At 72.2% G+C, this 454,254-nt stretch carries 429 protein-coding genes, 8 tRNA genes, 4 pseudogenes and 1 riboswitch (1 of these 442 running past the window's edge); of the genes and pseudogenes, 227 read left to right on the top strand and 214 right to left on the bottom strand.

Features of this window, described 5'->3' with window-relative positions:
- On the top strand, positions 1–631 hold the 3' portion of the coding sequence (gene murJ / locus FHX44_RS16975) for a murein biosynthesis integral membrane protein MurJ (RefSeq protein ID WP_246170435.1). Its footprint begins 1,037 nt before the window's first position; the window shows 631 of its 1,668 coding nt (coding positions 1,038–1,668); its start codon lies beyond the left edge, outside the window; the stop codon is at positions 629–631.
- A 55-nt stretch (positions 632–686) separates the two neighbouring features.
- Complete coding sequence (locus FHX44_RS16970) at positions 687–2,426, top strand: protein kinase family protein (protein WP_147256683.1); 1,740 nt, start codon at positions 687–689, stop codon at positions 2,424–2,426.
- 25 nt (positions 2,427–2,451) lie between these two features.
- Here FHX44_RS16970 and FHX44_RS16965 read toward each other — a convergent pair whose 3' ends face one another.
- Positions 2,452–3,153 (bottom strand): MerR family transcriptional regulator, encoded by a 702-nt coding sequence (locus FHX44_RS16965; RefSeq protein WP_246170434.1) that lies wholly within the window; start codon positions 3,151–3,153, stop codon positions 2,452–2,454.
- Positions 3,154–3,242: 89 nt separating this feature from the next.
- On the opposite strand from FHX44_RS16965, the gene sigM reads away from it, so the two are divergent.
- The 5 genes from sigM to FHX44_RS16940 all read left to right on the top strand — a co-directional run bounded on the left by sigM (position 3,243) and on the right by FHX44_RS16940 (position 7,286).
- A complete protein-coding gene (gene sigM, locus FHX44_RS16960; RefSeq protein WP_147256681.1) occupies positions 3,243–3,788 on the top strand; it encodes an RNA polymerase sigma factor SigM in 546 nt (181 codons plus the stop codon).
- On the top strand, positions 3,785–4,444 hold the full coding sequence (locus FHX44_RS16955) for a hypothetical protein (protein ID WP_147256680.1): 660 nt from the start codon (positions 3,785–3,787) through the stop codon (positions 4,442–4,444). The genes sigM and FHX44_RS16955 overlap by 4 nt, the downstream gene beginning before the upstream one ends.
- 97 nt (positions 4,445–4,541) lie before the next feature.
- The gene (gene trxB, locus FHX44_RS16950) at positions 4,542–5,555 is read left to right on the top strand and encodes a thioredoxin-disulfide reductase (RefSeq protein WP_147256679.1); all 1,014 of its coding nucleotides are present in this window, start codon (positions 4,542–4,544) and stop codon (positions 5,553–5,555) included.
- Positions 5,556–5,613: 58 nt separating this feature from the next.
- Positions 5,614–5,940, top strand: a complete 327-nt coding sequence (gene trxA, locus FHX44_RS16945; RefSeq protein WP_147256678.1) for a thioredoxin — start codon at positions 5,614–5,616, stop codon at positions 5,938–5,940.
- A 185-nt stretch (positions 5,941–6,125) separates the two neighbouring features.
- On the top strand, positions 6,126–7,286 hold the full coding sequence (locus FHX44_RS16940; protein ID WP_147256677.1) for an N-acetylmuramoyl-L-alanine amidase: 1,161 nt from the start codon (positions 6,126–6,128) through the stop codon (positions 7,284–7,286).
- A 56-nt stretch (positions 7,287–7,342) separates the two neighbouring features.
- Here FHX44_RS16940 and FHX44_RS16935 read toward each other — a convergent pair whose 3' ends face one another.
- The gene (locus FHX44_RS16935) at positions 7,343–8,047 is read right to left on the bottom strand and encodes a GNAT family N-acetyltransferase (RefSeq protein WP_246170433.1); all 705 of its coding nucleotides are present in this window, start codon (positions 8,045–8,047) and stop codon (positions 7,343–7,345) included.
- 262 nt (positions 8,048–8,309) lie between these two features.
- Here FHX44_RS16935 and FHX44_RS16930 point away from each other — a divergent pair, with 262 nt between their 5' ends.
- Together FHX44_RS16930 and FHX44_RS16925 are read left to right on the top strand one after the other, a co-directional pair.
- Positions 8,310–9,665 carry an aminotransferase-like domain-containing protein gene (locus FHX44_RS16930; protein ID WP_246170432.1) on the top strand — a complete coding sequence of 452 codons (1,356 nt, stop codon included), beginning with the start codon at positions 8,310–8,312 and terminating at the stop codon, positions 9,663–9,665.
- A gap of 26 nt (positions 9,666–9,691) precedes the next feature.
- Positions 9,692–10,645 carry a D-alanine--D-alanine ligase family protein gene (locus FHX44_RS16925; protein WP_147256675.1) on the top strand — a complete coding sequence of 318 codons (954 nt, stop codon included), beginning with the start codon at positions 9,692–9,694 and terminating at the stop codon, positions 10,643–10,645.
- 2,358 nt (positions 10,646–13,003) lie between these two features.
- On the opposite strand, the gene FHX44_RS16920 is transcribed toward FHX44_RS16925, so the two are convergent.
- From FHX44_RS16920 to rpmH, 8 genes are all read right to left on the bottom strand, one after another.
- Positions 13,004–14,044 carry a ParB/RepB/Spo0J family partition protein gene (locus FHX44_RS16920; protein ID WP_147256674.1) on the bottom strand — a complete coding sequence of 347 codons (1,041 nt, stop codon included), beginning with the start codon at positions 14,042–14,044 and terminating at the stop codon, positions 13,004–13,006.
- Positions 14,037–14,999, bottom strand: coding sequence for a ParA family protein (locus tag FHX44_RS16915; RefSeq protein WP_425469133.1), 963 nt, complete (start codon positions 14,997–14,999; stop codon positions 14,037–14,039). Before FHX44_RS16915 ends, FHX44_RS16920 begins: the two co-directional genes overlap by 8 nt.
- A complete protein-coding gene (gene rsmG, locus FHX44_RS16910; RefSeq protein ID WP_212612519.1) occupies positions 14,996–15,652 on the bottom strand; it encodes a 16S rRNA (guanine(527)-N(7))-methyltransferase RsmG in 657 nt (218 codons plus the stop codon). The genes FHX44_RS16915 and rsmG overlap by 4 nt, the downstream gene beginning before the upstream one ends.
- Before the next feature lie 31 nt (positions 15,653–15,683).
- A complete protein-coding gene (locus tag FHX44_RS16905; protein ID WP_425469192.1) occupies positions 15,684–16,187 on the bottom strand; it encodes a Jag family protein in 504 nt (167 codons plus the stop codon).
- Between the two features lie 89 nt (positions 16,188–16,276).
- Positions 16,277–17,392, bottom strand: coding sequence for a membrane protein insertase YidC (yidC, locus tag FHX44_RS16900; RefSeq protein WP_147256672.1), 1,116 nt, complete (start codon positions 17,390–17,392; stop codon positions 16,277–16,279).
- A complete protein-coding gene (yidD, locus tag FHX44_RS16895) occupies positions 17,386–17,670 on the bottom strand; it encodes a membrane protein insertion efficiency factor YidD (protein WP_147256671.1) in 285 nt (94 codons plus the stop codon). Before yidD ends, yidC begins: the two co-directional genes overlap by 7 nt.
- Positions 17,663–18,031 carry a ribonuclease P protein component gene (rnpA, locus tag FHX44_RS16890; protein WP_147261244.1) on the bottom strand — a complete coding sequence of 123 codons (369 nt, stop codon included), beginning with the start codon at positions 18,029–18,031 and terminating at the stop codon, positions 17,663–17,665. Before rnpA ends, yidD begins: the two co-directional genes overlap by 8 nt.
- Before the next feature lie 13 nt (positions 18,032–18,044).
- The gene (gene rpmH, locus FHX44_RS16885) at positions 18,045–18,188 is read right to left on the bottom strand and encodes a 50S ribosomal protein L34 (protein ID WP_075952533.1); all 144 of its coding nucleotides are present in this window, start codon (positions 18,186–18,188) and stop codon (positions 18,045–18,047) included.
- A gap of 536 nt (positions 18,189–18,724) precedes the next feature.
- Between rpmH and dnaA the strand changes: the two genes are divergently transcribed.
- The 11 genes from dnaA (at position 18,725) to FHX44_RS16835 (ending at position 31,312) form a co-directional block, all read left to right on the top strand.
- The gene (gene dnaA, locus FHX44_RS16880; protein ID WP_147256670.1) at positions 18,725–20,344 is read left to right on the top strand and encodes a chromosomal replication initiator protein DnaA; all 1,620 of its coding nucleotides are present in this window, start codon (positions 18,725–18,727) and stop codon (positions 20,342–20,344) included.
- Positions 20,345–21,151: 807 nt separating this feature from the next.
- Entirely contained in the window at positions 21,152–22,312 is a 1,161-nt protein-coding gene (gene dnaN / locus FHX44_RS16875; protein ID WP_147256669.1) for a DNA polymerase III subunit beta, read from the top strand.
- Positions 22,313–22,347: 35 nt separating this feature from the next.
- Positions 22,348–23,295 (top strand): phosphogluconate dehydrogenase (NAD(+)-dependent, decarboxylating), encoded by a 948-nt coding sequence (gene gnd, locus FHX44_RS16870; RefSeq protein WP_147256668.1) that lies wholly within the window; start codon positions 22,348–22,350, stop codon positions 23,293–23,295.
- A 3-nt stretch (positions 23,296–23,298) separates the two neighbouring features.
- The gene (gene recF, locus FHX44_RS16865; protein WP_147256667.1) at positions 23,299–24,429 is read left to right on the top strand and encodes a DNA replication/repair protein RecF; all 1,131 of its coding nucleotides are present in this window, start codon (positions 23,299–23,301) and stop codon (positions 24,427–24,429) included.
- A gap of 252 nt (positions 24,430–24,681) precedes the next feature.
- Positions 24,682–25,104 (top strand): DciA family protein, encoded by a 423-nt coding sequence (locus FHX44_RS16860; RefSeq protein ID WP_342792663.1) that lies wholly within the window; start codon positions 24,682–24,684, stop codon positions 25,102–25,104.
- A gap of 267 nt (positions 25,105–25,371) precedes the next feature.
- Complete coding sequence (gene gyrB, locus FHX44_RS16855) at positions 25,372–27,351, top strand: DNA topoisomerase (ATP-hydrolyzing) subunit B (RefSeq protein ID WP_246170431.1); 1,980 nt, start codon at positions 25,372–25,374, stop codon at positions 27,349–27,351.
- A gap of 42 nt (positions 27,352–27,393) precedes the next feature.
- Complete coding sequence (gyrA, locus tag FHX44_RS16850) at positions 27,394–29,892, top strand: DNA gyrase subunit A (protein WP_147256664.1); 2,499 nt, start codon at positions 27,394–27,396, stop codon at positions 29,890–29,892.
- Positions 29,893–29,939: 47 nt separating this feature from the next.
- A complete protein-coding gene (locus tag FHX44_RS43290; RefSeq protein WP_246170430.1) occupies positions 29,940–30,890 on the top strand; it encodes a DUF3566 domain-containing protein in 951 nt (316 codons plus the stop codon).
- Positions 30,891–30,951: 61 nt separating this feature from the next.
- Positions 30,952–31,025 (top strand) — tRNA-Ile (locus FHX44_RS16840).
- Between the two features lie 53 nt (positions 31,026–31,078).
- Positions 31,079–31,189 (top strand): DLW-39 family protein, encoded by a 111-nt coding sequence (locus FHX44_RS42810; RefSeq protein ID WP_212612518.1) that lies wholly within the window; start codon positions 31,079–31,081, stop codon positions 31,187–31,189.
- A 50-nt stretch (positions 31,190–31,239) separates the two neighbouring features.
- Positions 31,240–31,312 (top strand) — tRNA-Ala (locus tag FHX44_RS16835).
- Between the two features lie 196 nt (positions 31,313–31,508).
- Here FHX44_RS16835 and FHX44_RS42180 read toward each other — a convergent pair.
- From FHX44_RS42180 to FHX44_RS16820, 3 genes are all read right to left on the bottom strand, one after another.
- A complete protein-coding gene (locus tag FHX44_RS42180; protein ID WP_170308938.1) occupies positions 31,509–31,844 on the bottom strand; it encodes a hypothetical protein in 336 nt (111 codons plus the stop codon).
- A gap of 533 nt (positions 31,845–32,377) precedes the next feature.
- On the bottom strand, positions 32,378–34,216 hold the full coding sequence (locus tag FHX44_RS16825) for a serine protease (protein WP_170308937.1): 1,839 nt from the start codon (positions 34,214–34,216) through the stop codon (positions 32,378–32,380).
- A gap of 74 nt (positions 34,217–34,290) precedes the next feature.
- Positions 34,291–34,626 carry a CU044_2847 family protein gene (locus tag FHX44_RS16820; RefSeq protein ID WP_147256661.1) on the bottom strand — a complete coding sequence of 112 codons (336 nt, stop codon included), beginning with the start codon at positions 34,624–34,626 and terminating at the stop codon, positions 34,291–34,293.
- Positions 34,627–35,664: 1,038 nt separating this feature from the next.
- Here FHX44_RS16820 and FHX44_RS16815 point away from each other — a divergent pair.
- Positions 35,665–36,141: an SbtR family transcriptional regulator gene (locus tag FHX44_RS16815; RefSeq protein ID WP_246170429.1), complete on the top strand. Its 477-nt coding sequence runs from the start codon at positions 35,665–35,667 to the stop codon at positions 36,139–36,141.
- Between the two features lie 53 nt (positions 36,142–36,194).
- Here the strand turns inward: FHX44_RS16815 and FHX44_RS16810 are convergent, their stop codons facing one another.
- Entirely contained in the window at positions 36,195–36,698 is a 504-nt protein-coding gene (locus FHX44_RS16810; RefSeq protein ID WP_147256660.1) for a VOC family protein, read from the bottom strand.
- Positions 36,699–36,738: 40 nt separating this feature from the next.
- On the opposite strand from FHX44_RS16810, the pseudogene FHX44_RS43285 reads away from it, so the two are divergent.
- The 3 genes and pseudogenes from FHX44_RS43285 to FHX44_RS42800 all read left to right on the top strand — a co-directional run.
- Positions 36,739–37,133 (top strand): annotated as a pseudogene (locus FHX44_RS43285) (transposase family protein); the annotation flags it as partial.
- Positions 37,134–37,589: 456 nt separating this feature from the next.
- Positions 37,590–37,766, top strand: a complete 177-nt coding sequence (locus FHX44_RS42805) for a dihydrofolate reductase family protein (protein WP_212612517.1) — start codon at positions 37,590–37,592, stop codon at positions 37,764–37,766.
- Positions 37,767–37,808: 42 nt separating this feature from the next.
- On the top strand, positions 37,809–38,141 hold the full coding sequence (locus FHX44_RS42800; protein ID WP_342793511.1) for a dihydrofolate reductase family protein: 333 nt from the start codon (positions 37,809–37,811) through the stop codon (positions 38,139–38,141).
- Between the two features lie 115 nt (positions 38,142–38,256).
- Here FHX44_RS42800 and FHX44_RS16795 read toward each other — a convergent pair whose 3' ends face one another.
- Genes FHX44_RS16795 through FHX44_RS16780 form a run of 4 tightly spaced genes read right to left on the bottom strand, consistent with a single transcriptional unit; the run spans position 38,257 to position 43,731 of the window.
- Positions 38,257–39,054 (bottom strand): APH(3'') family aminoglycoside O-phosphotransferase, encoded by a 798-nt coding sequence (locus tag FHX44_RS16795; RefSeq protein ID WP_147256659.1) that lies wholly within the window; start codon positions 39,052–39,054, stop codon positions 38,257–38,259.
- A 5-nt stretch (positions 39,055–39,059) separates the two neighbouring features.
- A complete protein-coding gene (araD, locus tag FHX44_RS16790; protein ID WP_147256658.1) occupies positions 39,060–40,778 on the bottom strand; it encodes an L-arabinonate dehydratase in 1,719 nt (572 codons plus the stop codon).
- Complete coding sequence (locus FHX44_RS16785) at positions 40,775–42,388, bottom strand: thiamine pyrophosphate-dependent enzyme (protein ID WP_147256657.1); 1,614 nt, start codon at positions 42,386–42,388, stop codon at positions 40,775–40,777. The genes araD and FHX44_RS16785 overlap by 4 nt, the downstream gene beginning before the upstream one ends.
- A 17-nt stretch (positions 42,389–42,405) precedes the next feature.
- Positions 42,406–43,731, bottom strand: a complete 1,326-nt coding sequence (locus tag FHX44_RS16780; RefSeq protein ID WP_212612515.1) for an Nramp family divalent metal transporter — start codon at positions 43,729–43,731, stop codon at positions 42,406–42,408.
- A gap of 45 nt (positions 43,732–43,776) precedes the next feature.
- Here FHX44_RS16780 and FHX44_RS16775 point away from each other — a divergent pair, with 45 nt between their 5' ends.
- Positions 43,777–44,484 carry a ribonuclease activity regulator RraA gene (locus FHX44_RS16775; RefSeq protein ID WP_147256655.1) on the top strand — a complete coding sequence of 236 codons (708 nt, stop codon included), beginning with the start codon at positions 43,777–43,779 and terminating at the stop codon, positions 44,482–44,484.
- 15 nt (positions 44,485–44,499) lie between these two features.
- Here FHX44_RS16775 and FHX44_RS16770 read toward each other — a convergent pair whose 3' ends face one another.
- The gene (locus tag FHX44_RS16770; RefSeq protein ID WP_147256654.1) at positions 44,500–45,189 is read right to left on the bottom strand and encodes a GntR family transcriptional regulator; all 690 of its coding nucleotides are present in this window, start codon (positions 45,187–45,189) and stop codon (positions 44,500–44,502) included.
- Positions 45,190–45,243: 54 nt separating this feature from the next.
- On the opposite strand from FHX44_RS16770, the gene FHX44_RS16765 reads away from it, so the two are divergent.
- From FHX44_RS16765 to FHX44_RS16755, 3 genes are read left to right on the top strand one after another with little or no spacing between them, the layout of a single operon-like run.
- Positions 45,244–46,143, top strand: coding sequence for a TIGR03619 family F420-dependent LLM class oxidoreductase (locus tag FHX44_RS16765; protein ID WP_170308935.1), 900 nt, complete (start codon positions 45,244–45,246; stop codon positions 46,141–46,143).
- Positions 46,144–46,151: 8 nt separating this feature from the next.
- Positions 46,152–48,269 carry a glycogen debranching protein GlgX gene (gene glgX / locus FHX44_RS16760; RefSeq protein WP_147256653.1) on the top strand — a complete coding sequence of 706 codons (2,118 nt, stop codon included), beginning with the start codon at positions 46,152–46,154 and terminating at the stop codon, positions 48,267–48,269.
- A 13-nt stretch (positions 48,270–48,282) separates the two neighbouring features.
- Complete coding sequence (locus FHX44_RS16755; protein WP_147256652.1) at positions 48,283–48,609, top strand: putative quinol monooxygenase; 327 nt, start codon at positions 48,283–48,285, stop codon at positions 48,607–48,609.
- Between the two features lie 3 nt (positions 48,610–48,612).
- Here the strand turns inward: FHX44_RS16755 and FHX44_RS16750 are convergent, their stop codons facing one another.
- The gene (locus FHX44_RS16750; protein ID WP_147256651.1) at positions 48,613–49,029 is read right to left on the bottom strand and encodes a hypothetical protein; all 417 of its coding nucleotides are present in this window, start codon (positions 49,027–49,029) and stop codon (positions 48,613–48,615) included.
- Positions 49,030–49,113: 84 nt separating this feature from the next.
- Entirely contained in the window at positions 49,114–49,599 is a 486-nt protein-coding gene (locus FHX44_RS16745; protein ID WP_147256650.1) for a hypothetical protein, read from the bottom strand.
- 216 nt (positions 49,600–49,815) lie between these two features.
- On the opposite strand from FHX44_RS16745, the gene FHX44_RS16740 reads away from it, so the two are divergent.
- From FHX44_RS16740 to FHX44_RS16730, 3 genes are all read left to right on the top strand, one after another.
- Entirely contained in the window at positions 49,816–50,946 is a 1,131-nt protein-coding gene (locus FHX44_RS16740) for an alpha/beta hydrolase family protein (protein ID WP_170309304.1), read from the top strand.
- Positions 50,947–50,993: 47 nt separating this feature from the next.
- Positions 50,994–51,527, top strand: a complete 534-nt coding sequence (locus tag FHX44_RS16735; RefSeq protein ID WP_147256649.1) for a peptidylprolyl isomerase — start codon at positions 50,994–50,996, stop codon at positions 51,525–51,527.
- A 192-nt stretch (positions 51,528–51,719) separates the two neighbouring features.
- Entirely contained in the window at positions 51,720–52,415 is a 696-nt protein-coding gene (locus FHX44_RS16730; protein WP_246170428.1) for a rhomboid family intramembrane serine protease, read from the top strand.
- 269 nt (positions 52,416–52,684) lie between these two features.
- Here FHX44_RS16730 and FHX44_RS16725 read toward each other — a convergent pair whose 3' ends face one another.
- The 10 genes from FHX44_RS16725 to FHX44_RS16680 form a co-directional block, all read right to left on the bottom strand.
- Positions 52,685–53,131: a PH domain-containing protein gene (locus tag FHX44_RS16725; RefSeq protein ID WP_147256647.1), complete on the bottom strand. Its 447-nt coding sequence runs from the start codon at positions 53,129–53,131 to the stop codon at positions 52,685–52,687.
- 79 nt (positions 53,132–53,210) lie between these two features.
- On the bottom strand, positions 53,211–53,477 hold the full coding sequence (crgA, locus tag FHX44_RS16720) for a cell division protein CrgA (RefSeq protein WP_147256646.1): 267 nt from the start codon (positions 53,475–53,477) through the stop codon (positions 53,211–53,213).
- 69 nt (positions 53,478–53,546) lie between these two features.
- Positions 53,547–54,182, bottom strand: coding sequence for an aminodeoxychorismate/anthranilate synthase component II (locus FHX44_RS16715; RefSeq protein WP_147256645.1), 636 nt, complete (start codon positions 54,180–54,182; stop codon positions 53,547–53,549).
- Positions 54,183–54,222: 40 nt separating this feature from the next.
- A complete protein-coding gene (gene pknB / locus FHX44_RS16710; RefSeq protein ID WP_147256644.1) occupies positions 54,223–56,136 on the bottom strand; it encodes a Stk1 family PASTA domain-containing Ser/Thr kinase in 1,914 nt (637 codons plus the stop codon).
- A 109-nt stretch (positions 56,137–56,245) separates the two neighbouring features.
- A complete protein-coding gene (locus FHX44_RS16705; RefSeq protein WP_246170427.1) occupies positions 56,246–57,676 on the bottom strand; it encodes a serine/threonine-protein kinase in 1,431 nt (476 codons plus the stop codon).
- Complete coding sequence (locus FHX44_RS16700) at positions 57,673–59,148, bottom strand: peptidoglycan D,D-transpeptidase FtsI family protein (RefSeq protein ID WP_147256643.1); 1,476 nt, start codon at positions 59,146–59,148, stop codon at positions 57,673–57,675. The genes FHX44_RS16705 and FHX44_RS16700 overlap by 4 nt, the downstream gene beginning before the upstream one ends.
- Positions 59,145–60,584, bottom strand: coding sequence for an FtsW/RodA/SpoVE family cell cycle protein (locus tag FHX44_RS16695; RefSeq protein WP_147256642.1), 1,440 nt, complete (start codon positions 60,582–60,584; stop codon positions 59,145–59,147). Before FHX44_RS16695 ends, FHX44_RS16700 begins: the two co-directional genes overlap by 4 nt.
- A 92-nt stretch (positions 60,585–60,676) precedes the next feature.
- Positions 60,677–62,056, bottom strand: a complete 1,380-nt coding sequence (locus tag FHX44_RS16690) for a PP2C family protein-serine/threonine phosphatase (RefSeq protein WP_147256641.1) — start codon at positions 62,054–62,056, stop codon at positions 60,677–60,679.
- Between the two features lie 94 nt (positions 62,057–62,150).
- Positions 62,151–62,609 carry an FHA domain-containing protein FhaB/FipA gene (locus FHX44_RS16685; protein WP_147256640.1) on the bottom strand — a complete coding sequence of 153 codons (459 nt, stop codon included), beginning with the start codon at positions 62,607–62,609 and terminating at the stop codon, positions 62,151–62,153.
- A 57-nt stretch (positions 62,610–62,666) separates the two neighbouring features.
- Positions 62,667–63,962 carry an FHA domain-containing protein gene (locus FHX44_RS16680; RefSeq protein WP_147256639.1) on the bottom strand — a complete coding sequence of 432 codons (1,296 nt, stop codon included), beginning with the start codon at positions 63,960–63,962 and terminating at the stop codon, positions 62,667–62,669.
- A 133-nt stretch (positions 63,963–64,095) separates the two neighbouring features.
- Here FHX44_RS16680 and FHX44_RS16675 point away from each other — a divergent pair.
- Positions 64,096–64,178: transfer RNA gene (locus FHX44_RS16675), tRNA-Leu, on the top strand.
- A gap of 663 nt (positions 64,179–64,841) precedes the next feature.
- On the opposite strand, the gene FHX44_RS16670 is transcribed toward FHX44_RS16675, so the two are convergent.
- Together FHX44_RS16670 and FHX44_RS16665 are read right to left on the bottom strand one after the other, a co-directional pair.
- Positions 64,842–65,459, bottom strand: a complete 618-nt coding sequence (locus FHX44_RS16670) for a nucleoside/nucleotide kinase family protein (protein ID WP_147256638.1) — start codon at positions 65,457–65,459, stop codon at positions 64,842–64,844.
- A 3-nt stretch (positions 65,460–65,462) separates the two neighbouring features.
- Positions 65,463–65,705 carry a DUF2630 family protein gene (locus FHX44_RS16665; RefSeq protein WP_147256637.1) on the bottom strand — a complete coding sequence of 81 codons (243 nt, stop codon included), beginning with the start codon at positions 65,703–65,705 and terminating at the stop codon, positions 65,463–65,465.
- A gap of 60 nt (positions 65,706–65,765) precedes the next feature.
- Here FHX44_RS16665 and FHX44_RS16660 point away from each other — a divergent pair, with 60 nt between their 5' ends.
- The gene (locus FHX44_RS16660; protein WP_147256636.1) at positions 65,766–66,497 is read left to right on the top strand and encodes an IclR family transcriptional regulator; all 732 of its coding nucleotides are present in this window, start codon (positions 65,766–65,768) and stop codon (positions 66,495–66,497) included.
- A gap of 1 nt (position 66,498) precedes the next feature.
- Here the strand turns inward: FHX44_RS16660 and FHX44_RS16655 are convergent, their stop codons facing one another.
- Positions 66,499–67,335, bottom strand: a complete 837-nt coding sequence (locus tag FHX44_RS16655) for an LLM class F420-dependent oxidoreductase (protein ID WP_147256635.1) — start codon at positions 67,333–67,335, stop codon at positions 66,499–66,501.
- A 54-nt stretch (positions 67,336–67,389) separates the two neighbouring features.
- Between FHX44_RS16655 and FHX44_RS16650 the strand changes: the two genes are divergently transcribed.
- On the top strand, positions 67,390–68,508 hold the full coding sequence (locus FHX44_RS16650; protein ID WP_147256634.1) for a 5-methyltetrahydropteroyltriglutamate--homocysteine S-methyltransferase: 1,119 nt from the start codon (positions 67,390–67,392) through the stop codon (positions 68,506–68,508).
- A gap of 1 nt (position 68,509) precedes the next feature.
- Complete coding sequence (locus FHX44_RS16645) at positions 68,510–69,226, top strand: class I SAM-dependent methyltransferase (RefSeq protein ID WP_147256633.1); 717 nt, start codon at positions 68,510–68,512, stop codon at positions 69,224–69,226.
- A 73-nt stretch (positions 69,227–69,299) separates the two neighbouring features.
- Here FHX44_RS16645 and FHX44_RS16640 read toward each other — a convergent pair whose 3' ends face one another.
- From FHX44_RS16640 to FHX44_RS16625, 4 genes are read right to left on the bottom strand one after another with little or no spacing between them, the layout of a single operon-like run.
- On the bottom strand, positions 69,300–69,995 hold the full coding sequence (locus FHX44_RS16640) for a haloacid dehalogenase type II (protein ID WP_147256632.1): 696 nt from the start codon (positions 69,993–69,995) through the stop codon (positions 69,300–69,302).
- A 10-nt stretch (positions 69,996–70,005) separates the two neighbouring features.
- Entirely contained in the window at positions 70,006–70,692 is a 687-nt protein-coding gene (locus tag FHX44_RS16635) for an iron-sulfur cluster assembly protein (RefSeq protein WP_147256631.1), read from the bottom strand.
- Positions 70,689–71,756 (bottom strand): amidohydrolase family protein, encoded by a 1,068-nt coding sequence (locus FHX44_RS16630; protein ID WP_147256630.1) that lies wholly within the window; start codon positions 71,754–71,756, stop codon positions 70,689–70,691. Before FHX44_RS16630 ends, FHX44_RS16635 begins: the two co-directional genes overlap by 4 nt.
- 53 nt (positions 71,757–71,809) lie before the next feature.
- Entirely contained in the window at positions 71,810–72,838 is a 1,029-nt protein-coding gene (locus tag FHX44_RS16625) for an NAD(P)-dependent alcohol dehydrogenase (RefSeq protein WP_147256629.1), read from the bottom strand.
- 149 nt (positions 72,839–72,987) lie between these two features.
- Between FHX44_RS16625 and FHX44_RS16620 the strand changes: the two genes are divergently transcribed.
- From FHX44_RS16620 to FHX44_RS16605, 4 genes are all read left to right on the top strand, one after another.
- Positions 72,988–73,440 carry a DUF4442 domain-containing protein gene (locus FHX44_RS16620; protein ID WP_212612513.1) on the top strand — a complete coding sequence of 151 codons (453 nt, stop codon included), beginning with the start codon at positions 72,988–72,990 and terminating at the stop codon, positions 73,438–73,440.
- A gap of 73 nt (positions 73,441–73,513) precedes the next feature.
- Entirely contained in the window at positions 73,514–74,092 is a 579-nt protein-coding gene (locus FHX44_RS16615; protein ID WP_147256628.1) for a TIGR03086 family metal-binding protein, read from the top strand.
- 52 nt (positions 74,093–74,144) lie between these two features.
- Positions 74,145–74,804, top strand: a complete 660-nt coding sequence (locus FHX44_RS16610) for an NAD(P)H-binding protein (protein ID WP_147256627.1) — start codon at positions 74,145–74,147, stop codon at positions 74,802–74,804.
- Positions 74,804–76,210: a dihydrolipoyl dehydrogenase family protein gene (locus FHX44_RS16605; RefSeq protein ID WP_147256626.1), complete on the top strand. Its 1,407-nt coding sequence runs from the start codon at positions 74,804–74,806 to the stop codon at positions 76,208–76,210. Before FHX44_RS16610 ends, FHX44_RS16605 begins: the two co-directional genes overlap by 1 nt.
- Here FHX44_RS16605 and FHX44_RS16600 read toward each other — a convergent pair.
- The 4 genes from FHX44_RS16600 to FHX44_RS16585 all read right to left on the bottom strand — a co-directional run bounded on the left by FHX44_RS16600 (position 76,202) and on the right by FHX44_RS16585 (position 78,895).
- Complete coding sequence (locus FHX44_RS16600) at positions 76,202–77,194, bottom strand: copper resistance D family protein (protein WP_147256625.1); 993 nt, start codon at positions 77,192–77,194, stop codon at positions 76,202–76,204. The genes FHX44_RS16605 and FHX44_RS16600 overlap by 9 nt on opposite strands.
- Entirely contained in the window at positions 77,191–77,763 is a 573-nt protein-coding gene (locus FHX44_RS16595; protein ID WP_147256624.1) for a copper resistance CopC family protein, read from the bottom strand. The genes FHX44_RS16600 and FHX44_RS16595 overlap by 4 nt, the downstream gene beginning before the upstream one ends.
- 42 nt (positions 77,764–77,805) lie before the next feature.
- Positions 77,806–78,312 carry a hypothetical protein gene (locus FHX44_RS16590; protein ID WP_147256623.1) on the bottom strand — a complete coding sequence of 169 codons (507 nt, stop codon included), beginning with the start codon at positions 78,310–78,312 and terminating at the stop codon, positions 77,806–77,808.
- A gap of 79 nt (positions 78,313–78,391) precedes the next feature.
- On the bottom strand, positions 78,392–78,895 hold the full coding sequence (locus FHX44_RS16585; RefSeq protein WP_246170426.1) for a DUF6474 family protein: 504 nt from the start codon (positions 78,893–78,895) through the stop codon (positions 78,392–78,394).
- A 158-nt stretch (positions 78,896–79,053) separates the two neighbouring features.
- On the opposite strand from FHX44_RS16585, the gene FHX44_RS16580 reads away from it, so the two are divergent.
- Both FHX44_RS16580 and FHX44_RS16575 read left to right on the top strand, forming a co-directional pair.
- The gene (locus FHX44_RS16580) at positions 79,054–80,754 is read left to right on the top strand and encodes a TM0106 family RecB-like putative nuclease (protein ID WP_246170425.1); all 1,701 of its coding nucleotides are present in this window, start codon (positions 79,054–79,056) and stop codon (positions 80,752–80,754) included.
- 245 nt (positions 80,755–80,999) lie between these two features.
- Positions 81,000–82,304 (top strand): UDP-glucose dehydrogenase family protein, encoded by a 1,305-nt coding sequence (locus tag FHX44_RS16575; RefSeq protein WP_147256622.1) that lies wholly within the window; start codon positions 81,000–81,002, stop codon positions 82,302–82,304.
- Between the two features lie 3 nt (positions 82,305–82,307).
- On the opposite strand, the gene FHX44_RS16570 is transcribed toward FHX44_RS16575, so the two are convergent.
- A complete protein-coding gene (locus FHX44_RS16570; protein WP_246170424.1) occupies positions 82,308–82,586 on the bottom strand; it encodes a cupin domain-containing protein in 279 nt (92 codons plus the stop codon).
- A 73-nt stretch (positions 82,587–82,659) separates the two neighbouring features.
- Between FHX44_RS16570 and FHX44_RS16565 the strand changes: the two genes are divergently transcribed.
- From FHX44_RS16565 to FHX44_RS16525, 9 genes are all read left to right on the top strand, one after another.
- Complete coding sequence (locus tag FHX44_RS16565; protein ID WP_147256620.1) at positions 82,660–83,295, top strand: TetR/AcrR family transcriptional regulator; 636 nt, start codon at positions 82,660–82,662, stop codon at positions 83,293–83,295.
- Positions 83,296–83,555: 260 nt separating this feature from the next.
- Positions 83,556–84,335, top strand: coding sequence for an ABC transporter ATP-binding protein (locus FHX44_RS16560; RefSeq protein ID WP_170308934.1), 780 nt, complete (start codon positions 83,556–83,558; stop codon positions 84,333–84,335).
- On the top strand, positions 84,332–85,171 hold the full coding sequence (locus FHX44_RS16555; protein ID WP_147256618.1) for an ABC transporter permease: 840 nt from the start codon (positions 84,332–84,334) through the stop codon (positions 85,169–85,171). The genes FHX44_RS16560 and FHX44_RS16555 overlap by 4 nt, the downstream gene beginning before the upstream one ends.
- 9 nt (positions 85,172–85,180) lie before the next feature.
- Positions 85,181–86,224, top strand: coding sequence for an ABC transporter substrate-binding protein (locus FHX44_RS16550; RefSeq protein ID WP_147256617.1), 1,044 nt, complete (start codon positions 85,181–85,183; stop codon positions 86,222–86,224).
- Between the two features lie 95 nt (positions 86,225–86,319).
- Positions 86,320–86,847, top strand: coding sequence for a phosphotransferase (locus FHX44_RS16545; RefSeq protein ID WP_212612512.1), 528 nt, complete (start codon positions 86,320–86,322; stop codon positions 86,845–86,847).
- A 14-nt stretch (positions 86,848–86,861) separates the two neighbouring features.
- The gene (locus FHX44_RS16540) at positions 86,862–87,260 is read left to right on the top strand and encodes a helix-turn-helix domain-containing protein (RefSeq protein WP_246170423.1); all 399 of its coding nucleotides are present in this window, start codon (positions 86,862–86,864) and stop codon (positions 87,258–87,260) included.
- A gap of 49 nt (positions 87,261–87,309) precedes the next feature.
- Positions 87,310–88,098 carry an alpha/beta fold hydrolase gene (locus tag FHX44_RS16535; RefSeq protein ID WP_147256615.1) on the top strand — a complete coding sequence of 263 codons (789 nt, stop codon included), beginning with the start codon at positions 87,310–87,312 and terminating at the stop codon, positions 88,096–88,098.
- Positions 88,095–88,529, top strand: a complete 435-nt coding sequence (locus FHX44_RS16530) for a VOC family protein (protein ID WP_147256614.1) — start codon at positions 88,095–88,097, stop codon at positions 88,527–88,529. Before FHX44_RS16535 ends, FHX44_RS16530 begins: the two co-directional genes overlap by 4 nt.
- Positions 88,530–88,546: 17 nt before the next feature.
- Positions 88,547–89,137: a carboxymuconolactone decarboxylase family protein gene (locus FHX44_RS16525; RefSeq protein ID WP_147256613.1), complete on the top strand. Its 591-nt coding sequence runs from the start codon at positions 88,547–88,549 to the stop codon at positions 89,135–89,137.
- On the opposite strand, the gene FHX44_RS16520 is transcribed toward FHX44_RS16525, so the two are convergent.
- Entirely contained in the window at positions 89,102–90,259 is a 1,158-nt protein-coding gene (locus tag FHX44_RS16520; RefSeq protein WP_147256612.1) for an enolase C-terminal domain-like protein, read from the bottom strand. The genes FHX44_RS16525 and FHX44_RS16520 overlap by 36 nt on opposite strands.
- Positions 90,260–90,320: 61 nt before the next feature.
- Here FHX44_RS16520 and FHX44_RS16515 point away from each other — a divergent pair, with 61 nt between their 5' ends.
- The 16 genes from FHX44_RS16515 (at position 90,321) to FHX44_RS16440 (ending at position 106,523) form a co-directional block, all read left to right on the top strand.
- On the top strand, positions 90,321–90,668 hold the full coding sequence (locus FHX44_RS16515; protein ID WP_246170422.1) for a winged helix-turn-helix transcriptional regulator: 348 nt from the start codon (positions 90,321–90,323) through the stop codon (positions 90,666–90,668).
- Positions 90,669–90,766: 98 nt separating this feature from the next.
- Positions 90,767–91,372, top strand: coding sequence for a TetR/AcrR family transcriptional regulator (locus FHX44_RS16510; RefSeq protein WP_147256610.1), 606 nt, complete (start codon positions 90,767–90,769; stop codon positions 91,370–91,372).
- 39 nt (positions 91,373–91,411) lie between these two features.
- Positions 91,412–91,936: a methylated-DNA--[protein]-cysteine S-methyltransferase gene (locus FHX44_RS16505; protein WP_147256609.1), complete on the top strand. Its 525-nt coding sequence runs from the start codon at positions 91,412–91,414 to the stop codon at positions 91,934–91,936.
- A gap of 10 nt (positions 91,937–91,946) precedes the next feature.
- Complete coding sequence (locus tag FHX44_RS16500; protein WP_147256608.1) at positions 91,947–93,179, top strand: cytochrome P450; 1,233 nt, start codon at positions 91,947–91,949, stop codon at positions 93,177–93,179.
- A 77-nt stretch (positions 93,180–93,256) separates the two neighbouring features.
- Positions 93,257–93,697 (top strand): hypothetical protein, encoded by a 441-nt coding sequence (locus FHX44_RS16495; protein WP_147256607.1) that lies wholly within the window; start codon positions 93,257–93,259, stop codon positions 93,695–93,697.
- Positions 93,697–94,572 carry an Fpg/Nei family DNA glycosylase gene (locus FHX44_RS16490; RefSeq protein WP_147256606.1) on the top strand — a complete coding sequence of 292 codons (876 nt, stop codon included), beginning with the start codon at positions 93,697–93,699 and terminating at the stop codon, positions 94,570–94,572. The genes FHX44_RS16495 and FHX44_RS16490 overlap by 1 nt, the downstream gene beginning before the upstream one ends.
- A gap of 11 nt (positions 94,573–94,583) precedes the next feature.
- Entirely contained in the window at positions 94,584–95,789 is a 1,206-nt protein-coding gene (locus FHX44_RS16485; protein ID WP_246170421.1) for a sensor histidine kinase, read from the top strand.
- Positions 95,790–95,888: 99 nt separating this feature from the next.
- Entirely contained in the window at positions 95,889–96,761 is an 873-nt protein-coding gene (locus FHX44_RS16480; RefSeq protein WP_170309303.1) for a S49 family peptidase, read from the top strand.
- 129 nt (positions 96,762–96,890) lie between these two features.
- A complete protein-coding gene (locus FHX44_RS16475; protein ID WP_147256604.1) occupies positions 96,891–97,763 on the top strand; it encodes a LytR/AlgR family response regulator transcription factor in 873 nt (290 codons plus the stop codon).
- Positions 97,760–99,313 carry a hypothetical protein gene (locus FHX44_RS16470; protein ID WP_147256603.1) on the top strand — a complete coding sequence of 518 codons (1,554 nt, stop codon included), beginning with the start codon at positions 97,760–97,762 and terminating at the stop codon, positions 99,311–99,313. Before FHX44_RS16475 ends, FHX44_RS16470 begins: the two co-directional genes overlap by 4 nt.
- 3 nt (positions 99,314–99,316) lie before the next feature.
- Complete coding sequence (locus tag FHX44_RS16465) at positions 99,317–101,053, top strand: sodium/solute symporter (RefSeq protein WP_212612511.1); 1,737 nt, start codon at positions 99,317–99,319, stop codon at positions 101,051–101,053.
- Positions 101,054–101,106: 53 nt separating this feature from the next.
- Complete coding sequence (locus FHX44_RS16460) at positions 101,107–102,855, top strand: sodium/solute symporter (protein ID WP_147256602.1); 1,749 nt, start codon at positions 101,107–101,109, stop codon at positions 102,853–102,855.
- Positions 102,856–103,176: 321 nt separating this feature from the next.
- On the top strand, positions 103,177–103,464 hold the full coding sequence (locus FHX44_RS16455) for a DUF485 domain-containing protein (protein WP_147256601.1): 288 nt from the start codon (positions 103,177–103,179) through the stop codon (positions 103,462–103,464).
- Positions 103,465–103,472: 8 nt separating this feature from the next.
- Positions 103,473–105,137, top strand: a complete 1,665-nt coding sequence (locus FHX44_RS16450) for a solute symporter family protein (protein WP_246170420.1) — start codon at positions 103,473–103,475, stop codon at positions 105,135–105,137.
- A gap of 93 nt (positions 105,138–105,230) precedes the next feature.
- Positions 105,231–105,563, top strand: a complete 333-nt coding sequence (locus FHX44_RS16445; protein ID WP_147256599.1) for a rhodanese-like domain-containing protein — start codon at positions 105,231–105,233, stop codon at positions 105,561–105,563.
- 48 nt (positions 105,564–105,611) lie between these two features.
- On the top strand, positions 105,612–106,523 hold the full coding sequence (locus tag FHX44_RS16440; RefSeq protein ID WP_147256598.1) for a DUF4328 domain-containing protein: 912 nt from the start codon (positions 105,612–105,614) through the stop codon (positions 106,521–106,523).
- 25 nt (positions 106,524–106,548) lie between these two features.
- Here FHX44_RS16440 and FHX44_RS16435 read toward each other — a convergent pair whose 3' ends face one another.
- Positions 106,549–107,718 (bottom strand): cytochrome P450, encoded by a 1,170-nt coding sequence (locus tag FHX44_RS16435; RefSeq protein ID WP_147256597.1) that lies wholly within the window; start codon positions 107,716–107,718, stop codon positions 106,549–106,551.
- Positions 107,719–107,858: 140 nt separating this feature from the next.
- On the opposite strand from FHX44_RS16435, the gene FHX44_RS16430 reads away from it, so the two are divergent.
- On the top strand, positions 107,859–108,797 hold the full coding sequence (locus FHX44_RS16430; protein WP_147256596.1) for a DUF5926 family protein: 939 nt from the start codon (positions 107,859–107,861) through the stop codon (positions 108,795–108,797).
- 6 nt (positions 108,798–108,803) lie between these two features.
- On the opposite strand, the gene FHX44_RS16425 is transcribed toward FHX44_RS16430, so the two are convergent.
- Positions 108,804–109,619 carry a CPBP family intramembrane glutamic endopeptidase gene (locus FHX44_RS16425; protein ID WP_246170419.1) on the bottom strand — a complete coding sequence of 272 codons (816 nt, stop codon included), beginning with the start codon at positions 109,617–109,619 and terminating at the stop codon, positions 108,804–108,806.
- Between the two features lie 116 nt (positions 109,620–109,735).
- Between FHX44_RS16425 and FHX44_RS16420 the strand changes: the two genes are divergently transcribed.
- Positions 109,736–110,155 carry a hypothetical protein gene (locus tag FHX44_RS16420; protein ID WP_246170418.1) on the top strand — a complete coding sequence of 140 codons (420 nt, stop codon included), beginning with the start codon at positions 109,736–109,738 and terminating at the stop codon, positions 110,153–110,155.
- Between the two features lie 7 nt (positions 110,156–110,162).
- On the top strand, positions 110,163–110,480 hold the full coding sequence (locus tag FHX44_RS16415; RefSeq protein ID WP_147256593.1) for a DUF3817 domain-containing protein: 318 nt from the start codon (positions 110,163–110,165) through the stop codon (positions 110,478–110,480).
- On the opposite strand, the gene FHX44_RS16410 is transcribed toward FHX44_RS16415, so the two are convergent.
- Positions 110,477–111,289, bottom strand: a complete 813-nt coding sequence (locus FHX44_RS16410; RefSeq protein ID WP_147256592.1) for a DUF2470 domain-containing protein — start codon at positions 111,287–111,289, stop codon at positions 110,477–110,479. The genes FHX44_RS16415 and FHX44_RS16410 overlap by 4 nt on opposite strands.
- Before the next feature lie 114 nt (positions 111,290–111,403).
- Here FHX44_RS16410 and FHX44_RS16405 point away from each other — a divergent pair, with 114 nt between their 5' ends.
- On the top strand, positions 111,404–112,285 hold the full coding sequence (locus FHX44_RS16405) for a hypothetical protein (protein WP_147261233.1): 882 nt from the start codon (positions 111,404–111,406) through the stop codon (positions 112,283–112,285).
- Positions 112,286–112,328: 43 nt separating this feature from the next.
- Here the strand turns inward: FHX44_RS16405 and FHX44_RS16400 are convergent, their stop codons facing one another.
- Positions 112,329–112,883: a macro domain-containing protein gene (locus FHX44_RS16400; RefSeq protein WP_246170416.1), complete on the bottom strand. Its 555-nt coding sequence runs from the start codon at positions 112,881–112,883 to the stop codon at positions 112,329–112,331.
- A gap of 22 nt (positions 112,884–112,905) precedes the next feature.
- On the opposite strand from FHX44_RS16400, the gene pheA reads away from it, so the two are divergent.
- From pheA to FHX44_RS16385, 3 genes are all read left to right on the top strand, one after another.
- Positions 112,906–113,850, top strand: coding sequence for a prephenate dehydratase (pheA, locus tag FHX44_RS16395; RefSeq protein ID WP_147256590.1), 945 nt, complete (start codon positions 112,906–112,908; stop codon positions 113,848–113,850).
- Positions 113,847–114,491, top strand: a complete 645-nt coding sequence (locus tag FHX44_RS16390; RefSeq protein ID WP_147256589.1) for a histidine phosphatase family protein — start codon at positions 113,847–113,849, stop codon at positions 114,489–114,491. Before pheA ends, FHX44_RS16390 begins: the two co-directional genes overlap by 4 nt.
- A 98-nt stretch (positions 114,492–114,589) precedes the next feature.
- Positions 114,590–115,615: an acyltransferase family protein gene (locus FHX44_RS16385; protein WP_170308933.1), complete on the top strand. Its 1,026-nt coding sequence runs from the start codon at positions 114,590–114,592 to the stop codon at positions 115,613–115,615.
- A gap of 1 nt (position 115,616) precedes the next feature.
- Here the strand turns inward: FHX44_RS16385 and FHX44_RS16380 are convergent, their stop codons facing one another.
- Both FHX44_RS16380 and FHX44_RS16375 read right to left on the bottom strand, forming a co-directional pair.
- On the bottom strand, positions 115,617–115,955 hold the full coding sequence (locus tag FHX44_RS16380) for a metallopeptidase family protein (protein ID WP_147261232.1): 339 nt from the start codon (positions 115,953–115,955) through the stop codon (positions 115,617–115,619).
- A 50-nt stretch (positions 115,956–116,005) separates the two neighbouring features.
- Entirely contained in the window at positions 116,006–117,445 is a 1,440-nt protein-coding gene (locus tag FHX44_RS16375; RefSeq protein ID WP_212612510.1) for a septum formation family protein, read from the bottom strand.
- Between the two features lie 147 nt (positions 117,446–117,592).
- On the opposite strand from FHX44_RS16375, the gene FHX44_RS16370 reads away from it, so the two are divergent.
- From FHX44_RS16370 to FHX44_RS16360, 3 genes are read left to right on the top strand one after another with little or no spacing between them, the layout of a single operon-like run.
- Complete coding sequence (locus FHX44_RS16370; RefSeq protein WP_246170415.1) at positions 117,593–118,225, top strand: hypothetical protein; 633 nt, start codon at positions 117,593–117,595, stop codon at positions 118,223–118,225.
- A complete protein-coding gene (locus FHX44_RS16365) occupies positions 118,225–119,391 on the top strand; it encodes a glutathionylspermidine synthase family protein (protein WP_147256587.1) in 1,167 nt (388 codons plus the stop codon). The genes FHX44_RS16370 and FHX44_RS16365 overlap by 1 nt, the downstream gene beginning before the upstream one ends.
- A 20-nt stretch (positions 119,392–119,411) precedes the next feature.
- The gene (locus tag FHX44_RS16360) at positions 119,412–119,873 is read left to right on the top strand and encodes a DUF350 domain-containing protein (protein WP_147256586.1); all 462 of its coding nucleotides are present in this window, start codon (positions 119,412–119,414) and stop codon (positions 119,871–119,873) included.
- 43 nt (positions 119,874–119,916) lie between these two features.
- Here the strand turns inward: FHX44_RS16360 and FHX44_RS16355 are convergent, their stop codons facing one another.
- Positions 119,917–120,561: an endonuclease gene (locus FHX44_RS16355; protein ID WP_147256585.1), complete on the bottom strand. Its 645-nt coding sequence runs from the start codon at positions 120,559–120,561 to the stop codon at positions 119,917–119,919.
- A gap of 293 nt (positions 120,562–120,854) precedes the next feature.
- Between FHX44_RS16355 and FHX44_RS16350 the strand changes: the two genes are divergently transcribed.
- The 6 genes from FHX44_RS16350 (at position 120,855) to rfbB (ending at position 126,250) form a co-directional block, all read left to right on the top strand.
- Positions 120,855–121,889, top strand: coding sequence for a DNA polymerase III subunit beta family protein (locus FHX44_RS16350; RefSeq protein WP_212612509.1), 1,035 nt, complete (start codon positions 120,855–120,857; stop codon positions 121,887–121,889).
- Positions 121,890–121,934: 45 nt separating this feature from the next.
- Entirely contained in the window at positions 121,935–122,729 is a 795-nt protein-coding gene (locus FHX44_RS16345) for an HAD family hydrolase (protein WP_147256584.1), read from the top strand.
- A gap of 189 nt (positions 122,730–122,918) precedes the next feature.
- Positions 122,919–123,458 carry a phosphatase PAP2 family protein gene (locus FHX44_RS16340; protein ID WP_425469191.1) on the top strand — a complete coding sequence of 180 codons (540 nt, stop codon included), beginning with the start codon at positions 122,919–122,921 and terminating at the stop codon, positions 123,456–123,458.
- Positions 123,455–124,375 carry a decaprenyl-phosphate phosphoribosyltransferase gene (locus FHX44_RS16335; RefSeq protein WP_147256583.1) on the top strand — a complete coding sequence of 307 codons (921 nt, stop codon included), beginning with the start codon at positions 123,455–123,457 and terminating at the stop codon, positions 124,373–124,375. Before FHX44_RS16340 ends, FHX44_RS16335 begins: the two co-directional genes overlap by 4 nt.
- Positions 124,376–124,378: 3 nt before the next feature.
- Positions 124,379–125,266: a glucose-1-phosphate thymidylyltransferase RfbA gene (gene rfbA, locus FHX44_RS16330; protein ID WP_147256582.1), complete on the top strand. Its 888-nt coding sequence runs from the start codon at positions 124,379–124,381 to the stop codon at positions 125,264–125,266.
- Between the two features lie 9 nt (positions 125,267–125,275).
- Positions 125,276–126,250 carry a dTDP-glucose 4,6-dehydratase gene (gene rfbB, locus FHX44_RS16325; protein ID WP_147256581.1) on the top strand — a complete coding sequence of 325 codons (975 nt, stop codon included), beginning with the start codon at positions 125,276–125,278 and terminating at the stop codon, positions 126,248–126,250.
- On the opposite strand, the gene rfbD is transcribed toward rfbB, so the two are convergent.
- The 5 genes from rfbD to FHX44_RS16305 form a co-directional block, all read right to left on the bottom strand.
- On the bottom strand, positions 126,237–127,076 hold the full coding sequence (gene rfbD / locus FHX44_RS43280; protein ID WP_246170414.1) for a dTDP-4-dehydrorhamnose reductase: 840 nt from the start codon (positions 127,074–127,076) through the stop codon (positions 126,237–126,239). The two genes, rfbB and rfbD, sit on opposite strands and share 14 nt — an antisense overlap.
- Before the next feature lies 1 nt (position 127,077).
- On the bottom strand, positions 127,078–127,626 hold the full coding sequence (locus tag FHX44_RS43275; RefSeq protein ID WP_246170413.1) for a dTDP-4-dehydrorhamnose 3,5-epimerase family protein: 549 nt from the start codon (positions 127,624–127,626) through the stop codon (positions 127,078–127,080).
- Complete coding sequence (locus FHX44_RS16315; protein WP_147256580.1) at positions 127,623–128,576, bottom strand: NAD-dependent epimerase/dehydratase family protein; 954 nt, start codon at positions 128,574–128,576, stop codon at positions 127,623–127,625. Before FHX44_RS16315 ends, FHX44_RS43275 begins: the two co-directional genes overlap by 4 nt.
- 130 nt (positions 128,577–128,706) lie before the next feature.
- Entirely contained in the window at positions 128,707–129,870 is a 1,164-nt protein-coding gene (locus FHX44_RS16310; RefSeq protein ID WP_212612508.1) for a serine hydrolase domain-containing protein, read from the bottom strand.
- Between the two features lie 91 nt (positions 129,871–129,961).
- Entirely contained in the window at positions 129,962–130,288 is a 327-nt protein-coding gene (locus FHX44_RS16305; RefSeq protein WP_147256578.1) for a hypothetical protein, read from the bottom strand.
- Between the two features lie 263 nt (positions 130,289–130,551).
- Between FHX44_RS16305 and FHX44_RS16300 the strand changes: the two genes are divergently transcribed.
- The 8 genes from FHX44_RS16300 to FHX44_RS16265 all read left to right on the top strand — a co-directional run bounded on the left by FHX44_RS16300 (position 130,552) and on the right by FHX44_RS16265 (position 146,307).
- A complete protein-coding gene (locus tag FHX44_RS16300) occupies positions 130,552–131,157 on the top strand; it encodes a class I SAM-dependent methyltransferase (RefSeq protein WP_246170412.1) in 606 nt (201 codons plus the stop codon).
- Positions 131,158–131,191: 34 nt separating this feature from the next.
- The gene (locus FHX44_RS16295) at positions 131,192–132,481 is read left to right on the top strand and encodes a lipopolysaccharide biosynthesis protein (protein ID WP_147256576.1); all 1,290 of its coding nucleotides are present in this window, start codon (positions 131,192–131,194) and stop codon (positions 132,479–132,481) included.
- Between the two features lie 45 nt (positions 132,482–132,526).
- Entirely contained in the window at positions 132,527–133,228 is a 702-nt protein-coding gene (locus FHX44_RS16290; RefSeq protein WP_246170411.1) for a glycosyltransferase family 2 protein, read from the top strand.
- 6 nt (positions 133,229–133,234) lie between these two features.
- A complete protein-coding gene (locus tag FHX44_RS16285; protein ID WP_147256574.1) occupies positions 133,235–133,657 on the top strand; it encodes a DUF2304 domain-containing protein in 423 nt (140 codons plus the stop codon).
- Positions 133,654–134,550, top strand: a complete 897-nt coding sequence (locus FHX44_RS16280) for a glycosyltransferase family 2 protein (protein WP_246170410.1) — start codon at positions 133,654–133,656, stop codon at positions 134,548–134,550. Before FHX44_RS16285 ends, FHX44_RS16280 begins: the two co-directional genes overlap by 4 nt.
- Before the next feature lie 23 nt (positions 134,551–134,573).
- A complete protein-coding gene (locus FHX44_RS16275; RefSeq protein ID WP_147256573.1) occupies positions 134,574–136,253 on the top strand; it encodes a hypothetical protein in 1,680 nt (559 codons plus the stop codon).
- 347 nt (positions 136,254–136,600) lie between these two features.
- Positions 136,601–145,564: a hypothetical protein gene (locus FHX44_RS16270; protein ID WP_147256572.1), complete on the top strand. Its 8,964-nt coding sequence runs from the start codon at positions 136,601–136,603 to the stop codon at positions 145,562–145,564.
- Positions 145,561–146,307, top strand: coding sequence for a hypothetical protein (locus tag FHX44_RS16265; RefSeq protein WP_147256571.1), 747 nt, complete (start codon positions 145,561–145,563; stop codon positions 146,305–146,307). The genes FHX44_RS16270 and FHX44_RS16265 overlap by 4 nt, the downstream gene beginning before the upstream one ends.
- 7 nt (positions 146,308–146,314) lie before the next feature.
- Here the strand turns inward: FHX44_RS16265 and FHX44_RS43865 are convergent, their stop codons facing one another.
- Together FHX44_RS43865 and FHX44_RS16255 are read right to left on the bottom strand one after the other, a co-directional pair.
- Positions 146,315–147,949, bottom strand: coding sequence for a hypothetical protein (locus tag FHX44_RS43865; RefSeq protein WP_147256570.1), 1,635 nt, complete (start codon positions 147,947–147,949; stop codon positions 146,315–146,317).
- A gap of 17 nt (positions 147,950–147,966) precedes the next feature.
- Entirely contained in the window at positions 147,967–149,907 is a 1,941-nt protein-coding gene (locus FHX44_RS16255) for a DUF6541 family protein (RefSeq protein ID WP_147256569.1), read from the bottom strand.
- A 126-nt stretch (positions 149,908–150,033) separates the two neighbouring features.
- Here FHX44_RS16255 and glf point away from each other — a divergent pair, with 126 nt between their 5' ends.
- Complete coding sequence (gene glf, locus FHX44_RS16250; RefSeq protein ID WP_246170409.1) at positions 150,034–151,224, top strand: UDP-galactopyranose mutase; 1,191 nt, start codon at positions 150,034–150,036, stop codon at positions 151,222–151,224.
- 61 nt (positions 151,225–151,285) lie between these two features.
- On the opposite strand, the gene FHX44_RS16245 is transcribed toward glf, so the two are convergent.
- The 7 genes from FHX44_RS16245 to FHX44_RS16215 form a co-directional block, all read right to left on the bottom strand.
- Positions 151,286–152,530, bottom strand: a complete 1,245-nt coding sequence (locus FHX44_RS16245) for an MFS transporter (protein WP_147256567.1) — start codon at positions 152,528–152,530, stop codon at positions 151,286–151,288.
- A 54-nt stretch (positions 152,531–152,584) separates the two neighbouring features.
- Positions 152,585–153,931 carry an LLM class flavin-dependent oxidoreductase gene (locus FHX44_RS16240; RefSeq protein ID WP_147256566.1) on the bottom strand — a complete coding sequence of 449 codons (1,347 nt, stop codon included), beginning with the start codon at positions 153,929–153,931 and terminating at the stop codon, positions 152,585–152,587.
- On the bottom strand, positions 153,928–154,638 hold the full coding sequence (locus tag FHX44_RS16235; protein WP_246170958.1) for an ABC transporter ATP-binding protein: 711 nt from the start codon (positions 154,636–154,638) through the stop codon (positions 153,928–153,930). The genes FHX44_RS16240 and FHX44_RS16235 overlap by 4 nt, the downstream gene beginning before the upstream one ends.
- Positions 154,623–155,477: an ABC transporter permease gene (locus FHX44_RS16230; RefSeq protein WP_147256564.1), complete on the bottom strand. Its 855-nt coding sequence runs from the start codon at positions 155,475–155,477 to the stop codon at positions 154,623–154,625. Before FHX44_RS16230 ends, FHX44_RS16235 begins: the two co-directional genes overlap by 16 nt.
- Positions 155,474–156,541 carry an ABC transporter substrate-binding protein gene (locus tag FHX44_RS16225; RefSeq protein ID WP_147256563.1) on the bottom strand — a complete coding sequence of 356 codons (1,068 nt, stop codon included), beginning with the start codon at positions 156,539–156,541 and terminating at the stop codon, positions 155,474–155,476. The genes FHX44_RS16230 and FHX44_RS16225 overlap by 4 nt, the downstream gene beginning before the upstream one ends.
- Positions 156,541–157,497 carry a TauD/TfdA dioxygenase family protein gene (locus tag FHX44_RS16220; protein WP_246170408.1) on the bottom strand — a complete coding sequence of 319 codons (957 nt, stop codon included), beginning with the start codon at positions 157,495–157,497 and terminating at the stop codon, positions 156,541–156,543. Before FHX44_RS16220 ends, FHX44_RS16225 begins: the two co-directional genes overlap by 1 nt.
- A 215-nt stretch (positions 157,498–157,712) precedes the next feature.
- Positions 157,713–158,942 (bottom strand): ROK family transcriptional regulator, encoded by a 1,230-nt coding sequence (locus tag FHX44_RS16215; protein WP_147256561.1) that lies wholly within the window; start codon positions 158,940–158,942, stop codon positions 157,713–157,715.
- A 312-nt stretch (positions 158,943–159,254) separates the two neighbouring features.
- Between FHX44_RS16215 and FHX44_RS16210 the strand changes: the two genes are divergently transcribed.
- The gene (locus FHX44_RS16210) at positions 159,255–161,264 is read left to right on the top strand and encodes a glycosyltransferase (protein ID WP_147256560.1); all 2,010 of its coding nucleotides are present in this window, start codon (positions 159,255–159,257) and stop codon (positions 161,262–161,264) included.
- A gap of 61 nt (positions 161,265–161,325) precedes the next feature.
- On the opposite strand, the gene FHX44_RS16205 is transcribed toward FHX44_RS16210, so the two are convergent.
- Positions 161,326–163,242 carry a glycosyltransferase gene (locus tag FHX44_RS16205; protein WP_147256559.1) on the bottom strand — a complete coding sequence of 639 codons (1,917 nt, stop codon included), beginning with the start codon at positions 163,240–163,242 and terminating at the stop codon, positions 161,326–161,328.
- Positions 163,243–163,324: 82 nt separating this feature from the next.
- Positions 163,325–166,225 (bottom strand): arabinosyltransferase domain-containing protein, encoded by a 2,901-nt coding sequence (locus FHX44_RS16200; protein ID WP_147256558.1) that lies wholly within the window; start codon positions 166,223–166,225, stop codon positions 163,325–163,327.
- Positions 166,226–166,278: 53 nt separating this feature from the next.
- On the opposite strand from FHX44_RS16200, the gene FHX44_RS16195 reads away from it, so the two are divergent.
- Together FHX44_RS16195 and FHX44_RS16190 are read left to right on the top strand one after the other, a co-directional pair.
- On the top strand, positions 166,279–166,914 hold the full coding sequence (locus FHX44_RS16195) for a nitroreductase family protein (RefSeq protein WP_212612507.1): 636 nt from the start codon (positions 166,279–166,281) through the stop codon (positions 166,912–166,914).
- 160 nt (positions 166,915–167,074) lie between these two features.
- A complete protein-coding gene (locus FHX44_RS16190) occupies positions 167,075–168,574 on the top strand; it encodes an acyltransferase family protein (RefSeq protein WP_147256556.1) in 1,500 nt (499 codons plus the stop codon).
- 75 nt (positions 168,575–168,649) lie between these two features.
- Here the strand turns inward: FHX44_RS16190 and FHX44_RS16185 are convergent, their stop codons facing one another.
- The 3 genes from FHX44_RS16185 to dprE1 all read right to left on the bottom strand — a co-directional run bounded on the left by FHX44_RS16185 (position 168,650) and on the right by dprE1 (position 171,229).
- Positions 168,650–169,018, bottom strand: a complete 369-nt coding sequence (locus FHX44_RS16185; RefSeq protein ID WP_147256555.1) for a YciI family protein — start codon at positions 169,016–169,018, stop codon at positions 168,650–168,652.
- Between the two features lie 71 nt (positions 169,019–169,089).
- Positions 169,090–169,845 (bottom strand): decaprenylphospho-beta-D-erythro-pentofuranosid-2-ulose 2-reductase, encoded by a 756-nt coding sequence (gene dprE2, locus FHX44_RS16180; protein WP_147256554.1) that lies wholly within the window; start codon positions 169,843–169,845, stop codon positions 169,090–169,092.
- A 22-nt stretch (positions 169,846–169,867) separates the two neighbouring features.
- Entirely contained in the window at positions 169,868–171,229 is a 1,362-nt protein-coding gene (dprE1, locus tag FHX44_RS16175) for a decaprenylphosphoryl-beta-D-ribose oxidase (RefSeq protein WP_147256553.1), read from the bottom strand.
- A 223-nt stretch (positions 171,230–171,452) separates the two neighbouring features.
- Between dprE1 and FHX44_RS16170 the strand changes: the two genes are divergently transcribed.
- Positions 171,453–172,052, top strand: coding sequence for a DUF1707 SHOCT-like domain-containing protein (locus FHX44_RS16170; protein ID WP_147256552.1), 600 nt, complete (start codon positions 171,453–171,455; stop codon positions 172,050–172,052).
- Here the strand turns inward: FHX44_RS16170 and FHX44_RS16165 are convergent.
- The 3 genes from FHX44_RS16165 to FHX44_RS16155 are packed head-to-tail and all read right to left on the bottom strand — an operon-like array spanning position 172,043 to position 173,806.
- Positions 172,043–172,612, bottom strand: a complete 570-nt coding sequence (locus FHX44_RS16165) for a dihydrofolate reductase family protein (RefSeq protein ID WP_147256551.1) — start codon at positions 172,610–172,612, stop codon at positions 172,043–172,045. The genes FHX44_RS16170 and FHX44_RS16165 overlap by 10 nt on opposite strands.
- A gap of 1 nt (position 172,613) precedes the next feature.
- The gene (locus FHX44_RS16160) at positions 172,614–173,246 is read right to left on the bottom strand and encodes a dihydrofolate reductase family protein (protein ID WP_147256550.1); all 633 of its coding nucleotides are present in this window, start codon (positions 173,244–173,246) and stop codon (positions 172,614–172,616) included.
- Between the two features lie 20 nt (positions 173,247–173,266).
- Positions 173,267–173,806, bottom strand: a complete 540-nt coding sequence (locus FHX44_RS16155; protein ID WP_147256549.1) for a dihydrofolate reductase family protein — start codon at positions 173,804–173,806, stop codon at positions 173,267–173,269.
- A 234-nt stretch (positions 173,807–174,040) separates the two neighbouring features.
- Here FHX44_RS16155 and FHX44_RS16150 point away from each other — a divergent pair, with 234 nt between their 5' ends.
- Complete coding sequence (locus tag FHX44_RS16150; protein WP_170308931.1) at positions 174,041–174,748, top strand: TetR/AcrR family transcriptional regulator; 708 nt, start codon at positions 174,041–174,043, stop codon at positions 174,746–174,748.
- Here the strand turns inward: FHX44_RS16150 and FHX44_RS16145 are convergent.
- Both FHX44_RS16145 and FHX44_RS16140 read right to left on the bottom strand, forming a co-directional pair.
- Positions 174,723–176,402 (bottom strand): DUF885 domain-containing protein, encoded by a 1,680-nt coding sequence (locus FHX44_RS16145; RefSeq protein WP_246170407.1) that lies wholly within the window; start codon positions 176,400–176,402, stop codon positions 174,723–174,725. The two genes, FHX44_RS16150 and FHX44_RS16145, sit on opposite strands and share 26 nt — an antisense overlap.
- A gap of 51 nt (positions 176,403–176,453) precedes the next feature.
- Positions 176,454–179,648 (bottom strand): AfsR/SARP family transcriptional regulator, encoded by a 3,195-nt coding sequence (locus FHX44_RS16140; RefSeq protein ID WP_147256547.1) that lies wholly within the window; start codon positions 179,646–179,648, stop codon positions 176,454–176,456.
- Positions 179,649–179,748: 100 nt separating this feature from the next.
- Here FHX44_RS16140 and FHX44_RS16135 point away from each other — a divergent pair, with 100 nt between their 5' ends.
- The 5 genes from FHX44_RS16135 to FHX44_RS43860 all read left to right on the top strand — a co-directional run bounded on the left by FHX44_RS16135 (position 179,749) and on the right by FHX44_RS43860 (position 182,865).
- Positions 179,749–180,327: an NADPH-dependent FMN reductase gene (locus tag FHX44_RS16135; protein WP_147256546.1), complete on the top strand. Its 579-nt coding sequence runs from the start codon at positions 179,749–179,751 to the stop codon at positions 180,325–180,327.
- 25 nt (positions 180,328–180,352) lie between these two features.
- Positions 180,353–180,973, top strand: a complete 621-nt coding sequence (wrbA, locus tag FHX44_RS16130; RefSeq protein WP_147256545.1) for an NAD(P)H:quinone oxidoreductase — start codon at positions 180,353–180,355, stop codon at positions 180,971–180,973.
- Positions 180,970–182,160, top strand: coding sequence for an MFS transporter (locus tag FHX44_RS16125; RefSeq protein ID WP_147256544.1), 1,191 nt, complete (start codon positions 180,970–180,972; stop codon positions 182,158–182,160). Before wrbA ends, FHX44_RS16125 begins: the two co-directional genes overlap by 4 nt.
- 3 nt (positions 182,161–182,163) lie before the next feature.
- A complete protein-coding gene (locus FHX44_RS16120) occupies positions 182,164–182,577 on the top strand; it encodes a GtrA family protein (RefSeq protein WP_147256543.1) in 414 nt (137 codons plus the stop codon).
- Between the two features lie 159 nt (positions 182,578–182,736).
- Positions 182,737–182,865, top strand: coding sequence for a hypothetical protein (locus tag FHX44_RS43860; RefSeq protein WP_281287897.1), 129 nt, complete (start codon positions 182,737–182,739; stop codon positions 182,863–182,865).
- On the opposite strand, the gene glfT1 is transcribed toward FHX44_RS43860, so the two are convergent.
- From glfT1 to FHX44_RS16095, 5 genes are all read right to left on the bottom strand, one after another.
- Complete coding sequence (glfT1, locus tag FHX44_RS16115; RefSeq protein ID WP_425469132.1) at positions 182,866–183,753, bottom strand: galactofuranosyltransferase GlfT1; 888 nt, start codon at positions 183,751–183,753, stop codon at positions 182,866–182,868.
- A gap of 35 nt (positions 183,754–183,788) precedes the next feature.
- Positions 183,789–184,553 carry a galactan export ABC transporter ATP-binding subunit Wzt/RfbE gene (wzt, locus tag FHX44_RS16110; protein WP_147256541.1) on the bottom strand — a complete coding sequence of 255 codons (765 nt, stop codon included), beginning with the start codon at positions 184,551–184,553 and terminating at the stop codon, positions 183,789–183,791.
- A 7-nt stretch (positions 184,554–184,560) separates the two neighbouring features.
- Positions 184,561–185,448, bottom strand: a complete 888-nt coding sequence (gene wzm, locus FHX44_RS16105) for a galactan export ABC transporter permease subunit Wzm/RfbD (RefSeq protein ID WP_342792640.1) — start codon at positions 185,446–185,448, stop codon at positions 184,561–184,563.
- 145 nt (positions 185,449–185,593) lie between these two features.
- The gene (locus tag FHX44_RS16100) at positions 185,594–186,097 is read right to left on the bottom strand and encodes a bacterial proteasome activator family protein (RefSeq protein ID WP_147261225.1); all 504 of its coding nucleotides are present in this window, start codon (positions 186,095–186,097) and stop codon (positions 185,594–185,596) included.
- Between the two features lie 74 nt (positions 186,098–186,171).
- Positions 186,172–187,158, bottom strand: coding sequence for an NAD(P)H-quinone oxidoreductase (locus tag FHX44_RS16095; RefSeq protein WP_147256540.1), 987 nt, complete (start codon positions 187,156–187,158; stop codon positions 186,172–186,174).
- 54 nt (positions 187,159–187,212) lie between these two features.
- On the opposite strand from FHX44_RS16095, the gene FHX44_RS16090 reads away from it, so the two are divergent.
- Complete coding sequence (locus FHX44_RS16090) at positions 187,213–187,857, top strand: GNAT family N-acetyltransferase (RefSeq protein WP_147256539.1); 645 nt, start codon at positions 187,213–187,215, stop codon at positions 187,855–187,857.
- Here FHX44_RS16090 and ypfJ read toward each other — a convergent pair whose 3' ends face one another.
- Complete coding sequence (gene ypfJ, locus FHX44_RS16085; protein ID WP_147256538.1) at positions 187,858–188,790, bottom strand: KPN_02809 family neutral zinc metallopeptidase; 933 nt, start codon at positions 188,788–188,790, stop codon at positions 187,858–187,860.
- Positions 188,791–188,863: 73 nt separating this feature from the next.
- Here ypfJ and FHX44_RS16080 point away from each other — a divergent pair, with 73 nt between their 5' ends.
- Together FHX44_RS16080 and FHX44_RS16075 are read left to right on the top strand one after the other, a co-directional pair.
- Positions 188,864–190,009 (top strand): endonuclease/exonuclease/phosphatase family protein, encoded by a 1,146-nt coding sequence (locus tag FHX44_RS16080; RefSeq protein WP_147261224.1) that lies wholly within the window; start codon positions 188,864–188,866, stop codon positions 190,007–190,009.
- Between the two features lie 5 nt (positions 190,010–190,014).
- A tRNA-Ser gene (locus FHX44_RS16075) sits at positions 190,015–190,102 on the top strand.
- Between the two features lie 278 nt (positions 190,103–190,380).
- Here FHX44_RS16075 and FHX44_RS16070 read toward each other — a convergent pair.
- Positions 190,381–190,677: a hypothetical protein gene (locus tag FHX44_RS16070; protein WP_147256537.1), complete on the bottom strand. Its 297-nt coding sequence runs from the start codon at positions 190,675–190,677 to the stop codon at positions 190,381–190,383.
- Between the two features lie 758 nt (positions 190,678–191,435).
- Here FHX44_RS16070 and FHX44_RS16065 point away from each other — a divergent pair.
- Entirely contained in the window at positions 191,436–191,990 is a 555-nt protein-coding gene (locus tag FHX44_RS16065) for a hypothetical protein (protein ID WP_147256536.1), read from the top strand.
- A 164-nt stretch (positions 191,991–192,154) separates the two neighbouring features.
- Here FHX44_RS16065 and FHX44_RS16060 read toward each other — a convergent pair whose 3' ends face one another.
- The gene (locus tag FHX44_RS16060; RefSeq protein WP_147256535.1) at positions 192,155–192,406 is read right to left on the bottom strand and encodes a hypothetical protein; all 252 of its coding nucleotides are present in this window, start codon (positions 192,404–192,406) and stop codon (positions 192,155–192,157) included.
- A 138-nt stretch (positions 192,407–192,544) separates the two neighbouring features.
- On the opposite strand from FHX44_RS16060, the gene FHX44_RS44235 reads away from it, so the two are divergent.
- A complete protein-coding gene (locus FHX44_RS44235; RefSeq protein ID WP_147256534.1) occupies positions 192,545–192,745 on the top strand; it encodes a MerR family transcriptional regulator in 201 nt (66 codons plus the stop codon).
- Positions 192,746–192,888: 143 nt separating this feature from the next.
- Here FHX44_RS44235 and FHX44_RS16050 read toward each other — a convergent pair whose 3' ends face one another.
- The 7 genes from FHX44_RS16050 to FHX44_RS16020 form a co-directional block, all read right to left on the bottom strand.
- The gene (locus tag FHX44_RS16050) at positions 192,889–193,347 is read right to left on the bottom strand and encodes a dihydrofolate reductase (protein ID WP_147256533.1); all 459 of its coding nucleotides are present in this window, start codon (positions 193,345–193,347) and stop codon (positions 192,889–192,891) included.
- A complete protein-coding gene (locus FHX44_RS16045; protein WP_147256532.1) occupies positions 193,344–194,141 on the bottom strand; it encodes a thymidylate synthase in 798 nt (265 codons plus the stop codon). The genes FHX44_RS16050 and FHX44_RS16045 overlap by 4 nt, the downstream gene beginning before the upstream one ends.
- Before the next feature lie 26 nt (positions 194,142–194,167).
- Positions 194,168–194,644, bottom strand: a complete 477-nt coding sequence (locus FHX44_RS16040) for a cupin domain-containing protein (RefSeq protein ID WP_147256531.1) — start codon at positions 194,642–194,644, stop codon at positions 194,168–194,170.
- 30 nt (positions 194,645–194,674) lie between these two features.
- Entirely contained in the window at positions 194,675–195,271 is a 597-nt protein-coding gene (locus FHX44_RS16035; RefSeq protein ID WP_147256530.1) for a DinB family protein, read from the bottom strand.
- Positions 195,272–195,342: 71 nt separating this feature from the next.
- On the bottom strand, positions 195,343–196,041 hold the full coding sequence (locus FHX44_RS16030; protein WP_147256529.1) for an HAD family hydrolase: 699 nt from the start codon (positions 196,039–196,041) through the stop codon (positions 195,343–195,345).
- 42 nt (positions 196,042–196,083) lie between these two features.
- Positions 196,084–196,383 (bottom strand): putative quinol monooxygenase, encoded by a 300-nt coding sequence (locus tag FHX44_RS16025; RefSeq protein WP_212612506.1) that lies wholly within the window; start codon positions 196,381–196,383, stop codon positions 196,084–196,086.
- 68 nt (positions 196,384–196,451) lie between these two features.
- The gene (locus tag FHX44_RS16020) at positions 196,452–196,988 is read right to left on the bottom strand and encodes an AAA family ATPase (RefSeq protein WP_246170406.1); all 537 of its coding nucleotides are present in this window, start codon (positions 196,986–196,988) and stop codon (positions 196,452–196,454) included.
- Positions 196,989–197,104: 116 nt separating this feature from the next.
- Between FHX44_RS16020 and FHX44_RS16015 the strand changes: the two genes are divergently transcribed.
- Complete coding sequence (locus tag FHX44_RS16015) at positions 197,105–198,283, top strand: MFS transporter (RefSeq protein WP_147256527.1); 1,179 nt, start codon at positions 197,105–197,107, stop codon at positions 198,281–198,283.
- 6 nt (positions 198,284–198,289) lie between these two features.
- On the opposite strand, the gene FHX44_RS16010 is transcribed toward FHX44_RS16015, so the two are convergent.
- Positions 198,290–199,792: an FAD-dependent oxidoreductase gene (locus FHX44_RS16010; RefSeq protein ID WP_170308930.1), complete on the bottom strand. Its 1,503-nt coding sequence runs from the start codon at positions 199,790–199,792 to the stop codon at positions 198,290–198,292.
- Between the two features lie 49 nt (positions 199,793–199,841).
- Entirely contained in the window at positions 199,842–200,072 is a 231-nt protein-coding gene (locus FHX44_RS16005; RefSeq protein ID WP_147256525.1) for a hypothetical protein, read from the bottom strand.
- A gap of 139 nt (positions 200,073–200,211) precedes the next feature.
- Here FHX44_RS16005 and FHX44_RS16000 point away from each other — a divergent pair, with 139 nt between their 5' ends.
- Complete coding sequence (locus tag FHX44_RS16000; RefSeq protein ID WP_147256524.1) at positions 200,212–201,093, top strand: NAD(P)-dependent oxidoreductase; 882 nt, start codon at positions 200,212–200,214, stop codon at positions 201,091–201,093.
- Here FHX44_RS16000 and FHX44_RS15995 read toward each other — a convergent pair.
- Positions 201,077–202,336, bottom strand: coding sequence for a M18 family aminopeptidase (locus FHX44_RS15995; RefSeq protein WP_147256523.1), 1,260 nt, complete (start codon positions 202,334–202,336; stop codon positions 201,077–201,079). The two genes, FHX44_RS16000 and FHX44_RS15995, sit on opposite strands and share 17 nt — an antisense overlap.
- Before the next feature lie 20 nt (positions 202,337–202,356).
- Between FHX44_RS15995 and mftG the strand changes: the two genes are divergently transcribed.
- Complete coding sequence (gene mftG, locus FHX44_RS15990; RefSeq protein WP_246170405.1) at positions 202,357–203,766, top strand: mycofactocin dehydrogenase MftG; 1,410 nt, start codon at positions 202,357–202,359, stop codon at positions 203,764–203,766.
- 6 nt (positions 203,767–203,772) lie between these two features.
- Here the strand turns inward: mftG and FHX44_RS15985 are convergent, their stop codons facing one another.
- Together FHX44_RS15985 and FHX44_RS15980 are read right to left on the bottom strand one after the other, a co-directional pair.
- A complete protein-coding gene (locus FHX44_RS15985) occupies positions 203,773–204,549 on the bottom strand; it encodes an arylamine N-acetyltransferase family protein (RefSeq protein ID WP_147256522.1) in 777 nt (258 codons plus the stop codon).
- Positions 204,550–204,582: 33 nt separating this feature from the next.
- Positions 204,583–204,999: a nucleotide triphosphate diphosphatase NUDT15 gene (locus tag FHX44_RS15980; RefSeq protein WP_246170404.1), complete on the bottom strand. Its 417-nt coding sequence runs from the start codon at positions 204,997–204,999 to the stop codon at positions 204,583–204,585.
- 6 nt (positions 205,000–205,005) lie between these two features.
- Between FHX44_RS15980 and FHX44_RS15975 the strand changes: the two genes are divergently transcribed.
- A complete protein-coding gene (locus FHX44_RS15975) occupies positions 205,006–207,039 on the top strand; it encodes a M3 family metallopeptidase (protein ID WP_147256520.1) in 2,034 nt (677 codons plus the stop codon).
- A 15-nt stretch (positions 207,040–207,054) separates the two neighbouring features.
- Here FHX44_RS15975 and FHX44_RS15970 read toward each other — a convergent pair whose 3' ends face one another.
- Positions 207,055–207,528 (bottom strand): MarR family winged helix-turn-helix transcriptional regulator, encoded by a 474-nt coding sequence (locus FHX44_RS15970; protein WP_147256519.1) that lies wholly within the window; start codon positions 207,526–207,528, stop codon positions 207,055–207,057.
- 71 nt (positions 207,529–207,599) lie between these two features.
- On the opposite strand from FHX44_RS15970, the gene FHX44_RS15965 reads away from it, so the two are divergent.
- Positions 207,600–208,127, top strand: coding sequence for a carboxymuconolactone decarboxylase family protein (locus FHX44_RS15965; protein ID WP_147261221.1), 528 nt, complete (start codon positions 207,600–207,602; stop codon positions 208,125–208,127).
- On the opposite strand, the gene FHX44_RS15960 is transcribed toward FHX44_RS15965, so the two are convergent.
- Positions 208,090–209,283, bottom strand: a complete 1,194-nt coding sequence (locus tag FHX44_RS15960) for a benzoate/H(+) symporter BenE family transporter (RefSeq protein ID WP_246170403.1) — start codon at positions 209,281–209,283, stop codon at positions 208,090–208,092. The genes FHX44_RS15965 and FHX44_RS15960 overlap by 38 nt on opposite strands.
- Positions 209,284–209,333: 50 nt before the next feature.
- On the opposite strand from FHX44_RS15960, the gene FHX44_RS15955 reads away from it, so the two are divergent.
- The 3 genes from FHX44_RS15955 (at position 209,334) to FHX44_RS15945 (ending at position 211,646) form a co-directional block, all read left to right on the top strand.
- The gene (locus tag FHX44_RS15955) at positions 209,334–209,894 is read left to right on the top strand and encodes an XRE family transcriptional regulator (protein ID WP_212612505.1); all 561 of its coding nucleotides are present in this window, start codon (positions 209,334–209,336) and stop codon (positions 209,892–209,894) included.
- A gap of 167 nt (positions 209,895–210,061) precedes the next feature.
- On the top strand, positions 210,062–210,277 hold the full coding sequence (locus tag FHX44_RS15950) for a hypothetical protein (protein WP_147256518.1): 216 nt from the start codon (positions 210,062–210,064) through the stop codon (positions 210,275–210,277).
- 361 nt (positions 210,278–210,638) lie between these two features.
- Positions 210,639–211,646, top strand: a complete 1,008-nt coding sequence (locus FHX44_RS15945) for an MsnO8 family LLM class oxidoreductase (RefSeq protein WP_246170402.1) — start codon at positions 210,639–210,641, stop codon at positions 211,644–211,646.
- A 67-nt stretch (positions 211,647–211,713) separates the two neighbouring features.
- Here FHX44_RS15945 and FHX44_RS15940 read toward each other — a convergent pair whose 3' ends face one another.
- Complete coding sequence (locus tag FHX44_RS15940; protein ID WP_147256517.1) at positions 211,714–212,814, bottom strand: glycoside hydrolase family 16 protein; 1,101 nt, start codon at positions 212,812–212,814, stop codon at positions 211,714–211,716.
- Between the two features lie 306 nt (positions 212,815–213,120).
- Between FHX44_RS15940 and FHX44_RS15935 the strand changes: the two genes are divergently transcribed.
- Positions 213,121–213,807 (top strand): response regulator transcription factor, encoded by a 687-nt coding sequence (locus FHX44_RS15935; protein WP_246170401.1) that lies wholly within the window; start codon positions 213,121–213,123, stop codon positions 213,805–213,807.
- 138 nt (positions 213,808–213,945) lie between these two features.
- Entirely contained in the window at positions 213,946–214,221 is a 276-nt protein-coding gene (locus FHX44_RS15930) for a GlsB/YeaQ/YmgE family stress response membrane protein (protein ID WP_147256515.1), read from the top strand.
- 55 nt (positions 214,222–214,276) lie between these two features.
- Here the strand turns inward: FHX44_RS15930 and hisC are convergent, their stop codons facing one another.
- Positions 214,277–215,329, bottom strand: a complete 1,053-nt coding sequence (gene hisC, locus FHX44_RS15925; RefSeq protein ID WP_147256514.1) for a histidinol-phosphate transaminase — start codon at positions 215,327–215,329, stop codon at positions 214,277–214,279.
- A gap of 61 nt (positions 215,330–215,390) precedes the next feature.
- Here hisC and FHX44_RS15920 point away from each other — a divergent pair, with 61 nt between their 5' ends.
- The 4 genes from FHX44_RS15920 (at position 215,391) to FHX44_RS15905 (ending at position 218,393) form a co-directional block, all read left to right on the top strand.
- On the top strand, positions 215,391–216,089 hold the full coding sequence (locus tag FHX44_RS15920) for a dienelactone hydrolase family protein (RefSeq protein WP_147256513.1): 699 nt from the start codon (positions 215,391–215,393) through the stop codon (positions 216,087–216,089).
- A 60-nt stretch (positions 216,090–216,149) separates the two neighbouring features.
- On the top strand, positions 216,150–218,120 hold the full coding sequence (locus tag FHX44_RS15915; protein WP_147256512.1) for an acetoacetate--CoA ligase: 1,971 nt from the start codon (positions 216,150–216,152) through the stop codon (positions 218,118–218,120).
- Positions 218,121–218,174: 54 nt separating this feature from the next.
- A tRNA-Ser gene (locus tag FHX44_RS15910) sits at positions 218,175–218,264 on the top strand.
- Between the two features lie 56 nt (positions 218,265–218,320).
- Positions 218,321–218,393: transfer RNA gene (locus FHX44_RS15905), tRNA-Arg, on the top strand.
- Positions 218,394–218,820: 427 nt separating this feature from the next.
- Here FHX44_RS15905 and FHX44_RS43270 read toward each other — a convergent pair.
- From FHX44_RS43270 to FHX44_RS43260, 3 genes are read right to left on the bottom strand one after another with little or no spacing between them, the layout of a single operon-like run.
- Complete coding sequence (locus FHX44_RS43270; RefSeq protein WP_246170955.1) at positions 218,821–219,108, bottom strand: transposase; 288 nt, start codon at positions 219,106–219,108, stop codon at positions 218,821–218,823.
- The gene (locus FHX44_RS43265; RefSeq protein WP_246171064.1) at positions 219,081–219,323 is read right to left on the bottom strand and encodes a hypothetical protein; all 243 of its coding nucleotides are present in this window, start codon (positions 219,321–219,323) and stop codon (positions 219,081–219,083) included. Before FHX44_RS43265 ends, FHX44_RS43270 begins: the two co-directional genes overlap by 28 nt.
- Positions 219,320–219,967, bottom strand: a complete 648-nt coding sequence (locus FHX44_RS43260; RefSeq protein WP_246170954.1) for a transposase — start codon at positions 219,965–219,967, stop codon at positions 219,320–219,322. The genes FHX44_RS43265 and FHX44_RS43260 overlap by 4 nt, the downstream gene beginning before the upstream one ends.
- A 539-nt stretch (positions 219,968–220,506) precedes the next feature.
- Here FHX44_RS43260 and FHX44_RS42175 point away from each other — a divergent pair.
- From FHX44_RS42175 to FHX44_RS15890, 3 genes are read left to right on the top strand one after another with little or no spacing between them, the layout of a single operon-like run.
- Positions 220,507–220,677 carry a hypothetical protein gene (locus tag FHX44_RS42175; RefSeq protein WP_170308929.1) on the top strand — a complete coding sequence of 57 codons (171 nt, stop codon included), beginning with the start codon at positions 220,507–220,509 and terminating at the stop codon, positions 220,675–220,677.
- A 44-nt stretch (positions 220,678–220,721) separates the two neighbouring features.
- Complete coding sequence (locus FHX44_RS15895; protein ID WP_342792623.1) at positions 220,722–221,054, top strand: PadR family transcriptional regulator; 333 nt, start codon at positions 220,722–220,724, stop codon at positions 221,052–221,054.
- 41 nt (positions 221,055–221,095) lie between these two features.
- The gene (locus FHX44_RS15890) at positions 221,096–221,797 is read left to right on the top strand and encodes a hypothetical protein (RefSeq protein ID WP_147256511.1); all 702 of its coding nucleotides are present in this window, start codon (positions 221,096–221,098) and stop codon (positions 221,795–221,797) included.
- Between the two features lie 165 nt (positions 221,798–221,962).
- Here FHX44_RS15890 and FHX44_RS15885 read toward each other — a convergent pair.
- A pseudogene (locus FHX44_RS15885) lies at positions 221,963–223,084 on the bottom strand (IS1380 family transposase); the annotation flags it as partial.
- 64 nt (positions 223,085–223,148) lie between these two features.
- Positions 223,149–223,874 carry a VIT1/CCC1 transporter family protein gene (locus tag FHX44_RS15880; protein WP_147256509.1) on the bottom strand — a complete coding sequence of 242 codons (726 nt, stop codon included), beginning with the start codon at positions 223,872–223,874 and terminating at the stop codon, positions 223,149–223,151.
- A 102-nt stretch (positions 223,875–223,976) separates the two neighbouring features.
- On the opposite strand from FHX44_RS15880, the gene FHX44_RS15875 reads away from it, so the two are divergent.
- From FHX44_RS15875 to FHX44_RS15865, 4 genes and pseudogenes are all read left to right on the top strand, one after another.
- A complete protein-coding gene (locus FHX44_RS15875; protein WP_147261216.1) occupies positions 223,977–224,438 on the top strand; it encodes a MauE/DoxX family redox-associated membrane protein in 462 nt (153 codons plus the stop codon).
- 1 nt (position 224,439) lies between these two features.
- Positions 224,440–225,189: a DsbA family protein gene (locus FHX44_RS15870; protein ID WP_147256508.1), complete on the top strand. Its 750-nt coding sequence runs from the start codon at positions 224,440–224,442 to the stop codon at positions 225,187–225,189.
- A gap of 71 nt (positions 225,190–225,260) precedes the next feature.
- Positions 225,261–225,626 (top strand): annotated as a pseudogene (locus FHX44_RS44230) (hypothetical protein); the annotation flags it as partial.
- A gap of 14 nt (positions 225,627–225,640) precedes the next feature.
- Positions 225,641–225,713, top strand: a tRNA-Ala gene (locus tag FHX44_RS15865).
- 180 nt (positions 225,714–225,893) lie between these two features.
- Here the strand turns inward: FHX44_RS15865 and FHX44_RS15860 are convergent.
- On the bottom strand, positions 225,894–226,145 hold the full coding sequence (locus FHX44_RS15860) for a hypothetical protein (protein WP_147256507.1): 252 nt from the start codon (positions 226,143–226,145) through the stop codon (positions 225,894–225,896).
- 300 nt (positions 226,146–226,445) lie between these two features.
- On the opposite strand from FHX44_RS15860, the gene FHX44_RS15855 reads away from it, so the two are divergent.
- Positions 226,446–226,679 (top strand): hypothetical protein, encoded by a 234-nt coding sequence (locus tag FHX44_RS15855; RefSeq protein WP_147256506.1) that lies wholly within the window; start codon positions 226,446–226,448, stop codon positions 226,677–226,679.
- Entirely contained in the window at positions 226,676–227,095 is a 420-nt protein-coding gene (locus FHX44_RS15850) for a hypothetical protein (RefSeq protein WP_147256505.1), read from the top strand. The genes FHX44_RS15855 and FHX44_RS15850 overlap by 4 nt, the downstream gene beginning before the upstream one ends.
- A gap of 38 nt (positions 227,096–227,133) precedes the next feature.
- On the opposite strand, the gene FHX44_RS44225 is transcribed toward FHX44_RS15850, so the two are convergent.
- The 5 genes from FHX44_RS44225 to FHX44_RS15825 all read right to left on the bottom strand — a co-directional run bounded on the left by FHX44_RS44225 (position 227,134) and on the right by FHX44_RS15825 (position 232,044).
- The gene (locus FHX44_RS44225; protein WP_147261215.1) at positions 227,134–227,220 is read right to left on the bottom strand and encodes a sigma factor-like helix-turn-helix DNA-binding protein; all 87 of its coding nucleotides are present in this window, start codon (positions 227,218–227,220) and stop codon (positions 227,134–227,136) included.
- A gap of 82 nt (positions 227,221–227,302) precedes the next feature.
- Positions 227,303–229,306: a DEAD/DEAH box helicase gene (locus FHX44_RS15840; protein WP_170308928.1), complete on the bottom strand. Its 2,004-nt coding sequence runs from the start codon at positions 229,304–229,306 to the stop codon at positions 227,303–227,305.
- Positions 229,307–229,471: 165 nt separating this feature from the next.
- A complete protein-coding gene (locus FHX44_RS15835; RefSeq protein ID WP_147256503.1) occupies positions 229,472–230,734 on the bottom strand; it encodes an epoxide hydrolase family protein in 1,263 nt (420 codons plus the stop codon).
- Between the two features lie 168 nt (positions 230,735–230,902).
- The gene (locus FHX44_RS15830) at positions 230,903–231,466 is read right to left on the bottom strand and encodes an FAD-binding oxidoreductase (protein WP_147256502.1); all 564 of its coding nucleotides are present in this window, start codon (positions 231,464–231,466) and stop codon (positions 230,903–230,905) included.
- The gene (locus tag FHX44_RS15825; RefSeq protein ID WP_147256501.1) at positions 231,436–232,044 is read right to left on the bottom strand and encodes a sulfite oxidase-like oxidoreductase; all 609 of its coding nucleotides are present in this window, start codon (positions 232,042–232,044) and stop codon (positions 231,436–231,438) included. The genes FHX44_RS15830 and FHX44_RS15825 overlap by 31 nt, the downstream gene beginning before the upstream one ends.
- 610 nt (positions 232,045–232,654) lie before the next feature.
- On the opposite strand from FHX44_RS15825, the gene FHX44_RS43255 reads away from it, so the two are divergent.
- Complete coding sequence (locus FHX44_RS43255; protein WP_246170400.1) at positions 232,655–232,858, top strand: hypothetical protein; 204 nt, start codon at positions 232,655–232,657, stop codon at positions 232,856–232,858.
- A complete protein-coding gene (locus FHX44_RS15820) occupies positions 232,833–234,119 on the top strand; it encodes an MFS transporter (RefSeq protein WP_342793510.1) in 1,287 nt (428 codons plus the stop codon). The genes FHX44_RS43255 and FHX44_RS15820 overlap by 26 nt, the downstream gene beginning before the upstream one ends.
- An 899-nt stretch (positions 234,120–235,018) precedes the next feature.
- Here FHX44_RS15820 and FHX44_RS15815 read toward each other — a convergent pair.
- A complete protein-coding gene (locus FHX44_RS15815) occupies positions 235,019–236,779 on the bottom strand; it encodes an alpha-amylase family glycosyl hydrolase (RefSeq protein WP_170308927.1) in 1,761 nt (586 codons plus the stop codon).
- Positions 236,780–236,820: 41 nt separating this feature from the next.
- A complete protein-coding gene (locus tag FHX44_RS15810; RefSeq protein ID WP_147256499.1) occupies positions 236,821–240,192 on the bottom strand; it encodes a hypothetical protein in 3,372 nt (1,123 codons plus the stop codon).
- A gap of 144 nt (positions 240,193–240,336) precedes the next feature.
- Between FHX44_RS15810 and FHX44_RS43855 the strand changes: the two genes are divergently transcribed.
- From FHX44_RS43855 to FHX44_RS15770, 9 genes are all read left to right on the top strand, one after another.
- Positions 240,337–241,068, top strand: coding sequence for a formylglycine-generating enzyme family protein (locus FHX44_RS43855; RefSeq protein ID WP_425469190.1), 732 nt, complete (start codon positions 240,337–240,339; stop codon positions 241,066–241,068).
- A 161-nt stretch (positions 241,069–241,229) separates the two neighbouring features.
- Entirely contained in the window at positions 241,230–242,603 is a 1,374-nt protein-coding gene (locus FHX44_RS15800) for an extracellular solute-binding protein (RefSeq protein ID WP_147256498.1), read from the top strand.
- Positions 242,600–243,541 (top strand): carbohydrate ABC transporter permease, encoded by a 942-nt coding sequence (locus tag FHX44_RS15795; protein ID WP_212612504.1) that lies wholly within the window; start codon positions 242,600–242,602, stop codon positions 243,539–243,541. Before FHX44_RS15800 ends, FHX44_RS15795 begins: the two co-directional genes overlap by 4 nt.
- Positions 243,538–244,440, top strand: coding sequence for a carbohydrate ABC transporter permease (locus FHX44_RS15790; RefSeq protein ID WP_147256497.1), 903 nt, complete (start codon positions 243,538–243,540; stop codon positions 244,438–244,440). The genes FHX44_RS15795 and FHX44_RS15790 overlap by 4 nt, the downstream gene beginning before the upstream one ends.
- Positions 244,437–246,044, top strand: coding sequence for an arylsulfatase (locus FHX44_RS15785; RefSeq protein WP_212612503.1), 1,608 nt, complete (start codon positions 244,437–244,439; stop codon positions 246,042–246,044). Before FHX44_RS15790 ends, FHX44_RS15785 begins: the two co-directional genes overlap by 4 nt.
- 1 nt (position 246,045) lies before the next feature.
- Positions 246,046–247,506, top strand: coding sequence for a sulfatase family protein (locus FHX44_RS15780; RefSeq protein ID WP_212612502.1), 1,461 nt, complete (start codon positions 246,046–246,048; stop codon positions 247,504–247,506).
- Between the two features lie 38 nt (positions 247,507–247,544).
- Positions 247,545–247,682 (top strand): hypothetical protein, encoded by a 138-nt coding sequence (locus tag FHX44_RS42170; protein WP_170308926.1) that lies wholly within the window; start codon positions 247,545–247,547, stop codon positions 247,680–247,682.
- A 233-nt stretch (positions 247,683–247,915) separates the two neighbouring features.
- Entirely contained in the window at positions 247,916–249,877 is a 1,962-nt protein-coding gene (locus FHX44_RS15775; RefSeq protein WP_147256496.1) for a trypsin-like peptidase domain-containing protein, read from the top strand.
- A gap of 15 nt (positions 249,878–249,892) precedes the next feature.
- Positions 249,893–251,443: a hypothetical protein gene (locus tag FHX44_RS15770; protein ID WP_147256495.1), complete on the top strand. Its 1,551-nt coding sequence runs from the start codon at positions 249,893–249,895 to the stop codon at positions 251,441–251,443.
- A 67-nt stretch (positions 251,444–251,510) separates the two neighbouring features.
- On the opposite strand, the gene FHX44_RS42165 is transcribed toward FHX44_RS15770, so the two are convergent.
- The gene (locus FHX44_RS42165; RefSeq protein WP_170308925.1) at positions 251,511–251,702 is read right to left on the bottom strand and encodes a hypothetical protein; all 192 of its coding nucleotides are present in this window, start codon (positions 251,700–251,702) and stop codon (positions 251,511–251,513) included.
- On the opposite strand from FHX44_RS42165, the gene FHX44_RS15765 reads away from it, so the two are divergent.
- Positions 251,663–252,091, top strand: a complete 429-nt coding sequence (locus FHX44_RS15765; RefSeq protein ID WP_147256494.1) for an SMP-30/gluconolactonase/LRE family protein — start codon at positions 251,663–251,665, stop codon at positions 252,089–252,091. The two genes, FHX44_RS42165 and FHX44_RS15765, sit on opposite strands and share 40 nt — an antisense overlap.
- A gap of 227 nt (positions 252,092–252,318) precedes the next feature.
- Here FHX44_RS15765 and FHX44_RS44220 read toward each other — a convergent pair whose 3' ends face one another.
- On the bottom strand, positions 252,319–252,819 hold the full coding sequence (locus tag FHX44_RS44220; protein ID WP_425469189.1) for a transposase: 501 nt from the start codon (positions 252,817–252,819) through the stop codon (positions 252,319–252,321).
- Positions 252,717–253,139 (bottom strand): transposase, encoded by a 423-nt coding sequence (locus FHX44_RS44215; RefSeq protein ID WP_425469188.1) that lies wholly within the window; start codon positions 253,137–253,139, stop codon positions 252,717–252,719. The genes FHX44_RS44220 and FHX44_RS44215 overlap by 103 nt, the downstream gene beginning before the upstream one ends.
- Before the next feature lie 255 nt (positions 253,140–253,394).
- Here FHX44_RS44215 and FHX44_RS15750 point away from each other — a divergent pair, with 255 nt between their 5' ends.
- From FHX44_RS15750 to FHX44_RS44210, 3 genes are all read left to right on the top strand, one after another.
- Positions 253,395–253,670 carry a hypothetical protein gene (locus FHX44_RS15750; protein ID WP_147256491.1) on the top strand — a complete coding sequence of 92 codons (276 nt, stop codon included), beginning with the start codon at positions 253,395–253,397 and terminating at the stop codon, positions 253,668–253,670.
- A gap of 404 nt (positions 253,671–254,074) precedes the next feature.
- Positions 254,075–256,486, top strand: a complete 2,412-nt coding sequence (locus tag FHX44_RS15745; protein ID WP_170308922.1) for a vWA domain-containing protein — start codon at positions 254,075–254,077, stop codon at positions 256,484–256,486.
- Between the two features lie 15 nt (positions 256,487–256,501).
- The gene (locus tag FHX44_RS44210) at positions 256,502–257,020 is read left to right on the top strand and encodes a zinc ribbon domain-containing protein (protein ID WP_147256489.1); all 519 of its coding nucleotides are present in this window, start codon (positions 256,502–256,504) and stop codon (positions 257,018–257,020) included.
- Positions 257,021–257,151: 131 nt separating this feature from the next.
- Here the strand turns inward: FHX44_RS44210 and FHX44_RS15735 are convergent, their stop codons facing one another.
- From FHX44_RS15735 to FHX44_RS15705, 7 genes are all read right to left on the bottom strand, one after another.
- Positions 257,152–258,666: a cupin-like domain-containing protein gene (locus FHX44_RS15735; protein ID WP_147256488.1), complete on the bottom strand. Its 1,515-nt coding sequence runs from the start codon at positions 258,664–258,666 to the stop codon at positions 257,152–257,154.
- Complete coding sequence (locus tag FHX44_RS15730; protein WP_147256487.1) at positions 258,663–259,181, bottom strand: hypothetical protein; 519 nt, start codon at positions 259,179–259,181, stop codon at positions 258,663–258,665. The genes FHX44_RS15735 and FHX44_RS15730 overlap by 4 nt, the downstream gene beginning before the upstream one ends.
- A 58-nt stretch (positions 259,182–259,239) precedes the next feature.
- The gene (locus FHX44_RS15725; protein WP_147256486.1) at positions 259,240–260,193 is read right to left on the bottom strand and encodes a GlcNAc-transferase family protein; all 954 of its coding nucleotides are present in this window, start codon (positions 260,191–260,193) and stop codon (positions 259,240–259,242) included.
- Positions 260,180–260,722, bottom strand: a complete 543-nt coding sequence (locus FHX44_RS15720; RefSeq protein ID WP_212612501.1) for a hypothetical protein — start codon at positions 260,720–260,722, stop codon at positions 260,180–260,182. The genes FHX44_RS15725 and FHX44_RS15720 overlap by 14 nt, the downstream gene beginning before the upstream one ends.
- 86 nt (positions 260,723–260,808) lie before the next feature.
- On the bottom strand, positions 260,809–261,090 hold the full coding sequence (locus tag FHX44_RS15715) for a hypothetical protein (RefSeq protein WP_147256484.1): 282 nt from the start codon (positions 261,088–261,090) through the stop codon (positions 260,809–260,811).
- A 27-nt stretch (positions 261,091–261,117) separates the two neighbouring features.
- Positions 261,118–261,558, bottom strand: a complete 441-nt coding sequence (locus FHX44_RS15710; protein ID WP_147256483.1) for a cupin domain-containing protein — start codon at positions 261,556–261,558, stop codon at positions 261,118–261,120.
- Positions 261,559–262,039: 481 nt separating this feature from the next.
- Positions 262,040–262,603: a TetR family transcriptional regulator gene (locus FHX44_RS15705; RefSeq protein WP_147256482.1), complete on the bottom strand. Its 564-nt coding sequence runs from the start codon at positions 262,601–262,603 to the stop codon at positions 262,040–262,042.
- A gap of 24 nt (positions 262,604–262,627) precedes the next feature.
- Between FHX44_RS15705 and FHX44_RS15700 the strand changes: the two genes are divergently transcribed.
- Positions 262,628–263,437, top strand: coding sequence for an alpha/beta fold hydrolase (locus FHX44_RS15700; RefSeq protein WP_147256481.1), 810 nt, complete (start codon positions 262,628–262,630; stop codon positions 263,435–263,437).
- A 304-nt stretch (positions 263,438–263,741) separates the two neighbouring features.
- Here FHX44_RS15700 and FHX44_RS15695 read toward each other — a convergent pair whose 3' ends face one another.
- On the bottom strand, positions 263,742–264,428 hold the full coding sequence (locus tag FHX44_RS15695) for a TetR/AcrR family transcriptional regulator (protein ID WP_147256480.1): 687 nt from the start codon (positions 264,426–264,428) through the stop codon (positions 263,742–263,744).
- Positions 264,429–264,519: 91 nt separating this feature from the next.
- Here FHX44_RS15695 and FHX44_RS15690 point away from each other — a divergent pair, with 91 nt between their 5' ends.
- The 10 genes from FHX44_RS15690 to FHX44_RS15645 all read left to right on the top strand — a co-directional run bounded on the left by FHX44_RS15690 (position 264,520) and on the right by FHX44_RS15645 (position 276,282).
- Positions 264,520–265,320 carry a DUF4386 domain-containing protein gene (locus tag FHX44_RS15690; protein ID WP_147256479.1) on the top strand — a complete coding sequence of 267 codons (801 nt, stop codon included), beginning with the start codon at positions 264,520–264,522 and terminating at the stop codon, positions 265,318–265,320.
- A 5-nt stretch (positions 265,321–265,325) separates the two neighbouring features.
- Complete coding sequence (locus FHX44_RS15685; protein ID WP_147256478.1) at positions 265,326–265,958, top strand: hypothetical protein; 633 nt, start codon at positions 265,326–265,328, stop codon at positions 265,956–265,958.
- A gap of 961 nt (positions 265,959–266,919) precedes the next feature.
- The gene (locus FHX44_RS15680; RefSeq protein WP_147256477.1) at positions 266,920–267,846 is read left to right on the top strand and encodes an SDR family oxidoreductase; all 927 of its coding nucleotides are present in this window, start codon (positions 266,920–266,922) and stop codon (positions 267,844–267,846) included.
- 114 nt (positions 267,847–267,960) lie between these two features.
- Positions 267,961–268,902 (top strand): MBL fold metallo-hydrolase, encoded by a 942-nt coding sequence (locus tag FHX44_RS15675; protein WP_147256476.1) that lies wholly within the window; start codon positions 267,961–267,963, stop codon positions 268,900–268,902.
- Positions 268,903–268,916: 14 nt separating this feature from the next.
- On the top strand, positions 268,917–269,834 hold the full coding sequence (locus FHX44_RS15670) for an SMP-30/gluconolactonase/LRE family protein (protein WP_212612500.1): 918 nt from the start codon (positions 268,917–268,919) through the stop codon (positions 269,832–269,834).
- A complete protein-coding gene (locus FHX44_RS15665; RefSeq protein ID WP_147256474.1) occupies positions 269,831–271,264 on the top strand; it encodes an amidohydrolase family protein in 1,434 nt (477 codons plus the stop codon). Before FHX44_RS15670 ends, FHX44_RS15665 begins: the two co-directional genes overlap by 4 nt.
- 81 nt (positions 271,265–271,345) lie before the next feature.
- The gene (locus tag FHX44_RS15660; protein ID WP_147256473.1) at positions 271,346–272,731 is read left to right on the top strand and encodes an MFS transporter; all 1,386 of its coding nucleotides are present in this window, start codon (positions 271,346–271,348) and stop codon (positions 272,729–272,731) included.
- Positions 272,728–273,687 (top strand): fumarylacetoacetate hydrolase family protein, encoded by a 960-nt coding sequence (locus FHX44_RS15655; protein WP_147256472.1) that lies wholly within the window; start codon positions 272,728–272,730, stop codon positions 273,685–273,687. Before FHX44_RS15660 ends, FHX44_RS15655 begins: the two co-directional genes overlap by 4 nt.
- A complete protein-coding gene (locus tag FHX44_RS15650) occupies positions 273,671–275,206 on the top strand; it encodes an AMP-binding protein (RefSeq protein WP_147256471.1) in 1,536 nt (511 codons plus the stop codon). The genes FHX44_RS15655 and FHX44_RS15650 overlap by 17 nt, the downstream gene beginning before the upstream one ends.
- A gap of 50 nt (positions 275,207–275,256) precedes the next feature.
- Entirely contained in the window at positions 275,257–276,282 is a 1,026-nt protein-coding gene (locus tag FHX44_RS15645; RefSeq protein ID WP_170308921.1) for a LysR family transcriptional regulator, read from the top strand.
- A 307-nt stretch (positions 276,283–276,589) separates the two neighbouring features.
- Here the strand turns inward: FHX44_RS15645 and FHX44_RS15640 are convergent, their stop codons facing one another.
- Positions 276,590–277,495 (bottom strand): LysR family transcriptional regulator, encoded by a 906-nt coding sequence (locus FHX44_RS15640; protein WP_147256469.1) that lies wholly within the window; start codon positions 277,493–277,495, stop codon positions 276,590–276,592.
- Positions 277,496–277,605: 110 nt separating this feature from the next.
- On the opposite strand from FHX44_RS15640, the gene FHX44_RS15635 reads away from it, so the two are divergent.
- Entirely contained in the window at positions 277,606–278,310 is a 705-nt protein-coding gene (locus tag FHX44_RS15635; protein WP_147256468.1) for a type 1 glutamine amidotransferase domain-containing protein, read from the top strand.
- Here the strand turns inward: FHX44_RS15635 and FHX44_RS15630 are convergent.
- The 3 genes from FHX44_RS15630 to FHX44_RS15620 form a co-directional block, all read right to left on the bottom strand.
- Positions 278,305–279,321: an ArsR/SmtB family transcription factor gene (locus FHX44_RS15630; RefSeq protein ID WP_147256467.1), complete on the bottom strand. Its 1,017-nt coding sequence runs from the start codon at positions 279,319–279,321 to the stop codon at positions 278,305–278,307. The genes FHX44_RS15635 and FHX44_RS15630 overlap by 6 nt on opposite strands.
- Positions 279,322–279,385: 64 nt before the next feature.
- The gene (locus FHX44_RS15625) at positions 279,386–280,045 is read right to left on the bottom strand and encodes a DUF4328 domain-containing protein (RefSeq protein WP_147256466.1); all 660 of its coding nucleotides are present in this window, start codon (positions 280,043–280,045) and stop codon (positions 279,386–279,388) included.
- 553 nt (positions 280,046–280,598) lie between these two features.
- A complete protein-coding gene (locus FHX44_RS15620; RefSeq protein ID WP_147256465.1) occupies positions 280,599–281,585 on the bottom strand; it encodes a sigma-70 family RNA polymerase sigma factor in 987 nt (328 codons plus the stop codon).
- A 77-nt stretch (positions 281,586–281,662) separates the two neighbouring features.
- On the opposite strand from FHX44_RS15620, the gene FHX44_RS15615 reads away from it, so the two are divergent.
- Entirely contained in the window at positions 281,663–282,481 is an 819-nt protein-coding gene (locus tag FHX44_RS15615; protein ID WP_212612499.1) for an SDR family NAD(P)-dependent oxidoreductase, read from the top strand.
- A 155-nt stretch (positions 282,482–282,636) separates the two neighbouring features.
- Here FHX44_RS15615 and FHX44_RS15610 read toward each other — a convergent pair whose 3' ends face one another.
- Entirely contained in the window at positions 282,637–283,224 is a 588-nt protein-coding gene (locus tag FHX44_RS15610; RefSeq protein WP_147256464.1) for a hypothetical protein, read from the bottom strand.
- 513 nt (positions 283,225–283,737) lie between these two features.
- On the opposite strand from FHX44_RS15610, the gene FHX44_RS15605 reads away from it, so the two are divergent.
- The 3 genes from FHX44_RS15605 (at position 283,738) to FHX44_RS15595 (ending at position 287,828) form a co-directional block, all read left to right on the top strand.
- A complete protein-coding gene (locus FHX44_RS15605) occupies positions 283,738–285,444 on the top strand; it encodes an AfsR/SARP family transcriptional regulator (protein WP_342792607.1) in 1,707 nt (568 codons plus the stop codon).
- Between the two features lie 248 nt (positions 285,445–285,692).
- Entirely contained in the window at positions 285,693–286,925 is a 1,233-nt protein-coding gene (locus FHX44_RS15600; RefSeq protein WP_147256462.1) for an MFS transporter, read from the top strand.
- A gap of 141 nt (positions 286,926–287,066) precedes the next feature.
- Complete coding sequence (locus FHX44_RS15595) at positions 287,067–287,828, top strand: isocitrate lyase/PEP mutase family protein (RefSeq protein WP_147256461.1); 762 nt, start codon at positions 287,067–287,069, stop codon at positions 287,826–287,828.
- Positions 287,829–287,895: 67 nt separating this feature from the next.
- Here FHX44_RS15595 and FHX44_RS15590 read toward each other — a convergent pair whose 3' ends face one another.
- From FHX44_RS15590 to FHX44_RS15575, 4 genes are all read right to left on the bottom strand, one after another.
- Positions 287,896–288,453, bottom strand: a complete 558-nt coding sequence (locus FHX44_RS15590; RefSeq protein WP_212612498.1) for a winged helix-turn-helix transcriptional regulator — start codon at positions 288,451–288,453, stop codon at positions 287,896–287,898.
- Positions 288,454–288,606: 153 nt separating this feature from the next.
- Positions 288,607–289,200, bottom strand: a complete 594-nt coding sequence (locus FHX44_RS43850) for a sugar O-acetyltransferase (protein ID WP_281287895.1) — start codon at positions 289,198–289,200, stop codon at positions 288,607–288,609.
- A 52-nt stretch (positions 289,201–289,252) separates the two neighbouring features.
- Positions 289,253–289,612, bottom strand: a complete 360-nt coding sequence (locus FHX44_RS15580; RefSeq protein ID WP_212612497.1) for a cyclophilin-like fold protein — start codon at positions 289,610–289,612, stop codon at positions 289,253–289,255.
- A 202-nt stretch (positions 289,613–289,814) separates the two neighbouring features.
- Entirely contained in the window at positions 289,815–290,834 is a 1,020-nt protein-coding gene (locus tag FHX44_RS15575; protein WP_212612496.1) for a zinc-dependent alcohol dehydrogenase family protein, read from the bottom strand.
- A gap of 162 nt (positions 290,835–290,996) precedes the next feature.
- On the opposite strand from FHX44_RS15575, the gene FHX44_RS15570 reads away from it, so the two are divergent.
- Positions 290,997–291,905 carry a helix-turn-helix transcriptional regulator gene (locus FHX44_RS15570; RefSeq protein ID WP_212612495.1) on the top strand — a complete coding sequence of 303 codons (909 nt, stop codon included), beginning with the start codon at positions 290,997–290,999 and terminating at the stop codon, positions 291,903–291,905.
- 11 nt (positions 291,906–291,916) lie between these two features.
- Positions 291,917–292,330: a (R)-mandelonitrile lyase gene (locus FHX44_RS15565; protein WP_147256459.1), complete on the top strand. Its 414-nt coding sequence runs from the start codon at positions 291,917–291,919 to the stop codon at positions 292,328–292,330.
- 84 nt (positions 292,331–292,414) lie between these two features.
- Here the strand turns inward: FHX44_RS15565 and FHX44_RS15560 are convergent, their stop codons facing one another.
- Positions 292,415–293,053 (bottom strand): TetR/AcrR family transcriptional regulator, encoded by a 639-nt coding sequence (locus FHX44_RS15560; RefSeq protein ID WP_147256458.1) that lies wholly within the window; start codon positions 293,051–293,053, stop codon positions 292,415–292,417.
- 134 nt (positions 293,054–293,187) lie between these two features.
- On the opposite strand from FHX44_RS15560, the gene FHX44_RS15555 reads away from it, so the two are divergent.
- Positions 293,188–294,135 (top strand): alpha/beta hydrolase, encoded by a 948-nt coding sequence (locus FHX44_RS15555; RefSeq protein ID WP_147256457.1) that lies wholly within the window; start codon positions 293,188–293,190, stop codon positions 294,133–294,135.
- A gap of 36 nt (positions 294,136–294,171) precedes the next feature.
- Here FHX44_RS15555 and FHX44_RS15550 read toward each other — a convergent pair whose 3' ends face one another.
- A complete protein-coding gene (locus FHX44_RS15550; protein ID WP_246170398.1) occupies positions 294,172–295,605 on the bottom strand; it encodes an amidohydrolase family protein in 1,434 nt (477 codons plus the stop codon).
- Between the two features lie 85 nt (positions 295,606–295,690).
- On the opposite strand from FHX44_RS15550, the gene FHX44_RS43845 reads away from it, so the two are divergent.
- Entirely contained in the window at positions 295,691–295,822 is a 132-nt protein-coding gene (locus FHX44_RS43845) for a hypothetical protein (protein WP_281287894.1), read from the top strand.
- Between the two features lie 27 nt (positions 295,823–295,849).
- On the opposite strand, the gene FHX44_RS15545 is transcribed toward FHX44_RS43845, so the two are convergent.
- Both FHX44_RS15545 and FHX44_RS15540 read right to left on the bottom strand, forming a co-directional pair.
- A complete protein-coding gene (locus FHX44_RS15545) occupies positions 295,850–296,542 on the bottom strand; it encodes a molybdopterin-dependent oxidoreductase (protein ID WP_147256456.1) in 693 nt (230 codons plus the stop codon).
- Between the two features lie 116 nt (positions 296,543–296,658).
- Entirely contained in the window at positions 296,659–297,267 is a 609-nt protein-coding gene (locus tag FHX44_RS15540; protein WP_147256455.1) for a TetR/AcrR family transcriptional regulator, read from the bottom strand.
- Between the two features lie 54 nt (positions 297,268–297,321).
- Here FHX44_RS15540 and FHX44_RS15535 point away from each other — a divergent pair, with 54 nt between their 5' ends.
- The 5 genes from FHX44_RS15535 (at position 297,322) to add (ending at position 328,413) form a co-directional block, all read left to right on the top strand.
- Positions 297,322–297,792 carry a pyridoxamine 5'-phosphate oxidase family protein gene (locus FHX44_RS15535; RefSeq protein ID WP_147256454.1) on the top strand — a complete coding sequence of 157 codons (471 nt, stop codon included), beginning with the start codon at positions 297,322–297,324 and terminating at the stop codon, positions 297,790–297,792.
- Positions 297,792–298,442 (top strand): DsbA family oxidoreductase, encoded by a 651-nt coding sequence (locus FHX44_RS15530; protein WP_147256453.1) that lies wholly within the window; start codon positions 297,792–297,794, stop codon positions 298,440–298,442. The genes FHX44_RS15535 and FHX44_RS15530 overlap by 1 nt, the downstream gene beginning before the upstream one ends.
- Positions 298,439–299,116, top strand: coding sequence for an MBL fold metallo-hydrolase (locus FHX44_RS15525; protein ID WP_147256452.1), 678 nt, complete (start codon positions 298,439–298,441; stop codon positions 299,114–299,116). The genes FHX44_RS15530 and FHX44_RS15525 overlap by 4 nt, the downstream gene beginning before the upstream one ends.
- A gap of 627 nt (positions 299,117–299,743) precedes the next feature.
- On the top strand, positions 299,744–327,340 hold the full coding sequence (locus tag FHX44_RS15520; RefSeq protein WP_147256451.1) for a preprotein translocase subunit SecA: 27,597 nt from the start codon (positions 299,744–299,746) through the stop codon (positions 327,338–327,340).
- A gap of 56 nt (positions 327,341–327,396) precedes the next feature.
- Complete coding sequence (gene add / locus FHX44_RS15515) at positions 327,397–328,413, top strand: adenosine deaminase (protein WP_147256450.1); 1,017 nt, start codon at positions 327,397–327,399, stop codon at positions 328,411–328,413.
- Here add and FHX44_RS42790 read toward each other — a convergent pair.
- The 13 genes from FHX44_RS42790 to FHX44_RS15450 all read right to left on the bottom strand — a co-directional run bounded on the left by FHX44_RS42790 (position 328,408) and on the right by FHX44_RS15450 (position 340,317).
- Entirely contained in the window at positions 328,408–328,752 is a 345-nt protein-coding gene (locus FHX44_RS42790; RefSeq protein ID WP_212612493.1) for a DUF202 domain-containing protein, read from the bottom strand. The genes add and FHX44_RS42790 overlap by 6 nt on opposite strands.
- A complete protein-coding gene (locus tag FHX44_RS15505) occupies positions 328,749–329,123 on the bottom strand; it encodes a YidH family protein (protein WP_147256449.1) in 375 nt (124 codons plus the stop codon). The genes FHX44_RS42790 and FHX44_RS15505 overlap by 4 nt, the downstream gene beginning before the upstream one ends.
- Before the next feature lie 72 nt (positions 329,124–329,195).
- The gene (locus tag FHX44_RS15500; RefSeq protein ID WP_147256448.1) at positions 329,196–330,335 is read right to left on the bottom strand and encodes an acyl-CoA dehydrogenase family protein; all 1,140 of its coding nucleotides are present in this window, start codon (positions 330,333–330,335) and stop codon (positions 329,196–329,198) included.
- A 1-nt stretch (position 330,336) separates the two neighbouring features.
- Complete coding sequence (locus FHX44_RS15495; protein ID WP_147256447.1) at positions 330,337–331,158, bottom strand: class I SAM-dependent methyltransferase; 822 nt, start codon at positions 331,156–331,158, stop codon at positions 330,337–330,339.
- A gap of 87 nt (positions 331,159–331,245) precedes the next feature.
- Positions 331,246–334,134 (bottom strand): AfsR/SARP family transcriptional regulator, encoded by a 2,889-nt coding sequence (locus FHX44_RS15490; RefSeq protein ID WP_212612492.1) that lies wholly within the window; start codon positions 334,132–334,134, stop codon positions 331,246–331,248.
- A gap of 45 nt (positions 334,135–334,179) precedes the next feature.
- On the bottom strand, positions 334,180–334,449 hold the full coding sequence (locus FHX44_RS15485; RefSeq protein WP_147256446.1) for a hypothetical protein: 270 nt from the start codon (positions 334,447–334,449) through the stop codon (positions 334,180–334,182).
- A 147-nt stretch (positions 334,450–334,596) separates the two neighbouring features.
- Complete coding sequence (locus FHX44_RS42160; protein WP_170308920.1) at positions 334,597–334,917, bottom strand: AzlD domain-containing protein; 321 nt, start codon at positions 334,915–334,917, stop codon at positions 334,597–334,599.
- Positions 334,914–335,597, bottom strand: a complete 684-nt coding sequence (locus tag FHX44_RS15475) for an AzlC family ABC transporter permease (protein WP_170308919.1) — start codon at positions 335,595–335,597, stop codon at positions 334,914–334,916. Before FHX44_RS15475 ends, FHX44_RS42160 begins: the two co-directional genes overlap by 4 nt.
- 93 nt (positions 335,598–335,690) lie before the next feature.
- Positions 335,691–337,334 (bottom strand): FAD-dependent oxidoreductase, encoded by a 1,644-nt coding sequence (locus tag FHX44_RS15470; protein WP_147256444.1) that lies wholly within the window; start codon positions 337,332–337,334, stop codon positions 335,691–335,693.
- Between the two features lie 43 nt (positions 337,335–337,377).
- Entirely contained in the window at positions 337,378–338,043 is a 666-nt protein-coding gene (locus FHX44_RS15465) for a cysteine hydrolase family protein (protein ID WP_147256443.1), read from the bottom strand.
- Positions 337,994–338,692: an NADPH-dependent F420 reductase gene (locus FHX44_RS15460; protein ID WP_147256442.1), complete on the bottom strand. Its 699-nt coding sequence runs from the start codon at positions 338,690–338,692 to the stop codon at positions 337,994–337,996. Before FHX44_RS15460 ends, FHX44_RS15465 begins: the two co-directional genes overlap by 50 nt.
- Positions 338,693–338,768: 76 nt before the next feature.
- Entirely contained in the window at positions 338,769–339,116 is a 348-nt protein-coding gene (locus tag FHX44_RS15455) for a winged helix-turn-helix transcriptional regulator (RefSeq protein ID WP_147256441.1), read from the bottom strand.
- A gap of 10 nt (positions 339,117–339,126) precedes the next feature.
- Positions 339,127–340,317, bottom strand: a complete 1,191-nt coding sequence (locus tag FHX44_RS15450; RefSeq protein WP_246170397.1) for an MFS transporter — start codon at positions 340,315–340,317, stop codon at positions 339,127–339,129.
- Positions 340,318–340,423: 106 nt separating this feature from the next.
- Between FHX44_RS15450 and FHX44_RS15445 the strand changes: the two genes are divergently transcribed.
- The 9 genes from FHX44_RS15445 to FHX44_RS43240 are packed head-to-tail and all read left to right on the top strand — an operon-like array spanning position 340,424 to position 348,070.
- A complete protein-coding gene (locus tag FHX44_RS15445; protein ID WP_170308918.1) occupies positions 340,424–341,917 on the top strand; it encodes an ABC transporter substrate-binding protein in 1,494 nt (497 codons plus the stop codon).
- A 1-nt stretch (position 341,918) separates the two neighbouring features.
- Positions 341,919–342,869 carry an ABC transporter permease gene (locus FHX44_RS15440; RefSeq protein WP_147256438.1) on the top strand — a complete coding sequence of 317 codons (951 nt, stop codon included), beginning with the start codon at positions 341,919–341,921 and terminating at the stop codon, positions 342,867–342,869.
- Entirely contained in the window at positions 342,866–343,729 is an 864-nt protein-coding gene (locus FHX44_RS15435; RefSeq protein ID WP_147256437.1) for an ABC transporter permease, read from the top strand. The genes FHX44_RS15440 and FHX44_RS15435 overlap by 4 nt, the downstream gene beginning before the upstream one ends.
- Positions 343,726–345,267, top strand: coding sequence for an ABC transporter ATP-binding protein (locus FHX44_RS15430; protein WP_147256436.1), 1,542 nt, complete (start codon positions 343,726–343,728; stop codon positions 345,265–345,267). The genes FHX44_RS15435 and FHX44_RS15430 overlap by 4 nt, the downstream gene beginning before the upstream one ends.
- 12 nt (positions 345,268–345,279) lie before the next feature.
- Positions 345,280–345,834, top strand: coding sequence for a GNAT family N-acetyltransferase (locus tag FHX44_RS15425; RefSeq protein WP_147261204.1), 555 nt, complete (start codon positions 345,280–345,282; stop codon positions 345,832–345,834).
- A complete protein-coding gene (locus tag FHX44_RS15420) occupies positions 345,831–347,060 on the top strand; it encodes an MFS transporter (RefSeq protein ID WP_212612491.1) in 1,230 nt (409 codons plus the stop codon). Before FHX44_RS15425 ends, FHX44_RS15420 begins: the two co-directional genes overlap by 4 nt.
- A 34-nt stretch (positions 347,061–347,094) precedes the next feature.
- The gene (locus FHX44_RS15415) at positions 347,095–347,490 is read left to right on the top strand and encodes a helix-turn-helix domain-containing protein (RefSeq protein WP_147256435.1); all 396 of its coding nucleotides are present in this window, start codon (positions 347,095–347,097) and stop codon (positions 347,488–347,490) included.
- Positions 347,487–347,948, top strand: coding sequence for a protein-tyrosine phosphatase family protein (locus FHX44_RS15410; RefSeq protein WP_147256434.1), 462 nt, complete (start codon positions 347,487–347,489; stop codon positions 347,946–347,948). Before FHX44_RS15415 ends, FHX44_RS15410 begins: the two co-directional genes overlap by 4 nt.
- Positions 347,945–348,070 (top strand): DUF1905 domain-containing protein, encoded by a 126-nt coding sequence (locus FHX44_RS43240; protein WP_246170396.1) that lies wholly within the window; start codon positions 347,945–347,947, stop codon positions 348,068–348,070. Before FHX44_RS15410 ends, FHX44_RS43240 begins: the two co-directional genes overlap by 4 nt.
- On the opposite strand, the gene FHX44_RS15405 is transcribed toward FHX44_RS43240, so the two are convergent.
- Positions 348,063–348,896, bottom strand: coding sequence for a helix-turn-helix domain-containing protein (locus FHX44_RS15405; RefSeq protein WP_147256433.1), 834 nt, complete (start codon positions 348,894–348,896; stop codon positions 348,063–348,065). The genes FHX44_RS43240 and FHX44_RS15405 overlap by 8 nt on opposite strands.
- Before the next feature lie 68 nt (positions 348,897–348,964).
- Here FHX44_RS15405 and FHX44_RS15400 point away from each other — a divergent pair, with 68 nt between their 5' ends.
- Positions 348,965–349,930, top strand: coding sequence for an aldo/keto reductase (locus FHX44_RS15400; protein WP_212612490.1), 966 nt, complete (start codon positions 348,965–348,967; stop codon positions 349,928–349,930).
- A gap of 91 nt (positions 349,931–350,021) precedes the next feature.
- Positions 350,022–350,312 carry a DUF1905 domain-containing protein gene (locus tag FHX44_RS15395; RefSeq protein ID WP_147256431.1) on the top strand — a complete coding sequence of 97 codons (291 nt, stop codon included), beginning with the start codon at positions 350,022–350,024 and terminating at the stop codon, positions 350,310–350,312.
- Here FHX44_RS15395 and FHX44_RS15390 read toward each other — a convergent pair.
- Entirely contained in the window at positions 350,299–350,904 is a 606-nt protein-coding gene (locus FHX44_RS15390; RefSeq protein WP_147256430.1) for a TetR/AcrR family transcriptional regulator, read from the bottom strand. The two genes, FHX44_RS15395 and FHX44_RS15390, sit on opposite strands and share 14 nt — an antisense overlap.
- A 167-nt stretch (positions 350,905–351,071) precedes the next feature.
- On the opposite strand from FHX44_RS15390, the gene groL reads away from it, so the two are divergent.
- From groL to FHX44_RS15375, 3 genes are all read left to right on the top strand, one after another.
- Positions 351,072–352,688 carry a chaperonin GroEL gene (gene groL, locus FHX44_RS15385; protein ID WP_147256429.1) on the top strand — a complete coding sequence of 539 codons (1,617 nt, stop codon included), beginning with the start codon at positions 351,072–351,074 and terminating at the stop codon, positions 352,686–352,688.
- 62 nt (positions 352,689–352,750) lie between these two features.
- Positions 352,751–353,086, top strand: coding sequence for a TFIIB-type zinc ribbon-containing protein (locus FHX44_RS15380; protein WP_147256428.1), 336 nt, complete (start codon positions 352,751–352,753; stop codon positions 353,084–353,086).
- Between the two features lie 60 nt (positions 353,087–353,146).
- Complete coding sequence (locus FHX44_RS15375) at positions 353,147–353,812, top strand: P-loop nucleotide/nucleoside kinase family protein (RefSeq protein WP_147256427.1); 666 nt, start codon at positions 353,147–353,149, stop codon at positions 353,810–353,812.
- On the opposite strand, the gene FHX44_RS15370 is transcribed toward FHX44_RS15375, so the two are convergent.
- Complete coding sequence (locus FHX44_RS15370) at positions 353,788–354,531, bottom strand: dienelactone hydrolase family protein (RefSeq protein ID WP_147256426.1); 744 nt, start codon at positions 354,529–354,531, stop codon at positions 353,788–353,790. The two genes, FHX44_RS15375 and FHX44_RS15370, sit on opposite strands and share 25 nt — an antisense overlap.
- 16 nt (positions 354,532–354,547) lie before the next feature.
- Positions 354,548–354,940, bottom strand: a complete 393-nt coding sequence (locus FHX44_RS15365; RefSeq protein WP_170308917.1) for a DUF4189 domain-containing protein — start codon at positions 354,938–354,940, stop codon at positions 354,548–354,550.
- 121 nt (positions 354,941–355,061) lie between these two features.
- Between FHX44_RS15365 and FHX44_RS15360 the strand changes: the two genes are divergently transcribed.
- Positions 355,062–356,174, top strand: coding sequence for an epoxide hydrolase family protein (locus tag FHX44_RS15360; protein WP_212612489.1), 1,113 nt, complete (start codon positions 355,062–355,064; stop codon positions 356,172–356,174).
- On the opposite strand, the gene FHX44_RS15355 is transcribed toward FHX44_RS15360, so the two are convergent.
- Positions 356,165–357,715: an MFS transporter gene (locus FHX44_RS15355; RefSeq protein WP_147256424.1), complete on the bottom strand. Its 1,551-nt coding sequence runs from the start codon at positions 357,713–357,715 to the stop codon at positions 356,165–356,167. The genes FHX44_RS15360 and FHX44_RS15355 overlap by 10 nt on opposite strands.
- Positions 357,716–357,776: 61 nt before the next feature.
- Positions 357,777–358,340 (bottom strand): dihydrofolate reductase family protein, encoded by a 564-nt coding sequence (locus FHX44_RS15350; protein WP_147256423.1) that lies wholly within the window; start codon positions 358,338–358,340, stop codon positions 357,777–357,779.
- Between the two features lie 222 nt (positions 358,341–358,562).
- Here FHX44_RS15350 and FHX44_RS15345 point away from each other — a divergent pair, with 222 nt between their 5' ends.
- Positions 358,563–359,150, top strand: a complete 588-nt coding sequence (locus tag FHX44_RS15345) for a TetR/AcrR family transcriptional regulator (protein ID WP_147256422.1) — start codon at positions 358,563–358,565, stop codon at positions 359,148–359,150.
- Here FHX44_RS15345 and FHX44_RS15340 read toward each other — a convergent pair whose 3' ends face one another.
- Positions 359,151–359,597: a TetR/AcrR family transcriptional regulator gene (locus FHX44_RS15340; protein ID WP_246170394.1), complete on the bottom strand. Its 447-nt coding sequence runs from the start codon at positions 359,595–359,597 to the stop codon at positions 359,151–359,153.
- A 92-nt stretch (positions 359,598–359,689) separates the two neighbouring features.
- Positions 359,690–360,013: a DMT family transporter gene (locus tag FHX44_RS15335; protein ID WP_147256420.1), complete on the bottom strand. Its 324-nt coding sequence runs from the start codon at positions 360,011–360,013 to the stop codon at positions 359,690–359,692.
- 150 nt (positions 360,014–360,163) lie between these two features.
- On the opposite strand from FHX44_RS15335, the gene FHX44_RS15330 reads away from it, so the two are divergent.
- Positions 360,164–361,447, top strand: coding sequence for an adenosylmethionine--8-amino-7-oxononanoate transaminase (locus tag FHX44_RS15330; RefSeq protein WP_147256419.1), 1,284 nt, complete (start codon positions 360,164–360,166; stop codon positions 361,445–361,447).
- Between the two features lie 10 nt (positions 361,448–361,457).
- On the opposite strand, the gene FHX44_RS15325 is transcribed toward FHX44_RS15330, so the two are convergent.
- Both FHX44_RS15325 and FHX44_RS15320 read right to left on the bottom strand, forming a co-directional pair.
- Complete coding sequence (locus FHX44_RS15325) at positions 361,458–362,057, bottom strand: hypothetical protein (protein WP_147256418.1); 600 nt, start codon at positions 362,055–362,057, stop codon at positions 361,458–361,460.
- A gap of 121 nt (positions 362,058–362,178) precedes the next feature.
- Positions 362,179–363,639: an HNH endonuclease gene (locus FHX44_RS15320; RefSeq protein WP_212612487.1), complete on the bottom strand. Its 1,461-nt coding sequence runs from the start codon at positions 363,637–363,639 to the stop codon at positions 362,179–362,181.
- An 889-nt stretch (positions 363,640–364,528) separates the two neighbouring features.
- On the opposite strand from FHX44_RS15320, the gene FHX44_RS42155 reads away from it, so the two are divergent.
- Positions 364,529–365,320, top strand: coding sequence for an LppU/SCO3897 family protein (locus FHX44_RS42155; RefSeq protein WP_170308916.1), 792 nt, complete (start codon positions 364,529–364,531; stop codon positions 365,318–365,320).
- A gap of 1 nt (position 365,321) precedes the next feature.
- Here the strand turns inward: FHX44_RS42155 and FHX44_RS15305 are convergent, their stop codons facing one another.
- From FHX44_RS15305 to FHX44_RS15280, 6 genes are read right to left on the bottom strand one after another with little or no spacing between them, the layout of a single operon-like run.
- Positions 365,322–365,999 carry an RraA family protein gene (locus FHX44_RS15305; protein ID WP_212612486.1) on the bottom strand — a complete coding sequence of 226 codons (678 nt, stop codon included), beginning with the start codon at positions 365,997–365,999 and terminating at the stop codon, positions 365,322–365,324.
- A gap of 17 nt (positions 366,000–366,016) precedes the next feature.
- Complete coding sequence (locus tag FHX44_RS15300; RefSeq protein ID WP_147256414.1) at positions 366,017–367,171, bottom strand: mandelate racemase/muconate lactonizing enzyme family protein; 1,155 nt, start codon at positions 367,169–367,171, stop codon at positions 366,017–366,019.
- Between the two features lie 44 nt (positions 367,172–367,215).
- Positions 367,216–367,968 (bottom strand): SDR family NAD(P)-dependent oxidoreductase, encoded by a 753-nt coding sequence (locus FHX44_RS15295; RefSeq protein ID WP_147256413.1) that lies wholly within the window; start codon positions 367,966–367,968, stop codon positions 367,216–367,218.
- Between the two features lie 35 nt (positions 367,969–368,003).
- The gene (locus FHX44_RS15290; RefSeq protein WP_147256412.1) at positions 368,004–368,885 is read right to left on the bottom strand and encodes a carbohydrate ABC transporter permease; all 882 of its coding nucleotides are present in this window, start codon (positions 368,883–368,885) and stop codon (positions 368,004–368,006) included.
- Positions 368,873–369,811, bottom strand: coding sequence for a carbohydrate ABC transporter permease (locus FHX44_RS15285; RefSeq protein WP_147256411.1), 939 nt, complete (start codon positions 369,809–369,811; stop codon positions 368,873–368,875). The genes FHX44_RS15290 and FHX44_RS15285 overlap by 13 nt, the downstream gene beginning before the upstream one ends.
- 2 nt (positions 369,812–369,813) lie before the next feature.
- On the bottom strand, positions 369,814–371,124 hold the full coding sequence (locus FHX44_RS15280) for an extracellular solute-binding protein (RefSeq protein WP_147256410.1): 1,311 nt from the start codon (positions 371,122–371,124) through the stop codon (positions 369,814–369,816).
- 158 nt (positions 371,125–371,282) lie between these two features.
- Between FHX44_RS15280 and FHX44_RS15275 the strand changes: the two genes are divergently transcribed.
- The 8 genes from FHX44_RS15275 to FHX44_RS15240 all read left to right on the top strand — a co-directional run bounded on the left by FHX44_RS15275 (position 371,283) and on the right by FHX44_RS15240 (position 380,494).
- Complete coding sequence (locus FHX44_RS15275; RefSeq protein WP_246170393.1) at positions 371,283–372,008, top strand: FadR/GntR family transcriptional regulator; 726 nt, start codon at positions 371,283–371,285, stop codon at positions 372,006–372,008.
- A gap of 3 nt (positions 372,009–372,011) precedes the next feature.
- Complete coding sequence (locus FHX44_RS15270; RefSeq protein ID WP_147256409.1) at positions 372,012–373,169, top strand: Gfo/Idh/MocA family protein; 1,158 nt, start codon at positions 372,012–372,014, stop codon at positions 373,167–373,169.
- 118 nt (positions 373,170–373,287) lie between these two features.
- Positions 373,288–374,718: an extracellular solute-binding protein gene (locus FHX44_RS15265; RefSeq protein ID WP_147256408.1), complete on the top strand. Its 1,431-nt coding sequence runs from the start codon at positions 373,288–373,290 to the stop codon at positions 374,716–374,718.
- Positions 374,715–376,724 carry an ABC transporter permease gene (locus FHX44_RS15260; RefSeq protein WP_147256407.1) on the top strand — a complete coding sequence of 670 codons (2,010 nt, stop codon included), beginning with the start codon at positions 374,715–374,717 and terminating at the stop codon, positions 376,722–376,724. Before FHX44_RS15265 ends, FHX44_RS15260 begins: the two co-directional genes overlap by 4 nt.
- A complete protein-coding gene (locus tag FHX44_RS15255; RefSeq protein ID WP_147256406.1) occupies positions 376,721–377,506 on the top strand; it encodes an IclR family transcriptional regulator in 786 nt (261 codons plus the stop codon). Before FHX44_RS15260 ends, FHX44_RS15255 begins: the two co-directional genes overlap by 4 nt.
- Positions 377,507–377,527: 21 nt before the next feature.
- Entirely contained in the window at positions 377,528–378,349 is an 822-nt protein-coding gene (locus FHX44_RS15250) for an RraA family protein (protein WP_147256405.1), read from the top strand.
- Complete coding sequence (locus tag FHX44_RS15245) at positions 378,346–379,620, top strand: mandelate racemase/muconate lactonizing enzyme family protein (protein ID WP_147256404.1); 1,275 nt, start codon at positions 378,346–378,348, stop codon at positions 379,618–379,620. Before FHX44_RS15250 ends, FHX44_RS15245 begins: the two co-directional genes overlap by 4 nt.
- Before the next feature lie 7 nt (positions 379,621–379,627).
- Positions 379,628–380,494 (top strand): NAD-dependent epimerase/dehydratase family protein, encoded by an 867-nt coding sequence (locus FHX44_RS15240; RefSeq protein WP_246170392.1) that lies wholly within the window; start codon positions 379,628–379,630, stop codon positions 380,492–380,494.
- A 13-nt stretch (positions 380,495–380,507) separates the two neighbouring features.
- Here the strand turns inward: FHX44_RS15240 and FHX44_RS15235 are convergent, their stop codons facing one another.
- Positions 380,508–381,146: a TetR/AcrR family transcriptional regulator gene (locus FHX44_RS15235; protein WP_147256403.1), complete on the bottom strand. Its 639-nt coding sequence runs from the start codon at positions 381,144–381,146 to the stop codon at positions 380,508–380,510.
- A 154-nt stretch (positions 381,147–381,300) separates the two neighbouring features.
- Between FHX44_RS15235 and FHX44_RS15230 the strand changes: the two genes are divergently transcribed.
- From FHX44_RS15230 to FHX44_RS15210, 5 genes are all read left to right on the top strand, one after another.
- Complete coding sequence (locus tag FHX44_RS15230) at positions 381,301–382,917, top strand: permuted SH3 domain-containing protein (protein ID WP_170308914.1); 1,617 nt, start codon at positions 381,301–381,303, stop codon at positions 382,915–382,917.
- Positions 382,918–382,953: 36 nt separating this feature from the next.
- Positions 382,954–383,718, top strand: coding sequence for an efflux RND transporter periplasmic adaptor subunit (locus FHX44_RS15225; RefSeq protein WP_212612485.1), 765 nt, complete (start codon positions 382,954–382,956; stop codon positions 383,716–383,718).
- 3 nt (positions 383,719–383,721) lie between these two features.
- Positions 383,722–385,257 (top strand): DHA2 family efflux MFS transporter permease subunit, encoded by a 1,536-nt coding sequence (locus tag FHX44_RS15220; protein WP_246170391.1) that lies wholly within the window; start codon positions 383,722–383,724, stop codon positions 385,255–385,257.
- Between the two features lie 107 nt (positions 385,258–385,364).
- A complete protein-coding gene (locus FHX44_RS15215; RefSeq protein WP_212612995.1) occupies positions 385,365–386,549 on the top strand; it encodes a cytochrome P450 in 1,185 nt (394 codons plus the stop codon).
- Entirely contained in the window at positions 386,546–386,752 is a 207-nt protein-coding gene (locus tag FHX44_RS15210; protein ID WP_281287893.1) for a ferredoxin, read from the top strand. Before FHX44_RS15215 ends, FHX44_RS15210 begins: the two co-directional genes overlap by 4 nt.
- Here the strand turns inward: FHX44_RS15210 and FHX44_RS15205 are convergent.
- On the bottom strand, positions 386,739–387,050 hold the full coding sequence (locus FHX44_RS15205) for an antibiotic biosynthesis monooxygenase (RefSeq protein WP_147256401.1): 312 nt from the start codon (positions 387,048–387,050) through the stop codon (positions 386,739–386,741). The two genes, FHX44_RS15210 and FHX44_RS15205, sit on opposite strands and share 14 nt — an antisense overlap.
- On the bottom strand, positions 387,013–387,888 hold the full coding sequence (locus FHX44_RS15200) for a helix-turn-helix domain-containing protein (RefSeq protein ID WP_147256400.1): 876 nt from the start codon (positions 387,886–387,888) through the stop codon (positions 387,013–387,015). The genes FHX44_RS15205 and FHX44_RS15200 overlap by 38 nt, the downstream gene beginning before the upstream one ends.
- Positions 387,889–387,906: 18 nt before the next feature.
- Here FHX44_RS15200 and FHX44_RS15195 point away from each other — a divergent pair, with 18 nt between their 5' ends.
- Both FHX44_RS15195 and FHX44_RS15190 read left to right on the top strand, forming a co-directional pair.
- A complete protein-coding gene (locus FHX44_RS15195; protein ID WP_170308913.1) occupies positions 387,907–388,428 on the top strand; it encodes a class I SAM-dependent methyltransferase in 522 nt (173 codons plus the stop codon).
- 18 nt (positions 388,429–388,446) lie between these two features.
- Complete coding sequence (locus tag FHX44_RS15190; RefSeq protein ID WP_212612484.1) at positions 388,447–389,190, top strand: SDR family oxidoreductase; 744 nt, start codon at positions 388,447–388,449, stop codon at positions 389,188–389,190.
- Between the two features lie 139 nt (positions 389,191–389,329).
- On the opposite strand, the gene FHX44_RS15185 is transcribed toward FHX44_RS15190, so the two are convergent.
- The 10 genes from FHX44_RS15185 to FHX44_RS15140 form a co-directional block, all read right to left on the bottom strand.
- Entirely contained in the window at positions 389,330–390,013 is a 684-nt protein-coding gene (locus tag FHX44_RS15185; protein WP_147256398.1) for a pentapeptide repeat-containing protein, read from the bottom strand.
- 287 nt (positions 390,014–390,300) lie between these two features.
- Entirely contained in the window at positions 390,301–391,074 is a 774-nt protein-coding gene (locus tag FHX44_RS15180; RefSeq protein ID WP_147256397.1) for an SDR family oxidoreductase, read from the bottom strand.
- A gap of 10 nt (positions 391,075–391,084) precedes the next feature.
- Complete coding sequence (locus tag FHX44_RS15175) at positions 391,085–392,059, bottom strand: tripartite tricarboxylate transporter substrate binding protein (protein ID WP_147256396.1); 975 nt, start codon at positions 392,057–392,059, stop codon at positions 391,085–391,087.
- Complete coding sequence (locus FHX44_RS15170; protein WP_147256395.1) at positions 392,059–393,024, bottom strand: tripartite tricarboxylate transporter substrate binding protein; 966 nt, start codon at positions 393,022–393,024, stop codon at positions 392,059–392,061. Before FHX44_RS15170 ends, FHX44_RS15175 begins: the two co-directional genes overlap by 1 nt.
- On the bottom strand, positions 393,021–393,665 hold the full coding sequence (locus FHX44_RS15165) for a 3-oxoacid CoA-transferase subunit B (RefSeq protein ID WP_147256394.1): 645 nt from the start codon (positions 393,663–393,665) through the stop codon (positions 393,021–393,023). Before FHX44_RS15165 ends, FHX44_RS15170 begins: the two co-directional genes overlap by 4 nt.
- A complete protein-coding gene (locus FHX44_RS15160; protein WP_147256393.1) occupies positions 393,662–394,321 on the bottom strand; it encodes a 3-oxoacid CoA-transferase subunit A in 660 nt (219 codons plus the stop codon). Before FHX44_RS15160 ends, FHX44_RS15165 begins: the two co-directional genes overlap by 4 nt.
- The gene (locus FHX44_RS15155) at positions 394,318–395,958 is read right to left on the bottom strand and encodes a thiamine pyrophosphate-binding protein (protein ID WP_246170390.1); all 1,641 of its coding nucleotides are present in this window, start codon (positions 395,956–395,958) and stop codon (positions 394,318–394,320) included. The genes FHX44_RS15160 and FHX44_RS15155 overlap by 4 nt, the downstream gene beginning before the upstream one ends.
- Positions 395,948–396,910: a tripartite tricarboxylate transporter substrate binding protein gene (locus FHX44_RS15150; RefSeq protein ID WP_147256392.1), complete on the bottom strand. Its 963-nt coding sequence runs from the start codon at positions 396,908–396,910 to the stop codon at positions 395,948–395,950. The genes FHX44_RS15155 and FHX44_RS15150 overlap by 11 nt, the downstream gene beginning before the upstream one ends.
- Positions 396,907–398,439, bottom strand: a complete 1,533-nt coding sequence (locus FHX44_RS15145; RefSeq protein WP_147256391.1) for a tripartite tricarboxylate transporter permease — start codon at positions 398,437–398,439, stop codon at positions 396,907–396,909. Before FHX44_RS15145 ends, FHX44_RS15150 begins: the two co-directional genes overlap by 4 nt.
- Position 398,440: 1 nt before the next feature.
- The gene (locus FHX44_RS15140) at positions 398,441–398,890 is read right to left on the bottom strand and encodes a tripartite tricarboxylate transporter TctB family protein (protein ID WP_147256390.1); all 450 of its coding nucleotides are present in this window, start codon (positions 398,888–398,890) and stop codon (positions 398,441–398,443) included.
- Positions 398,891–399,004: 114 nt separating this feature from the next.
- Between FHX44_RS15140 and FHX44_RS15135 the strand changes: the two genes are divergently transcribed.
- Positions 399,005–399,910, top strand: a complete 906-nt coding sequence (locus FHX44_RS15135; RefSeq protein WP_147256389.1) for a LysR substrate-binding domain-containing protein — start codon at positions 399,005–399,007, stop codon at positions 399,908–399,910.
- Here the strand turns inward: FHX44_RS15135 and FHX44_RS15130 are convergent.
- The 11 genes from FHX44_RS15130 to FHX44_RS15080 all read right to left on the bottom strand — a co-directional run bounded on the left by FHX44_RS15130 (position 399,886) and on the right by FHX44_RS15080 (position 411,381).
- Entirely contained in the window at positions 399,886–400,410 is a 525-nt protein-coding gene (locus FHX44_RS15130; protein WP_147256388.1) for a hypothetical protein, read from the bottom strand. The genes FHX44_RS15135 and FHX44_RS15130 overlap by 25 nt on opposite strands.
- Before the next feature lie 131 nt (positions 400,411–400,541).
- On the bottom strand, positions 400,542–401,393 hold the full coding sequence (locus FHX44_RS15125; RefSeq protein ID WP_147256387.1) for a class II aldolase/adducin family protein: 852 nt from the start codon (positions 401,391–401,393) through the stop codon (positions 400,542–400,544).
- A complete protein-coding gene (locus FHX44_RS15120; protein ID WP_147256386.1) occupies positions 401,390–402,466 on the bottom strand; it encodes an ABC transporter permease in 1,077 nt (358 codons plus the stop codon). The genes FHX44_RS15125 and FHX44_RS15120 overlap by 4 nt, the downstream gene beginning before the upstream one ends.
- The gene (locus FHX44_RS15115) at positions 402,463–403,464 is read right to left on the bottom strand and encodes an ABC transporter permease (protein WP_147256385.1); all 1,002 of its coding nucleotides are present in this window, start codon (positions 403,462–403,464) and stop codon (positions 402,463–402,465) included. The genes FHX44_RS15120 and FHX44_RS15115 overlap by 4 nt, the downstream gene beginning before the upstream one ends.
- Positions 403,461–404,969, bottom strand: coding sequence for a sugar ABC transporter ATP-binding protein (locus FHX44_RS15110; RefSeq protein ID WP_147256384.1), 1,509 nt, complete (start codon positions 404,967–404,969; stop codon positions 403,461–403,463). The genes FHX44_RS15115 and FHX44_RS15110 overlap by 4 nt, the downstream gene beginning before the upstream one ends.
- Positions 404,969–405,997, bottom strand: coding sequence for an autoinducer 2 ABC transporter substrate-binding protein (locus FHX44_RS15105; RefSeq protein WP_147256383.1), 1,029 nt, complete (start codon positions 405,995–405,997; stop codon positions 404,969–404,971). The genes FHX44_RS15110 and FHX44_RS15105 overlap by 1 nt, the downstream gene beginning before the upstream one ends.
- A 27-nt stretch (positions 405,998–406,024) precedes the next feature.
- Positions 406,025–406,819: a DeoR/GlpR family DNA-binding transcription regulator gene (locus tag FHX44_RS15100; protein WP_147256382.1), complete on the bottom strand. Its 795-nt coding sequence runs from the start codon at positions 406,817–406,819 to the stop codon at positions 406,025–406,027.
- Between the two features lie 53 nt (positions 406,820–406,872).
- A complete protein-coding gene (locus tag FHX44_RS15095; RefSeq protein ID WP_212612483.1) occupies positions 406,873–408,846 on the bottom strand; it encodes a TRAP transporter permease in 1,974 nt (657 codons plus the stop codon).
- Positions 408,847–408,853: 7 nt separating this feature from the next.
- Complete coding sequence (locus tag FHX44_RS15090; RefSeq protein ID WP_212612482.1) at positions 408,854–409,270, bottom strand: hypothetical protein; 417 nt, start codon at positions 409,268–409,270, stop codon at positions 408,854–408,856.
- Between the two features lie 58 nt (positions 409,271–409,328).
- Positions 409,329–410,303 carry a TAXI family TRAP transporter solute-binding subunit gene (locus FHX44_RS15085; protein WP_147256380.1) on the bottom strand — a complete coding sequence of 325 codons (975 nt, stop codon included), beginning with the start codon at positions 410,301–410,303 and terminating at the stop codon, positions 409,329–409,331.
- A 124-nt stretch (positions 410,304–410,427) separates the two neighbouring features.
- Positions 410,428–411,381, bottom strand: a complete 954-nt coding sequence (locus FHX44_RS15080; protein WP_147256379.1) for an aldo/keto reductase — start codon at positions 411,379–411,381, stop codon at positions 410,428–410,430.
- A 31-nt stretch (positions 411,382–411,412) separates the two neighbouring features.
- Here FHX44_RS15080 and FHX44_RS15075 point away from each other — a divergent pair, with 31 nt between their 5' ends.
- Positions 411,413–411,961, top strand: a complete 549-nt coding sequence (locus FHX44_RS15075) for a DinB family protein (protein WP_147256378.1) — start codon at positions 411,413–411,415, stop codon at positions 411,959–411,961.
- Positions 411,962–411,965: 4 nt separating this feature from the next.
- Here FHX44_RS15075 and FHX44_RS15070 read toward each other — a convergent pair whose 3' ends face one another.
- Complete coding sequence (locus FHX44_RS15070; protein WP_246170389.1) at positions 411,966–412,226, bottom strand: hypothetical protein; 261 nt, start codon at positions 412,224–412,226, stop codon at positions 411,966–411,968.
- Positions 412,227–412,346: 120 nt separating this feature from the next.
- Between FHX44_RS15070 and FHX44_RS15065 the strand changes: the two genes are divergently transcribed.
- Complete coding sequence (locus FHX44_RS15065) at positions 412,347–413,189, top strand: SCO6745 family protein (RefSeq protein WP_147256377.1); 843 nt, start codon at positions 412,347–412,349, stop codon at positions 413,187–413,189.
- An 11-nt stretch (positions 413,190–413,200) separates the two neighbouring features.
- Here FHX44_RS15065 and FHX44_RS15060 read toward each other — a convergent pair whose 3' ends face one another.
- Positions 413,201–413,887 carry a response regulator gene (locus tag FHX44_RS15060; RefSeq protein WP_147256376.1) on the bottom strand — a complete coding sequence of 229 codons (687 nt, stop codon included), beginning with the start codon at positions 413,885–413,887 and terminating at the stop codon, positions 413,201–413,203.
- Positions 413,866–414,990, bottom strand: a complete 1,125-nt coding sequence (locus FHX44_RS15055; protein WP_147256375.1) for a sensor histidine kinase — start codon at positions 414,988–414,990, stop codon at positions 413,866–413,868. The genes FHX44_RS15060 and FHX44_RS15055 overlap by 22 nt, the downstream gene beginning before the upstream one ends.
- Before the next feature lie 150 nt (positions 414,991–415,140).
- Between FHX44_RS15055 and FHX44_RS15050 the strand changes: the two genes are divergently transcribed.
- Positions 415,141–415,380, top strand: a complete 240-nt coding sequence (locus tag FHX44_RS15050) for a hypothetical protein (RefSeq protein WP_147256374.1) — start codon at positions 415,141–415,143, stop codon at positions 415,378–415,380.
- Positions 415,381–415,389: 9 nt separating this feature from the next.
- Complete coding sequence (locus FHX44_RS15045) at positions 415,390–416,652, top strand: MFS transporter (RefSeq protein WP_147256373.1); 1,263 nt, start codon at positions 415,390–415,392, stop codon at positions 416,650–416,652.
- On the opposite strand, the gene FHX44_RS15040 is transcribed toward FHX44_RS15045, so the two are convergent.
- Positions 416,606–417,619 carry an ABC transporter substrate-binding protein gene (locus FHX44_RS15040; protein ID WP_170308912.1) on the bottom strand — a complete coding sequence of 338 codons (1,014 nt, stop codon included), beginning with the start codon at positions 417,617–417,619 and terminating at the stop codon, positions 416,606–416,608. The two genes, FHX44_RS15045 and FHX44_RS15040, sit on opposite strands and share 47 nt — an antisense overlap.
- Before the next feature lie 21 nt (positions 417,620–417,640).
- Positions 417,641–418,594 (bottom strand): N-acetylglucosamine kinase, encoded by a 954-nt coding sequence (locus FHX44_RS15035; RefSeq protein ID WP_147256371.1) that lies wholly within the window; start codon positions 418,592–418,594, stop codon positions 417,641–417,643.
- A 103-nt stretch (positions 418,595–418,697) separates the two neighbouring features.
- Here FHX44_RS15035 and FHX44_RS15030 point away from each other — a divergent pair, with 103 nt between their 5' ends.
- The 7 genes from FHX44_RS15030 to FHX44_RS15000 are packed head-to-tail and all read left to right on the top strand — an operon-like array spanning position 418,698 to position 425,710.
- Positions 418,698–419,675: a MurR/RpiR family transcriptional regulator gene (locus tag FHX44_RS15030; protein ID WP_147256370.1), complete on the top strand. Its 978-nt coding sequence runs from the start codon at positions 418,698–418,700 to the stop codon at positions 419,673–419,675.
- The gene (locus tag FHX44_RS15025; protein WP_147256369.1) at positions 419,672–420,445 is read left to right on the top strand and encodes a sugar isomerase domain-containing protein; all 774 of its coding nucleotides are present in this window, start codon (positions 419,672–419,674) and stop codon (positions 420,443–420,445) included. Before FHX44_RS15030 ends, FHX44_RS15025 begins: the two co-directional genes overlap by 4 nt.
- 54 nt (positions 420,446–420,499) lie before the next feature.
- Positions 420,500–421,921 (top strand): N-acetylglucosamine/diacetylchitobiose ABC transporter substrate-binding protein, encoded by a 1,422-nt coding sequence (ngcE, locus tag FHX44_RS15020; RefSeq protein WP_147256368.1) that lies wholly within the window; start codon positions 420,500–420,502, stop codon positions 421,919–421,921.
- Positions 421,922–421,933: 12 nt separating this feature from the next.
- A complete protein-coding gene (locus FHX44_RS15015; protein ID WP_147256367.1) occupies positions 421,934–422,845 on the top strand; it encodes a carbohydrate ABC transporter permease in 912 nt (303 codons plus the stop codon).
- 10 nt (positions 422,846–422,855) lie between these two features.
- Positions 422,856–423,758, top strand: coding sequence for a carbohydrate ABC transporter permease (locus FHX44_RS15010; RefSeq protein ID WP_147256366.1), 903 nt, complete (start codon positions 422,856–422,858; stop codon positions 423,756–423,758).
- Between the two features lie 46 nt (positions 423,759–423,804).
- Entirely contained in the window at positions 423,805–424,953 is a 1,149-nt protein-coding gene (locus FHX44_RS15005) for an alpha/beta hydrolase (RefSeq protein ID WP_147256365.1), read from the top strand.
- Between the two features lie 19 nt (positions 424,954–424,972).
- On the top strand, positions 424,973–425,710 hold the full coding sequence (locus FHX44_RS15000; protein ID WP_246170388.1) for a maleylpyruvate isomerase family mycothiol-dependent enzyme: 738 nt from the start codon (positions 424,973–424,975) through the stop codon (positions 425,708–425,710).
- Here FHX44_RS15000 and FHX44_RS14995 read toward each other — a convergent pair.
- Positions 425,707–426,156, bottom strand: a complete 450-nt coding sequence (locus tag FHX44_RS14995) for an MSMEG_6728 family protein (protein WP_147256364.1) — start codon at positions 426,154–426,156, stop codon at positions 425,707–425,709. The genes FHX44_RS15000 and FHX44_RS14995 overlap by 4 nt on opposite strands.
- Positions 426,157–426,256: 100 nt before the next feature.
- Here FHX44_RS14995 and FHX44_RS14990 point away from each other — a divergent pair, with 100 nt between their 5' ends.
- The 3 genes from FHX44_RS14990 (at position 426,257) to FHX44_RS14980 (ending at position 428,871) form a co-directional block, all read left to right on the top strand.
- Positions 426,257–427,000 (top strand): MBL fold metallo-hydrolase, encoded by a 744-nt coding sequence (locus tag FHX44_RS14990; protein WP_212612481.1) that lies wholly within the window; start codon positions 426,257–426,259, stop codon positions 426,998–427,000.
- Between the two features lie 16 nt (positions 427,001–427,016).
- Positions 427,017–427,538: a VOC family protein gene (locus FHX44_RS14985; RefSeq protein WP_147256363.1), complete on the top strand. Its 522-nt coding sequence runs from the start codon at positions 427,017–427,019 to the stop codon at positions 427,536–427,538.
- Positions 427,539–427,839: 301 nt separating this feature from the next.
- A complete protein-coding gene (locus FHX44_RS14980) occupies positions 427,840–428,871 on the top strand; it encodes an LCP family protein (protein WP_246170387.1) in 1,032 nt (343 codons plus the stop codon).
- A 19-nt stretch (positions 428,872–428,890) separates the two neighbouring features.
- Here the strand turns inward: FHX44_RS14980 and ku are convergent, their stop codons facing one another.
- Positions 428,891–429,793 carry a non-homologous end joining protein Ku gene (ku, locus tag FHX44_RS14975; RefSeq protein ID WP_147256361.1) on the bottom strand — a complete coding sequence of 301 codons (903 nt, stop codon included), beginning with the start codon at positions 429,791–429,793 and terminating at the stop codon, positions 428,891–428,893.
- 236 nt (positions 429,794–430,029) lie between these two features.
- Here ku and ligD point away from each other — a divergent pair, with 236 nt between their 5' ends.
- The 3 genes from ligD (at position 430,030) to FHX44_RS14960 (ending at position 431,946) form a co-directional block, all read left to right on the top strand.
- Entirely contained in the window at positions 430,030–430,941 is a 912-nt protein-coding gene (gene ligD, locus FHX44_RS14970; protein ID WP_147261188.1) for a non-homologous end-joining DNA ligase, read from the top strand.
- Positions 430,942–431,069: 128 nt separating this feature from the next.
- Positions 431,070–431,657: a putative glycolipid-binding domain-containing protein gene (locus tag FHX44_RS14965; RefSeq protein WP_147261187.1), complete on the top strand. Its 588-nt coding sequence runs from the start codon at positions 431,070–431,072 to the stop codon at positions 431,655–431,657.
- Between the two features lie 64 nt (positions 431,658–431,721).
- Positions 431,722–431,946 carry a hypothetical protein gene (locus FHX44_RS14960; RefSeq protein WP_147256360.1) on the top strand — a complete coding sequence of 75 codons (225 nt, stop codon included), beginning with the start codon at positions 431,722–431,724 and terminating at the stop codon, positions 431,944–431,946.
- Between the two features lie 49 nt (positions 431,947–431,995).
- On the opposite strand, the gene FHX44_RS14955 is transcribed toward FHX44_RS14960, so the two are convergent.
- The 4 genes from FHX44_RS14955 to FHX44_RS14940 all read right to left on the bottom strand — a co-directional run bounded on the left by FHX44_RS14955 (position 431,996) and on the right by FHX44_RS14940 (position 437,298).
- A complete protein-coding gene (locus tag FHX44_RS14955; RefSeq protein ID WP_147256359.1) occupies positions 431,996–433,612 on the bottom strand; it encodes an ABC-F family ATP-binding cassette domain-containing protein in 1,617 nt (538 codons plus the stop codon).
- Positions 433,613–433,781: 169 nt separating this feature from the next.
- Positions 433,782–434,720, bottom strand: coding sequence for a prephenate dehydrogenase (locus tag FHX44_RS14950; RefSeq protein WP_147256358.1), 939 nt, complete (start codon positions 434,718–434,720; stop codon positions 433,782–433,784).
- A 26-nt stretch (positions 434,721–434,746) separates the two neighbouring features.
- Entirely contained in the window at positions 434,747–436,075 is a 1,329-nt protein-coding gene (locus FHX44_RS14945) for an amidase (protein WP_147256357.1), read from the bottom strand.
- A gap of 11 nt (positions 436,076–436,086) precedes the next feature.
- Positions 436,087–437,298, bottom strand: coding sequence for a M20 metallopeptidase family protein (locus tag FHX44_RS14940; protein ID WP_147256356.1), 1,212 nt, complete (start codon positions 437,296–437,298; stop codon positions 436,087–436,089).
- Between the two features lie 92 nt (positions 437,299–437,390).
- On the opposite strand from FHX44_RS14940, the gene FHX44_RS14935 reads away from it, so the two are divergent.
- Positions 437,391–437,915, top strand: coding sequence for a tRNA adenosine deaminase-associated protein (locus FHX44_RS14935; RefSeq protein WP_147256355.1), 525 nt, complete (start codon positions 437,391–437,393; stop codon positions 437,913–437,915).
- Positions 437,912–438,382 (top strand): nucleoside deaminase, encoded by a 471-nt coding sequence (locus tag FHX44_RS14930; RefSeq protein WP_246170386.1) that lies wholly within the window; start codon positions 437,912–437,914, stop codon positions 438,380–438,382. The genes FHX44_RS14935 and FHX44_RS14930 overlap by 4 nt, the downstream gene beginning before the upstream one ends.
- A 3-nt stretch (positions 438,383–438,385) precedes the next feature.
- Here the strand turns inward: FHX44_RS14930 and FHX44_RS14925 are convergent, their stop codons facing one another.
- The 4 genes from FHX44_RS14925 to FHX44_RS14910 form a co-directional block, all read right to left on the bottom strand.
- Entirely contained in the window at positions 438,386–439,816 is a 1,431-nt protein-coding gene (locus FHX44_RS14925) for an alpha/beta hydrolase family protein (RefSeq protein ID WP_147256354.1), read from the bottom strand.
- 111 nt (positions 439,817–439,927) lie between these two features.
- The gene (locus FHX44_RS14920; RefSeq protein ID WP_147256353.1) at positions 439,928–440,674 is read right to left on the bottom strand and encodes an amino acid ABC transporter ATP-binding protein; all 747 of its coding nucleotides are present in this window, start codon (positions 440,672–440,674) and stop codon (positions 439,928–439,930) included.
- Positions 440,671–441,519 carry an amino acid ABC transporter permease gene (locus tag FHX44_RS14915; RefSeq protein ID WP_212612480.1) on the bottom strand — a complete coding sequence of 283 codons (849 nt, stop codon included), beginning with the start codon at positions 441,517–441,519 and terminating at the stop codon, positions 440,671–440,673. The genes FHX44_RS14920 and FHX44_RS14915 overlap by 4 nt, the downstream gene beginning before the upstream one ends.
- Positions 441,516–442,373 carry an ABC transporter substrate-binding protein gene (locus FHX44_RS14910; RefSeq protein WP_246170385.1) on the bottom strand — a complete coding sequence of 286 codons (858 nt, stop codon included), beginning with the start codon at positions 442,371–442,373 and terminating at the stop codon, positions 441,516–441,518. Before FHX44_RS14910 ends, FHX44_RS14915 begins: the two co-directional genes overlap by 4 nt.
- A 67-nt stretch (positions 442,374–442,440) precedes the next feature.
- Between FHX44_RS14910 and FHX44_RS14905 the strand changes: the two genes are divergently transcribed.
- Positions 442,441–442,528 (top strand) — tRNA-Ser (locus tag FHX44_RS14905).
- A gap of 188 nt (positions 442,529–442,716) precedes the next feature.
- On the opposite strand, the gene FHX44_RS14900 is transcribed toward FHX44_RS14905, so the two are convergent.
- Positions 442,717–443,256: a YbhB/YbcL family Raf kinase inhibitor-like protein gene (locus tag FHX44_RS14900; protein ID WP_147256351.1), complete on the bottom strand. Its 540-nt coding sequence runs from the start codon at positions 443,254–443,256 to the stop codon at positions 442,717–442,719.
- Positions 443,257–443,377: 121 nt separating this feature from the next.
- On the opposite strand from FHX44_RS14900, the gene FHX44_RS14895 reads away from it, so the two are divergent.
- Entirely contained in the window at positions 443,378–444,043 is a 666-nt protein-coding gene (locus tag FHX44_RS14895; protein WP_212612994.1) for a GntR family transcriptional regulator, read from the top strand.
- Between the two features lie 600 nt (positions 444,044–444,643).
- Here the strand turns inward: FHX44_RS14895 and FHX44_RS14890 are convergent.
- Positions 444,644–445,405: a nucleotidyltransferase domain-containing protein gene (locus FHX44_RS14890; RefSeq protein WP_147256349.1), complete on the bottom strand. Its 762-nt coding sequence runs from the start codon at positions 445,403–445,405 to the stop codon at positions 444,644–444,646.
- A gap of 15 nt (positions 445,406–445,420) precedes the next feature.
- Entirely contained in the window at positions 445,421–446,020 is a 600-nt protein-coding gene (locus FHX44_RS14885) for a phosphoribosyltransferase family protein (RefSeq protein WP_147256348.1), read from the bottom strand.
- 40 nt (positions 446,021–446,060) lie between these two features.
- On the opposite strand from FHX44_RS14885, the gene FHX44_RS14880 reads away from it, so the two are divergent.
- A complete protein-coding gene (locus FHX44_RS14880; RefSeq protein ID WP_147256347.1) occupies positions 446,061–446,978 on the top strand; it encodes an alpha/beta fold hydrolase in 918 nt (305 codons plus the stop codon).
- 11 nt (positions 446,979–446,989) lie between these two features.
- Positions 446,990–448,282, top strand: a complete 1,293-nt coding sequence (locus FHX44_RS14875; RefSeq protein ID WP_147256346.1) for a cytochrome P450 — start codon at positions 446,990–446,992, stop codon at positions 448,280–448,282.
- Here the strand turns inward: FHX44_RS14875 and FHX44_RS14870 are convergent.
- The 4 genes from FHX44_RS14870 to FHX44_RS14855 all read right to left on the bottom strand — a co-directional run bounded on the left by FHX44_RS14870 (position 448,257) and on the right by FHX44_RS14855 (position 450,629).
- On the bottom strand, positions 448,257–448,757 hold the full coding sequence (locus FHX44_RS14870; RefSeq protein WP_147256345.1) for a hypothetical protein: 501 nt from the start codon (positions 448,755–448,757) through the stop codon (positions 448,257–448,259). The genes FHX44_RS14875 and FHX44_RS14870 overlap by 26 nt on opposite strands.
- Before the next feature lie 125 nt (positions 448,758–448,882).
- Entirely contained in the window at positions 448,883–449,857 is a 975-nt protein-coding gene (locus FHX44_RS14865; RefSeq protein ID WP_147256344.1) for a threo-3-hydroxy-L-aspartate ammonia-lyase, read from the bottom strand.
- Between the two features lie 109 nt (positions 449,858–449,966).
- A complete protein-coding gene (locus FHX44_RS14860) occupies positions 449,967–450,242 on the bottom strand; it encodes a GlsB/YeaQ/YmgE family stress response membrane protein (RefSeq protein WP_147256343.1) in 276 nt (91 codons plus the stop codon).
- Between the two features lie 72 nt (positions 450,243–450,314).
- Positions 450,315–450,629 carry a DMT family transporter gene (locus FHX44_RS14855; protein ID WP_147256342.1) on the bottom strand — a complete coding sequence of 105 codons (315 nt, stop codon included), beginning with the start codon at positions 450,627–450,629 and terminating at the stop codon, positions 450,315–450,317.
- A gap of 11 nt (positions 450,630–450,640) precedes the next feature.
- Positions 450,641–450,707, bottom strand: a riboswitch (guanidine-III (ykkC-III) riboswitch).
- 132 nt (positions 450,708–450,839) lie between these two features.
- Here FHX44_RS14855 and FHX44_RS14850 point away from each other — a divergent pair.
- On the top strand, positions 450,840–451,913 hold the full coding sequence (locus tag FHX44_RS14850) for a M48 family metallopeptidase (RefSeq protein WP_147256341.1): 1,074 nt from the start codon (positions 450,840–450,842) through the stop codon (positions 451,911–451,913).
- A 132-nt stretch (positions 451,914–452,045) separates the two neighbouring features.
- Here FHX44_RS14850 and FHX44_RS14845 read toward each other — a convergent pair whose 3' ends face one another.
- From FHX44_RS14845 to FHX44_RS14835, 3 genes and pseudogenes are all read right to left on the bottom strand, one after another.
- Positions 452,046–452,657, bottom strand: coding sequence for a hypothetical protein (locus tag FHX44_RS14845; protein WP_147256340.1), 612 nt, complete (start codon positions 452,655–452,657; stop codon positions 452,046–452,048).
- A gap of 25 nt (positions 452,658–452,682) precedes the next feature.
- Positions 452,683–452,901 (bottom strand): annotated as a pseudogene (locus FHX44_RS43840) (asparaginase domain-containing protein); the annotation flags it as partial.
- Between the two features lie 5 nt (positions 452,902–452,906).
- Positions 452,907–453,824: an NADP-dependent oxidoreductase gene (locus FHX44_RS14835; RefSeq protein ID WP_147256339.1), complete on the bottom strand. Its 918-nt coding sequence runs from the start codon at positions 453,822–453,824 to the stop codon at positions 452,907–452,909.
- Positions 453,825–454,254 lie beyond the last annotated feature (430 nt).

Raw genomic sequence — 454,254 nt, 5'->3', positions numbered from 1 at the left:
GCTCACGGTGTTCGGCACCCCGGTGGGCGTCGCGCTCTTCGGCCTGCGTCCGGGCAACCTCGACGGCGCCGCCCGGCTCGGTGCCGCGCTCGCGGTGTCGGCGTTCGGGTTGCTGCCCTTCGCCTTCACGATGCTGCAGGCGCGCGTGTTCTACGCACTCACGGCCCACCGCACGGCGACGTTCGTGCAGCTCTGCGTAGTGGCGACGAAGATCCCGCTGATGCTCGCCTGCGCGGCGTTGCTCGCCCCCGAGGACGTCGTGCTCGGCCTCGCGGCCGCCAACAGCGCCGCGTTCGTGGTGGGTGCGGTGATCGGCCAGCTGATCCTGAGGCGAATGCTCGGCGGGGTGCCGACGGGTGTGGTGCTCGCCACAGCAGGTCGTGTGGTGCTGGCTGCCGCAGCGGGGATGCTGCTCGCCGCAGGGGTGATCGCGCTGCTGGCCGCAGGCCCCCTCGCCACGCTGGCCCCGCTCGCCAGGGCGTGGGCCGAGCTGGGTATCGCTGTGGTCCTGGGTGGACCGGTAACGGTGCTGGTCATGCGGCTGATAGGAGTACGTGAGGTCGGTGTCGTCCTGAAGCGACTCGAACGGATCGTCGACAGGGGGAAGCCTCGGCGCGGCAACCACCGCTGACGTAGGCTCAGCCCCGGGCGAGGTGTGGTTCGCGAATGCCGGGGAGGGCGGAGCGGTGAGTGAGTTGGCGAGCCCACCTTCCGGTGCCGCCGCGCCCGGCGAGTCGGCCGACGACACGGCCGCCCCGGGGGACACCGCACCGCGCGTCCCCGAACAGCAACGCACGGACGACCGCCCGGCCGAGCAGGATGCCGAGCAGCCCACGGTGCGCACCGCGCCGGCCACCGACCTCCCCACCGCGCCCGCGGTGCCGCCGGTGCCGTCGGGCACCATCGCCGGCAGCCTGCTGGCAAGCCGCTACCGGCTGCGCACCCGCGTCGGCACCGACCCCGCCGCGTGCGCGGAGTTCTGGCGGGCCGAGGACACGATCCTGCGCCGCGACGTCGCCGTCACCGTGCTGCGGCGCCCGGCACCCGGGGCGGTGTTCGACGACGACCTGACCGACGTGGCCCGTGCGGAGCAGATGGTGGTGCGGGCGCTGCGTTCCGGCAGCTTCGAGCACAACGGCTGCGCCCGGCTGCTCGACGTGCTCACGCCGGGCGCCGCGAGCGTGCCCGACGACGTGCTGGGCGCCGCGGTCACCGAGTGGGTCCCCGGGCGCAGCCTGGGCGAGGTGGTGGCCGACGGCCTGGTCAAGCCGCTCGCCGCCGCCCGCGCCGTCGCGCCGCTGGCCGCCGCCGCGGAGGCCGCCCACCGGCACGGCCTCGTGCTCGGCTGCGACCACCCGCAGCGCGTCCGGATCACCCCGGACGGCCGCGCCCAGCTCTGCTTCGCGATGCCCCGATCGGACGTCACGCCTGCCGACGACGTCCGCGGCCTCGGCGCCGTGCTCTACACGCTGCTCACCAGCCACTGGCCGCTGTCCTCCGCCGATGCCGCCCGCGCCGGGCTGGCCGCCGCGGAGCGCACTGCGGGCGGGGCGCTGCTGCCCCCGTCCGAGCTGCGGCCCGGCGTGCCGGTCGAGCTCGACACGCTCACCAGTGGCACCCTCGGGCCCGACGGCGCGCCGGGGCACGTCCACACCGCCGCAGCGGTGCAGCGCCTGCTCACCGAGGTGGTGGCCGAGGACGACAGGATGGCGCTGTTCCCGCCGGCCCACGACGGTGTTCCGTCCTCGCCGGAGGACGTCTGGCAGGACCGCGGCCGCACCATCAGCCCTCCCGACCCGCAGCGCCGCCGCAAGATGACGATCGCGCTCACGGCGCTCGGCGCCGCTGTCCTCATGGTCCTCGGCTACCTCGGCGTTCAGCTCGGCGACATGTTCGTCGAGAGCGGCGGTCCGCCGATCGTCGTCGAGGGCGAGCCGGTCCAGCCCGAGCAGGGGCAGCCGCAGGTCGTACCGGCGCCGGCCGGGCCGGCGGTCGGCGGCCTCGCCGTGGAGGTCTACGACAAGGGCGGCGATCCCGACAACGCCGAGCGGGCCACCCGGATCATCGACCACGATCCGGCCACCGCCTGGAACACCTCCACGTACTACCAGCAGTTCCCGGTGTACCGCCCCGGCATCGGGATCATGGTGTCGTTCGCGTCGGCGGTGCAGCTGTCCGAGCTCACGATCGAGTCGCGGAGCCGCGGCACCGTGATCGAGGTCCGCTCGGCCCCGTCGGCCGACGCCCCGCTGTCGGAGACGGAGAAGATCACCGAGGCCACGCTGGGGAGCGGCCGCACGCCGGTGTCGCTGGACGGGAGCCAGCCCGTCGAGCACGTGCTGCTGTGGATCACCAAGCTGTCCGGGGACGACTCGTCGTACTCGAGCGAGATCAGCGAGGTCGAGTTCCACCGCGCCGGCGCCTAGTCCTCCCCTCCGGAGGCGGGGAGGATCAGCCCTCCCGCGAGAGGTAGGCGTCCAGGAGTGACCCGCCGCGCAGCATGTCGCGGCTCCGCCGGTCGTGCGCTGCGCGTCGTTCGGCCACCGCGGCGCGCAGGGCCTCTGGGCTCCCCGTGCGCCGCAGCCCCTCGAGCACCGGCCTGATCTGCTCGAAACCGTAGTGCCCCTGCCGCAGCATCGCGATGATCCGCGCGTCGCGGACCTCGACGGGCCCGTACCTGCGGTACGCCGTGCCGCGCTCGCGGGTGGGGGTGAGCAGCCCGGCCGCGTCCCAGACCCGCAGCGTCGACGGGCGCACCCGCAGCCGGGCCGCCAGCTCGCCTACCCGCAGCGCCGGCCCGGGCTCCGGTTCCGGGCGGAACCGCACCGCGAGCGCGTCGAGGGCCTCGCCTGCGGCTTCGGTGGCCAGCCGCTGCTCGTGCAGGGTCGCGTGGCCTTCGTCGACCAACCGGAGCGCTCGTGTCCGGTCGCCGTCGTGGACGGCGAGCATGATCGCCGTGGCCGCGCCGATGCCGAACCCCGGCACCAGCGCCCGGAAGGTGCGCAGCGCCTCGAGGTGCTCCGGGCCGTAGCTGCGGTAGCCGCTCTCGCTGCGCGGTGCGGGCGGGAGGATGCCCCCGGCCTCGTAGTTGCGCACCTGCTGCGTCGAGATGCCCACCTCCCGGGCGAGGTCGACAGGGCGCAGTCGCTTCACGAGCGACATTCTGATGGGCCGCACGTGTCGTTCGGACGAGTTCTCCGAAACGCCCGCGGGAGCGGGCCGTCCCCACCTACTGTCCGATCATGGGCGCGCCGAGCGATGCGGAGCTGCTCGCCGCGCATCTGGCGGGCGACCGGCACGCGTTCGGCGAACTGGTCGCCCGGTACCGGAACCGGCTGTGGGGCATCGCCCTGCGCACGTTGCGCCACCCCGAGGACGCCGCCGACGCCGTGCAGGAGGCACTCGTGGCGGCCTACCGGCGGGCGGGTACCTACCGCGGCGAGGCGTCGGTCCGCACTTGGCTCCACCGCATCCTGCTCAACGCCTGCATCGACCGGCTCCGCAAGGAACGCCGCCACGACACGGTGCCGCTCCCGGAGGCCGAGCCACGGGAGCGGCGCCCGGACGTGGCGATGGACGTGGTCACCCGGCTGTCCGTGGTGGACGCGCTCGCCGAGCTGCCCGCACACCAGCGGGTGGCGGTGGTGCTCGTCGACGTGCAAGGTTGGCCCCTCGATGAGGTCGCCGAGGTGCTGGAGGTCCCCGTCGGCACCGTGAAGAGCCGCTGCGCCCGCGGCCGGGTCCGGCTCGGTGCACTGCTGGGCCACCTGCGGGAGGAGGAGCGATGAGCGAGCCGCACGAGCGTGCCCCCCTGCCCGCCGACCTCCTCGCCGACCTCGACGCCGGCCTGCTCGACGCCGACACGGCGGCCGAGGTCCGGGCCGCCGCCGCACAGGATCCCGAGGCGGGCGCCGTGCTGGCCGGCCTGGCCACCACCCGCGCCGAGCTGGGTGAGCTCGCAGATCCGCCGGTGCCGGCGGAGTACGCCGCGCGGTGGGACGCCGCGCTCGCCGCGGAGTCGGCCGCGCTCCCACCGGTCGGCGGCCGGCCGTGCCGGCGCGGGGTGCGCCCGGCGCTCGTCGCGGCAGCCGTGCTCGCCGCCACCGTCGTCGCGGGCCTGCTCTGGACGCCACGTGAGCCGTCCCCGATGTCGCTCGACGGCGTGGACCTGGTGACCGCGGCCCTCGCCGTCCGGGGCGACGTCGACGTGGGCGAACTGGCCGATCCCACCCGCCGGGCCGGATGCCTGCGCTCGGTCGCGCCCCCCGGCGTGGCGCCGGACTCCCCGCTCCTGGGCGGTCGTGATGTCGTTCTCGACGGGCGCGACGGGGTACTCCTGCTGATGGCGACGGGTGAGCGCGGCCGCTTGCACATCGTCGTCGTCGCGCCCGGCTGCGGCCCGGAGGGTGGCGTGCTGCTCGACGCGCGGACGATCGGGGGGTGAGCCCCGTCACCTGCCGGTGCGGCCCCCGCCCGCTGTGGAATGCCCGTTCCTGGGAAGGTGTTGCACGGCCTGTACGCGACGAGGGAGGACGCAACCCGTGACCAGCGATCGAGCGAGCACCGGCGAGGTTCGCGAACTGATCATCGTCGGATCGGGTCCGGCGGGCTACACCGCAGCGGTGTACGCGGCCCGCGCCCAGCTGCGCCCCCTCGTGTTCGAGGGCACTCAGTTCGGCGGCGCGCTCATGACCACCACCGAGGTCGAGAACTACCCCGGCTTCACCGACGGGATCATGGGCCCGGAGCTGATGGAGCAGATGCGCGGCCAGGCGCAGCGCTTCGGTGCCGAGCTCCGCGCCGAGGACGTGGAGGAGATCTCGCTCGAGGGCGAGGTCAAGTCGGTGGTGGCGAACGGCGTCACCTACCGCTCCCGGGCGATCATCCTCGCGATGGGTGCCGCGGCCCGCTACCTGCACGTCCCCGGCGAGCAGAAGCTGCTCGGACGCGGGGTGAGCGCCTGTGCCACCTGTGACGGCTTCTTCTTCCGCGACAAGGACATCGCGGTGATCGGCGGCGGCGACTCGGCGATGGAGGAGGCCACCTTCCTCACGCGGTTCGCCCGATCGGTCACGATCGTGCACCGCCGCGACGAGTTCCGCGCCTCGAAGATCATGCTCAAGCGCGCGCAGGACGACCCGAAGATGCGCTGGCGCTTGGGCGCGGAGGTCGTCGAGGTGCTCGGCGAGGGCAGCGTCTCCGGCCTTCGGCTGCGTGACACGACGACCGGCGAGGAGTCGGTCCTCGACGTCAGCGGAATGTTCGTCGCGATCGGTCACGACCCGCGCAGCCAGCTCGTGAAGGACGTGCTCGCCACCGACGAGAACGGCTACGTGCAGGTGGAGTCGCCGAGCACCCGCACGGCGATCCCCGGCGTGTTCGCCGCGGGCGACCTCGTCGACCACGTCTACCGCCAGGCCGTCACCGCGGCCGGCTCCGGCTGTGCCGCGGCCATCGACGCCGAGCGCTGGCTCGCCGAGGCCCCGGTACCCAGCGAGCTGGTCGGCGGTGGCTACGGCGCCGCTTCCGAGCAGGTCGCGGCCGTCACCGCCTGAACCACCAGACAACATCCCCATCGAGTACCGGGGCAAGTTTCCAGGGAACGGAGTACACATGGCCAACACCGTCGAGGTCACCGACGCCTCGTTCGAGAGCGCCGTCCTCAAGAGCGACAAGCCCGTCGTGGTCGACTTCTGGGCCACCTGGTGCGGGCCGTGCAAGATGGTCGCTCCCGTGCTCGACGAGATCGCGGGGGAGAACAAGGACAAGGTCACCATCGCGAAGCTGGACATCGACGCCAACCCGGCGACGGCCCGCGACTACCAGGTGATGTCCATCCCCACGATGATCGTGTTCAAGGACGGCAAGCCGGTGAAGCAGATCGTCGGCGCCAAGCCCAAGGCCGCGCTGCTCTCCGACCTGGCCGACTACCTCGCCTGAGCATCCACCGCCGGTGCCCCGCTCCCGTCCGTCGGGGGCGGGGCACCGGTTTTATCACGACACGAACACGTCCGGACACGGCCCGCTGTCCGCGCTTTCCCGAGCGGCAGGGCACAATGGTCTGCGGCCCGGATCGGGGGCGGGCGGTCCGAGAACGGGAAGCCACGACAGCGAGCGAGGGGTGCATGCAGCTGCTGCGCCGAGGTGACAGCGGTCCGGGTGTCGTCGAGATCCGGTCCACGCTGCGACGGTTCGGTCTGCTGCCCGCAGCCGCCGCGAACGGGCTCCGCGAGGACGTCTTCGACGCAGACGTGGAGCAGGCGGTCCGCGCGTTCCAGCAACAGCGGGGCCTCATCACCGACGGGATCGTCGGGCCTGCCACGTACCGCGCGCTGCGCGAGGCCGGCTGGCAGCTGGGCGACCGGATGCTCGCCCTCATGATCTCCGCTCCGATGAGCGGCGACGACGTCGTCGCGCTCCAGGAGCGCCTCCTCGAGCTCGGCTACGACCCTGGCCGTCCGGGCGGGGTGTTCGACGAGCAGACCGAGGCCGCGCTGAGGAAGTTCCAGCGCGAGTACGGGCTCGTCCCCGACGGGCTGTGCGGGCCGGCCACCCTTCGTTCGCTGCGCCAGCTCGGCCGCAAGGTCACCGGCGGCCGCCCCCGGCTGCTCCGTGAGCAGGAGCTGCTGCGCCAGGCGGGGCCGCGGTTGCGCGGCAAGCGGATCGTGGTCGACCCGGGTCACGGCGGGCCCGACCGCGGCGTCGTGGTCGCCGGCGTTTCCGAGGCCGACATCGTGTGGGACATGGCGCGCCGGCTCGTCGGCCGGATGACCGCCACCGGCATGGACGCCATGCTGTCCCGGCAGGAGGACACCTGCCCCAGCGAGACCGAGCGCGCCGCGTTCGCCAACGGCGCGGCCGCCGACCTCGTGCTGTCGCTGCACACCGACGCCAACCGCAGCATGCACGCCCAGGGCCTGGCCACGTTCCACTTCGGCAACGGGTCCGGCGCCACCTCCACGGTCGGGGAGGCGCTCGCCGGCTTCATCCAGCGCGAGCTGCTCACCCGCACCGGCATGCAGGACTGCCGAACCCAGGCACGCACCTGGGAGCTGCTGCGGCTCACCCGGATGCCCACCGTCCGCGTGGAGATCGGCTACCTCACCCACATCGGCGACCGGCGCCGGCTGCTCGACCCGGCGTTCCGCGACGTGGTGGCCGAAGGCATCCTCGTGGCCGTCAAACGGCTGTACCTGCTCGGCCAGGACGATCAACCGACCGGGACGTTCACCTTCTCGGACGTGCTCGCGCGCGAACTCGAGCGCGGCGGGGCCCAGGCCATCTGAGAGACGATCCATCCCTCGCGTCGCGCCCATCGGGTCAGGTGGGTGCCACGCAGCCTTCAGCGGGGCGTACAGAGCGCCCTGAACGGGCCGCTGACGGTCGCTCCGGACCGGGTGGGTACCGAACGAACGGGCTCGGACCGGGCGCCGCTCGCCTGCTGCATCGGAATGGTGATCGTGCCGAGCAGCTGCTCCAGCGCTGCCTCCACGTCTTCCTTCCACGTCATCGCGGAACGCAGTTCCATGCGCAGCCGTGGGAAGCGGGGGTGGGGACGGATGGTCTTGAAGCCCACCCCTCGGAGGAAGTCGGCGGGGATGAGGCAACCCGGCTCGGTGCCCGGCCGCTGCTCACCGAACACCTCGATGGCCTTGACGCCGCGGCGGGTGAGGTCACGCACGACGGCCTGGGCGAGCATCCGTCCCAGGCCCTCACCCGAGAACTCGGGAAGGACCTGCATCGTGGTGAGCAGGACGGCGTCGGCGGACACCGGGCCGGTGGGCATCTCGGCCGCACGCGGGACCGCAGAGGGGGGCGCGTACATCACGTATCCCGCGGGCGCTCCGGCCATGTAGACGACGCGACCGCAGGAGCCCCACTCGAGCAGCACCTCGGAGACCCACGCCTCCTTCTCCAGCTCGGTGGAGCCGAAGTCGGCCGCCTGCTTGCCGAGGTTCTCCGACAGCTCCCAGAAGACGCACCGCCTGCACCGCTTGGGCAGATCGTCCAGATTGTCCAGAGTGAGCGCCGCCACGTGCCAGGACAAACCAACCTCCGGCGGCGAGGAGCCATCGCGAATACGGACATACGGCGCCGTTCGCCGCGCCGACCCCGAGACCATAGATCGATCCAGCCCGGAGCGACACCCCAGCTGCTGCGACCGGTGCCCCTACCACGACGATCGGTCGCAGGTTCCCCCATTCCGGCTATCGGAGCGCGAGTGGCGTTCCCGACGACCGCGGCCGGGTAGGCCCACGCACCCCATAGACTCGGGCGGTCGAAGTCGCAGAGGATCCGGGAGGTCCATCGTGCCGCAGCCGGCCACGCCCCCATCGCCGTTCGACGCCGTTCCCGCGGGCGCAGCGGCGGCAGCGGCGGCGGGCGCGCCGCGGCCGGAGCCGACGGAGCGGTTCGCCGCGCGTACGGCCGGCATGACCGCCTCCGAGATCCGCGCGCTGTTCGCGGTGGCGAGCCGGCCCGAGGTGGTCTCGCTCGCCGGCGGGATGCCGAACCTCGCGGCCCTTCCGCTCGACGCGCTCGCCGCCGAGGTGGCCGATCTCGTCGCCCGCGAGGGCCAGGTGGCGCTGCAGTACGGCTCCGCGCAGGGTGTCCCGGCGCTGCGCGAGCAGATCTGCGAGGTGATGGCGCTCGAGGGCATCCGAGCCGACCCCGACGACGTCGTCGTCACCGTCGGCTCGCAGATGGCGCTCGACCTCGTCACGCGCATCTACTGCGACCCCGGCGACGTCGTGCTGGCCGAAGGCCCGTCCTACGTCGGGGCGCTCGGCAGCTTCGCCGCGTACCAGGCGCGCGTCGTCCACGTCGCGATGGACGAGCACGGCCTCGTCCCCGATCTGCTGCGCGACGCACTCGGTTCGCTCGCCGCCGAGGGGATTACCCCGAAGTTCCTGTACACGATCCCGAACTTCCACAACCCCGCTGGCGTCACGCTCGCCGTCGAGCGGCGCGCCGAGGTGCTCGAGATCTGCGCGTCGTACGGGGTGGCCGTCGTCGAGGACAACCCGTACGGCCTGCTCGGGTTCAGCGGGCGCACGTACCCGGCGCTGCGCTCTCTTTCCCGCGACGTCGTGTACCTCGGGTCGTTCTCGAAGACGTTCGCGTCCGGACTGCGGGTGGGCTGGGCGCTCGTGCCGCCCGCGGTGCGGGACCGGCTCGTGCTCGCCGCGGAGTCGGCGTCGCTGTGCCCGCCGAGCTTCACGCAGATGCTCGTGTCGCGCTACCTCGCGGCGCACGACTGGCGCGCTCAGATCAAGACCTACACCGAGGTGTACCGCGACCGGCGCGACGCCATGCTCGAGGCGCTCGCCACGTACATGCCCGAGGGTTGCACGTGGAACGTGCCGGACGGCGGCTTCTACGTCTGGCTCGGCGTGCCCGAGGGTGTGGACACCAAGGCGATGCTGCCGCGGGCCGTCACGGCCCGGGTCGCGTACGCGTCGGGCACGGGCTTCTACGCCGACGGGTTCGGCAGCCGGCAGCTGCGGCTGTCCTACTGCTACCCGACGCCGGAGCGGATCACCGAGGGTGTGCGCCGGCTGGCCGGTGTGCTCGGGGCCGAGCTCGACGTCATGCGCACGTTCGGCAGCTCGGCACGCCCGGCGCTCGGCGGGGGACCGCAGGCACCCAGCCCGCACACTCCCTGATCGCGCCAGTGCCGCAGAATGCGGCCGTGATCGAACGAACCGTGGCCGTGCTGGCCGGTGGGCTCTCCCACGAACGCGAGGTCTCCCTGCGGTCCGGCCGGCGGCTCGCCACCGCGCTGCGCGCCGCGGGCGCCGACGTGCGGGAGTGGGACGTCGACGGCGCGCTCGTCACGCGGCTGCGCAGCGACCCGCCCGACGCGGTCGCGATCGCGCTGCACGGGGGAGAGGGCGAGAACGGATCGGTTCAGGCCGTCCTCGAGCTGCTCGACGTACCGTTCGTCGGCACGCCCGCACAGGCGTGCCGACGGGCGTGGGACAAGCCCACGGCGAAGGCGGAGCTCGCCGGCGCAGGCCTCGACACGCCGGACTGGGTGGCGCTGCCGCACGCCACGTTCCGCGCGCTCGGGGCACAGGCCGTTCTCGACGCGATGGTCGACCGGCTCGGCCTCCCGTTGATGGTGAAGCCGGATCAGGGCGGATCGGCGCTCGGAGCGCAGGTCGTCACCGCCCGGTCCGAGCTTCCCGCGGCGATGGTCAGTTGCCTCGCCTACTCGGACACGGTGCTCGCGGAGCGCTTCGTGCGCGGCACCGAGGTCGCCGTCACGGTCGTCGACGACGGAACCGTGCGCGCGCTGCCCGCGGTGGAGATCGACGCCAGGGGCGGCGTCTACGACTACACCGCGCGCTACACGCCGGGCACCGTCTCCTTCCACTGCCCGGCCCGGCTGGACGACGACACCCTCTCCCGCCTCGAGGAGACGGCGCTCGCCGCGCATCACCTGCTCGGGCTCCGGGACGTGTCCCGGACGGACGCCGTGGTCGACTCCGACGGCCGGATCCAGGTGCTCGAGGTGAACGTCTCCCCGGGGATCACCGAGACGTCGTTGCTCCCCATGTCGGTCCGGGCCGCAGGGATGGAGCTGGGCCGGCTCTACTCGTCCCTCGTCGAGCGCGCGATCGCCCGGTCCCGTTTCACGTGAAACGCCTGGGCAGGCCGCCCGCGACGTGTTTCACGTGAAACACGAGAAGCCCCGGCGCGCTGTTTCACGTGAAACACGACCGGCCGGTCTCCTCGTCCCCACGTAGACGCCAACCGGCAGGCTCGGAACCAGCGGGCAGCCGCGACCGGCAAGCCCGACCTGCCCGAGAGCCGCCGATCATTATGGCCGGCTCGATCGACGTGTCGCCGATGTGGAGCGATCACGGGGCGCCCGCCCGGGCGTCCACGCTGCCTTGATCGAGAGGATCGGATCGGCGACTCACATCCGGGCGAGGACTGCCCGGGGACCGTCCCTCCGCTCCCCGCCCTCGGCACCGGGGATGACCCGCCGGTCCACCCGCTGCTCGATCGAGTCGTCTGCCCGCAGAACAGACCGGGGACGCAGGGCTGACGGCGTCGGCACGCGATCTGCGCAGCACCTGCCCGGCTCGAAGCCGGTGGAGCGACGGCGAGAGCTGCCCGCCGTGTGGATGCACCACTGCTGCTCGGCCCGCCGCCACGGCGCAGACGCTTCCCGGTCGGCCACCCGCCGACGACGGGTCGCCCTGGCCGGGACCCGTCCGTACTCAGAGCCGGAGTCGTCTGGAACCAGCGGTCCGACACCGTGATCGGCTGGTTCGAGCTGACCGGCGGGCAGCGGCCACGCGCCCCTGCATGAGCTACTGCTCGCGCAAACGCGTGCCGAAGGCGAGTTGGGCGTGGTCTCCCGTGCGCTGGACTTCTCGCAGCCGACCGCGCCCGAAGGAGACCTCGTCCGGCCATCGCCGGTCGAGCGCCGCCGCCCCCGGGCCCAGTGCCGAGCTGGGCGGGCCACGTCGATGTGTCGCCGGCTCGACCGGTGTTGCCGCGCCTGGCTCGCTGAGCGCCCGCTGCCAGGACGGCGCGCCGCGGCGCCGCGACCGCGAGGATCCGCATTTCGGGCGCGGGGGAGCGGGGGAGCTGCATTCGTCCCTCGAGACGGGGACGACGTGCCAATCCACACCGCGCCTGATCTCGTCGCGTGATCGCCGACCCGGAGCGACGTGTATGAGGTCGGGGGAGCGTTCTGCAGTGGGACGTAGGAACACCGATTCAATGATCAGAGCGGTGTAAGGGCTCCGCCCCTCGGCTGCCCGTCCCAAGAGGTCGGTGTTTCACGTGAAACACCGACCTTCCCTGCCCGAGCACTCCGGTTGCACTCGTTGCGTCCGTGCACGAGGGCTTCCCGGCCGCCGGGGTCCGACGGCCTCAGGGGCGTCACCCCCGTGATCGGCGGGTCGCTGCGAGAACGGCCGGATCCCGCCGCGTTCGCGCCCAACCGCCGATCAGGGCTTCGGCGCGGGCGCCGCTGTGGAGTGAACCGTCTCGTGGGCGCGGCGTGCCCGGCCCGGACCGCACTACCTCACGCCCGCGGCCCGAGGGCGGCTGGCGTGTGGATCCGGTTCGCCCCACGCCCCAACCGGTACGGGGTGGGCCGAATTGGGTCAACTACCGATCCCCGGGTTGCGCTGGCGGACGCCCGTTCCCGACGAGATCGTGCGCGCGGGTGCCACGCGATTGGCTGTGGGCCCGTTCCATCCGGCCACTCCCAGGATCCGAAGCATGATCGGCCGGAGCACGACACGAACCGCACCTACAGGCTGATTCCCCGTCGTGAGGGCCCGGTCGGCGCCCGCCGCATCACCGTCGTGATCGACCCGAGCAGCACCTCATTGCTGCCGCATCTGCACTGATGTGCTGCTCCCGGCGCTCAACCGGGTGTGATCGGTCCGAGCAGTACGCCGCTGCTGCCGCGGCGACTCTGCTGTGCTGCCCAGGTGGATCAGCGGCCGGTGGCAGAGTGCGGCACTCCACACCGTGCACGTCCTGGCCCGTCCCGACCGACGTTGACACTCCCGGTCTGCGGGGCCAGCCAGCGCCGCTCCACGCAATAGCGGGCAACAGGCCCCCAGTGCGGTTCAGGACCGCCACGGGCCGACCCCGCGTTGATCTCACCGCGACTCGCCCGGGCGGGCTGGGCGTGAGGGTCGGGACCACCGCCAGTGGGGTGGCACCCAGGCAGTGAACCCGCCCCGGCCTCGAAGAGAGATCGTTCGCCGTGCGGCCCGGGCCGGGTCGCGCTCACCGCACCTCACCCGACCAGAACGACTCGTGCGCCCGGGGATCCGAACTTCCGCGATCATCCGGGCGACCAGCCGCCTGAAACGGGCCTGGCAGCGCCCAGAGCATGATCAGAAAATCTGGCAGCAAAACCCCTAGCCGACCCGCCGCGAGGCCGCCAGCGTGGCGCACAGGGCGCCCTGAGAAGGCCGCTGACGGCCGCGTGAGTGGGTGGATATGGGAGGGGACGAGGGAGAGGTCAGCTCTCGGAACGGTCCATCAGCTTGGCGATCCGCTCCAGGTCCTCCACCGAACCGAACTCGACGACGATTCGCCCCTTGCGCTGCCCGAGCTCGACCTTCACGCGGGTGTCGAATGCGTCCGACAGGCGCTCGGCGAGATCCTGCAGCCCGGGAGCCTGCATCGGCCTGCGGCGAGCCGGCTTGGCGCTCGAGGGGGCTTCGCGCCTGAGGAGCACCACCGCCTCCTCGGTGGCGCGCACCGACATGCCTTCGGCGACGATGCGGGCGGCGAGCTCCTCCTGCCGCCCCGCGTCCTCGATGCCGAGCAGAGCGCGTGCGTGCCCGGCCGACAGCACGCCCGCCGCGACCCGCCGCTGGACCGACACCGGCAACTTCAGCAGCCGGATCGTGTTGGTGACGACAGGACGGCTGCGGCCGAGGCGGTCGGCGAGCTCGGTCTGCGTGACGCCGAACTCGGCCAGCAACTGCTCGTAGGCCGCCGCTTCGTCGAGGGGGTTGAGCTGGACGCGGTGGATGTTCTCCAGTAGCGCGTCGCGCAGCATCGAGTCGTCGCCGGTGCGGCGCACGATCGCCGGGAGGCGGGTGAGGCCTGCGCGCTGCGCGGCGCGCCAGCGCCGCTCGCCCATGACGAGCTCGTAGGAGCTCGGGGCAACCTCACGCACGACGATCGGCTGGAGCAGCCCGAACTCACGGATGGAGTGCTCGAGCTCGGCGAGCGCCTCCTCGTCGAACTGGGTGCGGGGCTGCTTCGCGTTCGGCTGGATGGCCGAGAGGTCGATCTCGCGGTACACGGCCCCGGCGACCGGAACCGGTGCCGCCGGATCGGTGGTGCGCTCGGAGGCCCGTGGCTGGCTGGGTGCCGGGATGGTCGGGCCCGGCGCCACGGGGACGGGCCGGGTCGCGACGCCCGAGCCCACGGTGTGCGGCGCGGGACCGTCCGCTTGGGCTGGGGCGGTGGGAATGAGCGCGGCCAGCCCGCGCCCCAGCCCGCCCTTCCGCTGCGGGGCGGACTTCGGGGCTGTGGGGCGCTCAGGCATTGCGGCTACCGCCATCCCGGTCAGGCGGCACGGACATCTCCGCGCCACGCTCGGCGATCTCGCGGGCCGCATCGACATAGCTCATCGAGCCGCGTGAGCCCGGATCGTAGGCCAGCACCGTCTGGCTGTATCCGGGCGCTTCGGAGACCTTGACGCTGCGCGGGATCACGGTGCGCAGCACCGTGGACCCGAAGTGCTCGCGCACCTCGCTGGTGACCTGGTCGGCGAGCTTCGTGCGCCCGTCGTACATGGTCAGCAGGATCGTCGAGACGTGCAGGCTGGTGTTGAGGTGTGCACGCACGAGGTCGATGTTGCTCAGCAGCTGGCCCAGACCCTCCAGCGCGTAGTACTCGCACTGGATCGGGATCAGCACCTCGTTGGCCGCCACGAGCGCGTTGACCGTGAGCAGGCCGAGCGAGGGCGGACAGTCCACGAAGACGTAGTCCACGTTGAGCTCGTCGAGCGCCTCGGGGGAGAGGGCCTGGCGCAGGCGGTTCTCCCGCGCCACCATGCTGACGAGCTCGATCTCCGCCCCGGCGAGGTCGATCGTCGCCGGCACGCACAACAGGTTCGGCGAGGCCGTGCTCACGGCCGCCGCCTCGGCGAGCCGGATCTCGCCCAGCAGCGCCTCGTACACCGACGGTGTGCCCAGCCGATGGTCCACACCGAGCGCGGTGCTCGCGTTGCCCTGCGGATCGAGGTCGATCACGAGCACCCGCACGCCGTGCATCGCCAGGGCAGCGGCCAGGTTGACGGTGCTGGTGGTCTTCCCGACGCCGCCCTTCTGGTTGGCGACGGTCAGCACGCGTCGGTGGCTCGGGCGGGGCATCCGGTAGCGGTCCGGGTGCAGCACGCGCGCCGCGCGTGCGGCCTCCTCCGCGATCGGGGTCCACCCGGGTGTTTCACGTGAAACATGGTCAGGGGAGATCTCGTACTGGGACACCTTGAACGTCACGCCCGCCCTCTCCTGCGCGTCGTGCGGACCGCGGCACCGGCCTCCCGCTCGACGACGACCACCGTGCTCGGGGGATCGATGATCCCCGAGCCGCACCGCTCGATCCGGGGGACCCCACCGCCGAGTCGTCGCACGGCGGCCGCGTCCCGCTCAACCTCGTCCGCCGCGGCGGCACCCTTGATCGCGAGCATGTACCCACCCGGCCGGACCAGCGGCAGGCACCAGCCGGCGAGACGAGCCAGCGGCGCGACGGCACGAGCGGTCACCACGTCGGCTCCCTCCCATCGCCGCCGCACGTCATCTTCCTCGGCCCGGCCCCGCTCCACCTCCACCGCCACGCCGAGATCGGCGATCACCTCGCGCAACCACTCGACTCGACGAGCGAGCGGTTCCACGAGGACGATGCTGACATCGGGCAGGGCCAGTGCCAACGGTATCCCGGGAAGGCCTGCTCCCGAACCCACGTCCACCAGGCGCGCGCCGTCCGGCACGAGCGCCGCGACGACCGCGCAGTTGAGTACGTGGCGCTCCCAGACCCGGTCCGCCTCTCGCGGACCGATGAGCCCGCGCTCGACGCCGGAGGTGGCGAGGTGCTCGGCGTACCGCCGGGCGAGCGGGAGGCGCTCGCCGAAGACAGCGGCGTCCCGGTTCACTTCCGCAGGACCCGTACCGGGCCCCAGGGAATCAGGCACTGCGGAAGATGACGACCTGCCGGCGCGGCTCCTCGCCCTCGCTCTCGCTCGACACGCCCTTGATCTTCGCGACCGCGTCGTGCACGACCTTGCGCTCGAAGGGCGTCATCGGACGAAGGCGCACGGACTCGCCGGTCTCGAGCACGTCGTTGGCGGTGCGGGTGCCGAGGGCGGTGAGCTCGTCACGGCGGCCCTCCCGCCACCGTGCGATGTCGAGCATCAGCCGGCTGCGGTTGCCCGACACCTGCTGCACCGCGAGCCGGGTGAGCTCCTGGAGGGCCTCGAGCACCGCGCCGCGCTCCCCGACGAGCTTGTCGAGGTCGTCGCCACCGACGATGCTGACGATCGCGCGCCCCGCCTCGACGTCGAGGTCGATGTCGCCGTCGTAGTCCAGGATGTCCAGGAGCTGCTCGAGGTAGTCGCCTGCGATGTCGCCCTCGCGCACCAGCTGGTCCTCGGCGGAAGTGGCCCCGTCCTGCGCGGTCTTCGGCACGATGCGTCTCCTCTCTGAACAGGTGCGGCGCGCCCGGTGGCCCGGAACGCACCGCTGCGGCCGCCGGTGGGCGACCGCGGATGGCTCGTGGGTCAGCGGCGCTTGCGCGGGCGGCGCGCCGGCGGCCTGTTGCCGCCTCCGCTGCGCGCACCGCGCTCGGTACCGCTCTGGCTGCCGCCCAGGCTCTTGCCCGTGCCGTTGCCCGCGCCGTTGCCGGACGTGTCCTTCGGCTCGGTGGCCGGAGCGGCGCCGTTCGATTCGGAACCGGCCTGCTTGCGGGTGACCGGCTTGGCGCCCGGGCGCTTCGCCGGCTGCTTCGGCTCGTCGGCCTGCGCCGTCTCCGGCCGCACCGGCTTCTGACCGGGGCGCGGAGCCCGCGCCTGTCGGTCGACCGCCGCCTGCTCCCGCTTGGCGCTCTCCTCCACGTCGATCTTCCGGTACACGACCCACTGCTGCCCGAGCGTCCACAGGTTGTTCGACACCCAGTAGAGGAGCACGGCGAGCGGCAGGAACGGTGCACCGACGACCACGCCGATCGGGAACACGTACAGCATCAGCCGGTTCATGATCGCGGTCTGCGGGTTCTCCGCCTGCGCCGCCGTCTGCCGGGCCACCGAGTGCCGGGCGGTGATGTGGGTGAAGATGCCCGCGGCGATCATCAGCGGAATCATGACGATCAACATCGAGGCGACCGACGTGCCGGCGGCGTTGAGGAACTCCTCGCCCTGCAGCACCCAGTTGCCGAGCTTCGCCCCGAACAGGTCGGAGCGGTTGAAGGACTGGACCTCCTCCAGTCCGAAGAAGTAGTTCTCGGTGCGCGGCGAGCCGTCGCCGTTGGTGGGACCGAACTCGCGCAGCACGTGGAACAGGCCGATGAACACCGGCACCTGCACCAGGACGGGCAGGCAGCCGCCGAGCGGGTTGACGCCGTGCTCCTTCTGGAGCCGCTGCATCTCCTCGGCCTGCTTCTGCCGGTCGTTGCCGTACTTCTTGCGGATCTTGGCGATCTCCGGCTGGAACTCCTGCATCCGCCGCATCGACCGCACCTGGTGGACGAACGGCTTGTAGAGGATCGCCCGCAGCGTGAAGACCAGGAACATCACCGACAGCGCCCAGGCGATGCCGTTGTCCGGTCCGAGGAGGAACCCGAAGACCTCGTGCCAGACCCAGAGGATGAACGAGACCGGGTAGTAGATGAAGTTCAGCACGGGGCTTGCTCCTCGATGTTCTTCCGGGCCGGGCGGGAACGGCGCGGCGGCACCGGGTCGACTCCGCCAGGGTGCCATGGTGCGCAGCGCGCCAAGCGCCGGACCGTGAGCCACGAACCGCCCAGCAGCCCGTGCACCTGCAACGCCTCGATCGCGTACGCGCTGCAGGTGGGGTAGAAGCGGCAGGTCGGGGGGAGCGCGGGGGAGATCCAGCGCTGGTAGCCGCGCAGGAGCGCGACGGGCAGCCGCGTCAGCGGGGAACGCCGCTCGTCAGCCACGGCGCGCTCCACCTTGCGGCTTCGCTTGCTTCCGCAGGACGCCGCGGATGCCGGCGTCGAGGTCGTCGCCCAGCTCGGCGGACGTGGCGTCGGCCGCGGGCGGCAACGCCCTGACCACGAGCATGGCCCCGGCCGGGAGCTCGCCGAGCCGCGGCGCCAGTAGGTGACGCAACCGGCGGCTCACCCGGTGCCGGACCACGGAGCCACCCACGGCCTTGCTCACCACCAGCCCGGCGCGCGGGGCGCCACCGTCTGAACCGTGCATGTGGACCACGAGCCTGCTCCGGCCGCTGCGCCGACCTCGCCGGAGGACGGCGACGAACTCGTCCCGGTGCCTGAGCCGGGACGCGGCCGGCAGCACCGGGCCGGCCGGATCAGGCGGAGAGCCGCTGGCGGCCCTTGCCACGGCGGGCCGCGACGATGGCGCGCCCGGCGCGGGTGCGCATGCGCAGCCTGAAGCCGTGCGTGCGGGCCCGGCGGCGGTTGTTGGGCTGGAAGGTGCGCTTGCCCTTGCTCACGGTCGGCTCTCCTGGTCGACGGCGATGCTGGGCAGGCCGTCGCTGATCATCATTCGGGTGCTTCGGACGGTGGTGCTTCGGCGCCCGTGCGGATCGGGCGCAGCTCCCGGCGCGCGACTGGGCGCACCACGGGCAGCACACGACCCGCATGCACGGGCACGGTTGTGACCAGGGTACATGGCACGTCGGCCTGCGTCGTCCCGCGGGGGAGGCGCACGGAGCCGCGAGGAGCGCCCGGGCATCGGAAGGGCGGGGACGCTCCGGGGGCCTGGGACGCTCCTTCGCCGGCGATCATCCTGTTGTCCGATTGCGCGCCGCCGGCGACTTGTGGCAACCGCCCGACGTTGTTAGCGTGCCTCCTCCACAGTTGGATCCGGGGGGATCGCCAAGTCACCAGGCTGCACGGGCCCGCGCGCTTTTCACGCTGCGTGCCCGCGTACCGTCTTGCGCACAGGTGTGGACAAGTCTGGGGATGATCGGCCCTAACCCGGGGTGCGTGGATCGTCCGGGCGACGACCGGAGGGGAGCGCGGACCGGTGGCCGACCAGCCAGGAGACTTGGGACAGGTCTGGAACCGCGTCATCGCCGATCTCTCCGGCGCCGCGGCGGGATCGGGTCACCAGTCGCTCTCCCCTCAGCAGCGCGCCTTCCTCCGCCTCACGCGCCCACTCGGTCTGATCGACGGCACGGCGCTGCTCGCGGCGCCGAGCGAGTTCGCCAAGGACGCGATCGAGCGGATCCTGCGGCGACCGATCAGCGACGCACTCGGCCGGCACCTGGGCGTCACGGTGAACCTCGCCGTCGTCGTCGACGCCTCCGCGGCGTCCGGCGGCACCGAGGTGCCCGACCCGCCGGGGATGGCGGGGATGCCGGCCCGCACGGCCGCCTCCGTATCCCCCGGTGTCGAGGCGAACGGAGACCGCCCACCCGCGGAGCAGCCCGAGGAGCCCCACGGCTCCGACGGAGTCGCCCTGCCCACTCCCGGTCCGCTCGCAGCGGTGGTGGACGCCGACGGCGCGCGGACGAACGGCGGCCCCCGCGAGTCGGGCGACGGGCGCTCCCCCGAGGTGTGGCCCACCTACTCCGGCCCGCCGGCGGGCGAGGCCGTCACCCCGCGCTCCCAGACGCGGCTCAACGAGAAGTACACCTTCGACACCTTCGTCATCGGGGCGTCCAACCGCTTCAGCCACGCGGCGGCGGTCGCCGTGGCCGAGGCTCCGGCCCGCGCGTACAACCCCCTCTTCATCTGGGGCGACTCCGGGCTGGGCAAGACGCACCTGCTCCACGCGGTCGGCCATTACACGCAGCGGCTGTTCCCCGGCATGCGCGTGCGGTACGTCTCCACCGAGGAGTTCACGAACGACTTCATCAACTCGCTGCGCGACGACCGCAAGGTGGCGTTCCAGCGCCGCTACCGCGACGTCGACGTCCTGCTGGTGGACGACATCCAGTTCCTGGAGGGCAAGGAAGGGACGCAGGAGGAGTTCTTCCACACCTTCAACACCCTCCACAACGCCAACAAGCAGATCGTCGTGTCGTCCGACCGGCCGCCGAAGCGCCTCGAGACCCTCGAGGACCGGATGCGCACGCGGTTCGAGTGGGGCCTCATCACCGACATCCAGCCACCCGAGCTGGAGACCCGCATCGCGATCCTGAGGAAGAAGGCCGCGCAGGACCGCCTCGCCGTCCCCGGTGACGTGCTGGAGTTCATCGCCGAGCGCATCGAGCGCAACATCCGCGAGCTGGAGGGCGCGCTCATCCGCGTCACGGCGTTCGCGTCGCTGAACCGGCAGCCGGTCGACACGCAGCTCGCCGAGATCGTGCTGCGCGACCTCATCCCCGACTCCGCGGCGTCCGAGATCACGGCGCCCACGATCATGGCGGTCACCGCCGAGTTCTTCGGCGTCACGATCGACGAGCTGTGCGGGCCGGGGAAGTCGAAGGCGCACGCCCAGCCGCGCCAGATCGCCATGTATCTGTGCCGCGAGCTCACCGACCTCTCCCTGCCGCGCATCGGGCAGACCTTCGGCGGCCGTGACCACACCACCGTCATGCACGCCGACAAGAAGATCCGCAACGAGATCGCACAGCGCCGCAAGACCTTCGAACAGGTCCAGGAGCTCACGGCGCGGATCAAGCAGCGCGCCCGCCACTGACCACCGCGCGCCCGGAGAACCGGTGCGTGAACCGAGACATGGAGCGCGGCGCGGGCGGGCGTGAGCGGCTCACTCACAAGGCGTCCCGGCGCACGCGCCTCGCGCCGGCCGACGCGCCTCTTCTCCTGTCGTGCACCTCTCTTCCGCCGATGCGTCCCGTCGACGGGATGCACGGGCCGACGCGGAGCGCGCGAGGTCGAGGACGGTCGCTCCCCGTGCACGGGAACCCACACGGACGTCGTCACCCATGTGCGACGAGAGAGCGTCGGCGGGTTGCTCAGAGTGAGGAGCACGGGCCGGATCCGGTCGCGCTGCGTCCCCACGCGACCACTCTTCACCCACATCTGGGGACAACTCTGTGGATGGTCGCTGAGAGTCCGGTGGACGGATCGTGCTCGAGCGGTGGAAAACCGGTGTCCACCGCGGGGACAGCTACCCGCTCCGTTGAGGCATCCACGGACGACCTCATCCGCCCACCGGCGCTCCCACCCAGTCGTCCACATCCGGACACGGCCTCTGGCCAGCGCCAATGCCGTCCATCCACACTGCGCACAGGACCTGTCACTACTGCTGGATCTCTCTCTTTGAACATCTGAGAGAGAAGAAGCGACGTGGATGGAATCGGACGGGCGCTCCCGATCGGGTACCCCCATGGCCGGGATGACACCCGCGGTCCGGAGGCTCTACGGTGGGTCTCCCCGGCCCGGGTCTTCCCGGCACCGCAGCGGCGTCCGGGCGCCGCACCCACAACGCCCGCCGGCATGGAGCCGGCGACCCCGAGTCGTCCCCAGCGCGAGAGGTCCCCTCATGAAGTTCCGGGTCGAACGCGACGTCCTCGCCGACGCCGCTGCCTGGGTGGCGCGCAGCCTCCCGGCGCGACCGCCGGTCCCGGTGCTCGGCGGCGTTCTCATCGAGGCCGCCGGCGGGGCCGACGGCGACCGCCTCACGGTCTCCGGGTTCGACTACGAGACGTCCGCGCGGGTCGAGCTCGACGCCACGATCGGCGACCCGGGCCGCGTCCTCGTGTCGGGCCGGCTGCTCGCGGACATCACCCGCGCTCTGCCGTCGAAGCCGGTCGATCTCGTCGTCGACGGCGCCCGCGCCACGATCAACTGCGGGAGCAGCCGGTTCAGCCTGCCGACGATGCCGGTCGAGGACTATCCACAGCTGCCGGCCATGCCCCAGCTCGCCGGCACCGTGGCCGCGAGCGAGCTCGCCGAGGCCGTAGCGCAGGTGGCCGTCGCAGCAGGCCGCGACGACACGCTGCCGATGCTCACCGGCATCCGGCTGGAGATCGAGGGTGATCGGCTCACGCTCGCGGCCACCGACCGGTTCCGGCTCGCCGTCCGCGAGCTGGACTGGACCCCCGAGGACGACGCGCAGTCGAGCGCGGTGCTCATCCCGGCGCGCACGCTCGCCGAGGTCGCGAAGACGCTGTCCGGCGCCGGCACCGTGGAGATCGCGCTGTCGGCGGGCGACGGCATGCTGGGCATCACGGGCGGCGGCCGCCGCGCCACCACCCGCCTGCTCGACGCCGAGTTCCCGCGCTTCCGCCAGCTGATCCCCACCGAGCACACGAGCGCCGCCGTCGTCGACGTCGCCCCGCTCGTCGAGGCGATCAAGCGCGTGGCCCTCGTCACCGACCGCGTGGCCCAGGTCCGCATGGAATTCGCCGACGACGGGCTGCGCCTGGCCGCGGGCGGCGACGACGTCGGCAGCGCCGAGGAAGAGCTTCCGTGTGAACTGGACGGCGCGCCGCTCGTCATCGCGTTCAACCCCGGGTACCTTCTCGACGGCCTCGGTGCCCTGCACACCGAGCGGGCGCAGCTGACGTTCACCACGCCGAACCGTCCCGCTCTGGTGCGCCCGGTGCCGGCCGCGCCTGCGGAGGACGCGGCCGCGGAGGAGACTGCCGAGCCGGTGCCGGGTTACCTGCACCTGTTGATGCCTGTGCGCCTGCCCGGCTGAGAGCCCGCGCGCACCCGACTCCAGGAGAGACAACCGTGCAACTGGGACTCATCGGGCTCGGCCGGATGGGCGGCAACATGCGCGATCGACTGCGCTCGGCGGGCCACGAGGTGGTCGGGTACGACCCGCGGCCCGAGGTGAGCGACGTCGCGTCGCTCGAGGAGCTCGCGAAGGCGCTCGCGGCGCCGCGCGCCGTGTGGGTGATGGTCCCCTCCGGCGAGCCGACGCGCAGCACCGTGCGGGCGCTCCGCGACGTGCTGGAGCCGGGCGACGTCGTGATCGACGGGGGCAACTCGCGCTACACCGACGACGGGCCCAACGCCGCACTGCTCGACGAGAAGGGGATCGGCTACCTCGACGTCGGCGTCTCGGGTGGCATCTGGGGCAAGGCCAACGGTTACGGGCTGATGGCCGGCGGGTCGGCCGAGCACGTCGAGCGCGTCATGCCGATCTTCGACGCGCTGCGGCCGGAGGGGCCGCGCGAGGAGGGCTTCGTGCACGCGGGCCCGGTGGGTGCCGGGCACTTCTCGAAGATGGTCCACAACGGCATCGAGTACGGGCTCATGCAGGCCTACGCCGAGGGCTTCGAGCTGCTCTCGGCGGCCGAGCTGGTCACCGACGTGCCCGGCGTGCTGCAGGCGTGGTCGCGCGGCACTGTGGTGCGCTCGTGGCTGCTCGACCTGCTCGTCGTCGCGCTGAAGGAGGACCCGGGCCTGGCGAAGCTCGACGACTACGTCGAGGATTCCGGCGAGGGGCGCTGGACGATCGAGGAGGCCATCCAGCACGCCGTGCCGCTGCCGGTGATCTCGGCGGCGCTGTTCGCGCGGTTCGCATCCCGGCAGGACTCCTCGCCCGCGATGAAGGCGGTCGCGGCGCTGCGGCAGCAGTTCGGCGGGCACGCGGTGCGTTCGGCCGCTGGACCGGCCGGGACTCCCGGTGAGCACGCCGGCCCCAGCTCGGGTACCGGCAGCACACACAATTAGTCCGTGCACCTGCGCCGCCTAGCCGTCACGGACTTCCGCTCCTGGGAGAGCGCCGAGCTCGACCTGCAGCCGGGCGTCACGGTGCTCGTGGGACCGAACGGCGTGGGCAAGACCAACCTGGTGGAGGCGGCCGGGTACCTGGCCACCCTCGGCTCGCACCGCGTCGCCACCGACGCCCCGCTCATCCGGCGCGGGGCGCAGCGGGCGCTCGTGCGAGGGGTGGTGGTGCACCAGGGCCGCGAGCTCACCATCGAGCTGGAGATCGCGCCGGGCCGGGCCAACCGAGCCCGGGTGAACCGCGCTCCGGCGAAGCCGCGGGACGTGCTCGGGATCCTGCGCACGGTCCTGTTCGCCCCGGAGGACCTCGCGCTGGTGCGCGGCGACCCCGGTGAGCGCCGCCGGTTCCTCGACGACCTGCTCGTGTCGCGGTTCCCGCGCTACGCGGCCGTCCGCTCCGATTACGACCGGGTGCTGCGGCAGCGTTCCGCCCTGCTCAAGACGGCCCGTGGCGGCGGCGACCTGCGCACGCTCGACGTGTGGGACGGCCACCTCGCCCGGCACGGCGCCGCGCTGCTCGCGGGCCGGCTGGAGCTCGTCGCCGCCATCGCACCGCGTGCGGTGGACGCGTTCGCCGAGGTCGCACCGACGTCCGATCCGATCGCCCTCGGCTACCGGTGCAGCCTCGAGGGAGAGCTGCCTGCGTCGGCGGACGAGCTCGAGCCGCTCCTCGTGGACGCCATGGGGCGCCTGCGGCGGCAGGAGGTGGAGCGTGGCGTGTGCCTCGTCGGCCCGCATCGCGACGACCTGGAGCTGCGGCTCGGGGAAGGGCCGGCCAAGGGGTACGCGAGCCACGGGGAGTCCTGGGCGCTGGCGCTCGCGCTGCGGCTCGCGTCGTACCGCCTGCTGTGCGCCGACGACGTCGAGCCGGTCCTCGTCCTCGACGACGTGTTCGCCGAGCTCGACTCACGTCGCCGTTCCGCCCTTGCCGATGTCGCTCGGCGCGCCGAGCAGGTGCTCGTGACGGCAGCGGTGGCGGAGGACGTACCGGAGGGGCTGGATGGCGACCGGTTCGCGGTGAACGGTGGGCGTGCAGAACATGTCGCGCAAGAGTCCACGTCAGGAGGTCGCGTGTGACGTCGCCCACCTGGGGACAAAGGTGTGGATACTGTGGATAACTCGCGCTGCACTGGTGATGACGAGCGAAAACGACCGTCCGTCGTACCCGACGAACCGCCCATCGCGCCCAATTCGATGAGAGATGTCCCCAGCCCTGGGGATGAAAAGGGGACGACCGCTGGTCGCAGCCGCGGGGCGGATCTGGCCCGTGAGGCGCTGCGCGCGGCCCGGGAGGCCAACGCCGAGCGAGCGGCTCAGCGCAGCGCCGAGATGGACGGACGCAAGCCGGCCCGCCCGCGCGGGCGCCGCAGGCGGTGGTCGGGCCCCGGCCCGGACGAGCGCGATCCCCAGCCGTTCGGCCGGGTGGTCTCGCGGGTGGCGCTGGACCGCGGCTGGTCCCCGCGGCTGACCGATGCCACCGTCCTCGGCCGGTGGCCGCAGCTGGTCGGCGCCGATATCGCGGACCACTGCACGCCGCTGTCGTTGCGGGACGGGGAGCTCGTGCTGCAGGCGGAGTCCACGGCGTGGGCCACGCAACTGCGCCAGCTGCAGCGGCAGCTGCTGTCCCGCCTCGCCGGTGCCGTCGGGAGGGACGTCGTGCGCCGGATCCGCGTGGTCGGACCGTCCGGGCCGAGCTGGCGGCACGGTCCGCGGCACGTCCGCGGCAGAGGGCCTCGGGACACCTACGGATGAAGTAGATCGCGGCATGCGGCGATACAGGGCGACGTGACGGGCTCGTAGCCCGTTTCATCCCCCGTCGCAGCCGAGCGGACCCGCCTCGGCCCTCGATCGGCTGTCTGTGACGATTCTGGGGGTGTCCTAGCCGCGTTCCTGCCAGGGTGCCCCGGTATGATGGAGGAGTGTTCCCGGGCGCTCCCCGATCGCCCGGTCGAGAGGCTCTGACGCGGGGGCGCGGTCGCGCGCCCGCTCCGGGCCGTCATGCGAGGAGACAGGCTGCCCGTGCCGGACAAGAAGAACGCCTACAGCGCGTCGTCCATCACCGTTCTCGAGGGTCTCGAGGCGGTCCGCAAGCGGCCCGGCATGTACATCGGCTCCACCGGCGAGCGTGGGCTCCACCACCTCGTCCAGGAGGTCGTGGACAACGCCGTCGACGAGGCGATGGCGGGCTACGCCACACGCGTCGAGGTCACGCTGCAGGAGGACGGCGGCGTCCGCGTCGTCGACGACGGTCGCGGCATCCCGGTCGGTATGCACCCGGTCGAGAAGAAGCCCGCCGTCGAGGTCGTGATGACCGTGCTGCACGCGGGCGGCAAGTTCGACGGCAAGTCCTACGCGGTGTCCGGTGGTCTGCACGGTGTCGGTGTCTCCGTGGTCAACGCGCTCTCCACGGCGCTCGACGTCGAGATCCACACCGAGGGCAAGGTGTGGCGCCAGCACTACGCGCGCTCGGTGCCCGGCCCACTGCGCAAGGGCGAGGACACCACACGCACGGGCACCAGCGTCACGTTCTGGGCCGACCCGGAGATCTTCGAGACCACCACGTACAACATCGAGACGATCCGCCGCCGGCTGCAGGAGATGGCCTTCCTCAACAAGGGCCTCACGATCGTCCTGCGCGACGAGCGCAACGGGCACCCGGCCGAGGAGGAGGAGCCCGACGCCGAGGGGTACGTGGCGAAGGTCAAGGACTACACCTTCTGCTACCCCAACGGCCTCGAGGACTTCGTCGGCCACCTGAACAAGGCGAAGGACCCGATCCACAAGAAGCTCATCGCGTACTCGGCCGAGAGCGAGGGCCACGCGGTCGAGGTGGCGATGCAGTGGAACTCCGGCTACACCGAGTCGGTCTACACGTTCGCCAACACGATCAACACCCACGAGGGCGGCACCCACGAGGAGGGCTTCCGCTCCGCGCTCACCACCACGGTCAACAAGTACGCGCGCGACAAGAAGCTGCTCAAGGACAAGGATCCGGCGCTGTCCGGCGACGACATCCGCGAGGGCCTCGCCGCCATCGTCTCGGTCAAGGTGAAGGAGCCCCAGTTCGAGGGCCAGACCAAGACCAAGCTGGGCAACACCGAGGTCAAGTCGTTCGTGCAGCGGGTGAGCAACGAGTGGCTCGCCGACTGGTTCGAGCGCAACCCCACCGAGGCGAAGGTCATCGTCAACAAGGCGGTTCAGTCGGCGCAGGCCCGGATCGCCGCGCGCAAGGCGCGCGAGCTGGTGCGGCGCAAGAGCGCGGGCGACATCGGCGGCCTGCCCGGCAAGCTCGCCGACTGCCGGTCCACCGACCCGTCCAAGTCCGAGGTCTACATCGTGGAGGGCGACTCGGCGGGCGGCTCGGCCAAGTCCGGGCGCGACTCGATGTACCAGGCGATCCTGCCGATCCGCGGCAAGATCATCAACGTCGAGAAGGCGCGTATCGACCGCGTCCTCAAGAACACCGAGGTCCAGGCCATCATCACGGCGCTGGGCACCGGCATCCACGACGAGTTCGACCTGTCGAAGCTGCGGTACCACAAGATCGTGCTGATGGCCGACGCCGACGTCGACGGCCAGCACATCCGCACGCTGCTGCTCACGTTGCTGTTCCGCTTCATGCGGCCGCTGGTCGAGGCAGGGCACGTGTTCCTGGCGCAGCCGCCGCTCTACAAGATCAAGTGGGGCGGCCGCGGCGCCGTGCCGGAGTTCGCCTACACCGACCGCGAGCGTGACGGCCTCATCGAGGCCGGCCGCGCCGCTGGCAAGAAGCTGCCGAAGGACGAGGGCATCCAGCGCTACAAGGGCCTCGGCGAGATGAACGCCAAGGAGCTGTGGGAGACCACGATGGACCCGGCCAACCGGCTGCTCCTGCAGGTCACGCTGGACGACGCCGCCACCGCCGACGAGCTGTTCTCGATCCTGATGGGCGAGGACGTCGAGTCCCGCCGGTCGTTCATCACGCGCAACGCCAAGGACGTGCGGTTCCTGGACGTCTAGTCCCGGCTTCCGCCGACAGAACCGCACGAACAGAGAAGGACGATGACCGACACCTTGGACCCCACGCTGCCCCCGCCGCCGGAAGGCGACCGCACCGAGCCGGTCGACATCCAGCAGGAGATGCAGCGCTCCTACATCGACTACGCGATGAGCGTGATCGTCGGCCGGGCGCTGCCGCTGGTCGAGGACGGGCTCAAGCCGGTGCATCGGCGCGTCCTGTACTCGATGGGAGAGAACGGCTTCCGGCCGGACCGCAGCTACGTCAAGTGCGCGCGAGTCGTCGGCGAGGTGATGGGTAACTACCACCCCCACGGCGACTCGGCGATCTACGACGCGCTGGTCCGGCTCGCGCAGCCGTGGTCGCAGCGCTACCCGCTGATCGACGGGCAGGGCAACTTCGGTTCCCGGGGCAACGACCCGGCTGCGGCCATGCGGTACACCGAGTGTCGGCTGACCCCGCTCGCCTTGGCGATGCTGCAGGACATCGACGAGGACACCGTCGACTTCGCCGACAACTACGACGGCAAGACGCAGGAGCCGCTCGTCCTGCCGTCGCGGGTGCCGAACCTGCTGATCAACGGCAGCGTCGGCATCGCGGTCGGCATGGCCACCAACATCCCGCCGCACAACCTGCGCGAGGTCGGCGACGGCGTCGTGTGGGCGCTGGAGAACTGGGAGGCCACCGACGACGAGCTCCTCACCGCGCTCATGCAGCGCATCAAGGGCCCCGACTTCCCGACCGCCGGCCTGATCGTCGGCCGCGACGGCATCGAGCAGGCCTACCGCACCGGGCGCGGCTCGGTGCGGATGCGCGCGGTGATCGAGGTCGAGGAGGACGCCAAGGGGCGCACCATCCTCGTGGTCACCGAGCTGCCGTACCAGGTCAACCCGGACAACCTCATCGAGTCGATCGCGCAGCAGCACCGCGACGGCAGGCTCTCCGGCATCGCCGAGATCAACGACGAGTCGTCCGACCGCGTCGGCATGCGGATCGTCATCACGCTCAAGCGCGACGCCGTCGCCAAGGTCGTGATCAACAACCTCTACAAGCACACCCAGCTGCAGCAGGGCTTCGGCGTCAACATGCTGGCCATCGTCGACGGCGTGCCGCGCACGCTGCGCCTCGACCAGGTGGTCCGCAACTACATCCGCCACCAGATCGACGTCATCGTCCGGCGCACCCGCTACCGGCTGCGCAAGGCCGAGGAGCGGGCCCACATCCTGCGTGGCTACGTCAAGGCGCTCGACGCGCTCGACGAGGTCATCGCGCTGATCCGGGCGTCCGAGACGGTCGACGTCGCCCGCACGGGCCTGATGGAGCTGCTCGACGTCGACGAGATCCAGGCCCAGGCGATCCTGGACATGCAGCTGCGGCGCCTCGCCGCGCTGGAGCGCCAGAAGATCATCGACGAGCTGGCCGAGATCGAGCGCACCATCGCCGACCTCGAGGACATCCTCGCCCGGCCGGAGCGGCAGCGCACGATCGTGCGTGACGAGCTCATCGAGATCGTCGAGAAGCACGGCGACGAGCGGCGCACGCAGATCGTGGCCGACGACGGTGACGTCACGAACGAGGACCTGATCGCGGTCGAAGACGTCGTTGTGACGATAACTCAGACCGGCTACGCCAAGCGCACCAAGACCGACCTGTACCGGGCGCAGAAGCGCGGCGGGAAGGGCGTTCAAGGTGCGCAGCTGAAGCAGGACGACATCGTCGCCCACTTCTTCGTGTGCTCCACGCACGACTGGATCCTGTTCTTCACGAACAAGGGCCGCGTGTACCGGCTCAAGGCGTACGAGCTGCCGGAGGCCAACCGCAGCGCTCGCGGCCAGCACGTGGCCAACCTGCTCGCACTCCAGCCGGACGAGCACATCGCGCAGGTCATGCAGATCAAGGACTACCAGGCGGCGCCCTACCTCGTCCTTGCGACACGAACTGGCCTGGTGAAGAAGTCGCGGCTCACCGACTTCGACTCCAACCGCACCGGCGGTCTGATCGGCATCAACCTGCGCGACGACGACGAGCTCGTCGGCGCCGTGCTCTGCTCGGCCGACGACGACCTGCTTCTCGTGTCCGCCGAAGGGCAGTCGATCCGGTTCGCCGCCAGCGACGCTGCGCTGCGGCCGATGGGCCGCGCCACCTCCGGTGTGCTGGGGATGCGCTTCAACGATGGTGACCGGCTGCTGTCGCTCGCCGTGGTGCGACCCGAGACGTACGTCCTGGTTGCCACCGCGGGCGGGTACGCGAAGCGCACCCCGATCGAGGACTATCCGGTGCAGGGTCGGGGTGGCAAGGGTGTTCTGACCCTCCAGTACGACCGTCGTCGTGGCACCCTGGTCGGCGCGCTCATCGTCGGAATCGACGACGAGCTGTACGCGATCACCTCGAGCGGCGGGGTGATCCGCACGACCGCTCGGGAGGTCCGCAAGGCCGGCCGGCAGACGAAGGGGGTCCGTCTGATGAACCTCGGTGAGAGTGCCACGCTGCTCGCAGTGGCGCGCAACGCCGAGGACGACGCGGACGACCAGTCGACCGACTGAGCTCGCGAGCCGCCCCACCCACCAGGCCCCGAGGAGACGTTCACCTCGTGAACGACACGACGAGCACACCGGACGAGTCCGACGGCCGCGGCCCCGTGGCCACCGGAGAGCAGGCGGCGATCCCGCAGCAGGCGAACGGACAGTCGAACGGAGCGGAGGCCACGGCTCCTGCTCAGCCCGGCGGCTCTGCTGGGACGAACGGGTCGGCGCCCGCGCAGGCCGAGGAGGTGGCCGCGGCAGAGCGGCCGTCCGATCCCACGGGCGCGGATGCTCCGACGGCGCACATCCAGCTGCCGCAGCCTCCCGGGGCAGCAGCGGACCCGACGGCGGAGGCCGCGGCGCCAGCACCTTCGCCCACGCCGCGGCCACCGGACCCGGAGCCCGCACCCGGACCGATGCCCGGACCGGGGCCAGAAGCGGCGGCGCCGCCGCCGTGGCACCGGATGTCGGGAGGCGGTGGAGGGGCGGAACCGGCGCCCGAGCCCGCGCCGGAGCCTGAGCCGGAGAACAGCACGCTGCTCGACGAGGGGCCGACCGCGTTCCTCGAGCCGCCCGCGCGCTACGACGAGCAGCGTGCCGGGTCGGGGTCCGCGGCCGACAACAGCTGGTCCAGCGTGCGTGCGGTGCGCAATCGGCCGCCGCGGCAGGCCGCGCTCCAGCTCAGGAGGCTCGACCCGTGGTCGGCGCTGAAGCTGGGCCTCGTGCTGGCCGTCGTGCTGTTCTTCATTTGGCTGGTGGCCGTCGGCGTGCTCTACGGCGCCCTCGACGGCATGGGCGTGTGGGACCGGCTCAACGGCACCTACGCCGACCTGGTGTCCGGGGACACCCCCACGGGCAGCCCGCTCATCAGCGCCGGCCGCGTGTTCGGGTTCGCCGCGGTGATCGGGGCGATCAACAGCCTGCTCTTCGCCGTGGCGGTCACGGTGGGGGCGTTCGTCTACAACGTGTCCGCCGACCTGGTCGGCGGCATCGAGGTCACCCTCTCCGAGCGGGACTGACGGAGGGGGTATCCGGTTGAAGGCGGCCGGGGGCGCTGCGGTAGCCTCGTCCCCGTCGCAAGGGCCCATAGCTCAGTTGGTTAGAGCGCGTCGCTGATAACGACGAGGTCGCTGGTTCAAATCCAGCTGGGCCCACTTCCCTGAGCTCCACTCCGGACATCCTTCGGGACAGGTTAGGACGTGATCTCGTGAAGAAGCTCATCGCCGTCGCAGTCGCTCTGGCCGCGGGCGCCTTCATCTTCTCCAAGGTGCGCGCCTCGCGCGAGACCGACCTGTGGCACGAGGCCACCAAGAACTGAACCCGGGCAGCACCGCCCGCTGCTGAGCGGGTAACGTCCCCGCTCAGCCAGGGGACGTAGCTCAATTGGCAGAGCACCGCCTTTGCAAGGCGGGGGTTAGGGGTTCGATTCCCCTCGTCTCCACCTATCTGACCAGCGGAAATACCGGGCTGTAGCCCGGAGGCTGGGTCCGCAGGACGTGACGCAAGACGCGTATCGTGCTGCTCGTGGCGAGGGCGACGAACCCGCGTAAGCGCGAGCGGGGCAGTATCGACGAGCTCCCGAGCGGTGCCTTGCGCGTGCGCGTATATGCCGGCACCGACCCGATCACGAAGCGCCGTCACGACCTGGTCGATTCCGGGGTGGTCTGGGCCCGGATCTGGTCGACCAGGTGCCTGCCGCCGTGGCTCTCCAGCTGCGCCAGCAGCGCCGCCAGCTCGCGGGCGAAGCCGGCGTCGCGCCGGGCCGCCGCGTCGATCGCCCCGGCCACCTCGGCGAGGATGGCGCTGTCGTACGGGTTCCGAGCGAGGTCGGCCGCGCGGCGCGGGCCCAGCCTGCGCGCCACGCTGTCAAACAGCCGGTCAAGCGCTGTGTCGACGACCCGGCCGAGCAGCCGCTGCTCGCCGCGAGTCACCGCCACCGCGAGGTACGCGGCGATCACTCCTCCGTCGATCATGGTCGTCCTCATCCCGCCGTCCGCCTACTCGTGCCTCCTGTGAGGACGGCTGGCATGGAGGTGAGATACGTCAGCGTCCCACCGCGTCAAGAATGACGACCAGGCCGGGGGCCGACGTGCCGTCGGCAGCCAACCCCAGCGGGCCCCGTTCCGGCCGGCTCCCCTTCCTCGTTCATTCCCGCCCGGCTTCGCTCTGTGCGGGGTTGGCCGCGCCGATCACTTACCGGTCCGCCGGCCGGAGAATTCACGAGGTGATCCAGGACCTGGTGATTCACGGTGGCCTGCTCCACCTCGCTGGCCGGCATCAGCTCGGGCGAATCCCCAGTCCACGCAACAGGCCTGCGTACAGCTGAGCCGGCCACACCACCCCGGCCGGGTCGTAGCCATGCAGATCCACCAGCAACGCCCCCACCCGGGAATCAGCCCTGTGCCAGCGCGGCGCCGGCTTCAGCGATATGGATCTCTCGAACCCATGAGGTTGATGTTCGGACCCGGGGGCATTGTGCGGGCCACCGATCGGCACGCACCCCGAGTCATGCGCCGGGTTCACCGAGGCGCACGCGGTCGATCGTCACGCGTTGTCGGCGGGCGCCGAGCGGGCCCGGGTTGAGCTGGTAGTCGACCACGACGGTGCGCCGATCGCGGCTAGCGACGATGGCTGGATGCCAGGCGCCGTGCACGTAGGCGAAGACGTCCTGCCCGGGGTCGAGCTGGAATCCGCTGCGCACCGTGGCGGCGGGTGGGGCGTTCTCGCTGTCCGGGTCGGTGCGGCTGCCGCCATCCTGGTCCGCCGCTTCGCCGAGATCGGCTGCCGAGTCGGGATCTGCGAGGGCTTGAAACTCTGCGGTCGTGACGGGGGGTTCGTCGGGTGCTGGCGCCTGTTCGACGCCGCCGTTGCCCTCGCTCCCGGCGTCGCTAGCGCAAGGATTGGCGCGCGCTGTGGGGTCGTCGCCGCGGGAGGACCGGCCAGGTTCGCTCGAGGCGGCAGCTTGAGCATGGTCCGCAGGAAGTTGCGCGGGAGGAGCGCTGCCGGACCCGTCGCCGACGTCGCCAAGGATCCGCTCGACGAGACCCGCTTCGTACCGGATGCCGCTGGGCAAGGGGCCCTCAATGACCGTTCGCAGCTGCTCCTGGCGCATCTGTCCGATCGTGATAACCGAATCCTCCAGGGCCTCGGCGAGGCCCGGATCCTGCAGGGCGTTGCTTAGGAAGTCGACTCGCAGGGTGAGCAGGATGGTCAGCGACCTGGAGCCGGGGGGCTGCTGTCCTGACCGTGCTGCGGACAGCAACGCCCGGGTGAAGGACTGGACCTCGTCCTGCTCGCGGGCGAACAGCTCCTCCATTTGGTCCACAACCAGCAGGAGATGGTCCAGTTGGGCACGCGCGAGAACGCGGTCAACGACATCGCTCAGGTGTCCGTCCCGGAGCACCGTCACGAGCGCATTCGCGGCAGACAGACGCTCGGTTTCCCCCAGTTCGGGCTCGAGAACCGGGATGAGTGCGGCGGCGAGGGCGAACAGCGGCGAAGACGCCTGCGCCGGTCGCATGCTCACGCTCATCCATCTCGGCTCGCGCCCCAGTCGGGGCACGACACCCGCGAAGACAACGGAGGACTTGCCGCTTCCAGACGGCCCGGCAACGGCGAGCAGCGGGCGGCGCAGGGCCTCACGGACCAGGCGATCGGTCACGTCCTCGCGGCCGAAAAACAGCGCGGTGTCCGAGGACCGGAAGGGGTACAGGCCTCGGTATGGGCAGGGCAGCAGGGTCCGCTCGACCAGCCGGGGCCACGCCCGCATGAGTGTGGCTGACGGGATCAGGAACGCGGTGCGGAGGTCGGGGCGCGCGTCCGCCGCTACCGTCATACCGACGACCCCTGCCAACTCATCGTCCCAGACCGCCCCACCGCTGAAGCCCGCTTCCACGGAGTAGCCGGACGCACCCCCCTCCATCTGCACCCAGCCGGTGCCCTGCGGTGCACGAAGTACGCCCGCCGCCCACACCCCCTGATCGAACCGGCGCGGAAAGCCGAACGCACGGAACGGGTGGCCCCAGACATCGTCCGCGACGATCAGCCGCGGCGGATCGAGGCCGGGCGGCAGCTCGCCCGTGAGTGACAGCACGGTGATGTCTCCGCCGCCCTCATCTTCGAGCGGGTGCGAGACCTCGGCCTCCGCCCGGAGGAGGACGTCCGGTGCCGCGAGGGGAAAGTCGACGGCGACGGCGTCGCCCATGCCGACAGTGTCGTGATCAGCACGGCCCGCAGCGCGCAAGACGACGTGGGTACAGGTCACGACATGGTGCGAATCGACCAGGAAGCCACTCCCGACAACCTCGCCCTGGGGTGACCGGACGCGAGCGAGTGCCCGGTCCATGCCCTGAGGTACGCCGACACGACGAGCCGCAGCTCCCGGCACGGCCGCGTCCATTGCCGCGCCCGCCTTGTTCGTCACTCGCCGTCGGGTGGGAGGTTGCGGCCCGCCCAGGACAGCTTGACGGTGAAGTGCCCCTCCGTGGACGTCTTCGCGATCACAGCGCCAACTTCACCCGCGAGCTTGACCCCGAACTCGAGTTCACACTCATCGGGAGAAAGGCCGCGGAGCACTCGGATCGACTCGTGAGCGGCGTCGCGAACGCCCGCCAGAGCATCGTTCAGGCGCTGACCGGCCTCCACGATGCCGTCTTGCCCGCGACCCACCCGCTGCAGACCCAGGGAACCGGAGTCGTCGACCTCGACGAGAACCGACGCGCAACCGTCCAACCCGAACCGGACAAGTTCACTCATGACCGTGCCCCTATCAGCCGCGGTAGGACCCGACGCCCGCCACGGAGCCGCCGTCGTCCAGCCAACGCGGCCCCGCCCGAGGCGTCAACCGCTCCCCGACCCAACGAAGAGATCGGGGACCGTAACCTGATACGTCCAAGCCCAAATGGCGGTCCGGCCCACCCTGCCCCTACCGGGGCGCTACCTGCGAACCGTCCACATACGGCCAGAGCGATCACGTGAGCCAGCTGCGCCCGGCGCCCCAACGCCTCCGATCTCACGTCCGCGTCAATGCCACTTCACTGCTGGCCCGACAGCGGGATCTGCTCGCCGCGATGGCTTCCAACCTGAGGCTTTCGGGCACCGCGTAGTCCTGCGGCGGCGGCGCACAACGCGTCGCTCCTCCTTAAAGATCAGAGACCGTCCGACCTGGGGTTGCTCGACAGGATCTGCAGGCACTCTGAGCTGAGAGTCAACGGTCAACTCCAAACCGGGTCGACAACCGAACCAGCGCCCGTCGACCGCGCGGGTCCACCGCTTCAGCAGTCCCGGCACCCTGCCGGTGGCGACCAGCAGCCAACCCGGGACGGGGTCGGCGATCGGCTCCGGTGAGTCGGGCGGGCCATACAGCAGGTCGAGGTGGACCCACACCGGCCGGTGCAGCGGCGGTGGCGGCACCGCAGTTGTGGACGACTACCGCTCGTACACGGGCTCGGATCCCGTTCCCCACTCCTGCGACGCACACCCGCGGTCGGCGGGCTCTCCGTGGTGCGGCCGGGGGAAGCGACCATCAAGGCCAAGGATCGCACATCCGTTCGACTGTGGTGAGAGCTGTTGACCCGCGTCACCCCGGCCGCCGCATCAAGCGTGATGGCCACCCGTCACTCGGCGCGTCGTGCGCTGTTGCCGAGGGCGACGAGGTGGTCGCGGGCCGGGCCGTACAGGTCGGGCATCAGCTGGTCGAGCTCGTGCAGTTCGACCCAGCGAACCTCGGCAACCTCCCGCGGGGCCGCCGCGGTCGGGTCCGTGTCATCGATGGGGGAGCAGGCGAGGTAGAAGATGGTCCGGCCGGTGGCCGGGTGGGTGCGGCGGCCGATCTCACCGCCCGGGCACACCGGCAGGTGGGCGGAATCCGCGCGCCGGACGGCGATCGACGCCGAGGACCCCTGGGCGGCACTGACCGACTTCTACCAGCAGGCCCTGACCGGCTATGCGCGCCACCGCGCGATGATGGAGAACTTCGCGCTGACCTGGTCGGTCCCCGACCTGGACGGCATCCGGCAACTTCGTCTCGTCATCGAGGAACTGTGCGCCCGCGCCGGCGCCGCGGGCCTGCTGCGCCCCGGCGTGACCACCGACGACCTGCTGCTCCTGCTGCTCTCGCTGGGCCACGCCGTCCAGATCACCGACGAGTGCGGCCCGCAGATGTGGAACAGACTGCTGCGCATCTCCCTCGACGGCCTGCGCGCCGACCACCGCGAACCACTTCCCACCGACGCCGCACCAGACAACGTCTCACGATCACTTCACAAATGAGATTGAAACGCCGTGACACGAACCCATCGGTGTCGAGGCCACGACCCGAGACGTCAGTCGCGAGTCGCCAATGACCGCAGTACCTCGTCCAGCGTGGAGAACACCACGTTCGATCCGCCTTCCCAGTGGGGTACCGGATCAGGCTGGCCGGGCGCGGGAGCCCACAGCCACCAGATGTTCTGCCAGGGATCGACCATCCGGCCAAGCGTCGTCTCACCGTAGAACGGGGTCGGTTCGGTGACCGTGGTGGCGCCTCGGGCGGTGGCCCGCTCCAGCACCGTCGCAACGTCCCGGACCCATACTTGGAGCAGTCCGGGGCGTGATGGCCATCCGTCGAGCCGGTCGCCCATCATCAGATCGACGTTGCCGAGCCTGAGCTCGGCATGGATCAGCTTGCCGTCCGGCATCGGGGTCCTGGCCTCGGCGGTCTCGCGGACGCCGAAAACCTCGGAGACGAAGGTGATCAGGCCGGCGACGTCATCCACGATCACGAACGGGTTGAGCACGGCGCCGGCGCCTGGAACGGATTGAACCGGGAGCAGGATGTCGTCGTTCATGCCACAGAGTCTGAGAGGCGTTCCGGTCAGTTCCTGACCGGTGATCACCGGGCCGGACGGGTGGCCGTTGTGGACATCCCAGGTCCGACCGGCCGGGAGCACGACACCACGTCCGCCCGCGCTCACCCCGAGCTGCTGCCCGCGCTCGACGCCTGGATCGACAGCGATCATGCCGCGCTCGGCGACCCGGGCTACGAAGGCGAGAACCAGCGGCTGCCCTGCCCGATCGAGGCCGCGGCCGGGAGGAAGCTGACCGCCACCCAGCGCGCCATCAACGCGCTGCACTCCGCGCCCCGCGCCGTGGCCGAACGCGGAAACTCCCTGCTCAAGACCACGTTCAAGGCGCTGCGCCGGGTCAGCCCGTGCTCGTGGCGGATCGGCGCGATCACCGCCGCGGCACTCGTCCTGCTCCACCAGCACGGGCGCACAACCTGATCAGCCCAGAACGTCGATCGCTACTGGGAAAGGCTCGGTGAACGACCACGCGGCACGTCGGAACGGATCGCGCGGATCAGGTTCCGCCGGGCTGTCGGGATCTCTCACCGCGAGCTCGTCAGCATCGACCAGGCACAGCACGCCGCGCGACTCCTCACGGCGGGGAGATCGATCGCCGACGTGGTGACCGCCGGCGGCTACTACGACCAGCCGCAGCTCGCGCGGGCGATGTGGTGGGCGATCGGCCCCACCCCGGGCGGGTTGAGGTCCGGCATCCCGTTCCTGGCGTTGTGATGCGGGCTTCGGTTCGGTACAAGACGGACCGATCAGCCGGATGGTTGGCTCCCGGGCGTGCGAAAACCGGGCGACCCACGTGATGACGACCTGGCACAAAGCCGCCTGCCCGCCTGAAGCCCCCCTTTCCGACCACCGCCACCGACCAGGAGAAGCCCTGCCGTGCGCAAGATCATCAGCTTTACCCACGCCACCCTCGACGGCTATATCGACGACCCGCACGAGTGGTCGTTCCAGTACTCCGACGAGGAGTTGCAGGGCTACGCACTCAAGATGACGCTCGCCGCCGACGCTCTGCTGCTCGGCCGCATCACCTACGACGGCATGGCACAAGCGTGACCCACGAGGGGCGGTAACCCCTTCGCCGACCACGTCAACTCGATCACCAAATACGTCGTCGCCTCCCAACCGGTCGATACCACGGCGTGGGATCCGACCGTGGTCGTCGCCGGCCCCGACCTGCTCGACGAGGTCAGCCGGCTGAAGCAGGCCGAAGGCGGCGACATCCTCACCTGGGGCACCGGCCGGCTGACCGACGCCCTCGCCGCGGCCGGCCTGCTCGACGAGTACCGGGTCTGCACCTCCCCCGTCATCAAGGGAGGCGGCGAGCCCCTGTTCCGCCCCGCCAGCGCCGGCACCGTCGAACTCCTCGACACCAAGGTCTTCGCCACCGGCGCCGTCGTCCACGCCTACGGCCTCACCTCAGCCTCCTGACCCGAACCAGCGGTAGTTCGGGCGTCACCGCTCACTTGATGTGCGCGCTTGGTGCGGTCCTCGCAGGGCCCCAGGACCGTGTGAGGACCACACTCCGCGCGCGTCCTCGACGTACTCAGGACCAGGTCAGCGGGTCGAGGTGGAGGTAGAACCCCATGCGGGCGGGGTCGATGCGGGTCGGGCCGTAGAGGTCGGCCAGCAGCCGATCCGCTCGTGGCTCGTCGTCGGGCTCCCAGGTCTCCCTCGCGTTGGCCTGCAGGAGGGACAGGTCGGCGTGGCGGTCGGCCGTTCCGAGGCGGCCGAGGTCGATGAGGCCGGTGCAGGTCAGCGTGTCCGGGTCGACCATGAAGTTCGGCAGGCACGCGTCGCCGTGGCAGACCACCAGGTCACCGGGCTCCTGAGCCAGCCGCTCGTCGAGCTCCGCGCGCAGGTCGGCCAGCAGTCCGGTGAACGGCCTGCCTTGCTGGTCCTCGGCGAGGAACTCGGGGTTCACGGCATCGCGCCGGACCACGTCCTCGGCACGGCGGAACATCGTCTCGAGCCTGCGCTCGAACGGGCAGTCCGCCACCGGGAGCTCGTGCAGCCGACGGAGCATCCCGACCAGTGACGGCCAGGCCCGCAGCAGCATGCCCGAGTCCAGCTCGCTCGCCGGCACGCCCGGGACCGCCGTCATCACCAGGCCGGCGCCACCATCCGGCGTCGTGGACCAGTCCACGACGGACGGGCCCGGGATGCCGGTTCCGGCCAGCCACTCGATGCGCCTGCGCTCGGCGAGCAGATCGTCGACGCCGTACGGGGCCACCCACTTCGCGACGAGCGCGCCGTCGTCGCGGCGGAACACGTCGGCGTCGGACTCGCCGGTCGAGACGGGAATCCACTCGGGCACCCCGCCAGTCTCCCCTACGGTGATCAACCAGGTCAGTGGATCGCCGGCTCCGGAGCGCCCGACCCGGCGAGGAAGTCGAAGTCGCAGCCCCGGTCGGCCTGCGTGACGTGCCGGGCGAACATCGCGCCGTAGCCGCGTGCCTGCTGCGGGGCGGGTGGGCGCCAGGCCTCGCGGCGCGCCGCGAGCTCGTCGTCGGGCACGAGCAGGTCCAGCCGGCGGCCGGGCACGTCCAGCCGGACGAGGTCGCCGTCCCGGACGAGGGCGAGCGGGCCACCGGCCGCCGACTCCGGCGCGACGTGCAGCACGCAGGTGCCGTAGCTCGTGCCGCTCATCCGGGCGTCGGAGATGCGGACCATGTCGCTCACCCCGGCACGCAGCAGCTTCTCCGGGATCGGCAGCTGGCCCCACTCGGGCATGCCCGGGCCGCCGATCGGGCCGGCTCCGCGCAGCACCAGCACGGAGTCCGCGTCGACGTCGAGGTCGTCGGCATCGATGCGGGCGGCGAGGTGGTCGTAGCCGTCGAACACCACCGCGGGGCCGGTGTGCTGCAGCAGGTGCGGACTCGCGGCGGACGTCTTGAGCACGCAGCCGTCGGGTGCGAGGCTGCCGCGCAGCACGGCGAGCGCGCCCTCCGGGGCGAGCGCGCGGTCGCGCCCGCGGATCACGTCGGGGTCGTGCACCGCGGCGCCCGCGATGTTCTCCCCGAGGGTCGTGCCGGCGACGGTGCGGGCGTCGAGGTCGAGCAGGTCGCCCAGCTCGGACATCAGGGCACGCAGGCCGCCCGCGTCGTGGAAGTCGGCCATCAGGTACGCGCCGGACGGGCGGATGTTCGCGAGCACGGGCGTGCGCCGGGACACGGCGTCGAAGTCGTCCAGCGACAGCTCGACGCCCGCGCGCCCGGCCATCGCGATCAGGTGGATGACCGAGTTGGTCGACCCGCCCAGCGCCATGACCACCGTGACGGCGTTCGTGAAGGCGGCAGGCGTGAGCACCTCGCCCGGCCGCAGGTCCTCCCACACCATGTCGACGATCCGGCGTCCGGTCGCCACCGCCATCCGGGCGTGGCCGGAGAACGCCGCGGGCACCGACGAGGCGCCGGGCAGGCTCAGCCCGAGCGCCTCCGCCGCCGCCGTCATGGTGCTGGCCGTGCCCATGGTCATGCAGTGACCGGGCGAGCGGGCGATGCCGCCCTCGATGGCGCGCCAGTCCTCGTCGGTGATCGTGCCGGTTCGCTTGTGGTCCCAGTACTTCCACGTGTCCGAGCCGCTGCCGAGCACCTCGGTGCCCCAGCGGCCGGGCAGCATCGGGCCTGCCGGCAGGAACACGAACGGCAGCCCCATGCTCGTCGCGCCCATCACGAGGCCCGGCGTGGTCTTGTCGCATCCGCCCATCAGCACGGCCCCGTCGACGGGGTGGGAGCGCAGCAGCTCCTCGGCCTCCATCGCGAGCATGTTGCGGTAGAGCATCGTGGTCGGCTTCTGGAACGGTTCCGACAGCGACATCGCCGGCAGCTCCACCGGGAACCCGCCCGCCTGCCACACCCCGCGCTTGACCTCCTCGGCCCGCTCCCGGAAGTGGGTGTGGCACGGGTTGAGCTCGCTCCAGGTGTTGAGGATGCCGATCACCGGCCGGCCGGTGTACTCCTCGGCGTCGTACCCCATCTGCTGCGCCCGCGACCGGTGTCCGAACGACCGCAGGTCGCCCGCTCCGAACCAGCGGTGGCTGCGCAGCTCCTCCGGCGCCCTCCTCACACCGGCACCCGCTCGAGCAGGCCGGCGAGCGTCGCCGTCGGCGTGATGATGTCCGGGTCGGTCCGGACGGCCACCACCGCCGGCCGCCGGCCGGTGACGGCGCGGTGGAGCGCCTCGTCCAGCTCGCCGGCCTCGGTGACGCCGTACGCGGCGGCGCCCAGTCCCTCGGCCCACCGCACGAGGTCGACGGCGCCGATCTCGACGCCGGACGTCCGGCCCAGGTCACGGGCCTGGTGCATCGCGATCGTCCCGTACATCCCGTTCTGCATCACGAGGACGACCACGGGCGCGCCGAGCCGCACCGCCGTCTCGATCTCCTGGCCCGTCATGAGGACGCCGCCGTCGCCGACCACCGCCACCGCGGTCCGCTCGGGCGCGGCCACGGCCGCCGCCACCGCCGCGGGCACGGCGTAGCCCATCGCGCCGTTCACGGGCGCCAGCTGGGTGGTGGTCGGTGGGAAGCGCCAGTAGCGGTGCAGGAACGCGGCGAAGTTGCCGGCGTCGTTCGTGACGATTCCGTCGTGGGGGAGGTGCCGGTGCAGGGCGGCGATGACCGCGGCCGGGTGCACGCCCGCGTCGGCGTCCACCTTGGGAGGCGTCGACCAGGCGTCGACGGCCGCGTGCACCTGCGACCAGTCCACCCGCCGGTCCGGTCCGCCCCAGCGCGCGAGCGCCGCCAGCACGTCGGCCGGATCGGCGTCGATCCCGCCGATGCCGTACCGGCCGACCGGGACGACCTCGGTCCCCGGTGCCGGCAACCGGTAGCGCTGTGTCGTGACCTCGTCGAGCCGCGTGCCGACGACGAGCAGCAGGTCGGCACCGGCCACGGCGTCCACCGTGGCGTCGGGGGTGGCGAGCGCGAGGTGGCCCAGGAAGTTCGGGTGGTCCACCGGGAAGGCGTCCTGGCGGCGGAACGACGTGCAGACACCGATGCCGAAGCGCTCGGCCGCGGCCACGAGGAGGTCGCGGGCCGGGCGGGCGCCTTCCCCGGCGATGGCGACCGGCCGCTGGGCCGCCAGCAGGCGCGTGGCGAGCTCCTCCGCCGTGATTGCAGCATGGCCACCTTCATGCAATGACGTGGCATGGAGGTGGCCATGCTGCAACTCGGCCTCCGCGTCCACGAAGTCGCTCGGTATCGCGATCGCGACGGGGCCGGGGCGGCCGGACGTCGCGATCCGCCAGCCCTGCTCCACCAGCCCGGGCACGTCCTCGGCGCGCTCGGCGGTGACGGCCCACTTGGTGATCGGACCGTAGAAGGCGGTGAGGTCGACCTCCTGGAACGCCTCGCGCCCGCGCAGCTGCGAGTCGACCTGCCCGAGCAGCACGATCATGGGTGTGGAGTCCTGGTGAGCGGTGTGGACGCCGATCGCGAGGTTCGACGAACCCGGGCCGCGGCTCGCCATCGCCACCGCCGGGACACCCGTCAGCCGGGCGTCGGCGTCAGCCATGAACGCCGCGCCGGATTCATGTCGCACCGACACCAACCGGAGCTCGGCATGCCGGTCCACCTCGTCGATCAGGCTGAGGAACGACTCCCCGGGCACGGTGTAGCAGCGGCGCGCGCCCGCTTCGGCGAGCAGGTCGGCCACGGCTGCGGCGACGGTCGTCACTCAGAACTTCCCTTCGATCACGAGAACAGCTCACCCACAGCCTTGCCGATCCCCTGCACGGCGGCGACCGCGACGAACACGGCGACGAGCCCGAGCCCGGCGTTCTCCTTCCAGCTGTTCGTGTACCGGCCCATGATGTCCTCGCGGTTGAGCATGACGATGAGGGCGAACACGATCAGGAGCAGGAACGGCGACGTCAGGACGTGGGACACCACGACGAGCGCCACGAAGCCGGGCGCGTGCGGCAGTGACCAGACGACGGCGAGCAGTCCCCAGACGATCACCCAGCGGTAGGCGGGGTCTGCGGCGCGGGTGCCGGCGAAGCGCTCGGCACGGGCCGGCCGCACCACGTGCAGCGCCTCGACCACCATCTTGGCCAGCGCGAAGAGCGAGCCGGCCACCGTCGTCCACGCGGCACCGAGCAGACCGAGGTAGAAGATGTACGGCCCGACGGGGCCGACCGCGGTGCCGAGGGCGCTTGCGATGTCCCCGGCCTCGCTCACCCCCTGCTTCCCGAACAGCACCTCGGCCCCGATCGCCCAGACCGCGACGCCGAGGAACAGCACCACGACCGTGCCGAACAGCAGGTCGTACTGCTGCACCCGGCGGTGGGCCGGCGTGGTCCAGCCCTTCTCGCGCAGGAACTCGGGGTAGAAGAGGTTGGCCATCGAGCCGAGCGTGGCGAGCACGAGGCTGGAGGCGACGAGGCCGGAGTCGAAGAGGCCCTGCTGGGGCGGCAGCTCGAACGCGAAGCCCTTGGCCAGCTCGCCCCAGTTGATCCCGACGAGCGCGATGCCGACCACGAACGTCAGCACCATCAGCGCCAGGATCACCTTGAAGATGCGTTCGATCAGCCGGTACGCGCCCTTGAGGGTGACGGCGAAGACCGACAGCGCCCCGATCACCGCCCACCAGAACGTGGGGAGCCCGCCGAACAGGCCCTCCAGCGCGACACCGACCCCGCTCAGGGTGAACGCCAGCAGGATGTGGGTGTAGAGCACGAACGACACGAGCATCAGCCAGCCGAAGGCCGGGTGCGTCCGTGCGATGCCGCGCACGATGCTCGGATCCTGCTGCACGTTGTAGAGCGGGTACTTGCCCAGCGCGTTGACGAACACGAAGCGGAACACCAGCGAGAGCGGCAGCACCCACAGCAGCGCGTAGCCGTAGTTGCCGCCCGCCACCGAGTTGTCGATCAGGTCGCCGGTGCCCACCCAGCTCAGCGCCACGACGATCCCGGGGCCGAACGCCCGCAGATAGGCGAGGAAGTTGTCCGCAGGAGGGGCCGCCGTTCCCGGCCGCTCGGTCATCGTGTTCTCCTCGTCGTCGAGTGAACGGGGCATCTTGGTGTACTGGTATACCATTTGCGCAGCTCGATGAGGAGGGTCATGACGACCGACACCGTGGACGCAGGCACGCTCGCGGCGCTGCGCACCGTCAGCACCGCGACGGTGACCACCCAGCTGATGGCGCGCGGCCTGCGCAACACGTTCCTGCACGGCCTCCGGCCGCTCAACCCCGCGCAGACCCGGATGGTCGGAGAGGCGTTCACGCTGCGCTGCATCCCGTCGCGCGAGGACGTGGACACGCTGTCGGTCTTCCAGGACTACGACCACCCGCAGCGCAAGGCCGTCGAGACCGTGCCGGCCGGCGCCGTGCTCGTCGTCGACGCCCGGCGCCAGACGCGGGCGGCGTCGCTCGGCCACATCCTCGCCACGCGGCTGCTGCGCCGCGGGGTGGCCGGGTTCGTCACCGACGGCTCGGTGCGCGACAGCGAGGGGTTCGCCGGGCTGGCGCTGCCGACGTTCGCGGCGGGCGCGGCGGCCACCACCAACCTCGCCCAGCACCACGCGGTGGACCTGAACGTGCCGATCGGCTGCGCCGAGGTGCCCGTCTACCCGGGCGACATCATGGTCGGCGACCACGACGGCGTCGTCTGCGTACCGCGGCACCTGGCGGCCGAGGTGGCCGCAGCGGCCGTCGAGCAGGAGAGGCTCGAGGAGTTCGTGCTCGAGAAGATCGAGTCCGGGGCGCCGCTCCGCGGCACGTACCCTCCGGACGAGACGACACTGGCCGAGTTCCGAAGCCGCGGCTAGCGGCCGGAGGGCCCGCTAACCCGCCTCGGTGCGCGCCCGCTCCTCCCGGAGCCGGGTGATCGAGCGCTGGATGTGGCCGCGCATCATCGCCTCCGCGTCGGCGGCCCGGCGCTCCTGGACCGCGGCGAGGATCGCGCGGTGCTCCTCCAGCTCGGCGCGCCAGGTCGGCCACTGCTCCCACAGCAGGCTCACCGTGCCGAGCGCGGTGAGGTCCTGCAGGTCGTCGAGCGAGCGGACCACCAGCTCGTTGGCGCACGTCGAGTAGATGCTGCGGTGGAAACGCCGGTTGGCGAGGCTCAGGCCGGCGTGGTCGTCGGCCTCGACGAAGCGCGCCGCGTCGTCGAGCGCCCGGTGTGCCTCGGGCGCGTCGAACGTGCCCGTCCCGGCCACCTGGCCCGCGGCCCACGGTTCCACGAGCAGCCGCATCTCGTAGACCTGCTGCACGTCCTCCGGGCGCAGGCGCCGCACGGCGACGCCGCGGTTGCGGGTGGGCGTGAGCAGACCGGAGGAGGTCAGCGCGATCAGCGCCTCGCGAACGGGGGTCTTGGAGACGCCGAGGAGATCGGCGAGCCGGCGCTCGACGAGCACCTCGTCCGGCCGGAGCCGTCCGGAGAGGATCGCGGACTTGATCGACGCGGCCACCAGGTCCGACCGCGTGGTCGAGCGGCCCAGCGGCGGCAGCACGGCCGCCTCGTCGTGCACCATCTCGTTGGTATACCACGCTTGCCGAGGGGCATTTGCCGACTACTGTCTCCGAGGGTGAAGCTCGGCATCGCACTCCCCACCGCAGGTCCCAGCGTGAGCGCCGACGTGATCAGCACGGTGGCCGAGACAGCAGAACGCATCGGTCTCGACTCCGTGTGGACGTTCGAGCGGCTGCTGTCGCCCACGGCGGGTGGGCAGATGAACGGGCGGGTCGTGCCGCTGCCGGACGCGTACAACTCGGTGTTCTCCCCGCTGGAGGTGCTGGCCTTCGCCGCGGCGCGCACCAGCCGGGTCACCCTCGGCACCAGCATCGTGGTCGCCCTGCTGCACAACCCGGCCGACCTCGCCCGCCGCTTCGCCACGCGCGACCGGCTCAGCGGCGGCCGCGTCGTCGCCGGGCTGGGGCAGGGGTGGATGGCCCAGGAGTTCGAGGCCGCCGGTGTGCCGCTGAGCAGCCGTGGGCCCCGGTTCACCGAGTTCATCGAGGCGCTGCGCGCGGTGTGGGGGCCGGATCCGGTCTCCTACGAGGGCGGCTTCTACCGGATCCAGCCGTCGAACATCGGCCCCAAGCCCGTCCGGGCGGGCGGCCCGCCGATCATCGCCGGCGCCGCGTCGCCGGGCGGGATCCGGCGTGCCGCGCACCTCGGGCTCGGCCTGAATCGGGTGTGGTTCGGCTGGGAGGCCCTCGAAGGCTCGGTGCAGGCGTTCCGGGCCGCGGCTGCCGAGGCCGGCCACGACCCGGCGACGCTCCCGGTGGTCGTGCGGGTCAACCAGTTCCCTGCGGCCGAACCCACCGCCGACGGCGCGTCGCCGACCGGTTCACCCGAGCAGATCGCCGAGGCGATCCCGCGGCTGGAACGGATCGGCGTCACGGAGCTGCTCTGGAACTTCGCGGAGGGCCCGGTGGAGGAGCAGCTCCCACGGCTCGCCGAGCTGGCCGGAGCCCCGGCCTGACCGGCTCCGTGGAGATCTGGCCCGGTTCGCCGTACCCGCTGGGTGCCAACTACGACGGGAGCGGCACGAACTTCGCGATCTTCTCCGAGGTCGCGGAGCGCGTCGAACTCTGTCTGTTCGACGAGAACGGTCGGGAGACCCGCGTCGACCTCCCCGAGCGCGAGGTGCTCATCTGGCACGGGTACCTGCCGCGGGTGCGGCCGGGGCAGCGCTACGGGTACCGCGTGCACGGCCCGTACGACCCGCAGGCCGGCCTGCGGTGCAACCCGGCGAAGCTCCTGCTGGACCCGTACTCCAAGGCGATCGACGGGAAGGTGCGCTGGGACGCGGCCCTCTTCTCCTACCGGTTCGGCGAGCCGCGTTCGCTCAACTCCACGGACTCGGCGCCGTTCATGCCGCGGTCCGTGGTGGTGAACCCGTTCTTCGACTGGACGGGGGACCGGACGCTGCGCATCCCGTACCACGAGACCGTGATCTACGAGGCGCACGTCAAGGGCATGACGATGACGCACCCCGACATCCCCGAGGAGATCAGGGGGACGTACTCGGGGCTCGTCCACCCGGTGATGATCAAACACCTCAAGGGCCTCGGCGTCACCGCGATCGAGCTCATGCCGGTGCACGAGTTCGTCCACGACCACGCGCTGCAGGAGCGCGGCCTGTCGAACTACTGGGGCTACAACACGATCGGATTCTTCGCCCCGCACAACGAGTACGCGTCCTTCGGCACCCGCGGCGAGCAGGTGCAGGAGTTCAAGACGATGGTCAAGCAGTTCCACCGGGCCGGCATCGAGGTGATCCTCGACGTCGTCTACAACCACACCGCCGAGGGCAGCCACCTCGGCCCGACGCTGTCGTTCCGCGGCATCGACAACCTCAACTACTACCGCGTGGTGCACGACCAGCCGGAGTTCTACTACGACACCACGGGCACGGGGAACAGCCTCAACGTCCGCGCCCACGAGTCGCTGCGCCTGATCATGGACTCATTGCGGTACTGGGTGCTCGAGATGCACGTCGACGGCTTCCGCTTCGACCTCGCCGCGGCGCTGGCCAGGGAGTTCCACGCGGTCGACCGGCTCGCGGCGTTCTTCGACCTGGTCAACCAGGATCCGGTCGTCAGCCAGGTCAAGCTGATCGCCGAGCCGTGGGACGTGGGCGAGGGTGGCTACCAGGTGGGCGGCTTCCCCTCCCTGTGGACCGAGTGGAACGGCAAGTACCGCGACACGGTGCGCGACTTCTGGCGCGGCGAGCCGGCCAGCCTCGGCGAGTTCGCCTCGCGCTTCACCGGCTCGTCCGACCTGTACGAGAAGGACAACCGGCTCCCGATCGCGTCCATCAACTTCGTCACGGCACATGACGGGTTCACCCTGAACGACCTCGTCTCCTACAACGAGAAGCACAACGAGGCCAACGGCGAGGACAACCGGGACGGGGAGAGCCACAACAGGTCGTGGAACCACGGCGTGGAGGGCCCCACCGACGACGGAGCTGTCCACGCGCTCCGGGAGCGGCAAAAGCGCAACTTCATCGCGACGCTGCTGCTGTCGCAGGGCGTGCCGATGCTCGCCCACGGCGACGAGTTCGGCCGCACGCAGCACGGCAACAACAACGTGTACTGCCAGGACAACGGGCTCGCGTGGGTGGACTGGTCGATGGCACGGGAGAACTCGGTGCTCACCGACTTCGTCTCCCAGGTGGCGGCGCTCCGTCGGGAGCACCCGGTCTTCCGGAGGCGCCGGTTCTTCCAGGGGCGGCCGATCCGCGGCTCGAGCATCGAGGACATCGCCTGGCTCCGTCCCGACGGGCAGCCGATGAGCGAGGAGGACTGGAACACCGGGTTCGCCCGCTCGCTGGCCGTCTATCTCAACGGGGAGGGCATCCCCGAGCACGACGAGATCGGCCGCCGCGTCGTCGACGATTCCTTCCTGCTGCTGTTCAACGCCCACCACCAGGCCGTTGCGTTCACGCTGCCCGGTGAGGCGTACGGCCGCATCTGGTCGATCGTCCTCGACACCGCCGACCCGCTGCGGGCCAGGGCCCGCAGGCGGGAGCGGGACGCGCGGCCGGGTGGCAGGCTCCGCATCGCAGCCCGCTCACTGATGGTGCTGCGCAAGCACTACTGACCGGAGGACATCCATGATCTTCATCGTCGTCAAGTTCACGATCCGGCCCGAGCACGCCGACCAGTGGCTCGACCGGGTCGCCGACTTCACGGAGGCCACCCGGGCGGAGCCGGGCAACATCTTCTTCGAGTGGTCCCGCAGCGTGACGGATCCGAACCAGTTCGTCGTGGTGGAAGCGTTCCAGGACGACGCGGCGGCGGCTCACGTCGGCGCCGAGCACTTCAAGAAGTTCGTCGAGTGGGCGCCCGACGTCGTGGCCACCACGCCGGACATCATCAGCGTGCAGGGCGTGCCCGGCGAGGGCTGGTCGAAGATGGGGGAGATCAGCCCCCGGGCCTGACGCTCACCGGGCCCGCCGCAGGCCGAGCCACTGCAGGTCGGCGAACACCGCGACGGCGGCGGCCTGGGCGAGCACCACGGCCACGCCGAGGGTGGTGAACGTGTCCCGGCCCGCCACGACGGCGCCGATGCTTCCCAGCACCCAGAGGCTGTTCCCGACGACGACGGTCCATGCGCCTGCCCTCGGGATCACCGGCCGCGCGGCGAGGAGCACGAGCGCGAGCGCGTAGCCGACGAGGAACGCGCCGGTCCCGTACAGCGCGCCCTCCGTCGCGCCCATCAGGTCGGCGAGCGGTGCGGCCGCGGCGAGTCCCAGCAGACCCAGCGTCCCCGAGCCGGCGGCGTCGAGCCGGAGGGCGAAACGCAGCAGCCGGCCTCCGTCACGGACGGCGGTGATGCGGGTGAGCGAGATGGCGGTCATGGCGATCCTCCTGGCGTCTCTGCTGTCGGGATCGACTCTCGCCCGGCGGGGTCGTGCGGTCGATGACGCCGGAGGTAATGCGCGTCAGTAGCGGACGTCGTTGTTCGCGGTGGCGCCCAGGACCTGGCCGGGGACGGCATCGAACATCGAAGCGGCGTCGAGCTCCTGCATCGCGCTGTCCCGGTCCTGCGGCGCGGCGGTCCGGAAGTTGACGTCGGTGCTCCGCGTCTGGTCGTCCCTGCCGAGGTTGATGGCCTCGTCCGGGTTCGGCAGCGCGGGGCCGGGCAGGTGCTGAGCCGTCGGCGGCTGGGGGAGCCCGTGGTCGGCGGTGTAGACGCCGGTGCCCTGGATCGTGAAGAGCTGAGGCAGGTCGGGCAGCGAGGAGGTCTTCGGCAGGCCACCGCCGACGTTCGGCGCTGGCTGGGCGTCCGGTGCGGGGGCGGCCTCGTCGGTGGAGGGCCGCTCGGGGGCTGCGGGTGCGGCGAACGCGGGACCCGCGAGCCCGACGCCCGCGGCGATCCCGGCCACGGCGGCGGTGGCGCGCAGGGTGCGCCGAGCAAGGCTGCGCATCGAGTTTCCCTTCGGTGCTGGCTCTCGTCTGGGAAGACGCTGATCTCGGGAGGACAACGAGGTGAGGGAGCGGCGGTTGTCGCTGATCCACCGCTCGTGGTGATCGGTTCACTCGAACCGGTGGCGAGGAACGCTGCAGGTGGGGAGGCTGTCACCGGGTGGAGTGAGACGGGTGGCTGCGCAGTGCCCGCGGCGCCCGGCATCATCAGCGGCGTGATGCTGCTGAGGCGGGTGGGGGCCGGGCTCGGCGTCGGGCTCGGCGTGGGCGCGGGCGTCGGGGCCGGCGCGGCCGGGATCGGCTGGTTCTACTCCTCGGTCCTGCTCGACACGTCGGCCCGTCCGGTCTTCCCCGAGCGCGTGCTCGCCGTCGCAGACGGTGCGGTCACGCTCGCGGCCAACCGGCTCACGGCGCAGCCGGGGACGTGGGGGCTGCGGTGGGCGGCCGACGGCGGGAGCGGGCTGGCCGTGCTGGGGCCGGTGGCCGGGGCGAGCAGCCGCGAGGTTGTCCGGCCGTTGCTCGGTGGGGATCGCCCCGAGCCCGGGAGCGCGGCCGTGCTCGACGCCGGTCCCTACGACCCGGACCCGGCGGCGCGCGGCCTGCCGTTCGAGGACGTCGATGTGCCCGGCCCGCTGGGGCTCTACCCCGCATGGCTCGTCCCCGCGGAGGGGGACACGTGGGTGGTGCTGGTGCACGGCCGGGGCGGAGCGCGCCGCGAGGCGCTGCGGATCCTGCCCGCGCTGCATGCGCTCGGGCTCCCGCAGCTGGTGATCACCTATCGGAACGACGTGGACGCCCCGCCCAGCCCGGACGGTTACTACCACCTCGGCGACACGGAGTGGGAGGACGTCGAGGCCGCGGTCCGGTTCGCGGTGGATCGCGGTGCGCGGCGGATCGTGCTGTTCGGCTGGTCGATGGGAGGCGCGGTCACGGGCGCCTTCCTCGACCGCTCGGCCGATGCCGCCCGCGTGGCGGCCGTCATCTGGGATGCCCCGCTCGTCGACTGGCGCGCCACGCTGCGCCAGCAGGCGCGCAACCGGCGCCTGCCGCCCGGTCTCTCGCCGCTCGCGAGCGCGGTGACGAGCCGTCGGATCGGGATCGACTTCGACCGCTTCGACCTGCGGCGGAACCCGCCTGCCGTCCGTCCCCCGACGCTGGTCGTGCACAGCGCGGGCGACACGGCCGTCCCGGTCTCGGCCAGCAGGGCCCTCGCCGTCGCGGGCCCGGAACTGCGATGGCCTCTGCGCTACCTCGAGGTGCCCCTGGTCGAGCACACGGCGTCCTGGAACGCCGACCCGTCCGCGTACGAGCGTGCCGTCACCTCCTTCCTGGACGAGGTGCTGGCCTGAGCGGTGCTGGCCGGACGGCCCGAGAGCAGGGCTGGCACGATGGGGGAGTGACGGAAGCAGGAAACGGCAAGCACACCGCGACGCTCCGGACGAATCAGGGCGACATCCGGATCAATCTCTTCCCGGACCACGCCCCGAAGACCGTCGCGAACTTCGTCGGGCTGGCCACCGGGGAGAAGCCCTACGGCCAGCCGAACGCGAAGGGCGGCACGTCCGGCCCGTTCTACGACGGCTCGGTCTTCCACCGGGTCATCAGCGGGTTCATGATCCAGGGCGGCGACCCCACCGGCACCGGACGTGGCGGCCCCGGCTACGAGTTCGGCGACGAGTTCCACCCGGAGCTGCGCTTCGACCGCCCGTACCTGCTGGCCATGGCCAACGCGGGTCCGGGCACCAACGGCTCGCAGTTCTTCATCACCGTGTCCACGCCCGACTGGCTGAACCGCAAGCACACCATCTTCGGCGAGGTGGCGGACGCGGAGTCGCGGGCCGTCGTCGACGCGATCGCCGCGACGCCCACCGACCGTGGGGACCGGCCGCTCGCCGACGTGGTCATCGAGCACATCGACGTCTCGGCCTGACGTCAGAGTCATGAGATGACCCATCCCGCCGGTCCGCCGCCGTACCAGCCCGGTGGCTCGCCCTACGGCCCTGCCGCCGTGTGCGTGCGGCATCCGGATCGTGCCACCGGGCTCAGCTGCACGAGGTGTGGGCGCCCGTCGTGCACCGAGTGCCTTCGCGAGGCCTCGGTGGGCTATCAGTGCGTCGACTGCGTGGCCGAGGGGTACGGCGCCAGCCGGCGCAGCACCACGGTGGCCGGGGCGGCACCGGGCAGCCGCCCACTGGTGGTGCCGACGCTGATCGTGCTCAACATCGCGGTCTACGCCTTGACCGCGGTACAGGCGGGCAACCCGGTCTACAACACCATGTCCAGGCTGTTCCGCGAGCTGTCCCTCGTGCCCGGATACGTGCACGACGGTGAGTGGTGGAGGGTGCTCACCTCCGGGTTCCTGCACATCGGTCCGATCCACCTGCTGGTCAACATGCTGGCTCTGTGGATGCTGGGCCGGGACCTGGAGATCGTGCTCGGGCGGGGCCGCTTCCTCGCCCTGTACTTCGTCTCCATGCTCGGGGGCGCGGCCGCGGTGATGCTCCTCAACGCTCCGAACGAGCAGGTGGCGGGAGCATCGGGGGCGGTGTTCGGGCTGATGGGGGCGCTGGTCGTCGTGCTGCGCCGGCTCCGGATGCCGGCCGGGCAGGCCTTCGGGCTGATCGCGATCAACGTGATCATCAGCTTCACCCTCGCCGGGATCTCCTGGCAGGGCCACCTCGGTGGGCTCGTGGTCGGTGTGGCCGCCACGGCCGCGCTGGTCTACGCGCCTGCGCGCAGCCGCACCGCGGTGCAGGTCGCCGCGCTCGGTGGGCTCACCGTTCTGCTGGTGCTCCTCATCTGGGTCACCGGCTTGTGACCTGACATCCCGGGACGACGACGGCGGGGCACCCTCGTCAGGGTGCCCCGCCGTGGCTCGTCGGGATGGGTCAGGCGGGTGGGTTGCAGCCGCACCCGGAGGTGCAGCCGTCCGTGCCCCGCATCCGTGTGGTCGTCGCCATCCAGACTCCCTTCGTCGCGTCAGTCGATAGTAGGACTGGCGTGCGCTGCGGCACGACCGCACGTTCGGGCGTCCTGGCGGACACGGGGTGTACTCGATTGCGGCATGTGGGGGATGGGGGGCGGGCCTCACGGCCGGAGAGCGCGCAGCTGTGGTGCGACATCCTCAGGGTCGGCCGCGAGATCGAGCCTGCCGAACACGAGCAGCCGCTCGGTGCCATCGGCGGCGACGGTGTCCACCTCGAGGAGTGAGGTCTCCCGGCCCAGCCGTCGCACCCGCAGCACGCGCACGTCGGTGACGAACGGCCACGGGTGGTGCTGCGAGCGGAGCAGCCCGCCGACCGTCACCCCGTCGGGGTCGACGCGCAGGCGGGGCCGGGCCCGGGTGCCGAACAGGGCGGCCAGGCCTGCCCCCAGCGAGGCCACCGCTGCCAGCAGGCCGCCCGCCGGATCGGATCCGGTCCACCACAGTGCTGCGCACCAGCCCGCGGCAGCGACGGCCAGCAGCCACGCCACCGCGACGAGACCGGCCGCCGGGCTCCATTCCCGGACGCCGGCGCCGGCATGATCACTCATACGTGTTGATCACGGAAAGTGACTTGTCCACAGCACCTGTCCACACTGGGGACTACTCACATCAGTGTATTTATGCTGGTCAGCGCCACCGCATGGTCATCAGCAGGCCGATTACGATCAGTGAGAACCCGATCGCGAAGTTCCACGGTCCGAGCGTGGCCATGAACGAGATCGACTCTCCGGCCAGGTAGTTCACCACGAGCCACGCGAGTCCGAGGAGCATGACGCCGAGCATCACGCCGATGTAGATCGGGTGCGTGGGACCCGCGACCTTCACCGGGGTGGTGCCGGGGCGGTTGGCAGGCGGGGTGTAGGCCGCCTTCTTCCGGACCTTGGACTTCGGCATGGGTGCTGACCTCGGGGACGTCGGGATGCGTGGCTGCTCCCCACGGTAGCGTGCCCGGGGAACCCGTACTCAGGCGCTGGCCGTCACGGCCGCGGCCTCCGCGGTGAGAGCCTCGATGGTGGGCTCGGGTACCGGGTGGCCGGCAGCCGCCATCCAGTTGGCCATAAGCCGGTGTCCGCCCTCGGTGAGCACCGACTCGGGGTGGAACTGCACGCCGACGACGGGCAGCTCCCGATGCCGCACGGCCATGATCACGCCCCCCTCGGTGCGGCCGGTGACCTCGAGGGCGGCCGGCAGCGTGTCGGGACGGATCGACAGCGAGTGGTAACGGGTGGCGACGAACGGGTCCGGCAGACCCGCCAGCACGCCGGCGCCGTCGTGGTGGACGAGCGAGGTCTTGCCGTGCAACAGCTCGGGAGCGCGCTCGACGACCCCGCCCCACGCCACCCCGATGGCCTGGTGGCCGAGGCAGACGCCCAGCACCGGCAGCTCTCGCTCGGCGCTGCGCCGGATCACCTCGATGCTGGACCCGGCCCGCTCCGGCGTACCGGGACCGGGGCTGACGAGCACACCGTCGACGGTGTCGAGCTCGTCGAGGTCGACCTCGTCGTTGCGGCGCACCGTGACCTGCGCCCCGAGCTGGGCGAGGTACTGCACGAGGTTGTAGACGAAGCTGTCGTAGTTGTCGACGACGAGGACGCGCATGGCGCCAGTCTCCCCGATCCCGGTGCGGGCCATCGCCGGATTAATTGACCAGCCCGCCGGGAGCGTCGCCGACGGTCAGGGTGATCTGTTGGTCGGTCGAGACCTGCCTGCCCGCCTGGATCGACTGGTCGAGCACGCGGCCGTCGTCCGAGTCGTTGGACACCGACTCCTGCCGGACCTGGATCCGCTGGAAGCCGAGCTCGGCGAGTCGATCCTTGGCCTGCTCCTCGCGCAGCCCCACGACGTCCGGCATCGTGGCCTCGCCGTCGCTGCTGCCGGTGAGCAGCTCGACCTCCTCGCCCTCCGGCACGACCTGGCCGGCGGAAGGGTTGGTGCCAGAGACCTTGTCGTTGTCGTCCGCGCCATCGGGCCGTTGCGGCTGCAGCCCGGCCTCGCGCAGGGCGTTCACGGCGTCGTCCACGTCCTGGCCGGACACGTCGGGAACCCGCACGCCCGTCTGCTGGATGCCGATGATGACGGCCACCGAGTCGCCGCCCCTCGCCGACTGGCCGGCCTTCGGGGTGGAGTCGATGACGTGGTTGACCAGCGAGGGGTCCGACGTCGCCTGCTGGGTCTGCGGTCCGAGCTCGAGGCCGGCCTTCTCCAGCTCCGCCTGGGCCTGGGCGAGGGTCAGGCCCTCGAGCCGGGGCACGTTGACGTTCGCCGGGCCGCTCCCGACGACCAGTGAGACCACGGAGCGCTCGTCGACCGCGGTGCCGGCCGGCGGGTTGGTCGAGATCACGCGGTCCTTCTGCTCGACCGACGACTCCTGGGTCTGGGTGTCACCCAGCCGCAGCCCCGCGGCGATGATCTGGTTCTTGGCGTCGGTCTCCGACATGTTGGCGACCGAGGGCACCGCCACCGTCCGCGGTGCGGGTGGGCCGCTCAACACCTGGTAGGCGAAGAAGCCGATCACGCCGAGCGCGAGCACCACGGCGACCGCGATGCCGATCACCTTGGCGGTGCTGCGGCGCGGCGGTTCGTCGTAGTACTCGTCGTAGTCGTCCGTGGCCGGCGCCGCCTGGCGACCGTTGATCCGGCGGGTGGCGGCGGTCGGGGTCGCGGCGATCATCGCGGTGCGCTCGTCGTCGCTCATCACCAGCGGAGCCATCGGGCTCTGCCCGTTGCGCACCCGCACCAGGTCGGCGCGCATCTCCGCGGCCGACTGGTACCGGTTCAGCGGGTTCTTCGACAGCGCCTTCAGCACCACCGCATCGAGCGAGGAAGGGATGCTCGGGTTGAGCTCGGACGGGCGTCGCGGCTCCTCCCGCACGTGCTGGTAGGCCACCGCCACCGGGGTGTCGCCCGTGAACGGCGGCTCGCCGGTGAGCAGCTCGAACAGCACGCAACCCGCGGCGTAGACGTCAGAACGGGCGTCGACTGCCTCACCGCGCGCCTGCTCGGGAGACAGGTACTGCGCCGTGCCGATCACGGCCGCCGTCTGGGTGACGTTCTGGCCCTCGCCGAGCGCGCGGGCGATGCCGAAGTCCATCACCTTGACCGCGCCGGCCTGGTTGATCATGATGTTGGCCGGCTTGACGTCGCGGTGGATGATGTTGTGGCGGTGGCTGAAGTCGAGGGCGGCGCACACGTCGGCCATCACCTCGATGACCTGCCGCTGCGTCATCGGGCCCTGCGTCTTGACGATCTCGCGCAGGGTCTGTCCGTCGACGTACTCCATGACGATGTACGGCAGGGGCCCGAACTCGCTCTGCACCTCGCCGGTGTCGTACACGGCGACGATGGCGGGGTGGTTGAGCGCCGCGGCGTTCTGCGCCTCGCGGCGGAAACGCATCTGGAACTGGGGATCGCGCGCCAGGTCGGCCCGCAGCACCTTCACGGCGACGTCGCGGCCGAGCCGCGTGTCGAGCCCGCGATGCACCTCGGCCATGCCGCCGTAACCGAGCACCTCGCCCAGTTCGTAGCGCTCGGACAACAGTCGGGGGGTGGTCATCGGTGCCGGTTCCTGGGTGTCATGGATGATTCGGACATCATGCCGGGCCGCATCGCCCAGTGGGGTGACCTGTCGGCCACCGCAGCGCCAGGCCGTCGGTTGGACGGGTTCACCGGACGCTCCCCGTGACGATCACCAGGGAGAGCAGCCCGCCGGATACCGCCGAACTGGTCGAGACGCCCTCCTGACCCGCCACGGTACCGGGTCCGGCACCCTGCGGGGTCGGATTGACCGCGCCGATGGGTGCGAGCCCGCCTCGGAACAGCAGCACGCCGACCGCGACCGCAGCGATGGTGAGCAGCACGAACAGCACGAGAAGCAGGGTGCGTCCCGAGGATTTCGGCTGCAGCCGGAACGACTGCGAGGACGCGCGGTGCGCCGGTGGGGCGGGCGCGGCGTGCCGGGTCACCGGCGCCGCCTGGGGCCTGCGGTGATGTCCGGTGTCCGGCGCCGGACGGCGCGCAGGCGCCGGCGCGGGGCGGGCCCCCTGCGGGGCGGGTTTCGGCGGGGCGGGCATCGGACGCGCCTGCCGGGGCGGGGCCGAGCGCGTGGGGACGGGCGCCGACAGGGGCGACGACGGTGGCGCCGGGAAGGCCGCTGACGCGGGAGACGCCTTGGGCGCGGCCTTCGGTACCGCCCGGGACGGCGTGGACGGGGAGCGCGGAGGAGCGATCGTGTCGGTCATCGATCCGATCGGGGGGAGCGGCTCGCCCCGCCGCACGGCCGCCACGGCGAGCGCGAACTCCCTGCCGTCGGCGTAGCGCTGCGAGGGGTCCTTGACCAGAGCCGCCTCGATCAGCTCGCGTGCCCCGGCCGGCACGCTCGCCGGCAGCGGCGGAGGCGCCTCCCTGACCTGCATCATCGCCACCGCGACCGCGCTGTCGGCGCGGAAGGGCCGGTGGCCGGCCAGGCACTCGTAGCCGACGATCCCCAGCGAGTAGACGTCGCTCGCCGGCCCGGCCTCCGCCCCGCTCGCCTGCTCCGGAGCGATGTAGTGGGCGGTACCCATCACCATGCCCGAACGCGTGACCGGCACCGCGTCGGCGGCCTTCGCGATCCCGAAGTCGGTGAGCTTCACGACGCCGTCGGTGCGCACGAGGATGTTCCCCGGCTTGACGTCGCGGTGGACGAACCCGCGCTCGTGCGCCGCCTGCAGCGCCCACGCGGCGTCCTCGATGAGCCGCAGCGTCTCGTCGGTGTCGATCGGTCCGCGGGCGATGATGGTGGACAGCGGCTCGCCCCGCACCAGCTCCATCACCAGGTACGCCGTGCGGCGGCCGTTCGGGCCCACGTCCTCGCCGTAGTCGTGCACGGCCGCGATGCCGGGGTTGTCGAGGGAGGCGACGGTGCGCGCCTCGATGCGGAACCGGTGCAGGAACTCCGGGTCGTCGCCCAGCTCCGGCCGCAGCACCTTGACCGCGACGCCGCGGCCCAGCCGCGTGTCGGAGGCCTCCCAGACCTCGCCCATGCCACCGACGGCGATCCGGCGCTCGAGGAGGTAGCGGTCGTCGATCTTCTGACCGGCGGCGAGAACGGTCACCGGTCCGTCCCCAGTGCTGCTCGGATCACGGCCCGGCCGATCGGTGCGGCCACCGTGCCGCCCGTGGCCGCGAGGTTGTTGCGGTCGCCACCGGACTCCACCAGCACCGCGACCGCGACCTGCGGGTCGTCGGCAGGGGCGAACGCCACGTACCAGACGTGCGGGGCCACCGACTGGGGGTTCGCCCCGTGTTCGGCGGTGCCGGTCTTGGCCGCGATCTGCACCCCGGTGATCTTGCCGCTTCCCGAGTAGCTGTTCTCGTTGTTGACCATCAGCTCGGTCAGGGTGCGTGCCACGGACGCGTCGACGGCCTGCCCCATGCGGTCCGGGTTCGTGGTCTCGACCGGCTGGAGGTCCTGGCTCTGGACCTGGCTGATCAGGTGCGGTTGCATCATCACGCCGCCGTTGGCGATGGCGGCGACCACCATGGCGTTCTGCAGCGGTGTGAGCGCGACGTCGCGTTGCCCGATGCTGGACTGCTGGAGGGCCGCCGTGTCCGGGATGGCGCCGATCGTCGAAGTGGCCACCGGCATCGGCACCCGCAGGTCGCTGGTCCCGATGCCGAACGCCTCCGCCTGCTGGCGGATCACCTGCTCGCCGAGCTCGGCGGACAACTGGGCGAACGCGGTGTTGCACGACCGCTGCAGCGCGTCGCGCAGGCTTGCCGTCTCGCCCGTGCCGCAGGCGTTGCCGTTGAAGTTCCCCAGCTGGGTGTTGGTGCCCTGCAGCGTGATCGCCGACGCGGCGGTGAGCTGGCTGTCGGGCGTGTAGCGGCCGCTGGCCAGTGCGGCGGCCACGTCGATGAGCTTGAACGTCGAGCCCGGCGGATAGGTCTCGGAGATCGCCCGGTTCGGCAGCACCGGCGGGTCGGCCTCGTTGAACTGCTGCCAGGCCGCCATCCGCTCGTCCGCGTCGTGGCTCGCGAGCTTGTTCGGGTCGTACGACGGCGTGGAGACCATCGCCAGGATCTCGCCGGTCTGCGGTCGCAGCGCCACCACCGAGCCGGTGTAGCCGCGTTCGGTGAGCTGCTCGTAGGCGGCGCGCTGCACCGCGGGGTCGATCGTGAGCAGCACGTTGCCGCCGCTCGGGTCGCGGCCGGTGATCAGGTCGGAGAGCCGGCGCGCGAAGAGCCGGTCGTCGCTGCCGTTGAGCACCGCGTCCGCGGCCCGCTCGATCCCGCTGGAGCTGTAGGTGATCGAGTAGTAGCCGGTGACCGGCGCGTACATCGGGCCGTCGGAGTACTGGCGCAGGTAGCGCAGGCGGTCGTCGGTCTCGGTGCTGCTGGCGAGGATCTGGCCCTCAGCGCCGATCTGGCCGCGCTTGCGCGAGTACTCGGCCAGCAGCACCCGCTGGTTGCGCGGATCGCTGCGGTAGTCACCCGCCTGCACCACCTGAACGTAGGTGAGGTTGCCCATCAGCAGAAGGACCATCGCCATCACGGCGATGGCCACGCGGCGCACCGGGGTGTTCACGACGGCCGCTCCACCAGCTCGGTACCCGCCTCCGCGATCGGCGGCAGCGGGGCGGGCGGACGACGCGGGAGCGGGGCGCGGGCGGCGTTGGAGATCCGCAGCAGCATCGCGACGAGCGCGTAGTTGGCGACGAGCGAGGATCCGCCGTAGGACAGGAAGGGCAGCGTGAGGCCGGTGAGCGGGATGAGCTTCGACGCCCCGCCGATGACGATGAAGACCTGGAGCGCCAGCGTGAACGCCAGCCCGGTGGCGAGCAGCTTCCCGAAGCTGTCGCGCACGGCGAGCGCACTGCGCAGCCCTCGCGTGATCAGCACCAGGTAGATGATCAGGATCGCCGCCAGCCCGATCAGGCCGAGCTCCTCGCCGAGCGAGGACAGCATGAAGTCGCTCTCGGCGTACGGCACGAGGTCGGGCCGCCCGGCGCCGAGGCCGGTGCCGCCGACCCCACCCGTGCCGAGCCCGAAGAGGGCCTGCGCGATCTGGAAACCGGTGTTCTCGAAGTCCGAGAACGGGTCGATCCACACCTGCACGCGCACCCGGACGTGGCCGAACAGCTGGTAGGCGATCAGACAGCCACCGAGGAAGAACGTCAGGCCGATGAGCAGCCACGACACCCGCTCGGTGGCGACGTAGAGCAGCACCAGCACGATGCCGAAGAACAGCAGCGAGGTGCCGAGGTCGCGCTCCAGCACCAGGACGCCGACCGAGAGCCCCCACGCCACGACGAGCGGGGCGAGGTCACGCGCCCTCGGCAGCTCCATGCCGAGGAACCGGCGGCCCGCGGTGCTGAACAGGTCCCGCTTCTGCACCAGGAAGGCCGCGAAGAACACGATCAGGAGGATCTTGGCGAACTCGCCGGGCTGGATCCCCACGCCGCCGATCCGGATCCACAGCTTGGCGCCGTTGACCTCCGAGATCGACGAGGGCAGCAGGCCGGGCAGCGCGAGCAGCACGAGCCCGCTGAACCCCGCCGTGTAGGCGTAGCGGGCGATGGTGCGGTGGTCGCGGACCACCCACATCACCGCGACGAACAGCGCGAGCCCGATTGCCGTCCACGCGACCTGCCGGGCGACCAGCTCCACCGGCGTGTCCCGGCCGGCCGCGAGCGCCCGCTCCACCCGGGCCAGGTCGAGCCGGTGGATCATCACGAGGCCCAGCCCGTTGAGCAGTGCGACGCACGGCAGGATCAGCGGGTCGGCGTACGGCGCGAACCGGCGCACCGCGAGGTGGGCGATCGTGAAGAGCGCGAGGTAGGCCAGCCCCACCCACAGCAGCGCCTGCGTGAGCTCCTGCTCCTGGTTGGCCTCCACCAGCGCCAGCGCACCCGTGACCAGCACGGCGGCGAACGCGAGCAGCACCAGTTCGATGCCGCGCCCGGTGGGCAGCGGCGCCGGAGCGGGCGGCGGTGATCCCGTACGGGGCTCGGGGCTGCTCATCGGCCGCCCTCGCCGGGGCTGGAGCGGCCCAGGGGGAAACGACGCAACGCGCGGGCGCTGCGACCTCGATCCGCTCGCTGACGCTCGCTCATCTAGCTCACCGACCGGCAGTTGGTCCCAGGCTCGGGCACAGGCGTCGGCAGCGGGGTCGTGTCGACGGGAGGCTGCGCCTGCACATTCGGATCGACGCCTGGCTGCGCCGGAGGTTGCGCCGGGTCGACCACCTGCGGCGGCTGCTCCGCCTGCGGGGGCTGCGGGGGCTGCGGCGGCGGGCAGGGCTCCAGCATCCGGTCACGCAGCCGGTCGACGAGCTCGCGGGCGCCCGCGAGCCCGTTGTCGGTGATGATGATCCCGTCGCGCACCTGGCTGCGCTCGGTCTGGGGGAGGTCGTCCAGCGCGATGTCGGTGCGCTCGGCCACTGAGGACAGCGGAAAGCCCAGGACGTCCCCGCGGACACCCTGGAATATCACGACCTGCTCGCCGTCGGCGCCCACGTAGTACTGCTGCATGACCCACATGCGCGCGAAGAACCCGCCCGCGACCAGCACCGCGAGCACCGCGACGACGGCGAGCACGATCCGCAGCCTGCCCTTGGCCCGGGACGCCGGAGCGGTCTGCGGGGGAACGATCCGCTGCGGGGCCGTGCGGGTCATCGTGGTGGCGGACGCCCGGGCCGCCGCCGAGTCGGGCCGCGGCCCGTCCTCCGACCCGTCGCCCACGGAACCGCCCACGATGGGGGCGTCCTCGCCGAAGTCGATGTCCACGACGTCGGCCACGATGCAGGTGATGTTGTCCGGGCCGCCGCCCCGCAGGGCCAGCTCGATCATCCGGTCCGCGCACTCCCGCGGATCGCGGTACGCCTGCAGCGTCTCGGCCAGGGTCTCGTCGCTCACCACACCCGACAGCCCGTCGGAGCACAGCAGGAACCGGTCGCCCGCCCGGGCCTCGCGGATCGTCAGCGACGGATCCACATCCTGCCCGGTGATCGCCCGCAGCAGCAGCGACCGCTGCGGGTGGGTGTGGGCCTCCTCCTCGGTGATGCGGCCCTCGTCGATCAGCGACTGGACGAACGTGTCGTCCTTGGTGATCTGCGTCAGGTAGCCGTCGCGGAGCTGGTAGGCACGCGAGTCGCCGATGTGCACCAGCCCGAGCCGGTTACCGGCGAACAGGATCGCGGTGAGCGTGGTGCCCATGCCCTCGAGGTCGGGTGCGTCCGCGACGTGCCGCGTGATCGCGGCATTGCCCTCCACCGTGGCGTTGCGCAGCTCGGCGAGCAGGTCGTCGCCCGGATCGTCCTCGTCGAGCGGGGCGAGCGCCGCGATCACCAGCGATGACGCCACCTCGCCCGCGGCGTGGCCGCCCATCCCGTCCGCCAGCGCGAGCAGCCGAGGACCGGCGTACACGGCATCCTGGTTGTTCTGCCGGACGAGCCCGCGGTCGCTGCGGGCGGAGTAGCGCAGGACCAGCGTCATCTCAGCGCTCCGACACTACGTTCAGGGGCAGATCGGCCGGCGCGGCCGGCCCGGGCGACGAGCGCCGAGGCACGGTGGTGAAGCATGCGCCGGCTCATGATCGAAGCTCGATCACCGTCTTGCCGATGCGGACAGGGACGCCCGGGGGGACCCGGGTCGGCCCGGTGACCTTAGCCCGGTCGAGGTACGTGCCGTTGGTCGACCCGAGATCCTCGACGTACCACTCGTCACCCTGCATCGAAATCCGGGCATGGCGAGTGGATGCGTAGTCGTCGTCGAGCACCAGCGTCGAGTCGTCGGCCCGGCCGATCAGGATCGGCCGGGAGTCCAACGAGATGCGCGTGCCGGCCAGCGCCCCCTGTGTGACGAGGAGCTGACGTGGGGTGCGGCCCCGGCCCGTGCGGGCCGTGGACCGGCCACCACCCGGAACCAGCGCGCGCAGGCCGGACGCAGCGTAGAGATCAGAGCGCACCACCCGGAGCGCGACCAGCACGAACAGCCAGAGGAGGGCGAGGAAGCCCGCCCTGGTCAGCTGCAGCACCAACTCCGGCACTCGCGGCGAACTCCGTTCTCTCCGATGTCGTCGTCCCTCACCCGGCCCTGTGCCTGTCTACTGCGTGCGGAAGACCAGGCTCGAGTGCCCGACTCGGATGACGTCACCGTCGTTGAGCTGCCAGGTCTGCACCGGGTTGCCGTTGACGGTGGTGCCGTTGGTGGAACCGAGGTCCGTCAACGTCGCCGTGTGACCATCCCAGTTGATCTCCAGGTGGCGGCGCGACACGCCGGTGTCCGGGAGGCGGAACGACGAATCCTGCCCGCGCCCGATCACGTGGCTGCCCTGGGTGAGGTCGTACGTGCGGCCCGACCCGTCGTCCAGCGAGAGCGAGGCCGACAGCTGCTGCTGGTAGCCGCCGTAGCCGCCCTGCTGGCCGCCGTAACCCTGGTCGTACCCGCCGTCGTAACCCTGCTCGTACTGCTGCTGCTGCGGGTAGCCGCCGCCCTGCTGGCCGTAACCCTGGTCGTAGCCGCCCGGTGCGTAGCCCGGCTGCTGCTGGCCGCCGTAGCCACCACCCGGCTGGGCGTAGCCCTGAGGCTGGCCGCCGTACCCCTGGTCGTAGCCGCCGCCGCCCTGCTGCGGGCCGCCGTAGCCGCCGCCCTGCTGGCCGTAACCCTGGTCGTAGCCACCACCGGGCTGGCCACCGTACCCGCCGCCCTGCTGCTGCGGGCCGCCGTAGCCGGCGCCCTGCTGGCCGTACCCCTGGTCGTAGCCGCCGCCCTGCTGCTGCGGGCCGCCGTAGCCGCCGCCCTGCTGCGGGTACCCCGGCTGGCCATAGCCCGGCTGGCCGGGCTCGCCCTGCTCGTACCCCCCTTGGCGCTGGTCGTAGGCGGGCGGGGCGTACGTCTGCTGCTGCCCGTATCCGCCGGGGGCACCACGGTCGTATCCGTACTGCCCGTTCTCCTCGGGGTGGCCCGGTTGCTGGCTCATGGGTGCTTCTCCTGCGTCGCGTGCTCGGATGGCGTCCCGGCGGGAAGCGTCGGGGTCCACGGTCGAGCGGGTGCGGAACTGTCCCGTGTGCAGCGCATCGGAGCGCTCCAGAAAGACTACGACCTCGCCGTAGGTGTCCCATCCCTGGTCGGCGAGTTGCTCGGTGACAGAGCCGGACAGCGAGTTCACGATCTCCGCTCGGTCACCGCCCATGCGAGCGAGATCGGTGGGGCTGAGGAGCACGGTGAACCTGTTGGGCGCGAGTACGCGCCCGCCCGCGAGCTCCTGCAGATGGCCCTCGGCTTCCCTCAGCAGCGCCTGTACGACTTCCTGGGGAACGACACTGCCACCGAAGACCCGCGCGAAGGCGTCGCCCACCAGTCCCTGAAGACGGCGTTCGAACCTGTCGACGCGGCCCAACCGATCTTCCTCCGTTCGCATCGGCGTGTTGCTGGCAGTCCCGATCGTATCTGTGCTAGTCCGCCACACGCCGCCCCCCGACCAGGGCCCGCCCGAAACCCCCTCCCACCCCCGTGCTAACTTTCCTCTGCCAGGGCGAGTGGCGGAATGGCAGACGCGCACGGTTCAGGTCCGTGTGTCCGAAAGGACGTGAGGGTTCAACTCCCTCCTCGCCCACTGGGTACCCGTGTTCGCGGAACGCGCTCACCCCCTCGTGGGCATCGGTTCCACTCTGGGGGGCCGAGCCCCCCGGACTCCCAGCCGGGGGCTTCGCCCCCGGACCCCCCATCCCGTACGTGGGATTCGCGTCTCTGCCCTCCCGTTTCATCGCGGTCGGTAGCGACCCGCCCTGCAGGGGTCTCCACATCTCGTGACGGCACTCCGTGCCACGATCGACATCTCGTAGAGGCCACTCGGTGGCACGTCCGGTCTTCGCTGGGCCCTCGTCGGCGGTTCGTCCTTCCCTGTCTCGGCGCCGTGTGGATCTCCGGTCATCCGATCATGGGGCGGCGCTCCGGTCTAGCCCACGACAGTGGGTAACCGGTGGGCGGTCGGGGGAACCGGACCGCACCGATCGAGTGCACCCGACCGGTGCGGTGCTCCCGGAAGCTTGATCAGCGGGTTGGTGTACCGCCGTCATGATCCATCCGAGCAGTACCTCGCTGGTGCCGCGTCCGCGCGGACGTGCTGCTCGCGGCGATCAAGTGCGTGTGATCGGGGCGGGCGGCACGCTGCTGCTGTCGCAGCGACCGTTGGGTGCTTCTCGGATGGATCACTGGCTTGATCATGTCCGCCGGAACCGCCGCCACCGGAGGCCAGGGAGCCCTGCGGCCTGCTTCGTCAGTGGCGGAGCGCGGGGCGTTCGGGGTGGTCGGAGAGGACCACCAGGGCCGCTTGCTCTTCAGGGTCGCGTTCTTCGGCGTAGCGGGCGTATGCCGGCAGGGTCCAGTGCTCGTCGTCCGGGAGGGTGCGGGTCAAGGCGGCGGGGGTCATCCGCAGGTGAACCGCCAGGTCCAGGGGGAGGCCGCGACCCAACAGCAGGGCGCCTGCCAGCAGCACCACCCCGTCGGCGGGTAGCTCGACGTACCTGTCGCGGTGGGCGCGGTCGGCCACCGCGTCCCACAGGCGGGGCAGCACTCGGCCCGATCCGCCCGGACCGGCCGGGGCGAGCACCTCGCGGCGCAGGCCGCCCGTGTCGAGCCAGCCGTCGAGGAACTCGTCGGGATCCTCGCGGCCGAACTCCAGGCGCACCGACGCCGGGCGCAGGAAGTCGCCTGCGCTCACGACGACGGCCATGCGGCCGCGCGTGCGCAGTGCGTCGGCCACCCGCTCGGCGAGGTCGAGCGGGCGCGTCGGCGGCGGGCCGTCGAGCGCGACGCGCACCCGTCCGGGGCGGGCGTCGACCAGCTCCACGACCTCGTCGACGAGCCGCGCGGGGGTGACGGGTGAGACCTGCACGGCCTACTGCCGGTAACCCTCCACGACGTCGGCGGAGCGCTCCTGCGCCCCGTCCGGGTCGAGTCCGGCGCGGCGGCGTGCGTCTCGCTGCCTCAGCAGGTCCCAGTACCGGTCCAGCTGGACACCCAGGTCGTTCAGCCGTTGTTGCTCGCCCTCCGAGAGTGCCTGGCCGACGTGCGCACGCTCGAGCCGGTGCTCCTCGGCCACCAGCTCGTCGATGCGGCGGTGCAGTTCGTCGTCGTTCATCCGGGTTCCCGTCCGATCGGTGGGTGTCGTCGCCGCCTGTTGTACCCGACACTCGATCCCGTGGCACCGGACCGCGCCACCGGCACCTCCGTCACCCGGGCACTGCGGGTGATCGAGGCGGTCGCGGCCGCGGGTGACGGGGTCACGGCCAAGGTGATCGCCCGCCGCGTCGGGGTTCCGCTGCCCTCGGTCTACCGGGCCATCGGCACGCTCGTCGAGGAGGGCTACCTCGTGCGGCTCCACGAGGCGCGCGGATACGGCCTGGGCTACCGGGTGGCGCAACTGCACCGGAGCCTCGCCGAGCAGATGCGGCCGTCCGCGCTCGTCCGGCAGGTGCTGCACGACGTGCACATCGCGGTCGGAGCGCCGTCGTACCTCGCGGTGCTCCGCGATCTCGACGTCGTCGTGGTGCACGTCGACGACTGCGCCGAGCACCCCCGGCCCGCTCCCATGCGGGTGGGCGAGCCGGTGGCGCCGCACACCACGGCCGCGGGCAAGGCGGTGCTCGCGCAGCTGCGGCCCGGCCCGCTCGCCGAGTTCGCGGCCCGCTCGCCGCTCCCGTACCCCGTGGACGATGCCGAGCTGTGCAGGATCCGGGCCGACGGCGCGGCCGTGGAGGCCCACGAGTACCAGCCGGACACGGCCGGGATCGCGGCTGCGGTGCACGCCCCGGACGGCGCGGTCCGCGGCGCGCTGGGTGTGACCGTTCCCCGTGCAGAGCTGACCGCTCGTCGCGGCGAACTGGCGCAGGCGGTGCGGGAGGCCGCCGCCTGCGTCGATCACGCGGACTAACTCACCGGCCGCGGAGGGCAGCGAGGTCGTCGAGGGCGCGCAGGACCTCGTCCTCGCCTGCGTCGGGCAGCGCGTAGAGCACCCGGTCGGCCCCCGCGGCCGCGTACGACTCGAGCGCAGCGCGATCCGGGACGGCGCCGAACACGGTGACGGTGGGGCGGCCACGCCCTGCGGCTGCGGCCCGCCGGCGCAGCTCGGCGACGCGGGCGGCCAACGCGTCCACATCGGTGTCCTCGCCGACGCGGGGCATCCACCCGTCGCCGTGCGACAGCACCCGGTCCAGCACGGTCGGCCCCTCTCCGCCGATCAGCACCGGCGGGGTGCGCAGCGGCTTGGGCCACGACCAGATCGGGTCGAAGTCGACGAACTCGCCGTGGAACTCGGCCTCGTCCTTCGTCCAGATCTCCCGGATGGCCGCGAGGTGCTCGAGCATGCGGCGGGTCCGGGTTCGCGGGTCGACGCCGTGGTTGGCCATCTCCTCCCGGTTCCAGCCGGGCCCGACGCCGAACTCGAACCGGCCGCCCGCGATCCGGTCGAGGCTCGCGGTCGTCTTGGCCAGGCCGATCGGGTGGTGCTGGAGCACCAGGGAGACGGCCGTGCCGAGCGCGATCCGCTGCGTGACCATCGCCATGGCGGCCAGCGCGACGAACGGGTCGAAGGTGTGCGAGTAGCGGCGGGGCAGCTCGGGGCCGCCCGACCACGCCGACTGCCGGCTCGTCGGGATGTTCGTGTGCTCGGTGAGGAACAGCCCGTCGAACCCGCGCTCCTCGGTGGCCCGCGCCAGCGTCGGGCCGTCGATGCCGTAGTCGGTCAGGAAGGTGAAGACGGCGTGATCCACCTGACCAGCCTCGCACCTGGGCAGGGGGTGGCGCACGGCGCTACGTTCCGGGGCATGCAGCGACGCACCGAACCGCCGTTCCGCGCAGACCACGTCGGGAGCCTCCTGCGCCCGCCCGCCCTCCTCGCGGCGCGCCAGCAGTTCGCGGCCGGCACGCTCGACGCCGACGGCCTGCGTGCCGTGGAGGACGACGCCATCCGGGACGTGGTGGCGATGCAGGAGGAGATCGGGCTGCAGTCGGCCACCGACGGCGAGTTCCGCCGCACGTCGTGGCACATGGACTTCATCTACCAGCTCGGCGGCATCACCAAGACCGATGAGCAGATCCGGGTCAGCATGCACAACGCGGAGGGGGAGAACGCGTTCACGACCGCCGGGCTCGCGATCCGCGAGAAGATCCGGCTCGACGAACCGATCTTCGCCGACGCGTACCGGTACCTCGCCTCGCTCACCACGACCGCGACGCCGAAGCTGACGATCCCGTCGCCGAGCATGGTCCACTACCGCGCCGGCATCGCGGCGGTCGACCGCTCCGTGTACCCGGACGTCGAGGAGTTCTGGAGCGACCTGTCCGCCGCATACGCGGCGCAGGTGCGCGCCATGGCCGACCTCGGCTGCCGCTACCTGCAGCTCGACGACACCAGCCTCGCCTACCTCAACGACCCCGCCCAGCGCGCCCAGATCGCGGCGAGGGGCGAGGACGCCGATCACGCCCACCTGCGCTACATCAAGCAGATCAACGCGGCGGTCGCGGACCGGCCGGAGGGCATGCGGATCACCACGCACATGTGCCGGGGCAACTACCGCTCGTCGTGGGCGGCCGAAGGCGGCTACGACTTCGTGGCCGAGGCCCTGTTCGGTGAGCTGGACGTCGACGGCTTCTTCTGCGAGTTCGACGACGAACGCTCCGGTGGCTTCGCGCCCCTGCGGTTCGTGCCGCCGGGCAAGCAGGTGGTGCTCGGGCTCGTCACCACGAAGACCGGCCGGCTCGAGGACCCCGACGACCTCAAGCGCCGCATCGACGAGGCATCGAAGTACGTGCCGCTCGACCAGCTGTGCCTGTCCCCGCAGTGCGGCTTCTCCTCCACGGTCGAGGGCAACGCCCTCACGCTGGAGGAGGAGGTGGCGAAGCTGAGGCTGATCGTGCAGGTGGCGGAGGACGTCTGGGGCTGACGTGACCGAGGGGCCGCCGGGCTGGGGCGCCCCGCTCCACGCCCGGGTGCTCGACATCGCCGATGTCGTCGCGGGCACCACAGTGCTCGACCTGGGCTGCGGGCCGGGGACGTTCGCCGCTGCGGCGGTGGCGCGGGGTGCCCGGGTGGTCGGCATCGACGTCGACCGCTCCGCGGTGGCGACGGCCGCTGCCGCGGTGCCCGACGCCGAGTTCCTCGTCGGCGACGCCCACGATCCGCCGCCGGGCCCGTTCGACCTGGTCGCGGCGGTGCAGCTGCTCCAGCACGTGGCGAACCCGCTCGCCGTGCTGCGCGCCGCAGCCCGGGTCGGCTCGGCGGTCGTCGTCACGACGTGGGCGCCCGAGGAGGAGTGCGACGTGGCGGCGTTCGGCGAGGCGTTGGCGCCCTGGCTCCCGCCCCGCCGCACCTCCGCCGGCCCGCCTCCCCTCACCGATCCCGGCCGCCTGCGCAAGATCGTCGGGCTGGCCGGCCTGGCGGTCGCCGCCGAGGACGAGGTCGAGTGCCTGTTCGGCTACCCGGACGCGGACGCGCTGGTCGCGCCGTTGCTCGCGTCCGGGCTCGGGCGGGCGGCGGCCGCGCGGGCGGGAGAGGACGCGGTCCGTGGGGCGGTCCTGGCCCGCCTCGATGCCAATCGGACGAGAACCGGGGGCTACGTGCTCCGGAACAGGTTCCGGGTCGTGTTGGCCAGAGGTGGATAGGCGGGTTGCAGCAAGGTGGCCATGCTGCAACCACGTTGCGTGAAGGTGGCCATCCTGCATGCGCAGCCGAGCGTCAGGCGCCCAGGTGGGTTGCCAGCTCCGGGAGGGAAGCCACCGACACATCCGCCTCCGGGTCCGTCTTCGGGGGCGGGGCGGTCACCGGGCCGTGCTCGCCAGGGCGGTGGACGTAGGCGGTGCGCAGGCCGCGGGCGCGGGCGGCGGCGAGGTCGCTGGTGTGAGCGGCCACCATCAGCACCCGCTCCGGGGGCAGGCCGAGCAGCCGGGCGGCGCCGTCGTAGACCTCGGGGTCGGGCTTGTAGTGCCCGAACAGCTCGGCGGAGAGCACCGTGTCCCACGGCAGCCGGCCGTGCTTGGCCATGTCGACGAGCAGTGCGACGTTCCCGTTGGACAGCGACGCGATCACGTACCGGGCCTTGAGCCGGGTGAGTCCTCCGACGGAGTCCGGCCACGGATCGAGCCGGTGCCAGGCGAGCACGAGCTCGGTGCGGACGGACTCGGAGACATCGGGCAGGCCGAGCTCGGCGAGCAGCTCGTCCAGCGATGCGCGGTGCAGTTCGTCGAGGGAGGTCCAGGGCAGCTCGCCGCGGCGCACGCGCTCCATGGAGGGGACGTACCGCCCGCGCCACGCGTCGGCGAAGGCCTCGGCGTCGACCCCGGGCAGCAGGCGGCGCACGTCCCGCGCGACCCCGGACCGCCAGTCCACCACCGTGCCGAACACGTCGAAAACGAGCGCCCTGATGTCGTCCATCCGGGCGAGCCTAGATCGCGTACCGCTTCCCGAGCAGGTCCCGGCAGGTGTGCCCGTTGGCCTCGATGCCGACCCGGGTGAGCCGGGCCCTGCGCAGGTGCAGCGGCACCTGCTCGGCGGTCACCGGCGCGCCGTCCGGGTGCAGCAGCAGCGGGGCGTCGGGACCGTGGGGCAGCCCCACCTCGGCCCGCCGCCGCCGGAGCCGGTCGAGATCCGCCGACGGCGGCAGGTCGCCGAGCCGGGCCCCGGCCAGCTGTTCCGGAGTGGCACCGGCGTCGACCAGCGGGCGGGCGATCCGGTCCTGCCCGGCCAGTGCGGCCTTGCGCAGGAACACCGCGCGCAGCTCGTCCAGCTCGGCCTGGGCCTCCCCGGCGAACGACGCGACGAACCCGGCCCGCGCCGCGACGCCCTCGTTGATCGTCGCCGAGACGAAGTGGTCATCCAGGGCGATGTCGGCGCGGGTGACGCCCGGGACGGCGGCCACCGCGTCGTGCGCGTCGGCCACCATCAGCCAGGCGAAGTTGGGCGCGCAGAAGAACGTGGGCAGGCGCAGCCGCACGGCCGCCACCCCGTCGCCGGACACGGTGCACGACGACACGAACTCCAGGTCCGTGATGGGCTCGTCGAGCTCGGGGTCGCGCACCGTGCCCAGCGCCGCCCACACCGCGGCGGCGAGCCCGGTGGTCGGCGCGGTCACGGCGAACCGGCCGCCGCGGCGTCGGTGACCAGCTGCTCGCCGGGTCGCTCCTGCTCGTCCGCCGACGTCCGGATCCGGCACTCCGGCGGCACGGGGAGGTCGTAGAGCTTCGCGGCGTTCAGCCCGAGGATCTTCTTCTTGCCCTCCGCGGTCAGCCGTGGGTAGTCGGTGAACGCGTCGTCGTCGGGCATCTGCCAGTCGACGAACCCCTCGACCTGCCACTTCGGTTCCCAGATGCCGTAGTCGCTGCCGAAGGTCATCTTGTCCTCGCCGACCCAGAACAGCAGCTCGCCCATGACCTTGGCGAAGAACTTCGGCCGGGCGTGCATCAGCCCACCGATCACCACCGAGAGGCCGGCGTAGACGTTGGGCTCCTGCACGGCCATGAAGCAGAAGTCCTCGATCCGCGGCAGCCCGACGTGTTCGACGATGAAGTTCAGGTCCGGGAAGTCGGTGGCCGCGTGGTCGACGTCCGAGACGTCGAAGGCGTCCTTGTCCAGCGGCCAGATCGTCGGGCCCTTGTGGACGTGGATGTTCTTGATGCCCAGCTCCTGGGCCCGGGCCAGGAACCGGTACGCCTCCGGGTCGGACAGCTTGTAGCCGCGGGAGTCGCCGATCCACTCCGCGGTGTAGAGCTTCACGCCCTTCAACCCGTAGCGCTCGGCGTCCTCCTCGAGCTGGGCCAGGCCGGCGTCGCCCTCGCGCGGGTCGAACCGGCCGTTGGTGATGAACCTGTCCGGGTGCTTCTCGGTCAGCGTGTGGTTGCGCTCGGCGGTGTTGAAGCCGTTCGTGTACCAGTACTTCAGGTACGTCGACTGGAAGATCGCGACGTCCACGTGCCCGGCCTCGAACAGGTCGTGCATCAGGTCCTCTTCGGAGTACCTGCAGTACTTCTCCCAGTCCCAGTGCGTCTCCGGCGGGCCGAGCTGGTGGTAGCCGTAGAAGCAGTCGATCCAGCCCTTCGCGAGGTTCTCCCGGCCGGGCACCCAGTTCTGCGGGCTCGCGTCCCAGAAGTGCATGTGCGAGTCGACGATGAAGTAGTTCTCGCCGTCCTTGGAGTACATGTGGTGGGTCTCCTTGGCGCGTCAGCGTTGTCTGTTCGCTCCGCGAGCTCCGCTCACGGGACGAGGATCGCCCGGCCGCGGACCCGGCCGGCGTCGAGGTCGTGCAGCGCGTCCAGCGCCGCATCGAGCGGGTACTGCTTGGTGTGGAGGGTGACCTTCCCGGCCTGGGCCAGCACCATCAGCTCGGCCAGGTCGGTGTAGGTGCCCACGATGTTGCCGATCACGTTCTTCTCCCCGGCCACGAAATCCAGCGTCGGCGCCGAGAACTGCCCGCCGTAACCGATCACGTACTGGTGACCGTCCGGGGCCACCATCTGCCACGCGTCGTTCTCCGCGCCCTGCTCGGCCACGAAGTCGAACACCACGGTGGCCCCCTCACCCCCGGTCAGGTCCTTCACCGCGTCCACGTGCGAGCCGTCCGCGACCACCGTCTCGTCGGCCCCGATCTCCCTCGCCAGCTCCAGGGCGGCCGGATTGCGGTCGACCACCACGATCCGGGTCGCGGTCAACGCGGCCAAGCACTGGATCCCGATGTGCCCCAACCCGCCGGCGCCCTGCACCACCGCCGTCGTGCCCGGCCACAACACCGGCACCGCCTTGCGCACCGCGTGATAGGCGGTGATCCCGGCGTCGGCCAGCGCCGCCACGTCCGCCGGGTTGGTGGCCGGGTCCAGCTTCACGCAGGCCCGGGCGGTGGTGCGCAGGTACTCGGCCATCCCCCCGTCGTTGTCGCTCAGGCCGGGGAAGAACGCGGCCGCGCAGTGCATGTCGTTGCCCCGCCGGCACGCCAGGCACAACCCGCAGGAGGGCTGCGGGTGCAGGATCACCGTGTCCCCGACCGCCACGTTGGTCACCCCGTCCCCCACGGCGTGCACCCAGCCGGCGTTCTCGTGCCCGATCACGTAGGGCAGCTGCGGGTTCATCGCGGCCGCCCACTGGCCTTCCAGGATGTGCAGGTCGGTGCGGCACACCCCGGCCCCACCGACCTTCACGATCACATCCAGCGGGCCCTGCAGCCGCGGCTCGTCGATGTCGTCGATCTTCGGGTCGGCGTGGTAGTCGTGCACCCGGACGGCCTTCACCCGTGCACCTCCTCGTGGCGTCGTTGCCCTACTCCAGATTCACGTCCCGTCCGCGGACGATCTCAACCACGCCGATTCCGCAGAGCGAGAATTCGGACATCAGGCCCCGCCAGGAGGACAGGTTGTTACTGGTCAGTAGCATCTTGGGGGTGACGACAGAGCTGAGTTGGGTCGGCGCGACGATGCAGCAGACCGTCCCGTGGGTGGGCACCGTCAGGATCGAGTTCGTCGAGGTCACACCCGAACGGGTGGTCCTGCGCCTGCCGGACGACCCTGCGCTACGCAACCACGTCGGCGGCCCGCACGCCGCGATGATCTTCGGCGTCGGGGAGACCGCAACGGGCGCCGTCACCTTGGCCGCGTTCGCGTCGACGATGGAGCGCGCGACACCGCTGCCCGTCCGGTCCGAGATCGCCTACCAGCGCATCGCCCGCGGGCCGCTGACGGCGGTCGCGGCGCTCGGGCGGCCGGCCGAGGACGTCATCGCCGAGCTCGAGTCCGGTACCCGCCCCGAGTTCGACGTCGACGTCACGATCACCGACGGCGAGGGGCGGGAGACCACACGCATGACGGTCGTCTGGACCCTGCGCCCCAGCCGGTAGTGCGTGGTGCACGGGTGGCGGACGCGTGGCCGGTACGCGTGACGACCTCCCGCCCGCATCCGAGCATTGCCGCATGAACGAGATCGCAGATCGCTACCGCAGGCACGCGGACGCGTTCGAGGCCAAGGTCGCCGCCGTCCGGAGCGACCAGTGGACGAACCCCTCCCCGTGCGAGAAGTGGGATGCCCGCGACGTCGTGGACCACATCGTCGTGATGCACGGCTACATGCTGAGGCCGATCGGGTGGTCGTTACCGCCCACCGTGGGCGATCCGGTGACGGACTTCCGCGCCGCTCGCGCGGTCGTCGAGGAGGTGCTCGCCGACCCGGAGCTCTCCGGGCAGGAGGCCGACACGCCCACCGGCCGGATGACGGTGGCCGAGCAGATCGACCGGGTGGTGAGCGACGACCTCGTCCTCCACGGCTGGGACCTCGCCCGCGCGACCGGCCAGGACGAGGTGATGGACCCGGCGGACGTCGAACGGCTGTGGGCGTCGACCTCGGCGATCCCGCCCGAGGTGATGGAGTCCTACCGCACCCCGGGCGCGTTCGGGCCGGATGTCGAGGTCTTCGGCCCGGAGGTCGCGGTGCCCGAGGACGCGCCGCTGCAGGACCGGCTGCTCGGCCTCATCGGTCGCAACCCGCGTGCCTGATCCCCCGGACGGTGCGGGCGCGGGGCACCCCTGGAGGACTACCGTCCCGCACGTGCGCGTGGTGATCGCAGGAGGACACGGGAAGATCGGGCTGCGGCTGGCCGCGCTCCTCGCCGGCCGCGGGGACGTGGTGACCGGCGTGGTGCGCAACCCGGCCCACGGTCCGGACCTCGAACGGGCAGGTGCAACGCCCGCCGTCCTGGACCTGGAGACGGCCCGGGCGGACGAGCTCGCCCCTGCGCTCGAGGGCGCCGACGCCGTCGTGTTCGCCGCGGGTGCCGGGCCGGGCAGCGGGACGGCCCGCAAGGACACCGTCGACCGGGCGGCGGCCGTGCTGCTCGCCGACGCGGCGCGGATCGCGGGCGTGCGCCGTTACCTGCTGGTGTCCTCGGCGGGCGTCGACGACCCGCCCGCGCCGGATCGTGGTGAGGTCTGGGCGGCGTACGTCGCGGCCAAGAAGGCTGCCGAGGAGGCGATCCAGGCCGCCGACCACCTCGACTGGACGATCCTGCGGCCGGGTTCGCTCACGGACGACCCCGGGGTCGGGAGGGTGCTGCTCGCACCTCCGCCGGTGCCCCATGGCAGCGTCACCCGCGACGATACGGCAGCCGTGCTCGTCGCTCTGCTGGACGCGCCCGGCAGCGCGGGCAAGGTCCTGGAACTACGTGAAGGGGAGACCGACGTGCACGAGGCCGTGGCGGGGGTGTCGTGATGGCGGATGTCGATGTCATCGTGCTGGGTGGCGGGCCGGTCGGGGAGAACGCCGCCGACTACGCCGTCCGCGCCGGGCTCTCGGCGCTGATCGTCGAGTCGGAGCTGCTCGGCGGGGAGTGCTCGTTCTGGGCCTGCATCCCGTCGAAGACGCTGTTGCGCACCGGGCACGCGGTGGCCGCGGTGCGGAGGCTCCCGGGCACGACGGTCGACTTCGACCCGGCGGCCGTGCTCGCGCGCCGCGACTCGTTCACCCACGACTGGGACGACGAGAGCCAGGTGCAGTGGGCCACCGGTGCCGGGATCCGGGTGCTGCGCGGCAAGGGCAGGCTCGTCGGTGAGCGGGCCGTCGAGGTCGACGGGCCCGCGGGGCGCGAGACCCTCGTCGCACGTCGGGCCGTCGTCGTGTGCACGGGGAGCGTTCCGACCACACCGCCGGTTCCGGGCCTCGACGGCGTGCGCACCTGGGGCTCGCGCGAGGCCACCTCGGCCAAGGAGATCCCGCCGCGGCTGGGTGTGCTCGGCGGTGGTGTGGTCGGCTGCGAGATGGCGCAGGCCTTCCAGCGGCTCGGTTCGCAGGTCGTGCTCCTGCAGCGCGGTCCGCGGCTGCTGCCCGCGATGGAGCCGTTCGCGGGCGAGCGGGTCGCCGCCGCCATGCGGGAGGAGGGCGTCGACGTTCGGCTGCAGCAGTCGCTCGAGTCGGTGGCCCCAGCGGGCGACCAGATCGAGCTGCGCACGAGCGACGGCCCCGTGGTCGTCGACGAGCTGCTCGTGGCCACCGGGCGCCGGCCGAACACCTCGTCGATCGGCGTGGAGGCGCTGGGCCTGGAGTCGGGGAAGCCACTCGCCGTGGATGACAGCGGGCTCGTCCAGGGGGTCCCGGGCCAGTGGCTGTACGCCGCGGGCGACGTCACCGGTCGGGCGCTGCTCACCCACCAGGGCAAGTACGCGGGCCGGATCGTCGGCGCGGTGATCGGCGCCCGCGCGAGCGGCGAGGAGCTCGACAGCCGGCCGTGGGGTGAGCACGTTGCCACGGCCGACCACGTCGCCGTCCCGCAGGTGGTGTTCACCGACCCCGAGGTGGCCTCGGCGGGGCGCACCGAGGCGCAGGCGCGCGCCGCCGGCCTCGACGTGCGGGTCGTCGACATCCCGATCGCCGTCGCCGGCTCGTCGCTGCAGGCCGATGACTACGACGGTGCGGCGCGGATCGTGGTCGACACCGCCCGTGGAATTCTTGTCGGTGCGACATTCGTGGGTCAGGACGTGGCCGAGATGATCCACGCCGCCACCATCGCGATCGTGGGCGAGGTGCCGCTGGACCGGCTCTGGCACGCCGTGCCGGCGTTCCCCACGATGAGCGAGGTGTGGCTGCGCCTGCTGGAGACCTACCGATCCGGGTCAGGCTGACTGGGAGAGCGCGGCCGCGATGCCGAGGGTGGCGGCCATGACCGCCACCTCGACGCCTGCCCAGCGCAGCACCGGGGTGCGTCCGGCGGCGAGCCTGCGCCGGGCGATCCCGCCGAGGAGGCCGAGCAGCACGAGGCACGCGGCCTTCGCGATCACCAGCACGCCGTAGCGCGTGCCGAGGAGCGCGTCCCAGGTCTCGAGCCGGATCACTGCGGTGAGCAGGCCGGTCAGCGTGACCGCGCCGAGGCACCAGCCGGCGAGCCGCGAGAAGCGCGGCAGGACGGGCTCGAGCAGGGCACGGTGGCGCGCCACGAGCACGAGCACGACCGCCAGCCCGCCCACCCAGAGCGCGGCCCCGACCACGTGCACCCCGATCGACATGATCGCGAGCTGGTGGTCGGGATGGGTGCCGGCGTGCCCGGTGACCGCAGGGGTGACCAGACCCAGCAGCGCGGCCACCAGCGGCACCCGGGCCTGGACGAGCGCGCGGTCGCGCAGCCGCAGCGCCGCGCAGACGAGGAGCGCCGCCGTGCAGACCGCGGTGAGCGCCAGCCCCCGCCCGCCGGCCAGTCGGGTGACGAAGCTGCCGATCTCCCCGCCGGCCAGCTGCCCGAGCGGCCTGCCGAACGCATCCGCGCTGCGGAACATGATTCCGACCAGCACGAGCACCAGCCACGCCCCCGCCATCGCGACCAGCGCACGGTCGGCGACGGCTCGCACCTGGTCGAGGGTGCGCAGCGCGGAACCCGGCACATGACGGGCGGCCGGCAGCAGCAGCGCGATCAGGGTGAGCCCGACGCACGCCACGCCCGCGACGTTCATCCCGGACCGCGTGACCGACGTCCCGACGAGCACCGGCAGCGACGTGCTCGCAAGCGCTCCGGTGAGCGCACTCGCCGCCAGCGCGGCACCGACCGCGAGACCGGCCCACCCGACCGGGCGCAGCCGGTCGAGCGAGCGCGGGCCCGCGGTCGGCGCGGTCATCCGCGACCCAGCCGGAGCGCCGCGACGACGCCGCCCCCGACGAGCACGACGGCGCCGACGATCCACGGCCACACCGGCGTGCCGCCATCGCTCTCGGCCGGCGCTGCGGCCGCCGTCTCCGGGGCGGGCGCGGCCGCGGGGGCGGCGGAGGGCGCAGGTGCGGGGGCGGACGCCGCAGGACCCGGGGTGGTGAGCGTGAAGGAGACCTCACCGGAGACCGGGTGGCCGTCCGCCGACACCACCCGGTAACCGATCTTGTACTGGCCCGCGGGGCCGAGCGGGAGCAGCGCGCTGCTGACCGTGCCGCCCTCCGCGCCGACCGCGCCGGTCTCGTAGCGGGCGCCGTCCGGGCCGACGACGGTGATCGTGCTGAACTCCGGCGTCATCTCCTCGTTGAAGGTCAGCGCGACGTGCTCGGGGGCGGTGTCGAGGCTGGCACCGTCACTCGGGTCGCTGCCCTGCAAGCGGGTGTGCGCCAACGCGGGTGCCGCGCCGAGCAACAGCGCGAGCCCGGCGAGGAGGGTGACGGTGCCGACGCGCAGCGCGCGCCGGTGGGTGTACGAGGGCATGGATGCTCTCCGGTGGGTGGTCGAGGGCGTGCGGACTCGGGGTCAGCACGCCACCGGAGGGCCACGCCGGGCGTCGGCCACCGCGAAGGCACGGGCGAGCCGCGCGGGCACCGCGGGCCCGGGTACCGCGAGCGTCGGGAGCGGTCGATCGGCAGGGGGCGGCGCGGTCCGCCGCGGCAGCACCCGCCGCAGCGCCGCCGTCAACGCGGCGGCACCGCGGTCGGCGTGGCGCAGGGCGAGCGCCGTCACCACGGTGGCCACCGCGTGCGTCGCGAGCATCGACGAGCCCGGGTGGGACGGGTGCAGCAGCTCGATCGCGTTGTGGAGGACGAACTGCCCCACGGCGAGTACGCCGGTCGTACCCACCAGGCTCCGGCAACGGCTCGCCGTGCCGGTGAAGGTCCACGCGAGCAGGGGCAGCACCGGTACGAGCACCGCAAGGTCGGGGAGTGTGCCCCCACCCGCCGCGTGCCCGACGGCCGCGAGCAACGCGCTGAACCCGGCCAGGACGGCACCCCGGAGCACACCACCGCCCGGACCGCACGTCACGGGGCACGACGGTAGACGCCACGCGCGTGCCGGGGCCAGCGCGCCCGTCCGGCGGACGTCCGGGAGCGCCGGTTGGCCGCTACCCCCCCACGCCGAGGTGGTTGAGCAGGGCAATCTCGAGGCGGTCCAGCTCGGCACCGATGGACCGGTAGGCCGTGCGGCGACGCGGCGCCGGCATCTGCTCGGCGGCGCGCACGGCGACGGCCAGGTCGGCGAGGCGCGGGCGGATCTCGACGGCGAAGCGCCGGGCCGCGTCGGTGCCGCGCGCCTCGGCCCCGGACTCGAGCCGGTCGAGGGCTTCCGCGATCCGGGAGAGGCGGGCGTGCAGCGCGCCGCCCGGACCGGAGTACGCGGCCAGCTGGCCGGGCTCCACCCCGAGGCGAGCGGCCCGGTAGGCGTCCCAGCGGGTGCGCGCGACCGCGGCGGCGGCGAGCGCGTAGGGCGCGAGCAGCGGCGCGACGGCCTTGCCCACCCCGATCATGCGCTTGGCCCGCGCCGCGGTGAGCGGCTTGCGCGCGCGGCGGACGGTGTTCTCGATCGCGTCGCCCGCTTCGGGCGTCGATCGGTGTCGCCGCAGCCCCATCCGCTCGCCCTCCTCGTACCCGGCCCCTTGTGATCGGGAGCCTAGTGCCGCGCCGCTCGGCAGGCGGAACGGCGGCGGGGTCCCGATGCGGTGAGGCTTACCCCGCGCGACCGCCGATCCGCGCCGAACTGTCGGCACGTGTCATTACCCTTTGGTACGTGACGGCGATCGAGAACCGGTTCCCCGCGGTGGAGCCCACCAGCGGGCCGGTCCTCGACGCGGCGGCCACCACGCGCTGTCGCCGCCGCGTTCACCTCGACCACGACCCGGAGGCGGCCTCGGCACCCCGGGCCATGCCGGATCCGGCGCTGGAACAGCGCCGCGCCGACGCCGCCGCCCACCGTGAGCACATCGGTGCGCGATTGGCAGCGGATCTGGCCGACGAGTGGTGTGCGATACCGGCGGGGCTGCCGGCCGCAGAGCGGGTCGAGGCCACCGCCCGAGCCGTGGCGTCGGGCGCCCGGCTCATCTGGGGGGCCGCGCTGCCCGCCGATCGCGCCGTGGGCCGCCGGGGGAGCCCGGAGCTGCTGGTCCGGGTGCCGGGCGGCGGATACGTGCCCGTCATCGTCGTGCGCCACCGCATCACCGATCCCGGCACCGGCGCGCTCACGGCGGCGCTCGAGTCCCCATGGCCGCAGCACGCCGGCCTCGACGAGCAGCGCAAGGTGCGCTCGCAGCCGCGTGACCTGCTGCGTCTCGCCCATCTCAACCGCATGCTCCACACCGCGGGCTGGGCAGCGGCACCCCGGCAGCGGCACGGCGATCACGGCGGGGTCATCGGGCTCGACGCCGACGTCGTCCTGTGGCACGACCTGCGCGCAGGTCACTGGCCCGGCGGGCGCTCCACCCTGGCCGAGTACGACGCCCGGTTCGCCGATCGCATGGCCGTGGCCACCGCGGCCGCCACCGGCGCGCCCGCGCTGGCCGAGCCGTCGCGCATCACCGAGTGCCGGCGGTGCCCGTGGTGGCCCACCTGCGAGGCGGTGCTGGAGCGAGCGGAGGACGTCAGCCTCGTGGTCCGCGGGGAGTTCGCAGGCGTCCTGCGCGAGGTCGGGGTGGGCACCGTCGCCGAGCTCGCTGCGCTCGACCCCACGGCGGAGCCGCCCGTGGAGGTGCCGGGGCTGCCGTTCGCCGACCTCGTGGCGCTCGCCCGGGCGCGCCTGCGCGGGCTCGCGGTGGTGCGCCGCGTGGCGGAGGTCGAGGTGCCGCGGGCCGACATCGAGGTCGACGTCGACATGGAGAGCTTCGGCGAAGCGGGCGCCTACCTCTGGGGCGCGTTGCTGCGCCACCCGGGTGGCCGGCTGGCCGATGACGAGCCCGACGGGTACCGCGCCTTCGCCACGTGGGATCCGGTGCCCACGCAGGACGAGGCGCGCTCGTTCGCCGGGTTCTGGACGTGGTTCTCCGGGGTGCGGGCGCGGGCCGCCGCCACCGGGCGCAGCTTCGCCGCCTACTGCTACAACGAGCAGGCGGAGAACCGCTGGCTCATCGCCTCGGCCACCCGGTTCGCCGGCATGCCCGGCATCCCGCCGCTGGCCGAGGTGGAGGAGTTCATCGGCCATCCCGGCTGGATCGACCTGTTCGCCGTGGTCAGCGACTGGTTCCTGTGCGCACAGGGCAAGGGGCTCAAGCGGATCGCCCCTGCCGCCGGCTTCGCCTGGCGTGATTCGGAGGCCGGCGGGGAGAACTCGATGCGCTGGTACCGCCACGCCGTCGGGATGGACGGCGCTCCTCCCGACCCGCAGCAGCGCGAGCGGCTGCTCGCCTACAACGCCGACGACGTCCACGCCACCCAGGCCCTGCGGGAGTGGATGACGTCGCCGGCCGTCAAGCAGGTCCCGCTGGCCTCCGACCTGTAGGTCGCGGCTGGGCCGTGATCGTCGGGTGGGTTCATCTGCGGCCCGATGTGGCCATTCCTGCACCCGAATGGTGATGTTGGACAGCATGATCGTCAGCCGGGTGCGTTCGCGGCCGTATGCGGCCGTCCGCGCACCGAAGCGGTGATCGCAGTGTAGGCGGCCGCTGGCAAATGGCCCTCGGCGTTTCATCGGTGCGCCGCCGCCCATCCAACGGGCGGCCATCCGGCGGGGGCAGCGTGCCGAGCATGTTCGCCCGGCGCATCGCTGTGATCGGTTCCGGCTACGTGGGTCTCACGACGGGCGCCTGCCTCGCCTCCCTCGGACACCGCGTGGTCTGCGCGGACGTCGACGAGGCGAAGGTGGAGCGGCTGCGACGCGGCGTCGTCGACATTTTGGAGCCGGGGCTGCCCGAACTGGTGGCCGAGAACCAGGCCGCGGGGCGGCTCGAGTTCGTGCTCGGCGCGCGGGATGCGGTGGCGGGGCGCGACGGCGAGGCGGTCGAGGTGGTCTTCCTCTGCGTGCCCACCCCGATGGGCGAGGGCGGCGCGGCCGACCTGGCCGCGGTGCGCGCCGTCGCGGCGGAGATCAGGCACCTGCTTCCGGCCGGATGCGTCGTCGTCAACAAGTCGACGGTGCCCGTCGGCACGGCGGAGGCCACCCGGAAGCTGCTGAACCGCCGCGACGTGGCCGTGGTGAGCAACCCGGAGTTCCTGCGCGAGGGCTCGGCGGTGCACGACTTCCTGCACCCGGACCGGATCGTCGTCGGCAGCGACGCGCAGGACGCCGCTGAGCGGGTCGCGGCGCTCTACGCGCGGCTCGGCGCTCCGACCGTGCTCACCGACGCGGCCAGCGCGGAGATGGTGAAGTACGCGGCCAACAGCTTCCTGGCCATGAAGCTGTCGTACGTCAACGCGATCGCCGAGCTGTGCGACGTGCTCGGCGCCGACGTCGCGGACGTCACCGAGGGCATGGGGCACGACCGGCGGATCGGGCAGGCGTTCCTGCAGCCGGGGCCCGGCTGGGGCGGGTCCTGCCTGCCGAAGGACACCAACGCGTTGGTGCAGGTGGCGGCCGCGGCCGGGATCGAGTTGCCGCTGGTGAGCGCGAGCATCGCCACCAACGAGCGGCAGCGCCGCATCGTCGTCGAGAAGATCGCCGACGCCGTGGGCGGCGACCTTCGTGGAGCGCGGCTGGGCCTGCTCGGGCTCACGTTCAAGGCGGGCACCGACGACCTGCGCGACTCGCCCGCCCTCGCCGTCGCGCGGCTGTTGAGGGAGGGCGGCGCCGAGCTCACGGCATACGACCCCGGCTGCCCCGCGGCCGTTCCCGGCGTCACCGACGACGTCACGGTGGCAGACGAGCCGCTGCGGGCCGCCAAGGACGCGGACGCGCTGGTGGTGCTGACCGAATGGCCCGAGTTCCGGTCGCTGGACTGGGGCGCGGTGGCCGGGGCGCTCGCCGGGCGGGTGGTGGTCGACTGCCGCAACCTGCTCGACCCCGACGTGCTGCGGCGAGCCGGGATCAGCTGGGTGGGGGTAGGTCGGCGCTGAGGTTCACTTGAGCTCGACGAAGAGCGCATGGGAGTCCGTGGTGCCGATGTTCTCGCCCGCGTGGGTCTGTGCAGGCACCCAACCGGCGTCGTGCACCACCTTCTCGACCTCGACGGTGCGCCCGTCCACGGTGAGACGGCGCCGGAAGGTGGCCAGCGGGATGATCACCATGTCCGGATGGCTGTGCGACGACGTCCGGTCACCAGGGTGGTCGCGGTACTCCAGCACCCGCACCCGCTCGTTCTCGAACACGACCGAGTAGAGATCGGGATCCGTTTTCACGGGGTCACTGCACATGATGCCCCCTTCATGGGACTGGAGTGCCACGAAGGACAGTACGGTACCGTGAAGCGCGATGGCAATCCCCTACGAGCAGACCGGGCGGCGCAACCAGAAGGCACGCACCAGGGAGGCGCTCGTCGTCGCCGCGCGCGAACTGCTGGCCACGGGCGTCACACCGACTGTCGAGGAAGCGGCCGCACACGCGGCTGTCTCGCGCACCACCGCCTACCGTTACTTCCCCAACCAGCGCGCGCTGATCGGAGCCGCCCACCCGGAGATCGATCGAACGTCGCTGCTCCCCGACGACCCGCCCGACGACCCGGAGGAACGGCTCGAGCTCGTCGTCGCCGAGACCACGCGCATCGTGCTCGACTGGGAACCGCAGCTGCGCGCCTCGCTGCGGATGTCGCTGGAGCCGGGGCAGGAGCCGACCGGGCCGGTGCTGCGCCGCGGCCGCGTCATCGGCTGGCTCGAGGACGCCCTCGCGCCGCTCGCGTCCTCGCACCCCGGGTTGGACCGCACCCGTCTCGCCACGGCGATTCGAGCCGCCACCGGCATCGAGGCGTTCGTCTGGATGGTGGATGTCGGCGGGCTCGCGCGAGAGGAGGCCGCGTCGACGATGCGGTGGACGGCGCGCGCGTTGCTCCGCGCCGCACTGTCCGACGGGGGGCCGGAACCGGCCGGATCCGGGAGGCCGCCGGGCGGGTGATCGCACCGAGGAACCCGAGTCGTCGACCGAATGAATTCGCGGGCAATTCACGCCGTGGTCACCGGGGGCCGATGTCGACCGGTATGGCCGGCTGTGGGAAAATGACTGGTTTCCTCAGCATCGGATCGATATCAGTGCGTTACCGCGATGTTGACAGTACAACTCGAACGGCCGTACGGTGCACCGAATGTAAAGCGTTTCTGCGACTCGTTGTAGTCTTCGCCTACATCAGCAGAGCAGGGTACGCCCGCGGGGGGCCGATGAACGCAACGAAGCCCAAGGTCGTCGTCGACCACCTGTCCGTGTCGCTCGGGGGTAACCACATCCTCGACGACATCGAGCTCACCGTCGACGAGCACGAGTTCCTGTGCATCATCGGCACGTCAGGTGGCGGAAAGACCACCTTGCTGCGATCCGTGGGCGGCTTGCTGCGACCCGCGGGGGGATCTGTGCGGCTGGACGGCGAGGAGATCGTCGGGCCCACGCCCCGGATCTCGATGGTCTTCCAGCACTTCGGGCTCTTCCCGTGGAAGACGGTGCGGGCGAACGTCGAGTACGGGCTTCGCGTGCAGTCCCGCAGCGGCTACGGTGAGCGCGTCGACGAGCTGCTGAAGATCATGAATCTCACCGATGCCCAGCACCGTTATCCCCATCAGCTCTCGGGTGGGATGAAGCAGCGCGTGGGCATCGCGCGCGCATTGTCGATGGAACCCGAGCTGTTGCTGCTCGACGAGCCGTTCAGCGCCGTCGACGCGATCACCCGTGAGGTGCTGCAGAACGAGGTGTTGCAGCTCTGGGAGCGCAACGAGGGCATGTCGGCGATGCTGATCACCCACGACGTCGACGAGGCCATCCTGATGGCGGACCGGATCGTCGTGATCGCCGGCCCGCCCGGGCGCATCGCTCTGGAGGTCCCGGTGTCCATCCCCCGGCCGCGTTCGGCCCGCTCGGTGCGCTCCCACGAGTCGTACACCGACCTGCGCGAGCAGCTGTGGAACGCCCTTCAGGGCGGCACCGACCGCGCCATGGAGGAGGCATGACGACCCTCTCCGAGCAGCCCGGAGCGGCGAGCCCCGGCACGCGGGCGCGACCCCGCAAACCGGCACGCGGAACGCGCGGATCGCTCTCGCCCACGACGAAATGGGCGCTGCGGCTCGGTTCGCTGCTCGCGATCGCGGTGGCGTGGGAGATCTACGGCAACGCGATCAACCCCGTGTTGCTCTCCTCCCCGACCGCGATCATCGGCGCGGCATTCGAGATGGTCGCGGACGGCACGCTGACGAAGGCGATGGGGGAGAGCTTCGTCGTACTGGGCGTCGGCTCGCTGATCGGCGTCACGGCGGGGCTCGTGATCGGCCTCGCCGCCGGCCGCAACCAGGTCTTCGCCACGCTGATCGAGCTGCCGCTCAACGCGCTGTACGCCACCCCGACCGTGGCGCTGATCCCCGTGATCGTCGTCTGGTTCGGGTTCGGGCCCACCGCCAAGACGGTGGTGGTGCTCCTCTTCGTGCTCTTCCCCGTGCTGATCAACACGATGCGCGGGGTGCAGGAGGTCGACCGCGAGCTCGTCGAGGTGGCGCGCTCGTTCTGCTCCGGTGAGCGCCGGATGTGGTTCGACCTCATCCTCCCGTCGGCGCTGCCGTACGTGGTCACGGGCCTGCGGCTCGCGATCGGGCGGGCGCTGATCGGCGTCATCGTGGCCGAGTTCTTCACGGCCTTCTCCGGGCTCGGCTATCTGATCGTCACCAACGCCAACAGCTTCCAGACCGACCGCACGTTCGTGCCCATCCTCGTGATCGCGGCCCTCGGTGTGCTCCTCACCGCGCTCCTCGAGTTCATCGAGCGTCGCGTCGTCCGCTGGTCGGCGAGAGACTGAGAGGTTTCCATGTCGTCACGACCGCGGCGGTTGCTCGCCGTCCTTTTCGTCGCGCTGTCCGCGCTCACCGCGGGGTGCGGAGCGTTGGGCGAGGAACCCGAGGCGGCGGCCGCGGGCGGGTCTCCGATCCTGCGGATCGGCCTGCCCACGGGCGTCACGAGCTTCGCCAACGCCGACGTCCTCGTCGCGAAGGAGAAGGGCTTCCTGGCCGACTACGGCGTCGCGGCCGAGATCCAGAACTTCCGCTCGGGCGTCTCCGTGGTGCAGGCGGTCGCCGAGGGGCAGATCGACATCGGGGCGTCCAGCATCGAGCCGGTGGTCAACGCCGCCGCAGGCGGTACCGACATCGTCATCATCGGTGCCCCGAGCGACCGGCTCGCGGTCTCCGCGGTCACGCCGAAGGACATCCTCACCCCGGCCGACCTGCGCGGCCGGCCGCTCGGAGTGCAGGAGGTGGGCGCGTTCCGGGAGGTCATGACCAGGCTCGTGCTCCAGCAGGGCGGGCTGACGCCCAACGACGTGCAGTACGTGCCGGTGGACGCACAGGCGTACACGGCGGCCCTCGTGGACGGCCGCATCCAGTCCGCGATCCTGCAGACCGAGCAAGCGGTCGCCGCCGCGCACGCCTACGGCAACCTGCACGTGCTCGCGAACCTCGCCGACATCGTCCCGAACTACCACTACGGCACGTTCTTCGTGTCCCGTACCTGGTTGGAGGCCAACCGGGACAAGGCCGAAAGACTGCTCACGGCCATCACCAAGACGCACCGCTACATGTACAGCAACAAGGACGAGACGGTGCGCATCGTCGCCGACGCCACCGGCTTCGACGACTCGATCATCTCCGAGGCGTACGACATCCTGCTGAAGGAACGGCAGATCTTCCCGCTGAACACCGGCCTGGACCCCGAGCGGATCCGGTCCACGGTCGACACGATGCGCCAGCTCGGCATCCTCGACGGGGAGGCACCGCCGATCGACCGGCTGGTCGACACCGGGCCCGCCACGAACGCGATCAAGCAGCTCGGCGAGCTCTCCGGCGTCCGGCGCTGAAGCACGGTTACACCAACACCACCGTCGGTCATGGCGCTACGGTCCTCAAGACGTACGCAGGTCCTCGGGCGGAGGAGCGGGCCGAGCGCGAGTACGTGGCGTTGACGGCCCTCGCCGGGCGCGTCCCCGTCCCCGCCGTCCTAGGGCGTGCGCCCGGCTCCCTCACGCTGGAGTTCGTGGCGGGTGACCACGGTCAGGACCTGATCGCCGCGGGATGTGCCGACCGGGTGCTCGCGGCGTGCGGAGCCGTCCTGCGCCAGATTCACGCGGCCGGCTTCGCACACGGCGACTTCGGGCCCAACAACACGCTGCTCGACCCGGACTCACTGCAGACCACGGCCGTTCTGGACTGGGAGTTCTCCTCGTCCTGCCGCGTCGAGCCGGTGGTCGACCTCGCGTGGTGCGAGTGGATCGTGCGGATGCACCACCCCGGCGACAAGGCCGCGATCCCGGAGCTGTACTCGCGGTATGGAACGTCGTTCCCGTGGCGGGACCGGCAGGCGGCGATGGTCGAGCGGTGTGCCGAGCTCGCCGACTTCACGCGCGAGTGGGAGCCCGGTGGCGCCGCCGAGGCCCTGTGGCACGAGCGGCTCCGGATCACCGCCGCATGGCGGGAATCCTGAGTACCGTCAGGCCGGTGACGCAGGCGATCCCGCTCTCCCGGCACCTGCTGCGGGTGCGGGACCTGATCGACCGTGCCTTCGCCGGGCCGCTCGACGTGCCTGCGCTCGCTCGCAGCGCCCACGTCTCCGAGGACTACTTCAGCCGGTCGTTCAAGGCCGCCTTCGGTGAGACACCCCATCGCTACCTCCTCCGCAGGAGGATGGAGCGGGCCAAGGCGTTGCTGCGCGCGGGCGAGCTGCCCGTCACGGAGGTCTGCCTCGCCGTCGGGTTCACCAGCCTCGGCTCGTTCAGCACCCAGTTCCGCCGTTTCGTCGGCGAGAGCCCCTCGTCCTACCGCAACCGGGCGGGCCACGACGAGCTCGCGACCGTCCCCTCCTGCCTGGTCCGGCGGTACACGCGCCCCGCGGGTTGAGCGGTTTTGGAGAAGCAGCCGCGGTGGTCGCGCTCGTAGCGTCCCCGGCATGGAGACCGTGACCTCGGCAGACGGAACGACCATCGCCTTCGACCAGATCGGCGCGGGGCCGCCGCTGGTACTCGTGGCGGGAGCCTCGTGCGACCGTGCTGTCGACGCTCGTATCGCGGAAGGCCTCGGCGCCCACTTCACCGTGCTCAACTACGACCGTCGCGGCCGCGGCGACAGCACCGACACGCTGCCGTACGCCGTCGAGCGCGAGATCGAGGACCTGGAGATCCTGCTCGCCGCGGCGGGCGGCTCGGCCCTGGTCGTCGGCCTCTCGTCGGGCGCGGTGCTCGCGGCGCACGCCGCGGCATCCGGACTGCGAATCGGGCACCTCGTGATGTGGGAGCCCCCGTTCCGGCTCGACGCGGCCGCACAGCGGGCGGCGCGCGAGTACGCCGAGCGGATCCGCGCCCTGCTGGCCGAGGGGCGACGTGGCGACGCGCTGGAGCTGTTCATGACCGTGGTCGGCCTGCCGGCAGAGGCGATCGCCGGCATCCGGCGGTCGCCGTACTGGGCACAGGGCGAGAAGCTCGCGCCGACGCTCGCGTACGACGCCGCCGTGATGGGTGACGGGAGCATCCCCGGCGAGCGGTTCGCCACGATCACCGTTCCGACCGCGGTGTTCACCGGCGGTGGGAGTCCGGACTGGTTCCGCGCCGCCGGCAGGACGGCCGCGGACGCGATCCCCGGTGCGACCTACGGCGAGCTGCCCGGCCAGACCCACGACGTGGCGCCGGACGCGCTGGCCGCGGCCGTCCACGAGGTCACGGCCTACGCTCGACGGCCATGATCACGGGATTCGCTCTGGTCTGCCTGAACGTCCTCGACCTCGACGAGGCCAAGCGCTTCTACGTGGACGTGCTCGGCTTCGAGGTGGGCATCGACCGCGAGATGGACGGCTTCCGCTGGCTGACCGTCCACCCGCCCGGCTGCTCCGACATGCCGATGATGCTGGTCGTGCCGGAGCCGCCGGTGGTCGAGGAGCCGATCGCCGGGCAGCTGCGGAGCCTGGTCGCCCGCGGCTACCTGGGGCTCGGTGCCCTCCGGACGGACGACTGCCGGGCGACCTACGAGGAGCTGAAGGCGCGGGGTGTCGAGTTCACCGAGGAGCCCGAGGAGCGGTTCTACGGGATCGATGCCGCGTTCCGCGATCCGTTCGGCAACCACTGGCGGCTGACGCAGCCGAGGACCCTCGGCGAGATCCGCGAGGTTGCTACGTAATCAGTATCATCGGGGAGATGGAACCGCGACTCGCCCCGCTGCACCCTCCCTACGACGAGGACGTCGAGCGGCTGCTCGGCAAGCTGATGCCACCGGACGTCCCGTTCGACCCGCTGCTGCTGTTCCGGGTGCTCGCGATCCATCGCGACCTCGCAGATCGGATGCGGCCGATGGCGTCCGGGCTGCTCAACAAGGGACTGCTGCCGGCCAGGGACCGCGAGGTGCTCATCGCGCGCACCACGGCGCGGGCGGGCGCCGAGTACGAGTGGGGGGTGCACGCGGTCGTCTTCGGTCCGTCGGTCGGGCTCGACGAGGCCGTGCTGGGAGCCCTGGCGACCGGGCCTGCCGATTCGCCTGCCTTCGACCAGCACACGCGCTTGCTGGTCACGGCGGCCGACGAGCTCGCCGACGACGGGCAGCTGAGCGACCGGACCTGGCAGGAGCTCGCCGCGATCCTCGAGCCGGCCCAGCTGCTCGAGCTGATCGTCCTCTGCGGCTGGTACCGGACCCTGTCCACGGTCATCACGTCGATGCGCCTGCCGCTCGAGCCGTGGGCCCCGCGCTTCCCCTGGTCAGAGCAACGAACGGAACAGGGCGAACAGGTCTGACCGGGTCTCGAAGCCGATCCCCGGAGCATCGGGCGGCCGGACGTGGCCGTCCTCGACGACCGCGGCGTCGGCGAACCCGCCGAAGGGCTGGAAGTTGTGCGGGTTCGCCTCACTCCCGCCGAGGCCGAGCGCCGCCGCGATGTGCAGCGAGAACAGGTGCCCGCCGTGCGGCTGGAAGGCGCCGCGGCCCCATCCCGCGGCTTCCATGACCTGCACGATCTGCAGGAAGCCGGGCAGGCCGTAGCAGTGTGCCGGGTCGAAGACCAGCACGTCCCGGTCAGGTCGCAGGCCGCCGTGGCGAGCGAGGTTCTGCGCGTCCGCGGCCGAGAACAGTGCTTCGCCCGCCGCGAGCGGTGGCGCGTAGTGCTCGGCGATCCGCGCGTGTGCTGCGAAGTCGAGCGGGTCGCACACGTCCTCGAACCACCGGAGCCCGTACGGGGCCAGCGCGCACGCCACCCGGACCGCCTGGTCGGGGTCGTAGCGGTTCATGGCGTCCACCGCGAGGCGATCCGCGCTCGGGAGCACCGCCAGGACGGCCTCGATCCGCTCGAGGTCCTCGCCGAGCGTGCGGCCCCCGATCTTGATCTTGACGTGGGTGTGGCCCTGGTCGAGGAACCCGCGCACCTCGTCGGTGAGGCGGTCGACGTCGTCCTCGGGGAAGTAGTAGCCGCCGCCCGCGTAGACGGGAACGCGGGCGGCGGGTCCGCTCGCCCCGGTCGCGTGGGTGAGGAACGCGTGCAGCGGCCGGTCGGCGATCTTGGCCGCCGCGTCCCAGAGGGCCATGTCCAGCGTCCCGACGGCGACGCACCGCTCACCGTGGCCCCCGGGCTTCTCCGCCCTCATCATGCGGTCCCATGCCCGGAAGGGATCGATGTTGTCGCCCGCGGCCGACGCCACCTCGTCGGCCGCGGCGAGGAGGCGTGGCGCGAACCGGTCGCGGATCAACCCGCCTTGCCCGAACCGCCCGACGGACGAGAAACCGAAGCCGACGATCGGCTCGCCGTCCCGGAGGACGTCGGTGACCACCGCGACCGCCGTGGTGTCGAGGTCGCCCCCGATGGCCTCGCCGGTGGCGTAGCGCGAGATCGGCACCGTCCGTTCCCGGACCCCCACAATGCGCACCGCGCCCCCCTCTCGCTACGTACTTCGTAGCGCAGGTGCTCGTCCGGGGACAATGGTCGCCGTGGATGACGCACCACCGCCCCTCCCCGGCTCGCCCGTCCGCGGATCGCGGACCGGCCGCCCGATCATGGCGGCCTTCGACCTGCTCGGCCGCCGGTGGGCGCTGCGAATCCTGTGGGAGCTGCGGGACGGGGCCGTCGGCTTCAGGGCGTTGCAGGAGCGGTGCGACGGGCTGTCCCCGACGGTGCTCAACACCCGCCTCGGTGAGCTCCGCGCGGCCGGCCTCGTCGAGCAGGACGAGAACAGGGCCCATCGCCTGACGCCGCTCGGGGAGGACCTGGGCGACGCGATCGCGCCCCTGCGGGCGTGGTCCGTGCGGTGGGCGGAGGCGACCCGCGGCGACGCGTGAGGCGCAGGTCGAGCGGGCGGATCGGCGTGTTGAAGATCGTTGTTTATCTTGGTGATGTAACCTGATGCTGTAATGGCATTCCAGCAAGGAGTTCCAGTTTGTCGACCCGTACTCGCGCCGCCCGCGCCGAACGGGCCATGGCCACGCGGCAGCGGGTGGTCGCGGCCGCGACACCGTTGTTCGTCCGCGACGGGTACGTGGAGACGACGATGGCCGGCATCGCCCGTGCGGCGGGCGTGGCGGTGCAGACGCTCTACCTGTCCTTCGGCAGCAAGGCAGCCGTCCTGGAGGCCGCGCTCGCCGTCGAACCCGACGAGCAGCCGATCGGGTGGACGGCGCACGTGCGGGCCGAGCAGGAGGGGCCTGCGGCCCTGCGCCGCTACGTCGAGCACGTCGCGGCGCAGGTCGAGCGGCGCTTCCCGCTCGACGCGGTGCTGCGGGCCGCCGCGGCGGACCCCGAACCCGCCGAGCTGCTCGACCGCACCCGGCGGGCGGAGCTCGCGGTGCACGCGCAGGCGGTGGACGAGCTCGCGGAGAAGCCGGGGTTCACCACGCAGATCTCGCTGCAGCGCGCCACCGAGATCGTCTCGACGGTGCTGTCGCACGAGACCTACGGCCTGCTGGTCGTCACGCAGGGCTGGCCGCCGCAGGACTGGGCGGACTGGGCCACCCACCACCTGAAGGTCGATCTCTTCCCCGCGTAGGGGCTGGAACTGTCGGGGGGTCGCGTCACACTGGGCGCCATGGCCATCGTTCGTTCCGTGGTGGAAGCGCCTGCACCGATCGGTGCGCTCACCATCGGCGTCACGCCGGCAGGGCTCGCGCTCGTCGCCTTCGGTCGCCGCCCCGAGGCCGTGGATCGCGCGGCGGAGCGGCTGGGCGAGCCGCTGGCCGACGCCGCGGGGGGCGCGGCCGCCGCGCAGCTCGCGGAGTACCTGGCGGGCACGCGGCGGGAGTTCGACGTGCCGCTCGACTGGTCGCTCACCTCGGGGTCGCAGCGGGTCGTGCTGCAGACACTGCACGACACGGTGCCCTACGGCGCCACCGTCACCTACGGGGAGCTGGCGGCGCGCAGTGGGCTCGGCAAGGCCTACACGGCCGCGCGCGGCGTCGGGTCGATCATGGGGTCCAACCCCCTGCCGGTGGTGGTGCCGTGCCACCGGGTGCTCGGCTCCGACTCGCTCGGCGGGTTCGGTGGCGGCCTCCCCACCAAGGAGTGGCTGCTGGCGCTCGAGGGCGTGCTCACGCCCGCGCTCGATTTCGGGTAGGCACGACGCCGTGACGGACATCGACGTCTTCGATCCGCGCACCTTCGGCCGGGGCGTGCCGCACGACGCGCTGCGCCTGCTGCGCGACACCGATCCGGTGAGCTGGCAGGAGGAGCCCGAGATCGGGATCTGGCCTGCGGGCCCGGGCTTCTGGGCGATCACCCGGTACGACGACGTCAAGCACGTCCTGCGCGCGCCCCAGGACTTCTCCTCCGCGCTCGGCGCCACCCAGATCCGCGATCCCGACCCGGCCGACCTGCCGTTCCTGCGCCGCATGATCCTCAACATGGACCCGCCGGAGCAGCTGCGCCTGAGGCGGATCGTCACGGGCACCTTCACCCGCAGGCGGCTGGAGCACTTCGCCGACGCCGTGCGGGAGCGGGCCGCCGCGCTGCTAGCCGCCGTGGCCGGGCGGGGGAGCTGCGACCTGCCGCGCGAGGTCACCGACGACTTCCCGCTGCAGAACCTCGCCGACCTGCTCGGCGTGCCGGCAGCCGACCGGGCCCTGCTGCTCGAGTGGACCAACCGCGTGATCGGCTACCAGGACCCCGAGCACGCCCACGTCGTCGTCGACGCCGAGGGGCGGCCGGTCAACCCGCGTTCGCCCGCGCAGCTCGCCGACATGTTCGGCTACGCCGAGGAGCTCGCCGAGCGCAAGCGGGCCGAGCCGGCCGACGACCTGATGACCGCGCTCGTCCAGGCGGAGGTCGACGGCCAGCGGCTCACCGACGCCGAGCTGAAGATGTTCTTCTTCCTGCTGGTGATCGCCGGCAACGACACCGTGCGCAGCGCGCTGCCCGGCGGCGTGCTCGCCCTCGTGCGCCACCCCGACGCCTACCGGCGGCTGCGCGCCGAACCGGACATCCTGCCCTCGGCGATCGAGGAACTGCTCCGGGTGCACCCGCCGGTGCTCACGTTCCGGCGCACCGCGGCGCGCGATGTCGAGCTGCGCGGCAAGCGCATCGCGCGGGGCGACAAGGTCGTCGTCTACCACGTGTCGGCCAACTACGACGAGCGCCACTTCACCGACCCGTTCCGCCTCGACCTCACCCGCGAACCCGATGACCACGTGTCGTTCGGGCAGGGCCCGCACCTGTGCCTCGGGGCGGCGTTCGCGCGGTTGCAGATGCGCGAGTTCTTCACCGAGTTCCTGCGGTTGCCGCAGGTGGAGCTCGACGGCGAGCCGCGCAGGCTCGTCTCGAACTTCATCAACGGGATCACGAGCCTCCCGCTGCGGTGGTAGCCGCCAACACGGCCCGATCTGTGGGAAAGTTGGGGAAACGAGACGCACTCGCCCCACACGAACTCACGGCGGAGAAGATGGCTACGAGAACGGTCGCCGGTGTCGACGGACGCATGTGGTCGGTGCGCCGCAACATCGAGTGGTCCCTGCCGGCCACGGGCGACGACTTCGAGCACGACGTCGACGGCGGGCGCGGGGCGGCCGTGCTCATCCTGTCGGCGCTCTTCGTGTTCTGGCTGATCCTGGTCGTCTGGCGGCCTGCGGGGGTGCACATCCCCTGGTACCTGTACGTCGTCGCGTTCGCCGTCGTGGCGTTCTTCCCCATCCGGTGGTTCCTGCGCAGGCCGTGGACGATCGTGGCCGAGACCGCGGGCGGCTACGACCTGCCCGCCGAGCGCTGGACGGGGCTCGTGCGCGGCGGGTCGAAGGCGAAGGAGGAGATCCGCATCATCATTCGCCGCATCCGCACCCAGGGCACGCCTGGCCACGCCGACAGCCCACTGCAACCCGTCAACTGATGCCCGAGCTCCCCGAAGTCGAGGCGCTGGCCCACCACCTGCGCGAGCACGCGATCTACCGGCCGGTCGCGCGCGTCGACGTGGCGAGCATGAGCGCCGTCAAGACGTTCGATCCGCCGGTGTCGGCGTTGGCCGGACGGGTGGTCACGGGCGCGGCCCGGTACGGCAAGTTCCTGTCCGTCGAGTTCGCCGACCGGCCGGACGAGCCGTTGCACCTGATCACCCACCTGTCCCGCGCCGGATGGCTGCGCTGGCACGACTCCGCGGCCACCACGCCGCCCAAGCCGGGGCGAGGGCCGCTGGCGCTGCGGGTCCACCTCGACGCCGCAGGTGGGCCGGGGTTCGACCTCACCGAGCAGGGCACGCAGAAGCGCCTCGCCGTCTACCTGGTGCCCGATCCGCAGCAGGTGCCCGGAATCGCCCGGCTCGGCCCCGACGCGCTCGCGCTCACCCGCGACGAGTTCGCCGCGCTGCTCGCCGGGCGCACCGAACGGATCAAGACCCTGATCGTGGAGCAGCAGGTGCTCGCCGGGATCGGCAACGCCTACAGCGACGAGATCCTGCACACCGCTCGCCTCTCGCCGTACGCCACGGCGGGCCGGTTGACCACCGAGCAGGTCGACGAGCTCTACGCCGCCATGCGTTCCGTGCTCACCGACGCCGTCGAGCGGTCGGTCGGCCAGGGGGCGGCGGAGCTCAAGGGCGAGAAGCGCTCCGGGCTGCGCGTGCACGCGCGCACCGGGCTGCCGTGCCCGGTCTGCGGGGACACCGTGAGGGAGGTCTCCTTCGCGAACAAGTCGTTCCAGTACTGTCCCGGCTGCCAGACCGGTGGCAAACCACTGGCCGACCGGCGGCTGTCGCGCCTGGTGAGGTAGGTAGGTGGAACGTGGCTGAGCTGCTGGGCAGCTCCACGGCGCTGCTTGTCGCCGGCGCCGTCATCATCGTCATGATCGTGCTGCTCGTGTGGCTGATCCTGAAGAACCGGCGCAACACCTTCGCCACGCCGTTGGAGCGCGCCACCTTCGCCACGCTGCACACGGTGGCCCTCGCGGCCCCGTCGCTGCGCGAGGGCCTCTCGCCGAACTCCGCGGCGATGGCGCTGCCGTACCTGCGGCAGCTGCTCGACACGACCGCGCTCGCCATGACCGACAACCGGGGCACCACCCTCGCGTGGGACGGCGACGCCGACCAGCACGAACCGGACGTCCGCTCGCTCGCCGACCAGGTGATCTCCACCGGCCGCCAGCAGGTGCTGTCGCACACGGCGCTGTCCTGCGAGCACCCGAACTGTGCGGTGAGGGGCATCGTCGTGGTGCCGCTGGAGACCGACGGCGCGATCGTCGGCACCCTCGCCGCGCTCACCACCTCCACCGCGGGCCCGGTGCTGCTGCGGGCCTCGGCGGAGGTCGCGCGGTACGTGTCCAGTCAGCTGGAGCTCGCCGAGCTCGACGAGTCGCGGGCCCGGCTCAACCGTGCCGAGGTCAGGGCCCTGCGGGCGCAGATCTCGCCGCACTTCGTCTACAACGCGCTCACCACGATCGCCTCGTTCATCCGCACCGATCCGGTGCGGGCCCGCGAGCTGCTCATCGAGTTCGCCGACTTCACGCGCTACTCGTTCCGCACGGCGGGTGAGTACACGACGCTGCAGGACGAGCTCACCAACATCGAGCGCTACGTCCGGCTGGAGAAGGCCCGCTTCGGCAACCGGCTCAACATCAAGCTGCAGATCGCCCCCGAGGTGCTCTCCGTCGTGCTGCCGTTCCTCGCGCTGCAGCCGCTGGTGGAGAACGCGGTGCGGCACGGGCTCGGTGGCAAGCCCAACGGCGGCACCATCACGATCACCGCCGAGAACGCGGGCGCGGAGTGCGTGATCATCGTGGAGGACGACGGGATCGGTATGGACCCGGCACGGCTCCACGAGGACCTGGACGACGCCCACCAGTCGGGTGCGCACGTCGGTCTCGGCAACGTCGACGACCGGATGCGTTCCACCTTCGGTGACGACTTCGGTCTCGTCGTCGACACCGCGCCCGGCGAGGGCATGAAGATCACCCTGCGCGTCCCGAAGTTCCGCGCTGGCATCCGGGTCTGAGGGGCCCCCGGACCGCGACTCGCGCGAACGGGACACCTCGCTCGCATTTCTTGATCTTGCGGCTGGCGCGCAGCCGCGTAACGTGGCCGTATGGACGTGATCCGCCTCCCGGACCGGCTCGCCTCCCGCCTCCCGGGCCGACTCGGCGAGCGTGGCGACCGGCCCGTCGTGTCGATGCTGCGACTACACGGCGTGATCACTGCGACCACCGGACCGGTGCCTCGCTCCGTGATCAATGCGCAAGCACTGGAGAAGGCGATCGAGCGGGCGTTCGCGCCGGAGCGGCTCGTGGCCGTCGCGCTGCTGGTCAACTCGCCGGGCGGGGCGCCGACCCAGTCGGCGTTGGTGGCCGACCGGATCCGCGGCCTCGCGGCCGAGAAGGGCGTTCCGGTGCTCGCGTTCTGCGAGGACGTGGCCGCATCAGGTGGCTACTGGCTCGCGTGCGCAGGCGACGAGATCTACGCGCACCCCACGTCGATCGTCGGCTCGATCGGTGTCATCAGCCACGGGTTCGGGCTGGACGGGCTGATCGAACGGTTCGGCGTGCAGCGCAGGCTCTACACGGCGGGCGAGTCGAAGTCCCGGCTCGACCCGTTCCTGCCGGAGAAGCAGGAGGACGTCGAGTGGCTGCGCGACCTGCAGGACCAGTTGCACACGATGTTCAAGGACTGGGTCGTGGCACGGCGCGGTGATCGCCTTCGTGAGAAGGACGGGCTGTTCACGGGCGAGATCTGGACGGGCGCGAAGGCCGTCGAGCTCGGGCTGGTCGACGGGCTCGGCACCGCACGGGCTGTGCTCGGTGAGCGCTTCCCGGATGCCGACCTCGTTCCGGTCGAGGGGCGCAAGCCGCTCCTCGCGCGGCTCGGACTGGCGCCTCCGGCGGCCGCGACCAGCGTGATCAGCACGGATGCCCTCTTGGGTCTTGCCCAGGCGGCTGAGATACGGGCCGCGTGGGCGCGGTACGGTTTGTAGCGCGGTGTGACCGGGCGAACCCGATTGGTGCTGGACTCTGGCACTCACACGGATTCGCCGTCACCATGGTCGACGGAGCTGGGGCAGGCGTCCCGGCCCCGGCCCCCGGACACGCAGGATGAGGAGATCGTGGACAGCAACGACAGCTCCGGCGGCCTGGTCGTCCTCGCGGTGGACGACGAGCTGCCCGCTCTGGAGGAACTGGCCTACCTGCTGAGCGAGGACCCCCGCGTCGGCACGGTGCTCAAGGCATCGGACGCCACCGACGCCCTCCGCATCCTGAACAGCCGGCAAGGCGTCCGCGAGGCCGCCACCGCCGGTCCGGGCCACCGCGGGCTCTCCGACCCGGTGAGCGGCACCCGCGTGGCCGACCGCACCCACGTCGAGATCGTGTTCCTCGACATCCGCATGCCCGGCCTCGACGGCCTGGAGCTCGCGCGGGTGTTCTCGTCGATGGCCGTGCCGCCGTCGGTCGTGTTCGTCACCGCCCATGACGACCGGGCCGTCGACGCGTACGAGGTGGGGGCGGTCGACTACCTGCTCAAGCCCATCCGCTCCGAGCGACTGGCCGCCTCGATCGATCGCATCCTGGCCAACCGGGCCGCCACCGTTGCCGAGCCGCAGCCGGAGCAGAGCAGCGAGGACGAGGTCATCCCGGTCGAGCTCGCCGGCACCACGAAGCTCGTGCCGCGTTCGGCCGTCCGGTACGTGGAGGCGCAGGGCGACTACGCCCGCCTGCACACCAACGAGGGCAGCCACCTCGTGCGCATCCCGCTCTCCGTGCTCGAGGACCGCTGGCGCGATGCCGGGTTCGTGCGCATCCACCGCTCGTTCCTGGTGGCGCTGCCGCTGGTCACGGAGCTGCGGCTGTCCGGGTCCGGCTACGTCGTCCGGGTCGGCAGCGGCCCCGACTGCGCCGAGCTCCCGGTGAGCAGGCGCCACACCCGTGAGCTGAAGGACCGGCTCGTTCGCGCGACGAAGCAGGCGTGGAGCCAGCGGTGACCACCTTCACCGACGGCGCCCCGCCGTCGGTGACCCCCGAGCCGGACGACGGCTCGGTCCCGCACCGCGCCGAGGCCCCTGATCCGGATCCGGACAGCGGATCCGCGTGGTTGCACGACGAGATCCAGCGCCGCATCGCCGAGAAGGCCGCCGCAGGCGGCGGTGGCCGGCACGCGCGCCGCGGCGAACCCACCTCCTCCAGCTCGGCGGAGTACATCGCACGGCACTCCGTCGCCACGCCAGGGCCCGGCGCGCCCCGCCCGGGTCCGGTGGGCGGGCAGATGTCGCAGGCGAGCGAGCTGCTGCGTCGCGAGCGCACCGAGGGCGCCACCGCCGGGCCGGTCTGGTCCGGCCCGCCCACCCGGGCGGTCGAGGGCCGCCCGGCCGGGCAGGCGGACGACACGGCCGCGCAGCCTGCGCCGGCGCCCCCGGACCGGACGGCCGGGGCCGGTGCTGTTCGCCCGGGCATCGCGGCAGCCGCCGCGATGCGGGGTGCCGCTCGCGGGCGGGCCCGCAAGGCAGCGGCCGCCGCGACCCCGACCCCCACCCCGATGCCGCCCCCCGACGCCGCCGCGCCTGCTCCGCCGCGTCCTGGACCGGCCGCTCCCAGCGATGCACCGCCGGCCCCGTCGGCGACCGGTCCCGTCGACACCGCGCCCGTCGACACCGCGCCCGTCGACACCGCGCCCGTCGAGCCCGCGCATGTCGACACCGCGCCCGTCGCGCGTGCGCATGTCGAAACGGCGCCCGTGGAGACCGCGCGTGTGAAGACCGCGACCGTCGAGACCGCGCGTGTGGAGACCCGAGCTGCCGAGGCCGGGCCCGTCGAGACCGGGCCGGTCGAGACCGCGTCGCCGGTCGCCGCAGGTCCGCCCGCTCCGCACCCCGTCACCCCCGGCGCCGTGCCGTCCGGGCCCCCGCCCGCGCCGCAGCCTCCGCCGGACGAGGCCGTCCTGCTGTCCGCGCCGACGGGCCCCGCACCGGCCGTCGATCCGTCTCCGACGCGGGCTGTGGCCCCCGATCCCGTCGAGGCCGAGCTCACCGCACCGGTCCCGCTCGTGCCACCCGCGCCCGAGGCCGAGGAGCCCGCCGGCGGCCCCGCGCCGGCCGGCCCGCCGCCCGGCGGGATCACCGTTCCCGAGCAGCGGGGCGCGGCGCGGCGCGGGTCCCGGCCCGATGCCCCCACCAACCCGGCGAGCAAGCGGGTGCGGGTGGTGCTGGCCGAGCGCAAGAGCGTGGCCCGCCCGGTCCGCACGGTCATCACCATCCAGGAGAGCTCCGGCGTCGGGGAGCTGCTGCGCACCAACCTCATCGGGTCGCAGCTGGCCATCGCACTCCGGTTCGCGATCGGCGCAGGCCTCACCCTCGGGCTGTTGCCGCTGCTCTTCGCGATGGTCCCGGAGATCGGGCGCGTCGAGGTGCTCGGGATCCGCCTGCCGTGGCTCCTGCTCGGCGTGCTCGTCTACCCGTTCCTGTTCGGGCTGGGACTGTGGCACACCCGCACTGCGGAACACCTCGAGCAGAACTTTGCCGAGACCGTGCAAGATTAGGCCGTGAGTACTCCGGCGCTCGTCGCGCTCAGCGCGATCGGGCTCGTCGGACTCGTCTCGGCACTGATCGGCTCGTACGGCGTCCGCATGGCGCGCAGCACGTCGGACTTCCTCGTGGCCTCCCGCACCGTCGGGCCCATGGCCAACGCGAGTGCGATCTCCGGGGAGTACCTGTCGGCGGCGTCCTTCCTGGGGATCGCGGGTCTGATCCTGCGCGAAGGCGCCGACGCGCTGTGGTACCCGATCGCCTTCGTCGCGGGCTACCTCGCGCTGCTGCTGTTCGTGGCGGCCCCGTTGCGGCGCAGCGGTGCACACACCGTGCCCGACTTCGCCGAGCTTCGGCTCGCCTCTCCGGCCCTGCGGCGGCTGTGCACCGTGTTCGTGCTGGTGATCGGCTGGCTGTACCTGCTCCCGCAGCTGCAGGGCGCCGGCCTCGCGCTCACCACGCTCACCGGCCTGCCCGCCTGGAGCGGGATCGCCGGGGCCGGCGTCGTCGTCCTGCTCACCGTCGTGGGCGGCGGGATGCGGTCGATCACCTTCGTGCAGGCGTTCCAGTACTGGCTCAAGCTCACGGCGCTCCTCGTTCCCGCCCTCGTCATCGGGGGGATGTTCCTCGGCGACACCAGCTCCTTCGACCGGCCGTCGTCCCCCCGGTTCACGCAGGACACGGCGGTGGACGTCCGCACGGACGTCGTGCTCGCCGTGACCGAGCCGGTGCGGGTGCGGGTCGACGGCACCGTGAACGGCAGCCGGGCGCGGGGTGAGGTCACCTGGCCACCCGGGCGGTACGAGGTGGACGAGGGCACCGCGCTGAGGTTCGCGGCGGGCTCCGCCGTGCCCACCGTGGACGGCGCACCCACCACCGACCGCCAGTGGCTCGAACCGATGACGGGTGGCGCGGCCGACCAGCTCCTGTCGATCTACTCGGTGCTCGTGGCCGGGTTCCTCGGCACGATGGGCCTCCCGCACGTGCTGGTGCGCTTCTACACCAACCCGGACGGGTTCGCCGCCCGCCGCACCACGGTGATCGTCCTCGGGATGATCGGCTTCTTCTACGTCCTCGTCACGCTGCTCGGCGCGCTCACGCGCCTCTACACGCCCCAGCTGCTGGTGAGCGGCGAGACCGATGCTGCGGTGCTGCTGGTCCCCACCGCGGTCCTGGGGCACGACTGGGCGGGCTGGCTCCTGGGCGGGCTGGTGGCGGCGGGCGCCGCGGCTGCGTTCCTGTCGACGTCGTCCGGGCTCGTCGTCAGCCTGGCCGGTGTGCTGTTCACCGACGTGCTGCGCGGACGGTGGACCGACTTCCGGCTGGCTGCCGCGCTCTCGGTGGTCGTGCCGCTCGGGCTCGCCCTCGGCGTGACGCGGCTGGATTTCGCGCTGACCGTGCCGCTGGTCTTCGCGGTGGCCGCCGCGACCTTCTGCCCACTGCTCGTGCTCGGGATCTGGTGGCGAGGGCTGACAGCGGCGGGCGCGGTCGCGGGTGTGCTCGTCGGCGGGTGCCTGTCCGCGGTGGCCGTAGCGCTGTCGCTGTTCGCGGTGCTGCCGCAGGGCTGGGTCGGGGTGTTGCTCTACCGGCCGGCGGTGGTCACGGTGCCGACCGCGTTCCTCACGATGATCGTGGTGAGCCTGTTCACCAGGGCCTCGATCCCGCGTGACGCCGACCGGTCGCTGATGATCCTGCACGCGCCGGAGCGGCTCGGGCTCTCCCGCGACCGGTTCGACCGACCCGGTGCGGCGTGACGACCGACAAAGGTGTAGTGGTGGTGGCGGCACCGCGTTGACATAGTGTTTCCGTGACGACAACCGGCATCATCGCGCTCGTGGCCATCGGCCTCGTCGCGGTGGCGTCGGCCGTGATCGGCTCGATCGGGGTGCGCGTGGCGCGCAGCACCTCCGACTTCTTCGTGGCCTCGCGCACGGTCGGCCCGATGGCCAACGCGGGCGCGATCTCGGGCGAGTACCTCTCCGCGGCGTCCTTCCTCGGCATCGCGGGGCTCATCCTCCGCGACGGCGTCGACGCGCTCTGGTACCCCGTGGGCTACACCGCGGGTTACCTCGCGCTGGTGCTGTTCGTGTCGGCCCCGCTGCGCCGTTCCGGTGCGTACACGGTGCCCGACTTCGCGGAGTACCGGCTGCGTTCCGGTGTGCTGCGGCGGGTCTGCGCGGTGTTCGTCGTCGTCATCGGCTGGCTGTACCTGCTGCCCCAGCTGCAGGGCGCGGGGCTCACCGTCGCCACGGTCACGGGGCTGCCGGACTGGACGGGAGCCGCCGTGGCGGCCTTCATCGTCGTGGCCACCGTCGTGCTCGGCGGCATGCGGTCGATCACGTTCGTGCAGGCGTTCCAGTACTGGCTCAAGCTCACCGCGCTGGCGCTGCCCGCGATCATCGCGGCGATCTTCTTCTTCAGCGACGACCGCACCTTCGACAAGCCCGCCCCGCCGCAGTTCCCCGATCGCGCGACGGTCGAGATCCACACCCCGGTGGAGCTGCAGGTGACGGAGCCGGTCCAGTTCACCGCCACCGGAGTGGTCGACGGCAGGCAGGTGATCGACGGCCCGGTCCGCTGGGAGGTCGGACGGCACACGGTCGAGGCGGGGGCGGAGCTCGACTTCCCCGCCGGGGCCGCGGTGCCGGTCGTGGTGGGGGCGCCGGCGTCCGATGCGTCATGGCTCGCACCGTTCCCGGAGGGTCGTGAGCACGGCCTGCTCGCCACGTACTCGCTGATCCTCGCGCTGTTCCTCGGCACCATGGGTCTTCCGCACGTGCTGGTGCGCTTCTACACCAACCCCGACGGGCGGGCGGCGCGCCGCACCGCGGTGTTCGTGCTCGCCCTGCTCGGGTGCTTCTACCTGGCGGTCACGCTGCTCGGTGCGCTGTCGCGGCTCTACACCCCGCAGCTGCTCGTCAGCGGCGACACCGACGCGGCCGTGCTGCTGCTGCCGACCGCCGTGCTCGGCAGCGGGCTGGCCGGCGCCCTGCTGGGCGGGCTGGTCGCGGCGGGCGCGTGGGCCGCCTTCCTGTCCACCGCGTCGGGCCTGATCGTGAGCATCGCGGGGGTGTTGTCCACCGACCTCATCGGCAGCAGCCGGGTGCGCGACTTCCGCCTGTCGGCGGTGCTCGCGGGGGCGGTGCCGCTCGCGATGGCACTGCTGCTCACCCGGCTGGACTTCGGGGAGGCCGTCGCGCTGGTGTTCGCGGTGGCCGCGTCGACGTTCTGCCCGCTGCTCGTGCTCGGCATCTGGTGGCGCGGGCTGACCGCGGCGGGCGGGATCGCGGGCATCCTGGTGGGTGGGATCGGCTCGGCGGGTGCGGTTGCCCTGAGCCTCGCCGGGTTCGTCGACTCCGGTTGGCTGGGCGTCCTGCTCTACCGGCCGGCGATCGCCACCGTGCCGGCCGCGTTCCTCACGATGATCCTGGTGAGCAGGATGACCGCGCGGTACCGCCCGGTCGACGCCGACCAGGTGCTCCTGCGGCTGCACGCACCGGAACGACTCGGCCTGAGCCGCGACCGCCTCGAGGACCGCCAGCGTCCCACGTGGTGAGAACTCCGGCCGCGGTCGGTTGGGCGCGCGGGAAATCCGCGATCGCGTTCGGTCCGGTACGTCCGAGTCGGAACCGCTCGTCCACCGTTCGTCGGCCACTCGTCCCGGAACACCGCCGTTGATCGCGAGTTCGGCGCGACAGTTGCACGACGCCCGCCATCACCCAACTGGAGTATTCCGGCGCACGAGTGCGACTCAACTATTGTTCGCCCCGTTGTGCCCCGGAAGGCGCGGCGACGATGCAGTGCGCGGACGGAAGAGAACGGAGACGACGCCGTGAGTGCCACAGGCGAGCGATCTACAGGCACCGTATACGAACAGATGCAGGCCACTCCTGAATTCATCGAACTGCGCAGGAAGCTCCGGCGGTTCGTCTTCCCGATGAGTGTCGCCTTCCTGCTCTGGTACCTCCTCTACGTGCTGCTGGCATCATTCGCGCCGGCGTTCATGGCCATCCCGGTGTTCGGCAACATCAACATCGGGCTCATCATCGGTCTGCTGCAGTTCGTCACGACGTTCGTGATCACGACGGTCTACGTGCGGTACGCGAACCGGCACCTCGACCCGGCCGCCGAGAAGATCCGCAACCAGATCGAAGGTGCCGAATGAGCAGCGCTGTGAGTGTCCTTGCGCAAGCCCCGGCGTCCCCCGGCGTCGGCAGCCCGGTACTGAACATCGGCATCTTCGCCTTGTTCGTGGTGGTCACCCTGGTCGTGGTGTTCCGGGCCAGCCGGAACAACAAGACCGCGTCGGACTACTACGCGGCCGGCCGGTCGTTCACCGGCCCGCAGAACGGGGTGGCGATCGCGGGTGACTACCTGTCGGCGGCCTCGTTCCTGGGGATCGCGGGCGCGATCGCGGTGAACGGCTACGACGGGTTCCTGTACTCGATCGGCTTCCTCGTCGCGTGGCTGGTGGCGCTGCTGCTGGTGGCGGAGCTGCTGCGCAACACCGGCAAGTTCACGATGGGTGACGTGCTGAGCTTCCGGATGCGGCAGCGTCCGGTGCGGGCGGCGGCGGCCACCTCCACCCTGGTGGTGTCGTTCTTCTACCTGCTCGCGCAGATGGCCGGCGCGGGTGCGTTGATCGCGCTGCTGCTGCAGATCCCGAACAGCAACACCTTCGGTCAGGGTGTGGTCATCGCGATCGTCGGTGCCCTGATGATCACCTACGTGCTGGTCGGCGGCATGAAGGGCACCACGTGGGTGCAGATCATCAAGGCCGGCCTGCTGATCATCGGCACGGCTGTGATCACCTTCTGGGTCCTCGCCCTGTTCGGGTTCAACCTCTCCGCGCTGCTCGGGCAGTCCGTCGCGGCCAACCCGTCGCTGACGACCGCATCGGGCGCGGTTCGGGAGCTCGGCGACAACCTGCTCAGCCCGGGCCTGGCCTACGGTGCCTCGACGACGTCGAAGATCGACTTCTTGTCGCTGGGTCTGGCACTGGTGCTCGGCACGGCGGGCCTGCCGCACATCCTGATGCGCTTCTACACGGTGCCGAGCTCCAAGGAGGCGCGGCGCTCGGTGGTGTGGGCGATCTGGCTGATCGGGATCTTCTACCTGTTCTCGCTGGTGCTGGGCTACGGCGCGTCCGCCCTGGTCACCGGCGGTGCGCAGCGGATCTCCACTGCGCCGGGCGGCACCAACTCCGCGGCGCCGCTCCTGGCGTACGAGCTGGGCGGCGAGATCCTGCTCGGGATCATCTCGGCGATCGCGTTCGCCACGATCCTCGCGGTGGTGGCCGGCCTGACGATCACCGCGTCGGCGTCGTTCGCCCACGACGTGTACGCCAACGTCATCAAGCGCGGGGAGACCAGCCCGGACGCCGAGGTGCGGGTGGCCCGCATCACCGCCGTGGTGATCGGCGTCATCGCCATCGCCGCCGGCATCCTGGCTCGCAACCAGAACATCGCGTTCCTGGTGGCGCTGGCGTTCGCGGTGGCGGCGTCGGCGAACCTGCCGACGATCCTCTACTCGCTGTTCTGGAAGCGGTTCAACACGACGGGCGCGCTCTGGAGCATCTACGGCGGTCTGGCGTCCTGCGTGCTCCTGATCGTCTTCTCGCCGGCGATCTCCGGCCGCCCGACGGCGATGATCCCGAACGCGGACTTCGCCCTGTTCCCGCTGGCCAACCCCGGCCTGGTGTCGATCCCGCTGTCGTTCGTCCTGGGCATCATCGGCACCTACGTCGGCGGCAGGCACCCCGTCGAGGAGGGCAAGTTCGCCGAGATGGAGGTCCGCTCGCTCACCGGGGCCGGCTCGGAGAAGGCGACCGTGCACTGACCCCGACCGCACCCGAACGGCGCCCGGCCACGAGGCCGGGCGCCGTTCTGCGTTCACCGGGGTATGACGTCCCGGCGTGCGAGGATTGGACCCATGACCGGTCCAGCCGTTCCGGAGGTTTCGGTGGCAGAGCTGCCGGCCGACGCCGCTCTGCTCGACGTCCGCGAGTCCGACGAGTGGGTCGCGGGCCACGCGCCCGGGGCCACCCATCTGCCGATGTCCGAGCTCACCGGGCGGATGGACGAGCTCCCCGACGGAGATCCGCTCTACGTCATCTGCCGTTCCGGCGGCCGGTCGGCCCGCGTGGTCGCCTACCTGTCCGCACAGGGCTTCCCGGCCGTCAACGTCGAGGGCGGGATGCAGGCGTGGGCCCGGCAGGGCCGCGAGGTCGTCGCCGACGGGGGCGCGCAGCCCCAGATCGTCTAGGAAGCGATTCCCGTGCATCCCGCGGCTCCCGGTGCGGAGGAGGCCGGCATGGGGCCGCCCTGCCCGCGCTGCGGTCGTCGAGCCCCGGCCGGTGGTGGGCCGTTCTGCCCGTTCTGCGGCCGCTACCTGGCCGCCCTGCGCTGGGTGGCCGAACCTCCGCCCGGGCTCACACCGCCCGCGCCGCAGCCGGTCCGAACCCGCTACACCGGCCCGCCGCGGTACCGATTCCTGCCCCGATGGGGGTTCCCGCTCGGCCCGTGGAAAGCCCCGGAGCCGCAGCAGGCGCGTCCGGATCCGCTGGTCGCAGCGCGGACGCTCGTCGGCTCGCTGGTGCCGTTGCTGTGGGCCACCGCCGCGGTGGCGCTGCTCGCCAGCGGCGCCGAGGTGTGGCGCTACATCCTGCTGCTGGCCAGCCGGGAGGGAGCGCTCCAGGCCGAGGCGGTCGCGGCCTCCGATTCCCTCGTGGCGTCGTCGGGCACCGTCGCGCCGATCCTGAGCCTCGTGGTCGGCGTGCTGACGGTGCTGTGGACCGTGCGGGCCGCGCAGGCGGCCGCCGACCGGGCACAGGTCCGCCCGTCCCGGTCCCCCCGGATGATCGTGCTCGGCTGGCTGGTGCCCGGGCTCAACCTCTCGATACCCGGATCGGTGCTCGCCGAGATCGAGCACAGCGCCATCGGGCTGCCTGCGGACCGGCGGCCGCGCCCGTCGCGGCTGGTGCTCGTCTGGTGGGGGCTGTGGGTGGCGAGCGTGGTGCTCACCGCCGTCGTGCTGTTGTGGTCGCTGCGTGACGGCGTGCAGGCACGCGCCGATGGCGTCGTGCTGCACGCGGTGCTCGACCTGCTCGCGGCGGTCACCGCGGGTGTCACGGCGCGCGTCGTGCTGCGGCTCACCCGCCTGCTCGCGCCTGCGGCGCCGCGCCGCCGCGAGGTGCTGATGCGCGTGAGCCCGGCGCCGGCCTGACGAGCAGCGCCCGTCCGCGGGGAGGTCAGCCCAACCGCAGCTCCCGCAGACCGCGCATGACGAAGTCGGGGCGGCGCGGCGGCTCGGCCGCGAGCCGCATCTCCGGTAGCGCGGTGCGCAGCGCGTCGATCGTGGCGGCCACCTCCACCCGGGCGAGCGGCGCGCCGAGGCAGTAGTGCACGCCTGCCCCGAACCCGAGGTGCGGGTTCGGCTGCCGGGCGACGTCGAGCTCGTCCGGCCGCGAGAAGGCGGCGGGGTCGCGGGCGGCGGCGCCGAGCAGGGCGGCGATCTTCGTGCCGGCCGGCACCGGGTGACCGGCCACCACCGTGTCCACCACGGCGGTGCGCTCGAACAGCTGAAGGGGCGGGTCGTACCGGATGAGCTCCTCCACCGCAGTGGAGTCCAGCCCCGGGTCGGCGACCAGCCGTCGCCACTGTTCGGGGTGGCGCAGCAGGGCGAGCACGCCGTTCCCGATCACGTTGACCGTGGCCTCGTGACCGGCCATGAGCAGCAGCGCGGCGGTGCCGACCAGCTCGTCGGCGTCCAGGTCGGCGTCGAGCAGGTCGGTGACCAGGTCGTCGCCCGGGTGCCTGCGCCGGTGCGCGGCGAGCCCGCGCAGCGCCTCGACGAACTCGGCGGCCGCCCGCTCGGCGTCGGCCCGCCGCACCCGGCCGGGATCCGCCTCGTACATCGTGACGATCGTGTTGGACCAGCCCCGCAGCGCCGACCGTTCCGGCTCCGGCACGCCGAGCAGGTCCGCGATCACCTCGACCGGAAGGACCGCAGCGACGCCCGCCATCAGGTCGGCGCTGCCGTCAGCCCGGATGCGTTCGACGAGCTCGGCGACGAGCCGCGCAGCCAGCTCGCGGATCCTCGGCTCCAACCGTGCGGTGTGGCCGCGGTTGAAGGCGCCCGCCACCAACCGGCGCAGGCGGTCGTGCGGCGGGCCCTCGCGCTCGAGCAGCGAGTTGCGGTGCAGCAGGTTGAAGGCGGGGAACTCCGCGGCCGGCTCGGCGTCGACCCAGATCCGGCCCAGGTCGCGCCCCCGCAGCACCTCGGAACACGCGGCGTGCGACACCGCGACCGGGATGCCCAGCAGCGGGTGCTCGTGCACCGGGGCCTGCGCGCGCAGGGCGGCGAACGTCGGGTAGGGGTCGGCGAGGAAGTCCGGGTCACCGGGATCGAAAGGGGCCATGGCGGTCCCATCTTGCTCTGCCGGACCCGCTAGCGCCCCCCGCTGGGGCCCGGGAGCGTAGATCGGCGGGACCAGCGGGAAGCTGAACCGTCGAGGTGCGTGGTGGGTCCCCGGCGGGGGGCGCTAGCCTCTGCCGGACCATGGGCAAGAAGACACGTGCCAAGGCGGCGTCCGCGGGTGAGAACCCCCGCCGCCCCTGTCCCTGCGGCTCGGGCAAGCGATACAAGGCCTGCCACGGCGCCGGTGACGACGTGATCGTCATCCGGCCGTTCGAGGGCCTCGCCGCGGAGTGCGATCTGGTCGCGATGCGCGAGTTCCTGCCGTCGGCCACGGCGCCGCTGCCGCTGCGCGAGTCCGGGGGCGCTCCGGTCACGCTCGCCACCGTGCTGCCCGGGGCCGCTGCGGCGGTCGTGCGGCCGGACGGGTCGATCCTGCTCGGCATGCAGGTGCAGGCGCACTCCGGCGACCTGTCGGCCGACGTGGCCAAGGCGCTGCGCTGGGCGCAGGAGGCCGAACCGGGAACGGCGCTCCCGGTCGTCGGTCCGGGCGTCGCCGGGGAGCTGGTGCGGCTGCAGGACGTGCTCGACCCGGAGGCGACGCTCGACGTCACCGTGCACGCCGACTTCGGCTGGTGGATCCCGCCCGCCGAGGACGGCTCGGAGCCCAGCCCCGACGTCACCGCCGCGCTGGAGCGCGCCAACAAGGTGATCATGCCGACCGAGTCGGTGCCTGCACCCGGGGTCCGGGCCGCGTACTGGGTGGACACCGGTTCGAAGGCTCACCTGCGATGGGTGCGGCCGGAGCCGGAGGAAGCCCTGCTGGCGGCGCTGGCCCGGCTGCAGGCGCGAGGTGAGCTGGCCCTCGCCGAGGACGCCAGGTACGCCGGCTCGTTCCGGGCCCACGGCCTGCTCGTGCCGGTGTGGGACGTCGACCGCGACCTGCACGCCAAGGAGTGGAGCGAGCCCCTCGCCGCCTTCGCGGAGCGACTGGACGCCGCCCTCGCCGAGGACACCCCGCTCACCGACACCGAGCGCCGCGCCCGCGACGCCCTCGCCGGCAAGCAGATCACCCTGCGCTGACCGCCGTCAGGGGAGCCAGGACACGTGGCCGGAGAGGGCCGCGTAGCCCAGGAACGCCACGATGTCGATCAGCGCATGCCCTCCGACGAGCATCCACAGGCGGTTGGTGCGCTGCCACACACGGCCGAACACCAGCCCCATGACGATGTTGCCGACGAACCCGCCGAGGCCCTGGTACAGGTGGTAGCTGCCCCGCAGCAGGGCCTGGACGAGCAGCGACCGGTTCTCCGACCAGCCGAGCTGGCGCAGCCGCGTGATCAGGTAGGCGACCATCACCACCTCCTCGGCCCAGCTGTTCGCGGCCGCGGACGCCAGCAGCACCGGCACCCGCCACCAGGTGTCGTCGAGCGTGGTGGGCGCGATCGTCACGCTCACCCCGATCGCGCGGGCGAACAGGTACAGCCCGAGGCCGGGGATCCCGATCAGCGCGGCGAGGCCGGCCGACCCCAGCGCGTCCCGGCCGGGGCGGCGCCGGTCGAGCCCGACGTCCCGCATCGCGAAGCCGGCGCGCAGCAGCAGGTAGGCGCCCAACGCGCCCCAGCCGACCAGCTGGAGCACCCGCGTGAGCTGGAGCGCGAGGTCGATGAGCCCGAGCTCCGCGGCGGGTGCGTTCAGCGCCACCTGCTGCTCGTTGAGCGGCACCGGCTGCAGCAGGGCGTCGAGCAGGGAGAGACCGCTGCGCACGGCGGACAGCCCGAGCGTCACCGAGAGGACGACCAGCACCTCCAACCCGACGAGCCTGCGGGTCCGCGGGTCGGTGAGGGGGGCCGTTCCGGGTGGTGGCGGCGCGATCCAGTCCCGGACGGTGGTCGAGCGGGTCACGGTCGCGGACGCTACTAGGCCGCGCCCTGCAGGCCTCCGCCTCGCCGGCGACCGCCTGGATGCGAAGCCCATCGACCAGGAGCCCGCCGGACACGGCCTTGGGTAACCTGGACGGCGTGCGTCGGCTGATCCTCTCCCCGAGATGGATCGTCTGGCACGTGCTCACGCTCGGTGCGATGGTCACGTGCGGCTGGCTCGCCGCCTGGCAGTGGCAGCGCGCCGGGTCCGCGATGGGCAGCGCGCTGAACGTCGGGTACGGGCTGCAGTGGCCGCTCTTCGCCGTGTTCTTCGGCGTGATGTGGTGGCGCATGCTGCGGATGGAGGCGGCGAAGCTGGAGGAAGCCGCCCCGGCCGCCGCCGAGGAGGCGGCCGCCCCGCCCCTCCCGCAGCCGCGCCCCGCCACGGACCCGGACGCCCCGTCGCCGTTCGGGCCGCGCCCGCGCGACGCCGCCCCACAACCGGTGGACGACGACCCCGAGCTCGTCGCCTACAACCAGATGCTGGCCGAGCTGGCCGCCCGCAACCCCGATCGCTGAGGACGCCGTGTCGATCCAGACCGCCCTGCTCGCCTACCGCATCGCCGCATGGGTCACCGGCGTCGGGCTGCTCGTCCTCGTGCTGATCGCGATGCCGATGAAGTACGTCTTCGGACAGCCGCAGCTGGTGGCGGTCGTGGGCGTCACCCACGGATTCCTGTACATGATCTACATCGTCTGCACGCTGCTGCTGGCCGAGCGCGGGCGGTGGAAGCCGCTCGACGCCCTGCTCATCCTGGTGGCAGGCACGATCCCGGTGGCCTCGTTCGTGGCCGAGCGCCGGGTCACCCAGCGCGTGCGCGCCGGGCAGAGCCCCGTGAGCTAGCCGGCGGCGGGCCTGCTCCCCCCGAGCGGGTCGACGTCCACCCCGCGCCGCATCGGGCACCCGATCAGGTGCTGCATCTGCGTGCGCAGCTCCTCCACCGTGGTGGCCTGCTCGGCCCACGCGATCCGGACGTCGTGGTCGCGGCCCGGTGCCTCCAGCCGCAGGCGCAGGCCGTAGCGGTCCATCCCGAGCGGGCGCAGCCGAGCGTCGCGCAGGTCGCGCAGTGCGGGCGGCAGGTGCCGGGCCAGTACGTCGAGGACGTCCGAGTGCGACTCCTCGAGGTGGGCGAGCCAGTGGCCCTCGTAGCGGCAGAACGGGTCCGGCCAGGCGGCCGCCAGGTCGACGGGGGTGAGGGCCGCGGTGCCCTCGGCGTCGGAGAGCACGGCCGATCCGGGGTCGAGGCGCACCAGGGTGGCACCGTGGCCCAGGCGCAGCAGGTCCTCCTGCGGGCGCACGTCGGCGACCTGCAGCGCGATGCGCCGGGCGATGTCGGGCTCCGGCACCCGCAACCGGCCGGTGATCCACAGCAGTGCGCGGACGGGCTCCCGCAGCTCCACCGGCGCGTGGTCGGTGATCTCGAGCATCGCCGCGAACTCGCCGCCGGGTGCGTTTCGGATCGCGTCGAGCACGGGCTCGTCGTCGTCGAGCAGCAGGACCGCGGAGCCGTCCGCGCGCACGTGGTGCACGACGGGCACGGCCTGGGGCGCACCGGTGCCGACGAGGCTCGCCGTGCCGCCGCGCGCGGCGACGCTACGAGCGCGTTCGGCGGCCGACGGAGCGGGCGGTCGGCGGGGTCGGGTGGATCCCAACGAGACACCTCCGTGACTTAGGTGAGCCTAAGCTATAGGCTGTCCGGGTGGGTGTCCAGGGCCCGAACCCACGGCCGATGTCACGCGGCCCGAGCCCACCCGTTAGCGTCTGGGATCGTGACGACGGCGGCTGGTGCGGATCCATGGGCCATCCCACCGCTCTTCTCGCAGCTGGTCGACGACACGAGCCTGCTGCAGCCGCGGTCGGTGGCGCCCGGCGTGGACGCCGTCGTATCGCGGTACCTGAGCGCACGGGACGGCCGCTACGGCGGTCTCGTCGGGCAGCTCGTCTGCCCCGTGTCGCGGCTTCCCGCGCTGGTACAGGAGTTGGCGCGGTCGGTGCCTTCGCGCCCGGTCGACGTGTCGCTCGTGGTCGACACCGGGCTGGGCGCCGTGCCGAAGGCGCTCTCCACGGTCTTCTCGCGGTCGAGCCTGCTCACGCCGCGCACGGTCGAGACCGCGGCTCCGCCCGACGTCGACGCGGTCTGGCTGGAGCGGGTGTCGGAGTTCGTGCCGGAGGACGTCGTCGCGGTGGTCGAGCCCCGCAGGCCTGCGGGCATCGAGCCGGCGGACATCAGTGCCTGGCTGCGCGCCGTGCGGCGCGTCGCCGAGCACGGGTGCGCGCCGAAGCTGCGCTGCGGCGGCCCCCGCGCATCCGACGTGCCGTCGGTCGCTGAGGTGGAGGAGTTCCTCCACGTGGTCGTCGACACGGGCCGGCCGTTCACCACGCTCGGACTGCGTCAGGTCGTCCGCAGCGAGCACGACGACCAGCGCCGTCACGGCATCCTCAACCTGCTGGTGGGCGTCGCGCGGGCGCTGAGCGGCGGTGACGTCCGCGAGGCGCTCGAGTCCACCGACGGCGCGGCGCTCGCGAAGGAGATCACCGGCCTCTCCGAGCGCTCCGTCAAGGGCGTGCGCGGGCTCCTGTCGCGCTGCGGCACCGACCCCGAGCCCGTGCCCGCCACCCAGCTCGCCGGCCTCGGCCTGCTCGCCTGACGCTCACCCCGACGCGCCCGCACCCGGACCGCGACTCGCGGGGTCATACCTCGCCGAGGACCTCGTCCCACGCGGCGCCGACCTGCGCGGCGCAGACCTCGGGTGGCAGGCCGCCCACACCCGTGCCGAGGCCGGGCATGGCGATCGTGCGTACCGCCTCGTGCACCGGGGTGCCGTCGGGCAGGCTGCCGTCGCGCCAGAGCCGCAACACCGCGCCTGCCGCGGCGCGGGCGGCGCCGCCGTCCGGCGGGAGCCGCTCACCGGGCCTGCGCATCGTCGGCGCGCTCACCAGCCAGGCCGGCCGTTCGACGCCGGTCGCCACGATCACGGCCTCACCGACCGGGAGCTCGCCGCCGCGGTCGGCGCCGGACGCCGCACGGACGCGGTCGGAGATGCCGGGGAACCAGCGGGCGTACACGGCGTCGATGCCACCGCCCATGAACCCGAACGAGTTGGCGGGGCTCACCACGGCATCGGCGTCCACGTCGGTGATCGAGCCCTCGTGCACGACGAGCCCATCGCGGGCCTCCGCGAGCGCGCGCCAGGCCCGCGCCATCGGAGCGTCGACCGCGACCAGCACCAGCGTCAGGCTGCCCATGCCCCCACAGTAGGGTCGAGGCGTGACCCGCATCGCGTTCCTCGGGCCGCGCGCCACCTTCACCGAGCAGGCACTGCGGTCGATGCCCGAGGCCGCGGGGGCCGAGTTCGTGCCCTGCGCCGGCTCCCCGGCCGTGCTGGCCGCCGTGCGGGACGGCTCGGCCGACCTCGGCTGCGTGCCGATCGAGAACTCGGTGGAGGGTGCGGTCCCCGCGGTGCTCGACGGCCTGGTCGCCGACCCGCCGCTGGTGATCGTGCGCGAGGCCGTGCTGGCGGTCCGGTTCGCGCTGCTGGTGCGGCCGGGCACGCGCCTCGACGACGTGCGCACGGTCGCGTCCCACCCGCACGGCATCGCCCAGACCCGGGAATGGATCGCCGCCCGGCTTCCGGCGGCCGACGTCCTGCTGTCGGCCTCCACGTCCGAGGCGGCGGCGCAGGTGGCCCGGGGGGAGTTCGACGCCGCCGTCTCGGCGCCGCTGGCCGCCGAGCAGCACGGCCTCGACATCCTCGCCGACGACATCGCCGACAACGCGGGCGCGATCACCCGGTTCGCGCTCGTGGCCCCGCCCGGCCCGCCACCCGCAGCCACCGGGCACGACCGCACGTCGCTCGCCGCCACCACGCAGAACCGCCCCGGCGCGCTCCTCGGCCTGCTCACGGAGCTGGCCGTCCGCGGGATCGACCTCACCCGCATCGAGTCGCGGCCGATCAAGGACCGGCACGCCGAGTACTGGTTCCACCTCGACTGCACCGGTCACGTCTCCGAGCCCGCCATGGGTGAGGCGCTCGCCGCGCTGCACCGCAGGTGTGACCGCGTCCGGTTCCTCGGCTCGTACCCGCGTGCGGGCAACGGGGTGTCGACCGCGGCCCCCAGCACGTCCCCGCTGCCGATCGGGGGCGCCGACGCGGCGCAGTTCGCGGCCGCCCAGAAGTGGCTCGAATCGGTGCGCGCGGGGGGCGTCGCATGAGCCTTCGGCTCGTCATGGCGCGGCACGGGGAGACACCGGCCAACGCGCAGCACATCCTCGACACCCGCCCGCCGGGCCTGCCGCTGAACGAGCGGGGCCGGGCACAGGCGGTCGCGCTCGGTGCCCGGCTCGCCGCCGATCCGGTCACGGCGGTGTACGCGTCCGCGGCGGTGCGGGCACAGCAGACGGCCGCACCGGTCGCGGAGGCGCACGGCCTGGACGTCCAGGTGATCGACGGCGTCCACGAGGTGTTCTGCGGCGAGCTCGAGGGCCGGTCCGGCCGGGTGGCCCTGGAGAGGTTCATGGCCGTCTACGAGGCGTGGTGGACCGGGGACCTGGACGCCCGGCTCCCCGGCGGCGAGTCCGCCCACGACGTCCGCGACCGGTTCCTGCCCGCGCTGGACCGCATCCTCGACGGCGCGAGCGGCGACGTCGTGCTCGTGAGCCACGGCGCCGCCATCCGCCTCGCCGCGGCCGCCCTGCTCGGCGACACCGCGGAGACGCGCTTCCTGCCCAACACCGGCCTCGTGGTGCTGCGCCCTGACGACAAGGCCCCGCAGAACGGCGCCTGGGTTCTGGAGCACTGGGACGGAGCCACGCCGATCGCCGGTGACGTCACCGCGGGCGGCGCGCCCGCCTGATCGCGGCGCCATCGTCGCGCTTCGGTCTCAGCATCATCACAGCAAGTGGTTGCCATGGTGTGCGCGCAACCGAGCGAGGGTGGATGTTGAGCCGGAGAGTGGACGCACCGACGCGACACACGGCTGCGCGCCTGGACTGGGTCGACGCCGCGAAGGGCTTGTCGATCCTCCTCGTCGTGGCCCATCACGCCGTGTGGTTCCTGCAGCGGTCCGGGCAGGCGCCCGCCGCCGTCGTCACGGCGAACGAGGCGCTCGCCTCGTTGCGCATGCCGCTGTTCTTCCTGGCGTCGGGTCTGCTCGCCGCGGGCCCGCTCTCCGCGCCGTGGCGGGTGGTGCTGCACAAGCGGGTGGCGTTCTTCCTCTACCTGTACGTGATCTGGACGGTCATCCGGTTCACGTTCTTCGCCACGGTCGTGCCGCCCGAGGTCGATCCCGACGAGTCGGCGGACCCGCTCGGGCTCGTGCTGGCACTGGTGCTCCCCGGCCCGAGCATGTGGTTCCTGTACGCGCTCGCCGTGTTCGCCGTGGTGACGAAGTTGGCGCGCCCCCTTCCGGTCTGGCTGCAGCTGGGCGTGACGGGCGCGCTGTCCGCGCTGGTCGGCGCCGGCATGGTGGACTTCGGCGACACGCGCTGGACCTACATGTCGAGGTTCCTGTTCTTCTTCCTGCTCGGCTGCTACGCGCGGGAGCTGGCCGAGCGGCTGGCGGCGGCCACCAGCCTGCTCCGGGTCGCGGCCGGAGGCGTGGCGTGCGTCGCGGCGGCGGGCGCGGCGGTCGCGCTCGGGCTCAGGACCGTTCCCGGAGTCGCGCTCGCCCTGCAGTGCCTCGCGGTCGGGTCCGGGCTGCTGCTCGCGGCGTGGGTCGCGCGGTACCGGTTCGGCCGGCCGCTGGTGGTGCTGGGCACGCTGACCCTGCCGATCTACCTGATCCACATGATGTGGCTGGCTGCGATCATGATCGGGGTGCGGCACGTCGAGCTGCCGCCTGCAGCGGCCTACGCGCTGCCGGTCGTCCTGGTGCCGGTGCTGACCGCCCTCTCGCTGCTCACCCACCGCGCACTGGTGGCGGTCGGCGCGACATGGCTGTTCGCCCTGCCGCCGAGGCTGGCCCACCGCGCCTCGTAGATCAGCCCCAGCCGAGCTCGTGCAGGGTGGCCTCGTCGATCCCGAAGTGGTGCGCCACCTCGTGCACGACGGTCACGGCGACCTCGTGCACCACGTCGTCCTCGCTGTCGCAGACGTCGAGGATGGCGTCCTGGTAGATCGTGATCCGGTCGGGCAGCACGCCCCCGTAGCTCGACGTCCGCTCGGTGAGCGCCACGCCCTCGTAGAGCCCCAGCAGCTCGGGGTCGGTGTCGTGGCGGTCGGCGACCAGCACCACGACGTTGTCCATGGCGGCGGTGAGCTCGGGAGGGATGGTGTCCAGGGCGTCCGCGACGAGTTCCTCGAACCGCCGCCGGGTCATGTCCACGGGTTCGATACTCGCACCGCCACCCGTGACGTCGCCGGGCCCCGTTACCGCCCCGCCACCGCCGCGGTCGGCTCGACGCTCACCGCCGGTGGCTCGGGCCGCTCCGGCTCCTCAGGGGGTTCCGGGGCGGGCGGCGTGGTGGCGGTCGGCCGGGCCGGCTCCTCGGGGGGTTCCGGTGCGGACGGCTCGCTGGTCGGTGCGGGCGTCGGCGTCGACGTGGGGATCTGCTCCGCGGGCGGGCCGTCCGTCGGCGGTGCCTGCGTGCCCGGTGCCGGGGTGCCGGTGGCAGGCGGAGCCGGCTCGTCGCCCACCACGACGTCGCCCTTCACCGGGCCGGTGACGGGCGCGAACCCGCTCCGGTCGGGCAGGAGCGCCGCGAGGTTGCAGTTGACCTTGCGGCTGCCGGCCTTCCACGACGCCTCGGTGATGTTGTCCCAGTAGACGGTGAGGCCCTTGTTCGAGATCGCATCGGCGCTGCCCGCGTACTCGTTGGCGATCTTCGCGCATTCGGGCTGCAGGTAGGCGTCCTGGTCGCCGACCGCCGGGAAGGCGTCGGGGAACTTCTCGGACAGCTCCACGACCCCGACCGTCTCGACGGCGTGGGGCCCCGCGCAGTCGACGGGGTCACCGATCGTGCGGCCGTCGATGGCGAGGCAGGTTCCCGGCTCGTGGACGGCGGCCTGGTCGGACTCGGCGGCCCGGCCGGAGAGGGGGAGGAGGGCGCCGGAGCGGGACGCGCTCTGCACCCCGCAGCGCAGCTCGCGGTCGCCGTCGGCCCACTTGGACGGCGACGGCTTCAGCGCGCCCACGCGGAAGCGCCCGTCGGGGTCGAACTTGCCGCCGAGGTAGTCGACCACGACCGGCTCGCACCGCTCGTTGACCAGCTGGCGCCACTGCCGGTCGTCGGGGAGCGCCATGTCGTTCGCCAGCGTGACGGAGCCTGCCTGCTCGAACAGGTGCGGCTGCCCGCAGTCGACGACCTCGGTGTCGGCGGCGTCGGGGCGCGTCCACATGAGGCACGTGCCCGGCGTGGCGGGCGGCGGCGGCACCTCCCGCGCGCTGGACCCGCCCGATGCCGCAGGCAGTGCCGCGAGCGTGCCCAGAACGGGCACCGTGGCGCCCGCGAACGAGTCCAGCGTGGCGACACCCAGCATGGTGACCGAGCCGATGAGGACGCCCGCGACCATGCGCCGCACCAGCCGCGGCTCGGGGCCACGCGACGGTGGGGGCGGTGGGGGAGCGGGGTGCGCCGCAGGGGCCGGGACGCTGTGGCGACCCGTACGCCCTGCGCCGGGCTCGCCGAACGCCGTGGAGCGCGCGGCGGCGAGGCGGTTGACGCTCGGGACGACGACAGTGGGCGCATCCCCCGGGCGCCGCGCAGGCTGGAGGCGTGGTCCAGCTGCGTTCTGCGGCGTCTGGGGCCGGCCGGGGGGAGCGATCAGTCGGTCCATGTCGGCCGTCATCATGCCGTTACCTGCGGTCACGTCCAGAGGGCGGGGTGGATCTGCGCGACCATCGGTCGTCGGCGTGCTGCGAGCGTCAGCGTTTGCCGGTGGCCGGTGTCCCGGTACGGTTCGGCGCGCGGGACGGACCTGTCACCGGCCCGGACGCGGCCGAAGGGGGGATGAGCGGTGCCCGACGACAAGACCAATGGCGACGGTGGGCCGGACGAGCAGCCCGACGGCGCACCGGCGCCGGAGGAAGGCAGCCGTGGCCGGATGCGCTTCCAGGACGAGACCACCACACCTCGGGAACCCACCCTCGCCGAGCGCCGCGCCCGCGAGGTCGCCGCGCGGCGCGCGGAGGAGGCCGAGCGCAGGGAGGCCGAGGAACGGGAGCGCTCCGGACGCAAGCGAAAGCGCATCCTGATCGGCGCAGGCGTCACCGTGGGAGTGGTCGCGTTGATCGCCGTCGGGTACTCGGTGGCGCAGCCCGACGAGGAGATCCAGGCGCAGTGCGTCGACGAGGAAGGCGTGATCGTCGACGACTCCAACTGCGTCACCCCCGCCGCCTCGAGCGGCACTCACTACGGCGGCGGCTTCTACCCGATATTCATCGGTGGCGGCGGCCGCCAGTACCACTACACCTACGGCGGCTCCGGCAGCATCGGCCAGCGCGTGCAGGGCGGCACCACGACGGTGCCGAAGGAGGGCACCCGCGTCACCACCTCGTCCGGGAGGACCGTCGCCGGTTCGTCCGGGAGCAGCAGCGTGTCGCGAGGCGGGCTGGGAGTCTCGGGCGGCAGTTCGAGCAGCGGGTCCTAGTGGAGAGACACACGGGTGAGCCCCGGGCGGGCTGGGAGCGAATCGTCCGCGAGCAGGGCATGGTCTACAACACCCCGGGCCGCGGCGTGGGCGGTGCGCCGCGGCCGTACTGGGACGAGTCGGTGCACTACACCTTCTCGATGGACGAGGTCCTGTCGCTCGAGGCCGACGTCGAGGTGATCCACGGGATGTGCCTCGAGGCCGTCGACCACGTGGTCACCACGGAGCGGTTCCGCGACTTCGCCCTGCCGGAATGGTCCTGGGAGGCCGTGGCGGCGTCCTGGAAGCGCAGCGACCCGCACGTGTACGGCCGCTTCGACCTGCGCTACGACGGCGGCGGGCCGGCCAAGCTGCTCGAGTACAACGCCGACACCCCCACCACGCTGCTCGAGGCGTCGATCCTGCAGTGGTACTGGCTGAAGGACGTCCACCCCGACGACGACCAGTGGAACTCCCTGCACGAGACGCTCGTGGAGCGCTGGACGGCGATCAAGGGCCGCCTGCCCAGCAGCGAGATCCACTTCACGTGGTCGGGCAGCGAGACCACGGGCGAGGACCACGTCACCGCAGGCTACCTGCAGGAGACGGCCGCCGAGGCGGGGCTGGACACCGTCGGCCTCACCATCGAGGACATCGGCTGGGACGCCGCCCTCGACCGCTTCGTCGACCTCGAGGAAGCGCCGATGGCGACCGTGTTCAAGCTCTACCCCTGGGAGTGGGTGCTCACCGACCAGTTCGGCAAGAGCGTGATCCGCAGCCTCCCCGAGACGCTGTGGATCGAGCCCCTGTGGAAGGCGCTGCTGTCGAACAAGGCGTTGCTCGCCGTGCTGTGGGAGATGTATCCCGGCCACCCCAACCTGCTCCCCGCCTACCTCGACCAGCCGGGGCTCCTCACCGAGTACGTCCGCAAGCCGCGGCTGGGCCGCGAAGGCGCGAACATCTCGATCGTCGCTCCCGGCATGGAGCACCAGACGGGTGGTGTGTACGGCGAGGAGGGTTACGTCTACCAGCTCTTCGATCCGCTCCCGGAGTTCGACGGCTACCGTCCCGCGCTGGGTGCGTGGGTGGTCGGTGACTCCGCGGCCGGGCTGGGCATCCGCGAGACCGTCGGGCTGGTCACCGACGACGGCGCGGCGTTCGTCCCCCACCGCATCCCCGCGAACTGACGCTCCCCCTTGGACGCTTGATGGAGGTTCTCGTGACGCTGGCCCAGATCGGTCCGGGTTTCGGCGAGGTGATCGGTCGCGGCGTCGGCGCGATCCTGCTCTACGCGGTGCTCGGCGTCCTGCTGATGCTGCTCGGCTTCTACGCCGTCGACCTCACCACGCCGGGCAAGCTCAACCGGATGGTCCGCGACGGGCTGCCGAACGCCGTCGTGGTGACGGCCGCCGGCATGGTGAGCATGGCGTTCATCGTGGTCGTTGCGATCTACACCTCGAGCGGCGGTCTGCTCGAGGGCCTGCTCGCGTCGCTGATCTTCGGCCTGGTCGGGATCGTGGCGCAGGTCGGCGGCGTGCGGCTGCTGGAGTGGGTCACGGGCATCGACATCGGCGCCGTGCTGACCGCCGACCGCATCCAGGCCCAGGCCTTCGTCGTCTCGGCCGCCCACCTCGCCCTCGGCCTCGTGGTGGCCGTCGCCATCCTCTGACCGGCGAGTCCGACGTCCCGACACGGCGAGTCGGCGTTCCGGCTCACGCCGCCGCCCGGACCTCCTCGGCCAGCGACTTGTCCAGCGCCACCCGCACCAGTGCCGCGGCCAGCGGGGCGAGATCGGAGCCGGGGGCGAGGCGGGCCAGCTCGTCCGGGTCGGCGGGCAGCCCGACCCGCCGGGCGCCGTCGAGCGCCTTGCCGTCGATCGCCGGGCGCAGTGACGGCCACACGTCCTGCGCCTCGCGGCAGAAGATGTCGGCGCCGACCGGGCCCAGCCGCGGGAACCCGGTGAGCGCCTCCCGGATCCGCTTCGCGTCGCCGTCGGCGCGGTCGCGCAGCTTGCGCAGGTCGTCGCCGTACTCGCGGCGCATCAGCTCGGCGCCATCGCCGAGCGCGGTCGCGGTGCTCTCGTCGTAGCGCTTGTAGCTCGCCCGGCCGAGCGCGTCCACGCGGTCCTGCCACGACGCCTCGCGCATCTTCTCCGCCGTCCCCATCCCGGCGTCGGCCAGCGCGCGGGCTGCGTCCACCGCGATGTCGGCCTTGATCCGCGTCGAGAGCAGGACCGACAGCACGAGCAGGCGGTAGAGCGGGGCGGGGCTGTCCTTCAGCCGGATCCCGGCCTGCTCGGCGTACGTGGTGCCGGCGCGATCGAGCAGCGCTTTCATCAGGGTCCGTTCGTCGGCCATGACAGGTGAGTACCCGCGCTTCCGGGTCGGAGTGCTCGTCTCACCGCCGTAGGTACGGTGGGCATGTGGCACCCCCGCCCCCGCGTCAGGACGGCGACGTGCACGCCGGTCGGCGGGCGGCGCCGAGGTCGTGGATCTCCCGCGAGGAGTTGCTGGTCCGCTTACGGGAGGCACGATCGGATTCGGGGCTGCGTGATGACCTCCGCCGGCCGGCCGGCGAAACCACGGACGACCTCGGGCCGATTCGCTGACGGGTTGACTCTCGACCATGTCGAGGCACGAGGGTCGCTGACGTGGAGAGCTCGAACGGGGCGGTGCGCACGATCGGCCGGATGGCGCGCGAGAGCGGCCTGTCGGTGAGTGCGCTGCGGTTCTACGACGGAGCCGGCGTTCTGATCCCAGCCACCGTCGACCCGGACTCCGGCTACCGGTACTACACGCCCGACCAGGTGGTCCTCGCCCGGCTGGTGGCGTCGCTGCGCCGGGTCGGGATGCCGCTGGCCGGGATCCGGGAGGTGCTGGCCCACCGGAACGACCCGGCTGCCGTCGACGAACTGCTCGACCGGCATCTGCGCCGCCTGGAGCAGGGGTTGGCCGATGCCCGCACCGAGCTCTCCTCCGTCCGATCGCTCATCGCACAGGAGGAACTCGTGCTGTCCACCACCGTCACCGTCCGCGGCGCCGACCTGGCCGCCGCGCTGCGCGCCGTCCGGTTCGCCGTCGGCTCCGACCCCGAGCTGCCCGTGCTGTCCGGCGTGCTGCTGGACGTCACGCCGGACGCCCTCACACTCGTCGCCACCGACCGGTACCGGCTCGCGGCGGCCCCGGCGCCCGTCGTCGCGCTGGACGGCCCGCCGGTGGCGGCCGTCCTCCCGGCGGCACTCGTCGACCGCATCCCGCCCGCCGAGACCGTCTCGATCACGGTGACCGGCGATGCGCTCCGGGTGGAGGCGGGCGAGGAGGTGCTCGAGGGCGAGGTGATCCCCGAGCGGTTCCCGGACTACCGCAGGCTGCTTCCCACGGACGACCGCCCGGTGCCCGTGGACCGCTCGGCCCTCCGCGCGGCGGTGGCGGCGGCGCCCACGCGGCGGATGCGTCGCGAGCCGGACGGCGCGGAGTACGAGGTGACGGTCCTCGGGAACGGGCCGGACGGGATCCGGGTGACCGACGGTCCCGGGGTCGCGGTGAACCGCGAGTTCCTGTTGGAGGCCCTGGACGCGGGCGGCGACGGGCAGCTCCTGCTCACCCTCGACGGCCCGATCACGCCGCTGGCCATCACCGCGGAGTCGCCGCGCTCGGTCTCGCTCCTGATGCCGGTCCGCCTCTGAGGTCACGGCTCGGGGTGGGGCTCGCCGTGAACGTACGCTGGACCGGTGCAACCTCCCCGGCTCGTCGCCACCGACGTCGACGGCACGCTGCTCGACCCCGACGAGCGGGTGTCGTCGCGCGCGGTCGCCGTCGTCGAGCGGCTGGTCGCGGCCGGGGTCGGGTTCGTGCTGGTCACCGGTCGGCCGCCGCGGTGGATCCCGCCCGTCGTGGCGCAGCTGGACGTGGCCTCGCTCGCCGTGTGCGCCAACGGGAGCGTGCTCTACGACGCGGCGGAGGATCGCGTGCTGTGGGCCGAGACACTCCTCCCGCAGGTGCTCGCCCGGCTCGCCGCGGCGGCCACGGAGACGCTGCCGGGCTGCACGCTCGCGGTGGAGCGGGTCGATCCGGGCGCGCCGTTCGTCGCCGAGCCCGGCTACCGGCACGCGTGGGAGGACGGCGACGGGATCGCGGCGGACCGCTCCGAGCTGCTGGGCCTGCCGGCGGTGAAGCTGCTCATCCGCGAGCCGCGGCTGTCCAGCGACGCGATGGTCGCCGCCCTCGATCCGGTGATCGGTCACGAGGCGGACCTCACGTTCTCGTACCCGCGCGGGCTCGTCGAGGTGTCCCCGCCCGGCGTCACGAAGGCCACCGGCCTCGCCGAGGTGGCGCGGCGGCACGGCGTGACGGCCGGCGACGTGGTCGCGTTCGGCGACATGCCCAACGACCTGGAGATGTTGCGCTGGGCCGGGCACGGCGTCGCGATGGGCAACGCGCACCCCGCGCTCCTCGAGATCGCCGACGAGGTCACGGCGAGCAACGCCGAGGACGGTCTGGCGCTCGTCCTGGAGCGTTGGTTCTGAGCACGACGCTGACACGGTTCCGCCCACACCCGGCTACGCACAGTGACCGGGCGTAGCATCGGGCGACGACAGCGCACTCCGTGCGGCGCCGTGCCGCACAGATCACGCGGGCGCGCCGCCCGCCCCGCCGTACTGGAGGCCCCACCCGTGGCCGAGCTCCTCGACCGCCCCGGCCCGCACGCCGTCCCGATCCTCGAGCCGGACGGCACGGTCGACGTCCCACCGGCGGCAGCGGAGGTGCGGGTGCTGGAGGCCGTGCAGGGCGCGCTGGCGCGACCGCCCGTCGTGAGCGTCGCGCGCGGGATGTCGTTCTTCGGTGAGCACGCCGCAGGCTGGCTCGCGATGGGCGCGGTCGGTGCGCTGGTCGACCGCAGGCGCCGCCGGGACTGGATCACCGCCACGGCCGCGGTGGCCGTGGCCCACGGGGCATCGGTCGGGATCAAGCGCGTGGTGCGCAGGCCGCGGCCGGACAACCCGCGGGTGCAGGTGCACGTCGGCACGCCGAGCAGGTTGAGTTTCCCGTCGGCGCACGCCACCTCCACCACGGCGGCAGCCATCCTGTTCGGCGCGCTGCTGCGCAAGCCGCTCGCCGCCGCACTGGTGCCGACCATGGCGCTCTCGCGGATGGTGCTCGGCGTCCACTACCCCACAGATGTCCTCGCGGGCTCCGCGCTCGGCGCCGCCGTCGCGGTAGCGGCGCGCCGGGCCATCCGGAAGGAAAAGCGATGACCAGCACCGACGTGCCCACCGAGCAGGCCGTCCCCCACCGCACGCCCGTGGGTGTGGCGCGGGGCGTGCTGAAGACGATGCGGCCCAGGCAGTGGGTCAAGAACGTCCTGGTGCTCGCCGCACCGTTCGCGAGCGGCGACCTGCTGCGCCACGGGATCGCGCTCGAGCTCGCGGTGGCGTTCGTGGCGTTCTCGCTGGCCGCGTCCGGCATCTACCTGGTCAACGACGCCAACGACGTGGCCGCCGACCGCGCACACCCCACGAAGCGCAACCGGCCGATCGCGGCGGGCATCGTCCCGCCGGGGCTCGCGATGGGCGTGGCCGCCGTGCTGCTGCTGGGGGCGCTCGCGCTGAGCGTGCTGGCCAGCGTCCAGCTGGTGATCGTGCTCGCCGTGTACATCGTGGTGCAGCTGGCGTACTGCTACTGGCTCAAGCACCAGGCCGTTCTCGACATCTGCGTCGTCGCGTCCGGCTTCCTGCTGCGCGCCATCGCGGGCGGCGCGGCCACCGGGATCGCGCTGTCGCAGTGGTTCCTGCTGGTGGCCGGCTTCGGCTCGCTGTTCATGGTGGCGGGCAAGCGGTACGCCGAGATGATGCTCGCCGAGCGCACCGGTGCGAAGATCCGCAAGTCCCTCGAGAGCTACTCGGCGTCCTACTTGCGGTTCGTGTGGGCGCTCTCGGCCACGGTCCTGATCACCACCTACTCGCTGTGGGCCTTCGACATCGGCGTCGTCCTGCACAACACGACCTGGTCGGTGATCTCGATCGTGCCGTTCGTGATCGCCGTGCTGCGGTACTCCGTGGACGTCGACGCGGGCAACGGGGGCGAGCCCGAGGAGATCGCGCTGGGCGACCGGGTGCTGCAGGTCCTGGCGCTGCTGTGGGTGGGCACGCTCACGCTCGCCGTCTACTCCTGATCGATGAAGGGAATCGTCCTCGCCGGTGGCTCGGGCACGCGCCTGCACCCGATCACCCGCGCGGTGTCGAAGCAGCTGTTGCCCGTCTACGACAAGCCGATGGTCTACTACCCGCTGTCGGTGCTGATGCTGGCCGGGATCCGCGACATCCTCGTGATCTCCACCCCGCAGGACGTCCCGGTGTTCCAGCGCCTCCTCGGCGACGGCGGTGAGCTCGGCCTGCGCATCGGTTACGCCGAGCAGCCGGAGCCGAACGGGCTGGCCGAGGCGTTCGTGATCGGTGCCGAGCACGTGGGGACCGACCCGGCCGCGCTGGTGCTCGGCGACAACATCTTCCACGGCCCGGGCTTCTCCGGCCTGTTGCAGCGCTCGATCGCCGACGTCACCGCGGGCGAGGCGGGCTGCATCCTCTTCGGCTACGCGGTGCGCGACCCGCAGCGCTACGGCGTGGCCGAGGCCGGACCCGACGGCCGGCTGCTCTCGATCGAGGAGAAGCCCGCGCACCCGCGGTCCAACCGCGCGGTCACCGGGCTCTACTTCTACGACAACGACGTGGTCGAGATCGCGGCCGGGCTCACGCCGTCCGCCCGGGGCGAGCTGGAGATCACCGACGTCAACCGCGCCTATCTCGAGCGGGGCACCGCCCGTCTGGTGGACCTGGGCCGCGGGTTCGCCTGGCTGGACACCGGCACCCACGAGTCGTTGCTGGAGGCCGGAGAGTACGTGCGGGTGCTGGAGAACCGGCAGGGCGTGCGGATCGCCTGTATCGAGGAGATCGCGATGCGGATGGGCTTCATCGACCCCGCCGCGTGCTATGCACTGGGCGAGCGCCAGGCGAAGTCGGGCTACGGCGAGTACGTGATGGATGTGGCGAAGTCGTTCGCCGGTTAGGAGGTTCGGGTGCGGGTCCTCGTGACCGGGGGAGCGGGCTTCATCGGCTCGCACTACGTGCGGTCGCTGCTCGCCGGCGCCTATCCGGCGTACGCCGACGCCGACGTCGTGGTGCTCGACCTGCTCACCTACGCGGGCACGCTCACCAACCTCGCGCCGTGCGCGGCCGACCCACGGCTGCACTTCGTCAGGGGTGACATCCGGGACGTGGACGTCGTGGCCGAGGTCATGACCGGGACCGACGTCGTGGTGCACTTCGCGGCCGAGTCGCACGTCGACCGCTCGATCGCCGGCGCTGCGGACTTCGTCTCCACGAACGTCGTCGGCACCCAGGTGCTGCTGGAGGCGGCGCTGGAGTGCGGGGTCTCGCGGTTCGTGCACGTCTCCACCGACGAGGTGTACGGCTCGATCGACGAGGGCGCGTGGCCCGAGACGCACCCCCTCGAACCGAACTCGCCGTACTCGGCGTCGAAAGCGGCCTCCGACCTGCTCGCCCGCTCCTACCACCGCACCCACGGGCTGCCGGTCTGCATCACCCGCTGCTCGAACAACTACGGCCCCCACCAGTTCCCGGAGAAGGTCATCCCGCTGTTCGTCACCAACCTCCTCGACGGGAGGAAGGTGCCGCTCTACGGCGACGGCCTCAACGTCCGCGACTGGTTGCACGTCGACGACCACTGCCGCGGCATCCAGCTCGTGGCGGAGAAGGGGCGCGACGGCGAGGTCTACAACATCGGCGGCGGCACGGAGCTGACGAACAAGGAGCTCACGTTGCGGCTGCTCGCCGCCGTGGGGGCCGACGAGTCGATGATCGAGCCCGTGGCCGACCGCAAGGGCCACGACCGACGCTACTGCGTGGACTGGTCCAAGATCGCCGACGAGCTCGGCTACGCCCCGCGGGTGTCGTTCGAGCGGGGCCTCGCCGAGACCGTCCGCTGGTACACCGAGCACCGCTCCTGGTGGGAACCGCTCAAGAACGCCTGACGTAGTCGGCCAGCCGCTCGCGCCAGTCCGGCAGCTCCACACCGGCCGCGGCGGCCCGGGACAGGTCGAGCACGCTGTTGAGCGGGCGGCGTGCGGCGTGGGGCTTGTCGGCGAAGTACTCGGCCGTCGTCGTGTCGGTGACCCGCAGGTCGCCGTGCCCCGCCAGCGCGAACGTCGCACGGGCGACGTCGGCCCACGACGCGGGCTCGCCGCCGCCCGTCACGTGGTAGCTGCCGTAGGGAGCACCGCTCGCCACCAGGTGCACGATCGCGGCGGCCAGGTCCGTGGCGAACGTCAGGCGTCCGATCTGGTCGGCCACCACTGACGGCTCGACGCCCTTCTCGGCCAGCCGCAACATCGTGCGCACGAAGTTGTGGCCGTCGCCGACCACCCAGCTCGGCCGCACCACGTAATGCCGCGGATGCGTGTGGACGGCGATATCGCCAGCGGCCTTCGAGGCTCCGTAGACCGACAGCGGCGCCACGGGTGCGTTCTCCGGGTACGGCTGCGCGGACCGGCCGTCGAACACGTACTCGGTGGACAGGTGCACGAGCGTCGAGCCGGTCCGGTGGCAGATCGCGGCGAGCGCGGACGGCCCGGCGGCGTTGGTCCGCCACGCGGCCGCGCGCCCCTCGACGGTCTCGGCGCCGTCCACGTCGGTGAACGCGGCGGCGTTGACGATCGTGTCGTAGGCGGCCCAGTCGATCGACGCGCTCGCGGCGTCGGCGATGTCGAGGTCGGAACGCCGCAGCGCGGTGGCGTCCGGCAGAGCGGCGACCAGTGCCCGCCCCACCTGTCCACCGGCCCCCAGCACCAGTACGCGCACGTCAGACCCCCGTCGGCGCGACGGCCGCGAGCGGGGGGTGCCCGCGGTCCTTGTCGGAGCGGATCGCCTCGTCCTCGCCGATCGGCCAGTCGATGCCCAGCGCCGGGTCGAACGCCTGGATCAGCGTGTACCGCGCGTCCGGGGTCCAGTGCTCGTCGACCAGGTACGAGTAGACGACGTCCGGCGTGAGCGTCTGGTAGGAGTTGCCGCAGCCGCGCGGCACGAAGATCGCGTTGCCCGGGTGCAGCTCGAACGTCTCCACCCGCCCGAACGTCTCGCCGGCCCGCAGGTCGACGATCGCGGCGAACGCCCTCCCGTGCGCGAGCGAGATGAACTTGTCCCACGGCTCGGCGTGGATGCCGCGCGTGACGCCCACCTCGGCGTTGTACGACACGTTGCTCTGCACGATCTCGAACGGTGGGAACCCGAGCGCCTCCAGCTTCGCGCGTTGGAAGCTCTCCTTGAACCAGCCACGGCCGTCGTGGTGCAGGACGAGGTCGACGTGGAGCAGGCCCGGGATGGACGTCTGCGACACCCGCAGCTCGTTCATGCGGACGGCTCCCGGGGGAGGGTGCGCACCCAGTCGAGCGTGGCGCGCAGCCCGTCGGTCAGGCCGGTCGGCGGGGGAAGCCCGAGCTCGGCGCGGGCCCGGGAGACGTCGAGGCAGCTGCGCAGCACTTCGCCCTGCCGCGCCGGCAGGAACTCGGGCGTGAAATCGACGGCGCCTGCCGCGGCGGCCACGGCCTCGGCGAGGGTGAGCACGTCGACCTCGGTGCCGGTGCCCACGTTGTAGACCTCGTGCGGGAGGTCGGTCGCCGCGGCGGCCGCCCGGTTGGCCGCGACGATGTCCCCGACGAACACGTAGTCGCGGGTCTGCCGGCCGTCCCCGAACACGGTGGGCCGCTGCCCCGCGAGCACCCGGTCGCAGAAGATCGCGATGACGCCCGCGTCGCCGCGCGGGTCCTGCCGCGGCCCGTACACGTTGCCGTAGCGCAGCGTCACGACGTCGAGCCCGTGGTTGCGCCGGAACCAGCTGCCGTACCGCTCGACGGTGCGCTTGCCCAGCCCGTACGCCGACAGCGGATCGGTGGGGGTGGTCTCCGGGGTGGGGACGACGTCGGTCTCGCCGTAGATCGCGCCTCCGGTGGAGGTGTTCACGACCCGCCGCACGCCCGCCGCGAGGGCAGCGGAGAAGACGTTGACCGAGCCGAGGACGTTGACCGCGGTGTCGGTGGCCGGATCGGCCATCGACTTCCGCACGTCGATCTGCGCCGCGAGGTGGAACACCAGGTCCGGCGCGAACCCGGTGACGGCCCGCCGCACCCCCGCCTCGTCGCGCACGTCGAGCTCCACCAGCTCGGCGGCGGGGGAGCCTGCCAGGTTGGCGGCCGAGCCGTGGCTGAGGTCGTCGAGCACGAGGACGTCGGCGCCGTCGGCGACGAGGGAGTCCACGAGGTTGGAGCCGATGAACCCGGCCCCACCGGTCACTACGGCGCGCACGGCGGGATCGTAACGGGCGCTCCGCGTACGGCGGTGGACGCCAGCGGGCCGTGGCAGATCCGAGATGTCCGAGACCAGCGGTGCCCCGGTGGGGCGGCGGCTGCGCGAGATCCGGCTGTGGCGTTGCCTGTCAGTGCGCGCCGTCCACGCCGAGGCTCTCCCTCAGCAGCGCAGCCAGCCCGGGCGCGCTCTCCTCGGCCGTCGGCGGGGTGAGGCGGTTGTGGGTGAAGGCGAAGCCCAGCCGCCGCTGCGGGTCGGCGTAGGCCTCGGCGCCGCCGAGGCCGCCGAACCCGAAGGCCGTCTCGTCCCCGCCGGACACCGGGTCGGCGTGCAGGTAGCCGAGGGACTTCAGCGCGGGCGCGCCGATGATCTGGTCGGTGTCGCGTCGGCGGATGCGGGTGGCGAGCGCGACCCGTTCCGGGGAGAGCAGCCGCCCGCCTCCGTTCGCCAACGCCCCGTACAGGGCCGCGCCAGCGCGTGCCGTCATCGTCGCGCTGAACGGCAGGAAGGCGTCCATGCTCCAGCTCCGGCCGGCCGGGGCGATCCGTCTCGGCACGATCGAGTCCGCCAGGATCCCGCCCACCGCTCGCTGGAACGCGTTCCCGCCGGGGAGCTGCGCCTGGAGCGCGACGAACGCCGCCGCGTCGATGTCGGCGAGCCGGTCCGCCTGATCGGTGGGCGGCACGATGAACAGCTCGTCCTCGATCCCCAGCGGTTCGGCCAGCTCGGTCCGAACGACCTCGTCGATGGCGCGCCCTGTCGCTCGCCGAACGACCTCCGCCATGAGGTAGCCGAACGTCAGGCTGTGGTAGCCGGTCTTCGTACCGGGCTCCCAGGCCGGCTCGAGGCCGGCGATCAGCGACACGACCCGGTCGTGGTCGGCCAGGTCGTCCGGGGTCAGGCCGGTGGGGAAGTAGGGGATCCCCGCGCTGTGCTCGAGCACGTGGGCGACGGTGATCGCGTCCTTGCCGCCGGCGGCGAACTCCGGCCACAGCTCGGCAAGCCTGGTGTCGTAGTGCAGCGCGTCGCGCTCCACCAGCCGGTGCACCGCGGTGGCCACGATCCCCTTGCCGACGGAGAAGACCGGGAACAGAGTCCTCCCGTCGACGAGCTGTCCGGTGGCCGGATCCGCCGTCCCCGCCCAGGCGTGGACCACGAGCTCGTCTCCGAGGTACGCGGCGACCTGCGCGCCGAGCTCGACCCCCGATTCGACCAGGTCGTCGAGCCGGCGTTGGACGGCCTCCTGGGCCGTGCGCGCCGTCGAGATCGTCATGGTCTCGAGTGTGGTGGGCACGAGCGTGTCCGTGTTGCGGTACGTGGCCAAGAGCTATCGCGTTTCGGCCAACGGGGCGTGTCGGCTCGAGTAGATCCCGAGGTCTGCCGGTTCATCGGGCCTCCGCCGTCGTCACTCCGGCTGGTACGGGTGGGGCGTTCTGGATGGCGGTCTCGGCGCCGGTGTAGCTGTCGATCGCACCCTCGGCCAGTGCGACGCACTGGCCGAGGTTCTCGGCGATGCGGGCCCTGCCGTCCGTCCAGTGGACGGCGAACCGGTCGACCGCGCCGGCGACAACGCCGCCGAGCGCAGCGGGGTCGGCGTCGCCCTCCTGAGTGGGCAGATCGCCGAGCTCGGCCTGGAGGGTCTGCAGTTCGGTGCGGAGCCGACCGAGTTCCGGGGTGTCGACGAAGAACTCGACCGGCCCGGTGCTGGGCATCGTCGGACTCCTGGCCGGGATCAGCGGCCTGCTGCGGTGCGCAGGGACTCTTCGGTCTCCTCGTAGGTGCGGGCGGCCTCGTCGAGGAAGAGCCCCATCCCGTCCATGGCCTGCTGCACCTGGGTGTCTCGTGGCCGGGCGGTCGTCCGGCAGTGGTCGTGTCGGCGACACTCGCAGCCGACCCGCCCCCGATGAAGGAAGAGTTCTTCCCGCGCCGGGGGTGGTGCTGCATGCAGGGGGACGAGGTCGTCACACTGGGCGATGTGACTGCGCCAGAGGGTCGGCCGCGTACCGACGCCCCCGACTACGCCGAACGCCTGAAGAACCTGGAGCAGGCGCGGTGGAAGCGATGGCTCGACGTGCAGGCGCCGTACCGCTGGAACATCCGCAGGCTCGAACTCGGCCGCACCCTCGACGTGGGCTGCGGCCTCGGGCGCAACCTGGCCCACCTCGGCGGCGAGGGGGTCGGGGTCGACCACAACGCGGCTTCGGTGGCGGTGGCCCGGGAGCGCGGTCTGGTGGCGTACACCTCCGAGGAGTTCCCCACCAGCGCACACGCGCGTGGGGGTTCGTTCGACAGCCTGCTGGCCGCGCACGTCGTCGAGCACATGTCCGAAGAGGACGCCGTCGGGCTGCTGCGGACCTACCTCCCGTTCGTGCGCAAGGGCGGCAAGGTCGTGCTGATCACCCCCCAGGAGAAGGGGTACGCCACCGACGCCACACACGTCCGGTTCTGCGGGTTCGCCGAGGTCGCGGCGCTGTGCGAGACGGTGGGGCTGACGGTTGCCCGGCAGTACTCCTTCCCGTTCCCGCGCCCGGTGGGGCGGGTGTTCCCGTACAACGAGTTCGTCACCCTCGCCCGAATCTGACGGGTCCCGGCGCACCAGTGACTAGCGTGGGCACGTGATCCCCGCACGCCGACTCGGCACCGCGGCGCATCTCGCCGCGGGGCTCGGGGTGCTCGGTGCTGCGGGCTACGCGTTCGTCGCCGTGGTCGGCCACGTGTTCCACGGCCCGGCCGACGCCGGCGCGCTCAGCGCCCTCATCTCGCTCTACATGCTCGTCAACATCATCGGGCCCGGGGTGTTCGCCGCGCTCGAGCAGGAGACCAGCCGCGCGGTCAGCTCCGCCGCGGCCCGTGGGGAGCCCCTGCGCCCGGTCGCGCGTCGCGCCGCGGTGCTCGCGCTGTGGTCGTTCGCCGCGCTCGTCGCGGTCGTGCTCGTGGCGTGGCCGCTCGTGCTGGGGCGGGTCCTCGAATGGCGCCCCGGCCTCTTCGCCGCGCTGCTCGTCGCGATCGCGGGGTCGGGGGCCGTGTACTGGGCGCGCGGCGTGCTCGGTGGGCAGCAGCGCTTCACCGCGTACGCGCGCACCCTCTACGTCGAGGGCGCGGTGCGGCTCCTGCCCTGCCTCGCCCTGCTGGTGTTCGCGCTGGAGGAGCCCTCCGCGTACGGCTTCGCCTTCGCCGTCGGCTCGGCGCTGGCGGCCCTGAGCGTCTGGCCGGCGCTGAAGCTCCCGGCGACGGAGGTCACGACGAGCCCCGACGGCATGGGCCGCTCGCTGCTGTACCTCGCCGGGGCGATCGCGCTCAGCCAGCTGCTGGCCAACATCGCCCCCGTCGTCGTCACCTACCGGTTGCCACACGACCTCGTGACCGCGGCCGTCTTCGGGTCGACGTTCGTGCTCGCCCGCGTGCCGCTGTTCCTGTTCGCCCCGGTACAGGCGGTGCTGCTGCCACAGGTCACCCGGGCGGCGGCGATGGGCCGCCACGACGAGCTGACGCGCAAGCTGTGGCAGGTGCTCGGGCTGGTGGCCGGTCTCGGCGCACTCGGGCTGGCCGGCTGCGTGTGGCTCGGCCCGTGGGCCGCCGAGCACCTGTTCAACACCGCGTACCGCCCGTCGGTGGCCACGCTCGCCCTGCTCGGCACGGCCACGCTGGTGATGATGCTTGCGCTCGTCGTGCAGCCCACGCTCGTCGCGCTCGCCCGGCAGCGCACGGTCACGATCGGGTGGATCGCCGGTTCGATCGTGTTCCTCGTGGTACTGGTGGTAGGGCCGGAGCCGATCGCGGCAGCCCTCGTGGCCCAGCTCGTCGGCCCGCTCGTGGTGCTCGCGGTGCTGCTGGTCGGGGTGCTGCGGGCCCTGCGTGTGCCCGGCACCGGCGTGGGTGCATCGCCCGCCACGGGACGCCGGTAGGTTGACGCGGCCATGCCTGGACACAACGACCCGGAGGAGACCGGTGTGACCACCGTCGACGGCAGGCGCAACGAGGACGTCTGGGTCGTCATCCCGGTCTTCAACGAGGCGCCGGTGCTGGAGTCCGTCGTGCGGCAGGTACTGACGGTCTTCCCGAACGTGGTGTGCGTCGACGACGGCAGCGGCGACGGATCGGCCGAGGCCGTGCTGCGCACCGGCGCCCATCTCGTGCGCCACCCGGTGAACCTCGGTCAAGGCGCGGCCCTCCAGACCGGCCTGACCTACGCCCGGGTGCAGCCGGGCGCGCAGTACTTCGTCACCTACGACGCCGACGGCCAGCACCGGCTCGAGGACGCCTCCGCGATGGTCGATGTCGCCCGGTCCGGGGCATCCGACGTCGTGCTCGGCACCAGGTTCGCCGACCATGCCGACTCGGTGCCGCTGATCAAGCGGTTCGTGCTGCGGCTCGCGGTGCTGCTCAGCCCTGCGGGTCGCAAGCTGCGTCTCACCGACGCGCACAACGGCCTGCGTGTGCTCACCCGGCCCGTGGCCGACAGCCTGCAGATCACCATGAACGGCATGGCCCACGCCTCGGAGATCGTCTCGTACCTGGGACGCTCGAAGTGGCGCGTGCGGGAGATCCCCGTGTCGATCCAGTACACCGAATACTCCCGAAGCAAGGGACAGTCGCTGCTCAACGGCGTCAACATCCTCTTCGACCTGTCCGTCCGCCACCGAGGAGGCTGATCGGCCGTGCTCATCCAGTTCGTCCTCGTGCTCGCGGTCCTGACGATCCTGTACGTCTTCGTCCGCCGCTCCCACGCGATCTATGTGCAGGCGAGCAAGCGGATTGCGCTCGTGCTGTTCGCCTTGGCGAACGTCTACGCCGTGATGCGGCCCGACGACCTCACCGCGATCGCCCGCATGCTCGGCGTCGGGCGGGGCACCGACCTCGTGCTGTACGCGCTGGTCGTGGCATTCATGGCCGGCATGTTCAGCATGTACCAGCGCTTCCGCGTGGTCGACCGGCGCTACACCGAGCTCGCCCGCACGGTGGCCATCCGGGAGGCGGAGCTGATCAACCGGGAGCGGGGCCTCCACTCGGCGCAGGTCGTCAGCATCGCCACCGGCGATGGTGACCGGGCGCCGGTGGTGAGCGAGGAATCCGCCCGGTGACGACCGTGGACGTCATGCTGCCCCACTACGGGCGGCTCGACCTGGTGCGGGCGACCATCCGCAGCGTTCTCGCCCAGGACGATCCGAACTGGCGGCTCACGGTCCTCGACGACACCGGCGAGTCGGCCGACGACGCGCTCGCCGACTGGTGCGCAGGCCTCGACGACAAGCGGGTGCACTACCAGCTCAACCCCCGCAACCTGGGCATCAACCGCAACTTCCAGCAGTGCGTCGACCGGGTCGAGCACGAGCTCGCCGTGATCATCGGAAACGACGACCTCATGCTCCCCGGCTACATCGGCACCGTGCGGCGCGCGCACGCCGCGCACCCCGAGGCCGCGATCATCCAGCCCGGCGTCGAGGTGGTGGGGGCCGACGGCGCGCCCGCGCGTTCACTGGTGGACCTGGGCAAGCGGTGGGTCTACGCGCCCCGGGTCAGCGGCGCCACCGTGCTCGCCGGGCAGGAGCTCGCGGTGAGCCTGCTGCGGGGCAACTGGCTGTACTTCCCGTCGATCTGCTGGCGGTCCGAGCCGCTGCGCCGCACCGGGTTCCGCGAGGGCGTCGACGTCGTGCAGGACCTCGCCCTCGTGCTCGATCTCGTGCTCGACGGCGAGTCGCTGCTCGTCGAACCCACCACCTGCTTCCGCTACCGGCGCCACGACGCGTCCGTGTCCTCCGCGCACGCCGCCGATGGCAGGCGCTTCGCCGAGGAGCGCACGTTCTTCCTGGAGACGGCCGACCGGATGGCGGCGCGGGGCTGGCCACGCGCCGCGCGTGCCGCCCGCAGGCACCTGTCGTCGCGGATCAACGCGCTGACCCGGCTGCCCGCCGCGGCCCGGCACGGTGGTCTCGGCGGCGTTCGCGCACTGGCCCGCCACGCCTTCGGCGCGTGACGATGGCCCATCGAGGTCCACTGGTGGTGGGCAGGGGCGCGGCAACCGAGCCCGACGACCGCGCGGCGGTCGCCTGGTGGCTGCGGGCTGCGGTCGCCGTGGGGGTGCCGACAGCCGCGTTCGCTGCCCACGCCCTGCTCTACGGCCGATGGATCGTCGACGACGCCGGGATCACGTTCGCCTACGCCCGATCGATCGCGACCGGCGCCGGGCCCGTCCTCCAGCCAGGGGTCGAGCCGGTCGAGGGGTTCTCGAACCCGGCATGGCTCGGCCTGCTCGTGCTGGGTCGCTGGGTCGGGTTGTTCGACCGCGGCGCGTGGTTCGGGGTGCCCGACTACGTCGCGTTCCCGAAGCTGCTTGCGCTGGTGCTCGTGGCCGGCGTGTTCGCCTGCTGCTACGCCGTGGCGATCGCGATGACCCGTCGGCCCACACTGGTCACGATCGTCGCCGGCCTGGTGACCGCGGCCGTGCCGTCCTTCGTGATCTGGACGATGTCCGGCCTGGAGAACGCGCTGCTGGCACTTGCCGCGGCGGCGATCGCAGCGGTGCTGGTCCGCGCCGTCGTGGCCGGCCGCTTGCTCGAACCCACCACGGCCGTGTGGTGCGGACTCCTCGCGGCGCTGGCCGCGCTCACCCGCCCGGACGGCCTGGTGTACGCCGGAGCCTTCCCGCTCGCGGCGCTCCTGCTGCTGCACCGGGTGAATCTGGGCCACGCCGCGCGGGCCGCCGCGCTGAGCCTGCTCGTCTTCGCCGTGCCCGCGGGGGGCTACCTGGCGTGGCGGCTCGCGGTCTTCGGGGAGTACCTGCCGAACACGGCGATCGCCAAGTCGCAGGGGCTGCCCGGCCTCGCCGCCGCCACCCGGCCCGGCGAGCTCGTGACCTACATCGGCTGGCCCGCCGCGCTGCTCGCCGTCGCCGCCGTCGGGGCCGCACTGGTCCAGCCGGGCATCCGGCGTCGGGCGCTGGTCGTCCTGCTCGTGCCCCTCGCGCTCTCCGTGCTGGCGTTCGGCGTGCTGGCGCCGGACTGGATGGGCCAGCTCAGGTTCGCCACCCCGGTGTGGCCGTTGGCGGCGCTCGCCGCGGTGGTGGCCGCCGTGCTGGTGGCCCCGCAGCTCGACACGCGCAGCCGTGCCGTGGTGGCGGTGCTCGCGGTGGGCGCGTCCGCCGTCTCCGGCCTGGTGCTGGTCGACGGGATGCGGGCCTTCCGCGCCGCCCCGACCGCGCCGCTCTGCCTGGTTGCCCAGAACACCGGGCGGGCCATCAATTCCTACGCCGAGCTCGTCGACGTTCCGGACCCCGTCCTCGCCGCACCCGACATCGGCGGCGCCGCCCTCGTCAGCGACCTGCGGCTGGTCGACGTGGTCGGGCTCGCGGACCCGAGGATCGCTCGGTTCTGGGCGGCCGGCGACACCGCCGGGTTGCGGACCCACATCCTCCGTGAGGTGCGCCCGACCTTCCTCACGCTCAACCCCGACTGGGCACGGCTGACGGGGCTCGCCGCAGACCCGAGACTCGTCCAGAGTTATGACAAGATCGCGACGAGTCCGGCGGGTGTCACCGACTGGGTGAGACGTGACGCGCTCAGAGCGGGAGATCTCGCCGCTCTTCGTATTCGTGCAGCTCAGGCGGTTGCTGATGACGAGAATGCGCGGCGCTCGCCCCGGGCGTCCTGCGGTGATGTGCTCGTCCCTTCGGGCCGCTGACTTTTCTGATCTTGGGCTTGCAACCCCGCGGTGGCATCCGTTAAGGTGATCAACGTTGCACGGCCCCGCTGGTCGCTGACGTAGCGCGACGGGCAGGCCGATCGCAACCGAGGGGAATCCGGGTGTGAGCTTTCCGCCTGGAACACAGGTCGCTGCCCAAGGCGCGACGCGGAGCATCCCCGTTCCACCTGCACGTGTCTCGTGCTGCTCGCGACTGCCCGTCGCATCTCATTTCCGCACCTCGGTTACTGGAGTCATCTGCCATGCGCCCGCGACACGCTCACGACGGTGAGGCCTCGAGCCTCCTCGTGGGCGCTGTCGCGTGCGTCCGGCTGCGGTTGTCCGCAATGGACCGGCTGCTGGTGCTACTGCGGTGGACGCTCGGGCTCGCCCTCGGAGTCGTCGCCCTGTGGCTCGGCGCGGCGCTGACGGCAGCGTCGCCCGCGGCCGCGGCCGTGCCGGTCGTCGCCGCGCAGGCCGGGATCGCGAAGGCAGGCTCCAGCCGGCCCGCCGCCGCCACGGACGACGGGGAGGGCTCGGACTCCGGGTCCTCCGGCGACGACTCCGGTGACTCGGGGGACGACGACTCCGGCGACAAGTCGGGTGACGACTCCGAGGAGTCCGACTCCGACTCCGACTCCGACAAGGGCTCGCGCGACGACGACCGCTCGGACGAGGCCGACTCGGACGAGGACCGCGAGGAGCGGTCGAAGGACGAGAGCGACGAGCTGGCGGAGCGCGAGGAGGAAGGGGCGGCACCCGCGGACGAGTCGGACGACGATTCCGAGAAGGAGTCGAGCGAGGACTCCTCCGACGAGCAGGCGCGGGACACCGACGAGCAGGAGCCGGCCGAGCAGCGCGACGACGAGCCGGCCGACGACAACTCCACCGACGAGCAGGCTGCCGACGAGCCCGACACCCTCGAGCAGCACCTCGACGACGAGAGCCGGGACGAGGAGAGCACCGACGGGTCCGAGGAGCAGGAGACCGGACAGCGCGGTGACGACGAGTCGAGCGACGACGAGTCGGACGCCGCGGACCGCGTCGGGCAGTCCGGGGTCGTCACGAGCGAGCAGCACGAGGACGCCGCGGAGTCCAGCGACGAGGAAGCCGCGACCGCGGACGGCGCCGACGTCGAGCAGGCGGTCGCCCGGGTCGTCGACGACCTCACCGAGGACACCGCGACCGACGACGCCGCCGAGAGCGACGAGTCCGACGCGGACGTCGCCGAGCGACCGGACGCGGACGAGGACACGACGCAGGCGTCCGAGGACCCCGACTCCGAGCGCGTCACCGCGCTCGCGGCGAAGGTCACCGAGCAGGTCGGCGGCGCCGTCGAGGACGCGGCCGACGCGGACTCCGACACCGGCGACTCGCGATCAGATGCGGAGGAGGCAGCATGGGAGCAGCTGACCGCGGAAGCGGCCGACGGGCTCGACGCCGCCGGGGACACCGAGACGCAGCAGGCGCTGCTGCGTACCGACGATCCCGCTGACCCGCGCGGCCCGCCGGCCGACGCCGTCGCGCTCTTCAGCTCCGACGAGAGCGACGAGGAGGAGTCCCGCGAGTCCGACGACGAGGACCGGGACGACGACAGCGACGAGGACAAGGACTACGACGACTCTCCGGAACTGACCGAGCAGGTGCTCGAGGACCGGATCGAGGTCGACAACGGCAAGGAAGAGCTCGAGCGGGAGAAGGCGAAGGTCGCCTCGGGGGAGACGGCCCAGGCCGACTACGACGAGAAGGCCGCCGAGCACGCGGAGCGGGAGCGGAAGGCCGCCGAGAACCGGGACGAGCTGTCGCCGGACCGGGTGGAGCTGGTCGACGAGGTCGTCGACGGTCACCGCGAGCTGAGCGAGCGCGAGTCGGAGCTGGATGCCGAGGAGGAGCAGGTCGCCTCCGGCGTCGTCGACCGCGAGACGCACGAGAAGAACGTCGCCGACTACGAGAAGCGGCGGGACGACGTATACGACGCCACCGACGAGTTGATGGACGCCACCGACCGCGAGGTGCGGACGGTGTCCGAGGACGACCTCGACGGCGAGGGTGCTACCGCCGGATGTGACGCGGACGGGGCGTTCGTGGGCTGCGGGTCGGCGAGCGAGTCCGCCGACGGGAAGCGCGATTTCGAGCGGAAGCTGTGCCTGTCCGGGGTGTCGAACTGCGGGGCGTCCTCGGAGTCGGGTGGCTCGAAGGCCGAGGCGTCGTGTGACGACACCGGCTGCGGGAGCAGCGCGTCCAGCCGCGGTGCTGACGGCACGGAGACGCGGTCGTCCGCGCGGTGCGACGGTGGTTCCCGGGACTGCGGGCAGTCGAGCAAGGCCGACCGCGAGGGCGCGAGCGCGGAATGCGAGTCCGGCGGCGGGACGTGCCGCAGCGAGTCGAGCGGCTCCGGTCGCGACAGCGGGGAGCCGGGTGACGGTCGGGACACCGTTCCCCTCGCCTCCGCGGACGAGTCCGCCGAGACGCGGGTCACCGGCAGCAGCTCGGCGCGGTGCGAGTCGGCCGCCGGGTGCGGCACCTCCAGCCGGGTCGACGTGAGCGACGACGGCGAGGTCGTCGCCGACGCCGAGACCGGGTGCGACACCGGGTGCACCGGTTCCGCCCGCACGAGCACCGACGCTTCGGTCGCCTCCGCGGCCGGCGCGCGTGAGTCGGCCACCTCCGCGACCGCGGACTGCTCGGTCGACGGCGGCTCCTGCTCGGCGCGCAGCGGCTCGCGGGCCGACGGCGAGGACGGCGACAGGTCGGCCTCGAGCACAGCGGGTGGCAGCGTCGACTGCGACACCGCGTGCACGGGGAGCGCCGCGGGATCGACGAGCGGGAAGGCCACCGGAAGCCCGGCGGTCGTGGGCGCGGCGGCGCCCGTGCGGGAGACCGGCGGATCGTCGTCCTGCACCGCGACGGCCGGCGGGTGCGCGGCGGAGGCGGCCTCCGAGGTCGGGGACAGCGCGGTCTCGCCGAAGTCCGGGTCGACGCGCAACGCGGCGATCGGGGAGCCGGCTCGGGAGCTGTTCGCCACCAGCGCCGCTGGGGCCACCGTTTCCTGCGCGATCGAGGGGTGCGCGGGAACGGGCGACAGCGCGACGTCGGGCGCCGCCTCCGGAGACGTGCCGGGGGTGCGCGACAGCAACGGGTCCTCGTCCTGCTCGGTGCACGGTGCCGGTGGCACGTGCTCGACGGCCTCGGACACGCTCGTGTCCGACCGCGAGCCCACCCCGGGCGAGACGGTGGCCGGTGTCGTGCCGGTGTCGGGTCCGGTGAGCGTGTCGACCGCCAACGCGTCGGCGGAGTGCGCGGGTGCCGCAACCCGGTGCGGCGGCAAGGCGACCTCCGCCACGAGCGCCCGCGACACCGCGGTCACGCCGGATGCCCGTGGGACCTCCGCGTCCACGGAGTGCACGGTGACGGGCGGTGGGTGCGTCGGCACGACGAGCTCGGCGGCGTCGAGCGCGAACGACTTCGTGGCCACCGACCCGAACACCGGGCTTCCGCTGCCGGGCCGGCCGACGACGGGGCCGTCGTCCACCACCGCCGCGAACGCGTCCGTGGTGTGCGCGCCGGGTGCGGCTTGCACGGGTTCGGTCCGCACGAGCACGACCGCATGGGACGGCGCGCTGACGCGCAGCTCCGACGGCGCCGCGTCCTGCACGGGCGCGACCGGTGGCTGCAACGTCCAGTCGGTCTCGACGGCCTCCAGCGGCCCCGGCGCCGCACTGGCGCTGGCCGGCGGCCCGCAGCAGGTGAACGCGGCCCGGCTGCCGGCGGGCCCGTCCGCGGCATCGGCCGCGGGCGCGGCGATGACCTGCGCGGGCGAGATCGCCTGCACCGGCTCCGTGTCGAGCGCGGCGAACGCCACCGACCCGCTCGTGTCGCCCGCGGCGCGCGGATCGCACGGCGAGGGCTCGTGCGAGGGCGTCACCGGCGGCGTGTGCCAGGCCGTCACCAACTCCGGTGCCTCGTCCGACCCGTCCGCGAACGTGATCACCCCGCTCGTGGCCGAGCGCTCCACCGCCAACGCGACGGTGAGCTCCGGCACCACGGGTGACGCTCCGCAGGGCACCCAGCCGCAGCAGGAGCAGCCGGTCGCGCCGGTGCCCACGGCGCCCGGGTCGTCGGCGAACTCGGGAGCGCCCACCGTTCCCGGCGCGTCCAGCTGGACGATGGCGAACGCCACGCTCGACTGCTCCGGCAGCAGCGTCGCCTGCACCGGGGTGGCGCGCAGCCCGGCGGCAGGCACCGACGGCCCGTCCGCGGGCAACGGTTCGATCGGGGCGCGCGGCCCACCGGCAGGTGGCTCCACCACCAGCGGCAGCTGCGCCACGGGCGTGAGCGGCTGCCGGGCGCAGACCAGCGCCACCGCGGCGTCGGGCCAGGTCGTGGCCGACGTGATCGCGGAAGACCGGAAGTCCACCGCCGTGCCGCTGGCCGAGCAGGCCGCGCAGGCGGAGTACCACGCCGCACTGGCCGCACGGGTTGCGAGCCGGGCGGATGCCACAGCAGAGCAGAGGAAGGCCGCCGCGGACGCGGTGGCACGGGCGGAGCAGGCGCGGGTGGCCGCGTCGGAGGCAGCCGAGCTGGCCGCGAGGCCGGTGACCGGCGCCCCGGCCACCACGAGCGAGTCGTCCGCCCACGCGTTGTGCGCAGGACCGAACTGCGTCGCGGGGACGACCGCCGCCACCACTGGTGGTGCCGGCGGGTCGCACACCTCGGCGACCTGCACCGCCGCTGCGTCCGGGTGCGCGGTGACGAGCGAAGTGTCCGCCACTGCCGACGACATCGCCGGGGTCGACGCGGCAGGCAAGCCGATCCCGGGAACCTCCAGCAGCGGGAAGGCCGGCTCGCGGGCCGTCTGCCCGGAGGCCGGCTGCACCGCCGCGCTGACCGGGGGAGCCACTGCAGGCGACGGGACGCCGAGCCGCAGCACCGGCGACACCGCGTGCACCGGCACGGCCCCGTGCATGGCAGCCGTTTCGGCCGGCTTCAGCACGACCGCCTCGCACGCCGATGCGCGGCCGGACGAGCGGTTCGCGACCTCCTCCACGCTCGCCGAGGCACTGTGCGACGACGGCACCGCAGCAGGCTGCGCGACGCGTACGTCCTCGGCGACGGACGTCACGGCGACGGACGTCACGGCGGTGGATGACGCGGGCGTCCGCGGGCGGTCGGCCTCGACGTGCGCGGCGGCGGGCGGATGCTCGGTGACGTCCGCGGGGCTGTCCGCCAAGGGTTTCGTCGATGCCACCGCCGCCTGCGCCGGCGCCGGGTGCCGCATCGAGACCGTCGGCACGGCCGCGGTGCCGACGCGGGCCGGGCTGAACCGGGCGGATGTGCGGACGGACTGCACCGCGGGAGCCGGTGGCGGCGAGTGCACGGCCGCGGCTCAGGTTGCGGCGAGTGCCGCCGGGGCTCAGGCGGCGACGTCCTGCCAGGGCGGGGCCGGCGCGGTCTGCCAGCGCAGCTTCGCGGCGTCCAGCACCGCCTCCGGGGCCGAGGGCGGGACCCGGGTGGACGCGGATGCCGGGTGCGGCGCGACTGGGGGCGCGGGTGCCGGATGGTGCGCCACCAGCGCCGCCGTCGATGCGCGAACGGGACTCGCGGTGGCGTCGGCGGCGTGCGAGGGCGCGGGCTGCTCCCACTCCTACCGCGCGGCGAGCCACGCCCGGGCCGGGAGCGCGAGGGCCGACGCGGTCGGCCACAGCAGCGGCGGGGCCGGTGGTGGCCAGGTCATGACCGCCGCGTCGGCCTCGCGCGGTCCGGGGTTCGCGCAGGCGTCGGCGTCGTGCGCCGGTACGGCGGGGGTGACCTGCCGGCACTCCTACTCCGCTGCGGTGTCCGCGTCCGCTCGCGGCGCGCGGGCCTCGGCGTCCGGATCCGGTGCCGGCGGCTTCGGCAGCGGCGGGGTGGTCGTCACGGCCCAGGCTTCGTCCGGCCCGGGGTGGGCTTCGGCTTCTGCGTCGTGTTCCGGCGCGGCCAACTGCCGCCACTCCTACTCCGCCAGCGCATCGCAGTCGGCCTCGTACCAGGGAGCAGGTGCGGGTGGTTCGACCGTCCGGCACTGGGCGCGGGCGTCGGCGTCCGGCTCCGGCGGCGGCGGTCAGGGCGCCGGTGGGGTGTCGGTCACGGCGCGGGCGAGCGCGAGCCCGACGGGTGCCAGCGCATCGGCGTCCTGCTCGGGTGCGTGGAACTGCAGTGCGAGCTTCGAGTCCCACTCGGTGGCCGATGCCTACCACGACCCGAAGCACTACGCGCACGCCGACGCGGACTGCTCCGGCAGCGGCTCCGGCGGGTTCTGCGCGACGTCCGCGACCGCGATGGCGAACGACAAGTCGGCGAGTGCGGGCTCTTCCTGCGCCGGCAGCCCCGGGGCAGCATGCCGCTTCAGCTACTCCGCGCACAGCGACGCCGACCTGAAGACGCCCACCACGAAGGTCAACGGCGGCTCCGACTGCGGTGACAGCGGCGGCTTCGGCGGCGGTGGCTGTGGCACCACCGCGTACACCGAGGTCGACGCCAACGGCGTGACGCGGCTGGTCCTCGGTTGCAAGGGCCCGGGCTGCCGGTTCAGCGGGGTCGGCGACGCGGATGCCCACAACCTCATCGCGGAGGGCAAGGCGCACCAGCAGTGCGGCCAGACCGGTGCGGGCTGGTGCGTGCTGGGCGTCAAGGCCGAGCTGACGCCCGACCGCGAGCGGGAGAACTTCAAGATCGACGCCCTTGGTTACTGCGTCGGGTCCGCGGGCGCGAACTGCCAGGGCAGCTACTCCACGCACATCGACCTCGGCTCCTCGACCGTCGGGGACTGCTCGGGTGTCGGGTCGGGTGGCTGCCACGGCGAGACCCTGACCGGAGCGGGCAACCCCGTCATCTCGTACGGGGTGTGCCTCGAGGGCCTGGCATGCGACTGGAAGGCCAGCACGCACAGCGACGCCGGGATCAAGACGGACAAGGAGAAGCTGAGCGCCGAGGCGAACGCCGACTGCAAGACGTCGAGCGCGACCGGCAAGGCGTGCTACACGGCGGCCGGGCTGGCCGTGGAGAACAACCGCATCCAGGCGTTCGCGGCCTGCCAGGGCGGCGTCGGGCCTGACTGCAGCTACCACGCGCACACCACCGCGCACGACCTGAACGGCATGAACGTCGCCGACGCCGACCACACCTGCGGCCAGCAGGCGGCGGGCAGCTGCGGTGTCTCGAGCTGGGCCCTCGCGCTCACGGGCATGAACCTCAAGGGCGAGTCGATGTCCCTCCACGGTGAGGCGCTCGCCGGCGGGTCCTGCTCCGGCAGCTTCGGCACCGTCTGCGGTGGCAGCTACCGCACCCACGTCGACAGCGACCGCGACACCTGGAGCAACTGCACGGGCACCGGCGCAGGCAGCTGCCACGGCGTCGCGGACCCGTGGAACGCGCACTCGACGGGCACCGGGTCGGGGCACATCGAGTCGAAGTCGCCCGACGAGCACAACTCGGGCAGCTTCACGACCTACGGCCCGCTGTTCACGCCGATCACGATCGGCGCCAACACCCACGACACCACCGGGCGCCGGTTGATCAACCTCGGCCGGGGCGCCGGGGACGTGGCCGAGAGCGTCGGCAACGAGGTCGTGTCGGTCGTCGAGGACACCGGCACCCAGCTCGCCAACTTCGGCCGCCTGGCATGGACGGGTGTGGAGGAGCCGCGCCTCCCCGGGGAGACCGACGCCGAGTACGACGCCCGCGTCTGGCCGCTGAAGCACCGGTACGACACCAATCCCTACGTCGTCCAGTTCTCCAACATCGGCCGCCAGGGCTGGACCGGCGTGGAGGAGCCGCGTCGCCCTGGTGAGACGGAGGAGCAGTACAACGCTCGCGTCTGGCCGCTGAAGCACCAGTGGAACCAGAGCATGGACATGCTCGGAAAGATCTTCTCCGGCGAGGCGGATCGGAACCTCATCTGGGATCCGGTCGGCACCCTGTCGACGGCCGCGTCCGGGCCGCTGATGGTCATCCCGAGCGGTGTCGGGCAAGTCGCCTCGAAGGGCCTGCTGAAGTCCGTGACCGGCGGCCACGACCTCGCGCCGGGCAAGCTGCGGATCGACGTGGACGGTCGGCACGATCTCGGGCCGGACGCGAACTGCGTCAACGCGGTGTGCACGTACGGTGGGTCGCCCGACGTCGATGCGGTGATCCCTGGCGACATCCCGAAGGCGCTGCCGGGCTCGCACGACCCCGACATCGCGCGCGGCATGGTCGAGGGGACCTTCGGCGGTCGCTTCACCGACGTCTCGAAGGCACAGTTCGAGCGCGACGTGGCGCACCTCCCGGACGGCAGCGAGATCGTGACGTGGGGCTGGCGGGACGGTGCGCCCTCCTCGCACATGATGTACGGGCTCAAGGTCGGTGGCGATCTGCGCTTCTACGACCAGCGCGGCCGGCTGACCGACGGGCAGGCCAGGGCCGAGCTGGACGAAATCCAGAAGCTCCTGGTGCGCGGCAGCGGGTGGGCCGACTGGACCAGGCCGGATCTGTCCCACGTCCCGCCGGTCGGCTCGACCAAGGACCGGGGCACCCCGGGAGCGGGTGACCCGGCGACGCCGCGCGGCCCTCCGCAGCCGAACCCGGCCCACGGCGTCGACGACGTCCAGGCCGAGATCGACGCAGCACAGGCCGCGGAGGACGCGGGCCGGGTCGTCGGGATGGGCGACTGGAGGGAGTTCAACGGCAAGAAGGCGCCGGAACAACTGGCCGAGGCCGCGGCCGAGCTGCGTGACGCTCGGCGGCTGGCGGACGAGTTCCCCGGTCACCGGGTGCGGGTCGGCCGGGAGCAGAACGCGCCGATCCGCGAGGGCACGGAGGACGAGCGGCTGCCGGAGTTCGACCTGGCTGTCGAGACGGGCCGTGGGGATGTCGTCGCGGCGGTCGAGGTGACGTCGGTCGCCAACCCGGTCGCCCACGTCGGGGACCTGTCGAAGGGCGTGCGGCACGCGGCGGACAAGGTGAGGAAGCGCCTGGATGCCGGAAACCCGGTGGAGGGCAGCCCGCAGGCCCTCATCCACATGAGTCTCGACATCGGGCGGAAGACGTTCGGCGGTGCGATCCGCGACTTCGGGCGGGACGGTACCGTGAACCTCCTCCGCCCCGACGGCGCGCCGATCCTCGGCAAGGACGGACGCCCCAGGACGAGCAACTTCTTCGACGACTTCGCCCGGAACCTCTCCAAGGTGGAGAACAACGAACTGCTCGACCGGGTGACGCTGGTCGATCAGTTCGGCCGCTGGATCGGGTTCGAGCGGCAGGGCAAGACGTGGACGCACGTGGGGATCCGATGACCGAGGTGAGCATCTGGACCCGCGGTCGTCCTCACCGGTTCGCCGAGCTCACGGCCCCTGATGACGGTGATGACCAGTTGGCGCTCGCCACCATGGCGTTCGACGCGCTGGCTGCTGTCGGGCAGGACCTCTTCGAACCGCTGGCGGTGAACGTCGAAATCGTCTGCTGCGATTCCGAGCTTCGCATTCCGCTCGACGAGCCTCGGCCCGCTGCGCCCTTCCACCAGCTGCGCCTGCGTTCGATCCCGGACACGGTCCAGGTCCCGAAGGTGTGGACCGAGTTGGTGGTGAGTCGGTGCGAGCGGCTCGATCGGGACGCCGTCCTGGGCTGGTTCGGTGCGCTCCTCGCCGAGCAGGGGTGCGTGCGGAGCGGCAGCACGACCGGGTGGAGCGAAATGCTGGTCGAGGCCGTCCGTGCGCGCCTGCCCGGGGCGGCGACGGCCCTCGTCGACGGCAACGAGCTGCCGGTGTCCCACGGAGCCGGCCTCGTCCACTATCCCGTCGAACGGCTCGGGAACGGCCTCTGGGTGGCCGGCCCGCTCGCCACGAGCCACGACACCGCCCCGTTCGAGGTCAGGATCGTCAACGAGGCCGGCGTCCTGTCCATGGACTGGTCGCTGAACTGGTCTCCCTGGATAGTTGCGGACGGTGCGGGCCGTCCCGACGTCGAGGCCGCGCTCCGGCGGCTCTCGGCGTTGGGATGGAACGTGGAGCCCGTCGATCGAGCATGGAGCCCGGACTGATCGATGATCAGGGAGCGCGCGGCGGCCACTCGCCCCGCAGCAGCGTCCCCGGGTCCGGCGCGCACCCGCTCGGCCCGCTGTACTGCGGGCACCGCCCGTCCGGCTGCCGCACGTTCTGTGCGACGTAGGCCAGCAGCCCCACCGACCCGTCGTTGCGCGGCAGGTACCGGTCGGCGGTGGCCGAGCCCATCGACAGTGCGAGCAGCAGCGCCGCGCACAGGGCGCCGATGACCGGCATCGCGTTCCGCGGAACGCGGCCGTTGCCCGCCACGGCGCGCGCCCGCCAGGCGTCCTGCAACCGCCCGCCGCCGTACCGCGCCGCGAGCACGACGAGCAGCAGCAGGCAGAAGAGGATCTCCGCGGTGGTGCGCGGGTAGAGCTGCACGGTTTGGGTCTCGTACATCTGCGAGGCGATCGCGAGCCGCAGGATCCACGCCCCGGCCAGCAGGGTTCCCACCGTGAGCACCGCGGTCCGGCGCCCGGCCACCGCGACGGCGACGCCGAGCCCGATCACCAGCAGCACCGTGAACACGCCGACGCCTGCCAGTTCGCCGGGGGGCGGCCACGGGCCGACGTCGCCGGGCAGGTCGTTGCGCCACATCGCGATGTAGGCGGGCTCGACGGCCGTGTCGAAGTAGAAGTAGCGGTCCTGCACCGTGCCCGCTGCGGCGATGAGGCCGAACAGGTGGGACCACGCCACCACGACCAGCCCGGCAACGGTGAGACCGAGCAGCGCGAGGCCGCGCAGCGGGGCCCGCCACGGGAACCGGACGAGGACGGCGACCAGCGCACCCGGCGCGGACCAGAGGAACCAGCCGGAGTACAGGCTGAACAGCAGGCCGAGCGCCACCCCCGTCGTGGCCCCGGCGATCGCGAGCCGCGCCCACGTCAGCGAGCCCGCGCGGCGGAGCACCCGCAGGAACGCGATGAGCAGCGGCACCAGTGCGACCAGCACCACCGTGGTGTAGGGCTTGTAGGGCTCCAGCAGCGGCATCGCCGCCACCAGCGCCACCGCGAGTGCCCACACCGGTGCCAGCACCAGCCGCCACGACAGGTAGGCCACCGGCCCGAACAGCGCCGTGCCCACCACCTGCGACGTGCGCAGGGCGCCCGCCGTCGAGTCGCCGGTGAGCTCTGCCCAGCGGGCGATCAGGTGCAGTGCGACGGGCGGGTAGTCGGGCGGCACGGGTCGGCCGGCGAGGATGTCGTCCGCCCAGCGGATGAGCTGCCCGGAGTCGCCCCAGTTGGCGAACAGCGCCCACGTGGTGCCGTGCAGCGCGAGCACGATCCCCCCGGCCACCAGCCCGGTGGCGAGCCCGGCGACGATGGCGCAGGCGAGCTTCCCGACCACGGCGAACACCCGCGGGAAGCGTGCCGTCGCAACGCAGGCCGCGAGCACGGCCAGGCCCATCAGGACGAACCGCAGGTCGAGGGCGGCAAGGCCGCTCACCTGACCGACCCGGTCCAGCGGGTCGACGTCCACCGAGTGGCTCAGCGTCACCGAGCCCATGGCAGCGCCCGCGCACGCGACGACCTCGGCCGCGCCGGTCGCGACTCGCGCGAGCCGGCCCGGCGGGTCGGAATCCGAGGAGGCCGTCGTCAGGGCCGGCCCGCCCGTCCCCGCCTCCGTGTGCGCAGACACGGCCGCAAGCGTAGGGCTCAGCCGGGCCGTGCCCTGATCCGGTAGATGACCGCGTCCTTGTTCCGGTAGACGGCCTGGAGCCAGGGGGCGTCCTCCAGCCCGAGCAGCCCCGGAGCCCGGCGCCAGTCGGTGCGGACGAAACCGCGCCCGAGCATCACGTACGAGATGTTGAGGCGCGCGACCGCCGCCCGTACCGACCGGTCCACCGGGTAGCGGTTGAAGCGCGTGTTCAGCATCAGGGCGTCCTCCCCGATGCCGGAGAAGTTGTAGAACCCGGCGACGGGGTGCACGCCCGCGATCGCGTACATCCACACCGAGCCGTCGCCCCGGTCGTTCATGACGCGCTGGTCGGGCGGCACCAGCGTCGCGAGCACGCGCATCGCGTCGGCCTCGAGGGACGTCACGACGGGGCCGTCCGGGGCGGACAGGCGCATCCGGGCCACGTTGCGGCCCAGGTACAGGTCCTCGCTCGCCACCACGAACAGCGCCAGCACCAGGGTGGTCGCGACGGCTGTCGCCGCGTTGCGGGCGAGGACGGGCGGCCCGGCGCCGACCTTGTCCGCCAGCGTCGTGACGCCTGCGGCCGCGTGGCGCTGCAGCTCGGCGAGGCCGTGTCCGGCCAGCACGGCGACGGGCACGACGCACAGCCCCATGAGCCGCCACTGGTCGTTCCACCAGGGCCGGGTGATCGTGTTGACCCACAACTCGTCCGACGATGCGGAGAGCACGAACATCGCGCCGAACACGAACCCCGATGCGAAGACCCAGCGCAGGGCGCCCAGCCTGCGGAGCGCTGCGATGCCGATGGCGGTGACGAGCACGAGCCACCACTGGGGGTGGAGGCCGTCGTGCGCGAGCGCCAGCAGCTCGCCGAAGGCCTCGGACTGCGTCAGCTCCGCAGGCCAGTCGTGCACCGGCTCGCCCGACGCGCTGCCGATCGAGCCGAGCACCTGGGGCAGCGCGAGCACCGCGCCGACGGCCCCCGCGGCGAGCACGACCAGTGGCTCACGCCGCAGCAGGCGTGGCTTGCCCGCCCAGCGCTGCACCACCGCCGGCATGGCGAAGACGGCCGCGGTGAACAGGGTGGCCGGGTTGAGCGCGATCATGCCGAGCAGTCCCGAACCGAACAGCAGCCCGCGCCCGATCTGCCGCCGTCCATGGGCGTCGAGGACGTCCACCAGCAGCACGGCGGCCAGTGGCACCAGCACCGCGCCGGTGACGAACGGCAGCAGCGGTCCGCGCCACAGCATGTCGTAGAACGAGGTGATCGCGATGCTGCAGCCCGCCGACGCCACGGCGAGCACGGCCCGGCCACCGAACCGGTGCACCAGCGCGACGATGGCGAGCGCGCCCATCCCGGGCAGCAGCACGGTGTGGGCGTTGAGGACGGTGGGGACGTCCGCACCGGTGATCCGCAGGATCACCGCGGCCAGCAGGTGGTAGGCGTTGGGGTAGAAGACCTCGACCTCGTCCTCGTACCAGTTGACCTTGGCCATCCCGACGAGGCTGCTGTCGCCGGTGTCGGCGATCCACCGGATCCCGTTGGCGTGGAAGGCGGCGTCCCAGTCCTGGGGGATCGCGGTGAGCTGCCCGAGGCCCGACCAGATCACGGTGCCGCCCAGTACGACGATCCAGGCGAGCGCCGCGACCACGACGGCGTGCGTCGAGAGGCTCCACACCGGCGTTCCGGTGCGGTCCGCCGGGCCGAACCGCTGCCGGATGGCGAACCGCACGAGCACCGCGACGGCGCACAGCACCACGAGGAGCAGTCCGGCGCTCGTCGGCGACCACGCGATGCCGAGAGCGGCGAAGATCGGCCCGAACAACCCGGCGACGGCGTAGGTGAGCAGCGGTGCCGACGCGGCGAGCGTCCAGCCGCGCAGACCGGCGAGCCCGCCGAGGAACAGGCCCGGAGCCCAGAGTGTCAGCACGTACAGCGCCACCACGCCTGCGCCCACCTGCCGAACCCCCGGATCGCTGCTGCCGCCGATCACGGCAACCCGCGCGAACCTACACGTCGGCGAATGGCGACTCGGCGATGCCAGGGTCGGGGCGTGGCGGGGCGCCCACTACCCTCGGTGGGCGTGACCTACGCGGGATACGACCTCGTCGTCGTCGGTTCCGGCTTCTTCGGCCTCACCGTGGCCGAACGGGCCGCGAGCGAGCTGGACAAGCGGGTGCTCGTCCTCGAACGCCGCTCGCACATCGGTGGCAACGCCTACTCCGAGATCGAACCGGAGACCGGCATCGAGATCCACCGCTACGGCGCCCACCTGTTCCACACCTCGAACGAGCGCGTGTGGGAGTACGTCAACCGCTTCACCGCGTTCACGAACTACCAGCACCGGGTCTTCGCCCGCGTGGGCGACCAGGTCTACGCGTTCCCGATGAACCTGGCGCTGATCAACCAGTTCTTCGGTCACGCGCACACGCCGGACGAGGCGCGCGCCCTGATCGCCGAGCAGGCTGGCGAGATCGACACGAAGGACGCGACGAACCTCGAGGAGAAGGCGGTGTCGCTGATCGGGCGCCCGCTCTACGAGGCGTTCGTCAAGGGTTACACGATCAAGCAGTGGCAGACCGACCCCACGCAGCTCGACCCGTCGATCATCGCGCGGCTGCCGGTGCGGTACACCTTCGACAACCGGTACTTCAACGACACGTACGAGGGCCTGCCGGTCGACGGCTACACCGCGTGGCTCGAGAAGATGGCCGACCACCCGAACATCGAGGTGCGCCTCGACGTCGACTACTTCGAGGTCCGCGACCAGATCCCGCCCGGCACGCCCACCGTCTACACCGGCCCGCTGGACCGCTACTTCGACTTCTCGGAGGGCGAGCTGGGGTGGCGCACGCTCGATTTCGAGCAGGAAGTGGTCGAGACCGGCGACTTCCAGGGCACCCCGGTCGTGAACTACAACGACGCCGACGTGCCCTACACCCGCATCCTGGAGTTCCGGCACTTCCACCCGGAGCGGGAATACCGCACCGACAAGACGGTGATCGTGCGCGAGTACTCCCGGTTCGCGGAGTCCGGCGACGAGCCGTACTACCCGATCAACACGCCGGACAACCGGGCGAAGCTGCAGCGCTACCGCGACCTCGCCCGCAAGGAGACCGCGAACGCGAACGTGGTGTTCGGCGGCCGGCTGGGAACGTACAAGTACCTCGACATGCACATGGCGATCGGCTCGGCCCTGACGATGTTCGAGAACCGCCTGCGCCCCTTCCTCACCGAGGGCAAGGCGTTGTCGGGCACCGAGTCGGAGGACTGAGCGTCAGGGCGACCGCGCAAATCACCGTTGGCCGCGCCGGGTGTCGAGACGTAAAGGTCGGTCAATCCTTGCGGTAGCCGTGCCGTGAGCCCCGTGCGCGGCCCATGTCGTATCGGGCGTTACCGGACGCCGTGTGCGAATCGTGTCGAGATCGGGGCACCCATCGCGCCATGCCCGCCGCGCCCAGCGCCGAAAGTGCGCCGAGCGCGACGGAGCCCACACCGAGCGTGGCCACGGCGGCGACGGCGGCGAGCACCAGGGGGCCGGCGAGGCTGCCGACGTCGTGGCACAGGCGGAACGCGCCGAGGAACTCCGCCCGCCCGTCCCGGGGTGCGGCGTCGGCGCCCAGGGTCATGATGAGGCCGTTGCTCAGCCCGTTCGCGACGCCCATCAGCACGGCGACGGCGCCGAGCGCGATCACGTCGCCCGTGAGCGGCAGGGCCAGGTGCGCGGCGGCGAACGCCACCAGCGAACCGACGGCGACGGGCCGGCGTCCGCGCCGGTCCATCCACCGTCCGGCGGGGTAGGACAGCGCGACGTCGAGGGCGGCGCCGACGCCGAAGAGCAGGCTGGTGGTGGTCGCGTCGAGGCCGATGTGGTCGGCCCACAGCGGCAGCACGGCGGTGCGGGAGGCGCGTGAGGCGCCCATGACCAGGGCGTTCGCGCCGAGGGTGCGCAGCACCTCGCGGTGGGCGACCAGGACGCTCCGCAGCTTCTGCGTCGGCCCCGTGCTGCGCCGGTCCGACTCGAGTGCGGGCATCGCCGCCATCAACGCCCCGGCCACGACCACGGCCACCAGCTCGACGAGGAAGCCGCCTCGTGGGCCCAGCGCGTACACGACGGCCGCCCCGAGGAACGGTCCGATCAGCATGCCGAGTCGGCTGAGCCCGGCCATCGTCGACAGCGCCCGTGCCCGCATCGCCGTCGGCACCATCTCGATGATGTAGGCCTGCCGCGCCAGTGCCCACACCGCGCTCGCCACGCCGTACATGCCGACGCCGACGCCGAGCACCACCGGTGTCCAGGACAGCAGGCAGAGCGCCGCCCCGACGGCGCCGATCCCGCTTCCCAGCAGCACCGCCGAGCGCTCGCCGATGCGGGAAACGATCCGGCCCGCAGGGAGGTCGCCGAGCACCATCCCGAGCCCGAGGAGGGCGACGATGACGCCCGCGGCGCCCACCGACGCGCCGAGCTCGCGGGCCTGCAGCGCCACCACCGGGACCGCGGCGCCCTGCCCGATGCCGAACACCGCGGCGGGCAGGAACACCGGGACGGCGAGGCGGCGCAGCGTCCCGGCATCGGGCATCTCTCGGACCCTCCTGCCGCCGGCGCTGTCTTGCTTGCCGATAGGCAAACTACCTCACCCGGTGGCCGCCGCGGTGCGTCTCGCGAACCGGTTCTCGGGCCGTGGCAGCCCGAAGTGGTCACGCAAGGTGCGTCCGGTGTACTCGCTGCGGAAGAGCCCGCGCTCGCGCAGGATCGGCACGACGGTGTCGACGAAGACATCGAGACCACCGGGGTAGTACGGCGGCATCACGTTGAACCCGTCCGCCGCGCCCGAGGTGAACCACTCCTCGATCGTGTCGGCGACCTGCTCCGGGGTGCCCGCGAACACCCGGTGGCCGCGTGCCCCGGCCAGCCGGTGCAGCAACCGCCGGACGGTCGGGCGCTCGCGCTCCACGATGCCGGCGACGACCTGGAGGCGGCTGCGACCGTTGTCGGTGACGTCCCCCGCGTCCGCGAACAGCTCGACCGGCACGGGGCCGTCGAGGTCGAGGTGGCCGAGCGCGGTGCCGGTCATGCGCTCGAGCTGCCGCAACCCGTACGCGGGCACGGTCAGCTCGTTGAACTCCCGCTCGAGCGCCTGCGCATCCGTCTCGGTCCCGGCGATGAACGGGCTGATCCCGGGAAGGATCTTCACGTGCTCGGTCCTGCGGCCCAGCCGGGCGGCCCGCTGCTTGATGTCGGCGTAGAACGCCTGCGCGTCGGCGAGCCGCTGGTGGGCGGTGAAGATCGCCTCGGCGTACCGGCCGGCGAACGCGCGCCCGTCGTTGGACGCGCCCGCCTGCACCAGCACCGGGCGCCCCTGCGGTGGCCGCGGTTGGTTGAACGGCCCCTTCACCCGCACGTACCGGCCGGCGTGCCCGATCTCGTGGATCTTCGAGCGGTCCGCGTAGATCCCCGCGGCGCGGTCCAGGACGACGGCGTCGTCCTCCCAGCTGTCCCACAGCGCCACCACGGCGTCGACGAACTCGCGGGCCCGGGCGTACCGCTCGGCGTGCGCCGGGTGGGCGTCCAGCCCGAAGTTCGCGGCCGCGGCGTCGTTGCCGGTGGTGACGATGTTCCAGCCGGCCCGCCCGCCGGAGATGTGGTCGAGCGAGCCGAACAGGCGCGCCAGGTTGTAGGGCTCGTAGTACGTGGTGGATGCGGTGGCGATCAGCCCGATCCGCTCGGTGGCGGCGGCTATGGCGGTCAGCAGCGTGACCGGCTCCAGCCTGCCGACGGCGTTGTGGGTGATGTCGCCCTGCAGGGCCGGGCCGTCGGCGAAGAACACCGCGTCCAACGTGCCCGCCTCCGCCGTGCGGGCGATCTCCTGGTAGTAGGCGGCGTCGTAGATCCGCTCGGCGGCGCTCGCCGGATGCCGCCACGCCGCCTCGTGGTGGCCCGCGGGGTAGATGAAGGCGTTGAGGGAGAGCTGTCGGGTCATCGGTCCACTCCGAGTGCGCTGAGCAGGGACTCGCGGTGCGCCACGAACTGCGGGTCCGCCGCGTGACGAGGACGGTCGAGGGGGATCGGCCGGTCGACGGCGACGCGGCCTGCGTCGAGCACCAGTACGCGGTCGGCCAGCGTCACCGCCTCCTCGACGTCGTGGGTGACCAGCAGCACCGCGGGGCGGTGCCGGTCGTACAGCTCGCGCAGCAGGTCGTGCATCTTGATCCGGGTGAGCGCGTCGAGGGCGCCGAACGGCTCGTCGGCGAGCAGCAGGGCAGGCTCGCGCACGAGCGACCGGGCCAGCGCGACCCGCTGCTGCTCCCCACCGGACAGCTCGTTCGGCCACGCCCGCTCCCGGCCCGCGAGCCCCACCTCGGCCAACGCCGCACGGCCGCGGTCGCGCGCCTCTGCGCCGCCGAGGCCAAGCACGACGTTGTCGAGCACCCGCGCCCACGGCAGCAGCCGCGAGTCCTGGAACACGACCGCGCGCTCGGCGGGCACCTCCAGCTCACCGGACCCCGCGACCCCGTCGTCGAGCTCGGCGAGAGCGCGGAGCAGGGTCGACTTCCCGGAGCCGCTGCGGCCGAGCAGCGCGACGAACTCGCCCGCCCGGACGTCCAGGTCCACGCCGTCGAGCACCGCGCGGCCGTCGAAGCCCCGGGTGAGGCCACGGGCCCGCACGGCCGTCAGCTGCCCAGCGATCGTCGCCACGACAGCGCCCTCCTCTCCGCCGCGCGCACGACCAGGTCGCCGACCAGCCCGAACACGGCGTAGACGACCAGGCCGACGACGATGATCTCGGTCTGCCCGTACGTCCGGGCCTGGGTCATGAGGTAGCCGATCCCGCTGGTCGCGTTGACCTGCTCGACGACGACCAGCGCCGTCCAGGAGACGGTGACCGCGAGCCGCAGCCCGGTGAAGAAGCCGGGGAGCGCTCCGGGCAGTGCGACCCGGCGCACGAACTCCCGTCGCGACAGCCCGACGCTCTCGGCGAGCTCGACGAACCGCAGGTCGACGCCGCGCAGGGCCGCGTGGGTGTTGATGTAGACCGGCACGAACACGCTCAGCGCGATCATAATGATCTTCATCTGCTCGCCGATGCCGAACCAGATGATCGCGAGCGGGATGAGCGCCAGCGTGGGGACGGCGCGCTTGATCTGCACCGGCCCGTCGACGATCGCCTCGCCGACCCGGGACAGGCCGGCGACGAGCGCGAGCGCCACCCCGATGGCGACACCGAGCACGAGCGCGATCGCGGCCCGTTGCACGGACGTGAGCAGGTTCGACTGCAGCCGGCCGTCGGCCACCAGCTCGGCGGTGGTGGTGACCACCGTCCACGGCGGGGACAGCGTGGCCGGGTCGACGAGCCCGGTCGCCGACCCGCCCGTCCACGCGGCGAGCAGCAGCAGCGGCCCGACGGCGAGCCCGCGGGCCGTGGTGCGACCCGGGCCGAGACGGCGCCGCCTGCGCGGCCGCGGGACGAGATCCGCGGAGGCAGGCTCGGCACGCTCGCGGGCCGCCGCGAGCGACAGCTGGGTCATCGGACCGCCACCTCCGGTCCGAACGACGCCCCTGCCGCCGGCACCGCCTCGGCGACGACGTCGCCGAAGCGCAGGTCGAAGCCGTCCCCGGCGCGCACCTTCCGGGGCAGCTCGCCCGCCCGGTCGATCACGTCGATGGTGCCCTGCTGGGCCCGCACCACCGTGTCGTCGAGGCGGGGGAACGTGATCGTGCCCAGCGAGTCGACGATCCGCCGGCCGTCCTCTGCGGAGATGCCCTGGTTCTGCACGTAGTAGGTCTCGATCCACTCCTGCGGGTGCTCGTTGATCCACTGCTGCGAGCGGATGTAGTGCTGGACGTAGGCCCGCAGCGCCGCTGCTTTCGCCGGGTCCTGCAGGGCCTCCCGGCGGGCGTAGAGGAAGTTCAGCCCGGACGACGTGCCCGCCGTCTCGGCGGGATCGATGACGCTGCCGCCCTGCGCGCCCGTGTCGGTCAGGAACCGGGTGAGCCTCGGCTCGTTCAGCGGGGCGATGTCCACCTGGCCGGTGCGCACCGCGTCGTTGAACTCGCCGAGCTGCAGCCGCACCAGCTCGACGTCCCCCGTGCTCAGCCCGGCCTTCTCCAGTGCCCGCAGCACGATCACCTGCTGTGCAGTGCCCTCGGCGTAGGCGATCCGCTTGCCGCGCAGGTCGGGCAGGGTGCGGGCGCCGACGCCGGGGGCGACGGCGAGCCGGGTGCTCGACGGGTCGGTGCGGCGGGCGAGGATGATCGGGACGTCCGCGCCCGCCACGAGCGCCTGGATCGGCGGCGTGTCGCCGACGCTGGCCACGTCGGCCGCGCCTGCCCGGAAGGCCTCCAGGATCGCGGGGCCGCCGGTGAAGTTCGCGAACTCCGCGGTGAAGGGCAGCCGGCCCAGCTCGCCGGAGGCGCGCAGCGCCACCTGCTGGGCCTCCGACTGGTCGGCGATCACGAGCGTGGTGCCGGGCGGCACCTCGGTGGGCAGGGGCGCGGCGGCGTCGAGCCCGCCGCCCCCGCCGGGTCCGGCGCAGGCGGTGAGCAGGAGGGCTCCTGCCACCAGGGCCCAGCCGCGTCGCAGGCGTGCCATCAGTCCACGACCACCGCGTGGTCGGCGGTGAACGGGCGCCCCGCGACGATCTGCGACTCGAACCCGTCCGGACCCACCGGCCGGTCCCCGATCGCCGTGACGCGGTGCAGGGTCCGCCGCACGTCGAGGTGGTCGAGGTCGCCGGGGGCCAGGTGCGCGGTTGCCCGGTTGTCCCAGACCGCCACGCTGCCCCGCTCCCAGCGGAACCGCACCGTGTACTCGGGTCGCGTGATCTCGGCGTAGAGCAGGTCGAGGATCGCGCGGCTCTCCCGCGGCTCCACGTCGACGATGTGACTCGTGAACCCCGGGTTGACGAACAGCGCGCGCTCGCCGGTGACCGGGTGCACCCGCACCACCGGGTGGACCGAGACGAGCAGGTTGTCGTTCACCCGGCGCGCGTAGGCCGAGTCCCCCTTCGGGGCCTCCCGGCCGCCGTAGCGGTGCTCGGCCCGCAGCCCGTCGACGAACCGCTGCACCGGTTCCGACAGGCCCGCGTACGCGGCGGCGAGGTTCGTCCACGTCGTGTCGCCGCCGACCTCCGGTACGACCTCGGCCCGCAGGACGGAGACGGCGGGCGGGTTCACCGCGGCCGTCACGTCGGTGTGCCAGCCGGCGACGTAGCTGTACTTGCGGCGGCGCAACGCGGCGTCGCCGTAGCGCTGCTTGTAGCGATCGGGGTCGATCGTGAAGATCTCCGGGTGGCCCTCCGGCGGCGTGTCGTCGTGCGGGTGCGCGTAGGTCAGCTCGCCGAACACCCGGCCGAACCGGATCTGGGCGGCGTGGTCCAGCTCCTGGACGCGGAAGAAGAGAACCTTGTGGCGGTGCAGGGCGGCAGTGATCCGTTCGACGGTGCCTGCGTCGAACGGGCGGGTCAGGTCGACGCCGGACACGTCGGCGCCGATGTGGCCCGCGACCGGGCGGACGGTCAGCCCGGTGCGTTCGGGTGCGATGGTCACGGTGGTCCTCTCATCGGTTCGGAAAGCGTCGGGAGAAAATGCGCGGACCATTGCCGGACAGATTGTCCGGACAGTTCGAGAGAGTTCTCGAGAAGTGGGCCGCGATCAGCGACAGGAAGCGCAACAGGGGCGACATGCCCTGCTCAGAACCCACGCGCTCATGCTGACCATCGTGTGTGGCCGGGCGGCCGAAGTCAATTTTCGGACGGCTGCAATTAAATACGCGCAGCTAGTTCCAGGGGGCGTTCGTACGTTTCACGCAGCACCACGGAGCCGGCCGCCACGCCGAGCGCCTGCGCGCCGAACGAACCGGCGACCACCCGGCGGGCCACGTCGCCGCCGCCGTGCGAGTGGTGAGCGACCTCCGCACGCAGGTCGGCGAGCAGCTCGGGCCGGCGGGCCGTCCCGGCCTCGCACACGACCAGCACCTCCGGGTTGATCACGTCGAGCAGCAGGGCGGCGGCGCGGCCGACGGCCCGTGCGCGCTCGCGGAGGAGGTCCACCGCCCACCGCTCGTCCGCCTCCAGCGCCGCGAGGACCTCGGCGAACCGGGGTGTGCGCAGCCGGCCGTCGGCGACGGCCCGACCGGCGACGGCCCGCTCCGCCGCCGTGGCGGCGAGGCAGCCGCGGCGGCCGCAGGCGCAGGGCGCGTCCCCGCCCACCGGGAGGTGGCTCACGTGCCCTGCGGCCGCGTTCGGCCCCTCGTGGACGGAGCCGCCGGTCGCGATGGCCGCGTCGACGACGTTGCCGACGAACAGGTGCACGAGGCTCGAGCGCGCGCGCTCGCGTTCGGCGCCGAACAGCTGTTCGGCCCGTGCCAGAGCGCGGGCGTGCCCGTCCACGCTCACCGGCAGGCTCAGCCGCTGCCCGAGCAGCGCACCCACCGGGACGTCCCGCCAGTCGAGCCCGCGGTGGCGGACCACCACACCCCGGGCGGGATCCACCCAGCCCCCGGTGGCCACGCCAACGCCCAGCGGCCTGCGGCCGCCCGCGTGCGCATCGAGGAACTCGGCCGTGCGCGTGGCCAGGCCGGCGAGCACGGCGGGCGCCGACCGGTCCGGGCCGTGCGGCTCGCGCTCCTGGACCAGGACGCGCCCGCGCAGGTCCATGAGGACGAGCGTGGTGTGCAGCACCGCGATGTGCACGCCGGCGGCGACGTGGTGGCGGACGTCCACGTCGACCGGTACGTGCGGGCGACCGACAGCCGGCCGCGGTGCGCGGACCGGCCGCTCGCGCACGAGGCGGAGGTCGGCGAGGTCGGCGAGCTGGCGGCTCACGGCAGCGGCGCTCAGGCCGGTGAGCCTGCCGACGGTGCTGCGCGCGACCGGTCCCCGGTCGAGCACGGCGCGGAGAACGGCGGCCGCGCTCTGGCTCCGCCGGCCGTCGCCGGTGTCGGGTTGCCGAGCGCCGCCGTCACGAGGGGTCGGGAGGAGGGTGGTGGGCATGGACGTCCCTGCCGTCGAGCGAGGTGCGGGCGGCGTGGCCGCGCGGGCGTCCGAAGTGCGTCAGACCCGTGCGGCAGGGGCCGCACAGAGCGCGCTCGCCTGCCGACGGAGGTCGACGTGGCGTCGCGCCCGGAACGTCGCGGCCGGGGACATGCGGCCGATCCTCCCCGACGCGCAGGTGGGACGCCATGACCTGGGCCACACGGGAGCCGCGCCCCGGCGGCGAGCGGCCCGTCGCGCCGTCGCTACCCTCGGGCGCAGAGCATGCACGGAAACGTGCCCCGGCCCTCGACGACACAGGACCCACCCTCGATGACGATCTCCGAGACGCCGCCCCGCCCCAAGCCGGCGCGTCGCCGTGGTGCGACGCCGCCCGTGCCCGAGGGCCACCTCTTGCAGCGGGTGATCCTGCCCCGTACGGGCGATCCGATGAGCGTCCGCGCGCTCTACGTCGACGAGCGGACGGGGATCCGGCTCGCGACGGTGCCGGACGTCGCAGGCGGTGCGGTTCCGAAGAAGGTCAGCCTCGGCGGCTCGACACTCAGCGCCCGCCGGTTGCGCGCCACGTCACGGACGTCGGCGGTGGTGCCGGAGCAGAGCGAGGTCTCCTTCGCCGCCTACTTCAACGCGTTCGCGGCCGGGTACTGGCGGCGCTGGAGCCGGCTCACCGAGGTGCACCTGAAGCTGTCCCTCCAGGGTGACGGCCGGGTGGACGTCTACCGCACCAAGTCCGACGGCTCCACCATCTTCGAGCGCGGTGTCGTGGTGTCGGGCCGCCAGGAGCTCGACATGCCGCTCGACCTGCGGCCGTTCGAGGACGGCGGCTGGTACTGGTTCGACCTCACCACCGACGAGGGCGAGCTCACCCTGCACGCCGGTGGCTGGTACGCCGCCGACGAGCCGTCGGGCCGGGCCGCGGTTGCGGTGGGCACGCCCACGTTCAACCGCCCGGGCGACTGCGTGGCCACCCTCACCGCACTGGGCGAGGACCCGCTCGTGCGCGAGGCGATCACCGCGGTGATCATCCCGGACCAGGGCACGAAGAAGGTGCGCGACGAGCCGGGCTTCGAGCAGGCCGCCGCCGCCCTGGGGGACAGGCTGAAGATCATCGACCAGCCCAACCTCGGTGGGTCCGGGGGTTACGCGCGGATCATGTACGAGGCGCTCGAGCACACCGACTGCGAGCAGATCCTCTACATGGACGACGACATCCTGCTCGAGCCGGACTCGGTGCTGCGGGCCGTCGCCTTCTCCCGCTACGCCCGCTCACCGATGCTCGTCGGCGGGCAGATGCTGTCGCTGCAGGCCCGGTCTCAGCTCTCGACGATGGGCGAGGTCGTCGACCGGGGCACGTTCCTGTGGCGCAACGCGCCCGGCACGGAGCCGCACCACGACCTGGCCGAGCAGCCCCTGCGCCAGACCCCGTGGCTGCACCGCCGCACCGATGTCGACTACAACGCCTGGTGGACCTGCCTGATCCCGCGTGTCGTCGCGGAGGACGTCGGCATGCCGCTGCCGCTGTTCATCAAGTGGGACGACGCCGAGTACGGCCTGCGCGCCCGGGCGAAGGGCTACCGCACGGCCACCGTGCCCGGCATCGGGATCTGGCACATGTCGTTCCTCGAGAAGGACGACACGAGCGACTGGCAGGCCTACTTCCACTACCGCAACCGGTTCGTCGCGGCCGCGCTGCACGGGCCCGACAACCCCACCGCGTTGCTGCGCGACACGCTCAAGCGCACGCTGCGCCACCTGCTGCTCCTGGAGTACTCGGCGGTGGCGCTGCAGGAGATGGCGCTGCGCGATTTCCTGGCCGGCCCAGAGCACCTGTTCCCGAAGCTGCCGACGGTGCTCGGGGAGATCCGCGCGAAGCGCGCCGAGTACGACGACGGCAGGCCGCTCGACTCGGCCACGCAGGTGCCGCTGTCCGACCTCGACGCGCTGTCCGCCCAGGTGTTCCCGGAGCCGCCGTCCGGCAAGGTCGCGGCCGTGAAGGGCCTCGCGCGGGGCGTGCTGCACAACCTGCGCACCCCCGACCCCGGCCACCAGGTGGTGCCCCAGCGCAACGTGCCGGCCCGGCACGCGCAGTGGTTCGTGCTCTCCCGGCTCGACTCCGCCACCGTCGCCACTCCGGACGGGCGGGGGGTCACCTTCCGCCGCCGCGACCCGGCGCTGTTCCGGTCCATGCTCAGGAGCGCGGTGAGGGAGTACCGCCACGTGGCGAAGGCGTGGCCCGACCTGCAGCGCCGCTACCGCGCCGCGCTGCCCGAGCTCACCAGCCGCGAGGCGTGGGCCCGTGAGGTGTTCGACCGGAAGAACTGAGCGTGCCTGGCGAGTGGGTACGAGCACTCCTACCCACTCGCCAGGGGCTGATGCCCTGTCGTCAGTTCTTCAGCTCGTAGAGCCGTTCCCAGTTCTCCCGGCTGGACAGCCGCCCCAGCTCCGCCCGGTAGCGTCCGGCCACCGCGGGCGCCTCGCGCACGAAGCGGCGCAGGAGGAGCGCCGCGCGCTTGCCGAGCTGGAGGGCCGTCTGCCTGTCGCGAATGCGGACCCGGAAGCCCTGCTCGGACATGTCCGTGACGATCGCGCGCTCGAACAGGGAGACGTGCCACCAGTGCGCGTCGCCCGCGGGGACGGCGCCGGTGCGGTACGCCGAGCGGCCGGTCAGGTGGTAGGCGGCTCGCTTCAGGAACGTGAGGGTCTCGGAGCCGGGCTCGTTCGCCGCCCGGATCACCGGCCGGTCGTGGAACTCACCGCCCGCCTCGGACATCGGGTGCATCACGGTCTCCGGGTAGGCCTTCCGGATCTCGCGAACCCGCGCGAGTGCGCCTGCCGAGCCGTCCCAGAGGACCTCCGGGCCGTCCAGGAAGTCCTCGACGGCCTGCAGGAGCGTGGCCGTCATCCCGTACTGCATGGCCACGAGCTGGTGGGACACCAGCTCCGTGAGCCGCCCGGTGATCCGGCGGATCGAGAAGCCGCTGTGCAGCGCGGCCATGATCAGGCCGTTGCGGATGGTGAAGTAGCGCTGCCACTCGTCGCCGTCCTTCCACCCGAAGTCGGCGTGCCACACGCCGGCACCGGGGAGGGAGACGGTGGGGAACCCGTTCGCGCGGGCCCGGTAGCCGTACTCGATGTCGTCCCACTGCAGGAACAGCGGCAGCGGGTAGCCGATCGCGCGGATGACCGCGGCCGGGATCAGGCAGGACCACCAGCCGTTGTACTCGGTGTCGACGCGGCGCTCCTGGTTGACCGGCAGCTGCCGGTCGTCCAGACCCAGGAGGTAGGCCTCGCGGAGGGCGCCGGGCATCTTCAGCCCCATCAGCAGCACCTCGGGGTCGGCGTACTCGGCCGAGATGTGCAGGTGGCCGGGGTGCAGCAGGTTGAGCATCTGCGCGCCGACGATCATCGGGTGCCGCGTGCTGGCCGCGAACGCCGTGAGCCGCACGAGGAGCTCCGGCTCCAGGTGCACGTCGTCGTCCATGAGCAGGACGTCCGCCTGCTCGTCGGGCGCGCCCTCGGTGGCGTGGAGCATGCCGCGGGCGAAGCCGCCCGCACCACCGAGGTTGGGCTGGCGGACGTACTTCAGGTGCTCGCCGAGCGCGGCGGCGATGTCGCCGAACCGCTCGCGCGACTCGATGGGGTCGCTGCCCTGGTCGGCGACGTGCACCGTGCGGATGCGCTCGAACGCCTCGGGGTCGCGGGCGAGCGCCTGCAGGGTGTTGAGGCAGTCGTCGACGCGGTTGTGGGTGGTGATGGCGATGTCCGTGGGCGGCACCGGGCGGGTGGCGGCCACGGTCCAACGCACGTCGGAGACGGTGAGCTCGCCGGTCTCCGTGGTGATCTCGAGCCACATGCCGCCGCCGTCGACGAACCGGTCGACGGGGCCGACGAGGCGCACCGGGACGGCCTCGCCGTCCCGCACGTCGACGGCCGCGACGATCCGCCACACCTTGTTGGTGTCCGACGCCATCAACTTCAGCCTGCCGGTGCCGGTGGCCACGGCCGAGACCTCGACCTCGCCGATGTCGGTCCAGCGCTGCCAGTAGGTGGCGTGGAAGCGGCCGAAGTAGGTGTTGGTGCTCACCAGCGAGCCGGGGGCGAGCGCCACCCGGTCCCGCTCGCGGCGGGCCGTGCCCCGCTCGACCCTCGAGTACAGGTCCTCGGGCACGAGGGCGGACGGCCCGAAGAACAGCCCGCGCTGCGCCAGCAGGCGGGCCGAGGTCCGGTCGGCCCGCCGCTCCGGGTGCTCCTCCGTCGCGGGCGGGTTGGCCCGATCCGTGCTGTCCGATGTGCGAAGCATGCGCGCGGCCGTCCTCCGGTCGTCAGGTGCCCTTTCCGGGGTCATTGTGGGGGCCGTCCGGCGCGAGCCCCGGTCCGGGGGGTCACCCGACCGGGTCGATCCCCGGCACCCGCGGGTGACCGTCCTGCTGCCAGCCTGTCACGGTATGCCAGGTGACCACCGGCTCGGGACGCGCGAGTGGCTGCGTCGGTACCCAGCGGTAGAGCTGTACCGCGTCCCGGAGTGGATCACCGGCGAGATAGGTGGGCATCCGCCGTTCGGTGATCAGCAGCCGTGGTGCGACGAAGGGTCCGCCGTACTCGGGCTGATAGGTGATGTGTGTCTCCGTGTTGTCCATCGGCGGGCCCACGCGCCACTCCGGGAGTGCCGCGGTGCCCACCGGCAGCGGCTCGGGGGAGAGGCAGGGGAACAGGAACGCCACCGGCCAGTCGAGGAGCGCGCTGCGCACCGGTGGCAGGAGCTCCGTCATCGGGGTCAGCCGCGGCGACCGCGGCAGCGTCGCCACGGCGCGGGCGGTGTCCGGCGCGTCGACGGCGAGCCGCACCGTCGTGGCCGCGGCGGGCGCGAGCTCCCGGACGTCGTCCCGGGCCGGCAGTTCCGGCGCGATGCGCCTGCGTTCGAGCACGCGCGTTCCGTCGCCGAACTCGAGGAACAGCCCGTCGTCCGCCTGCAGCGTCCCGGACGTCGTGACGACGACGGGGAGGGCCTGCGTCCGCTGCTCGGGGGTGAGCGTGAGCCACGGTGTGGTGCTCCGGCCGGCCACGGCCACCCCCGGCACGAGGCGCCCACCGACGTCGACCGGGACCGTCTCGACCGAGACCGTCGTGCCGGGCGGGCCGTCGGCGACGGGCAGCAGCCCGGCCGCGGGGTCCGTCTCCACCGACAGCCGCTCCTGCAGCCCGCACGGCCTGCCGCGCAGCGTGGAGATCGTGTCCGAGGCGGGGGTGTAGCTGTCGCGGTGGGTCACCGCCACCCGCACGACGGTGAGCACCTGCAGTGCGAGCACGCCGGCGAGCACGACGGCGAGGACGGGCGCGGGCGCAGGCAGCCTGCGGGGCAGCGGGCTCTCTGGCTCGCCACCCGCCCGCTGCCACGTCCACCGCGCCAACAGGGGAACGACGAGCGCGGCGCCGGCCACGAGTGCGATCGTGGCGAGCGGGACGTCGAGGATGCGGGGAGCGATGGTGCTGAACGTGGGGGTGAACCACGCACCCTGGTAGGGCCAGAGGTTGTAGGCCGCCAGGACGATCGCGGTGACGACGGTGGTGGCGGCCAGCCCTGCGACGAACGCACGCGGCCGGGCCCGCAGCGGCGCCGACCCCACCGCCGCGCCCAGCACGAGCACGGCGGCGCCGTAGCCGGCGAGATCGCCGAAGTGCTGGGTCCACTTCGTCGGCGCCAGCGCCAAGGTCGCCATGCTCAGCAGGAGCCCGACGACGAGCCGCCGGGCCGGGCCGGTTGCGATCCCGGTGGCGGTGCGCCCGAGCGACCACAGCACGCCCACGGCCGCGAGCAGCGTGCCCAGCACCGCGGCCCGGCGGCCGATCGAGCCCTGGAACGTCCAGTCGAGCAGGCGACGGTACCGATCGGTCTCCTCGAACCACGGTTGGCCGCCGCCGACGGCGGTGCGCACCCGGACGGCCTCCAGCATCCCGGCGAGGCTCTGGTCGGGGACCATCAGGAACACCGCCGACGCCGCGGCGGCCGCCAGCACGGCGAGCAGCGGCAGCGGGCGCAGGTCGCGCCGGGCGCGCAGCTGCGCCAGCAGGGAGCGTCCCGCGGCGAGGAACGGGGTGAAGGCGAGCAGCCCGCCCGGCGTCAGCGCGGTCGTCGCACCGGCCAGCACGAGCCCGACGGCGAGGGGCAGCAGGCGCGCCGTCGCGAGGGCGCGCTCCACGGCGAGGTACACCGCGAGCGCACCCACCGCGACCCACGGTTCGGGCCGCAGCCCGAGGCCGAACGGGATCCACCAGGCGGCGAACGCCAGCGCGGCGATCCACGATACCCAGCGCCGGGTCGCGAACCGGCCGAGCCGGGGCAGCGTCAGCCGGGAGAGCAGCCACCAGCAGAGCAGCCCCAGCGCCGTGGACGGCAGGCGCATCCACGGCGTCGAGGACGAGACGAGGGACCACAGGTGGTAGAGGTCGTAGAACCAGCTGAACGGCGCTTCCGGCGCGTTCAGCCAGCGGTAGGCGTTGCCCACGAAGCCGTTGCTGCCGGTGCTGCGCACGATGCCCGCGATGTAGCCGTCGTCCACCGTGATCGCCCCGATGGCCCACCACACCCCGAGCACGGCGGCGACGGCGCCGTCCACCGGCCGGGGCCGCCACCAGTGCCGGGGGAGCAGCCGGACGCGCCGCGTGCGATCGATCCGGTGCAGCACCACCAGCATGCCGAGCAGCGCGAGCCCGCCGAGCACGCCGATCGCGGCCTTCAGCGGGGAGATCCTCGTCTCGAAGCGGGTGTCGGTGGTCAGGCGCAGCGCGACCCCGGAGCGGACCTCGGAGAACGCGCCCGCGACGTCGGGCCGCACGTCGCCGTCCCGCACGAGCGCAGGCGCGCCGTCGACGAGGACGGACGTGCGGGCCGGGTCGGAGACGACCGACAGCGTGCAGTCGCCGCCCGGCAGCTCCGCCGTGCCGAGATCGACACCGGCGCTCTCGACCCGCAGCGCCCCGCCGTCCGCTGTGAGCCGCAGGCCGCGCAGGGGCTCGCCCGCCACGTCCGGCCGCTGCGGCACCGTGGACAGCAGCACCTGGCCGGGAGCGGCCTCCCGAGCGGCCGAGCAGCTCGTCTCGGCGGTCAGCTCGACGGGCTGGTAGGGCAGCAGCGGGATCGCGGCGTCGCCTTCCGCCGCGGTCCAGGAGTAGACGGCCTCGGGCTGCTCGACCGGAGCGAGCGGGAACGCCACCGCCGCGAGCACCGCGAGCAGTCCGAGCGGGCCGGCGGCCCGGCGCAGGCCGGGAGCCGACCGTGAGAGCACGCGCGAAGCCTAAGCCTCTTCCGGATGAGGCCTGCGGAGGCATGATCGGGGGCATGACGCTCCCGTTGAGCCCCGATGAGCTCCTCACCACCACGCGTTCGGTGCGCAAGCGCCTCGACCTCGACCGGCCCGTGCCGATCGAGCTGGTCCGCGAGTGCCTCGAGGTGGCGCTGCAGGCGCCCACCGGGAGCAACGAGCAGGGCTGGCACTGGATCGTGGTGACCGACGCGGATCGGCGGCGCGCCATCGGCGACTACTACAAGCAGTCCTACGACCGCTACCGCGCCGTCCGGAACGAACGGATCGCGACGCTCTCGGCCGAGCGGCAGGTCGTCCGCAGCCGCGTGGCGAGCTCCGCCGACCACCTCGCGGAGCGGATGGGCGACGTGCCGGTGCTCGTGCTCGGGTGCCTCACCGTGGCGGAGCTGCCGGCCGGCAACCAGGCGGGCCTGTGGGGCTCGTTGCTCCCCGCCGCCTGGAGCTACCAGCTCGCCGCCAGGGCTCGCGGGCTGGGCAGCGCCTGGACCACCCTGCACCTGGCCTACGAGAAGGAGATCGGGGAGCTGCTCGGGATCCCGCAGAACGTGCGTCAGGGAGTGCTGCTGCCCACGGCGTACTACACGGGTGAGACGTTCCGGCCTGCGCCGCGCGAGCCCCTGGACACCGTGCTGCACCTCGATTCCTGGTAGCACACCGTGCTCGCCGACGGTGCGAGGCGCGCCGAAACACGAACGGGTATCCGGCCGAATGGATGACGCGGCCGGAAGCGCTCCGTGAGGACGGCGGCCAAGCCGGTACGTTCCGGGTGTCACTCGCACCGCTGGTTAGCCAGGCTTCGTTTTTCCGAACGTGACGACCCCTTGCCCTGCGGCCACCCCATCCGGTACTCGAGCGGCATCCTCCGGTGAAATCCGAGGCCTGACAGGGCTGCGGGCGGTCGCGGCGGTGTGGGTGGTGCTGTTCCACTTCCACTTCACGCCGCTGCCGGGGGTCGCCGAGGTGGTCGACGTGCTGGGGCCGCTGATCACCGCGGGCGCGCTCGGTGTGGACCTCTTCTTCGTGCTGAGCGGGTTCGTGATCGCCTACACCTACCTCGACAAGCTCGGCCCTCGCGTGCGCGCCAGGGCCACCGCCCGCTTCCTGTGGGCACGCGCCTGCCGGGTGTGGCCGGTGTACCTGCTGGTGCTGCACGTGTTCGGGGTCTGGCTGATCGCGCGCGCCACGCTCGGTGGCGACGAGGTCATCGCGTTCCAGTCCGTACAGCCGGTGCTCGACGTCGGCCAGTACCTGCAGCAGCTCGTACTGGTGCAGCTCTGGGACGACCCCCGCTTCGACGGGGCCTCGTGGGTGGGTTCCACCTGGTCGATCAGCGCCGAGTGGCTCGCGTACCTGCTCTTCCCGGTGGCCGCGCTCGTGCTGCACCGGATGCGCGGGCTTCCGGTGGTGGTGCTCGCCTGCGGCTCGTCGCTGCTGATGGTGCCCATGACCTGGGCGTACCTCGCCACCGGCAGCCCGTACTTCCCGTGGAGCTGGCTCGTGCGGATCCTGTGCGGGTTCGGGGCGGGCGCGCTCGCCTACCTCGCCGTGCGCAAGCTGCCCCGGACGTCGACGGCCCTGCGCACCGCTTCGGCCATCGCGGCGGTGCTGCCGATCGTGCTGGCCGGGGGTCTGCTGCTCGGGGAGCTCGCGGGCCCCGGCCGGGGCGGCGCCGTGATCGTGCTGTTCCCGGTGCTCGTGGCGGCGCTCGCGGTGGCCGACCGCGGCCCGGCGATGCTGCTGTCCACCCCCGCGCTGGTCTACGGCGGCCGGGTGTCGTACGGCCTCTACCTCGTGCACATCCCGCTCTTCGAGGTGTACTGGCTGGCGCTGGAGCGCTACTCACTACTGGCTCCGCACACCGCGCTCGCCCACGTCGTCGGGGTGCAGGTGTTGCTGGCCACGCTGGGTGTCGCCGCGCTGACCTACCGGTTCGTCGAGGAGCCGAGCAGGCGCGGGCTGCGCGCCCTCACCCCGGCCGTCGAGCGGCTGCCGATCCGCACCGCCGTCGCACTGGGGATCCTGCGTGCCCGGCCGTTGACCCTGCCGGACGTGGGGGCATCCTCGGACGGTGCGCTGGCCACCGCGGCGGCGCGGTTCGCCGCGAAGCGCCGAGCCAGGGCCGCCGGCTGGCTTGACGAACCCCTTCCGCAGCCGCGCCACGCCGCGTCGGCCACGCGGCCCGCGACGCTCGCGGCGGCGCTGGTCAAGGCCCAGCGGCGGCGGGCGGCGCACCGCAGCGAGCTGGACCTCTGGGCCGACTACGAGCGTGCCGAGTACATCCGGGGCAACTACCTGCACGCCGGGAACTGACCACGCGGGGAGCGAGGGGATTGCAGCAAGGCCACCTTCACGCAACGGGTTGCGCGAAGGTGGCCTTGCTGCAACTCAGTCGGTCGGGCCCGCCGAGAAGATGATCGGGCGGACCTCGATGCCCAGGCCCTCCACCCCGGCATCCGGGATCAGGGCGGCCAGTTCCAGTGCTCGCTCACGGGTGGCGCAGTCCACGACGTAGTAGCCCCCCATGAACTCCTTGGACTCGAGGTAGGGCCCGTCGGTCACCACCGGCACCCCGTCGCGCACCCGCACCACGGCGCTCCGGGCCGGCTCGGCGAGGGCGTTGGTCTCGACCATCTCGCCCGACGCCTTGATGGTGTCCATGAACGCCTGGTGCCCCTCCATGATCTCCGTGCGCTGCTCGTCGGTGAGCGCGTCGAAGGCGGCGGGGTTCAGCTGCATGATCAGCATGTACTTCACGGCGGTTCGCTCCTATCCGGGTCGGCTCGCACGGACAGGTCGGAGCCGCCGTGCGGTTCTCGACATCCGAGTCAGGCGGGAAGCCGCCGGAACACCGAACGCGGCAGGTGCCGCAGCACGCTCATCAGGAGACGCAGCGGCGCGGGAGCCCAGACCAGCTCGCGATGCCTGCGGACGGCGTCGACGGTGATCGCGGCGACGGCCTCGGGGGTGGTGGACAGCGGCGCGGGCCGCCTCCCCTCGGTCATCCGGGTGTGCACGAAACCGGGGCGCACCACCGTGACGGTCACCCCGTGGGGACGCAGCGCCTCGGTGAGCCCGGAGTAGAACGCGTCCAGCCCGGCCTTCGTGGAGCCGTACACGAAGTTGGAACGGCGGGCGCGCTCGCCTGCCACCGACGAGAACGCCACGATCGACCCGTGGCCCTGCTCGCGCATCCGCTCGGCGAGCACGACGCCGACCGACACCGCCGCCGTGTAGTTCACCTGGGCGAGCCGCACGGCTGCCGAGACATCGGTCCAGGCCTGCTCGTTGTCGCCGAGCAGGCCGAACGCCACGACCGCCACGTCGATGTCGCCGCCGGTGAAGGCCTTGCGCACCACCTCGGCGTGGCTGTCGAGGGCCTCGGCGTCGAACGGGAGGAGCTCCACGGCGCAGCCGCGCGCCTCCAGCCGGGCGCGGGCGGCGTCGAGCCGCTCCGACGGGCGGGCGGCGAGCACCACCCGCAGCGGCCGGTCGCTCGCGAACCCCTCGACGACCGCCAGGCCGATCTCGGAGGTGCCGCCGAGCAGCAGGATGCTCTGCGGGTTGCCCACGGCATCGATCATGTCGGTGCGCTCCAGCTGTCGATCACTTGGTCAGCTCCAGTCTGCGGGACATGTCGGAGGCGAAGACCCCTTCGGGATCTGCGGCGTCGCGCACCTTGCGCCACTCGTCGAAGCGCGGGTAGCCGCTGCGGAACTTCGCCGCGCTCACCCGCGACTCCTTCGCCAGGTAGAACCGCCCACCCGCGCCGAGCACCAGCTCGTCCAGCTCCTCGCACAGCTGGTGCAGGCCGCGGGCGATCGGGAAGTCGACCGTGATCGTCCAGCCCGGCTGGGGGAACGACAACGGCGCCTGGTTGCCCGCCCCGAACCGCTTGAGCACGTTGAGCCCGGACGCGTGCGGCGACGCGGCGATCTTCTCGACGATCCGGCGGAACGTCGGCTCCTCGCCGAACGGCACGAGGAACTGGTACTGCAGGAAGCCGCGTGAGCCGTACACGCGGTTCCAGTCCCCGAACAGGTCGAGCACCTGGTAGAAGGCCGTGATGTTCTGGATCGCGCCGCGTTGGCGCTTCGGTGCCTTGCGGTACCAGAGCTCGCTGAAAGCCCGCAGCGTGTAGCGGTTGGCGAGCCCGTTGGGGAAGACGTCGGGGAACGACAGCAGCTGCGGCGCGTCGAACTTCAGCGGCTCGCTGCGCAGCTTCGCGGGCAGCTGGTCCACCGTCGCGAGCGAGCCGCGGGTGAGCACGGCCCGCCCGAGCTGCGCGCCGGTGGTGGTGGTGTCGAACCAGGCGGCCGAGTAGCCGTACGTGTCGTCCGAGCCGTCGGTGAGCAGGCCCATCAGCTCGTCGAGGTCGGCCGTGCGGTCGGTGTCCACCACGAAGTACGCCGACTCGGTGCGGTGCAGCGCAACGGTGGCGCGCACGACCACGCCGGTGAGGCCCATCCCGCCGACCGTGGCCCAGAACAGCTCGGAATCCGGGCCGTCGGGAGTGAGGTGCCGCACGGTTCCGTCGGCCGTGACCAGGTCCATCGAGCGGACGTGGTTGCCGAAGCTGCCCTTGGTGTGGTGGTTCTTGCCGTGGATGTCGGCGCCGATCGCGCCGCCGATCGTGACCTGCCGGGTGCCGGGCAGCACCGGCACCCACAGCCCGTGCGGCAGCGCGGCGCGCATGAGGGTGTCCAGGCTGACGCCCGCGTCCAGGTCCGCGAGGCCGGTCTCGGCGTCGATGGAGTGGATCGTGGCGAGGCCCGTCATGTCCAGGACGGTGCCGCCCGCGTTCTGCGCCGGGTCGCCGTAGGAACGGCCGAGACCTCGCGCGATGACGCCGCGCGGGCCTGCGGTCTCGATCGCGGCCGACACGTCGTCGGGGGAGCGGGGGACCAGCACCTTCGCGGTGGTGGGCGCGGTACGTCCCCAACCGCGCAAGCTCGTCGATTCCGGCATCGCGGGCCAGGGTAGCGCTGGGAGCGTGCTGAAGAACCGCGGCCGTAGCGAGCGGCGGCCAGGTGGCCACATCGCAAGGCGGAGGAGGAGTCCCGTACCGGGTTGTATCGGCGACGACGACAACGCAGCGAGGTGGCCGCCTTGGCGTCGCGTAGTAGGTCGTGGTTCTTCAGCACGCTCCCTAAGCCCGGTCGCGGCTGCGTCGCGCCGTTAGGCTCGCGCCGTGAGCGAGCCGCCGTCCGAGTCCCGCGGGTTCCGCATCTCCGACGCGGACCGCGAGCGGGCGGCCCAGCGGCTGCACCAGGCGCTCGCCGAGGGCCGCATCACCCTGAGCGAGCTGGAGGAACGGCTCGACATGGTCTACGCGGCGCGCTACGAGTCCGACCTGCGCCCGCCGTTCGTCGACCTGCCGGACCCCGACGCGTTCGTCGACCGGCCGGCGCTCGCGGTGCCGTCGGACGCGCCACCGCTGGTGCTGCGCGCGGGGATGTCGACCATCAAACGCAGCGGGTCGTGGGACGTGCCGGCGCGGCTGCGTCTGCTGAGCGCGATGGGCTCGGTGGTGCTCGACTTCTGCGACACGGTCATCCCGCACGCCGTGGTGGACATCGAGGTCGACCTGGGCGCCGGGTCGGCGAAGCTCCTCGTGCCGGACGACTCCACCGCGAACGTCGACGACGTCGTGGCGAGCATGGGCACGGTGAAGAGCAGCGTCCCGTCCGTCCCCCGGCCCGGCGTGCCCCACTTCGTGGTGCACGGCCGGGCCGGGATGGGCTCGGTGACGGTGCGGCGGCGCTACCGCATCGCGGGCCGCTACTTCTGATCCACCCGCTGGAAGATCGTGATCGGGATCCCCTCGCCGACCGTCCTCGACTCCGTCAGCTTCCACGTCGACTTGTCGGGGGTCTCCCCGAACAGCCGTCGTCCCGTGCCGAGGATGACCGGGAACGTCATGAGGTGGATCTCGTCGACCAGGTCGTTCGCGATGAGCCCCTGCACGAGCTGGATGCTCCCCGCGACCTGGAGCTCACCGTCCACCTCCCCCTTCAGCGCAGTCACCTCCGTGACGAGGTCGCCGCCGAGCACACGGGTGTTGTTCCACGAGGGATCGGTGAGGGTGCGCGAGACCACGTACTTGGGCATGCCGTTGTACTTGTCGGCGAGCTCGCCCTCGTAGGCCGGCCAGGCGGCGGCGAAGCCCTCGTAGGTCCTGCGGCCGAGCAGCAACGCCTCGGCCCCGAGCGCCTCGTCGACCTTGAACCGCTCGCCGTCGTCGCCCCGGTCGAACGCGAACGTCCAGTTCGGGTACTTGAAGTCCTCACCGCCCGGGGCCTCGACGACGCCGTCGAGCGAGATGAACTCGGTGACCACGATCCTGCCCATCTCAGGCCCCCTTGCGGGTGAACGTCAGGTGCGTGACCCCGCTGGGCGAGGCGGTGGCCTCGACCTGGTAGTCCTTTTCGAGGCCCTCCAGGCCGTCCCACAGCGGCACGCCCCTGCCGAGCAGGATCGGCACCACCGCGACGTGCATGTGGTCGATGAGCCGGGCCGCGAGGAACTCGCGGATCACGGTGGGGCCCCCGCCGATCCGCACGTCCCGGTCGCCCGCGGCCTCGCGGGCGACCTCGAGCGCCTCGGCCGGCGAGGCGTCGAGGAAGTGGTAGGTCGTGCCGCCCTCCATCTCGATCGGCGGGCGCGTGTGATGGGTGAGGACGAAGACCGGCGTGTGGAACGGCGGGTTGGGACCCCAGGCGCCCTTCCACTCCGGGTCCTCGTGCCATCCGGGGTGGCCCCACTTGCCGGCGCCCATGATCTCGGCGCCGATCCCCTCGTCGTGCCGCCGGACGAACGCGTCGTCGACGCCGCCGCTGCCGCCGGGCGTCCACCACCCGGTGGCGAACATCCATTCGTGCAGCCGCTCTCCGGCGTGACCGAAATGCAGGTCGCGGCTCTGCCCTTCACCGGTGCCGAAGCCGTCGAGCGAGATGGCGAAGTTGTGAACCCGGGCGAGTGACATGGCTGGTGTCCCTTCGACGATCAGCTGGTCGCGGGCCCGTAGACCAGGTGCACCACGCCGGTGGTGAACGTGGTGGCGGAGATGAGCTTCAGCGGCACCTTCGCCCCGTTCGCGAACAGCTTCTGGCCCTCCCCGACCACGACCGGGTGCACGAGCAGGTGCAGCTCGTCGACCAGCCCCTGCTCGACCAGCCACTGGACCAGGACGGCGCTGCCCGTCGTACCGAGCTGCTTGTCCTGCTTGAGCCTGGTCAGCTCCGCCTTCACGTCACCGCTGACGATGGTTGAGTTCTCCCAGGTCGCCTCGGTGAGGGTGTTCGACACCACGTACTTCTGCGAGTCGTTCATCTGCTTGGTCATCGGGTCGTCCGGGTCGGCCTGCGGCCAGTACTCGGCGAACCCGTCGTAGGTCTTGCGACCCAGCAGCATCGCGTCGTTGCCCTCCATCAGCGCGCCGACGGCGGCTCCCATCTCGTCGTTCCAGTAGTCGAAGTGCCAGGTCTCCGGCGACTCGATGACGCCGTCGAGCGAGATGAACAGGCCGGACTTGATGGATCCCATGAACTCTCTCCTCAGGTGGGGTTTCTGGTGTGGAGACCGCGCGGCCGCCCGGAACTGATCGGTCGGCTGTCACCTCGCGGCAGAGCCGACGACGCCGCAGCGGACGTGTGTGACCGAGGCTGCATGCACGTCGATTCCCCCTCGACATGCGGTACTGTGTACCGCAGAAACAGTATCTGGCGGATACTGTTTACGGCAAGACCGGCGCGGGGGCAAGAGCGGATCGGAGAACGGATGGACGACGACACCGGACAGGTCATCGAGCTGCTCTGGGGCGCACCGAGCCGACCGACCCGCGGGCCGCGGCCGTCGCTCTCGATCGCCGCGATCGCGGACGCGACCGTGCGGATCGCCGACGCCGACGGGCTCGACTCGGTGTCCATGCAGCGCGTGGCCGACGCGTTCGGAGTCACCAAGATGGCGCTGTACCGGTACGTGTCGGGCAAGGCCCAGCTGCTCGCCGTCACGATCGAGGCCGCGGTCGGAGAGCCGCCGCAACTGAGCGGCACCGGCTGGCGGGCCCGGATCGAGGAGTGGGCGGGGCTGCTGCGCGAGAACTGGTTGCGCCACCCGTGGCTGCCGCAGGCCACCGTCGGGGACCGGGTGATGGGGCCGCGCGAGGTCGCCTGGATCGAGTGTCCGGTCGAGGTGCTCGCCGAGGCAGGCCTCACCGGCCCCCAGCAGATGGACGCCGTCCTGCTGCTGTGCGCGCACGTGCGCAACACGCTGTCGGGAACGGTGTCCGGCACGCAGCCGTGGACCCCGGGGAAGGGCTCCGGCTCGTTGCGCGAGCAGCTCGCGCGGCGCAACGCCGACTACGCGTCCGTGCTGGCCGCCACCCGGTCCGGCCGGTCGGAGGACAACGGGTGGCGGTTCGGGCTCGAGCTCATCCTGGACGGGCTCGAGGTCCAGGTCTCTAGAGCCGCGCGAGCTCGTCGGTGAGGTCGTCCAGGCCGAGGCTGCCCAGCGACAGCGCGGCGGCGTGCCAGGCCTTGAGGTCGAAGCCGGCACCGCGGGCCTTCCGTGCCGCATCGCGGCCGGCGAGCCAGGCGCGCTCCCCGAGCTTGTAGCTGATCGCCTGGCCCGGCCAGCCGAGGTAGCGCACGATCTCGCTGTCCAGGAAGGCGCTGGGCCGTCCGGAGTGCGCACCGAAGAACTCGCGCGCGATCTCCGGGGTCCAGGTCTCGCCGGCGTGGAGCGGGGAGCCGTCCGGCACCCGGAGCTGCAGGTGCATGCCGATGTCGATCACGACCCGCACCGCGCGCATCTGCTGCGCGTCGAGGTAGCCGAGCCGGGCGCCGGGCACCGTCAGGTACCCCAGCTCGTCCATCAGGCGCTCGGCGTAGAGCGCCCACCCCTCGATGTTGCCGGACACGGCGCCGATCGACGTCTGGTAGGTCGAGAGGCGATCGGCGAGGTAGGTCCACTGGGCAAGCTGCAGGTGGTGGCCCGGGACGCCCTCGTGGTACCAGGTGCTGATCAGCTGCCACAGCGGGAACCGGGTCTCACCCATCGTCGGCAGCCAGGTGCGGCCGGGGCGGGAGAAGTCCAGTGACGGCCGCGTGTAGTACGGGGCCGCGGCGCTGCCGGGCGGCGCGATCATCGCCTCGACCGCGCGCACGGGCGGCGCGATGTCGAAGTGCGTGCCGTCCAGCTCCGTGATCGCGGTGTCCATCATCTGCTGCAGCCAGGCGCGCACATCCTCGACGCCCTCCACCGCTGGGCCGTTCTCGTCGAGATGACGGATCGCGGTGCGCAGGCCGGCTCCCGGCAGCACGGCGCCGGCCTCCCGGCGCATCTCGGCGTCGAGCCGCCGGTACTCCTCCCAGCCCCAGGCGTATGCCTCGGCGAGGTCGAGGTCCGCCCCGGTCGAGGCGCGGGCACCGAGCCGGTAGCGGTCGGGCCCGACGGCGTCGGGGGTGCCCGCCGTGGCCGGCAGGTAGGTGCCGGCAAGGTACTCGCGCAGCGACCCGGTGGCTGCGGCGGCCGCGTCGGCGGCGCCCACCAGCTCGGAGCGCACCGCCGCCGAGACGCCGTCCGGCGCCTTCGCCGCGAACGAGTGGAACCACGAGCCGCCCTCCCCGGCGAGCCACTCGTCCAGCTGGCCCACGACCGTCTCCACCTGCCGGGGCGCGGCGTGCAGCCCGCGTCGCGACCCCTCGGTGAGCGCCGCCGTGTAGCCGCCGAACGCCTCCGGCACCTTGCCCATCCGCCGCGCGACCACCGCCCAGTCGTCCGGGGTGGTCGTGGGCATCAGCTCGAACAGCTGCCGGACCTGCGCGTGCGGCCCGAAGATGTTGCGGACCGTGCGGAGGTGCTCTCCCGCGTCGCTCACGGCCAGCTGGGCCTCGAGCCGCTCGCGCAGCAGCCGGGCGCAACGGCGGTCGTCGTCATCGGCCGGTTCCGCCGCCGCGACGGCGGCGAGCGTCGTCCTGGCCAGCTCGTCGGTGGCGTCCTGACCCTCGGGGGACAGGTCGGGGACGCGGTCGTCGCCTGGATGCATGCCCAGCGACGTCGCCACCCGGGTGTCGAGGTCGGCGAGCCGGCGGACGTAGTCGTCGGCGAGGGATCGAACAGCGGAGCCGGTGGTCGTCACCCGCCCGATCCTGCCGGTGTTCAATTGCCTCCGCTTCGCTCCGGCAGTGCCTCACGCGGACGACAGGGTGACGGTATCGACGTCGAGGTCGGCACCACGGGCGAACTCGGTGTCGAACGCGTCGCCCAGCGCCGCACGCGCGGCCGCGGCGATCCGGTCGACGTCCCCGCGGTCGCCCGATGCGTCCGTCCTGCCGGCTCCTGCCCTGACGGCCGCCGCGGCGCCGAGCAGGCGGGCGGCGTGGCGGTGCTCGCCGCTCAGCGCGCGCTCGCCGGCAAGCCCTTCGAGCGCGAGCGCGACCGCGCGGGGGTCTTCGGACCGGCGCGCCGCGGCGAGCCCTTCGGCGTGCAGGCGGTGCGCGGTCTGCGCATCGCCCCGCTGCTCGGCGAGGAAGCCGAGCTCGGCGAGGCTGATCGCCTTCCCCGGTTCGTAGCCTGCTGTGCGGTACCACTCGTGCAGAGCAGCGAGATGCTCCTGCGCCTCGTCGAAGCGGCCGGTGCGGCGGGCGACCATGCCCAGCCCGAGCTGGGCGTAGGCGGCCTTGGACTCGTAGCCCTGCTCCCGTGCGAGGTCGAACGCGCGGCGGTGGCGTTCGTCGGCGAGTGCGGGGTCGCCGGTGAGCGCGGCGATGCGGCCGAGCCGGCTGAGGTGGTCGATCACGGCGGGCCACAGCTGCAGCTCCTCGGCGCACCGCAGGCCGTCGCGGTGGCGTCGCGCCGCCGACTCCTGATCGCCTGCGATCTCGTCCAGGTTGCCGAGCACCTCGGCCGCACTGGCCTGCCCCCACCGGTCACCGAGCTCGTCGAACAGCCGCGCGCTCTCCTCCCCGGCCCGCCGTGCGACGTCCAGCCTGCCGCGGGACATCGAGTACATGCTCACCTCGCGCAGCGCCGCGGCCGCACCCCAGGTGTCGCCCCGCTCCCGGAACGTCGTCACCGCAGCCTCGGCGAGGTGCTCGCCCGCTTCCAGCTCGCCGATCCCGCTCATCACGTGGGCGTGCAGCCACTGCGCGCGTGCGAGCGCTCCCGGCGCGTCGAGGCCGGTGTACTCGTCGAGTACCGCGCGGCTGTGGCCCGCCGGATCATCGACGGCTCGCTCCCGGATCCGGACGGCGGCGAGCGCCGCGCACGCGTCGGCCCGGGCGACCGACCGCTCCTGCCCGGCGATTCCCAACGCCGCCGCCAGCGAACGGCCCGCGGTACGGTGGCGGCCCCTGACGAACCAGTACCAGGTGAGCGCGCCGACCAGCCGCAGCGCGAGCGCCGGGTCCGGCCGGGCGACCGCGGTGTCCAGCGCCACCCGCATGTTCGCCGTCTCCGCGTCGAGCCGGGACAGCCATTCCTGCTGGTCGGGCCCGCGCAGCCGGGGCGCGGCGCGTTCGGCGAGCTCCGTGCACGCCACCGCGTGGCGGTACCGGGCAGCCTCCTCCTCACCGGCCTCCCGCAACCGCTCAGTGGCGTACGCGGCGACGGTCTCGAGCAGCCGGTACCGGGTGTGACCGGCGCTGTCGACCGGCAGCACCAGCGATCGGTCCACGAGCCGGGCCAGCAGGTCGAGCACGTCGACGCCGTCGACCGGGTCGGCAGCGCACACCTGTTCGGCGAGCCCCGCGGTGCAGCCGTCCGCGGTGACCGCGAGCCTGCGCAGCACCGCCCGTTCGGGCTCCGACAGCGGCTCCCAGCTCCAGTCCATGACGGCACGCAGCGTCCGCTGGCGGCGGGGCGCGTCCCGGGGGCCGGAGCCGAGCACGCGGAACCGGTCGTCGAGGCGCGCGGCCAGCTCGGCGAGGCCGAGCGTGCGCACGCGGGCCGCGGCCAGCTCGAGGGCGAGCGGGAGCCCGTCGAGCCGGCGGCACACCGCGGCGACGACGGCGGAGTTCGCCCGCGTGAGCGCGAACCCCGGTGCCACTGCGGCGGCGCGTGCGACGAAGAGCCGGACGGCGGCCGCATCGGCGGGATCGCTCGCCTCGGCGGGAACGGCGAGGGCCGGGACCGGCCGCACGACCTCGCCGCGCAGGCCGAGCGGCTCCCGGCTGGTCGCGAGCACCCGGAGCCCCGGTGCCCGCCGCAGCAGCGCGGCGACCAGCTCGGCGACGGTCTCGACGACCTGTTCGCAGTTGTCGAGCAGGAGCAGCACCTGCCGATCCGCGATGGCGTCAGCGATCCGGTCGAGCGGCCCCGCCGCCGTGGTCGCGGGGTCGTCGCGCAGGTCGAGCGCGGTGGCCACGAGCTCCGCGAGCTCGCCGATCGGGTGCTCGCGGCGGCCGTCGACCCCGGCCAGCTCGACCAGCCACACGCCGTCGCGCATCTCGGCGACGAGCCGGCGGGCGGTCTCGATGGCCAGCCGCGTCTTGCCCACCCCGCCCGGACCGGTCAGCGTCACCAGCCGGGCCGTGCCGAGCACGACGCGCAGGTCGGCGACATCACCGTCGCGGCCGACCAGCTCGTCCCACCCGGCGGGCAGGTTGGTCCGCGCAGCCGCCTCGCGCGCGGGCGCGTCCAGCGCGGGTTCCTGGGTCAGGATCGCCCGGTGCAGCTCGACGAGCTCGGGCGACGGGTCGAGGCCGAGCTCGTCGCGGAACCGGACGCGCAGCTCGTCGTAGCGCTGCAGCGCCTCGGCCTGCCGGCCGGCGCGGTACAGCGCGCGTAGCCGCGTGGCCTGCAGCTTCTCCCGCAGCGGGTGCTGGTCGAGCAGGGTGCTCAGCTCGCCGATCACGGCGTCGACCTCACCCAGCTCCAGCCTGGCCTCGGCGTGCTGCTCGACGGCGCCGAGGCGCAGCTCCTCGAGCTCGGCGATCGCAGGCGCGGCGAAATCCTCGTCGGCGACGTCGGCGAACGCAGGCCCCCGCCACAGCGCGAGCGCCTCGGCCAGGTGCTCCGCGACGGCCGCCTGCCGCTCGATGCCGCGCGCGGCCGCCACCAGCTCGGCGAAGCGGCCGGCGTCCACCGCCGAGGCCGGCACGTCGAGGACGTAACCGGGCCCGCGCGAGACCACGAGCCCGCGGGCGCCCGGCTCGGCGTCGTCGAGGGCCCGCCGCAGCTGCGAGACCTTCACCTGCAGCGCCCCGAGGGGCCGGCGGGGCGCGTCGGCGCCCCAGAGGTCCTCGATCAGGCGGTCGGCCGTGACCAGGCCGCCGCGGTGCACCAGCAGGTCGGCGAGCAGGGCACGGACCTTCGCTCCCGGCACCACGACCGGCACACCGGCGTCGGTCCACACCTCCAGTGGCCCGAGCACCCCGAATCGCACGGTGACGACCGTAACCGGCGGTCAGCGGATGGGAAGTGATCGGTAAGCGCGGGGGCCCACTGTCGGTCTCGTCGAACGGACAGGACCGAGAGGAAGACCGATGGACATCATCCGCCCCGCCACCCGCATCCTCGCCATCTCCGGCAGCCTCCGCGCCGACTCGGTCAACACCTCCCTGCTGCGCGCGGCCGCCGCCGTCTCGGGTGACGACACGTGGGTCGAGCTCTGGTGCGGCCTGGGCGCCATCCCGCCGTTCAACGAGGACGGCGAGCACGACACCCCCGCGTCCGTGGCGGACATGCGCGCGGCGATCGCAGGCGCCGACGCGCTGCTGATCTCCACCCCCGAGTACAACGGCTCGATCCCGGGCCAGCTGAAGAACGCGCTCGACTGGGCGTCGCGGCCGTACGGCGAATCGGTGCTCACCGGCAAGGTCGTCGGCGTCACCAGCGCCGGTCCCGGCGACTACGGCGGCGCGTGGGCGGCCGAGCACCTCGGCAAGGTGCTGCGGATCGCAGGCGGCGAGGTCCTGGAGCCCTCCTTCTCGTTGCCGCTGGCCGACCGGGCGTTCGAGCCCGGCACCGACGTGCTCCGCGACCCCGCCCACACCGCCGCCCTCGCCGACCTCGTCTCCGCACTGCAGACCGCGGCGCGCCCCGCTCTCGCCGCGGTGAGCTGAACCCCGACCCGAAGAGGAGAACCCGATGTCCGAGCGCAGCGCGCGCATCGCCGTCGTCTACTACTCCGCAACCGGCAACGTCCACGCCATCGCCGAGGCGCTCGCCAAGGGTGCGGCCGGCGCAGGCGCCGACGTGCGCTTGCGGCGCGTGGCGGAGACGGCGCCCGGCAGAGTGGTCGACCGGGACCCGGAGTGGCGGGCCCACCTGGACGCCACCGCCGACATCCCGGAGGCCACGCTCGAGGACCTGGTCTGGGCCGACGGCTACGCCTTCGGCACGCCCACCCGGTTCGGCAACGTGGCCGCCCAGCTCAAGCAGTTCATCGACCGGACGGGCGGGATCTGGGAGGCAGGCCACCTTGCGGGCAAGCCGTTCACCGGCTTCACCAGCACCGCCGAGGTGCACGGGGGCCAGGAGGCCACGATCCTCGCGCTCTACCACGTGGCCCACCACTGGGGCTCGGTCATCGTGCCGACCGGCTACGTCGACTACGACCTCATCCACGCCGCGGGCGGCAACCCGTACGGGCTGAGCACGGTGGCATCGCCCGGAGGGCCGCCCGAGGAGGTGCTCGCCGCGGCGGCCCACCAGGGCACACGGCTGGCCCGCATCACCGCCGCGCTGACACCGGTGCGTGCGTCATGACCGCCGTCGCGATCGCCGCCCCGCCGGTGTCCCGCTCGTTCCCGCGCCTCGCCCTGCTGGCGCTCGCCGCCGGCGCGTTCGTGATGTGCACCGCCGAGTTCGTGATCGCGGGCCTGCTGCCCGACATCGCTTCGGACCTCGGCGTCGGCATCTCGACGGCCGGCCTGCTGATCTCCGGCTACGCCGTGGCCATCGTCGTCGGCGGACCGCTGTTCGTCGTGGCGGGCACCCGGATCCCGCGCGGTCGGCTGCTGGTGTTCGCCGCGGCCGTGTTCGTCGCGGGGAACGTTCTGTCCGCCGTGGCGGGCACGTACGGGCTGCTCATGGCGGGCCGGGTGCTCGGAGCGTTCGGGCAGGGCGCGTTCCTCGCCACCGCGTCGGTCGTCGCCGCCGACCTGGTGGCGCCGTCGCTGCGGACGCGGGCCATCGCCCTCGTGTTCGCCGGTGGCACGGCGGCCAACGTGGCCGGCAGCCCGCTGGGGGCGCTGGTGGGGCAGCTCTCGGGGTGGCGGGCAACGTTCTGGGCCGTCGCCGTGCTGGGGGCCGCGGCGCTGGCGGCGGTCCTCGCCGCGGTTCCCGCGACGCCACCGTCCCCGCCCACCACCCTGCGGGGCGGGCTCCAGGTGTTCCGGAACCGGCAGGTGTGGCTCACGCTCGCGATCGGGGTGGCCGGGCCCGGTGGCCTCTTCGCGGCGTACACCTACATCGCGCCGCTGCTGACGTCGGCCAGCGGCTACCCGCCGCAGGCGATCGCCGCGGTGCTCGGCCTGTTCGGCATCGGGCTCCTGGTCGGCAACGCCATCGGGGGCAGGTTCGGGGGCGCCCAGCTCCGAGTGCTCGGCATCGCCCTCGCGGTGCTCGGGGCCGGACTCGCCGGGCTGGCCATCGGGGCGCACTCGGCGGTCGTGGCCACGATCCTGCTGGTCGTCGTCGGGGCGGGGGCGTTCGCCATGGTTGCGCCCTTCATGACCCGGCTGATCGACCAGGCCGCGGGCGCCCCACTGCTCGCCGCCGCCGCGGGCGGGTCGGCGACGAACACCGGCGCCGCGCTCGGCGCCTACCTCGGCGGGCTCGCGATCGACACCCCGCTCGGCGTCACCGGCCCGCCCGCGGTCGGAGCGGTGATCGCCGCGTTCGGCCTGGTGGCGGTCCTCGCAGCCCGCACCGCGGCCACTCGATACCCTTGACCGGTGACCGCGACCCACCCCGCACCGGCCCAGCCCGGCCTCGCCGCGCAGCTGGGCCGGTTCGTCGCGGTCGGCGCGCTCTCCGCGATCGTCGACTTCGGCGGCTACCACGCCCTGCTCGCACTCGGCACATGGGTGCACCTGGCCAAGGCCATCAGCTTCATCCTCGGCACCACCACGGCATACCTGCTCAACCGCCGGTTCACGTTCACCGCCACCAAGGGCGGCAGCGCCCGCTTCGCCGGCTTCGTGCTCCTCTACGGCACCACGTTCGCGATCAACATCGGGATGAACGCCCTGATGCTCGCGGTGCTGCCCCAGGTCCAGTTCCGCACGAGCCTGGCCTGGGTCATCGCGCAGGGCACCGCCACGGCCATCAACTTCGTGATGCTCCGCACGGTGGTCTTCCGCCGCTGAGCGTCACCTCGAGTGCTCCCGCCGAGGAGCATTCCCGGCTGGCGGGGCCGCAGGTGGCCGCTGTTCTCGAGGCGATGGCGCAGCTGGCACCGGCGACGCCGGTGCGTTCGCTGCGCTCCGATCGTGCGGCCAGGACCCTCACCGAGGCCCGGACCTGCTATGACCATCTCGCGGGCCGGCGCGGAGTCGAGCTGCGGGACCGCTTGCTGGCCGCGGATGCGCTACGGGGTCTGCGCGTCTCCCGACTACGACCAGCGCGTCGAGGCCTGGCTGCCGACGCCGACCTGATCAAGGGCGGCGGAAGCGCTCCGACCGGCCCTGGCGCACCAGCCGCACCCACTGCAGGAACTCGCGCGGGCTCCGCTTCGTCACCAGGAAGTACCAGGCGAACCGGGGCACCTCCAGCACCCCGACGCGGCGCATCCCCGGCTGGGAGACCAGGAAGCCGCGGTTGCGGTAGGTGTAGTAGCGCTTGACCGGGTCGTCGGGGTCGCGGGCGTGCAGGCGGCCGCCGAGCATCGGCTTGTCGTCGTCGGAGCCCGCCGGGTGCAGGTACGCCGCCCGCAGCGAGGTGCCGAACGGCAGGCCGGAGCGCACGAGTCTCCTGTGCACCTCCACCTCGTCGCCCCGCACGAACAGCCGCAGGTCCGGCACGCCGACGACGTCGAGCGTGGAGGCCCGGAACAGCGCCCCGTTCATCAGAGCCGCGATCCCGGGCAGCAGCTCGTCGTCGGCGCCGTGCTTGACGTCGGCGGCGAGCGCCGCGCGGGAACGGTGCCAGGTGAGCCCGCGCCGGACGGGGAAGGCGAGCCGGTCGGGCCGGTCCTTGTCGGCCACCGTCGGGGACACGGCGGCGAGGCCGCGGCGCTCGGCGAGGTCGATGAGCGTGGAGAGGGTGGCCTCGTCGGCGGGCAAGCCGTCGTCGTCACCCAGCCAGATCCAGTCGGCACCCATGGCCAGCGCGTGCAGCATCCCGAGCGCGAATCCGCCTGCGCCACCGAGGTTCGTCCAGGACGGGATCCAGGTGGCAGGCAGGTCACAGCTCTCGACGACCGCCTGAGCCGGCTGGTCGGGGCCGTTGTCGACGACGATCAGGTGAGCGATCGGGTGGGTCTGCTTCGCGAGCGCGGCCAGCGACTCCGCGAGCAGCTCGGTGCGGTGGCGGGTGACCACCACCGCGACGACAGAACCAGCGGGAAGCGGGGCCCGATTCACCGGGCGTCTATCTCGGCCAGCACGTCACGTCCCTTGTAGTGGTGGAGCACCTCGCGCAGCGGGCCGTGCTCGCGGATGGTGCCCTGGTCCATCCAGATCGCGGTGTCGCACAGGTCGGCGAGGAACTCGTCGGAGTGGGAGGCGAACACCAGGATGCCGGACCGCTCCACGAGCTCGTTGAGCCGGTCGCGGGCCTTGGCGAGGAACTCGGCGTCGACCGCGCCGATGCCCTCGTCGAGCAGCAGGATCTCCGGGTCGATGCTGGTGACCACGCCGAGCGCGAGACGCACCCGCATCCCCGTGGAGTAGGTGCGCAGCGGCATCGACAGGTAGTCACCGAGCTCGGTGAACTCGGCGATGTCGTCGACCCGCTGCTCCATCTGCTTGCGGGTCATGCCGAGGAAGAGGCCGCGGATGAGGATGTTCTCGAAGCCGGAGATCTCCGGGTCCATGCCCACGGCCAGGTCGAACACCGGCGCCACCTTGCCGACGACGCTCGCGCGTCCGCGGGTGGGCTCGTAGATGCCCGACATCAGCCGCAGCAGCGTGGACTTGCCCGCGCCGTTGTGACCCACCAGCGCGACCCGGTCGCCGCGGCGCAGCGACACCGTGACGTCGCGGAGCGCCTCGATGATCGGGACCTTCGACTCGGTGCCGATGCGCCCGCCCGCGCGGCCGAGCACGGCCTTCTTCAGCGAACGCGACTTCGCGTCGAAGATCGGGAAATCGACGGCGGCGCCCTCGATGTCGATGCTGACCATGCGCCCCTCAGACCCAGTACGCCACGCGGGAGCGGTAGTTGCGGAGGAACAGGAGTGCGGCGGCGCACCCCACGACGGTGATCACGGCGACGACGTACCAGTGCCGCCAGACGATCGGCTGGCCCAGCATCGGCTGGCGCAGGATCTCCACGAAGTGCATCACCGGGTTGATCTCGGCGATGCGCGCCCGCTCGGCCACCGCCGGGTTCCGCAGCAGCGTGTCGTACTGCCAGACGATCGGTGTCATGAAGAACAGCAGCTGCGTGAGGCTCGCGATGATCGGCGGGATGTCGCGGAACCGGGTGGCGACGATGCCGGTGAGCACGGCGATCCAGGCCCCGTTGATCACGAGGAGCGCGAACGCGGGGAGCGCGAGCAGCAGCGACCAGCCGAGCGGGTGCGGGAAGATCACCATGAGGACGGCCCACACGACCACGTTGTGCAGGAAGAACAGCGACTGCCGCCACACCAGCCGGTACACGTGCAGGGACAGCGGTGCGGGCAGGAACTTGATCAGCCCCTCGTTGGCGATGAACACCTCGCTGCCCTCGAGGATGCACCCGTTCACGAAGTTCCAGATCAGGAGCCCCGTGGCGACGTACGGGAGGAACGTCGGGAGGTCCATCTGGAACAGCGCGCCGTAGAGGATGCCCATCGCGGTGGCGATGACCGCCATGCTGATGCTGACCCACAGCGGCCCGAGCACCGAGCGCCGGTAGCGCTGCTTGATGTCCTGCCAGCCCAGGTAGCCCCACAGGGGGCGCTGCTGCCACCCCTGCGCCAGGTCGCCGAACGCCCGCCGCCACGTGCGTGAGCCGGCGACGTCGACCACGACGGGCCGGGCGGGGGTGGCGCCCTCGGCCCGGTCGTCGCCGGTGGTCATGGTCTGAGCCACCAGGCGAGGGTACCGGCGGGGTGAGCGACGGTCCCGGGCGGTGCGGTTGTGACGGCCGGAACGGCGCGGAGGGATGTCAGCAAAGCCACTTTCAGGACGCCAGGCGCCCTGAAAGTGGCTTTGCTGACACGGCAGGTCGGGAGCGCTACAGGTACTGGCCCGTTCCCCGGCCCAGCGGGCCCTCCTGGCCGGGCTGGGGCACCGCGCCGGGCGGGAGGCCGCGGCGCATCTGCTCCAGCTGCTGGCGGGCGGCCATCTGCTGGGCGAAGAGCGCGGTCTGGATGCCGTGGAACAGCCCCTCCAGCCAGCCGACCAGCTGCGCCTGCGCGATACGCAGCTCCGCGTCCGACGGCGTGGAGTCGTCGGTGAAGGGGAGGCTGAGCCGCTCCAGCTCCTCGCGCAGCTCGGGCGCGAGGCCGTCCTCCAGCTCCTTTATCGAGTTCTCGTGGATCTCGCGGAGGCGGTTGCGGGAGGCCTCGTCGAGGGGTGCGGCGCGCACCTCCTCCAGCAACTGCTTGATCATCGTGCCGATCCGCATGACCTTGGCCGGTTGCTCGACCATGGATCCGACTCCCTGCTCCTCGGCGTCCTCGCCGGACTGGGGGACCCGCGCCATGCCGACCGGCCGCCCGTCAGGGCCGATGACCATGACCTGCTGGTCGCCGCTGTCCCCGTTGTTCTGCTCCGTTGGCTGGCTCACCACACCACGGTAGCGAGGTTGTGTCAGGCCAGGGGCAGCAGGATCTTGCCGATCACACCGCCCGCCTCGAGTTGCGCGTGTGCCTTGGCGGCATCCGGCAGGGGGACGGTGCCGTGCACGATCGGCCGCACCCTCCCGTCGGCGATCATCGGCCACACCTGCTCGCGCACGCCCGCGACGATCGCGCCCTTGCCGCTCGGCCCGGTCAGGGGGCGGCCGCGCAGCTGCAGGGCCGTCACGCTCCCGCGCTTGCGCAGCAGCTTGTTGAGGTCGATCTCGCCCTTCGTCCCGCCCTGCAGGCCGATGATCAGCAGCCGGCCGTCGGGCGCGAGCGCGTCGATGTTCGCGGCCAGGCCCTTCGCACCCATGATGTCGAGGATGACGTCGGCGCCGTGCCCGTCGGTGGCCTCCTTCAGCCGGGCGGGGACGTCGTCGTGGTAGTCGATCACGATGTCGGCGCCGAGCGCGCGGCAGCGCTCCAGGCGGTCCGGGGCACCGGCGGTGGCGGCCACCCGGGCCCCCAGCCCCTTGGCCACCTGGATCGCGTGGGTGCCGATCCCGCTGCTCCCACCCTGCACGAGGAACGTCTCCCCGGCGGAGAGCCGCCCGGCGGCCACGATGTTCGACCACACCGTGCACGCCACCTCGGGCAGGCCGGCGGCCGTCACGAGGTCGACGCCCTCCGGGACGGGCAGCAGCTGCGCCGCCGGCACGGCCACCTTCTCCGCGTACCCGCCGCCCGCGAGCAGCGCGCACACCTCGTCGCCGACCTGCCAGCCCTCGACGCCGTCACCGAGCGCGGCGATCCGGCCGGAGCACTCGAGCCCGATGATGTCGGGTGCCCCGGGCGGCGGCGGGTAGAAGCCCTGCCGCTGCAGCAGGTCGGCGCGGTTGACCGCGCTCGCCGCGACGTCGAGGACAACCTCGCCCGGACCCGCCACCGGATCCGCGACCTCGGTCCACTCGAGCACTTCCGGGCCACCAGGCTCCCGCACCGTGATCGCATGCATGCCGCAGACGCTATTCGGTCGAGCGCTCCCGTGCCGCTCCGGCAAGGTGTCGGCATGGACCACCCGGAGCCATGGCCCCTCCGTCACCTCGTGCTGCGCACGCCACGGCTGGAGCTGCGGCCGGACGACGACGCCGGGCTGCTCGAGCTCGTCGACGAGGCCTACCGCGGCGTGCACCCGCCGGACTGGATGCCGTTCCTCGTCCCGTGGACCGACGCCGACCCGCGCGACCTGGGCCGCCGCGTGCTGCAGCACTACTGGGGCGTGCGCTCCCGGCTCGCCCCGGAGCGCTGGTCGATCAACTTCCTGGTGCGCTACGAGGGCCGCATGATCGGCATGCAGGAGATGTCCGGGGCCGACTTCCGGATCCTCCGGGAGGTCGAGACCGGCTCCTGGATCGGGATGCGCCACCAGGGCCGTGGTCACGGCACGGAGATGCGCGCGGCCGTGCTCGCGTTCGCGTTCGACCACCTGGGCGCCGTGCGCGCCCGCTCGGCGGCATTCACCGACAACACGGCGTCGCACCGGGTCTCGGAGCGCCTCGGCTACCGGCGCGACGGCTCCATGTGGGTCGCCCGCCGCGGCGAGCCCGCGGAGGACGTGCGCCTGGTGCTCACGCCCGAGGACTTCGTGCGCCCGGAGTGGACGCTCCGGATCGAGGGTGTCGCCGGATGCCTCCCGGTACTCGGCGCGGACTGATCAGCCGAGGTCCACCCCGCGGGAGAAGGTGTCGCACCGCGCCGGGTCCCCGGTCTCGTACCCGGTGGTGTACCAGCGTTCGCGCTGCTCCGAGCTGCCGTGGCTGAACTGGCTCTCGTCCACCCGGCCGCCGCCGAGCTGGCTCTGGATGTAGTCGTCGCCGATCCGGGCCGCCGTGTCGAGCGCGGCCGCGACGTCGTCGCGCGTCACGCCGACGATCAGGGGCTCCCCGGACGCGGTCGGCACCGACTCGGCGTGGTTCGCCCACACCCCGGCGTAGCAGTCGGCCTGCAGCTCCAGCCGCACCGAGCCGGACGTCGGACCGGTCTCGCCCGCCCGCACGCGCTCGCTCGTACCGAGCAGCGCCTGGATGTGGTGCCCGTACTCGTGGGCGATGACGTACGCCCGCGCGAACGGCCCGCCCTCGGCCCCGAAGCGCGTCTCGAGCTCCTGGAAGAAGGAGAGGTCGATGTAGACCTCCTGGTCGGCGGGGCAGTAGAACGGCCCGACCGCCGACGACGCGCTGCCGCAGCCGGTGCGCACGCCACCGCTGAAGAAGTTGGTGCGCGGCGGCTGGTAGGTCATGCCGGACCGGGCGAAGGTGTCGCTCCAGTACCCGTCGAGGGAGTTGACGACCGCGACGACCTCGCAGTCCAGCTCCGTGTTGGCCTCCCCACCGGTGCGGCAGCTGGAGGCCGCCTGCGACGTGTCGGCCGACTGCCCCTGCTCCAGCCCGCCGAGCCCGCCCAGGTCGACCCCGACGCCACCACCACCGCCGAGCTGGCTGAGCAGGAAGTACAGGATCAGCCCGACGACGCCGAGTCCGCCACCGCCGACCGCGACGCGCCCGCCTAACCCGCCGCCTCCACCACCGCTCCCGCGCAGGTCGTCGATCTGAGACGTGTCCAGCTGGGCGTTCTCGTCGAACCGCATGCTGCCCTCCCGCGCAGATCCCACCACATCCGTCGTCACCGCTCGTTCACGCTCGCCTGTGAGGGTGACCGCCATGCCGCTGCACCGCGTGCTCCCCGCCGCGCTCGCGCTCGTCACCCCGTTCCTGGTGGCCGCCCCGGCCGCCGCGGCCCCGCCCTCCGACCTCCGCGTGGCGACGTTCAACGCCTCGCTCAACCGGGCCGCCGAGGGCGAGCTCGTTGCCGACCTGTCCACCCCGGACGACCCGCAGGCCCGCGAGGTGGCGGAGGTGGTGCAGCGGGTGCGGCCGGACGTGCTGCTCATCAACGAGTTCGACCACGCCCCCGCCGCCGTCGACCTGTTCCGCGACAACTACCTCGAACGCGGCCAGAACGGCGCCGAACCCGTCGACTACCCGCACGCGTTCATCGCGCCGTCCAACACGGGCGTGCCGAGCGGGTTCGACCTCGACGACGACGGCAGCGTCGGCGGCCCGAACGACGCGCTCGGCTTCGGCGCGTTCCCCGGGCAGTACGGGATGCTCGTGCTCTCGCGGTTCCCGATCGACACGGCCGCCGTCCGCACGTTCCAGCGGTTCCTGTGGAAGGACCTGCCCGGCAGCAGGCTGCCCGGCGACTTCTACGCGACGGAGGAGCAGGCGGTGCTCCCGCTGTCGTCGAAGTCGCACTGGGACGTGCCCGTCCGCATCGGCGACCGCACCCTGCACGTGCTCGCGAGCCACCCGACACCACCGACGTTCGACGGCCCCGAGGACCGCAACGGCCTGCGCAACGCCGACGAGATCGCGTTCTGGCGGCTGTACGTCCAGCCGGGCGCGGCAGGCGAGGCGCTCTACGACGACGCCGGCCGTCGAGGCGGCCTCGGCGGCGGGGGGCATTTCGTGATCATGGGCGACCAGAACTCCGACCCGCTCGACGGCGACTCGCTCCCCGGTGCGGCCGACCAGCTCCTCACCGCTCACCGCGTGATCGACCCGGCGCCCTCATCCGACGGAGCCGCGCAGGCGGCCAACCCCGGCCACCGCGGCGACCCCCGCCTGGACACCGCCGACTTCTCCGACCCGACCCCGGGCAATCTGCGCGTCGACTACGTCCTCCCGTCCCGGCCGCTCGAGGTGCGGGGTAGCGGCGTGTTCTGGCCGGTGGCCGCCGACCCGCTCGCCCGCCTCAACGACGCCTCCGACCACCACGCGACATGGGTGGATCTGCGGCTACCCTGATCGACGGAAGCGTGGCAGAGCGGCCGAATGCACTCGCCTTGAAAGCGAGAGACGGGCAACCGTCCGGGGGTTCGAATCCCTCCGCTTCCGCCAGACCGAGTGTTTGCCCTGCCCAGAAGCCCTCTCGGTAGTGGAGCCTGCCGCGGCTCCCGATCACCGGGCCGGCCCAGGAGGACCGGTTGTGCACTCGCTTTCGGCTCTTGCTGGCCGTTGCGGGGCCGCCTCGCTGCGCTCCGGGGACTCCTCACGATTCGGCCGCTCTGCCACGCGCTGGCTGCCCCGCTCGTCGCGGTTGCCAGGTCAAGGGTCAATTTGGTGGGGCGGCGCCGGCGCGGGCGCGACCATGGGCGCCAACTGCGACGGGCGGCCGGTCACGCCGGCGCCTCTTCTGCAGCACGCGGTGCCTCCGCCTGCCCCTCACGCGCACGGTTGTCGTGGTCGTGGCGCGGCAGGCACTCGGACACGGACCGTATGCGGCGCAGCATGGGGACGCTCGGGAAGCGGTCCTGCTCGACCTTGTCCATGAGCACCTCTAGGTACTCGGGAATCATGTAGTGCGGGATCGACTGCTCGATGAGATCGAGATGCGTTGTGCTGGGGTAGGCGTCCTCGCGGACCTTCTCGAGGAGGAACCCCACCAACCACGCCCGCGCCTCGTCTCGGATCATCGTCGATCTCCCTCCTCCGTGGCGTTCCGCCTCACGCGTCGGGAGGCGTACCCGTCGCCGTGGCCGCCGACGCGGCATTTGAGGGCAGTCACGGGCGAGTCTGGCGGCCGACGTCGGCCCGGCTCCCGGTCGCCTGTCGGTGACATCGCCCGCGTTCAAACCATGTACGAGATCCCTTCCGCCCCCCGCAGTGGCTACCGGGCTGGCTGGCCGCACCCGCCGCGCCGGCAGCCGCATCGACCGGGTCGGCTCTGCGGTCAGCCAGCGCATCCGCGCCGCAGTTCGAGGGCTCGCGGCTGTCCACCCGGATCTCGGCCGGCACCTGCCCGGCGCACCGGCACCTGGTGCGCCTACCGGCCGGAACCACCCATCGCCTGGAACCTAAGAGACCCGCGCTGATGACTGGGCAAAACCGCAACTTCAGGCGTAACGGCCGACTCGTCGTGGTTGCACTTGTGGTTGCAGTTGCTGGCCGCCGTCGAGGTGTGCCGGTGATGGTCGGCCCGCCGCGACCTGCGCATGTTCACTGCCGGACGGCGGTGAACGAGAAATCGCAGACCTTGAAAGCGAGAGACGGGCAACCGTCCGGGGGTTCGAATCCCTCCGCTTCCGCTGACGAGGGTGTCTGCCCTGCTCAGAATCCCTCTCGGGGCGAGAGCCGAGCACGGCTTCTGATCATGTGCAGCCTGATCGGACGGCCGCCGCCCCCAACCGCCGCCCCGTCCGGGAAGTCGTTCTCACGGAGCACTCCACACCGGGTGGACGAGGAGGACGGCGCATGGGGCTCGGGACAGGCGGCTACGGATACTTCCGCCAGGTCTACCGCTCGCTGCTCCCCGTTCCACCACGAGATCTTCGCCGTCGTGTCGGACGAAAGCGCGCCGGCGGCGACCGTCGAGGACGTTCTGTGGCCCGGCCACTGGTACGGCGACCTGCTGTTCTCCCGCGCCGGTGTCCGGGTGCGTGCGCCGGGGCACCTCATCGACCCGGTCACGGCGACCACCTCGACGCTGTACTTCACCTTCAGGCGTGAACCCCGCCGCACCAACGATCTTTCGCACGGCTGGGGCTCGAACTCCCAGTGGGGAACGGAGTTCCCGCGCTTCTACTCCGACGCGGAGGGGCTGCACCTCAACTGGGACGGCCGCATCGACATCGGCACCGACGGGCCGGTGCCGGCGGAGGCCATCCCAGCCCGGATGCGGAGCGGTCGCTGCAGCGGCGCAGGGAACCGCTGCTGCACCGGAGCTTCGTGCGCACGCCGCCGCTCCCACCCGACGAGCACGACTGGTTCCCGTACGACACCCGGATGAGCATCACCACGACGGCATGGCCGCTCCCGGAGGGTGCGATCACCCACCCGGCGTGGCGCTCGTGAAGCCCGGCCGGCGGAGCCGGTCCGAACCTTGGGCCGGCACCCGGCAGACAATGCGCCTCTCTCGCCGGCGCGAGCACACCAGCATGAGGTCCGTCTGAGCTAGGCGGGCGGGATCCCTGCGCGACGCGTCTTCATGACCCGTCGCACGCCCCGGAACGGTCGGTTCACGGCCTCCTTGCAGTACCACCACGCGTCATCCTCGGTGTCGGCCCACCCGTGCGAGGTCTTCCCCTCGTCCATCACGACGGTCCAGCGGTAGCGGCCGGTGCGCTGGTTGAAGTTGACGGATGCCCGGCCCTGCTCGCGGGCGATCGCGAGCCTCGCCTCTGCCTCGTCTGCCGCCTCACCCATCGCAAACCCTCCGTCAGCCGTGCGGGTCATCCAGAACGCCATGGGTGCGACGATAGCGACAAGAACGAACAAACTGAACAGACTGAACAGACCGTCTGTGCGGCCTTGGCGGGGTCTGTAGCGGCTTACCGTGAAGCAGTGCCCGACGGACCGGCCCCTAAAGGGCTCTGGACCACAGCCCAGGTAGCGGCCTACCTGGGTGTCTCGGCACGCCTGATCCAGCGGTACCGGGCAGAGGGCACCCTGACCCCCACGTGGGAGACCCCAAAGGGTCATGCCCGGTGGGACATCGAGGACGTGCAGCGGCAGCTCCAAGCGCTACGGAAGCGCGCGGACTGACGCGCCGGGGACTACCCAGGAGGCAGGGAGAACTGCGCGGACCGCGCACACCTGGTCAGGACTGCACACATCGCCGGCGCTGTGTGCCCTCTGCATTCGGTGTGTGTGGTGCGTCCGCTCGCCTTCTTGACGAGGTCTGTGCCTCAGTGCCAGGTGAGGAACCGGTAATGCAGCCCCGTCGACGACTCCTGCCACGCCCCGACGGAGTCCGGCGCCCGCCCCACGTCCGGGGCGTACGTGTCGCCGTCGAAGGCCTCCCGGATCTCGGTGACCACGATCCGGTCCGCGAACGGCAGCGCCGCCCGGTACACCGCCGCGCCGCCCGTCACCCAGACGTCCCCGGATACCGCGGCGAGCGCCTGTGGCAGGTCGGGGAACGTCTCCACACCCTCCTGCGGGCTGCGCGAGAGCACGAGGTTGCGCCTGCCCGGCAGCGGCCGGAACCGCGGTGGCAGCGACTCCCACGTGCGCCGGCCCATGAGAACGGCCGCGCCCGCGGTCAGGGAGCGGAAGTGCTTCATGTCCTCCGGCAGGCGCCACGGCAGCGTGCCGTCGCGGCCGATGACGCCGTTCGCCGACTGCGCCCAGACGAGCCCGATCACACCGCCACCGGTGCCTTGATGGCCGGGTGCGGGTCGTAGCCGTCGAGCGTGATGTGCTCGTAGGTGTAGTCGAACAGGCTGTCCGCCGGCTTCAGGCTCAGGGTGGGGAACGGCCGCGGCTCGCGTGCGAGCTGCGTGCGGACCTGGTCGGTGTGGTTGTCGTAGATGTGGCAGTCGCCGCCGGTCCAGACGAAGTCACCGACGCGGAGGCCCACCTGCTCGGCGATCATGTGCGTCAGCAGCGCGTAGCTCGCGATGTTGAACGGCACGCCGAGGAACAGGTCCGCGCTGCGCTGGTACAGCTGGCAGGACAGCTTGCCGTCGGCGACGTAGAACTGGAAGAACGCGTGGCACGGCGGCAGCGCCATCCGCGGGATGTCGGCGACGTTCCACGCGGACACGATCATCCGCCGGGAGTCGGGGTTCTCGCGCAGCGTGCGCAGCACGTCGCTGACCTGGTCGACGTGCCCGCCGTCCGGGGTCGGCCACGACCGCCACTGCACGCCGTAGACCGGGCCGAGATCACCGTCCGGCGCCGCCCACTCGTCCCAGATCGTGACGCCGTTCTCCTGCAGCCACGTGACGTTCGCGTCGCCGCGCAGGAACCACAGCAGCTCGTAGGCGATCGAGCGGAAGTGGACCTTCTTCGTCGTGATCAGCGGGAAGCCGTCGGACAGCCGGTAGCGCAGCTGGTGACCGAAGATCGAGCGCGTGCCCGTGCCGGTGCGGTCCCCCTTGCGGGCGCCCGAGCCGAGCACGTGGCGGAGCAGGTCTTCGTACTGCGTGTCCACCATGCCCGGGAGCCTAAGCGAGTGGGCACCTAGAGCGGATCGGACACCGCGAGTGGCGGGCCGATGAACTCGATCCAGTTCGCGTGTCCGACGGCGGCCAGCGCGCCGGCGTCCACCGGGCCGGGCAGGGCGGCGAACTGCTCGAAGAACCGCTCCACCCCGGACGGCGAGGTGACGATCAGCAGCCGTCCCGGCGCGTCGCCGACGTTCTGGAAGTTGTGCGGCAGGCCCCGCGGCCCGAAGGCCATGCCGCCGGTCGAGGCCCGGAGCAGGGTGTCACCTGCCTTAAACCGGAAGTCGCCCTCGAGCACCCACCACACCTCGTCCTCGCGCACGTGGATGTGCAGCGCAGGCCCCGACTTCGGTGCGACCAGCAGTTCGAGCACCGTCAGCGAGCCGTTGGTGCTCCTGGTGTCGGCCTTCACCGTGATCGCGTCGCCCGTTGGCGTCTCGAGGACCGGACCCTCGCCGGGCTGCATGGCGAAAGGTGCCGTGGAGTTGAACATGGGCGGGGCTCGCTCCCGCCGGTGCGGGCGTTACGACTCGTTCCGGCCGGTGAGGGCGAGGTAGCGCGCACGCCAGGACGCGCCGTCGGGGACTTCCACCTCCGTGCGGTAGATCCCGAACGACCGCCACATGTCCGCGGCAGGAGCGGTGCCCTCCCACATCGCCCGCGCCAGTTCCTCCGAGACCGGCGACTCGGCGCCCAGGTGCCGCGCGATGTCGTGGGCGGCGAGCGTGCGCGCGACGTTGAGCTGCCAGAAGTAGTCCCACGCCGCGACGTCGCCGTACCCGCAGTGGACGACGGCGTCGCGGTCGGTCACCCGCGCGGCGGCGGAGCGGGCGCGCTCGGCGATGCGGGCGATGTTGCCGTGCGGGTCGTCGCCGAGCAGGTCGCCGTCGTAGGCGTACCGGCCGACCTCGTCCATCGTTCGCCCGGCGAGCATGTCCGGGATCCAGGCCTCGTCGTAGGCGGCGTGCGCGAGCACTTCGCGCAACGGACGGGGCTGGTCCGCGCCGGGCATGTCGAACAGCGGTGGCAGCACGCTGTCCATGTCCTCCGCCCCGACCAGCGTGAAGGCGCGCACCGCGGCCTCGTCGGCGAGCTGGAACACCGCTGCCTCGTGGATCATCCGTCCTCCTCGGTCGTCGTCGTGGACGACCGTAGGGGCGATGTAGGTCAGCTTCCGGCACACATGGCAGGTCAGCCGGTGGCCTTCGCGAGCAGGGTGTGGTCCAGGCGTTCGTGCAGCTGGGCCGGAGAATCGAAGACCTCCAGAGCCCCGGCCTCGCGCAGCTCGTCGACGGAGAAGCCGCCGGTGCGCAGCCCATAGCCCGGTGTCCCGAGCCGGGCGCCTGCGCGGAAGTCCCACACCGAGTCGCCGACCAGCACCGCCGAACGGCCTGCGACCTTCTCCAGCGCGACCTGCAGCAGGTCCGGCTCCGGCTTGGTCTGCTCGACGTCGGCCGACGTGGTCCAGGCCTCGGCGAGGTCCGCTCCGCCGAACAGGCTCAGGTAGTGATCGACGTGCTCGGCCTTGCCCGAGCTGGCGAGCACGAGCGTGAAGCCCCGGCGGCGCACGTCGTCGAGCAGCTCACGCACCCCGTCGAAGGGCTGGATCTCGCCGAGCAGCGCGTCGAACTCGTCGGCCCAGTCGGCGCGCAATTGCTCGCCGAGCCGCTCCTCCACGTCGTCTCCGGCGACAGCAGGCACCACGTGGTCACCGCCCATCCCGATCGCGCGGTGCAGCCGCCACGCCGGGATGGTCAGGTCGTGCCGGCGGAACGCCCGGAACCAGGCCAGTGCGTGGTGGTAGTTCGTGTCCACGAGCGTGCCGTCGACGTCGAAGATCGCGGTGTCGAAGGTCGCGGTCTCGAAAGTCGCAGTCTCGTGCTCCGCCACCAGACCGGGCTACCCGGGCCCGGCGCAGGCCAACCGGGCGGCCTACGGGAGCCCGAGCCCGCCCACCACGCGCGTCTCCTGCCTGGTGAACTCGCCGGTGAGCAGGGGCATTGCGGTAGCGATCGCGGCCCGCGTCTCGGGGAGCTGCAGGGAGGCCGCGTGGTGCTCGGCGCTCTCCCACACCTCGGTGACCCAGATGCGGTCGTCGTCGTCCGGGCATTCGCTCACGACGTAGGACAGGCAGCCGGCGGCCGGCAGGCCGTCGAGGCTCTTCAACAGGTGGGCGATGACCTCCTCGCGCTTGCCGGGGCTGGTGCGCATGCTGCCGATGTAGCCGTACACGCTGGCAGGTTCGCACGGGACGGGCCCACCGCCATTGGATGTTCGCGACAGCGTCGCGACACGGGCCGTCAGGCGACCCGTGACTCGTCGGCCCGGCGCACGATCTCCTCGACGGTCTCGGCGACGGACAGCTCGGAGCTGTCGAGCCACAGCCCGATGCGCGGTGTCTCGGCCCGCAACGCCCGGTCGAGCGCGTCCACCGTCCACGGGCCGTAGGCCCGCTTCCCGCGGTGCGCCTCCCGGGCCGCAACGGCGTGCGCCCGCGGGGCGAGGACGACCACGTGCAGCGGCCGGGTGCGGATCTCCTCCACCATCCCCGGGAGCTCGTCGCCCAGCACGACGTCCTGGGCCACCACGGTGAAGCCTGCGTCGGCGTAGGTGTCGCAGGTGCGGGCCGTGAGCAGGTGCCGGAGCCGCAGCTGGCGCACGGCTTCCGGGCCGGCGTCCGGGGTCATCTCGGCCCGCCCGCCCACGATCCAGCGGCGGAACTGGTCGCCGTGCACGTGCACGGTGCGGCCGGGCAGCCGCTCGGCGAGGGCCTGTGCCACCGTCGACTTGCCGGCCGCCTGGATCCCCGTCACGAGGTGCACCGAAGGCGTGAGCACGATCTCGATCTTGCCAGGAGCGAAATCGCTGTGCCGGGAGAACGGATGGGGTTAGCCTCCGGGCCGTGCCCGGTTGACGCACCCTGCCGCCTCCCGCGCGCCCGCTCGCCCGTCGGATGGTGGGGTGGGCGCTGCTCGCCGACGTCGTCCCGTTCTACCCGCTGTACGCGCTGTTGTTCACGGCCACCGGGTTGTCCGTCGCGCAGGTCTCGGCGCTGTTCGCCATCTGGTCGGCGGTCGCGATGCTCGCCGAGGTGCCGTCCGGTGCGCTCGCCGACCGGTTCTCCCGACGGTCGTGCCTCGTGGCGGCGGGTGTGCTGCAGGCGGGCGGCTATGCCGCGTGGGTGCTGCTGCCCGGCTTCCCCGGGTTCGCGCTCGGCTTCGTGCTCTGGGGGTTCGGCGGTTCGCTCGTCTCCGGAGCGAAGGAGGCTCTGCTCTACGACGGGCTCGATGCGGCCGGGGCGGCGGAGCACTACGCGCGGGTCGCGGGCTGGGTCTCGGCCATGGAGCTGGTGGCACAGCTCCCGGCGGCGCTCGCGGCCACGTGGCTCTTCGTGGCGGGCGGGTTCCCGCTGGTCGGCTGGGTGAGCGTGGGCACATGCCTCGCCGCCGCCGGGGTCGCCGCGACGCTTCCGGAACCGCCCCGCCGCGACGTCGGTGGCGGGGTCGGCTACGTCGCGACCCTGCGCACCGGTCTCGGGGACGCGGCCCGCATCCCCGGCCTGCGGCCGGTGTTGCTGGCGGTCGCCGTCCTCGCCGCCTACGACGCGGTCGAGGAGTACTTCCCGCTCCTGCTGGCGGACTGGGGGATCCCGCTGGCGGCGGTCCCGCTCGCGGCCGTGCCGATCGTGCTGGGCGGGACGGCGGGCGCGGCGCTCGGGGGAGTGGCCGCCCGCCTGCCCGCCTGGCTGCTGGGAGTGGTCCTCGGGGCGGCGATGGTGCTCCTCGGCGCCGCCGGGCTCGGGGGGCATCCGGCGGGCGTGGTCGCCGTCGCGGCGTTCTACGGCGGCTACCGGGCGCTGCTCGTGGTCCTCGACGCGCGGTTGCAGGAGCGGATCGCGAGCGCCACGCGCGCCACCGTGACCTCCGTGGCGGGCCTGGGCACCGAGCTCGCGACGTTCGGCGTGTACGCCGCCTGGGCCGTTGGCGGGGCCCCGCTGCTCGCCGCCGGTGGCCTGCTGATCGCGATGGCGCTGCCGGTGGTGCTGCGCGGACGGGTGGCGGGTAGCGGCGCCCCCGGTATTGCCGCCACCCGCCAGAGCGAGGAGGACGCTACTGCGCCCTCAGATTCGTGACGCCGCTCACTCACCCGGCGGGTTGCGCCGGGACAGCGGCCGCACCGCGGGCCCTTCCAGCACCTCGCCGTCGACGTCGAACCGGGAGCCGTGGCAGGGGCAGTCCCAGCTCTTCTCGGCGGCGTTGAACCGAACGAGGCAGCCCAGGTGGGTGCAGCGCATCGACACGGCGTGCAGGCCGCCGTCGGGATCGCGGTACACGCCGGTGCGGTCGACGCCCGAGCGCACCACCCCCGCCGAGTCCGGCGCGAGGTCCGCCGCCGAGGAGATCTGCCCCGGCATCAGCCGGTCGCCGACGAGGTCCACTCCCGCCTTCACGTTGATGCGGGCGAGCTGCGGCAGCCCGCGCGGGGAGAACCGGTGCGGGCTGAACACGTCCGTGCCCGGCCCGCCGGTGAGCTGCTCGGAGAGGATCGCCGCGGCCATCGTGCCGCCGGTCAGGCCCCACTTCGCGAAGCCGGAGGCCACGTACATCCGCGTGCTCCCCGGCGTGTAGCCACCGATCATCGGGGTGTGGTCGTAGGGCGTCGGGTCCTGCGCCGACCAGCGGTGCGTCACCTGCTCCACGTCCCAGTGCTCGCGCAGGTGCTTCTCGACCGCGGTGTAGCAGGAGTGGTCGACGCCGCGCGCGCCCGTCGGGTGGCCCTTCCCGAGCACGATCATCAGGTCACCCGCCGAGCGGTAGGACCACGTGTCGGCGCCGGTCGTGATCGACATGCCCCGGGTGGGTTCGCCGCGAACGCGCGCCGCGACGCAGTACGAGCGGCTCGCCTCCATCCGCGCGAAGTACAGGCCCCGGTCCCAGATGGGGTAGTGCGTGGCGACGACGACCCGATCGCCGGTGAGCGCTCCGCGGGTGGTCTCGATCTGCACCGGGCGGCCCTCCGTGACGCGCAGCGCCCGGGTGCGTTCGAAGACGCGGCACCCGTCGCCGTCGACGGCGGCGGCGAGGCCGGACACGTACTTCACCGGGTGGAACGCCACCTGGTCGGGCAGCCGGACCGCGCCGGCCACGGGGTAGGGCAGGTCGACCGCCGCCGTCATCTCGACGGACAGCCCGGCGCGCCGCGCCGCCTCGAACTCCCGCTCGACGTCGGCGAGCTCCGCATCCCGCACGGCGACGGTGAACGCGTCGCGGCGCTCCAGGTCGCAGTCGATGCCCTCGGCGGTGGACAGCTCGTCCACCAGCTCCACCGCGGCGAGGCTGCGTGCGGCGTACTCGTCGGCGACCTCCGCGCCGCGCGTGCGCCCGATGGAGGTCAACACCGTGGACTGCAGGGCGGTGACCTTCGCGGTGTTGTTGCCGCTGACACCGGCGCCCACCCGCCCGGCCTCGACCACGGCCACCCGCGCCCCGCGCCGCTTGAGCAGCAGAGCGGTGGTCAGCCCGGTGATCCCGCCGCCGAGCACGAGCACGTCGAAGGCGCGCTCACCGGACGGGGGCGGGTAGATGGTGGCGGGCAGCGCGGCGAGCCACAGCGACTGCGCGGCGGTCGTGGTGGATGGCACGGGACCCTCCGAGGTGTCGGGTCCGTCGGCTACCCCGTGATCCGGAGGGTCAACCCGCCTCGTCGGGGTCCGGCTCGCGCAGCCGGTACTCGCCGCCGTGGCCTGCCACCTCGTGCAGGTCGTAGTGGTGCACGATCTTCGGGCCTTCGTGCAGATGCACGTAGCGCACGGTGCCGGGGGCCGGGTCGGACGGCTCGCGGGTGTCGACGCGACCGTCGAGCGGGCCGCCGACGAACCAGTAGACGTCCGGGCCGTCGGCGAGGGCCTGGTCCTCGCTCACTCGACCTCCTCGGTGGGGCTCCGGGGACATTCGCACCACGGTAAAGCCACTCGCGGCACCGTGCGAGAGCCGTGCGCGGAGCGTCAGCGCGCGGCGGCACCGTGGGGTCGTCAGGAGACGACGATCGAGGAGGAACACCATGTCCGAGCAGGAACGCCCGCCCGTCACCGTGATCGGCCTCGGCGCGATGGGCTCCCGGATCGCCGAGGTGCTGCTCGCCGCCGGGCACCCGACCAGCGTCTGGAACCGCACACCCGGCCGGGCCGACCCGCTCGTCGCGCAGGGCGCCGTCCGCGCGAGCGGCGTCGCCGAGGCGGTCACGGCGAGCCCGCTCGTCCTCGTCTGCGTGCTCGACTACGCCGCCGCCCGCGAGATCCTCGAGCCCGTCGCGGCCGAGTTCGCAGGCCGCACCCTGGTCCACTTCACCACCGGCACGCCGCAGCAGGCCCGCGAGATGGCGCGGTGGGCGGCCGGGCACGGCATCGGCTACGTCGACAGCGGCATGATGGCGACGCCGCCGATGATCGGGAAGGACGGTGCGCGCTTCCTCTACAGCGGTTCGCAGGACGCGTTCGAGCGCTACCGCCGCAGCCTCGAGCTGCTCGGGACGGCGGAGTACTTCGGTGAGGACGCCGGGCTCGCCTCGCTCTACGACCTGGCGCTCCTCTCGGCGATGTACGGGATGTTCGCGGGCTTCTTCCACGGGGCCGCGCTCGTCGGGAGTGCCGGGGTCTCGGCAGCGGACTTCGCCGAGCAGGCCGCGGCGTGGGTCACCGCCATGACGGTGGGCCTCCCGTACGACGCCGAGTTCATCGATTCCGGCGACTACACGACGGCCGACGAGCAGACCGTCGCCTTCAACAAGTCGGCCTTCGACATGATCGTGCAGGCCAGCCGGGAGGAGGGCGTCGCCGTCGACTTCGTGGCACCGCTGCAGGCCCTGCTCGCCCGCCAGGTGGCGGAGGGCCACGGCGCCGCGAGCTTCGCGCGGGTCTTCGAGGGGATCAGAGCGGGTCGGTGAGGAACGCGGTGGCCGCGGCGGCGAGGTGACCCGGGTCCTGGACCCCGCACAGTTCGCGTGCGGAGTGCATCGACAGCACCGGGATTCCGACGTCGACGGTGCGGATGCCGAGTCGGGTGGACAGGATCGGCCCGACCGTGCTGCCGCAGGGCACCGTGTTCTTGCTGACGAACACCTGCGTCGGTGTGCCCGAATCCCGGCACGCGCGGTGCCACGCGGCCGCCCCGGGGGCGTCGGTGGCGTAGCGCTGGTTGGCGTTGACCTTCAGGGCAGGCCCGCGGTTCGGCACCGAGCGGTGGTTCGGGTCGTGATGGCCCAGGTAGTTCGGGTGCGCGGCGTGGGTGACGTCCACCGACAGGCAGCGGGACGCGGCGAACGCGGCGCCGCGGGCGTCGAACCCGCCTGCGAGCCGGGTGAGCACGGTCTCCAGCAGCGGACCGGCCGCCCCGGTGGCGGACGCGCTCCCGATCTCCTCGTGGTCGAAGCCGACGAACACCGGGATCACCCCCGCCGCGTCGTCGGCCGCTGCGAGCAGTGCGCAGATGCCCGAGTGCACGGACGCGAGGTTGTCCAACCGCGGCCCGGCCAGGAGCTCCTCGTGCTCGCCCAGCCGGGCGGGCGGGGTGAGCTCGTGCACCACGAGGTCGTGGGCGGCCACCTCGGCCGGGTCGACCCCGGCCTCCGCGGCCAGGAAGCCGATCAGGTCGCCCTCGGCGGGCGCGCCCAGCCCCCAGACGGGCAGCAGGTGCTCCTGGGGGTCCAGCTTGAGGCCCTGGTTCACCTGGCGGTCCAGGTGGATGGCCAGCTGCGGCACCCGCAGCAGCGGCCTGCGCACGTCGACGAGCACGACCGAGCCGTCGAAGAGGGCGAGGCGGCCGGCCAGACCGAGGTCGCGGTCGAGCCACGAGTTCCACAGCGCCCCGCCGTAGACCTCCACGGCCACCTGTCGCCACCCGGCCGAACCCGTGTCGGGGCGCGGCTTGACCTTGAGGGTGGGCGAGTCGGTGTGCGCGGCGAAGATCCTCATGGGCGTGCCGGGCGGGGCGCTCTCGGGCACGAACCAGGCCAGCAGCGTGCCGTCGCGCACCAGGTAGCGGCCGCCGGGGCCGTCCTCCCACGGCCCGGCCTCCTGCTGCTCGGTGAAGCCTGCCTCGGCCAGACGGCGGACGCCCTCGGCGACGGTGTGGTACGGGGTGGGCGCCGCGGTGAGGAACGCGGCGAGATCCTGCGCGAGATCGCTCATCACCAGGCATCCTCCCTGATGTGTACGACGTGGTCGTGGTGGGCGCCGGTTCGGCCGGCTGCGCCCTCGCGGGCCGGCTCGCCGACGACGCGGGGCGGCGGGTGCTGCTGCTTGAGGCCGGGCCGGTCGCGGCGCCACCCGACTGGCTCGACGGGGCGCGGACGGGCCACCCGCTGAACTGGTCCTACGCCGCGGAGCTGCGGGCAGGCCACACCGTCAGCGTGCCGCGCGGCCGGGTGGTCGGCGGGTCGAGCGTGATCAACGGCGCCAACTGGGTGCGCGCCACCCCCGCCGACGTCGCAGGCTGGGGGGTGCCCGGGTGGTCGTGGGCCGACCTCCTGGCGCACTACGTCCGCTCCGAGCACGACCTGGACCTCCCGCACGCGCCCGGCCACGGCGACCGCGGCCCCGTGCCCGTCCGCCGCCCGGCCGGGCCGTTGCTGCACCCGGTGGCCGAGCGGTTCCTGGCGGCCGCGCAGCGGCTCGGTCACCCGATGGAGCCCGACAAGAACGCAGGCGGTCCACCCGGAGCCGGACTGGTGCCGAGCAACGCCGGGGACGGGGTGCGCACCAGCGCCGCGAGCGCCTACCTCGTCGGCCACCCGAACCTGACCGTGCAGGCCGACGCCCCGGTGGCCCGCGTGCTCCTCGACGGCGACCGGGCCAGGGGCGTCGCCCTGCTCGACGGCACGATCGTCGAGGCGGGTGAGGTCGTGCTCGCCGCGGGCGGCGTCGCCACCCCCCACCTGCTGATGCTCTCCGGGATCGGCCCTGCCGACGAGCTGCGCGCCGCGGGCGTACCGGTCGTGCGCGACCTGCCGGTCGGGCAGGGCTTCAGCGACCATCCCGCGGTGTTCGTCCCCTTCACCACCACCGACCCGCCCGCCCACCCACACACCCCGGGCAGCCAGGCGGCGCTCGACTGGGACGCGGGCGCCGACCCGGGAGGCGACGTCGAGGTGCTCGCCTTCGTCCGTCCTTTCGCGCCCGCGGGCGAGCTGCACCTCATGTGCATGGTGGCGAATCCCGAGAGCCGCGGCGCGGTCGGCCTCACCTCGCCCGACCCGCGCGTCCCGCCCCGGATCGACTACCGGTACCTGCGCACCGAGCACGACCGCCGCCTGCTCCGCCACGCCATCCGCACGGCCGCCGAGCTGCTGCGCGCCGGCGTCGGCACGCGCGTCGCGCCCGCCGGCGACGTCCTGGGCAACGACCGCGAGCTCGACGCGTGGATCGGCACCCACCTGGCCACGGCGGTGCACATGTCCGGGACCGCCGCGATCGGGCCGGTGGTGGACCCGCAGCTGCGCGTCCACGGGATCACCGGGCTGCGGGTGGCCGACACGTCGGTGCTGCCGATCGCGCCCCGGCGCGGTACGGCGGCCACGGCCGTCGCGGTCGGGGAGAAGGCGGCGCAGCTCGTCGCGTGACGCCTGTCAGCAGCTCGCGAGCTGGGGAACGCGCTCGGCCCACGGGCGGTCCAGCACGATCCCGAACCGGTCGGCGAGCAGCGCCCATTCCTCGGCAGGGGACAGCTCCCGCTCGGTCCGGGTTCCGTGGGCGAGCTCCGAGAAGACGCCGTTCACCAGCGAGATCCGACCGGTCGGGGTCGCCAGCGCGGCGAACCGCCTCCCGACGAAGTCCGAACCCGGGTCGTACTGCTGGTAGCGGTTGCGCTCGGCGAAGTCGGCCAGGTCCTGCGGCTGCGGCGTCCACGCCCAGCCCCGTTCCCACCGCCCGTCGCCCCGGCGCTCCGTGGTCCACCAGACGCCGCCGTCGCTGTACACCTGCACCCGGCCGTGCACGCCCGGCCGTCGCGGCACCGGCTCCGGCCACCGCGCGCCGTTGCCGACGTCGACGATCCAGCTGCCGTCGACGGCGTCCACGAGCAGCCGCAGGTGGTCGAGATCGGGGCCGCGGGCGCCGTCGTCGTCCAGCGAGAACGCCGCGACGAGCGTGACCGCGAAGCCCAGCTCCCGCAGCAGCGTTCCGAACAGCCCGTTCAGCTCGTAGCAGTACCCGCCGCGGCGGCGGTGGACGATCTTGCGTTCCAGCGCGTCCGGCTCCAGCGAGATCGTGACCCCCGTGTGGATGTCGTAGTCCTCGAAGGGCACGGACCGCACGTGCGCCCGGTGCAGAGCGGTGAGCGAGGAGCTCGTGGGAGCGGCCGGGCGGGCGGCCCCGATCCGCGTGAGGTAGGCGGCGACGTCCATGGGGGCAGCCTCCGACCTCGACCGGGGTTCAGGTCAAGCCGGTTTCTCGAGGAGACCCGCGTCGAGGCAGCGGCCGAGCGGGTCGAACAGCTGGGTGCGTCGGGCGCGCAGCTCGTCGGGGGTGAGCCAGGCCAGCGCGGTGGCCTTCTCCGGTTCGCGCAGCTGCGGCTCGCCGTCCAGCCGGGCGCAGCCGATGAAGAGCGTGACGTAGTGCCGGCCGATCTCGGGCATCGGGTCGTCGGTGAAGCCGAGCCGGACCGTCGGCCGCACGACGAGGCCGGTCTCCTCGAGGGTCTCGCGCACCGCGGTGCCTTCCGGCGACTCGCCGAACTCCTGGTGCCCGCCGGGAAGTCCCCACGTGCCCGCTCCGTGGGCGCCCGCCCGACGCAGCACGAGGATCCGCCCGCCGTCGCGCACCACCGCTCCGACCCCGACCTGCACCCGCGTCACGGACATATGCTCGCGCGGGTGACCGGCAACCCGTTCCTCGCCCCCAGCCAGCTGCCGTTCGAGTTCCCGGACTTCGACGCCATCCGCGAGGAGCACTTCCTCCCGGCCTTCACCGCGGGCATGGCCGAGCAGCGGGCGGAGGTCGAGGCGATCACGGCGGACCCGGGCCCCGCCACGTTCGAGAACACGATCGTGGCGCTCGAACGGTCGGGCGCCACGTTGCGGCGGGTGTCGAGCGTGTTCTTCACCCTCGTCGGCTCGTGCAGCACGCCGGGGATCCGGGAGATCGAGGCCGAGGTGGCGCCGCAGCTCGCCGCGCACGCCGACGCGATCACGCTCGACCCGGTGCTGTTCACCCGCATCGAGGCGCTCTTCGCGGCCCGGCACGACCTGGAGCTCGACGCAGAGTCGCTGCGGCTGCTGGAGCGGTACCACCGCGACGCCGTCCGCGCGGGCGCCCGTCTCGCCCCGGCCGAGAAGGAACGGCTCAAGGAGCTCAACGCCGAGCTCTCGGTGCTGTCCACGGAGTTCGGGGCGCGGTTGCTCGCCGGCGCGAACGCGGCGGCCGTGCTCGTCGAGGACGCAGCGCAGCTCGACGGCCTGCCCGCGGATGCGGTCTCGGCTGCGGCGCGGGCAGCGGCGGAGCGCGGGCACGACGGCGCGTACCTGCTGACGCTCGTGCTCCCGACCGGGCAGCCCGCACTCGCGTCGCTCACCGACCGCGGGCTGCGCGAGCGGCTGCACAAGGCATCCACGGGCCGTGGATCGGGTGGGGAACACGACACGCGCGACATCGTGCTGCGAACGGCCGCGCTGCGCGCGGAGCGGGCGAAGCTGCTGGGCCACCCGCACCACGCCTCGTGGGTCGTCGAGATCAGCACCGCGGGCACCGTCGAGGCCATCGACGCGATGCTGGGCAAGCTCACCCAGGTCGCCGTGGCGAACGCGCGTCAGGAGGCTGCCGAGCTGTCCGAGGCGGCCGGCTTCCCGATCGAGGCGTGGGACCGCGCCTTCTACGCCGAACGCGTGCGCCGGGAGCGGTTCGACCTCGACACCGACGCGCTTCGCCCGTACTTCGAGCTGGAGCGCGTGCTGCACGACGGCGTCTTCCACGCCGCGGCCCGGCTCTACGGGCTGCGCTTCGCCGAGCGCGACGACCTGCCGCTCTACCACCCCGACGTGCGCGTCTTCGACGTGTTCGACTCCAGCGGCCGGCTCGGCCTCTTCGTCGCCGACTTCTACGCCCGCGACTCGAAGCGCGGTGGCGCCTGGATGAACTCCTTCGTGACCCAGTCGCGGCTGCTGGGCACGAAGCCGGTGGTGCTCAACACGCTCAACATCGCCAAGCCCGCCGAGGGCGAGCCGACCCTGCTCACCGTGGACAACGTCCGCACGCTGTTCCACGAGTTCGGCCACGCGCTGCACGGCCTCTTCTCCGACGTGCAGTACCCGAGGTTCTCCGGCACGTCCGTGCCGCGCGACTTCGTGGAGTTCCCGTCCCAGGTCAACGAGATGTGGCTGGAGGACCCGGAGATCCTCGCGAGCTACGCGCTCCACCACCGGACCGGCGAGCCGCTGCCGGCGGAGCTGGTCGATCGGCTGGCGGCGGCGCGCCGCTTCGGCGAGGGGTTCGCCACCACCGAGTACCTCGCCGCGACATTGCTGGACCAGGCGTGGCACCGGCTGAGCCCGGACGACGAGGTCACGGACGTGGAGCGGTTCGAGGCCGACGCGCTCGCCGCGGCGGGCATCGCCGAGCCGACCGCGCCGCCCCGCTACCGCACCACCTACTTCAACCACGTCTTCGGCGGCGGCTACAGCGCGGCCTACTACTCCTACATCTGGAGCGAGGTGCTCGACGCCGACACCGTCGAGTGGTTCGCCGAGAACGGCGGCCTGCGCCGGGAGAACGGCGACGTCTTCCGCCGCGAGCTGCTCTCCCGCGGTGGCGCCGTGGACCCGATGGACGCCTACCGCGCCTTCCGCGGCCGGGACCCGGAGCTGGCCCCGCTCCTGACCCGCAGGGGCCTCACGGGCTGAGGCTCCCCGGACGGGTCACGGCGCGAGCCAGCTCGCCGCGTCGAGCCGGATCGCCGTGGGCGGCACCACCGCGCGCAGGTCCGCCTCGAGCGTGCGCACGTGGTCGATGCCCAGCCGCTCGGCCCACTCGGCCCGCAGCTGCTCGAACCCGGCCGCGGAGCGGGCCAGCGCGTCGTACCCGCGGGGCGTGAGGCGCACCAGCTTGCGCCGCGCGTCGGCGGCGTCCGCGCTCCGCTCCGCGTAGCCCAGCTCGACGAGCCGGTCGACGGTCTTGCCTGCCGCCTGCTTCGACACGCCCAGCCGCCTGCCCAGCTCGCTCGCGGTGGCGCCGTCCCGGCCGATCGCCTGCATCGCGAAGCCGTGCGCCGGGCGCAGGTCCGGGTGGCCCTGCCGGGCGAGGTCGGCGTGCAGCCGGTCGACCAGCGTCCGGAAGCCGCCGAAGAGGAGCAGCGGCAGCATCCAGCCCGGCTCGTCCCTCGGGTCAGCCATCGACAAACTCGACAACCAGGTTTACGGTTAGGTCAACCACGTTGTCGAGTTTAGGAGCTTGGATGTCGTCGCTGTTCCCCGCGCACACCACCGAGACCGCGCCGTCGGCTTCTCGGCGCACCATGGAGGGCACCGAGAGGAAGCTGGGTTTCCTGCCGGGCGCCGTCGCGCGCCTGGCCGAGTCGCCGGAGCTGCTCGACGGCTTCCTCCGGGCCAGCGCATCGTTCGAGGCGACGACCCTCGACCCCGTCGCCCGCGAGGTCGTGATCATGACCATGGCCGTCCGGAACGACTGCCACGTCTGCGTCGCCATGCACACCGGCACACTGCGCCGACTGGGTGCGGACGAGGACCTCGTCGCGGCGCTCCAGGCGGGGGCACCGCTCGGAGACGTCCGGCTGGAGGCGATCCGGACGTTCACCCTCGAGGTGCTGGCCACCGCAGGCGGGGTGTCCGACGACGCGGTGCGGGCCTTCCTCGCGCGGGACTACACGCTCCGCAACGCCCTGGAGGTGGTGCTCGGGATCGGCGCGTACACCATGTCCACCCTCGCGAACCGGCTCACCGGCGCGCCGGTGGACCACCAGCTGGTGAGCTGACCCGCTCCTCGGCCGGACGGCGCGGCCGGTGGAGCAGCGTCATGGCCGCGCCGGCGAGCAGGCCCCAGAACGCCGCGCCGATGCCCAGGAAGCCGACGCCCGCCGCCGTCACCACGAACGTGATGGCGGCGGCCTCGCGGCTGCCCGGCTCGGACACCGCCGACGAGAGCGCCGCAGCCAGCGCACCCAGCAGGGCGAGCCCGGCGACCGCCTCGATCAGCACCGGAGGGGAGAGCACGAGCAGTGCCGTCGCGAGGCCGGCGCCGAGCCCGAGTGCCGCGAGGCCGATGCCCGCCGTCACCGCCGCGAGCCACCGCCGCCGCGGGTCCGGGTGGGCGTCCGGGCCTGCCGCGAGCGCGGCGCTGATCGCCGCGAGGTTCACCGCGTGCCCGCCGAACGGGGCGCAGACGATCGTCGCCAGGCCGGTGGTCGTCAGGATCGGGCGCATCGGCGCCGTGTAGCCGTACTGGGCGAGCACGGCGGCGCCGGGCACGTTCTGCGAGGCCATCGTGACGAGGAAGAGCGGGATGCCGACACCGACGACCGTCGCGAGATCGAACGCCGGCGTGGTCCACACGAGTGCGGGAGCGAGCGCCACGTCGCCGAGCCCCGGGCCGGTCAGCCAGATCGCTACGGCCGCCACCGCGAGCGCGGCCGGCACCGCCCACTTCCGGGCGAACCGCCCGACGAGCGCCCAGACCGCGATCACCGGCGCGGCGAGGAGCGGAACCTCGGCCAGTGCCCGCACAGGAGCGAGGCAGAGCTCCACGAGCACGCCCGCCAGCATCGCGCTCGCGATCGGCACCGGGATCAGCGAGATCAGCCGCCCGACCGCCGGCACGAGTCCGGCCACCACGACGAGCCCGCCGCACACCAGGAACGCCCCGACGGCCGCGGGGAACCCGCCTGCCGGCGGGCCCGACGAGATCAGCAGTGCCGCGCCCGGCGTGGACCAGGCGATGCTGATCGGGATCCGGTGCCGCAGCCCCAGCACGAGGGCCACCAGCCCGCACATGAGGCACAGCACCAGCAGGCCGGATGCCGCCTGCCGTTCGTCGGCACCCGCAGCGCGCAACCCCGTGAGCACCACGGCGAACGCGCTGGAGAAGCCGACCAGCGCCGTCACGACGCCGGCGAGCACGGGTTGCAGGCGCACCTGTTCCTCCCAGACCGTTCCGTTTACGGAACGATGGGACGATAGCCCATGTGACAGCCGCGAGCGAGGGCATTGCGCGGCCCGCCCTCACCGAGGGCGCGGCCGACGTCGGGCGCCGGGTCCGGGAGCTGCGCGAACGCCGCGGGATGTCGTTGTCCGAGCTCGCCCGCCGGGCGGCTGTGGGCAAGGCGACGCTGTCCGGGCTGGAGGCCGGCACCCGCAACCCCACCCTCGACACCCTGCAAGCCGTGGCCGCCGCCCTCGACATGCCGCTGACCAGCCTGCTCACCTCACCCACGACCCTCCGCGGCGCCGCGGTGCAGATCCAGGTGCTCCGCGTCTTCGACGACGGCCCGGTGACGTACGAGCTGTGCCACATGCGCATCCCGGCCGGGCTCGCGCAGCGCTCACCCGCCCACCACGCGGGCGTCACCGAGCACGCCACGGTGTTCGCCGGCCTGCTCGAGACCGGCCCGGTCGACGCTGCGCTGCGGGCCGGCCCGGGGGAGCACGTCGAGTGGGCGGCCGACGTGCCGCACACCTACGCCGCCCTCGGCGACGTGGACGTCGAGGCCTCCCTGTTGATCCGCTACCCGCGAGGCGGCCTCTGAACGGGATCCGCGCGCTGGCCGTGTGCGTCACAGACCCAGCGGACGCTGCGAGGACGGTCCCGGGCGCGCAGAAACACCGGCCCTTCACCCCGGCGGGGCACTAGGCTGTGCCGGTGATCCTCTGAGTCCCGCCCGCCCCTCGACCACCGCCCTCTCGGAGGTTCTCCGTGTCCCAGTCAGTCCCGTCCGGCCCAGAGCAGCCCGAGCCGGCCACCGCCGCAGAGCCGGAACCCGCCGCCGAGCCGGACGAGGAGCCCGGTCCGCTGAACCGGGCCGCCCGCCGCGCGAAGGCCGAGAAGGGCGAACCCACCCACGTCGGCCCGCGCGGCGACCTCGCCCGCCGGACCCGCGGCGGCCGCCCGCACACGAAGCGCCGCCACTGACCCACGCGCGCGCCCGCCGCCGCGTCGAGACGTCGGACTCGCCGTGCCGGAATGTCGGACTCGCCGTGCGGGAACGTCGGACTCGCCGTGCGGGAACGTCGGACTCGCCGTGCGGAAACGTCGGACTCGCCGTGCGGAAACGTCGGACTCGCCGTGCGGGAACGTCGGACTCGCCCGAGTTGCGCGAGTCCGACGTCCGAGCACGGTGAGTTCCGCGTTCTGACACGGTGAGTCGCGCGTTCTGGCACTGCGAGTCGCGCGTTCTGACACGGTGAGTCCCGCGTTCCGACGCGGCGAGTCCGACGTTCTGACACGGTGAGTCCCGTGTTCCGACACGGCGAGTCAGGCGTCTGCTCGCGGAATGGCCGCCCGGCCGGGCGTGTTGGGCCAGACGATGGATCCGCAGGTCAGGCTCTCGTTGCTGGACCGCTCGCGCACGCGCGCCGGCGAGCCGGACGCCGCAGCGCTCCGCCACACCGTCGAGCGGGCGGAGCGCGCCGAGCGGCTCGGGTACCACCGGTTCTGGGTGGCCGAGCACCACGCCGTCCCCGGGATCGCGAGCGGGAGCCCGCCGGTGCTGATGGCGGCCGTCGCCGCCCGCACGGACCGCATCCGGGTCGGGTCCGGCGGCGTGATGCTGCCCAACCACCAGCCGCTGGTCGTCGCCGAGCAGTTCGCGATGCTGGACGCCCTGTTCCCGGGCCGGATCGATCTGGGGGTCGGCCGCTCGCTGGGCTTCACCGCGCCGGTGCGCGCGGCACTGCGCCGTGCCACCGACGCGCCGGACACGTTCGCCGCCGATCTCGACGAGCTGCGCTCCTACCTCGAGGGCCGTGGCCCGGTCACGGCCCGGCCGCGGCTCGAACGCCCGGTTCCGGTGTTCGTGCTGGCCACCGGCCGGGGGCTCGCGGTCGCGGGTGACGCGGGACTGCCGGTCGTGCTCGGTGGGCCCGTGCTGGACAGCGCGGACGTCGGTACGGCCCTCGACGACTACCGGGCGCGCGTCCGGACGGCGGGCAGGCGGCCCTACGTCGTGGTCTCGCTGGACGTCCTGATCGCCGACTCGGTCTCCGCGGCACGCGAGCTCGCGCTCCCCGAGGCGTGGGCGCTGGCCGCGGCCCGCACCACCGGTCAGTTCCCGGCGCTGGAGCCCGTCGACCCGGACCGCGTGCTGTCCGACCGGCAACGGGCCGTCGTGGAGGACGCCGTGGGTCGCACCGTGCACGGGGACGAGACCACCGTCGCCGCCGAGCTCGGCGAGCTGTTCCACCGCACAGACGCCGACGAGCTGCTCGCCTCCACCTCGACGTTCGACCTGGACGCCCTGCGCGAGTCCGACGCACGCCTCGCGCGACTGCTCACCCCGTGAAACGACCCGTCCCGCCCGGTGGGGAGCGCCGGGCGGGACGGGGTGTGGGGCAGATCGGCCGGAAGCCTCAGCGGTAGATCCGCATGTAGTCGACGTGCATCTCGGTGGGCTTGGGCGAACCGCCCTCGGGGAAGTAGTCCAGCTGGATCGTGGCGTGCATCTTGCCCGGCGGCAGCGTCTTCTCGTCGGTGCTCTCGAACCACTTCTCGCCGTCGATGTAGCCGGTGACCCGGCCGTCCACCCACTCGACCGCGTAGTTGTGCCACTGCGTGATGTCGAGCGTCTTCTTCGCGTACTCCTGCTCGCTGCCGTAGTGCAGGAAGAACGAGACATCGGGCGACGCGCTCGTCGTCTCGGCGAAGTCGATCTCGCCGTTCTCCTTGCCACCGCTCTCGCGCCAGAGGATCAGCACCGGGTGGTACTGGTCGTCGCCCTTGGGGAACCGGGCGCGCATCTCCCAGCGTCCGAAACGCTGGTCCTCCTTCCAGGACATGCCGCCGGTGTTGCCCTCGGAGTCGCCGCGGATCACGAGCATGCCGTTCTCGACGCTGACCGCGTCCGGCGTGCGGCGGCCGTTGCCGGCGTGCCCCTCGCTGTCGTAGGGGCTCCACAGCGGGCTCAGCCCGCCGTTGAACTCGTCACCGCCCGCACGCGTCCAGCCCTTGGCGGCGGCTGCCGAACGGCCCTCGCTCTTGCGGGGTGCCGCCGCGGCCTGCCCGCCGCCGGTCGACTTGCGTTCCGCGGTCTCGGGCTTGCGCGTCGCCAGCGGCTGGGTCGGCTCGGTCGTCTCGGCGGCGGCCTGCGGCTCGGCGGTCGGCTCGGGCGTCGGCTCCGGAGGGGGAGGCGGTGCCTGGGCGGGATCGGTCCGGGTGACCGTGTTGCTCAGCTCCTGCGCGGCAAGCGAGGGATCCTCGGGGGGCTGTGCGAGCGTGGCGACCAGGGTGGCCACCAGCATCACGACGGCCCCGACCGCGAGCGGCGCGAGCCGCCGGGTCATCGAGTTCGTCCGGTCCGCGTCCCTGGTGACGACGGCCTCCGCGTGACCGGGCGGGAGCCGGTGCCAGCCCGTGCCCGCGACGTCGTCACTGCCGCGTTCGGCAGTGACCCGTCCGATCAGCTCAGTGGCAGAACCCGAGCGACCGCCCACTGCGGAGGTTGTCCTTCGCATGGGGCCGAACCATAGGGACGGTGACGGCTCGTGATCGGAAACCTGAGAGTCCGGGTTGCTCGTGCGCGCCCAGGGGTAGGTTGTGCGCGCCGGAACGCACCCGATCGGGGACGCCGCGCGTGACACGTACTCCTTTCGGAGTAGCAACGCTCTCAGCTCTCGCGGGAGAGTGGTTCTTGTGGGGGTGATGTCGCTCCGTTAGCCGATTGTTACGAGCCGCTCACTGCGCAAAGGTGTCAGGCGATGCTCCCCGCTGCTCCCCCGGGGGGTGCGTCCTCGTACACGTCGACCGCAGCGTCGGCGCGTGTGTCCGTGCCCCCGAACACGATGCCCCTGACCAACAACCACGTCCTGCTGGCGCTGCCCCCGACCGCGGCGTCGGCCTCCGTGCTGCGCAGCCTTCGCTCCGAAGGCGTCTCGGTCAGCCCGGTGAGCGACGGCATCGGCGTGCTCGACGCCGTCCGCACGCGGGACCCGGCCCTCGTCGTGCTCGACGTCGAGCTGCCGGGCCCGGACCAGGCGGCCGTGCTGGCCGCGGTGCAGAACGAGGCGCCGAACGTGCCCGTCATCGCCGTCACGCCGCGCGAACGCAGGCTCGGCCTGCTCGGGCTCCTGCGTGGCGACCGCGACGACTTCCTCGTGCGCCCGTTCGCCGTCGACGAGCTGGCCGCCCGGATCCGGCTGCGCCTGCGGCTCGGTCCCGCCGTCGAGAACACCGTGCTGCGCCACGGCGAGCTCGTGGTGGACACGGAGTTCGGCGACGTGAGCGTCGACGGCCAGTCGGTGTCGCTGTCGCCCACCGAGTACGCGTTGCTCATGGCCCTGATCGCCGAGCCGGGCGAGGTGGTGCCTCCGCACCGGCTGGCCCGTGAGGTGTGGTCGGAGCCGGCGTCGCCGAACCTCGTGCAGGTCTACATCTCCTACCTCCGGCGCAAGATAGGCGCGGAGCGCATCCGCACGGTGCGTGGGGAGGGTTACGTCCTCGAGGCCTGACCGACGTCGGAACCGTTATCGAACGCGGCCCGTCCGGGTGGCATCTGCGTCTGCGTCGTGCGACGCTGGTCACAGCGTGCTACCCAATGCGTACACGAGGCCGCGCGGCTGCGGCCCGGACGAGAGTCGGGAGCTCGGATGACTGTCACGGGGATCATCACCGCCATCATCATCGGCGCCATCATCGGTTTCGTCGGCCGCCTCGTTGCGCCGGGGAAGCAGAACATCCCGATCTGGCTGACCATCCTGGTCGGGATCGTGGCTGCTTTCATCGGCACGTGGATCGCCGGGCTGTTCGGGGTGGCCGACACCGGTGGGATCGACTGGATCGAGCTGATCATGCAGATCGTGGTGGCCGCGATCGGCGTCACCGTCGTCGCAGGCATCTACAGCAGGCGCGGCGTCACGCGCTGACCCGGTCCGCCGCCGGCCCGGTCCCGACCCGCTCGTGGCCGGGCCGCTGTCCTTCCTAACCCTCGAACGCGCGGGCTGCCGCCAGGAACGCGTCGTTCTCCTCCGGCGTGGACACCGTCACGCGCACGCCGTCGGGGTGGAACGGGCGCACGACGACCTTGTGGTCGAGGCAGTGCGCCGCGAACGGGGCCGTGCGCTCGCCGAGGGCGAGCCACACGAAGTTCGACTGCGTGGGCGGCACCGTGAAGGCGGCGTCGAGCAGCGCGTCCCGCACCCGCACCCGCTCCTCGATCACGGCGGCACAGCTCGCGAGCAGCGCCTCCTCGTCGTCGAGGGCGGCGACGGCCGCGGCCTGGGCCAGCGTGCTCACGCTGAACGGCGAGCAGACCTTGCGCAGCGCCGTCGCCACCTCCGGCGAGCCGATCGCGTACCCGACGCGCAACGCGGCCAGTCGGTAGGCCTTGGAGAACGTGCGGAGCACGACGAGGTTGGGGTGGGTGTCGATCAGGTCCATCCCGTCCACGGCGTCCGGATCGGTGACGTACTCGTGGTACGCCTCGTCCAACACCACCAGCACGTCCTGCGGGACGGCGGCGAGCAGGCGCTCCAGCTCCGCGCGCGTGACCACCGTGCCCGTCGGGTTGTTCGGGCTGCACACGAAAACGAGCCGGGTGCGCGGCCCGACCGCGGCGGCCATCGCGTCGACGTCGTGCCGGAACTCCGCATCGATCGGGACGGTCCGGATCGTGGCCCCGCCGATCTGCGTGACGATCGGGTACGCCTCGAACGAGCGCCAGGCGAACACGACCTCGTCCTCCGGCTCGCGGCAGGTGGCCTGCACCAGCTGCTGGCACAGGCTCACGGATCCGCAGCCCACGGCGATCCGCTCCGCGGCGACGCCCCGAGCCTCGGCGAGCCGCGCGGTCAGGCCGGTGACGGCCAGGTCGGGGTAGCGGTTGCCGCTCGTCGCCGCCTCCGCGATCGCAGCCAGCACCTTGGGGGTGGGCGGCAGCGCCACCTCGTTGCTCGCCAGCTTGATCGCACCCGCGATGGTCTTCCCGGGCACATAGGCCGGCAGGGTGTCGAGGTCCGGGCGGATCTGCGTCATGAACGTCACCGTAACCGTGCCCGAGGCCGCCGACTTCACCCAGCCGTGACACCCTGGTTCCATGACCGAGATCCGCACCGAGACCGTCCCTCTGGTCGACGGCAGTGCGCTGCGACTCACCGTCGCAGAACCGGTCAGCGCGATCCGCGGGGGGATCGTGGTGCTGCACGAGGCGCGGGGTGTCACCGACTCGGTACGCGGCATCGTGCACGGCCTCGCCGCGGACGGCTGGCTCGCCGTCGCACCCCATCTCTACCACCGCGACGGCGCCGATGAGCTCGACGGCGCCGACGAGGAGGTGCAGCAGCAGGTCGACCGGCTCGAGGGCGAGCAGGTGATGGCCGACACCGACACCGCGTTCGGCTGGCTGGCCGAACACGGCGTCACCCCCGACCGGATGGGGGTGATCGGCTTCGACCTCGGCGGTTCCGTGGCGCTGCTCGTGGCCGCCAAACGCACGCTCGGGGCGGCCGTCACCGTGGCCGGTGAGCGGGTGGCGGCGACCCCGGCCACCGGGTTGCCCGCGCTCGTCGACGCCGCCCCCGGCCTGACCTGCCCCTGGCTCGGCATCTACGGCGAGGTGAACGGGGGCGGGCCCGACCCCGAGGTGAGCAGGCTGCGGGACGCGGCGGCGTCGTCCCAGGTCGCCACGGACGTGGTCGTCTACCCGCGGCGGGGTCACCGCTTCGACAACGATCCGGACGTGGCCGCCGACGCCTGGCAGCGCACCCTCAACTGGTTCGACTCCCACCTGCGCTGAGGCAGGCGACACCCCGCCCGCCTCTGGCGCGGGCGGGACCCGGGGTTGCATGCTGCGCGTATGAGCGGCGCCGAGGCCCCCGACACGCCTGAGGTTCTGTGGACCCCCGACCCTGAGCACCACGGCCGCCTGGCCGAGTTCACCGAGTGGATCCGCGAGCACCGAGGGGTGGACGCGCCCGACTACGCCGCGCTCCACGGGTGGTCGGTGTCCGACCTCGAGGGCTTCTGGTCGGCGGCCGCCGAGTTCCTCGGCGTCCGGTTCCACGACCAGCCGCGCGCCGTGCTCGGCCGCACCGAGATGCCGGGCGCCGAATGGTTCCCGGGCGCCACGCTGAACTACGCCGAGCACGCCCTCGCCCGCGGCGCCGACACCGATCTCGCGGTCGTCTTCGTCCGGGAGGACGGTCTGGAGCGGGAGGTGACCCGCGGGGAGCTGCGCGAGCTCGTCGGCCGGGCGCGCGCCGGGCTCGTGCGCGCCGGTGTCGGCCGGAGCGACCGGGTCGTCGCGCTGGCGCCCAACAGCGTCGAGACCCTCGTCACCTTCCTCGCCGCGGCCAGCCTCGGGGCGATCTGGTCGTCCTGCTCCCCGGACTTCGGCGCCCGGGCCGTGCACGACCGGTTCTCCCAGATCGAGCCCACGGTCCTGCTCGCCGTCGACGGCTACGTCTACGGCGGCAAGCGGTTCGACGTCCGGGGCACCGTGCAGCAGCTGCGGGAGAAGCTGCCCACCCTCGCCGCCACCGTGCTGGTGCCGTACCTGGACGAGGCCGCCACCCTCGACGGCGCCGTCTCGTGGGCCGACTTCACCGGCACCCCCGGCGAGCTCGCCTTCGAGGCGGTGCCGTTCGACCACCCCCTGTGGGTGCTCTACTCGTCCGGCACGACCGGCCTGCCGAAGGGCATCGTGCACGGCCACGGCGGCATCGTGCTGGAGCACCTCAAATCGCTCGGGCTGCAGATGGAACTCGGGCCGCGCGAGCGGTTCTTCTGGTTCACCACCACCGGCTGGATGATGTGGAACCTCCTCATCGGCTGCCTTCTCGTCGAATCGACGGTGATCCTCTTCGACGGCAACCCCGGCTACCCCGACCTCGGCGCGCTGTGGCGGCTCGCCGAGCGGCACCGGGTGACCTACTTCGGCACGTCCGCCCCGTTCATCCAGGCGAGCCTCAAGGCCGGGCTGCGTCCCCGGGACCAGTTCGACCTCGGCGAGCTGCGCGCGCTCGGCTCCACGGGCGCCCCGCTGTCCGTGGAGGGGTTCCGCTGGGTCGGCGCCGCGGTGGGCGAGCACGTGCAGATCTGCTCGGTGTCCGGCGGCACGGACGTGTGCGCCGCGTTCGTGGGCTCGGCGCCGAACGTGCCGGTGTGGCTCGGCGAGATCAGCTGCGCATCGCTCGGCGCCGCCGTCGCCGCCTACGACGAGAAGGGTGAGGAGCTCGTCGACGAGGTGGGCGAGCTCGTGATCACCCGGCCGATGCCGTCCATGCCGGTGATGTTCTGGAACGACCCGGACGGCACCCGGCTTCGCGAGGCGTACTTCGACGAGTTCCCGGGCGTGTGGCGCCACGGCGACTGGGTCCGCCGGACGCCGCGCGGCTCGTTCGTCATCTACGGGCGCAGCGACTCGACGCTCAACCGCGGCGGCGTGCGGATGGGCACGGCCGACTTTTACGCCGTGGTCGAGGGCTTCGAGCAGGTGCTCGACTCGTTGGTGATCGACACCACCGAGCTCGGCGCCCACGACGAGGGGGCGCTGCTCTGCTTCCTCGTCCTCGCCGAGGGGGTGACGCTCGACGAGGTGGAACCCGCCCTGCGCCGCGCCCTCCGGACCGAGCTGTCGCCCCGCCACGTCCCGGACCGGTTCGTGGTGGTCGAGGCGATACCCCGCACGCTGAACGGCAAGAAGTGCGAGGTGCCGGTCAAGAAGATCCTCGCCGGCACGCCGCCGGAGCGGGCCGTGAGCCGCGGCGCCCTCCAGAACCCGGACGCCCTCGGCCCCTTCCTCGCCCTCGCTGCCGGGGGGTCGTGAACCCCCTCGGCGGGCCCATGTACTCTGGTGTCCGCTGGAGGCCGAGAGGCCCCGGGAGGCTTCGCCTAGTCTGGTCTATGGCGCCGCACTGCTAATGCGGTTTGGGGTCACCCCCCATCCCGGGTTCAAATCCCGGAGCCTCCGCGGTGGCGTGGCCGACTCCCGGGTCGGTCGCGGCATGAGGTACAACTGAACAGCACGCGCCCGTAGCTCAACGGATAGAGCATCTGACTACGGATCAGAAGGTTAGGGGTTCGAATCCCTTCGGGCGCACAAGATCGATACTAGCCCTGACCCGCCCGAACGGTCAGGGCTAGATCGTTTCTGCGGGCCGTTTGTGATCATGATCCACGGTCTGATCCACGAGGCTTGCTCGCGTCCGACGCCATGGCCTCTGGATCAGCATCGGGGACGCCCCGAGCTCGGGCCAGGGCGCGCCGCAGCGACGGCCAGATCTTTCGCGAGTCACGCGGGGATACCGGCACCGAGCCTGCTGGTCCTCCACCCAGGACCACCGCAGCGACACTCACAGATCTTTCGGGTCCGGCCCGGCGGCGATCATGACCGGTGGTCGGCCTTCGCGTCGTGATTCTGCCTCCCGGGCACGACAGTTCGCCCGATGTCGCTCGGTCGCGCCGGTTCCATGTGCCGGGCGGTGGCGCTGTCGGCGCGGGCGAGGGATGGGGTCAGCCGGGCGCGGTCAGGGCGCGCAGGGTCGTGATCGCTTGCAGCAGGAGCGCGGTCCAGCGTGACGGGACTGGTGCAGCACTGTGGAGCGGGCGGAGCGGGCGAGTCTGCCGGCGATGGAGAAGATCCGCAGCCGTAGTCGTTTGGGTTCCCAGCGGCGGGCGGGAAGCGCGGTCAGGGCGAGCAGTTGCGCCCAGGCGGTGACCGCGTAGGCCAGCGCGACGATGGCGCACCAGATGCGGTTCTGGTCCAGGTCGTGCAGGGGCAGGTTGGTCAGTCCGGTGTCCTTCGCGACCCGGATCCGGTTCTCGGCGCGAGCTCGACGGCGGTGGCGCAGTTCCAGATCGGCAAGAGTTGGCGGCCGGGCCCGCCGGGCGGAGTGTTGGTGGCGAACGCGGTCAGCCGGTGCCCGTCGGCGTCGGCCAGCCGTAGCTGCGCACCCGGGTGCGGGCGTTCCCGGCGCACGATCACCCGCATCCCGCACGGCCACCCGGTGAGGTTGAGCAGCCCGGTCACCTCCAGCGCCCATGCTCCCGGGCGGGGTTCGCCGTCGGCGTCATAGGCCGGCTGCCACGCCCGCTCCGGAACCTTCGCGAGCTCGTCGAGGATCGTGTCGGGCAGGTGAACCCGACCGAGTACGACAACCGCTGCCCGACGATCCAGTCCAGCAGCTCGTGCGTGCCACCAGCGGAGTCGGCCCGGATGAGGATCTTCCGGCCGGGCCGGGTACCGGATCGGTGCCCGGGCAATTGGCGTAGCGCCTCGCGCAGCGCGGTGATGTGGTCGGCGGCTGTTCTGCTGCCGGCGTTCCCGGGCCGCAGCAGCACCGACAGCGGCTCCCCGGTGCCGACGGCCCCGGGTCGACAAACGCCCACAGCGGATGGTGGCCATAGCCGCGCTTGAACGTCGGCGCGGCGCCCTCCTTGTCGCTGTGCCGTCACGAGGGTGGCGTCGATGTCGATGACCAGCGGGGCACCGACGTCGATGCCGTGGTCAGGCGCGTGTTCGCCAGCCAGGTCCCAGGCTCGCCCGCGGGCGGCAGCACGGGCCGCATCGATCGCGGCCAGCGCCGCTGACGCGTCCTGGGCGAGGCGGTCGATCACCCGCGACACTGTCGGGTCCGAGGCGACCGGCCCGTAGACGCCGGGTTCGGCGCGCAGCAGCGCGATCTCGGCCAGACAGTCCCCGCCCAGCGCTAGCGCGACCCACCAGGTCCAGCACGACCTTCGCCGGATCGTGCACCGCGGTCGGGCGCCGCCACCGCGTCTGCGCCCTCGACAACGACCGCTCCACGCCTGACCGCCCGAACCGTCTATCGGTCAACAACAGCCCACCGGCCTGCGACACGATCTTCGACCCCCCGTGTCCGCGGCCGGACACGGATTGAACCCACCACGCTTGCTCACCTGGAAGGTGCTCCTGACCTCGCACGGATAAGGGCCTCGACAACCCGCATCCCCGATGCTCAGGAGCACCTTTCAGCCGTTCAACACGCCCTCCGACGGCATCACCCGCGAAAGCCCCGGGTTAGAACGTCCAAGCGCCGTCGGGGAACCAGCTACAGAGAGTTGAAGGGTGGTGACGACTTGTACTCAACCTAGGGCCTTGGTAGAGTACAAGCATGGCAACGAGCCCAGCATCGCGGCGGGCACCCCGAGGGGGATCGACGCGACGTGCCAATTCCAAGATCGTCCGGATCTTGCTCGTCCTCCTGGCTCTGCTCGTCGGAGTGATCGTCGGACTTGTGGCCGGCATCCTTGCTGTGGCGTCGGATTCGACCATTCCAACGGCTGTCGCGACCGGAGCGGTCGCCTTCGGGGGTGCGGTCAGCCTCGCGATCTTGCTCCAGCGGGCCCTGGACCTGCTGTGAGCTCGTCCATTGAGTTCTACGTAGGGGCTTGGTAGAGTAGGACCATGCCCGGCAGTCCCCGGATGACCCTCCCGACACAGCGGGTGTTGGCCGTGCTACTGGCCGCTCCGGCCGAGGAAAAGTACGGGCTGGAGATCTGCGCCGAATCCAAACTTCCGTCTGGAACAATTCATCCGATTCTTGCCAGGCTCGAGGGCGTTGGATGGCTGGAAAGCCGCTGGGAGGACATTGACCCACGCTTGGAGGGTCGCCCGCGACGCCGCTACTATCGCCTCACGTCTGACGGTATCGAACTCGCTCGTGCTGCGTTGCACGGAGTTGAGACGCGGAACACTCGCTGGAGCCTACGGCCGGGGTTTGCGGATGGTGCGCTGTGAGGCGCGAGGCGCAGGCCCTCGCTCTGCGACTAGATTCCGCGGTGGCCGAAGCCAAGGTTTTTGATTTCCAGCTCAGTCGTATTCACTGCCCTGGCGAACTGCCCGCACTCGATGGTGATCTTCGGCAAGTAGCCCTGACAACCGCCGAGTTCATCGAATCCTCCAGGAGTGCTCAAAAGTGGGCTGTTACCGTCGGTTGGTCACGGGCAATTGGCAAAAGCCCTGGATTTGATCGTAGTGTCGTTGGGGCCCTCGAGCGCTCGCTCGATCAGTCGGTGGCGCGCATCGATCAGATTGATGGCTGCCTGCTCCGCCTGCGTGCCGCGGCTCTCGAAATCGCAGCGAGCGGCCCAGCTCGGTCAAGAAGGCCGGCGGCGGTCTTTGCGCAATATCTCGATTATGCCCGACGCTACCTTCGTCCGGTGTACGTTGATCTCGACCTCTCCGCTGCTGCTGCTGGTCGATTTCTCGCCGCCCTTGTCGCGGGATTGGATCGCCAGTTGGCGACGGACGGAGCGTGCACACCGCCCGGCGGATTGTCCCGGCGCATGCTTGCTGCAGCGGCCGCATTGCTGCCCGCGCATTGCCGTGATCGATACAGTGAAGAGTTCATCTCTGAGATTAGCGATATGCCACGACGTCAACACTTCGGGTACGTTCTTCGCATTCTATGGAATTCCCTTGAGCTTCGAAGCGCGGTTGGCACCCTCATGAAGACTATTGACAGACGACCTTTGCCCTAGCCGGATCTTTCGCCGGTCGGTCGCGGGTGATCGTCATCGGTCGGTGCCGATGCTCGGGGGCTGATTCTGGCCCAGGGTATGACAGTTCGCCCCGGGGTCGCTCGGGGTGGGCGCCGGTTCCACCATCCGGTCCGAGCGGGCCTCGTCGGGGCGGTCGGGGGGTGTTCAACCGGGCGCTGGCAGAGTGCGCAGGTGGGTGTGGCCCGTTGATCAGGAGCGATGCCCAGGGCGCGTGTTCGGGCAGGTGCAACACGGTCGCGCGAGCAGCGCACCAGTCGACCGGGGACGGAAAAGATCCGCAGCCGTAGCCGCTTGGGTTCCCACCGGCGGGCCGTGTGATCGGCGAAGGCGAGCGTCTGGGCCCAGGTGGCGATCTCGCAGGCGAGCGCGACGAGGGCGCACCAGATCTGGTTCCGGGCAGGTCGTGCAGGGGCAGGTTGCGCAGCCCGGTGTCCTTGGCGATGCGGATCCGGTCCTCGGCCCGAACGCGGCGCCGGTGGCGGAGTTCGAGGTCGGCGAGTTGGCGGCCGGGTCCCGCCCGGGCGGGTGTTGGTGGCGATGGCGGTGAGTCGGTTGCCGTCGGCGTCGGTTGGGCGCAGCTGTGCGCCGGGGTGCGGTCTTTCGCGGCGCACGATCACCCGCATGCCCTCTGGCCAGCGCGTGAGGTCGAGCAGTCCGGTGAGTTCGACGACCGCGGCGCCGTCGCGGGGTTCGCCGTCGGCGTTGTTGGCGGTCTGCCAGGCCTGCTCGGGGAGCGTGTCGATCAGCGTGACGGCGGTGTCGGGCAGGGTGAATCCGACCGAGTAGGACAACCGCTGGCCGGTGATCCAGTCCAGCAGGTCGTGGGTGGCGTCGGAGGAGTCGGGGCGGATCAGGATCTTGCGTCCGGGCCGGGTGCCGGTGCGGTGTCCGGGGAGCTGGTGCAGGGCCTCGCGCAGCACGATGATGTGGTCGGCGGCGGTGTTGCTGCCGGCGTTGCCGGGGCGCAGCAGCACCGACAGCGGTTCCCCGGTGCCGGCCGGTCCGTGGTCGACGAACGTCCAGAGCGGGTCCGTAGCCGCGCTTGAACGTAGGCGCGGCGCCCTCCTTGTCGATCACCGGGTAGCACCGGAGTTCGGTTGCTCCGTACTCGGCGCCGGCCTCGTCCTCGTCGAGGTCGGCGAGGTAGGCCATGACGGGGGGACACCAGCTCTCCGAGCCCGACGAAGCCCGCTGCGGCTGAGTCGAAGCGAGTGGCGCTCGAGCTGATCGGCGAGGTCGGCATCTGTCACGGCACGTCAGAGCCCGGTTTCACGTCTCGTGAGGCCGGGCTCTCGATCATTTTCGGCCCGTTGGCGGTCGCCCGGCCGGCCTATCCCGCGATGCCGACGCCGATCAGCGATCCGACGACGTAGGTCGCGCCCGCCGCGAGCGCCCCGAACCCGAGCTGGCGCACCCCGCTGAGCAGCCAGCTGCGTGTCGTGAAGCGGGACGTGAGCGCGCCGAGCACGAACAATCCGACCGCGCCGATGACGAGAGCCACGGGCAGCGACGAGGACCCCAGCAGGAAGGAGATCAGCGGGATCAGCCCGCCGACGGCGAAGCACACGAACGACGAGACGGCGGCGACCCACGGCGAGGGCTGCTCGTCCACGTCCACGCCCAGCTCCTGCGCGACGTGCACCTTGAGGGCGAGCTCGGGGTTGGCGTGCACCTCCTGGGCCATCGCCTCCGCCGTGGAGCGGGTGAGGCCCATCTCCTCGTACATCCGGGCCAGCTCGGCCCGCTCGGCGCCCGGGTGGATCCGGATCTCCTCGCGCTCCACCGCCACCTCGCTGGCGACCGCGTCGTTCTGCGTGTCGACCGACGCGAACTCACCCAGCGCCATCGAGAATGCCCCGGCGACGAGCCCGGCCATGCCGGTCAGGATGATCGTGTGCCGGTCGGCCCCGCCGCCCCCGACGCCCGACACCAGCGCGATGTTGGTGACCAGTCCGTCCATCGCGCCGAAGACCGCGGCCCGCAGCCAGCCGCCGGACACGTCGGCGTGGTGGTGGTCGTGCCCGGCCGGATCCTCGGGATCAGGGACGCCGCTCATCACCCGAGCTTAGAATCCGAACAAACGACAACTCCGGGTGCACGGGCCACCACCCTCCGCATCCAGAGTCGTCGCTAATCTGAGCGCGTGAGCCGCGCCCCCATTCCCGACGTCATCGGGACGCTGGCCCGGATCGGTCTCGCCGCGGTGTGGCTGGTGTCCGGTCTGCTCAAGGCGGTGGACCCGGACCAGACCTACGTCGCCGTGCGGGCCTACGACGTGCTGCCCGATGTCGGCGTGGAGGTGGTGGCGGCGCTGCTGCCGTGGGTCGAGCTCGCGCTCGGCCTCCTGCTGCTGGCCGGGATCGGCACGCGCCTGGTGGCAGCGCTGTCGGCCGCGCTGCTGCTCGTGTTCGTCGCGGGCGTCGCACAGGCATGGGCGCGCGGCCTGTCGATCGACTGCGGATGCTTCGGCGGCGGTGGTGCTGTGGAGCCGGGCGAGACGACCTACGTGCAGGAGCTGATGCGCGACGCGGGCTTCCTGCTGATGGCGGGCTGGCTGGTCGTCCGCCCGCGCACGGTGCTGGCACTCGACGACCGGCTGGGAACCAGGAGGATGGGCTGACATGGGCGGAGCGTCGCGCAACGAGAAGCGTCGCAAGCAGGAGGAGGCGGAGCGACGGCTCGCCGCCGCGGGCATCCGCGTTCCGCAGAAACGCAACCGGACGCCCGCGATCGTAGTCGCCGTGGTGCTCGTGGTCGCCGTGGTCGTCGGTGGTGCACTGCTGATCGCCCGTGCCTTGGGCTCCGAGGTGGAACCCACCTACACCGCCAAGGCGGACGGCGCGGTCGTCACCGCAGGCAGCGGCCCCGTGGTGGTCGACGTCTACGAGGACTACCTCTGCCCGAGCTGCGAGCGGTTCGAGACGCGCTACGGCAACGAGATCACGACCGCGCTGAACGAGGGCAAGATCAGCGTCCGCTTCCACACGATCGCCATCCTGGACGAGCTGACCAACCCGGCGGGCTACTCCACGCGGGCCGGCAACGCCGCGCTCTGCTCCGTGCCGGCCGGCATCTTCCCGCGCTTCCACAAGAAGCTGTTCGACGAGCAGCCCGCCGAGGGCAGCGCAGGCCTGAGCAACGACGAGCTGATCGCGCTCGGCACCGAACTGGGCGCCCAGGGCGACTTCGCAGCCTGTGTGCAGGGCGACACGCACGCGGACGCGATGGCGGCCGAGACGGAGAAGGCGACCTCCGACACCGCGCTGCAGACGAACGGCCGCTTCGGCACCCCGACCGTCGCGATCGACGGCAAGAAGATCGACCTGAACGACACGAGCTGGCTGCAGAATGCGATCGGGGGTCAATCCTGATCAGGGCTGACGGGAGGGGCGGGCCCACGCGATCGGCCGCGTAGCACCGGCCGCCGCTCGGCGTCGTACACGTCGCCTGCACGCCGGTGTTCCTCCCCGAGTCGGTGCGGAGCATCGTCGACGGGCGGGTCTTCGCCACCGTGAGCGCGATGCCCGTGCGGGCTGCGGGGTTCTGGTACGCGATCGCCGGGATCGCGATCACCGCGTTCGGGTGGATGACCGGACACGTCCGTGCTCCCGGGGACACCGCGGTCATGCCTGCGGCCCGCCGGCGACGTAGCGCGGCGAGGGCGACACGGCGGCCGTCCGGCGACACCTCCGGGATTCGGCGACGGTGCGGAGGCATCCGATGCCAGCGGGCTGCGGGGAGTCCGGAGCGGGGTCGGCAACGCGGTGTCCGGCGACCCGCTTCGCGGGGCCGTCGGGACGTCGTGTAACTTTGTCGGCACAAGGGGCTGTGGCGCAGCTGGTAGCGCACTTGACTGGCAGTCAAGGGGTCAGGGGTTCGAATCCCCTCAGCTCCACAAGGTAAATCGGCAGGTCAACGCCTAGTTTCACTGCTGTGAGACAACTACTTGACAGCCCTCACGCGGCCTGTCGTCTCACGTTTTCTCACATGTAGTTTTCGATCTTCAGTTGTCGTGCTCAGCCGAGCATCAGCGCGAGCGCGTCGGACGCCACCCGCAGATGCTCGGTCGACGGCTTCACGTACACCCGCATCGCGAGTTGCCCGCCGTCGCTGTGCCCCGCCCACGCCGCGATGATCGGGCAGGCACCCCGGCCGCGGCGAGCGCGGTCAACGTGGCGTGCCGGGCGTCGTACAGCCGCACCCGCCGCGACTTGTGCTTGTCCATCAGCTCGTACGCCCGCCGCCGCAACCAGTCCGTGCGCTGCGGCATGCCGAGCTCGTCGACGAGCACATACCCGATGCAGGGCAATGGGCACGAATCGGTCATGGCCGCCGAGGAGGCCTACTGGATGCAGCACGCGACGCCGAGCACGCGCGGCCAGCTTCGCGACCTCGGCGAGGCCGACGGCGGTAGGCATCGTGAGCGCCCGAGCTCACGGAGGAAGATCGGCTCATGGCGAGAGTGAGGCAGGCGCGGCACTGCCGAGCCCGCAGCAAGCGCACAGGGCGCCCGTGCGGGGCGTTCGCCGTCGTCGGCGGCGTCGTGTGCGTGAGTCACGGTGGCGCGACGTTTCGTGTGCGGGTCGCGGCCGCGCAGCGGCAAGAGCGTGAGGCCCTTGAGCGGGCAATGGTCTACGCCGAGCAGCGCCTCGCGGAGCGGATCGAGGCGTGGATTGCCGAGCGGCGCGAGGTCGCGGGCGAGCTGCTCGGGAAGCCCGCCGACGAGGTCACCCCGAAGGACGTCCGGCATTGCTCGCTCGTCTACGGCCGCCCAGACCCGTACGACCCCGGCCCGCGGCTGCGGCTTGACCGCCGGTTCGGTCCGCGCCGCCGCCATGTGGTGATCCGGCGGCGGCGATGAGCCGGAAGCGTCCCGACCCGTTCGACGACGACGGTGTGCGGGTGGTCGACTCGCAGGGCCGGCGCCTGCGCGGCCGCACCCCGGTGGAGCGTGCGGCGATCGAGACGGCCCGCCGGATGCGGAAGGCCGGGCAGAAGGTCGGGCAGGTCGACCCGCTGCCGCTGGCCGACGGTCTGGACCTCGAGCGGGTCGCCATGCTGGCCGCGCACCTCCGTCTGGTCCTGGCCCAGGTCGACGCCGGCCGGCTGGACGTGACCCCGACGATGCGGGACCGCCTCGAGGCTGCGACGGTCGCGCTCGAGGTACTCCACGACGAGCCGGCCCCGATCGACCTGGACCGGCTCGAGGACGGGCGGGAGGGCGCCGACCGGCCGCACACACATCGTGCACACGCATCCTCTGATCTGCCCCGATAGGGCCGCCAGCGGATAGGTAATCCGTCAGGTCGGAGCGCTCACCGGTCGGCGGCGAGTTGCTGGACGCGGCCGCGGCTGATGCCGAGCGCCTTTGCGATCTCGCCGTAGCTCATGGGCTCGTGCATCTCGCGGACGGTTTCGCGATGATCGCTGCCAGCTCGGAGGCAAGGGCGGTGGTCTCCTCGATGGCGGCGTTGACCGCGCGGGCTACGAGGCGCGGGCGGTCACCAGAAGGCTATGCCAACCACCACGAGCGTTCTTAATGGCCGTCTCGGAGCAGAACAGGTACCGCCAGACGCCGAACCGGCTGTCGTCGTTAACGAACCTGGCCCACTCCTCGGCGGCGCCTCTCTTGTCCTCCACGTCGCGACGCGTCACGTCTCGGTCGGACTTGCCTTCGATGAGCCAGTGCACGCGACTGGTGTCGATGGCGATGAAGTCGGGGTAGTACCGGCCTCCGGTATCCAGCTCGATGAACGCGGGATCGGTGGCTTGGAGTCGGAGCCACCAGGCGATGTCGGTTGCCCCGTCCAGGATCTCGGCCAGGGCCCGTTCTGTACTGTTGGTGTCGAATGAAGCCACTGGTAGAACCGATTTGCGCCAACCTGAGTACCAGCGCCCGCGCTCGAACTTTGTCGCGAAGCGGTCCAAGACGTCGGTCGGCATGGGCTGCGGTTCCACGGGCATTGTGACGGTGCGAAATGCGTACTTTGGCTGGAGTCGTCGGGCGTTGTATCGCTGGCGGATCAGGGCATCGATGCCTTGCAGCGCTTGGTGAGCGCGCTCTGCCCCCCAGTTCACCTCGGAGTTTGCGCCTGCTCCGGCGCCGGCGAGGAAGGCCTGCACGACGCGTCGGGCGGCGTTGAGTTCGGCGAGCGACTCCTCGACGAGCCCAAGCCCGAGGAGTCGGTTCTCCAGGTCGTTGGTTACTCGCGCGAGCGGGAGCCACGCTTGCGTCGCCTCGCCAGCCTCCTGTGCCTCGCGGCGCACGCGCACCCCACCGTCAAGGGTGCGGGTCGCGGTAAGGGCCTCGCGGATGAGCGGAATCTTGATCTCCTGCGCGAACCCAGCGCCGGCTGCGCGGACGTCGGTGTCCGAGACCAGTGAGAGGCTGAACCGCACAGGCAGGACTTCCTGCTCCCGGCGAGGGAACACGATCTGGGGTGCACCGGGGACCCGCTGAAGGACGCGGTACTCCTCGGCATCGCGCTGACCCTGAGCCTCGGTGACCATGTAATCCTGCAGGATCAGCGCTGCCGCCCCATCGACATGCTCGCCGTCGATGAGTCGTCCCGGGGTGACCAGCCGGAGTGTGCCCTGCTCGGGTGTCTCCTGGATTTCGGCGGCGGCTTCCTTTGCCGCCGCCTTTGCGGGTCCAGGTTGAAGTGGCTCCCCTGTCGCCGCGCTGTCCCCGGTGGGCGCGATGCGCTGGATGAGCGCATCCTTCTGCTCGAGCAGCTTGCGGTACGAGTCGTGGGCGACGAGGTCGATCTGGTCGATCATCGGTGCGCCGACACGACGGCCGTAGGGCAGGCGGAGACCTCGGCCGAGGATCTGCTCGGTGAGGGCTTCGGACGCGAGGGCGCGGAGCGCGACGATGACGCCGATGTTCTTGACGTCCCACCCCTCCTTCAGCTTGTCGACGCTGACGACGGCGCGGATCGGCGAGTCAGGGTCTTCGACGGACGCGAGCGCGGCCAGAGCGTCATCAGAGGACTGCGAGGTCACCTCCAGCACGGCCGCTGGGTCGCCGATGTAGGACTCGCTGGCTAGCAGGTTCGACGTCTGTTTGGCTTCCTCGACCGTCTGGCACACGACGAAAAGGACCGGGTTGACCGGCGTCCGGCCCTCGCCCTCGGCCCATGTCGCGTAGGCCGCCTCCTTGATTCGACGCAGGTGGCACGCGTCGGCGAGCTGGGTCGCGACGTCCTTGTGGCCGTCCTGCCGGTACACGATCACCGGCACCTTCACCAGCCCGTCGGCGATCGCCTCGGCCAGGCTGTAGCGGTAGATGACCTTGCCCTCGTCTGCCGGATCGGGCGTGGCCGTCAAGCCGACCAGCGCTCTCGGGCGCAGATCGCGTACCGCCGAGGAGAACGCTCGGGCCTGCTGGCGGTGGACGTGGTGCTCGTCGGCGATAACCACCAGATCTGCGGCCGCCTGGAGGTGTGAGTAGAGGTCCCCGCCGATGAACTCGTCCATCTTGCGCACGCGCCGCGACATGTTGGCCGTCGGACGGGTCAGTTGCTGGCGGTCGGGTCGAACGGCGGCCCCGGACTCAAGTGGCGGACCGCCACCCGAAGCTCCGCGAGTAACGATACGGCCACCACCCGTGCCCGGACACACCATCGTGTCACAGCGCGAACCGGAGCGGGCTCAGGATTTCTGCAGCGGCCGGAACGCGGCCCGCACCTCGGTCGCGAACAGCTCGGGCTCCTCCCAGGCGGCGAAGTGCCCGCCCCTGTCGACCTCGTTGAAGTAAGTGAGGCCGGGGTAGGCCGTCTCGACCCAGCTGCGCGGGGCAGCGAAGATCTCGTCGGGGAACGTCGTGAAACCGACCGGAACCGAGACCGCCGGAGGAGCCTGGCCGGCCGCACGGGCTGTGGCCCGTCCGAATTCCCAGTACCACCGGGCGGCCGAGGCGCCGGTGCCCGTCAGCCAGTACAGCGTGATGTTGTCGACGATGTGGTCCCGGGTGAGATTGCCCGCGGGCTCGCCATCGACGAAGGCGCGGGAGATCTTGTAGTAGCTGTCGGTGTCGTGGTCGAGCATCCAGGCCGCCAGCCCGAGGGGTGAATCCAGCAGGGAGTAGCCGATCGTCTGCGGCCGGGTGGACATCTCCAGGAAGTAGGCGAAGCCGTCCGTGGTGAATGTGTTGACCGCGTCGTGCGCCGCGCGTTCCTGCTCGGACTCCGCCGGCAGTTGGTCCTTAAGACCGAGCGCCGGGAAGAGCAGGGTGACGTGGATGCCGACCAGCCCCTCGGGTGCCTGGCGACCCATCGCGTCGGTGACGCCGGCGCCCACGTCGCCGCCTTGGGCGACGTAGCGGGTATAGCCGAGGCGGTCCATCAGCTCCGCCCACGCCCGTGCGATGCGGCCGTCGTCCCAGCCGAGCTCGGTCGGCTCGCCCGAGAAGCCGTAGCCAGGCAAGGACGGCAACACCAGGTGGAATGCGTCCTCGGGGGCGCCGCCGTGCGCGGTCGGATCGGTCAGTGGGCCGACCGTCTCCAGCAGCTCGATGACCGAGCCGGGCCAGCCGTGCGTCATGATCAGCGGTAGCGCGTTCTGGTGCGGCGACTTCACGTGGATGAAGTGGATGTCGACCCCGTCGATCTCGGTGGTGAACTGCGGCAGCGCGTTGAGCCGCGCCTCGCACGCGCGCCAGTCGTAGTCGGTCGCCCAGTAGCGGGCGAGCTCCTGGACCGTCGCCAGCTGCACGCCCTGCGAGCGATCCGGGACCAACTCCCTGGAGGGCAGGCGCGTCGCGGCGACGCGGCGGCGGAGCTCGGCGAGCTGCTCGTCCGGCACGTGGACCTCGAACGGGCGGATCGCGGTCCGGTCGGCCTCCGGGGCGGTGCGCTGTGTGGGCACCGCACCGGCGTCGGTAGTGCGCGAGGTGGGGTCGGTGGGCAAAGACATCGGGCGCCTCCTGGCGGTCAGGCTCCGCGCGACGGGAGCTCAGGATTGGGTGTTGGTTTTTGGCGTGCCCGACGTGGCTGAGGTCGTAGACGGTGGGTCCGCACACATCCTCAGGACGCCTGGCGTCATTGGCTCGAACGGTTGTTTTGCGCCTGGTGAGCGTGTTGATCAGCGTGAGGGCCACGTGGGTCTCCGTCGCGCCGCGGCGAACGCGTTCAGGTGCTGACGTCGAGGGCGGCGACGCCGCTCACCGATCACGTCGTCGAGGGATCGCGCCGAGTAGAGGAGCCGCACCGGCGCGCCGGAGGCCGCTGCGGCGTGGTGATCCAGCATCGCCAGGAACGGCGCGACCCCCGAGCTACCGGCCACCAGCTGCAGCGGCGAGTCGAGCTCGGCATGCCACACGAAGTAGCCGCCGATCGGACCGCGCAGCTCCAACTGGTCGCCGGGTCGGAGGCCGTCGGTGAGGTACGGCGAGACCTCGCCGTCGTCGAGCCGTTGCACCACCAGGTCCACCGTCGGGCTCTCGGGTGCCGACGCGATGGAGTAGCTGCGCTGCGCCTGGTATCCGTCCGGCGCCGTCAGGCGGACGTCGACGTGCTGTCCCGGCAGGTGACCGTCCCAGCCGTCGATCCGCAGCGACAACCGGTGGACGGCACGGGCCTCGGAGGCGTTCGCGGCGACGGTCGCGAGCCGCCACGTCAGTCGCCGGCGTATCGCTGTTCGCGCCACGGGTCACCGTAGATGTGATAGCCCAGCGACTCCCAGAAGCCGGGTTCCTCGACGCTCGACAGCCGTAGGCCACGTACCCATTTCGCGGACTTCCAGAAGTACAGGTGCGGCACGAGCAGCCGGGCCGGGCCGCCGTGCTGCGCCTCCAGCGGCTCACCGTCGTACTGATCGACGATCCAGGCACGGCCACCGGTGACGTCCTCGAGCGGGAGGTTCGTCGTGTAGCCGCCGTCGCAGAAGGCCAGCAGGTAGTCCGCCGAGGTCTCGACCCGATCGAGCAGGGTGTCGAGGGAGACGCCGCTCCACGTCGTGTCGAACTTCGACCACTTCGTCACGCAGTGGATGTCGACGGTGACCTCTTCGTGCGGCAGATCCTGGAACTCCTGCCACGTCAGCCGGTCGGGCGCATCGACCTCTCCGCTGATCGTGAAGTCCCAATCGTCCAAGGCGGTGCGAGGCGTCGGGCCGGCGGACAGCACCGGGAAGCCGCCTCCGATGTCGTACTGCCCTGGAGGCAGCAGCACCGTGCCCTCGCGGGCCTCGGGCCGGCCGACGAATCCCCGCGAGAAGAATCTCATGCTCCCCACCTGCTTCGGTTGGCACCTAGTCGTGGCGGTACAGCGAGCCTCCGAGGCCAGACGGCGGGCTACCTCGCCGCGATGGGCCAGTGTCCTCATCAGCTCACCCGGCACAACCAGCGAAGGCTCAGGTGGGGCCCGCAGGCTTCGCCCAGCTGCGCCGCTGCCCCTATCGGGCGACGCACATCTGCGACGCCGCTTCCGCCCGGCGGCCCCGCCCCGGGTGTCATCATCTGCGTGCGATTGGCTCAGCTACCCCCAAATGACAGCAGGTCACAGCCGGCCCATCGCCCCACCTGCGCTAGCTGGGTGTTCTTTCGGGTCGCACCGGATGTCCGGCCACGCGAACGTGCACGGCACCTACATGGCGCAGAACGACGTACTCCCTCGTGGTCCGTGCTCGAGTGAGCCGGGTGGTCCGTGGTTGGGTCCTACAGACCGCTGACCACGCTGTCGCATAGCGACCCCGAATCCGGGTCCGCCGGTGCGCGAGTCGCCGTCGGTTTGGTACTTCGCCGACCCACCCGCAGGCGAGTACGGCCGTGGCGGGCGTCACGTTCCGGTGTGAGGCGCGGCCTACGCTCCTGCTAGGTCAACCGGGAGCGTCCGGATGGGCACGGCCGCCGGCCGATGGGTGCTGACCACCGCCGTGCTCGGCTCCGGCCTGGCGTTCATCGACGCGACCGTGGTGAACGTCGCACTCGAACGGATCGGCACCGACTTCGGCGCGGACTTCACCGGGCTGCAATGGACGGTGAACGCCCTACACGCTCACCCTCGCCGCGTTCATCCTGCTCGGGGGCTCGCTCGGTGACCACTTCGGGCGGCGGCGCGTGTTCGTCGTCGGGGTGGTGTGGTTCGCCCTGGCGTCGCTGCTGTGCGGGCTGGCCCCGGACATCGGCACCCTGATCGCGGCGCGTGCGCTGCAGGGTGTCGGCGGTGCCCTGCTCACCCCGGGCAGCCTGGCCTTGATCTCGGCGTCGTTCCACGGCCCGGACCGCGCGGCCGCGATCGGTGCCTGGTCGGGGCTCGGCGGCGTCGCCGGCGCCATCGGCCCGTTCCTCGGCGGCTGGCTCGTCGAGTGGAACTGGCGGACCGTCTTCCTCATCAACCTGCCACTCGCCGCGCTGATCGTCATCATCGCCCTGCGCCACGTCCCGGAGAGCCGGGATACCGAGTCCCCGCCCGGACTGGACATCGCGGGCACCGTGGTCGGCGCCGTCGGGCTCGGCGCCCTGACCTACGGCCTCACCGGCCTCGGCGAGCGCGGCCCGGACCCGCTCCTGCTCGCCGCGGCGGGGCTCGGCGTGCTGGCGCTGGTGGCGTTCGTGCTCGTGGAACGGCGCTCCGCACACCCGTTGGTGCCGCCCACCCTGTTCGCGAACACCACGTTCAGTGCGGCCAATGCCGCCACGCTGCTGGTCTACGGCGCGCTCGGCGTGGTGTTCGTGCTGCTGGTGCTGCAGTTGCAGGTCGTCGCCGGGTTCACGCCGCTGGCCGCGGGCACGGCGCTGCTTCCCGTGACGGTGATCATGCTCGTGTTCTCCGCCCGGGCCGGCGCGCTGGCGGGCCGGATCGGGCCGCGGCTGCCGATGACCCTGGGGCCGCTGGTCAGCGCCGCCGGCCTGCTCCTGCTGCTGCGGGTGGACGAGACCGCCTCGTGGCTCGTCGACGTCCTGCCGGGAGTGACGGTGTTCGGCGCCGGGCTGACGCTGACCGTCGCGCCGCTGACCTCCACCGTGCTCGATGCCGCCCCCGACCGCTTCGCCGGCGCCGCGTCGGGCGTCAACAACGCGGTCGCCCGCGCAGCTGGGTTGCTCGCCGTGGCGGTGGTGCCCGGGCTCGCCGGTATCAGCGGGGTGGTCTACACCGACCCCGTCGCCTTCTCCGCCGGCTTCCGCACCGCGATGATGATCTCCGCCGGACTGCTGGTCGCCGCCGCGGTCGTGGCATTCGCTCTGCTGCGCCGCCCGCGCCGCGAGTGCGCCCCCGACCGGCTGCGCATCGAGGAGTGCGCGCATTGCGGCGTGACCGGACCGCAGATCTACCCGCGTATCCGTACGGCGGAGCGGTAGCGCGGGCGGGTGATCCCCACCGAGGCGGGTCTGGTCACGTCTTGCAGCGGCGACCCGTAGTCATGCACGGTCGGCCGCGCGAACACCGGCCGCTGTGCCCACACTGTCACCGATAGGGGTGTCGGTGTCGGTGTCGAGGTACCCGATCCGCGCCACTGGTCGAGCGGGTGGCAGGCCGCGGCGGGGTCGCGCGCAGCCGGCGAATCAACCGACCGAGGGCATGGCGCCCTCGGCAAGCTTGAGCCGGGTCCAGACGTTCATGTTGATGACAACCGCAACGATCTCCAGCATCGCGGCCTCGTCGAAATGAGGGGTCAGTTTGTCGTGGTACCGCGGGAACGCCTGGGTGACCGTGGTGTCGGAGGCGCGAGTGAGGGCTTCGGCGTACTCCAGCGCGGCCCGTGGCCTCGGTCGCGACGCCGACGAAACGACCGGCGGGGAAGGCGATGTCGGCGGATCGCCCGCTTCCCGCGGCGGTGCCCGCGACGTGCGTGCCGTGGCTGGCCGGCTCAGGCTCGTGGCGGACGATCGCGAACGGATCCGGCGCCTTCAGCGCGGCGTTGATCGCGTCGGCGTCGTACTCCACGCCCCGGGTGAAGCCGGCCGGGCTCGCCGGGCCGGTGTGTAGAGGCGGGACGGTGAGCGGGGCAACGAGTTGCGTGAGCATCTCGTGGAGCAGGGTCATGTCGCCGTCGCGGTGTGGGGCCGCGGAGTCAGCGGCGTTGGTCTTGGGTCCACGTGGGCCCAGCGGATGCGGTATGCCGCGTCGCGGGCCGTCTCCCACCGACCAGTGGTTTCCGCGCGTTCGGACGACGGATCGGTGGCTCGGACGTGCGACGTACGCTGACGCATACTGAGAAGAGGCTCGTGCAACCGGAAAAGACAGCGGAGGCGTCAGCTCACCGCAGGCGGAACATCGTCACCGACCATTGCGGGACGTTGACGTAGATGTGCCCGTCGTCCTGAGTCCACGGCTCGTGGAAGGCATTGCCGGCACCGTCCCAGCCGCCGAACCAGGCGTCCTGTGAGCAGAGTATCTGCTGCCAGCGTCCGCTCTGCCCGGTGGCGACGCCGTAGCTCGTGCCGGTGTGGTTGGTGTCGCTGGCGTTCACGATGATCAGAACGACATCGCCGTCGTTGTTCCAGCGCTTGAACGCGAGCACGCCGCTCGGGTCTCGGTGGGTGATCTCGAGGCCGCCGCTGCGGAGTGCCGGATGGTTCCAGCGGGTGTAGTTCGCCGCGTGTATCAGGTGGCGCATCTCCATCCCGGTCCGGTCGCCGGCGATGGACCAGTCGAAGCGGTGGTCGCCGCTGTTGTCCGGGCCGTCGTGCCAGTATCCGTCCAGGTGGCATTCGCTGCCCATGAACAGCATTGGTGTGCCCTTGATCGCGACGTTGAGGGACCAGGCCAGGCGCGCCTTGGCCCGCGCGTGCCAGTTTCCGCGGCCGCCGAACCGCTGAACGTAGTGCCGCTTGCCCTTTCGACCCTGCTCGTTATCGCCGCACTCGTCGTGCGAACCCAGGAGGTAGGTGACGGTGTTCCACGATTCGGGGTACGAGTTCCCGATCAGCCTTTCGAGGTTGCCCATCGGGTTCTCGCCGTCGAGCGCGCGCAGCAGCGCGTAGAAGGGCTCCACTGTCCAAGTGGCGTGGAAGCCGGCCGAGGACACGATGGACTCGTGGTCGGGCAGGTGCTCGGCGATGAGGTACTTGTCCGGGAAGCGGCGCTTGGCTTCCCAGGTGAGGTGCTGCATGAACTGCCAGCCGTCGTTGCCCAGCCCGCGCGCCCGTTCCATGCTGCGGGTCGAGTCGAAGCGAAGCCCGTCGCCGTTGTACTCGTTCAGGTACATCTCCATGTTGGCGACGAAGAAGTCGCGAATGCCGGGCCGCCAGAACGCCGGTGCGGTGCCCCAGTCGGTGCGGTAGGTCTGGTCGGTGCCCAGGTAGCTGTCGCCGGTGCCGTCTGCCGCCTCGTCGAAGTGGTGGAAGGAGCTGTCCTCGTCGCTGATGTGGTTGTAGACCACGTCGAAGATGACGGCGAGGCCGCGCTGGTGGCAAGCGTCGACCAGCTCGCGCAGGTCGTCGGGGCGGCCGTAGGCCGACTCGAGTGCGAAGTAGAAGGACGGGTTGTAGCCCCACGAGCGATCGAACCGGAACTCCTGGACGGGCAGCAGCGCAAGTGCGTTGAATCCGAGCTCCCGGATGTAGCCCAGCTTGGTCCGCAGTTGGTCGAATGAGGCCACGCCACCCACGGCGACGTGGCCGTCGCGGTAGCCGGCGAACGAGCCGACGTGACACTGGTACAGGATCAGGTTGTCGAATGCGGGTGTGTCGAACGATGCCCAGGTGTGGCCGGTGTCCACCACCCGCGACTTGTTGTGCCAGTTGTCCAGGCTCGAGCTGTCGGTGTCGCGCGCGGCGGGGTCGAGCCGACGGCTGAACCCGGCCCCACCCCGACCCACGAGCAGCTCGTAGCGGCCGCCGGCCACCAGCCCCGCGACGTGGCCTGCCCAGAAGCCGTCGCCGTCGGGTGTCAGGTCGACCGCAGTCGCCTCGTCCCAGCCGTTCCAATCACCCAGCACCCGCACCGACGTGGCGTTCTCGGCGAAAACCCGCACCAGCGTCCCGGTGCCCTGCGGAACCGCTCCGATCAGCGGCATGAGACCCCTCCTGCTGATTGTCGTGTTGCACCGTGCAGCGGTCAGGCGGTGAATCCGACGTCGACGGTGTAGCGGAAGTCGCCACCGGCCGCGCTGGTGATCGGCACCGCATCGGTCAGCACCCGGTGGTAGCGCAGCCATTCGGCGCTGATGCCGGCTGCTTCCGCCGCCTCCAGGTCAGGCAGCTGCGCCGACCGGGTGAGCTCACAGCCGCTTCGCGCTGTGACGGTGACGTGCACGCCGCCGGGTCCGGACAGCCGAACGCTGCGGTCATCCGGGTTGCTGCGGCCCTGGAACTCACCCCTTGTCATGGCCGCGCGCACGTCGAGGCAGAATTCGTTGGCCACGACGTGGCCCGCCGGTGCCTGCTGGTAGTGGATGTCCAGGCGGCTGCCGTCGAGCCGGATCGTCTTGCTGAAGTCCGGGCCGTCGTGCCACACCACACCGGTGGCGGCGCCGGCCTGGGGCGCCGCTTTGCCCGCCCGGTCGGCGACGCAGGCCGCATGGAAGGCCGCATCGTCGACGAGCTGGGGGCGGTTCGGGCCCACAGGCGGCCCGTACCGGTAGTGCACAAGTCGTTGTCCGGCGTCCAGGGTTGCCTCGTACTCGTTGAAGGTGTCCGGGTAGAGCCAGTCCCGCGGCGAGGGTTGGCGTGGCCGCTCCTCGAGACGCCGCCCGGCGATCGGCAGCGACTGCTGCAGGTCGCAGGCGATGTACAGATGGTTGGGGGTGCAGACCGTGTTCTCCAGGACACCGCCGTCGCAGGTCAACCAATCCGGCTCGGGTCGGCCGGGCGCGGGTCCGGTCCACTGGTAAGCCTTCGGGGTGCCGCTCACGCAGATCGCCCGCCGGCGTCCCCGGTCGGCGGCGAACAAGTGGGTGATCCGCCCACCGTTGCGGTCGAGCACCGCCAGCACATCCCGGTTGTAGAGGATGTCGGTGGGTAACAGGTCGTGGTCCCAGTGCAGGGCGTCCCGGCCGCCGACGCCGGCGGCCCGGAGCTGCTCGATGAGCTTTCCCTCGTTGAGATAAGTTCGGCTGTGGTCGGTGTCCATGGCCCAGCCGGCCCACACCGCGGCAGCCAGGTAGACATGGGCATTGCGCAGCTGCAGGCTCGCGGCGACGACGAAGTCCTCGGGGGCGATCACCCCGAGCCGCCGGTTGACGAACCCGCCCTCCAGCGGCTCCTTGTTCCACATCATCTCGTGGTGCAGCCCGAGGAAGGTCAGCCAGGCCAGGTCGACTAGCTCCGGGTCCGGGGTGAGGGCGAAGCCGGCCGCCTGCGGCGGCCAGTTCACCAGCGCCCTCTCAACCTCGGCGGACAGCTGACCGAGGGTGGTACCCAGCCAGGGCGAGCGGGTAGCCGCCCAGCGCTGCTCCCAGCTGTCGAAGTGCAGCAGGTTCCCGTAGCGATCGTGTTCCGACCCACCCTGGGGATCGACCGACGGGCAGGTCGCGCTGGCCAGGTCGGCCGACAGCGGCACCGGTTGGGCCGCGGCCACGTCCCGGTCAGCCACGGTGACCACCCGTACCCACGGGTGGTCACGCAGCCAGCACAGCGTGGCTTGATACTTGTCGTTGAAATGCACCGGGCGGCCCGAATAGTCGCCGTCGAACCAACCGTTGCCCGACGCCTTGTCCGCATCGTCGCCATAGACGAGCAGCACCGGGGAGCCACGGTCGATGGCATTGCGTCGCAGTCCCAGCAGCAAGACCTCACGCAACCTGCGTGCCGCCTTGCCGCGCTCGGCCTCGTCGTTGCTGCCCCCGACCATCGCCTCTCGGACCGCGTCCTCGATCGGCAGGATCCGGGCGCCGGAACGCGGATCGTGGAGCAGCCGGTTGCCCGGAAAGTCGGGCGCGCCGGCCGGGAAGAACCGCTGTTGCACGTCGTCGCCAGTGCTGTGGCACAACGACGCCCGGTCGAGGACGAGATATCGCACTAGTTCACCGTTGTCGGCGTACACCTGGTACTCCTGCGGCGTGCCGCCATAGAGCCGCTGGTCGGGGTAATACACCGCGAGCCCTTCAGACGGCGCGCCCGGAAGAAACGCGGCGATCGCGTCGCGGCCGCGGCGGATCTCCTCGAGATTGGTCCGCGCCGTGTAGTACGGCGTGCGGTGCGCGCCGAAGCCCGCGTTGACCGGAACCACGGTTCCGCGCTGGGTCACGTCCGCCTGGATCTGCTCCAGGTCGTCCGAGCAGTCGTGGGCGATCATGGTGAGCACGGCGGCGTTGAACGCCCACATGCTGGGGATGCCGAAATAGCGGTGGCCCTCGAAGGTCAAGGCGTACCCGTCCGGGTCGCCGTCCTCGCCGCTGCCCGGTCGGCTCGACCACGTTCCGCGCTCGTCGCGCATCGTGAGTGCCGTATACGTCCGCGGTCGGGGGTAGGGATCGTCGAGCGGCAGGTCGAACAGGTCGTTGAGTCCCTGAATGCAGTAGTTGACGATCATCAACCAGACCGGCTGCGGTGGGGCGGCCGCGAGGTCGACCCGGACGTCGTCGGGCTGCGGATCGCCGGCCGGCGCGAGGACTCGGACCTCGGGTAGGCCGTGGTCGGGGGGCACCGGCACCGAAACCAGCACCGAGTCGCGCTGCCGGTCCAGCAGCGGCAGCAGCACGTGCTCGCCGGCTTCGGCCTCGTTCCGGTCGGCGCCGACGTCGATCTCGGTCTCGCCCACGGCGATCCGCACCGCGGGCCGTGCGCTCTCCTGGCCGGGCACAATTGTGGAAAGGAAGTCGACGCGCACGTGGTCGAGCCCGTCTCGGCGTGTGTAGAGGGCCGTCCAGTGTCGCAACTCGGGCACGGTCGAGCCGGCGGCGGGTAGCTGAACGGCCCGGACGTCCTGCGCGGTGAACTCCGGGATCGAGGCGCGCAGCGTGAAGGAGCACGTGGCCGCAACATCCACCATCGGGGTGGTGGCCGAGATCGTGTAGTGAACCAGCGCATCGCGGCGCAGGTCCGCTACCGCGAGCCGGTAGAACGTCGTGCCGTCGCCGGCATCAGTGACCGCCCGGTCCAGGTCGACATTGTGGCGGCGGGCATCGAGCACGGCCGGCTCACCCCGCAGTGGCGAGCCGCGCCGCACTTCCCTGGCCAGGATGCTCCGATTGAGCACCTCGATACCGCCGCCGTCCGAGCGGTAACGGCGCTCGGCCGGTTCGGGCGGTTCGGTCCACAGCCGCACCTCGACCCGCGCGGTTTCCCCGTCGTTGCTCGCCACACCGATCGGAAGTACGAGAGCTACCCGGTCGGGATCGCCGTGTTGCCCGACGACCCGCGGCAATGTGTCGGTCTCGGCATGCCAGCAGGCCAACGCGAAGTTCCCGTCGCGGGTGACGCGCCCCCGCTCGGCGTGCAGTACCCCCGGAAGGGGCTGACCGACCGGGGGCAGTGGCGGATCCGTCATCGTGTACCCCCTCGGGCGTCTGGCTCCGAGGACGGGCCGGCCGCGACACCTGATACACACTGCACCTGACGGGCAGGAGATCGAGGCCCGCACCGGACCGTCGTCCCCGGAGATCGGGAGTGACTACAGCACCCGCGCCGCCACATTCGCGGTGATTCGTGGCGGCCGACACGGTGGCGGTGTCGGTCACCCGCCGGAGTCCCGAGCCTCCGGAGCACGACCGGCTGGGACGACGAACGCCAGCCGGGGCATCCACCACGGCGACCTCACCACCGTCGTAAAGCGGCGAGCTGGGAAAAGGGGCGGGATGCTGCGGAAGCGAGCTGCCTAGGCGCGCGGCGGGCTCGACCAGGCCGCTACCCGTGGGGTGACGAGCTCACGCCCGGCGGCGAGCACCGCTGCAACATCTGGCAGGGGCGGTTCCCGATGCACGACACCGCTCCGGTCGACGCGTTCGCACCCAACGGGTTCGGCCTGTACAACGTGGCGGGCAACGTGTGGGAGTGGTGCGCCGACTGGTTCGACCGCGCCGAGCGGAACCGTGCCATGCGCGGGGGCTCGTACCTGTGCCACGAGTCGTACTGCAACCCGGGGTGCTCGTCGCACCGGCCGAACTCGCCCACTGACCCACCACCCACCAACGGGGAGTCGATCGCCGCACATACAGGGGAACGTCGTCACTGCGGACCGTTGGAGGGCCGGGTTGCGGTCGTGTCTCGTCGATGTGCGCGGGACTGCGGCGCGGCTTCGTGCGGCGTCGACAATCCCGTCGGCATCCGCCTCGAGTTGCTCGTTGCGGCTCGCGATGCCGGATTCCGAGGTGTCGCCGCCGGATGGACGACGATGAGGACCAGCGGCCACTATGTTCGGACATAGTGTTGACTGCGCTTTGCTGCGGGGACAGACTGGCGCCCGATGTGGCCCAGGCGCCGGACCGAGGCCAGCCTGTTCTCCGTCCCCTGGCCCGGCAGGGACCGTGGTGCCGCACGACGCGGTCGATCCGCCCGCGATCTGCCCGCCAACCGAGGAGAATGCCCATGACTTCACCGGCGAACGTCATGCCGAAGATGCATCGTCGACGGTTCCTCCAGCTCGCGGCCATGGGGGTCTCCCTCCCGGCGATCGCGAGCGTCGGTGCGTGCGGCGGCGGGGGCACGGGCGCGCTGGGCGGCGGCGGGGGCGGTGAGGTCACCGAGCTGATCGTGCCGACCAACCAGTCGCCGTGGCTGGACGCCTACCGCACGGTCGCGGCGCAGTACGAGGCGGAGACCGGGGTACGGATCACGCTGCGCGAGTTCCCCTACGACGGGCTGCGCACGCAGATGACCAACGCGATCCAGAACCAAAACCTCGTCTTCGACCTCTTCCAGCTCGACGAACCCTGGACCCACCAGTTCTACGACAACGACTGGGTCATGCCGCTGGACGAGGTGGACGCGCAGTTCTCGCTCGACCCGGCCGTGCTGACCTACGACGCGCTCCCGTACTGGGACGAGCAGACCCGCACGTCGGACGAGAACGGGCGCGTCATGGGGCTGCCGCTCAACGGCAACGTCCACCTGCTGATCTACCGGACGGACCTCTACGAGCAGCTCGGCCTGCCGGTGCCGAGGACGTGGGCGGACGCGGTGGCGGCGGGCGAACGGGCGCAACAGGCGGGGATCGCCCGCTACGGCTACGCGACCAGGGGCCAGGCCTCCTCCGGCGGGCAGTCCATCACCTACGACTACATGCCCGTGCTCTACAGCCACGGCGGGAGGTGGTTCGCCGACGAGGGCACCGACTGGACGCCCGCGCTCGACACCCCGGAGGCCCTCGCGGCCACCGAGATGTACACGCGGCTGCTCGCGCTCGGCCCGGCCGAGCCGCAGACCGTGGGGCAGGCCGAGGTCATCGCCGCCCTGCAGAGCGGCGAGGCGCTGCAGGCGCACGTCGTCGCGGCCGCGGCGGCCCAGCTGGAGGACCCGTCGGCGTCGAACGTCGTCGGCAAGCTCGGGTACGCCGTGGTCCCGGCCGGGCCGATCGGCGAGCCCGCCCCGACCAGCGGCACGTGGTCGCTGTGCGTCCCGCGCGGTCTCCCGCCGGAGCGGGCGCAGGCCACGTACCGGTTCATCCGCTGGATGCTCGACAAGCAGCAGCAGACGGCGTTCGGGCAGGCAGGCGGCATCGCAAGCCGGTCGGACGTGCTCGACGAGCTCGGCAGTGGTGACGCCGTGAACCTCCAAGCGGTGGCCGACTCGATGCCGGACGTCCATCGCGCGGTGCGCTACGTCTTCTCGGCCCCGATGCTGGAGGTGACGGAGCGGATCCTCAGCGGTATCGGAGCCGGCGCCACCCCCGCGGCCGAGGGCCTGGCACAGCTGCAGGAGGAGCTGACCCGGGTCGTGCGGGAGGCGGGGTTCCTGCAGTGACCGCTGCTCTTCCAAGGACCTCTGCCTCCACACGGCGGTCCCGGGCGCGCAGCCCGCTGCACGGGGGCCGGTTCGGCCTGGTCGCGGTGCTGCCGTTCGTCGTGTTCATGCTGCTGTTCGCCGTCTACCCGCTCGTGCAGGTCGTGCGGATGGCGCTGTCCCACGTCGAGATCCGCGGCGGGCAGTTCCTCTGGGACTTCGGGACGCTCGCCAACTTCGCCCGCATGTTCGGGGACGCGTTGGCGGGGTCCTCGGCGGTCACCACCGCGGTGTTCATCGCGGCGACCGTCCCGTTGACGCTCGTGCTGGGCACCCTGCTCGCCGTACTGGTGGACCGCTCGGAGCTGTTCGGGCCCGTCGCGCGGAACCTCGCGCTGTGGCCGGCCGTCGTCGCCCCGGTGGTGGTCAGCCTGATCTGGCTGCTGATCCTCAGCCCTACCGTCGGCGTGCTCAACAGGGTGCTCGTCGACGTCGGGCTACCGCCACAGGGCTGGCTGGGCAGCGAGGTCGGCGCGATGGTGTCGATCATCCTCGTCGACGTCTGGCACTGGACCCCCGTCGTGTTCCTGCTCGTCTACACGGCGCTGAAGGGCATCGACGACCAGATCCTGGAAGCCGCGCGCGTCGACGGAGCGAACGAGCGGCAGGTCTTCTGGCGGGTGGTGCTCCCGCTCCTGACCCCCGCCCTCGCCGCGGCGGCGCTGATCCGCCTGGTGATGGGGGTCAAGGCCTTCGACGAGATGTTCCTCCTCACGCGCGGTGGTCCGAACGACGCCACCACCCTGGTGAGCCTGCACATCCGCAACGTCTTCTTCGACCGGCTGGAGCTCGGGTACGGGGCGGCGTTCAGCCTGACGGTGGTGGTGTTCGTCATGCTCGTGCTGCTCGTCTCCGTGCTCGTGCGGCGGACCGCACGGCAGGGGGGAGCGGCGGCATGAGCACGTCCGTGACACCCGGCGCGCTCGCCGGGACGGTAGGCGCACCCGCCGGGGCGACGTCCTCGCGACGGGCGCGGCGGCGTCGCCGCTTCCGCCCCGCGGTGGACCTGCCCCTGCTCGCGCTGCTGGCGGCGTTCATCCTGCCGATCGGCTGGCTGGTGGTCCTGGCCGTGCAGCCCGGCCGCAACATCGTCAGCCCGGACTGGGAGTTCGGGTTCACCACCGCCAACGTCCTCGAGCTCCTCGGCCCCGGTCGCCCGTTCGCCGCGCAGCTCGGCAACAGCCTGATGATCGTCGCCGGGACGATCGTGCTGTGCCTGGTGGTCGGCTCGGCCACGGGCTACGCGCTGTCCCGGTTGACGATGGCCCGTTGGGTCACGCTCACGCTGCTCGCGCTCAGCGCCGTCCTCCCGCTGATCCCGCCGATGGCTCTGGTGCCCGGTTTGTACGTCACCCTCAACAGCTTCGGGCTGCTCGGGACCGTGCAGGGGCTGATCCTGCTCAACACCGTGTTCAACCTGCCGTTCGCGGCGCTGCTGATGAAGGTCTACTTCGACGGGGTGCCCGGCGAGCTGCGGGAGGCCGCACTCGTGGACGGGGCGTCGGAGCTGCGGGTGTTCGTGCAGGTGATGGTGCCGCTGGCGCGCTCGGGGCTCGCCGCCGTTGCCGTGTTCGTGGGGATCATGGCGTGGAACGAGTTCCTCATGGGGCTGGTGATGACCTCGGGTGGGCGCACCTCGCCCCTGACCGTCGGCATCGCCTCCCTCGTGCAGCCCTACGAGGTGGCGTGGGGTTCGATGGCGGCGGCGGGTGCGCTGGCCACCGTGCCGATCATCGTGCTGGCGGTGGTCGCGAACCGGCAGATCATCTCCGGGCTCACGGGAGGAGCGGTCAAGTGAGGCGCCCGGACGTGGTCGTCGTCCTCGCCGACGACATGGGGTTCTCCGACCTGGGCTGCTACGGCGGGGAGATCCGCACCCCGCACATCGACCGGCTGGGCCGGGACGGCGTGCGGTTCTCGGCCTTCTACAACACCGCGCGCTGCAGCCCGTCGCGGGCGTCCCTGCTGACCGGGTTGCACCCGCACCAGACGGGCATCGGCATCCTCACCAACGGCGACTCCCCGCGCGGCTACCCGGGCACGCTGAACGACCGGTGCGTCACCGCGGCCGAGGTGCTGCGGGAGTCCGGGTACGCGACCTGCCTCGCGGGCAAGTGGCACCTGGCGTCGGAGATGACCGAGCCGAACGACGCCTGGCCGACCCGCCGCGGTTTCGACCGCTTCTTCGGCACGCTCACCGGCTGCGGCAGCTACTACGACCCGGGCACCCTGACCCGTGGCGAGGCGGACGCGAGCGCCGAGGCACGCGACCCGGGCTTCTTCTACACCGATGCCATCGCGCAGGAGGCCGTGGAGTTCGTCGAGCACCAGGCCGCCACGGCGCCCGACCAACCGCTGTTCCTCTACATGGCGTTCACCGCGCCGCACTGGCCGTTGCACGCGCCCGAGCCGGACGTCGCCGCGCTCGACGGGGTCTTCGACGACGGCTGGGACGCGCTGCGGGAGCGGCGGATGAAGCGCCTGGTCGACGAGGGGGTACTGCCGGCGGGTACCGCGCTCAGCGATCGTGATCCCACCCAGCCCGCGTGGGCGGACGTGGACGAGCAGGGATGGCAGGTCCGCCGGATGCAGACCTACGCCGCCCAGGTCGAGCGGATGGACTCCGGCGTGGGACGGGTGGTCGAGGCGCTGCGGGCCGCCGGCCGGCTCGACGACGCGGTGATCGTGGTGCTCAGCGACAACGGCGCGTCCCCCGAGGACCTGCCGAAGGGCGAGCTGGAGAGCTTCCGCCAGCGCACGGACATCCTGCCGGCGCGCACCCGCGACGGGCGCGCACTGCGTGTCGGCAACGAGCCGGCGATCGCGCCCGGGCCCGAGGACACCTACGCCAGCTACGGCCGGGCGTGGGCCAACCTGTCGAATACCCCGTTCCGCTTCTACAAGCGGTGGGTGCACGAGGGTGGGATCGCGGCGCCGTTCCTCGTGCACTGGCCTGCCGGTCGCCTCGCGGGCGGCAGCATCGTGGACCTGCCGGTGCAGCTCGTCGACGTGCTGCCCACGCTGCTGGACTGCGTCGGGGTGGACCACCCCGAGACGTGCCGGGGGCGTCCGGTGCTCCCACTGGAGGGGCGCAGCTTCCTGCCCGCCCTGCGCGAGGAACACCTGGATCCGGTCCCGCTGTACTGGGAGCACACCGGCAACGCCGCCGTCCGCGTCGGCCGGTGGAAACTCGTGCGCGAGTACCCGGGGCCGTGGGAGCTCTACGACCTCGAGGTCGACCGCACCGAGCTGGTCGACCTCGCCGCCGAGCACCCCGACCTCGTCGCCGAGCTCGCCGACCGGTGGCGGCGCTGGGCCGATCGCGTGGGCGTCATCCCCTGGGACACGACCCTCGCGCTGTACGCCGAGCGCGGCCTCGGCGACGAGGAAGCGGCGGGCTGACGTGGCGAGCCGGGATGCGCACCGACCCAACCTGCTCGTCGTGCTCACCGACGACCAGGGCCCGTGGGCGATGGGACACCGCAACCGCGACCTCGTGACGCCGGCGATAGGCGAGCTGGTCGCGGGCGGCACGGAGCTCGACCGGTTCTTCTGCGCATCGCCGGTCTGCTCACCCGCCCGGGCGTCGCTGCTCACCGGGCGCATGCCGTCGGCGCACGGGGTGCACGACTGGATCCGCGGCGAGGCGTACGGGGTGCGCGACGAGGACAGCTACCTCGCCTGCCTCACGACCACGCCAGAGGTGCTCGCAACGGCGGGATACGAGTGCGGGCACAGCGGCAAGTGGCACCTGGGTACCTCCCGGCACCCCGCGCCGGGCTTTACGAGCTGGTACGCGCACCGCACCGGGGACGGGCGCTACGTCGGCGCGCCGGTGTGGCGCGACGGCCGGGCCGAGGACGAGCCCCGCTACCTCACCGAGGCGATCACCGACGAGGCCGTCGCGTTCCTCGAGGCCAACGGGGCCAACGACCGGCCCTTCTACCTGCAGGTCAACTACACGGCCCCGCACAGCCCTTGGGTGGACCAGCACCCCGCCCGCTACACCGAGGTCTACGACGGCGCCACCTTCGACTCCTGCCCGCGGGAGGAACCGCACCCGTGGTTCAGCTGGGAACCGGGACCGGTGTCGGACGCCATGACCGACCCGGTCCCCAGCCTGCTCGGCTACTTCGCCTCACTCACCGCGGTCGACGCCGGTGTCCGGCGGCTGCTCGACCTGCTCGACGCCACGGGCGCGCGCGAGAGCACCTGCGTCGTCTACACCTCGGACAACGGGTTCAGCTGCGGCCACCACGGGATCTGGGGAAAAGGCAACGGCACCTGGCCGCTGAACATGTGGGAGAACTCCGTCCGGGTCCCGTTCGTCGTGAGCTTCCCCGGCCGCATCGCCGCCGGACGCGTCGACTCCGGCCTGACCAGCGCCTGCGACCTGCACCCGACGTTGCTCGACCTGGCCGGGGTGGCGGTTCCCGAGGACCCGCTGGCGGCAGGCCGGTCGGTCCTGCCCCGGCTGCTCGGCGAGGAGACGGGCGGAGACGAGGCGGTGGTGGTCTTCGACGAGTACGGCGGGACGCGCATGGCGCGGACGGCGCAGTGGAAGTACGTCGTCCGCCGCGACGGCCCCGAGGAGCTCTACGACCTGGTCAACGATCCGGACGAGCGGGAGAACCGGTCGGGCGAGCAGGGGAGCGCGATCAGGCGTGACGAGCTCGCAGGCGTGCTGCACGACTGGTTCGCGCGGCACAACGCCGCCGAACGCGACGCCTTCGCCCGCCCGGTGTCCGGACGCGGGCAGGTGAGCCCGCTCTGGCGGGGCCGCTCGGACGCCGAGACCTACGCCTCGGCCGCGGGGGAGCGCCATGCCGCGGCTCCGGCCGTGAGCCGTCGTCGGCCGCCGTGAAGCTGCGGCTCGCAACGACGAAGGTTCGCAGGAAGTCCGTGTCCACAGCTATTCGGGTCGTCGGCGGCAGCGGCTGGTTCCTGATGACGGCTCACCGATCGGCCGCGCGCGACGACCGACGCGACAGCGAGCACTACGCCGACGTCGATCCCGCTCTCGTCCTGGCGGCGGGCTGATCATCGCGGCCCGCCACGTCCGCGCTCACCGTGGCGTTCGAGCTCGGCCGGCACCGCCTCGCCATGAGTCCCGTGACCGGTGTTTCGGATGTGCCGGTATTTCCCGTCCACTCCGGCCGTCTTTCTCGTGAGGCCGGGACGGCAGCCGCTGCCGGGAACGCCGGGAGCACGGGACACCCAGCACGCGCCTGCCGGTCGGCCCTCGCCGGGTCGTTCTGGAGGGAGCGGGCGGGATGAACCTGCAGGAGCAGCAGCAGCGCATGATCGAGCGGTACCGCCGCAGCGCTGACGAGCGTGCCGAGATCGAACGCAGGCAGGTGGAGACCGGGACGGCCATCGTCGACAGCGCGGAGCAGGTCAGGGCGCGCACCGAACGTCTGGCGGCCGGCGGAGCGGTCGGGCTCGGCACGATCGCGCTCGCGCTGCCGGATGCCGACGCGGTGCAGGGGGTGAGGCTGGAGCGGATCCTGGGGGTCGCGAGCGAGCTGCAAGGCGTTGCGTTCCTCGGTCGTGGTTCGCGGGCGTCGAGGACGGTGGCGCGGATCGCGGTGGTGGAGGGTGGCCGCCCGGCCGGCTTCGGCAGCGGATTCCTGGTGGGGAAGCGGCTGCTTCTGACGAATAACCACGTATTGCAGGACGCCGCCACGGCCGCTGAGTCCTTCGCCGACTTCGACGTCGAGGTCGACAACGAAGGCGTCGCGAAACCGACCGTCCGTTATGCACTCGCGCCTGACCTGCTGTTCGTGACGAACATCGACCTGGACGCGACCCTCGTCGCGGTCCGGCCAAGGAGCGACGGGGAGCTGCCCGGCGCGGTGCACGGTTGGAACCAGCTCGTCGCACGCCAGGGAAAGATCGTGATCGGGGAGCCGGTGAACGTCATCGGCCATCCCGCCGCGCGCCCGAAGGAGGTCGCGCTGCGCGACAACGCGCTGCTCAACCAGCTCGACGACTTCCTGCACTACAAGACCGACACGGAGCCGGGCAACTCCGGCTCGCCCGTGTTCAACGACCAGTGGGAGGTCGTCGCGCTGCACCACTCGAGCGTCCCCGGCGCCGGCGGCGACGGCTGGGTCGCCAACGAGGGCGCGCGCGTCAGTGTGCTGCTGCGTTGGCTCGACGGGATCGCCCTGCCACCGGCCCAGCGGGCGGTGCTCACCGAGCTCGGGCCGCAGGCGCTGCCGGAGAAGGCCAGGACGGTACCCGCCGACTCGGGCGCGGCCGATCGGGTCGGCTCGATCACCGGCGCGCGGGGCGAGGCGGCAACGGTCGCGGTCGGCACGCGCGGGGGCATCCGCGGTGAGCGGGCAGGCACGCCGCAGGTCGTGTTCCTGCACGGTCGCGGCACGCAGGGGCGCGACCCCGCGATCATGCGCGCCGAGTGGGCAGGCGGGCTGGCCCGCGGGCTCGCGGCGGCGGGTCGCCCACCACTGGATGCCAAGGAGGTCTGGTTCCCGCACTACGGGGACACGCTCGCCGCGATGACGGCGCACGGCCGCGAGCGGGCCGTGACCGAGGCTCTCGGCGCGGAAGCGACCACCGCGGAGGCGTACGCCCCCGACGACGCGTCCACGCGTGCCGTCTACGCGGCATTGATCGACGAGGCCGCCCGCCGCGCCGGCATGCCCGTCGGCAAGCGGGATGTGGCGGTGGAGGGCGGGTTCCTCGGCGGTCTCGTCTCGCTGCTGCAGGGACCGTTGTCGTGGATCGCAGACCGCAGCGGGCTCGACGAGGTCGTGATCGCCACCATCTTCCGCGACGTCGCGGCCTATCTCGACCGTGACGCCGTGCGTATCGCCGTCCTGGACGCGGTCCTCGAGACGTTCCCCACCGACGACGAGGTCGTACTGGTCGCACACAGCCTCGGCACGGTGGTCGCCATGGACCTGATCGAGAGGCTTCCACCGGGCGTCGCGGTCCCGGTGCTCGTCACCGCGGGAAGCCCGCTCGGGATGGATTCCGTGTACAAGCGGCTCCTGTCGGGAGGCCCGAGGCGTCCCGCTCGCGTCGGCACGTGGCTCAACGCCTGGGCCGCGGCCGACGCGGTGGCCGTCGGATGCCCGCTCGCCGACACGTGGGCCGAGGTCCGGGACGTCCTCACGCAGAACCGCAAGGACCGGGCCCACGACATCGACGAGTACCTGTCCGCCGCCGAGGTGGCGGCGGAGATCGGCCGAGCGACGGCAACTGGATGAGGACGGACGTCGGCCATGACTGACCCGATGAAGAACTCCGGAAGCGAATCCCGCGATCCCGAAGGTCCGGAGTGCGCCGCGACCTCGGATCAGTCGGACGCTCGCGCCAGGACGGCCACCCGGCTCCTGCTCATGTACAACCTCGAGGTCGACTCACCGGTGGAGCCCGAGGATCGTCCTCTGTCGGACGTGCTCGAGTTCGGCCGCCTCGCGGAGCACGTGGTGGCGGGCGGTCCCCTCCTTCCGAGGGTCGTGCGCGAGGTGTCGGCGGTACGCACCGACCTCTGCACGCGGCTCGCGGATCCACGCATGCGGCGGCTGGCAGGAACCGTCGTCGTGGTCGCCACGCCGCGCCGCGACGTGCTCCTGCTCCTCGACGTCGAGGTGGACGTCCCGCAGGCCGCCGACATCGCTGTGATCCTGTTCGAGACCTGGCGACACCGCGCGGAGATCACCCTCGACGGCGTCGGCATCGAGGTTTGGTTGCGGGACCGGCTGCCCAGCGGTGTGGATCACGACGACGGTGTGCAGGTGAAGCTCGGCCGCAACGTGCACCAGTGCGTCTTCCCGGGAGGCGAGCTCGCCGCCCGGCTGATCGAGACGGCCGCGCACGATGACGTGCCCGCCGAGCTCGAGGAGATCGTGCTTCGCGGCACCCTGGAGACAGGCGGAGGCGGGGCAACGCTCGGCGTACGCCGGCCGGACCTGCTCAACAAGCCCTCGCGCTGCTTCGTCGCGCACGGTCGCGGAGTGTCGGTGATCGCCGGTTGGTCCGCGCCGTTGGAGAACTCGTTCGCCCTCGCGGCTCTCGGCGTTCTCAACGCCGTGGCGGCCATCCACCGCGTCCGCCGACACGCGTTCGATGCGCTCGAGCTGAACGAGACGGCGGACCTGAACTCGGTTGCCGGGGCTCGCAGGCTCCTGTCCCGGCTGTCCCATCGATTGACCGAGCTCCAGCTCGATCTCGCATTCAGCGTCGAGGCCTACGCCGACTCGATCCTGATCCCCGAGCTCGTCCTCGACAGCTACTCCTCCTCCCTGAGGGAGGTCTCGGCGCTGTCGGACGGTATCGCGAACACCTCGCGAATCGTCGACAAGGTCGTTTCTGCGATTCGTGCGCGGCGGGTCCTGCTCGATGCAGCGAGCCAGGAGCAGGACGAGGCCCGCGACAAGGTCTTCACGACGATCGTCGCGGTCGCCACGGTGCTCGCGCTGCCGCCGGCACTGCTCCTCGCCTTCTTCGGGGCGAACGTTCCGGACATCGACCCGAGGCGCTCGATCTTCGACTTCGGCCACTACGGTGGCGCCTACCTGCTGGCCTGGTTGCCCTTCGTCACCATCGTCGTGGTGGCGATCGTCCTTCGGCAACGGATCCGTGATCGGGTACCGGACGTGTACACGCTCGACGACGGTGACGAGGTACTGAGGACCGAGCCTGCGGGGCAGGTCGGCAGATCGGATGCGAGATGGATCGTCCAGCTGCCGCGTCGGCGCGCGGGCGCCCTGTGGCAGCCACGGCCGCATCGAGATCAGGAACGGCACCACGCCGTTCGAAATGGTGGTTGATCCGGGCGTCGGCGCCGGGACCGCGGTCCTTGGTGAGGACCGGGCGTGCTGGAGCGGACGCGAGCGATCAGGTCGAGCTGACGAACACCTTCCCGAACCTCAGGGTCGAGGACTGCGGGACGTCGTGCACGTGCTTGGCGAGGAGGGTGATCTTCGGCTGGTAGAAGAGCGGCACGACCGGAACCTGCTCGGCGATGACCTCCTGCATCCGGGCCAGCAGTGCCAACCGGTCGGGTCCGTCGGCGGCGGTGGTGGTCATCTGCGCGTGGCGTGGTCGCCCGAGGGGACCACGCTGTTCCACGCCGACAGCCGGGAACGCCCGGATCCGGGGGCACCGACGGCGTGATCATTCGGCGCCGCCGGCGGGGGTCTGGGTGGCGGTGTACAGAGCCGGGGGAGGTCCGCCGCTACGACGGCGTCGGGCACCTCGACCGCGTCGTCGCCGTGCCGAGGCCGCAGACGACGAGCGTGCAGCTCAGTGGTGCGGACCGACGTGACCTGCTGATCACCACGGCGCGCGAGGGCTACGACGCGGCCCGCAGCACGCGCGAACCGCTCGCCGGGCGGCTCTTCACCGCCCGCGCCGAGCATCCGGGCCTCCCGTACCAGTTCGTGGAATGCCGGGGTCGGGAGGTCGAGCCATCGTGACGGAGGACGGCTGGCGGGACGGACCGCGCTGGTGACCGGCGCCTCCCGAGGCGACCATCGGCGTGGCGAGAGAACCGGACTGCACGTCGACGATGCCGACGGTCTTCTTTCGTAGGGTCTGCGCTTCCGCTCCAATGCCGCGACCCGATGCTGCACGATGCAACATAGAGTTCTGCGAACGCAGCGTCGCCGGGTTGAGTCGATGGGCGTGGAGCACGTGTGGGCCATCACGTCACGCCAAAGGTATCGGCTGCTTGCATGTTCCGTGACACGATGTCATTGACTGTCTGAGGTGGAGCAAATGTGGAGCACGGCATCACGTCAAACTGGCCTGGCGGTACGTGAGTTGCGTTGTACTGCACCGCGCTAAGCGGCGGATCTCGTGTTTCCACAGGTGAGGGCGACCCGGGTCCAGCACCGGTTGGCCAGACCGGCGGCGACCTGGTCGGCTCCCATCCGGACACCACCGCCGGCGCCGTGAACGCTGACCCGGCGGTTGCAGCCGATACCCAGCAGATAGCCGAGTCGCAGGGCTTCGAGTTGGCGCGCAGCTCGGGATCGATGTCGTAGACCTCGTCGGCGGTGACCCACCCCACGGGCAGTCCGGCCTCGACCCCGCGAGCGATCATCGTGGTGGCCAGCGCGGGTTTGGTGGCGAACTCGACCTCGTCAGGCACCCCGGCCGCGGCCCGGCGGACTGGGTCCTCGGCCCAGCTGCGGGGGCAGATAGAGCTCGCGGTCGATCAACGCGTGCCCGCCCCGACCGGCATAGGTGAGGTAGACCGCGACCTGGGCGTTCTCGATCCGACCCGCGGTGGCGCTGCACCCCGACCGTGTGCTCGCCCTTCTTCAGATCCCCAGACTCATCGACGATCAACACCCCGGCGGGTTCGCCGAGGTGCACCGCGACGAACCCGTGCAGATCGGCGGCGACACCGTCGGTGTTCCAGCGGGCCCGGTTGAGTGGGTGCTGCATTCCATCCGGGCTGGAGTCCCCGGCGTGTTCGGCGATGCTCCAGCAGGTCTTGCGCGGCAGCTCCGCCAGCATCCCGCGCAGGAACCGGGCGAGCCGCTGCCGGGTCTCCACCCGTCCGAATCGACGCGCAACCCGGTCCAGAAGTTGACCTTCCAACGCTGGCCACAGGCCGGCCTCTACGCTGTGGCCCGCGGCCACCGCATCCTCTTGAGTCCACACAACCCGAGATGATCATGCGGTGGCCGCGCCACGTTCCCAGCACCCCGCCGGCAAGATCACGAAGTCCGGCTGGAGTACTCGCCTAGCTAGGCTGACACCCTGGGCCTGGTGAAGGACCAGGACGGCGCTGGAGCGCTGCCGGTCCTGGACCGTCTCATCCGCCGCAGCCTCGTCGGAAACGACGGCACGCCTGTCGACGTGGGCGAAGTCGACCGCGAGGATCGCCTGGGCCTTCGCGGCGAGGAACTGTCGCCAGGTCGGTCCGGACCGTCGCGGTGCGGGGTCGATGCCATCGGCCTTGAGGATCTTTCACACTGTCGACGCGGCGATCGGGTGGCCGAGCCCGACGAGCTCGCGGTGGATGCGTCGGTAGCCCCACCTTGAGTTCTCCCGCGCCATCCGTAGCACCAGATCGCGAACTCTCTGGGTGACCGCTGGGCGCCCCGGTGTTCGCCGTGGATAGGTCCAGCGGTGGGCGACGAGCTGGGCGTGCCAGCGCAGCAGCGTGTCCTTGACGGTGTCGGATCGGGCGAGCAGCACGAGCCAGCTGAGCACGCGTCCGAGCATGAGATCGGCGAGTCGGAGGGCCACAATGATCGATCATGCTGATCCGCGATGGCCGGTGGTCGTCGCGCCTAGGCGACCACGAAGGCGCTGGTCAGGAGACCTGACGCAGTTCTCGGCACCCACAGGGTCGAGGGGGCGAGTGCTCCAGCCGTGCACCGGTATCTGCGGCCGGTACCCGCGCCTCCTTACCGGAGCGACAAGGGAGGGCTGGCGGTATGGGTATGGGTCGGTTCAAGAACGGCAAGTTCGATCTTGTCGTTGTTGCTAACTTCTCCATGAGCAGCTCCGACGCCACGGAGTGGCGGCGAAGCTTCGAGAAGGCGTCCGAGCTGTTCTGGGACGCGTCGGAAGGCCAGGTTCAGTACGGCCGGATCTTCGTCTGCGACGAATCGGTCGGGGCGGACAGCGCGGAGATCATTCTGCATGCCAGCGGGGACCCGAGCTATGGCACGTGGGGAAAGTTCGGCGTTCCCGGTCAGGCCCTCCATCTGATGCCCTACGTGAAGTTCCAGGTCCTCACCCACCACCACGAGATGGGACATCACGTGTGGGCGCTGGGGGAGGAGTACGCCGCCGATGCTGTGCTCGAGCAGATTGATACGTCCGTCGCGGCACCCGACAACGCCACGGTGCCACTCGTGGGAAGCAGCTTCGCCCCGGGCGCGCTCGTGGACGCTGACGCCATTCTCAAGTTCGGTGCGAACCTCGAGCGTCGAAATATTGCTGCCAACACGACGACGTCGCTCACCGTCAGCCCCGCCTTCTCGCAGTCGCCGACGACCGATTCGGACGGACGGGTGCAGTACCAATTCCCCGCCGAGTGCGCGACGGCCACCGGGTCGCGGTTCTGCATCATGGAGAACAGTCGAGGTGCCGCCGGAACCCTGGATGCCGCAGGCAATTGGACACCTGCGGCGCAACCGGTCACCGAGTTCTGCTCCGACAGCAACCACGACGCCGATCTCGACACCCAGCAGGAAGCGCGCAACCACGACTCGTGCTGGGAGACCATTGTCGCCCGGCCCGGCTACACCGGACTCGCCGCGCCCGACCCGGCCGTTGCGGGACCGACCACGGGGTTCAGCACACCGGACTGGATCGTTCTGGACAAGCAGTCGCGTTTCGCGGTGATGGTCGACCGCTCCGGCTCGATGAGCGTGGGCAACAAAATGACCGATGCTCGCCACGGCGCCGTCTACTGGTTGGAGTTCTGCTCGGTCGGCAACGACCTTCTGTCCCTGATCTCCTATGACGACCAGATCGACACCCTGCTCGGCCTGACCCAGGTGTCCGCGCTCGGCGGGCTCGGTCCGACCACCACGACGATCAACGCGCTGACCCCGCGCGGATCCACGAACATCCGCGACGCCCTGTTCGCCGGGCGCGACCAGATCGAGAGCCTGCCCACCCGAGCCGCCGTGCAGGTCGCACTGCTGATCACCGACGGGATCCACAACTTCCCCACGGGCTCGTCGCCGACCGAGGCGTTGGACGAATACCAGGAGGGCGGCATCCGCCTGTATGCGCTGGGTGTGGGCCAGCCGGGGGCCGTGGACATGGGCGTGCTCGACGGCCTCGCCGCCGGAACCGGCGGGCGGTCATTCAGCGTAGGCGACAACCAGCCCAACGTGATCGAGAATGCGATGATCGAGATCAACGCGGAGGTGCGCGGCGGGATCATCACTACCGAGCCGGCGCTGTTCCCGGACAGCGGGAACAGCGGCATCGACGAGATCATCGAGCCGCCGCTCGAGCAGGGCAAAGGATCCGTGCGGCCGGGCCAGCGCCCGCCGCTCGCGACGCTGCTGGACGCCGCGGGAGTGAAGTCGCTGGAGAGTCTGCTCAAACGCGGTCGGCAACGTTCCGATCGGATCGTGGTGATTCCGGTCGACGTTGAGTCGGATGCCGACCGGGCGTCCTTCAGCATCGTCCACCCGCCGAAGGAGGACGTCTGGCTCTACCTGGTAGCTCCCGACGGCGCGGTCGTCGACCCGAATGCGGGCGACGTCCATCACGTCGAGAGCACTTCGCCACACGAGTTCGTCGTGGTGGATCGTCCGCTTCCCGGTCGATGGCTGCTGGTCGCCGTCCGGGTGCGACCCGGTGCCGCGTTCACCGCCGGGGTGGTGGCCGGAGGGGAGAACCGCAACCTACAGGTTTTCGCGTCGGCGCCCCCGTGGGCGCCCTCGGCAACGCCGGTGGTCATCCGCGGCGCTGCGCGCTGGAAGCACCAGTTGAGCGACATCGGTGTGCGCGCTAACGTCACCGCCCCCAGCGGCGCGACATGGAGCACCGTGCTCGTCGACGACGAGGCCGATCGCCGCAACACCGGCAACTACCAGGCGGTCTACCAGCCTCAGGAGGATGGACGGTATCGGGCGTTGGTCACGATCGTCGGATCTCCGACGGCGTCCATCGCCGAGCCCTTCACCCGGCTCAGCCACAGCGAGACCGACTCCATCGACTCCGACCCGGGCGCACCGTTCTTCGTTCGCCAAGTCGTGATCGGCTTCGACGTCGGCGAACGCCGCAAGCCGAAACCCGACGACGAGATCCCGTCCCGACCCTTGCCCCACCGACCCCGCCCGACCCGCCTGCGATCAGCGGACTGGACCCGGCTCTACGAGAACTGATCGGGAGAGATCGCTATGTCCGAGAACGCGCAAACAGAGAGTGGCGCTAGATTCTGTCCCTCCTGTAAGGAGCCGGTACGGGACGGCGCAACAAAATGTCCTCATTGTCAGGCGACGATCGGCCGGCCGCCGGATCATGGCGGCACATGTCCGATATGCAAGGAGAACATCAACCCGGAAGCTGTTCGTTGTCGCCACTGCAAATCCGACCTGGGCCGATCGCCGCTCATCGCCTCAACGGATTTTGGCGGGTCGTCTTCCGTTGCGGTGTCCGCGCATCCTGCGGCAGCCACGGGGACCCGCGCGACAACGCCCGGTGAGTGCTCCGGTTGCGGCGGCGCGGGCGTGGCGCCATCTCAAGGGGGCTACCGCATCTTCCGGGGGCCTAGTTCTCCGTTAGGTACCGGTTCGGGCGGAATCGCGATGCGACGATACTGCTTCTGGTTCTGTATCGAGGAATGTCCGGCAGGCCCAGAGTGCTGCACACTAATCTGTGTCGATCTGCCGGATCAGGGCCCTGCTGTCGCAATGTAACCGGCCTCGAGACCGATTTGGTAGGGAGGCTGGCGCGGCTTGTGACCGTCAAACCGTCGATGGCGAACGCACGGCGATGCGGCGTTCGCGTCTTGCCGATCGGGCATGAACGACGCCACCGGCTGCGCGCCTCATGTCGGTTGATGCTGTCGTCGCCCGAGGGCAGTGTTGCGCCATGGCCGATCGAAGCTGGAGAAGGTCGCTGAGATTGACACGGACAGCGACTTCGCCCAATGCCACCACCCCACGGGGAGGAAGAGGCAGTCGCCGGGCCCCAGCACCACGTCCATGAGACTGACGTCGGCGAACAGTGGGTACTGATGTAGGTCGACCGACTCGGGATCGACGGCGCTGTACCAGGTGTGGTGCGCGTACATCCGGGGATGGTCGAACGAGGGCGCTAGCTTGAAGTGCTTCCGCCCATGCACCTGAGCGAAGAGGATTGAGTGCTCGTCGAAGTGCATCGGCGTCACAGTGCCTTGAGGTCCGATCCACAGCTTAGTGGCGCCCGCGCGGCGGTCGGTGTTGTCGACGATCCCGGGCGGTGGCGTGAGGGCGTCGCGAAGAGCGCGAAGCTCGGAGCGGTCGAGGACGTTGTTGCGAGCGACGACGTAGAAGTCGTTTGTCTTGCCGGCCGCCGCGAGCCGCCGGGCCAGTTCGGCCAGCGTGACGACCTCGATTGTCTCCCGGTATCGCCGCTCATAGTCGGGCATCGCGTCTCGACCGGACGTAATCTCAATCCGCACGTCGCTGTACCGCTGCGCGAGGAACTCAGGTGACCAGTCCCGTACGGCTTCGCAGTCGGCTATCCCGCCGGGGATCATAACGGGCCGGTTACGGGCGTAGTACTCGTCGAAGAACGTGTCGGCGTCCAGCGCCGGACGCACGTCGACGGTGCGCGGGGACGAGCCGGTGCGGTGCAGGTCGCCGTACAGCAGGAGCAGGTCGCGCAGGTGCTGCGCGTCCTCCATACGTGGGCGGGACGGCGGAGCGGCGCCCACGCCGGCGCCGCGCCGGGACCACTGGCGCACGGGTGTAAAGATCTTCTGGTCGAAGAATGCGCTCGACGACCGCGATGCGGTCCGCCGGTGCACCCAACCGTTGAGGGTGAATCGGCCGTCCTCGAAAGTCCCCGATGGGCAGGAGATTGGCCGGACCTCGTGCGAGATCCGCGGATCGAACAAGACGAGCGTGTCGTTCTCCGGGTTGAACAGCTCCTCCTTCCCGTCCGGGCCGTGGAACACAAGCTCGCCGCCGGTGTAACCCTTCGGCTCGCGATGGACGTAGTAGACGAAGGTCAGCATCCGGGTCGCTGTGTCCGGCGACGCCGCGTCCGTGTGCGGCCCGAAGAACTCGCCGTCGTTGTGGCTGGTCAGCTGGAACTCGACGGTGCCGACGTCGAATTCGGGGATTTCGAGCACCCGGCGGGCCTGCTCCAGCCGCGCCAGCACCGCGTCCCGTACGACACCCACGACGCCGGTGAGCCGGTCGGCGTAGAGCACCGTTGAAGCGCGGACCTGCCGGTCGACGCCGCGCCGGACCACCCGCGACTCCTGGAAGCCGTCCCGCCCGCCGACTGCGGTCGCGTAGATGACAGCGTTGTGCTCAGCCCCGAGCGCGCCTGCGTATGAGCAGAACGTACTCATCGCGGCTCGAACCCCAGCTCACCGAGCCGGCGGGTCAGGTGCGCGTCGAGCACGTCGAGGAGCGCGGGGGCCTTGACGGAGACCAGCCAGTACAGGATCCACGGGTTGTCGCCGAGGACCTGCGGGTCCGGGCCGACGGGCGGGACCCCGGGCTCCGGTGGGCCGCCGTCGGGCGGCTCGGGTGCGGACGGGCCGACCGGGGGGGTACCTGGCTCGGGTGGGCCGCCATCAGGTGGCTCCGGCCCCACCATGGCAAGGGGACCGACCGGTGGTGTGCCGGGCTCCGGCGGGCCGCCGTCGGGCGGGAGCAGCATGCCACGGATCCACGCGAGGATTTCGGCCTTACGCTCCTCGAACCTGGCGTCCATTCCCGCCCGCAGAATCTCGGCGACGTCGGCGGAGCGGTCGCGGCCGGGAGGACCGGACCGGCCCAGCGCCCAGTGGGCGACGTAGGAGTCCATCCACGAGCCGTCGAACGGGGATGCGGGAGGCGGCGCGGAGGCGTGCTCTGCCACCTCGTCGATGATCCGCTCGAGCAGTCGTTGATCGACACCAGCACCCTCATTCCCATACCTATGGACGAGTGCCGCGCGGACCTCGGGCGAAATAGACATGGTCCTCCTCCCACCGGAGCGGTTCGGTCTTCCGGGCGAGCAGAGGCTCGCCCGTCAATTGTTCGTACTCGGCCAGCGTCCGCTGGTCGCCGATCCCGTAGCGGCCGCAGTAACGGCCCGCGTAGAGCGACCGGAGGCGCTCGATCGATTGTTCCCGCTGCCGGGAAGATCCGATGTGGTCGTCCCAGTGCCGGCCGCGCGTCGTCCGGTCGTAGAGGTGCCACCCCAGCACGACGTGGGGGTGGAATAGGTCGTAGCCGTGGGTGAACGCGCGCAACGCGATCGCGATCTCGTCGGCGAAGAAGTAGATGTCGGGATCGCAGGCCACGACCTCGTTGAACCTTCCCTCGGCGAAGAGCAGGTGCAGAGAGGCGAAGCAGGCCGGGATGGGTCTCGTCAGCTTCCGCCACCCGGGCACGGGGTGGCCCGTGAGACGGAACATCAGGCCCTTGCGCCGCTCGAGCAACGCCATCCGATACACGGCCTCGACGCGGCCCTGCGGATCGCGCACCGGGTCGTAGGGCGGCAGGTAGGCGGTCATCACGGGCCGCTCGATGCCGGAGTCCCGCAGCTGCCGGTGCAGATTGACCAGGGTCGCGTCCCAGCCCGGCGCGAATCGGTGATGGGAGTCGAGCAGCAGCGTGAACTCCTCTCCCGACCAGCACCGCTGCAGCTCGCGCCGCGCCCAGTTGCAGCCCTGGCTATTGGCCGCCCGCGTCATGAGCAGCCGCACCGGCGCTAGCCGCCGCAGCGGCTTTTCCAGCTCCCGCTCGTCCTCGCCGTACTGCCAAGCGATAACGACGCTCAGCCGTTCCGGGCACGCCGCCGTGCGCAGCAGGTCGAGGACGGTCGGCATCAGCTCGGGATCGCGGTAGGCCGGGATCTGCACGAGGATCCTGTCACGCGGCGACACGGAGGAGTCCCCTTCTGGGTTTCAGGACGTGAACGTGGCGCCGACGTCCGGGCCGCGCTTCGCCTACGAACGGCTCGGCATCGAAGACGTGCGCGTGGTGGTCGCCGCGTTGAGCCACGTTCAACCACGCGTTCGCGAACGGGCGCAGCACCACGTCCGGCCGGAACAGCCAGCGCCATGCGTCGAGGCACGACGCGATCCCCAGGCCGTCGACGTCGCCGACCGCTCGCAGATGCCGGACGTCTGCCGGGCGATTGACGCAGGCCCCGAGGTAGCCGCGCATCCCGACGTTGAGCGGCAGTGCGGCCGCCCAGGGGTCCACGAGCCGGTCAGCCGCCCTCGGCGAGGGTGCGCCGGGCGGTGCCCAGCGGGCCTGGTCTTCCCCGTGAGAGGTGTCGCCCGGCAGTTCGGGGGGCAGGTGCCCGGACCGCCACACCGTGGACAGACCCGGCGGGCGGTCAGGGCGCTGTCCGTCGACGCGCAGGATTCGGGCGGCCAGCTCAGCGCGGATGCTCACGTCCGCGGTCACGTGGCTGCCCCTCTTCAGCGCGCCACGGCGAGGCGCTGGGTCCGCCGAATCGGCGGCAGCGTCACAGCCGGACAGGACGCCGTCCATCAGCGGTGGGTCCCGAGTAGCGTCGCCAGCGCGGCCGCTGTTGTCGTACACGACAGATAGCCGGCTGCCTTGTGGGCGTTGAATACTCCAACCGGGGTGGTCAGGTCAGTGTCGATGCCATCGAAGTAATTGGCGAGTCCGCGGGGGATGGCGATGATGTCGCCGGGGTCGGCGATGTTGATCCACCGTCGCACAGCGGGTGGGCGTCTGCCTCTGCCGTTGATCGGGGCCGGGTCGCGGCGATCCAACACGACGTCGGGCAGCGCCAGCTGCCGAGTCACTTGCTGTCAAGTCGGGGAGGTCTCATCTCAGGCGCAACAGCAGCAGTAGCAGTAGCACATCACCGCGCCCATCCGGCCTGTCGTGAACGAGTACTCGGCCCCGCGAGGCACGAACATCCAATCGCCCGCGGTCAGTTCGACTCCCTCGTACTCGATCGAACCACTCACGATGAAGCGGATGCCGTCGCCCTCGTCATGTGAGTGTGTGGTGCTGGCCGCTCCAGGCTCGGCGACTGTGACGAACAGGAACGAAGACTCGGACAGGTAGACCGGCAGTTGGTGCTTAGTGAACCCGTTGGGTACGTTCTCGATGGCCAATGCGTCCCGAAGTTCGGGTGCCTGGGCGTCGCGGCTGGTGATGATCTCCGAGTTCAGTCGGCGACCGACAGCCTGCACCGCCTTCTCAATGCGCTCGAGGCAGGCGGCGCGATCTGCGCGATTCGGGTTGAATCCCTCGGTGCCGTTCATCGTCCCTCCAACCTGACGTGTTCTTCCAGTCTCAGAAGGAGGGGCGACTGCGCTCGCTGATACAGGACGGGTCCAAACATGTAGATCGCTTGCTTCAAGGCGCACAACCAGACGGGCAGGTTCACAACGTCCGTCCGACTGGCCTACTCGGGTGTCCGAGCGGAGGCGCTGTCCGCCTCGTCGAGTTCGGAGCGCCACTGGCGGCGATGACGGTCGTAGTGCAGCGGCCCTCGGCGGATGGAGGTGAGATCGAAGGCGAGGAGCTCCTCGAAGGCCTCGGTCGGTAGGTCGGGCTCGAGTACCACCTGCACCCCTGTCGTGTTGTCCTGTAGTTCGAGGACCCTCACTCGTCGGTCGCAGGGCTGCGGGCTCCGGCGGAAGCCTTCCCGACCAGAGCATCGTTCCGCCGCTGCACCATTTCACGCACCTCGACGATCGGCGGCGCACCGCAGCCTGGTCGCGATGGGTTGGTGGCGGTGAGTCATGCGAGGAGATCCCGGTCGAGTAGCTCGGCGACCCACGCCTCGTACCGGTCCGCCGGCCAGCCGCGGTCGACGGTGAGAAGGTTGTACAGGTCGGGGCTGAGCAGGGCGCTGTAGCGCTCGGCCGCATCGTCCATGCTCAGCCCGTCGCGTAGACCGTCGCCCATATAGGTGCGACGGTTGCGGGACTGGACCTCCAGCCGCCGGTTCAGCATGTCGGAGAGCAGCTCCGCGGCGACGGGATCACCGTCCGCAGCTCCCCTGATCACGGCGTGAACGGGGCTGATGCGGGCGAGGGTCTCGCAGCTCAGACCGATCAGACGGCGCAGCCGCTCATGAGGGTCGGCGAGCTGGCGGATCTCCTCACGGCGACGCTGCTGCACCCGCTGCGCCGGGTCGTCCGGGTCCTCCCGCGCCTGCTGGAACACGCGCTCCAGCAGGCCTCGCTTGCCGCCGAGCGACACATAGATCGTGTCGGGCGAGACGCCTGCCGCTGCCGCGACCACAGCGACCGTGGTGCCCCGGTACCCGTCGGCGAGGAAGAGCTCCCGGGCGGCGACCACTGGATTCGATCAGGGAGGTCTCCGATGAACATCACGGCAGGGCTGGAGTACGAGGAACGCGGCGACGGTGAGGTGATCTACCTCGTCCATGCCGGGGTGCACAGCGGCTGGCTCAGGCCGCTGTTCCGGGAGCGCGGCTTGAACGGGTTCCGGGTGATCCGGGTGGTGCGCCCCGGCTACGGCCGCAGTGAGGTTCCCGCAGCCCACCTCTCCCTGGCCGACCACGCACGCGCCTGCGGGCGTCTGCTGCGCGCACTCGGCGTTGAGCGCGCGTTCTGGGTGGGACAGTCGTCGAGTTGCTGCATCGGCCTGCAGATGGCGCTGGACGATCCGGAGTTGGTGGCCGGCCTCGTCCTGTATGAGCCGGCCAAGCCGTTCGGGCCCCTGCGGGAACAGGCGGCGTCCACGTACCTCGGTCCGGGCATGGCCGCCGCCGCTCACGGCGACATCCCGGGTGCGTTCGACATCTTCCTGCGCGGCGTCGGCGGGGACGGCTACCGGGAGGCCCTGCACAACGCCGTCGGCGCCGAGGGGGTCGACTCGGCCGTCCGCGAGTCCGCGTACTTCTTCGCCGACGAGATGCCCGCCCTGTTGGAGTGGACCTTCGGCGCCGCCGAGGCCGCCGCCGTGACGGCACCAACGCTGATCGCGCACGGCGCCGAGTCCCGCCCCTGGTTCCACGAGAACGCCGAGATCCTCGCGGGCCTGCTGTCCGGCGCGGAGAGCATCACGCTGCCCGGCGCCGGCCACCTGGCGCCGCAGACCCACCCGGCCGAGGCGGCCTCGGTGATCGCCGACTTCGCCCGCAGCAGAGCGACGATCGTGCGCAGCTGATCGCTCACCCCTCACCCGGCTGCCGACGATCAGGAGCCAGCCGTCGGGCGCAGCGCGGTCACCATGCGTCGCGGGGCCTCGTCCCGCTGTGGACGGGCCAGTACCCGGCGGGCGTGTACGAGGTCGAACCCGGGGTCGGGTGGCCTCGTCGGTGGCCACGTCGTGTCGGCGCACTTCCACGTTCGCCGGCAGGTCGGTTCTCATCCAGCTCACGTCGAGGTCTGTGGCGAGGACGGAGCGCGGACCGGGTACGCACAGCCTGCTCGCCCTTGAGGCGTTCGGCTCGCCTCCGCGATCCAGCCGGCTACACCAGCTTCGTGGTAATGCTGTCGAGGACTCGGTGAAGGCCCCAGAGGTACTGCTCGGTGGAGATGTAGCCCGCGAGGGTGGCTGCCGCCGCGGCGGTGCGGGGGTAGTGGCCGGCCGGGGTCGCCGCGAACGCGCGCTGGCGGGTGGCGATGCGTTCTGATTCCGGTGGCAGCGGGCCGGGCTGGTGGTGAGCGGCGACCTCCAGGGCGATCGACCCGAACACGTAGACGATCAACAGGTAGGCGGCGCGGGCGGCGTCGGCGGGGTCGAGCTCGGCGTCGGCGAGCAGCTCGAGGAGTCGCTCGTTGAGGGCGAGCGCGTGGGGGCCGTCCATCGGGCCGCCGATCATCAGGGGCACCGCGCCGGGATGCGCCGACAGCCGTCGCCTGAGTTCCAGGGCCAGCGACTCCACCCGTAGGCGCCACGGTTGGCCCCGATCGACGAACACGTCGTGGTCGACCTCCCCGAGCAGCCGCTCAACGAGCCCCTTGACCACGGCCGCCTTGTCCGGGAAGTAGGTGTACACCGCGTTCGGGGCCACCCCGACCCTGGCGGCGATACCTCGCACCGACGCCGCGGCCGCCCCACCCTCGTCGAGCAGGCTCAGCGCGGCGTCGAGGATCTCGTCCTCGGTCAGGGCCCGCCGCGGGCCGGGACGCCCACGTTTGGCCGGTGCTGCCATCGGTTCGGCTCCCTTCCTTGACTTATCTCTGGACAGCGTACAGACTTTGGACGCCGTACAAAAGATGTTGGCGTCCCGAGACGAGGCCGAGATGGCATCCACGAGCACGGGTATCGGACTTCGCCGAGCGGCCGGGGGACTGTTGGTGGTGGGCGCGGTTGCGTTCGCCGCCGCGGCGACGGTGTTGTCCTCCACGTTCGACTGGCCCGACGTCCTGCGTGAGCCGGCCGATGTGGTGCTGCCGGCCTTCGTCGCCGGCGGCCCTGGCCTGGTGTGGACCTGGTTGGCCACGGGCTGGACCTACGCGCTCTTGGCCGTGCCGATCCTGCTTCTGCCCGCCGTGCTCGGGCGCCGCGACGATCCGGCGCTGCGCGTGGCCACCTATGCGGGCGCCACGTCCGTGCTGCTGTCGCTGATCGGGTTCCTGCGCTGGGTCTTCGTCGTCCCGCCGCTGGCCCACGCCCATGTCAGCGGCGACGCCGTGACCCGGGCCGCGGTGGACGCCGCATGGACGGCCCAACACCAGTTCGGCGGGGCGCTGCTGGGCGAGCACCTGGGGCAGCTGCTCGTGATCGGCTGGTCAGTCACCCTCAGCGTGATCATCCTGCGCACCCGGGTCCTGCCCCGCTGGCTCGGCGTCACCGGGCTCGCCGTCAGTGCGATCTACCTGCTCAACCAGGGCGACATCCTGGCCACCACCGTGCCCGGCGTCCCCGTCTGGGACCTCGCCGGACTGCTCGGCAGCACCGGCTGGGGACTGTGGATGGCCACTCTCGGCGTCACCGTCATGCTGCGCCCGGCCCGAACCCCGAGCTCCACGAGCAACGGCGGCGTCCCGTTCGGGAGCACGCCCATCGCGATCCTGCCGGCCGAGGCCGTGCTGAGGAGCTGAGCACCATGACCCACTCGGGGGCATCCCGACCGTCCTTCCTGCGCACGTGGTTGATCTGGACCGCCGGTTTCCTCGCCTTTCCCGTCGGTGGACTCACTGCGACCGCGGTGGCCGGCCGGGTCGATGATCCGGTGGCGGCGCTGCTCGGCGGCGCGGTCGCCGGGCTCGTCATCGGCGCCGGCCAAGCGCTGGCCAGCTGTCGGCGACTCGACCCCCGCTGGTGGATCCCGGCCACCACGATCGGCATGAGCATGGGACTTCTCCTCGGCGCCGCCACGGTCGGCTACCGCACCTCGCTGGCCGAGCTCGCCCTGATGGGCGCCCTCACCGGGCTCGTCCTCGGTGCCGCGCAGGCGATCGCCCTGCCCCGCCACACCCAGCTGCGCTGGGCTTGGGCGGCCGCGCTGCCGCTGCTGTGGGCCCTGGGCTGGACGGTCACCACCCTGGCCGCGGTCGCGGTCGACGAGCAGTTCACCGTCTTCGGGGCAGCCGGAGCAGTGACCTTCTCCGCCCTGTCCGGGCTGCTGCTGCACCGACTCCTGCGCCACCGGGTAGACGCCTCCACGGATCGGGCGCCCACAGAGGGCGCGGCGACTCGGAGGCGGCCGCGACCCGTACCTGCTCGCGAGGAGAGCTGACCAGCTGCAGCAGCGGGTCCCGGTGAGAAGACTGAGCTCCGCCGCCCTGGCAGGTCCTGTCGGCGGGGGGCGCTGCTGTCGGGTCCAGCCGCAAATCAGGAGCACAGCGTCGGCGCCTCGCGCCGCTTGCTGATCGAGTCGTTGAGCAGCACGCTCGGGTGGCGATGGTGGTGACCAGCAGCTCTGCGGCGACGTCGCGCTCCACACCGGCTCGCTCGGCCGGCACCGCGACCGCCTCACCGAGCCAGAAGGCAGCGTCGCGCTGTCGGCCGAACATCTGCGGTACCAGGTCAGGTCCACCGCGAGCCCGATCGCAACGCCGGTGTCGCAGCAGCTGGTCGTGATGGGCGACCAGCTCTGGGATCTCATCCGCGGCGGATCCGCCATGTCCGCCGGGCTGTCGGTGGGTGCCGCGGCGCGCTCGTGTGGCGGTGCGCGATGTGATTTCACCGGTCATTATGGAGGTCGCATCGCGCAATTCCTGAGTCCTGTCGACTCGGGTTGATCTCGTAGATGAGAAAAGCTCGCTGTCGGGAAGAGTCGGGACGGTCATTCTCATCAGGAATGTCGCCCATGCCGAATAGGCATTGGATCACGGACCGTGCTGTTGTTAGCGTCGTCGCAACGGTCATCGATCTGATCGCCCCACAGAATCGCCGAACCGCGTCAAGTCCGAACGTGCCCGCAACCGCGACGCGGTGCTGATCTCGGGCGCGTGGACGTGCCACTCGCTCAGGCCTCGCCCCAGTCGGCCGCCGTCAACGGAAAGGGAGGGACGGCATGGGAACGCCCGACCGCGAGATCGCCTTCGCCGCCGGAGGCGGCTGACGTCAGGGCCGTACCCACGCAGCGGTGATGGCCGCGGAGAGCGCTGATCGCGGCGTTCTGCCTGCGGGGATCAGGTCGTATCAGCGGAGTACTGCCCATGGCAGTTGCTGACATCAATGTTGGAGGTGCTGTCATGCGCGTGTTGGTCACCGGTGCGTCGGGATGGATCGGCTCCGCGGTCGTCCCCGAGCTCGTCGGAGCGGGGCACGTGGTCACCGGGCTCGCCCGGTCCGACGCGTCGGCCGCCGCCGTCGAGGCGCTCGGTGCGACGGTCGTCCGCGGGTCGGTCGAGGACCTCGACGTGCTGCACGAGGCGGCCGCGGCGGCTGACGCCGTTGTGCACCTCGCCTTCCGGCACGACATCGCCTTCGCCGGGCGATTCGCCGAGGCCGTCGCGTCGGACGTCGCCGCGATCGGTGCCCTGGGGTCGGGGCTGCCGTCCGGCGGCGCGATCGCCGTCGCCGCGGGCATGCTGGGGCACGGGCAGAACGGGGTCCCCGCCACGGAGCGCGACTCGGCCGCCCCGGGCGGAGTGGGCGAGGCTCGGCGACCCCCGAGCGACGCCGCCCTCGCCCTTGCCGAGCGCGGGCTGCGGTCGTCGGTCGTGCGCCTGTCGCCGACCGTCCACGGCGAGGGTGACGCCGGGTTCGTGGCCACCCTCATCGACATCGCCCGCAAGCACGGGTTCTCCGGCTACCCGGGCGACGGGGCATCGCGCTGGACGGCGGTGCACGTCCGCGACGCCGCGCGCCTGTTCCGGCTGGCGATCGAGGTGGCACCGGCGGGATCCGTACTCCACGCCGTTGCCGACGAGGCCATCTCGGTGCGTGATATCGCCGAGGCCGTCGGACGCCACCTCGAGCTCCCGGCGCGCCCGGTCCCGACCGAGCAGGCCGACGAGCACTTCGGCTTCCTCGCGATGTTCGTCGGCATCGACGGCCCGGCCTCCAGCGCCCTCACCCGCGAGCTGACGGGCTGGGCGCCGCGCGAGCCGGGCCTGCTCGAGGACCTGGGCCAGGGGCACTACTTCGCGCCCGCCGCAGGTGGCAAGTGGGGGTGATCCCGACGCCACCGGCGGAGCTGCGCGCGTGACGCCGCGGTCCGCCGCTGAGGTGTGGTTGCCAGGGTGCCGCGCGCACTCGTCACAGCAAAGCTTCACGGACAGGAGACACCGATGGCATCCGCGCCATTCTCACGAGGGCTGCACGAAGTGGCGCCGAGCTGCTGGGCATGGTTCGAACCGCCCGGCAGCTGGGGTCTGAGCAACTCGGGCCTCGTGCGGATCGGTGACGAGGTGCTCGTCATCGACACCCAGAACGACGTCGGGCGCGCCCGTGCGGTTCGCGCTGCGGCCACCGACCTCGGTGGGCCTGACGCGGTCACGACGGTGGTCAACACCCACGAGGACGGCGACCACTGGTTCGGGAACATGATCTTCGACGACGCCCGGATCGTCGCGACCACGGCCGCCGCGGACGGCATGCGGACGCTGCGGGTCGATCCCCGGCGCCTCGCCGACGTCGGTGACGAGGGCACCGCGTTGCGCCGCTGGTCGCGATGGCGCGCGTCGATCTACGACTACGAGGGCTGGCGACCGGTGTACCCGACCGAGACCTTCGAGGGTGCCCACACGCTCAAGCTCGGCGGCGCCGCGGTGGAACTGCGCGCGGTGGGACCCGCGCACACCGGCGGCGACGCGATCGTGCACATACCCGAAGCCGGCGTCGTCTACGCCGGCGACATCCTCTTCCACCGTTCCACGCCCATCGTGTGGGCGGGTCCGGTCTCCAACTACGTCGCGGCCTGCGACGTCATCCTCTCGCTCGACCCCGCCGTCATCGTGCCCGGCCACGGCCCGGTCGCCGGCACCTCGGGTGTCCGTGAGACGCGGAACTACCTCTCCCGTCTGCTCGAACACGCGACCCGGTGCGTCGAGGCCGGTACGCCCCTGGAACAGGCCTACCGCAGCTTCGACCCCGGCGAGTACCGCCTGTGGTCGCACGCGTCGCGGGCGTTCCAGTCGATTCGTGCGGTGTACGCCGAGCTCCGGCCCGACCTCGTCGGCCTCTCGTGGCAGGACGCGATGGAGATCGTGCTCGCCGACGACGCCAGCTGATCGGAAGGATGACCATGACCCAGTTCGACGTCGTACTGGACGAGCGGTCCTTCCTCGAGGGGGCGCGGTGGAGAGCGGGCCGCGTGTGGGTGTCCGACTGCTACGCCAACGAGGTGCTGAGCGTCCGCGAGGACGGCACCGACGCGCGGGTCGAGGCCACCATCGAGGGGCAGCCGTCGGGCCTGGGTTTCCTGCCCGACGGACGGCTGCTGGTCGCGTCGATGCTCGACAACCGCATCGTGCGTCGGGAGCCCGACGGCACCCTGGTCACCCACGCCGACCTGAGTGGCCTGGCGGTGGGTGAGATCAACGACATGGCGGTCGACCCGCAGGGGACGTGCTGGGTCGGCTGCTTCGGCTTCGACCTGACGCACGGTGCGCCCTACGAGCCTGCGCCGCTGATCCGGGTGGCCACCGACGGCACCGCGGCGGTGGTGGCGCAGGGGCTGTCGTGCCCGAACGGCGCGATCTGCGACGGGAAGGTCCTCGTCGTCGCGGAGACCTTCGCGGGCCGGATGTCGGCCTTCGACGTGACTGGCGGCGGCTCGCTCACCGGTCGGCGGGTGTGGGCGGAGTTCGGCGACGAGCCGGTGGGAGACGACGCCCTCACGAGGCTGAACGGGGTGGCCGTCGCGCCGGACGGTCTCGCGGACCGGGACGCGGAGGGCGCGATCTGGGTCGCCGACGCCACCCATCACAGGGCGTTGCGGGTTGGCGAGGGTGGTGAGGTGCTCGGCGAGGTGGCCGTCGACGACGGTCAGGTGTACGACGTCACCCTCGGCGGGGCGGACGGTCGCACGCTGTTCCTGGCAGTCTCGCCGAGCTATCTGAAGAGCGAGCGCGCGGACACCCGGGACTCGGTCCTGCTGTCGCGGCGGGTCGACGTGCCGCTGGCCCAGGTTTCTCCGAATCGTGGAATCGAGGTTCGATGAGTGCTGACGAGAACGTGCGACCGGACCCGTCCGCCGAGCGCCGTCTCGAGGCCCTCCTCGAGCGGCATGCCGCCCGACGGTCGGTGGAGGCGACCCAGCAGATCCTCCTCCGAGGGGGGTCGGTGCTGTCGATGGACGGTGACGTGGACGACTTCGCCGTCGGCGACGTGCTGATCGTCGGGGACCGTGTCGCCGAGGTCGGGGCCTTGATCTCCGCGCCGGAGGCGGTCGTGATCGACGCGCGTGACCACATCGTCATGCCGGGTTTCTGCGACCCGCACATCCACTGCTGGGAGGGGTCACTCGGCCGGATCATCCCGGAGAACATCCCCCAGACCACCGAGGACGCCATCGGCGGTGCCCCGGTCTCGGGTCGCAGCTACATGTACGCCGCCCATCGGGCGTTCGCTCCGGCGTGCCGGCCCGAGGACATCTACGCGGGCACCCTGAACACCCTGCTGGCCGCGCTCAACGGCGGGATCACCACGGTCGTCGACAACATGCACAACGCCCGCTCGCCCGAGCACTCCGATGCCGGGGTCGAGGCGCTACTCGCGTCCGGCGTGCGCGGTGTGCACGCCATCGGACGCCCTCGTGCGGGCTCTTGGGCCGGCACGTTCCCGGCTGATGCCCGGCGGTTGCGGGACCGGTACTTCGGCGGCGACGACGACCTGTGCTCGATGCGTCTCTTCGCGGCCGGCTTCGACGACCTCACGGATCTCCTGCCAGTGCGCAAAGAACTCGATGTGTGGTTCTCCTTCGACAGCGGGATCGAGAAGCAGGATCTCCCCCGGTTGTACGCGGACGGATCCTTCGACGGGCGGGAGGCGATCAACCACGCGAACTTCCTGTCTCATGAGCAGCGGCAGATCGTGATCGACAACGGGGCGCAGGTGAATGTGTGTCCCCGTATCGAGTCTCAGTTCCGATACGGCCGCGTTCCGTACAGCGAATGGGTCGAGCAGGGGTTGCGGCCGGGCCTGAGCAACGACAATCCGATGACCTACGCGATCGACATGTTCGCCGAGATGCGTGCGCTCTACCTGGTGCAGCGGGTCGACCAGCACCGTTCCGGGAGCGCCTCGGCGACCCTGCGAGAGATCTTGCAGTCCGCCACCCAGCAGGGGGCGAACAACTGCGGCGTAGGGGATGTCGCAGGCTCACTGACTCCGGGCAAGAAAGCCGACGTCATCCTCGTCGACGCGTCGGCACCACATCTTTTCCCCCGAAACAACGTGCTGGCCTCGGTCGTACAGGGTGCCGGGGTGGAGTCCGTCACCACCGTGCTGGTGAACGGCCGTGTCGTCAAGTGGGACGGCCGGCTGATCGGCGCCGACCTGGACGAGGCCCGGCGCCGGGTGCAGGAGTCCCACGACTACCTGATCAACGCAGTGAACTGGCCGCACGCAGCCGTCGACTTCGACGACTAGTGAAGAAGGCTGAATCGGTTCCACCGCCTCGTGTGCCTCGGCCTGTCCGATGGCCACGCGCCTCACAAAGGATGCCTTGCAATGACGCAATCATCGTCGGTCGAGGCCGAACGGAGGGCCAGGCGGAACATCCGCCTGGGCTCGTTGGGCGCCGCACTCGAATACTACGACTTCGTCGTCTACCTCTATGTGGCGACCTTGATCGGCCAGGCATTCTTCCCGGCGGACATGTCGCCGACGATGAGGCTGGTCCAGACCTTCGCCATCTACTCGACCGGTCTCCTGATCAGGCCGGTCGCCGGGATCCTCATCGCCCGGGTGGCCGACCGGGTCGGGCGGAAGCGGCTGTTCATCCTGACGGTGGTCGTCATGTCGGTGGCCACGCTGCTCATCGGGCTGCTGCCGACCCACGACCAGATCGGCGTGCTCGCGCCGGTGCTCCTGTTGCTGCTGCGGGTCGCCCAGGGCTGTGCGGTGGGTGGGGAGATCCCCGCGGCCGCGGTCTTCGTCACCGAGCACGCCCGGCCGAACAGCGTCGCGCGGGCGGGCGCCTTCCAGCAGATGACGGCGTACAGCGGGTTCCTGCTCGGCGCGGCGGCCGCGTTCGTGGCCGGCCTCGTGGCGACGCACCTGACACCGGAGCTGCCCTCGCTCGCGTGGCGACTTCCGTTCATCGTCGGTGGGTTGCTCGGGGTCGTGGCGATCTACCTGCGCCGCAGGATCGACGAGACGCCCGCATTCGTCCGCGAGACCGTCGAGGAGGGCAAGCGTCGGGCCGCTCCTGTCCGTGAGGTGCTCAGCACGCATCGCCGTTCGGTCGGGTACGCAGTCCTCCTCGTCGTCGCCCTGACGCTCGTGAACGTCACCTACTTCAACTTCTGGCCGACCTACCTGCAGACCGTCCTCGGCTACTCCTCGACGACGGCCCTGGTCGCCAGCCTGATCTCGATCGCGGGTGCCATGCTGGGCATGCCGGCATGGGGCTACGTCGCCGATTGGTTCGGTTGGAGCCGGATGCTGCTCTGGGCCGGTCTGTCGACCGCGGTGACCACGGTGTTGCTGCTGGTGGTCCTCCCCACCCTGCCACCGGGTTCCGGGCTCGCCGTGTGGATCCAACTGCCCGCGGCGCTGTCGGCCGGCGGGATCGCGGCCTCAGCCTCTGGCTTGGTCTCTGCCATCTTCCCGACCGAGGTGCGACAGACCGGCTTCTCGCTGCCCTACAACCTGGTCGTCGCGGTGCTCGGCGGCTTCCTCAACCTGATCCTGGTGTGGCTGGTCGCGAGCGTCGGTCTCGGGGCGCCGATGTACGTCGTGCTGGTCGCGTGCGGCCTGACGATCGTCGCCGCTTTCGTCGTTCTGCGGGTCCCCATCCACCTCGGCCGAGGAGCCCGCCCGACCCACGGGTTCTCGAAGGCCGGCGACCCCGCAGCAGCCGGCCGGCCCGGACTCGAAGGAGCGATGCCATGAAGTGGGTCACCTACGAGGCGGGAGACGGCGTCCGCACCGGCGTGCTCGACGGCGATTCCGTCCGAGGGCTCGCCGCGGGCACGACCCTGGAGGGGCTGCTGGCGAGTGGCAGTCTCACCGAGGCGGGAGAGGACGCACTGCGCGCGCCCGCGGAGGTCCGCGGGCTGGCCGATGTCCGGCTGCTCGCCCCGCTGCGTCGTCCGCCGTCGGTGCGGGACGGGCTGTGCTTCCTCGACCACCTCCGCGGGTGCTACCGGGCGCTCGGCCGGGACGACCAGTTGGCCGAGGTGTGGTCGCACAGCCCCGCCTTCTACTTCGCCAACGCGGACGCGATCGTCGGGCCGTACGACGATGTCCCGATCTCGCCGGGTTCCACGATGTTCGACTTCGAACTCGAGCTCGGCGCCGTGATCGGGCGGGGTGGCCGCGACCTGCACCCGCACCGGGCCGAGGGGCACATCGCCGGCTTCACGCTCTACAACGACTGGACCGCGCGCGACCACCAGCTCATGGACATGGCCCAGGGCATCGGGATGGCCAAGAGCAAGGACAGCGCCATCACGCTGGGGCCTGCGCTGGTCACCGTCGACGAGCTCGAACCGTACCGCCGGGACGGGCGTCTGGTGCTCGAGCTGTCCGCGACGGTCAACGGTGAGGAGCTGACCAGGGGAACGCTCGCCCAGATGGACTGGACCTTCGGTGAGCTCCTCGCCTACATCTCGCGGGGGACGGATCTCCCGCCCGGGGCGCTGATCGGGTCCGGCACGGTTCCCGGTGGCTGCCTGCTCGAGCACGTCGACACCCCCGAGCTGGGGGATTTCACGCGCTGGCTGCAGCCGGGGGACGTGGTTAGCCTCAGCGGGGTGGGGCTGGGGGAGACCCGGCAGACCGTGACGCAGGGGATCGGCGTCATCCCGCTGCGACTCGAGGAGGAGTCCCGTGCCGGACGTCGATGACACCGTCGAGCGCTGGCTGAGCGAGTACGGCGCGCCCGACGCGAACGTCGCCACCCTGCTGTGCGACCGCCACGACCCGGACACCGTCGCCTTCCGGTTCGTGGACGAGGACCTGGCCGGGTCGACGATGACCTACCGCGAGCTCGCCGACCGGTCCCGCCGCCTCGCGACCGCCCTCGCCGACCGGGGGGTGAAGCGTGAGGAGCGGGTGGCGGTCCTGATGTCCAAGCGCCCCGAACTCGTCGTCACGCTGCTGGCGCTGTGGCGGCTGGGTGCGGTGCACGTGCCGCTGTTCACGGCCTTCGCCGAGGGCGCGATCCGGCTGCGGGTCGAGAGCGCGCGGGCCCGGCTGGTCCTGACCGAGCCGGAGCAGCGGGCGAAGCTCGACGCCCTCGAGGATGTCGACGTGCTCGAGACCGGCGCGGACTTCGACCGGCTCGTCAGCGACAGCGCGCCGTGGACCACGTCCGAGACCGTCGGCGGCGATGGCGCCTTCCTGCAGCTCTACACCAGCGGCACGACCGGGAAGCCGAAGGGCGTCGTCGTCCCCGTGCGGGCGCTCGCCGCCTTCCACAGCTACCTGCACTACGGGCTCGACGTGCGAGCCGAGGACGTCTACTGGAACGCGGCGGACCCGGGCTGGGCCTATGGGCTCTACTACGGCATCGTCGCGCCGATGGTGGGCGGGCGGGCCAACCTGCTGTTCCGCGGGGCGTTCACCCCGGCGTCGACGACCGCCGTGATGCAGCGGTTCGGCGTCACCAACTTCGCCGGTGCCCCCACCATGTACCGGGCGATGAGCAAGGCGGCGACCGGGCCGGTCCCGCTGCGCCGCGCCTCGTCCGCCGGTGAGCCGCTCACCCCGGACGTGGTGGGGTGGGGGGAGACGACGTTCGGGGTCCCGATCGGGGACCACTACGGCCAGACCGAGCTGGGCATGGTCATCGGCAACCACTGGCACGACGACGTCGTGCGGCCGATCCGGGCGGGCTCGATGGGGCACCCGCTGCCCGGCTTCGTCGCCGCGGTGGTGGACGGCCAGATCGCCGTGGACGCGCCCGCGAGCCCGCTGTTCTGGTTCGGCGGTTACCAGGACGCGCCGGAGAAGACGGCCGAGCGCTTCACCGACGCCGGGAGGTGGTACCTGACCGGAGATGCCGGCCGCACGGACGAGGACGGGTACTTCTTCTTCACCGCCCGCGACGACGATGTCATCCTGGCTTCGGGGTATCGCATCGGTCCGTTCGATGTCGAGAGCGTGCTGATCACGCACCCTGCTGTCATCGACGTTGCCGTGGTCGGCAGGCCGGACCCCGAGGGCGTCCGCGGGGAGATCGTCGAGGCGTTCGTCGTCACGAGCACCCCATCGGAAGCGCACGACGCGCTGGCCCGCGAGCTGCAGCTCCTCGTCCGGGACACGTATTCGCGCCACGCCTACCCCCGCGCCGTCCACTTCGTCGAGGCGCTGCCGAAGACGCCGAGCGGCAAGATCCAGCGATTCCTGTTGCGGCGAGGCTGAGCACGTATTCCTCATGGGAATACATCTGTTACGGTGGCGGAGGTACAGCCGTGACAGCGCCCACCCGGATCGCCGGCGCGGCCGACCGCCCGGGACGGGGTGATCTGGTGGATATCCGGCAGATCCAGTACTTCACGACGATCGTCCGCGAGGGGAGCTTCAGCCGCGCCGCCCGCAAGCTGTACGTCGGCCAGCCTGCTCTCAGCAAGCAGGTCCAGGCGCTCGAGCGTGAGCTGGGCGTCGAGCTACTCGTGCGACTTCCCGATGGTGTCCGTCCGACGTTGGCCGGCGCCCGCCTGGACGGGATGGCCCAGACCCTTCTCGGCTACGTGGACGACATCAAGTCGGCGGTTCGGGAGGCAGCTGCATCGCTGGTGGGAACCGTGCGACTCGGTCTGTCGCCGTCGCTCGTCTCCGGGCTGGCCGGTTACCTGGAGGAGAGATTCGCCAAGGAGCACCAGCAGGCCCGCATCGAGATCGTCGAGGCTTTGCCGATGTTCCTCGGGGAATGGGTCGAGGAGGGGCGATTGGACCTCGGCATCTTCACCCACCAGCCCGGTCACGCGAACCCGCACCTGTCGGTCACCGCGGTCGGTTCGGACGAGATGCTGCTCGTCGGGAGTCAGGGCATGCTCTCCGACATCGGCGACCACGCCACTCCGAGCGTTCTCCAGTCCCTCCGGCTGGTCCTGACCCCGGGCTTCCACGATCTCCTGCGCTCGAGCGTGGAGCTGGGGCACGTCTCGGAGGACATCGGTTCTCGCACGGACTCCATCCACATGGTGAGGGATCTCGTGGTGCGGGGAGAGTACTGCTCGATCCTCCCGTACGCGTTCGTTCGGGACGACCTGGACGCGGGCATCCTCAGGGCGGTGCCGTTCGCGCCCGTACTGGAGCGGCAGCTCGTGGCGGTGACCCGCGCCGGACGTCAGCCCTCGCCGGCTGTGCGTGCCGTCGTCGAGATGGTCCGGGTACGACTCGGCGAGTTCGCCGAACTCCGGGTCCGGTCGGCGAGCACACCCGACGGTGGATCGGTGGATCGCTCCGGCGCGGCGATCCGGCCCAGCGAGTCGTAGCGCGACGGCCGGCGGCATGACCACGTTGGTCGTAGACCACGACTCGGCCGTGAGACCCGCGATCTGGTGCGGGCCTGGGCGGACGCGCACGCCCGCGACCGTCCCCTGATGCCGGACCGGGAGGCTCCCGGCCGAGTACGTGCTGTGCCGTCTGCCCCGATCAGCCGGCTGCTGGACCAGGTTCACGCAGTGGACTCCGCAGCGTTCGTGTCGATCGCGCTGGCGGTGGAGGCGGATGCAGCGGGTGTTGGCGCCCTACTGCGTTCCCTTGCGAGCTCGCTGTCCTGCGCGGCGCTGCCCACTGCTCTCAGAGCGTTCCCCAGCCGCGGGCGCGCTCGAGGAGATGGCGGTGGACGAGCGCGAGGGCGGGGTCTTCCAGAGCTGCCCGCTGAGTGGCCAGGTACAGCGTGTTGAGCGGGCTGACCTGCGGCTGGTGCAGCTGCTCGACCGAGCCGGCGGCGAGCGCCGCTTCGGTGAGGTACCGGGGCAGCACCGATACTCCCGCGCCCGCGATGACTGCCGCGAGCACAGCGCGCAGGTCGGGGACCACGACGGCGACCGGGTTGGGCGGGCGCCTGCCGAACTCGCTGCGCCAGTACCTGCGCACGATGGGGAGGTCGTCGGCGTAGCCGACGAGAGGCAGGTGGGACAGCGCGGCAACCGGGTCGGTTACCAGCGCCGCGGCGTCGATCGTGCGGGCGAGTGTGGGCGCACCGACGAGCAGGAACTCCTCGTCGATGAGCGGGGTGGCGACGAGGCCCGACCGGGTGGGACGGACGGCGGAGACGACGAGGTCGAGGCGGGCGTTCCCCAACGCTGTCAGCAGGTCGTCGGCCAGGCCGATCGTCACGCGCAGCCGCATCCCACCGGCGGCGAGCGGTGCCAGCGCGGGGAGGATGCGCGCCGCCATGATCTCGCCCGCGCCGCCGATGTGCACGGTGCCGCGGTGGCCGTCGAGCCGGCCGGCCTGATCGAGGGCGTGACGCAGCTGGTCGAGGTGGGGGCCGGCACGGCCGGCGAGCTCGTCGGCGCGCGCGTTCGGGGAGAGGCCGCGGCCCGCCCGTACGAACAGCGGCTCGCCGAGCTGCTCCTCCAACCGGGCCAGCCGGGCGCTGGCGGCGGGCTGGCTGAGTCCGAGACGCGCGCTCGCGGTGGTCACCGAGCCGCTGCGATAGATCTCCAGGAACGTCTCGAGCAGATGAAGCTCGATCATGCAACTCGCCATTCATAGAAGGATCTATCGATGCTCCGCATCGTAGGGGATGCCGGGCCGGGGTTGTCCCGTTGTTGCGTGCGACAGGCACCGACGACGAGGAGTGAGAGATGGCGCGAGTACTGATGGTCGTGACGGGAGCCGACACGCTGACCCTGGCCGACGGCACGTCGCACGCCACCGGGTTCTGGGCCGAGGAGGTGGCCGCATCGCACGAGGTGCTGCGCGCGGCGGGCGTCGAGGTGGATATCGCGACGCCCGGTGGCGCCTCGGCCACCGTCGACCCGATCAGTCTGGACGGGCGCGGTGGCGTCTCGGAGGCGGACGCGGCCCGGTTCCGCGCCTACCTCGACACGATCGCGGACGAGCTGGCCGAGCCGCGGTCGCTCGCCGACGTCGAGGTGGCCGACTACGACGCGGTGTACATCCCCGGCGGGCACGGCCCGATGGCCGACCTGGCCGTCGACGCCGATCTGGGGCGGCTGCTCGTCGATGCGGACGGGCGCGGACAGGTGATCGCGGCGCTCTGCCACGGCCCCGCCGGGCTGCTCAGCGCGCTCCGCCCGGACGGCCGTTTCGCGTTCGCCGGTCGCACGTTGACGGTCTTCAGCGACGAGGAGGAGCACCAGGGCGGGCTGGGTGAGGCCGTCCCGTACTTCGTCGAGGCCCGGCTCCGTGAGCTCGGCGCCGTCGTCGAGCCCGGCCCCGCGTGGGGGAGCAGGGTGGTCGTCGACCGCAATCTCGTCACCGGTCAGAACCCGCAGTCGAGCGTCGACACCGCCCGCCAGGTGCTCGTCGCGCTCGGCAACTCATGAGGAGCCGCTGTCCCATCGCTCGAGCAGGTCGAGACCGCGCGCCGTGATCGAATGGGCTGAGTCGGCACCGTGGCGGTGGGTGACGATCAGACGGGCGTCGCGGAGCACGTTGAGGTGCTGGCTCACGGCGGCCGCGCTGACGCCGATCCGTCGCGCGATGTCGCCGGTGGTGCTGGTGCCGGATGCGATCGCCGCCAGGGTCTGGGCACGGGTCCGGCCGAGCAGTTTCCCGATCGCCCATTCGGCGTCGGTCGTGGTCCAGATGTCCACGAGCCGTGTCGTGTCCAGACGTATCGGGTAGATCAGGACGGCCGTGGCGCCGGATGCGGCCGGATCGAGCAACAGAACGGGCTTCCGCAAGAAGAACGAGGGCACCAGCGCCAGGCCGCGGCCGTCGAGGTGTATCTCGCCGTCGGTGCCGTCGAGCAGGGACAGGGTCGGCGAGCTCCAGCGCACCCGAGGGTGCAATGTGTTCAGCAGACCCTCGACGCCCTGCTCCATCATGGTGCGGGCCCGGCTCGTCCGGTCGTTCGCATGCTGCGCTCGGACGATGCCCCAGACGGGAGCGATGGCTGATCGGTGGTAGGCGCAGATCTGGTGCAGGAACCGCAACGGGATGCCGCACTCGTCGCCCAGTTCACGAAGCTCGTTCCGGAGACACTCCGCCGGCTTGACGTGGAGGTCGGCGTCCGCCCGGGCCCGGGTTCGGTCCCGGTCCGCGGCGAGGACCGCGTTGGCCGCGGTCGCGAACTCGCGACGCACCGGTTCGGCCCGCGCGTCCGCAATGCCGGCGAGCGCGAGGTGGGAGTGCGCGCTCGTGATCGCAGCGGGGAGGCGACGGAGTCCGGTGTCGAGGGTGCGGTGCACCTGCCGTCGCCATGTGGACAACGCAACGCCGTCGGGCTGGCGGCGCAGGGCCGTCATGCTGTGGAGCGTCTCCCCCAGCGGACCGAGCGAGGGGAGCAGCCGGAGTGTGGCGATGTCGTGCGGTGTCAGATGGATGCGGAGCACGTGAGTTCCCCTGGAACCTGCAGCTACGGCGGACGGATTCGGTCCGCCTCTTCTCGCGATCTCGTCAGCGGGCGGTCTGCCAGCGGGTGATCCGCTGGATGACGGCGACGGCGAGCGCCGCGGCCACGACCGTCAGCAGGCCCTGGATGGTGCCCAGCACGGCCGAGACGTAGTAGCCGTCGTCCTGCACGAGAGTCCGTGCGAGCGCGGACACCGGCCACAGCAACCACGTCCCGACCGCGACGGTCCACCAGAGCCCGACCAGCCCGGCCCCGCTCGGCCGCCCCTGCGGTGCGCTGGCGAGCCAGACGTCCACCGCGACGATCACGGGCAGCACCAGGTTGGCCACCGGCACGAACCACGCACCCGCCGCCCAGCCCTTCGCCAGCCTCATGGGGCGGTCCGACAACCGCTCGGCGTTGTCCCGCGCCCTGCTGAGCCACACGATGAACACGATGGCCGCCGCCAGCGCGACCAGGACGGCGATGCCCTGATTGATCACGCTGGCCTTGATCGGCCCGATCCCCGTCGCCTGCACGCCGATCGCGTCGACCGGCTCGCCCCGTAGCCGCGCGAGCGTGGCGTACGCGGTCCAGCCCGCGATGTGCGTCGTTGTCGCCCACGCCACCGCGCTGATGCCGATCAGGATCGACGCGGCGGTGGCGAGCCCGCCGAGCGGTCGGACGGCGATCGGCGGAGAGGGGCTGGTCGTTCCGGGGTGCATCGCGGTGATCCTTCCCGTCGGCTTCGTCCATACTGGTGAGCCGGTGAGCGGGCCGAATCGTTGGTCAGATGTGATCGAGCTCACATCGGGTGCCGAGTGGGATCGGCAGACGAGGAGAAGGTCGTGATCCGCGAAGTCGTGGTCGTAGACCGCCTACCGTGCGCCGGAACGGCTTTCCGGCCATGACGGACACCGATGATGCGCCCGACCTGTGGCCGGATGCGGCCGCACCCGGTTTCGACGAGCGATAAGAGCGCCGTCGCGCACGTGCGATGCGGGGTCGGTGGAAGGCAGGACGCGCTCACGGATTCGGCGCCCGTGCTGGGGGCACCCAGCGCCGCCTCGCCCCCCGAGCGCGCCCTGCCTTCTTCCTCGCCGACCACCACAGGCGCTGGAAGGGGATCAGGCGCCTGCGTCGATGCCCCGGCCCCGGCGAGAGCGGGGGCACCGGGACCGGACGGTCGGCGTCCGGCCCGGGGCTCACCATCCCGTGCGCCGCTGCCATTTCAGTGCCAGTCCTCGGCCCGACCGTCCGGTGTGGCTGTCGGGGGGATCAGAGCGCGTCCGGCCGGCCGGTGAGCGCCCGCGGTAGCCCGAACGACCCGAGCACGTCGGCGTCGAAGTGGGTGATCGCGCAGATCCGGTCGCCTGCGAGGGTGAGGACGTCGAGGCCGTGTGCGTGGTGGGCGCCATCCGTGCCGCGGAGGTAGACCCCGAACGCGGGCTGCCCGTTGGCCCGGGTCGGCACGAGGTCGAAGGTCCGGCCCTGCCGCATTGCGACGTCGGCCAAGAAGCGGGCCACGGCGTCGCGGCCGTGGTACTCGAAGGGGATCGGCGGCATCGACAGGACGGCGTCCGCGGTGAGCAGAGCGACCAGCGCCTCGACGTTGCCGGTGTCGTAGGCGCGGACGAACCGCGCCACGAGCGCCTGCTCGTCGGGCGAGCCGGGAGCGGGAGCAGGTTCACGGGTCGGCCGCCGCAGAGCCGCCCGGGCCCGCTTGAGGGCGCTGTTGACCGAGTCGACCGTCGAGTCGAGCATCGTGGCCACCTCGGCAGCCGGGTAGCCGAGCACCTCGCGCAGGATGAGCACGGCGCGCTGGCGGGCAGGCAGCACCTGCAGTGCGGTGACGAACGCGAGGGTGATGGCCTCGGTCCGCTCGTGGTGGGCCTCCGGGCTCTCGAGGAGGGAGTCGGGATACGGCTGGAGCCACACGACCTCGCCGAGGCGGGTCGGCGCCGGCGGTTCGACGTCGGGGGCGCTCCACTCCCGCGGAGGCCGCCTGCGGGCGTCACGTAGCGCGTTGAGGCACCGGTTGGTGGCGATCCGGTAGAGCCACGTGCGGATCGACGCCCGGTCCTCGTACCCGCCGAGGCCTTGCCACGCCGCCAGCATCGTGTCCTGCAGGACGTCCTCGGCGTCCTGCAGCGAGCCGAGCATCCGGTAGCAGTGCACCTGCAGCTCCCGCCGGTGCGGCTCGGTGATCTCCCGGAACGCGTCGCCGTCGCCGGCCCGTGCCCTGCTCAGCAGATCGGCTGTCACGACCTGAAGTATCAGCGTCCGGTGCTGGCGCGGGGTACCGGCGCCCAGTTCCGGGGCGATTCGGTGTCTGTCTCTCCATGATGATGCTGAAGGACAAGATCGTGGTGATCTACGGCGGCGGAGCGGTCGGCGGTGCCGTCGCCCGCGCGTCTGCGCAGGCCGGTGCGCGCGTCCATCTGGCGGGACGATCGCGGGCCCGTCTCGAGGAGGTGGCGAGCGAGATCGGGGCCGCCGTGGCCGTGGTGGACGCGCTGGACGAGCGGGCCGTCGCGGAACACGCCGACGCCGTGGCGGCGGAGGCGGGCGGGATCGACGTCGCCCTCAACGCGGTGTCCTTCCCGTTCGCGCACGACGCGCCGTTCGTCGAACTGACCGTCGAGGAGGTCATGCGCCCGGTCGAGGCCTACCTGCGGACCAACCTGATCACGGCGAAGGCCGTGGCGCAGCACATGGGGGCGCGTGGGTCGGGAACGATCCTGACCCTCTCGGCGGGCGCTGCCCGGGCCGCGAACGCAGGCAGCCTCGGTTACGGCACCGCGTGCGCTGCGATCGAGACACTGACCCAGCGGCTCGCGGTTGAGCTGGGGCCCAGCGGCGTCCGCGTGGTCTGCCTGAGGCCGCACCTGATCGCGGACGCTCCCGCCCACGGCTCCTACACCGGCGCGCTGTTCGAGCGGCGCGCCGCCGCGGCGGGCGTCGGCGTCGAGCAGCTGCTCGCGAACGTGCCGCGGAACGTGACGCTGCTGGGCCGGCTCCCGACGCTCGCCGACGTCGCCGACGCAGCCGTGTTCACGGCATCCGACCACGCCGGTGCGATCACCGGCACCGTGATCGACCTGACCTCCGGCAACGCCGTGCGCACCACCGCGGGAGGGCTCGTCGGTCTCCTCGACTAGAGACGGGTAGGTCCATCGCGGGCTCGCGGCCGGGCGGCTCGAACTCCACTTCGTGGACGTGGCGGGTGGTGGGAGTCGGGCGTGGGGACGATGGATTTCCCCCACGCGGACACCCACCGCCCGCCGGTCGAGCCTCGGTGAGTGACAGCTGAGGGTCAGCGCGTGGTGGGGGCGTATCCCAGCAGGCCGTCGTCGTTGTAGCCGGCGACCGGGAGGTCGACGCGCGAGGCGCGGGCGAGTCGCCAGTCGTTCTTCTTGGAGAACCGGTGCACGGCGACCGTGCCGGGAGTCTCCTTGGTCGAGATGTAGCCGATCACGCCGTCGAGGCGGAACTCCCACGCGTCGGTCTCGTCCTCGAGGAGCGTGTTCAGCTCGTTCTCGTTGGTCACGAGGATGTACGACCTCGGTTCCTTGACGGTCCGAAGTCGATACACGGCCGTGGTGCCTTCGACGCGCTTGTTGAAGAGACCGAGGCCCTTCGCCTCACCGGTCGGGGTGAAGCCGTGGATCTCCTCGGCCCGCTCGGCCTCGTTGTCGCTCAGTGTGTAGAACATGAAATTCTGCGGAGTGCGCATCTCGTGGAGCGGGCGCACGTGCTCAGCCGCAGGTGGGGCGGACGAGAGTGTGCCGGCGGCACCTGCGGCCGGGGCCGTTTCGGCCGCGAGGACCGGCCCGGCCGTTGCGACGAGGGATACGACGGCCGCGGTGATCGGAACGGCCAGGAGGAAGGGACGGCGTGCCATTGCTGAAGTTCCTTCGAGATCGAGCGCCCTGACGGGCGGGATGGTTCCGCGCCAGGCGGACAGAGAGCCGCAGCGAACTTTCACCGCAGGCCTGGGAGAACGCGTGCCTCGGACACGTCGTGATCCGGCCGTGGAATCGGGGAGCTCGCCGAAGGTCGACGGGTGCGCGGCAGCACGTTCCGCCGAAAGGCTGGCAGTCGGGGATTCCATGGCGTTGCCACCGTGATGCCATCCCCATGCCGATCTCGACCGCACATGTCGGATGCAGGCTGAGGCGGAGTGCCGGACCGACCGGCGGCGAGGGTGGGCAGCCGCTCCCGTCGGCGTCGTGTCGACCAGGTGGGGCGGCCGGGTCCGAGGTTGCGCGCAGCCCGATCGACCTGCGGAGTTAAGGCAGGTCTTCACATGCTCGTCCAGGCTGACGGCCTCACGTAGGTTCTGGCCGATCGTTGCGAATTCGACGTGGCGAATTCACCGGCCCCGTGAGGGGCCGCGGGGAGGGGCGGTGCCACGGTGAGTGGGAGGCGCGGACCGTTCGTGGTCGAGCGGAGCCCGGCGGCAGTTGTCGCGGCATCCCGACGACACGCCGCCAGCCGCTCGGCGGTGGTGCTGAGCGCGGGCGCTCGGGCGTCGGAGCGCGATCTGCCGCAGTCGCCGCCTGCGGTTTCGTTCGGGTTGCTCGGGTCGTTGGAGGTCCTTGTCGACCGTCGTCCCCTTCTGGTTCCCGGCGGGAGACAGCGGACCCTGCTTGCGATGTTGCTGTTGCGAGCGAACGAGACCGTGTCCGTGCGGGAACTGGTCGAGTCGCTGTGGGACGACGTACGGCCGGCCAATCCCAAGGCGACGGTCCAGAAGTACGTGATGCGGATCAGGCGCCTGTTGGAGTCGACCGGATGCGTCATCCGCACCGACGCCGAGGGCTATCGGCTTGACGTCGGCCACGATCAGGTCGACGTGCACCGGTTCAGCGCGCTGGCACAGCGCGGACGGCGTCTGGTCGAGGCCGGGGATCGGGCAGAGGGATCGGCGCTGCTGGCAGAAGCGATCGGGTTGTGGCGCGCGGTGCCACCGCTCGCCGACGTGCCCTCCGAGCGCATACAGCGGGACGTGGTTCCCCGCATGGTCGAGGGGTACCTGCAGGCCGTCGAAATGCGCATCGAGGCCGACCTCCAGCTCGGACGACATGCGGAGCTGTCCGAGGAGCTCCTCGGGCTGGTGCGCCGCCACCCGTTCCGCGAGCGGTTCTGGGAGCAGCGGATGCGAGCGCTGTACGCCGGCCATCGCCAGGGCGAGGCTCTCGCTGCCTACCGCGAAGTCGCTCGCCTCCTGGCCGACGAACTCGGCATCGACCCGGGCCCCGCGCTGCAGAGCGTCCATCAGCGGATCCTGGCCGGTGGCCCGGCGTCCGCCTCGGCGAACGAGTCGCCGGGCCCGGCAAGGCCTGACCTGCGCCAGCTCCCGATGGCGACCAGCGGCGTCGTCGGGCGAGCAGCAGAGACCACCCGGATCGTCCAGGCGTTGAATCCGGCTGAGCCCGAGGGTCTGCCCAGGTTGGTGGTCGTGCACGGACCGGAAGGGATCGGGAAGTCGACGGTCGCGGTGCGCGCCGCGCACCGGCTCTCCGGCGCATTCCCGGACGGCCAGCTGTACGCAGAACTCGGCGGCGACACCGACGTGGAGGGACGGGTCGTGGAGGTCGTCGCGTACTTCCTGAGGTCCCTCGGCGTACCGGCCGACGCGGTGCCGTCCAGGTTCGAGGACGCCGTCGCCGCCTTCCGCAGCGCGACCGCGGGCCGACGGTTGCTCGTGGTGCTGGATGGTGCGCCGAGCGCAAGCGCTGTGCGCGCCGTGCTGCCGGGATCCGGTGAGTGCGGGGTGATCGTCACGTCTCGACACGAACTGACGGAGCTGTTCGTCTCACCGGGCGCACATGGGGTGTCCCTCGGACCGCTCCGGCGGGAGGACTCATACCGCGTGTTGCGCCAGGAGCTCGGGGACGAGCGTGTTCGCGCGGAACGCGAGGCCGTCGATGAGCTCCTCCGGCTCTGCGGGGGCCTGCCGCTCGCGATCCGTTCGGCGGCGGCGCATCTTGTCACGCGTCCCCGCCTGTCGATCGCGTCCTACCTCGCGAACACGTGCCACGGCGAAGAGGCGGCACGGCCTTCCATCGGCGGGCCGTGCCGGCTCGTGCCGGTCACACCGGCCCAGGCCGCGTGCTGACGGGCGCGCCGGCGCCGGCTCGCGGACGTGGCCACGCCGCGCTCCCGGACGAGCTGTTCCGCGTTCTCGACGATGCGGGGCGCGCGTACTGGACTTGACAGTCCAGCCCACGCCGGTAGCCTTCTCTGGACCGCAAGGTCCAATCTTCGCCGAGTCACGGTCTCGACGGGACCTGCGCCCGCCGCGGCGGGTCGGTCGGTCGATCTCCGTCGAGACGAACCAGCGAAGACCTCACTAGGAAGGCTCAGATGAGTACCCAGCAATCGGCGCTGAGCCGGCGCAGGACGAACCTGGCGTTGGCCACGCTGTTCCTCGGCACGTTCGTGCTGGGCACCGCCGAACTCATCGTGGTCGGCGTGCTGGACGTGATCGCCGATGACCTGCACGTCTCGATTCCCGCTGCCGGGACGCTGGTGACGGCGTACGCGCTGGGAGTGTCCATCGGTGGCCCGGTCCTGACCGCACTGACGATCAAGCTGGACAAGCGGACGGTCCTGCTCGCTGCTCTCGTCCTGTGCATCGTGGGCAATCTGATTCCGGTGCTGACCGCCGACTTCGGACTGTTCGTCGCGGCGCGGGCGGTCACCGGCGCACTGGGTGGCCTGTTCGTCGCGGTCGCGTTCGTGGTGGGCATCACGATCGTCGGGCCGGAGCGGATGGGGCGTGCGATCTCGGTGGTGTTCGGTGGGTTCGCGGTGTCCGGCGCGCTGGGGGTGCCGCTGGGCACGCTGTTGGGGCAGTCGCTCGGCTGGCGGGGCACGTTCATCGGGATCGTGGTGTTCGCAGTGCTCACGTCGATCGCGGCGCTGGCCGTGCTCCCGTCGGTCGTCAGCGCCGCCAGTGGCGCAGGCGACCAGGCCAGGTATGCGTTCGCTCCCCGGGTCCTCGCGATGCTGTTCCTGCAGTTCCTGGTGTTCGCATCGGTCTACTCGACGCTGACCTACATCGTGCCGTTCCTCGAGGGCGTCACGGGTATCTCCGGTGCGCTGGTCAGCGTGTTCCTGCTGGCCTACGGCGTGGCCACGGCGGTGGGCTCGATCGCGGGCGGCCGCTTCGCGGATCGGAACGCAGCGCGCACCCTGATCGTCGCGACGATCGGCACCTCGGTGGCTTTGCTCGCGCTCTACCTCGTGGGCGCAATCGCGTTCCTGGTGGCGCTGGTGATGCTGGCGTGGGGCTCCTTCGCCTTGGGCATGGTGCCATCGCTGCAGTACCGGGTGGTGAGCCTGGCCGGTCCCGGTGGTGCGCTGGCGTCCTCGCTGCCTCCGTCGGCTGCGAACGTCGGCATCGCGTTCGGCTCGGTCGCAGGCGGTATGGCGATCGACAGCACGACGACCGCCTCATCCGTCGTGATCGCCGGCCTGGTCATCGCCGTGATCTCGGTTCCGGTGGCATGGGCCACCAGTTTCCTGAAGCCGCCGGTGGTCGAGGGAGCGCCCGAGCCGGCAGGGGAGGCGTCACCGACTCACGAGCCCGCCTGACCGGTTCGGAGGACGGGTGCGGCGACCAGTTTCGGCAGTGTGCGGTGTCTATACGTTGTGGAGGGATCGCGTGAGGGCAAGGGGCCGACGTGGTGGGCGGGCTGAGTCGTGACCACTTCGGCGAACGACTTGGAGGATTCGATGACCGTTGATCAGGCCGATCTGAAGGCGCGTGCCGAGAAGCTGCGGGAGCTGCACAGCGGGGAGATGCTCGTGCTGCCCAACGTCTGGGACGCGGCGAGCGCGGAGATCGTGGCCGAAGCAGGATTCCCCGTGGTGGCCACGGCGAGCAACGCGATCGCCGCCATGCTGGGGTATCCCGACGGGGAGGGTGCGCCGTGGCAGGAGATGTTCGCCGCGGCCGGCCGGGTGGCACGAGCCGTGTCGGTGCCGGTCACCGTCGACGCCGAGGCCGGATACGGCATGCAACCACGGGAACTGGTGGACCGGCTGCTGGACATCGGAGCGGTCGGCTGCAACTTGGAGGACACCGACAACCGGGCCGGCGGCCTCGTCGAGGCCGGCGCCCAGGCCGACTGGCTTGCAGCGGTCCGGTCCGCTGCCGATGACGCCGGGGTCCCGATCGTCATCAACGCCCGGGTGGACGCCTTCCTGCCCACCAGCGGAATCCCCGAGTCCGATCGGCTCGCAGAAGCGGTCCGGCGGGGCCGGCTCTACCGGGATGCGGGCGCCGACTGCCTGTACCCGATCGCCGTGGGCGACAAGGACACCGTCGCCACCCTCGTCGCCGAGCTTCCCGGCCCGGTGAACGGCAACTCCGGTGGCTCACTGGACCTGGCCACGCTCCGGGAGCTCGGTGTGGCGCGGGTGTCCTACGGGCCTCGCTTCTACCGGGCGGCGCTGGACCAGCTGAAGAGCAGCGTCCAGGAACTGCGGGGATAGCGGTACGGGTCCCCACCGGCGCTCCGGCGGCGGTCGCCCGGCTCGCCTTCCCGGTGTCCTCAGTCACTCACGACAGGCGCGCGGCGTCGAGGGCTTCGCGTTCCTCGGCGCTGCGGAGCCGGACCTGCACGTCGCCCGGTTGAGCCTCGCCTTGACACCCGCCGCACCAGAAGCGGTGTTCGACCTCGGTGTCGCAGGTGTCGTGCACGAAGCGGACCGGGCCCGCACCGATCCACCTGTCGCTCCACCGCGCGAGGGCTACGACGACCGGCTTGAGCGTCATGCCCATGGCGGTCAACACGTACTCGTGTGAGCCCGGCGGGACGTGGAGGATTCCTGCCTCCACGAGCGCGGACAGCCGCTTCGTGAGGATGTTGGGTGCGATCGCCAGACTGGCCTGGAACTGCGAGAAACGGGTGCTGTCGGCGAACATCGCCTCACGCAGGATGAGCAGTGTCCATCGTTCGCCGACGAGTTCGAGGGCCCGTGCGACCGAGCAGTCCTCGGTTTCGTAGAGACGGCCCAGCATGGCGCGGTCACCAACTTTCATCACGAAAGCCTCGAGCCACGGTAGCAGAGGTCTGCAGTGCACATGGCCGACCAACGGGTCGATCAAGGTCTGCATGGGCGAGGGCGGGCGAACGGGGTCATGCCGAGACGGCGCAGCCGGACTCAATACTTCGGGCCTCCTCCCGGGCGGCTGGTCGATCGCCGACCTACTGCGGACCGAGTTGCCCTGGGGATGGCCTGCCTGTGCCGGCGCAGCAGAAGCGCGGGCTCAGCTCGGAGAGGCGTCGAAGCCCGTCGCCCGGATGAGCTTGGCCGGAACGCCTCCGACGATCGCGTTGGCCGGTACGTCTCTGGTCACGACCGAGCCAGCGCCGACGATCGCGCCGTCGCCGATCGTCACGCCGGGGACGATCGTCACTCCTGCGCCGAGCCACACCTTGCGACCGATCGTCACCGGCGATGGGATCGTGTCGTCCCGCCGGTCGGGGTCGATGCCGTGGTTGAGGGTCGTCAGGGTGCTGCCGTGGCCGATGAGGGAGCCGTCCCCGATCGTGATGCCCCCGGTGTCCTGGAAGCGACATCCGACGTTGATGAAGACGTCCTTGCCGAGGGTCAGGTTCTTACCGAACTCGCTGTAGAACGGCGGGAACACGGCGACCGAGTCGTCGACCGGCTTGCCGGTCAGGTCGGCGAGCAGCTCCCGCACTTCCTCGGGCGTGCGGTATCCGGTGTTGATCTGGGCGACGATCCGCAGCGCGTCCTGCGCTGCGCCGTGCATGAACAGGTGGTGCTTCGAGCCGCCTTCGATCAGCGCGCCGCGGTTCACGTGGTCGAGGAAGTCCTGCAGCTCCGGAGCGGGCACGTTGTCACTGGGCGCAGCGGGCGCTCCCGGTCCGCGTCGCCCGCCGCGCCGGTCATTCACCGGACGCCTCGATGGTCGCCGTGACAGAGCCGTTCATGGCGGAGATCTGCTGCGCGGCGGTCTCGTCGAGTCGGCCCAGGATCACGATGCCGGGGTAGTAGGCCTGGTCGCCGTAGTACAGGACCAGGTCGTTGCCGGGGGCGTAGTAGCCGAGATCTCCGACGTCGGGGTCGGCGCCCTCGGGTTGACCGTCCAGGGAGAGCGGTGACGGCAGGGCTCCGGTCTTCTCGACCCCGCCGTGGTCGGTCATGTCGACGGTCACGGGTAGTTGGGCGACCAGATCCCTGGCCGCGGCGCTGTCGGAGAGCGTGGCGTGGAAGCGCTGCTCACCGATGGTGATGTCGATTCTCAAGCGATCGTCCTGCGGGCTCTCGGAGGTCGGCGTCGGGTCGTGCGGATCGGTGGGGCCGGTCGTCGAGGACGCACCTGTCGGGGCCCGGCCGGCGTCGGTCCCGGTGTCGTCGCACCCGGCGCCGGCGAGGCCGAGGAGTGCGGACAATGCCGTGGCGAGAAGCGAGCGGGACACGGGTATCGAGGGCATCGCTCTCCGGACGTCAGGGGGTGAGCAGCACCTTCGTGGCGGTGCGCTGGTCCATCGCTCGGTAGCCCTTCGCCGCCTCGTCCAGCGGGAGGGTGAGGTCGAAGACCTTGCCGGGGTCGATCTTGCGGTCCCAGATGAGCTGGACCAGCCCGGGCAGGTACTGCCGGACGGGGGCGGGGCCGCCGTGGATGTGGACACCGGCCATGAACAGGTCGTCGCCGGGGATCGCGACGTCGTGGGAGACGCCGACGAAGCCGACGTGCCCGCCCGGCCGGGTGGAGCGGATCGCCTGCATCATGGCCTCTTGGGTGCCGACGGCCTCGATGACCGAGTGGGCGCCGAGCCCGCCGGTGAGCTCCTTGACCCTGGCGACGCCGTCGTCGCCGCGCTCCTCGACGATGTCGGTGGCGCCGAACTCGCGGGCCAGCGCCTGGCGGTCTGCGTGGCGGCTGAACGCGATGATGCGCTCGGCGCCGAGCTGCTTCGCGGCGAGGACGCCGAGGAGTCCGACGGCGCCGTCACCGACGACCGCGACGGTCTTGCCGGGGCCGGCCTCAGCGGCCTCGGCGGCGAACCAACCGGTGCCGAGCACGTCGGAGGCCGCCATCAGGGAGGGGATGAGATCGGGTTCGGGCATGCCCGGGGTGGCGACGAGGGTGCCGTCGGCGAGCGGGATGCGGGCCAGCTCCGACTGGGTGCCGATGGTCCCCATCAGCACCCGGTGCACGCAGTAGGCCTGGTACCCGGCCTGGCAGATCTCGCAGCTGTTGTCGGAGGCCCAGAAGGATCCGACGACGAAGTCGCCGACCTTGATGTTGCGGACCTCGGAGCCGACATCCTCGACCACGCCGACGTACTCGTGTCCCATGACCTGGTCCTCGACCGGCTCGGCGCCCCGGTAGGGCCACAGGTCGCTGCCGCAGATGCAGGTCGCCGACAGGCGGATGATCGCGTCTGTCGGCTCGATGATCTTCGGGTCCTCGCGGTCCTCGACCCGGACGTCACCGGGTCCGTGCATGACGACCTGACGCATTGGGTGCGCTCCTGTTCGTAGTACTCGTCCGCGGGGCGGTCGTCCCCGCCGCATCGAGTGAACGCGCCACCGACAGTGGGAGGAAGCCACTGTCGATGGGTGCACTGACAGGGAACCCTTCGCCGCTCGGATCGCGGCTCGCTGCGGCCTACCGTCGAGGGCGTGGACAACCGCCATGGCGTTCGCCGGGAGGTGCGTGAGTTCCTCAGCACCCGCCGCGCCCGCATCACCCCGGACCGGGCCGGGCTTCCGACCACCGGGAGCCGACGAGTCCCGGGACTGCGGCGCAGTGAGGTCGCGACCCTCGCAGGTCTCAGCGTCGAGTACTACGCCCGCCTCGAGCGGGGCCAGATCGCCGGCGCTTCATCCGGCGTCCTGGAAGCGCTCGCCAGGGCGCTGCAGCTCGACGACACCGAACGCGCCCACCTCTTCGACCTCGCCCGCACCGCCGATGGCATCCCGACCTCGGGCCGCGCCAGGCGCCGCGCCCCGGCCAAGGCCGCCTCCCGGCCGAGCCTGCAGTGGGCGTTGGAGGCCATCACCGACGGCGTCGCGTTCGTCCGGGACCCGCGCCAGAACCTCCTCGCCACCAACGCCCTCGGCCGAGCGTTCTACTCGCCCGTCCTCGGCGATGGTGGTCGCACGCCGAACCTGGCCCGGTTCCAGTTCCTCGATCCTGCCTCGCGCGACTTCTACCCGGATTGGGATCTGTTCGCCGAGATGTGCGTCGGCGTCATGCGAGCCGAGGCCGGACGTGATCCGCACGACCGCGGTCTGCAAGACCTCGTCGGCGAGCTCTCCACCCGCAGCGAGACGTTCAGGCGACTCTGGGCCGACCACGATGTCCGTACCCACGGCACCGGCACCAAGAGGTTCCGCCACCCCGTCGTCGGCGAGCTCACCCTCGCCTACGAGGAGCTCGCCATCACCGCCGAACCCGGCCTCGTGCTCCTCGTCTACACAGCCGAACCCGGATGCCCGTCCGCCGAGCGGCTCGGTCTCCTCGCGTCGTGGGCCGCGCCGGCCGAGACAGCCACGACCCCCGAGAGCATCACGCAGAACGACGACTAGAAGGAACCCTCGTGCAGATCACGCGCAGCTCCGTGGACACCGCCAAGGGTGCCGCTGACTGGTTCACCGGAGACGTCTACATCGACGCTGTGGCTGCAGCACCGCCGCCTTCTCGCGTCACCGCCAACCTGGTGCACTTCATGCCCGGCGCCCGCACCCATTGGCACCGCCACCCGCTCGGCCAGACCGTCTTCGTCACCGAGGGCGTAGGCCTGTGCCAGCGCCGCGGAGGGCCTGTGGAGGTCATCCGCCCGGGGGACCGCGTCCTCTTCGAGGCCGACGAGGAGCACTGGCACGGTGCGGCACCCAACCGGCTCATGGTCCACCTCGCGATCAACGAAGGCGACGATCAGCACGACGTCGTGCACTGGCTCCAGCCGGTCACCGACGAGGAGTACACCGCAGCCCCGCCCCTCACGGTCTGAGCGCGTCCACCTCCACACCGCGCCCTCATCTCATCACCCTGTCCGACGCGTCCCGCCAGCGCCGCGGTCAGGGCACAACTGGGCTCAATGAGATGTGGTGGCCGATCGCCCCGGCCCGGAAGGCGCCGTCCTCGCCCGCTGCAGTCCATCGAGGACCTGGTCGAGCGCGTCTTCGAGGTAGTTGATCCGCTCGGTTGCCATGAGCATCGAAGTGCCGCCCGTGACGGCCGTGAGTACGGCCGTTGCGGCCTTGTCGACGTCGGTGTCGGGGTCGATCTGGCCGGAACGGTGGAGTGCTTCCACGCCTGCGCGCAGGAAGCCGTACCACCGGTCGTAGAGGTCGGTGATGATCTCTTCCGTCGCCGGGTCGGCCTTGCCCAGCTGGCCGGTGAGCGCTGCGAGTGGGCAACGACGGCCTTGGGCTGCGTACTTGGCGATGACGCGTTGTTGCCACGCGCGCCAGCTCTCCCAGTCGGCGAGGTGCCCGAGCATCGGTTGTTGGTCCTGCAGCACTTGGTCGGCCTCGTGTCGGGCTACTGCGAGCAGCAGGTCGGCCTTGCCGTCGGGGAAGTAGTGGAAGAGCTGGCTCTTGCTCGTGGACGTGGCCGCGCGGATGTCGTCGAGGCCGACGTTGGCGACGCCGCGCTCGCGGATCAGCTGTGCCGCGCCCTCGATGATGCGCTGCTTGGTGGCCGTTCCCTTCGCGGTCAGCACCCGTTCCATGGTGCCGAGCGTACTGGACTTGACAGTCCAGCACAGACCGATAGCCTTCTCTGGACTCTACGGTCCAGTTCGTGCGGAGCTGCCGCTCACGTAGTCGTTCCGGTGGACCTGCTGGAAGAACGAGAGGATGCGCAATGGCGCTCGACGAAGCGACCACGGCCTTCTTGGGTCGGATGGCGAGCAGTGGCGGTGAGCCCCTGCACGAGATGTCCCCGGTGGAGGCCCGTGTCCTCGGCGCGGCCCTCAGGGAGATGTACGGGCCGGGCCCGGAGGTGGGCAGCATCACCGAGGACACGGTGCCGGTGGACGGCGGGCAGATCACGGTCCGGATCTTCACGCCGCGGGAACCGGCCCGGGCGCTGATCGTCTACTACCACGGCGGTGGCTGGGTGGTCGGCACCCTCGACGACTTCGACCCGCTCGCTCGCGAGCTGGCGGACCGCGCCCGGGCCGCGGTGGTACTCGTGGACTACCGGCTCGCCCCCGAGCACCGCTTCCCGACGGCGCTGGATGACGCATGGGCCGCGCTGCGCTGGGTGGACGAGCGGCGGGAGCAGATCGCGGGCGGGCCGGTGCCGCTGGTCGTCGCGGGCGACAGCGCCGGCGGGAACCTGGCCGCGGTCGTCGCGCAGCGTGCGAAGGCGGCGGACGGTCCGGACCTCGCCCTTCAGGTGCTGGTCTACCCGGTCACCGACGCCGATTTCGAAACCGCGAGCTACCTCGACCCCCAGAACCAGCTCATGATCGACCGCGAGGCCATGATCTGGTTCTGGGACCACTACGCTCCCGACTTAGGCGATCGCAGGCATCCCGAGCTCTCACCGCTGGGCGCCTCCGACCTGTCCGACCTGCCTCCGGCCGTGGTGCTCACGGCAGAGCACGACGTCGTGCGCGACGAGGGCGAGGCCTACGCCGACCGCCTGGCGCGAGCCGGCGTGCCGGTGCACCTCCGTCGATGGCCCGGGCAGATGCACGGCTTCTTCCAGATGGTGAACCTGCTGCCCGGCGCAGTCGACGGCGTCGCCCACGTGGCCGCGGAGATCGACCGGCAGCTCACGGCCGATGTGGGTGCAGCCGTATAGGTTGCCCACCTCACGGGTGCTGTCCTCCCCGGTCCTTCACGGCCCGGACGGCCTGCTCGTGGAACTCCCGGGCCATCGGCTCGATCGCCGCCCAGGCCCCCGGGGAGTTCCGGGGAGCGCCCGCCCGGCGTCGCGGGCCCGGCCGAGGATGCGATCGGCGGCGGCGTCGGCCTGTCCGGTCAGCGCGGTGAGGTCCGTGCCGGTCAGCACGCCGTCGCGCTTGACGATCCGGCCGTCGACGAGCACGGTCCGCACGTCGGCGGCCGTGGTCTGGAAGACCAGCGTCGCGTACGGGTCCACGCGGGGGTGCTGCTCGATCGCGGGGCCGCCGACCAGGATCAGGTCGGCGCGCTTGCCGGGGGTCAACGAGCCGATCCGGTCACCGAGGCCGAGCGCGTCTGCGGCGTTGACGGTGCTCCAGTCCAGCGCCTCCCGGGCGGTGAACGACACCGCGTCGGGCATCGCCCCCGCGGTGTTGACGGGGAGATCGGCATCGGAGCGGGCGTAACCGAGGCCGAACCGCAGCTCGTGCCACAGGTCCCCGCTGCCCAGCGAGATGACGTCGGCGGACAGCGTCGGCCGCACCCCGTGCCGGCGGCAACGCGCGAAGACGGGGCGGCCGAACCCCATGTTGAGCTCGGTCTCGACGGAGATGGACACCTTCCCGCCGGAGCGGGCCACCGCCTCCCACTCCGCGTCGCCGAAGGCGGTGCAGTGCACGTGGACCATGTCCGGTCCGAGCAGGCCGAGCGCATCCATCTCGGTGATCCCGGTGGTGAGGACGCTGCCGAACACGCACCCGGCGTGGTTGACGAGCAGGGCGTTCCGCTCACGGGCGGCGGCCAGCTCCGCGACCGTGTGGTCCCAGGGCAGGCCGAAGATCTCCGACAGCGAGACGCCGAGGGTGAGCAGTCCGTCGGAGGCGAAGTAGGTGTCCGCGATGCGGTGGTAGTCCGCGACGCGGGCCGCGTGGTCGCCGAACCGGGTCGCCTCCGGCGAGCTCTCGAAGAAGCCGTAGCAGAACGCCGCTCGGATCCCGGCCTCCTGCAGCCCGCGCACCGCGCCGTCGGCGTGGTCGGGGGTGTTGTTGCAGTGCGAGAAGTCGAGCAGTGTCGTCACCCCGGCGTTCAGCGCGTCGACCGCGCCGAAGAAGTTGCCGAGCCGCACGTCGTCCGGCGTGAAGGCGGGGGAGATGCCCAGGCGGATGCCGAAGTAGTAGTCGCCGAGGGTCCAGTCGCCGCAGATCCCGCGGACCAGGGACTGCCAGGTGTGGCGGTGCGTGTCGATCAGGCCCGGCAGCACGAGGTGCCCGGTGGCGTCCACGACCTCGGCGTCGGTCACCGGGAGGGACGGGGCCACCGCCGTGATCACCCCGTCCTCGATCAGCACGTCGCCTGCCGGAAGATCTCCGAGAGCGGGGTCCATCGTCAGGACGTGACCGTTGCGGACCACGGTGCGGTGTGGGCTCATGGTGTCCTCCGGAGCGTCGTCGCTTGCGGGGAGCATGGCCCGGCCGACGCGCCGGATCATGTGCCGAACCGGTTGCGATCCGGGCGTGCGTCGGCCCGTCGTGGCGATCGCGACGCGGCCGCGCGATCGCCGCGACGCCGTTGCGGCGTTCCGCACCGCGGTGCTCGCGAGTGCGGAGGTCGAACGGCTGGCCCCCGACATCCGCGGGCCTCGATGACGGGCGCACACGACCGCCGGTGTTGCTCTACGTCGCCTTCCGGGCCGATCGGCGGTTCAGCCACAGGATCGGCGGGATCAGGGCCCGGCCGATGAGGCGGTACAGCCGCGCGTTCATGTAGGGGTCTCGCTCCTCGAGGGCCACCCGAGCGCGCTGGTGTTCGCCGAGCAGCCGTCCCGGTTTCGGGAACGTGCGCGTGACCTCGAGTTCGGTGAGGTGCTTGATGTTCTTGTAGCCGTACTGGCCAGGGCTCACGAGGCGCAGCGGGGCGCCGTGCAGGCCGTCCAGTGGGCGGCCGTCGAGCTCGTCGGCGAGCATCACGTCGTCGGCGAGCGCGTCGCGCAGGTCGATGACGGCCTGCACGCCGTCCGCGCCGCGGGCGATGACGGCGACGGCGTCGGCAGCGGGTCGGCACCGTGGGACGAGCACCTGTTCCCAGAACTGCCGGAACGAGACCCCTGACCAACGCAGGTCGGTGGCCGTCCAGGTGGCGACGCAGTGGAAGTCGGCGACCTGGCTGACGCGGGGGAGCGTCCGGATCAGCTCGCCGAGTGGGAGTCGCAGCTCGTGCTCGACCCCACCGGTGACGGCGAGGATCGGGTCGTCCGGCACCGGGGGTGGCACGAGAAAGGGCAGGCCGAAGCGGGGGAAATCGCGTCGACGGCGCTGTCCGGGCGGCAAGGCGCGACGAAGGACCGACCGGTTGCTCGATGTCGCCATGCCGGCAAGGTTCGGACGGCTGCCGAATCCAGACCTCCCGACGGCGGGGGAATCAGCTCCCCCGCAAGGGGGAGATCCGGACTTCCGGTGTTCGCCTGGCCGGAAGGAGCGCGGCGTCACGGCTCCTCGGCCCGGGACGTGCCCAGGGCGAGGCTGCGGACGAGGCGCGTCATCGCCTTCGTGAGGTCGGCGAGCTGGTGGTTCTCGTCGTGGCGCCAGTGGCGGACCTGCTCGGCCGTGAGCGCGGCGAGCAGCACGTCGGCGCGCAGGTCCGGGTCGGGGGTCCCGGCCTCGGCGAACAGGATCCGGCAGTGCAGCCGCCAGAGCCGGTGCGAGCCCGTGCGCAACCGGGCTCCGGGGCTGGCGGTCTGGGAGAGCGCGACGACGTCGAGGTGCGCGTCGACGTAGTCGAGGTAGGCGGCCGTGAACGCGGCGAGCCGATCGACGGCGGGCGCGCCGGGCCCCAACGGAGGCGGGCCGCTGAGCAGCTGCTGCTGCAGATGGGTCTCTCGCTCGTCGAGCAGCGCTGCGGCCAGCCCCGACTTGTCGCCGAACCGCCGGTACAGCGTGCCCTTGCCCACGCCGGCGGCGGCGGCGACGTCGTCCATGCTCACCCCCGCGACGCCGCGTGCCGCGAACAGGTCGGCCGCTGCGGCGAGCACCTTGCGCCGGTTGCGCACCGCGTCGGCCCGCTCCTTGGGGGCGCTACCGGCCAGCAGGTCCATCGCCAGGACTCTAGCGTTGACGTAACCGGACCGCAGTCCGTATCGTCTCGGCACATGGGTCTGACGACGGAAGAGGGACTTCGCCTCGTGCGTACGTACGGCGCCGCGGAGCACTGGCTCGCGGTGCTGGTGACGAGCGGCCGCGACGCGCCCTCGGTCAGCCTGGTCAACGCCGGAGTGCTGCCGCACCCGGTGACCGGCGCGCAGACGGTCGCGTTCGTCGCCCGCGACGCCACCGCCAAGCTCAGGAACCTGCGCACGGACCCGCGCGCCACGCTCGTGTTCCGGTCGGGTTGGGAATGGGTGGCCGTCCGCGGCCCGGTCGAGCTGGCCGGGCCGGACGATCCGCAGGCCGGGGTCGACCTGCGGCAGCTGTTGCGCGACATCTACGTCGCCGCCGGGGGCGAGCATCCCGATCTCGACGAGTACGACCGCGCGATGGCCGCCGAGCGGCGCACCGCGGTGCTGCTGAAGCCGGCGCGGTTCACGAGCAACCCGCCCGGCACCGAGCACGAGGAGAACTGATGGCCACCATCGAGGTGTGGTCCGACCTGTTGTGCCCGTTCGCGTACGTCGGGCTGCTGCGGTTGCGCCGCGCCCGCGAGCGGCTCGGGCTCGACGTGCGGATCGAGCACCACACGTTCCCGTTGGAGCTGTTCGACGGCCCGCATCCGCGCCGGGGCACCGACACCGAGGCCGTCGGGCTGGGGCAGGTCGAGCCCGAGGCGGGGTTCCGGGTGTGGACCGCCGCGGACGACCTCTACCCGCACACCGTGCTGCTCGCCGCCGAGGCCGTGCACGCCGCGAGCGCGCAGAGCCTCACCGCGGGGGAGGAGCTCGATCTCGCCCTGCGCAGGGCGTTCTGGACGGAGTCGCGCTCGATCAGCCACCGGCAGGTGATCCTCGACGTCGCCGCCGGGACCACGCATGTCGACGTCGGCGAGCTGACGACGGCGCTCGACGACGGGCGGCATCGCAAACAGGTCATGGCCGACTTCGCCGTCGCGTGCTCGGACGCCATCCCCGCCAGTCCGACGTTCCGCCTGCCGGACGGCAGCACGGTCACCAACCCGGGCATCGAGGTGCACTGGGAGGGGCCGTTCGCCCAGGGCTTCCCGGTCGTGGACGCCCACGACGCAGGCGTCTACGACGAGCTGCTCCGGCGCGCGGGATGACCCTGCGCAGGCTGGTCGTCGGGGTGCTGCAGACCAACTGCTGGATCGTCACCGACGGCGCCGAGGCGCTCGTCGTCGACCCCGGCGACCAGCCGGAGCGGATCCTCGCCGCGACCGCGGACCTGCACGTGTCGGCCATCCTGCTCACCCACGCGCACTTCGACCACGTGCTGGCGGTGCCCGAGCTGGTCGACGCGTGGGCCGTGCCCGTGCTGGCTCATACCGCCGAGTCGCCGGTGTGGCCGCACGAGCTGGCCACCGTCCGGCGCGACGGGCACTGGGACGCCGGTACCGCCACGGTCCGGTTGCTCGCCGCCGACCCTTCGCAGCTCGCGCCGCCGGATCGGCTGTGGGACGGCGCCTTCACGCCGGTGGAGGACCTCCAGGAGATCCATATCGGAGCGCTCACCGCCCGGGTGCTGCACACACCCGGCCACACACCCGGCGGGATCAGCCTCCTCGTCGACGGCCACCTGCTGAGCGGCGACACCCTCTTTCCCGGCGGCCCCGGACTCACCGGTCCACCGCTCTCCGACTTTCCCACGATCATCGACTCGGTGCGCAGGCTTCTCGAACTCCCCGACGGGACCCGGATACATCCCGGCCACGGCCTCGACACCACCGTCGCGACCGAGCGCCCCCACGTACACGAATGGATTGCGCGAGGCTGGTGACACAGCTCGCGCGCCAGATCACCAACGGTCGACGCTGAGGTCGGCGGCCCCCATTTTCTCCGGCGTTCTCCGGGACCGCGAACGGAACAGCGATCCACGCAGGAAGTGGGATCGATCCACGTTCGGCACCGCTCCTGCCGTGAACGGGTTTCCACCGGAGTGGGTCCGGCCTCCGATGACCCGCAGCGTGCGTGCCGCAACTCGATGGTCGTGGAACAACTGCGCCTCGGCGTACCCGCCGCACTGCGGTCCGCAGGGCCGCCGGGCGAACGCCCACTTCCCGGCTCCAGCCCCCGGGCGGCGGCGTGTGGCGAGCGTCGACCGGATCACCGGAAGTTCACCCAGGCGTCGCTCGATGGGCAACGTTCCGGTTGCCTGCCGTACGACTGCCCCCGGCAATCTCGTCGCTGCCCCACTCGGAGGCAGATCGTCGCTGACGTGTCGCGACGGGAAGCCCCGGGAGCGGCGTGATGAACGGTCCGGGCTGCCCGGCGGGTCGCTTGCCCCAGGCGCGACTCGCAGCGAGGCCCTTGACCTCGTTCGTCCGTGTGCCGGTTCGCGGCCGCGTGTCCTTCTGGTTGTGCCTTCCTCTCCCGCGTGCAGCGGGGAACCTCTGGAGCGTCCGTCATGGGTCAGGTGTCAGTGCGTACGGGTGGGGCCGTCGGCCTCGCCCTGCGTCCTGACGTCGTCGCCGTGCGGTTGCGGTTCTCGCCGATGGACCGGATGTTGCAGGCGGTGCGGTGGGCGTGCGCGCTCGCCGGCGCCGTCGTGGTGCTGTGGATCGGAGCGGCGTTCCTGACGGCGGCCCCGGCCGCCGCGGCGGTCGCCGTTCCGGTGATGCACGTTGCGGCCGTCAAGCAGGGCCTGGTGAAGGGAGGGAGCATCAGGCCCGCAGGCGGTGGAGAGAGTGGAGATGGTGAATCCGGCTCCGACGGCGGTGACTCCGATTCTTCCGGGGACGACGGTTCCGACGACCGCGAGTCGGGCGGGGACGACGACAAGAAGTCCGACAAGGGCGAGAAGAAGTCGGACAAGGACGAGAAGAAGTCCGAGAAGTCCGAGAGGAAGTCCGAGAAGTCGGAGAAGAAGTCGGACGAGGAGAAGTCCGGCGAGAAGAAAACCAAGAAGGAGCGCGAGGAGTCCGACGAGTCGGGCGAGAGCAAGAAGTCCGACAAGCGGGACCGCGAAGAGGGCGAGCGCGAGAAGGATCGCGACGAGCGCCGTGCATCGGGCCGCGAGCAAGACCGCGGGGACGATCGCGATCCCGAGAAGCGTGACGGCGAGAAGCGTGACGCCGGGCGCGAGTCGAACGACGAGCGCGAGGAGAACGGCCAGGACGCCGACGGTGCGGACGATCGGCGGAGCGCCGAGCGATCCGGGAGCCGGAACGCGGACGAGTCCGCCGACGATCGCGGCCACGAGCGTGACGCCGCTGAATCCGGCGGCGACGGCGAGAGCATCCGGGACCGCGTACGGGAGATCGTCCGCGAACGGCTGGGCGAGGACGCCGACGAGCAGAGGCGGAGCGAGCGGGCCCGCGAAGGCGATGACGACGACGCCGACGGGCGGTCCCACGACGAGGACACGAGCGCCGCGGACCGCGAGCGCGCCGATGACGACCGGGATGCGCGCCGGTCCGTGGAAGAACCGACCGAGCGGGCCGACGAGGCCGGTTCGGATGGACACGGGGGCGAGCGCACGCGCCGGTCGCCGCGCGAGGCCGATGCCGCGTCGGGACGCGACGACGAGGACGGGAACGCCCGCACCGATCTCCGGCGCGTCACCGACGAGCTGTCCGAGCGGGTCGACGAAGCCGACTCCGAGGACCGTGACAGCGACTCCGGAGCGGAGTTCACGAAGCTGATCGACCGCGTCGCCGGCTCGGGCCGTGCCGACCGGGAACGTGCCGACCGGGGACGTGCCGACGAAGGTCGTGCCGACGAACGCCGCGGCGACCGGGCCGAGAACACGCGGCGCCTCGTGCGGGAGTTCGTCGAGAAGGTGCGCTCGGGAGACCGGGCCGACGGTGAGGCTCGTGGTTCCCGGGACGATGACGAGAAGTCCGAGAAGCGCGGGAAGGCCGGCGCGTGGGCGGAGCTCGCGAAGGATCTCGCCGAGAAGGTCGGCTCGCGGGACGAGGACGACGACGATGCGCGGGACCTGCGGCGTGCCGGCGAGGAGCGGATCGAGTCGGCGGGCGACGACGACGGCAAGAAGGATGCGCGGAAGCTCGTCGAGCGGGCGTCGAAGCCGGCGCGTGACGCTGCCGACGCCGACGATGTCGGCCGCGAGGCGCGAGGCCTGGTGCGCGACGCCGTGCGGTACGCCGTCGATCGGGCGGGTGTCTCGGAGGACGACGCCGAGCGGGTGGAGAAGGCGCTCGGTCGCGGCGACGACGAGTCCGATGCCGAGGACGGGGAGGCGACCGCCGAGCTGTTCGCGGCCGGCACGGACGCAGAGGACCGCGACCAGCTGTGCGGCGGCGACGGCTGCTCGGGCGAGATGTCGCTGCTGTCGTCACGGGAGTTCTCCGACGCGCGCTCGCGTGCCCCGCCGCGTGACGGGGACGACGAGGACCGCGACGAGGACGAGGACGAGCGGGACCACGACGACTCGGCCGAGCAGACCGAGCGGGTGATCGAGGGCCGGATCGAGGTCGACAAGAGCGAGAAGAAGCTCCAGCAGACGAAGAAGGACGTCGCGTCGGGCAAGGCCACCAAGGCCGAGTACGACAAGCAGGCCGCCGAGCACTCGGAGCTGGAGCAGCGGTACGGGGCGGACCGGGCGGAGCTGTCGGAGGATCGCGCCGAGCTGGTCGACGAGGTCGTCGACGGGCACGAGGAGCTGGACGAGCGCGAGAAGCAGCTGGCGGCGGAGGAGAAGAAGGTCGCAGGCGGCGCGGTGACCGCGGCCGCGCACAAGAAGAACGTCAAGGCGTACGAGAAGCAGCGTGACGAGGTCTACGAGGCCACCGACGAGCTGATGGACGCCACCGACAGGGACCCGGACGCGGTGTCCGAGGACGACCTGGACGGCGAGGGCGCGGCCGCCGGGTGTGGTTCGGACGGGGCGTTCGTGGAGTGCGGGTCGGTGAGCGAGTCCGCCGACGGCGAGCGCGACTCCGATCGGGAGATCTGCCTGTCCGGGGTGTCCTCGGGGTGTGGTGCGTCCTCGGAATCGGGTGGTTCCAGGGCCGAGGCGTCCTGTGACGATTCCGGTTGCGGGAGTAGCGCGTCCAGCCGCGGTGCCGACGGGGAGTCACGTGCGTCGGCGCGATGCGGCGGCGGTTCGAGCGGGTGCGAGCAGCGGAGCGTCGCGACACCGGACGGTGCGACGGCGGAGTGCGACACCGGCGGTGGGTCGTGCGAGAGCGGCAGCTCCGGGTCGCGCTCCGATCGCGAGCCCGCCGAGGACGGTGCGCGGCTGACGAGCACCACGACCGAGGGCCATGGGGCCGGGAGCGGGTCGGCGCGGTGCGGGGGCGCATCCGGGTGCGGCACGTCGAGCTCGGTGGACCTGGACGGCTCGGACGAGGTCGTCGCCGAGGCCGAGGTCGACTGCGGCCGTAGCTGCACCGGCTCGGCGAGCAGCAGCACGGACGCCGGTCGCACGGCGGGCACCGACGCGAAGACCGCGGACCGCACGGCGGGGTCGGCGACGAACGGCAAGGCCGCGTGCACGGTCTCCGCTGGCGGGTGCGCGACGCGCAGCGAGTCCCGCGCGGACGACGAGGATGACTCGCGCGGTGCCGAGGGCAGCAGCGATGCGGTGGTCGAGGTCGACTGCGGCGACGGTTGCTCCGGCTCGGGCACGGTGAGCACCGCGGGCACCGGGAGCGGGGTGCGGGCCGGTGCGGAGCGGAAGAGCACCGGGCAGGCCTCGTGCGAGTCGGCGGGCAGTGGTTGCCAGGCCCACAGCAGCACCGATGTGGACAGCCAGGTCGACGAGCAGGACTCCTGGACCGGCCGCCTCGCCGGTGGGACGGTCCGGCCGGCGGCGCTGACCGACGGCGACGCGACCGCGTCGAGCTCGGCCGGGGCGAACGTGGACTGCAACGGCGCGACCTGCAGCGGGAAGGCGTCGAGCGCCACCACCGGCACGGCGACCGGAACGCCGGCCACCAGGGACGCGGCGGCTCCGGTGCGCACCACGAAGGCCTCCTCGACGTGCGAGGCGAAGGCCGGCGGGTGCGGCGTCGAGTCGAGCTCGCAGGTGTCGGACCGGGCGGCCGAGCCGTCCTGGGACGAGCAGCCGACCGCCGCGGCGATCGGCGAGTCGCAGGCCACCCGGGAGCAGGCCGCGTCCAGCACCGCCGGCAGCGAGGTCGGGTGTGCGGCCGCCACGTGTGTGGCGTCGGGGTCGAGCACGACGTCGGGTGGCGCCTCCGGTGATGTGAAAGGCGTGCGGGACAGCACCGGCACCTCGTCCTGCACCGTGCACGGCGCGGGCGGCAGCTGCGGCAGTGCGGCGGACACGACGGTGGCCGATCGTGATCCGGCCGATGCCGATCCGGCGTCGGGGGTGGCGGCGGTGTCGGGTCCGGTGAGCGTGTCGCACGCGACCGCGTCGGTGGAGTGCTCCGGTGCGGCGACCGAGTGCGGTGGCACCGCGACCGGTTCGACGAGCGCCCGGGACACGGGGGTGTCGCCGCACGCGCGGGGTACGTCGGCCACGAGCGAGTGCACGGTGACCGGTGGTGGCTGCTCGGGGGAGACGAGCTCGGCCGCGTCGAGTGCCGCCGACTACGTGGCGATCGACCCGAACACCGGGAAGCCGCTGCCGGGCCAGTCGCTGTCGGGGCCGTCCTCGACCTCGTCGTCGAGCGCGAGCCTGGCCTGTGACGCGGGAACGGCCTGCTCCGGTTCGGTGCGCACCACCACCAGCGCGTGGGACGGCGCGGTGGCGGGCGGGAAGCCGCGGACCTCGGAGGGCATCGCGTCCTGCACCGGTGGCACGGGTGGCTGCGAGGTGCGGTCGGTGTCGACGGCGTCCACGGGTCCGGGTGCGGCGCTGGCGCTGTCCGGCCCCCGGGCCGAGGGGCAGGCGCAGCAGGTCAACACCGCGCGGATGCCGGCGGGTCCGTCGGCGGCCTCGGCGGCGGGTGCGGTGCTGGTCTGTGAGGGCCAGGCGGCCTGCACGGGCAAGGTCACCAGCGCGGCGTCCGCGACCGACCCGAGTGTGTCGGCCGACCCGCGCGGCTCGCGGTCCGAGGGATCGTGTGAGGGCGTGTCGGGTGGGGTGTGCCAGGCGGTCACCAACTCGGGTGCCTCCTCGGGCCCGGATGCGAACGTGATCGCGCCGCTGGTGCAGGCCCGGTCCACGGCGAACGCCACGGTCACGTCGGAGACCACCGGTGAGCAGGCGCCTGCCGAGCAGTCGCAGGAGCAGCCGGCGGTGCCGCCCGCGCCGACGGCGCCGGGATCGAGCGCGAACTCGGGTGCTCCGACGGTTCCGGGCGCCTCGAGCTGGACGATGGTCGCCGCCACGCTGGACTGCGCGGGAAGCACCGCGTGCACCGGCACGGTCCGCAGCTCGGCAGCGGGCAGCGACGGCCCCACCACCCCGAACCAGGGCAACGGGGCCCGCGGCCCACCGGAGGGCGTCTCCACCAGCAGCGCCACCTGCACCAGCGGCCGGTCGGGCTGCCAGGCGCAGACCAACTCCAGTGCGGGATCCGGCCAGGTCGTGGCCGACATCGTCGCGGAGCAGCAGAACGACGCAGCGAAGCAGGCTGAGCAGCAGGCCGTCGAGGCCGAGCAGCTCGCCGCGGAGGCTGCCAGGGTCGCCGCCCGGAAGGGTGCGACCGCAGCACAACAGAAGACCGCCGCCGACGCCGCGAAGGTCGCGGCCGAGGCGCGCAAGGCGGCGACCGAGGCCGCCGAGCTGGCCGCGAAGCCGGTGGCGGACGCGCCCGCAGCCCTGTCGCAGTCGTCGGCGATGGCGGAGTGCACCGGACCGGGCTGCACCGCGGCCACAACCGGGGCCACGTCGGGGGTGCCGGGCGAGTCGACCACGACCGCGACCTGCACCGCCGCGGCATCCGGTTGCGTGGCCGCCAGCGAGGCCACCACCACGACCGGACGCGACTCCGGCCAGGTCACCGGCGACGGCGAGGACGCGAAGGCCGTCCCCGGGATCTCCGGGAGTGGACAGGCCACCTCGCAGATCGTCTGCCCCGAGGCCGGCTGCACCGGGTCCGTGACCGGCACCTCCAGGGCCGTCGCCGGACCGGAGGGGCAACGGGCCGTCAGCACGGCGACCGGCGACACCCGCTGCGACGGCACCACGGCGTGCCAGGCGCAGATCAGCATCGGGACCACCGTCTCCGCGTCGCCCGCGGACGCCACACCGGACGAGCGGTTCGCGAGCACCAGCGCGTGGGTCTCGGTCGCCTGCGACAACGGCAGCGAGACCGGCTGCGCCACCCGCGTGTCCTCCGACTCCAGCGCGGTGGGCGCGGACGGGGTCCGTGCCTCCGCCACCGCGACCTGCGCCGCCTCCGGCACGTGCACCGCGGGCACCGGCGGCTCGGCCGCGAAGGACTTCGCCGAGGTCACCGCCAGCTGCGCCGGCACCGGCTGCACGACGCACACCGAGGGCCGCGCCGCGGCCGCCTCGCCGCACGGGACGAACACGGCCGTGTCCCGTTCCGACTGCACGGCCGCGGCGGGAGGGGAGTGCGCGAGCTCGAGCCGGGTCGCGGCGAGCGCCGAGTACGCCCTCGCCGGCGCCGGCTGCGCGGCCACCGATGGGGGCAGCTGCTCCTTCTCGTTCCGCGCCGAGAGCAGGGCGAGCGGCCCCGGTGTCCACGCCGAGGGTGTCGCGGGTGGTCACGGCACCACCGGGACCGGCGAGGCGCTGACGAGCGCGTTGGTCGACCCTGCGGACGGTGTGGCGCAGGCGTCCGCGTCCTGCTCCGGGAGTGGCGTCGCCTGCTCCTTCTCGTTCCGCGCCGAGAGCAGGGCGAGCGGCCCCGGTGTCCACGCCGAGGGTGTCGCGGCTGGTCACGGCACCATCGGGTCGGGCCAGGCTCTGACCAGCGCATCGGTCGACCCTGCGAACGGTGTGGCGCAGGCGTCCGCGTCCTGCTCCGGCACCGGCGTCACCTGCTCCTTCTCCTACCGCGCCGAGAGTCACGCGAGCGCCCCCGGTGCCACCGCCGACGCGGTCGGGTTCGGCAGCGGTGGGCTGGGGGGCGGGTACGTCGCCACGAGCGCGTCGGCCGAGAGCAAGGACGGGTTCGCACAGGCCTCCGCGTCCTGCCAGGGCAGCTCGGGCACCGATTGCAGCCACCACTGGAGCGTGAGAGTCTCGGACTACGCCTCGCACCCGTCGGGGTCGTGGGCCTACGCCCGCGCCAGCGACTCCGGTGGCGGTGCGATGGGCGCGAGCGGCGGCTGGGTGTTCGCCGACGCCAGCATCGACCAGTACGGCAACCCGAGCACCAGCGTCGCCTGCTCGAACGACGCGCACTGCAGCAAGTACTACGCGGCGCACATCGAGTTCGACATCAGCTGGACGCAGCAGCAGACGTGGGAGGACCCCGGCGGCATCTGGAACGCCCGCCGCTTCGGCGACTGCTCCGGCTCCACCGGCAACGGCTGCGGGCTCTACCGCAGCGGCAACGACGTCGGCTGCACCGGTGACTGCTCGAACTTCCGCCAGTCGATGTCCACCCCGGTGTTCACCCAGCTCGTGCCGTCCGGCAAGGAGATCTGGCAGGCGCAGCAGGACGCCGCGACCCTCACCGCCGACGAGGTCGCGGCGATGGGCCCGGAGGAGACGGGGTCGTTCTCCGGGGTCGACGAGAACGGCAACCGGATCATGGTCGTCAAGGACCGCGGGGAGGAGGCCCGGACCTGCGACGCGGCCTGCATCGACGCCCTGCCGGTCGGCCCGGACGGAACCAGGACGTTCGGGGACGCGGGCGGCGCACAGGCCACCTGGACGCCGGACGCAGCCGATTCGCGCACCACCTACGGCGCGTCCGTGACGGTGAGCCCGACCGACTCGCGCCGCCACGAGGTCAGCGGCGAGTACTCGGCGCAGATCAGCCAGGACGCCGAGGGCGACACCCAGGTGTGGATGGGCGGACGGGGACGCGTCACCGACGGCCGCACCGGGGCGAGCGCCGACGTCAACCCCACCAACAGCCAGGGCGTCACCACGCTGCGGATCGTCGACCGGCCGCGCGCGCCGTTCGACGGCGAGGTGTTCGGCGGCGTCGTCTACCGCGGGCCCGAGATCGACCTGCCGCCCGTCGTCACCGACCACAACCCGGACGCACCCGGGTTCGACGAGCTGACCAGCAACGCGGCGTGGGTCAAGTTCGGTGCCACCGAGGCGGGCCAGGCCACGTTCCGGATCGCGGGCACCGGGAGGAGCACGTTCGTCTCGGCCGAGGGCGTGGTGGTCAACGCCTACGGCGACGGGGCGAACTTCGAGGACGGCCCGGGCAACAACGTCTCGCTGATCACGCCCACGTACGGCCCGGACGACCGCGTGCTCGCCCCCGGCATCTACGACGTGCAGGGGCAGACCGGGGACATCACGCTCCCGGACGGCCGCACGATCACCAACCACAACGACCGCTTCTTCAGCCACGGCAGCATCTCCGAGGACACCGGCCAGTTCGTGCAGGGCTCGCTGGAGAGCTTCGGGGTCAAGGCGATCACCGAGCTGGAGCCGGGCCGGGGCGGCAGCTTCCACTGCGTCGGGTTCTGCACGGAGACCGTCCCGGGCAACGAGGGCGTCTCGCTGGAGCACTGCCAGGACATCTGCACGGTGCAGAACCCCGGCGGGGTGGATCCGACGCAGCGCGTGTGCTCCGAGATGTGCGAGATGCACGACGAGTTCGGCGGCGACTGGACCAGCAAGTACCCGGCCGGCTACTTCCAGGTCCGGATGATCGGCGACGGCAACATCACGAGCTTCACCCCGGAGGGCGACCCGGCGTACTGCGGTGGCGAGGGCTGCAGGTTCACCCAGGGCTACCGCGACCAGAACGGCAACTACGGGTTCATGACCTGCCACCTCGGTGGCAGCGGCGGTGCCTGCCTCGGCGAGACGATGGGTTCCGACGGGCAGGTCACGAAGCTGGAGTGCCGCGGGTCGGACCGCTGCAACCCGGTCGTGCTGCTGTACCCGAACAAGACCGACCCCGAGAAGTACGGCCTGAACGAGGGCTGGTCCTGCGGCTCGGGCGTCGGGGTCGACGGGTGCGTGTCCAACCGCGAGGATCTGCGGACGGAGGGGCGCGGGGAGGTCACGCCGGGCTGGATGCCGCTGATCGACCCCGGGTACCGGCGCGAGTACCGGGGCACCGAGGCCGACCGGATGCTCGCCGAGATCCTCGCCCCGCTCGGCTACGAGGTGGGCGACCCGCTGCCCCCGCTCGACGCGGCAGCGTACGCGAACCTGACCGAGGAGCAGCGGGAGCTCTACGACTCGGCCCTGCGCCCGCTGACGGACACCGAGAAGGACTTCGCCTCGGCGCGCGCGGTCAACGCCGACGCCGACAACCGGTACGACACCAACACCTACCTCGGGATGCTGCCCGAGCTCGAGCAGGCCACCGGCCGGATCGACGAGGCGCTGCGGAACGGGACGTTCTCGCCGAGCGAGTACGCCGACGAGCTGGCGCTGATCGAGAAGGCGAACATCCGGGCCGAGCGGATGGCGCTCAACCGGGGCATCGCGAACGCGCTGACGACGATGCAGTACCAGCGCCCGTTCATCGACGAGCAGGCCAGGAGCGCGGCGGAGGCCCCGAACCTGCCGGCCGACCTCGAGGTGCGGTCGCTGATCGAGGGCAGCACCGAGCTGCAGGAGGCACTCGGCGTCAACCGGAAGGGCCAGCCGCTCGACCAGCACGGCAACGTCATCGTCTCCAACCCGGAGGAGAAGGCCAGGGCGATCGCCGACGGGGTGCCGTACATCGAGCTCACCCCCACGCAGAAGGCCCAGAGCGACGCGAGCCGCCTCGCCGGGTACGCCCTGATCGGCCACCAGGAGGACCTGCGCAGGCGCACCCTCTCGCTCGAGATGCAGGTCGACTGGCTGCTCGAGCACGGCGCCACGCAGGCGGACGTCGGGCGCGTGGAGGAGCTGGAAGCCGGGATCAACGCCGACAGCAAGACGATCTCCGGCGTCCAGGTCGATCTCGGCACGTTCGTGAAGAACGCGAACCTGCCGGGCGTGGCGCCGGACGTGGCCCGGTTGCGGGAGTTCGACATCGGGATCGCGAGGAACAACGACGAGTCCGTGATGGCCGGGAACCTGGAGCGGCTGAACGCGTTCCAGACCGACCTGAACGATCTGGTCACGAGGCTGTCGAGCTCCGACGACCCGCAGGAGAAGGCACTCGGCGAGACGTTCGGGAAGCTCGCCTCCGTGACCGGCCTGTCCTACGACACGGTCGCCCACGACTCCAGCTTCCGCGACCTCGACGGGCAGCTGGTGTGGCGGGAGAACCCGAACGACGAGGCGCGGCACCTGCTCTCGCTGCCGTCGTCCGGCCGGGCGGACATGGTCTACGTCTTCAACTCGGCGATCAACTCGCCCGGCTACTACGACTACGCCGACGACAAGGTGCGGGAGTTCTACCACCACCGGGACCGGGACGAGATCGCGAACTGGGCCTCGGAGTTCACGGCCGCTGAGCAGGAGGGCCAGCTCTCCACGATCCGGGCGGTGGACCCGGAGACGATGGAGAGCCTGCTCGGCCGGCTGAACGAGGGAGACCAGGAGAAGATCCAGAAGGCGCTCGACGCGATCCGCAGCATCGGCGGGGAGAACGCGGGCGCCGTCGATCCCGGCGAAGCCGGCGAGGTCGGGATCATCCAGCTCTACATCCAGGACCCGAACAAGCCCGACGACGGCTACCCCATGGAGACGGTCCTGTTCCGGGTCCGGGGCGAGGACGGCACCACGAGACTGGTCGACGCCGAGGGCGGGATCTACGACGACTGGGGCGACTACCAGCAGTACAACTCGCTCGCCGACGACCAGAACGTGCTGATGGTGGCGGACCTCGACGCCGAGATCGGCGAGTCCGGCCGCCTGCACGAGGTCGACGGGCACGAGGACCCGGCGTGGAAGACGGCCGGTATCTGGGTCGGCCGGGGGCTCATGGTGGTCGGCGGCGTCGCGTTGATCGTCTCCGGTGTGGGTGCGCCGCTCGGTGCCGCCGCCCTCGCCGCGACGGCGTCGACGATCGCGACCGTCTCCTTCGTCTCGGGTGCCGTGGTGATGGGCGCCACCGCGGGCGGCGAGCTCATCGCCCGGGGCAATCACAACCAGGACACGAGCTGGTCGGACCCGACCGCCAGGTCCCTGTGGATCACGGCGGGGGCCTCGCTCCTGGTCGGCGGCGGCTCGCTCGTGGCCAAGATCGGTGCGCTCAAGGCGGCGGGCGCGGTGCAGGCAGGCGGCACCGCCGCGGCCGTGACCGGCGGCGTGGTCATGGGCGGCCAGATGGTCCACTCCACCTACACCGCGATCCGCGACTGGGAGACGCTCAGCCCGGCGCAGCGCAGGGAGTTCTGGATCGACACCAGCATCGGTGCGCTCGGCCTGCTGGGCGGCGGCGTCAAGATCGCCGGGAACAGGGTCGCGAGCTGGCGGCAGGGCAGGCTCCAGGGCTCCGTCCCGGGCATCAACCAGCAGATCATGGACATGACCGCGCTCCGCGGCGGGCGACGGCCGTCGGTCGGCGAGCTGTCCCGTGAGCTCGGCATCAGCAGGAGCAAGGTGCGCTTCGCGCTGCAGGAAGCCCCGATGGGGCCGCTGCTGAGCAGGGTCGGCCAGCTCACGGCGCGGGCAGGCGGCCGGCCCACCGTCTCCGAGGTCGTGCGGGAGACCGGGGTCAGCAGGGCCGAGGCGCGAGCCGCCCTGCGCGCGGTCGAGGCGGCCAGGAAGCCCGAGATGGTCATGGCCGAGAAGGCGATGGCCCGGCGGGGCGAGGTCACCGTCGAGGAGTTCCAGCGCGGACTCGGACGCTTCACCTCGAAGCGCACCAAGGCCGAGATCGTGCAGCTGATCAAGGACGGCGACCTGCGCGGCTTCACCCTCCGCGACGGCAAGATCAGCTACCGGCCGACGCGCGAGGCGCAGCCGGACTCGGCGACACGGCCGCTCGTGGCGTCGCAGCCCGCGGCGCAGAACGGCCCGCTCACCGATCCGAACCAGGCCCGCGGCGGCGCGGCCGATCCGACCATGAGCCGGGGCGACGAGGCGCTCCCCGAGGTCCTCGCCGAGCAGCCGGCCGAGGCGCAGGGCAGGGCCGCGGGCGAGCAGGGGTACGTCACGTACCGGCCGACGCCGGTGGCCGAGCCCGGCACGGATCCGGTGGCGAACTCCGGACGGGCTGCCCGCGCGATGGGCGGCAAGTCCGAGGTCACGGCCGAGGAGTTCATGGCCGGGCTCGGCGACGATCTGACCCTGTTGCAGAGGGCCGTGCTCCTCGAGCAGGTCAAGCAGGGCAACGTCGACGGCTTCAGCTACGGCGAGCGGGTGGTCAGCGGCGAGCAGGCCGGCGGGGTCGCCCCTGACGTGGCGCCGGCGGCCCAGCAGCCCTACGCGTCGTCGATCGGCGACGGCCGGGCCGGGCCGGAGGCGCCGGCGCAACCCGAACCGCACGCGGGTGGGGACGGCCGCGGCGGGGCGCGCGATCCCGACGCACCGCAGCAGCCCGCCCGTTCGGCCGACGAAGCGCAGACCGGTGCGCGCGAGGCCGGCGCCGAGCGACCGGGCGGTCCGGCCCCCGGCGCGCCCCGGTCCGACCCGGTGATCCCGGGCGGTCCCGGACACGAGGCGCTGCCGGTGGCGCCGAACGGTCAGAGCGCGGGCGGCAAGCGCCCGAGCGGCCCGCAGGGCGGAGCCGAGCAGGACGCGGGCGGCGTCGGGAGCGGCGGGAACCGCCCGGCCGGAACGGTCGGTTCGCCCGATCCCGGCAACCCGGGGGCGCCCGGGACGATGGACGGCAACCACCTCGGCGGCGTGCCCCCTCCCGCCGCGAAGCGAAGCGCACTGCGTGACGCGCTCGAGCAGTGGCGCCAGTCCCGCGAGCAGTACAAGGCCGACTGGCAGAAGGTCCGGGGTTACCTCCGAGGCTTCAAGAAGCAGTCCTACGACGACCTGACCGCACGTTCCGAGGAGGTTGCCCAGCAGGTCGAGAACGGAGAACGATCGTTCAAGGACGGTGTCGTCGAGTGCGTCGCCATCGCGTGTGAGGTGGCGCGCCGGGTCGACCCGGCCAAGAAGCCCCGCAAGGGCCAGATCATGGGTGCCGTCGCGCTCGCGCGGGACGGCCGCGTGGTCGAGATGCTCACCGGGGAAGGCAAGACCCTCACGGGTGCGGTCGCCATCGTCGCCCGCTCGCTGCTCGAAGGGCGAGCCCGCGGGCAGGTGCAGTGGCTGAGCCCGAACGAGAGTTACGCCTGGGATGCGTACAAGCAGGTCAAGCGCATCGCCAAGCCGCTCGGGCTGACGGTCGAGCTGGACACGGCGCAGCGGTCGGGCGAGGGCAGGGCGGCCGTCGAGCGGGCCCACATCAAGATGGGTGCGCTCAGCGAGGAGGCGTTCGGCGTCCTGCGTGACCGCAGCGGCGGTACCGGCGACCGGAGGGCCCCCGCCTGGAGGCTGCTCGACGAGGTCGACCAGCTGCTGCTCGACGACGTCGCGCCGTTCATCCTGAGCGAGCAGATCAAGGGTGCGAAGCCGGCCCTCGCGGACATGACGTGGGCGAAGCGGATCGCCGACGCGGACGTGCTGGCGCCTGCGACGCGGGACAACCCGAACGGGCACTACCACCCGCGCACGTTCCGGCTCACCGAGGCCGGCCGGGAGTGGCTGGACGGCCGGCTCGACGAGCTGGGTGGCGGCGCGCTCGGGCCCGAGGCGAGGGCCGCGCTGCGGCAGCGGGTGGAGAACGCGCTCAAGGCCAGGAACGGGCTGAAGCGCGACGTCGACTACCTCGTCGAGTCCGGCGAGGTCGTCCTGCTGGCCGAGGACAACCGGCCGCTGTACGGGCGCCGGTTGAGCGACGGTCTGCACGAGGCGGTCGAGCTGAAGGAGCTCGGCAGGGACGGGGTCCGTCCCCCGTCGCGGACCATCGACTCGATCACGGTGCGCGAGCTGCTGGCCGAGAGCGGGTGGGCCGGGATGACCGGCACCGTCGGTGGCAAGGCGGGCCGCGGGCAGTTCCGCGCTACCTACGACAAGCTCGTCGTCCACATCGAGCCGTTCCGGCGCTCGAAGCGCGTCGACCACGACCCGGTCAACCACAGGACGGCGGCGGAAGCGCGCCATGCCGCGCTGGTGGATGCGCTCGAGGCCCATGCGAAGGGCTTCCCGGTGCTGATCCGGGTCGGCAGCGTCGCAGAGGCGCTGATCGTGGAGGGCTTGCTCTGGGAGCACGGCGTCGTCCCCCGGATGATCACGGCCAAGGCGATGCACCGGGCGCGCGAGAGCGAGGTGATCGCCCACGCCGGGCGGCGCGGCGCGGTCACGGTGGCCACGGACATGGCGGGCCGGGCCCGCGACATCAAGCTCGGCGGCTCGGTCGAGGCCCTCGTCGCCGAGTTCATGCAGCGCTTCCACCCGGACCTCGCGAGCGGCACGGACGGTTACGCCGCGGCGAGGGCGCGGGCCACGAGGTGGGCGAGGACGCACGTCGCGGAGGAGCTCGCGCTGCTCGACGTCGAGGGCGGCGGTCTGCACGTCATCGGTGTCGGCACCCCGCGCAACGCCCGCATCGAGGGCCAGCTGCGCGGGCGCTCCGGCCGCAACGGCCAACACGGCGTGACGCGGATCCACCGCTCGTGGGAGGACCGCCTGGTCGCCGAGCACGCGCCGGTCGAGTTCGTGGCCGAGCGCGGGCCGGCCGAGGTCACGGGACGGATCGACGGGGCCGCGGCCGACGCGGTGTTCGACCTGGTGCGCCACGACGCCGAGGTGGCGGCGAACGCGCGCCTGGCCGCGGCGCCGCACGGCTCGCACCGCGGGGACCACGTGGCCTCCGTGCTGAGCGGCGCCCAGCTCGCCGAGCTCCCCGCGCTGCCGGCCAACCCGGCCGGCGTCGACCTGCACCACCTCGACGCCCTGCGCGGCGCCGAGCCGGTGCCCGGCCTCACCGCGGAGCAGTACCTGCAGGCCCGCGAGGACGCGCTGCGCTTCGAGGTGGAGCACTACCCGACCTCGCAGGAGCACGCGCTCGCCGCCGACCGGCTCGCGGCGCTGATCCCGGCGCGGGCACTGCGGGAACGCCCGATGACGCCCGCCGATGTGGAGCGGTTCCGGCAGCACGTGCAGCAGGCGACGGACGTGTTCGCGCGCGAGACGGAACTGGCCGACCTGCTCGGGATGAGCTGGTCGGAGCTCGCCGAGGCAGGCGTCGTCGAGGCGGCGGCGTCGCAGGACGCGGACCTCGGCGGCGCGCGTGGGGCGGAGGCTGCGGCGAGCCGGGACTGGGGTCACCGCGAGCTGGCCGATGCGCTCGCAGCGGCCGCAGGCCTGCCGCCGATGTCGGACGAGCCGATCACCGCCGAGCTCCTCGACGAGCTCCGCATGCTGGTCGGCCTGGACCGGTTCGCGATCCTGCGCGGCGAGGCCCCGGGTACGCCGCATGCCGGCCCGCACCGCCCGGGGGTGCTCGTCGCGCACGCGGGGATCGGCCCCGTCCGCGCGCCCGCGGTCAACCCGGTCTCCCGGACGGCCGCGCTCATGGCGCTGGACGAGCTCGTCCGGGCCGGGCACGGCGACCCGCAGGACCGGACTCGCGGGGCCGAGCCGCGCCGTGAGGGCGTCAGCTGGTCGGCGCGGGTGCGCGATCTGGTCCACGAACGTCGGGAAGCCTTCGCCGCAGGCATGCGACGCAGGGCCGCCGTCCGTGAGCTGCGGTCCGTGCTGGCCGGGCTGGACGACCCGGTGCGGACCGGCCGGTCGGACCTGGCCGCGGCGCGGGCCGGGCTGGCCGCGCGGGACGCCGACCTCGCCGCATGGCAGCGGGCCGCGGTGCGCTGGCTCTTCGGCGGTCCCGACGCCGGGTCCGGCCCCGGCGTCGACGGGGTGCGGGAGGCCGTGGTGGCGCGGCTGTTCGGCGTGGACCGGGCCGAGGTCCGGCTGTACGCCACGGACCGGACCGTGCCGGTGGACGCCGCCGGGCTGGGAGAGCCGACCGGATCGTTCGAGGAGCGGCTGGAGCGGCTGATCGCCGAGCTGGCCAGGTTCGAGGGCCTGCTGCGGGCCGCGGCCGACGGCGTCGACGAGGCGAACCGGGTGCTGGTCGAGCGGCAGGCGGAGCGCATCAGGACGCTGGAGGCGGCGGTGCGAGCGGCCGCCGCGGGCGGCGTCCCGGTGGCACGGATCGCCGGGCTCACCGGGCTGACCCCGGAACAGGTCCGCGCGATCGTGGGCGGGAGCCCCGGCCGCGGCTCGGGCCCGTCGGCGACCGGTGGTGGGCCGGTGACCGGCGGCGGGTCCCACCCGACCGGTACGGGGCCGGAGCGGCCGTCGACGCCGCCGGCCGGCTCCGGTGGCAGCGCCGGGATGCGGACGGCCGGGCCGCGCGCGGGCGAGCCCGAGGCGCGGTCGCGCGGCCCGCCGTGGTGGAAGCGCCTCTTCACCGCACGCACGGCCGGGGCGGTCGTGCTGTTCACCGGCGGGCTCGTGGCGACGCTCGCCGCGATCCGGTACGGGGTCGCCGAGCCGGGTGCGTTCGCGGCGGCCGGGGTCTGGTGGTGGCCCGGTCGGCGCGAGGCCGTCCGCAAGCTCCGCGACGACGTCTCCGACGCACGGGCCCGGGTGACGGATGCCGAGAACACCGAGGCGACCGCGCAGGACGCCACGCGCCGGCACGAGCAGGAGCTGCAGGTCCGGCTGGGCTGGGTCGTCCCGCTCGCCGAGCGGCTGCGGCATCTGGGACGCCCCGACGACCAGATCGTCGACGACCTGGCGGGCGCGCTCGCGCTGCACCCGCAGCGGGTGCGCGCGCGGCTGGCCGACCCGGACCTGACCGCCGCGGCGCCGCTCCCGGCGCCCCTCGCCGCCCCGGTGCTGTCGGCGGCCGAGCTGCTGGCGGTGACGCGGGCCGTGGTGACGGTGCGCTCCGCCGACCTCGGCGCGGCACTCGCCCACTGGGACGGGGCGGCGCAGACGCTGGTCCGGACCCGGATCGAGGCCCGGACGGACGTTCTGAGGGCGGCCCGGGACGCGCGCGACGCAGGCGTCCGGCCGGGCACCGTGCGTCGCGCGACCGGCCTGTCCCGGGCCGACATCGCCGCGCTCCCGGTCTCGCCGCCCACCCTGCGGGATGCGGCGCACGAGATCGGGGCCCGGATCGCGTCCGGGTGGTGGGCCGTGGTCGAGGGCGTGCGCGGCGCGGGCCGGTGGGTCGGCGAGCGGCGGCGGGCGTTCACCGCGGCCGTCGGCGCCCGGGCGCTGGTGGCCGTCGGCGGGCTGGGCCGGGGGTGGCGCCGGTTCACCGATCGCGTCCGGGCCGGGCGCGTGCTGCGGGCGCAGATCCGGGGCGTGGCCAGGCTGCGGGCCGTCGTCGGCGTAACCGCGCGGCTGCTGCGCCACGAGCGCCGGGCGGCGGCGAGGGGGATCACCACGGAGCAGCTCGGCTGGATCGGCTGGCTGGCCGCGCTCAACGCCACGCAGCCCGGGATGCGGCTGACCGGCCAGCAGTTGGCCGAGCGCATCGCGCGGACGCTGGGGCTGCCCGAGCGGGCCGTCCGCCGGATGCTCGTGCGGGCGGCCCGGCGTGGCATCGCCGAGCCCCTCCAGAACGGCATCGGGCTCGACCTGGCGATCGCCCGCGTACAGGTCGCGTTCTTCGAGGCACACCCGACCTTGGCCGATGCGCTCGCGGCGCACCGTGCCGCCGAGCGGGCGCTGGCCGCGGGCAGGGCCGAGGCCGTGGAGCGCGCGGTCGGGGCAGGGGTGGCGACGGCCCGGGCGGCTCGCCGGATGGTCCGGGCCGAGCGGGGCCGGGGCGCGGCCGGGTATCGGACGCGGTTGCGGACGAGGCTCGGCCTGGACGTTCCGGTGAGCGAGCGGCTGCGGACACGCCGGGTGCGGGTCGCCGGGTACGTGGTGGGCGCGGGCGTCGGGCTGGCGGCAGGCGGGTTGGTCGGGCTAGTGGCGGCCGGCGCGGTGACCGTCCCGATCGGGTCGATCGTCGCGGCGGCCGGCCTGCTGGCGGCGGCGCGTGCGATGTGGATGCCCAAGCAGGCCCGCGGCCCGCCGTGGAAGGCGTTCTCGGCGGGGCTGCGCGCGCACGCGGTGCGCTTCGGGACGTGGGCGCTCGCCGGCGCGGGCGCCGTGCTCGGTGCGGGGCCGCTCGCGGATCGCCTCGAGCAGCTGTGGCCGGTGTTCGCCAACCAGCCGGGCCTGCTCGGGGTGAAGGCGCTCCTGGTGCCGCTGGTCACGGCCGGGCTGGTGTTCCGCTACGTGCTGCGGCGCCAGTACGCGAACCAGGCGTCCGGGATGCAGACCCGGCCGCGGCTGGCCGCGTGGGGGTCGGCCGTCGCCGCGTACGTGCTCACCGCCGGGTTCGGCCTCGTGCGGGCCTTCCAGCTGGTCACCGGGCCGTGGTGGCTGGTGCCGATCGCCATGGCGATCGCGGTCGGGATCACCAACGCGATCCTGCAGAAGAAGGACACGGGCCGGACCCGGGTGATCAAGGCGCTCGTGTCCGGGTCGCTGTCGGCGGCCGTGACGTTCGTGCTGGGCCTGCTCGGCAACGGGCTGGCTCCGGGAGCGGTCAGCAACCTGATCAACGCGGTCGTGATCGCCACGTTCGTCTACGCCTCGCCCACGGTGATCGCCGAGTACGTCAACGTCTGGGTCGGCAGGCTGATGGCGCCGTACGCGAAGCGGAAGGCGCAGCAGGAGCAGAAGAACGCCGCCGCGGGCACGGGCGACAGCGAGCGGCAGCGGCGCTGGTACATCGCGTGGCTGGACTACAAGAACTTCTCGCCGGTCGACACCCGCCTGCTGTGGCGCAAGGCGTTGGACCCGGTGCTCGCCGGGCTCTCCGCGGTCGTGATCAACCTGGCGTGGGTCGAGCGGGCGTGGGTGCTGGCGAACGACAACTCGCTCGCCGTCGTGCTCGCGCGGTTCGCGGTGATGGCGGCCTCGGTCTGGCTGGTCGGGAAGCTGTGGCGGGACCCGGACGAGTTCCGCAACGGCTTCTACGGCTTCCGCAGCTCGCGCAACCTGCGGAAGCCGAGCCGCGCCCCGCGGTGGACGCTGCTCACCGGCGGCCGGATGCACCACCGGGTGCAGGCCTACCAGCGGGACCTGAACCGCGTTCTCGGCCGGTTCGACCTGACCGGTCGCGACCTCGACCGCGGCCTCGCCCACGACCTCGCCGAGGCGATGTGGGCGCGGATGACCTCGTCGCTCCACGAGCCGCTGAACGAGTGGGAGGCGTTGCCGGACGTCGCGGAGATCGACGATGCGTTGGCGCGCGAGCGGGGTGAGGCGCAGCGGCGCAGGGACCACCACGTCGAGACGGTCGAGCTGGTGGTGCCGATCCTCGCGGCCGACCCTGCTGCGCTGAAGCGGGTCGCCGACCGGTTGCGCCGGGACGGCCGGGGCGCCGACGCCGGGGTCCTCGACTTCCAGCGGATGCTGTCGCAGGAGCTGTGGGCGAGGTTCACCGGTGCGCAGCCCGACCCGGCGGCCACCCCCGCGCCGTCGAGCCGGGTGTGGGCGAAGCGGCTGGCGGACGCGCTCGAGAAGCGCAACGAGCTGCGGTCGACGTACCTGGAGGGCCCGCGGCGGGAGCTGCTCGAGCTGATCAAGCAGCACTACCTGGACAACAACCAGCGCGACAACGCGAACCTGCGGCGGGCCCGTGCGGCGTTGCGAGCCCTCGAGTTCCAGCTGAGGGGCGTGAGCAAGCCGCGCAGCGAGCCCCTCGAAGCGGTCGCGCAGCTGGCCGAGCAGCGGGCGCGCAGCGTCCGCGACGGCGCGGACACCGAGAAGCTCGCGATCGCGGCCAGGGAGCCCGCCGCGAGCCGTGAGCGGCTGGCCGAGATGCGGCAGCTCGAGGCCGGGATGCGGCTGGTGGGGTCCGCGGCGCTGCTGGCCGTCGAGGCCGAGCACAGCCGCACGCAGCGGAGCTGGAACCGCGAACGCCGGCGCGAGGCGATGGCCCGCGCGACGAGCACCCCGCCGAACCGCGCACCGGCCACCCTGCTGGAGCGGCTGCTCCTGCTCACCGGCCGGCGCGGCTCGGCCACCCCTGACCAGCTGCAGGCGCGGTACGGCGGCACCGGCTGGGCGGAGGCGCTGGCCGCGCTCGCCGAGACGGGCGCGCTCGAGGGCGACGCCACGAAGGGCTACCGCGCCACGGCCGAGCTGATCACGCTGTGGCGCGAGGCCGGCCCCCGGTTGCGGCACGCGATGCGCTCGGATGCGGCCGCGCTGCCGGGTGGGGCCGAGCTCGCGCCGCTCACCGTCGACCGGCTCGGGCCCGCGGGCGTGACGGCCGCCGAGCGGGACGCGGTGGCCGCGCTGCACGTCGTGCTGCGAGACGGCCGGCTGGCGTTCAGCCACTGGCAGGACGGTTGGCTCGACGACTTCGGCGGCGCCTGGCGGCGCGTGGCCGGGCTCGGCTACGTGCTGTGGCACGGGGCCGGTAGGCGCGACTGGCCGCTCCCGGCCGATCACCCCGCGGCTCCGATCCGGTTCGCCGCCGCCGTCCGCGATGCCGTCGTGGCGCGTTGGCGGCACCGGGTGGTGCCCGGCCAGCAGCGCCGCCTGCTGCGCGGCCACCTGCGTGGGACCGACGCCGCCGACCGGCTCTACTTCCGGGCACTGCGGGCCGGTGAGTTCCTCGCCGACCAGCGTCCCGGCCGGTCGCTGCGGCCGGAGGCGACCGACCTCCTGCACGCCGCGCGGGCCATCGAGGTCGAGGTGTACGCGCGGCTGGCCGAGGCCCGCGAACGCGCCGTCGACGCGACGGCGGCCGTCGGGTCCTACCCGCACCAGGTCGACCGGACCCTGCGCCCCGCGGACGAGGCCCGTCCGCACGCGCCGGACTCCGACCCGCTGCCGCCGCCCGCGGAGTACTGGCTGCGCGAGATCGCCGAGGAGCTCGCCGCCGCCACCGCCCGGCTCGACCACCTGCACTCCGGTCCCGAGCGCGAGGCGGCGCTGGCCGAGGCCCGGCTGCTCCTGCAGCGCCACGACATCGACCGCGACTACGCGTGGGCCACCCAGCTCTACCGCACGATGGGCGGCTGGAAGGTGATGGAGAAGGCCCGCCTCGCGGCCAAGAACCTGCGCTCCCGCCACGAGGACGTGGTCCACAGGCCGGCATCGGCGCCCGCGCAGGTGCGGGGAGGGCCGGTCGTCCCGCATCGGGACTGGATCGCCCACCCCCACGGCGACGACGAGACCACCGGCCCCGGCATGGCCGCCGCCACCCGGCGCGGCCTGGGCAACCGCACGAACCAGGACGCGGCCGCGCTCGTCACGCTCCCGAACGGCGACCGGGTGGCCCTGGTGGTGGACGGCGTGTTCAGCTACCCCGACTCACAGCTCGCGGCCATCGAGTTCGCCACCGCGTTCCGCGCCGAGCTCACCCGCGCCGACCGGGCCGGCCGCGGCGCCGAGCAGGCGCTCCGCGACGCACACCAGGCCGGCCTGGACGCCCTCACGATGCGGTACACGCCCGAGTCCGGGCACGGGGCCGTGGCCTACCTGGCCGCCTACCGCGGCGCCGACGGAAAGGTCACGATCAGCCACGTCGGCACCGCCCGCGCCTACTTCGTCCCGCTCACCCCGGGGCAGGCCGGCGGTCAGCTGACCGTCGACCACTCCCGCGGCGGGGACATCACCGACGGCGGGATCATGACCCGCTGGGCGGCAGGCGACTACCGGCCCGAGCCGACCGTCACCAGGCCCCCCGGCACCGGACCGGGCCTGCTCGTGCTGGCCACCGACGGTCTCTGGCGGTACCTGCCCACCGCCGGCGATCTCGCCGCAGCCCTCACCGAGACGGTTCCGGGCGGGCGCACATCGATCACCGATCCGGCCGAGGCCGCCACCCGCCTCGCCGAGGCCGCTCGGGCCGCGGGCGGCCGCGACGACCTCACCGTCGCGGTGATGACCGCGATGAACCCACCGCGGATCCCCTCCACGCGGCCGCGGAGCGGCGCGATCGCCGTCACGGTCCCCGATGCGAAGCCGGTGGCGTTGACCGACCCGGAGCGGGCCACGGCCGAGCGGGCGGTGCGGGAGCTGCACCACGCGCAGCCCGGCGCACCGCTGGACGCAGGCGGGGAGGCGTACCGGCGTGCCGACCCGCGCGGCCGATGGGCCGCGCACGGCGTGCGGGTCTACGTGCTGCCGGGGCTTCGGCGGCGGTTCGACCGGTTGACCCGGCCGGGCGACCGCGAGCTCGCGTTGCTGTACTTCGTCACCGAGGACCACACCGGCGTCCGTTCCGTCTTCGTCGACCCCGCCACGTTGGCCGCTGCGGATCGACTGCCCAGCTCGGCTCGCGCGCTGATCGCGGAGCGCGAGCTGGTCCGCATCGTCGATCCCGAGCTGCCGGAGCCTGCGGTACAGGCCATGCCGCTGCCGAGCAGCCGTCGGCTGCGTCGACTCGTCGCCGCCCGCCCGCAGCTCGTCGAGCGGGTCCCGGAGCGGGTGGCCCTCGGTCACGCCGTCGGCGCGGGATTCCGGTGGGCGAGCCGCGACGGCCACCCGGCCCTGCGGCTGACCCGGCCCGTCCGGGACGCCGACCGCGACCTGTACATCGTCGGCCGCCACTACGGAGGAGACCGCAGGCTCGGTCTCGACCCGCTGGCGAACGCCGTCCACCGCCTCGACGACCTGCGCCACCTGCACCGGGCCCACGAGCCGGCGCAGTGGCGCGATGTCCCCACGTTCGAGCTGGTCGCCGCCGCATGGCGGACGGCGGGCGCACCGATCGTGGAGATCGGCGAACTGCGCGTGTACCGCGGCGCAGCGGCCGGTTCCCGGTTGACGCTGGTGACCTGGCGCGGCGAGCTGGTCAACCACCACCTCGACGACGTCCAGGCCGCCAGCCGGTCGGAGGCGGTCACCGAGGCACTGGCCTCGGTGGTGGGCATCACCGGGCAGGTCGGCGCGTTCGACGCGATCGCGACGGGCGTGGTCGTCGCCCCGGACACGGTGCTGACCGTCGCGCACGCGGCCGACGTCGACGCCGGCACGCTGCGCGTCGACGGGCTCCCGGTCACCGCGGTCGAGACGCGGCGCGCCGCCGAGTTCGGGGCGTACGCGGACCTGGCCGCGCGGTCGGTGGCCAGCGCCGCCGAGGCCGGTGCGCCGCTCGCGGACGGTCTGGTCGACCTGGCGCTGCTCACCGTGCCCGGCCTGAGCCGCCCGGTGGCCCGGCTGCGCAGCACGCCGGTGCCGGTGGGTGCCCAGCTCGCCTACGCGGGCCACCCGGCAGGCCAGTGGCTGGTCGGCCACGGCCCGGTGCGAGCGGGCGGTGTGCACCTCACCGTGGCCGCTCCCGGCCTCACCGGCGCGTCCGGTGGGCCGGCACTCGACGGCGACGGCGCGGTGGCCGGCGTCCAGAGCTACGGGAACCCGTCAGGACCTGCCCACTTCATCGGATCCGAGCTCATCGCGGCGTTCCTGGCCACCGTGCGGGCCGCCGGTTCCACCGCGCCCGCGCCGGGCAGTTCCGGCAGCGCGAGGGGCGAGCGCCCGCGTGCGGGCCCGGAGCCGGGTGGCTCCCGCGCGTCGGGCCACACCACCCATCGCCACGAGCGGCCGGACGTCGGACCGCTGCCCGCTCGTGGTGACGGGTCGCCATCCGCACCCGCAGCCGGCCAGTTCGCGCTCGGCGACCACGAGGCCGTCACGCGCTTGCCTGCCGCCGATCGGGGCGCCCGTCCGTTGCCCGGCGAGGAGCTCCCGAACCTGGCGCGTGGCCCGCCGGACGGTCGCGGCGGCGCGGCACAGCGCCGCACCCGGATCGGCGAATGGAACCGGGCGTTCCTGCTCGAACTCGCCACCCTCTCGCCGGACGACGCGCTGCGGGCGGTGCTGGATGCACAGGGCATGTCGGATTGGTCGACCGTCGCGGAACCGGCCGACTCGGGGGACCTGCGGGCGGCGGGGCACCTGCCGATGCACGACGGGATCGACGGGGAGCAGGCCGCGGAGTGGGCCGAGCTGTTCGGGACGGGCGAACGGCCCTTCGTCGGGCTGGCCAGCAGTCGCTCCGGCGCGGACGCGGCGACGTCCGGATCGGACCGCGGGGCCGTTCTGCTGCCGAACCCGTTCCGGCCACTGCGCCGCGACGCCGTGGCCCATCTGCGTTCCGACGCGACGGTGCTGGAGCTGTCGGCGGCGGTCGGGCGGCGCGCGGCGGACATCGCGGCGCTCGAGCGGGCGGCACAGGCCGCACGCAGCACGGGCAGTGATTCCGCTGAGCAATGGGAGGCGATCGCGGGTCTGCTGGCCGATCTCGCCGTGTGGGCCGCGCTGAACGGCATCGACGCCGTCTTCACGGCCACCGGGACCGGTGAGAACTACCTGGTGCTCAACCGGGGGGCGATGCTGGTCGACGCCGTGGTGCGCGCTTACCGCCACAAGCCGCGCCCGGTGTTCCTCGGGACGGGCCCGCGGTACCTCGGCCTGGAGCTGGAGATCAACGTTCCGGAGCGCGCCCGGGCGGCGGCAACCGAGCTCGCGGCCCGGTACCTGGGGGTTCTGGGCTACCTCAAGCGCGACGGTTCCATCGACGATGGTTTCGAGATCGTCACCCACCCCATGTCCTACGCCTGGGCGATGCGCAACTTTCCGTGGGCGATGCTGGCCGAGCTGGAACGGTTGGGCGGCGACGGGGCCGGTGTGGGGTTGCACGTGCACGTCAGTCGCGCCGCCTTCGAGTCTCCCGCGCATGTGTACCGGTGGATGAAGCTGCTGCACCGCAACCGGGACCGGGTGACGGCGCTGGCACGGCGGAAGTCGGACCGTTGGGCGGCGTTCACCGAGTCGGACCGGCGTGCGGTCAGGCACTACGCCGCCGGCGGGCGAGGTGACTCCCGGTACCGCGCGATCAACGTCCAGAACGAGCACACCTTCGAGCTGCGGATCTTCGCGAGCTCGCTGGACCCCCTCGAGGTACAGGCCGCGCTCGGGTTGGTCGACGCTACGGTCGAGTACACCCGACGGCTGTCGGTATCGGACATCGTGGCTCGCGACGGGTGGGATTGGTCGGCGTTCCAGACCTGGTTGGCGGATCACCCCGAGTACGCCCCGCTGGCGCGCGAGGTGGGGCGGGTCGAGGTACTGCCCGCTGGTGCCGGGTCGGTGCAGGTGGAGCCAGGCGGGCCGGAAGTCCCGCTGCCGGGCGGCGACGGGGCCGGTGCGGGGCGTCCGGTCGTCGGCACCGCGCCACCGCGGATCCCTTCCGTCCTGCGGCATGCGGTGACTCCGCGCGGTCCGCCGGCGCGCGCATCGACCGTTCCCGAGCATCGGTCGTCCGGCCTGCGCAGGTGGCTGGTGCGGGTCGCGGTGCTGGCGGTGCTGGTCGTCGCGGTGTTGGTGGGGCCGCTGGCCGCGCCGGCGGTGGCCCGGTCCTGGGTGCCCGGTCCCGCCTCGGGCGGTCTCGGAGTAGTGGTCGCCGGTGGGCTGGCGGTCGCAGCCGCGGCCGCCGTCGCTGCGCGGCGGCGGCCGCGTTCCCGGAACGATGCGGCGCTGCGCCTGGATCCCGAACATGCGGGCGGGATCGTGGCCACCGGTGGCGCGGTGGCCGAGCACCCGCTGACCGACCCCCAACGCGATCGGCTGGTCCGGGCGTTGCGTGGCTCGCGGCGGTCGATGACGCCGCTGGAGGAGCTGACCCTGGCGCTGCCGCGTGCTCCGCCGGGGGTGGAGGTGCTGGTCCGGGACGGGAAATTCCCGGTGCCGGGCGTGATCGCGTTCGGGTGGGCCGAGCGCAGGGCGGTGGTGATCACCCGGGCGGTGGCCGAGCAGGTCGCGGGGCGCTTCGCGCTGGACCCCGAGGGGGTTCAGGCGTGGTGGGACCGGTTGCTGATCCACGAGGTGGAGTTCCACCTGGGCGAGTACCCCGAGCACATCGGTCCCCGGCACGACGCTGATGCCGCGCCGATCGCTGCCGAGTGGTTCGGCTGGGTAGCGCCCCGGGCGCCGCGGCCGATGACCGGCGCCGGCGGTGCGCGCTCCCCGCCGCCGGCAGCGGCCACGGTGTGGATCTGGCGCGAGAAGGGGATGCCGCGGGTCGAGTTCCGGCGCAAGGCGGAGGAGCTGCTGCGACTCGGCGACGCGGGCCGGCTCCACAAGGCGAAGAACCCGGTTGCCCGCGACCCGAGCGTCACCAGGCGATACACCGCAGACCTCGTCACGAGGATCACGACGGTGATCGGTTCGTGGAACCCGGAGCACGCCGCGCGCCTGGTTCGCCGGGTGACGGAGCTGATGGACCCGGACCACGTTCACGAGCTCCAGTTGGGCGGCGAGGATGCGGCGGCGAACATCCGGATGTTGGATCGGTTGACCAACCGGGGCATCGGTAGTCGCCAGCTGCGGCCGCAGCTGATGTCCCTGCCCGATGGCACGCCGGTGCGGATCGACGTCTTGGACATCGCGGATCTCGGTGGCCAGATCAGCACGGTCGTCGGTGAGGGCGAGCTCACCTACCGCCGGCTGATGGGCATTCTCGGCGTTCCGAAGGCGGTCCTGCGCGGGGCGGTCCGAGAAGACGACACCCTGCGAGAGGTCGGTCGGAAGCACGCGGTCCGCCGCGTCGGCAGCCGCGATGAGCGGTGGAGCGGGTTGCGGCTCAACCCGCTGTCGTTGGTGGGCGGCGTCGCGATGTCGGGCCTCATCGGTGGCTGGGAGATCGCTGCCGCGACCGTGCTCGGACTCGCCGCGTTCCCACTGGTCCTGATCGGGATCAAGGTCGTGGTGGATGCTCTCCGGCGCCCGAACGCTCACGCCGCGCGGGGAACGGACACCGGGGACGTCCTGGAGCCGGCCGCTCCGGCGGCTCACGAGACCAGCGGGCCACCGGGTGCGCGGAAGCCGCCGGGATCGCACATGCCGGAGGAGGACCTGGCGCCCGCGCTGCGTGGCGATGAGATGACGTTCGAGCGCCGGGACGAGCTGGCCGCGGCCCTGTCCGTCGAGGTTCGGCTGCCGGGTGAGAGGACGGGCAGCCGGGTGCTGCTGGACGCGCAGTCCTTGTTGTTCGACCGGACGGGCCGGTTCGGGGAGTGGGTGCAGCGGCGGACCCGCCGCAGCGGGCCGGACCACCACGACGACCCGCGGCGGGTGCTCAAGACGTTCGTCCTGGTCACGCGTCGGCTGTTGCTGGACGACCGGCGGTTGCGCCGGCTGCCGATCCCGTCGCTCGTGTGGCGGGGGCTGGACGTGCGGGTCGAGGACCCCACGCTGCGCCCGCTCGCCGTCGACGCCGGGTTCCGGTGGGAGGGCGGGATGCTGCACCTGTTCGTGAGCGACGCCGAGGGTGCGGTGCACGAGGTGGTGGAGTCCGTGCTGGCCGGGTTCGCCGGTTTCCCGAAGGACGTGCGGCACGCCGTCGCCGTCCTCGCCGAGCGCGCTGCCGACCCGGACGCGGATCCCGCATCCTGGCTGACCACCCGCACGCTGCGCGATCTCGACCGGCTGGCCCGGGGGAACCCGGCGGCGCTGGACCGGTTGATCGCCGACCACGAGCGCGTCCTCGGCGTCGACGTCGACGTGGTCTTCGCGGAGCTGCCGGCGTGGCGGGAGGTGGCACGAGCCTACGTGGAGCAGTTCCGGGCGGCGGCGGTCGCGCGGATCCCGCACCGGGACGTGCCGAAACGGGTGGTGCACCGCGAGGCGAAGGAGGCCCTGCGCGAGTTGCGGAAGCTGGCCCGTGAGCTGCCCGGGTTCACGCGCGCGGACCGCTGGCGGTTGCGAGAGATCCGGGCCTTCTGGAACGACGACGTGTACGAGGGGGTGATCCCGCAGATCGCGACCCGGATGAAGCGTGTGGCGGCCCGGCGGCGGCTGGCGATCAGCGACGCGGAGCTGCTCGCGCTCGCCGCGCGCCTGGACATCTGGAGGTCGCTGCTCGGGCACGACTCCGAGGAGGCGAGGGACCTCGTCGAGCAGGTGTGGGAGCGGCTGCTGCCGGTCGAGCTCCACGAGGAGTTCCGGCTGTTCCGGAGGCCGTCGGGCGCGGGCGGCGGCTGAGCCGGACCGCTCGATCGAGGCTTACCGCAGATCGACCGGTGGAGCACGATGCGTGCATGGACGTGGAACTCAGCGAGTTCGTGGCCGGCCTGCCCAAGTGCGAGCTGCACGTGCACCTGGAGGGCACCCTGGAGCCGGAGCTGAAGCTCGCCCTCGCCGAGCGCAACGGGGTGGACATCGGGCAGAGCACGGTCGAGGAGGTCCGGGCCACCTACCGGTTCGACTCGCTGGCCTCGTTCCTCGCCGTCTACTACCCGGCGATGGACGTGCTCGTGACCGAGCAGGACTTCTACGACCTCGCGCACGCCTACCTCGTGCGGGCGGCGTCGCAGAACGTCCGCTATGCGGAGGTGTTCTTCGATCCGCAGGTGCACATGGGGCGCGGGGTGTCGTTCGAGGCCGTGGTCCGCGGCTACCACCGCGCTCTGCAGGACGTCGAGCGCGACCTCGGCGTGGCCGGCGCCCTGATCATGTGCATCGTCCGGGACCTGCCCGCCGCCAACGCGATGGAGGCGCTGGACGCGGCGCTGCCGTTCAAGGATCTGATCGTCGGCCTCGGTCTCGACTCCGACGAGCGGGGCAACCCGCCCGCCAAGTTCGCGGAGGTCTTCGCCAAGGCCCGGGACGAGGGGCTGCATCTGACGATGCACTGCGACATCGACCAGGAGAACACCACCGAGCACATCCGGCAGGCGCTCGAGGACATCCGGGTCGAGCGCCTCGACCACGGCACGAACGTCGTGGAGGACCCGCGGCTGCTGCAGGTCGTGCGTGAGCGCGGCACCGGGCTCACCTGCTGCCCGATCTCCAACGGGTTCGTCACCGGCGACATGAAGGCGCCGGTGATCGCCGGGCTGCTGCGCGAGGGTGTCCGCGTCACGGTCAACTCCGACGACCCGGCCTACTTCGGCGGCTACGTGGCGGAGAACCTGCTCGCCCTCGCGAGGGCCGTCGACCTCAGCCCGGCCGAGCTGGTGCAGCTGGAACGCAACGCGTTCGAGATCGCCTGGCTGCCGGACGAGCAGCGTGCCCGCTACCTCGCCGAGCTGGAGGAGTACGCCGCCGCGCTATAGGTGGGCACCCACCACCACAGCGAGCGCCGCGACGCCGACGGACGTGCAGGCGATGCAGACCGCCGCGATCAGGCGCCCGCCCGGACCGGAGACCAGGTTGCCCTCCTCGAGCAGGCAGGCCTGTGCCCGGCGCGCTCGCCGCGTCGACCCGATGACGAGCAGCGCGGCGAGGCCCAGCCCGAGCAGCCCGACCACCACGGCTCCCGCGCCGAGCGTCGGGAAGAGCACGCGAGTGCCGGCGATCGCCCCGACGGCCACGGCCAGGCCGGTGCGCCGCCACGCCAGCGCGGTGCGCTCCGGCTGCAGTCCTGGATCGAAGATCCGGCCGCCGTCTGTCATCGCAGCAGCAGCGCTGCCAGGAGGAGCAGGCCCGTGATCGCCGTCCCGACGGTCAGGGGGACCATCAGCGATGGCGCGCTCAGCGGCCTGCCGTTCCGCATCGCGCGCTCGTCGCGGCTCCAGGCGAACCACGCCTGCACCGGCGTCAGCAGGCCCAGGACGATCAGCAGCACGGACGCCGCGAGCCGGAGCTGCGGTTGCATCGGTGGGGCGACGGCCTCGAGCGCGATGCCGCAGGCGAGCAGGGCGAGCGCGGTGCGGATCCAGGCGAGGAACGTGCGCTCGTTGGCGAGCGTGAACCTCGGATCGGGTTCGCTGCCCTCGCCGAACACCCAGCGCGGGAAGCGACGGGACGCCACCGGACTGCTCATCACGGCAAGTGTGCACCACAATGTCCGGTCATATCGAAGGAAGTCCCAGTTCGTGAGACGGAGATCTCCGGCTCACAGGAGCGCGGACGGCGGGACGTCGGCGCCGAGGAGGAGCCCGCCGGTCAGCTCGAAGATGCTCGGCGCGGCCTGGACGTGTGCTGCGGCGGTGCGCAGGTCCTGGAACCGCCGTTGCAGCGGGTGGTCCTCCGGCACCGCGACCGCGCCCGCGACCTGCTGCAGGACGTCGGTCGCTCCCACCGCGGCCGAGATCCCGTGCGTGATCGCGAGGCGCACCCGGATCCGCTGCTGCGGGTCGGGCGGGTCGCCGGCCAGGATGGTGGCCCACACGTCCGCGACCGTCTCCCGCAGCCATGCCCGGGCCGAGGCGACCTTGGCCTCGGCTCGCGCCGTCGTGATCTGCACCATCGGCCGGTCCCGCAGCGCCGCCCCGCTCAGCCAGCGCGTCGTGTCCGCCGCGAGCTCGGTGAACGCGACGAGCGCGCCACGGGCCACTCCGAGCGCCTGCGCGGCCTGCAGGACGAAGGCGAGGTTCTGGTAGCCGTCGCGGTACAGCGGCCCGTCGTGCGGCGCCGTGCCCAGCGCCGGCATCGGCAGCGTCCAGTCATCGGCAACGGTGACGTCCTGGAGCGTGAAGTCGTGGCTGCCCGTGGCACGCAGCCCGACGGAGCGCCACGTGTCGATCACCGTCGCCGCCGTGGCGGGCACGTAGACCAGCCGCAGGGCGCGGGGCCGCTCGATCACGCACGTCCCGTACAGGTGATCGGCGTACGTGCAGCCGCTCGCGAAGCTCCACTTCCCGCTCACCCGGTAGCCGCCGTCGATCCGAACGGCGCGGCCGCCCGGGCGCAGCACGCCGGCCAGTGTCGCCGCCGGCCGGCCGACGACCTGCTCCGCGACCGGCGGCGGCAGGAACGCGGCGAACCACGCGGACTGGGCGCCGATCATGACGGCCCATCCGGCCGAGCCGTCGACCCGGGACGCGGCCTCGACCACGTCGGCGGCCGTGAGGGGGTCGAGCTCGAGCCCGCCGAGCGCGCGCGGGACGAGCAGGTTGAACAGCCCGGCCTCGGCCATGGCTCGGGCGAGCTCGTCGGGAAGCCGCCGCTGCGCGGCACTCGCCGCCCTGGTCTGCTCGATGCGCGGGACGAGTAGCCCGAGGGCGGCGAGCGGCGAGGTTGCCGTCGTCGTCATCTCACGGCTTCCGGGCGGTGACGAGCAGGTACTCGGCCTCCCATCCGGCGCCGGTGCTCCAGGTGGTGAGGAATTCGAGGAACTCGCGGTCGAGGTCGGCGATCCGCTCCGGTCGGTCGGCGTTGTACTTGTACACGGCGATCGTCGGCCCGTAGGTGCGCTTCCAGTACTCGCGGAACTCGGTCGGATCGGTGAGGTGGTCCAGGCGGACGGTCCGGCGCCGCATCTCGAGCGGGGTGACCCGGTCGCCGAACAGCGCGCGGACGTGCTCCTCGTCGCCCCATCGCGGTGGCGGGGTCGCGCCGGGCGGCGGTGGCGGCGCGTACGGCCCCATCGTCGCGAAGAGGTTGCCGATGAACCCCTGCGGCGTCCAGTTGATCATGCCGATGGTCCCGCCGGGGCGCGTCACCCGGACCAGCTCGTCGGCGACCGTCTGGTGCCGCGGCGCGAACATGGCCCCGACGCAGGACATGACGACGTCGAACGTGTCGTCGGGGAAGGGCAGGGCCTCCGCGTCGGCCTCGGTCCACGTCAGGTCGACGCCCCGCTCGGCGGCGATCCGCCTGCCTGCGGCGAAGAGCTCGGGTGTCAGATCCGACGCGGTGACGTCGGCGCCCGTGGCGGCGGCCGGGATGGCCGCGTTGCCGGAGCCCGCACCGACGTCGAGCACTCGCTGGCCCGCCCGTACGCCGGTGGCCTCGACCAGCGCGGGACCGAGCTCGGGGATGAGCTGCGCCGCAACGGCGGGGTAGTCGCCCGACGCCCACAGTGCCCGGTGCTTGGCCTTGAGCTCGCGGTCGGCGTCCTGAACGGTCCTGGTCATATTGTCCTCACAAAGCTGGGTTCCAGGGAGCTGCAAGCCTGGGCGCCGTCGCATCGGCGTTGTTTCGACGGACGTGAAATGCGCTGGTCAGCCGTGGTGGGCGAGCGCTGCGCGCGCGTGTGCCACGACCGCCGATCCGGAGAGCCGGGACCCGATCGCCGTCGCGTCCGCGTACCGCTCGTCGCCGACAGCACGGGCGAGGTCGGCCAGGCGGGCCGCGTCGAGCGGGGACGGCTTGCCCGCTGCGACGAGCGCGGCGTGCAGCGCGACGGCGTCCTCCGCGGCGCCGCCGCGCGCCAGCAGGCGCGCCACGTACCGCAGGGCGATCCACTGCTGGCTCCAGTCGCCGACCCGCTCCCAGTGGTCGAGGACGTCGAGGAAGTCGCGGCACGCCCGCGCCGCATCGGCGTGCACGGCCCGGGTGGCGGCGCTCTCCATCAGCGCGATGCCGTGCCACCAGAAGTTGCGCACCGACGCGGCGAGGCGGCCCGCCTCGTCGAACAGCGCGAGCGCGCGGTTCGGGTCGGACTTCTTGAGCACCAGGCCGAGCGCGTACCGGGCCATCGACCGCGCGGTCGGGTTGGCGGTCGGGTCCGCCACCCGCACCGCTTCCTCCGCGGCGGGCAACCCGTCCTCCGGGGCGCGCAGGACGGCGTGGCACACCGCGACGTAGTAGAGGGTCCAGACCAGCCGGATCGGGTCCTCGTCGCGGCGGGCCCGCTCCACCTCGCCGCGGTAGTGCCGCAGGGCCGAGGCGGGATCGCCCTCGTACAGGGCCACATCGGCGAGGACGTCGCCGGGATAGGCGACCCGCCCGGTGCCGCGTGCCGGCACCCGCCCCTCCGCGCGGGCGGCGAGCGACCGTGCGCGCACGAAGTCGCCGCGGTTCCACACCCCGCGCGCGGCCGCGCCGACCGCCGCGGCGAACAGCGGGTGCCCGGGATCCGCGAGTTCGAGCGCCCGTTCGGCCCAGTGCGCCGACTCGTAGCCGACTCGCAGGTGGGCGAGCTCGGGAAGCGAGGTGACCAGCCGCAGTGCGAGGTCGGCGTCCCGGTCAGCGACGGCGCGCTCGAACGCGGCGCGCAGGTTGTCGAAGTCGGGGAGCACCCGTTCCACCCAGATCCGCTCGTCGGCACCCTGTACGGCCCGGGCGCCCCGTTCGGCGAGCGCCGCGAAGTGAGCGGCGTGCCTGCGGGCGAGGTGGTCGGTCAGGCCGGCCCGGTCGAGGTGCTCGCGCCCGTACGCGCGCAGCGTCTCGAGGACGAGGTAGCGGGAGCGGCCCGGCCCGCCCCGTGCGATGACCATGGACTTGTCGACGAGCCCGACCAGCAGGTCGAGCGTGTCCTCCTCGGTGCGCCCCTGGTCGGCGCAGACGCCGTGCGCGGCGTCGAGGTCGAACCCGCCCGCGAACAGCGACAGCCGGGTGAACAGCGTCCGTTCCGGCTCGGAGAGCAGGCGGTAGGACCAGTCGATGGCGGCCACGAGGCTCTGGTGCCGCGGGTCCGCACCGCGCGTGGCGTGCAGCAGCCGCGAGCTGTCGAGCCGGTGCGCGAGCTCCGTCGCCGACATCGCGCGGATCCGGGCGGCTGCGAGCTCGATGCCGAGCGGCAGCCCGTCGAGCCGCCGGCAGATCTCGCCCACCGCGTCCTCGACGTCGGGATCGAGGGCGAACTCCGGGCGGTGCGCCCTCGCGCGGTCGGTGAACAGCGCCGCGGCGTCGGCATCGCGCAGCGGATGCACCGGGAGCACCCGTTCGCCCTCGACACCGAGCGGCTCCCGGCTCGTGGCGAGCACCACCACCGACGGGCAGTGCCGCACGACCCGGTCGACGACCCGGGCCGCCGCGTCCAGGACGTGCTCGCAGTTGTCCACCACGAGCAGCAGGTCGCGCCCGTCGAGGTAGTCGGTGAGCGTCTGCTCGATGCCGAGCCCCTGTTGTTGCTGCACGCCGAGCGCGCCGGCCACGGCGTGGCCCACCGCGGCGCCGTCGGACAGCGGGGCGAGCTCGCACAGCCACACGCCGTCGGGGAAGCGCGCACCGACGTGGCGGGCGGTCTCGACGGCGAGCCTGGTCTTGCCGACGCCGCCGACGCCGGTGAGCGTGACCAACGGGCCGTCCCGCACGGCGTCCGCGACCTGCCGGACGTCGTCGTCCCGGCCGAGGAAGCGGGTCGGGCGCCGCTCCAGGTTGCCGCGCGACCGCGCGGTGCCGCGGCGCACGGTCGGGGCACCGGGGTCGGCGTCGAGGATCTGCTGGTGCACCCTGCGCAGCTCCGGGCCCGGTTCGCTGCCCAGCTCGTCGACGAGGCGGCGACGGATCCGCTGGTAGGTCGAGAGCGCGTCGGACTGCCGGCCGCTGCGGTACTGGGCGAGCATGAGCTGCCCGGACAGGCGCTCGTCGAGCGGGTGTGCGGCGGACGCGGCTGCGATCTCGCCGAGGAGCTCGGCGTGGCGGCCTGCGCCGAGGGCCGCGTCGTTCCGGTCGAGCACGGCGGCGAGCCGCTCGGCCTCCAGCGCGGTCCGCAGGTCGGCGAACCAGGGCACGTCGACGGTCGGGAACGGGGCGCCCTGCCACAGGTCGAGGGCCTGGGTGAGGAGTGCGGCCGCCTCGGCCGGCCGATCGGTCTCCCGCGCGCGGGAGACCAGGTGCCGGAACAGGTGCAGATCCACGGTGAGCGGGTCGGTCGCGAGCAGGTAGCCGCCCGGTCCGCGGGTGATGCGCACCCCGTCGACGCCGGTGAGCACGCCGCGCAGCCGGGACACGTAGGCCGACAGGGCGTTGCGGGCCCGGTACGGCGGCCGGTCCGCCCACACCCGGCCGATGAGCTGGTCGGTCGGGACGGGCCTGCCGACGTCGACCAGCAGGGCGGCGAGCACGGTGCGTTGCCGCGTGTGGCCGGTCTCGAGCGGGCGCCCGTCGAGACACGCCTCGACGTCGCCGAGCAGCCGGAACTCCACCGTCATCGCACGCGCCACCGCCGGGCACAGTCTGCGCCCGAGCGGCCTGCGGGACCAGGCCCGTCAGGCGGCAGCGTGGTCGTACGCGCCGTCGAGTGCGGCCCGGCCGGCGCCGGTGAGCAGGGCGGTGGCCGGTGTCCCGCGGGCACCGGATCCGGCGCGAGCCAACAGCCCGGCCTCGAGAAGGACGTGTGCCCGCGGCTGGTCGCAGAACCACCGGCCGTCGACGCGCAGGTCCGGGATGCCCGTCGGGGCGATGTCACAGCGGCCGGCGGCGACCGCGCGCAGCAGCGCCCGGTCGCGTCCGGTCAGTGTCGGTGTCGTGGTGGACATGGTTACCTCCGCTATGAGGACGCCGGTGGGGGCCTCGGGGTTCGCTTTCGTCCCGAAAAACGGTGCACCCGGCCCCTTGCACCGCGCTGTCAGGCCGCTCACAGACCCGTGTCAGCGACCCGTGTCAGCGCGCCGACGGTGGGGCGCTCACAGGACGGTGAGCGCGACGGCCACCGCCAGCCCGGCGACGACCGGAAGGACGAGACCACGCCTCCGCCATGCGATCACCGCGGCCACGACCGCGCCGAGCAGCACTGGAAGCCGGGGCCCGAGGTCGGGCAGGGCGGACCCGCCCGCAATCCCCGCACCGACCATCGCCGCGATGGCGGCCGGTGCCGCGTGGTCGAGCAGCCGCCGCGCCGGGGCCGGGAGCCGTGCGGTGGGAAGCAGGGCGATCGGGGTGACCCGGAGGACCCAGGACACGGCACCGGCCGCGAACAGCGTCGCGACGATCGTGGCGGCGCTCATGACGGCATCCGGTCGAGCAGGGCGCCGGCCGCGATCCCGGCGACGATCCCGGCGACCAGCCCGACCCCGCCGGGCAGGGGCGCTCCCGCGGCGGCGACGAGCAGCGCCGTGAGCGCGATCAGGGCGGGACGCACCGCGGCCAGCCGGGGCCCGAGCATCCCTGCGAGGACCACGACGGCGGCGGCGTCCAGCGGGGACCCGGCCGGGAGCAAGGGGCCGAGCACACCGCCGAGCCCGACCATGGCGACCCATGAGGCCATCAGCAACCCGCCCGCGACGAGCCAGTACCGGCGGAACCGCGACGGCTCGTCGAGGTCGTCCCGGCCGAGCACCATGAGGTAGGTCTGGTCGATCAGCAGGGCCGGGCCGCACCATCGGAACCAGCGCGGCTGATCGCGGAACCGCGGTTCCAGCGCCGCGCTGTACAGCAGCAGACGGGCGTTGATCAGCACCGCGGTGCCGAGCGCGGCGAGCACGCCCGCGCCGGCGGCGAACATCGTCAGCGGCGCGAAGTGCGCGGCGCCGGCGAAAACGGTGGCCGCCGCGGCCGCGTCGGCGAGGGGTGGCACCCCGAGCTGGGTGGCGGTCGCCCCGATGACGAGCCCGAACGGCGCGACGCTCAGCGCGACCGGGAGCGTGTCGCGCGCGGCGTGCAGTGCGGGGGTCGAGGTCTGGATCACGATGCCCTCCTGACGCGGCATGGGTCTGCCGCACTGCACGCACCGTGGCCGACGGGGTATCGGTGCTACCGCCGCGTTCGTGAAATCACCTGTTCAGAGGGATGCGCCTCGTATCAGGTCCACCAGTCGCAGCGGCTCGGCGGGTACGCGATCGCCGCGCCAGGCCACGTGCTGGTCGGGGCGGGCCAGGACGAGCGCTCGGGGGGCCAGCTCCTCGCTCGCCTCCGCGTCCAGATCGAGGACGGCCAGCGGTACGCCCCGCATCGACGCGGCCGCGACCAGGTGACCCACCTCGACCGACCGGTTGCGGCGCAGGAGTGTGTAGTACGGCCCCAGCGCGTCGAAGAGCGACCGTCCGTCGGGCAGCCACAGATGCGGCAGCCGGCAGCCCGGCACCGTCGAGGGGGTGAAGCCGGACATCGTGTATGCCGGTGCCGCCGCACCGCCGTAGGCGATGATCGGCGAGTCGTCGTAGAAATAGCCGAAGTTCAGCCCGCCGCAGCAGTACTGGTTCACGTTCAGGGCGTAGGCGGCGGTGCCGACCTGCGCGCGGACGAGATCCCCTGCCCGGCCGGGCGCCTCGATGTCGTCGGGCACGGCGTCGCGCTGCGCGCTCAGCGCGATGGCGTGGTCCATGGCGAAGCGGGAGACCTGATCGGTGATCGGGAGCCGTTCGGCCTCGTAGGCGTCCAGGATCGATTCCGGTGCCCACCCGCCGAGCACGGCGGCGAGCAGCCAGGACAGGTTCGTCGCGTCCGCGATACCGGCGTTCATGCCATAACCCGCCATCGGTACCCAGATGTGCGCGGCGTCGCCGCAGAGGAACACCTTGCCCTCGCGCAGGCGGTCGGCCACGAGCCTGCGGCCGATCCAGTCCTCGGTGCCGGTTACCTCGTACTCGAAGGTGGATCCCACGCCGAGGATCAGGCGGATGCAGGCGTCGCGGTCCACGGCATCGAAGTCGGTCTCGCTCGGCGTCAGGTAGTTGTGGATCAGCCACGTCTCGCGGCCGTCGATCGCGTACATGTTGCCGGTGCGCCGAGGGTTCAGCGAGAAGTTCGCCCAGGCCGGGGCGGGCATCAGCTTCAGCAGGCCGGGCGCGCGGACCACGGTGGACTGCACGCGCTGCACGACCGGGTCGCCGTGCAGCCGGGCGCCGATCCGACGCCGGACCCCTGATCGGCCACCGTCACATCCGACGAGGTAGGCGCAGGTGATCTCGACGTGTTCCCCGGTGTCCAGGTCCTCGGCCCGGGCGACCACTGCGCGATCGGACTGGGTGAAGCCTGACACCCTCGTCCGGTTCAGCGCGACCAGGCCCGGTGCGGCGACGGCGTGCTCGTGGAGGATCGGCTCCAGGTAGATCTGGTTGATGCGGTGCGGCGGCTCCGGCGTCGGCCACCACGTGTCCGGTCCGCCGGTGGCCGTGAAGCGTTCCGCTCGGCTGGGAATGGGGATGCGCGCGAGCTCGATCCCGGTCGCCGTGGTCCGGAAGACGACGTCGTTCGGGTAGTCCGGCGGCAGGCCGGCGTCGCGCACCGCCCCTGCCACCCCGAGCCGGCGGAAGATCTCCATCGAGCGGGCCGACACGTGGTTGCACTTCACGCTCGGCGGTTCGCCCCGGCGCCGCACCTCCGCAACGGTCACATCGACACCGCGCCGAGCCAGGTCCATCGCCAGCGTCAGGCCGACCGGACCGCCGCCGACGACCAGCACCTCGGTCTCGAGCCTGCGCATGAAGGGTCCACGCACGCCACCGCCGGATTGTTCGATGCGGGTCTCACGACCGCCGTGAGATCAACTCCAGCACGTCGGACGTGGGACGCACGTCGCCGAAGCTGCGGTAGATGGTCCGCAGCGTCGCATTCTGGACCCTGTCCCACCCGTCGGCCGTGCCGTCGGCCACGAACACGACGCGGTAGCCGAGCGTGGCGGCGTCGCGCGCGGTCGACTCGCAGCACACGCTCGTGACGGTGCCGGTGATCAGCACCGTGTCGACGTTCCGCTCCGCGAGCGACGCGGGGAGCGTCGACCGGCCCGGGAAGAACGCGCTGGCCGCCGACTTCTCGGCCCACACGTCGTGCGCCCGCGCGTCGAGCTCGGGGATCAGCCGCTCGGGAAGGGAACCGGTGCCGCCGGCCGCGGCGTACACCGTGGCGACGGCGGACCCGTAGAAGCCGGTGGCCCAGTCCGACGGTGGACCGACCTCGGGGAGGACCCACGCCACGGTGCCGCCTGCCTCCCGCAGCGCAGCGGCCAGTGCGTTCACGTTCGGCACGACGCCGCGGGCGGCGGTGAAGAACGGCACCATGTCCACGACGACGAGAGCGGTGCGCACCGGATCGAGCTCCTCGTAGGCGTACCGCCGGCCGCGCCGGGCCTCGTGCCGCGCGTACTCACGCTCGTCGATCGACCAGTCGTGCGGTCGCGGTTCGGATCCCGTCATGATCCGGAGTATCGGCGGTGACGAGGTTGAACACGGTGTCGGTGGGCGCGCCGCCGAACAAGAAACCGATCACGATCGCGGCCATCGCCTCGAGGTGCCTGGCGCGGTGCAGCGGCCCGACATCGCGCGGCTCGCACCCCGTGTCCCGCACGAGACCGGCCACGAGGTCCTTCCCGGCGGGGTCGTCCCCGGCGATCGGGACGACCAGCGGCCGCCCGTCGAAGCGTGGGGGGTCCATCGCCCAGACGTCCGCGTGGCACTGGTTGAACGCCTTGACCACCCGGCTGCCGGGCGCGAGCCGGGCGATCTGCTCGGCGAGCGACACCTCGCCCGTGGTGAGCGTGAAGCTCCCGGTCTCCACCGGGTTGTTGCAGTCGATCAGAGTGCGCCCGGCGAGCGACCCGTCCGCGGCCCCGGCGGCGAGCAGCGCGGGGATCACGTCGGTCGGCCAGATCGCGAGCAGGGCGGCATCGCCGAACCCGGCGGCGTCGCGCAACGCGCCGTGCGGGACGTCGGGGCCGAGGCGAGCGGCGAGCACCTTGCCGCGCTCCGCGTCGCGGGCGCCGATCATCACCTCGTGCCCGGCGGCCAGCCACTGCGCAGCCAGCACGGCTGCCATGTGGCCCGCACCGATGATCCCGATCCTCATCGTGACTCCTCCCGGCCCGGGAGTTCGTCCGGGGCCGGGTACGAGCCTGCTGTTCCGTGGGGAACCCCCCGGTGCCCTACGGCACGCCGTCGCGGACGGCGGCGACCTGCTCCGCGTGCTGCTCGGCCCACCTGGCCAGCACCGTGACCGGCTCGAGCAGGCTCTCGCCGAGGTCGGTGAGGGAGTACTCGGCGCCGGGCGGTGCGGACCGGATCGCCCGCCGCCGCACGAGCCCGCTGCCCTCGAGCCGGCGCAGCGTCTGCGTCAGCACCTTCTTCGATATCCCGCCGATCCGGTCCAGCAGCTCCCCGTACCGCAGCGGGCCCTCCCGCAACGCGAACACCACGACGACGGGCCACGTGCCCGCCACGAGGTCGAGCGTGGTGCGCGCCGGGCAGTCCGCCAGGAAGACGTCGGTCTCCACGCCGCCAGTCTCACAGGGAACGGGAGAAGGTGCGCGTGCCCGGCACGAGCATCGCCGCGGCCGGGGCGACGAGGCAGACCACGGCGCAGGCCAGCAGCACCGGGCCGGCGCCGAACGCCGCGATCGCGGGCGCGATGAGAGCCAGCCCGAGCGGGGCGAGCCCGTAGGAGAGCAGGAAGTCGACGCTCGACACCCGGGCGAGCAGCCGCGGGTCCACCTCGCGCTGCGTCGCGGTGAACCACGGGACGTTGAACAGCTCGATGCCGATCCCGGTCACGACGTAGGCCGCGACGACCACCGCTGCCGGCACGGGGAGCAGCAGGGACAGCGGCGCGAGCGCGTACAGGGCGAGGCCGCCGAGCGCGGCCCGGCCCGGCGCGGCGGGCCGCAGGCGCGCGACGAGGAACGCGCCGGCCAGCGCGCCGACGGCGTACCCGGTGGTGGCCGCGGCGAGCACGGCCTCGGTGCCGTACCGGTCACGGGAGATCAGGGGGAGTGCGACGCTGGTTGCGGAGTAGCCGGTGGCGATCACGGCGGTCAGGGCGGCCAGGCCGGCGAGGAACCAGGGATGGCGCCTGGCCTCGGCCAGGCCGTCGGCGAACTCCCGCAGGAAGGGCCCACGGGTGGGCGGTGCGTCGGCGGCTCCCCTGGGCGGGAGCACGGCTGCGACGAGCCACAGGGCGGCGGTGCCCGCGACGAGCGTGCGGACGTCGACGGCGAGGGCGAGCAGCGCGGCGGCCGACGGCGCGACGAGCACGCTGACCCGCACCGCGATGGTGATCGCGGCATTGGCCTGCTGGCGCTGTTCGGGGGCGACGACCTCGGCGGTGAGCGCCTGGAAGGCGGGCCGGCAGGCACCCTGCCCGGCCCCGACGACGGCCGCCGCGGCCGCGAGCACGAGCGTCGACGTGCCGAGGCCTGCGGCGGCGATCGGGCTGGCGACCGCTGCGGCGCTCCCGGACCAGGCGACGACCGCGCGCCGCGGGTACCGGTCGGCCAGTACGCCCGCGGCCGGCACCGCGGTGAGGAACCCGACGGTCCGGGCGGCCAGCGCCAGACCCAGGCCGGTGGCGCCGAGCTCGCCGTCCAGGACGGCGAGCCCGAAGAGGAACGGCAGTGCCCAGGTGGCGAGGCCGGACGCGGTGGTGCCGGTCCACAACCGCACGAACGCCGCGTCACGCAGGACCGAGCCGGTGGGCACCGAACCAGTCTTGCATATGACTTGCAACAACCACTTCAATGCACAAGCCGCCATGTGATCAGAACTACTGGAAGATGGTAATCGTATTCATCTACTCTCCGTGCTCGTGCCCCGCTTCCTCACCCTGCTCGTCTTCGCCCTGCTCGTGAGCGCCTGCGCGAGCGGAGACCGGGCCGCGGACGGGGAGCTCACGCTCGCCGTTGCGAAGATCAACGCCACGCTCGACCCCACCGAGGCGCTGACCACGAGCTACCTGCGCTCGTACGGCGTGGGCGAGTCCCTCGCCAAGATCCGGCCCGACGGCACCGTGGCACCCGAGCTGGCCGAGTCGATCGAGCAGACCGCACCCGACACCTGGACGGTGGTGCTCCGCGACGGCGCGCGGTTCCAGAGCGGCGCGCCCGTGGACGCCGAGGCGGTGCGGGCGTCGCTGGAGCACTCCGCCGCCGAGAACGAGCTCGCGGGCGACCTCATGGAAGGCCTGACGATCTCGGTCCTCGACCCGCGCACGCTCACCGTGCGCAGCACGGGACCTGCGCCGTTCCTCGACTACACGCTCTCCCACTACGAGCTGCAGATCCACAACGCCGCGACCGACGCCGACTTCACCGGGCCGTTCCGGGTCACCGGATTCGACGCCGAGCGCGAGCTGCGGCTGGAGCGCAACCCGAACTGGTGGGGGCCGCCCCCCGCGGTCGAGACGATCAGCGTGCAGCAGGTGGCCGATCCGGAGGCGCGGGCGCAGATCGCGCTGGCCGGGCAGGCCGACATCGTCGATCTCCTGCCCAGCTCGGCGGTGCCCGAGCTGCGGTCGGCGGACGGCCTGACGCTCGTCGGCGCCCCCGCGGCCAACACGGTCGCGGTCTACCTGAACCCGGCGTCGCCGGTGCTCGCCGACCAGCGCGTCCGCCAGGCCCTGGCCTGGGGAGTCGACCGCGCGGCGGTGGCGGAGATCGCAGGCGAAGGGCTCACCGAGCCTGCGCCGAGCTGGCTCGCCTCCAACCCCGCCTACCCGCAGGCCGACCAGCAGGGCTTCACCCGCTACGACCCGGATCTCGCCGGTCGACTGCTCGACGAGGCCGGATGGGTCCGCGGGCCGGACGGGCGTCGCTCGAAGGACGGCGTACCGCTGGCGATCCGGCTCCAGACCTGGGGTACCGAGGGGCCCACCGGAGAGGTGCTGCAGGCGCAGTGGGACGCGCTCGGGGCGGACGTCGAGCTGTCCTACGTGGACAACGCGCTGGTGCAGCAGGCGCGGGAGCGCGGCGACTGGGACGCGCAGACCGCGGCGTTCACCACGCTGGGCAACGTGCCGAGCCTGTTCACCGTGCAGCTGGGCCGTGGGGGCTCGGGCAACTACGGCAAGTACGACCTGCCGCAGGTCGCCGGGCTCGTCGAGCGGGCGAACACGGCCACCGACGACGAGACCCGCACCGCCGCCGTGCTGGAGCTCAACGCGCTGCAGGCCGAGGTCGTCCCCGCGATCCCGGTGCACCCGCGCCCGCAGGCCACTGCCGTCGCCACCCGGGTCGGCGGCTTCGTCGCCCACCCGCTGCAGTACGAGAACCTCGTGCAGCCCGGCATCACCCTGGGCGGCTGAGGTGCGCGCACTGCGGGGGACACTGAGCACCGTCGGCATGCTGCTGGTGGCCTCGGTGGTCGTGTTCGCGATGATCCGCTCAGCCCCGGGTGACCCGGTCGACGTGCAGCTCGGTGAGTCCGGCGGCGTCTCGCTGAGCCAGGCCGACGAGGACCGGATCCGCGCCGAACGGCTCGCCGAGCTCGGCCTCGACCGGCCGCTGCCCGAGCAGTACGCACGCTGGCTCGTGCGCATGGTCAGCGGCGACTGGGGCACGTCGTACCGCACCGGCCAGCCGGTGCTCGACGAGATGCTCGACCGGCTGCCCGCGAGCCTCGCGCTGGGCGCAGCGGGCTTCGGCGTGGCCGTGGCGCTCGCAGGCGGACTCGCGCTGCTGGCGAGCCGGCGCCCCGGCGCGCCCGTCGACCAGCTCGTGCGGCTGGCGACCCTGATGACCGTCGCGGTGCCGTCGTTCCTGCTCGGCACGCTCGCCCTGCAGATCGCGACCGGCACCACCGGCTACCGGATCGCCGGGCCGGCGAGCACCGACCGGATCTGGCTGCCCGCGCTCGTCCTCGGCATCGCGATCACCCCGACGATGTCCCGGGTGCTGCGGGCCTCGCTGGTCGCCGAGCGCGGCCGGCTCTACGCGGTGGCCGCGCTGGCCCGCGGCGCGTCGCCGTCCCGCACGTTGCTGCGCCACGTCCTGCGGCCCGCGGTCGGCCCGGTGATGATCCTCGGCGGGCTCGCGTTCGCCTCGCTGGTCACCGGGTCGATCATCACCGAGGCCGTGTTCACGTGGCCGGGCGTCGGGCTGTTCGCCGTGGACGCGATCGCGGCGCAGGACTACCCGGTCGTGCAGGCCTACGTCGTGCTGGCGACCGCCCTCGTCGTGCTGGTCAACCGCGGCGTCGACCTCGCCGGCCGGCTGGTCGACCCCCGCCAGGACGCACGCGCGGAGGCGGTGGCATGACTCCTCCCACCCGCCTCGCCGCCTTGCCGTCCCCCGTCACGGGCCGGGGACGCGGTCTGCTCACCGTGGGTGTCGTCCTGCTCTCGGTCGTCGTGCTCGCGACGCTCACCGCACCCTGGCTGGCCCCGTTCGACCCGGTGGCGCAAGGGGTCGGTCCCCGACTGGCCTCGCCGGACGGCGAGCACTGGCTCGGCACCGACCGGTTCGGCCGCGACACCGCCTCCCGCGTGCTGCACGGCGGGCGGAACACCCTGCTGCAGACCGGTGCCACGATGCTCGCGGTGATCGCGATCGGCGCGGCGGTGGGCACCGCCGTCGGCATGGCCGGACGCAGGCTGGACGACCTGGGGCGCCGGCTGATCGACGGGGTCGTCGCGTTCCCGGCCGTCATCGTCATCCTGGCGTTCGTCGGGTTGCGCGGCCCGTCGCTGGCGGCGGTGCTCGGTGGCGCGCTGCTGGTGTGGTGGGCGCCGTTCGCCCGGTTGACCCGGTCACTCGTGCGCTCGGCGCTGGCCGAGCCGTCGGCGGTGGCCGCCCGCGCACTCGGGGCATCCCGCACCCACCTGCTGCGCACCGAGGTCGCACCGCGCCTCATCGGGCCGCTGGCCGTGCTCACCGCCGTCGAGGCCGGGCAGCTGATCGCGACCGTCGCCGGCCTGTCGTTCCTGGGGATGGGTGCCCAGCCGCCCGCTGCCGAGTGGGGCGCGATGCTCGCCGAGGCGCGCGGAGCCGCGCTGTCGAACCCGCACCTCGTGCTCGGGCCCGGCCTCGCGGTGCTGGTCACGGTCTTCGCGCTGACGTGCGTCGGCGAGGGCCTGCGCGACGTGCTCGACCGCTCCACGCAGGCGGTGGCGTCGTGACGCCCGTGCTGTCGGCCCGCGGGCTCACCGTGGAGTACCCGGGCCGGACCGTCCTCGACGACGTGGACCTGGACGTCGGTGCCGGGGAAGCCGTCGTCGTGCTCGGCGGCAGCGGATCGGGGAAGTCGACGCTGCTGCGCGCCCTGCTCGGCCTGGTCCCCGCCCCGGGCCGGGTGCGCGTCGGCGAGCTCACCCTGCGCACCGACGCGGGACCCCTCGACCTGACCGCACCCGGCGCATGGCCCCTGGCCCGGGGCCGGGAGATCGGCATGGTGTTCCAGGACCCCGCGCTCGCGCTCACCCCGCTGCGCCGCGTCGGCTCCCTGCTCACCGAGGTCGGCGGCGACCCGGCGCAGGTGGAGCCCCTGCTGCGGGCGAGCGGGTTCGCCGACCCCGCGCCGGTGGCGCCCCGGCGCGCGTTCGAGCTGTCCGGCGGCATGGCGCAGCGCGTCGGGTTCGGCCTGGCGGTGGCAGGCCGGCCGCGGGTCGTGCTGGCCGACGAGCCGACCACGGCGCTGGACGGCCCGGCCCGGGAGGAGCTGGTGGCCCGGCTGCGCGAGCAGGCCGCAGCCGGAACGGCGGTCGTGCTCGTCACCCACGATGTGACGGTCGCGGCTGCGTTCGCCGACCGGGTCGTGGTGCTGCACCGCGGCCGGATCGTCGAGGAGGGCTCGCCGGCCCGGCTGCTCGGCGACCCGGTGCACGAGGCGACCCGCGCCCTGGTGCGCGACGTCCCGTGGGCGCTGCCGACGCGGTTCCCCGCCCCGCGGCGCGGCGACGCGCTCGCGATCCGCGTGCGGGGCCTGACCAAGTCCTACGCCCGTACTCCGGTGCTGGACGGGCTCGACCTCGACGTGGCTGAGGGCGAGGTGGTGGGCGTCGCGGGCCGCAGCGGCGGCGGCAAGACCACCCTGCTGCGCTGCCTGCTCGGCCTGGAGCGCCCGGAGGCCGGCGAGCTGCAACTCGCCGGTATCGACCCGGCGGCGCAGGGGTGGCGGGCGGTGCGCCGCGCCGTGCAGCTGGTGCCGCAGGACCCGCGCGCGTCGCTCAACCCGTGGCGGACGGCCGCGCAGCTCGTCGCCGACCCGCTCGACTTCCACGGGATCGGGACGCGCGCCACCCGGCGCGCCCGGGCCCGCGAGCTGCTCGCCGCCGTCGGGCTGGACGGGCTCGCCGGCCGCAGGCCGAACGCGCTGTCCACCGGTCAGTGCCAGCGGGTCGCGATCGCCCGCGCGCTCGCCGTGCGGCCCCGGGTGCTCGTCGCCGACGAGCCCGCGTCCGCGCTCGACGTCACGCTGCAGGCCGAGCTGATCCGCCTGCTGTCGCAGGTGGTGGCCGAGCACGGCATGACGGCCCTCGTCGTCTCCCACGACCTGCACGTGCTGGAGCGGCTGTGCGACCGCATCGCCGTGCTGGACGGCGGGCGGTTGGTCGATGACCTCCCGGTCGCCCGCCTGCGCAGCGACGCGACGCACTCCCGCACCCGGGCCCTGCTGGCCGCCTACCCGACCGATCCGCTGACCGGCGTCGCCGGCTGAAGAAGGGGACTCATGACCGACTACGCGATCCGCCGCGCCGTGACCGAGAAGGATCTCGACGGCGCGCGCGCCGTCGTCCTGCACACCGCGGAGACCGACCTCGGCTACGGCTACCAGCTGCAGTGGCACTGGGACCTCGACCGCCCCGTCGAGACCTACGTGGACAACCCGCGGCAGGCCATGTTCGTCGCCGTCGACCTGGCGGGCACGGTCGTGTCCACCGCGGCGATCCGGATCGGCGGCCCCAACGTCCCGCCGCACCCACCGGAGCTGGGCCATCGCTACGCCGACCGGCAGGCCGTCGCGCAGTTGCTGCGGGTGGCGACGCTGCCCGAGCACCGCAGGCACGGCCTCGCGCGCCGCCTCGTGGCCGCCTGCCAGGAGTTCGTCCGCGCGGACGGCGGCTTCCGGGTGATCTACCTGCACACCAACACGAAGGTGCCCGCGGCCGAGCCGTTCTGGCGGTCGCTCCCCGTCGTCGAGATCCGCGACGACCGGGGACGGGAGAGCGACCCCCGGTTCGCGACCGTCCACTTCGAGCTCCCGCTGGACGCTCCCGTCGCGTGACCACGCCGTCCGTCCGCGCGCAGTTCCGGGCCCTCCCGCCTGCGGCCCGGTTGCTCGTCGTCAACCAGTTCGGGATCAACGTCGGCTTCTACATGGTCGTGCCGTTCCTCGCGACCTACCTGGTCGACGACCTCGGCTACGCCGCCGCGCTGGTCGGCGTGGTGCTCGGCGTCCGGACCCTGTCCCAGCAGGGTCTCTTCCTCGTGGGCGGCACCGCGGCCGACCGGCTCGGCGCCCGCCCGGTGATCGTGCTGGGGTGCGCCCTTCGGGTGCTGGCGTTCGGGCTGTTCGCGGTCGTCACCTCGCCGGCGGGGATCGTGGCCGCCGCGGTGCTCACCGGGTTCGCGGGAGCGCTGTTCAACCCGGCCGTCCGCGCGTACCTGAGCCGGGAGGCGGGGGAGGGCCGCGCGGGCGCGTTCGCCGTGTTCAACACGGCCGCCGACGCGGGCGCGTTCGTCGGGCCGCTGCTGGGCGCGGCGCTGCTCGCGGTGGACTTCCGGCTGGTCGCGGCAGTCGCATGCGTGACGTTCCTGCTGCTCACCGTGGCACAGGTGCTGGTGCTGCCGGCGCACCCGGTCGAGACCCACGCCGATGGCGTGCTCGGCAGTTGGGGAGCGGTGGTGCGCAACCGCCGGTTCGTGGCCTTCACGCTCTGCGGCTCGGCCTACTTCGCCCTGTACAACCAGGTCTACCTGGTCTTCCCGCTCGAGGCGCAGCGGGTGACCGGCACGCCCGCCGCCGTCGGCGTCCTCTTCGCGGTGTCCACCGTCGCCGGCATCGCGCTGTACGTGCGGGTCGCCGCGTGGGGTGGTCGCCGCTGGCCGCCCGGCACGTGCGTGGCCGTGGGGCTGGCGCTGATGGGCGTCGGGTTCGCCCCGGTCGCGGTCTCCGCTCCGCTGCTGCCGACGGCGACCGGCATCGCCCCGGCCGCCGCGGTGCCGGTGCTCGCAGGCGCGGTGGTGTTCACGTTCGGGATCGCGCTGGCCAACCCGTTCACGATGCAGCTGCTGCCGGTGGTGGGCAGCGAGCGGCTCATCGGGACGTACTACGGCTTCTACCACCTGGTGTCCGCGCTGCTCGCCGCGGCGGTGTCGGCCGCAGCAGGAGCACTGCTCGACCTGACCGGACCCGGTTGGCGGGCGGTGGCCCCGCTCGCGCTGCTCGCCGTGGGGCTCGCCGGCGCTGCCGGAATGGCGCTGTTGCAGCGGCGTGGCCACCTATCTTGACTCAAACTTCCCTTGATAGGGAAGGATAGGGAGTATGAGTGAGTGGTACTCCCTGGAGGATGTTGCCGACCGGCTCGGCCTGCACGTCCGCACCGTGCGCAACTACGTGCGCGACGGGCGGCTGGGTGCGGTGCGCATCGGCAAGCAGTACCGGGTCTCCCACGCCGACCTGCAGGCGCTCACCGGCGGGCCTGCCCAGCCGCGGCAGCTCGAGGTCACCAGCGTCATCGACGTCGACGGCATCGACGCGGGCGCCGCGGAGCGGCTGGCCACGTTCATCAGAGAGCTGCCGAAGCCCGCGCGCGCGCCCCACGTCGACGTGGTGCACGAACCGGAGCGCGACCGGCTCAAGGTGATCGTGGTCGGGTCGGTCGAGGCGAACGTCGAACTGTTGCGCCTCGTGGGTGCGATGGCGCAGGAGGCGGCATGATCGGCCCGCTCTCCGGCGCCACCGCGCTGCCCGACGGCACGCTCGTGCGCGGTCGCGGACGTCGGGAGCCGTTCCCGGCCGGGCCACCGCCGGAGTTCGGCCTCTACCTCGGGCATCCGCCGGACCGGCCACGCCTGCTGCCGGGGCGCCGCGAGGAGTGGCGGCCCGACTGGCCCGCGACGTGGATCGACTGGCCCGACTTCCGCACCCCGCGCGACCCCGCCGCGGCGGCAGCGCAGATCGTCGAGGCGTACCGGCGGGCGCGATCGGGGGAGCGCGTCGAGATCGCGTGTACCGGTGGCACGGGCCGCACCGGAACCGTGATCGCCTGCATGGCCGTCCTCGCCGGGCACCCGGTGGGGGACGCCGTCGCCTGGACCCGGAGCCACTACCGGCCGCGGGCGGTGGAAACCCCTGGTCAGCGGCGCTGGATCGCCTGGTTCGCCGAGCACCGATGAATCGGCGCCACGCCGCGCGGGGCCCGCACTGGCTTCCGGTGCGGGCCGCGCTGTGCACGCTGATCGGCAAGCACGGGGCAGGAGAGGAGGTGGCGTTCCGCCTGGAGCAGCGGTTCAGCTGATGAGCGCGGGTTGCTCGAGCCCGGCAACGGCCTCGGCGGTGGCGGCGTCGGCCGGGAGGTAGGCCACCAGGCGCTGCTCCTCCGGCCCGGGGAGCGTGAGGCTCTCGAAGGCCAGGCGCAGCACGCCCGCCGTCGGGTGCTTCCACTCCTCGACGCCCGTCCACGGCGGCAGCGCGCCACCGGCCGCGTACCGCCGGGCGAACTCGGAACCCTCGGTGATCGACAGCTCGTCGGCGAGCGCCGCAGCCGTGCGATCGCCGAGGTCGGCGGCGGCCCGCAGCGCGGCGGCGCGCTCGTCGGCCACGCGCTCCCAGTCGGGGAACGCCGCGCGTGCCCGGGGATCGCCGAAGACGAAGCGCGCCAGGTTGGGCTCGGTGGCGTCGAACAGCCCGGTCGGCGCCGCGAGGCGGCGGAAGCCGTCGGTGCAGGCGAGCACGTCGCAGTGCGGAGCGACGACCAGCGCCGGGGTGGGTTCGAGCCGGTCGAGCAGGGCGAGCACGGTGGGCCGCACGGTCCGCGACGGCGCCTGCGCCTGCACGCACACCTCGCCCGAGACGACCTTGACCATCCGGTGGACGTGCACCCGCTCCTCGGGCGAGAGGCCGAGCACGTCGGCGAGTGCCCCGATCACCTGTGCGGACGGGCGGCGGTCGCTGCCGCGTTCCAGGCGCGTCAGGTACTCGACGCTGATACCCGCGAGCGACGCCAGTTCCTCCCGGCGCAGCCCGGGTGTGCGACGCCGGGTCCCGGTCGGCAGTCCCACGTCGGCCGGCCCGATCGCCTCCCGCCGGGCGCGGAGGAAGGCGCCGAGCGCGTTGTCGGTCACGCGTCCGAGCGTAGGGGGTCCCTGGCGCGGTCTCCCTGGCGTCGCCGGATCGGCCGACGATCCCGGGCATGAAGTATCGGCTCTTCGGTCGGACCGGCCTGCGCGTCTCGGAGCTCTTCCTCGGCACGATGGTCCTCGACGATCCGCGCGAGACCCGCCGGATCGTCGACGCCTACGCGGACGCGGGAGGCAACGTCCTGGACACCGCATCCGCCTACGGCAACGGGGAGGAGCTGCTCGGCTCCGTCCTCGAGCGCCGTGACCGGTTCGTCCTCGCCACCAAGTACACGCTGTCGCGCGATCCGGGCGACGCCAACGCCGCGGGCAACCACCGCAAGAACCTCGTGCTCTCCCTGGAGCGGAGCCTGCGGCGGCTGCGCACCGACTACATCGACGTCTACTGGGTGCACGTCTTCGACCGGCACACCCCGTTGGAGGAGACGATGCGGGCGCTGGACGACGCGGTGCGCGCGGGCAAGATCCTCTACGTCGGGATCTCCGATGCCCCGGCTTGGGTGGTCGCCCGTGCGAACACGCTCGCGCAGTGGCGCGACTGGACCCCGTTCGCCGGCCTGCAGGTGCCCTACAGCCTGCTGCAGCGCGACATCGAGCGGGAGCTGCTGCCGATGGCGGAGGCGTTCGGGATGAGCGTCGCCGCGTGGGCGCCCCTCGCGTCGGGCCGGCTCGCCGGTGGCTCCCGGCGAGCCGACCCGGCTGCCTTCACCCCCCGCGACAAGGCCGCTGCCGAGGCCGTGCGCGCCGTCGCCGCCGAGCTGGGTGCGACGCCCGCGCAGGTGGCGATCGCCTGGACGCGCAGCAGATCGGCGGCCGTGCACCCGCTCGTCGGCGTCAGCAGGGTCGAGCAGCTCGCCGAGAACCTCGGTGCGCTCGACCTCGTCCTGCCCGCCGACGCCGTCGCCCGGCTGGAGGCCGCGGTGGAGTTCGAGCGCGGGTTCCCCGCGGACTTCATCGCCGAGTGCGAGCCGTCCCCGTTCGTGTTCGGCGACCACGCGACCGCGGTCGTGGGCCGGTAGAAATCCTCCGGAGGGATGTCGAGGACGCCCGGCCACCTTCGACGTTCCGGTTGTGGACGGGCAACCCGGCCGTCCCTGCGGAGGAGGAACGATGACCGAGAACCAGCCCCTCGACCACGAGTTCAGTGCCGTCCTGCAGAAGAGCCCGAACCCGGGCGGTTGGACCTACGTGGTGATGCCCGGCTCGGCCGAGTTCTTCGGCACCCGCGGGCTGGTCAAGGTCCGCGGCACCGTGGACGGTCACCCGTTCCGCAGCTCGTTCATGGCGCTGGGGGACGGCACCCACAAGCTGCCCGTGAAGGGCGACCTCCAGCGGGCGATCGGCAAGGGCCCGGGCGAGACGGTCACCGTGCACCTGGCGGAGCGGATCACCGGCCGCTGACGGCCTGCAGCGCCGGCACGACGTGCGCGAGCGCCTCGCGCAGGGCGTCGGCGAGCGAGGTGGACGGCGCAACGACGAGCCCTCCACCCGCCGGCGTGAGCCACCGGCCCGCGGCCACCCGCGCCGCCGCCGACACCGCGGCCGCGAGCACCGTCGCCCGGAGCTCGTCGATCCCGGTGCGCTCTCCGATCGCGGTGGCGAGCGGCTGCTCGATGGCGGCGACCGTGCCGAGGAACTCGGCGCGCAGCGCCGGCGCCGACGTGAGCAGCGCGAAGGCGTCGCTGCCCGGTTCGGCCTCGGTGACGTACTGCTCGACGACGGCCGCGACCACCGCGTCGGCGAGCGGCTCGTCTGCCGGCCGTTCCCGCAGCGCGGCGGCGATCCGCAGGGCGCGCTCGGCCGAGATCGCGGCGACGATCGCCTGCTCCCGGCTGGAGAAGTAGTTGTTGTACGTCCGGGGCGACACCCCCGCTGCCTCGGCGATGTCGTCCACGCGGACGTTCTCCGGGCCGTTCTCCAGGGCGAGGCGCAGCGCCGCCGCGCTGATGGCCTCCCGGGTGGCGGTCTTCTTGCGCTCGCGCAGGCTGTCCATGCGCGCAGCATACTGCGTGCGCGCAAGTTTGCGTGCGCGCAAGTTTTGGCTATCGTGGTTCTGGCACTCGTGGTGCGCGAGTGCCAGAACGGTGGTCGGCGCCGGTGGGACCCCGGTCCAGCCGTCGCGGGCGCAGGTGCCGTCCGCCCGGAGCGTTGGGAGAAGCAGTGCCGAAGATGATCGCTTTCGACGAGGAGGCGCGCCGCGGGCTCGAGCGTGGCATGAACACCCTCGCCGATGCCGTGAAGGTGACGCTGGGCCCGCGCGGCCGCAACGTCGTGCTGGAGAAGAAGTGGGGCGCGCCCACCATCACCAACGATGGTGTGTCGATCGCCAAGGAGATCGAGCTCGAGGACCCCTGGGAGAAGATCGGGGCCGAGCTGGTCAAGGAGGTCGCCAAGAAGACCGACGACATCGCCGGTGACGGCACCACCACCGCCACCGTGCTGGCCCAGGCCCTCGTCCGTGAGGGGCTGCGCAACGTCGCCGCCGGCGCGAACCCCATGGCGCTGAAGCGGGGCATCGAGAAGGCCGTCGAGGCCGTCTCCGAGGCGCTGCTCAAGTCCGCCAAGGAGGTCGAGACCAAGGAGCAGATCGCGGCCACCGCGTCGATCTCCGCGGCCGACGCCACCATCGGCGAGTTGATCGCCGAGGCGATGGACAAGGTCGGCAAGGAAGGCGTCATCACCGTCGAGGAGTCGCAGACCTTCGGGCTGGAGCTGGAGCTCACCGAGGGCATGCGCTTCGACAAGGGCTACCTCGCCCCGCACTTCGTGACTGACGCGGAGCGGATGGAGGCCGTCCTGGACGAGCCCTACCTGCTGTTCGTCGCTTCGAAGATCTCGAACGTGCGTGATCTCCTGCCCGTGCTGGAGAAGGTGATGCAGACGGGCAAGCCGCTCGTGGTGGTCGCCGAGGACGTCGAGGGGGAGGCGCTCGCGACGCTCCTGGTGAACAAGTTGAAGGGCGTGTTCTCCTCGGTGGCGGTGAAAGCCCCCGGCTTCGGCGATCGTCGGGAGGCGATGCTGACCGACATGGCCATCCTCACCGGTGGCGAGGTGATCTCGGAGAAGGTCGGCCTCAAGCTGGAGAACGCCGACCTGGGCCTGCTCGGCCGCGCCCGCAAGGTCGTGGTCACCAAGGACGAGACCACCATCGTCGACGGCTCCGGCGACGCCGACCAGATCGCCGGGCGGGTCAACCAGATCCGCTCCGAGATCGAGCGCACCGACTCCGACTACGACCGCGAGAAGCTGCAGGAGCGGTTGGCCAAGCTGGCCGGCGGCGTCGCGGTCATCAAGGCAGGCGCGGCCACCGAGGTCGAGCTCAAGGAGCGCAAGCACCGCATCGAGGACGCGGTGCGCAACGCCAAGGCCGCGGTCGAGGAGGGCATCGTCGCCGGCGGCGGCGTCGCCCTGATCCAGGCCGGCGCGGGTCTGTTCGAGGGCCTGGGCCTGGACGGTGACGAGGCCACCGGCGCGAACATCGTCAAGGTCGCGCTGGAGGCCCCGCTCAAGCAGATCGCGGTCAACGCCGGCCTCGAGGGCGGCGTCGTCGCGGAGAAGGTCCGCGGCGTGAACGCGGGCGAGGGCCTGGACGCGGCCACCGGCGAGTACAAGGACCTGATCAAGGCCGGCATCATCGACCCCGCCAAGGTCACCCGCTCGGCCCTGCAGAACGCCGCGTCCATCGCGGCGCTGTTCCTCACCACCGAGGCCGTCATCGCCGACAAGCCGGAGAAGGAGAAGGTCGGCGGCGATCCCGCGGGCGGCATGGAGTTCTGAGTCCCCGGACGGCGGGGTGGTTGCGACACACGAGACGCAACCGCCCCGCTACGCTCGGCTGGGTGATCTGTCCGAAGTGTCAGAACCGGATGCATACCGTCGACAAGCAAGGCGTACACATCGAGCAGTGCCAGGGCTGCCGGGGGATCTTCCTCGACCGTGGCGAGCTCGAGCAGATCGCCAACGCCGAGCGGAGCTTCTACGGTGGCCACGCCGGTGCGCCCGGCCACTACGCCGACTCACCCCCGCCCCACCAGCGGCACGGAGGCGGGCGCTACAGCGACTCGCCGCCCCCGTACGGGCATCAGCGCGGCCACTACAGCGACTCGCCGCCGCCCTACGGCCACCACGGGGGGCAGAAGCGCCGCAAGGGCTTCCTCGACGAGCTGTTCGGATGAGCGAGGTTCGCCGAGCGGGCAGAGAGCGCTGAGCGAGGCTTGCCGAGCGAGCATTCGGCGTTGAGCAGCCACCGCCCGGTCGACCTGCAGATCTGCCTCGGGTGCGCTGCCCGGTTCACCGACCCGGTCGTCGCACCCGATGCACCGGTGCTGATCTGCGCCGACTGCGGACACCGGCAGCCGTTCCGGCGGCTGCCGCTGTTCGCGCTCACCGGCCCGAGCGGGGCGGGCAAGTCCACGGTGGCCCGCCTGCTCCCGCAGGCCTTGGCCGACGTGGCGGTCGTGGTCGAGCAGGACGTGCTGTGGGCCGCAGGCCTGCAGGATCCGGCCGACGACTTCGCGGGCTTCCGCCGGGTCTGGCTGCGGATGGCCGCGATGATCCACCAGAGCGGGCGACCGGTCGTGCTGGTCGGCACGGTGGTGCCGGAGCAGTTCGAGCGGCGTCCGGAGCGCGTCTTCGTCGGGGACATCCACTACCTGGCGCTGGTGGCCGAGCCCGACCTGCTCCGGTCCCGGCTGCGCGCGCGTCCGGCCTGGCGGGGCTGGGACGAGCCGCGGATCGCGGAGACGGTGGAGTTCAACGACTGGCTGCGCCACAACGGGCCGGCCCTCGACCCTCCCGTCGATCTGCTCGACACCACCACGCTCGAGCTCGCGGAGACCGCGCGGCGGGTCGTCGAGTGGGTGCGGCGTGGCCTGGATCAGGCCTGCAACGCTGACCCGTAGAGGGTTTCGAGCGCCTTCCAGTGCCGTTCCTCTGCGGTCGGGTCGTACGTGTCGTTGTCCGGCACCGCGAACCCGTGCTTCGCCGGGTAGAACTCCACGGTGTGCCGCACACCGGCCTCGGTGAGCGCCGTGTCGAGCAGCTGCGCCTGCTCGGCCGTGAAGTGGTCGTCGTCCTGCGCCCCGGCCACGTACACGGTGGCGGTGATGCGGCCGGCCGCGAGGTGCGGGCTCTGCGGGTCGTCCGCCACGGCGATCCGCCCCCCGTGGAACGACGCGGCGGCGGCGACCTCGTCCGGGTGCGCACCGGCCGTGATCAGCGACATCCGGCCGCCCATGCAGTAGCCCGTGGTCCCGGCCGCGGTGCCGGCGACCTCGGGCCGCGCCAGCAGGAAGTCGAGGTAGGCGCCGCTGTCCGAGGCGATCCGCTCCGGCGTGAGCTTGCTCGAGTACCCGGCCATCCGCGCGAGCTCGTCGGGCACGGTGAACAGGGTGGCGACGTCGAACGGCGACCACTCGCCCTCGCGGTAGTAGACGTCCGGCACCAGCGTCACGTAGCCCATGCCCGCGAGCCGGTCGGCCATGACGCGCTTGGTCTCCCGCAGCCCGCCCGCATCCGGGAACAGGAGCACGCCCGGCCAGGGCCCGTCGCCCTCGGGCACGTGCAGGGATGCGCGACAGTTGCCCTCGGGTGCGCTGATCTCGACGTCGACGCGAGCCACCCGCTCACCCTATGGCTCAGCGGTGGGCGCCGCTGCAGGCGTACGCGAGCACGCGCGCGCCCTTGCCCGGGGTCGAGCGCACCGCCACGCGCTTGGCCTCCTCGAGCGACGCGGCGTACCCCCAGCCCCACGCGAGGTTCTTGGCCTGGGCCACGGCGGCGCAGCCGTTCGTCACGCGCACGGCCTCCTGGCAGTCGCTCGCCCCGCACTTCCTGACCGCGGCGCGCGCCGCCGCCGAGCCGGAGGGGTGCTCGTAGGCGTAGCCGATGTTGCCGGTCTGCACGGAGATCGCGATGGCGGCCCACGTGTTGGGTGCGGCGCTCGCCGGGGCGGCGCTCAGGACCATGGCGCCCGCCGCGAGTACCACCGCCGCGGCGGCCCGGGTGATCGTGGAACGGATGCGCATCATGGTCGCTCTCCCTCGGTGTCGTTCGCCTGCTGGTGGGGACGACCGCCCGGGGCGTGGATCGGTTGGGTGCGCGCTGAAAGAGGACGGGATGTGACCGCAGCCCGGCCTAGCGTCACCAGATGTGATCGAACCGTTCCGCATCGCCGTGCCCCAGACCCACGTCGACGACCTGCACCGCCGCCTGGAGCGGGCGCTCTGGCCCGACGAGCTGCCGGACGCCGGCTGGGAGTACGGCGTCGCGGCCGGTCACCTGCGTGACCTGGCGCGGCGGTGGCGCGGCACGTACGACTGGCGGGCCCACGAGGAGCGGCTGAACGAGCTCCCGCAGTTCGTGACGGAGATCGACGGCCAGAACGTGCACTTCGCGCACGTCCGCTCGACCGACCCGGCCGCGGTGCCGCTGCTGCTGACTCACGGCTGGCCCAGCACGTTCGCCGACTTCGCCGGGATCGTCGAGCCGCTGGTCACCGGCGACCCTGCCTTCCACCTGGTGGCGCCGTCGCTGCCCGGCTTCGGCTTCTCCGGTCCCACCCGCGAGCGCGGGTGGGACGTGCGCCGGATCGCCCGCGCGTGGGCGGAGCTGATGCACCGGCTCGGCTACGAGCGCTACGTCGTACAGGGCGGTGACTTCGGCTCGTTGATCTCCCCGGAGGTGGCGCGGGTGGCGCCCGAGCACGTCGCCGGCGTGCACGTCAACGCGCTCGTCACGGCCGTCGACTGGACCGCTGCGGACCCGACCGCCGGGCTCGATCCCGATGACGTGGCCCGCCTGCAGGCCGGGGCCGCCGAGTGGGCGGAGCGCGCCGGTTACGCCACGATCCAGTCGACCCGCCCGCAGACGCTCGCCTACGCCCTCACCGACTCCCCGCTCGGCCTGCTCGCGTGGAACCTGGAGTGGTTCGTGGACTACGACCCGACCCGCGCAGTGCAGACGCCGGTGGACCCGGACGCGTTCCTCACCGACGTCTCGATCTTCTGGTTCACCCGCACCGCAGGCTCGGCCGCCCGCCTCTACAAGGAGGCCGGCAGCGCGTTCTACGGCGGGAAGCGGGTGGAGGTGCCCACGGCGGTCGCGGTGTTCCCCGGCGACGGGGCGCTGCGCGCGCTGGCCGAGCGTTCCCTGTCCGTGGTGCGGTGGACCGAGTACGAGCGCGGCGGCCACTTCGCGTCGCTGCAGGCACCCGACCTGCTGGTGGCGGACATCCAGGCCTTCGTCCGCGGGCTTCAGCAGTAGGACGGTTCGGGTTCGGGCTCCTGCTGCTCGGCCTCGCCGTCGCGCAGCGCCACGGCGGCGACCACCGCGATGCCCGCGGCGATGACCCCGGCCGCCGCGGAGGTCAGCTGCAGCCCCGCGACGAACGCCTCGCGCGCAACGTCGACCAGTGCGGTCGCCGCGGGCTCGGGCAGGTGCGCGGCCGCCGAGATGGCCCCGCCGAGCGTGTCGCGGGCGGCGTGCCCGGCCTCGTCCGGCACGGCGGCGGGCAGGCCGGCCGCCACGCCGTTGCGGTAGATCGTGGCGCCGATGCTGCCCAGCACCGCGATCCCGAGCGCCCCGCCCAGCTCCGCGGCCGTCTCCGAGATGCCCGAGGCCGCGCCCGCCTTCTCCGTGGGGGCGGAGCCGACGACCATCTCGGTGGTCAGGCCGAACACCGGGCCCATGCCGAGGGAGATCACCACCGACGAGACGACGATCGCCACGAGCCCGCCGTCGACCTGCACCGTGGTGAGCACGAACAGCCCGGCCGACGCGGCGGCGAGCCCGCAGGCCACCACGTTCGCGGCCCGGATGCGCTGCAGGTAGCGCGGCGCGAACTGCGAGCTGACGACGAAACCGAGCGCGCCCGGCAGCGACCACAGGCCGGCCTGCAGCGGCGACATCCCGGCCACCAGCTGCAGGTACTGACCGATGAACAGGAAGTACCCGATCATCACGAAGATCGCCAGGAAGTTCACGACGAGCGCGGCGTTGAACCTGCGGATCCGGAACAGGGCGACGTCGATCATGGGGTCGGCGAGCCGCTGCTGGCGGCGCACCCACAGCGCTCCGACGACCGCGCCGCCGACGATGCTGAGCACCGGCTCGATCGCGATCCCGTCCTGGGCGATGCCCTTCAAACCGTGCACGATCGCGAGCAGGGCGACGACGGACATCGCGGCACTGCGCAGGTCGAGCCGGCCCGCGCCCGGGTCGCGGTACTCGGGCAGCACGCGGGGGCCGAGCACGAGCAGTGCGCCCATCACCGGCAGTGCGAGCAGGAACACCGATCCCCACCAGAACGCCTCGAGCACCAGCCCGCCGAGCACCGGCCCGATCGCGCTGCCTGCGGAGAACGCCCCGATCCAGATCCCGACGGCGAGCGAGCGCTGCTTCGGGTCCTGGAACATGTGGAAGATCAGCGACAGCGTGGACGGGGCCACGGTGGCTCCGGCGATCCCGAGGAGCGCTCGGCTGACGATGAGCATCTCGGGGGTGGTGGAGAAGGCCGCGAGCACCGACACGGCTCCGAAGGCGGCTGCGCCCACCAGCAGCAGCCGCCTCCGGCCGATCCGGTCCCCGAGCGTGCCCATCGTGACGAGTGCACCGGCCACCATGAAGCCGTAGACGTCGATGATCCACAGCAGCTGCGTGCTCGTCGGCTGCAGGTCCTCGCTCAACGCGGGGATGGCGAGGTGCAGCACCGTCAGGTCCATCACGTAGAGCAGGCAGGCCAGCGCGAGGACGGCGAGGCCGATCCACTCGCGCCGACCGGCCCGCACTGGCTGCGCCGTCGTCATCGCTCTCGTTCCTCCGGGCTCGTCGGGATCTCGGAGGTAGGACCCGCGGCGGCTGGGAAACTCATCGGTCGTAGGTGAGGATCACCGTTCCGCCCTCCAGAGTCCGGGTGCCGGTCAGCGTGAAGCTCGTGGGCGTGAAGTCGCCCGTGAACAGCGGGATCCCGGCCCCGGCCACCACCGGGTAGACCTTCAGGACGATCGAGTCGATCTCCGCGAGCAGGGTCCCGGCGAGCCGGGACCCGCCCATGAGATAGATGTCCTTGCCGTCCTCGGCCTTGAGCTCCCGGATCCGGCCGACGACGTCGGTCGAGATGATCTCGACGGCGGGATCCTCACTCTCGTAGGTCGTGGAGACCACGTACTGCCGCAGGTGCGCGAACGGGCTGGTGACCCCGATGTCGAGGGCGGCCTGGTAGGTGGCGCGGCCCTGTACCCCGACGTCGAAGTTCGGGTTGGGGACGTCCACCCCGAGCTGCTCGCGCACGTGGGTGGGCAGGGCGTCGGGGTAGGCGGTGCTGAGGAACTCGATCACGTCCGGCGTGACCGGGTAGAAGTCGGCGCTCCCGTCCGGGGCGGCGATGAAGCCGTCGATGGTCGTGCCGACGTAGTAGACGAGCTTTCGCACGCTCGGGCCTTTCCTGTCGTGGTTTCGGTTACCTGTTGCCGCGGGGGCGGAGCACGGGCCGGGGACGGGGCAACGGGCGCGGCTTGGTGGCCTGCTGCGGACGGTGCGGGCGGGGCTGCGGGACGGGTGTGGCTCGCATGTGGCGCCTCCTCCGTAGTACTCTGAACGTAGTGGTTGAACTGTAGTACTACACCTGAAGTGGTGTCAACGGAGGAGATGCGGATGCGGCAGAACCCGGCTCGGCGGGCGACGCTCCTGGACGCGGCGATCGAGGTGCTGGCCAGGGAGGGGGCGCGCGGGCTCACCTTCCGCGCGGTCGACACGGAGGCGCAGGTGCCCGTCGGCACGGCCTCCAACTACTTCAGCAGCCGCGACGAGCTGCTCACCCAGGTCGGCCACCGCTACTACGAGCGGCTCGAGCCCGACGCCACCGTGCTCGAAGCCGCGCTCTCCGGGCCCCGGGACCGCGACCGGGTCACCGAGCTCATGTGCGACATCGTGAAGCGGGTCACCGAGTTCCGCTCCGGTTACCTGGCGCTGTTGGAGCTGCGCCTGGAGAGCACGCGCCGGCCCGAACTGCGCGAGCTGCTCAGCAAGCGGATCCGCGCCGACCTCGACTTCAACATCCGCAACCACGAGGAGTCCGGCCTGCCGGGCGACGCCACCACCGTGGTCGTGCTCTACCTGGCGCTGAACTGGCTGATCCTGGATCGGCTCACGCTTCCCGACCTCTTCCCGGAGGGACAGGTCGACGACCTGGTCACCGAGATCGTGGAGCGCATCCTGCCCGGGCCGCGGCGCTCGGCCTGATCAGCAGCCGAGGACGCTCGCGAGCACGGCGCGCACCTCGTCGGCGCTCGGCGGGTCGCCCGCGAGGAAGCAGCGGAGGAGCAGTCCGTCGACGGTTGCGGCCGCGGCCGCCCGGCGCACGGGGTCGGCGACGTGGGGGGCGAGGTAGGCGTCCAGGGCGGCCGTCCAGCGCTCGATCTCCGGCCGTAGTTCCGGACGGCGGGCGGCGATGAGGAAGAGCTCGTACTCCGCGGCGGCGTGCGCTCGCAGGGAGCCGTTGCTCTCGGTGATCACCCGGGCCAGCGCCCCGATCGGGTCGGGATCGCGCGTGCACTCGTCGAGGTGGCGCAGGTAGTCGTCGTTGCAACCGGCGAGCGCCGCGACGAGCAGGTCGTCGACTGTCGGGAAGTAGTAGGTGACGGCGCTCGGCGGGACGCCCGCCTCCTGCGCGACCACCCGCTGGCTCACGGCTGCCACCCCTGCTCGCTCGATCACCCGCATCGTCGCGTCGAGGAGCTGTCTGCGGCGCTGCTCGCCCTTGCGCCTGCGTCCGTCGGTGATCAGTGCGCCGCCCCCAGCTCGAGGGCGAGCACGCCGGCGATGACCAGCGCGATCCCGCCGACCTGCACCACCGTCATGCCTTCCCCGAAGAACACGGCGCCTGCGACCGCGACGAGTGCGACCCCGGCCGCCGCCCACACGCCGTACGCGACGCCGATCGCCATTCCGCGCGTCAACGCCTGGGACAGCATGCCGAACGCGACGACGTACCCGATCACGACGACGACCGACGGGACGAGCCTGGAGAAGCCCTCGGAGAGCTTGAGTGCGAGGGTCGCGACGACCTCCGACAGGATCGCGCCGACGAGGAAGAGCCAGGGCACGGGGCCTCCAGTGCAGAAACCTGAGCGAATGCTCCAGATTCTACTGGAGCGCTCGCTCAGGTTTCTGGTGAGCTGGGTTACGTCCAGGTGTCGGCACGGGGCGCGGGGTGCTGGCATCGTCGGGTGCCCACGGACCACGGAGGAGACCGCGTGCTCACCCCCACCCAGCTGCTCGAGCTCGACCGGAAGCACGTCTGGCACCCGTATGCGCCCATGCCGGGGGTGCGCCCGCCGTACCTGGTGGAGTCCGCGGCGGGGGTGCGGTTGCGGTTGGCCGAGCCGGTCGACGGGGTGCGCGAGCTGGTCGACGGGATGTCGTCGTGGTGGTCGGCCATCCACGGCTACGCCCACCCCGTGCTGGACGAGGCCGTGCGCGACCAGCTCGGACGGATGAGCCACGTCATGTTCGGCGGGCTCACCCACGAGCCGGCGATCCGCCTGGCCACCACTCTCGTCGAGATCACCCCGGAGCCGCTGCAGCACGTCTTCCTCGCCGACTCGGGGTCGATCTCCGTCGAGGTCGCGATCAAGATGTGCCTGCAGTACTGGCGCTCACGCGGACGTCCCGAGCGGCGGCGGCTGCTCACCTGGCGGGGCGGCTACCACGGCGACACCTGGCACCCCATGTCCGTCTGCGACCCGGACGGCGGCATGCACCACGTCTGGGCGGGCGCGCTGCCGGAGCAGGTCTTCGCCGACGCGCCGCCCCGCGAGTTCGAGCCCACCTACGTGGAGCACCTGGCGGCCGTGCTCGCGCGGCACGCGCACGAGGTGGCTGCCGTCATCGTCGAGCCGGTGGTGCAGAACGCGGGCGGCATGCGGTTCCACTCGCCGCGCTACCTCCAGGCCCTCCGCGAGCTCGCGGACGCCCACGACGTGCTGCTCGTGTTCGACGAGATCGCTACCGGCTTCGGGCGCACCGGTGAGCTGTTCGGCGCCGATCACGCCCGCGTGAGCCCGGACGTCATGTGCGTCGGCAAGGCCCTGACCGGCGGATACCTCTCGATGGCCGCCACCCTGTGCACCCCGGATGTGGCCGAGGGGATCTCCCGCGGCGAGCTGTCGGTGCTCGCCCACGGTCCGACGTTCATGGGCAACCCCCTCGCGGCGGCCGCGGCGAACGCGTCGCTCGGCCTCCTGCTCGGTGGCGACTGGCGTGGCGGGATCTCCCGGATCGAGAAGGGGCTCCACGCCGGACTGGAGCCGGCGCGCGACCTGCCCGGAGTGCGGGACGTGCGTGCCCTCGGCGCCATAGGTGTGGTGCAGCTCGACCACGAGGTCGACATGGCGGCCGCGACCGCCGCCGCCGTGCGGGAGGGGGTGTGGCTGCGCCCGTTCCGCGACCTGGTCTACACGATGCCGCCCTACGTCACCGACGACGACGACCTGGCCCGCATCTGCGCGGCCGCGGTGGCCGCGGCAGCGGTGGGTTGAGGTTCCCGAGTCAGAGGATCCCCCGCACATCTCGATCGTCGTGCCTCGGAACCAGCCTGTCGATCAGCCGTTCATCGACGTCGTCGAAGTCGAAGGAATCGGGCACCTCGTCGAGCTTCCCGCGCTCGTCTCGTCGCCAGCGGACCCCGGCTGCGTCGGTGAAGGCGATCGCGACATGCAGCTTGTTCGGGTCCATGTGGAGGGCGTTCCGTTGATCGAGCACGACGCGCAGGGCGTTGGTGAGTTTGCGAGCGGTATCAGCCGGGGTGGGACCCTGCGTGCCTCGTTCTATCGCAACCGAGAACGGAGGTTCCTCGCCTGCTATGCGCACGGTGAGGCGGTAGACGGGTAGGCCGCTGCTGTTCGCTGCGTGCACGGTCCAGCTGTTCCGTCCGCGATATACCCAAACCGCTACCTTGCTCGCCTGCCACTGGCGTTCGCTCCGCGCTCGCCGACGTTCGTCTTCGGCATGGGCGGTCAGCTGACGATCGATCGCTCTTTGCTGAGTCCGGTAGCTCCCGACGGCCACGATTCCGGCGAACAGGGCGGCACCGAAAGCGCAGACCGTACCTGCGGCATTCACCCAGTCCGCGACCGACCCCAAGTCCACGGATCGACCCTAGCGAGCTTCGGGCCGCGATCGTTCCGAGACGACGCTCCGCGCCCTCACGGGGGCGGTCCTGTGCGTTTGGGATCGACACGGCGCCGCGCACGCCCGTTCCGTGACTGGTCTACGCGATACCGCCCTGTGTCACCGACGACGACCTGGCCCGGATCTGCGCGGCCATGGTGGCCCCGGCGGCGGTGCGTTGATCGCCGCGGTGTGGTGACGTCCCCCGGGCTCGGCGAGCCCGCGGCCCCGGCGGCCGGCGTCGGTCGGAGGACGAGTGGCCGGGCGGTGGGGGTGCGGTGCTGCGGTAGCCGTGCCCGGTCGGTGTGGTGATCCGCAGCGTGTGCCGCGACCCGGGCTCCGGCCGAATTTCCCAGCCGGGTGCCTGGCGGGCGTAGTTGCACTGGGCGCAGGTCCCGTTGCCGTTCTCCGCCGAGGTCGCCCCGCCCTGGTGGTGGGGTAGGGCGTGGTCGATGTGGCGGATCGGGGCGTCGCACCACGGGGTGGTGCAGTACTGGTCGCGGATCTCGATGAACCGGGCCAGCCCGGCCGGGAACACCCGCCGGGTGGAGTCCATCCCGACCAGCCGCCCGCTCTCGGGGATGACATACAGCCGCCGCAGCCAGGCGGTCTCGGTTTCGGCGCCCGTCACCGCGAGTCGGCGGGCCAGGCCGGCCGGGATCGGCCCGTACCCGGCCAGCAGCGCCGGCTGCTCACGGCCGTCGCCTTCGCCTTCGCCGAGGAGGGTCCGGTCGGTCATGATCAGGTGGATCTCCACCGGCACCCCGGTCGCGGTGGCCTGCCCGGTCACGCGTTCGACAAGGGTGTCGGCCATCAACTGGCCCCGGGTGCGCCCGTCCCCGGCCGCGATCGCGGTGTCGGCGGCTTCGCGCAGGGCGGCGTGGACGGCGACCCCGTGGGCGACCGGGAGCAGCGCGGTGACCCGGGCCATGACGTCCGGGGCCGGCCGGGAGGTGACCCGCCGCTCCGACTCGGCCTTCGCGCGGCGTCGGGTGTATCCGGCCGGGTCGAGCCGGTAGGCGATCTTGCGGATCTCGGCGGTCAACCGGCGGTCCCCCCACCCGGTCAGCCCGGACGGGTCGGCGCACAGGTGGGCGTCGACGAGCTGGCGGTATTCCTTGGACAGGAAGATTGTTTCCTGGGCGAGCAGGCCGGCCCGCCATTCGGAGATCGCGCCCTGTTCGAGCGCGGTCAGGGTGTGGGGCATCTCGGCGACCAGGACCTTGGCCAACCCCAGGTGCCGGCCACCGCGGTAGGGGGATTCCTGGCGGGCCAGCGCCACCTGCGCGGCCACCCCGCGGCCCTGCCGCTGCGCCGGCATCCCGGTGGCCGCGTGCCCGGCCCGCATCGAGGTGTCCAGGTCGACGGCGATCCGGGCCTGGGCGGCCGCGGCGGCCGACTTCAACCGTTCCAGGGCCCGCAGCTGCTCGATCCGTTCGGTGTCGGGGACGTCCCGATCGAACCGGGCCAGCCGATCGACCCAGGCGTTGATCGTTGCGGAGTTCAGCAGGTCGTCCGGTAGCGCGTCTGACAGCGCGCCCGGCACGGCGTCCGGCGTCACGTTCGGCACGGCGTTCGGCGACGGATCCGACAGCGCGTCCGGCAAGGCATCCGAGGTGGAGTCGCCGCCGCCTCTGCCGGGGTGATTGGCAGTGCGCCCGGCGCCGGAACCGGTGGGTCGGCTGGTGTCTCGAGTAGCGCGCCGCTCAGCATGGCGCGCATTCCTTGCCCTCGGGTATTCGCCGGTGTCGCGGACACTTCTTGGGTCTTCCCGTGAGGGCAGGAGTTGGTGGGGTTGGCGCGGTTCTCGACATGCCTCCAGTTACGCGAACAGATGTTCGACCCGTAGGTCTTTTCGGGTGATCGGGGTGTTCACTATTGTGAACGCGGCTTGAGTGGGGAGAACGTGTCCGGTCGGGTAGGTGGCCGGGTGGGAACTGCCGATTCCGTGGTTGCGTTGCGCGGTGCTCGCCTTGCCTCCCGGGCCCGCGTGCGAGCCAGTCCGGTTGGGAGCGAGGCAACTAGCGTGTGGTTGCGCTGCGAGGGAGGGGTCGGGACCACAGGATAGTTGCGTGGGCACCCGGCGGGGACGGTCTCGTCGTGCACCGCCGTGCCCTCCAGTCGGGGACGGCTGTCAACGCGACCACGTCATTCGGTGGTGATGCCAACCGGACCAACAGGTCGAGGTGACGGAGCGGCGGACGGAATCGTCAGCGCACGGGTCCTGAAGCGGGTAGCGATTGCCTGCGCGCCCGAGTCGGGAACGGCGCGCCCACCGGCATGATCACCAGTTGGGCGCATTCCCATCCCAAATCCGTCCAAGAATGCGCCGAACCGCTGATCATGGACGCACCGCAGGGCGTGGCTCGGCGTCTGTGACCTACATCTCTTCGACCCAACGTGTGAGCTTCCTGTGAGTCTTCAAGAGTGATCGATGAGGGGGAAGCGAGATGGTGGTGCGCGTCCTGTTGCTGCTCGCCGTGGCGATCCTGGCGGGCGGCGGTCTCACCGCCTGCTCGACGGGACCGGAGACGGGTGACTGCGTCGAGAAGTCCGAGGACTCCTACGTGAAGGCCGACTGTGCGGCTTCGACCCTGCGCGTCCTCGAGAAGCTCGACGACTTCTCCGGTGACTGCATCGCCGTGGCGGGGGTGACCGAGAGCTTCTCCGACTCCGGCTCGGACTCGACGCTCTGCATCGGCCCACGTGATGTCGATCCCGCCTCGGCGATCAACGTGGCGAAGGAGGGCGACTGCGTCACGGGTGCCGCGGCGAACTCCGAGGCACGGAAGGTGGACTGCGCCGATCCCGGCGCCGAGACGGTGGTGCTCCGGCGCATCGAGGACGCCACGACGATCGCGGGCATCGACCAGTGTTCCGACGTGCCGGGCACCAGCACCAGCTACAGCTGGGACATGGTGACGACCGGCGACCAGAACGGGCTCGGCTCCCTCGACGGTCTCGCCGCGGACCTGCTCTTCTGCCTCGGTCCGGTGGGCGTCGACCCGAACACCTCGCCGGACACCGCACAGGTGGGCGACTGCCTGGCCACGACGTCGGGCACCCCGGGCTACGCGAAGGCGGACTGCGGGGCGCCCGACGCGGCTTACCGCGTGGTCGAGCGGGTGGACAGCGGCTTCTTGGGCTTCGACCTCGCCTGCGGTTCGAATCCCGAGGTCACGGCCGGTCTCGAGAGCGGTCAGGGCCTGGACGGCTACGTCCTCTGCCTGGCCCCGAGGTGAGCTACAGCCGCCCGTACTTGTTGTAGACGTCGATCACCGGGACGCCGGCCTGGACCTCCTCCCGGACCTTGTCCTCGATGTCCTTCGCCTCCTCGGACTTCGCGAGCACCTCGTCGAGGGCGTCCTTCGGGATGACGAGCACGCCGTCCTCGTCGCCGAAGATCCAGTCGCCCGGGTTCACGCGAACCTGGCTGGTCGTGGTGCCGGTCATCGAGATGGGGATCTCGATGTCGTGGATCCGGGAGCGGCGCAGCGACTCGATCGGCGAGGTGTAGCGGGCGAAGACGCCCAGGCCGTCGATCTCCCGGACGAGCCGCCCGTCGCGGATGCCGCCGTCGATGACGACGCCGGTGGCACCACGGGCGCGGCTGGCGTTGCTCATGAGCTCGCCCCAGATGCCGCTCTGCCGCTCGCCCGCCGCCCCGACGACCACGACGCAGCCGTCGTACATCTGCGTGAAGACACCGAAGTCGGCCAGCTTGGTGTTCGGGGGCATCTCGTCCCGCTCCCGCATGTCCGGGCCCGCCATCACGGTGTACGCGGGCCCTGCGACCTGCATGGAACGGTCCAGGGGCGCGATGGCGAGGTCGAGGCACTGATGGGGCAGCCCCATCTCGTCCATGATGTCGTAGACCACCGCGGAGTAGAGCGCCTTCAACCGCTTCGCGGTCTGTGCCACGTCCATACCGCTCCCGGTCACTCGAAGATCCCGAAGCCCGGGACGGCGTGCTTGCGGACCCCGTCCATGTTCGGCTCGACGCCGATGCCGGGCGTTTCGGGCAGGGTGATGTAGCCGTCCTTGACGATCGACCCGCTGCCGTCGGGTGCGGTCACGTAGCTGTCCCACACCTCGCGCTCCTCGAGGGCGTGCCACTCCTGCACGAGGAAGTTGGGGATCGAGGCGCACTGGTGGGCCGTGGCCATCGTGCCCAGCGGCGTGGAGACCAGGTGCGGGGCGAACGGTACGTAGTGCATCTCCGCGAGATTGGCGATCTTCTTGGCCTCGGCGAGGCCGCCGCACTTGGGGACGTCCGGCTCGATGACGTCGACCGCGCCCTTCTCCAGCAGCTCCCGGAAGCCCCACCGCAGGTAGAGGTTCTCGCCTGCGCAGATCGGGGTGCGGGTCTGCGCGCGCACCCGCACCAGCGCGTCGATGTTCTCGGCCGGGATCGGCTCCTCCAGCCACATGAGGTTGAACGGCTCCAGCTCCCACGAGATCTTGCAGGCGCTGGGGACGTCGTAGCGGGCGTGCAGGTCGATGGCGAGGTCGACGTCGGGGCCGATGGCCTCGCGCACGGCCGCCACCCGCTCGACCATCGAGCGCAGCTCGGCGGCGTTCACGGTGTGGTTGTAGGCGTCGAACTTCGCCGGGTGCGACAGGTTGTCGATGTCGAACTTGATGGCGGTGAAGCCCTCGGAGACCATCCGCTGGGCCCGTTCGACGCAGCCGGCCACGGAGCCGGCGGGGTCGTCGCCGTCGCCGCAGTCGGCGTAGAGCCGGATGCGGTCGCGGAACTTGCCGCCGAGCATCCGGTGCACCGGCTGGCCCGCCGCCTTGCCCGCGATGTCCCACAGGGCGAGCTCGATCCCGCTCATCGCGATCACGAACACGCCCGCCTGCGGGCCGGCGAACACGCGCCGCCGCAGCTTCTCCCAACACCGCTCGACGTTGCGCGGGTCCTCGCCGATCAGGAGGTCCTTGAACGTGTTGATCAGCCCGACGACGCCCCCCGCCCCGGCGTCCGGGTTCGCCTCGCCGTAGCCGGTGATGCCCTCGTCGGTGTCGATCCGCACCAGCGTGGCCTGGCCGTGGTAGGCCACCACCGCCGTCGTGACGTTGACGATCCTCATGCTGCTCCTTCTGACGGAACTTCCCCCAACAGAACTGCCGTGTCCTAGCCGATGAGCTGGCCGCCGGACACGTTGATCTCGATGCCGACGGCGTGCCGCGCGCGGTCGGAGGCCAGGAAGACGACCCAGGCGGCGACGTCGTCGGGCTGGCCGACGCGCCCGATCGGCGTGTTCGCCTGCACCCGCTCGTAGGCGCCGGGCTCGGACAGCCAGCCCTTGGTCATCGGGGTCTCGATGTTGCCGGGCGACACGCAGTTGACGTTGATGTTGTGCGGTGCCGCGAAACGCGCCAGGTCCTTCGTGTAGGCGAGGATGCCACCGAAGGCCGCGTCGTACCCGGGGATGTTCGCGACGGTGCCGTGCGCCGTGAAGGAGCACATGTTCACGATCTTCCCGTAGCGCCGCTCCATCATCCCGGGGAGAACGGTCTGGCACCCGAGGAAGACGCCGGTCAGGTGCCCGTCGATCTGGCGGCGCCACTCGTCGTCGTCGGTGTCGAGGTGCCCGCTCACCGGGCCGGGTGCCGGGCCCGCGATGTTGCACAGGATGTCGATCTCGCCGATGTCCTCGCGGACCCGGCGCGCCAGGTCGGTCCACTGGTCCCGCTTCGCGACGTCGAGCCCGTAGCCCCGGCACGCGCCGCCGAGCTCCTTCATCACCGCCGTGACACCGGCTTCGTTGATGTCGGCGCCCGCGACGTGCGCGCCCTCGGCCGCGAGGATCGTCGCGACCGCCCGGCCGAAACCGGACGCGGCGCCCGTCACGATCGCCACCTTGCCGTCGAGTGATAGGTCCACGAGTTCTCACATCTCCTTTTCGACGAGGTCGGCGCTCAGCCGCGGACCGCGCCCGCGACGAGGCCCTTGACGAGGTAGCCCTGGGCGAACCAGACGAAGAGCAGGGTCGGGACGACCATCAGCACCCCGGCTGCCGACATCGGGCCCCAGTCGATGCCGAACTGCGTGACGAAGTTGGTGAGGCCGACCGGGAGGGTCTGGGCGGCCTCGCTGGACGTCAGGGTGAGCGCGATGAGCAGGTCGTTCCAGGTGAACAGGAAGGTCAGCACGGCGCTCGCCGCGAGCCCGGGACCGATCAGCGGGGCGACGACGAACACGAGCTTGCGGAACACGCCTGCGCCGTCGATCTCGGCCGACTCCTCGATCTCCTTCGGCAGGTCCTGGATGAAGGCCATCAACAGCCAGATCGCCACCGGCAGCTTCGAGGCCGCGTGGGTCAGCACGAGTCCGAGCACCGTGTCCAGCAGCCCGACCCCGGAGAACACCGCGAAGAGCGGGATGGCGAGCGCGATGACCGGGATCATCCGCATCACCAGCAGCACCGTGATCACGACCTTGATCCCGGGCAGGCGGAACCGCGCGAGGACGTACGCGCACGGCAGGGCCAGCACCGTCACCAGCGCCACCGTGGCCAGCGACACCACCACCGAGTTCGTGACGTAGTCGGCCATCTCGTACTCGGTGAAGACCGTGACGTACTGCTCCAGGGTCACCGTGCTCGGCGTCAGCTGCACCGGCACGGCGAACAGCTCGTCCGAGGTGCGCAGCGACGTCAGCACCAGCCAGACCAGCGGGAAGATCGACAGGATCACCGTGAAGACCAGCACGGCGTAGCGCGCCACCAGGCCGGCCGTCGCGCCCGGCCGCCGAGACCGCACCGCGATGGGTGCGGGGCGGACCCGAGTCAGTTCTGCCATGTCGCCGCCCTCCGCGCCGTGAGCCGGGGGATCCCGTAGAGGAGAGCGAGGACGATCAGCGAGAGGACGAGCGCCACGTACGACACCGCCGCGGCGTGGCCGAAGTCGACGCTCTGGAACGCCAGCTTGTAGGCCTCCACGGTGAGCAGGTTCGAGGCGTTGCCCGGCCCGCCCTGTGTCATGAGCCAGACCACGTCGAAGGTCCGGAACAGGTCGATGATCCGGATCATCAGCGCGATCACCACGACCGGCCGCATCAGCGGCAGCACGATCGCCCAGAACGTGCGCCATGCCGACGCCCCGTCGACCGCGGCGGCCTCGAGCGGCTCCCGGGGGATCGCCTGCAGCCCGGCGAGGAACAGCAGCACCAGCAGCGGCGTGTTCTGCCAGGCGTTGGCGATGATCACCGAGACCAGTGCCCAGCCGGGGTCGGACAGCCACGGGATCGCCGGGAGCCCGAGCCGCACGAGCGTGGCGTCGATCAGCCCGTACTGCTCGTTGAACAGCCAGCGGAAGTTGAGGCCGACCACGGCGGGCGCGACCATCGGCGGGATCAGGAGCAGCGTGCGCGCCGGCCGCAGCCCGCGCAGCTTGCTGTTGAGCAGTACGGCGATCGCCATGCCGCCGACCACCTCGATCACCAGCGACGCCACGGTGAAGACCACCTGGTTCCGCAGCGTCTGCATGAACGAGCTGCCGGTGAACAGGTCGAGGTAGTTGCCCAGCCCGACGAACGGGCTCTCCGCCGTGTTCAGGTCCCAGCGGAAGAAGCTCATGACGAACGAGTGGCCGAGCGGGTACAGGAAGATCACCAGCATGAGGAGCAGCGCGGGCGCCGCCAGCGCGTAGCCGGTGAGCCACTGCGGGGTGACCCGCGAGTGCCGGGCGACCGGCGCCCGGGCCAGGACGTTCTGCGAGACGGCCATGGTCAGCGCAGCGCCCCTGCCTGCTGCAGGATCCGCGTGCTCTCCTCCGCTGCGGCGTCGAGGGCGGCCTGCGGGCTCATCTGGTTGCTCAGCGCGTTCTGGACGGCCGTCTGCACGACGGTGGAGACCTTGTCGAAGCCCGGCACCTTCGGCCACTCCTTGCCGTTCTCGATCGTGGTGCGCAGGTCGGAGAGCCACTGCTGCTCCGGGCCCTGCGCCTTCCCGATCACCTGGTCGGCGGTGGACACGCGGCTCGGGTAGTTCTTGAACTCCGCGTACTGGTCGACCAGGGCGTCCGGGGTGACCGTGAACCGGAGGAACTCCGCGGCCGCGTCCTTCTTCCGGGAGTACTTGTTGATCGCCAGCCCGTGCGAGATCGCGCAGGAGGTCTCCGTCTTGTGGCCCGGCATCGGCGCCGTCGCGAACGACCCGCTCACCGTGGACAGGGCCGGGTCCCCGAAGCTCGCGTACGCGCCCGGCCAGTCGAACACCGCGGCGCACGTCCCGTTCGTGAAGCCTGCGGAGTTCTCGTTCCACTGGTAGGTGACGACGTCGGACGGGGTGATCCGGTGGGTCTGGATGAGGTCGCGGTAGAAGGTGAGCGCCTCGACGCCCGCGGTCGAGTTGAAGGTGACGTTGTTGTTCTGGTCGAGCCACTCGCCGCCTGCCTGCCACAGGAAGTCGGCGAACTGCCGCTGGGCCGGGTCGCCCTGGCCGGGCAGCACGAGGCCGAACCGACCGCCCCCGGTCAGTTGCTGCCCGACGGCCGCGAGCTCCTCCCACGTGGTCGCCGGCTGCACGCCGGCCGCCTCGTAGAGGTCCCTGCGGTAGTACTGGGTGCGCGCGTCCATGTTGCGGGGGATGGCCGCCAGCTCACCGTTGGCCGGGTTCGTCATGTACTTGATGGCGACCGGGAAGAAGTCGGCGATGTCGGCCGCGTCGAAGTGGTTGTTGAGCGGCTCGAAGTGCGGGAAGAACGCGCCGATCTGCGCGGTGTGCGTGCTGTAGACGTCGTACTGGGTGCTGCGGGCCGCCGCGAGCGTGATCTCCTTCGAGGTCAGCGGCGTGAACTGGAGCAGGTCGTAGGTGACCGTGATCCCGGTTTGCTCCTTGAACGCGGACGTGACCTTCTCCCAGTAGGCGGGGTAGCGGTCACCACCCGTGATGAGCAGGGCGTTGATCTCCGTGGCCTTCCCGCCGGAGTCGCCGCCGCCGCACGCGGCCAGGAACGGCCCGGCCGCGGCACCTGCGGCGAGCGCCAGCGAACCGCCGAGGAACCGGCGCCGGTTCAGCGCACCGGACGTCGTGTGCATGGGAACCTCCTCGTCGAGGTTTTCAGCTGCCCTTTCGAACGCCCCAGTGCATGAGCGGGTGACCTGACCGCCAGGGCGGAACTCACCTCGCCTGCGGAGCGGAAGGTTTTCCCGGCGCCCAGGAGCGAGGATGCCAACTTGTCCTATAAGCTGATGACATGCACAGGAGACAAGAGTCGACGGACGCTGTCAAGGTCCGGACTCTCCCGGTGCAGGTGGCCGCGCACCTGACCCGGCGGTTCGTGAACGGTGAGACCGAAGAGGGGCGCGCCCCCTCTGAGCTGGACATCTCGCGTGAGTTCGGCGTCTCCCGCGTGGTCGCCCGCGAGACGCTCAAGATTCTCGCCTCGCTCGACATCGTCGACATCGCCCAGGGGCGTCGGGTGGTCGTCCGGCCGCAGGCCGAGTGGGACTACCTCAGCCCCCTGCTCGCGGAATGGCTCCCGCCGGAGCACGTCGACGGACTGCTGCGCGAGCTGCTCCAGATGCGGGAGCTGCTGGAGCCGGAGCTCGCGGCGATGGCGGCCGCTGCCATCACGGACGAGACGCTGGAGCGCATGCGCACCGAGCTGGACCGGATGGCGAGCCTCGAGTCCGACCCGGACGCCTACCTCGCGGTCGACCACGAGTTCCACATGGAGATCTGCCGGGCGGCGAACAACCGGATCCTCGACCGGATCATGTACTCGGCGCGCTGGCTGGGCACCGCCAGCCGCCGGGTGACCAACCAGGGGAGCCCGGAGAGCCTGCGCAAGGCCACCGAGGCCCACGCGCGCATCTACCGCGCGCTCGAGTCCCGCGACCCGGACGCAGCGCGGGCCGCGATGCGCGAGCACGTACAGGGCAACGCACCGCTGCTCGCCCCGAAGGAGAAGCAGGGGTGAGCCATGGTCGCCGATGAACCGATCCGGCTCGGGCTGATCGGCACCGGGCTGGCGGTCGAGCAGCTGCACTGGCCCGCGCTGCGTCGCATGCCCGACCGGTACGTCGTCACGGCGTTCGCCGACCGCTCGGCCGAGCAGGCGGCCCGCTTCGCGGCCTACAGCGGGGTCGACGGGTCGAGGTACCACGCGGACCACCGCGACCTGCTGGCCCGCGACGACGTCGACGCGGTGCTGGTGTCGGTGCCGATCCCGGTGCTGTACGGGATCGCCCGTGACGCGCTGATCGCCGGCAAGCACCTGCTCTGCGAGAAGCCCACCGGTACCGACGAGGAGCAGGCCCGGGCGTTCCTCGACTTCGAGCGCGAGTTCCCCGACCGGGTCGTGCTCGTCGCCGAGAACTACTTCTACCGCGACGACATCCGTCACGCCCGCGCGCTGCTCGACGACGGCGCGATCGGCAAGCTGCACCTGATGGCGTACCGGCGTGCCGGGCAGATGGTGCCGCGCGAGGGCCGGTTCAACGGCACGCCGTGGCGGCAGAAGCCGCAGTACCGCGGTGGCGTCCACCTCGACGCCGGCGTGCACGACATCGCGCAGATCCGGATGCTCTGCGGCGAGGTGGTTCGGGTGCACGGCGCGGTGCAGTGGGCGAACAGCACGATCGACTCCCCGTCGGACCTCGCCTTGAACCTCATTTTCGCCTCCGGCGCGATCGGCAACTACACGGCCTGCTACTCGGAGGTGCCGGTGCCGGAGGAGCCGAACGACATGCGCCTCTACGGCACCGAGGGCGTTCTCGTGCTCTCCGGTCCTGAGCGGGAGCGGCGGGTCACGCTCACGCGGGCGGACGGCACCACCCGCACCGACGTCTTCCGCGGCATCGACAACGGCTACTACGGCGAGCTCTGCGACTTCGCCGACGCCGTGCGGCACGGCGAGCCGGTGGTGGGCACGATCGCGCAGAGCGTGGCGAACATGCGGATCGTCCTCGCGGCGCTCGACTCGGCCGACGAGGCCACTGTCGTCCCGCTCGACGTGCCCGTCGAGGGTGGGGTGCCGCTGTGGCGCCCGCGCGGCGCCGAGGGCCTGTTCGACGGCCTTCCCGGCGAGCACGAGAACTCCGACAAAGTGACCGTTGACACCCGACCGTGGTCCCCCTAGTGTGACCGCCGTCGCACTACGTGGCATTCCGTTTCACTAAGAGAAACGGAAGCCCCCGTCGGTTGCACCGTTGCCCCGTCGGTACGCGTCCCAGTGCGGGGACGTGGGAGGAGTGGTCATGGCACTGCGGACCGGACCCGAGTGGTCGAGGCGGAAGTTCCTGGGGATGAGCGCGCTCGGCGCTGTGGGGCTCACCGCCTGTGGCGGTGGCCCACCGGCCGCTCCGCAGGTGGATGTGCAGGTCCCGCAGGCGATCCTGGACGCCGCGGCGCCCTACCGCGGCGGCTCGGTCGGCATGCTCTCGCAGAAGCTGTACTCCGAGGCCGCCAACCAGGCCCTCGACCGGTCGCTCCAGGCCTTCGCGCAGGCCACCGGCACCACCGTCCAGAACGACCTGGTGTCGGGCGACGCCGGCGACATGGTCGCGAAGATGGACGCCGAGGTGAAGGCCGGCACCACCCGGGACCTGGCCTTCATGAGCGACGAGCGGTTCGTCGGCCAGCTGCAGAACCTCGGCGACCTCGAGGACGTCACCGACGTGGTCGAGGAGATGAAGGCCCTCTACGGCGAGCCGGCGACGGAGGCCACCAACTTCTGCGTGTTCAACGGGCGCTGGTACGCGATCCCCTACCACTTCATCGCCGCCGGGATGTTCCTGCGGAAGGACTGGTACGCGGAGAAGGGGCTCCCGCTCAAGCCCACCTACACGTGGGAGGAGCTGCGCGACAACGCGCTGGCGGTCTCTGACCCGGCACAGCGACGCTTCGGGTGGGGCATCACGATCAACCGCTCCGGCGACGCCAACGGGTTCATCGAGTCCGTCATCAACGCCTACGGCGGGGCGATCGCGGACAACACCGGGCAGAGGGTGGTCTTCAACTCGCCCGAGACCGTCGAGGCCGTCTCGTTCATCGGCGACATCTACACGAACCCCAAGTACGAGCCCATGCTGCCGCCCGGGATCGAGAGCTGGACCGACACCGGCAACAACGAGAACTGGCTCGCGGGCATCATCGGCCTCACCAACAACCAGTACAGCATCTACGCCGACTCGAAGACCAAGGGCAACCCGGTCTACGGGAACACCCACCCGTTCAACGGGGCCATCGGTCCGGCACTCGACCGTCCGCTCGCGTTCGGCTCGTCGAACTCGTTCGTGGTGTTCAAGGGGGCGAAGAACCCCGACCTGGCGAAGCAGGTGGCGAAGTTCATGGTCAGCGGCTCCGCCCTGCTCGGCGTCGCGCAGGGCGCGCCGTGCCTGGTGAACCCGTCGTGGGAGAAGGTGTGGGACTCCGACCCGTACTACACCAACGGTGACCCGGCCTACGCGGCGATCCGCGAACAGACCAAGACGCCGATCCCGTTGACCACCGCGACCGGCTACGCGTTCCCGCAGCCGCCGAGCCCGGGCGAGCAGGCCGCCGTGGCGGCCTACCTGCTCACGGACATGATGCAGTCGGTGGTCCAGGGCACCGCCCCGGCCGAGGCCGTGGCCACCACCCACGACCGCATGGTCCAGATCTTCGAGCAGCAGGGCTACAAGCAGTGACCGTCCTGCGCCCGCGGCCGTCACCGACCCGCTCGGCGGCCGCACCCTCGACGTCGCTCACGGGCCTCCAGCGGACGCTCGGGCGCGACTGGCGGCTCGCCACGGGCTTCCTCGCGCCCGCCGGGCTGCTCATCGCGGCGCTGATCCTGTACCCGATCGTCAGCTCGATCGTCACCAGCACCACCGAGCGGCACGGCCCGGACACGGTGTTCGTCGGGCTGGACAACTACACCGCGCTCGTCGACGACCCGGTGTTCCACACCGGTGTGCTCAACTCGTTCGTCTTCACCGCGTACGCCGAGATCTTCAAGGTCACCCTCGGCCTCATCGCGGCGCTGATGCTGCACCACATGCGCCGCGGGCGGGCGGTCATCGCCGGCATCATCCTGCTGCCGTGGGTGGTGCCGACGGTCGTCACCGCGTTCACGTGGCGCTCGCTGTTCGACCCGATCTTCGGCAGCGTCAACACGGTGCTCACCGAGTCCGGGATCGGGCCGATGCTCGCCGCGATCGGGCTCGTCGAGAGCTGGCCCGCGGAGTGGCTGTCCGACCCCGCGCTCGCGATGCCGGCGGTCATCCTGGTCAACGTCTGGAAGGGCATCCCGTTCTTCACGGTGACGTTCCTCGCCGGGCTGAAGGCGATCGACAGCACGCTCTACGAGGCGGCCATGGTGGACGGCGCCACCCCGTGGCAGCGGTTCCGGCACGTCACGCTCCCCGGCCTGCGCCACGTCATGATCGTGACGGTGCTGCTGTCGTCCATCTGGACGTTCAACAACTTCGACCTGATCTGGCTGATGACCCAGGGCGGGCCCGGTGACGCCACCGCGCCGTACGTGATGGTGGCCTACTCCAAGGCCATCCAGCAGCTGCAGGAGGGCGCCGGTGCCGCGGTCACACTGGTGATGCTGCCGATCATCGGCATCCTCGTGGTCATCCTGGTCCGGTTGATGCGCCGCAGCGACGGGCCCGGCAACGGCGACCTCGGGCGCAGCCGACTGACCCCGGCGCAGCGCAAGGCGATGCCGTGGGTGGTCGTCGCCGTCTCGACGCTGCTGCTGATCTGGGCCTCACCGCACATCGTGTGGAAGGCCGCGCTCGTACTGGGCGTGTTCGTGCTGCTCGCAGCGATCATCGGGCGGGTTGTCTCCACGCTGGCCGCGCGGGGCAACAGCGTGGCGGCGCGCCTGGTCAACGGGGTCGGGTCGGGGGTCGCGCTCATCGGGCTGCTCGGGTTCGTGCTCGCCCCGCTGTACTGGATGACGGTCACGGCGTTCAAGTCCGACTCCCAGATCGTCATGCGCACCAACGACCTGTGGCCCACCCCGTGGAGCACGGAGCAGTTCACCAACCTCTTCTCGGGCCGGGCGTTCGGCACCTGGTACATCAACACGGTGCTGGTGGCCGGGGCGTCCACCCTGATCGCTCTGGTGTGCGCCGCGCTCGCCGGGTACGCGCTGGCGCGCCTGAAGTTCCGCGGCTCGGAGAGCTTCACGGTGACGATCCTGCTCACCTACGTGATGCCGGGTGCGCTGCTGTTCATCCCGCTGTACCAGATGATGAGCGGGGTCCGGCTGAACGACTCGCTCTGGTCGCTGGTGATCACGTACCCGACGTTCACGCTGCCGTTCGCCACGTGGCTGCTCGTGGGCTACTTCAAGTCGATCCCGGCCGACCTGGAGGAGTCGGCGCTCGTCGACGGCTGCACGCGGTTCGGTGCGTTCGTGCGGATCGTGCTGCCGCTGGCGAAGCCGGGCCTGTTGGCGGTCGCGCTGTTCACGCTCACCAACGCGTGGAACGAGTTCCTCTTCGCGTTCGTGTTCATCACCCGCGACGACTACAAGACGTTGCCGGTCGGCATGCAGTCGATGATCTTCGGTGACGTCGTGCCGCAGGGCCAGCTGGCGGCGGCCTCGCTGCTGATCAGCATCCCCGTGGTGCTCATGTACGCCTTCGGGCAGCGGTTCTTGACCGAGGGTCTGACAGCGGGTGCCGTGAAGGGATGACTTCAGCGTCATCGGTACAGCCGGTTCGCAGGGGGCGGGCCAGCGCGGCCGGGACGTCCGTGGAGAAGGCCATGCGGATCCTGGAGGCGCTCGCCGTGCCCGACGGGCCGCACCGGCTGATGGACGTGGCAGAGCGTGCGGCGGTGCCCCGGTCCACGGCGTACCGCGTGCTGGCCACGCTCACCGCAGAGGGGTTCGCGGAGAACTGCGGCGACGGGCGCTACGGAGTGGGGGGCCGGCTGTCCGGGCTCGGCGCGCGGATCGTGTCGGTGATGTCGGCCGGCGCCGGGCCCGCCCTGCGGCGGCTGCAGGAGGGCGCGGGCGGCAACACCGTGCACCTCGCGGTCCGGGTCGGTGACCACGCCGTGTACCTGCACAAGGTCGACAGCGACAAGCCGTACGAGATGCGGTCGCGGGTGGGCAACCAGCTCATGTTGCACTGCACGGCGATCGGCAAGGCGATCCTCGCGCACCTGCCTGCCGCCGAGGTGGACGCCGTGATGTCCTCGGCCGGAATGCCGACCAGGACGCAGGCCACGATCACCGACCTGCGGGCCCTGCACGCCGAGCTCGCCGCGGTGCGCGAGCGCGGTTACGCCATCGACGACGAGGAGAACGAGGCCACCGTGCGCTGCCTCGGCGCCGCGATCCTCGACCGGGCCGGGCGGCCCCGCGGCGGTGTGAGCATCTCGACCGTGACGTTCGCGGTGGACCGTGCCGAGCTGCTCGGCTACGCGCCGCTCCTGATGACCACCGTGCAGGGAATGACCGAACTCGTATAGCAGGAAGAAGGCGAAGCGGACGTGCGCATCCATCCCGGCAAGGACGATCTCGAGGAGCTCACCGCAGCGTGGACCGGTGAGCGCTTCGGCTCGGGCCGGCCCCGTGTTCCCGACGACGTGCTGGCGAGCCTGAAGCTCGCCACCACCGAGGAGGCGTGGGGCCACCTGTTCCAGGCCGGCTACGTACGCCAGTTCGCGGGAGGCTGGCGCGAGACCCACCCCGGCACCGTGATCGTCGGCCGGGCGGTCACCGCGCAGTTCCTGCCGCACCGGCCCGACTACGACGCGGTCGTCGTCGCCGCGGGTGCACGCGAGGGCCACCTGGAGGGCGACCGGCAGAACTCCTGGGTGATCGAGACACTCGAGAGCGGCGACATCATGGTCGTCGACATCTTCGGCAAGGTCGTCGAGGGCACCGTGGTCGGTGACAACCTCGGGACGGCCGTGGCCTCCCGCACCGGCGTCGGCGCCGTGATCGACGGCGGCATCCGGGACCTGCAGGGGCTGCAGAAGCTGCCCGGCGGCGTCAACATCTTCCACCGCGACGTCGACCCCACCCCGATCCGTGGTGTCACCCTCGCCGGGATCAACATCCCGATCCGCATCGGCGGCGCCACGGTGCTGCCCGGCGACGTCATCCTCGGCACGCCCACCGGCGTCGCCGTCATCCCCGCCCACCTCGCCGCGGACGTCGCGGCCACCGCCGAGGACACCCGCATCCGCGACGTGTTCGGCAAGCAGCGCCTGTCCGAGCGGCGCTACACCAGCGCCCAGATCGACGTTCCGACCTGGGCGGACGACATCGAGGCCGACTTCAAGCAGTGGCGCAAGGAGAATGCATGAGCACGTCCACCATCAGCGAGGAGTACGTCAGCACCGGGTCGCGGCCCAGCGACCTGCGCATCACCGACGTGCGGGTGGCGAACCTGCACGGCGTGCCCTTCCGCTCGTCGATCATCCGGATCGACACGAACCAGGGGCTCGTCGGGTACGGCGAGGTGCGCGACCAGGCCAGCGCCAGCTACGCGCTCGTGCTCAAGAGCCGGATCGTCGGGGAGAACCCCTGCAACCTCGACAAGGTCTTCCGCAAGATCAAGCAGTTCGGGCACCACGGGCGCCAGGGCGGCGGCGTGTCCGGCATCGAGATGGCGCTGATGGACCTGGCGGGCAAGGCGTACGGCGTGCCGGCATACGCGCTCGTCGGCGGCAAGTTCCGCGACACGGTCCGGTGCTACGCCGACACGCCCTCCCTCCTCGACCCGCACGAGATGGGCGAGCGGCTGCTGGAGCGCAAGCGCCGGGGCTTCACCATGCTCAAGATGGACGTGGGCATCTCGCTGCTGTGGGACGTCCCCGGCACGCTCATCGCACCACCCGGCTCCCGGGACGACGTCTCGACGATGCACCCGTTCACCGGCATCCAGGTCACGCCCAAGGGCGTGGAGCACCTCGCGAGCTACGTCGACACGGTGCGGTCGATCGTCGGCTACGACGTGGCGCTCGCGGCCGACCACTTCGGCCACATCGCCATCGACTCGTGCATCCGGATCGGGCGGGCGCTCGAGCCGTTCACGCTGGCCTGGATCGAGGACCTCATCCCCTGGCAGTACACCGACCAGTGGCGCCAGCTCACCGAGGCCGTGGCGGTGCCCACCTGCACGGGTGAGGACATCTACCTCACCGAGAACTTCAAGCCGCTGCTCGACGCCGGCGCCATCCGCGTCGTGCACCCCGACCCGGCCACCTCCGGCGGGATCGCCGAGACCAAGCGCCTCGGCGACTACGCGCAGGAGAAGGGCATCGCCATGGCCCTGCACCTCGCGGCGTCGCCGATCGCGACGATGGCGTGCGTACACCTCGCAGCGGCCACCGAGAACTTCCTCGCCCTCGAGCACCACGCTGCCGACGTGCCGTTCTGGAGCGAGCTGGTCACCGGCCTGCCCAGGCCGCTGATCCAGGACGGGTTCATCACGGTGCCGGACACCCCTGGCCTCGGGTTCGGTGAGATCAACGAGGAGCTGTTCCGCCAGCAGCTCGACCCGCGCGACCCGGTGTTCTTCGCCGAGACGACCCACTGGGACGGCGAGACCAGCCACGACCGCCTGTGGAGCTAGGGCACCCATGCGCATAGCCGTGACGGGCGCGGCGGGCCGGCTCGGCCGGCACGTCGTGGCCCGGGCCCTCCGCGCCGGGCACGAGGTCGTCGCGACCGACCTGCCCGGCGCGGCCGGGGAGCCGGACGGACGGGTGGAGTGGCGGGCGGCCGACCTCACCGACCTGGACGAGGTCAGGGCCGCGCTCGCCGGCGCGCAGGGCGTGATCCACCTGGGCGGGCTCGTGCATCCCCGGTACCCGGAGCCGCAGGTCCACCGGGTGAACGTGAACGGCACGTACCACGTACTGGTGGCCGCCGAGGAGTACGGGCTCGAGGGCGTGTGCCTCGCGTCGAGCATCAACGCGATCGGCGGCGTCTACAGCGCCGACCCGCGCTACGACTACTTCCCGGTGGACGAGGACCACCCGACCTATGCCGAGGACGCGTACAGCCTCTCCAAGTGGATCGTGGAGCAGCAGTCGGCGGCGTTCGCGCGTCGCCGACCGGATGTCGCGTTCTCCGCGCTGCGGCTGCACGGCCTGCGCGACGACGCGGAAGCGGCGACGTCGCGGGGGCCCGACGACGGGCGGGCCCGCAAGGACCTGTGGGGCTGGGTGAGCTTCGACGCGGCGGCGGCCGCCTGCCTGCTCGCCCTGCTCCGCCCGACGCCGGGCCACGCCGTCTACCACGTCGTCGCCGACCGCACGATCACCGGCACCGCCAGCGCCGAGCTCGCCGCGCGCTGGTACCCGGATGTGCCGCTGCGCGCGCCGATGGAGGGGAACGCGGGGTTCTACTCCACGGCGCGAGCCACGGCGGACCTCGGCTGGGATCCCGCCGACGACCATCCGGAGATCGGCCCGCGCGAACGGTCCCGCCTCCCGGCCGCCTGATCGCCCGATCAGCTCAGCCGTGGGCGATGTGTTCGGACCAGATCGCGCGCCCGGGCAGCGTGTCGTGCGGCCCGCCCGCCCGGAGGCTCTCGAGGAGCAGCGCCATGCAGCGTTCGGACGCGAGCTGCGCCGTCGCGGTCCACTCGATGGACAGGGGCTGGGCGAGCAGCGCGAACATCACGGCGACGTCGCCGGTGCCGACGTCCGTGCGCAGCGTGCCCTCCGCCTGTGCCCTGCGCACGACCCGGTCGAGCAGGTCGACCATGTGCCGGCGGGACCGGTCGACGTCGCGCTCCTTCTTGAGGACCGCGTGCACGTGCGGGTAGGCCGTCAGCAGCCGGAACGACAGCCGCAGTTCCTGTGACTGGCGCAGGATGCGCACGAGCGCGTCCCATGCGGAGGCTTCCTCGGCGACGGCGGCGTCCGCCTCCGCGAACGCGTTCTCGAAGTTGTTCACCGCCACCGCCCGGATCAGGGCCTCCCGGTCGGCGAAGTGCCGGTACAGGGTGCCCGTGGCGACGCCGGCCGATCGGGCGATCTCCTCGGTGGGCGCGTCCGGGCCGTGCGTGGCGAACCACGTCTTGGCTGCGGCGACGATACGGTCGCGGTTGCGGCGCGCGTCGGCCCGCAGTCGCGGCTGCTGGTCGTCCACCACGTTCGCCCTTTCGGTCTCAGCAAATTATCAGGGCCGTCACTCTCGCATGATCGGGGTCACTCGAACGAGGGAAACGGTATCTGCGAGACTCCTCTCTCGTTTCCAGAGTGTGGTGATTGTGCCGCATCAGCGGGAGGGGAGCGTGCAGCAGATGAACCGGCGTCACATGCCGGCCGGGCGGCTGCGGCGGATCGGGGCGGCGGGGTGCGGTGCGCTCGCGGTCCTGCTGGTGGCTTCGTGCACGAGCGAGGAACCCTCGAGACCGACCACCGCCACGGTCCAGCGCGCCGCGGTGACCAGCGGCGTGTCGGCCACGGGGTCGATGAGTGCGGCGAGCCAGCAGAACATGGGCTTCCCGAACGGCGGACAGCTCACGAACGTCTTCGTCAAGGTCGGTGACCGGGTCGAGCCCGGTCAGGTGCTGGCGACGGTGGACGACTTCGCCCTGCGCCAGGTGCTCGAGCAGCAGCAGGGGCAGCTGCGATCCCAGCAGGCGGCGCTCGACCGGCTGATCAACTCTCCGGTCGCATCCGGCGCGAGGGACTCCCTCGCTCAGGCGCAGGAGATCCTGGACAAGACGCGCAAACAGGCCGACGAGTCGCTCGACGCGGCCGAGCAGGAGATCGACAACGCCGAGCGGAAGCTCGACATCGACAAGAAGGCCCTGGACAAGGCGAAGGACAAGCTCGAGGCCGACGAGCGGGCGTGTGGCAACGACTCGTCGAGCAGCAGCAAGGCCGACGACAGCGACGAGGACTCCGACGACGAGGACAGCAGCGTCTCCGGCACGTCCGGGTCGAGCAGCTCGTCGCAGTCGCTGGTGACGGTGAGCAACCCCGCCTGCAGCAACATCCCCGCGGACAAGCAGGCGGTGGTGTCGGCCAGGCAGCAGGTCGTCGTCAGCGAGAACGCGGTGGAGTCCGCGAAGAAGTCGCGCGACAACACGAAGGCCAGCGGCGAGCTCTCGATCGCCAACGCGGAGCAGGGCGTGGTGAACGCCCGCAACAACGCGGACTCGGCGCGGTCTGACCGCCCGTTCGACATCGAGGAGCAGCGCGGCGCCGTCATCAGCCAGCAGGCGGCCGTGGCCGCCGCGCAGCGCGACGTCGACAACGCGACGCTGCGCGCGCCGGTGGCCGCCACCGTCTCCGCCATCAACGGCGTGGTGGGGGAGTACCTGGCGCCGAGCAGCGGCACCAGCGCCCTCGCGCCGGGCAGCAGCGCGGGCATCCCGGGGGTCGACTCCGCGTCCGCGGCGCAGGCCGCTGCCGGGGTCGGCGCGAACCCCGCCAGGCCCGGCGGCACGCAGTTCCTGGTGCTCGACAACATCGACGCGTTCCAGGTGGTGGTCCCGTTCAACGAGTCGGACGCCGCCACCGTCCAGCCGAACCAGAAGGTCAACGTCTCGGTCGACGCCGTCCCGGACGTCACGCTGAGCGGCACGGTGCTGTCGGTCGCCCCGACCGGCACCGCGATCTCCGGCGTCGTCACCTACTACGTGACGATCGTGGTCGACAAGTCGGACCCGCGGATCAAGGACGGCCAGACGGTGCGGGCCACCGTGGTGACCGAGGAGCTCGACAACGTGCTCACCGTGCCCAGCTCGGCGGTGCGCCAGGAGAACGGCCGGCCGACCGTGACGGTCGTGGAAGCGGACGGAACCCAGAAGTCGGCGCCCTTCGAGGCCGGGAAGGTGGGGGCGGACCGCACGCAGGTTCTCTCCGGCCTGCGGGAGGGGCAGCAGGTTCTGCTGCCCGCCGCACGGTGAACGAGCGGATACTCGAGGTCGGAGGGGAGTCGATCGATGTCTGAGGGTCCGATCACGGAACCGGTCGCGGTGAGCAACGGGAGCACCGACGGCAGGAGCAGCGAGAACAACGCCGGCGAGACCCCGGAGCCCAAGCAGAAGCGGCAGATGTCCAAGGGCACGCGGATCGCCCTGATTCTGATCCTCGGGATCGCGGTGCTGGCCGGTGGTGGCATCACCGCCTGGTACTTCATCGATGCCCAGAACTACGTCAGCACCGACAACGCGCAGATCGACGGCGATCGGATCTCGGTCAACGCGCCCACCAGCGGCACCGTGATCGACTGGAGGGCCACGCAGGGCGCGGAGCTGGAGCAGGACCACGTCGTGGGCCGGATCCGCATCCAGGGGGCGTTCGTCCAGCCGGAGATGGCGGTGCGGGCCCCGGCCAACGGCACGGTCGCGGTCAACAACGCGGTCGAGGGCACGTACGTCACGGCGGGCACCGAGCTGGCCGTCGCCTACGACTTCTCCAAGATCTTCGTCACCGCCCGCGTCGACGAGACCGACATCGACGACGTCCGGCCCGGCCAGCTCGTCGACATCGAGGTCGACGCGTTCCCGGGCCACGAGTTCCGGGGCACGGTGCGCGAGGTGCAGGGCGGCGCCGCCGGTGTCTTCTCGGTGTTCCCGGAGTCGAACACCTCGGGCAACTTCCAGAAGGTCACCCAGGTGATCCCGGTGAAGATCAACATCGAGAACCCGGACGGTCTCGGGATCGTGCCCGGCATGAACGTCACCGTGAACATTAGAAAGAACTAGGCGGTGACGCAGGCAGCGGCGGGCCGCGCGGATGCACCCGCGGCCGCCGGGGGGTGGCTGCTTCCGCTCGTCGTGCTCGTCTCCGGCATGTTCATGTCGGTGCTCGACACGAGCATCGTCAACGTGGCGATCCCGGAGATGCAGAACATCTTCGGGGTCACCGCCGACGACATCGAGTGGATCGCCACGTCCTACACGCTCGTGCTCGGCGTGATCGTGCCGATCAGCTCGTGGCTCGCCAACCGGGTCGGGCAGACCCGGCTGTACATCACGGCGCTGCTGGCCTTCGCCGCGGGATCGGCGCTCTGCGGCATCGCGTGGGACCTGGAGAGCATGATCGCCTTCCGGGTCCTCCAGGCCATCCCGGGCGGTGTGCTGCCGGTCGTGAGCCTCTCGATGCTCTACCAGATCGTGCCGAAGGAGAAGATCGGCAGCGCGATGGGCATCTACGGCCTCGGCGTCGTCGTCGCGCCCGCCGTCGGCCCGACGCTCGGTGGCTACCTGGTCGAGTACGTCGACTGGCGGCTGATCTTCTTCATCAACGTCCCGATCGGCATCATGGGGGCGATCGCGGCCTTCCTCCTGTTGCCGGGCTTCCCCAGCCGGCCGGCGGGACGCTTCGACGTGCTCGGCTTCCTCGCCATCGCCACGGGGCTGTCGTCGCTTCTGCTCGCGCTGTCGGAGGGGCAGTCGTGGGGATGGACGGCCTATCCCACCGTGATCCTGATCGTCCTCGGGCTGCTGTGCCTCGCGCTGTTCGTGGTGATCGAGATGGCGGTCGAGAACCCGCTGCTCGACGTGCGGGTGTTCCTCGTCTGGCCGTACACCAACTCGCTGCTGCTGATCGCGGTGCTCTCGATCGGCCTCTTCTCCGTGCTCTTCTACATCCCCGTGTACCTGCAGTCGGCGCGCGGGCTCGGGGCGTTCGAGGCGGGCCTCCTGCTCATGCCGCAGGCGCTCGTCATGGCTGTGCTCATGCCGATCGCCGGGCAGCTCTACGACCGGATCGGCGCGCGGGTGCCCGCGGTGCTGGGCTTGTTGATCATGACGCTGGCCGGTTACCTCATGCAGGACCTCACCGCCGTCACATCGCAGGGGGAGATCGTCGCGCTGCTCTGCCTCCGGGCCTTCGGCACGGGGCTGTGCATGATGCCGATCATGACGAACGGGATCTCGGCCGTGCCGCCCGCGATCGTCGGCTCGGCGAGCGCGTTCAACAACGTCGTGCAACGGGTCTCGTCGGCACTCGGGCTGGCGGCGCTCACCGCGTTCATGACCGTCCAGCAGGCCCAGCTCAACGCGGACCGCAGCTGGCTGGTCAGCCCCGACGTGTTGCCGTCGCTCGGTCAGGGCCCGACGGGGCAGATGATGGGCACCTATGCGATCTACCAGCAGACCAGCGTCCAGGTGTACGTCTCGGCGCTCGACGACGTCATGTTCCTCACCACGATCATGACCGCCGCCGCGGTCGTACTCGCGCTCTTCCTCCGCAGGCCGAGCGGCGCGTCCGCAGGCGGCGGGCCCGCCATGGTCGACTGAGGGGTCGCTGAGGCGGCGGCGGAACCCGGCAGCGGGTGCTCGTCGTCTATCTCGGGAGCGCGCCACGGGGGCGCGCGTCGTCGGGAGGTCCGGTGGCAGCAGCGCCAATGGTGCCCATCCACATGCAGCGCGCCGGTTTCGACCCCGCACCCGAGCTGGCCGAGCTGCGTGCCGGCAAGGGCATAAAGCGGATCCGCACGGCCTTCGGAATGGAGGCATGGGTCGTCACCCGGTTCGCGGACGTCCGGGAGGTGCTCAGCGATCCGGTTCGCTTCAGCAACGCCCGCCTGCAGGAAGCGGGTCGCGCGCCGGGGCTTCCGCCCGTGAGCCCGGAGGAACGAGCGCGGCAGCTGGCGGGGAACCTGCTCGCCGCCGACCCGCCGGAACACACCCGGCTGCGGCGGATGCTCACGCCGGAGTTCACGGTCCGGCGGATGCGCAGGCTGGAGCCGCGGATCCGGGAGATCGTGGACGAGCACCTGGACGCGATGGAGCGGCACGGCCCGCCCGCCGACCTGGTGGCGGAGTTCGCCCTGCCGGTGCCGTCGCTGGTGATCTGCGAGCTGCTCGGGGTGCCGTACGCCGACCGGGCCGAGTTCCAGGCACGGAGCAACCGGCAGCTCGACCTGAGCCACGCGGTGGAGGATCGGATGCGGGCCGCGCGGGAGTCGCGGGCGTACATGGCGAAACTGGTGGCCGGGGCGCAGGCGGATCCCGGTGAGGACATGCTCGGCATGCTCGTCCGCGAGCACGGTGACGACCTCACCCCCGACGAGCTCGTCGGGATCGCGTCGTTGCTGCTGCTCGCCGGGCACGAGACCACGGCCAACATGCTCGGGCTGGGCACGCTCGCCCTGCTGCGCCACCCGGACCAGCTCGCGATGGTCCGGGACGAACCGGAGCGCGTCGACGCGGCCGTCGAGGAGCTGCTGCGCTGGCTGAGCATCGTGCACGCGGGCACCGGCAAGATGGCCACGGTCGACACCGAGATCGCCGGGCAGCGGATCGCGGCGGGCGATCTGGTCATGTGCGCGCTGCCCACCGCCAACCGCGACCCCGAGCTGCGCACCCACCCGGACGCGCTCGACGTCACGCGCGGTGGCGCCGGCCACGTCGCCTTCGGCCACGGCATCCACCACTGCCTCGGTGCTCCGCTCGCCCGGATGGAGATGAAGATCGGCTTCCCGGCCCTGCTGCGGCGGTTCCCCGGCCTGGCCGAGGTGCCCGGCACCGCGGAGTTCAGGAGCTTCAGCATCATCTACGGTCTGACGTCACTGGAGGTGACCTGGTGAAGGGGGACCTGGTGGCCGGAGTGCACGCCGATCGCGACGTCTGCATCGGCGCGGGGATGTGCGTCCTCACCGCGGGCGCGGTGTTCGACCAGGACGACGACGGCATCGTGGTCGTGCTCGACGAGCACCCCGCCGATGTCGCCGCCGCCCGGGAGGCCGTGGCGAACTGTCCGTCCGGCGCGCTCTCGCTCACGGAGGAGTAGGCGCGCTCACCACCGTGTAGTGGCGCACGCGCTCGTCCACGTCGTCGAGCACGGCGCGGGCGGCGGGGGAGACGTTCGCCGCGTCGACGTCCGGCCCGGCGAACCGCCGCACGTCGGCGAGCGAGTCGAACAGCGTCAGTGTGACGAACTCGGTGCCGGTCTCGTCTGACCGGCGCAGCAGGTAGGCGCCGCGGCAGCCGTCCAGCCCACCCAGCGCGTCGAGCACGTGGGAGCCGAACTCCTGCTCGTAGGCCTGGGGATCACCGGACGTGCGGGCGCTCCAGATACGCATGATCATGTCTGGAGGATGCGCGCCGCCGCGGCCTTCGGCTTGACGATTCGTGCTCGCCCGCGAACAGCTGCCGCACCCGGCTGGGCGGGTCGCCGACCTCGGCCCGCATCGCCCGGGTGAGGTGCGCGTGGTCGGCGAACCCGAGATCGGCGGCGAGCCCGGCCAGATCCCGGTGGCCGTCGGCCAGCCGGTCGAGCGCGGCCCGCACCCGCAGGCGGTTCCGGAACCGGGTGAGGGTCTCACCGGTCTCGGCGCGGAACACCCGCGAGAGGTGCGACCTGGAGACGCCGAGCAGGCGCGCCAGGCGCCCGAGGTCGTCGAAGGCCGGATCGGTGACCAGCACTTCCCGGGCCGCCCCGGCGAGCCGCCGGTGGCACGGGGTTCCCCGCCGGGCCGGGGCGCGGACGGGATCGCGGAGCAGGTCCTCTGCGAGCCGCACCACGCGCTCGGCCAGCTCGAACCGGTCCGCTCCGTGGCGGGCGCGCGCGAGCAGCGTGCGGTGGGCCATGTCCACCCGCCCGGACGTACGCAGCGTGGTGGTCGGTCGTTGCGGCAACAGCTCGGCCGCGAGCCCCGGACCGAGCGAGACCACCGTGCAGGCGTCCTCGCGGCCGGGCTTGTGCGCGATGCTCTGCTCGTCGCCCGGCCGGCCCACGAACGCCGAGATCGGATCGACCGTCGTCTCCGCGCTGCGCAACCGGAGCCCGAACGAGCCGCGCCGTACGAAGACGAGCTGGTGGCCGGGTGTGTGCACGGGCGCGGTCCAGTGGCTGGACCGCTCGATGATCCGTAGATCGTCGAGGGCGATGTCGTCGGCCGAGGCGATGCGGGTCAGGTGGCGCACGCTGGGATGCTCGCACGTATGGCATCTGCGGCGGAGCGGTTGGTGTGGGCGGTCGAGACGTTGGGCGTGCGCCCCGACGACCGGGTGCTCGAGATCGGCTGTGGGCACGGGGTGGCCGTGTCGCTCGTGTGTGAGCGGCTCGACGGCGGGAGCATCCTCGGCGTCGACCGGTCCGCCAAGATGATCGAGATGGCGTCGCGGCGCAACGCCGGTCACGTGGCCGCAGGCCGCGCGGCGTTCCAGGTGGCGGCGTTGCACGATGCCGATCTCGGCGACTCCCCGTTCGACCTGGTCTTCGCCGTCCACGTCCCGGTGCTCCTGCGTGGCGAGCCGACGCGGGAGCTCGCGATCGTGCGGGCGCACCTCGCGCCGGGCGGCCGGTTCGCGCTGCCGTTCCAGCCGCTCGACCCGGCGTCCACGGAGCCGACGATCCGGCGGCTGGCCGGAACGCTCGAAGCGGCCGGGTTCGAGGTCGTGGACCGGCGGGTGGCCTCGCTGGCGAGCGGGCGGGCGGGGTGCGTGCTCGCGCGGGCGCGGTGAGCAGGAGATCATGCAGCCGTGACGGACGGCGATGTGGCAGTGGTGACGGGTGCGGGCTCGGGTGTCGGGAGGGTGGTGGCGACGGCCCTGCTCGACGCCGGCTACCGGGTGGCGCTCGCCGGGCGACGCGCGGCGGTGCTCGAGGAGACCGCGGGTGGGCGGGAGTCAGCGCTCGTGGTGCCCACGGACGTGGCCGACGCCGAGTCGGTGGCCGCCCTCTTCGCGGCGGTCCGGGAGCGGTGGGGCCGCGTCGACCTGCTGATGAACAACGCCGGCACGTTCGGCCCGTCCGGCACCGTGGACGAGATCGCGGTGGAGGACTGGGCCTCGACCGTCGCCGTCAACCTGACCGGTGCCTTCCTCTGCGCGCGCGAGGCGTTCGCCGCGATGCGCGCCCAGCAGCCGCAGGGCGGGCGGATCATCAACAACGGCTCCATCTCCGCGCACGTGCCGCGCCCCGGCAGCGCCGCGTACACCGCCACGAAGCACGCGCTCACCGGCCTGACGAAGTCGATCGCGCTCGACGGGCGCCCGTACGGCATCGCGTGCGGCCAGATCGACATCGGCAACGCCGCCACCGACATGACCGCAGGCATCTCCGTCGGCGCGCGGCAGGCCGACGGCAGCGTCCGCCCCGAGCCGACCTTCGACCCGAAGCACGTGGCCGACGCCGTGCTGCTCATGGCCCGGCTGCCCCTGGACGCGAACATCCCGTTCCTGACGATCACGGCCACGACCATGCCGTTCCTGGGCCGCGGCTGATCACCAGCCGGGTGCAGGAACGGCGGTATGTCGCCGCTACTGCACGCGTCTGGCGATCATGCCGTCCGGGTCGGACCGAGATCGGCAGATGGGCGCGGAGATGGCCGAATGTGGCCGCTGCTGCACCAGACTGGTGATCTCAGCTCGAAGGCCGCTCCGTCACCTCGATGCCGAGCGCGTCGAGCAGGCCGGTGGCCAGCGGGACGATCTGGTCCGGGCTGATCCGCGCCCCGCGCAGGGAGAGCGCGCCGCGGACGTCGTCGACGCTGGAGCCGTGCAGGTCGGTCTCCCGCAGCCGGGCGCTGTCGAAATTGGCCTCGCCCAGATCGCACCCGATCAGCGCGCAGTGCTCGCCGTCGAACTCGTAGAAGTCGGCGCCGCGCAGCGACGTGTTCTCGACCAGGAGGAACCGCGCCCGCGCCATCCGGAACCCGGCGAGGTCGCCGGTGCTGTCGGCGATGCGCACGTCGGTGAGCTGCGCGCCGTCGAAGGCGGTGCCGGTGAGCCTGCAGTCGGTGAAGACGACCCGGGTGAGCACGGCCTCCTCCAGCCTGGCACCGGACAGGTCGCAGTGGACGAACTCCACGTCGCGACACTCCAGGCCGGTGAAGCGCACACCCGCGAGACCGCCCCCGACCCACCTGCTCTCCTGGATCCGCAGATCCGCCACGCGCTCCGGCACCCCGACCTCGGCGCCCGCCTCGACGCAGTCCCACAGCTCGCCACCCTCGACGGCGGCAGGCGCCGGTGCGAGGTCGTCGGGAAGATCGGGCGCCTCCGGGCGCCGCTTCGTGGGACGGGACCTGCTGCCTCGGGGAGCCACGGGGGGACCGTACGGGGTGGGGCCGACGATCATTTTCGCCCGGCGTCCGCGCTGAAGGCGATGCGGGCGACGGTGCACGGCCAGCGCGAGCGTGACGTAGATGTACGCCTCGGGCCGATCACCAGACCCGTCACCGCCGTCGATGGTCACTTCACACACCCAGTGGCCACTTCACACAGGGCCGGCGTTGTGTGAAGTCCCTACTGGGTGTGTGAAGTGACCTGTGGCGGCGCCTCGTCGACCAGCTCACCCGCGCTCGGGAACGCCCGTCGAGAAGGTCGACTTGATCAGTGCGAGCGCACCAGCCCTCCGTCGCAGCGGATCTGCTCCCCCGTGACGTAGGAGGCGGCGGTGCTGGCCAGGAACGTCACGACCGCGGCGAACTCCTCGGGGGTGCCGTACCGCCCGGCGGGGATGGCGGACTTGGCCTGCTCGCGCACCTCCTCCTCGGACTTGCCGGAGCGCTCGGCGTTGGCCCGGTCGAGCACGCCGACGCGGTCGGTGGCGATGCGGCCGGGCAGCACCATGTTGACCGTGACGCCGTCGGCGGCGACCTCGGTGGAGAGGGTCTTGAGGTAACCCGCGAGTGCCGCGCGGGCCGCGTTGGACGCGACGAGGCGCTCGATCGGGGCCTGCACGCCGCTCGACCCGATTGCGACGATCCGGCCGAACCTGCGCCCGCGCATCCCCGGCAACACGGCCTGGACGAGCCGCTGGTGCGGCTGCACGAGCAGTGCGATGGCGTCGGCGAGCTGCTCGGGGGTGAAGTCGACCGCCACGCCGGGCGGGGGACCGCCGCCGTTGAGCACGAGCACGTCGACCGGGCCGAAGTGGTCCTGCGCGGCGCCGACCAGCGCGTCGGTGGCGCCGGGGTCGGTGAGGTCGATCTCCACGCCCACCGCTGCAGGCAGCTTCGATGCTTCCTCGCGCACGAGCTCGCCGCGCCGTCCGCCCAGCACCACGTTCGCCCCTTCGGCGGCCAGCGCGCGGGCCACGGCGAGGCCGAGGCCGGAGCTGGCGCCGGGTACGACGGCGGTGCGTCCCTTCAGTCCGGTGTCCATGGGCTCAGAGTCAACCACCCTTCAGTTCCTGTGCGACGGGGCCGTACACGCGGACGATCTTGTCGAGCCGTTGCCGGAAGGCGTCGGCACCGATGAACTCGTCGGGGACGTAGGCCTCGTCGAGCTTCTGCCGGACCGCGGGGTCGGCGAGGCCGTCGCGCATCGCCGCCTCCAGGCGCGAGACGATCTCCGGCGGGGTGCCGGCCGGGGCGCCGAGCCCGAACAGCGACGTGCTGTAGGTGAGCTCCGGGAATCCCAGCTCGGCGAGCGTCGGGACGTCCGGCAGGTAGTCGACGCGCTCGGCCGGGCTGATGGCGAGCGGGCGGAACGCGCCCGCGTCGAACTGGGCGCGGATGTCCGCCGACACGTTGATCAGCACGGCGTCGACGGTGCCGCCGAGCACGGCCTGGATCAGCTCGGCGTTGCCGTTGAACGGCACGACCGTGGCCTGGACGCCGTACTCGTTCGCGAGCCGCCGCAGCTCGATGGCCTGTGAGGTGGTGGCGCCGGGCGTGCCGACGTTCAGCTCGCCGGGCCGCTGCCGGGCCGCGTCGAAGAAGGCGGCGGCGTCGGCGAACTCGGAGTCGCCTGCGACCGCCAGCACGGACGGCACCTCGGTGATCACACCGATCGCTACGAACGAGCCCGCGTCGTAGGGCACGTCCTGGATCATCGGCGTCACGACGGTGGACGGAGCCGCCACCAGGGTGAGCGTGTGGCCGTCCGGCTCGCTGCTGACCAGCTCGTTCATGGCGACGGAACCGGCCGCGCCCGGCAGGTTCTCCACGATCACCGGCTGGCCCAGCGCCTTCTCCAGGTGCGCGCCCATGGTGCGGGCGGCGAGGTCGGTCGGCCCGCCCGCGGTGTACGGGACGAGCACGGTGATCTCCCGCGTCGGGTACTCGTCCGGCGCGTCCGGTGCCTGCCCTGAGCAGGCCACCGCCAACGCGGCCGCGGCGACGATGCCCGCCCACGTTCGTCTCATCAGGACCCTCCCAGGATCGGCTCGTAGACGGCCTGTGTCTGGTCGAGGACCGCGCGCATCTCGGCGGCCCCGCGGAACTGCGTCCCCAGATAGCGTTCGCCGACCGCCGCGACGACCGCCGGGTCGGCGTGCCCTCGGCGCAGGGCGTCCTCGAGCCGGGTCACGACGGGTTCGGGTAGCCCGGCCGGCCCGGCGAGCCCGAACGTCGAGCCCGAGAGCGTCAGGCCCGGGAAGCCGGCCTCGACCAGCGTCGGCGTGTCCGGCAGCCAGCCGAGCCGCTGCTCGGTGGAGACGGCGAGCGGCCGGAACTCGCCTGCGTCGATGTTCGCGGTGACGTCCTGCGACGCGTTGATCAGCACGGCGTCGACGTTGCGCCCGAGCAGCGCGGTGGTCATCTCGGCGTTGCCGTTGAACGGGACGGCGGTCACCTCGACGCCGTGCTCGGCGCGCAGCCGCTGCAGCTCCACGCCCTGCGGCGTGGACGCCCCGGGCACGCCCACGGTGATCGCGGCCGGCCGGGCCCGCGCGTCCGCGACGAACGCCGCGATGTCCGGGTACGGCGAGTCCGCCGCGACCGCGAGCAGCGACGGGACCTCGGAGAGCACCCCGACCGGTGTGACGTCGGCTGCGGTGTAGCCCACGTCGTTCACCAGCGGCGTCAGCACGGTGGTGCCTGCGGTGATCAGCGCGAGCGTGTGCCCGTCGGGCTCGGCCTGCACGAGCTCCTGCGTCGCGAGCGCGCCCGAGCCGCCGGGCAGGTTCTCCACCACGACCGGCCGGCCGAGGTCGCGTTCGAGGAACTCGCCGTACGCCCGCGCGGTGAGGTCGGTGGGCCCGCCCGCGGCGTACGGCACGAGCAACCGGATCTCCTCGGTCGGGAACTGCGGCGCGTCCTCGGCGGGTGCCGGCCCGCCGCCGCACCCGGCCAGCAGGGTGAGCCCGGCGAGGAGCCCGATGAACCTCATGACCCGTCCCCGAAACGCAGCGGGGCGCCGGTCCGCGCCTGCAGCTCGTCGCGGCTGAGACCGGGGACCATCTCCCGGACGACGAACCCCTCCGGTGTCACGTCGAGCACGGCGAGGTCGGTGTAGACCCGGTCCACCACGGCCGCAGCGGTGAGCGGGTAGGTGCAGGTGGGCAGGAGCTTGGGCTTGCCGTCCTTGGTGGTGTGCGTGGTCAGTACGAACACCTGGCGTGCCCCCACCGCGAGGTCCATCGCGCCGCCGACGGCGGGTGGCAGCGTGGCGTCGTCGGTGGCCCAGTTGGCGAGGTCGCCGTTCGCCGCCACCTGGAACGCGCCGAGCACCGTGATGTCGATGTGGCCGCCGCGCATCATCACGAACGCGTCGGTGTGGTGGAAGTACGCGCCGCCGGGCACCAGCGTCACCAGCTGCTTGCCCGCGTTGATCAGTTCCGGGTCCCCGGTGCCGGGCTCGGGTGCCGGTCCCATCCCGAGGATGCCGTTCTCGCTGTGGTAGATGATCTCCCGGCCCGGCGGCACCACGTCGGCCACGAGCGTGGGCAGCCCGATCCCGAGGTTGACGTAGGAGCCGTCCGGGATGTCCTGCGCCACCCGGGCGGCCATCCGCCGCGCGGTGAGGTTCATGCCCGCACCACCCGGTCGACGAAGATCCCCGGCGTCACGACCGCCTCCGGGTCGAGTTCCCCGAGCTCGACGAACGTACGCACCTGCGCCACCGTCAGCTTCGCCGCGGTGGCCATCACGGGCCCGAAGTTGCGGGCCGCGGAGTGGTAGACGAGGTTGCCCCAGCGGTCGGCGCGCTCGGCCTTGATCAGCGCGACGTCCGCGTGCAGCGGTTCCTCGAAGACGTGCCTGCGTCCGCCGATCACGCGCACCTCCTTGCCGTCCGCGAGCGGGGTGTCCGCCCCGGTCGGCGTGAAGAAGCCGCCGAGCCCGGCGCCCGCGGCGCGCATCCGTTCGCTGAGCGTTCCCTGCGGCACCAGCTCCAGCTCGATCTCGCCGGCCCGCCACAACTTCTCGAACCACACCGACCCCGCCGACCGCGGGTACGAGCAGACGATCTTGCGGACCCGGCGCTCGCGGATCAGCGCGGCGATGTCGGTCTCGCCGCTGCCCGCGTTGTTGGTGACGACCGTGAGGTCGCGCGTGCCCAGCTCCAGCAGCGCGTGCACCAGCTCGACCGGCACGCCGGAGTTGCCGAACCCGCCGACCAGCACGGTGTCGCCGTCCTTCACCCCGGCGACGGCCTCGCCGAGCGACTTCGCTCGCTTGTCGATCATCGAGCCGCCCGGTACCACCGCGGCGAGGTCGACGGCGGGGGCGTGAGCGCGGCCCGCACCGCCACCAGCGACGGCCCCTCGGTCGCGAGGCTCTTCGCGAGCGCTGCCTCGAACGCGTCGCCGAAGCCGTCGACGGCCTCCGCGGGCACCCCGAACGCTCCGGCGAGCGCCACGAAGTCGGGCGTGACCAGGTCGACGCCGCGGGTGGGCACGCCCGCCTGCACCTGGTCGAAGCGGAGCATGCCGTACCCGCCGTCGTCGACGAGCACGATCGTGACGGGCAGCGCTTCCTGCACGGCGGTGGCCAGCTCGCCGCAGGCGAAGAGGAACCCGCCGTCGCCGACCACGGCCACCGCTCGCCCTCGTAGAGCGGCGCCGAGTGCGGCGGGGAAGGCGAAGCCGAGCGTGCCCCAGCCCATCGGGTACGCCAGCCGCCGTGGGGCGGGCACCCGGTGGAAACCGGCCACCCAGTAGCCGGCGATGCACATGTCGGCGAGCACCGTGGCGTCGGCGGGCAGCAGCCGGTCGAACGTGTCGAGCAGGAGCGCTGCCTGCGGTTCCTCCTCGCGGACGAGCGTGGTCACGTGCGTGCGCATCGACCCGGTCTGCACCGCCAGCACGTCGAGTCCGTCCCGCTGCGGCACCGCGGCGGCCAGCCGTTCCGTCACGGCCCGGGCGTCCCCGGTCAGGACGTGGTCGGGCCGGTAGTTCTTCGCGGCGTCCGCGGCGTCGACGTTGATCGCCAGCAACGCCGGTGGCTGCGGCATCCGCCAGTTCTGGGTGGTCATCCCGTCCAGGTCGCTGCCGATCGCGATCACCAGGTCGGCCTCGTCCCACAGCGCCCCGATGGCCGGGACGTGGGTGAGGGCCGGAGCGAGGCAGGGGTGGTCGGGCGGCAGGATCCCGCGCCCGTGGTACGTGGTGACGACCGGCGCGGCGAGCCGTTCGGCCAGCAGGCCCACGGCATCCCCTGCGCCGGCGCGCACCGCCCCGCCGCCGACCCACAGCAGCGGGCGCTCGGCCCGCTCGATCAGCGCGATCGCGGCGTCGAGGTCCGGCTCCGGGAGCCCCGCGGGCCCGGCAGGCGCGGGCGTGCGCTCGGTGACCGGGGCGGACAGCAGGTCGGTCGGCACCCCGAGGTAGACGGGCCCGGTGGGCGCTCGCAGCGCCTCCCGCCCCGCCCGCAGCACGTCGGCGTACAGGTCGGCGGCCGCGGCGGTGGTCGTCGCCGCCTTCGTCACCGGGGCGAACATGGCCGCCTGGTCGCGCGTCTCGTGCAGCACGCCGCGGTAGACGCCCGGCCGGCGCAGCGTCGACGGGATGTCGGTGGCGATCACCAGCACCGGTGCCCCCGACGTCATGGCCTCGCCGGTGGCGCCCAGGGTGTTGGCCGCGCCCGGCCCGGTGGTCACGACCGCCACGCCGAGCCGCCCGGTGGCCCGCGCGTAGCCGTCGGCGGCGTAGGCGGCGGCCTGCTCGTGCCGCACGCCGACGAGCCGGATCCCGGCCTCGGCACACGCCTCCCACACCGCGAGGTTGTGCACCCCCGGCAGCCCGAACGCCAGCTCGACGCCCAGCTCCCGCAGCGCGTCGACGAGCGCCCCTGCGCCGTTGTCCGCCGCCCCGTCATCCACCACTTGCGACCCCCTGGAACGTCTGCTCGGTCTCGGTGAACAGCGCCGCGAGATCGGCGCTGCCCATGAACTGCTCGGGCACGTACCGCTCGTCGAGCCCGCGCCGGGTCTCCGGATCGGCCGAGGCCGCCCGCATGGTCTCCTCGAGCCGCGCGATCACCGGTTGAGGTGTGCCGGCCGGGGCGACCACGCCGAACGTGGTGGTGCTCTGCGTGATCTCCGGATAGCCCTGCTCGGCGAAGGTGGGCGCGTCGATGTACGGCAGCCGCTCCTCGGTGCCGACGGCCAGCACCCGCAGCTGCCCGGACTCGATGGCGGGCAGCATGTCCTGCGAGGCGTTCACGAACCCGGCGACGACGTTGCCGCCCAGTAGCGCCGCGAGCACCTCCTGCGCGCCGTTGAACGGGACGACGGTGAGCGGTACCCCGTGGATCTGGGTGATCCGGCGGGTCTCCGCGGCGTGCGTGTTGGTCGCTCCCGGCGTGCCGACGCTGACGAGCGTGGGGTCGCTGCGCGCGGCCGCGAAGAGCGCCGCCAGGTCGGCGTACGGCGATGCGGCGGGCACGACGAGGGCCGACGGCACTTGGGTGATCACCCCGACCGGGGCGAACGAGTCGCGGGTGTAGCCGACGTCGTTCGTGAGGTAGTTGAGCACGGCCGTGGGCAGCGCGGACATCGACAGCGTGTAGCCGTCCGGCTCGGCGGACAGCAGCTCCTGGTAGGCCGTCGAGCCCGAGGCGCCGGGAAGGTTCTCCACCACGACCGTCTGGCCGAGCGAGGTCTCCATGTACTTGCCGAGCGAGCGTGCGGCGATGTCGGTGGGACCGCCGGCCGTGTACGGCACGATCAGCCGGATCTGGTCGGAGGGGTAGGCCTCCGGCTCGTCGGAGCGTTGCCCGCCGCACGCGGCGGAGAGCAGCGCGGCCGCGAGCGTGAGGGCGAGCAGGCGTTTCATCGGTCTCCCTCGGCGGGTGTGAGTTCGGGGGTGTCGTGGCGGTGCAGCACGCGGGCCCTGCGACGGGCCGTGACGATGCTGATCACGACGATCACGGCCGTTGCGGCGAGCAGGCCGCCGGAGATCGGCCGGGTGACGAACACGCCGAGGTTGCCCCCGGAGATCAGCATCGACTGGCGGAACGCGCGTTCGAGGATCGACCCGAGCACGAACGCCAGCACCAGCGGACCGGGCTCGAACCCCGTCTTCTTCATCAGCCAGCCCAGCAGGCCGAACGCGAGCACCACCCACATGTCGGTGGCGTCGTTGTTGATCGAGAAAACCCCGGCCATGGTGACGAGCAGGGCGAACGCGGCGAGGATCCCGGCGCGCACCCGCAGGATCTGCACGAACACCCCGACCAGCGGGATGTTGAGCGCCAGCAGCATGAGGTTGCCGACGAACATCGACGCGATCACGCCCCAGAAGATCTCCGGGTGCTGGTCGATCAGCTGCGGGCCGGGCGTCACGCCCTGCACGAGCAGCGCGCCGAAGATCAGCGCGAGCACGACGTTGGCCGGGATGCCGAGCGTCAGGAGCGGGATGAACGCCGAGGTCGACGAGGCGTTGTTCGCCGTCTCGGGCCCCGCGACGCCCTGGATCGCGCCCCGGCCGAACCGGCTCGGGTCCTTGGCACGCCGCTTCTCCAGCGCGTACGAGGCGAGCGATGAGACCACGCCACCGCCCCCCGGCAGCACACCGATCAGGAACCCGAGCACGCTGCCGCGCCCGATGGCCCCCGCCGACTCGCGCATGTCCGCGCGGCTGGGCCAGATGTTCTTGATCTTCTGCGTGACGGCCTGGACCTTCTCGGTGCGCTCCAGGCTGTGGAGGATCTCGCCGACGCCGAACAGCCCCATCGCGACGGCCACGAAGTCGAGGCCGTCGAACAGCGCGACCTGCCCGAACGTGAACCGGGTCGTGCCGGCGATCGGGTCCTGGCCGACCGTGGCGAGCAGCAGGCCCAGCGCCGCCATGCTGAGGCTCTTCACGGCCGAGCCGGTGCCGAGGTAGGTGACGAGCAGGATGCCGAGCACGGTCATCGCCACGTACTCCGGCGGGCCGAACGACACGGCGAGCGCGGCCAGCGGCGGGGCGAGCAGCGCGAGCCCGATCACGGCGAGCACGCCCCCGACGAAAGACCCGATCGCCGCGATCCCCAGCGCGGGGCCGGCGCGGCCCTGCTTGGCCATCTCGTAGCCGTCGAACGTGGTGACCACCGACGCGGCCTCGCCGGGGAGGCGCAGCAGCACCGACGTGATCGTGCCGCCGTACATCGAGCCGTAGTAGATCCCGGCCAGGAGGATCACGGCCGTGTGCGGCTCGATCTCGTAGGTCAGCGGCAGCAGCAGCGCGATCGTCGCGGTCGGGCCGAGCCCCGGCAGCACGCCGATCACCGTGCCGATGAGCACACCGAGGAAGACGTAGAGGATGTTCACCGGGTCCAGCGCGACGGCGAACCCCTGCGCGATCCCGTCCAGGACACCCATGTCAGCCGCCCACCAGCTCGGCCACCACGTCGTCGGGGAACCGGACCCCGAGCGCGGTGTCGAACAACAGGTAGAGCCCGACGGAACCGACGAGCGCCAGGCCCAGTGCCCACCGCCACGGCTCCCGGCCGAACACCCGCAGCCACAGCAGGAGCATGAGGAACGCCGGGAGCAGGAACCCGACCACCTCGAACGCCGCCACGAAGACGGCCAGCCCGCCGAGCCCGCCCGCGATCCGGGCCGAGCCGCGGGTGAACGGTTCGTAGTCCTCCGGGTCGTCGACCACCAGGAGCACGAGCCCCGTGCCGGTGAGCAGCAGCGCCACGACGAACGGCCACAGGCCGGGGCCGGGCGCTGTCAGCGACCCGAGCGAGAGCCCGACGGCGCCGACGCCCACGGCGAGGACGAGCAGCGGACCGATCCGGTGCAGCTGCCCACGCCACTGCTCCATCAGCACCTCTTCCCTGAGGCCGGATGTCTGATCAGCGACCGTATGCAGTGCGGGGTTGGCCAGTCCAATACAAGATGCGGCACGACTGAGACGGATGCGGTATCAATACTGGCCATGGAGCTGCGGCACCTGAGGGCCTTCGCCGCCGTGGCCGAGGAGCTGCACTTCGGGCGCGCCGCGGCGCGCCTGCACATCGCCCAGCCGCCGCTGTCGCAGCAGATCAAGTACCTGGAGCGCGACCTGGGAGTGCGGCTGCTCGAGCGCACCACCCGACGGGTCCGGCTCACCAACGCAGGCGTCGTCTTCCTCGAGCACGCCCGCCGCGTGCTCGCCGAGGCCGACCGTGCCCGGGAGTCGGTGCTGCTCACCGAGCAGGGCGAGCGCGGTGAGATCCGCGTCGGCCTGACCGGCGCGACGACGTGGCGGCTGCTGCCCCGGATGACCCGCGCCTACCGGGCGCGTTACCCACTCGTCCGCCTGTCGCTGCACCCGTCGGTGTTCAGCGGCGCGCAGATCGGCGGCCTGCTGGACGGCAGCATAGACGTGGCCCTGCTTCGCGCACCCGTGCCCGGGCCGCTGGCCAGCCGCACGGTCCTGGACGAGGAGCTCGTCGCCGTACTCCCCGACGACCACCCGCTCGCCGGCCGGCCGTCCGTCCCGCTGGCCGACCTGGCCGGGGAGAACTTCGTGAGCTATCCCGACCGCCAGGGCTCCAACTTGCGCGACACCGCGATGCGCGCCTGCGCCGAGGTCGGCTTCTGGCCGCGCGTCGTGCAGGAGGCACAGGACACCTACACGGTGGTTGCTCTGGTCGCCGCCGCCGTGGGCGTGGCGCTCCTTCCGGCGTCGGCGGAGTGGCTGCAGTTCGAGGGCGTCGCCTTCCGACCGGTCACGGGCGCCGACGTCCGCGTGCCCGTGGCCCTGACCTGGCGGCCCGGGGACGAGTCGCCGGTGCTCGGCGGCTTCCTGGCGGTGGCCGCCGAGATCTTCCCGGGTCAGTCCTGGCAGCGCCGCCGGTAGTAGGCGACGGTGACCGCCGCCAACAGCGGTGCCCACAGCAGCAGCGGCAGGTAGGACGCGATCATGAGCACCTTCCAGCCGTGGTGGGTGAACTGGAACGCGCCGAGCTCCGGGAAGTCGCGGAACGCGAACGCCCAGATCAGCGCCACCACCACCGCCCCGATCGAGGCGGGCACGACGGCGGCGAGCGGCGGCACGCGGCGGCCACCGAGCAGCGGAACCCAAGCCGGCACGCGCTCGCCCCACGGCCGCACCAGGCCGAGCGTCAGCAGTGCTGCGCCCTCGGTCACCAGGCTGAGCCCGATGAAGTAGGCGGGCTCCCACCACGCGAGGTGGACGCCGACGATCCCCATCGGGAAGCCGAGTGCGAGCGGGACGCGCCAGAGCCCGGAGGGCAGGGTCGTGAGCGGGACGAGGTGCGCGGCGACGGCCGCCCAGCGGGGGACGGGCCGCCCGTCCCGGCGGTCATCGGGGAGCCGCACCGCGGATGACGTGGCCATGCACCCAGCCTCGCGACGCCCGGCGGTGTCCACCTCCCGCGCGCGAGGGATCTCCGCCCCGCCCGCAGGGGAGGGACTTCAGCGGGTGGGCGTCTCCGCGATGAACCACCCGGCGTGGATGCCGACCGGCCTCATGGCCTGGAGCGCCCCAGAAGTGTGCGGCGGGCCGCCTCGTCGGGCCGCCCGGCGAGCTCGCGGGCGTGCTCGATCCCCAGCGGGGCGAGCGTGCCTGCGCCGAGACCCACCGAGCGGACGCGGGCCGCCTTCACCGCCATGGTGGTGATGGTCTCCACCTCGGAGGCGGTGGCCCCGAGCGCGACGATGCCGTGGTTGCCGAGCAGGACGAGCCGGGGTGCGACGCCGTCGCGGTCCAGCCGCTCGCGCACGGCTGTGTGGACGGCCGCACCGAGCGCGATGCCCGGTGCCGCGTAGGGCACCCACACCGGCTCGCCGAGCACCACCGCCTCGTCCGGGAAGAGCGGCGCCGACCACAGCTCCTCGGCCTCGCGCACCGCGAGCAGCCCGACCACGGCGGTCGGGTGCGTGTGCGCCACCCACGTGGCCCCGGCGGCGAGCGCGACGACGTGCACGAGCGTCTCGATCGACGCCCGTATCCGATTGCCTCCGCTTCGCTCAGGCGGGCTCGCGGGCCCTTCAGGCACCGCCCGCTCGCGCGAGCAGCCGGCAGTCCCATCCGCGCTTGCCGGCTCCGCGGCCGACAACAGCCGCGACAGCGTCTCCTGGTCGGTGCCGCCCTTCTCCAGCACGTCGACGAGCGCGGGCAGCTCGCCGACGACGAAGTCGCCCGCCTCGGCGAGGTCCATCCGCGACCCGCTCGCCTTCACGGCGAACCGGTCGCCGTCCAACCGGACCGAGGTGTTGCCCTCGGCCAGGACGACCAGGTCGGCCGCGGGGTCGCCGATCCGCCGGGTGAGCGCCACCAGCTCGTCCGGCACCTCGTCCGGGCGTACGGTGAACGTCACGCGAGCCTCCCGTAGCGGCGCAGTGCGAGCGTGTTGAGCAGGGCGGACAGCACGAGCACCAACCCGAGCGCGAGCAGCTGGTAACGGCTGCCCTCGGCGCCTTCCGGGAACGCGAGCAGCATCCCGGCGTTCAACCAGGTGATCAGCAGCGCCGCCACCAGCACGCCGCCGACGCGCCCGATCCCGCCCTGGATCGCGACGCCGCCCAGCACCGCAACGGTGATCGCGGGCAGTGCCATGCCGTTGCCCACGATGCCGGCGTCCGGGCGGGCGGAGGCGAACTGCCCGACCGTCACGACGGCCACCACGCCCGAGAGCAGCCCGGACAGCACGAACGCCGTGAACCGCGTGCGCGCCACCGACTGCGTGGCGTACGCGGCCGCGACGTCGTTGGTGCCCACCGCGTACAGCGACCGCCCGTATGTCGACCGGGACAGCACCACCCAGGCCAGCACGGCGCAGGGCAGCAGGATCGTGAACACGTGCAGGGGGACGGGCGGGAGCGGCGCCGGGAGGTTGACGTTCCTGGTCAGGGAGTGCAGTGCCACGACCGGCGGCGTGGAGATCGGCGCGTTCGCGTTGCTGATCAGCGCGAGCGAGCTGTACGCGTAGTACGTCGCGAGCGTCGCGATCAACGCCGGGAACCGCACGTAGGCCACGAGCGCCCCGTTGACGGCGCCGAGCAGCGCGCCCACGACGATGCACCCGAGGATCGACGGGAGCAGCGGCCATCCCCACACGCCGACCATGAACCCGAACACCATGCCGGCGAGCGAGACGATCGCGCCCACCGACAGGTCGATCCCGCCGCGGCCGGAGACGATCACGAACAGCTCCGCGACCGCCAGCAGCGCGAACGGCACCATCGACTCGAGCGCGTTGCCCAGGTAGCGCAGGTCGTACGGGGCCACGAGGTAGCCGCCCGCGCCGAGCACCCGGAACCACACGACCACCACGACCAGCAGCACCGCGAGCAGCACGATGCGCTCGGTCAGCCCGATCCGCAGCACCTTGGCCGCGAGTCCCTCGCCGCGGGTGCGCTCCGCGGGCGGGACGGTCTCGATCTCGGTCATCGGGCGCTCCTCCGCCGCTCGCGCAGCAGGTCGACCCCGACCGCCACGAGGATGAACAGGCCGATGAACAGCTGCGTGAGCTCCGAGGGCCACGAGAGCAGCGTGACGGCGCTGGACACGGTGCCCACCAGCAGCGCGCCCAGCAGGGTGCCCAGCACCGTGCCGCGGCCGCCGATGATGCTCGTGCCACCGATCACCACCGCGGCGATCACCCGCAGCTCCAGCCCGGTGCCCACGTTCTGCTGCACCAGCCCGCCGCTGCCGATGAGCACGCACGCCGCGAGCCCGACGCACGCCCCCGTGAGCACGTACGCGCTGATCTGCCGCCGCCGCACCCGCACTCCCGCGAGCCGCGCGGCGAACGCGTCGCCGCCGACCGCGTAGAGGTGCCGGCCGGTGGCCCAGTAGCGCATGTAGCACCACATGCCGGCCGCCAGCAGCAGCGTGAGCCACCAGGCCGTCGGCACCCCGAGCAGCCGGCCTTCCAGACCGCCGCCGATCGGGGCGAGCGTCGCGGGCACCCCGGCGACCTGCTCGGTGCCGAAGATCTGCAGCGAGACGAACCGGTAGATGTTGAGCGTGCCGAACGTGACGATGATCGGGTGGATGCCGCCGTAGGCCACCAGCAGGCCGTTGACGGCGCCGAGCACGAGCCCGATCACCACCGCGACGGCGACGGCCGGCAGGAACGGCAGGCCCGAGTCGCGCACCAGCAGCGCGACGATCACCATCACCACGGCGGCCTGGCTGCCCACCGAGACGTCGATCCCGGCGGTGACGATCACGGCCGTCATCCCGATCCCGACGAGCGCGATCGGGGCCACCGTGAAGAGGATGTTCTGCAGGTTGCCGGTGGTGAGGAACGTGTCGGTGACGAGCGAGAGCACCACCCACAGCAGGCCGACCACGGCGATGAGGGCGAGCTCCTGCCCCTCGATCGCCCGCACCCGCGGCCTGCGGCGCACCGGGGCCGCGACGTCCTTGGTCACAGTCGTCATGCGGCTGCCTCGCCCTCGTCGCCCGCTGCGGCCGCGAGCACGTCGGCCTGGCTCGCGCCCCGCTCGAACTCGCGCACCACAGCGCCCTTGCGCACCACCAGCACCCGGTCCGCGAGCTGCAGCACCTCCGGCAGATCCGTCGAGATGACGAGAACGGCGCTGCCGCCGTCGGCCAGCTCCAGGACGAGCCGGTGGATCTCCTCCTTCGCCCCCACGTCGACGCCCTGCGTGGGCTCCTCCAGCACGAGCACGCGGGGGGCGCGCACGAGCTGGCGGGCGAGCACGACCTTCTGCTGGTTGCCGCCGGACAGCGCCCCGACGGCGGTGTCCACATCGGGGGCCTTGATCGCGATGCGCCGCAGGAAGTCCTCCGCGATCGAGCGCTCGCGGCGCCGGTCGAACCAGAAGCCCAGCTTGGCCAGATGACGCAGGTGGGCGCTGGAGATGTTGAACGCGATCGACTTGTTCGCGAACACGCCCTGCTGCTTGCGGTTGCCGGGCAGCATCGCGATCCCGGCCGACGATGCGTCCTGCGGCGAGTGCAGCCGCACCTCCCGGCCGTCGACCCGCACGGTGCCCGTGTCGGCCGGGCTCACGCCGTAGAGGGCGCGGGCGATCGAGTCCGTGCCCGAGCCGATGAGGCCGTAGAGCGCCACCACCTCCGCCGGTCGCACCGTCAGGTCGAGGCCGGTGAACGCCCCGGATCGGCCGAGCCCGGCCACCATGAGCACCGGCTCGCCGGTCGGGGCGGGCCGGTCGGCGGTGGCCGATCCCAGCTCGTGGCCGACCATCAGCTCGGCCACCTGCCGCACGGTCAGCTCGCTCGTCGGCCGGCTGGCGACCACCTCGCCGTCGCGCAGCACGGTGACCCGGTCGCTGATCTGCGCCAGCTCGTCGAGCCGGTGGGAGATGTAGATGATCCCGACGCCTGCCGCACGCAGGTTCCGGACCACGCCGAACAGCACCTCGATCTCCCGGTCGGTGAGGATCGCCGACGGCTCGTCGAGGATCAGCACCTTCGCCGAGTGCGCGAACGCCTTGGCGATGGACACGAGCTGCTGCTCGGCCACCGGGAGGTCGGCGACGCGGACGTCGCCGATCGCCGGGTCGAGGCCGATCTGGGTCAGCAGCTCGCTCACCCGGGTTCGCTGCGTCGCCCAGTCCACGCGTCCGCTCGCCCGCAGCTCCCGGCCGAGGAACACGTTCTCGGCCACGGTGAGCTCGCCGAACAGGTGCGGCTCCTGGTAGACGGTGGCGATCCCCGCCTCCATGGCCGCCTGGGTGCTCCCGCCGGTGAGCGGGGCTCCGTCGATCTCGGCCGTGCCCTCGTCCGCCAGCTCGGCACCGGACACGATCTTGATCAGCGTGGACTTGCCTGCGCCGTTCTCACCGACGAGCGCGTGCACCTCGCCGGCGAGAACGTCGAGGTCGACGCCCCGCAGCGCCCGCACGCCGCCGTAGCGCTTCTGGACGCCGCGCAGCCGCAGAAGGACGTCGCCGGCCATCAGTACTCGTAGTTGTTCACGTTGTCGTTCGTGATCCGCAGCGGGTCACCGAGCAGCAGCATCTTCTCGTTCGCGTCCCACGCCACGGCCGGGAGCTGGTCGTTCACCGCGTTCGACGCCTGGAACGGCGTGCCGGACGCGACCTGCAGGCCGGCCCACGCGGTGAGGTAGCCGAGCTGCTCGACGTCCCAGAGGATCGCCGCGGACGACGAGCCGTTCTCCAGGTACTGCTTCATCGACTGCGGCGTACCCAGCCCGACGGTGAAGACCTGCCCGATCTTGCCGGCCTCGGTCACGGCCTTCGCCACGCCAGGGGCGGACGCCGTGCACTCACCGACGAGGCCCTTGAGGTCGGGGTGGGCGTTCATCAGGTCCTTCGCCATCGTGACCGACTGCGCCTCGTCCTCACCCGCGTACACGATGTCGACGATCTGGGCGTTCGGGTACTTCTCGGCGGTCACCTGCTTCTGGACCTCGATCCAGGAGTTGAGGTTCGCCGCCGTCTGCCCGCAGGAGACGATCGCGTACTTCCCGGAGCCGCCCATCGCCTCCAGCAGGGCGTCGGTGAGCGCGGTGCCGATGCCCTCCGGCGTGGCCTGGTTGACGAACGCCTCGCGCACGGAGTTGGGCGCGTCGGTGTCGCTCGTCATGACCTTGATGCCGGCGTCGGCGGCCTCCTGCAGCACCGGGGCCATCGAGTCGGGGTCGTTCGGTGCGACCACGAGGACGTCCACCCGCTGCTGGATGAGCGAGTTGACGATCTCGGTCTGGGCACCGGGGTCGGCCGTCGAGGAGCCGCGGTAGATCCACTCGATGCCGAGCTCCTGCGCGGCCTTCTGCCCGCCGGTGTTCATCGCCTCGAAGTAGGGGATGCCCTGCAGCTTGGGCACGAACGCGACGCTGACTCTGTCCTCGCCGCCTCCGCCGCCCCCGCCCCCGCCACCGGGGTTCTGCTGGGTGCAGCCGGTGAGGGCGAGCGCCCCCGCCGCTGCCACGGCCAATGCCGCGGTGATGCGCCTGCTGAGCATCCTCGCTCCCTTCCTCCGCGCCTGTGGTCAGGCGGACGTCTTGTGCGTGTCGTCGACGGGCAACCGGTTGATCTCGACGCCCTGCTCCGCGAACCCGGCGAGCGCGTCGGGGGCGGCTCCGTCGTCGGTGAAGAGCCCCGTGATCCGCTGGGTGGGCACGAAGCTGTGCAGCGCGAACCGGCCGATCTTGGACGAGTCGAAGAGGCCGTAGACCTCCGCGCACGCCGCGGCCAGCCTCCGCTTCACCGTGGTCTCCTCCACCGAGAGCTCCATCAGGCCGTGCTCGCGGGAGAGCCCGCGGATCCCGAAGAAGCCCATGGTCAGGCGCCCGCGGCTCACCACGACGTCGCCGAAGTCGCCGACGAGCGACCACGACGATCGCCGCAGCGTGCCCCCGGGGAGCACGACGGTGACCCCGCTGTCGCTCAGCAACTCGGCGGCGCGCAGGCCGTTGGTGACCACGATCAGGCTGCGCCGTCCGCGCAGCTCGTGCGCGAGGTGGTAGCAGGTCGTGCTGCAGTCGAGCGCGATCGCGGCACCGTCGGGCACGATCGCGGCCGCGGCGCGTGCGATGGCGGCCTTCGCCGCCGTGCCGTGGCGCAGGCGCATCTCGAACGCGCCCTCGTCGGCCCCGTCGGCCGTGACGGCGCCGCCGCGCACCCGCGCGAGCAGGTGCCTGCGCTCCAGCACCTCGAGGTCCTTGCGGATCGTCACCGCGGTGACGCCGAAGCGGCGGACGAGGTCGGCGACGCTCACCCGGCCGTCGACGTCGAGCAGGCGCAGCACTTCCTGCTGCCGCTCGTGCTCCGCGATGCCCGCCACGGGCGAACCGTAGGAAGCACCGCCGTAACCGTCAATGAACAGTTTGGTAACTGCTAACGGTTGGCTTTCGATTGGTTGTCAGTCGCTTTCTTTCGAAGGCGTACCACGTGCACTCCGATGCCGGCCAGCGCCGCGAGGACGCCGATCCCGAGCGAGAGCGGCGCCATCACCAGCAGCGCGACCGCGGCAACCGCGAACAGCACCCGTTCGGGCCAGCCCGCGGGACCGGCGAGCCAGGCCCCGGTGACGACGGCCAGCGCGGCCACGGCGGCGGCTGCCGCGAGCGTCGCGACCAGCACGGTGCCTGCGCCGCCCTCGAACAGCAGCCCCACACCCTGGGGCGAGAGCACCACGACGAACGGGACGAGGAACGCGGGCAGCGTGTACTTCCACGTGAGCCACATCGTCCGCACCGGGCGCCCACCCGTGATCGCCGAGGCCGCGAACGGCGACAGTGCCGTCGGTGGGGACACCTCGGACAGCACCGCGTAGTAGAAGATGAACATCGCCGCGGCGTAGGCGGGCACGCCCACGTTCTGCAGCGCCGGGCCGATGATCACCCAGGAGATGATGAAGCTCGCCGTCACCGGCACCGCGAGCCCGAGCAGCACCACCGAGACGGCCGAGTAGATCGCGGTGAGCACGAGGCTCCCGCCCGCGAGCGCCACGATGATCCCGGCCAGCTTCAGCCCGAGCCCGGTGAGCGTCATGACCCCGACGATGATCCCGGCCACCGCCATCACCGCGATCACGGACAGCGCCCCGGTCGCGCCCGCGGCGAGCGCCTCGCCGATGCGCCGTGGCGTCATCCACGCGCTGCGCTCGAGGAAGCTCAGCACGAACGCGAGCGCCGTGGCGTAGACGACCGCGCGGAACGGCGTCAGGCCGAGCGCCATGAACACGACGATCGCCACCAGCGAGCTGAAGTGGTAGCCGAACCGCAGCAGCAGTGCACCCGCGGGGCGGACGTCGATGTCGATCGCGTGGGTGCGGTAGCGCCGGGCGTCCATCTCGACCGCGAGGATGATCCCCAGGTAGTACAGCAGGGTGGGGATGGTCGCCCAGATCAGCACCTGCAGGTAGGAGACGTTCAACAGCTCGGCGATGATGAACGCCGCCGCGCCCAGCGTGGGCGGGGAGAGGATCGCGCCGATGCCGGCCGCGGCGAGCACGGCCCCGCCGTGTTCCTGCGGGTAGCCCGCCTTGCGCAGCAGCGGCCACGCCACGCCCCCGAGCGTCACGGTGGTGGCCACCCCTGAGCCCGACACCGTGCCGAGCAGGAACCCGGCGAGCGTCACGGTGCGCCCGGGCCCGGCCCCCGACTGCCCGAACGCGGCGAACGACAGGTCGATGAAGAACCGGGTGGCCCCCGACGCGGTGAGCACCGCGCCGTAGAGCGTGAACAGGATGATGTAGGTGGCCGCGACCTCCATGGGCACGCCGAACACGCCCTGCGTGCCCATCATGTTGTGGCCGACCAGGCGCTCCCAGGTGAAGGACGACGTGGCGAACGGGCCGGGGAAGTACGGGCCGAAGTAGGCGTAGGCGAGGAAGCCGACCACCACCAGCGGCACCACGAGGCCCACGGTGCGCCGCGCCGCCTCCAGCACCAGCAGGATCGCGAGCGTGCCCATCACGACGTCGAGATCGGTGGGCACCACCGCGCGCCGGAAGAACGAGTCCCAGTCCGCCACGATGTAGGCGAACGGCACGAGTGCCACGACGGCGAGCAGCCAGTCCAGCAGGTGGGGGTTGTCCGTGGTGGATCCCCGCGAGCCTCCCCAGCCGCGGTAGACCAGGAACGTCAACGCCAGCCCGACCGCGAGGAACGAGGGCAGGTACTGCTGCGCGGGCATCGGGTTGAACACCCACCACAGGCCGTACAGCGTGAGGATCGCGCCCAGCACCTGCACCACCCGCAACGGCAGGCCGGAGAGCCGCCGTGCCGGCTTCTCCGCCTCGTACTCGGCGAGCAGTGCCTCCTCGTCGACAGCGGGTGCCTCGTCGCCGTCGGGGCGTGTGGTCATGGCACTACTACTCCTCGACATCGAGAACCACGGTGACCTCGTCGGTCACCAGCGGGGGGAGCGGGACGGGCGCGTGCCCCGGGACGTGCAGCGTGCGCTCGCCGAGCGCCGTGGCGGCGATCGCCAGCTCGCCGAACACCGGGTGGTCGCGCGGTCGGGCCACCCAGCGCCTGCGGTCACCGCCCGGTGCCGCGCGCACCGGCCCTGGCACGGCGTAGTACTCCTCCAGCACCGCGAGCTGGTCGGCCGCCAGTTCGACCAGCCCGAACCGCCCGCCGTCCCGCACGTGGTAGCGCTCCTCGGCGACCGTGCCGTAGACGGAGTTGCGGTAGCTCACGGCGAACTCCGCCGCCGGCAGCGGGACCCGCGTCAGCAGCGCCCCGTCGCTGTCCCGCACGGTGAGAGCGGGCCCCTGCTCCGCCACGGCACATCCCGACCCGAGCACGCCCGCGGCCAGGACCGCCAGGCACGCGGCCGCCCGGTCAGCCCGTGGCCTGATCGAAGTAGGCCTTCGCACCGGGGCACACCTCGACGAACCCGACGTCGCCCGCCGTGGCCGGGTCGAGGTCGTTGGCGGCCGGGTGCACGGCCGCGAGCTGCGCCTTGCTCTCGAAGATCGTGCGCGTGATGTCCTGCTGCAGCTGCTGCGGCATGTCGGAGCGCACGATCAGCACGTTCGGCACCACGACCTGCGGGCTGGGTTCCGCCTGGCCCTGGTACGTGTTCGCCGGGATGTCCTCGCTGATGTAGTACGGACCGAACGTCGAGGCCAGCTCGTCCGCGTACTCCCCGGTCGGGATCACCACCATCTGGCCGGTCGTCGCCAGGTCGACCAGCGCTCCGGTGGGCAGGCCGCCGGACCAGAAGCCGGCGTCGATCGTGCCGTCGCGCAGGGCCTGTGCGGTCTCGCCGGCACCGAGCTGGCTGCGCTGGATGTCGGTCTCGGGGTTGATCCCGGCCGCCTCCAGGATCCGCAGCGCGATCACCTCGGTGCCCGAGCCGGGCGAGCCGACCGACACCCGTTTCCCGCGCAGGTCCGCGACGGTGCGGATGCCGGTGCCGCTCGTGGTGACGGTCTGGGTGAAGTTGTTGTAGAGCTTGCCGAGCGTGCAGATGGTGATCTCGCGGCCCTCGAACTGGGCCTTGCCACCCACCGCGTCGGCCACCGTGTCGCCGAGCGCGAAGGCGATGTCGGCCCCGCCGTCCTGCACCAGCAGCACGTTGTCGACCGACGCGTTGGTCTCCTGGGCGGTGGCCGTGACGCCGAGCTTCTCCGAGAGCACGGTGGCCATGCCGCCGCCGTACGGGTAGTAGACGCCGCCGGTTCCCCCGGTGGCGATGGACAGCGACCTGTCCGCGCCCGGAGCCGCGGTCTCCCCACCACCGCACGCGGCGAGGAGCAGCGCTCCCGCGGCGGCGAAGACGGCCAGGCTCCGACGCTGGGTGGTGACGACCATGGCACCTCCTGCTGTTCGTGATCACGAAACATCGCACACGCCACGGACGTTGTCCACGCGCCCGGAGCACCTTGGAGCCGTACCGTTGCCTCCCCGCCACCTAGTGCTCCCCGGCGGGACGCGGTCAGCTCCAGGCGCGGGCCGAGCGGGCCGACCAGTACGTGGCCGGGGCCTGCGCCAGTGCCTCCAGTTCGGTCAGCACCCGTGCGGGGAGGGATACCCCGGTGGATGCCGCGTTGCTCGCGACCTGTGCCGGATCGACCGCCCCGGAGAGCACGCACCACGTCCAGGGCTGGGCGAGCGCGGCGGCGATCGCGAGTTGGTCCAGTGACACACCCAGCTCCGCGGCGAGCGCCACCGCGCGGGGAGGCGCGTCGGGAGCTCCGGGTGTGAGGCGCCCGTTCGCGACGGCCTCCTTGACGATCACCCGGGCGCCTGCGTGGGCGGCCTCGGCGAGCGCGGGACCGACCGAGGGCTCCAGCACGTTCCACGTGGACTGCACCGAGGTGAACAGCGGTGCCCCGCCGACCCGGATGTCGAGCGCCCGGCGCACGGCGTCGGCCTGCGCGGGACCGGAGGTGGACAGGCCGACCCGCACCCCGCGGTCGCGCAGCCCGGCGAGCGCCCGGTGCAGGGCCGCGTCGTCGAGCGCGCCGCTGTCGAGCGTGGCGGAGTGCACGTGGTAGACCGCCAGACGCGGTCCGAGCAGTGCCGCGGTCTCGGCGAGCTGCTCGGTGAAGGCCGCGAGCGAGTGGTCCTTGACCTCGTGCACGGGCGCGTCGAGCCGCCACTCGCCCACGTACCGGTAACCCCACTTCGACCCGATCTCGACGTCGTCGACCTCCGGGTGGTGGGCCAGCCAGCCGGCGAGGAACTCCTCCGCCCGCCCGTAGGAGCGGGCCACGTCGATGTAGCGGATGCCGGCGGCGTACGCGGCGTCGAGGACGGCCTCGGTGCGGGCCCGCAGGTCGGAGACGCCGCGGTGCGGGCCGAGGTCGGTGGCCCGGCCCGAGGTGATGTAGGCGGGGCGGGCGACGGCGGCGAGACCGATGCCCAATCGCGTGGTACCGGCCGTCACGGGCGCGTAGCTTACGCCGGGGGTGATCGGGATGAGCGTGCTCGGATCCGCGGGCCTGCCGCCGCTCGCAGGCGAGGACCACGTCTGCGCGGACTGTGCGATGTCCTACGCAGGCACCGGCCTCGAGGCGGCCGTGCGCGCGCTGCACTCGGTTCCGGCCGACGTCCGGGGCGCCGCGCTCGCCGTGCCCGACGCGCACCGGCGGGTGCGCCCGGATCCGGCGACCTGGTCGGTGGTGGAGTACGCCTGCCACGTCCGGGACGTGTTCGCCTCGTTCACGATCCGGTTGCACCGCATCAGCACCGAGGACGTGCCGGCGCTGGAACCGATGTTCGCCGACCTGCGGGTCGTGCGGTTCCGCTACAACGACGCCGACCTCGACGCGGTGCTGGCCGAGCTGGACGTGCACGTCGCCGGGTTCCTGGACGAGATCGCGGCGACCACCGGCTGGGACCGCACCGCCACCCGGCGACCCGGCGAGCTGCGCACCGCGCGCTGGCTGGTGCGCCACGGCCTGCACGAGGCCCGGCACCACACGAACGACATCGCCGCGGTGGGCCGGGCCGTGGCCGGCAGCTAGAGCACTAGCGCGCGGCCGCGATCGCCTCCCGGCCTGCGGCCGTCAGCTGCACCGGCACGCGCCCGCCGTCGCCTGCCGGGCGGATCATGCCGCTGCGCACGAGCGCGCGGGCGGCCATGTGGTCGCAGCAGGCGAATCCGTCGATGAAGAAGTCCGGCTCGACGCTCCCGGTGCACTCCACCCGGCCGTCTGCGACGGCGTGCAGGAGCCGCAGGTCGCGGTTGGACATTCCGGTGGGGACATCGTCGACCAGTGCCGCTCGCATGGGTGCCTCCATGTGCTCCGCCCGACCTGCGTATCGAGCACCATACTGATCGTTCAACAATCCGGCAATCCCCTGATCCTGATGCTTGTCCTCGCCGTCGTCGAGCGGTAGACCGCAGTGATGGCGGAACGGGCGCTCCTGGAGCGCGAGCTGTGGCGGACCCTGGAGGCGGTGCACGCGGTCGTGTACTTCGCACCTGGTGCGAAGGCGGCGTACGGGGCGCTGGGCCTGCGCGGGTACTGGATGGGCTACTTCGCCTCCCGCTCCGCGGCGCTGGGTACACCGGGCCCGCGCCTGGTCACCGCGCTCTTCTACGGGTTCGCGCCACGGATGGTGGAGCGGGCGCTGCCCGATGCGTGGGCGTTCGCCGACCGCGCGCGGGTGCTCGACACCCGGTCGGAGCTCGCCCGGTCGGCGCTCGCCGAGCACGCAGGCGACGGGCTCGCGGACGCTGCCGACCTGCTCGCCTCCGTGCTCGCCGCGCTCGACGTCGCCGGACGGCCGCTCGCGGCCGCGCACCTGGACGTCCCGGTGCCTGCCGACCCGCTGTCCCGGATCTGGCACGCCGCGACCGTGCTGCGGGAGTACCGCGGTGACGGGCACGTGGCCGAGCTCGTCGCGGCACAGGTGGACGGCGCGGAGTGTCATCTCCTGCACGGGGGTTCGCTGGTCTCGCAGCAGCGGGAGTTCCGGGGCTGGACCGAGGAGGAATGGGCGGACGCGGGCGAGCGGCTGCGCGCCCGCGGGCTGCTCGACGCCGCCGGCGAGAAGACGCCTCGCGGCCACGAGCTGCGCACCGAGATCGAGCGGGGCACCGATCGATCGGCGGCGGCCGCCCTGCGCACGCTCGGCGCCTCCGAGCTGCGGGAGCTGTGCGACGGGCTCCGTCCCGTCGCCGAGTCGCTGGCGAACTCGGGCGCCGTGCCCTACCCGAACGCGATGGGCGTCGCCCGGCCGGCGTGAGCCGCCTAGTTCTAGTCGAGCATCCCCGCGTCGTGGGCGAGCAGCGCGATCTGGACGCGGTTGTTCAGGTCGAGCTTCGTGAGGATGTTCGAGACGTGGGTCTTCACGGTGGGCACCGCGAGGTGCAGCAGCGCGCCGATCTCGGCGTTCGAACGGCCCTGCCCCACCGCGACGGCGACGTCGCGCTCGCGGTCGTTGAGCAGCGCGAGCCGGGCCCGGGCCCGGTCGCGGCGGCGGTCGTGGTCGCTCTCCGCGACGCGGGCGATCAGCCGCCGCGTGACATCGGGTGAGAGCACCGGTCTGCCCCGGGCGACGAGGCGCACCGCAGCCACGATCTCCTCGGGCGGGGTGTCCTTGAGCAGGAAGCCGGCCGCCCCCGCCCGCAGCGCGCGCAGGACGTGGTGATCGGCGTCGAACGTGGTCAGCACGATGACCTCGGGCGCTCGCCCACGGGCACGCAGCGCCTCGGTGGCGGCGAGGCCGTCCATCCCGGGCATCCGGATGTCCATGAGCACGACGGCGGGCGCGTGCCGGTCGACGAGCGGGAGCACCTCGGTGCCGTCCCCGGCCTCCGCGACCACGCGGATGTCCGGCGTGCCACCGAGCATCATCGTCAGGCCCGCGCGCACGAGCGGGTCGTCGTCGACGATCAGCACGTCGACGGGATCGTCCGGGATCACGTCGGCCACGGTAGCCATGCCGCCACCCGCCAGCCGGCGGCATCGGTCGGGCCGTGCTCCAGCCGGCCCCCGGCCAGCCCGACGCGTTCGGCGAGGCCGGTGAGCCCCTGCCCCGGTGCCCCTGCCGGTCGCGTCCGCTCCGGTGCGCCGTTCTCGACCTCGACCGTGAGGCCCGACCCGGCGGAGCCGCCGACGGCGACGGTCACGGGGGTCCCGGGTGCGTGCTTGCGGGCGTTCGTCAGGGCCTCCTGCGCCACCCGGTACACCGTGCGCCCGACGGTGTCCGGTGGCGCTCCCGCGACGTCGTCGCGCAGCTCCACGTCCATCCCGGCGCGCCGGGACTCGGCCACCAGCTCGGGGATGTCGGCGACGGTCGGCTGGGGGAGCTCTCCCACCGGCGCCCGCAGCACCCCGATCACCTCCCGGAGGTCCTGCAGCGCCTGGTGGGCGCTCTCCCGGATCACCCGCGCCGCCCTGGCGATGTCCTCGGCCGGGGCGTCGGGGCGGTACTCCAGGGCCCCGGCGTGCACGCTGAGCAGCGACAGCCGGTGCCCCAGGACGTCGTGCATCTCGCGCGCGACGGCCTCGCGGGCCTCCATCTGGGCCTGCTCGGTGCGCAGCCGGGCCTCGCTGCGTGCCCGCGCGACCAGCTGGCGCTGGTGGTGGATGGCGACGCCCCACCCGTAGGCGGCGCTCTGGGTCGCGACCCCGATCGTGATCATGACGATCTGGGGGATCTCGGGCTCGGGCCGCACGACCGTGTAGACCAGCGCCGCGACCAGGCTCAGCGCGAACACCGCGACGGAGACCCGCCGCGAACGGTGCACGGCCACCGTGAACAGCGCGGCGAGCATCGCACCGGCCACCAGCTCCGAGATCGCCGAAGCGGCCACGAGCACCACGGAGAGCAGCAGCGGCATGCGCCGGCGCAGCCACAGCGCCGCACAGCCCAGTGCGCCGACCACCTGGTCGAGCTCGAACAGCCACTCCGGCAGCACGGGCGAGCCTGCCCGCTGGGCGGCCGTGAACAACCCGAACAGCACGGCGAGCGCGAAGATCGTGGTGTCCACGATCCAGTCGCGCCTGCTGCGCCGCGCGCCGTTCCCGGTGGTCCCGTCCATCGTGGAGCGAGCCTACGGTCGCCTGATCGTCGGCGACGGCCACTCCCGACGCGGCGGTACCGAGGGTGGCGAACTCGGTACTTCGGTCGGAGCGAGCCGACACCGCCGACCGATCCGCGCAGGTGGGGGCGCTACCTAGCGTTCCTGAGCATGCGCAGTGCCCTCCAGTTCGCCGGCGTCGTGCTCCTCGCCGTCGGTGTCAGCGGGACGGTCGACCGGCTGCTCGGGCACCAGCCGATCTTCGGCTTCCTCAACGTCGTCAACCGGTTGCTGATCCCCACGGTCGACGGGCTCCGCGGCTACGAGCTGTACGCGAACCTCTCGGTCGCCGTGGCCGGGATCGTCGCGGTCCTCGCCGCCTCCGGCAGCGCGCGCCGCCCGCCGACCTAGGGTGATCAGATGCGGAGGCTCTCGACCGATGTCCGGAGGGCCCTCCGCCTACCGCCCGCCGTTCGCCTGGTCCTCGCGTCGATGGTGCTGTTCAACATCGGCTTCTACCTGGTCGTGCCGTTCCTGGCGGTGCACCTCTCGGAGCAGCTGCACCTGGCGGCGTGGGCCGTCGGTCTGGTGCTGGGTGTGCGCACCTTCAGCCAGCAGGGCCTGTTCTTCGTCGGGGGGAGCATCGCCGACCGGTTCGGGGCGCGCCCGGTCGTGCTGGTCGGGGTGGCGCTGCGGGTGGTCGGGTTCGTCGTGCTCGGCTTCGCCGCGGAGCTGTGGTCGGTGCTCGTCGGCGCGGTGCTGGTCGGGGTGGCCGCGGCGCTGTTCGCGCCCGCCGTCGAGTCGCTGAACGCCGCGTACGGGCACCGGCTCGAGGCGGACGGCGTGCTGCGGCGCACCGAGCTCTTCGGGATCGAGCAGATGTGCAGCCGGCTGGGCTCGGTGGTCGGGCCGGCGCTCGGCGCCCTGCTGCTCACCGTTCCGTTCCGGTGGACGGCCGTGGCCGCCGCCTGCCTGTTCGCCGGTCTGTGGGTGGCGTTCGCGCGCCTGCTGCCCGCCAGCGCGGGCGTCACGGGCGGGGCGCCGACGTTGCGCGTCGTGTGGCGCACGGTGCTGGGCCACCGGGCGTTCATGGTCTTCGTCGTGCTGTGCGCCGTGCAGCTGCTCGCCTACAACCAGCTCTACCTCATGCTCCCCGAGCAGCTGGCGCGGTCGGTCGGCTCGCAGGCCGCGCTGGGCTGGTTCTTCGCCGGCGCAGCCGTGCTGGTGATCGCCGGTCAGGCGCCGATGGTGGGCCTGGCGCACCGCCTCGGGCACCGGCGCGCGATCGTCGCCGGGCTCGCGACGATCGCGTTGTCGTTCCTGGCGCCGCCGCTGCTGGCCGGGACGGCGGGGCTCGTGGTCTGGGTCGGCCTGGTGCACGCCGGGCAGATGCTGATGGTGCCCCCGATGCGGGACGTCATCGGAAGGCTCGCGAACGAGCGCCACCTCGGCGCGCACTTCGGGATGCTGAGCACCGTGGGAGGGCTCCTCACCCTGCTGGGCTCCTCCGGGGTGGGGTGGATCTACGACCAGGTCGACGCCGGACGGGTGTCCTCCGGCGTGCCGTGGTGGGCGCTGGCCGCGACGGTCGCCGTCGCGGCCACGCTCCTGTGGTTCTGCAGCGCCCGCGGACGACTCATCGCAGCGGGACCTGCCGGATCCGCTCCAGCAGCTCACCGATGACGAACGGGATCGTGAGCGAGTTCGGCATCGACACCGCGTCACTCGCCACCGGGTCCAGGCCGATCATCCGCCCGTCCCGGACCACCGGCAGCGCGGCGAACGTCGGCAGCGCGTCCAGGCGCGGCTTCGCCGCCTCGTGGTTGTCGACGACGAGCAGGTCGCCGTCCACCAACGCGGTGTTCTCCGGCGAGACGTCGACGTAGAAGGCGTCGCCGAACGCGTCCCGCACCCCGGCCACCGGCTGGAACCCCATCTCGGTGAGCAGCTGGCCGCGGCCGGAACCGGGGCTGAACACGCGCAGCACGCCGCCGTCGAGCACCCGGACGAGCGCCGCTGTGCGCTCTGCGAACCGCGGGTTCTCCGCTCGCGTGCGGGCGAAGAGCTCCTCGACCTCCCCGACCTCCGCGGCGGCCCGGCCGGGGAGCCCGACCGCCGCCCCGATCCGCGTGGTGACGTCCTTCCACGGCAGCGCCCAGTCGGTCTGCCCCGGCGCGTGCAGCACGGTGGGTGCGATCGCGCTGAGCCTGCGGTAGACGTCCTCCTCGATCGCGTTGTTCACCGCGACGATCAGGTCCGGGTCGGCCGCCGCGATCGGTTCGAGGTCGAAGTCGGTGGTGGCGTTCGCGAGGGGGACCGGCGCCGCGCCGCCGAGATGCGGCCGCGCCCACGTGCCGACGCCGTCGTCCACCGAGCCGTTCCACACGGGCACGAGCACCGGGACGACCCCCAGCGCCAGCAGCACGTCGGCGTCACCTAGCCCGACGACTGCCACCCGGCCGGGCGGCACCGCCACGGTGGTCGACCCGTATGCGTGGTCGAGGGTCACCGGGAGGGCGCCGGGTTCGGCGGAGGCCGTGGGGGCGTTCCCCGCCGTGTCGGGGGTGCTGCCGGCGCATCCGGCCGCGAGGCCGGTCAGCGTGACGAAACCCAACCGCAGCACCGTGCGGCGGCTCAGCTCCAGCTCCATCGACCCAGCCATCCTCTCGAGTTAAGGAAGGCTCACCATAGTCCGGTGCAGTCGGGCCGGGAGTCCTGACCGCACGGCCGCGAGCCACGCCGCCGCCTTTGCCGGGTCGCCCGCCATGCGCACACAGCCGGGCCAGCGCTCCGCAAGCGCGTCGCGGGTGCGGTCGGCGACCGGCGTGGGCCCGGCCACCACGCTGCCGGCGAGCACGATCGGCGTGCGTTCGGTGCTGGCCCGGACGGCAGCGACCGCCCCGACCAGCGCGTCCGCGGCACGCGCGACGATCCCGCCCGCCACGCCGTCCCCGGCGGCCGCGGCCGCGCTGACCAGGGGTGCGAGCCGGGCCAGCGCGATCGGCGGCTCGCCGTGCACGGCGGCCACGACCCGCTCTGCACCCTCGCGGCCGGCGCCCGTGGCCAGCGGGGCGCCCAGCAGCGCGGCGGTCACGGCCGTCAGGAGCGTGGTCGGGGCACCCCGGCCGTCCAGCGCGGCGAGCGCGGCCCGGACGGCCTCCCGGCCCAGCCACAGGCCCGAGCCGTCGTCGCCGAGGAGCCAGCCGTTCCCGTCGGCCACCGCGGCCTCGCACCGGCCCACGATCCGGACGGCGGTGGCTCCGGTGCCCGAGACCAGGACCGTGCCGTCCGGCTCCGCGGTGCCCGCCGCGAACGCGGTGACGACGTCGCCCACCGCGTGGGCCGGGCAGGCCAGGCCGGCCGCGCGCGCGAGGTCCGCCACCGCGATCCGGCCGCTCGTCCCCGCCCCGGCGAGCCCGAGGACCAACCCGCGGACGTCGCTCGCCGGGAGCCCGTCGAGCGCGGCGCGCAGCGTGCCGGCGAGGGCGTCGAAGGCGCGCTCGGGCACGTGCGAGACGGGGTTGGCGCCGAGCCCGACGGCCGTCCCGCGCAGGGCCCCGGACGCATCGAGCACGGCGGCGCGTGAGCGCGTGCCGCCCGCATCCATGCCGACGTACAGCGCCATGCCGTTACTCCCTCGTTACGGAAACGTCTTACCGAAGTCTTGACAGTTCACCCGGCGTGGTGGAAATTTTCACCCACTCCGCCCGGGCTTGAAAGGTTTGCCGATGGCAGTGACAGCCGGATCCGAGCCGCCCGTCGAGGCGGGAACGGGTCAGCTGCTCTCCCATCTCCGCAGCGTGCTGCCCGGCCTCGCCGGGGCGCTGCGGCAGGTGGGCACCGTGATCCTCGAGGACCCGGCATGGGCGTCCCGAGCCACGATCGTCGAGCTCGGCGAGCGCAGCGGCACCTCACCGGCCACCGTCACCCGGTTCTGCCGCAGCCTCGGCCTCGCCGGCTACACGGAGCTGCGCGTCGGCATCGCCACCGACATCGGCCGCGCCGACCAGGCCGGCTGGGAGGTCGGCATCGGCGCCGACGTGCTCCCCACCGACCCGCTCGACCGCGTGCTGCGCACCCTGCTCGCCGTCGACCTGCAGGCGATGCACGAGACCGCCACCGGTCTCGACCTGCGCACCGTCGAGACCGTGATCGAGGCGCTCGTCGCCGCCCGCCGCGTCGACATGTACGGCGTGGGCGGCAGCGCCGCAGTGCTCGAGGACATGCAGATGCGGATGCACCGCATCGGCCTCGCCTCGTGGACGTGGTCGGACGTGCACAACGGCCTCATGAGCGCGGCACTGCTGCGCCCCGGCGACGTGGCGATCGCGCTCTCCCACAGCGGCCGCTCCGCCGAGACCGTCGACATGCTCACGCAGGCACGCGCCAGCGGCGCGGCCACCGTGGCGATCACGAACTTCTCGACATCGCCGATCGCCGACGTCGCCGAGCACCTGCTGTGCACATCGGTGCGCGAGACCTCCTACCGCTCGGGGGAGATGTCGGCACGGCACTCCCAGTTCCTCGTGCTCGACCTGCTCTACCTCGGCGTCGCCCAGCGCACCCACGAGCGCGCGACGGAGACCTGGACGCGCGCGGCCGACGCCGTCGCGCCGCACCGCACGCCGTACGAGTCGCGGGCCCGCCGCGGCGCCGCCGTGAACAACGACGAGGCGGCAGACGCCTCGCGCGGAGGAGCCCGATGAGCATCGACCACAGCGCGCTGGAGACGGTATCCGCCGCGGGTTTCGCCGCGGCCGCCGAGGAGGCGGTGCGGCGGGTGGCTCGGGAACAGTCGGCCGGCGTCGCGGCCGCGGCCGACCTGGTGGACGAAGGCCTGCGCGCCGGCGGGATCGTGCAGGCGTTCGGCACCGGACACTCGCAGGCCCTCGCCATGGAGCTCAGCGGGCGGGCGGGCGGCCTCGTGCCGACCAACATGATCGCGCTGCGCGACCTGGTGTTGCTCGGCGGTGAGCCGCCGGAGCTGCTGTTCACCGAGTACCTCGAGCGCGACCCCGCGGTCGGCCGCAGGCTCTACGACCTCGCCGGGGTGGCGCCCTCTGACGTGTTCGTGATGGCGTCGAACTCCGGCGGCAACGGCTCGGTGGTCGAGCTCGCGCACGCCGTGAAGGAGCACGGCCACCCGCTGATCGTCATCACGTCCATGGCGCACACGGGCCGGGTGACCTCGCGTCACCCGTCGGGGAAGCGCCTCTTCGAGCTCGCCGACGTCGTGCTCGACAACGGGGCGCCCTACGGCGACGCCGTGCTCGCAACCGGCGGCGTCACGGTCTGCGCGGTCTCGTCCATCACGGCGGCGCTGCTCGCGCAGATGATCGTCGCCGAGGTCGTGCGCACGATGCTCGCCGCGGGCGAGACCCCGCCCGTCTACCTGTCGTCCAACGTGCCCGAGGGCGACGCCCACAACACCGCGCTCGAAGCGCGGTACGCGGGGCGCATCCGCCGCCCCGCCTGACGAAGTCCGGCCGCCGCGGCCGTCGCAGCAGGAGATCTCGATGAGGAGGCAGTCATGAACAGGCCCCGTCCCGGACTCGACCGCAGGCAGTTCCTGAGGCACGCCGCCGTCGGGCTGTTCGCCGTGTCGAGCGCAGGCGTGCTGTCGGCGTGCGCCACGAGCGGCGGCGGCCCCACCACGGCGGCGCAGGGTGACGTGAGCGCGCAGAACCCGCTCGGCGTTGCGGCCGACGCCGGCCTCGACGTCGTGATCTTCAAGGGTGGTTACGGCGACGAGTACGCGCTGTTCCACGAGGAGCTCTACAAGAAGGCGTACCCGCAGGCGCAGGTCGAGCACACCGCCACGACGCAGATCGCGCAGGAGATGCAGCCGCGCTTCGTCGCGGGCAACCCGCCGGACGTGCTGGACAACTCGGGTGCGCAGAAGATCGACTACGCGACGCTCGCGGCCGAGGGGCAGTGCGCCGACCTCGCTCCGCTGCTCGACGCCCCCACGCTGGACGACCCGAACGTCAAGATCCGCGACATCCTGCTGCCCGGCGTGCTCGAGCAGGGCACCTACGACGGCAAGTTCCTCATGCTGAACTACGTCTACGCCGCGTTCCCGATGTGGTACTCGAAGCCGCTGTTCGAGCAGCACGGCTGGCAACCGCCCACCACGCTCGACGAGATGATGGCGCTCTGCGAGCAGATCAAGACGGCTGGCATCTCGCCATGGGCCTACGGGGGCACGAACGCCGCCGACTACGTGTTCGACCTCTCGCTCGGCATGGCGGTGAAGCAGGGCGGGCCGGAGGTCGCCAAGAAGATCGACAACCTCGAGCCGGGGGCGTGGCAGCAGGACGTCGTCGTCGCCGGGGTGCAGGCGATCGAGGAGATGGTCCGCAAGGGCTACTTCATGCCCGGCTCGGAGGGCCTCAAGCACACCGAGGCGCAGACCGCGTGGGTGCAGGGCAAGGCGGCGTTCTACGTCTCCGGCTCCTGGCTGGAGAACGAGATGAAGGGGATCGCGCCGCCGGACTTCACGATGACGGCCGCCCCGGTGCCCGCGCTGGACAGCGGCTCGGCCCTGCCGGCAACGGCACTGCGCACCCAGCCGACCGAGGCGTTCATCGTGCCCGCGCGCGCGAAGAACGTGAACGGCGGCCTGGAGTACCTGCGGCTCATGATGTCCAAGGAGGGCGCGTCGAAGTTCGCCGAGCTCACGGCGTCGGTGCCCAGCGTGAAGGGGGCCGACGCCGGTGCCGCCGCCACGCCCGCTCTCCAGTCGGTGACGGCGGCGCTGGACGCCGCCGGCAGCGACGTCTTCTCCTGGCAGATCAACACCTGGTACGTGAACTTCTGGAAGTCGGTGCTGCAGCAGCAACTCGGCAACCTGCTCGCCGGCCGGATCGACGCGAACACGTTCATCTCCACCGTGCAGTCGGAGTCCGACAAGCTCGCCGCCGACCAGAATGTGCCCAAGTTCAAGCGCTGAGGGGCCGTTTCCATGCGCTACGGAAAGTACCGGTTCGTCGCGAGCTTCCTCGCGATCCCGTTGCTGCTCTACATCGTCTTCGTGGTGTCGCCGTACCTTCAGGCGATCTACATCTCGATGACCGACTGGCGGGGCTTCTCGCCGAACCGGAACTTCATCGGGTTGGCGAACTACGCGGAACTGCTCGGCGACGGGCGGTTCTGGCGGGCGATGTGGCACAACGCGCTGCTGCTGATCGTCGTTCCGGTCGTGACGCTCGGGATCGCGCTGTTCCTCGCCACCATGACCACGGTGGCGGGGCGGCGCGGCTCCGTCGGGCACGGCGGCGTGCGCGGCTCCCGCTTCTACCAGGTCGTGTTCGTCTTCCCGCACGTCGTTCCGCTGGTGATCGCGGGTGTGCTGTTCGGGTTCTTCTACAACCCGGAGGCAGGGCTGCTGAACGGCCTGCTGCGGCTGGTCGGGTTCGACTGGCTCACCCGCGCGTGGCTGGGGGACACGACCTTCGCGCTGCCCGCGGTGATGGCCGTGCTGATCTGGAGCTTCGTCGGCTTCTTCTACATCGTGCTCAGCGCGGCCATGAAGTCGCTGCCCACGGACGTGTTCGAGGCTGCCGTGCTCGACGGCGCGGGCGGGTTCAGGACGTTCGTGAGCATCACGATCCCGATGCTCACCGACAGTCTCAAGACCTCGTACATCTACCTCGGGATCCTGATGCTCGACTGCTTCGCGCTGCTGCAGGTGATGCTGCCCGACGGCGGCCCGGACGGGTCGACCGAGGTCGTGGCGCAGTACCTGTACCGCGCGGCGTTCACCGAAGGCCGGTTCGGCTACGCGTCGGCCATCGGGGTGGCGCTCTGCCTGGTGACGTTGGTGCTGGCGATCGTGGTCCTGCGCATGGGCCGCCGCGAGCGGGTCGAGTTCTGAGGAGAGTCGGATGTCGATCGACACGCGCACCCCGGTCTCCGTGCCGCCGCGCTCGCCCGCCCGGCGGGCGCAGGACGGGGGGTCGGCGGGCGAGCGCGGCCTGAACGCCGTATCGCACGGGCTGCTCGTCGTATGGGTGCTGCTGGGCGTGGTGCCCCTGCTGTGGGCCGTGCTCACCAGCTTCAAGTCCGACCGCGAGATCTTCACGAGCCCGTGGAGCCCGCCCACGGAGTGGCACTTCGAGAACTTCGTGCGGGCCTGGACCACGGCGAACATCGGCCGGTACTTCATCAACAGCGCGATCGTCGTCTGCGCGGCGGTGGTGCTGGTGATGCTGCTCGGCGCGATGGTCGCCTACGTGCTCGCCCGGTACGAGTTCCCGGGCCGCAACGCGATCTACTACACCTTCGTGGCCGGGATGACGTTCCCGATCTTCCTGGCGCTCGTGCCGCTGTTCTTCGTGGTGCAGAACCTCGGCATGCTCGGCACCTACCACGGGCTGATCCTCGTCTACACGGCGTACGCGCTCCCGTTCACCGTCTTCTTCCTCACGAGCTTCTTCCGGACGCTGCCGGGCGCGCTCGTCGAGGCGGCGATGCTCGACGGCTGCTCGCACTCGGGTGCGTTCTTCCGGATCATGCTGCCGCTGGCGAGGCCGGGGATGATCAGCGTCGGCATCCTCAACTTCCTGGGTTTGTGGAACCAGTTCCTGCTGCCGCTGGTGCTCATGCCCGACCAGGAGCGGTACGTGCTCTCCCAGGGGCTCGCGGTGCTGGCGGCCAACCAGGGCTACCGCTCCGACTGGAGCGCGCTCTTCGCCGGTCTGGTGATCGCCCTGCTGCCGGTGCTCGCGGTGTACATCGCGTTCCAGCGGCGGATCCAGGACGGGCTGGCGGTGGGCGCACTCAAGTGAGCGCGCTCGCCGGGACGATCTGCTCGTCGCGGCGTACCGTGCGGATGTGATCGGCGAGAAGGTGCGCGTGCAGGCGCTGCGGTGGGTGTTCCGCGTCCTGTTCGGGCTGCCCAGACCGGTCAAGCGCCTGCTCGCCGGCCGTCCGATCCGGGTGGACGAGCAGGAGCTCGACCTCGACCTCCAGCTCCTCGGCCGGGTGGACCGGTTGCTGTCCAGCAGCGACGGCGGCACGGTCGACCGGGCCACCCTCGCCGAGCAGCGTCGCCAGGCCGACCTCGCCGCCGACCTCGTGGCGGACGCCCTCCTCGCGCACATCGAGACGCGCGACCTGCAGGTGCCCGGTGAGGCCGGACCGCTGCCCGCCCGGCTGTACGTCCCGCCCGCCGTGCCCGAGACCCGGTCGCTGATCGTCTACTTCCACGGCGGCGGTTTCGTGATGGGCAGCGTCGCGTCCACCGACCCGCTCTGCCGGCTGCTCGCCGCCCAGTCGGGAGTGCGCGTGCTCTCGGTGGAGTACCGGCTGGCGCCGGAGCACCCGTACCCGGCGGCGCTGGAGGACGCCCTCGCGGCGTTCCGGGCGGTCCGGGCCGACGCGGCCGCGTTCGGCGTCCAACCGGACCTGATCGCGGTCGGCGGCGACAGCGCCGGTGGCAACCTCGCGCTCGTCGTCGCCCACCAGCAGGCCGTTCTCGGCGGGCCCGTGCCGGCGTTCGTCCTCGCGCTGTACCCCGTCACGGACGCCGAGTGCGACGGAGGATCGCGGGAGCTGTTCGGCACGGGGTTCGGGCTCACCGCCGATCTCCTGCGCGACCTCGAGCGCATGTACCTGCCCGACGGCGTGCCGACCGACGACACACGCGGCGCGATCCTGCGTGCGCACGACCTGTCCGGCATGCCGCCGGTGTACCTCGCGACCGCAGGATTCGACCCGTTGCGCGACGAGGGCGAGCAGCTCGCCGCCCGGTTGCGCGAGGCAGGGGTGCCGGTGGTCGCCCGCCGCTTCCCCGGCCTCGTACACGGCTACGCCAGCTTCACCGCGCTGAGCGCCGCCGCACGCGACGCCACGCTCGACGCCGCCAGCGCCCTGCGCGCAGGGCTCGGCCTGGTGGCGGGTCGCCGTCCGGCCCCGGGACGGCGCCTGCGCATCCCCGAGCTGCGCCGGGCCGCCCGCCCTGATCCGCTCGCCGGGGGCTGACCGCGCCTACGATCCGTACGTGGATCGCCGTGACACCGCAGTGACCCTGCCCTGGATGGGAGCGGGCACCGAGCTCCTCACCCGGGCGGTCGGCGCCCTTCCCGACGACGCGCTGCGCGCGCCGAGCGCCCTGCCCGGCTGGAACCGCGCGCACGTCGTCGCGCACGTCGCCCGCAACGCCGAGGCGCTCACCCGCCTGGCCACCTGGGCGCGCACCGGGATCGAGACGCCGATGTACCCGTCGCGGGAGGCCAGGGCCGCGGAGATCGAGTCGTCGTCGCAGGCGCCGGTCGACGTCCTGCGCGCGGAGCTCGTCAGCACCGCCGCCGACCTCGACGCCGCTCTCGCCGCCCTCGACGAGACGACATGGCGGTCGGAGGTCCGCACCGCGCAGGGCAGGCCGATCCCGGCCGCCGAGATCCCGTGGATGCGGGTGCGCGAGGTGTGGCTGCACGCGGTGGACCTCGACGCAGGGGTCTCCGTCGCGGAGATCGCCCCCGACGTCGTGGACACCCTGCTCGACGACTCCACCGGCACGCTGTCGGCCGCCGAGGGCTGTCCGTCCGCGGTGCTGGCCCCCACCGACCGGGAACGGACCTGGACGCTCGGGCCCGCCTCGGACGAGCCGCTGCGGGTGCGCGGCGACGCGGCCCAGGTGCTCGGCTGGTTGGTGGGCCGCACCGGCGCCGACGCCCTCGAGGCCGTAGGGGCCGACGGCGCTCCCACCGCCGTCCCGGCTCCACCCCGCTGGCTCTAGACCGGCCAGAAGTAGTCCTCCCCGGGATCCGCGTCCGGGAACAGCGGCCCGTAGAACTCCGGGGCCTTGCGCACCAGCGCGGAGCGGTGGCTGCGGTGCACCCGCTCGTCGCCGAGCCAGGCCGGCAGCTCGCACCGCCGCGCGAGCTCGGCCTGGGTCCGGGGACCCGGACGGCCCGCGGACGCGAGGTCGGTGGCGATCGTCGCGGCGCAGGTGTCGGGACGGCCGCGGCGGGCCCACTCCGCGCAGACGGCGAGGCCGTACGCGGCGACCCCGTCCGGGTGGCCCTCCCACATGCGCACGGCCGGGTGGTGCTTCCAGCCGTACGTCGTCCACGTCAGCGCGCGCAACACCTGCAGCGCCTCCACGCGCTGCTTGCCGAGCCTTCGGTCGTCCAGCACGGCGGCGCTGGCGGCGAAGTCGGGGTAGGGGAGGAAGGTCTGCACGGCTACGCGCCCGTGCAGAGGCGGGCGAAGCGGTCGATCATGCGACCGGACTACCCGCGGGGTGATGCGCGCACCCGACCCGAGTGGCACAGTGCCGGAAGTGGAGATCACGTTCGTCGGCAGCGGGGACGCGTTCGGCAGCGGTGGCCGCTTCCAGACGTGCATCCGGGTGCGGGCGGACGGGGCCACCGCGCTCGTCGACTGCGGTGCCACGAGCCTCACGGCGATGCGCGCCCAGGGCATCGACCCGGGCGAGGTCGGGGCCGTCGTCATCACCCACCTGCACGGTGACCACTTCGGCGGGCTGCCGTTCCTCGTCCTCGACGGCCAGTTCACCCGGCGCACTGCGCCGCTCACCGTGTTCGGGCCGGTGAGCACGCGCGACCGGCTGCACACCGCGATGGAGACGCTCTACCCCGGCTCCACCGGGGTGAAGCGGCGGTTCGAGGTGGAGGTGGTGGAGCTCGACGGTGCCGGGGGCAGCCTCCGGCACGGGCCGTTCTCCGTGCGCGGCTGGGAGGTCGACCACGCGAGCGGCGCGCCTGCGCTCGCGGTGCGCGTCGACGCGGGCGGGCACGGCTTCGGCTACTCCGGTGACACCGCGTGGACCCCGGCGCTGGTCCCGGCGGCCGACGGGGCGGAGGTCTTCGCCTGCGAGGCCTACACCTGGGATCGGCAGGTGCGCTACCACCTCGACTACCGGACGTTGCGCGAGCATGCTGGCGAGCTGGCGGCGGGCCGGCTGGTGTTGACGCACATGGGGCCCGAGATGCTGGCCCGGTCGGGAGAGGCCGAGCACGCCGCAGCCGTCGACGGGCTCGTGCTGCGCGCCGGGACGTCGTGAACGAAGGGATGATCCGATGCCACAGCCGCAAGGAGCCGAGCTCGAGGCGATCCGCGCCCGACGGGCGGAGCTGAAGGAGCGCTACCTCGTCGACATCGCCAAGCGCCCCGCATCCACCGTGCAGGGGGTGCACCACCTCGCGCTGATCTGCCGGGACGTCGAGGAGACGATCCGGTTCTACCAGGAGCTGCTCGGGTTCCCGCTCGTCGAGCTCGTGGAGAACCGCGACTACGCCGGGTCCAGCCACTTCTTCTTCGACATCGGGAACAACAACCTCCTGGGCTTCTTCGACTTCCCCGGCCACGACCACCCGGACTTCTCCGAGACGATCGGCGCCGTTCAGCACCTGGCGCTCTCCACCTCGCCGGAGGAGTTCGCGGCCGCGAAGGAACGCCTGGACGCCGCGGGCGTCTCCTACCTCGGACCGGACCGGGGCGTGGAGAACAGCCTCTACTTCCGCGACCCCAACGGCGTCGGGCTCGAGTTCTACTGCGAGAAGCTCGGCTTCTTCGAGGGGGAGCCGCTGCTCTCTTCCTGACGGCCGCCCGGCGCGCCGGTGGAACCTGACCGCCCGCCCGTGCGTCCCTCTTCATGCACGACCTGTACACCGATCGCGACGGGTGGGGAGCATGGACGACTTCCGTGGCAGAGGTGGGCCGCCCCCGGGGCGGCCACCAGTGCCGGGACGCCGCGGCGGAGCCCCCCAATGGGGCCAGCCGCAACGGGGGCAGCCGCAACGGCCGCACCCGGGGCGGGCCTATCCGCCTCCGCCCCCACCGCCCGGGCAGGGAGCGGGGTACCCGCCGCCGCCTCCTGCACCCCCGCGCAGGCCGCGTCCGTTGCAGCGCACCGCGTTGCTCCCGGCCCAGCGTCGCAAGGGTCCGCAGGGGGCCACCGGCGCCCCGCCGCGGCGCCCGCCGCGGCCACGTCCCGTCCGGGGCAGGCCGCGCTGGGGGCGCAGGCTGGGCATCGCGCTGCTCGCCCTGCTGGTCGCGGCGGCCGGGTTCGCCGTGTACGTGGACGGCACGCTCGCCCGGGTGCCCGCGCTGCCGTCGAACAGCGAGGCGTCGTCGGAAGGCACCAACTGGCTGATCGTCGGCTCCGACAGCCGGGCGAACCTCACGGCCGAGCAGCGCAAGGAGTACGCCACGGGCGACCCGGAGTCGGAGCTCACCGACACGATCATGCTTCTGCACACCGGCAGCGGGCCCACCACCCTGGTCAGCATCCCGCGTGACTCCATCGTCGACATCCCCGGCAAGGGCCGCCACAAGATCAATTCAGCATACGCTCGCGGTGGCGGCGCCGAAGGCGGGGGGCCCGAGCTGCTCGTCCGCACCGTCGAGAACGCCACCGGCCTGCGCATCGACCACTACGTCGAGATCGGCTTCCTCGGCATCGTGTCCGTGGTCGACGCGGTCGGCGGTGTCGAGATGTGCGTCCCCGAGGCGATCAAGGACCCGAAGGCCGCGCTGGACATCGAGGCCGGCTGCCAGACGCTCGACGAGGCCACCGCGCTCGGCTACGTGCGCACGCGCGCCACCGCGTCGTCCGACTTCGGGCGGGTGGAGCGCCAGCGCGCCTTCATCTCCGCGTTGCTGGACAAGGCCACGAGCCCGGGCACCCTGTTCAACCCGTTCCGCATCGTCCCGCTGGCCACCGGGCTGTCCGGCTCGATCGCGGTGGACGGCGGCACGCACGTCTGGCACCTGGCCCAGCTCGGCTTGGCGATGCGCGGTCTCTCGGACGGCGTCTCGACCACGGTCCCGGTCCGCGACGGCGCGGTGAACTGGGACCGCACGAGAGCGAAGGCCCTGTTCGACGCGTTGGCGGCCGACGAGAGGCCCCCCGAGAACGCACTGGGCCCCTGACCCTCGGAATCGGGAGCGCTCAGGCGGGCTTGCGCCGCTTGCGCGGGGCCTCGTCCTCGTCCTTCTTCCGCGACGACGACTTGCGCGGGGCCGGCTTCTTCTCCTCGGGTTCCGCTGGTGTCTCGGCGGGCTTCCCCGTCGCGGCGCGCGCGGCCTCCACGCTCGCCTGCAGCGCGCTGAGCAGGTCGGTCATGCTGTCCGGGCCCTCGTCGCGCTTCTCGGCGGCCGGGGCGGGCCGGGTGTCGCCGGTGGTGCGCTTGCGCTCGATCAGCTCGACGACCGCGTCGCGGTACTCGTCGTGGAACTGCGTGGGGTCGAAGTCGGCGCCCAGGCTCTCCACGAGCGAGGCGGCCATCGTCAGCTCCTGGGGCCGCAGCTCGACCTCGGCGTCGAGGATGTCGAACTCGGGCTCGCGCACCTCGTCGGGCCACAGCATCGTCTGCAGCACGATCGCCTTGTCGCGCACGCGCAGCAGCGCGATGCTCTCGCGTTGCCGCAGCGCGACCTTGACGACCGCCATCCGGTCGGTCTGCACCAGCGCCTCGCGCAGCAGCGCGTACGGCTTGGCCGCCTTGGCGTCCGGTTCGAGGTAGTAGCTCTTGTCGAACAGCAGCGGGTCGATCTGGTCGGCCGGGACGAACTCGACGACGTCGATCTCGTGCCCGGACTTCGTGGGCAGGGAGTCGAGGTCCTCCTCGTCGAGGGTGATCAGCTCGCCGTCCTCGGTCTCGTAGCCCTTCACGATGTCGGCGTACTCCACCTCCTCGCCGTCGATCGAGCAGGTGCGCTTGTACTTGATCCGTCCACCGTCGGCCGCGTGCACCTGGTGGAACCTGATGTCGTGGTTGGACGTGGCCGAGTACGCCTTCACCGGCACGCTGACCAGTCCGAACGACACCGCGCCGCTCCACATCGCGCGCATGCGAGCCCCCGTTTCCTCCGCGTTCCGCGAGTCGTTTCGCGAGTTAGTGTCCCGGAGCGGAGGTCCGGTGCATGAATCGGCGGATCCAGGTTTCCGCTGGGTGCGCCGGCGGGGCGGCCTCGTACCGGGTGTACTCGGCCGGTTCGCCGGTGCGGCCAGCGGAAAGCTGGGCCGTCGAGTTATGTGGTGGACCTCCGCTCCGGGACACTAGGTGTCAGCATGGCGGCGTGCAGCCCATGCTCGCCACCCCCGGAGCCCTTCCGAGCGGCCCGGAGTGGCTGTTCGAGGTGAAGTGGGACGGCATGCGGCTGCTCGCCGACGTCGCCGACGGCCGGGTCAGGCTCTCCAGCCGCAGCGAGCGCGACGTGACCGCCAACTTCCCCGAGCTCGCGGCCCTCACCGGCCTCGCACCCGACGTGCTCCTCGACGGCGAGGTTGTGTTGCTGGAGAACGGTGCGCCCAGCTTCGCGGCGCTGACCGAGCGGATGCACGGCCCGGTCGCGCCGAGGATCGCGCAGGCGAGGCCCGTCACGTTCATGGTGTTCGACGTGCTCCGGCTCTACGGCGTGCCGCTGCTGGAACGCCCGTTCGCAGAGCGTCGCGGCACCCTGGAACGGCTGGACCTCGCGTCGGTCCCGGTGCTCTCGCTCTCCCCGATCTACACCGACGGCGCGGCGTTGCTGGACGCCACGCGGGAGCGGGGGATGGAGGGCGTCGTCGCCAAGCGGCGCGACGGCGTGTACCGGCCCGGCCGCCGCAGCCCCAGCTGGACGAAGGTCACCCACCGGCACTCGCAGGCCTGCGTGGTGGGCGGGTGGCGACCGGAGCGCAGCGGATCGAACCGGATCGGCGCACTGCTGCTCGGCGTGCCGGACGGCGGCGTGCTGCGGTACGTGGGCCGCGTGGGTTCGGGGCTGGCGGGTGAGCGCGTGCAGCGGCTCCTTCGGGAGCGGCTGATCCAGGTGGAGGGCCCGCCGTTCGCCGGGCCGCTGCCGCGTGCGGAGGTCGCGGGCGCGCGGTGGTGCGACCCGCACATGGTCGTCGAGGTGAGCCACAGCGGCCGGACCGAGGCCGGGCGCCTGTGGCACCCGGTGTTCCGCGGTGTGCGTGACGACCTGGATCCCGCGCATGTGGAGTTCGAGGCCTGAACGGCCGACAATGGCCTTCCACCCACCTCGGGTCACCCCGCGCGACGAGGAGGCCACGTGCTGCGAGCAGGCATGCCACAAGGTCACGCAGGACGTCCGGCTCGACTACGGTTGTTCCGGTGACGACGATGCTGACGTGGCAGGCCGAGGACGGCCACGGCCTCGAGGGCGTGCGGATGATTCCCGGTCACGGGGGGTTCCGGGCCCTCGGGCGCATGGTGCGCGTCGAGCCGGTCGGCGGCTTCACCGCCTCCTACCGGCTGGTGGTCGGCGAGGACGGCAGGCTGTCCCGGCTCTCGGTCACCAGTGCCACCGCCGAGCGGGAGCGGCATCTCACGATCAACCGCACCGACGACGGCGTCTGGCTGCTCGACACGGGCAGCGGCACCGGCGCCGTCCGCGACGACTGCGCCGGTGCGGTCGATGTCGACCTGGCCTTCAGCCCGATGTTCAACACCATCCCGATCCGCAGGCTCGGTCTGCACCGGCAGTCGGGCGAGCACACCCTGCCGATGGTGTTCGTGGCGCTGCCCGAACTCGAGGTCCGGGTCGCCGAGCAGACCTACCGCACGGTGTCGGAGCTGGACGAGAGCACCGGCCACGCGGAGATCGGGTTCCGGTGGGGCGACTTCACCGCCGACCTCGTGGTCGACGGTGAGGGCGTCGTGACGACCTACCCGGGCCTCGCGCGCCGGCTGGAGCCCGCCACCAGCTGATCTGTCCGGTCGGTGTCCTGTCGATGGCCTCGACCCCCGTTGATCGTCGACGAGAATGATCGGCATGAGCAAGGTGTTCCTGGCCGCGGTGGCCGCCGTTCCGCTCGGTCTGCTGCTCGCCGCGGGGCCGGCCTCCGCGGCGCAGCCCGCCGTACCGGCCATGTATGTGGACGGGTACAAGACGAAGCAGGACTGCCAGAAGGCCCGCGAATGGCACCTCTCGCAAGGCCGCCATCCCGGCCCCTGCGTGAAGGAGTCGTGGTACGGCAGCTGGGGTTTCTCGTACTGAGCCCGCTCGGTCGATCCAGCCGACGACGGCGGCCTCGCGGCGGGGAGCACTAGAGAGCCAGCCTCGGCCAGCTCGCGGTGTCCCGCAGCAGCTGCCGGTCGTGCGTGGCGATCACCAGGGCTGCGGGCGAGCCGCCCAACTCCTCGGTCAGCTCGTCGACCAGCGTGATCGACAGGTGGTTCGTCGGCTCGTCCAGCAGTACCACGTGCGGCCTGGCGGCCAGCAGCACGGCCAGGTCGAGGCGGCGCTGCTGGCCCACCGACAGCTCGCTCACCGGCCGCCGGGCGTCCCGGGACGTGAGGAGCCCGAGCGCGCCGAGCGGCACCACATCGCTCTCGGCGAGCCGGCCCGCGCTGACGAGCCGGCCGATGGCCGCGTCGTACACGTCGAGCGCACGTCGCCGCGACGGCGGTGGTGACTCCTGGGCGAGCAGCCCGATCCGGGCCGTCCGCGACCGGTGCACCCGCCCGGTGCTCGGTTCCAGCCGGCCGGCGAGCACGGCGAGGAGGCTCGACTTCCCCGAGCCGTTCGGCCCGGTGACGACGAGCCGGTCTCCCGAGCTCAGCGCGAGCGACTGCGGACGGTCCATCCGCCCGTGGACGGTCACGTCCGTGGCGTCCAGCAGCGTGGCGCCCGGCAGCGCAGGCAGCGGCGGCGGGGTGAACCGCATCGGTGGCTCGGGCGCCGTGACGGCGTGCGCCTCGAGGTCCGCCCGTCGCCGGTGCACCGCGCGGACCAGCGCCGGAGCCCGGGTCGCCCGGGTGTGCTTCCCGGTGCCCTTGTCCGGGCGCCAGCTCGTGGACAGCCGGTTCTGCGCCGCCGACAGGTCGTCGGAGAGCCGCTGCCGCTCGCGCTGCTGCTCCCGGTGCTCGGCCGCCCAGCGCTCGCGCTCCGCGCGGTGCCCTTCCCGGTAGCCGGCATAGCCGCCTGCGTAGGTGCGCGGCCTGCCGTCGCTCGTCGGGTCCAGGTCGAGCACCTCGGTCACGACGTCGGCGAGCAACGCGCGATCGTGGCTGACCAGCACCACGCCGCCGGGGTGCTCGCGCAGGCGCGCCGTCAGGTGGTCGAGGCCACCGGCGTCGAGGTGGTTGGTCGGCTCGTCGAGCAGCAGCAGGTCGTGGCGAGCGCCCAGCAGGCAGGCCAGCCGGATGCGGTAGCGCTGGCCCACCGAGAGGGTGTCGAGCGGCCGCGCGCGGTCGTCGACCGCGCCGAGGGCGGCGAGCGAGAGGTCGACGCGGCGGTCGGCGTCCCATGCGTCCACGGCCTCGGCGGCCGCGAGCGCATCGGCATAGGCCCGCTCAGCGCCCGGGCGTTCCTCGGCGAGGTCGGCGACCGCGGCGTCGAACCGCCGCAGCACGGCCCGGACGCCGGCGAGCTCGACGTCGATGAGATCGCCGACGCTGCGTTGGGGCGGGACGGGGATCTCCTGGTCGGCGACGCCGACCGTGCCGGTCCGGCGCACCGATCCGGCGTCGGGGGTGAGGGCGCCGGCGAGCACCTGCAGCAGGGTGGTCTTGCCGCGGCCGTTCTCGCCGACGACGCCGAGGCGGTCGCCTGCCGAGACGACGAGGTCGACGCCGGTCAGGACCGGGCGTCCGCCGCGCGCGACGTGGAGGTCCGACGCCGTGAGATGGGCACGGGTCGATCGTTCGATGACGGTGTGCACTGCTTCCTCCGGGACCGGACCCCGCGCCGCGCAGGCGCCATCACCGGCTGAGGCCGGGAGGGTCCGGGAGAAGTGAGATGGACGTCGGGCAGGCCGACGTCTCAGAGGAAGTACAGGTGCACGAGCCCGAGGCTACCAAGATCTGGGCGCCGGGTCTTCGTGATTCCGATCAGGCCCAGCCCACGACGGCGTCGCCGCGGCGGCCGATCTCCCGCAGCTCGGCGGGCGCGGTGCCCCGCCGCACCCGCACCGGCTGCGGGTCCCGGGCCGCGGCCCAGCGCAGGCGTCCCGCGTACCCGGCGCGGACGGTCGCCGCCAGCCCACCGGTCGAGGCGAGCGCACCACGCATCGCGCCGAGCCGGCCCAGCGCGTCGTCCACCGCGGCGAGCAGCGCGTCCCGGTTGCCCTCGCACATCGCGAGCACGAGCTCGGGCCGCGTGCCGGCCACCCGCGTTCCGTCGGCGAACGAGGATGCGGCCAGCGCGAGGGGCAGGTCGTCGTCGCCCGCGGCGCCCACGGCCGCGAGCACCGCGGCGAGCAGGTGCGGCAGGTGCGAGACCCGGGCGACCGCGAGGTCGTGCTCGTCGGACGCGGCAGGCACCACCCGCGACCCGCAGGCCCAGGCGAGTTCCGCGACGTCGGCCCACACGTCGAGGTCGATGCCGTCATCGGCGGCCACAACCCACGCCGCGTCGGCGAACAGCTCGCCGTTCCCCGCGCCCCAGCCCGACTCGGCGGTGCCGGCCATCGGGTGCCCGCCCACGAAACGGGCGCGCGGGGCGAGCCGGGCCACGGCGTCGGCGACGGCGACCTTGACGCTCACCGCGTCGGTGAGCCGGCACGCCGGCGCCACCGCGGCCACCCGGCGCAGCACGCCGTCCAGCGCGGGCAGCGGGACGGCCAGCACCACGAGCGCGTCCGCCTCGGCGGCCCGGTGCAGCGCGGCGTCGGTGTCGGTGTCGACGTCGAACCCCACGGCGCGGGCCTCGGCAGCGGTCTCCTCGGACGCGCTGGTGCCCCACACCGCCCGCCCGGCCTTGTCCGCGGCCCGCATCAGCGACCCGCCGATCAACCCGGCGCCGATCACGCACACCGCCCGCTCCGTCACGCCGCGGAACGGTACGCGGCCCGCCGTCAGTCCCGGGCGAGCGCCCCCGCCACCCGCAGGACCCCACGCTCCTCCAGCCGCACCCCGACGACCTGGACGCCCGCAGGCAGGCCGCCGTCGGCCACCTCGCCGGGCACGGAGGCCGCTGGCCAGCCGGTGAGGTTGAACGGCAGGGTGAGCGCGAGCAGCTGGGGGCGCACCGCCACGGCTGCGCCGTCGACGGTCACCTCCTCCGCCCCGATCGGCGTGGCGCGCAGCCGGGTGGTGGGCAGCAGCAGGACGTCGAGGTGGGCGACGGCCGCGCGCATTGCCGCCTTGAGGCGCCTGCGCGCGCGCACGGCGTCGACGTAGGCCCGCGCCGGCTGGTCGGCGAACGGGAGCAGCCGCTCGCGCGTGATCGGCTGGTAGTCCTGCGGCCGGTCGGCGAGCCACTGCGCGTGCGTGGCGTAAGCCTCGGCGCCGACGATCATCGGGTACGTGGCGGCGAGCTCCTCGATCATCGGGGTGCTCACCTCGTGCAGCTGCGCCCCGCGGGCCTGCAGCCGGGCGGCCGCCGCCTCGACGGCCTTGGCGAGTGCCGGGTCGAGCGGGCGCCAGTACTCGTCGGTGAGCAGACCGACACGCACACCGCCCACGCCGGGGGACTGGATGCCACCGCCGGTGCCGTCCGGCCTGCTCAGCACGTCCCATGCGACGGACGCCGCGTGCACGTCGGGGGCGATCACGCCGATGTGGTCGAGGGTCTCCGACAGCGGGAAGGACCCGTCCGTCGGGAGCGCACCGAACGCAGGCTTCAGCCCGACCACACCGCAGAGCGCGGCCGGGGTGCGCACGCTCGCGCCGGTGTCGGTGCCGAGGGCGAGCGGCAGGTGCCCCGCACCGACTGCGGCTGCGGAACCCGACGACGAGCCTCCGGTGATGCGCGACGGATCGTGCGGGTTGCGGGCGGGCCCGGTGGCGGCGACGTCGCCGGTGGGGCCGTAGGCGAACTCGTGGGTGTGCAGCTTCGCGACGACCACGGCGCCCGCCTCCCGCAGCCGGGCGACCACCGGCGCGTCCGCCGTGGCGGGCGGGGCGTCGGCGAGGACGTTCGAGCCGGCGCGGGTCGGGAGGCCGGCCACGTCGATCAGGTCCTTCACCCCGACGGCGACGCCGTGCAGCGGCCCGCGCCACTCCCCGCGGGCGAGCTCGGCGTCCCGCTCGGCGGCCGCGGCGAGCGCGCGTTCGGGGTCGAGGGCGATGACGGAGTTCAGCGTGTCGGCGGCGAGCCGGTCCAGGACGTCCCGGACGTGCTCGGTGGCGGACAGCTCGCGGGAGCGCAGGGCCATGCCGAGGTCGCGGAGATCAGGCAGCACGCCCGCCATCCTTACAGCCCGGCCAGGGCGAGTCCCGCGTAGACGGCCACGCCCGCGGCCATCGCCTCCTCGTCGAAGACGACGCGGTTGGAGTGGTTGGGCGGCGCGATGGCGGGGTCGACGCCGGGCGGGCAGCCGCCGAGGAACGCGAGGGCGCCGGGCACCTCGGCCAGCACGTAGGAGAAGTCCTCGGCGCCCATGATCGGCGCCGGCATCATCGCCACGTTGTGGAGCCCGAGCACGGCGCCGGCGAGACCGGTGACGTGGTCCGTTGCGCCGGAGTCGTTGACCGTGACCGGGTAGCCCGGCTCGATCTCCACCTCGGCCGTGCACCCGTGAGCCATCGCGGTGTGCCGGCAGACCCGCCGGATCTCCTCGTACATCGTGGCGCGGGCGGTCTCGGACAGGCTGCGCAGCGTGCCCTCGAGGTAGGCGGTCTCCGGGATGACGTTGGTGGTGGTGCCGGCGACGATGTGCGCGATCGTGAGCACGACGGGCTGGTGGGTGTCGATGCGCCGGGTCACGGCCGTCTGCAGCGCTCCGACCATCGCGGCGGCCGCGGGCACCGGATCGAGCGCGTCGTGCGGCGCGGAGGCGTGCCCGCCGCGGCCGTTGACGGTGACCCGGATCGTGTCGGCCGCGGCCATCAGCGGCCCGGGGCGGGCGTGCACCTCGCCGGACGGCAGCGTCGCGGAGATGTGCAGCGCGAACGCGGCGTCCGGCCGGCCGAAGGGCCCGGTGCGGTCGAGCAAGCCCTCCTCGATCATGTACCGCGCGCCGTGGAAGCCCTCTTCGCCGGGCTGGAACATGAACACGACGCGCCCGGCGAGCTCGTCGCGGCGCTCGGCGAGCACGTGGGCGGCCGACGCGAGCATCGCCACGTGGGTGTCGTGCCCGCAGGCGTGCATCGTGCCGTCCACCTCGGAGGCGAACGGGAGTCCCGTGTCCTCCGGCATGGGCAGTGCGTCCATGTCGCCGCGCAGCAGGATCGTGGGCCCTGGCCGGTGGCCCTCGAGCACGGCGACCACCGAGCTGACCGACCGCCCGAGGTGCACCTGCACGGGCAGGTCGGCGAGCGCGGCGACCACGGCGTCCCGGGTGCGCGGCAGGTCGAGCCCGAGCTCGGGATGGCGGTGCAGCGCGCGCCGCAACGTCACGGTGCGTGGTTGGACGCTGCGGGCGTGGGCATGCAGTCCGTCGATCGGGGCACCCGGTAGCGACATGTGCACGATCCTGGCATCTCCGGAAGGTGACGCGAGGGCCAACTTCCGGTTGTGGTTTGGAGCACAGTCACCAGGAGGCTTACGGTAGAGGCATGGCAGTGCAGAGCGTCCAGCGTCCCGCGGACGTGCGCGAACAGGCCTTGCCCGGATACGCCGTGGCGGCGATCCGGGAGGACGGCTTGTGGCGTTGCCTGCGTCTGGCCCCCGATGCGCTGGTCGACCTCGACACCGCGATCACCGAGCTGCGCTCCCTGCGCTCCACGGGCGCGGTGCTCGGCCTGCTCGACGTCGACGACGAGTTCTTCGTGCTGCTGCGGCCCACCCCGGGTGGGGTCGCGCTGATGGTGTCCGACGCGGTCGCGGCCCTGGACTACGACGTGGCCGCCGACGTGCTCGACCTGCTCCGCGTGGAGCTGCCCTCCGAGGAGGACGCGCTCGACGCGCCGCCGTGGCCGGAGGGCGACCTCGGGATCCTCGCCGATCTCGGCCTGCCCGCCGACGAGCTGGAAGTGCTCGCGGCCGAGGTGGAGCTCTACCCCGACGAGCAGCTGGCCGCGATCGGCCGCCGCTGCGGGTTCGCCGACGCGCTCGCCGAGGTGGTCAGCGACCCGCGGTGACGCTTCTCCCGCTCGCCTCGGACGAGGCGCTCGTCCGGCGTGCGCTCGAGGTGGCCGCGGCCGCACCCGCCACCGGCGACGTCCCGATCGGGGCGGTCGTCGTCGACGCCGCCGGCCGCGAGCTGGCCGCCGCCTGCAACGCGCGCGAGGCCCTCGGCGACCCCACGGCGCACGCCGAGCTGCTCGCCCTCCGCGAGGCCGCGCGCGTCGCGGGCGAGTGGCGGCTGGAGGGCTGCACGGTCGCCGTCACGATCGAGCCCTGCACGATGTGCGCGGGCGCGCTCGGGCTGGCCCGGGTGCGGCGGGTCGTCTTCGGCGCGTGGGAACCGAAGACGGGTGCCGCGGGCTCGCTCTGGGACGTGCTGCGGGACCGGCGGCTCAACCACCGTCCCGAGGTGGTGGGCGGTGTGCTGGAGGCGGACTGCGCCGCGCTGCTGGAGGCGTTCTTCGCCTCTCACCGCGGCTAGGGCCTACCTCGGGAAGCGTTGGGTCAGCCAGCTCCGTACCAGCTCGAGCGCCGACGGGTCGATGGTCGTGTCGATCGTGGCGTACTCGTCCAGCCCGCCGCTGCCGGCCGGCTGCATGAGGTGGTTGAGCCCGGGGAGGGTGCGGACGGTGGCGTCCGGGCTTCCCGCGAGCAGGGAGCGCATCAGCGGCTCGTTCTGCCCGGCGGGCACCTGCAGGTCGGCGCCGCCGAAGAACGCGAGCACCGGCACCCGCAGCGCCTGCAGCGCGGGGGCGGGGTCGTGCACCGCCCACGAGCGGTAGTACGGGTTGACGGTCGCCGCCACCTGGGCCTCGATCTGCTCCGGGCTCGGTTGCTGCTCCGGCGGCAGGCCCGTGGCCTGTGTCACGAGCTGCCGAACGGCGAGTGCGCGTGCCCGTTGGTAGTCCTCGGCGCGCAGCAGGGCGACCAGCGTGCGCACGTACGCGACCTGTTGCGACACGACCTCGGGGGGCGCTCCCGCGGCCTCCAGCAGCAGCTGGTTCTGCGCCACCAGCACGTCCTCGCCGGTCGCGGCGGGCCCCGCCATCATGATCGCGAACGCGACCGGGGTGCGCTGCGCGACGAGCGGCGCGAGGTAGCCACCCTCGCTGTGCCCGAGCAGCCCGATCCGGTCGCGGTTGATCTCCGGGCGGCCGCGGAGGAAGTCGACGCCGGCCACGACGTCGCCAACGAGCCGGTCGTAGTCGGCCTCGTAGAGCTGCCCGCCGGATCCGCCGACGCCGCGGTCGTCGACCCGGAGCACGGCGTATCCCGCGCGGGTCAGGACGTCGGCGAGCAGCAGGAACGGCTTGTGGCCGAAGAGCTCCTCGTCGCGGTTCTGCGCGCCGCTGCCCGTGAGGAGCACGACCGCGGTGAACGGGCCCGGCCCTTCCGGCCGGGTCAGCGTGCCGGCGAGGTCGACGCCCTGGCCGGGGTACTTGACGTCCTCGATCCGGTACGGGAACGGCGGCTTGGGCTCCTGCGGCCTGCCCGCGACGGGCCCGGGGCGCAGGACGAGCGGGAACGACTGCCCGAACTGCGTGAACGCGCCGGGGATGCTCTTCCCGTCGGTCTCGAAGGTGCCGCGGAACCAGGCGTCGCCCCCGACCTCCGGCAGGCGGAAGGAGAGCTCGCGGCCCTCCAGCAGCACGTCCGAGAGCGGCATCGCCTTGATCGCCTGCGCCGGGATGTCGATCTCCCCGCGCAGTTTGCCGTTCTCGGCCGTCAGCCGGATGCCGATCTCGAGCGGCGCGCCGGGGACACCGATCCGGCCGGCCCATTCGCCTGCCGTCGTCTCCACGGTGGGGGTCACCGGGGCGGGAGGAGGTGGCGGGGGAGGCGGTGGCGTCGGCGTCGATGCGCAGCCCGCGAGCAACAGCAGCACGACGGGCAGGGCGGCGAGCAACCGGCGCATGGCATTCACCGTATTGGAGGTAATAGGGCGCCCCTATCTGAGGAGGGCGCTGATGAACTCCGACCTACTGCGCGGCGGCCGCTCGCTACGGCCGGAGTTCATCAGCACCTCCTATAACCGCCCCGCGGCGATCACGCGGGACAGGAACTGCCGGGTGCGTTCCTGAACGGGATCGCCCAGCACCTGGTCCGGTGGCCCGGACTCGAGCACGCGACCGCCGTCGAGGAAGCAGACCCGGTCGGACACCTGGCGGGCGAAACCCATCTCGTGCGTCGCCATCAGGATCGTGACGCCGTCGGCGGCGAGCCCGCGGACGATCGAGAGCACCTCGCCGACCAGCTCCGGGTCGAGCGCGGAGGTGATCTCGTCGAGCAGGAGCAGGCGCGGGCGGACCGCGAGCGCACGGGCGATCGCCACGCGCTGCTGCTGGCCGCCGGAGAGCCGGTCGGGGTGGGCGTCGGCCCGGTCGGCGAGCCCGACGCGGTCCAGCAGCTCGCGCGCCCGCTCGTCGGCCTCGGCGGCGGGCAGGCCGTGGACCACGCGCGGGGCCAGCGCGACGTTCTGCAGCGCCGTCATGTGCGGGAACAGGTTGAACGCCTGGAACACGATCGCCATGCGCCGTTGCGCCGCCGCTGCATCGGCCCGCGGGTCCGAGATGTCGACGCCGTCCAGCAGCACTTGACCGTCGTCGATCTCTTCGAGGAGGTCGACGCAGCGCAGGAGCGTCGACTTCCCGGAGCCCGACGAGCCGATCACCGTGACGACCTGGTGCTCGCCGACGGTGAGGTCGACGTGGTCGAGCACGGTGGCGTCGCCGTAGCGCTTGACGAGGCCGCGCACGTCCAGCACCGGTGTCATGCGAGCCCCTGCCGCCTGGTCGCCCGCGCCGCAACGGCGTCGGCGATCCGGCCGGTGGGCACCGCGAGCAGCACGAAGAGCAGCGCCGCCACGACGTACGGCGTGAAGTCGAACGTGCGCGCCGACGCGATCTGGGCCGCCCGGATCGCGTCCACGGCGCCGAGCACGGAGATGAGCCCGACGTCCTTCTGCAGGGCCACGAAGTCGTTGAGCAGCGGTGGCAGCACCCGCCGCACCGCCTGCGGGAGGATCACCAGCCGCATCGACTGGCGGTGGGTCAGGCCGAGGGAGCGGGCGGCGGCGCGCTGCGACGGGTGCACCGACTCGATTCCCGCCCGGAACACCTCGGCCACGTACGCGGAGTAGATCAGGATCAGCGTGATGGTGCCGAGCACCGCGGTGTCGGTCGGGATGCCCTGCAGCCGCAACGCGGGCAGCCCGAAGCCGATCAGGTAGAGCGCGATGAGCAGCGGCACGCCGCGGAACAGGTCGACGTAGCCGGTGGCCAGCGCCCGCAGCGGGAAGAACACCGGGCCGCGCAGCGTGCGCAGCACCGCGATCAGCAGCCCGAGCACGAGGACGCCGAGCTCGGCGACCACGAGCACCCGCACGTTCAGCCACAGCCCCGCCGCGACGGCCGGCAGCGACTCCCAGCCGACCCGCAGGTCGAGGAACGTCTCCTGGACGCGCGGCCAGCCGGGAGCGCTCGTCACCCCGACCGCGAGCACCACCGCGAACAGCACGGTGGAGCCCAGGGCCACCAGGGTGGAGCGCCGGGCCCGCAACCGGCGGTACGCCAGCCGTTCCTGCGCCAGCGGGCTCGCTGCCGGTTGCAGCAGGGTCACCGCAGTTCCGGGGCGGTCTCCGCCGACGCGAGCCACTGGTCCTCCAGCGCGGCGAGCGTGCCGTCGCCGCGGAGCTTCTCGACCACGGCCGAGACGCACGCCGTGAGCGGGCTGTCCTTGTCCAGCACGGCGCCGAACTGCTCCGGCGTGCCGCTGCCCAACGGGAGCTGCCCGACGATCTTCGCCCCCTCCAGCTCGGCCGAGGTGATGTAGAAGGCGGTGGGCAGGTCCACCACGATCGCGTCGACCTGGCCGTTGGACAGGGCGAGCTTCGCGTCGTCGTTCGTGTTGAACACCGCGGGCTCGCCTGTGGGGGCGATCTGGTCGAGGATCGCCTGGTAGCTGGTGGTGCCCACCTGTGCGCCGAGCCGCAGGCCCTTCAGGTCGGCGATCGAGCCGGCAGCGGCGGCCGCGCCGGTCTGCATCGCGACCACCGCCTGCTTCACGTCGTAGTAGGGCGCGGAGAAGTCCACGGCCTGCGCCCGCTCCGCGGTGATCGAGAACTCGGTGAGGTTCAGGTCGTAGGACTTCGGCCCCGGCTGGATGGACGCGTTGAACGGCACGCGCACCCAGGTGACCTTCTCCCGCGGGTAGCCGAGCCCGTCGGCGATCGCGTACGCCACGGCGCCCTCGAAGCCACGGCCGGACGCCGGGTCGTCGTCGAGGTACCACGGCGGGTAGACGGGCTGGTCGGTGCCGAACGTGAGCGTGCCGGACGTGAGGGTCGGCAGTGCGCCGGGCTCGCAGGACGGTGCGCCCGCCGCCGGGGGTGCGGCGGGCTCGGGTGCGCAGGCGGCGGCGAGGACGAGAGCGGCGACCGCGAGCACACGCCGGACCGCGGACGAGGAGATCACCGCTGGATTCTGCCGTGTCCCGCGGGCGGGGCGAAACGCCGGTGGGGCACCTTGTAAGCTCTTCGGCGGTAGCGTGTCCGAGCGGCCGAAGGAGCGCGCCTCGAAAGCGCGTGAGGTGCAAGCCTCCGTGGGTTCAAATCCCACCGCTACCGCCAGCCTGAACAGGCCGAACGCCGGGCCTCCCGCGAGGGAGTGCCCGGCGTTCGCCGTTGTGGTGGTATTTCGTCTGGTCAAGCGGCCGGCGGTGGTCCCTGACCAGCGCCGGCGGCGCCGTGCAGCGAGCGGGCGACATGAACTCCGGCGAGGGAGCACGCCGTCGGGGCGAGTCCCGACGAGCTGTTCCTCAGGCCGGGGTCTCGCCGGTGGCGATCAGAACGGCGCGGCCGAGGGTGTGTCCGAACATGGTGAAGCCGAGGACGGCCGGGGTGGCGTCGGCCTGCACGCCGATGGACTCGACGTCGAGGGCGTGCACCACGACGAAGTAGCGGTGAGGCCCGTGCCCGGCCGGCGGGGCGGCGCCGATGAAGTGGGCCGCGCCTGCGTCGTTGCGCAGCTGGAAGGCGCCCGCGGGCAGGCCCGAGCCGGTGTCGTCGCCCGCGCCCTCGGGCAGCTCGGTGACGGTGGCCGGGATGTCGACGACCGCCCAGTGCCAGAAGCCGGACCCGGTGGGGGCGTCGGGGTCGTAGACCGTGACGACGTAGCTCTTGGTGCCGTCCGGGGCGCCGTGCCAGGACAGCTGCGGGGAGATGTCCTTCCCGCCCGGGACGCCGAAGATATCGGAGTACTGCTCGGGCGACCAAGCGGCACCGTCGCTGATGGTGGTGCTGGTGACGGTGAAGGAGGCCACCTCCGGGTGGCGGGCGAAGGGGTCGTTGGCGCTCATCGCGTCGATCCTCTCGAGCTGTGTTGTGACGTCCAATCGACCATAGCACAGATCATCGATTATCTGTGGGATCGTCTATGCTCGTGGCATGGCGCCGACGTCCGACACATCGGGGAAGCAGATGCTCTCCGAGCAGGTCTACGCACACCTGCGGGACGCGATCATGCGCGGCGAGTACGCGCCCGGTGCCGCCCTCAAGCCGCAGGACCTCGCCAAGGAACGGGGCGTGAGCCTGGCCGTCGTGCGCGAGGCGCTCGTGCGGGTGGTCGGCGACGGCATCGCCGACCGACTGCCCAACCGGGGCTTCGCCGTCGCGGCCTTCTCCGATCGCCGCTGGCAGGAGATCGCGGAGGCCCGCCAGGCCATCGAACCGGTCGTGCTGCGCATGTCCATCGAGCGCGGCGACGTCGACTGGGAGGCCCGCGTGCGAGCCGCCCACCACCGTCTGACCCGCACCCCCGTGTACGTGCCGGAGGAGGGCGAGCACTACAGCAGCGCGTGGTCGGAAGCCCACCGGGTCTTCCACCGCACCCTGCTGGAGGGTTGCGGAAACTCCGTCCTGCTGGAGGCCTTCGACCGCACGTGGACCGCGAGCGAGCTGGCCCGCCGCTGGTCGACCCACCGCAACCCCGACCGGGACGGCTTCGAGGAACACCGGCGCCTGGAGGAGGCGGCGCTGGCCCGCGACGCCGACACCGCGGCCGAGCTACTGGCCCGGCACGTCGCGATGACCGCGGCCGCACTGACCGGTCGTACACCTCACGAACCCGCGCCGACCGGCGGGTAGCCCTCACCTCCGGCTGCATCCGCTCGGACGATGTTCCCCCTGGCCCATCGAGGACCTCCGGCCCTCCTGCATCGGCGAGCCACCGTGACGGGGACCTCCCACGGATGCCCGTTGGCTTCAGGTCGTGTCGATCATTGGCGACCGAGTCGTGCGGGAAGGCTCGCCGGTGCGTCGCGTCAGGATGTATCCGAGCCGCGTGCGCCGCGGCCTGTTGGTCCTCGTGAGTGGGCTCTTCGCCCCGGGCACCGTGCTCTTCCTCTGGAAGATGCTCTCCGGTCGCCCCGTGCTCGTGCTGGACGAACGCGGGATCAGCGACGCGACCTCGCTGACCGGCACCACGTTCCTGCCGTGGGCGGAGATCGACGGGGTGTACGAACACCGGGGCGGCGTCGGGCAGAGCTGGATCGGCGTCGACGTGCAGGATGGCGCTGCGTCGGCAAGGCGGGAGGGCGTCGTCACGCGGCTCGACCGGGCGCTGTTCGGCGGTTCCATGCACATCATGAGCGTCACGCTCCCCCTGCGCATCGACGACGTTCTCGGCGAGATCGCCGCCGTCGCGCCGGACCGCGTGTACGTGGGGGGAGGAGCTGGCACTAGCCCCTACGGGGCACCGGCCGTACGGGCGCTCAGTTCGTCCAGCCGAGGAGGGGACAGGAGCTCACGCACCTCGCGCACCGCCCCTTCCGGATCGCGGGCGCTCGTTCCGATGATCTCGTGGGCCGCGGCGAGGCCGGCGGCGTCGACGATGCCCTTCTCGTTCAGCACCCACTCGCCGCGCTCGGCCAGTACGCCGTGCGCGGTCTGCGCGGTGGCCCGCGCCATCATCCCCGCGGCGAGGGCGACGTCCCCACGCCTCGCGTACTTCTCGGCGTACGTGAGCGAGAAGCCGCCGCCCCAGCGCCACCGCCTGCCCGCCGCCGTCCGCAGCGCGTCCGGGTAGGTCACCTGCGGCAGCCTGCCGTGCAGGACCCGGGAGATCGCGAGCTCGCCGACCGGGGTGTAGGTGGGCAGACCGGCGATGTGGCCCTCGACGTTGTCGATCTCGAAGTGGCCTGCCTGCGCGTCCGCCCACCACCCCTCGATGACGTCGAGGTCGCGCAGCAGCACGTCCACCGGCTCGCCCTCGACCGACAGCCACGCCCCGCCGTTGACGATCCGGCCCCACTCCCCGGGGTGCGCGACGTGCCCGGGGAAGCCGAGGCCCGCGATGAGCCCGGCGTCGAAGCCGCCGCGGTAGTAGAGCCCGATGTCCCAGTCGCTGTCCGGGCGGTCCGTGCCGCGCGCGCGGCTCCCACCGAGCACCACCGCGACGACCCCGGGGAGGGTGACGAGCTCGGGAACGATCGCGTCGAGGACTGCCATGGCCCGATGATCCCCTCAGGGTCGCTGGAGGGGCTCTCCCTTTACGCACAGCGGGCAGTGCTCCGGCTCGAAGATCTCGTTCCGCCGGGTGGCGACCGTCTCGAGCGGCAGGCCGGCCGATGCGGCCACCGCCGCAGGCGTGGTGCCGAGCGCGAGCAGCGCCCCGAGCGCCACCGGCCGCGCATCGGCCCGCGTGAGCGCGGCGAGGGTGGCACGTACGGCCGACCCGGCGTTCACCACGTCGTCGACGACCGCCACCCGCAGGCCGGCGAGCCGGGCGTCCAGCGCGCGGGGGAGCTCGTAGGTCGCCGCGTACAGGCCGCCGTCGCCGGCCGAGGTCCGTTCCGTGTGGCAGAACCGCACCCCGAGCCGGGTGGCGACGACCTGGCCGAGGTACGCGCCGCCGACGAGCGGGCCGCACACGACGTCCGGCGCGTGCGGCCGGATCAGCTCCGCCAGCCGGTTCGCGAAGGGCTCGAGGGCCGCGGGCTCCCAGAACAGCGCGTCCAGTTCCAGCCACAGCTCGCCGTGGTGACCCGACTCCAGCGGGAAGTGCCCGGCGCGGGCCGACATCAGGGCCAGCACGGCGTCCTGGGTGTCCGTCGGGTTCGACATCGCGTTTGCGAGCGTAGCCAAGCCGGCCGAGCATGCAGGGATGTCGCTCTTCGAGGGCTTCACCACCGGCGTCGTCGACGTCGGTGACGTGCAGCTGTACGTGCGCCACGGGGGCGCAGGGCCCGCGGTCGTGCTCCTGCACGGCCACCCGCGGACCGGCGCCACCTGGCACCGCGTGGCGCCGCAGCTGGTGGCGGCGGGGCACATCGTCGTGGTGCCGGACCTGCGTGGCTACGGGCGCTCGTCGAAGCCACCCACCACCGCGGACCATGCGCCGTACTCCAAGCGCGCCATGGCGGGCGACGTCGTCCGGCTGATGCGCGGGCTCGGCCACGACCGGTTCGGGTTGGCGGGCCACGACCGCGGCAGCTACGTCGCGCTGCGCCTCGCCCTCGACCACCCGGACGCCGTCGAGCGCCTCGCGCTCCTCGACTGCATCCCGATCTCCGAGCACCTCGCCCGGTGCGACGCCCGGTTCGCGCGAGAGTGGTGGCACTGGTTCTTCTTCGCCCAGCCGGAGAAGCCGGAGCGCGCGATCCTCGCCGATCCCGACGCCTGGTACGGCGGCAGCCCGCTGCACATGGGCGAGGAGGCGTTCGCCGAGTTCCGCAGCGCGATCCGGAACCCGGAGACCGTGCGGGCGATGCTCGAGGACTACCGGGCCGGGCTCGGCATCGACCGCGCCCACGAGGAGGCCGACCGGGCCGCAGGGCGGCGGGTGGCCTGTCCGCTGCTGGTCATGTGGTCCCGCCACGACGACCTCGAGGACCTCTACGGCGACCCGCTGGAGATCTGGCGGAGCTGGGCCACCGATCTGAGCGGCGGGCCGATCGAGTCCGGCCACCACATGGCCGAGGAGGCGCCGGACGAGCTCGCCGGCGCATTTCGGATGTTCTTCACCGACGGTGGACGACCGATCTCAGCACACTCTCACCATCAGGGGCGCTCACCTGCATAGAGTTCTGCCGCATGTGGGGGGCCCGCACACGCATCATCGCCGCTCTCGCCCGCCTGCGGCTGGGACGCAGGCACACCGGCAGCACGGACGCTCTGCTGTCGGTCCTGCCGGACTCGGCCCTCGTGCCGCTGCAGCGCGAGGGGCTGGACCCGGTGGCCGAGCTCGCAGAGCGGCGCGCGGTGGAGCCGGTCAGCCGGATGAAGCTCCCGTTCGGGCTGCGCGCCTGGCTGGTCACCGGGTACGAGGAGACGAAGGCGGTGCTCGCGAACTCGCCCGCGTTCAGCAACGACTTCAGCAACCTCGTCGGCACGGTCGGGATCACCGCCGATCAGAACCCGGGAGGCCTCGGGTTCACCGACCCCCCCAACCACACCCGGCTGCGCAAGCTGCTCACGCCTGAGTTCACCGGCCACCGGCTGCGGAGGCTCACGCCTCGGATCGAGGCGATCGTCGAAGGTCAGCTGGACGACATGCAGGCCGCGGCCGCGGCGGGGGAGCGGGTGGACCTGGTACAGACCTTCGCGCTGCCCATCCCGTCGCTCACGATCTGCGAACTGCTCGGCGTGCCCTACTCCGACCGGTCCGAGTTCCAGCGCCTGTCCACCACCCGCTTCGACCTGCTCGGCGGGGTCACCGGCTCGCTCGGCGCGATCTCCGAGTCCATGGAGTACCTGCTCAAGATCGTGCAGAAGCAGCGGGACGAGCCCGGCGACGGGCTGCTCGGCCGGCTCGTGCGCGAGCACGGCGACGACCTGTCCGACCACGAGCTGGCGGGTCTCGCCGACGGGCTGCTCACCGGTGGGCTGGAGACCACCGCCAGCATGCTGGCGCTGGGCACGATCGTGCTCATGCGGCACCCGGAGAGCCGGGATGCGATCGGGGAGAGCGACGAGGCGGTCGACGCGTTCGTCGACGAGCTGCTGCGCTACCTCACGGTCGTGCAGGTCGCGTTCCCGCGTTTCGCCCGGCACCGGCTGAAGATCGGCGGCGCCACCATCGAGAAGGGCGACATCGTCCTGTGCTCCCTCAGCGCGGCCAACCGCGACGGCGGAATGGACGAGTTCGACCCCGGCCGCCCCACCCGCCCCCACCTCGCCTTCGGCCACGGCCTGCACCGCTGCATCGGCGCGGAGCTCGCCCGGATGGAGCTGCGTGCCGCCTACCCGGCGCTCGTCCGGCGGTTCCCCGACATCCGCCTCGGCACCGAGCCGTCCGAGCTGCCGTTCCGGAAGCTGTCGTTCGTGTTCGGGATCGACACCCTGCCCGTGGACCTCGGGGTCACGGCTCCTCGACCGACATCGTGAACTGCACCGACTCCGCCGCGAGCAGCCCGGTCACGGTCCAGCACCCGGGGGAGGGGAAGGCCACCGACGCGGGCCAGAACGACAGATCGGTGGTGCCGAACGCCTGGGCGAATCCGCCGACCTGGCCGGGCGCCGCGCCCGCGGCATCCGCCCGGACCGCGGTGACGGCGGGCGCGCCGCGCGACGCCGTCGGCAGGCCGTCCACGAGCGTGACCATCGGGAACTTCAGCACCAGCGCGTCACCCTGCGGAACGGGCGGGTAGTCGGGAAGAGCCACCCACAGGTCGCCCTGCCCGTACCAGTTGCTCGTGGTGGCGGCGAGCGCAGGTGGACGGTCCGCGGGCGGCGTGGGCGCGGTTTCCGCGCACGGGGCGGCGACCGCGGCGGCCGGCAGGTCGGCCGGCCCTCCGGCCGCCGAACACCCGCCGCAGAGCGCGAGCACGGCGGCAGCGGTCAGGGCTCGGAACGGTGGCATGGCTGGCTCTCCGTGGTCGGACGAACGGCGATCCTAGGAGCCGGAACGGGCGCCTGGCTACGAACCGTCATCGATCCGCCACTGATCGCCACTCTGTGCGTCCGGGGGTTCGCCGAACGTGCCGATCAGGAGCCGGCCGGCGCCGTGACGAGCGCAGCGAAACGGTCGAGGTCGACGTTGCCGCCGCTCACCAGCACCCCGACCCGCTGCCCGGCGAGCTCGGCGCCGAACCGGCGCACGGCGGCGAACGCGAGGCAGCCCGTCGGCTCCACGACGATCTTCATCGTCGACGCGAACACCCGCATCGCCGCCACGAGCTCATCGTCGCTCGCCGTGAGGATGTCGTCCACGTCGCGGCGGATGATCTCGAACGGGAGCACGCCGAGGTGCTGGGTCTGCGCGCCGTCGGCGATCGTCTGCGGCGTGTCGATGTGCACGATGGACCCGGTGCGCAGCGAACGGAGACCGTCGTCGCCCGCTTCGGGCTCGACGCCGATCACCCGGCACGACGGCGACAGCGCCCGCGCGGCGAGCGCCGATCCCGACAGGAGGCCACCCCCGCCGAGGCAGACGAACAGCGCGTCGAGCTCGCCGACCTCCTCGAACAACTCCATGGCGGCCGTGCCCTGCCCGGCGATGACGTCCGGGTGGTCGTACGGCGGCACCAGGGTGAGGCCCTTGTCCGCGGCGAGCGCACGGCCGATCTCCTCGCGGTCCTCGGTGTAGCGGTCGAACCGCACCACCGATGCGCCGTACCCCAGCGTCGCGGCGACCTTGCTCTCGGGCGCGTCGTGCGGCATCAGGATGGTGGCCGGGACGTCGAGGATCCTCGCCGCGAGTGCGATCGCCTGGGCGTGGTTGCCCGACGAGTAGGTCACGACCCCCGCCCGGCGCCGATCTTCGTCGAACCGCGACAAGGCGTTGAAGGCGCCGCGGAACTTGAACGCGCCCATCCGCTGGAAGTTCTCGCACTTGAAATGGATGTGGGCGCCGATCTCGGCGTCGATCCGTCGTGAGGTCAGCACCGGCGTGCGGTGCGCATGCCCTCGGATCCGCTCCGCGGCCGCCTGCACGTCGGCGAAGGTGGGTGGCGTCGGCATCGTCCTCCTGTCGCGGTCCGGTCCACCCGATCATGCGCCGAGCGCGAGCGGCAGACGAACGCCGGGTCCACCAGTGAGGCGGACCCGGCGTCGCGGAACACCTGCTGGTCTACCGCCGTACGGCCCGGCGTCCGTAGAACCCTGCGACGAGCGTGACGCCGATCGCGGCCACGACGACCTGCATGACGATTTCGATCCAGTCGATGCCCCGGGTGTCGGCCACGCCGAAGAAGCCGGCGATCCAGGTGCCGATGAACGCGGCCACGATGCCGACCAGGACGGTCAGCCAGATCGGGATGTCCTGCTTCCCCGGTGCCACGAGGCGGCCGAGGAATCCGATGATGGCTCCGATGATGATCGCGGTGATGATGCCCGTGACGGTCATCGTTCCTCCTGATTCCCCCTTGGGGCCGCTCCTGACGACCCGCTGCAGGCCGTGTTCCCGATCTCGCCGGTACTAATGCAGGAACTTCAGGCCGGCCACGCCACCGACGACGGCCCCGAGGCACAGCAGCCGCATCACGGTGACCGGCTCGCCGAGCACCGCCATCCCGTACAGGACGGTTCCGACGGCGCCGATCCCGACCCACACCGCGTATCCGGTGCCCACCGGGATCTCCCGCAGGGCGTAGGCCAGCCCGACCATGCTCAGCCCGAGCGCCACCACGAACACGAGCGAGGGCACGAACCGGCTGAACCCCTCCGAGCGGCTCAGAGAGGCCACCCAGACCGTCTCCAGAACGCCCGACACCAGCAGCACGAGCCACGCCACGACACACCTCCGGTGCGTCGTCTTGTCGTGCCGGGTACGACGTCGCTCGTCCGGGGGTGCCGCGGTTGCGGGCCCACCTGCAGGCTACGACCGGGTGGCTGACGGGGCCTGCGTTGGTGACCGACCTGACCACCAGTCCTGCCGGTATGGCCTTCATCACAGTCCAGCGCGTTCCCCAACGCTCTCGATCGAGGCCGGGTCGAACCCGGCATGACCACGCGATCGAACCCGGGGCCGCGCAAGTCCGGTGGGGCGGGCAAGTCCCGCCGCGGACAACCCGCCCATCCCACAGGCAGGGTGCGGTTTCCCGGGATCAGCCCGCGCGCCTACGAACACCCGGTGGACCGGGGCGCGCTCGCCGCCCTCCGCATGGCCCCCGGGTTCGCCGAGGTGCTCAAGGCACTGTCGGGCTTCTTCCACGAGCGTGGGGAACGACTCAGGGCCGTCGGGTCGTCGATCCGCGTCGGCCCCACCCAGTACCCCGAACTGGACCGGCTGCGTCTCGAGTGCGCGGAGATCCTCGACATCGATCCCCCGCAGATGTTCGTGACCCGCGACCCCGACGCCAACGCGATGACCCTCGGCATGGACGCGCCGTTCATCGTGCTGAACACGGGGCTCGTCGAGCTGCTCGACACCGACTGCCTGCGGTTCGCGATCGGGCACGAGATGGGGCACATCCTCTCCGGCCACGCCGTGTACCGGACGATGATGGTGCGCCTCATCGAGCTGCAGCTGAGCATGTCCTGGATGCCGGTGAGCGCGATCGGCCTGCGGGCGATCAGGGCCGCGCTGAGCGAGTGGTACCGCAAGGCGGAGCTGTCGTGCGACCGCGCCGGACTGCTGTGCGCCCAGGACCCGCGCGCCGCCCTGGAGACCCACATCGTGATGGCGGGCGGGTTGCGTCCCGCCGAGGTCGACATCCCCGCGTTCCTCCAGCAGGCCGCCGAGTACAGCGCGGGCGAGGACGTCCGCGACAGCCTTCTGAAGCTGCGGCACACGGAGCGGCTGAGCCACCCCCTCGCCGTGGTGCGCGCGGCGCAGCTGCAGCAATGGGCGGCGTCGGTCGAGTACCGCGCCATCCTCGCCGGGGACTACGCGCGCCGGACCGAGGACCGCCCCACGGACCACTGGTCGGCCGACATCGGCTCCGCCGCCAAGAGCTACCGGGACTCCGTCGTCACCTCCAGCGATCCGCTCGCCAAGGTCTTCGCCGACGTCGGCGAGGCGGTGTCCACCACGGCCGGTCGCTTCTGGGGACGGATCAACGGCGATGTCGGCTAAGGCATGGATCCTGCTCGCGGCACTCGCAGCCTTCACCCACCCACCGCGGTGCCCCTGCACGAGACGATCCGCACCCGGCCCCGGAGGACGAGGCTCACCCGGCGGCGCCGACCCCGGAACAGCGGGCCGCCCTCACGGGCCGACCCGGCGTTCTCGTCGCTCAGAGGATCCCGACGAGTCGTAGCAACAGCAACACCAGCAGGAGCGCGACCGGGTTCCCAGCACGACGCGGGCGACCGACCCGAGTGGGCCGTTGTCAGAACCGCGCGAACCAGGCACGGCACTCCTCCAACCCGCCCCGCCGAGAGCGGCCATCAGCGCGTAGCGGGCCTTGTGCGCCGGCAGGCCGCGAGCACCGATGGCGCCGACGCCGGCTGCGAGTCCGTCCGGTGGCCCCAGATCCTCGAGACGGGAGGATGCGTGCCGGGCCCGAGAAGCGATCACCGTCGGGATGCCCCAGTCCCGCAGCTCGCCGATGGTGGCGAGTAGATCGACCGGGACGTTGCCCGGTCCGGCACCCTCGAGCACCACACTGCGGCTTCCGAGGTCCACCACAGTGGTGAGCAGTGCCGGGTCCAGTCCCGGATAGGTCGTGACGAGGGCGGCCTCCGTCTCGGGCGGGCCGGCCGGCGCGGGCGGACGCGGCGGGGCCGGCGCCTCGGAGATGCACGAACCGGCCGCGACGCGGGCGAGCATCGGGTGTGGTTCCGACGACAGGCCACCGGGTCGGCGTGCGTCGAGCACGGTGGCCCACCGGGCCTGCGTGCACCCCGCCGTCCACGCACACCACAGCGCCGGCTCCGCGCAGGGCGGGCGAGCGTGCCGCGGTGAGCGCGTCCGCGAGGTTGCGCGGCCCGTCGGGCGCAGCGGCGTCGAGAGGACGGGCCGCTCCCGTGAACACGACAACAACGCCCTGCTCGGCGACCTCATCGAGCACGAGGTCGGTGAGGAAGGCCGTGTCCTCGACCGTGTCGAGGCCGTGCGCCAGAGTGTTCAGGGGCGCACACGGATGACGGTCTTGCCCTTGCGCCGCTCGCTCGGGTTGAGCGCGGGGACGGCGTCGTCGAGGGTCGCGACGGTTCCGATGTGCGTACGGAGGCGCCCGTCCCGCACCCGGTCGACGATCTCCACCAGCTGACTCGGGACGGACTCGACGACGAAGTCGGCCGCGAGGCCGTCGGCAGGGCGAGCTTCAGCAGGTCCGACGACCGACACCAGCGTCCCGCCAGGCCGGATGATGCTCGCCGAGCGCCTTTGGATGTCACCGCCGATGACATCGAAGACCAGGTCGACCCCGCCGATGTCGTCGAGATCCTCGTTGTCGAGGTCGAGGAACTCGTTCGCGCCGAAGTCGAGCGCCGCCTGGCGGTCCGCCGCCCGCCCGGTACCGATGACGTAGGCGCCGAGCTCTCGGGCGAGCTGCGTCACCACGGACCCGACCGCGCCGGCGGCGCCGTGTGCGAGGACGCTTTGCCCCGCCTGAAGACGACCGTGCTGGAACAGGCCTTGCCACGCGGTCAGGCCGGAGATCGGCAGACTGGCGCCCACCGTGAAGTCGACGTTCCCCGGCAGCGGCGCAAGGTTGCGTGCCTCCACGGCCGCGTACTCGGCCAGGGTTCCGTCGCGGTGCCAGTCCGTGATCCCGAACACCCGCTGTCCGAGCGAGAGTCCCGTTGTGCCGTAGCCGAGGGAGGTGACCACTCCGGCGAACTCGTGGCCGATGATCGCCTGGGCTCGATCGTGACCGGAGCGATCGACCCACGTCGAGGGCCACTCCCACTCTGCCGGGACGAAGCCCGACGCATGGACTTCAACGACGACGTCGTTGATCGCCGGGGTCGGCTCAGGCCGCTCCGCGAGTGTGATCCCGGCTGCTTCCGCGGCCTGGTCCGTAGCGACGATTGCCTTCATTGGTGCCTCCGTGGCCTACGCATCGGTATCAACGCGATGACTGCCTGTTCAGACCTTGTGCGCAATGGAAGTGGCCGCCGGCCCTGGCCGCGACGAGTGTGCGTGGGCGAGGGATGTGAAGATCGAGTTCGAGGACTGCATGGGAGCGACGCTAGTTCCGAACCGGTCCACTCACCTGTACCGGTTTCGCCTGGATTTGCTGTACCGGTCAGTCGTCCAGCCGGGTCTTGATGGTCGCGATCACCTTCGGGTCGTCCGGCGTGGTCATCGTTCGCGAACACGGGCGTCCGGGCCGAGCGGGGTGCGGTCGGTTCCCACAGAGAATCGCGGTCGAAACTCGTGGACAGAACCAGGTGGCTGCTCCTGTTGGCGCGGGCGTCCTGCACCGGAAGCAGTACAGATCCTGCCCGGCCGATTGGTGAGTGGGCCC

Source organism: Pseudonocardia hierapolitana, from assembly GCF_007994075.1.
Taxonomy (GTDB): domain Bacteria; phylum Actinomycetota; class Actinomycetes; order Mycobacteriales; family Pseudonocardiaceae; genus Pseudonocardia; species Pseudonocardia hierapolitana.
This window is presented reverse-complemented; position numbering and strand designations above follow the sequence as displayed.

Excerpts from the sequence above, each read along its gene's own strand:
- gyrA (WP_147256664.1), top strand. The coding sequence starts at position 27,394 with ATGACCGACACCTTGGACCCCACGCTGCCCCCGCCGCCGGAAGGCGAC.
- FHX44_RS42790 (WP_212612493.1), bottom strand. The coding sequence starts at position 328,752 with ATGACAGACGGCGGCCGGATCTTCGATCCAGGACTGCAGCCGGAGCGC.
- FHX44_RS15390 (WP_147256430.1), bottom strand. The coding sequence starts at position 350,904 with ATGGACAGCCTGCGCGAGCGCAAGAAGACCGCCACCCGGGAGGCCATC.
- FHX44_RS15055 (WP_147256375.1), bottom strand. The coding sequence starts at position 414,990 with ATGGACGGGACCACCGGGAACGGCGCGCGGCGCAGCAGGCGCGACTGG.
- FHX44_RS16305 (WP_147256578.1), bottom strand. The coding sequence starts at position 130,288 with ATGCCCAGCACCGGGCCGGTCGAGTTCTTCGTCGACACCCCGGAACTC.
- FHX44_RS15195 (WP_170308913.1), top strand. The coding sequence starts at position 387,907 with ATGGCATCTGCGGCGGAGCGGTTGGTGTGGGCGGTCGAGACGTTGGGC.
- FHX44_RS15255 (WP_147256406.1), top strand. The coding sequence starts at position 376,721 with ATGACTTCAGCGTCATCGGTACAGCCGGTTCGCAGGGGGCGGGCCAGC.
- ngcE (WP_147256368.1), top strand. The coding sequence starts at position 420,500 with ATGAACAGGCCCCGTCCCGGACTCGACCGCAGGCAGTTCCTGAGGCAC.
- FHX44_RS15810 (WP_147256499.1), bottom strand. The coding sequence starts at position 240,192 with ATGACGGATCCGCCACTGCCCCCGGTCGGTCAGCCCCTTCCGGGGGTA.
- FHX44_RS15675 (WP_147256476.1), top strand. The coding sequence starts at position 267,961 with ATGGCATCCGCGCCATTCTCACGAGGGCTGCACGAAGTGGCGCCGAGC.
- FHX44_RS16035 (WP_147256530.1), bottom strand. The coding sequence starts at position 195,271 with ATGATCCACGAGGCAGCGGTGTTCCAGCTCGCCGACGAGGCCGCGGTG.
- FHX44_RS15535 (WP_147256454.1), top strand. The coding sequence starts at position 297,322 with ATGGGTCTGACGACGGAAGAGGGACTTCGCCTCGTGCGTACGTACGGC.
- FHX44_RS15015 (WP_147256367.1), top strand. The coding sequence starts at position 421,934 with ATGCGCTACGGAAAGTACCGGTTCGTCGCGAGCTTCCTCGCGATCCCG.
- FHX44_RS15175 (WP_147256396.1), bottom strand. The coding sequence starts at position 392,059 with ATGAGACGAACGTGGGCGGGCATCGTCGCCGCGGCCGCGTTGGCGGTG.
- FHX44_RS42165 (WP_170308925.1), bottom strand. The coding sequence starts at position 251,702 with ATGACCACCACCGCCGCCGACGGACCCGACCGGTTGGCACTGCTGGCC.
- FHX44_RS16940 (WP_147256677.1), top strand. The coding sequence starts at position 6,126 with ATGCAGCTGCTGCGCCGAGGTGACAGCGGTCCGGGTGTCGTCGAGATC.
- FHX44_RS15745 (WP_170308922.1), top strand. The coding sequence starts at position 254,075 with ATGGGTCGGTTCAAGAACGGCAAGTTCGATCTTGTCGTTGTTGCTAAC.
- FHX44_RS16225 (WP_147256563.1), bottom strand. The coding sequence starts at position 156,541 with ATGGCACGCCTGCGACGCGGCTGGGCCCTGGTGGCAGGAGCCCTCCTG.
- dprE1 (WP_147256553.1), bottom strand. The coding sequence starts at position 171,229 with ATGCCGGAATCGACGAGCTTGCGCGGTTGGGGACGTACCGCGCCCACC.
- FHX44_RS16595 (WP_147256624.1), bottom strand. The coding sequence starts at position 77,763 with ATGCCCTCGTACACCCACCGGCGCGCGCTGCGCGTCGGCACCGTCACC.
- FHX44_RS15215 (WP_212612995.1), top strand. The coding sequence starts at position 385,365 with ATGGTGCCCATCCACATGCAGCGCGCCGGTTTCGACCCCGCACCCGAG.
- FHX44_RS15920 (WP_147256513.1), top strand. The coding sequence starts at position 215,391 with ATGACCGAGATCCGCACCGAGACCGTCCCTCTGGTCGACGGCAGTGCG.
- FHX44_RS15555 (WP_147256457.1), top strand. The coding sequence starts at position 293,188 with ATGGCGCTCGACGAAGCGACCACGGCCTTCTTGGGTCGGATGGCGAGC.
- FHX44_RS16080 (WP_147261224.1), top strand. The coding sequence starts at position 188,864 with ATGCCGCTGCACCGCGTGCTCCCCGCCGCGCTCGCGCTCGTCACCCCG.
- wrbA (WP_147256545.1), top strand. The coding sequence starts at position 180,353 with ATGTCCGAGCGCAGCGCGCGCATCGCCGTCGTCTACTACTCCGCAACC.
- FHX44_RS16380 (WP_147261232.1), bottom strand. The coding sequence starts at position 115,955 with ATGACCCGGCGGCGGTTCGAGGAACTCGTCGCGGACGCCCTGGACACC.
- FHX44_RS15700 (WP_147256481.1), top strand. The coding sequence starts at position 262,628 with ATGAACATCACGGCAGGGCTGGAGTACGAGGAACGCGGCGACGGTGAG.
- FHX44_RS15505 (WP_147256449.1), bottom strand. The coding sequence starts at position 329,123 with ATGAGCAGTCCGGTGGCGTCCCGTCGCTTCCCGCGCTGGGTGTTCGGC.
- FHX44_RS15710 (WP_147256483.1), bottom strand. The coding sequence starts at position 261,558 with ATGAACGGCACCGAGGGATTCAACCCGAATCGCGCAGATCGCGCCGCC.
- FHX44_RS16775 (WP_147256655.1), top strand. The coding sequence starts at position 43,777 with ATGACGACCGACACCGTGGACGCAGGCACGCTCGCGGCGCTGCGCACC.
- FHX44_RS15065 (WP_147256377.1), top strand. The coding sequence starts at position 412,347 with ATGGCGGAACGGGCGCTCCTGGAGCGCGAGCTGTGGCGGACCCTGGAG.
- FHX44_RS15940 (WP_147256517.1), bottom strand. The coding sequence starts at position 212,814 with ATGCGAAGGACAACCTCCGCAGTGGGCGGTCGCTCGGGTTCTGCCACT.
- FHX44_RS15800 (WP_147256498.1), top strand. The coding sequence starts at position 241,230 with ATGACTTCACCGGCGAACGTCATGCCGAAGATGCATCGTCGACGGTTC.
- FHX44_RS15395 (WP_147256431.1), top strand. The coding sequence starts at position 350,022 with ATGACCGAGAACCAGCCCCTCGACCACGAGTTCAGTGCCGTCCTGCAG.
- FHX44_RS16820 (WP_147256661.1), bottom strand. The coding sequence starts at position 34,626 with ATGAGTGAACTTGTCCGGTTCGGGTTGGACGGTTGCGCGTCGGTTCTC.
- FHX44_RS15590 (WP_212612498.1), bottom strand. The coding sequence starts at position 288,453 with ATGCAGACCTTGATCGACCCGTTGGTCGGCCATGTGCACTGCAGACCT.
- FHX44_RS15690 (WP_147256479.1), top strand. The coding sequence starts at position 264,520 with ATGGCATCCACGAGCACGGGTATCGGACTTCGCCGAGCGGCCGGGGGA.
- ypfJ (WP_147256538.1), bottom strand. The coding sequence starts at position 188,790 with ATGCGGTTCGACGAGAACGCCCAGCTGGACACGTCTCAGATCGACGAC.
- FHX44_RS15365 (WP_170308917.1), bottom strand. The coding sequence starts at position 354,940 with ATGATGCGCATCCGTTCCACGATCACCCGGGCCGCCGCGGCGGTGGTA.
- FHX44_RS15500 (WP_147256448.1), bottom strand. The coding sequence starts at position 330,335 with ATGACGACGACGGCAACCTCGCCGCTCGCCGCCCTCGGGCTACTCGTC.
- FHX44_RS15640 (WP_147256469.1), bottom strand. The coding sequence starts at position 277,495 with ATGATCGAGCTTCATCTGCTCGAGACGTTCCTGGAGATCTATCGCAGC.
- FHX44_RS15485 (WP_147256446.1), bottom strand. The coding sequence starts at position 334,449 with ATGTCCACCACGACACCGACACTGACCGGACGCGACCGGGCGCTGCTG.
- FHX44_RS15140 (WP_147256390.1), bottom strand. The coding sequence starts at position 398,890 with ATGGAGCAGTGGCGTGGGCAGCTGCACCGGATCGGTCCGCTGCTCGTC.
- FHX44_RS16205 (WP_147256559.1), bottom strand. The coding sequence starts at position 163,242 with ATGCTTCGCACATCGGACAGCACGGATCGGGCCAACCCGCCCGCGACG.
- pknB (WP_147256644.1), bottom strand. The coding sequence starts at position 56,136 with ATGACCACCCCCCGACTGTTGTCCGAGCGCTACGAACTGGGCGAGGTG.
- FHX44_RS15035 (WP_147256371.1), bottom strand. The coding sequence starts at position 418,594 with ATGGCGCTGTACGTCGGCATGGATGCGGGCGGCACGCGCTCACGCGCC.
- FHX44_RS14875 (WP_147256346.1), top strand. The coding sequence starts at position 446,990 with ATGTGGGGGGCCCGCACACGCATCATCGCCGCTCTCGCCCGCCTGCGG.
- FHX44_RS15575 (WP_212612496.1), bottom strand. The coding sequence starts at position 290,834 with ATGCGTCAGGTCGTCATGCACGGACCCGGTGACGTCCGGGTCGAGGAC.
- FHX44_RS15520 (WP_147256451.1), top strand. The coding sequence starts at position 299,744 with ATGGGTCAGGTGTCAGTGCGTACGGGTGGGGCCGTCGGCCTCGCCCTG.
- FHX44_RS15995 (WP_147256523.1), bottom strand. The coding sequence starts at position 202,336 with ATGAGCGATCTCGCGCAGGATCTCGCCGCGTTCCTCACCGCGGCGCCC.
- FHX44_RS16040 (WP_147256531.1), bottom strand. The coding sequence starts at position 194,644 with ATGTTCAACTCCACGGCACCTTTCGCCATGCAGCCCGGCGAGGGTCCG.
- FHX44_RS16770 (WP_147256654.1), bottom strand. The coding sequence starts at position 45,189 with ATGGTGCACGACGAGGCGGCCGTGCTGCCGCCGCTGGGCCGCTCGACC.
- ligD (WP_147261188.1), top strand. The coding sequence starts at position 430,030 with ATGCTCGCCACCCCCGGAGCCCTTCCGAGCGGCCCGGAGTGGCTGTTC.
- FHX44_RS15915 (WP_147256512.1), top strand. The coding sequence starts at position 216,150 with ATGAGCGGCGCCGAGGCCCCCGACACGCCTGAGGTTCTGTGGACCCCC.
- FHX44_RS16210 (WP_147256560.1), top strand. The coding sequence starts at position 159,255 with ATGACGATCTCCGAGACGCCGCCCCGCCCCAAGCCGGCGCGTCGCCGT.
- FHX44_RS16430 (WP_147256596.1), top strand. The coding sequence starts at position 107,859 with ATGGGCAAGAAGACACGTGCCAAGGCGGCGTCCGCGGGTGAGAACCCC.
- FHX44_RS15815 (WP_170308927.1), bottom strand. The coding sequence starts at position 236,779 with ATGCCGCTGATCGGAGCGGTTCCGCAGGGCACCGGGACGCTGGTGCGG.
- FHX44_RS15660 (WP_147256473.1), top strand. The coding sequence starts at position 271,346 with ATGACGCAATCATCGTCGGTCGAGGCCGAACGGAGGGCCAGGCGGAAC.
- FHX44_RS16695 (WP_147256642.1), bottom strand. The coding sequence starts at position 60,584 with ATGAGCAGCCCCGAGCCCCGTACGGGATCACCGCCGCCCGCTCCGGCG.
- FHX44_RS16750 (WP_147256651.1), bottom strand. The coding sequence starts at position 49,029 with ATGACCGCCATCTCGCTCACCCGCATCACCGCCGTCCGTGACGGAGGC.
- FHX44_RS44210 (WP_147256489.1), top strand. The coding sequence starts at position 256,502 with ATGTCCGAGAACGCGCAAACAGAGAGTGGCGCTAGATTCTGTCCCTCC.
- FHX44_RS16715 (WP_147256645.1), bottom strand. The coding sequence starts at position 54,182 with ATGCGCGTCCTCGTCGTCGACAACTACGACAGCTTCGTCTACAACCTC.
- FHX44_RS15150 (WP_147256392.1), bottom strand. The coding sequence starts at position 396,910 with ATGAAACGCCTGCTCGCCCTCACGCTCGCGGCCGCGCTGCTCTCCGCC.
- FHX44_RS42155 (WP_170308916.1), top strand. The coding sequence starts at position 364,529 with ATGGTGGTGCGCGTCCTGTTGCTGCTCGCCGTGGCGATCCTGGCGGGC.
- FHX44_RS16530 (WP_147256614.1), top strand. The coding sequence starts at position 88,095 with ATGATCACGGGATTCGCTCTGGTCTGCCTGAACGTCCTCGACCTCGAC.
- FHX44_RS42180 (WP_170308938.1), bottom strand. The coding sequence starts at position 31,844 with ATGATCGACGGAGGAGTGATCGCCGCGTACCTCGCGGTGGCGGTGACT.
- FHX44_RS15550 (WP_246170398.1), bottom strand. The coding sequence starts at position 295,605 with ATGAGCCCACACCGCACCGTGGTCCGCAACGGTCACGTCCTGACGATG.
- FHX44_RS43860 (WP_281287897.1), top strand. The coding sequence starts at position 182,737 with ATGACCATCTCGCGGGCCGGCGCGGAGTCGAGCTGCGGGACCGCTTGC.
- FHX44_RS16745 (WP_147256650.1), bottom strand. The coding sequence starts at position 49,599 with ATGCGCAGCCTTGCTCGGCGCACCCTGCGCGCCACCGCCGCCGTGGCC.
- FHX44_RS15265 (WP_147256408.1), top strand. The coding sequence starts at position 373,288 with ATGGCACTGCGGACCGGACCCGAGTGGTCGAGGCGGAAGTTCCTGGGG.
- FHX44_RS16755 (WP_147256652.1), top strand. The coding sequence starts at position 48,283 with ATGATCTTCATCGTCGTCAAGTTCACGATCCGGCCCGAGCACGCCGAC.
- hisC (WP_147256514.1), bottom strand. The coding sequence starts at position 215,329 with ATGACGCAGATCCGCCCGGACCTCGACACCCTGCCGGCCTATGTGCCC.
- FHX44_RS15010 (WP_147256366.1), top strand. The coding sequence starts at position 422,856 with ATGTCGATCGACACGCGCACCCCGGTCTCCGTGCCGCCGCGCTCGCCC.
- FHX44_RS16585 (WP_246170426.1), bottom strand. The coding sequence starts at position 78,895 with ATGGGGCTGCGGCGACACCGATCGACGCCCGAAGCGGGCGACGCGATC.
- FHX44_RS16740 (WP_170309304.1), top strand. The coding sequence starts at position 49,816 with ATGCTGCTGAGGCGGGTGGGGGCCGGGCTCGGCGTCGGGCTCGGCGTG.
- FHX44_RS16605 (WP_147256626.1), top strand. The coding sequence starts at position 74,804 with ATGGCGGATGTCGATGTCATCGTGCTGGGTGGCGGGCCGGTCGGGGAG.
- FHX44_RS15130 (WP_147256388.1), bottom strand. The coding sequence starts at position 400,410 with ATGGCCACGTCATCCGCGGTGCGGCTCCCCGATGACCGCCGGGACGGG.
- FHX44_RS15110 (WP_147256384.1), bottom strand. The coding sequence starts at position 404,969 with ATGGCCGGCGACGTCCTTCTGCGGCTGCGCGGCGTCCAGAAGCGCTAC.
- dnaN (WP_147256669.1), top strand. The coding sequence starts at position 21,152 with ATGAAGTTCCGGGTCGAACGCGACGTCCTCGCCGACGCCGCTGCCTGG.
- FHX44_RS16230 (WP_147256564.1), bottom strand. The coding sequence starts at position 155,477 with ATGACCCAGCTGTCGCTCGCGGCGGCCCGCGAGCGTGCCGAGCCTGCC.
- FHX44_RS15115 (WP_147256385.1), bottom strand. The coding sequence starts at position 403,464 with ATGACGACTGTGACCAAGGACGTCGCGGCCCCGGTGCGCCGCAGGCCG.
- FHX44_RS16600 (WP_147256625.1), bottom strand. The coding sequence starts at position 77,194 with ATGACCGCGCCGACCGCGGGCCCGCGCTCGCTCGACCGGCTGCGCCCG.
- FHX44_RS14920 (WP_147256353.1), bottom strand. The coding sequence starts at position 440,674 with ATGACACCGGTGCTGGACGTGCGCGGCCTCGTCAAGCGCTACGGCGAC.
- FHX44_RS15470 (WP_147256444.1), bottom strand. The coding sequence starts at position 337,334 with ATGCGCAGGCTCGAGACCGAGGTGCTGGTCGTCGGCGGCGGTCCGGTC.
- FHX44_RS15410 (WP_147256434.1), top strand. The coding sequence starts at position 347,487 with ATGATCGGCCCGCTCTCCGGCGCCACCGCGCTGCCCGACGGCACGCTC.
- FHX44_RS15225 (WP_212612485.1), top strand. The coding sequence starts at position 382,954 with ATGTCTGAGGGTCCGATCACGGAACCGGTCGCGGTGAGCAACGGGAGC.
- FHX44_RS15615 (WP_212612499.1), top strand. The coding sequence starts at position 281,663 with ATGATGATGCTGAAGGACAAGATCGTGGTGATCTACGGCGGCGGAGCG.
- FHX44_RS16555 (WP_147256618.1), top strand. The coding sequence starts at position 84,332 with ATGACGACCCTCTCCGAGCAGCCCGGAGCGGCGAGCCCCGGCACGCGG.
- FHX44_RS16630 (WP_147256630.1), bottom strand. The coding sequence starts at position 71,756 with ATGTACTCCAAGGACGGCGAGAACTACTTCATCGTCGACTCGCACATG.
- FHX44_RS16155 (WP_147256549.1), bottom strand. The coding sequence starts at position 173,806 with ATGGGATCCATCAAGTCCGGCCTGTTCATCTCGCTCGACGGCGTCATC.
- FHX44_RS15045 (WP_147256373.1), top strand. The coding sequence starts at position 415,390 with ATGCGGAGGCTCTCGACCGATGTCCGGAGGGCCCTCCGCCTACCGCCC.
- FHX44_RS16860 (WP_342792663.1), top strand. The coding sequence starts at position 24,682 with ATGGACGGACGCAAGCCGGCCCGCCCGCGCGGGCGCCGCAGGCGGTGG.
- FHX44_RS15105 (WP_147256383.1), bottom strand. The coding sequence starts at position 405,997 with ATGCTCAGCAGGCGCATCACCGCGGCATTGGCCGTGGCAGCGGCGGGG.
- FHX44_RS15625 (WP_147256466.1), bottom strand. The coding sequence starts at position 280,045 with ATGCACCCCGGAACGACCAGCCCCTCTCCGCCGATCGCCGTCCGACCG.
- FHX44_RS14880 (WP_147256347.1), top strand. The coding sequence starts at position 446,061 with ATGTCGCTCTTCGAGGGCTTCACCACCGGCGTCGTCGACGTCGGTGAC.
- FHX44_RS16690 (WP_147256641.1), bottom strand. The coding sequence starts at position 62,056 with ATGACGCTGGTCCTGCGCTACTCCGCCCGCAGCGACCGCGGGCTCGTC.
- FHX44_RS16550 (WP_147256617.1), top strand. The coding sequence starts at position 85,181 with ATGTCGTCACGACCGCGGCGGTTGCTCGCCGTCCTTTTCGTCGCGCTG.
- FHX44_RS15595 (WP_147256461.1), top strand. The coding sequence starts at position 287,067 with ATGACCGTTGATCAGGCCGATCTGAAGGCGCGTGCCGAGAAGCTGCGG.
- FHX44_RS15435 (WP_147256437.1), top strand. The coding sequence starts at position 342,866 with ATGACTCCTCCCACCCGCCTCGCCGCCTTGCCGTCCCCCGTCACGGGC.
- FHX44_RS16015 (WP_147256527.1), top strand. The coding sequence starts at position 197,105 with ATGGTGGGGTGGGCGCTGCTCGCCGACGTCGTCCCGTTCTACCCGCTG.
- FHX44_RS16090 (WP_147256539.1), top strand. The coding sequence starts at position 187,213 with ATGGACCACCCGGAGCCATGGCCCCTCCGTCACCTCGTGCTGCGCACG.
- FHX44_RS16270 (WP_147256572.1), top strand. The coding sequence starts at position 136,601 with ATGGACCGGCTGCTGGTGCTACTGCGGTGGACGCTCGGGCTCGCCCTC.
- wzt (WP_147256541.1), bottom strand. The coding sequence starts at position 184,553 with ATGGTCAGCATCGACATCGAGGGCGCCGCCGTCGATTTCCCGATCTTC.
- FHX44_RS15230 (WP_170308914.1), top strand. The coding sequence starts at position 381,301 with ATGAACCGGCGTCACATGCCGGCCGGGCGGCTGCGGCGGATCGGGGCG.
- FHX44_RS16360 (WP_147256586.1), top strand. The coding sequence starts at position 119,412 with ATGGAGGTTCTCGTGACGCTGGCCCAGATCGGTCCGGGTTTCGGCGAG.
- FHX44_RS43255 (WP_246170400.1), top strand. The coding sequence starts at position 232,655 with ATGGGCACGGCCGCCGGCCGATGGGTGCTGACCACCGCCGTGCTCGGC.
- FHX44_RS15665 (WP_147256474.1), top strand. The coding sequence starts at position 269,831 with ATGAGTGCTGACGAGAACGTGCGACCGGACCCGTCCGCCGAGCGCCGT.
- FHX44_RS15670 (WP_212612500.1), top strand. The coding sequence starts at position 268,917 with ATGACCCAGTTCGACGTCGTACTGGACGAGCGGTCCTTCCTCGAGGGG.
- FHX44_RS15825 (WP_147256501.1), bottom strand. The coding sequence starts at position 232,044 with ATGAGATTCTTCTCGCGGGGATTCGTCGGCCGGCCCGAGGCCCGCGAG.
- sigM (WP_147256681.1), top strand. The coding sequence starts at position 3,243 with ATGGGCGCGCCGAGCGATGCGGAGCTGCTCGCCGCGCATCTGGCGGGC.
- FHX44_RS15540 (WP_147256455.1), bottom strand. The coding sequence starts at position 297,267 with ATGGACCTGCTGGCCGGTAGCGCCCCCAAGGAGCGGGCCGACGCGGTG.
- FHX44_RS15970 (WP_147256519.1), bottom strand. The coding sequence starts at position 207,528 with ATGGCTGACCCGAGGGACGAGCCGGGCTGGATGCTGCCGCTGCTCCTC.
- FHX44_RS14895 (WP_212612994.1), top strand. The coding sequence starts at position 443,378 with ATGCTCTCCGAGCAGGTCTACGCACACCTGCGGGACGCGATCATGCGC.
- FHX44_RS16335 (WP_147256583.1), top strand. The coding sequence starts at position 123,455 with ATGACCAGCACCGACGTGCCCACCGAGCAGGCCGTCCCCCACCGCACG.
- FHX44_RS16575 (WP_147256622.1), top strand. The coding sequence starts at position 81,000 with ATGTTCGCCCGGCGCATCGCTGTGATCGGTTCCGGCTACGTGGGTCTC.
- FHX44_RS16070 (WP_147256537.1), bottom strand. The coding sequence starts at position 190,677 with ATGATCCGAGACGAGGCGCGGGCGTGGTTGGTGGGGTTCCTCCTCGAG.
- FHX44_RS15465 (WP_147256443.1), bottom strand. The coding sequence starts at position 338,043 with ATGACGGGATCCGAACCGCGACCGCACGACTGGTCGATCGACGAGCGT.
- FHX44_RS15135 (WP_147256389.1), top strand. The coding sequence starts at position 399,005 with ATGGAGCTGCGGCACCTGAGGGCCTTCGCCGCCGTGGCCGAGGAGCTG.
- FHX44_RS16495 (WP_147256607.1), top strand. The coding sequence starts at position 93,257 with ATGGCTACGAGAACGGTCGCCGGTGTCGACGGACGCATGTGGTCGGTG.
- FHX44_RS16000 (WP_147256524.1), top strand. The coding sequence starts at position 200,212 with ATGTCCGAGCAGGAACGCCCGCCCGTCACCGTGATCGGCCTCGGCGCG.
- ku (WP_147256361.1), bottom strand. The coding sequence starts at position 429,793 with ATGCGCGCGATGTGGAGCGGCGCGGTGTCGTTCGGACTGGTCAGCGTG.
- rfbA (WP_147256582.1), top strand. The coding sequence starts at position 124,379 with ATGAAGGGAATCGTCCTCGCCGGTGGCTCGGGCACGCGCCTGCACCCG.
- FHX44_RS16825 (WP_170308937.1), bottom strand. The coding sequence starts at position 34,216 with ATGGACCGGGCACTCGCTCGCGTCCGGTCACCCCAGGGCGAGGTTGTC.
- FHX44_RS15120 (WP_147256386.1), bottom strand. The coding sequence starts at position 402,466 with ATGACCGAGATCGAGACCGTCCCGCCCGCGGAGCGCACCCGCGGCGAG.
- FHX44_RS16165 (WP_147256551.1), bottom strand. The coding sequence starts at position 172,612 with ATGGGCAGGATCGTGGTCACCGAGTTCATCTCGCTCGACGGCGTCGTC.
- FHX44_RS15345 (WP_147256422.1), top strand. The coding sequence starts at position 358,563 with ATGCGGCAGAACCCGGCTCGGCGGGCGACGCTCCTGGACGCGGCGATC.
- FHX44_RS15425 (WP_147261204.1), top strand. The coding sequence starts at position 345,280 with ATGACCGACTACGCGATCCGCCGCGCCGTGACCGAGAAGGATCTCGAC.
- FHX44_RS16535 (WP_147256615.1), top strand. The coding sequence starts at position 87,310 with ATGGAGACCGTGACCTCGGCAGACGGAACGACCATCGCCTTCGACCAG.
- FHX44_RS15860 (WP_147256507.1), bottom strand. The coding sequence starts at position 226,145 with ATGACCGATTCGTGCCCATTGCCCTGCATCGGGTATGTGCTCGTCGAC.
- FHX44_RS16135 (WP_147256546.1), top strand. The coding sequence starts at position 179,749 with ATGGACATCATCCGCCCCGCCACCCGCATCCTCGCCATCTCCGGCAGC.
- FHX44_RS14835 (WP_147256339.1), bottom strand. The coding sequence starts at position 453,824 with ATGAAGGCAATCGTCGCTACGGACCAGGCCGCGGAAGCAGCCGGGATC.
- FHX44_RS15735 (WP_147256488.1), bottom strand. The coding sequence starts at position 258,666 with ATGAGTACGTTCTGCTCATACGCAGGCGCGCTCGGGGCTGAGCACAAC.
- FHX44_RS15945 (WP_246170402.1), top strand. The coding sequence starts at position 210,639 with ATGGCCGCCCGGCCGGGCGTGTTGGGCCAGACGATGGATCCGCAGGTC.
- FHX44_RS15680 (WP_147256477.1), top strand. The coding sequence starts at position 266,920 with ATGCGCGTGTTGGTCACCGGTGCGTCGGGATGGATCGGCTCCGCGGTC.
- FHX44_RS15655 (WP_147256472.1), top strand. The coding sequence starts at position 272,728 with ATGAAGTGGGTCACCTACGAGGCGGGAGACGGCGTCCGCACCGGCGTG.
- FHX44_RS15790 (WP_147256497.1), top strand. The coding sequence starts at position 243,538 with ATGAGCACGTCCGTGACACCCGGCGCGCTCGCCGGGACGGTAGGCGCA.
- FHX44_RS16615 (WP_147256628.1), top strand. The coding sequence starts at position 73,514 with ATGAACGAGATCGCAGATCGCTACCGCAGGCACGCGGACGCGTTCGAG.
- FHX44_RS15985 (WP_147256522.1), bottom strand. The coding sequence starts at position 204,549 with ATGGACGTCGCCGCCTACCTCACGCGGATCGGGGCCGCCCGCCCGGCC.
- FHX44_RS14860 (WP_147256343.1), bottom strand. The coding sequence starts at position 450,242 with ATGACCGTCACGGGCATCATCACCGCGATCATCATCGGAGCCATCATC.
- FHX44_RS15870 (WP_147256508.1), top strand. The coding sequence starts at position 224,440 with ATGGGCGGAGCGTCGCGCAACGAGAAGCGTCGCAAGCAGGAGGAGGCG.
- FHX44_RS42160 (WP_170308920.1), bottom strand. The coding sequence starts at position 334,917 with ATGAGCGCCGCCACGATCGTCGCGACGCTGTTCGCGGCCGGTGCCGTG.
- add (WP_147256450.1), top strand. The coding sequence starts at position 327,397 with ATGGACGTGGAACTCAGCGAGTTCGTGGCCGGCCTGCCCAAGTGCGAG.
- FHX44_RS16435 (WP_147256597.1), bottom strand. The coding sequence starts at position 107,718 with ATGGCCCCTTTCGATCCCGGTGACCCGGACTTCCTCGCCGACCCCTAC.
- FHX44_RS16565 (WP_147256620.1), top strand. The coding sequence starts at position 82,660 with ATGGCAATCCCCTACGAGCAGACCGGGCGGCGCAACCAGAAGGCACGC.
- FHX44_RS44225 (WP_147261215.1), bottom strand. The coding sequence starts at position 227,220 with ATGCACGAGCCCATGAGCTACGGCGAGATCGCAAAGGCGCTCGGCATC.
- FHX44_RS15280 (WP_147256410.1), bottom strand. The coding sequence starts at position 371,124 with ATGCACACGACGTCCGGTGCGCTGAACCGGCGCCGGTTCCTCGGCGGT.
- FHX44_RS44215 (WP_425469188.1), bottom strand. The coding sequence starts at position 253,139 with ATGCTGGCGGAGCTGCCGCGCAAGACCTGCTGGAGCATCGCCGAACAC.
- FHX44_RS15145 (WP_147256391.1), bottom strand. The coding sequence starts at position 398,439 with ATGGGTGTCCTGGACGGGATCGCGCAGGGGTTCGCCGTCGCGCTGGAC.
- FHX44_RS14870 (WP_147256345.1), bottom strand. The coding sequence starts at position 448,757 with ATGCCACCGTTCCGAGCCCTGACCGCTGCCGCCGTGCTCGCGCTCTGC.
- FHX44_RS15060 (WP_147256376.1), bottom strand. The coding sequence starts at position 413,887 with ATGGCTACCGTGGCCGACGTGATCCCGGACGATCCCGTCGACGTGCTG.
- FHX44_RS15025 (WP_147256369.1), top strand. The coding sequence starts at position 419,672 with ATGAGCATCGACCACAGCGCGCTGGAGACGGTATCCGCCGCGGGTTTC.
- FHX44_RS15895 (WP_342792623.1), top strand. The coding sequence starts at position 220,722 with ATGCCCGGCAGTCCCCGGATGACCCTCCCGACACAGCGGGTGTTGGCC.
- FHX44_RS15030 (WP_147256370.1), top strand. The coding sequence starts at position 418,698 with ATGGCAGTGACAGCCGGATCCGAGCCGCCCGTCGAGGCGGGAACGGGT.
- FHX44_RS15070 (WP_246170389.1), bottom strand. The coding sequence starts at position 412,226 with ATGCGAGCGGCACTGGTCGACGATGTCCCCACCGGAATGTCCAACCGC.
- FHX44_RS16245 (WP_147256567.1), bottom strand. The coding sequence starts at position 152,530 with ATGCCCGATGCCGGGACGCTGCGCCGCCTCGCCGTCCCGGTGTTCCTG.
- FHX44_RS16525 (WP_147256613.1), top strand. The coding sequence starts at position 88,547 with ATGGAACCGCGACTCGCCCCGCTGCACCCTCCCTACGACGAGGACGTC.
- FHX44_RS14890 (WP_147256349.1), bottom strand. The coding sequence starts at position 445,405 with ATGGCAGTCCTCGACGCGATCGTTCCCGAGCTCGTCACCCTCCCCGGG.
- FHX44_RS15600 (WP_147256462.1), top strand. The coding sequence starts at position 285,693 with ATGAGTACCCAGCAATCGGCGCTGAGCCGGCGCAGGACGAACCTGGCG.
- FHX44_RS14865 (WP_147256344.1), bottom strand. The coding sequence starts at position 449,857 with ATGCCGACGCCACCCACCTTCGCCGACGTGCAGGCGGCCGCGGAGCGG.
- FHX44_RS15850 (WP_147256505.1), top strand. The coding sequence starts at position 226,676 with ATGAGCCGGAAGCGTCCCGACCCGTTCGACGACGACGGTGTGCGGGTG.
- trxA (WP_147256678.1), top strand. The coding sequence starts at position 5,614 with ATGGCCAACACCGTCGAGGTCACCGACGCCTCGTTCGAGAGCGCCGTC.
- FHX44_RS15180 (WP_147256397.1), bottom strand. The coding sequence starts at position 391,074 with ATGGACACCGGACTGAAGGGACGCACCGCCGTCGTACCCGGCGCCAGC.
- FHX44_RS43240 (WP_246170396.1), top strand. The coding sequence starts at position 347,945 with ATGAATCGGCGCCACGCCGCGCGGGGCCCGCACTGGCTTCCGGTGCGG.
- crgA (WP_147256646.1), bottom strand. The coding sequence starts at position 53,477 with ATGCCGAAGTCCAAGGTCCGGAAGAAGGCGGCCTACACCCCGCCTGCC.
- FHX44_RS15610 (WP_147256464.1), bottom strand. The coding sequence starts at position 283,224 with ATGGCACGCCGTCCCTTCCTCCTGGCCGTTCCGATCACCGCGGCCGTC.
- FHX44_RS15165 (WP_147256394.1), bottom strand. The coding sequence starts at position 393,665 with ATGAACCTCACCGCGCGGCGGATGGCCGCCCGGGTGGCGCAGGACATC.
- FHX44_RS16815 (WP_246170429.1), top strand. The coding sequence starts at position 35,665 with ATGGTCCGGCCGGTGGCCGGGTGGGTGCGGCGGCCGATCTCACCGCCC.
- FHX44_RS16355 (WP_147256585.1), bottom strand. The coding sequence starts at position 120,561 with ATGGCCGACGAACGGACCCTGATGAAAGCGCTGCTCGATCGCGCCGGC.
- FHX44_RS16650 (WP_147256634.1), top strand. The coding sequence starts at position 67,390 with ATGCAGCGACGCACCGAACCGCCGTTCCGCGCAGACCACGTCGGGAGC.
- FHX44_RS15855 (WP_147256506.1), top strand. The coding sequence starts at position 226,446 with ATGGTCTACGCCGAGCAGCGCCTCGCGGAGCGGATCGAGGCGTGGATT.
- FHX44_RS15400 (WP_212612490.1), top strand. The coding sequence starts at position 348,965 with ATGAAGTATCGGCTCTTCGGTCGGACCGGCCTGCGCGTCTCGGAGCTC.
- FHX44_RS15245 (WP_147256404.1), top strand. The coding sequence starts at position 378,346 with ATGAGCACGTCCACCATCAGCGAGGAGTACGTCAGCACCGGGTCGCGG.
- FHX44_RS16560 (WP_170308934.1), top strand. The coding sequence starts at position 83,556 with ATGAACGCAACGAAGCCCAAGGTCGTCGTCGACCACCTGTCCGTGTCG.
- FHX44_RS14965 (WP_147261187.1), top strand. The coding sequence starts at position 431,070 with ATGCTGACGTGGCAGGCCGAGGACGGCCACGGCCTCGAGGGCGTGCGG.
- FHX44_RS15770 (WP_147256495.1), top strand. The coding sequence starts at position 249,893 with ATGACTGACCCGATGAAGAACTCCGGAAGCGAATCCCGCGATCCCGAA.
- FHX44_RS16390 (WP_147256589.1), top strand. The coding sequence starts at position 113,847 with ATGAGCCTTCGGCTCGTCATGGCGCGGCACGGGGAGACACCGGCCAAC.
- FHX44_RS16400 (WP_246170416.1), bottom strand. The coding sequence starts at position 112,883 with ATGGGCAGCCTGACGCTGGTGCTGGTCGCGGTCGACGCTCCGATGGCG.
- FHX44_RS15530 (WP_147256453.1), top strand. The coding sequence starts at position 297,792 with ATGGCCACCATCGAGGTGTGGTCCGACCTGTTGTGCCCGTTCGCGTAC.
- FHX44_RS16125 (WP_147256544.1), top strand. The coding sequence starts at position 180,970 with ATGACCGCCGTCGCGATCGCCGCCCCGCCGGTGTCCCGCTCGTTCCCG.
- FHX44_RS15460 (WP_147256442.1), bottom strand. The coding sequence starts at position 338,692 with ATGAGGATCGGGATCATCGGTGCGGGCCACATGGCAGCCGTGCTGGCT.
- FHX44_RS16195 (WP_212612507.1), top strand. The coding sequence starts at position 166,279 with ATGACGCTCCCGTTGAGCCCCGATGAGCTCCTCACCACCACGCGTTCG.
- FHX44_RS15085 (WP_147256380.1), bottom strand. The coding sequence starts at position 410,303 with ATGGTCGTCACCACCCAGCGTCGGAGCCTGGCCGTCTTCGCCGCCGCG.
- FHX44_RS15285 (WP_147256411.1), bottom strand. The coding sequence starts at position 369,811 with ATGGCCGTCTCGCAGAACGTCCTGGCCCGGGCGCCGGTCGCCCGGCAC.
- FHX44_RS16095 (WP_147256540.1), bottom strand. The coding sequence starts at position 187,158 with ATGCATGCGATCACGGTGCGGGAGCCTGGTGGCCCGGAAGTGCTCGAG.
- FHX44_RS16440 (WP_147256598.1), top strand. The coding sequence starts at position 105,612 with ATGGGGCCGCCCTGCCCGCGCTGCGGTCGTCGAGCCCCGGCCGGTGGT.
- FHX44_RS15270 (WP_147256409.1), top strand. The coding sequence starts at position 372,012 with ATGGTCGCCGATGAACCGATCCGGCTCGGGCTGATCGGCACCGGGCTG.
- FHX44_RS16955 (WP_147256680.1), top strand. The coding sequence starts at position 3,785 with ATGAGCGAGCCGCACGAGCGTGCCCCCCTGCCCGCCGACCTCCTCGCC.
- FHX44_RS15635 (WP_147256468.1), top strand. The coding sequence starts at position 277,606 with ATGGCGCGAGTACTGATGGTCGTGACGGGAGCCGACACGCTGACCCTG.
- FHX44_RS15930 (WP_147256515.1), top strand. The coding sequence starts at position 213,946 with ATGACTGTCACGGGGATCATCACCGCCATCATCATCGGCGCCATCATC.
- FHX44_RS16160 (WP_147256550.1), bottom strand. The coding sequence starts at position 173,246 with ATGTCACTCGCCCGGGTTCACAACTTCGCCATCTCGCTCGACGGCTTC.
- FHX44_RS16665 (WP_147256637.1), bottom strand. The coding sequence starts at position 65,705 with ATGAACGACGACGAACTGCACCGCCGCATCGACGAGCTGGTGGCCGAG.
- FHX44_RS15170 (WP_147256395.1), bottom strand. The coding sequence starts at position 393,024 with ATGAGGTTCATCGGGCTCCTCGCCGGGCTCACCCTGCTGGCCGGGTGC.
- FHX44_RS14985 (WP_147256363.1), top strand. The coding sequence starts at position 427,017 with ATGCCACAGCCGCAAGGAGCCGAGCTCGAGGCGATCCGCGCCCGACGG.
- FHX44_RS15040 (WP_170308912.1), bottom strand. The coding sequence starts at position 417,619 with ATGGAGCTGGAGCTGAGCCGCCGCACGGTGCTGCGGTTGGGTTTCGTC.
- FHX44_RS15355 (WP_147256424.1), bottom strand. The coding sequence starts at position 357,715 with ATGACGACGGCGCAGCCAGTGCGGGCCGGTCGGCGCGAGTGGATCGGC.
- FHX44_RS16265 (WP_147256571.1), top strand. The coding sequence starts at position 145,561 with ATGACCGAGGTGAGCATCTGGACCCGCGGTCGTCCTCACCGGTTCGCC.
- FHX44_RS14960 (WP_147256360.1), top strand. The coding sequence starts at position 431,722 with ATGAGCAAGGTGTTCCTGGCCGCGGTGGCCGCCGTTCCGCTCGGTCTG.
- FHX44_RS16920 (WP_147256674.1), bottom strand. The coding sequence starts at position 14,044 with ATGCCTGAGCGCCCCACAGCCCCGAAGTCCGCCCCGCAGCGGAAGGGC.
- FHX44_RS15160 (WP_147256393.1), bottom strand. The coding sequence starts at position 394,321 with ATGATCGACAAGCGAGCGAAGTCGCTCGGCGAGGCCGTCGCCGGGGTG.
- FHX44_RS16150 (WP_170308931.1), top strand. The coding sequence starts at position 174,041 with ATGGACGACGACACCGGACAGGTCATCGAGCTGCTCTGGGGCGCACCG.
- FHX44_RS16780 (WP_212612515.1), bottom strand. The coding sequence starts at position 43,731 with ATGCCCCGTTCACTCGACGACGAGGAGAACACGATGACCGAGCGGCCG.
- FHX44_RS16215 (WP_147256561.1), bottom strand. The coding sequence starts at position 158,942 with ATGCCCACCACCCTCCTCCCGACCCCTCGTGACGGCGGCGCTCGGCAA.
- FHX44_RS16060 (WP_147256535.1), bottom strand. The coding sequence starts at position 192,406 with ATGGGTGAGGCGGCAGACGAGGCAGAGGCGAGGCTCGCGATCGCCCGC.
- FHX44_RS15495 (WP_147256447.1), bottom strand. The coding sequence starts at position 331,158 with ATGACCAGGACCGTTCAGGACGCCGACCGCGAGCTCAAGGCCAAGCAC.
- FHX44_RS43275 (WP_246170413.1), bottom strand. The coding sequence starts at position 127,626 with ATGAACGAGCTGCGGGTGTCGCAGACGTCCATCCCGGGCCTGCTCCAC.
- FHX44_RS15290 (WP_147256412.1), bottom strand. The coding sequence starts at position 368,885 with ATGGCAGAACTGACTCGGGTCCGCCCCGCACCCATCGCGGTGCGGTCT.
- FHX44_RS15205 (WP_147256401.1), bottom strand. The coding sequence starts at position 387,050 with ATGATCATGCGTATCTGGAGCGCCCGCACGTCCGGTGATCCCCAGGCC.
- FHX44_RS14925 (WP_147256354.1), bottom strand. The coding sequence starts at position 439,816 with ATGCGCCGGTTGCTCGCCGCCCTGCCCGTCGTGCTGCTGTTGCTCGCG.
- FHX44_RS16045 (WP_147256532.1), bottom strand. The coding sequence starts at position 194,141 with ATGGTGGACACGCAGTACGAAGACCTGCTCCGCCACGTGCTCGGCTCG.
- FHX44_RS15275 (WP_246170393.1), top strand. The coding sequence starts at position 371,283 with ATGCACAGGAGACAAGAGTCGACGGACGCTGTCAAGGTCCGGACTCTC.
- dprE2 (WP_147256554.1), bottom strand. The coding sequence starts at position 169,845 with ATGATCGATGCCGTGGGCAACCCGCAGAGCATCCTGCTGCTCGGCGGC.
- FHX44_RS15695 (WP_147256480.1), bottom strand. The coding sequence starts at position 264,428 with ATGGCAGCACCGGCCAAACGTGGGCGTCCCGGCCCGCGGCGGGCCCTG.
- FHX44_RS15095 (WP_212612483.1), bottom strand. The coding sequence starts at position 408,846 with ATGACCACACGCCCCGACGGCGACGAGGCACCCGCTGTCGACGAGGAG.
- FHX44_RS14900 (WP_147256351.1), bottom strand. The coding sequence starts at position 443,256 with ATGAGCGCCAACGACCCCTTCGCCCGCCACCCGGAGGTGGCCTCCTTC.
- FHX44_RS16490 (WP_147256606.1), top strand. The coding sequence starts at position 93,697 with ATGCCCGAGCTCCCCGAAGTCGAGGCGCTGGCCCACCACCTGCGCGAG.
- FHX44_RS16100 (WP_147261225.1), bottom strand. The coding sequence starts at position 186,097 with ATGGTCATCGGCCCTGACGGGCGGCCGGTCGGCATGGCGCGGGTCCCC.
- FHX44_RS15685 (WP_147256478.1), top strand. The coding sequence starts at position 265,326 with ATGACCCACTCGGGGGCATCCCGACCGTCCTTCCTGCGCACGTGGTTG.
- FHX44_RS15880 (WP_147256509.1), bottom strand. The coding sequence starts at position 223,874 with ATGAGCGGCGTCCCTGATCCCGAGGATCCGGCCGGGCACGACCACCAC.
- FHX44_RS15300 (WP_147256414.1), bottom strand. The coding sequence starts at position 367,171 with ATGAGGATCGTCAACGTCACGACGGCGGTGGTGGCCTACCACGGCCAG.
- FHX44_RS15775 (WP_147256496.1), top strand. The coding sequence starts at position 247,916 with ATGAACCTGCAGGAGCAGCAGCAGCGCATGATCGAGCGGTACCGCCGC.
- FHX44_RS15975 (WP_147256520.1), top strand. The coding sequence starts at position 205,006 with ATGCTCGCGCGGGTGACCGGCAACCCGTTCCTCGCCCCCAGCCAGCTG.
- FHX44_RS16445 (WP_147256599.1), top strand. The coding sequence starts at position 105,231 with ATGACCGGTCCAGCCGTTCCGGAGGTTTCGGTGGCAGAGCTGCCGGCC.
- FHX44_RS16640 (WP_147256632.1), bottom strand. The coding sequence starts at position 69,995 with ATGGACGACATCAGGGCGCTCGTTTTCGACGTGTTCGGCACGGTGGTG.
- FHX44_RS14935 (WP_147256355.1), top strand. The coding sequence starts at position 437,391 with ATGGCAGTGCAGAGCGTCCAGCGTCCCGCGGACGTGCGCGAACAGGCC.
- FHX44_RS14940 (WP_147256356.1), bottom strand. The coding sequence starts at position 437,298 with ATGTCGCTACCGGGTGCCCCGATCGACGGACTGCATGCCCACGCCCGC.
- FHX44_RS16725 (WP_147256647.1), bottom strand. The coding sequence starts at position 53,131 with ATGAGTGATCATGCCGGCGCCGGCGTCCGGGAATGGAGCCCGGCGGCC.
- FHX44_RS15415 (WP_147256435.1), top strand. The coding sequence starts at position 347,095 with ATGAGTGAGTGGTACTCCCTGGAGGATGTTGCCGACCGGCTCGGCCTG.
- FHX44_RS16810 (WP_147256660.1), bottom strand. The coding sequence starts at position 36,698 with ATGAACGACGACATCCTGCTCCCGGTTCAATCCGTTCCAGGCGCCGGC.
- FHX44_RS14885 (WP_147256348.1), bottom strand. The coding sequence starts at position 446,020 with ATGTCGAACCCGACGGACACCCAGGACGCCGTGCTGGCCCTGATGTCG.
- FHX44_RS16505 (WP_147256609.1), top strand. The coding sequence starts at position 91,412 with ATGGCCATCGTTCGTTCCGTGGTGGAAGCGCCTGCACCGATCGGTGCG.
- FHX44_RS15560 (WP_147256458.1), bottom strand. The coding sequence starts at position 293,053 with ATGGAACGGGTGCTGACCGCGAAGGGAACGGCCACCAAGCAGCGCATC.
- FHX44_RS14850 (WP_147256341.1), top strand. The coding sequence starts at position 450,840 with ATGACCACGCGATCGAACCCGGGGCCGCGCAAGTCCGGTGGGGCGGGC.
- FHX44_RS15075 (WP_147256378.1), top strand. The coding sequence starts at position 411,413 with ATGAGCGTGCTCGGATCCGCGGGCCTGCCGCCGCTCGCAGGCGAGGAC.
- FHX44_RS15835 (WP_147256503.1), bottom strand. The coding sequence starts at position 230,734 with ATGTCTTTGCCCACCGACCCCACCTCGCGCACTACCGACGCCGGTGCG.
- FHX44_RS16455 (WP_147256601.1), top strand. The coding sequence starts at position 103,177 with ATGCAGGCCACTCCTGAATTCATCGAACTGCGCAGGAAGCTCCGGCGG.
- FHX44_RS16240 (WP_147256566.1), bottom strand. The coding sequence starts at position 153,931 with ATGACCCGACAGCTCTCCCTCAACGCCTTCATCTACCCCGCGGGCCAC.
- FHX44_RS15240 (WP_246170392.1), top strand. The coding sequence starts at position 379,628 with ATGCGCATAGCCGTGACGGGCGCGGCGGGCCGGCTCGGCCGGCACGTC.
- FHX44_RS15525 (WP_147256452.1), top strand. The coding sequence starts at position 298,439 with ATGACCCTGCGCAGGCTGGTCGTCGGGGTGCTGCAGACCAACTGCTGG.
- FHX44_RS15545 (WP_147256456.1), bottom strand. The coding sequence starts at position 296,542 with ATGGCGACATCGAGCAACCGGTCGGTCCTTCGTCGCGCCTTGCCGCCC.
- FHX44_RS15050 (WP_147256374.1), top strand. The coding sequence starts at position 415,141 with ATGCGCAGTGCCCTCCAGTTCGCCGGCGTCGTGCTCCTCGCCGTCGGT.